Raw genomic sequence first — 461,373 nt, forward strand, 5'->3', positions numbered from 1 at the left:
AAGACGCTCACCATCGGGGGGATGACCGAGCGGAAGGCCTGCGGGAGGACGATGAGCGACATCACCTGTCCGAAGGTCAGCCCCAGCGCGCGTGCCGCTTCGGCCTGCCCGACGGGCACGGTGTTGACACCCGACCGGATGGCCTCGGCGACGTAGGTCGCGGTATAGATGCCGAGCGCGCAGATGCCGAGAGTCAGCGAGACATCGCCAGTGAGGCGCAGTCCCAGCAGCGGCGGCAATGCGAACACGAAGGCGAAGAACACCAGCGTGAGAGGCGTGTTGCGGATCGCGCTGACGTAGAACGTTCCGACGCCCCGCGCGATCGGTACGGGTGAGACCCGCATCGCGCCGACGATGATGCCGAGAACGAGAGCGAGCGCGCCGCCCGCGAAGAACAGCACGAGCGTGCCGACGAGCGCTTCGCTCCAGATGTCGAGGTTGTCGGTGATGACACCCATGCATGGTCCCTGTCTAGTCGGGGGGTGGGGGTGGCGGGCCGGTCACGGCCCGCCACCCCCGAGGGGATCACTCGTCGGCGGTGGGCTGCTCGCCCTTGATACCGGCGGGAGCGAGGTTCTTCTCGAACAGGGCCGTCCAGACCTCGCCACCGTCGTTGAAGAGGGTGTTGATGTGGTCCTTCAGGACGGTGTCGCCCTTGGGCAGGCCCACGCCGTAACGCTCCTCGCTGAAGGTGTCACCGGCGATCTTGAAGGCCTCGGGCTCCTGGGCGACGTAGCCGGCCAGGATCGCCTGGTCCGTGGTGACGGCGTCGACGGAACCGGCGCGCAGCTGCTCGAGGCACTGCGTGTAGGTGTCGTATTCGACGGTGTCGCCGGGCGAGTACTCGTCACGGATGCGCTGGAGCGGCGTCGAACCGGTCACCGAGCAGACGATCTTGCCCGCCAGGTCGTTCGGGCCCTTGATGTCCTCGTTGTCGGCGGCGACGAGCAGGCCCTGACCCGTGATGAGGTAGGGCCCGGCGAAGTCGATCTGCGCCTTGCGCTTGTCGGTGATCGAGTAGGTGCCGACGTAGTAGTCGATGTTGCCGTTGACGAGCTCCTGCTCGCGGTTGGCCGAGGGGATCGTCTTGTACTCGATCTTGTCGGCGTCGAAGCCGAGCGAGGCCGCGATCCACTGCGAGATCTCGACGTCGAAGCCGCCGCGCTCACCGCTGATCGGATCCTTGAATCCGAGACCGGGCTGGTCTTCCTTCACACCGACGACCACCTTGTCGGCCGCGACCATACGGTCGTAGGTGGGGCTGCCGTCAAGCGAGACGTCGGAGGCGACCTCCCAGAGCTGAGTCGAGTCGGAGCCGCCGCTGGATCCGGCGTCGGGGGCACCGGGGGTACCGCTGTTGCAAGCCGTCAGGGCGAGCAGGCCGGCGGCGAGGACGCCGAGGCCCGCGAGAGTACGTGTCTTACGCATGTGATGTCTCCTTGGTTACGTGTGCTGTGCGGATAAGGGTCGATGACGGCGCGTTCGGGTCGGCCGGGGGGGGGGGGGGACGCGAGTGGGCGATGAACCTCCTTGTTCGTCGCCTTTCAGATCAGTGTGTGATCAGCTTCGAAAGGAAGTCCTTGGCGCGATCCGACTCCGGGTGCGTGAAGAACTGCTCGGGAGAGGCCTGCTCCACGATCTGCCCGTCGGCCATGAAGACCACGCGGTTGGCGGCCTTGCGCGCGAACCCCATCTCGTGCGTGACGACGATCATGGTCATGCCGTCCTTGGCGAGACCGACCATCACGTCGAGCACCTCGTTGATCATCTCGGGGTCGAGGGCCGAGGTCGGCTCGTCGAAGAGCATGACCTTCGGCTTCATCGCGAGAGCCCGGGCGATCGCTACGCGCTGCTGCTGACCGCCCGAGAGCTGGGCGGGGAGCTTGTCGGCCTGGTGCCCGACGCCGACGCGCTCCAGCAGCGCACGCGCCTCTTTCTCGGCATCCGCCTTCTTGAGCTTGCGCACCTTCATCGGGCCGAGGGTGACGTTCTCGAGGATCGTCAGGTGCGCGAAGAGGTTGAACGACTGGAAGACCATGCCGACGTCGGCACGCAGCTTCGCCAGGCCTTTCCCCTCCGCAGGAAGCGGCGTCCCATCGATCGTGATCGACCCGCTGGTGATCGTCTCCAGACGGTTGATCGTGCGGCAGAGCGTCGACTTGCCCGATCCGGACGGACCGATCACGACGACGACCTCGCCGCGGTCGACGGTCAGGTTGATGTCTTTCAGCGCCTGGAACTGGCCGTAGTGCTTCTGCACATCGGAGACGACGACGAGGGGCTCGGAGCCCGCCGGGGGAACGGATGCCATGGGTTCACCCTATGAGAGCGACCCGCCGGCGACCACCTCGGAACGCGCGCCTTAACCGTTCTGTAACAGCGGACCTACCGCGCGCGCTGCGCGAAAGCGGTCTCGTAGAGGCACACACTCGCCGCTGTCGCGAGGTTCAGCGACTCGGCGCGACCGAAGATCGGGAGGCGCAGCGAGAGGTCGGCGTGGGCGAGCGCCGCCTCGTCGAGCCCGCGCGCTTCGTTGCCGAAGAGCCACGCCGTGGGCTCGGAGAGAAGATCCCGGGATGCCAGGAAGTCGCCGCCGTCGACATCGGCGGCGACCACCCGGAGGCCAGCCTCGTGGACCCGCTCGACGACATGGGCGAGTTCGAGATCGACGGCCACCGGGAGGTGGAAGAGCGAACCGGTCGTGGAGCGCACGACCTTCGGGTTGTACGGGTCGACGGTGCGACCGGTGAGGACGACCGCGTCGGCGCCGGCCGCGTCCGCGGCGCGGATGATGGTGCCGAGATTGCCGGGATCCCGGACCTCTTCGCAGATCGCGATGAGGCGGGGGCTGCCGGCCAGGACGTCCTTCAACGCGGTCGGCGACTGCCGGGCCACCGCGACGATGCCCTGGGGGGTCACCGTGTCGGCCATGGCATCCAGGACCGCTTCGGTCGTGTACTGCAGATCGACGCCGGCCTTCTCCGCCGCGTCACGGACATCGGTGTGCTTCTCGAGCGCGGTGGGCGTCGCATAAAGCTCGAGCACGGTCTCGGGTGCCCACGCGAGAGCCTCTCGCGCGGCCTGCGGACCCTCGAGGAGGAAGAGGCCGGTCTCTTGCCGGGCGGCGCGCTTGCTGAGCTTTGCCACGGCGCGCACCCGCGGCGAACGGGGGTTCTCGAGCACGTCCTCAGTGTATGGCCAGGACGGCATGAACCCCGGATGCCGCGCGGAAACGACGAACGGGCGCCCTCCGGAGAGGACGCCCGTTCGGGACGAGGACGCGTCTTACGCGGTCTTCGGAGCGTTGACGTCGCTGGGCAGCGCCGCCTTCGCGGTCTGGACCAGCGAGGCGAACACGGCGGGCTCGTTCACGGCGAGCTCGGCGAGCATACGACGGTCGACCTGCACACCCGCGAGGCCGAGGCCCTGGATGAAGCGGTTGTACGTGAGGCCGTTCTGGCGGGACGCGGCGTTGATGCGCTGGATCCACAGACGACGGAAGTCGCCCTTGCGCTTGCGACGGTCGCGGTACGCGTAGACGAGGGAGTGGGTGACCTGCTCCTTGGCCTTGCGGTACAGGCGCGAACGCTGACCGCGGTAACCGGATGCGCGCTCGAGGATGACGCGACGCTTCTTGTGGGCGTTTACTGCCCGCTTGACTCTAGCCATTTCTGTTTCTTCCTAACGTGCGTCGGCGCTCAGAGACCGAGGAGCTTCTTGGCGACCTTCGAGTCACCCTTGGCCAGGACCTGCTCCTGGTTCAGACGGCGGGTGCGCTTCGAGGCCTTGCCTTCGAGGTTGTGGCGCATGCCGGCCTGCTGCTTCATGAGCTTGCCGCTACCGGTCAGCTTGAAGCGCTTCTTGGCGCCCGAGTGGGTCTTCTGCTTCGGCATCTGTCTTCCTTCGTTGGGGTTCCCGACGGAGCGGGAGTCTGGAGGCTTTACTCGGCGGGGGCCGAGGTGGGCGTTTCTTCCGAGTCCGAGTCGCCGCGGGCCGCGCTGCGCGCCGCCTCACGGTTCGCCGCGCGCTGCGCGTTCTGCTCGGTCTTGACCTCGGACTTGTTCTTGTGAGGAGCGACCACCATCACCATGTTGCGGCCGTCGATCGTGGGGTTCGACTCGACGGTGCCGAACTCGGCGACGTCTTCCGCGAACTTGCGGAGCAGGCGCACACCCTGCTCGGGACGCGACTGCTCGCGACCGCGGAACAGGATCATGGCCTTCACCTTGTCGCCCGCCTGGAGGAATCCCTCGGCGCGCTTGAGCTTGGTGATGTAGTCGTGAGCCTCGATCTTCAGACGGAATCGAACCTCTTTGAGGACCGTGTTCGCCTGGTTACGACGCGTTTCCTTGGCCTTCTGAGCGGCTTCGTACTTGAACTTGCCGTAGTCCATGATCTTGACCACGGGAGGCTTCGAGCTCGGCGCAACCTCGACCAGGTCGAGGTCCGCTTCCTGGGCCAGGCGCAGCGCAGCTTCGATTCGGACGATGCCGACCTGCTCGCCGTTGGGTCCGACGAGACGGACCTCCGGGACTCGGATGCGCTCGTTGGTGCGGGGATCGCTGATGCGGAACTCCTCTTGTGTGCGGGTGGTGGCCGCCGCGATTCGGTGAAATCGCGGGCGAAGAGGAGTACACACGCCACCCGGCACGGTGCTTTCAGCACCGGCTTCTGCACCCAGACGACCCCGTGCGAAACGGAGCGGAGTGCGGGAACCCGGTAGCCTGGAGCGGCAAGCGCGGGTGGGATGTGATCCTCTTTCGTACGGAGTGAGACACTCCGAAGCCCGCCATAGTCTAGCAGAGAGATTCCCGTGGACACGATCCCCTCCGACCAGCCCGCCGACGACCACACCGCGCACCGCCACGGAGCCGAAGACGAGCGTCTCGCCCGCTGGGAGGAGCAGGAGCGTGCGGCCTCTTCCGCCACCCGCGACATCGCCGACGTCCCCGCCGTCGAGGTCATCACGACGGCCGCCGTCCACCTCATGAGCGCCGCAGCCGTCAAGACCGGCCTGGCCGACGACCCGGCGCAGCAGCTCGACCTCGACGAGGCCCGCAAGCTCATCAACGCCCTCGCCGGTCTCATCACCGCGGGCGCGCCCGAGATCAGCGACATGCACGCCCGGTCGCTCCGCGACGGCCTGCGATCGCTGCAGCTCGCCTTCCGTGAGGCGTCGACGATCCAGGACCCCATCGGTAAGGGGCCGGGCGAGAAGTGGACGGGTCCCGTCACGTAAGGCGCTCGTTCTGGGGTACCGGACTACGGGGGTGCCCCTTCCCAAGTCGAGAGCAGGGCCCCTACCCCGATTGCCTCGGGAGAATGGCATCCCTCCGCCCTGCGCCGCCGCAGGACGGCTTCTCCGTGACACCCGTGGGGGTATGAGAGCGCCGAGAGGTCCCTGAGCCTGTCGAAGGGACCGGGGTGCGACGCTGTGCGGGCTTGACGCGAGCGGTGGATGAGGGCGCACCCCGAGTCCGCTCCCTCGCGGTCAGGTGTCGGTGCTGCGGTGCAGCTTCACCGTGAGGGAGTCCACCAGAACGGCAATGCGGTCATCGGCGGACCAGCGGCGCGCGAGGCGGGCGAGGACGGCATCCAACTCCTCCTGCTCCAGGCCCGACATCAACTGCAGGTGGACGACGAGTTCGGGGCCGCGCAGACGCCCGGAGGGATCGCCCGACTCGACGGCGAGGTCGAGGACCGCCAGCTCGCCCGAGATGCTCTCCTGGAGCCCCGTGAAGATGGTCGGCGACGTGTGCGCCGGCTCCCACGTCTCCCCCTGCGCGATCGCCCAGACCGCGGGACGGCGCAGCACGAACTCCGTCTCGGAGGCGGGGTCGATCACGATCAGCTCGGTGTCCTCGGATGCCGCGGCCAAGGCCGTGCGGCGCCCGTCGGCGGGAACAGGCCGGGCCGTGGCATCCCACGTCTGCAAGGCGGTCACCGACGTGAACACCGGCAGCACCTTGCGCCCGTCGGGGGCGGCGACCGTGACGATCGACAGCTCCTGGGTCTTGTCGACCTCGAGGCCGTGAGCGCCGATGCCGTGGTCGCCCTTCTCGGCGACGAGGGGGATCAGCAGTCGCGCGTCGCGATACGCGTCGACGACCGCGCGCGCGTCTCCCTCGCCAGCACGGAACGCGAGAAGCGCGGCGAGCAGCGCGGGATCGGCGGAGCCGTCATCACCGGAGTGCGGGTTGGCTTGGAAGCTGCGCCCCTCCCAGGGCACTCCGGCCGAGTCCGCCCCGTGGCCGTGAGGGCCGTGCTCGTGAGAGCCGTGCTCGTGAGCGCTGTGGTCGCGCGGATCGTCAGTGTCCGGCGACATCCAGTGCCTCGGCCAGCGTGAACTGGCCCGCGTAGAGCGCCTTGCCGACGATCGCGCCCTCGACTCCGAGGGGCACGAGCTCGCGCAGCGCCGCGATGTCGTCGAGGCTCGAGACGCCGCCCGAGGCGACGATCGGCTTGGGGGTGCGCTGGGTCATCTCGCGCAGCAGCTCGATGTTCGGGCCGCGCAGCGTGCCGTCCTTCGTGACGTCGGTGACGACGTAGCGGCTGCAGCCGGCGTCTTCGAGGCGCTCGAGTACCGTCCAGAGGTCACCGCCGTCGCGCGTCCAGCCGCGGGCGGCCAGGGTCGTGCCGCGCACGTCGAGACCGACGGCGATGGCCTCACCGTAACGGTTGATGACGTCGGCGGCCCATTCGGGGTTCTCGAGCGCCGCGGTGCCGAGGTTGATGCGGCTCGCGCCGCTCTCGAGCGCAGCCTCGAGCGAACGGTCGTCGCGGATGCCGCCGGAGAGCTCGACCTGCACGCCCTTGACCTGCTTGATGACCTTGCGCATGACGTTCGCATTGCTGCCGCGACCGAAGGCTGCATCCAGGTCCACGAGGTGGATCCACTGCGCGCCCTGGCGGGCGAAGTCCGCCGCCGCGTCGACGGGGTCTCCATAGCTCGTCTCGGTGCCCGCCTCCCCCTGGGTCAAGCGGACGGCCTTGCCGTCGGCGACATCGACCGCCGGAAGCAGCACAAGTTCGGGCGTGGACGCGAAATCGTTCATGGCTCCTCGGACCCGTCGGCGCATCTCGCCGAGCCTGGGCACGAGGTCACACAGTAGTCGGGCGCAGCCCGTCGATCCAATTGGCCAGGAGCCGGATGCCGGCTTCGCCCGACTTCTCGGGATGGAACTGCGTCGCCGACAACGGGCCGTTCTCGACGGCCGCGAGGAACGGCGCCCCGTACGTGCACCACGTCAACACGGGCTCGGGGAACGGCGGCGTGACCTCGAGCGACCACTCCTGCGCCGCGTACGAGTGCACGAAGTAGAAGCGTTCGTTCTCGATCCCGTCGAACAGGCGCGATCCGGTTCCGGATGCCACGGTGTTCCACCCCATGTGCGGGAGCACGGGGGCTTCGAGCTCGGCGACGGTCCCCGGCCATTCGCCGAGTCCTTCCGTGTCGGCGCCGCGCTCGATACCGCGCTCGAACATGACCTGCATGCCCACGCAGATTCCGAGGACGGGACGCCCACCGGCGAGACGGCGGTCGATGATCTCCCCTCCGCGACTGTCGTTCAGCGCACCCATCACGGCGCTGTACGCACCGACCCCGGGGACGAGAAGACCGTCGGCGTCGAGTAGCAGCGACCGATCGGACGTCAGACGCGCGTCTGCGCCCGCTTCGATCAGTGCCTTGACGGCCGAGTGGACGTTGCCGGAACCGTAATCGAGGACGGCAACGACCGGCTTGCGCGTCATAGGGCGCCCTTGGTGCTCGGGATGCCGTCGACGAGCGGGTCGAGAGCCTTGGCCTGGCGGAACGCGCGCGCGAGCGCCTTGTACTCGGCCTCGGCGATGTGGTGCGGGTCGCGCCCGCCGAGGACCCGCACGTGCACGGTCAGCCCCGCGTGGATCGCGATGGCCTCGAACGAGTGCCGCACGAGCGAGCCGGTGAAGTGGCCGCCGATGAGGTGGTGCTCGAACCCGGCGGGCTCCCCCGTGTGCACGAGGTAGGGTCGCCCGCTGATGTCCACGACAGCCTGCGCCAGGGCCTCGTCGAGCGGGACGAGGGCGTCGCCGTACCGGGCGATGCCCGACTTGTCGCCGAGCGCCTGACGGATGGCCTGGCCGAGCACGATCGACGTGTCCTCGACCGTGTGGTGCGCATCGATGTGCGTGTCGCCGGTCGCCCGCACGCGAAGGTCCGTCAGCGAGTGTTTCGCGAACGCCGTGAGCATGTGGTCGAAGAACGGCACCGTCGTCTGGATGTCGCTCGCGCCGCGACCGTCGAGGTCGAGCTCGAGCTCGATGCGCGACTCACTCGTCTCCCGGGTGATCGAGGCGGTGCGGGGCGTGGCGGGGCCGGTCATGATCGCGATCCTACCGAGGCGAGTGCGTCGAGGAACGCGGTCGTCTCGTCGGCGGTGCCGGCCGTCACCCGCAGGTGGTGAGCGATGCCGACGTCGCGGATCAGGACCCCGCGGTCGTAGAGCGCCTTCCAGGTGGCAGCGGGGTCTTCGACGCCGCCGAAGAGCACGAAGTTCGTCCACGACTCGTGCGCGGAGTAGCCGAGAGCGGAGACGGTGGCGGAGATCCGGTCACGCTGGGCGACGATCTCATCGACCATGGACAGCATCGTGTCGGCGTGGCTCAGCGCAGCGGTCGCCGCCGCCTGGGTGAGGGCACTGAGGTGGTACGGGAGTCGGACGAGCCGGAGGGCGTCGACGAGGGCCGGATCGGCGGCGAGATAGCCCACCCGCGCACCCGCGAACGCGAACGCCTTGCTCATCGTGCGCGAGATCACAAGACGAGGACGGTCGGTCAGGAGCGTGACCGCCGAGGGCTCGTCGCGCGGAGCGAACTCCTGGTACGCCTCATCGACGATGACGATGCCGTCGGTGGCCTCGTAGACCGCCTCGACGACGTCGAGCCGAAGCGGCGTCCCGGTCGGATTGTTGGGCGCGCAGAGGAAGACGATGTCGGGACGGTGCTCGCGCACCTGCGCCGCAGCGAACTCGGGACTCAGGGTGAAGTCGTGCTCCCGCTCCCCCGCGATCCAGCGCGCACCCGTGGAGCGCGTCAGGATCGGGTACATCGAGTAGGTGGGAGCGAATCCCATCGCCGTGCGGCCGGGCCCCCCGAAGGCCTGCAGAATGTGCTGCAGCACCTCGTTGGAGCCGTTCGCGGCCCAGATCTGCTCGGGGCTCAGGCCGTGGCCGAGGTACCCGGCGAAGGCCTCTCGGAGTCCCGTGAACTCGCGGTCGGGGTAGCGGTTGACGTCGCGCAAGGCCCGAGCGACGGCATCCAGGATGTCGTCCGCCACCTCGGACGGAACCGGATGCGTGTTCTCGTTCACGTTGAGAGCCACCGGGAGAGCCGCCTGCGGGGCACCGTAGGGTGTCATCCCGCGGAGATCGTCGCGGAGAGGCAGGTCATCGAGGCGCACAGTCACCCCACCCATGGTAGGCGGCCGGGGAACCGGCGCGTCGCGGAAGCGTCAGCTCAGGACGGCAACACGGCGGGCCGCAGAACGGACCGGAGCCGGGCGTGAGAGCAGGTCAGGGCGCGGCGAGATACTCGGACGGGATCGCGATGCGCTGACCGGCTGCGACCACGCCGCCGTCGAGGGCGTTGAGGCGAGAGATCTCGGCCACCACGTCGCGCGGGTCGGCCTGGGGAGCAACGTCTTCGGCGATCGACCAGAGGGTCTCGCCGCTCATAACCGTGATCTCGGCGAACGACCCGCTCGGGGCACCCCCCTCACCGGAGGCGAGGGCCGCGCCACCGCCGACGATGGCGAGACCGAGCGCGACCACGACCGGCAGTGCGACGAGGAAGGCGATCACCCGACGTCCGCGCGCGGTCAGACGCAGGCGGGTGACGGGGGCGGGGGTGACGGACAAGCTGCTCATGGTGTGCTCCTTGGTGGGGAGAGATTCGCACCCCGCCCTCGGCCGGGAGGACGGTGGTGCGAATCTGTATTCCGAATCTATCTTCGATACTTTCGAGTGTCAACACCGGCTGTGATCGGAGACGAATCGAACGCGACACGCGAGAGGCTCCATGTCATTCGGGTCGTCCACCGGATACGGTTTCGACACGGAGACCTCATCACCAACCTCCGACATTCGAATTTCCGCCGCAGAATCCGCGGCGCGAGGGGAGCGCAGATGACCGACGCGACGACCGCCGCCGGCCGCGAACGACCGCAGACACGGCGACGCAAGAACCTCAGCGACAAACAGCTCGCGATCCTCGAGGTCATCCAGCGATCCATCGCTCGGCACGGTTATCCGCCGAGCATGCGTGAGATCGGCGACGCGGTCGGGCTGAAGTCCCTGTCGAGCGTCACCCATCAGCTGAACCAGCTCGAGCTCAGCGGCTACCTGCGCCGCGACCCCGGCAAGACGCGCGCGATGGAGGTGCTGATCGATCTCCCCGGCGCCGCCGCCGAGAATCCGGCCGACACCGCCCCCGCGCTGGGCGATGCCGCTCTCGTGCCCCTCGTCGGGCGCATCGCCGCCGGCGTCCCCATCACCGCCGACCAGCAGGTGGAGGAGATCTTCCCCCTCCCCCGCCAGCTCGTCGGAAAGGGCGAGCTGTTCATGCTGAAGGTGTCGGGCGACTCGATGATCGACGCCGCCATCTGCGACGGCGACTGGGTCGTGGTGCGGTCGCAGGCGACGGCGGAGAACGGCGAGATCGTCGCTGCGATGCTCGACGGCGAAGCGACGGTCAAGACGTTCCGTCGCCGCGACGGCCACACCTGGCTCCTCCCCCGCAACAGCGCCTTCGAGCCGATCCTGGGCGACGAAGCCGTCGTGCTGGGCCGAGTGGTGGCGGTCCTGCGCGCGGTCTGACGCGATCGTGCGGCGAGCGCGCGACGAGGCACGGCCGGAGCCCGCTGCGGCGCGGGCATCGGCATCCGGATCTCGCCGGGATCGCGGCGGATGTCGGACCCCCTCCCTAGGCTGGGTCCATGGCAGACACCCTCCCCTACGGTTCCTGGCCCTCGCCCCTCACTCCCGAGTCGGTGGCGCAGTCGTCCCCGCGCGTCGACGGCGCGCGGCTGGTGGGCGACGAGGTGTGGTGGGGAGAGTCCGTTCCCGCCGAGGCCGGCCGCGTCGCAGTGAAGCGCCGCCGCGCGGACGGGAGCGTCGATACCGTTCTCCCGGCTCCGGGTAACGCCCGCTCGGCGGTGCACGAATACGGAGGCGGGGCGTGGACGGCGTCCGACGACGGAGAGCTGTTCTACGTCGAGAAGACCGACCAGCGCGTCTACGCACTCCGCCCTGGCGCGGCGGCGCGCGCCCTGACCCCGGCCGACGAGGCGGTGCGCCACGGAGGCCTGCGGTTCGAGCATGGAGTGCTGCTCGCCGTGCGCGAGACGCACGGCGGCGGGCGCGTCCCGGCGCGGGCCATCGTCCGGATCAGGACCGACGTCGAGGCCGCGGGAGAGATCCTCGCCGAGGGGAGCGACTTCCTCGCGCAGCCCGCGCTCTCCCCGGATGGGCGCCACCTCGCGTGGGTCGCTTGGAACCATCCCGACATGCCGTGGGATGCCACGACCATCCGGGTCGCCGACCTCGAGTCCGGCGTGGTGCACGATGTCGCCGGGGGCGAGAACAGGGCACCGCTGCAGCCCGTCTGGATCGGCGACGACGAACTGCTGTACGCCGACGATCCCGACGGGCGCTGGAACCTCTTCCGCCATCCCCTCGATGCCGAGGCGCAGGCGGTGGCCCCGGCCGACGCCGACACCGGTGGTGGCCTGTGGGTCCTGGGCACCCGCTGGTTCGCCGCGACCGACGACGGACGCATCGTCGCCGTGCGGACCCACGGCGGTGACGAGGTGGTCGAGATCGCCCCGTCGGGCATCCGCCCGCTCGAGGTCCCTCCCGTGTCCGGGGCCGCCGTCGACGACGCACGCGGCTCCCGCGTGCTCATCTCGGGCGCCGATGGCGGCGGTCGCTCGGGCCTGTGGCTGGTCGACCTGGACTCGGGTGTCGTCGACCTCGTCACGGGTGGGGCCGGGCCCTGGGGAGACGACTGGATGCCGACGGCCCTCGCCCTCGAGACCGAGGGGCCGCACGGCCCGGTGCACGCTTTCGCCTATCCGCCGACCAACCCCGACGTCTCTGCTCCCGCCGACGAACGTCCGCCCTACGTGGTGCTCGTGCACGGCGGCCCCACCTCGCAGGTGGGCCCGGCGCCCTCGGCGAAGACCGCGTTCTTCACCAGCCGCGGAATCGGCGTCCTCGACGTCAACTACGGCGGGTCCACCGGCTACGGCCGGGAGTACCGCGATCGATTGAAGGGTCAGTGGGGCGTGGTCGACGTCGACGACGTCGCCGCCGCGGCATCCGCGCTGGCCGACGCGGGGCTCGCGGATCCCGAACGGCTCGCGATCGCGGGCGGCTCCGCGGGTGGGTGGACGGTGCTGGCCGCGGTCACGAACACCGACGTGTTCTCCGCCGGCATCTCGAGGTACGGCGTGGGAGACGCGCGGGCACTGGCCGAAGACACGCACGACTTCGAGGCGCGCTACCTCGACGGACTCATCGGCCCGCTCCCCGAGGCCGAAGCGGTGTACGTCGAGCGGTCTCCGCTCAGCCATCCGGAACGGTTCCGCGTCCCGCTCCTCATCCTGCAGGGATCCGAGGACCGCGTGGTTCCCCCGTCGCAGGCCGAGGCCATCCGCGACGCGCTGGCCGCGCACGGGGTCCCGCACGCGTACGTGCTGTACGAGGGTGAGGGCCACGGCTTCCGCCGCGCGGAGACCGTCGTCGACTCCCTGCGCCGCGAACTGGGGTTCCTGGGAGCGGTGTTCGGATTCGAGACTCCGGGGGTGCCGCCACTCGAGCTCGAGTGAAGGCGACCGGGGCTCGACGAGAACCGGAGGCGCACGACCCTCGCGGTCGGCGCGAGTCAGCCCCGCCGCAGCAAGCGCAAGCGGCTGGCCATCCGGAACGCGTCCGGTCGCGTCGCGGCACGCTCCAGGAAGACCTCCAGGTCGACCGAGGAGTGGACGTCGAGGTGGACATCGGCATCCACGAGGACGTCGATGAGATTCACGAAGCGCTGCTGGGCCGAGGGACCGACCTCGTCCAGCGGCGGGACGTCCGTGATCGTCCAGTGGCGGTAGACCCGGCTCCAGTGCCGGTACTCCGCCGGCGCCACGGGTGAGTCGCACAGCTGGGCGAACGTCGCGATCAACGAGCTCTCGTCGGCGAACGTGACGTTGAACAGGCGATCGCGCACGGACAGCTCGCGCGGGGCCGGCCGGACCGCGGTGGGCACCACCGTCGACCAGACCCCCGCCCGGAACCCCGACGTGTGCGCCTGTGCACGTGTGCGATAGTCCACGACGCCGTCGAGACGGAACACGTCGAGATGCGCTTCGAGAAGCGCGATGCCGGGAACGAACAGGTGATGCCAGACGGGGTCGGGCAGCAGCTCGCGCGGTGCGTAGTTCGATGTCGCCACGAGCGTGCACCCCCGCTTCACGAGGCGCTCGATCAGACGGGTGAGGAGACGAGCATCACCCGGATCGTGGACGTGCAGCTCATCGAAGAACACCAGCCGCCGGCCGCCGCAGATGTCGTCGAGCGCTCGGGTCGTGGCATCCGGCTCCCGGCGATGCGTCTGGATGCGGCGGTGCAGATCATCGAAGAAGCCGTGAAAATGCACCCGCGTAGCGCTCCCGCCGGGGAGGGCGGCGAACAGGGCGTCGGCGAGCCAGGACTTGCCCCGGCCCGCGGGCCCGAAGAGGTAGACCCCGCGCACCGCGTCACCGGTGAGAGCGCGCGAGGCCGCCCACGTCATCCGCTCCAGGGCCGCCTGCTGGTCCGGGTCGAGACCGAAGCCCTCCCGACGGGCGCGGGCCTCGACGGCGGCGAACAGCGGGTCCGGCATCGACACCTTCGAAGCGTGGCACGCCCCGCGGTGCGCGCTGACACGATGTTTCACCGTCGAGACGCCTGGGAAGACTGCGGGCCCCCGCACCGCAGCGCGAGGGCCCGTGGTCAGGCCGCGTACGGCTCGAGCTCGGCGGCCAGCCTGGCCCCGACGTGCGCGTGCAGGAACGTGCCCGTCTCCCGGTGCTCCTGCGCCAGGATCAGACCGCTCTCGTGCACCGCCGAGACGAGGTCGCCCCGGTCGTAGGGCACGACGGCCTGCACCTCGACGGCGGGACGCGGCAGCGCCTCCTCGATCGCGGCTCGAAGCTCGTCGATGCCCTCGCCCGTGCGAGACGACACGAAGTGCGCGTGCGGAGCGAGTCCGCGCAGAACCAACCGGTCGTCGTCGCTGACCAGGTCGGCCTTGTTGAAGACGACGATCTCATGACCGAAATCGGCCTCGACATCGCCCATCACGTCGCGCACCGTGGCCAGCTGGGCAGCGGGGTCGGGGTGCGACGCGTCCACGACGTGCAGGATGACGTCGGCGTCGCCGACCTCCTCCAGCGTCGAGCGGAACGCTTCGACGAGCTGGTGGGGGAGGTTCCGCACGAAGCCGACCGTGTCGGTCAGCGTGTACACGCGGCCGTCGGTGGTCTCGGAACGGCGGACTGTGGCATCCAGAGTCGCGAACAGGGCGTTCTCGACGAGCACGCCCGCGCTGGTCAGACGGTTGAGGAGGCTCGACTTGCCGGCGTTGGTGTACCCGGCGATGGCGACGGACGGGATCGTGTGGCGCTTGCGCTCGGCGCGCTTGGCCGCACGAGCAGGAGCGAAGTCCCGCAGCTGCTTGCGCAGCAGCGCCATCTTGGTGCGGATCCGGCGGCGATCGAGCTCGATCTTTGTCTCACCCGGTCCGCGCGAGCCCATACCCGCGCCGCCGGCGCCGACCTGTCCACCGGCCTGGCGCGACATCGAGTCACCCCACCCGCGCAGACGCGGGAGCAGGTACTCGAGTTGGGCGAGCTCGACCTGGGCCTTGCCCTCGCGGCTCTTCGCGTGCTGGCTGAAGATGTCGAGGATGACCGTCGTGCGGTCGATCACCTTGACCTTCACGACGTCCTCGAGCGCACGACGCTGGCTGGGTGCGAGCTCGGTGTCGGCGATGACGGTGTCGGCGCCCACGGCGGCGACGATGTCGCGCAGCTCCTCGGCCTTGCCGCGACCGACGTAGGTCGCCGGGTCGGGATGGGGCCGCCGTTGGAGCACCCCGTCGAGCACGACCGCGCCGGCCGTCTCGGCGAGCGCGGCGAGTTCGCGGAGGGAGTTCTCGGCATCCGACTGATAACCCTGCGGGTGGACGCCGACGAGCACCACGTTCTCGAGCCGCAACTGGCGGTACTCGACCTCGGTGACGTCCTCGAGCTCGGTCGACAGCCCCGGGACGCGTCGGAGCGCCGCGCGCTCCTCGCGATCCCACTGGTCGCCGTCGGTGCTGCCGCCATAGGCGGTCGCCGCGTCCTGCAGGGCCTGTGCTGCACCGAAGACCCGGACCCCGCGGTGCGCTTCGGCGCGCGACAGCACGCGGTCCACCGGGTCCACCGGGGCCGCGTCCGTGTTGGGGGGTGTGGTCTGTTCGGTCATGTGTTCCTTTCGTCCGCGGGTCTCAGCGGATGTCCGCGGGTTCTGTCTGCTGTTCTCGCACTTTAGCCGTCCCCGGCGGCGAGGGCCCCGGTCCGTTACTCTGTCGGAATGGGCAGCGACCACTACTTCAGCGCGTCGCCGTCGAGTCCCGAACAGCTCCGCCGCATCCGCGTCACGCTCGCCGGTCGCGATCTCGAGGTCGTCACCGCGGGGGGCGTCTTCAGTCCCGATCACGTGGATGCCGGCACCTCGGTGCTCCTCGCCAACACGCCGCCTCCTCCCGCCGGCGGGCACTTCCTCGACCTGGGGTGCGGGTGGGGTCCGATCTCGCTGTCCCTCGCGCTCTCGTCACCGCACGCGACCGTGTGGGCGGTCGACGTCAACGAGCGGGCTCTCGATCTCGTGAGGCGCAATGCCGAGTCGCTGGGCCTCACCAATGTCAACGCCGTGCGTCCGGAGGATGTTCCCGACGACATCGCGTTCCGCACGATCCGATCGAACCCCCCGATCCGCGTGGGGAAGAGCGAGCTGCACGGCATGCTCGAGCACTGGATCCCGCGCCTGTCCGAGCGCTCGGACGGGTGGTTCGTGGTGCAGCGCAACCTCGGCTCCGATTCGCTGCAGCGCTGGCTCGCGGCATCCTTCACACCGGGGTACAGCGTGCATCGCGCCGCCACGGGCCGCGGCTTCCGCGTCCTGCGCGTGCGCCGCCACGGCTCGCCCCCGAGCGAGCCGATCGACATCGTCTCCTGAGCCGGGTGCGGCCCGGGCGCGCGCGGGCGACCGGGTGCCGAGATCACATGATCCGCACCAGACGACACCCACGGGCACGCGTTCGTCGCGTGCGCTCGCACCGATCGTGTCATCTCGCGCCGCGGGGAGCCGCCGCGCGCCGACGCGGCGTCAGGCCAGCGTCACCTCGCCCGTGAACACGAGGGATGCGGGTCCCGACAGGAACACGTGCCCGTCCGCCACACGCACGCCCAAGGTGCCGCCCGGGGTGTCGACGGTCCAGACGTCCGGCGCGGCCGAACCCGCCCAGTGCCGCACGGCGAGGGCCGCCGCGGCGACCCCGGTGCCGCAGCTGAGCGTCTCGCCCACGCCGCGCTCGAACACGCGTAGCCGGATCGCCCCGACGCCCTCCTGGACGAGGGGATCGGCCGGGACGACGAACTCGACGTTCGCCCCGTGCCGGGGAGCGGGGTCGAGCACGGGCTGGTAGGTCAGGTCGAGCGCCTCGAGCTCGGCATCCGATGCCACCGCCACGACCACGTGCGGGTTGCCGACGTCGATGCCGACACCGGGACGGGCGACGGGCAGCCCCTTCGCGCGGACGAGCGTGTCGGTCGCCTCGATCGCGAAGGCGCCGAGGTCGACCTCGTAGCCACGTTCACTGCGCGTGAGCGTCTTCACGCCGGCGCGGGTGCCGATGCGCAAGCCGCCGTCGAGGCTCGCGAGGCCCGTGTCGCTGAGGTAGCGGGCGAAGACGCGCGTGCCGTTCCCGCACATCTCGGCCTTGGATCCATCGGCGTTGCGGTAATCCATGAACCACTCGGCACCGGATGCCGCCGCCTCAGCGCCTTCGTCGATGGCGGCGGAGCGGACCACGCGCAGCAGACCGTCCGCCCCGATGCCGAAGTGCCGGTCGCACAGCACGGCGATCTGCGCGTCGGAGAGGTCGAGTTCTCCATCGGGATCGGCCAGCACCACGAAGTCGTTGCCCGTGCCGTGGCCCTTGGTGAACGCGTGAGTCGCCATGCGTCCAGTCTAGGGAGGGCCCGGGAGGGCGTGCGGCCGGATCGATCGCTGCGCCGGGACGCTCGGCGAACGATCAGCGTGCGGGAGGGGGTCCGCCGGGTCCGTCGACGATCAGACGTCTGCCCGTGGCCCACGTCTCGAAGGGCTCGTACCCGAGAGCGTCGTAGAAACCGCGGGCTCCGGTGTTGTCGGGCCGCACCATGAGCTGCACCTTGGGGCAGCCGATCGCCTCCAGGAGGCGCTCGGCCTCGGCCACGAGCGCCGCCCCGATCCCCTTCCCGCGGTGCGTACCGGCGGTGGCGAGGTAGTACAGCCACCCGCGGTGCCCGTCATAGCCGGCCATGACGCTCCCCACGACGGCATCCCCGTCCGTCGCGACCAGGAAGAGTTCGGGCTGGACGGTGAGCTTGCGCCGGATGTCCGCGCGCGGGTCGTTCCACGGCCGGGTGAGACCGGCCTCCTCCCACAGCGCCACGACGGCGTCCTCGTCGTCGAGGGTGAAGGCTCGGATGAGGGTGCTCACGGGCGTTCCTCTCGGTCGGACGTCAGGGTCGCGGCATCCGCGGTCCGTGCGTCGACCCAGCGCGCGTCCCGGTACCGCCGGAACCACGACACCTGTCGCCGCGCGTATCGGCGCGTGAGCGCCTGCGTCTCGGCGATGGCCTCGTCGCGCGTGAGATCGCCGCGGAGCTCGGCGAGGGCCTGGGCGTAGCCGATCGCGCGTCCCGCCGTCGCTCCCCGCTCGAGTCCCTCCGCGCGCAGCGCCTCGACTTCGTCGACGAGCCCCGCGGACCACATCCCCTCGACCCGCGCATCGAGCAGAGGGACCAGGGTTTCCCGGTCGATCGCCGTCGCGAGGATGCGGGTGTCCGGATGCCAGAGCTCCGGCGCCTCGGGGAGGGCTCCCCCGTGCGTCTCGCCGCCCTGCGCGAGTACCTCGAGCGCCCGCACGACACGACGGCCGTTGCGGGGATCGATGCGCTCCGCCGCCGCCGGATCCGCCTCCCGCAGGCGCGCGAAGAGGACACCGGAGCCGTGCCGTTCCAGCTCGTCCTCGAGCTCCGCGCGCAGCGCCTCGTCGCGCGGCGGGAATCGGAAGTCCCACAGCACCGCCGAGACGTACAGGCCCGATCCCCCGACGAGGATCGCGTCCGCGCCGCGGGCGTGGATCCCGCGGATCGCCGCGCGGGCGGCATCCTGATACCAGGCCACCGCAGCCTCGTCGGTCACCGCGAGAGCGTCGAAGAGATGGTGCGGGATGCCACGGCGCTCCGCCTCGGGAAGCTTGGCGGTGCCGATGTCCATCCCGCGGTAGAGCTGCATCGCGTCGGCGTTCACGATCTCGGCGGGGCGGCCCCGGGCCGCGAGGGCTTCGGCGAGCTCGAGGGAGAGCCCCGTCTTGCCGGTACCCGTGGCACCGACGACGGCCCACAGGGTCGGGGCGGTCACACGCCGACGCGGAGGGTGGGCAGCCCCAGCGACACCGCGCGGGGCGCGCCGGCATCACCCGCGGGAGCGGGGACGCCGCACGACTCGGCTTGCGAACGGTCCCAGGCATCGCCGGCGCGCGTGCGACGGATGCGCAGCGGAGCGCCATCCGGCGCGTCGGCGAGGAGATGGAAGGGCGCCGCGTGGGTCACCGTCACCGAGACGACGTCGCCCGGTCGCGGCACAGGCGACCCCTTCGGCAGTTCGAAGTGCACCAGGCGGTTGTCTTCGGCGCGACCGGTCAGGCGGTGGGTCTCGGCGTCCTTCTTGCCCTCGCCGGCGGACACGAGCACCTCGAGGCTGCGTCCGAGCTGCTTCTGGTTCTCCTCCGCGGCGATGCGGTCCTGCAGCGCGATGAGGCGCTCGTACCGTTCCTGCACAACCGCCTTCGGCACCTGATCGGCCATGGTCGCTGCGGGCGTGCCCTCGCGGATCGAGTACTGGAAGGTGAAGGCGCTGGAGAAGCGCGCGGCCTCGACGACGCGCAGCGTCTCTTGGAAGTCCTCCTCGGTCTCGCCGGGGAAGCCGACGATGATGTCGGTCGTGATCGCGGCGTGCGGGATGCGCTCGCGAACGCGATCCAGGATGCCGAGGAACTTCTCACTGCGGTACGACCGGCGCATCGCCTTGAGGATGCGGTCGGATCCCGACTGCAGCGGCATGTGCAGCTGCGGCATGACCGCCGGGGTCTCCGCCATCGCGGCGATGACGTCGTCGGTGAAGGCCGCGGGATGGGGGCTCGTGAAGCGGATGCGCTCCAGTCCCTCGATCTCGCCGGCCGCGCGCAGGAGCTTGCCGAACGCCAGACGGTCACCGAACTCGACGCCGTACGAGTTGACGTTCTGTCCGAGCAGGGTGACCTCGATCGCGCCGTCGTCGACGAGGAGGCGGATCTCGTTCAGGATGTCGCCGGGACGACGGTCCTTCTCTTTGCCGCGCAGGCTCGGCACGATGCAGAACGTGCAGGTGTTGTTGCAGCCGACCGAGATCGAGACCCAGCCGCTGTGCACGGAATCGCGTTTGGTGGGGAGCGTGGAGGGGAAGATCTCGAGCGACTCGAGGATCTCGAGCTCGGCCTCGCCGTTGTGGCGCGCGCGTTCGAGCATCCCCGGGAGCGAACCCATGTTGTGCGTGCCGAAGACGACGTCGACCCACGGGGCCTTTTGCTGGACGGCGTCTTTGTCCATCTGCGCGAGGCAGCCGCCGACGGCGATCTGCATGCCCGCGTGAGCGTCCTTGCGCGACTTGAGGTGACCGAGCGTTCCGTAGAGCTTGCCCGCGGCGTTGTCGCGCACGGCGCAGGTGTTGATCACGATGACGTCGGCCTCAGCGCCGGCGTCGGCACGGACGTAGCCCGCGCTCTCGAGAGAACCGGAGAGGCGCTCGGAGTCGTGCACGTTCATCTGGCAGCCGAAGGTGCGGACTTCATACGTGCGCGGTCCCGAGGCGCCGTGCGCGGCGGGGGACGGCGCGATCAGCGTCGGGGTCGAGACAGGGGTGGTCATGATGGGAGCAAGTCTAAACGTCGGTCGTCTCGGAGGCCCCGTCTCTCCGCGTCCACGGGGGTGGGGAGGCGGCTCGCGAACCGGGCGCAAGTGTGCGTTCGGTGGCCGGACTTCTCAGCGGCGCCTCGATACGGTGACAAGGACGCGGGGGTCCCCCGCGCCCGTCCGTGCGTGCGCGGACGCACCGCGAAGGAGAGCTCTGTGAGGGACGGCCGGTCGTGGACCTCGTGGTCCGAACCCCTCATCGGGGCTGACCGGGACGCGGCGGCTCTCGCAGGCTCCCTCCTCGCCGGGACATCGGTGATCGTCGCCGGGGCACGCGGCAGCGGGCGCAGCCACCTTCTTCGGGCCGTCGTGCGAGAACTGGCCGGGCACGGCGTCGCGCCGGTCGTCATCCGCCCGTCCACCGTGCTCTCCGAGGTGCCCTTCGGGGCGTTGGATGCCGCCGGCGATCCCCGCATGATCGACCTGCGCCGGGGTCGGGTTCCCGACGGTGATGTCATCGTCCTCGTCGACGACGTCCACGCCCTCGATGTCGATTCCGCACGCTTCCTCGCCCGGTGCGTGGCCGACGGCCGCGTCACCCTGCTCGCGACACTCCTCATTCCCCGCGCTCGCGCGCGCCGCGTCGACCTGGACACCCGGGGCGTGGGGCAGACGATCCTGAGCCTCTGGCTCGATGGTCTCGCCGAGCGTCTCGACCTCTCGGAACTCACTCCGGCCGACAGCGAGAAGTTGCTCGCCGTCCTGCCCGGCGCGTCGACCCTGGATGCCACCATCTGCGGAGCGATCCTCTGGCGCGCGGACGGCTCCCGCACACTGCTGCGAGAACTCGTGGCCGAAGCCGTCGCCGCGGTGGCGGCCGGCCGAGATCCGTTCGCGGCCATCCGCGACACTCCGCCGCACAGTCGCCTCTCCGTCTCACTCACGCTGCACACGGGTGATCTCGCGGAGGCGGATCAGGAGTGCTTGGCGTTCCTCAACCGGCTCCCGCACGTGGAGTTCTCGGTCGCGACGCGATTCACCTCGCACGCGCGCCTCGAGGCCCTCATCACCGCGGGACTCGTGCACTCCGACGACAGTCCGGCGCGCCGCCTGACCGCGAACGAGGCGATCGCCCGTGAGGCCGAGCGTCAGTTGGGTACCGCGCGGATCGACGCCCTCATCACGGCCGCCGGCACGCGCATGCTCGAAGCTGACGGCGAGTGGTGGTGCACTCCCCTGGCGGTCTCGATCGCCGAGAGGTGGCATCGCGGCGACGACGCGACGGACGCCCCGATATCCTCCGCGCTGCGTTCCCGGGTCGCTTTGGACGCCGCGCGAGAAGCGAACGATCGGGGGGATGCCGCCCACGCGGCCGCCCACGCGGCGCGGGGGCTTCGCGCACGCGAATCGCCCGAGCTGCGTCTCGAGGCCGCCTACGCGTTGGCCCAGCTCGGCACCGGCTCCGACACCATGACGATCGACGAGATCGATCCGCGGGACATGGACGACGAGGGCCGCGGACGCCTCGCACGCCTGCGAGCGGTCATCGCGGACCGCGGGCTGGCCGTCCCGCTCTATGCGGCGACGAGGGGCGATGCGGATGCCGAGATCGAACGGCACCTCGATGAATCCGCACGCGCGGGGGCGTCGTTCGCGTGGACCCGCGCGGTCGAGGCCGCAGAACGGGCGCTGGCGCTGTCGACCGAGCGGAGCGCCACTCACCTTCGTGCCCGGCTGAGCGCGGGCATGGCCGAGAGCTTCCGCGGCCGCTGGACGCGCGCGCGGGCGCACTTCGACGAGGTGGAGCGCCTGCTCGACGCGCGCCAACGTCCGGTGGACGTGGGAGCCACACAGCGGCTCAGTGCCCTCCTCGTCATGCTCGCGAGCTACCAGCTGGCCGGGGCGGACGGCGGTGCCCTGTACGCGCGCCTGTCGGGAGAGCGCACGACGGCGGCGCGAGAACACGACGTCGTGGCGCTCACGATCGCCGGAGTGGCGGCATCCATCGCCGATACGAATCTGGGCAGACCGGGCGACGCCCTCCTCGAGTGGGAGGCCGTGCGGGCGAAGTCGGCCGGTTTCCTCTCCGGGCCGGATGCGGACCTCGCCGAGCTCGGTCTCGCGGAGGCCCTCGCCGCGAGCGGCCGGGTCGGCGACGCCCGGGCCATGCTCTCGCGAATCGAGACAGGCGACGAACTGCACGTGCGCCACGCGCGCACCTCGGTGGAGACGACGGTGCTCATGGCGGAGGGCCGCACCGGTGAGGCGCGCGTCGCGGCGCGCGACGCGGCGGCGCTCTCCGCGGGGCACGAGGTGCCCCCGATCCGGGCTCGGGATCTCTTCCGGCTGGTCGTGCTGCGAAACAGCGATGAGGCGGAGAACGAGGAGTTGCGCGAGCTCCTGCGAACGACCGATCTCCCCCTCGCCGCCGAGCTCCGGGAGCGGCTGGAGGCGTGGGAGGCCGGCGATGTCCACGACCCCGGGGAGAGGCTCCGCCTCCACCCCCTCTGGTCTGTGGACGACGGCGTCGACGCCGCACGGCTCGGCCGCCTGTCGCGCTTTCCCTCGCCGACCCCCTCCGCGGAGATGCCGGCGTTGAACGAGCTCACCCGGCGCGAGAAGGAGATCGCCCTCCTCGTCGAACAGGGCCACACGAACCGCGAGATCGCGGAGCGGCTCTATCTCTCCGTGCGGACGGTCGAATCGCACGTGTACCAGGCGCGAGCCAAGATCGGCGTTTCCTCACGCGGCGAACTCGGGCGGTTGGTCGCGCAGTGGGAGAACCAGCAGTCTCGCGCGTGAGCGCCGTCAGCGCGTCACGGATGACCTGACGTCCGCAGCGGCCACGGTGGGGGCGGCGCCGGGGGGCGACGGTAGGGGCGGAAACGCGGGCGGCGACGGTCGGGGCGGCGACAGTGGGCGCGGGGCCGTCACTCGTCGGGGGTGAAGCGCACGCCCGACGTCGGTCGGGCGGGCCGGGAGCGGCCCACGCCCACCTCGCGCAGCGCCTGACGCGCGGCTGTCAAAGCGACCGAGGACGGGTAACCGCGGCGGGCGAGTTGGCCGGCCAGACGCCGGAGAGCGGCATCGTCGTCTTTGCCGCCGACGCCGCGGGCCTTGCTGCGTGCGTACTCGAGCGCGCGCTCCGCGTCGTCGTCCGGCATCTCTGCGATGGCGGCGTCCGCGATGTCGCGAGGAATCCCCCGTTTGAGAAGCGTGTTGGCCACAGCCCGTCGACCTTCGCCCCGCCGTTCGACCGCGGAGAGGACGAGCTGTTCGGTGAACACCGCGTCATTGAGGTAACCGAGGTCGACGAAGCGGTCGATCAGCTCGGTGATGACGACGTCATCGGCCCCCGGCACCTCACGGAGAGCGGAGCGCGCCTCCGAGATCGACAGCGAGCGGGACCGCAGCTTGCGCAGCAGGAGAGCCTCGGCGCGTTCGCGCACGTCGTCTTGAGCGGTCTCGGCGTCGTGTCCGGGGGTGGCGAACCTGGGGTCGTCGAACCCGGCGCTGTCGGGCCCGGCACCGTCGGGCCCGGCGCTGTCGAACCCGGCACCGTCGGACCCTGCGGTACCCGCCCCCGTACTGGCGGACCAGGCGTCGTCGGACCAGGCGCCGCCGTGGTCGCGGTCGCGCGTGCGGAGCATAGAGGGGTGCCCGAAACGCGCGCTGTCATCAGCCTCCCGACGACCGAAGCGCTCTCCTGCATCGAGGATGCCGAACGGGGTCGACTCTCCCGCATCACGCCCCGCGGTCGAGCGCGACCGCGCACCGCCGAAGAGCGGAATGACGGGCGCCAGGGCATCGTCTCCGGCGACGCCGGGGCCGCCATCCACGGACGAGAGTCCGCGATGACGACCCGGGCGCTGTCCGTCGGTCATCAGGCCGGGCGGCGAGCCGCGAGCTCGTCGGCCGCGGGCTCCGCCGGAGCGGCCGGAGCACCGATGCCGAGCTTGTTCTTGATCTTCGACTCGATCTCGGCGGCCACGTCGGCGTTCTTGATGAGGAAGTTACGAGCGTTCTCCTTGCCCTGCCCGAGCTGCTCACCCTCGTAGGTGTACCAGGCGCCCGACTTCTTGACGATGCCGTGCTCGACACCGAAGTCGATCAAGCTCCCTTCGCGAGAGATGCCGACGCCGTAGAGGATGTCGAACTCCGCCTGCTTGAACGGGGGCGCCATCTTGTTCTTCACGACCTTGACGCGCGTGCGGTTACCGACCGCCTCGGTGCCGTCCTTCAGCGTCTCGATGCGACGGATGTCGAGTCGGACCGACGCGTAGAACTTGAGAGCCTTACCACCGGCGGTCGTCTCGGGGGAACCGAAGAAGACACCGATCTTCTCGCGCAGCTGGTTGATGAAGATCGCGGTGGTCTTGGTGGTGTTGAGTCCACCGGTGAGCTTGCGCAGAGCCTGCGACATCAGGCGAGCCTGCAGGCCGACATGCGAGTCGCCCATCTCACCCTTGATCTCGGCCTCGGGGACGAGGGCAGCGACGGAGTCGATCACGACCAGGTCGATCGCGCCCGAACGGATCAGCATGTCGGCGATCTCGAGCGCCTGCTCGCCGGTGTCGGGCTGCGACACGAGCAGAGCATCGATGTCGACACCGAGCTTCTTCGCGTACTCGGGGTCGAGCGCATGCTCCGCGTCGATGAACGCGGCGATGCCGCCGGCCCGCTGGGCGTTGGCGATGGCGTGGAGCGTGAGGGTGGTCTTACCGGATGACTCAGGTCCGTAGATCTCGATGATGCGACCGCGGGGAAGACCGCCGATGCCGAGCGCCACGTCGAGGGCGACGGAGCCGGTGGGGATGGTCTCGATCGGGGCGCGGTCGTCGCTGCCCAGTCGCATGACCGAGCCCTTTCCGAACTGCCGGTCGATCTGCGCAAGGGCCGACTCGAGGGCCTTTTCGCGCTCTGCGGGTGAGGGCATGACGTCTTCTTTCTGCTCGCGTTCCGTCGCCTATAGGCTGTCGCGCTCCTCACCGACGGAGAGGATGCCCGACAAGGCGTTCAGAGTGTCCTTCGACGTCATCCACGTTAGGGAGGGCCTCCGACATTGGTGCCGGGAAGCCCCTCCAACGGGGACGGATCAGCGAAGAACTCCGATGTGCAGGAGCCTACGCGCTGATCGAACGAAGATTCGATGACACGCCGAGGAAATTTCTGTCACTACCGAAACATCCGGCGTGCGCCGGGCGCACCGGGACGGTCAGCGAGGACGCGGTTCGAGCCGTCCCACGCCATAGCGTCGCTCGAGGGGGACGTCCGTCTCCGCGCAGAGAGCGAGCCATACATCGCGCGGCTCCACACCGGCGGAGAGCGCCTCAGCGGGAGTGCGTCCGCCGACAGCCGACAGGACGAGATCTGTCAGCAAGGAGCCGCCGCGCGCGCCGAACTCCTCGGCGACGGCGCGATCGAATTCGCTACGACGCATGCGGTCGACGGAACGGGATCAGCGCAGCGAGAGTTCGGGCTCGACCTCGGCCACGAGGTCGTCGGGAACGACGTCCGGGAAGGTCTGCAGACCCTCGAGCACCGAAAGGCGGTCACCGACCTCGCGCATGATCGACGAGATGGGGACATCGAGGGCTTCCGCGACCGACGCGAGGATCTCGCTCGACGCTTCCTTCTGGCCGCGTTCCACCTCACTGAGGTAGCCGAGAGCCACGCTCGCGCGGCTGGCGACCTGGCGGAGGGTACGACCCTTCTGCTGGCGGAGGTCACGCAGGACTTCGCCGATCTCTTGACGAACCAGGATCATTTGGGCCCCTCCTCACTGCTGATTCCGACGCTGTCCGAGTGGACAACCGTACAACACCATGTGGTCACCCTAATGCCGCGCGCTGGGCAGTGGATGGGAATCGCTATGCAAAACCGATCTCTGCCATCATTTGTTCCCGCGCTCGGGGCCATCACGCCCCGAAGCGACTTCTCAGAGGGCGGCGAGGGTTCGCCGAACCGCGATCCGCGCCGCTTCCCGGCGGATGCGTTCCCGGTCTCCGGCGATGACGAGAGAGTCGACACTGGTCCCCAGAGGCGTGGAGACGCCGATGTGCACCGTCCCGACGACGTGTCCGTCCTGTGTGTCGGGACCGGCGACGCCCGTGGTCGCCACTCCGACGTCGGCGGGGACCCCGTCGCGCCCGAGGACGTCCCGCACGCCGCGCGCCATCTGACGGGCCACTCGCGGATGCACCGCACCGTGCGCCTCGAGAAGCGCGGCATCGACGCCGAGGACGCTCTGCTTCACGTCTGTGGCGTAGGCCACCACTCCCCCGCGCACGACCCGCGATGCTCCGGGGACATCGACGAGCGAGGAGACGAGGAGACCCCCGGTGAGCGATTCCGCGACGGCGACGGTCCAGCCGAGCTCGGCCAGACGGTCGAGCAGCATCGCGGCGCTCTCGCGCGGGTCGATGATGAGCGTTTCGTCGAAATCGTCGGGGATGCCGTGACTCATCGTGACCTCCGTGCCGTGCGCGCTGCCCGCACCTCCGTCACGACGTAATCGAGACCGGAGGCGATCGTGAGGACCACCGCGATCGTCATCGTCACCACGCCCGCCCACCAGACCGAGGACTGCCAGCCCGGGGCCTCCGAGAGGCCCGCGAAGGGAAGAAGGGCGATCGAGAGAGCGACAGCCTGGGCGACGGTCTTGAGCTTGCCCATCCACGCCGCGGCGAGGACGTGATCGCTGACCACCATGAAGCGGTACACCGTGATGCCGACCTCGCGGACGAGCACCACGATCGTCACCCACCAGTCCAGCTCACCGAGGATCGACAGCCCCACGAACGCCACGCCCGTGAGGACCTTGTCGGCGATCGGATCGAGGAGCTTGCCCAGGTCGCTGACGATCTCGTACTTGCGCGCGATGTACCCGTCGATGCCGTCGGTCGCGATCGCCACGATGAAGACGATGCCCGCCGCCCAGCGCAGTGCGCCCCCCGTGCCTCCGTCCGCCAGCAGCATCCACAGGAACACCGGAGCGCACAGGATGCGCGCGATCGTGATCGCATTGGGAAGCTGCGGGTGCACGGTCATCAGTCGCGTCCCGTCAGCTGCCAGGCGTCTTCGGAACCCTCGTCGTCGTCATCGACGACGGGAACCCCCTCGAACTGCGCCTCGATCGGATCAGCCCCGTACCGGTCGTCATCGGCCGCGGCGGCCGCGGGAACGTCGTCGCCACGGAGCTTCGCGAGCACGGTGGGAAGCTGCTCGTTCGTCACGAGCACGTCTCGGGCCTTGGATCCCTCGGACGGGCCGACGATCTCGCGCGACTCGAGGAGGTCCATGAGGCGCCCGGCCTTGGCGAAACCGACGCGGAGCTTGCGCTGCAGCATCGAGGTCGACCCGAACTGCGTCGAGACGACGAGCTCGGCCGCAGCGAGCAACAGCTCGAGGTCGTCGCCGATGTCGGCGTCGATCTCCTTCTTCTCGGCCGCGGCCTGCACGTCGGAACGATATTCCGGCCGCGCCTGCTGGGTGACGTGTGCGACGACCTTCTCGATCTCCTGCTCGCTCACCCACGCACCCTGTACGCGCACGGCCTTCGACGCCCCCATCGGGAGGAAAAGGCCGTCGCCCTGACCGATCAGGCGGTCGGCGCCGGGCTGATCGAGGATGACGCGCGAGTCGGTGACGCTCGTCACGGCGAACGCGAGGCGGGAGGGGACGTTGGCCTTGATGAGACCGGTCACCACGTCGACGGACGGTCGCTGTGTGGCGAGGACGAGATGGATGCCGCTGGCGCGGGCGAGCTGGGTGATGCGGACGATCGAGTCCTCGACGTCTCGCGGCGCGACCATCATGAGGTCGGCGAGCTCGTCGACGACGACCAGCAGGTAGGGATACGGCTTGAGGACGCGCTCGCTCCCCGGGGGCAGCTTGATCTCCCCGGCGACGACGGCCTTGTTGAAGTCGTCGATGTGGCGGAACCCGAAGGACGCGAGGTCGTCGTACCGCATGTCCATCTCCTTCACGACCCACTGCAGCGCCTCGGCGGCCTTCTTGGGGTTCGTGATGATGGGAGTGATGAGGTGCGGAACGCCCGCGTAGGAGGTGAGCTCCACGCGCTTCGGGTCGATGAGCACCATGCGCACGTCGGACGGCTTCGCACGCATGAGAAGACTGGTGATCATCGAGTTGACGAAGCTCGACTTACCCGAGCCCGTGGACCCGGCGACGAGCAGGTGAGGCATCTTCGCGAGGTTCGCGACGACGAAACCACCTCCGACGTCTTTACCGACGCCGATCGTCATGGGGTGCGTCGACGAGGTCGCGGCATCCGATCGGAGGATGTCACCGAGGGTCACGATCTCGCGATCCGCGTTCGGGATCTCGACGCCGATCGCGCTCTTGCCCGGGATGGGCGCGAGGATGCGCACCTCGTTCGAGGCGACCGCGTAGGCGATGTTGTTGGTCAGCGCCGTGATGCGCTCGACCTTGACGCCCGGGCCGACCTCGATCTCGTACTGCGTCACCGTCGGGCCGCGCGAGAAGCCGGTGACGCGCGCGTCGACCTTGAACTGCTCCATGACGCTCTCGATCGCCTTCACGACCGCGTCGTTCGCGGCGGATCGGGCCTTGGGTGGGGTGCCCGTGGCGAGGGCCGTGACGGCCGGCAGGCGGTAGTTGGCGGACGGCGGAGCTCCCGCGTTGTCGCCGCCGAGACCCGAGATGCCGGGCATGTCGTCGTCGGGGACATCGTCGACGGGTGAGTCGTCGTGGAGACCGCGACCACTCGCCGCTTTCGCGAGAGTCGCGGCATCGAAGACCTCGGTGAGGGCGTCGGGCGCGGGGGGCGGCGGCGACAGCGGACGCACGGGCGCGGTGATCTGCTCCGGAGCGACCACGGGCGATTCGAAGCCGCCCTGGGGCGTTCCAGGAGTGAGCAGCTCGGTGAGGTCGTCCGAACCGAGGGAGCCGTCGACGTCTTCTTCTCGACCGGACTTGTTCCGACGCCACCAGGGAAGCGACTTCTCTGCGGGCTCGTCGTCGTCTTCAGCCGCCGGCAGTACCTTCGTCGTGGTGTCGGAGGGCTCGATGCGCTCGACCCCGAACATCCAGGCGTACAGATCGCCGAGACGACGGCCGATCCGATTCGGCGGGGTCTTTGTGAGGATCAGGATGCTGAGAACCGCAAGCAGCGACAGGGCGATGTAGGCGCCGACATTCGTCAGCAGGAGGGCGAGCGGCTCTCCCACGATCCAACCGGCCAGACCGCCCGAGAGACTGAGCACGGGTAGCCCGCCGTTCGACGGGACAGGACGATCTCCCGCGACATGGCAGAAACCGGCCACCGTGATGATGAACAGAGCCCACCCGATCCCGACGCGGCCGTTGTCGTGGACGGAGGCCGGATGGCGGAAGAGCCAGCCGGCCAGGAGCAGGAGCAGCACGGGCAGGACGAACGCCACGCGGCCGACGAGAGCGCCGAAGCTGTAGGCGCTGATCACCGCCGCCACGTCGTTGCCGATGAAGAACCACTCGACCACCGCGCCGACGACGGCGAGGACCACGAGGAAGAACGGGAAACCGTCGCGCCGCTGATCGCGCTCGAGGCTCTCAAGGCCGAAGGCGCGGAACATGCCCCCGACTCCGTGGGCGACGGCCATCCACGCGCGCACGGCGATCGACGGCTTCTCGGGCTCGTCGACGTAGCGCTTGGGCGCGGGAGCCGAGCGCTTGGGCGCCGGCGCCGCGGCTTTGGGTCGCGGCGTCCCCTTCGCGGGGGCGCGACCGCCGGAGGGGGACGAGGTACGAGCCATGGTTCCACGGTAGGCGGGACCACCGACATTCGTCCGTACCGACGCGGGCTTCACCGCAGTCGCTTCACCATGACGTCGCGACCGATGCCGCGCCGAACCACCGCGAACCCCTCGGAGCGGTAGAGCGACACCGCGTGGTTCTCGCGATCCACGCTCAGACTGATGCGGGCGAAGCCCTGAGCGCGCGCGTGGTCGGCGAGCCGCTGCAGCAACGCGCGTCCGACACCGTGTGCACGCCAGACGGGGCGCACCCCGATGATCAGCTCCGGCACGCCGGTCCCCACCCAGCCGAACCCGGGCTCATCGCGCGGGAGCATGCGATACCAGGCGGCGCCGACCGGTTCGCCGCCGGGCGACTCCGCCACGAATCCCGCGTCACCCGGGCGCAGCCAGCCCGCGAGATAGCGTCGATACTCCTCGCTGCTGAGGATCTCGTGGCGCGGACGCACCGCCCCGGCACGCCAGGTCGCGGCCTCGACCATCATGTCGGCGAGGAAGGCGCCGTCGGACGGGAGCGCCGCGCGGATCGGGAGACCGGGCATGCCCGCATGATAGCGACGACGCGGCCGGCGCGGCGAACGACGAAGCGCCACGGGCGGACCCGTGGCGCTCCGAGAAGATCAAGCCTCGATGATCAGCGGAACGATCATGGGGCGCCGGCGCAGCGATTGGTTCACCCATCGCCCGATCGTGCGCCGCACCACCTGCGACAGGGCGTGGTTGTCGCGTACGCCTGACTGCGCCGCTTCGGTGAGGGCCGCGGCGATCTTGGGCTTGACGCTCTCGAAGACCGAATCGTTCTCGGCGACCCCGCGGGCGTGGATGTCGGGACCGGAGACGATCCTCCCCGTCGCCGAGTCGACGACGACGATCACCGAGATGAAGCCCTCCTCGCCCAGGATGCGACGGTCCTTGAGGTCGGCATCCGTGATGGCGCCCACCGAGGAGCCGTCGACGTAGACGAAACCGATGTCCAGCTGTCCCACGACCGACGCGACGCCGTCCCGCAGATCGACGACCGTGCCGTTCTCGCCGAGGATCGTGTTCTGCTCGGGGATCCCGGTCTCCTGCGCCAACTTCGCGTTGGCCATCAGGTGGCGGTACTCGCCGTGCACGGGGAGCACGTTCTTCGGCTTCAGGATGTTGTAGCAGTACAGCAGCTCGCCCGCCGCAGCGTGACCCGAGACGTGCACCTTGGCATTGCCCTTGTGCACGACGGTCGCGCCGAGCTTCGTCAGCCCATCGATCACGCGGTAGATCGCGTTCTCGTTCCCCGGGATCTGACTGGATGCCAGGATGATCGTGTCTCCCTCACCCGGTTCGATCGCGTGGTCGAGGTTGGCCATGCGGCTGAGCACCGCCATCGGCTCGCCCTGCGACCCGGTCGACATGTAGACGATCTTGTCGTCGGGAAGGTCGCGCGCCTTCTTGTAGTCGATCAGCACGCCGTCGGGGACGTTGAGGTAGCCGAGATCGGCGGCGATGCCCATGTTGCGCACCATGCTGCGCCCGAGCAGCGCCACGCGACGCCCGTTGGCGTGCGCGGCGTCGAGCACTTGCTGCACGCGGTGCACGTGGCTGGAGAAGCTCGCGACGACGACCCGGCGCGGTGCCTTGGCGATCACCTGGTCGAGTACCGGCCCGATGCCCCGCTCCGTGGGCGTGAACCCGGGAACGTCCGCGTTGGTCGAGTCCACCAGGAACAGGTCGACGCCTTCCTCGCCGAGCCGCGCGAAGGCGCGCAGGTCGGTGATGCGTCCGTCGAGCGGCAGCTGGTCCATCTTGAAGTCGCCGGTGGCGAGCACCATGCCCGCGGGCGTGCGGATCGCCACGGCCAGGGCATCCGGAATCGAGTGGTTCACCGCTACGAACTCGAGGTCGAAGGGGCCGACCTGTTCGCGCTGCCCCTCCTTGACCGTGAGCGTGTACGGACGGATGCGGTGCTCCTTGAGCTTCGCCTCGATGAGGGCGAGCGTCAGACCCGAGCCGATGAGGGGGATGTCGCCCTTGAGCTTGAGGAGGTACGGCACTGCACCGATGTGGTCCTCGTGGCCGTGCGTGAGCACGACGCCGACGATGTCGTCGAGGCGGTGCTTGATGGGCTCGAAGTCCGGCAGGATCAGGTCGACGCCGGGCTGGTGCTCCTCGGGGAACAGTACGCCGCAGTCGACGACGAGGAGCTTGCCCTCGTACTCGAACACCGTCATGTTCCGACCGACCTCGCCGAGGCCGCCGAGGGGGAAGACACGGAGGGTGCCGGGGGCAAGCTCCGGCGGATCGTAAACAGTCGTGGGCATATGTGCCTCCTCGGACGCCACCCGCGTGGCATCCCTTCGTCTCGGATGCCGCCTCGCGGCATCCCTCTATATTGCGTCCCGAGCCGCGGATCGGCGGACGTCGATGTCTATCGCGTGGTGCCGTGCACCTTCGGCAGGGCACCGCCGGCGGCCGCATTGCGGTCGGGGCGGAAGTTGGAGAAGTCGGCGCCGGCGACGTTCTTCACGAGCGCGAGCTCGTCTTCGATCACGGCGGCCTCCCACTCTTCGGGGCCGACCAGGGGAAGGCGCACGCGCGGGCTGCCGATGCGGCCGAGGCCGTGCAGGATGTACTTGGCCGCGACGGTACCGGGCACGTGCGTCATGACGGCACGGACGAGCGGTTCGAGGCTCTGGTGCGCGGCGGTGGCGGATGCCAGATCGCCCGCGTTCACGGCATCCACGATCGTCCGGTAGGGCGTGGCGGTGATGTTCGCCGTCACGCCGATGAGCCCGCTCGCGCCGATCGAGAGGTGCGGGAGGACGTTGGCGTCGTCGCCCGAGAAGTACATGAGGTCGGTCTGGTTCAGCACGCGGCTGACCTCGCTGAAGTCGCCCTTGGCGTCCTTGATCGCGAGGATGTTGGGGTGCTTGGCCAGGCGCAGGATCGTCTCGTACTTGATGGGTACACCGGTCCGGCCGGGGATGTCGTACAGGATCACCGGCAGATCGGTCGCGTCGGCGACCAGGCGGAAGTGCGTCAGGATGCCGGCCTGCGTCGGCTTGTTGTAGTACGGCGTGACGATCATGATGCCGTCGGCGCCGGCCTTCTCGCTGGCCTTGTAGAGCTCGATCGCGTGCGCGGTCTCGTTCGAGCCGCCGCCCGTGATGATCTTGGCGCGACCGGCGGAGACACTCTTGCCGACCTCGACGAGGCGCAGCTTCTCGGGGTCGGTGAGGGTCGACGTCTCGCCCGTGGTGCCGGTGACGACGATGCCGTCCGCGCCGGCCGTGATGACGTCGTCGATGTGCTTCTCGGTGGCGGGCCAATCGACTTCGCCGTCGGCGGTCATCGGGGTGATGAGCGCGACGAGCACCTGACCGAAGGGATTGCCGGAGTGCGTCATGGTCCCAGGGTATCGGTTCGGCGAGGTCCTCCCCTTGACGCCGGTGAACAATGCGTGACGGCACCGGAGCCTAGGGTGGCGGAATGACCTGGACCACCCGCGCGACCCGCACCGTCTACGAGAACCCCTGGATCCACGTGCGCGAGGACCAGGTCACCGGCCCGCACGGCGAAGGGATCTACGGCGTCGTCCGTATGCAGCACCCGGCCGTTTTCGTCATCGCGCTCGACGACGAAGAGCGGGTGTGCCTCGTGGAACTCGAGCGGTACACCACGGGCCGCTCGATCGAGGTCCCCGCGGGCGGCTCCGACGGCGAGGACCCGCTCCTCGCCGCGCAGCGCGAGCTGCTCGAGGAGACCGGGGTGACGGCATCCGAATGGCAGCACCTCGGTCGGATGAACGCCCTCAACGGCATCGCGGACGCGCCGGAGCACGTCTACCTCGCCCGCGGTCTCTCGACGACGGATGCCACGGCCTCCCAGCACGAGGAAGGCATCGCCGCCGTGCGGTGGGTGCCGTTCGCCGAGGCCCTGACGCTCGTGGCCGACGGCGGGATCACCGACGGAGAGACGATCGCCGCGCTGGCGTTCGCGGGTATCCGGCTCGGTCGGTTCCGGTAAGCGGCGCTCAGCGCCCCCGGTCGCCTGACGATCCGGGGGTTCGGTATGTCGACGCTCAGCGCCCCCGTGCCGCTGCGCGCACGACGATCCGATCGGGCAGGAGACGCGAGACGGCGACCAGCGTCTTGTACCGCCAGGAGGGGACCGACACCGCGCGATCCCGCGCCGCGTCGCGGAGACCTTCGCGCACGACGGTTTCGGCGTCGAGCCAGAGGCCCGGTGCGACGCCCTCCTGCCCCGGCGGCAGGCCCAGTCGCTCGTGGAAGTTCGTGTGGACGAAGCCCGGGCACACGGCCGTGACGGAGACCCCGCGCGGTCGGTACACGACATTCGCCCAGCGGCTGAACGAGATGAGCCATCCCTTGGCCGCGCCGTACGTCCCGCGCGGCACGAAACCGGCGACCGAGGCGACGTTCACGATCCGCCCCCGACCCCGCTCGAGCATCCTGGGCAGAGCCGCGCGCGTGAGACGGAGCGCAGCCTCCACGTGCAGCCGCAGATGACGCACCTCGTCGTCGACCGGGTTGTTCTCGAACGCGAGGTCGAGTCCGAAGCCGGCGTTGTTGACGAGCACGTCGACGCCCTCGGCCAGACGCGTCTCGACCGCGGCGAGCGCCTCCTCGTCGAGGAGGTCCGCGACCAGCACCTCGACCCGAACGCCCCGACGGCCGCTGATCTCGTCGGCGAGCGCCTCCAGGGCCGTCCGGTCGCGCGCCACGATCACCAGATCGGCGCCGCGCGCCGCGAGCTGCCGGGCGAACTCGGAGCCGAGCCCGGAGCTGGCTCCCGTGATGAGGGCGGTGGGCATGTCAGTCCTCCCGGCGGCGATAGGTCTCGAAGCGATACCGGATGCCGGTCCTCGACGTGTGCCATTCCTCCGCCGGGTCGACGGCGTCCCGCCGCCACCCCTCGATCGAGGGGGCGAAGGTGTCGCCTTCGACGGCCACGTCGAGACGCGTGAGCTCGACGACGTCGGCACGGTGGATCGCGTCGGCGTAGAGGCGACCGCCGCCGATGACCCACACCGTGTCGCTCTCCGCGCGGGAGAGGGCGTCGTCGAACGAGGTCGCCCTCTCGGCGCCCTCCGCGCTCCACGTATCGGTGCCGGTGACCACGATGTTGCGACGGCCGGGCAGGGGCCGGAACCTCGGCGGAAGCGACTCCCACGTCCTCCGGCCCATGACGACGTCGGACGACCCGGTCACAGCGCGGAAGTGCGCGAGGTCTTCGGGTACGTGCCAGGGCATGCCGCCGTCGGAGCCGATGACGCCTCCGCGGGCTTCGGCCCAGACGAGCCCGATCTCGGTCATACGGCGACGGCTCCGCGGATGGCGGGGTGGTGCTGATAGTCCTCGACGAGGATGTCGTCGTAGGTGTAGTCGAAGATCGACTCCGGTGTACGAGCGAAGCGCAGCGTCGGGTACGGGTACGGCTCGCGCGTGAGCTGCTCCTGCACCTGCTCGCGGTGGTTGTCGTAGACGTGGCAGTCGCCGCCCGTCCAGACGAAGTCGCCGGGCTCGAGGCCGGTCTGCTGCGCGACCATGAGGGTCAGCAGCGCATAGGAGGCGATGTTGAAGGGCACTCCCAAGAACATGTCGGCGCTTCGCTGGTAGAGCTGGCACGACAGCTTCCCCTCGGCGACGTAGAACTGGAAGAGCGCGTGGCACGGGGCGAGCGCCATGTCGGGGATGTCGGCGGGGTTCCACGCGGACACGATCAATCGCCGGGAATCGGGGTCGCGTCGGATCTGCTCGATGACCTGCGAGATCTGGTCGATCGTGCCGCCGTCGGCGGTGGGCCAGGAGCGCCACTGGACGCCGTAGACCGGGCCCAGTTCGCCCTCGCCGTCGGCCCACTCGTCCCAGATGGTGACGCCGTTGTCTTTGAGCCAGCCGACGTTGGATTCTCCGCGGAGGAACCACAGCAGTTCGTAGACGATCGACTTCAGGTGCACGCGCTTGGTCGTGATGAGGGGGAAACCCTCAGCCAGGTCGAAGCGGATCTGGCGGCCGAAGACGCTCGTGGTGCCGGTGCCGGTGCGGTCGGACTTGTGGACGCCCGTCTCGAGCACGTCGCGCAGGAGGTCTTCGTACGGGGTGGGGATGTCGGCGGTCACGGCCCTCACGATACCCGCCGTGCGCTCTGCGGGGCCGTCGACCGAGCGGGTCTCGGGACGGTCTTCGGCAGCTCCGGCGTGGGGAGGAGGAGTGGTTCCGTCACGATCTGACTCATCGGCCCCGACGTCGGAGGGGGCGGCTAGCGTTGTCGACCGTGGACCTCGCTCTCGCACTCGTGATCGTCGCCGCGCTGCTCGCGGCCACCGTCGTGCTGGGCCTGGTGTGGCGCCGCGGACAAGGGCGGGCGCGCACCGTCGATTCGGGCGAAACGGTGGACCCGCGTGTGCTCGAGTCCGGCCCCTTCGGCGAAACCGCCACTCTGGTGCAGTTCAGCACCGAGATGTGCACGCGCTGCCCCGGAGTGCACCGCATGCTCTCGGCGGTCGCCGACGATCGCGCCGGCGTACGCCACATCGACGTCGATCTGACGCACCGTCCGGATCTGGCGAAGCGATTCCGCGTCCTGCAGACGCCGACGACCCTCCTCCTCGACGGGACCGGGCTCACCGTGCGTCGCTTCGGCGGGCCCCCGACGCGCGCCGACGTCGAACACGAACTCGACCGCCTCACGAAAGAGACCGCTCATGGCTGATCCCGCCCGCATCGATGCCCGCGGCCCGCGGTTCGCGGCATCCATCACCGCCGTCCTTCTCCTCGTCGCGACGCTGTTGAGCCTGCTCGGCGTCTCGACCTCGCGGGAGGCGAGCTACCAGCCCCTCTCGGGCGAGACCTTGGCCCCCGGCGGATGGGTGCTCCCGCAGATCTCGGTGGTGGCTCGTGCGACCGATCCAGGTTTCCTGCTCGTTCTGGTCGTCGCGCTGCTGTTCGTGTGGGGCGTGTCCTCCCCGCGAACCGCGCCCTGGGGCGTGCTGTACCGCCGCGTGGTGCAGCCTCGGCTCGCGCCGCCGACCGAGTTCGAAGACCCTCGCCCTCCGCGGTTCGCGCAGGGTGTCGGGCTCTTCGTCACCGCTGTCGGCCTGCTGCTGCACCTCGCCGGAGTGCCCTGGGCCCTCCCGATCGCCGCCGCGATGGCATTCGTCGCCGCCTTCCTCAATGCGGCCTTCGGACTCTGCCTCGGGTGCCAGCTCTACCTCGTGCTGCAGCGGGCGGGCCTCGTGGGGCGTCGGGGACCGGCATCCGCCTGATCGGTTCTCTACGGAAGGGCTGTCAAGACCTGAAGCATGGCGGTCGTCCTCGTTAGGCTGGCCGCGTCGCGGTCGTCCCGACCGCCGTCATCACGTCGCGGTCCGCGGACCGCGCAGACACCACGGAGGTTCCCATGGCCGTCACGAGCGAAGCCGCCACCGCCTGGAAGGGCAGCCTGTTCGAGGGATCGGGGGAGGTCACCTTCACCTCGTCCGGCATCGGCACGTTCGACGTCAACTGGAAGGCCCGCAGCGAGGGCTCGACCTCGGTCACCACGCCCGAGGAGCTCCTCGCCGGTGCGCACTCCGCCTGCTTCAGCATGGCGCTGTCGAACGCCCTCGCCGAGAACGGCACCCCGCCGGAGTCGGTCGATGCCACCGCGTCCGTCACCTTCAAGCCCGGCACCGGCATCACCGGCAGCCACCTGAACGTCAACGCCGTCGTGCCCGGTCTCGACGCGGCGACGTTCGAGAGGATCGCCAACGACGCGAAGGCGAACTGCCCCGTGTCGCAGGCGCTCGCGGGAATCGACATCACCCTCGAGGCGACGCTTGCCTGAGACCCCGGCCCGACGCGTCGTCCTCGCCGGCGCGTCGGGCCTCATCGGCTCCGCACTGGCCGAGTCGCTACGCGGCGACGGCGTCGAGGTGACGTCTCTCGTGCGCCACGAGCCGCGCGGTCCTCACGAGGTGCAGTGGCTGCAGGATGCCGCCCCCCTGGATCCCGATGTCCTCGCCGGAGCCGACGCGGTGGTGTGCCTCAACGGCGCCTCGATCGGCCGCTTTCCCTGGACGCCGTCGTACAAGAGCACCCTGCTGTGGTCGCGGATCACCCCGACGCGCACGCTCGCGACCGCGATCCGAGCGCTCGGCACGGACGCTCCCGCGCTCGTCAACGCGAGCGCCACGGGCTACTACGGTTCGCAGCCGGGCGCCGTGCTCACCGAGGCCTCCGGGCGCGGGAAAGGCTTCCTCGTCGACGTGTGCGTCGATTGGGAGGCCGCCGCCCGCACCGCGGGCGATCACGCGCGTGTCGCTCTGCTTCGCACGGCACCGATCGTCCACGAGAAGGGCGTCCTCAAGCCGCTACTGCTTCTGACGAAGCTCGGGGCCTCCGGCCCGATCGGCCGAGGGACCCAGGTCTGGCCGTGGATCACGCTCGACGACGAGGTGCGCGCCATCCGGCACGTCATCGACTCCGACGTCGATGGACCGGTCAACCTGACGGGTCCGACGCGCGCGACGGCCAACGACCTCGGTTTCGCCCTCGCGCGCCGAATGAATCGCCCCTACGTGCTGCGCGCCCCGGTCTGGGGAATGAAGCTCGCGCTCGGGAAGGATGCGACCGACGCTCTTCTCATCTCGGATGCCGACGTGCGTCCGCGCGTGCTCGAGGAGAGCGGCTTCACCTTCACCCATCGCACGGTCGAGGAGGCGGTCGCCTCCGCCGTTCCTGTCGCGGGCAAGCGCTGACGGACCAGCCCCACGACGACGGACCCGCGGCGTCTCTGCAGATTCGGGCGTTCCTCGCAGAATCCGGAAGGAATGCTGCGAGATCGAGGGGATTCTGCGAGTTTGTGACGGTCGCGCGCACCACGGCGGTGACCCCGCCCGCCGAGGAGGCGCTCACGCCGAAGCCGTACATGCTTACGAACCGCGCGAAGGCGCCCCGTCCGTGAGCGCCGACGACGACGCGCCTTACCCTCGCGGGCAGGCTCAGTCGGCGCGGCGTTCGGCCGACTCGAGCCGGATCGCCGTGCGGATGGCCTCGCGAGCGCGGCGGCGATCGCCGGCAGCGTCGTACGCGAGACCGAGGCGGTATCGGGCGCGCCAATCGTCGGGATGGGCTTCGACGTCGGCGCGGTATCGGGGGAAGAGGGCGTCGCCGTCTTCGCGCTCGATCCGGCCGCTCGGCCGCACGGGCAGATCCTCGTCGGGGAGTCCGCCCTCGGCATCCAAGCGCTCCCCCACGCGCTGCGCGCGCACGCCGAACCACAGCTCCCGCCCGATGGCCCACAGGGCGAGGAGGGGCAGGACGATCAACGCGACGCCCATGACCACACCGACGGCCTCACCGCTGCCGAGCAGCACGATCGCTCGCTGCCCCGCGAGGAACACGTAGAGCAGAAGCAGCACCGTCATCAACGCGACGGCGAGGCGAACCCTCATGCGCTCGTCGCGCCCGCTACCTGGCCGGAAACGTCCCCGTCGGCGACGGGCGCCTCGGCGGCGACCGGACGCGTGCGCACACCGATGTCGATGAAGCTGTCGAGGCCGATCACGACGCCCGTGGCCTCGCGCGCCGCGGCGAGGGCGATGCGGATCCCCGGAGCATACGCGGTGGCCGGGTCGATGGTGTCGTGCACGATCGTGAGCGACTCCCCGGGGCCGGACAAGACGGTCTCCTGCCGGGCGACCACACCCGGGCGACGGAGCGAATGGATGGGAACGGATGCCACCCGCTGACCGCGAGCACGCTGATCGACGTGGGGCGACTCGACCGGACCGACCTCGGCACGGGCTGCGGCGATGAGCTCAGCGGTCCGCACGGCCGTGCCGCTGGGCGAGTCGACCTTGGTCTCGCGGTGGGCCTCGATGATCTCGATCGAGGGGAAGAACGGTGCCGCCGCGGCGGCGAGCGCACTGCCGATGACGGATCCCAGCGAGAAATTGGGGATGAAGACGGCGCCGGTGCCGCTGGCATCCACCAGCGGACGGACCAGGGCGATGCGCTCGTTGGACCACCCCGAGGTGCCGACGAGCACGTTGATGCCCCGTTCGATCGCCGCCCGCACGATGTCGATCGACACGGCCGGGGTCGAGGCGTCGATGACGAGGTCGGCACCGTCGAGTTCGCTCATCCCGGACTTCGAGGTGAGCACGGCGGCCACCTCGTATCCCTCTTCGGCCTCGACGACCTCGCGGATCACTCCGCCCAGCTTGCCGGTCCCGCCCACGATGGCCACGCGCGTCGTCATGGGTCAAGCCTAGGCGGCGCGACGCCGATGGTCGCTGCGTTCTCCACAGGCGCGCCGCGGAGCTCCACCGTCGAACCATCGTGACTCGCTCACGGGCCCCGCTGGCTATTTTGAGCGCATGACTCGGTACCGGGCGTTCTTCCCGCTGGCCCTCATCGCCGTCGTGTTCTCGACCACGGGTTGTGTGCAGTGGGGCGAGTACGCCATGGGAGGGGAATGCGCGGGCCTGTCGCAACGAGTCAGCGACGTCGTAGATGACGCCTACGGGACCACTGTCACGATCGACGACCTGTGGGCGGGCGAGTCGGACGTGTGGTGTCGCTTCGATGTCGTCACAGGAGAGAATCTGCCCGAGGGGGACCCGCAGCGGCGGGACGTGGCGGATCGAGTGCTCGCGATGGTGAACGACTTCTCCGTCGAGGGGGTGGAGGTGGCGCTCCGTTACACGTCCGGATCGGACACCATAGTGGCGGCTCCTACGGAGTGCGTCGCAGCGGCGCGTGACGCACAGGCACGAGTCGCCGCTCACTACGGACTCGCGTCGGCACCCGCCATCCAGTGGGGACAGCCCGGCACGCTGGCATGCCGGTTCTCCCTCACGATCGACCGCGACCTGCCGTACGACGCCGAGGAGCGTGCTGGCGCGCGCGATCTCGTGCGCGCGACGCTCACACCGGATGTCGAGGTCTCTCTCGTCTATCCCGACAGCCGCGACACCATCGTCATCGACTCACGCGGGAACTGAGCAGAGGTCGGACTCCGACGTCATCCTCGGGGGCATTCTCGTGCGGGGACCAAGCGGTGCGCTCGACGCTCGGACAACGAAACGCGGGGTGAGCGATGATGGCGGAGTGAGCGAAACGGATGCCACGCGGCGCTTCTACGACACGATCGCCGCGGCGTACGCGGCCGCCCTCCCCGAAACTCGCGCGGAGGCATCGCTCGACCTCGGCACGATCGCGCAGTTCGTGGCCGATCTCCCCGACGGCGACGGACCGATCGTGGACGCGGGGTGCGGGACCGGGCGCCTGCTCACCCACCTCGCGGCGCTCGGGGTGTCGCCCCTGACGGGTGTGGACCTCTCCCCCGCCATGGTGGCGCACGCCCGGACGGCGCACCCCGAAGTACCGATCGAGGTCGCCGAGCTGACGGCCCTGCCGTTTCCGGATGCCACGGTGCGCGGCATCCTGTGTTGGTACGCCATCATCCACAGCGACGCCGACGACGTCGCGGCGATCTGCCGCGAAGCGCGACGCGTGCTCCGTCCCGGCGGGGTGATCCTCCTGGGATTCCAGGCGGGGAGCGGGAATCGACGAATCGAGCGCGCGTACGGACACGACATCGCCATGAACGCCGTGCTGCACGAACCGGCGGCTATCGCCCGCACGTTGGAAGCGGAAGCGTTCGATGTCACCGCGATCGCGGAACGCGCCGCCCGAGGCCGGGAGAGGCACGCGCAGGGCTTCGTCCTGGCACGCCGCCGCTGACCGCGACGATCAGACCGGGAGCGGGTCGACCAGGCCCGTACGCAACTCGACCGGCAGGTGCGCCAGGTCGTTGTGCGACAGCAGCGTCCAGGGACGGCCCTTCTTCTGCGCGATGACCGTCAGGCCGCAGTACGCCTGGTTGATGGTCATCCAGCGCCAGTCGGGTGCCTGCAGCACCTCGCGGACGAACCACGAGATCACGAAGTTGTGCGTGATGAGCAGCTCGTGCACCTCCCCCGTCTTACGGGCGAGGAATTCCGCCGTGGCATCCGCCATCTGCGCTCGGCCGGCATCGATCTCGGCCTCCGTGACCGAACCGAAGAACGGCTCGTAGGCGGCCGGGGTCTCGGGCGTCATTCCCGTGGGCACGCAGTCGAACAGCAGGGCGGACGGCTCCGGGGAGACGGACGGCAGACGCTCGGCGACGGCGTTCGCGGTCTGCGCCGCACGTTCCAGGGGCGAGTGCCAGACGGCATCCAGCGGGAGTCCGGAAAGGCGGTCGGCGATCAGGGCCGCTTGACGCTGACCTCGGGGGGAGAGGGGGCCGTCGGCGAGGCCGTGCTCGGCATCCTGATGCTCGCCGTGGCGCACCAGGTAGATGTAGTGCGTCACGTCAGCTCACCTCGTCGTCAGTCCTACGGCCCCCCGCCGCACACTCTCCACCCTACGTCACACCCCCGCGAGGGAGCCGCGTCACTCGGCGGCGCGGGCGATGTCGGACAGCTGCGCGCGGCTGAGCCGCACGCCCACCGCGCGCATGCACTCGACGACGTGGCGCGGCGCGAAGGCGTTCACGATCGGAGCCGCCACGATCTTCTGCGCGAGGAGCCAAGCGACGGCCACGGCGGCATCCGGAATCCCCAGCTCGGTGCCCACGGCATCCAGAGCCCGGAGGACCTTCGATCCCCGCCGGTTGAGGTGCATCGCCAGCTGGGAACCGCGGACAGACCGGGACTGCTGATCGCGCGTGCGCGTCTCGCCCGCGAGGAATCCGTGCGCGAGAGGGTGCGAGGGCGTGACAGCGATCCCCTGTGCCGCGGCGATGAGGCGCAGGTCGCCGTCGAACTCGTCGCGACGCAGCACGTTGTAGGGCACGTCGAGGACGGTGATGCGCGGGTATCCCGCGGAAGAGAGGATCCGCGCCTCGACCAGCTGCGCAGCGGTGTAACCGTGCGCGCCGATCGCGCGGACCTTGCCCGATTCGACGAGCCACTCACTCGTGGCGAGGGTGTCTTCCAGGATCGCCGCATCTCCGCGGGCCGCGTCGAGCGAGAGGACGTCGATCCGATCGGTGCCGAGCCTCTGCAGCGACGCCTCCACGGCGCGCACGAGGTTGACCGAGTCGAGGCCGGGATTGTCGGGGTGACGCCCCACGCGGACGGTCAGCACGACATCGTCGCGGACGCGACGCGTCCGCATCCACTCGCCGATGATGAACTCGCTGCGGCCGGCGGCGTAGCTGTCGGCGGTGTGCAGGGCGTTTCCGCCGAGCTCGGCGTACGCATCGAGGATGTCGTGACTGGATTTCGCGTCGACGTTCCAGCCGAACTCGCCGCCGCCCAGGAAGAGGGGGAAGACGTCGAAGCCGGTCTCGCCCAGCGGAACCCGCACGTGCGAGCCGAGACCCGGTCCCTGCAGGGTCACGGGGGCGGAGGGGTGGGGCGGCCGGTCGCGCCGAAGGCGCGCGGAGGGGACGTTCTCTACGCCCGAGCCGCTCATGATGGGATCCCCCTCGTTGCGTCGGGGGATCGCCTGGTGAGACCGACGTCCACGCCCCCCGACGCGTACTTCGAGGGTAAAGCCTCGCCCGGAACCGACCGCTGATTCCCCCGCCGCGCCGATAAACATTGCATAACGCTTCCCCGCCGAACGCGCGGATGCCCGCCCCGCACGAAGCGGGACGGGCATCCGTCGGACGAGAGGATCAGCCTTCGGCGGGAGCCTCGGGGCCCTCGCTCGCAGCGGCCGAGCTCTGCGTGTCCGCAGCTTCGGGCGTCGCGGCGTCCTCGTCGAGCACGGGCTCGAGCGACAGCTTGCCGCGGTCGTCGATCTTCGTGATGCGCACGAGGATCTTGCGACCGACCGAGAGCACGTCTTCGACGTTCTCGACGCGCTTGCCACCGGCGAGCTTGCGGACCTCGCTGACGTGCAGCAGGCCGTCCTTGCCGGGGAGCAGCGAGACGAACGCGCCGAACGTGGCGATCTTGACGACGGTTCCGAGGAACTGCTCGCCCACCTCGGGGTTGGTCGGGTTGGCGATCGCGTTCACCTGGGCGCGGGCCGCCTCGGCCGAGGGGCCGTCGGTCGCGCCGATGTACACGGTGCCGTCGTCCTCGATCGAGATCTGGGCGCCGGTCTCGTCCTGGATGGAGTTGATCGTCTTGCCCTTGGGGCCGATGAGCTCGCCGATCTTGTCGACCGGGATCTGCACGCTGATGACGCGGGGCGCGGTGGGCGCCATCTCGTCGGGAGCGTCGATCGCGGCGTTCAGGACGTTGAGGATCGTGAGACGAGCCTCCTTGGCCTGGGTCAGGGCGGCGGCCAGCACCGACGACGGGATGCCGTCGAGCTTGGTGTCGAGCTGGATCGCGGTGATGAACTCCGCGGTGCCGGCGACCTTGAAGTCCATGTCGCCGAGGGCGTCTTCGGCGCCGAGGATGTCGGTCAGCGCGGCGTAGCGCGTCTGGCCGTCGACCTCGTCGGTGACCAGACCCATGGCGATACCGGCGACGGGGGCGCGAAGGGGCACACCCGCGTTCAGCAGCGACAGGGTCGAGGCGCAGACCGAGCCCATCGACGTCGAGCCGTTGGAGCCGAGGGCCTCGGACACCTGACGGATCGCGTAGGGGAACTCTTCGCGGCTGGGGAGCACCGGAACGAGCGCGCGCTCGGCGAGGAAGCCGTGGCCGATCTCGCGACGCTTCGGGCTGCCCACGCGGCCGGTCTCACCGGTCGAGTAGGGCGGGAAGTTGTAGTGGTGCAGGTAACGCTTGCTCGTGATGGGCGAGAGCGAGTCGATCTGCTGCTCCATCTTGAGCATGTTCAGCGTGGTGACGCCCAGGATCTGGGTCTCGCCGCGCTGGAAGATCGCCGAACCGTGGACGCGCGGGATGACCTGGACCTCGGCGTCGAGCGGACGGATGTCGGCCAGGCCACGGCCGTCCATGCGGACACCCTCGGCGAGGATGCGGCCGCGGACGATCGTCTTGGTGACCGACTTGTACGCGGCGTTGAACTCCAGCGTCGCGACAGCGGGCAGCTCGCCCGACTCGACGGCGGCGAGCAGCTGCTCCTTGACGGAGGTCTTGACCTCGTCGTCGGCGTTCTGGCGCTCCTGCTTGTCGGCGATCTGGTACACGGGCACCAGGCGGTCGTAGGCGCGACCGGCGACGAAGTCGTAGGTCTCCTGGCTGTAGGCCGGGAAGACGGGGAACGACTGGATCTCCTTCGACGCGGTACGAGCGACCTCGTTCTGCGCGTCGACGAGCTGGCGCAGGAACGGCTTCGCGGCCTCGAGGCCCTCGGCGACGACCTGCTCGTTGGGCTTGGTCGCGCCGCCCTTGATGAGGTTCCAGCTGCCCTCGGTGGCCTCGGCCTCCACCATCATGATGGCGACGTCGCCGTCGTCGAGCACGCGGCCCGCGACGATGAGGTCGAAGACGGCGTCCTCGAGCTGCTCGGCCTTGGGGAACGCGACCCACTGGTCGGCGTGCTCACCGTGGCCGGGGATCAGCGCGAGGCGGACACCGGCGATGGGACCCGAGAAGGGCAGACCCGAGATCTGGGTCGACATGGATGCCGCGTTGATGGCGAGGGCGTCGTAGAACTCGCCCGGCGCGATCGAGAGGACCGTGACGACGATCTGGACCTCGTTGCGCAGGCCGTCGACGAACGACGGACGCAGCGGGCGGTCGATGAGGCGGCACACGAGGATGGCCTCGGTCGAGGGGCGACCCTCACGGCGGAAGAACGAGCCGGGGATCTTGCCGGCGGCGTAGGAACGCTCTTCCACGTCGACGGTCAGCGGGAAGAAGTCGAAGCCTTCACGCGGGTGCTTGCCGGCGCTGGTGGCCGACAGGAGCATCGTCTCTTCGTCGAGGTAGGCGGCGACGGCGCCCTGGGCCTGCTGAGCGAGGCGACCGGTCTCGAAACGGATGGTGCGGGTGCCGAAGCGGCCGTTGTCGAGAACGGCTTCAGCGGCGGTGATTTCTGGACCTTCCAAGAGGTCCCTCCTTCTTTGTTTAGGCTCGCCGCCCCGTGTGGGCGACGAGCTGACATGCGAAGGAGCAGGAACAGGCAGAAAGGGCGCGCCGACATGTCGACCCGGAAATCCCGGCGACTGGCCACCAGTAGACGACCACCCGGCGAGCGACGGGGAGTCCACCACAGGGGACCAGCGTCTGCCAGCCTGCTCCGTGTGCTCATATGTAATTGAGCGGATGCCAAGACGGCACCCCGAAAGAGCCTAGCAGCGCCGTGATGATTCGGGTGGTTCCGACACGGCGCGACGAATACAGTGGCCTCATGGGCCTCATTCGTCGCACCAGTCACACGCTTCTCGCGTGCGCGCTGATCGGCGCCGCCGTCGCCCCCGCGCCCGCCTGGGCCTCGACCTCGTCGTCCGTCGTCCTCACCGCCGCAGCCGACGAGAACGACCCCGCCGTCATCGAGGTGAAAAAGGAGCTGGACGCCGCTGAGGCCTCCGCCGCGGCGGCATCGCGGCGTGCCCTCGACGCCTCCGCGGAAGCCGAGCGGACGCGCGTGCTCGCCGAGTCCACCGCCGCACGCGCCGAGGCCCTCAGCGCGCAGAGTTCGGCCGCCGACGCTGCTCTGGCATCCGCCCACGCACGCGCCGGGGCGAGCGCTGCTCGCCTCTACCGCACCACGGGCAACGGACCGCTCGTGGCCCAGCTGCTCACCAGCGCCGACCCCGACTCGCTCCTGGAGCGTCTGGGAATCCTCGACCGTGTCGCGACCCTGACGACGCGCGACGCCGGCGAAGCGCGGAGCGCGGCGGATGTCGCGACCTCGCTTCGAGCGCAGGCCGATGCGGCCCGCACCGAAGCCGCGCGCCTGGCGACGGAATCCGCGGCGACAGCCGCCACCGCCCAGACCGAGGCCGACACCGAGTCGCAGGCCGTCCAGTCGGCGCAAGCGCAGCTCGATGCCCTCTTCGCTCGACTCGCGGCCCTGCGCGAGACGACGGCTCAGCAGGAGCGCGAAGCGCGGTTGCGCGAGCAGACCCAACGCGAGGCGCAGGAGCCGGGTGGGAACGGCGGGGGCAGCAACAACAACAGCGGTGGCGGCGGAAACGGCAACGGCGGCGGCGGCAACACCAACAACGGCGGCTCCAACGACAACGGGGGCAGCGGGAACAACGGGGGCGGAAACAACGGAGGCGGCTCCGACAACGGAGGCGGCGGGAACAACGGCGGCGGGAACAACGGCGGCGGAAACAACGGCGGCGGCACCACTCCCCCGCCGACCGCACCGGCCGGCCCGATCATGAGCCCCGGCGAGGCGCGCGACTACGCCCGCGGCGCGATCCGCGGCTACGGATGGGGAGACGATCAGTTCTCCTGCCTGGTGTCCCTGTGGAATCGCGAGTCCGGATGGCGCGCCGACGCGCTGAACCCCTGGAGCGGTGCCTACGGCATCCCCCAAGCGCTGCCCGGCGAGAAGATGGCATCCGCGGGTCCCGACTGGCGGACGAACGCGGCGACCCAGATCGCCTGGGGTCTGTCGTACATCAGTTCACGGTACGGCGCGCCGTGCGGAGCGTGGGGCCACTCGGAGCAGACCGGCTGGTACTGACCGCGAGCCTGCGCCCGGTCCCTTCGACACGCTCAGGGACCTCCTTCGAGCCCTAGCCGGTCCCTTCGACACGCTCAGGGACCTCCCCCGCCGACCGCCGCGCGGCGAGGTGGCTGAGCCTGTCGAAGCCACCGGAACCTGCTACGACGTCCGAGCGCGCTCCCGGTCGCCGCGCGTCGGCAACTCGACATAGGCGGAGTGCTTCGCCGACACACCATCGCCGGCCGTGCGGCCACGGACCCGCCGCCACACCCACGGCAGTGCATCGCGGGTGATCCAGCCGCCGCGGGCCGGCTCGTCGTCGGCGTGCAGCGCCTCGTCGAGGCCGAGCAGCGCGGCCGCGTCGGGCACGCCCAGTGCCTCGGCGGCGCGGTAGGCGACCAGGCGGTGTCCGGCCGAGCGCAGGTGGACGAGGTCATCCGCCCACAGCGGGAGCTCGCCGAGCTCCGCCACGGCCTCGAGGTCGAGCAGGATCGCCCCCTGCTCGGCCGCGATGCGGCGCAGCTCGACGTTGTACGCCGAGAACCGGCGAGCGAAGAGCCGCGCGGCCGCGCGGTGCGGCAGGAAGGTCGTGACGAGAAGCACGTCGGCGCCCGTCCGGCGGACGGCACGCACCGCGGACTCGACCTCCGCGACGATCGCCGGAATCACGGGGTGCGGGCCGACGAGGTCGTTCGCGCCGATGAGGATCGACACGAGGTCCGGCTTCATCTCGAGCGCCGCGGGCACCTGCTCGTCGATGAGGTGACGCACGCGCCGACTGCGCACCGCGAGGTTCGCGTACCGGAACGGTCCGTCCTCGCTCGTTCCCGCGAGCAGCTCGGCGAGACGGTCGGCCCACCCGCGATACGCGCCCGACGGCATGCGCGACTGGTCGCACAGCCCCTCGGTGAGCGAGTCGCCCAGGGCGACGAAGCGCGTCCACCGGCCGCGGGCCCGGGATGCCACGGGCGCGGCCGGACGTCGAGCTCCGCGCACGAGCAGGCTGTCGTCGATCGCGCGCAGCGCCCGTGCCTCGCGGTAGTGCCCCACGAGGTCGTCGGTGAGCGCGGACCACGTGCGTCCCGCCACCGCGTCACGCGCGGCGCGAGAGAACGCCTGACGCTTGGACTCGTCCCCGACGAGGTCGGACACCCGCGCGCGCAGGTCGTCGAGGTCGCCGGGCCGGTAAAGCCACCCGTCCACGCTGGAGCGGACGAGATCGAGCGGCCCGCCCACGCCCGTCGCGACGACCGGAACGCCGCTCGCGAGGGCCTCCTGGATGGTCTGCCCGAACGTCTCGCTCTCGCCCGGGTGCACGAAGACGTCGAAGCCGGCCATGGCCCGCGCGAGCGTGTCTCCCGAGAGATGGCCGGTGAAGACGGCATCCGGAATCGCCGTCTGAAGGCCCGCTCTCGACGGCCCGTCGCCGACGATCACGAGGCGCGTGTTCGGCACGCCCGCGAGGGCACGGAGGTCGTCGACCTGCTTCTCGGGGGCGAGGCGTCCGACGTAGCCGATGATGCGTTCGCCGTTCGGCGCGACCTCGGCTCGCCAGGCGTCGTCGCGGTGGGCGGGCGCGAAGCGCACGGCATCCACTCCCCTGCCCCACCGTCGCAGCCGGTCGACGCCCAGGCTCTCGAGCTGGCGCATCGAGGCCGACGAGGGAGCGAGCGTGAGGGTGGCGCGGCGGTGCAGTCGCGCGACGTGTCCCTCGACGAGGGCGGTCGCGTGCGGAAGGCCGTACTTCTGCGCGTAGGCGACCACGTCGGTCTGGTAGACCGCGACGGTGGGGATGCGCAGGGCGTCGGCGGCGGCGAGACCCTGCCACCCGAGGACGAACGGGGATGCCAGGTGCACGACGTCGGGGTCGAAGTCGCGCAGCAGCGCCCCCAGGCGCGCCGCCCGGGCGAACACCACGCGGACTTCGGGGTAGGAGGGCAGCGGGACCGAACGGAGGAGTTCGGTCCGTGCGCCGTGCAGATCGGCGGTCACATCGCCGGATTTCGGGGCGATGACCAAGGTCTCGTGCCCCGCCTCGGCGAGATGGCGCAGCACGTGGAGAACGGAACCGGTGACCCCGTTCATGTGCGGAAGGAAGGACTCGGCCAGCAGCGCGACTCTCACGAGACCAGGGTGGGGCGCATCGGCCCGCCGCGGGGGCTCGCAGGTGCCGACGTTCGCGATGTTCACCGGATGCTCCGCTGGGCGTCACCACCGCGTGGGCGGGGCGTCTGGATCCACCGCGGAGAGTGACCGAATGGACGGGATCGATGCCTGGCTGCAGACGATCGCGGCGAGCCCTTGGGCCCTGCTCGGGATGGCCGTACTCGTGTTCGCGGACGCGTTCCTCGTCGTGATTCCGGGAGAGGCGGCGGTTACCGCGTTCGGAGCGCTGGCCGTGTCGCACGGGACACCACCCCTCGCCGGGGTGATCGTCGTCGCCGGCGCGGCCGCCTTCGCGGGCGACGCCGGCTGCTACCTCGTGGGGCGCACGGTGGGCGTCGAGCGCTGGGCGTGGATGAGGGGTCCGCGCGTGCGCGCCGCTCTCGATTGGGCGCGGGCCCGGCTCGAGCGCAATGCCGCCGTGGTGCTCTTCACCGCGCGGTTCGTGCCGTTCGCGCGGCTCGCGGTGAACCTCGCGGCGGGAGCGGCGCGGGTGAACCCGGTGCGGTACCTCGGGGTGGCCGCGCTGGCTGCTCTCGCCTGGGCGGCGTATCAGGCCGTCATCGGCGCGGTGGTCGCCGCGGTGGTGCCGGGTGGTCCGGTCGTCGCGGTGATCGTCTCGATCGTGGTGGCGGTGGGGATCGGTGTCGGGATCGACTTCGTGCTCGCCCGGCGGGCGAAGCGACGGGCGAAGCGGCGGGCGGATCTGCACGGCGGACGGTGACGGTCGCGGCGGGGCGCGGCCGCGGTCCCTCAGAATCGGATCGAAGCCGCGGAATCGGACCCGCGCGGCGGTTCGCTCCGATTCCGAGGAGTATCTCCGATTCCGCTGCACCGATCGAGGTCGCGGCTTCCACCGCGCGCCGCCGGGCGGCCACTCGCCAGATCGCGGGACGGATGCCGGCGGCCGGCGCCTCAGACGAGGGCGAGCGTCTGCTCCGCCGCCTCGACCAGCGCACGGCCGTACGACGGCCCGGGACCCGCCGCGTGCACCGCGAGCGGATGCAACTGGTGCAGCGGCACACGCTCTCGCCATCCGGCGCGGAGCGGACGCGAGCGGTCATACGCCGCGAGGATCCGCTCGAGGAACGGGCAGCCGAACAGCGCGAGCATCGCCAGGTCGGTCTCGCGGTGCCCGCCGTGCGCCGCCGGGTCGATGAGCACCACGCCCTCGGGCGACCAGAGGACGTTCCCCGTCCACAGGTCCCCGTGCAGGCGCGCGGGCGGCTCCTCGTCGTCGAACGCGCCCTCGGCGATCAGCCCGCACACGCGGCGCACGATCTCCGCACCGGATGCCGAGAGGTTCCCCGCCTCGACGGCGAGGGGGACGAACGGCTCGACGCGCTGGCGGGCGTAGAACGCACCCCAGGTCGCGGTGGGTCGGGCGGGCTGCGAGCGGCGACCGATGAAGATGTCGCCCTCCCACCCGGGCGGCGGGGAACCGAACGCGGCCGCACCGGCGGAGTGGGTCGCGGCGAGCGCCGCGCCGAAGGCATCGGCGGCCCGCTCCGCCGGCCTCGCGCCCGCGACGCGCTCGATGGCGATGCGGTCGTCCGCGACGTCGATCACCCGCGCGATGCGCGCCCCCTCGGCGGCGGCCAGCCACCGGAGTCCCGCGGCCTCGGCGGCGAAGAAGCCGGCGGGGGCGTCGGCCCGGGTCTTCACGTGCGCGTCCATCGCTCCAGTCTGTCGCGATGTCGGTGGCCCCGGGCACGATGGAGGCATGAGCGACGGCTACGACCCGGACTTCCTCGGCATCCCTCTCCCCCTGCCCGCACCGGCCGTGTCGGCGACCCGGCTCGATTACCCGAGGTTCTCGGTGCTGCTCGACGAGCAACGCCGATTCGCCGCCGTCACCGGCGTCGTCATCGACGGGGCCGGCCTCCGCGAACAGCCGCGCACGGGCGAGTGGCGCCTCGACCCGCGCGTGGCCGCCGACGCGCAGGCCGGCCCCGAGATCTACAGCCGCAATGATCTCGACCGGGGGCACCTCGTGCGTCGACGCGACCCCGGCTGGGGTTCGCCAGAAGAGGCTCGGGATGCCACCGAGGCGACGTTCTTCTACACGAACGCCGCTCCGCAGGCGGCGGGCTTCAACCAGTCGAAAGAGCTGTGGTTGGGGCTCGAGGACCACGTGCTGGCGTACGCGGAGACCACCGACCAACGCCTCGCGGTCTTCACCGCCCCGGTGCTCGGCGATGAGGACCCGCCGTATCGCGGCATCCGTGTTCCGCTGCGGTTCTGGAAGATCGCCGCGTGGCGCGACGGCGACGCGCTGGCGGCGGCGGGGTTCCTGCTCGATCAGACCGAGCTCGTCGACACGCGGCAGGGGCTGACGGTGCCGCCACTCGGGGCGTTCCGCACATTCCAGGTACCCGTCGCCGATATCGCCGCCGAGGCCGGTATCGACGTGGGTCCGCTCGCGGCGGCGGACACGTTCGTGCGACGCGGGATTCGTCCCGTCGCCGCGCGGGAGCTCCAGAGCCTCGACGACATCGTGTTGTGACCGTCCCCGCGCGCGAGCGCCCCACCCGGCTCAGGTGGAGCTCGTCGAAGCCACCCACGCTTCCCCGGCGGCCGCCGGACCGAGGTGGCTGAGCTTGTCGAAGCCACCGACGCCACACGACCCACCGAACCGAGGTGGCTGAGCTCGTCGAAGCCACCGGCGCGACGCGTCCCGCCGACCCGAGGTGGCTGAGCTCGTCGAAGCCACCGACGCCACACGACCCACCGAACCGAGGTGGCTGAGCTCGTCGAAGCCACCGGCGCGACGCGTCCCGGTCCCTTCGACAAGCTCAGGGACCTCGCCTGACAAGCCCAGCGACCTGCGTGACAAGCTCAGGGCCCGGCGTGACAAGCTCAGGGCCCCGACGCGAGAAGCTCAGGGACCCGGCGCGACAAGTCCAGCGACCCGGCGCGACGAGCCCCGGGCCCCACGCGCGACGTCAGCGCACGCGCACCGCGTGCAGGAGCGTGTCGATCGCGGCCGCCGCGTGGCCCCCGCGCAGTTCGGCATCCGCGCTCGTCCGGGTGAGGCGCTCGCACCGTTCGATGCGGAACCGCTCGTCGAGCGCGCCGCGCAGGAGCTCGGGCGTGTAGAGGATCGCGGGGTCGGCCGGGCCGTGGCCGCTCGCGGCGATGTTCTCGAGGTCGTGCCCGATGACCACCAGCGCTCCCCCGGGTTTCACCCACTCCGCCATGCGTGCGACGGCGACGGCGCTGTCCGCGAGGTGCAGGTAGCACGACACGACGAGATCCACGGATGCCACGGGCTCCCACTCGTGCACGTCGGCGTGCGCCCAGGTCACGGCGTCACCGCCCGCCCGGGCCGCGGCGAGCGCGAGCCCCTCGACGGAGAAGTCGATGCCGGTACAGACCCACCCGCGATCGGCGAGCCAGACCGCGGTGCGTCCATCCCCCGTGGCGACGTCGATCGCGGTCCCGGGTGTGAGCCGCGCGAGGATCTCCCGCACCGCGGCGGGCGGTTCGGCGGCCCAGACTCCCCCGGCGGAGGCGCGGTAGCGCTCGTCCCACTGCGCGGCATCCATTCGACTCCCTCTCGTCGCCCCCACCTTAGAACCGCGCGCGCGACCGCGGACAACGCATCGAAGTCGGAGATCCGTGCCGAGCTCGGAGATTTCGCGCCAAAAGGTCCGAGTTCGAGGTGAATCTCCGAGTTCGGTGCACCCTGGCGGGCCCGCGGACACGGCGAAGCCCCGCCACCACACGGCGACGGGGCTTCGAGAAAGGGCTACTCCCCCGACAGTCCGCCCAGCAGGTGTCCGAAGGAGCGACCTTCGCCGAGGTACGACGAGGGGTCGAACGGGTCGGCGTCGCGCACGGGCTCGCGCGCGGCGATGGCATCCGCCAACTCCCGAGCACCGCGGTCGACGCGCGAGCCGAGCGGGGCGACCTCGTCGGCGTTGGATCCCCAGTCACTGGATGCCGCGAACACGCCGGTCGGCACGGGGTTGGCGTGCAGGTACGTGAACAGCGGACGGATGGCGTAGTCGATCGCGAGCGAGTGCCGGGCCGTACCCGCGTTCGCGCCGATCAGCACCGGCGTCCCGGTGAGCGCCTGCGGGTCGAGCACGTCGATGAAGGACTTGAACAGGCCTGAGTAGCTCGTCGAGAAGATCGGCGTGACGGCGATGAGACCGTCGGCCGAGACGACCGTGTTGATCATCTGCTCCAGGGGCGCGGGTGCGAAGCCGGTGAGCAGGTTGTCGGTGAGGTCGTGGGCGTAGTCGCGCAGTTCGAACACGTCGGCCGTGGCCTCGATGCCCCGTTCGCGCAGCTCCGCCAGAGCGGCGTGTGCGAGACGGTCACCGAGCATGCGCGTCGACGAGGGGGTCGACAGGCCCGCGGTGACGACAGCGATGCGGCGAGCGGTCATGTCAGGCACCGACCTTCGCGGCGGCGGCACCGAAGGCGCTGCCGGGCTTCGCGGCATCCTGGTACGGGCTTCCGGACACCATGTTGTCGCCGCGGTTGGCTCCCGGGACGGCCTGGCGCGGAGCCGCACCGGCGTAGATCTTCTCCACCTGGTTGGCGTGCGTGGGCGCGTCGGGCACCTCCGCGGGGCGGTCCTTCTGCAGCTCCTTGCGCAGCACCGGGACGACCTCGGATCCGAGGATGTCGAGCTGCTCGAGCACGGTCTTCGTCGGGAGCCCTGCGTGGTCGATGAGGAAGAGCTGGCGCTGGTAGTCGCCGAAGGTCTCGCGCATCGCGGCGTACCGGTCGATGACCTGCTGCGGCGAGCCGACCGTCAGCGGGGTCATCTCGCTGAAGTCCTCGAGGCTCGGGCCGTGGCCGTAGACGGGCGCGTTGTCGAAGTACGGGCGGAATTCCCGCACCGCGTCCTGCGAGTTGGCCCGCATGAACACCTGGCCGCCGAGACCGACGATCGCCTGCTGGGGCGTGCCGTGACCGTAGTGGGCGAAGCGCTCGCGGTACAGCGTGATGAGGCGCTGGTAGTGCTCCTTGGGCCAGAAGATGTTGTTCGCGAAGAAGCCGTTGCCGTAGTACGCGGCCTGCTCGGCGATCTCGGGCGTGCGGATCGAGCCGTGCCACACGAACGGGGGCACGCCGTCGAGCGGACGCGGAGTCGAGGTGAAGCCCTGCAGGGGCGTGCGGAAGGTGCCCTCCCAGTCGACGACATCCTCGCGCCACAGCTTGTGGAGCAGGTCGTAGTTCTCGATGGTCAGCGGCAGACCCTGACGGATGTCCTTGCCGAACCAGGGGTAGACCGGGCCGGTGTTGCCGCGACCGAGCATGAGGTCGGCGCGACCGCCGGACACGTGCTGCAGCATCGCGAAGTCCTCCGCGATCTTCACCGGGTCGTTCGTGGTGATGAGCGTCGTCGAGGTCGTGAGGATGAGGCGCTCGGTCTGGGCCGCGATGTACGCGAGGGTCGTCGTGGGCGACGACGACCAGAACGGCGGGTTGTGGTGCTCACCGAGGGCGAAGACGTCGAGGCCGACCTCTTCGGTGTGCTTCGCGATCGTGAGGGTGTCCTTGATGCGCTGAGCTTCGCTCGGCGTCTTGCCCGTGGTGGGGTCCTGGGTGATGTCGCTCACCGTCATGACACCGAACTGCATTCCGGGCCAGTTGCTCGTCTCGCTCATGATGCGCCTCCTATTTGTATGCATCTGAATATACATGTCAGAACGCAGGACGCCGATCTTTATTCCGTCGTAGCCCATCGGCATCCTGAATCCACCCCCGTGGACCCTCGCTCGCGTGGCGATTATCGTCGCCCGGGATGACGGATGCCATGACCTCGCCCCCCACGACGACTCGAACCCCGTTCTGGGACAACGCCCGCTTCGCCGCGATCATCCTGGTCGTGTTCGGCCATGCGATCCAACGCCTGACGTACGACTCGGATGCCGCGGAGGCGCTGTACCTGCTCGTCTACGCATTCCACATGCCGCTGTTCGCGCTGGTCGCGGGGTACTTCTCCTCGTCGGCCGAGCCCACGCGTCGACGCATGGCGCGGCTGTTCACCGACCTGGTCGCGCCGTACGTGATCTTCGAGACGCTGTGGACGATCACGCAGTTCCTCGTAACGGGGAGGACGAACCTCGATCCGGCACAGCCGTCGTGGACGCTGTGGTTCCTGCTCGCGCTCGCGCTGTTCCGACTCGTGCTGCCGTACCTCGCGCTGCTGCGGGCGCCCGTGGTCTGGGCCCTGGTGATCTCGGTCGTGGCGGGGTACCTGCCGAGCATCGACTCGACGTTCTCGCTCTCGCGCTTCCTCGGGCTGCTGCCCTTCTTCACCCTTGGGTGGTGGCTCCGCGAGCACGACGTCGTCGCACGGGCGGGGCTGCTGGCCGCGCGGCCGCTCTGGCTGCGGGCTTCCGCGGCGAGCGTTCTGATCGGGGCGGGAGTCCTGGCATTCGTCTTCGTCGAGACCTGGCGCGACGTGCGCCTGGGGACGTGGTTCTTCTTCGTCGACGCTTACGCCGACCTCGACGCCCCGCAGTGGTGGGCGGGCGGTGTGCGACTGGCGATCATCGCGCTGGCGCTCGCGCTGATGGCGGCGTTCCTGCTGCTCATTCCCCGCCGCGGGACGTCGTGGACGCACCTCGGTCAGTACACGATGTACGTCTACCTCCTGCACACGTTCGTGCTCTACCCGTTCCGCCAGTCGGGCGTCCTCCGCGGGTTGGAGCCGATGTGGCTGTGGATCCCGGTGGTCGCCGTTGCCAGCGTCGCGATCGCTGTTGCGTTGTCGAGCCGCCCGATACGGCGCCTCACACGTCCCCTGGTGGAGCCCCGGATGCCGTGGCTCTTCCGCGACCGGGAGCTCGGCGCAGGCCGCGGGGCGCGGTAGCGCGGCGGCTCGCGCCGCACCCGGTGGCGCGAGCTCGGCGCAGGCCGCGGGGCGCGGTAGCGCGGCGGCTCGCGCCGCACCCGGTGGCTTCGACGAGCTCAGCCACCCCGCACGACCAAGGCCTCCGAGCCCGCCGAAGGTCCCTGAGCCCGCCGAAGGTCCCTGAGCCCGTCGAAGGAACCGAACCCCACCGCACGCGGTGGCTTCGACGAGCTCAGCCCCCTCCGCGCGTCGGCACGGCCCCCGCACGTTCGGGTCAGGAGCCCAGCAGCCCCGCCCCCACCGACGTCCCCGAGGCCGGAGCCGGAGGCACGGCCCACAGCCCGGAGCCGACGTGGCGGATGTACTCGCCCATGGCATCCGTCGACAGCGCCTTCTGCAGCGTGATGAAGCGGTCGGGGCTCTTCTGGAACGACAGGAAGAACAGCCCCGCGTTCAGTCGACCGAGGTCGGTGGTGCCGTCGACGAAGTTGTAGCCACGACGCAGGATGCGAATGCCGCCGTTGTTGTCGGGATGCGCCCGGCTCACGTGGCTCCGCGGGTCGATGCGCGGCTTGCCGCCGGCATCCGTCGCGCCGAAGTCGGGAGCGGTGAACTCGTCGCCACCCGACAGCGGTGCCCCCGCACCCTTGTCGCGGCCGATCACGCGGTCCTGCTCGGCGAGCCGCGTGCGGTCCCACGTCTCGATGAGCATCGCGATGCGACGCGCGACGAGGTACGACCCGCCCGCGAGCCACGCCGGACCCTCGGATGCCGAGACCCAGACGTTCTCCTCCAGCGCGGCCGTGTCGTCGGCGAGGATGTTCGCCGTGCCGTCCTTGAAGCCGAAGAGGTTGCGCGGAGTCGTCTGAGCGGCGGTGGTCTTCGATGTCCGACCGAACCCGAGCTGCGACCACCGGATCGTCGCGCGGCCGAAAGCGATCCGGCTGAGGTTGCGGATCGCGTGCACGGCCACCTGCGGGTCGTCGGCGCACGCCTGGATGCACAGGTCGCCGTCGGAGCGCAGCGGATCGAGGTCGTCGTTCAGGAACGCCGGCAACCGCTCGAGCCCGGGCGGGCGCTGCCCCTCGAGTCCGAAGCGGGCGTCGAAGAGCGACGGGCCGAAGCCGAAGGTGATCGTGAGGTTGCTCGCCGGGAGACCGACGGCCTCCCCCGTGTCGTCCGGCGGCGCGTCGGGCGATCCACCGAGCGCGCCGGTCGCACTGACGTCGAGCCCCTGCATCATGCGGGTGGCGGCGTACGTCCAGTCCGACAGCAACTCCGCGAGGTCGTCGCGGGTCGTGCGGGCCATCATGTCGTACGCCGCGAAGTGCAGGTGCTCCTGCACCGGCGTGGTGATCCCCGGCTGATGGATGCCGGATGCCGGGGCCGCGGCATCCATCACCCGTCGAGCCTGGTCCTGGCCGTAGGCGGCACCGCCGACGAGACCGGCGCCCGCGCCGACGACGAGGCTCGTCGCGCTCGCCCCGATGGCCAGGCCGATCAGATCGCGACGCGAGACTCCCGCGGCCGCCTCGGCGGCATCGGGACGCGCGGCTGCCGCCGAACCCGAGGGTCCGGCGGCAGCAGGGGTCTGTTCTTCGTCGCTCACGCTCACTCCAGGACGGTGACCGTCAGCTGCGACAGCGGCTCGGCCAGCGCGTTGATCAGGTCGGTGAACTGGCGCTTGTCGGCTTCGGTCAGCTGGGAGTAGGGGACGAAGCCCGCGTCCGCGGAGCCGTGGGCAGCGAGAGCGGCCTCGAGGTCGGCGTAGCCCTTGTCGATGCGCGTGACGAGCTCGGCACCCTTGTCGCCCTTGGATTCGGCGAAGTCGCGCACGAGCGAGAACGCCATCTTGGAGCCCTCGACGTTCGCCGCGAAGTCGTAGAGGTCGGTTCCCGACCACCAGTCCTCTTCACCGCTGATCTTGCCGCTCGCGACCTCGTCGAGCAGCGCGATCGCACCGTTCGAGATGCCCGCCACGCCCTGGGTGTCGAGCGCCTGGGTGAACTCGTCACCGTGGACGTAGTCGTACAGCTCCTGCACGTCGGACACGAGCTTGTCGCCGTGCGTCTTCCGCTCCTCCGGGGTCGAGGGGGTCCAGTCCTTCCACGCGGGCGTCTCGCCGTCGGCGTTCAGGGCATCCTGCGCGGGCACCCAGAGGTCCTTCTCGATGCGGTGGAACCCGGTCCAGTCGAGGCCCTCGGCCACGGCGTCGACCTCGCGGTAGTCGATGCGCGGATCGAGGTCACCGAGCGCCTCAGCGATCGGCTCGATGCGCTCGTAGTACGCGCGCACGCGGGGGAACTGCTCCTTCGCCGCGGCGTCGTCTCCCGACTCGTACGCAGCCGTGAACGTCTTCACGGCGGGGAGCAGCTGACCGACCTGGTCCTTGACGAACGCGGCGTAGAGGTCGACGGCCTGCTGCTTCTGCTCGGCATCCGGACCCTCGACGGCGACGGCGTCTCCGGTGACCGAGAAGCTGGCCTTGCCCACGCCGTCGCCGACCATGCCGGGCTTGCAGAGGGTGAAGTAGTCGCCGGGCTGAGCGACGACGGTGAGGTTGCGCGATGCGCCGGGGGCGATGTTCTCGACCTCGCCGACGATGCGAAGGCCATCGGATGCCAGCAGGTAGAACTCCGTGACCTGGTCGCTCTTGTTGCTCACGTCGAACGCGACGGTCCCGCTGGGCACCGAGGCGGACGAGACGGCGCAGCCGTCGTCGGTCGAGGTGACCGTGAGGGCTCCGGAGGCGGACGCGTCGGTCTTGGCGACGCAACCGGCGAGGACGAGGGCGGCCGCGCCGGCCACGGCCGTAGCCGCGAGGAGGCGAGTCGGGGTCATGATGCTCCATTCGGATGGGTGACGGATGCCGCGGCGTCGGGCACGCGAGCGGCGTCGGGAGAATCGGGGGCGGCGTTCGCCGCGGGGTCGTCGGCCGCGGGAGTCGGGGCGGGCGCCTTCGGGCGACGGTTCGCGCGCACGCCGCGCACGAACAGGGGCACCACCACCGCGATGTAGACCGTCCAGGCGACGACCTGGAGCCACGTCATCGCGGGCATGAAGCCGACGGTCGCCTGCAGGAGGGCGGCGAGCGGGCCACCGGGGGCGATCGTGTCGGACACGTCGAAGGCCCATCCGAAGGGGAAGCCCGCCCATCCCGTGGCGACTCCGCCGGTGACGGGGTCGAGCGTGGCGCCCGCGCCGAAGGGGCCGGGCAGCGCCCCGGCCTCCTGCAGATCGTGGAACGCGTAGGCGAGCACGCCGGCGGCGACCACGACCAGGAACCCCCCGGTCCAGGTGAAGAAGCGTCCGAGGTTCAGCCGCAGCATCCCGCGCGCGATCAGCCAGCCGAGCACGACGGCGGTGACGAGCCCGAGGAGCGCGCCGAGCAGAGCGACCGGGCTGTCGCCGAAGCCCTGCACCATCGACCAGAGCAGCAGGGTCGTCTCGACGCCCTCGCGTGCGACCGACACGAAACCGATGGCCACGAGAGCCCAGACACCGCCCTGGAGGGCCTTGTCGATCCCGCCCTCGAGCCCGGCCTTGAGCGTGCGCCCGGCGCGTTGCATCCAGAAGATCATCCAGGTGACCATCGCGACGGCGAGGAGGGACATCCCCCCGCCGAGGAGCTCCTGCGCTTCGAAGGTCAGCATGTAGGCGCCGAACGTGAAGATCGCGCCGACCGTGAGCGCCAGGACGACCGCGAGACCGACGCCGATCCACAGACGGGGCAGGGCGTCACGACGCCCGAGGCGCGTGAGATACGCGACCAGGATGCCGACGACGAGCGCGGCTTCGAGGCCTTCGCGGAGGCCGATGAGGAACGTGGCGAAGAAGCTGGCGAGCACGGGCGGAATTCCGACTTTCGGTTTCGGGGTGGGCGCCGCGGCACTGCGGGAAGGTAAGGGCAGCCTCACCTGACCTGGACACGATACGCAATTCGGTGGCCCGTTCGCACCCCGCCGATCGGCGGGGTTTGCTCCGCCGCGCCTCGGACGCACGTCTTCCGGCCCGCGGACGGGACGCGGCGCCGTCCGGCCCGGACGGTAACCGACGGCAACATTCGCCCATCGCTCGGCGGATCGACCTAGCCTCGTCGCATGTCCGACCTGAATCTCCCCGTGCTCGACCTCTCGCTCCTCGACCAGGGACCGGATGCCGCCGCCCGCTTCCGCGACGAGCTGCGCGCCGCGACCCACGACGTCGGCTTCTTCTACCTGACCGGCACCGGCGTCAGCCCCGAACTGGAGGCGAACCTCCTGCGGGCGGCGAAGGACTTCTTCGCACTGCCCGAGGCCGACAAGCTCGCGATCGAGAACGTGACGAGCCCGCACTTCCGCGGCTACACGCGGGTCGGCGGCGAGCGCACGCAGGGCCGCGTCGACTGGCGCGAGCAGATCGACATCGGACCCGAGCGCGCGGCGATCGACGACCCCGATGGTCCGGGATACAACCGTCTCGTCGGGCCCAACCTGTGGCCCGCGGCGCAGCCCGAGCTGAAGGAGGTCGTCACCGAGTGGCACGACCACCTCACCGGCGTGGCCCGCAAGCTGCTGCGCGCGTGGGCGCTCGCCCTCGGCGCCGAGGAGCAGTACTTCGACCGCCACTTCGGCGACCCGCAGACCCTCATCAAGATCGTCCGGTACCCCGGCAAGGACGACCCGACTCCCCAGCAGGGTGTCGGAGCGCACAAGGACTCGGGCGTCCTGACGCTGCTGTGGGTCGAGCCCGGCAAGGGCGGCCTGCAGGTCGAGCGCGACGGCGAGTGGGTCGACGCTCCCCCGGTGCCCGGCGCGTTCGTCGTCAACATCGGCGAACTGCTCGAGTACGCCACCCAGGGCTACCTGACCGCGACGAACCACCGCGTGATCTCACCGAAGTACCCCGACGAGCGCATCTCGGTGCCGTTCTTCTTCAACCCGGCGCTCGATGCGCGCCTGCCGATCATCGAGCTGCCCGAGGAGCTGGCATCCGAGGTCCGCGGGGTCACCGACGACCCGACCAACCCCATCCACGCGACCTACGGCGAGAACGCCCTGAAGTCGCGCCTGCGCGCCCACCCCGACGTGGCCGAGCGCTGGCACGCCGACCTGCTGGCCGCCCGCGCGGCATCCTGAGGCCCGGGGACCTCTCGATAAACGCCGATCCTCTCGAGACACACCGCGACACCGCGTGTTTCGAGAGGATCGGCGTTTATCGCGTACGCGCCGAGGTGGCTGAGCTCGTCGAAGCCACCGCTCCCTTCGACGGGCTTAGGGGCCTCGCATCCCGCACGGGGGAATGATGAAGGCCGCCCCACACCGTGGGGCGGCCTTCCAAGAATGTTTTGCGCGATAGAACGCTGGTGCGATTAGCGACGCAGACCGAGACGCTCGATGAGCGAGCGGTAACGGTTGATGTCGACGTCCTGCAGGTAACCCAGCAGGCGACGGCGCTGACCGACGAGCAGGAAGAGTCCACGGCGCGAGTGGTGGTCGTGCTTGTGGATCTTGAGGTGCTCGGTGAGGTCCTTGATGCGCTGCGTCATCATCGCGACCTGCACCTCGGGGGATCCGGTGTCACCGGGGTGCGTCGCGTACTCTTCGATGATCGCCTTCTTGACGTCTGCTTCGAGTGCCATAGATGGGATCCCCTTCCTTCTCATTGCGCGGCGCCCGTCACACGATGTGCGAGCTCTCTTTATCCGCGGCCGATCGAACGGCAACCGCATGAGTCTACCAGCATCCGGATGCCGCGACCGCCCTGCTCTCCCCCTCGCACGGGGCAGCGGGTGCGCCCCGGTGTCGGACGCCTGGCGTAGCCTCGATCCGTGCAGCTCACCGTCCGCGTCAAGCCCGGCAGTCGACGCGGTCCCCTCGTCGAAGACACCGCCGAGGGGCTCGTGGTGCACGTGCGCGAGCGCGCTGTCGACGGCGCGGCGAACTCCGGTGTCGTCAAGGCTCTCGCGGCGCACTTCGGCGTGCCGGCCCGCGATGTCGAGATCCTGCGCGGGCACGCCGCCCGAGTGAAGCGCGTCGAGGTCGACGCGTGAGCGCCCGCAAGAGCGCGTTCATCGATCTGCGTCCGCTCACCACCTCCCCCGCGTTCGCGCGGCTGTGGATCGGGTCGACGCTCGCGGGCCTCGGCGGACAGCTCACGGTCGTCGCCGTCATGCTGCACGTGTTCGAGCTGACGCAGAGCACCTTCGCGGTCTCGATGATCGCGGTCGCGGGGCTCCTGCCCATGGTCCTCGCGGGTCTCTACGGCGGCATGCTCGCCGACGCCTTCGATCGGCGCACGGTCGCCCTTCTCGCGGCCGTCGTCACCTTCGTCTCGACCGCGTTGCTGGCTGCCCTCGCGTGGACGGGCCTCGAGACGGTCGGGTGGCTCTTCGTCCTCAGCGTGGTGAACTCCGCTGCGAACTCCATCGTGATGGCGACCAAGTCGGCGATCACCCCGCGGCTGATCCCCCGCGAGCTACTGCCGGCCGCCGCGGCCCTCCAGGGAGTCACCGTCGGAATCATGGTGATGGCCGGACCCGCGCTGGCCGGTGTGCTCGTCGCGGTGGCCGGATACGCCTGGACCTACTCGCTCGACGTGCTCCTCATGACCTCGCTCTTCCTGGGGCTCTGGTCGTTGCCGCGCCTGCGTCCCGAGGGCGAGGTCGTGCGACCCGGGCTCGAGTCGCTCCGCGACGGCGCGCGGTTCCTGCGCCGCGCCCCGAACATCCGCCTGCAGTACCTCCTCGACATCACGGCGATGACCTTCGGCCAACCCGTCACCCTCTTCCCCGCGATCGGTGCGGTGCTGCTGGGCGGTGGGGCGATCACCACCGGCGTCCTCACGGCGGCGGTCGCGGCCGGCGCGTTCCTGTCGAGCCTCTTCTCGGGCCCGATCGGGCGGGTGCGACGCCAGGGCCTCGGGATCGAGCGCGCGATCCAGGTCTACGGCCTGTCGATCGGCCTGTTCGGCCTGGTCTTGGTCGCCGCGAGCCTCGGCTGGCTCCGCCCCGACCTCGTCGACGAGACCCACGCCGCCGTCGCGCTGATCGTCCTCGCCGCGGTGACTCTCGCCATCTCGGGAGCGGCCGACAACGTCAGCGCGATCTACCGCTCGACCATGATGCAGGCGGCTGTCCCGGATGCCATGCGCGGGCGCCTCCAGGGCATCTTCATCGTCGTGGTGGCCGGCGGCCCCCGCATCGGGGCGCTCTACGCCGGAACCCTCGCGACCCTGACCGCCCTGTGGGTGCCTCCCCTGTTCGGCGGCATCCTGATCCTGGCCATCGTGGGCACGCTCGTGCGGTTCTCGCCGCGCTTCCGGGCCTACGACGCGCTCGATCCTCAGCCCTGAACCCGTCGCACACCGCGGAATATGTCGCCGCGTTGCGCGTCGACGTCTCTTCCCCCGTCGCCTGGGAAAGCATGGCGGGATGACGCGGACCACGCAGAGCAGCGCGCACTGGGGCACGTTCCAGGTCGACGTGTCGGACGACGGCCGCACGGTGCTGGGGACGAGGCCGTACGCGGACGACCCCGACGCCTCCCCGGCGATCGCCGGCGTCGCTGAGGCGCAGCACCACCCGCTCCGCGTCACGCGTCCGGCGGTCCGTCGACGGTGGCTCGAGAACGGTCCCGGTCCGGACGACCGTCGAGGCGCCCCGGACGAGGAGTACGTGGAGGTCGAGTGGGACGAAGCGCTCGACCTGCTCGCCGCCGAACTGGACCGGGTCCGCACCGCGCACGGCAACCGGGCGATCTTCGGCGGCTCCTACGGGTGGGGAAGCGCCGGACGCCTGCATCACGCGCAGGGTCAACTGCATCGCTTCCTCAACGCGATCGGCGGATACACCTCGTCGATCAACGACTACAGCCGCGGAGCCAGCCTCGTCCTCCTTCCGCACCTCATCGGCCGGAACGGGATGGAGGAGCTCCGCAAGCGTCCGCCGTCGTGGCCGCACATCGCCGCGCACACCGACCTCCTGCTCTGCTTCGGCGGTGTCCGCCTGTCGAACACCTCGGTGATCCCGGGCGGGCACAACCGCCAGGTCGTCGGCGGACTGTCGCGCGAGGCCGCGCAGAGCACGCGCATCGTGTCCGTCTCCGCGCAGCGCGACGACATCGCCGCCGACCTGGACGCCGAGTGGGTCGGCATCCGTCCCGGCACCGACACGGCTCTCCTCCTCGCCCTCACGCACACCCTCGTCGAGGAGGGACTGGCTGACGACGCGTTCCTGTCCGCGTGCACCGTCGGCGCCGATCAGGTGCGCGCGTACCTGCGGGGAGAGCCCGACGGGGTGGCGAAGACCGCGGAATGGGCCGCGGGCATCACGGGAATCGCCGCGCGCTCGATCCGCGACCTCGCGCGACGTGCCGCCGCGGGCCGGACCCTGGTCAACGTCACGTACTCCTTGCAGCGCGCCGAGCACGGCGAGCAAGCGGTGTTCGCCGCGCTGACCTTCGCGGCCTTCCTCGGCCAGATCGGATTGCCCGGCGGCGGCTTCTCCCACGGCTACGGGTCGATGGGCGACCACGGCATCGGGGTCGAGCAGGTGCGACTGCCCACCTTCCCCCAGGGCCGGAACGCGGTGGATGACTTCATCCCGTGCGCACGGATCAGCGACCTCCTCCTGCGCCCGGACGAGACGATCCCTTACGACGGCCGCACGCTTCCCCTGCCCGACATCCGTCTCGTGTACTGGGCGGGCGGCAACCCGTTCCACCACCACCAGGACATCCGGCGTCTGCGCCGAGGCTTCGCGCGGATCGACACGCTCGTGGTGCACGAGTTCCACTGGACGCCGACCGCCCGACACGCCGACATCGTCCTGCCCGCGGCGACGCCGCTCGAGCGCGACGACATCGCGGCCGGCCCCGGCGACTCCCGCCTGCGCGCCATGCCGCGCGCGGTGGCTCCCGTCGGCGAGGCCCGCGAGGAGTTCTGGATCTACGACCGCCTCGCCGAGCGTCTCGGCGCGGACTACTCCGAGGGACTCGACTCACGGGCCTGGCTCGAGCGCATCTACGAGCAGTGGCGGGGACAGAACCCCGAGGCGCCGTCGTTCGCCGAGTTCTGGCGCGAAGGCGGTACCGCGCTGCCGCAACGTCCGTACCGCGATGGAGCCTTCGCCGCGTTCCGCGCCGATCCCGGCTCGCACCCGCTCGACACCCCCAGCGGTCTGATCGAGCTGTTCTCGTCGACGCTCCACGGGTTCGCGTTACCCGACACGGCGGGGCACGCCCTGTGGATCGAGCCGGAGGCGGACCCGGGCTCCCCGTACGACCTGCAGTTGCTGTGCAACCAGCCCTCCCACCGCCTGCACAGTCAGCTCGATATGGCGGCACCCAGCCGATCCACGAAGGTCGCCGGCCGCGAGCCGATCCGTCTGAACCGCACGGATGCCGCCGCGCGGGGCATCCGGGACGGTGACGTCGCGATCGTCCGCAGCGCGCAGGGAAGCCTCCTGGCCGGCGTGATCGTCACGGACGCGCTGCTCCCGGGTGTCGCCCAGATGCACACGGGATCGTGGTTCGACCCCAGCGCCCCGCACATCGCCGACTGCATCAACGGCAATGTCAACGTCCTGACGAAGGACGTGGGGACCTCGACGCTCACGCAGGCCTCCAGCGGGGCGCGCGTCGCGGTCTCGGTTGCGCACTACGACGGTCCCATCCCACCGGTGCGGGCCCACGAGCCCCCGCCCCTCACGGCTCGCCGCGACCGGGGCGGCGACGCCCGGGGCTGACGGTCATCGATCGGCGGATTTCCGCCGTTGCAGTGCCCCTGTCCGCGCGACGGGGCGCGCCGGCCCTATCGTCGGCATCGTGGCATCCGCATCCTCCCCCTCCCCCGTCTCGATCGCCGTGCAGTTCGTCCTCACCGGCATCGTGTGGGGTTCGAGCTTCCTCTTCATCGCGGTCGCGCTCACCGGCATGACCCCGGCGCAGGTCGCGGGCGGTCGTCTGCTGTTCGGCGCGCTCGCTCTGGCGGCGATCGTCGCGATCCGCCGCGAGCACCTCCCCCGCAGCGTCCGCGTCTGGGGGCACCTGTGCGTGCTCTCCGCGACGTTCTGCATCGTGCCGTTCCTGCTCTTCGCCTGGGCCGAGCAGCACGTGTCCTCGGGGCTGGCCAGCATCTTCAACGCGACGACGCCGATCATGACGGCGATCATGGCGTGGGCGGTCTTCCGCGTCGAGAGTCTCAAACTGGGCCAGCTCGTCGGGATCGCGATCGGCATCGTGGGCGTGGTCGTCATCATCGCCCCCGGGGCGATCGCCGACGTCGGCGGCAGCACGATCGCGCAGCTCGCCCTGCTCGGGGCCACGGCGTGCTATGGCTTCAGCCTCGCGTACATGCGGCGGTTCCTCGGCGACACCGGCCTGTCGGGCATCGCGTTCGCGTTCGGCTACATCGGACCGGCCGCGGCGTTCATGGTGCTGCTGTCGCCGCTGATCCTGGCCGAACCGATGCACCTCACGCTCCCGGTGGTGGGGAGCATCATCGCCCTCGGCGTTCTCGGCACCGGCATCGCCTACGTCTGGAACCAGAACACCCTGCGCGCCTGGGGACCCACGCGCGCCTCGACGGTCACCTACATCACCCCCGTGGTCGGGGTGGCGCTCGGCATCCTGATCCTCGGCGAGCGCATCTCGTGGAACGAGCCGGTGGGCGCCGCCGTGGTCTTCCTCGGGATCCTGCTCGTGCAGCAGCGCCTCCGCCTGCCGCGGCCCGCCCGGGTCTGACCGTCCGCCACCGCGCCGGCGAACGACGAAGGCCCCGGATGCCGAGCATCCGGGGCCTTCGTGAGGATCACGCCTGGTGAGCGAACTGCAGGTCGAGCTCGATGGTGACGTCCTTGCCGACGAGGACGCCGCCGGTCTCGAGAGCGGCGTTCCAGGTGAGGCCGAAGTCCTCACGGTTGATGACCGTCTTGGCGGTCGCGCCGACCTTGTAGTTGCCCCACGGGTCGGTGCCGAAGCCACCGAAGTCGATCGAGAAGGTGGCGGGCTTGCTGACGCCGCGGATGGTGAGCTCGCCGTCGACGAGGTAGTCGCCGTCCTCGACGCGGACACCGGTCGAGCGGAAGTCCATCGTCGGGTAGGTCTCGACGTCGAAGAACTCGGCCGAACGGAGGTGCTGGTCGCGCCCCTCGTCCTTGGTGTCGACCGAGGTGACGTCGACGGACGCCTCGACGGTGGCCTCGAGGGGGTTCTCGGGGGCGACGAGCGTGGCGCTCTTCATGCCGAAGGTGCCGCGCACCTTGGAGATCATCATGTGACGGACGGTGAAGGTCACCTCGCTGTGCGAGGGGTCGAGCACCCAGGTGCCCGCCTTGTAGCCGGGGATCTCGAGCGTGGTGGTGTCGGTCATGTCACTCCTAAAGGTCTGGGGAGCCGTATCGGCGTCCTGCGGGGAGGAAACTCCCATTCACACGAATGTATTCCACGATCGTGAAAAAAGACGAACCCGAGGGTGCCGCGGCTCCCTCGGGTTCGTGAACATCATGTGTCGTCAGCCGACCTTGAGCAGGTCGATGATGAAGATCAGCGTCTTGCCGCCGAGGAAGTGGCCGCCCGCGGGGCCGTAGGCCAGGTGCGGCGGGATGACCAGCTCGCGACGACCGCCGACCTTCATGCCCGGGATGCCGTCCTGCCAGCCCTGGATGAGGCCGCGGAGGGGGAACTGGATGCTCTCGCCACGACCCCACGAGGAGTCGAACTCCTCGCCGGACTCGTACTCGACACCGGCGTAGTGCACGGTGACGGTGTCGCCGGGCTTGGCCTCGTCGCCGTCGCCGACGATGATGTCGCGGATGACGAGGTCGGAGGGGGCGGGGCCGCTGGGAGCGTCGAACTCCGGCTTGGTGCGATCAGTCATGAGTCCATCCAAGCACGCCCGGCGCGTGGCCGAACCCCCTGGACCAAGACTCAGCGCCCGGTGCCGCGGCGATGCCTGCGTGTCTACCGGGCGCTGAGTTGGCCTACCTCGATGGTGCTCCCGCTTCGTTGCGCTGTCAAGACCCGTCGCCGGCATGCCCCGCCGCGCGCGGTCAGGGCGCCAGCAGAGCCGCCCGCGCCGCCGTCGTCCGCTCCAGGAGCTGACGCTCGGTCGCCACCGCGTACGGGTCCCGGCCCGAGAGCGCCCTCTGTCGTGCGGCCGCCAGGGCGGTGGCATCCCTGATGAAGCTCTTCATGATCGAGGAGCGGTCACCCCGGAGCGTCCGCGACCACGCGAGGGCCGAGCGCCGCCCCGGCGCGGTGGCCAGCATGTCGACCTCCTGCGGGGTGAACCAGCCGGCGTCCGCGTACTCGCCGAGACGGGCGCGCGTGAGCCGCGACTCCTCACGACGAAGGAACAGGATGCCGACGATGAACGCGACGAACAACGGCACCTGCAGCGTGGCGTAGACCTCGAAGAAGTTGAAGAACGTGGCCGAACCGTTCCACACCGCATGCAGCACGATCGCGCCGATCAGGCCCGGGACGGCGTAGCCGAGAGCGGCGCCGGTGCGGAGGGATCGCCGCGCGGCGAGCCCGAACGCGAACCCGGTGATGCTCGTGAACATGACGTGCGCGAACGGCGAGAGCACCGCCCGCAGGAAGAACGTGGTCGCGACCTCGCCGGGGCCCCCTTCGAGGTAGCCGATCGCGAAGTACTGCACGTTCTCGGTCAGCGCGAAGCCCGCGCCGATCAGCGCGCCGTAGACGATGCCGTCGACCGGGCCGTCGAAGAACCGCCGGGCGAAGGCGTACAGCAGCAGGATGCCGAGCCCCTTCGCGACCTCCTCGACGATCGGTGCCTGCACGACCGAGCTCACGGCATCCGGCAGCCCTCCCGTGACGAGAGTGACCAGCAGATCGACGCCGAGCGCGATCGCCACCGCTGCGACCGCGCCCCACGCGGCGGCGAAGATCAGCAGGCGGCGCGGCTCGGGTTCCCACCGGTCGATGTAGCGCACCACGAACCAGACGACCACGAACGGGATGACCGCCAGGACGAGCCCGATGAAGGATGCCGCCGGCCCCAGGAACCGCGTGAAGTACAGCACCAGCAGGGCCAGCACCGGCACCAGCAGAGCGGCGACGATCCACAGGGCCACGCCCCCGCCGCGCACCCGCGGCGGGGCGGCGGAGACGGCGACGGGCGGGGTCGTCGAGATCCGGGCCGGTTGCCCCGGGGACGGCTGCGAGAGCGGCGACGGGTAGCTCATGCGCACAGCCTAGGGGCCCTCGGAGCGGAGGATTCGAGGGTTGTGGAAGCGACCGGCGCGAGGCGCCCGGTAGCGTGGAGGCATGCGTTTCGCCCACGTCCGTTCCCCGGAAGGGGCGGAGTCCCCCCGTCTGGTCAGCGTCCACGCCGAGGAGTTCTCCTTCGTCGACGAGTTCTTCGCCGGTGCCCCCCGCACCCTGGAGCAGCTCATCGCGGGCGGCGACGCGCTGCTCGATCAGGTTCGGGATGCCGCGACCTCGGCGCCGCGGCATCCGTTGGCCGGGGTCGTCTTCGCGTCGGCGGTGCTCGCTCCCCCGTCGATCCTCGCGGTCGGACTCAACTACGCCGCCCACTCAGGCGAGCTCGGGCTGAAGACCGACGCGGGGCCGACCGTGTTCGTGCTGTGGCCGAACTCCCTCACCGCGCACGAGTCGACGACGTCGTGGCCGCGCGCGCTGAGCGAGGCGGTCGACTACGAAGCCGAGCTCGGTGTGATCATCGGGCGGCCCGGGCGCGACGTGCCGGAGGCCGAGGCTCTCAACCATGTCTGGGGCTACACCGTGGTCAACGACATCACGGCGCGCAACATCCAGTTCTCCGAGGCGCAGTGGTCGCGCTGCAAGTCGTTCGACGGCTTCACCCCCACGGGTCCGTTCGTCGTGACGGCCGATGAGATCCCCGACCCGCAGGACCTCCACATCTGGACCGTCGTCGACGGTCACACGGTGCAGGATGCCAGCACCGGCCAGATGGTGCGGTCGGTGGCGACGCTCATCCACAAGCTGTCGGAGTCGGCGACCCTCCTGCCCGGGACCCTCATCTCGACGGGAAGCCCCGGCGGGGCCGGGTATTCGCGCGACCCGCAGATCTTCCTCCGCGACCGCTCGACCGTCACGGTCGGCATCGACGGCATCGGCGAGCTGACCACGCACTGCCGCATCCTGGACTGACGCGCCGCGCGAGGCAGCGCGGCGCCGGGGCCTTCACGCCCGGGCGCCGCGCTCCATCACTCCTCGACGACGCTGTCCGCGGCGCGCTGGACGGGGATCGCCTGCGTGATCGGGTGCAGACCCGAGAGGCGCGCGGGCGACAGCTGCTTGGTCACCTCGTCGCGCGACATCAGCCCGGCCTCGACGACGAGGTCGGCGACGTTGCGGTGCGTCAGCAGGGCCGTCTTCGCCAGGGCCGCCGCCGCGGCGTAGCCGATGAACGGCGTGAGGGCCGTGACCACACCGACCGACGAGCCGACCATCGCACCCAGGCGCTCACGGTTGGCCGTGATGCCGTCGACGCAGTTGACGCGGAGCGTCCACATCGCCTGACGCATCCACGTGATCGACTGGTAGATCGAGTGTGCGATGACCGGCTCGAACGCGTTGAGCTGCAGCTGACCGCCCTCGACGGCCATGGTCACCGTCATGTCGGCTCCGACCACCGAGAAGGCGACCTGGTTGACGACCTCCGGAATGACCGGGTTCACCTTGCCGGGCATGATGCTCGACCCCGCCTGCCGGGGCGGCAGGTTGATCTCGCCGAGACCCGCCTGGGGACCGCTGGAGAGCAGACGCAGGTCGTTGCAGATCTTCGAGAGCTTGATCGCGTTGCGCTTCAGCGACGACGAGAACGACATGAAGGCGCCGGTGTCGCTCGTGGACTCCACGAGGTCGGTCGCCGTCTCGAGGTCGAGGGCCGTGATCTCGCGCAGGTGCCGCAGGACGGCCTTGCCGTAGCCGGCGTGGGCGGTGATGCCCGTGCCGATGGCCGTTGCCCCCATGTTGATCTCGTAGAGCAGGTAGGCGTTCTCGGTGAGACGGCTGTAGTCCTCGCCGAGCGTCGTGGCGAAGCCGTGGAACTCCTGCCCCAACGTCATCGGCACGGCATCCTGCAACTGCGTCCGGCCGACCTTCAGGACGTCGTGGAATTCGTCGGCCTTGGCCAGGAACGACTGGCGCAGCAGCGCGAGCTCTTCGAGCAGGCTCTTCAGGGTCAGCGCCAGACCGATCTTGATCGCCGTCGGGTAGACGTCGTTCGTCGACTGGCTGCGGTTGGTGTCGTCGATGGGCGAGAGGAAGGCGTAGTCGCCCTTCTCGCGTCCGGCCATCTCGAGCGCGATGTTGGTGATGACCTCGTTCGCGTTCATGTTCGTCGAGGTGCCGGCGCCGCCCTGGATGACGCCGACCGCGAACTCGTCGTGGAACTCGCCGTCGATCACCCGTTGCGCCGCGCGATCGATGAGATCGGCCTTCGCGGGGTCGAGAACGCCGATCTCGCGGTTGGCCCGGGCCGATGCCTGCTTCACCATCGCGAGAGCGCGCACGAGATCCGGGTACACCGAGATGGGCCGCTTGGCGATCGGGAAGTTCTCGAGCGCGCGGGCGGTGTGGATGCCCCAATACGCGTCGGCGGGAATCTCGAGGGTTCCCAGGGAGTCGGTCTCGGTGCGGGTACGCGTCGTTGCGTCCAGGGTCATGTGTCGTCCTTGTGGGGTCACGTGAAAGGGATGCCACGAGCCTAACCACCGAGTCGGCGAGCGCCCTTCGACGCGGCGGCCTGTCTCGATGCCCGGACCGTCCGCGATGTCGGTTGCGCCTCGTCGACGGGATCGCCGGGTGGCTCAGCGCTTGCGCGAAAACGCTTCGAGACGCCCCTCGGGGGTGAGCGCCGCCATCTCTTCGACCCACGCGGGGGTGAAGTACCCCGACGTATCGGCGTCGACCACCGGGACGACGGCGTGCGTGATCGTGTCGTCCCAGACGTGCACAAGGTGGAACGACTGACCGGCATCCATTCCGTTGACCTCATCGGCGGGACGCGCCAGGTCCATCGTGTAGCAGGAGGCCGCGGCGACGCTCACGGGCACGCCCGCGAACGTGCCGGAGGTCGAGTAATGCAGGTGGCCGGCCAGGATCGCGCGCACGTCGCTCCCCGCGATCGCGGCGGCGAGTCCCGGCTGATCGCGGAGCTCCAGGATGTCGAAGAACGGGATGTGCGTGGGCAGCGGCGGGTGGTGCAACGCGAGGATCGTGCCGAGCGGCGCGGGGGTCGCCAGCTCGTCACGCAGCCACTGCAGTTGCGCGGCGTCCAGGTCGCCGTGGTGCCAGCCGGGGACGGTCGAGTCCAGGGCGATGATCCGCAGCCCGTCGAGGTCCCACACGCCGGTCACCGGCTCGAGGCTCGCCTCGACGTCGAGGAGTTCGGCGTGGAGGGCCGGCCGCTCGTCGTGGTTGCCGGCGACCCAGACCACGGGGGCTCCCAATCGCTCGGCCCACGGCTCGACGGCCTCCCGCAGGGCGCGGTACGCCTCGGGTTCGCCGAGGTCGGTGAGATCCCCCGTGAAGACGATCGCGTCGGGTCGGATGCCGGTGGACTCCGCGGCATCCAGAGTCCGGCGGAGGTTCGCCGCGGTGTCGTACCGCTCGCCGAGCAGGCGATCGCCGCCCAGCAGATGGGTGTCGCTGAGGTGGAGGATCACGCGCCGCGCGGGCGCGTGCTGACCGAACTGCACGGATGCCATGGCCTCAGCCTAGGAGAGGCCTCCGACACGCGGCCGGCGTCCGGACCGTCAGTGATTGAACAGGATGAGGAGCAGGGCGCCCAGGACTGCTGCCGCGCACACGCCGAAGCACACGTAGGCGCCCACCAGCGCGAGGCGCTTCTGCCCGTCGCTGAGCGGATTGCGCGCCGCTGCTTTGGCCGCCGCCTTCTCGGCACGGCGGCGCTGCTTGTCGGTGAGCACGGTGATGGCATCCGTGAATTCGGCGGGCGCGACCAGGGGCGGGCGACCACCGCGCACGAGCAGACGAAGTCCGAGGGCGTAGAAGGTCACCACGATCGCGGCGCCGATGATCGCGGCGATGAAGACGTGGAGGAAGGCTTCCCAGTCGATGGTCACGCGTCGTCCTTCCCGGAGCGCTCGAGACGGCGTTGGCGACGCGTCGGGCCGGGCTTGCGCGGAACCTTGACGGCGGCGCCCGAGTCGGCGACCTCGCTCATCGCGTTGGCCGAGGTGACCGAATCGCGGCGCGAGCGGAGGAAGAGCCCGAGGATGATCACGACGGCGATCACCGCGTCGACCGCGACGCCCCAGCCGCCCAGCCAGACGACGATGAGGGCGGCGGCGGCGCCGACGGCACCCGCGGCGGGGAGGGTCAGCACCCAGCCGATCATGATCCGGCCGACCGTGTTCCAGCGGACCGTGGATCCGCGGCGTCCGAGGCCCGAGCCGATGACGGAGCCGGACGCGACCTGCGTGGTCGAGAGGGCGAAGCCGAGGGCACTGGATGCCAGGATCGTGGCCGCCGTCGACGTCTCGGCCGAGAAGCCCTGGGCCGGCTTGACGTCGGTCAGACCTTTGCCGAGGGTGCGGATGATGCGCCAGCCGCCCATGTAGGTGCCGAGCGCGATGGTGATCGCGCACGCGAGGACCACCCAGATGTGCGGATCCGGATCGGATGCCGACTGCCAGCCGACCGTGATCAACGCGAGGGTGATGACGCCCATCGTCTTCTGTGCGTCGTTGGTGCCGTGCGCGAGCGCGACGAGCGAGGAGGTGAAGATCTGCCCCCAGCGGAACCCGTCGCGACCGTCGGCCTTCGTGTCGTATCGGCGCGTGATGCCGTAGGCGATCTTGGTGACCGTGAACGCGATGATCCCCGCCGTCAGCGGCGCGATCAGGGCGGGGAGGATGACCTTGCTGAGCACGACGCCGGTGTCGATCGCCGAGACGCCGACACCCACGAGGGTCGCCCCGATCAGACCGCCGAACAGCGCGTGCGACGAGCTGGAGGGAAGGCCGAGCAACCAGGTGAGCATGTTCCACGTGATCGCGCCGATCAAGCCGGCGAAGATGATCGGCGGGAAGATGTCGGGCGACAGCTGATCCTCGCGGATCATGCCGCCGGAGATCGTCTTCGCGACCTCGGTCGACAGGAAGGCCCCGACGAGGTTCAGACAGGCCGCGAGGAGGACGGCGACCTTCGGCTTCAGCGCGCCGGTGGCGATGGGCGTGGCCATCGCGTTCGCGGTGTCGTGGAATCCGTTGGTGAAATCGAAGAACAGTGCCAGGCCGATGACCAGCACGATGACGAGGGCTGCGCTCTCCACCGTTCGCTTTCCGTGAGGAGGAAGAAGGGATGCCGACGGGATCGGCGCGACGAACGAAGAGTTCACCTGGAGTTCGACACCCGTTCACCGAGGTCGCGTGGAAATCATGTCATCGGCGGCCACGGCGGTCAAACCGGACGGCCCGAGGCCGCGGCATCCGCAGGTTCTTCCCGGCTGGGGAACGTCCAGGCTGACGGCCCGTGCAGCCGACTAGCGTGGAGGGGTGACCGATATCGACGTTTCGTCCGTTCCGCCCGTCGCCGCCCGCCGTCCCGTCGCCCGCTCGCACCATGGTGACACGTTCGACGATCCCTACGAGTGGTTGCGCGCGAAGGACGACGCCGAGGTCGTCGCACACCTCGAGGCCGAGAACGCCTACACGGACGCACGCACCGCGCATCTGGCATCCCTCCGCGACGAGATCTTCGGCGAGATCAAGGGGCGCACGCTCGAGACCGACCTGTCCGTCCCCGTGCGTCGGGGCGAGTGGTGGTACTACGGGCGCACCGTGGCCGGCGCCCAGTACGGCATCCAGTGCCGCGCTCCCCTGAGCTCGCCCGACGACTGGACCCCGCCCGCTCTCTCGCCCGACGAGCCCGTGCCCGGCGAGCAGGTGCTGTTCGACGGCAACGTCGAGGCCGAAGGCACCGACTTCTTCTCGCTCGGCAGCTTCGAGATCTCGAACGACGGGACGCGCATGCTGTACGGCATCGACGTCGCCGGCGACGAGCGGTACACCGTGCGGGTGCGTGATCTGACGACGGGCGAGACGCTCCCCGACGAGATCCCCGGCACCTTCTCGGGAGCGACGTTCTCGCCCGACGGACGTTTCATCGTCTACACCACCGTCGACGATGCGTGGCGGCCCGACACCGTCTGGCTGCACGAGATCGGTACGGCGGTGGATGCCGACGAGAAGCTGTTCCACGAGCCCGACGAGCGGTACTGGGTCGGTGCCGACTTCACCCGCAGCGACCGGTACCTCGTCATCGGCGTCGGGTCGTCCATCACGTCGGAGGACCGCCTGATCGACGCCGACGACCTGCGCGGCGAGGCGCGCATCGTCTGGCCGCGGCGCGAAGGCGTCGAGTACTCCGTCGATCACGCGGTCGTCGATGGCGAGGACGTGCTGTACATCCTCCACAACGACGACGCGCTCGATTTCGAGCTCGTCCGGGTCTCGGCATCCGATCCCGAAGGCTCGCGCGAGATCGTGGTTCCGCATCGCGGGGGCCAGCGCCTGCTCGGCGTCGACACCTTCCGTGACTGGGGCATCATCGCGTACCGGCGCGACGGGCTCGCCCGCCTCGCGATGCTCTCGTACGCCGACGGAGCGGTCGACGAGATCACGTTCGACGAGCCGCTCTACAGCGTCGGGACCGGGGGCAACCCCGAGTGGGCGCCGCCCGTCCTTCGGGTGGGCTACGGCTCGTTCGTCACCCCCGGGACGGTGTACGACTACGTCATCGAGACCGGCGAGCTGCTCCTGCGGAAGCGTCAGCCGGTCCTCGGCGACTTCGACCCGGCGGACTACGGCCAGGCGCGTGTCTGGGCCCCCGCCGAGGACGGCACGCAGGTGCCCGTGTCGCTCGTCTGGAAGCGCTCGTTCGGCGAGCCCGGCTCCTCGCCGCGGCCGGTGCACCTCTACGGGTACGGCTCGTACGAGCACTCGATCGAGCCGGGGTTCTCGGTGCCGCGTCTGTCGCTCCTCGACCGCGGCGTGATCTTCGCCGTCGCGCACGTGCGCGGCGGGGGCGAGATGGGTCGCCAGTGGTACGAGGACGGCAAGCTCCTCGCCAAGCGCAACACGTTCACCGACTTCGTCGCCGCGGGGCGCCACCTGGTGGCCGAGGGGTACACGACCCCCGACCGCATCGTCGCCGAGGGCGGCAGCGCCGGCGGGCTGCTCATGGGCGCCGTGGCGAACCTCGCGCCCGAGCTGTTCGCCGGGATCCTCGCGGACGTGCCGTTCGTCGACGCGCTGACCACGATCCTCGACCCCTCCCTGCCGCTGACGGTGATCGAGTGGGACGAGTGGGGCGACCCGCTGCACAACGCCGACGTGTACGCGTACATGAAGTCGTACTCGCCGTACGAGAACGTGCGCTCGGGGGTGGAGTACCCGCGGATCCTCGCGGTCACGTCGTTGAACGACACCCGCGTGCTCTATGTCGAGCCGGCCAAGTGGGTGCAGCGCCTGCGCGAGGTCGGCGCCGACGCCCTGCTGAAGTGCGAGATGGTCGCCGGACACGGCGGCGTCAGCGGCCGTTACAACGCGTGGCGCGAGCGCGCGTTCGAGCTCGCGTGGCTGCTGGATGTGCTGGGGGTGGCGGAGTAGGTCGGGCCGCGGCCGCGGCCGCGGCCGCGGTCGCGGTCGTGTCGCGGTCGCGGTCGTGTCGCGGTCGCGGTCGTGTCGCGGTCGCGGTCCCGGCTGGGGACGTGATCGCGGCTGGGGCTGGCGGCTGGGGCTGCGACCGCGGCTGGCGGCCGCCATGTCCCACTTATGTCGGTGTATGTCCCAGTCATGGCCGGTTGGAGGCGCCTTAACCAGCCATAAGTGGGACGAGGTGTCACTGGCCGGGACGCCATCCTGCTCTGAGCAATGCGGCGCGCGCGAGACCGACGGCGGCGGCACCGTCACCGCGGAAGTGGTGGTTCAGGATGCGCACATGGTCCCAGCCCGCGTCCCGGATCGCCGCCCAGCGATCAGCGTCGCGAGCGAATTGCCGCGGGTCCTCGGCGTGCACCCGCCCGTCGTACTCGACGGCGACGCGCCACTTCTCGAAGGCGAGGTCGACCTCCGCGATGAAATCCCCGCGCACCGAGAAGATGTCGATGTTCACGTCCGGTTCCGGCAATCCGTGGCGCACGAGGAGCAGGCGCAGACGAGTCTCCCGAGGTGACCTCACGCCCGGGCGGGCGAGGGCGAGCGCCCGCCGCAGGACACCGCCCCTGACATCGCCCATGAGAGAGATCTCGGCATCCAGGTCCGCGACGCAGGCGATTGGCTGTCGGCCTGCCAGGAGCGCGTCGGCCCCCGCGACCAAGTCGTCGAGAGGCCACAACCGACCGCACTGTCGCCACGCGCGCACGGCGTTCTCGATCGGCATCCCCTCAGGTCCCGATTCAGTGGCCGGCTCACGAGTCTGCAATCGGTGGCCGACGACGCCCTGAGTGCGAGGCTCACGGGCGGGCCGGTGCGCCGAAACATGCAGGCGCGGCGTATAGGGCCACTCCGGCGTGCTGAGCCCCCGAAGGACGAACACCGTCTCATGGCTGAAGAACTGCCCCTCCGCGAGTCGGGGCGCGTAGGCCCGGCACCGCTCGAAGATGCTGTCGTCGTCGCCGAGCGACCGCGAGCGCACGCCGTGGAAGGGGGCGACGAGGTCGGAGGCACGGAGGCGGGTCCTGCTCGCGCCCCTTCTGAGGGCTTCCGTGACGTGGAATCGGTCGGGCAAGGACTCCGGGAGGGGGTGGCGTCGAGTCATGCTCCAGGATCCCGACCGACCGTCCGCACGGCCGAGTTCTCCACAGCCTTTGACGCCTGGCGTGCACCTGTGGAGGAGGCGCCCTATCTCCCGCCGACCAGAGAATGTCCCACTTTTTGCTGGTGAGAAGCGCACCAATCGACCACGAGTGGGACACGCACCGCCATAAGTGGGACAAGGGCGCGGGAACGCGGCAAGCGCTGGCTACGCCGACTCGCGCACGCCCCCGCGTCGCGCGAACAACCAGCGCGGTGCGCCCAGAACCAGTGCGGCGCGAGGGACTAACGCGGCGCGCCCAGAATCAGTGCGGCGCGAAGGACCAGCGCGGTGCGCCCAGAACCCGCGCCGCGCGCACGCAGCGCACACGCCGACGCCCCGCCCCGCGCGAGCGGAACGGGGCGTCGAAGCGGAATGCTCAGCCGAACAGGGCGGCGGCCTCCTCGTAGCGGTACAGCGGCACGCTGTTGAGCTCGCCGAGCGCGTCGGCGAAGGGGACGCGCACGATGTCGGTGCCGCGCATCGCGACCATCTGCCCCCAGGCTCCCTCGTGCAGGGCGTCGGCGGCGTGGAGGCCGAGGCGCGTCGCGAGGACGCGGTCGAACGCCGACGGCGAGCCGCCGCGCTGGATGTGGCCGAGGACCGTCGAGCGGGTCTCGATGCCGGTGAGGCGCTCGATCTCGGGGGCGAGGAGCTCGCCGATGCCGCCGAGGCGGGGACGGTTGAAGGCATCCAGGCCCTTGTCGCTGAAGGCCTCGTCCATGCCGGTGAGCTTGAAGCCCTCGGACACGACGACCAGAGGCGCGCGACCGCGGTCGTGGGCGCGGGTGACCTGCTCGACGATCTCATCGATCGACATCGGCACCTCGGGGATGCAGATGACGTGGGCGCCCGCGGCGATCCCGGCGTGGAGCGCGATCCAGCCGACGTGGCGCCCCATGACCTCGGCGACCATGCAGCGCTGGTGCGAGTCGCCGGTCGTGCGGAGGCGGTCCATGGCATCCGTCGCGATGTTGACGGCGGTGTCGAATCCGAACGAGTAGTCGGTGGCGCGCAGGTCGTTGTCGATCGTCTTCGGCACGCCGAGGACGTTGATGCCGTCCTTCGACAGACGGTCGGCCGCGGCGAGGGTACCCTCGCCGCCGATGGCCAGGATGCCGTCGATCCGGTGCCCGTAGAGCGTCTTCGAGATGTTCTCGGCGCCGCCGCGCACGCCCTCGTAGGGGTTGGTCCGGCTCGTGCCGAGGATGGTGCCGCCGACCTTCGACAGCCCCTTCACCTCGTGGCGCGTGAGGGGGAAGAAGTCGCCGTCGACCACGCCGCGCCATCCGTCACGGATGCCGACGAACTCGATGTCGTAGTTGGTCGTGCCCTTCAGCACGACGCCACGGATGACCGCGTTGAGACCGGGGCAGTCGCCGCCGCTGGTCAGGATGCCGATCTTCATGGGCAAAGTCCTCAAGTGCTGTGGTTCGGGTGGAGGGTCGGCGCCGTTGCCGTCTTCGACCCTATCGCCGCGGGCGGGAACGGTGCCACACGGCGAGTCCGGATGCCGACGCCGGAGCCGTCCCACCCCCGTCCGAAGGGCACGAACGAACCGTCAGGCGACGCGCCAGGCCGGGCCGTCGCACACCCACTCCTCCTCCGGCGCCGATGGTTCGACCGGGGTGAACCAGAACGTCTCGTCGGGTCCCCACCCGGCCACGGTGCTGGCACCGAGGTCACCGAGTTCGATGACCCGACCCGCCGTGGCGAGATATCCGCTCACGCTCAGGTGCACCCCCGCGGCTTCCCCCGCGACGGCCGCCCAGTCGGGTTGCACCCACATCCCTTCGCGGCCCGTCGTCCACTCCCAGACGTTGCGTCGGCTCGCGGTCAGAGGGAACGGATGCCGCCGGCACAGCGCCGCCCAGGCCTCGGGGCCGTCGATCTCGATGACCTCGCCGTCCGGTGCAGCGATGGGCTGAACGTGTGCGGACGTCCATCCCAGGGAGTCTTCGACGAGCGTGAGACCGACCGGTCCCCCGGCTGCGCGCACGCGCGTCGAGCGGGGAAGGCGGGCGGCAGGCGTCGACCACCACGAGCCGGAGCGGCGGACGTTGTCGAGCTGCTGCGCGAAGTCGACCTCTTCCGCGACCTGCTCGCTGCGCCACCGGGCGGAGATCTCATCGGGGGCCTCCGTCGACGCGGGATAGTTCTCCCAGCGGACCCTCGCCTGCGCGTTCCGCTCGACCCCGCTCTCCCACCACTCGATTCCCGGAGTGCCGGCCACCGCCGCCGCGACCCTCTCGAGCACCGGACGCAGCTCTTCGGTTCCGGCCAGCACGTCCTCACCGGAGGGCGGCTGCCAGTACGCGGCGAGGTCGACGGCGATGGACAGCGCCTCGAAGAGCAGCGCGTCCGTCAGCTCGGGCATCGCGACGCGCTCCAGCGCGGCTGCGGCTTCGGCGGGCGACACCTCGGGCTCGGTGAACGATGATGAATCGCCTCCGATGGCGAGGATGGTCCCCGGATTCTCGGCGAGCGCTCGCGCGGCCCATGACACGGCCCACGTCGCGTCCCGCACCGCCGGCCCGTCGGGGGCCAGCCGCAGGACCTCCAGACACAGACGGCGCCCACGCGGGCCCGCGAGAAGCATGTCGACGGTGAGAGGCATGCCCCGACCCTAGCGAGGGGCACCGACAGGGAGGCGGCGGGGTGTGCGGTCCCTTCGACAGGCTCAGGGACCTCCTCGACACCACCTCGGCCCCTTCGACAGGGTCAGGGACCCCGATGACACCACCCCGCCCCTTCGACAGGCTCAGGGACCTGCGCGCCACCCCCTCGCCAAGCTGAGGAAGCTACGCCGCGCCGCGGGAACACACGAACGCCCCGAGGTCGAGACCCCGGGGCGTTCGAGAGGCGACGGCTCAGGCCGCGCCGAGCGCCTGGCGCAGCAGGTGCATGAGCGCCGAGAGCTGCACCGAGTCGCTGGAGCCGGGCTCGATCGCCTGGCCGTCGAGGGCGCGGGCGGCGAGCCCCTCCTTCGAGTCGATCAGCTCGGCGATCTTCGTGTCGATCGTGTGCGCGGCGATGATGCGCCACGCGGTCACGGGCTCTTCCTGGCCGATGCGGTGCACGCGGTCGATCGCCTGCGTCTGCTCGGCGGCGGTCCACGACAGCTCCGCGAGCACGACGTTCGAGGCGGCCTGCATGTTCAGGCCGACGCCGGCGGCGGTCAGCGAACACACCGCGATCCCGACGTCGGGGTCGCTGTTGAACGCGTCGATGGCGGCCTGTCGCGCCGTGGACGTCTGCTCTCCGCGCACCGACACCGCCTTCAGACCGGATGCCTTGAAGTGGGCCTCCGCGGCATCCATCACGTCGATGTGCTTGGCGAAGAACACGACCTTGCCGACCGAGCGCTGCAGCTGCACGGCGTAATCGGCGGCGAGGTGCGCCTTGGCCTGACCGATGCGGCGGACCATCGTGAAGACGTTCTCGCTGCCGGAGCCGGCGGCCTTGGACTCCTCGAGCTCGCCGTGCGCCACGAGACGCACGATGTCGTCGTCGATCTCGCCGGGCGCGAGGCCCCGGTCGCCGCGCGCCTCGAGGATGCGACGGTACTTCGCCGCGAGCCGGGCACCGAGTTCGCGCTCGGCCTGACGGATCGAGCGACCGTACTCGTCGTCGAGCTCGACGGGGAGGTCGGCGACGAGCTTGTCGGGCAGGTCGGCGGCGACGTCCTTCTTCTTGCGCCGCACGATGCCCATCGAGATGACGGCCTCGCGCGCCTCGGGGTAGAACGCCTTGTCGGCGGGGGTCAGGCCCGTGGCATCCAGTTTCTCCATCAGCTCGGGGCCGGGCTTCTCGCCGTTGGTCCAGCCGAGGAAACGCCAGATCGCGTCGAAGTCCTCGACGTCGTTGATCAGCGGGGTACCGGTGAGGGCCAGCAGGAGCGGGTCGCGCGTCTGCTGGCGGACACGGGATGCCAGGGCGAGCACGTTCTGCGAGCGCTGCGACGTGAGGTTCTTGATGAAGTGCGCCTCGTCGACCACGATGCCCTTCAGGCCGATCGACGACAGCCACGAGAGGTGACGGTCGAGGATCTCGTAGTTGACGATGAAGACGTCGGCGAAGGCGTCGATATCGGCCCCGCCTCCGGAGATGACGGTCGCGCGCCGCTGCGGCGTCCAGCGCTGCACTTCGCGTGCCCAGTTCATCTTCACGACGTTCGGCACGACGACCAGCAGCGGGTAGGCGTCGGCGACGGAGGCGGCGAGCACCGACTCGGCCGTCTTGCCGAGGCCCGGCTCGTCGGCGAGCAGGAACTCGCGGTGTCCGAGGCGCACGGCCTCGAGGAAGCGCGACTGGTGCGGCATGACCTCGAGTCCGCGCGGCGAGAGCCGGTCGAACTCGGGGACGGGCGGCAACTCCATGCTCGCGGCCGATCCGCCGGCGCCGATCTCGAACGCCTTGTAGAGCGGGCCCATGAGCTCCCAGCCGTCGAGCCGGCGGCGCGGGGCGTCGCCGGTCGAGCGCGGGGTGAGGTCGGGGGCGAGGAAGGGATTGGCCATCTGGCGCGCCTCGATGGAGGGCGGGATGACCTGCTTCTCGGCGAGGGCAGCGGGCACGACCGGAGCGATCTTGGGCGCGGTGTCGGTGATGATGAGCTCGTCGGGCGGGAGCTCCGCGCCCGACTCGAGCAACCAGTCGCGGCGCATGCGCCGCGCGACGGGCGAGGTGGCCTGGTCGACCTCGAGCAGCTGGATGAGCGACGTGTCGCGCGCGGCGGTCTTGGCGAGGATCGTCGCCACCCCGTCGAGGCGCTTCAGCAGCTCGGCCCGAGCGGCGTCGGTGATCTCGGTGTCGGCCTTCACCCGGGCGCGCTCTTCGCGCACGAGGAAGGCGATCACCTGGAACTTGACGCGGTTCGTCGGCCCGAGCTTGCCGCGCTGGGCCTTGGCCTCGACCTCGCGCACCTTGCGCGCGAGGATCGGGATGACGGGGGCTTCGTCGTCGCGTCGCGAGGACGTGGTCTTCCTGCGCCGCTGGCTCGAGCCTCGGGACGCGGTTGCCGTGGTCGGCATGCTCCTCCTGAGCGTGTCGTCCGGACACCTGTCCGGAACGTTCCGGCGCGAGGCCGGCGGATCGGTGACCCCGGAGAACATCGCGCGGCACGCCGCCTGAGCGGCGGTACCGGCGACCCGCGACGCGTCTACGCCGGAACGGCTCGCGAGACAGCGGGTGACGGGGTCGACACCATTCTAGCGTCCGTAGCGGCGGATCGCGTGTGCTGTGCACAACTCGGCGCCGCGCGGTCGCCGGTCGCGCGGTCCAGGCCGCATTTTCGGGGCGCGTCGGGGCGTTCGGGGCGGGTGACACCCCGCCCCGAACGTCGGAACGCGCCCCGCACCGACGGGCGACCCGCCGCGGCGGCGTCGTCAGGCCGCGCGGCGTCAGGCCGCGCGGCGCAGCCGCAGGCTGTTCAGCACCACGAACACGCTCGAGAACGCCATCGCCGCCCCCGCGATCATGGGGTTCAACAGGCCCAGGGCGGCGAGCGGGAGCGCCGCGACGTTGTACGCGAACGCCCAGAAGAGGTTGCCGCGGATGATGCGCATCGTCCGGCGACTCAGGGCGACCGCGGTGACGATCCCGCGCGGGTCGTCGCGCATCAGAGCGATGTCGCTCGCGTGGAGTGCGGCATCCGTCCCTCCGCCCATGGCGATCCCGAGATCCGCGGATGCCAGAGCGGCGGCGTCGTTGACCCCGTCACCGACCATGGCGACCGTGCGCCCCTCGGCACGCAGCGCCGCGATCTCGTCGACCTTCCCCTCCGGGAGGACTCCCGCGCGCACGCGCTCGATGCCCAGCTCGGCGGCCACGGCCCGGGCGATCCGCGGGTTGTCGCCGGTCAGCAGCACGGGCTCCAGCCTCATCCCGCGCAGGCGGGCGACGGCCTCAGCGCTCTCGGGCCGCACGGTGTCGGCGATCTCGATCACGGCGCGGGCGCGCATCGCACCCTCCGCGTCCGCCCAGCCCACGACCACGACCGTGCCGCGTTCTTCGCCCTGTTCGACCGCGGTGGCGAGGGCGGGCGTGAGCGCGGCCCCGCGCTCGACGATCCACGCGGGACGCCCCGCGAGGATGCGCACGCCGTCGACGGTGCCGATCACCCCTCGCCCCGCGATCGCCTCGAGATCGGCGGCGGTCGGCCCCTCCCCCGCCGCCGCGACGATCGCCGCGGCGACCGAGTGCTCCGAACCGCGTTCGACGGCGGCCGCTCGGGCGAGCACGTCCGCGGCATCCTCCCCCTCGACGGGGACCACATTCGCGACGCTCATGCGTCCGCTCGTGAGGGTGCCCGTCTTGTCGAGCACGATCGTGTCGATCCTCTCGGCGGACTCGAGAGCCTCCGGCCCGGTCACGAGCACCCCCAGCTGGGCACCGCGACCGGTTCCGACGAGGATCGCGATGGGGGTGGCGAGCCCGAGCGCGCACGGGCACGCGATGATCAGGACGGCCACCGCAGCCGTGAAACCGGCCGCGAGCGGTTGCCCGGCGACGATCCACGCCACGAGGGTCAGCGCGGCGAGCACGATGACGACGGGCACGAAGACGCCCGAGATGCGGTCGGCGAGACGCTGCACGCGGCTCTTGCCGAGCTGCGCGTCCTCGACGAGCCGCGCGATGCGGGCGAGTCGGGTCTCTTCGCCGACGCCGGTGGCTCGCACCGCGAGTCGACCTCCCGCCGCGATCGTCCCGCCGGTGACCTCGGACCCCGCGGCCACCTCGACCGGGACCGACTCCCCCGTGAGCATGCTCTCGTCGACCGACGCGTGACCGTCCACGACCACGCCGTCGGTGGCGACGACGCTGCCCGGGCGGACGACGAACACGTCCCCCACCGTCAGCTCGTCGACGGGGATGCGGCGCCCGTCCGCCAGCTCGGCCTCGCGCGCGCCGAGATCGAGCAGGGCGCGGAGCGCGGCCCCCGCGCGACGGGTCGAGCGCTGCTCGATGAAGCGACCGAGCAACAGGAGCACGGTCACGGCAGCGGCGACCTCGAAGTAGACCACCGCGCTCGCGTCGTGCACGGGCCCGAAGAGCATGACCTCGTGCCGGATGCCGATGCGCCCGGCGTTTCCGAAGACCAGCGCCCACACGCTCCAGAGGTAAGCGGCGAAGGTGCCGAGCGTGATGAGCGTGTCCATCGTCGCGGCACCGTGGCGCGCGTTCCGCAGGGTGGCACGGTGGAACGGCCAGCCGCCCCACAGCACCACCGGCGTCGTCAGGGCGAGCGAGACCCACTGCCAGCCCGGGAACTGCCACGCCGGCACCATGCCGAGGGCGACGACCGGGATCGCGAGGGCGGCCGAGACGAGCAGACGGGTGCGCAGCGGCGTCGCCCCGGCCGCGTCGGCGGTGTCGTGGACGTGTCCGCCGTGGTCCTCGCCGGCGTGGTCGCCGCCGTGGTCGTGGGCGCGCTGGTCGTGCGCGCTGTCGCCGTGCGCGCCGTCGCCGTGCGCGCTGTCGCCGTGCGCGCCGCGGGCGGCCGGTTCGAGACCGTCGCCGGTGAGGGCGTCGACCGGGCCGCCCGGCGCGGGAACCTCGATCGGGGTCTCGCCCCTCGGCGGCACCGAGACCGCGTCACGCGAGACGCCCCGCGTCCGCACGGTCGCGTCGTATCCGGCTGATCGCACCGCCTCGACGAGGGCCGTGGTGTCGAGCCCGGCCGGATACTGCACCCGCGCCGTCTCCGTCGCGAGGTTCACCGCCGCGCGCACGCCCTCGACGCGTCCCAGACGCTTCTCCACCCGGGCGACGCAGCTCGCGCATGTCATGCCCTCGATGTCGAGCACGGCCTCGGCGACGCCGTCGCCGGACGCCGTGGCATCCCTCGTCCCGTCCATGGTTCCTCCTCGGGTCTCCCCGTCGAGAACAGGATACCCCCTGGGGGTATTCCGAGGTCGGGACGAAAATCGAATCCCCGCGGCGCTCGCGACCCTACGCTGGATGAGTGAGCGACGCGATGACGAAGGAACAGCGGGTGGTGCTCACCGTCGCCGTGCTCGCGTCATTCGTGTCGTTCCTCGACGGCACGGTCGTCAACGTCGCCCTCCCCGCCATCGCGCGCGACCTCGGCGGGGGCCTCAGCACCCAGCAGTGGGTCGTCGACGCGTATCTCGTGACGCTCGGCGCCTTCATCCTCGTCGCGGGTTCGCTCAGCGACGTCCTCGGCCGCGTGCTGGTCCTGCGCATCGGCCTGATCGGGTTCGCGCTGACCTCCGTCGCGATCGCGGGGGCCCCGACAGCCGAGTTCCTCATCATCGCGAGAGCGCTGCAGGGCGTCGCGGGGGCCCTGCTCGTCCCGAGCTCCCTCGCGCTCATCACCTCGACGTTCCGCGGGGCCGCCCAGGCCCGTGCGATCGGGATCTGGACGGGTGCCACCACGATCGCGATGCTCGCGGGGCCGCTCGTCGGCGGTCTCTTCGTCGACACGCTGTCGTGGCGTCTGGTGTTCCTGGTGAACGTTCTGCCGATCGGGGTGACGATGTGGCTGCTCGTGCGCCTGGGCCACGCCGACCATCGCCGCCCGGGAGCCCGGGTCGACATCCTCGGCGCGGTCCTGTGCGCGGCGGGACTGGGCGGCATCGTCTTCGCGCTCATCGAACAGCCGAACCTCGGGTGGGCGTCCCCGGTGATCTGGATGCCGGGAGTGCTCGGCATCCTGTCGTTCGCCGGTTTCCTGGTACGACAGCGCCTCGCCCGGCAGCCGATGATGCCGTTGGGCCTGTTCCGCTCGCGGAACTTCTGGGCGGGCAACCTCGCGACCGTCTTCGTCTACGCGGCGCTCTCGCTGAACGGCTTCGTGGTGAGCGTCTACCTGCAGCAGGGGGCGGGATTGTCCGCGACCCTGGCAGGCCTCGCGTCGCTGCCGAGCACGATCCTCATGATCCTGCTGAGTTCGCGCATGGGAGCCCTGGCTGGAAAGTATGGCCCCCGACTGTTCATGACCCTGGGGCCGTTGGTGATGGCGGCGGGAGGGCTTCTCCTGCTGGGCGTCCGCTCCGACTTCGACTACTGGACGCAGGTCCTGCCGGGCATCGTCGTCTGGGGCCTCGGACTCACCGCGACCGTGTCCCCCCTCACCGCCGCCGTCCTCGGCGCGATCGAGAGCGAGCGCTCGGGGATCGCCTCCGCGGTCAACAACGCCGTCTCGCGCGTGGCCGGACTACTCGCGATCGCCGCGGTCTCGGCCGTGGTCGGGGGCTCGCTCGACCTGGAGGGGTTCCACCGGGCCGCGATCTTCGCCGCCGTGCTGATGCTGCTGGGGTCCACGGCGTCGTTTCTCGGCATCCGGAATCATCTGTCGCGCCGCGACTGACGCGCGCCGCCCACCCGTCTCCCCGCGCCGCGCCCCGCCCTGCTGTGACGCGCGCCGGATGCCCGCACCCTGCCGAGCCGACGACGCGAGGCACCGCACAAGACGACCGCGCGCCCCGGGTCAGCGCAGGATCGCGCGCGTGCGCTCGACGTCGTCGGCCATCTGGATGAGCAGGGCGTCGACACCGTCGAACGCGGTCATCCCGCGCACGCGCTCGACGAAGCGCACCTCGACGTGGTGCCCGTACAGATCGAGGTCGGTCTCGTCGAGCACGTACGCCTCGACCTGGCGCGCGTGCACGTCGTCGAAGGTCGGGTTCGTCCCGACGCTGATCGCGGCCGGGTAGCTGATCCGCCGCCCTCCCTCGACGTCGACGAGCCACCCGGCGTAGACGCCGTCGGCCGGCACGAAGCCCTCGAGGTCGGGCGAGAGGTTCGCGGTCGGATACCCGAGCTCGCGCCCGCGCTTGAGCCCGTGGACGACCTCGCCCCAGACCGAAGGAGCACGCCCGAGCAGGCGCGCGGCGGTGGTCACATCGCCCGCCGAGAGCGCCTCGCGGATCCACGTCGACGACACGCGTCGGTCGGCGTGCACCGCGCGGACGTCGTCGACCACGTCGACGCGGAAGCCGTGCGCGGCTCCCATGCGCGTCAACAGATCGGGGTCACCGGTGCCGCCCGCGCCGAAACGGAAATCGCGCCCCACGAGCACTGTACGGGCCTTCAGAGCATCGACGATCACGCGACGCGCGAACTCTTCGGCCGGAATCGCCGCGAGGGCTTCGTCGAACGTCAGCAGGAGAGTGGCATCCACTCCGGCCCGGTCGAGCAGATCGAGCTTCTGGTGCGGGCCGATCACGTCGGGCGGGCACCGGTCGGGACGCAGCACGCTCAACGGATTGCGGTCGAACGTCACCGCGACGACCTGCGCGCCGTCGGACGCGTCGACGCGGGCGCGATCGATCACCGCGCGGTGGCCGGTGTGCACGCCGTCGAATTTGCCGATCGCGACGACGGACGGGCCGAAGTCCGCCGGCACCTCCGCGGGGTCGCGGAAGACGATCACGACGCCGCCCGGCGGTGGCGCATCAGCCACCAGAGTCCGAGGAAGGGCAGCACGAGCGGGATGAAGAGGTAGCCGTACCCGTACACCGACCACACCGTGGGGTGCTGGAACAGCGCGGGATCGACGAGGCTCAGCGTGCCCACGACGAGCACGCCGACGAGCTCGAATCCGATCGCGACCCACGCCACGCGATACCAGGCCGGCCGCGCCGAGAAGATGAGGGCGAGGGTGGCGAGGATGTACACGACCGCGGCGAGCGCCGACAGCGAATACGCCAGCGGGGCGTCGTCGAACTCGCGCACGATCTGCACGAAGGAGCGGCCCGTGGCGGCGAGCGCCATGATGCCGTAGACGACGACGAGGACACGGCCGATGCCGGTCATCCCCCGGGTGCGGGTGGGAGTGGTGGATGCCATGACTCGACGATTCTAGTTGGCCCGCGGCGCCGCCGCCCGGCGTGGCCTCGCCCCCGGTCGGCGAGCCCGTCGGACGGTGGCTTCGACAGGCTCAGCCACCTCTGCTCCCAGGTCCCGTCGAAGGTCCCTGAGCCCGTCGAAGGTCCCTGAGCCTGTCGAAGGGACCGGACCTCACGCGCTCAGGCGAGCTGCACGGTCCAGATCACGTGCATGCGCCACACCATGACGGCGACAGCCAGCGCCGCGACCCCCATGATGACCGTGCTCCATCGGCTGCGCTCGATCAACGCCCACGCGGCACCGGCGACGGGCACCAGAGCAGCCGAGACGAGGTACGTCCAGAACTCCAACAGGCTTCCGGAGGGCGGGTTGCCCGCGAACGGCGCGATGATCGCCACGACGATCTGGACGATCAGAAGCAGCTCGATGAGCGCGAGAGAGCCGACCGTCACATCACCCGGGCGGCGGCCGATGAGACCCGCGACGATCGCCACGACCCCGGCGAGCACCGCGACACCCACCTGCGCAAGCGTGAACCACAGGATCATCGGGAGGCCTCCTCGGGCATGTTCATGACGCTCTTCAGCTGCGCGCCGCGCTTCTCGACGATGCCCACGAGCCGACCGTCGGGGTCGATCGCCGCGGCGACGGGTCCCGTCAGACGCCCTCCCCCGTCGATGCGCTTGCCGTGCCGTAGGTCTCGCGCCTCTTCCTCGCCGACGGCGATCGCCCCGACCACGACGGATGCGGCCGTCGCCGGGCTGATCAGCCGCTCCTCGGCGATGTCGTCGACGGATGCCGCGGCGGGGACGTCGAACGATCCGATCCGTGTGCGGCGGAGCGCCGTCAGGTGCCCGCCGACGCTGAGCGCGCGGCCCAGGTCGCGCGCGAGTGCGCGGATGTAGGTGCCGCTCGTGCAGTCGACGACGACGTCGAGCTCGATGACCCCGTCGCCACGACGGACGGTGAGCACGTCGAACCGCGACACCGTCACCCGCCGCGCCTTCAGCTCGACCTCCTCGCCCGCGCGGGCGAGGTCGTAGGCCCGCCGCCCGGCGACCTTGATCGCCGACACCGTGCTCGGCACCTGCTCGATCTCGCCGGTGAGGTCGGCGATGCCCGCGGCGATGGCGTCGTCCGTCACGTCCGTGGCATCCGCCCGCGACGTCTCGACCCCGTCGGCATCGTCGCTGTCGGTCGCGACGCCGAGCAGGATCGTGGCCTCGTACGTCTTGTCAGCGCCGACGATGTAGGTCAGCAGCCGCGTCGCACCCTCCACGCCGAGCACGAGGAGGCCCGTCGCCATGGGGTCGAGGGTCCCCGCGTGCCCGATCTTCCGTGTGCCGAGGGCTCGTCGCGCGCGCGACACGACGTCGTGGCTGGTGATGCCTCCCGGCTTGTCGACCAGGAGGATGCCGGGACGCACCATCAGCAGAAGTCCCCGAAGACCTGCACGGGGTGGGCCGGGTCGGAATTCTCGACGATGACCGAGGCGGTCGCTTTCGGCCGCGCGGTCGCGAGGTAGCGCTTCTCGGCATCCGGAAGCGCAGGGCGCGGCGCGCCGATCGGCGGGTTGCTCTCGAGCCACACGGAGAAGTTCCACAGGCCCCGACGCTCGGTGGTGTGCAGGAAGCGGCCGTCGACCACGAGGACGGCATCGCCCTCGCCCGCACGGAACGGCGCGACGATGCCCTCCCGCACGTCGAGCGCAGCATCGTCGACGCTCGCGCGCTCCACGAGCGTGCCGTCCTCCGCGAGCACCGCGGCGAAACCGTCGGCGAAGGCCCGCGCGCGCTCGCCATCCCGTCCGTCGACCGCGACGACCACGCGCCCGGCCCGGGCGTTCTGCCGCATCAGGTCGCGCAGGCTCCGCTGCAGAGTCTCGACGGGGTTCTCGGGCGACGACATGCCTCCAGCCTACGGTCGCCCACCGACATCGCCCTCCCGCCCCTCCCGCCCCTCCAGCCCCACCCCGCCGAGAAACGCCGATCCGCGCGAGACACGGCGCGGCTCCGCATGTCTCGCCGCGAAGGGCGTTTCTCGGCGCGCGCCGGGCCGCCTCCGGCCTCCTAGGCTGGAGGGATGCCAGGACTCGCCGCCCCGCTCATCGCGTGGTATCGCGACGCGGCGCGCGACCTCCCCTGGCGCCGCGAGGGCTTCGGCGCCTGGGGCACGCTCGTGAGCGAGTTCATGCTGCAGCAGACCCCCGTGGCGAGGGTCATCCCGCACCTCGAGGCGTGGCTCGCACGCTGGCCGACTCCGACCGACCTCGCGGCCTCGCCTCCCGCCGAGGCCGTGACGCAGTGGGCGAACCTCGGTTACCCCCGACGCGCGCTGTGGCTGCACCGCGCGGCCGTCGAGATCCGCGACCGACACGACGGCGTCGTGCCGCGCGACGTCGACGCTCTCCTGGCCCTGACCGGCATCGGCGACTACACCGCGCGCGCCGTCGCTGTCTTCGCGTACGGGGATCGGCATCCGGTCGTCGACACGAACACCCGACGGGTCCTCGCCCGCGCCGTCGAGGGGCGCGCGCAGCCGGGCCCCCCGCACCGCCGCGACCTCGAGCGGATGGATGCCGAGCTGCCCGACGACATCGCCGCGTCGGCGATCGTGAACGCCGCCGCCATGGAGCTGGGCGCGATCGTCTGCACGGCACGCTCGCCGAAGTGCGACCTCTGCCCGCTGGCCGCGCAATGCGCGTGGCGGGCGGCCGGCTACCCCGAGTCCGAGGATCTCCGGCGCCGACAGGCGAAGTACGAGGGCAGCGACCGACAGGCACGCGGTGCGGTGCTCAAGACCCTGCGCGAAGCCGCGCCCGCCCCGGTGCCGCTGTTCGCGATCGTGCCGGACTGGCCGGACGCCCGCCAACGCGATCGTGCGATCGACTCGCTCGTGGCGGACGGACTGGTCGAGATCGAGGACGATCTCCTCCATCTCCCCCGCTGACGACTCCCCGCCTCAGGACGCCGGGGCGCTCGCGCCCACCGGCCGACGATCGGGACCCAGCTCCGCCGCAAGGCGCGCGGGACGGAACTGCCCGAGCAGAACGAGAACGGCGATCACGACGGCGAAGACGCCCCACATGACCGCCCCGAGAGGCGAGATGACCGTCAACGGGGGCGTCGGTGCCCCGGCGGCGACGAAGAGCGCGACCATTCCCGCCGAGGCGTTGAACGCTCCGTGCGCGAACACGGCGGGCCACACAGAGGCGGTGCGCAGGCGGGTCCATCCGAGCAGGATGCCGAACAGCACGCACCCGACGATCATCAGCAGCACGCCGAGGGCGTTCGGCTCCGCGAAGTTGTAGCCCAGCAGGATGAGCGGCGCGTGCCAGAGGCCCCAGAACGCCCCGGAGATGAGCAGGGCGGGCCAGGTTCCGAGCGGCCGGAGGGCGGGCAGCAGCCAGCCGCGCCAGCCGAGCTCCTCACCGAAGGCCAGGGGCGCGTTGAACAACGCCCCGAGCGGAATGGTCGCGAGCTGCACGACCACCAGCACCCCCATCGGAGGAAGAGGCGTTCCGGCCGGGACGGCGCTCTGGAGGGTCTGGGCGAAGCCCGAGAAGCCGACGAGGTCCAGAGTCAGGATGCCGGTGACCGACATCACGAAAAGCCCGAGCGCCACCAGGACGGGAGCGGCGAAGATCACGGCGACGCACGTCCAGATCGTCCGTGCCGCGGGGCGCAGCGGCCACATCCCGAGTTCGCGGAGGACGACGCGCGCCCCTCGTCGCCCCCGCGTGCGACGCTGCACGAGGAGCGCCGCCACGGTCGCCAGGGCCGGCGTGAACATCATCCCCGCGGCGACCACCCCGAAGAAGGGGTCGGCGAGCCCCCGTCCGCCCAGCCAGAGGGGAAGGGCGATCAGCCAGGACAGCGCCAGCGACGTCACCGCGAAGACGGTGAGGGCCGGCCAATCAGGTCGATTCTGTACGTGCATGCATCGAACCTAGAACCGGGGAGGAACGGGCACCTCCCCCGCGAGACGGACCTTCGCGCCGGACAGACGGAACGGCCGGATGCCAGCCCCTCGGGGTGGCATCCGGCCGCGTGATCCGCGGGCTCAGGCCCGCTTGTCGTCTTCCGCGTCGTCGTCTTCGGCGTCGTCGTCTTCCGCGTCGTCGTCTTCGGCGTCGTCCTCGCGCGGCTTGACGTAGGGGTCAGCCTCTCCGGCGTAGGTGGCGGACGCGGCGAGACCGGCGACCGACTCGTCCCGTTCGCGCGCCTCGCGCAGCAGAGCCGAGATGTGGTCGGCGTTCTCGGGGATCGCGTCGAGGATGAACTCGAGGGTCGGGGTGAGTCGCGTGTTGAGGTTCTTCCCCACCTCGCTGCGCAGCATGCCCGTCGCCGACTTCAGCGCCGCCGCGGTGTCGTTGCGGTGCGCCTCGTCGCCCATGACGGTGTAGAACACCGACGCGTGCTGAAGGTCGCCCGTGACGCGCACGTCGGTGATGGTCACGAAGCCGAGCCGCGGGTCGCGCAGCCCCTTCTCGAGCCGCTCAGCGAGCACCACGCGAATCCGGTCCGCCACGCGGGCCTGTCGTTCCCCTGCCACTGCCTTCTCCTTCTCTCATACAGCCACGAGTGATCGCGGCAGGTGGGCGTCCGGCTACGGACGCCGCCCCCAGCGTAGGGCGGAGGGGGTGTGTGTCTCCACGAGCATCGGGGTAGGGGCCCCGCTCTGCTCGGGGAGATGCACACCCCCGCAGGCCGAAGCGGGAGCCGCGCCCGAAGACGCGACCCCCGCCCAGTGAATCAGCCTCGCGGCTTCTCGACCATTTCGGTGGTCTCGATCTCGTCACCGATCTGGATGTCGTTGAACTTGCCGAGACCGATACCGGCCTCGAAGTCCGTACGCACCTCGGTGACGTCGTCCTTGAAGCGACGCAGCGACTCGATGGCCAGGCCGTCGGCCAGCACGACACCGTCGCGGATGACGCGAGCCTTGGCGTTGCGCGTGATCGTTCCCGACCGCACGATGACACCGGCGATGTTGCCGAACTTCGAGGAGCGGAACACCTCGCGGATCTCGGCGACACCCGACTGCACCTCTTCGAACTCCGGCTTGAGCAGGCCCTTGAGCGACTGCTCGACGTCGTCGATCGCGTTGTAGATGACGGAGTAGAACCGCACGTCGACACCCTCGCGGGCGGCGCGCTCACGGGCCTTTGTGTCGGGGCGGACGTTGAAGCCGATCACGATCGCGTTGTCGATCGTGGCCAGGTTGATGTCCGACTCGGTGATCGCACCCACACCGCGGTGGATGATGCGCAGCTGGACGCTGTCGTCGACCTCGATCTTGAGCAGCGACTCCTCGAGCGCCTCGACGGCACCGGAGACGTCACCCTTGATGATGAGGTTGAGCGACTCGACCTTGCCCTCTTCGAGAGCGCGGGTGAAGTCCTCGAGCGAGATGCGCTTGCGAGCCTTGGCCAGCTGGGCGTTGCGCTCGGCGGCTTCGCGCTTCTCGGCGATCTGACGCGCGGTGCGGTCTTCCTCGGTGACGATGAAGACGTCGCCGGCGCGCGGGACCGAGTTCAAACCCTGCACCGACACGGGACGCGACGGGTAGGCCTCTTCGACCGCTTCGCCGTTCTCGTCCATCATCGCGCGGACGCGGCCGTAGGCCGTTCCTGCGACGATCGCGTCGCCGACGCGGAGGGTTCCGGACTGGATGAGCACCGTGGCGACCGAACCGCGACCCTTGTCGAGCTTCGCTTCGATCGCGACACCGCGGGCCGCCTTGTTCGGGTTGGCCGTGAGGTCGAGACCGGCGTCGGCGGTGAGCAGGACCGCATCCAGGAGGGCCTGGATGTTGAGGTTCTGTCGCGCCGAGACGTCGACGAACATGACGTCTCCGCCGTACTCCTCGGCGACCAGACCGTACTCGGTGAGCTGCTGGCGCACCTTGGCGGGGTTGGCATCGGGCTTGTCGACCTTGTTGACCGCGACCACGATCGGCACGTTCGCCGCCTGGGCGTGGTTCAGCGCCTCGACCGTCTGGGGCATGATGCCGTCGTCGGCCGCGACCACGAGGATCGCGATGTCGGTCACCTGCGCACCACGGGCACGCATGGCGGTGAACGCCTCGTGACCCGGGGTGTCGATGAAGGTGATCGCGCGCTCGATGCCCTCGTGCTCGGTCCAGATCTGGTACGCACCGATGTGCTGCGTGATGCCGCCGGCCTCGCCCGCGACCACGTTGGTCTGGCGGATGGCGTCGAGCAGTCGCGTCTTACCGTGGTCGACGTGGCCCATGACGGTGACCACGGGAGGACGGATCTCGAGATCGTCCTCGCTCTCGGCCTCGAGCTCGGCATCGAGGTCGAGACCGAAGCCCTCGAGGAGCTCCTTGTCTTCGTCCTCGGGCGAGACCATCTGGATCTTGTAGCCGAGCTCGGCACCGAGGACCTCGAAGGTGGCCTCGTCGAGCGACTCGGTCGCGGTGGCCATCTCGCCCAGGTTGAACAGGATGGTCACGAGCGTGCCGGGCTGCACGGTGTACCCGCGCAAGGCCTCGAGCTTGTCCGCGAAGTCCGCGATGGACGCACCGCGGCGCAGGCGGATGATCTCGCCGTTACCCTTCGAGACGTTGACGCCGCCGACGACCGGCGCCGACCGCATCTCGAACTCCTGCCGCTTCGCCCGACGCGACTTACGCTGCTTGGACTTGCCGCCGCCCTTACCGAAGGCACCCGCGGTTCCACCGCCGGGACCACGGCCACGGCCACCGCCGCCACCGGGACGACCGGCGAAACCACCGGCCGGAGCACCGCCACCGGGGCGCTGGAAGCCGCCACCGGCGCCGCCGGGACGACCGGGACCGCCGGGACGCTGCTGGAACGGAGCGCCGGGACGACCGCCGCCACCGGGCCGACCGGCACCACCGGGGCGCGGGGCACCGGGACGCGGGGCGCCGGGGCGCGGAGCCTGCGGACGCGGGATGTTGCCGGGCGTCGGGCGCTGACCCATGCCCTGCGCCGACGCGAACGGGTTGTTACCCGGACGCGGACCGGCGGGACGCTGGCCCATGCCCTGCGACGAGGCGAAGGGGTTGTTGCCCGGACGCGCGCCACCCGGACGCGGGGGCGAGCTGGGGCCGGGCTTCGGAGCCGTGGAGCCGGGGCTCGGCGGGGACGACGGGGTCGCCGACGGCGTGGTCGGCTTCGCCGCCGGAGCCGAAGGCTCGGGAGCGGATGCCGCGGGCGCCGCCTCCGCGGCAGCGGGGGCTGCCGGGGCAGCGGGCTTCGCGGGTCCGGGCGTGGGACCCGACGGACGCGCGCCGGGGGTCGCCGCGGGACGCGAGGGACCGGGGCGGGCGCCGGAGCCGGGGCGCGCCGCGGGAGCGGCGGGCTTGGCATCCGAGGATCCGGAAGAGCCCTCGGCCGCGAGGGCGGCGCGGAGCTTACGAGCCACGGGGGGCTCGATGGTGGATGAGGGGCTCTTGACGAACTCGCCGAGCTCCTTCAGCTTCGCAAGCGCGACCTTGCTGTCGACGCCGAGCTCGGAAGCGATCTCGTGCACGCGTGGTTTTGCCACAATTCTCCTGTCTGAGGGTCTACCCCGGACAGGGCAGACCGTTAGTTGCGGACGGGTCTCATTTCGAGCCGTTCACTTCGTGTCCATAGCCGTTCAGCCTTTTCGCTGGAGGGTTGATTCGAAGGTCTGCGTGTCAAGCGGGCCTGACACACGCAATGCTCGTACGAAGGCGCGACGCGTGAGTGCTTTCGTCACGCACGCGTCCGTCTCGTGCACCCACGCTCCCCGCCCGGGCAGGACCGCTCTCTCGTCTCTGACGAGGACCGACCCGTCCGCGACCACACGCAGAAGCGAAGATCGGGGGGCGCGTGCGCGGCATCCGACGCACGTTCGTACGGGATCCATCCTACACCTCGCGCCTACCGGGACGACGGACGCTCAGTTGTCTTCGAGGATGCTGTCGGGCTGGATGTCGATCTTCGCGCCGGTGAGCTTCGCGGCGAGGCGGGCGTTCTGCCCCTCCTTGCCGATCGCGAGCGACAGCTGGTAATCGGGCACCAGGGCGCGGACGGCCTTGGTCGAAGCGTCCAGGACGAACGACGAGGTCACCTTGGCCGGCGAGAGGGCGTTCGCGACGAAACGCGGCAGCTCGGCGTCGTAGTCGATGATGTCGATCTTCTCGCCCGCGAGCTCCTCGGTGACCGCGCGCACGCGGCGTCCGAGCTCGCCGATGCAGGCGCCCTTCGCGTTGACCGTCGGGTCGTTCGCCTTCACGGCGATCTTCGAGCGGTGGCCTGCCTCGCGGGCCAGCGACACGATCTCGACGAGACCCGCGGCGATCTCGGGCACCTCGAGGGCGAACAGCTTGCGGACGAGACCGGGGTGCGTGCGGGACACCGTGATCTGGGGCCCCTTGTTGCCCTTTGACACGCTCGTGACGTAGACCCGCAGACGGGACCCGTGCGCGTACGTCTCACCGGGAACCTGCTCCTCGGGAGGGAGGATCGCCTCGACCGTGCCGAGGTCGACGTGCACCATGCGGGGGTTCGGCCCCTGCTGCACGACGCCGGCGACGATGTCGCCTTCTTTGCCGCGGAACTCCCCGAGCACCGCGTCATCCGCGATGTCGCGCAGACGCTGGCTGATGACCTGCTTCGCGGCGAACGCGGCGATGCGGCCGAAGTCGTCGGGGGCCTGTTCCTCTTCGCCGATGACGGCGCCCTCTTCGTCGGTCACGGGCGTGAAGATGCCCACGTGACCGGTCTTGCGGTCGAGCTCGGCCCGAGCACCCGCGGGGATCTCGCCGCTGGGCGAGATGTGCTTCGCGTAGGCGGTGAGGATCGCCTGCTCGATGATGCGCGCGAGTTCGTCGAAGGGGATCTCCTTCTCGCGTTCGATCGTCTTCAAAAGTGCGAGATCGATGTCCACAAGGCCCTCCGTTGTTCAGCTTTCGTCGGCACGACCGGCGCCGACAACCCCCCTACGATACCCGGGATGCCGTGCACCTCGCGACCCGAGGAGTGCTCAGGATGTCATCGCACAGGGGTTTCAGAGGAGCTCGAGCGGATTCGCCGCGAGCTTGGCCACCACTCCCCCGTCGACCAACCGGCGAGCCGCCGTGTCCGGCTTGCGCGCGGCCTGGTCCTGGACGCACGCCCCGAACTCTGCGGCGAGCGCCCCGCGCGGGTGGGCCGCGAGAACCTCGGCTACGAAGGCGACGGAGAGGTCGTCGGGGCGTGCTCCCGAGATGTCGAGCGCGGTCGCGGTCTCGAGGAGGTAGCCCTCGGCATCCATCGACGGATTCACGCTCGGCCAGTTGTGGCGCACGACGACCTCGAGGACGCGCTGTCGCCGCTCGGGCGGCCAGCCGGCTCCGGCGGTGAGGGCGACGCCGACGTGACCTCCCGCGTGCTCGTACGAGATCGTGTGGTTGTCGAACTCCGTGACCGTGCCGATGTCGTGCAGCACCGCGGCGACGTACAACAGCTCGTGATCGATCCCGGCGATGCCGTCGACACGGGCGAAGGCCTCGGCCCACAGCCATGATCGCAGCGCGTGGGCGGTGATCGCGGGTGACTGGTACTGCTTCGCGAGGGCGAGGGCACCGCGAGCGGCGAGCGTGTCGGGCACGGGGATGTCGGCGATCTGCACGGGGCCTCCGGGTTCGGGTGGACCCCCACTCTGCCGCGCCCGCGTGCCCACCGGCAGGTGGACGGCGGTCACGGATCGGCGGCTTCCTGCCAGAGAACAGGATGCCGCTCGCCGGAACCGGCATCCGGGACCGGCATCCGGAATCGCTCAGCTGATCGGCGTGGCGTGCCAGATGCGGTCGAGGTAGTCGCGCATGGCGCGGTCGGAGGAGAAGTACCCGCTGCGCGCGACGTTGAGGATGGCCGAGCGCACCCACCCGTCCTGGTCCGCGTACGCGGCGTCGACGCGATCCTGCGCGTCGAGGTACGACCGGAAGTCGGCGAGCGCCATGAACCGGTCGTCGTACAGGAGGTTGGACACGAGCGGCTCGAACACCGACCGGTCGCCGTCCGAGAAGGCGCCCGAGGCGATGAGGTCGATCGCGCGCTGGAGCTCGCCGTCCTCCTGGTAGAAGTCGGCGGGCCGGTAGCCCTCGGCCCACAGGGCCTCGACCTCGGGCTCGCTCATGCCGAAGAGGAAGAAGTTGTCGTCACCGACGAGCTTGCGGATCTCGACGTTCGCGCCGTCGTCGGTGCCGATGGTGAGGGCACCGTTGAGGGCCAGCTTCATGTTGCCCGTGCCCGAGGCCTCCTTGCCGGCGAGCGAGATCTGCTCCGACAGGTCGGCGGCGGGGATGATGCTCTCGGCGAGGGTGACGTTGTAATTCGCCGGGTAGAGCACCTTGAGCTTGCCCTTGACGCGTTCGTCGGCGCTCACGACCTCGCCCACGGCGTTGATGAGGTGGATGATGCGCTTGGCCATGCCGTACCCGGGGGCGGCCTTCGCCCCGAAGAGGAAGGTGCGCGGCTGCACGGCATCCACGTCGAGGCGCCCCGAGACGATCCCCTCGTAGGTGCTGACGATGTGCAGCACCTTGAGCGTCTGCCGCTTGTACTCGTGCAGGCGCTTGATCATGACGTCGAGCATGTGACCGTCGTCGAGCGGGGCCTCCCCGCGCGCCTCGAGCACGTGGCTCAGACGGCGCTTGTTCGACGCCTTGACCGCGGCGAAGCGCTCCCGGAAGTCGGCGTCGTCGGCCAAGGCCTCCAACCCCCGCAGGCGCTCGAGGTCGACGGTCCACCCGGCGCCGAGCGCCTCGGTGATGAGCGCCGACAGCTCGGGATTGGCCAGGCGAAGGAATCGGCGCGGCGTGACGCCGTTGGTGACGTTGGTGAACTTGTCGGGCCACATCGCGGCGAAGTCTTTGAGGACGTTGTCGCGCAGCAGCTGCGAGTGCAGCTCGGCGACGCCGTTGACCTTGGAACCGGCGACCGTGGCGAGGTAGGCCATGCGGACGGAGCGGTACGGGTGCTCGCCGATGATCGACATGTTGCGGATGAGCATCTCGTCGTCGCCGAAGCGCTCGCGCACCTCGAGGAGGAACTCGTCGTTGATGCGGTAGATGATCTCGAGGTGGCGCGGCAGGAGGCGGCCGAGCAGGTCGACCGGCCACACCTCGAGCGCCTCGGGGAGGAGCGTGTGGCACGTGTACGCGAAGCACTTCTGCGTGATGGCCCACGCGGCATCCCATTCGAGCTTCTTCTCGTCGACGAGCACGCGCATGAGCTCGGGCACCCCGATGACGGGGTGCGTGTCGTTGAGCTGGAAGATCACGCGTTCGGGGAGGTTCTCGAGGGCGAAGTCGTCGGGCAGGACGTTCTCGATGAAGTCGGCGATGGATGCCGCGACGAAGAAGTACTGCTGCTGCAGGCGCAATTCCTTGCCCTGAGGCGTGGAGTCCTCGGGGTACAGCACCTTCGAGATGTTCTCGGCGAAGGTCTGCGCGCGCACCGACTCGACGTAGTCACCCGAGTTGAAGGTGTGCAGGTCGAAGGCATTGGTCGCGACCGCGCGCCACAGGCGCAGGGTGTTCACGCGGCCGTTGTGGTAGCCCGGGACCATCATGTTGTAGGGCACAGCCAGGACGTTCCACTCGGGCACCCAGCGCGTGCGCTCGACGCCCTCGTCGTCGTAGGTCTCGGTGTGACCCGAGAACGAGATGGTCTGCGCGGCCTCGGGGTGCGCGAAGTCCCACGGCGACCCCATGCGCAGCCAGGCGTCGGGCTGCTCGATCTGTTGTCCGTCGGCGAAGGCCTGGCGGAAGATGCCGTACTCGTAGCGGATGCCGTACCCGATGGTGGGGACGCTCATCGTCGCGAGCGAGTCGATGAAGCACGCGGCGAGGCGCCCCAGACCGCCGTTGCCGAGGCCGGGCTCGATCTCGACCTGGCGCAGGTCTTCGATGTCGATGCCGCACTGCGCGAGCGCCTCGGTGGCGATGTCGGTCAGGCGCGCGGCGAGGAGGTTGTTGTCGAGCTGACGCCCCAGCAGATACTCGGCCGAGAGGTAGCAGACGGTCTTCGCCTGCTGCGTCTTCTGATTCGCGCGGTCGTCGAACCAGCGCGCCATCAGGTAGTCGCGCACGGTGTAGGCGAGGGCCAGGTACTGGTCGTTGACGTCGGAGGTCGACAGCGTCACGCCCTGGTCGAAGTTCAGGTTCTGCAGGAACTGCTTCGTGAAGCCGTCGACCGAGGCCGCCGGAGCGACGACGGGCGCGATGGCCAGCGGGTGAGTCGGGCGGAGCTCTGAGCTTTTGTCGGGCACCTAACGACCGTAATCAGTCCCGCACCACCCTGCCAAGACGGCAATGGCCCCGACACATGATCTTCACCCGGACGCCGTATTGCGGGTCAGCGCAGACCGCACCCGTCGACGACCTGCGGTTTGCGCTCGATGAGGTTCTCGGTCCAGTCGAACAGCACGGGCAGGAAGCGCGACTTCGGCAGGATCGGACGCAGGTGGTCGTACCCGGCGTAGCTGGCCCAGCGAACCGGCTGGCCCTCGGCGCAGAGCTTGTCGATGTAGTCCCGCTGCAGCTTCGGCGGGATGACCTCGTCGTCCGCACCCCACGCCACGAGCATCGGGGTGCCGAGCGGCTCGATCATGGCGTTCTCGGCGAGGCGTCGGCCGAGGGCTCCGTCGGTGAGGTCTGCGTTGTAGAGCGGACGGTCCTCCGAGACGCCGAGCGCGGTGAGCACCGAGACGACGACGCCGGGCTCGGTGGGGCACCGCTGGGTCATCTCGAGCACGATCGAGCGCGACCCCTCCGCGATGTAGTCGTCGAGGTGCACGTCGGCGTAGGTCTCGGAGTACGGAACCAGCACCCACGACGTGATGACGGAGAGCATGGCGTTCGGCGGTCCCGAGAGCAGCTCCCGCGCGAGAGCGGGCGGGTCGGCGACGGGGGCCACCACCGCAGTGCCGAGCACGTCGATCCCGGGCGCGTAGTCCTTCGCGATCGCGGTGGTCCACAGGGCCGCGTGCCCGCCCTGGGAGTGCCCCCACACCACGGTGTCGGGCGAGAGCGTCAAATCGCTGCGGAGCTCGGCCGCGGCCAGCACCGCGTCCAGCGACGAGCGGGCCTCCCCCTTGCCGATCAGGTACGGGTAGGCGCCGGGGGCGCCCTGGCCTGAGAAGTCGGAGGCGATGACCACCCACCCGGCCTTCAGCGCTTGCTCGAGGGCCGGTATCGCCCAGCGCGTGGCCGTCGAGTCGCGCAGGCTCGGGGCGCAGCCCTGCGCGACACCGGTCGTGCCGTGGTTCCAGATGATGACGGGGCGTGGGCCGGGCGGCGGATCCTTGGGCGTGATGACCATGGCGCTCGCCACGGCGGGGCGGCTCACGGCATCCCGTGTCGTGTACAGGATCCGCGTGACGTCACCGTTCTGCGGGGCACGCCAGGGAGAGGCGGCGGAACGGATCAACCGTCCGTGACCGCCCGGCACCTCGGCGGGCGGGTTGTAGAACGCGTCCACGACGGGCGCCCCCTCGTGGAGCCAGTCGTTCACCCACCACCCGCCCGCGGCGGTGGCGACCAGCACGAGGGAAAGGGCGTAGCGTCCGGCCGCGGTCCATCGGGCGCGGCGCCGCCGACGACGGACCGCGCGCTCGGGATCGAACGGTGTGGCGCGAGGACGACGACGGATGCCGCCCACCCCGCGCGCGAAGACACCGACGCCGAACACGATCGTGCGGACACCGAACACGACGGCGAGCACGAGGACCGTGACATCGGGCCAGGTGAACGACAGTACGCCGAAGGCGATCTGCGCGACGCCCCACGCGAGCGAGAGCACGCGCGCGCTCACGGCACCGCCGGTCACGGCGCGTCCGACCGAGGCGAGACCGCCGATCACGAGCAGGACGGCGAGGACGGACGGAAGGAGCTCGAGACTGCGTCCGAGCCACACCAGCACGGCGATCCCCGCGACGATCCAGGCGATCGCGACAGCCCGCGCCCACCACCGCGTGGAACGGCCGAAGAGCTCGAACACGCCCATGACCACGGCACTGGCTCCGACGTACACGCCGAGGAGCACGATCGAGGTGAGTGGGCGCGAGACGATCAGTGCCCCGAGCAGCACCACCACGGCGCCGACGATGAGCAGCACCCGCGGCGGCGCGTTGCGCGTGAGCGCGGGAAGGGCGTTCCACCGGCGCACGAGCGGTCGGCGGGATGCGGGCATCAGGCCATGATAAACAGCGCCTCGGACGCCGCGCGCAACCGGCTGTCCTTCCGTCGCGGAAGCGCATACGGTTCCGGGATGCCGTCTTCCGCCCGCTCCGCCGCTCGCGAGGCCGAGGCGAACCCCGCGTTCCGCGTCGCCGCCCGAGCGGGCTACGTGGCTAACGGCATCCTGCATCTTCTCGTCGGTGGCCTCGTGCTGGCCGTCGGCTTCGGTGCCGCGGAGGACTCGGATCAGACGGGCGCGTTCCGGGCCGTCGCAGCCCTTCCGCTCGGGGCCGTCGCCCTCTGGGCCCTCGCCGCGGGGCTGGTCGCCCTGGGCGGTTGGCACGTGCTGCAGGCCGTCGCCCCGCGGGGGCTGCCGGGTCGGAAACGGGTCGCGCGCATCGCCGCGGAGGCGCCGCAGGGCATCGTGTTCGTGGTCATCGGGGTGATCTCGGCGGCGGTCGCCCTCGGGGCGCGGCCACGCGCGGAGCAGACGACGGAAGACGTCAGTCAGAGCGTCCTCAGCCTCCCGATCGGTGGATTCGTGCTCGGGACGGCGGGGCTGGTCGTCGCCGCGGTGGGCGTCGGCTTCGTCTGGATGGGCGTCCGGCGTTCGTTCCACAGCAAGGTGCGTATCCCCGACGGTGCGGCGGGACACGCGCTGAGCGCCCTGGGCGCCGTGGGATTCGTCGCGAAGGGGATCGCTCTCGGGGTGGTCGGTGTGCTGGTGGTGGTCGCCGCGATCCGCGTGGAACCCGACACCGCGGGAGGCCTCGACGGGGCCGTGTCGGCGCTCATGGCGCTGCCGGCGGGTCCGCTGCTCGCCGCCCTCGTGGGTCTGGGCTTCCTCGCCTACGGGGTCTTCACGATCTTCCGTGCCCGTTACGCGCGCCTCGACGCCTGACCGGATTCAGTCGAGCGAGGGGTCCCGTCCCGTGCGCTCGCCCGTCTCGAGGGTCGCGATGGCGGCGTGATCGTCGGCGTCGAGGGCGAAGTCGAAGACGTCGCCGTTCTCGCGGATGCGGTCGAGTGACACCGACTTCGGGAACACCACGAGGTCGCGATCGAGGTGCCAGCGCACCACGACCTGTGCCGGCGTCTTTCCGTACTTCTCGGCGATCCGGGCGAGCGCGGGCTCGTCGAGCAGGCCACCACGGGCGAGCGGCGCCCACGATTGGGTCACGACGCCGTTCTCGGCATCCCAGTCCACCAGCTCGTTCTGGGGGAACCGGGGGTGCAGCTCGACCTGATTCACCGCCGGGAGCACGCCCGTCTCGTCGCGCAGGCGCTCGAGATGCGGGATCGCGAAGTTGCTCACGCCGATCGAGGTCGCCCGGCCCTCCTTCTGCAGCCGGATGAGCGCGCGCCAGGTGTCGACGTAGCGATCGGCGCTGGGGATGGGCCAGTGGATGAGGTAGAGGTCGACCCGGTCGAGACCGAGCCTCGCGGCACTGGCGTCGAAGGCCCGCAGGGTCTCGTCGAAACCCTGGTCGTCGTTCCACACCTTGGTCGTGACGAAGACCTCGTCGCGGTCCAGGCCCGAGGCGCGCAGGCCCTGGCCGACCTCCGTCTCGTTGCCGTACAGGGCGGCCGTGTCCACGTGACGGTAGCCCGCGGCGAGCGCGCCCTCGACCAGATCGGCGGTGACGTCGGCGGGCACCTTGTACGTGCCGATGCCGAGCTGCGGGATCGTGGAGCCGTCGGACAGCGACAGGCGGGGGGCCGAGATCATGGCATCCACGCTACCCGCGACCGCATGCGCGAACGACGAAACGGCATCCTTCCACCGGGGCAGAGGGATGCCGTCTCGACAGGGTCAGCGCGCCAGCGCCGCCAGGGCGTCGGCGACGGGGAGCGTCTCGCGCTCGCCCGTGCGGCGGTCCCACAGCTCGACCTGGCCCTCGGCGGCGCCGCGGCCCACGATGAGGATGCGCGGGATGCCGACCAGCTCGGCGTCGCCGAACTTCACGCCCGGCGAGACCTTGGGGCGGTCGTCGTAGAGCACGTCGAGACCGGCGGCCTCGAGGTCGGCCGACACCTGCTCGGCCAGCTCGAACGCGGCCGCGTCGCGACCGGTGGCGACGACGTGCACGTCGAACGGGGCGACCGACGCGGGCCAGATCAGGCCCTTCTCGTCGTTGTTGAGCTCGGCGATGATGGCGAGGATGCGGGTGACGCCGATGCCGTAGGAGCCCATGGTGACGGTGGCGAGCTTGCCGTTCTCGTCGAGGACCTTGAGGCCGAGGGCCTCTGCGTACTTGCGGCCGAGCTGGAAGACGTGACCGATCTCCATGCCGCGCGCGAGCTCCACCGGGCCCGAGCCGTCGGGGGCGGGGTCGCCGGCGCGCACGGTCGAGACCTCGACGAAGCCGTCGCCGACGAAGTCGCGGCCGGCGACGAGCGAGTGCACGTGCTTCTGGTCGATGTTCGCGCCGGTGATCCACGCGGTGCCGTCGACCACGCGCGGGTCGAGGTAGTAGCGGATCTTCGTCGCCGACTCCTCGCCCAGGACGGGGCCCGTGGGCGACCAGGGGCCGATGTAGCCCTTGACCAGCAGCGGGTTCTTCGCGAAGTCCTCTTCGGTGGCGGCTTCGACCTCGGCGGGGGCGAAGGCGACCTCGACGCGCTTGTCGTCCACGTCGCGGTCACCCGGCAGGCCCACGACGACCAGCTCTCGCGTGCCGTCGAGGTGCGTGAGGGCGAGGACGACGTTCTTCAGCGTGTGCGCGGCCGTCCACGCGGTGGCCTCGGCCGTGGCGGGACCGGCGATGCCAGGGGCGGGAGCGTCGAGGTGCGCGTTCGCGTGATCGACGAGGGTCGCGATCGTGGGCGTGTTCGGGGAGTCGAAGATCACGGCATCCGGCTGCCCCTCGATCGGCAGCGCCTCGGGCACGACGGTCGTGAACGCCTCGACGTTCGCCGCGTAGCCGCCGGCGGAGCGCACGAAGGTGTCCTCGCCGATGGGGGTCGGGTGCAGGAACTCCTCCGACTTCGACCCGCCCATCGCGCCCGCGTCGGCGGCGACGATCACGTACTCGAGACCCAGGCGCGTGAAGATGCGCTCGTAGGCGTCGCGCTGTGCCTGGTAGGACGCGTTCAGACCGGCATCCGTCGCGTCGAACGAGTACGCGTCCTTCATCGTGAATTCGCGGCCGCGCAGGAGCCCGGCGCGGGGACGCGCCTCGTCGCGGTACTTGTCCTGGATCTGGTAGATCGTGAGCGGAAGGTCTTTGTACGACGAGTACAGATCTTTCACCAGCAGGGTGAACATCTCTTCGTGCGTGGGCGCGAGCAGGTAGTCGGCGCCCTTGCGGTCCTGCAGGCGGAACAGCGCGTCGCCGTACTCCTCCCACCGGCCCGTGACCTCGTAGGGCTCGCGCGGGAGCAGCGCCGGGAAGTGCACCTCGAACGCTCCGGCGTTCGCCATCTCCTCGCGCACGACCGTCTCGATTTTGGCCTTGACCTTCAGCCCCAGCGGGAGCCAGGCGAAGATGCCCGGCGCGTTACGGCGGATGTATCCGGCCCGCACGAGCAGACGGTGGCTGGCCACCTCGGCATCGGAGGGGTCTTCGCGGAGCGTGCGGAGGAAGAAGTTCGACAGACGGGTGACCACGATCATCGAGTCTACGGCGCGCCGGTGTGGGGGATGGATGCCGGAGACCTCGCCGTCGCGTCCGGCGGCGAGGTCTCCACTCGTCACAGGAGAGGCAGGATGCGCTCGGCCACGAACGTCGCGCGCTGAAGGTCGGTCTCCAGTGACGACATCCCCGCGCCCACGTAGACCTGCAGCGCGTTGACACCGTCACTCGCGATCAGGGCGTACCCGCCTCCTCCATCCACGCCGTCGGACGCGGCAACCCAGTACGCCTCCCGAGCCCCGGCGACGTCGATCTGCTCGCCGCCCGCAGCGATCACGGATGGGACCGCAACCGCCCCGCCGGCCACGGGGAATGCGGACGCCGTCCAGCCCTCGTATCCCTGACGGAAGGCGAGACTGCAGCCGTCGGGGAAGGACGAGAAGGTCGGAGGCTCCACGGTGACCGAGTCGTACCCGATGTCGGTTGGATCGATGACACTCTCCACGGCGGAGCAGTCGAGTGCGCCCCACCACGCCCCTGTCGGCGTGGCGGGAATGCCCGGCGCATACGCACCGACCCGAGACAGAACCTCGGCCAAGACGTCGCTCGATCGCGACTCGAGGTTGTCGGGCGAACCTGACATCCGCACCCACACGCGCGTGCCATCCACGGTGCCCACCCGGGTGCACTCGTCTCCCACGCCCGATGTGCACCCCTCCTGACCGAAGAGTTCCGGCTCCGTCGGTTCCTGATCGATCGGGAAGACCGCTACGCGAACGATCGCCGCGAGAAACTCGTCCGCCGACACCCACCAGCAGGTGAGACCGCCTCGAACCGTCCCGCGTCCGTCGTCCCATTTCACCCCGGCGGCCGCCATCGGATGACCCGTCGCGTCCGCCAACGCCTGCTCATCGACGACGTTTGCGCACGATCCATCGAAGGGCGGCGATCCGAGACTCGCGACCGAGGTCGTCGGCGTGGGCGTAGAGGTAGTGATCGGTGCGGGTGTCGGCACCGTCGTCGCGGTGGCCGTCGGTGACGGGGTGTTCGCGATCTGCGGCGCGGACAGGGTCGACGTCGCCACCACACCGCCAGCGAGCGCCACCACCAGCACCGCCGCGACCGATCCCGCGATCCACGCATTCCGATGCGCGCCCGCGGGCGCAATACCCCGCGCCCCACCCACGATCCGCGATCGCATGACCGCACGCTCCTCGGGCGTCAACTCGTCGTTCATGCCCGCGCTCCTTCCTGCCCGAGCTCGCCACGCAGCTTCGTCTTCGCGCGCGCCAAACGCGACTTCACCGTTCCCACCGGAATACCCAACACCTGAGCAACCTCACGCTCCGCATACCCCTCGAGCACCGACAGCACCACCACCGCCTGCTCCCGCTCCGGCAAACGCCGAAGCGCCGCCATCACATCGCTGTCGTCGTGATCGTGCGGAGCCGCCACCGACACCGGAGCCCGATCCAGCAACGCCCGGTACCGCCGACCCGACCGCTCCAGATTCCGTGCACAATGCGCCACCGTGTTCAGCAGCCACGGCAACGGCGACCCCTCCACCAACCGCACCGACGCCCGCTTCCGCCACAACTCGAAGAACGCCACCGTCACGGCATCCTTCGCATCCTCCCGATGCGTCAACAACCGCGACGCATGACGGAACAACCGCCCGTCATACCGATCGAACAATGCCGCCAAAGCCAGCTCATCGCCCCCGAGAACCCGAGCCCACAGCCCGGCGTCGTCCTCGCTCCCCATGTCCGCCCCCGAGACCACTCTTCGTTCCTCTTCCGTTTCTTCGCCGTGTCCGAGCGGAGCCCGTTGCCGATCGACCTCGCTCACCGCACGGACTCCAGCACAGCCGCAGCGATTTTGTCGGCATCCGTCCCCGACGGCGACCCCGTGAAGCGTCTGACGAGAAGGCGGTTGTCGCCGACGACGGCCACGAGATCCGTCAAGTACCCACGGCTGGGGTCCGCGTGCACCCACGCCCGGTCGGCGCCCGGGACGGACGTCTCGGACGTTCCCGTGACCGCGAGTGCTGATGCCGGCGGCGCCGACGCCCCCGGCATCAGCGTCACCTCGATCATTTCCCGACTGCCGTCCGCCGGTTCCCGGAACAGGCAGGTCGAGACGCCCGCGGAGCTCATCAGCAGGCTCTCCACCGGACGAGTCGGAGTGGGGTACGCGCCCGGCGCGATCTGCATCTCGAGGGAGAGGCCGGTAATCCCTTCCATTCGGCCTTTGAGGGCGACACAGTCGGAGAGCACCCAGCCATCGGCGTGAACCGACCCGAACGACGCCACGGGTGACGCGTGCGGCTTGGCGGCCACACGCGAAATCACGCGATCGAGCCGAGCGGATGCCGCGGACACCTCGTCCTGGGTGAAACCGGCTTCGTAGTTGCCGGCAGTGGCGGAGACCAGCACACCGACCCAGAGGTCCCCCACGACCCGGCCGGTCGCACATCCGCGGTCCACCGAGCACGTCACGGACGCCATCGATGCCTGCAGGTCGGTGGCGACCGCCGACGGTGCGGCGACGACGACCGAGATCGAGTCCTGATTGCCGATCCAGATGCAGGAGAGTCCCCCCAGCAGAGCCAGGGAATCCTCCACATTCGTTCCGAGTCCGGGCTCCGTATAGAGCCTGCCGGGGCCACCGACGAGCAGCTCGGAGAGATCCGTGTCGGTGAGCATCTGGCCGCAGTCGCCATTGAACGCGACAACGGGGGTGCTCGGCGCCGGCGCCAGGGTCGGCGTGAACGTCGGTGTGGGCGTGGGCGTGGGCGTGAGCGTCGGCGTGGGGACGACCGGCGCGACCGTCGCCGTGGGGCTCGGGCTCGGGGTGTTCGCGATCTGCGGCGCCGACAGCGTCGACGTCGTCGCAACCCCGCCTGCGATCGCCACCACCAGCACCGCGGCGATCGCTCCGGCGATCACCGCGCCCCGATGAGCGCCGACAGGCTTGATGTCGCGTGCACCGCCGAGAATGCGAGAGCGCATCGCCGCGCGCTCGTCCGGGGTCAACTGATCGTTCATGCCCGCACCCCTTCCAGGGACGAAAGTTCTCCACGCAGGCGCGCTTTCGCCCGCGCCAGCCGCGACTTCACCGTTCCCGCCGGGATCCCCAGCGCCTGCGCGACCTCACGCTCGGAGTACCCCTCCAACACCGCGAGAACCATCACCGCCTGCTCCCGCTCCGGCAAACGCCGAAGCGCCGCCATCACATCGCTGTCGTCGTGATCGTGCGAAGCCGCCACCGACACTGGAGCCCGATCCAACAACGCCCGATACCGCCGACCCGACCGCTCCAGATTCCGCGCACAATGCGCCACCGTGTTCAGCAGCCACGGCAACGGCGACCCCTCCACCAACCGCACCGACGCCCGCTTCCGCCACAACTCGAAGAACGCCACCGTCACGGCATCCTTCGCATCCTCCCGATGCGTCAACAACCGCGACGCATGACGGAACAACCGCCCGTCATACCGATCGAACAAAGCCGCCAAAGCCAGCTCATCGCCCCCGAGAACCCGAGCCCACAGCCCGGCATCGTCATCTTCCACACCCCGTAGTGTCCGCCACCGCGCAAGAAGTTCCCGCAATCGACGTCGATTCGGTCACGAGTCGATAACGCCTTTCGGCACACGCGAGCGGGCCGGTCTGCCCCTAGGGTGAGGGCGTGCACCCCCGATGGATCGCCGTGATCGCGAGCAGCGTCGCGCTCGTGCTCGGCGTGGTCTTCTGGGGGACGACCGGCCTCGTCGTGTGGTCGATCACCCAGAGCCAGGCGGCGGCGGAGTTGGGCACCGGCCTTCCCCCTCTCGACGACCCCATCCGGGAGACGGACGACGACTTCCGCATCACCGAGGTCTACGAGGTGGGGGCCGACGGCATCCTGTCTCCCTCGCCGAGTGCCGAGGCAGCCGCGGTCTGGGCCGAGATCGAGCGCGTCTTCACCCCGCGCGTCGCCGCCACGCGAATCAGTCAGCTGAAGGTGGGCGACGACCCCTCCAGCGACACCCTGGCGTGGGTGTCGCGCGAGGACACCCCCGAGTACTGGACGTTCGCGGCCAACGTCGCCTACGCCGACGACGAAGAGCTCTGGTTGGGCACGCTCGTGCACGAGTACGCGCATGTCCTGAGCCTCGGACCGGATTCGGTCGACTCCTACACCGACACCTGCGACACGATCTGGACCGGTCAGGGCTGCCTGCTCCCGGAGACGGCGCTGCTCGCCTTCTCCGACCGGTTCTGGGAGGCCTACTCGGACGCGCCCGAGGCCGACAACGTGGATGTCGACGTCGCCGACGCGTTCTACGCCGCGCACGAGGACGATTTCGTCGATGCGTACGCCGCGACCAACGTCGCCGAGGACTTCGCCGAGAGCTTCATGGCCTACGTGATGGAGGACGAGCCGACCGACGGCGGGGTCGTGGCCGACAAGCTCCGCTTCTTCCGCGACTACCCGCCCTACGTGCTCATCCGCGAGCGCCTCCGCGCCGAGTTCGACCTGGGCTGACCCGCCCGCGCCTGAACGAGCGACCCGCGCATAGCCTGGAGTGATGGAAACCGTCCTCCTCACCGGGTTCGAGCCGTTCGCGGGAGACGCCACGAATCCGTCTGGCGATGCCGTCCGCGCCGTCGAGGAGCGCTGGACCGGCACCGAACGGCTGATCGTCGAGGTGCTGCCCGTCGCGTTCGACGCGGCGGCGACACGACTCCGGCAGCTGCTCGACGAGCACCGCCCCGACATCGTGATCGCCACCGGACTGGCGGGCGGACGCGCCCAGGTCACTCCCGAGCGGGTCGCGATCAATCTCGCCGACGCGCGGATCCCCGACAACGACGGCGCGCAGCCCGTCGACCGCCCGGTGGTCGAGGGCGGCCCGGCTGCCTACTTCGCGACCCTCCCCGTCAAGGCGATCGCGGCGGCGTTGACCCGCGAGGGCATCCCGGCAGCGGTCTCGCACTCGGCGGGGACGTTCGTCTGCAACCACGTCATGTACACGGCCCTGGATGCCGCCGCGCCCGGCGTACGGGCCGGCTTCGTGCACGTGCCGTCCGCGCGGGAGCACGCCCCCGAGGGCGCGGCATCCCTCCCCCTCGACGACATCGTCCGCGCCGTCGAGCTGACGGTGCGCACCGCGCTCGACGTGCGCGAGGACGTCGCCGCCCCGGGCGGCACCCTGCACTGACGGCGCGGCCTCAGCCCGCGCGCCGCCCGAGGTGCAGAATCGTCCGCACGAGGAGCCCCGCCACCAGCGCCCAGAAGGCCGCGCTGACGCCGGCGATGGCGATTCCGGATGCCGCGATGAGGAACGTCACCACGGCCGGGGTCCGCTCCCCCGGGTCGTCGATCGCCTGCTGCACGGCCGAGCCGAACGCCGCGAACAGCGCGACCCCCGCGACCGCCGGGATGACTCCAGCCGGGGCGAGCAGCACGATCGCCGCGAACGCCGCCGACAGTGCCCCGAGCACGAGGTAGGTGCTCCCGGCCGAGACGCCCGCCACCCACCGCCGCTTCGGGTCGGGGTGCGAGTCGGGACCCGCCGCGATGGCCGCGCTGATCGCACCGAGGTTGACCGCGTGCCCCCCGCCGGTGGCGGCCAGCATCGAGCCCGCGCCCGTCACGAGCATCGCCGGGCGCCACGGGATCGTGTAGCCGAGGCTGCGCATGACGGCGACCCCCGGTACATTCTGCGACGCCATCGTCACCACGAACAGGGGCAGGGCGATCCCGACCACCGAGCCCACGGTGAGCGTGGGAGCGGTGAAGGCGAGCTGCGGCACGAGGCTCGCGGCATCCAGGTCTGCCCCGGTGCGCCCCAGCGAGACGGCGACCACGACGATGGCCGCGACGAACGCGAGGGGCACGGCCCAGCGCGGCAGAAGACGGGATGCCACGAGCCACACGATCAGCACCGGCGCCACGCCCCACGGGTCGGCGACGAGCCCGAGGAACGGCTGGACGCAGAGGGGAAACAGGACGCCCGCGAGCATCGCCTGCGCGATCGACGGCGGGATCCGCGCGATGAGCGCGCCGAGCGGCGGGAACAGTGCGGTGCACAGGATCAGCGCGCCCGAGACGAGGAAGCCGCCCACCACCGCGGGCCACCCTCCCTCGACGGCACCGGTGGCCGCGAGCAGTGCGACACCGGGGGTCGACCAGGCGATGGTGATCGGCATCCGGTATCGCCAGGCGAGGAAGATGCACCCGATCCCGACCATCAGCGTGATCGCGAGCAGGCCGCTCGCCGCCTGCTCGGGCGTCGCCCCCACCGAGCGAAGACCCGTGAGGACGACGGCGAACGTGCTGGTGAAACCGACGAGAGCGGTGACGACCCCGGCGATGAGCGGGCGGGCGAGGGAGGCGTGCGAAGTCTCGGTCATGAGACTCCCGACGCTATCGGAACGACAGCGATCCCATCGTTCTCGCGCGGACCACGCGATGCCCCGATCAGGCCGTGATGACCTGCGCCGTGCCGGGAGCCGCGTCCGGACCCATCTCGTCGGCGAGGCGGTTCGCCTCTTCGATGAGCGTGCGCACGATCTCGGCCTCGGGAACGGTCTTGATGACCTCGCCCTTGACGAAGATCTGGCCCTTGCCGTTGCCGGAGGCAACGCCCAGGTCGGCGTCGCGCGCCTCGCCGGGGCCGTTGACGACGCAGCCCATGACGGCGACGCGCAGCGGCACGGTCATGTCCTTGAGGCCCTCGGTGACGTCGTCCGCGAGGGTATAGACGTCGACCTGGGCACGACCGCACGAGGGGCACGAGACGATCTCGAGCTTGCGCTCGCGCAGGTTCAGCGACTGCAGGATCTGGTGCCCGACCTTGACCTCTTCGGCCGGCGGCGCCGACAGCGAGACGCGGATCGTGTCGCCGATGCCCTCCGAGAGCAGGATGCCGAACGCGGTCGCGCTCTTGATCGTGCCCTGGAACGCGGGCCCGGCCTCGGTCACGCCGAGGTGCAGGGGCCAGTCGCCCCGCTCGGCGAGCAGACGATAGGCCTTCACCATGACGATCGGGTCGTTGTGCTTGACCGAGATCTTGAAGTCGTGGAAGTCGTGCTCCTCGAACAGCGAGGCCTCCCAGACCGCGCTCTCGACGAGAGCCTCGGGCGTGGCCTTGCCGTACTTCTCGAGCAGGCGGCGGTCGAGCGACCCGGCGTTGACGCCGATGCGCAGCGAAACGCCGGCGTCTTTCGCGGCCTTGGCGATCGCGCCGACCTGGTCGTCGAACTTGCGGATGTTGCCCGGGTTCACGCGCACCGCACCGCACCCGGCGTCGATCGCCTGGAAGACGTACTTCGGCTGGAAGTGGATGTCGGCGATGACCGGGATCTGGCTCTTCTTCGCGATGATGTGGAGCACGTCCGCATCGTCCTGCGAGGGAACAGCAACGCGCACGATCTCGCAACCGGATGCCGTGAGCTCGGCGATCTGCTGGAGCGTCGCGTTGATGTTGGTCGTCGGGGTCGTCGTCATCGACTGGACGCTCACCGGGGCGTCACCGCCGACGAGGACCTTGCCGACCTTGATCTGACGGGTCTTGCGACGAGGCGCGAGGACCTCCGGCACGCGGGGCATCCCGATGTTCACTGCAGGCACGTCCACAGCCTACGCTTCCGTACCCTGACAGGGGCTGATGGTGCCCTGTGGTAGGTTCGGCGCCATGCGCGCGTACACATCCTGGTGGCCCACCGTCTAGGCGGTGCGCACGCATGCAACAGACCGCCCTCCCCCTGGGGAATCCGGGCGGTCTTCGTGTTTTCGGCGGCCGCTTTGGACCCTCGCTCATAGACGAAAGACACCTCGATGACCGGGCCCGACCCCTCCACCCTCATCCCCGACCTCCTCGCCGGTTCCGCCCCGTTCGCGCTGATCGCGCGCGACGGCAGGACCGTCGAGGTCCTCACCGGTGACGTCGTCGACGTCGATCTCCTCAGCGACATCCCCCTGACGGATGCCACGGGCACCGCGCGCGAAGTCCTCGCGCTCGTGCCGTTCCGACAGGTGCGTGAGCGCGGCTTCGTCTGTCACGACGACGGGGCACCGCTGCGCTGCCTCGTGGTGGACGAGCGTGTCTCTCTCGATCGCGCGGAGACCGTGGCCTCCCTCCCCTCCTCCCCGGTGCCGCTCGCGGACGCGGGCTTCGACATCGCCGACGAGGAGTACGCGGACATCGTGCGCCGGGTGATCGCCGACGAGATCGGCCGGGGCGAGGGCGCGAACTTCGTCATCCGCCGCGACTTCGTCGCCGGGGTCGACGTCGATCCGCGCGTCGCCGCGCTGACGTGGTTCCGCGCGCTGCTCGAGCACGAGAAGGGCGCCTACTGGACGTTCGCGGTCGTGACCGAGGGCCACATCGCGGTCGGCGCGAGCCCCGAGGCGCACGTGAGCGCCCAGAACGGCATCGTGACGATGAACCCCATCTCGGGCACCTTCCGTCACCCGGCCGGCGGGGCGACCGCCGAGACGCTCGCCGAGTTCCTGCGCTCGACCAAAGAGACCGAGGAGCTCTTCATGGTCGTCGACGAGGAGCTGAAGATGATGAGCGCCGTCTGCAGCGACGGCGGACGCATCACCGGCCCGCACCTCAAGGTGATGTCGCGCCTGACCCACACCGAGTACATGCTGCGCGGGCGCAGCGACCTCGACCCGCGCGACATCCTGCGCGAGACGATGTTCGCCCCCACCGTCACCGGCTCCCCCATGCAGAACGCCTGCACGGTCATCGCCCGGCACGAGACGACGCCGCGCGGCTACTACTCCGGCGTCGCCGCGCTGTTCACCCCGAACGGTGCGACCGAAGGCCCCACGCACGACCTCGACGCGCCGATCCTCATCCGCACGGCGTACCTCGTCGACGGACGCCTGCGCGTTCCCGTCGGTGCCACGCTCGTGCGCCACTCCGACCCGGACGGCGAAGTCGGCGAGACCCACGGCAAGGCCGCGGGCGTCCTCGGGGCGATCGGAGCGATCCCCCGCGACGTCCCGGCGGCTCCCCCGGCAGCCGACCCGGACGCACCGACCGACCCCCGTCGCCCGCTGGACGAGGATCCCGCGATCGCCGAGCTCCTGGCATCCCGGAACGATCGTCTCGCGCCGTTCTGGATGAATCCGCAGGACCCCGACGGCTCGGGCCCCTTCGCCGGGCGCACGGCGCTCGTCGTGGATGCCGAGGACCGCTTCACCACGATGCTCGCCCACCAATTGCGCCACCTCGGCCTCGACACCCGCATCGTGCACTGGTCCGAGGTCTCGGACGCCGAGCTGGACGCCGCCGACCTCGTCGTCTCGGGTCCCGGCCCCGGCGACCCGCGCGACGAGAGCCCGCGCATGGAGGCGATGCGCCACGTCGTCGGTCGCCGTCGTGTGGCGGGCGCACCGCTGCTGGCCGTGTGCCTGAGCCACCAGATCCTCGCCGACGCGCTCGGGATCGACCTGCAGCCCCTCGCCCAGCCGCACCAGGGCCTGCAGAAGACCGTCGACGTGTTCGGCGAGCCCGCTTCGATCGGCTTCTACAACACGTTCACGGCCCGCGTACACCCCGGCGACCGACGCGGCATCACGTCCGGCGGGGGCGATGTCGTCACCCACGTCGACATCGATGTCGCGGCCGACCCCGCGACCGGCGACGTCTATGCCCTACGCGGCCCGGGCTACGCGAGCGTGCAGGGCCACCTCGAGTCGATCCTGTCGCGCGACGGCATGCGGACGCTGGAGCGGCTGATCTCGCACGTGCTCTGACGCACGGTCCCTTCGACGGGCTCAGGGACCACCCCGGGGTGGCTGAGCCCGTCGAAGCCCCCTCGCCCCGCGCCCCAGGGGGCTGAGCCCGTCGAAGCCTCCGCATGCCTGCGGCCCAGGCGGCTGAGCCTGTCGAAGCCTCCGAAACCCGGCTAGAGCAGCTTCACCGGATTGAAGATGTCGGCGAGGAACAGCACGCCGCCCATGCCCACCAGCAGGATCACGACGACGAACGTCACGGGTACCAGGCGCGTGGCATCCACGGGCTTCGCGATCCGACCGCGCGCCCGAGCGATCAGCTTCTTCAGCCCGTCCCAGAGCGCCACGACCACGTGACCCCCGTCGAGCGGGAGCAGCGGAATGAGGTTGAAGGCGAAGAGGGCGATGTTGAGGCCGCCGAGCAGCAGGATCATCTGCTGCACGCGATCGAGGATGGGGGTGTCCACCGCGGCGATCTCCCCCGCCATCCGCCCGGCGCCGACGACGCTCATGGGGCTGTCGGCGTCGCGCGGCTGACCCGTGAGGGTGTCGACCGCGACGCCGTAGATACGCACCGGCAGCTGCACCATGATCTGCGCGACGTGCTCGATGTACTGGCCCGTCGCGTCGACCCCCGTCCAGATCGGCTGCGGCTCGTACGCGATCTGCGGGCTGAGACCCGCAAACCCGATGGTCTCGTACTCACGGGCGCCCGAGGCATCCGTCATCGGCTGGCCCTGGGCATCGGTCACCGCCCGATCCGTCGACTGCGGGGTGAACTGTATGGTCTGCTCCGCGCCATCTCGCTCGATGACCATCGAAAGGGGCTTGCCGGGAGACGCCTGGATGATCGCCGCCGCTTCGGTGAAGGTCGACACCGGCGTGCCGTCGATCGAGATCATCTTGTCGCCGGGCTGCATCCCCGCGGCCTTGGCGGGCGCGACCGGGTCGGAGGGCGCGCAGTCCTGGCGTTGCTGGCTGGCGGGGATCACGCACTCCGAGACCGAAGCGACGGTGGTCGTCCCCTGCTGGATGCCGATACCGCTCAGCGCGATCGTGAACAGCACCACCGCGAGGACGAGGTTCATCGCGGGCCCGCCGAGCATGATGATGATGCGCTTCCACACGGGGAGCCGGTAGAACGCGCGGTCGTCGCCCCCGATGAGCGTCTCGGCGTTGGCATCCCGGGCGTCCTGCACCATCGTGGCGAAGAAGCGCGAGCGTCGCTTCGACGGCTCCTCCCCCTCGGGCGCGGGCGGGTACATGCCCGCCATCGAGATGAAGCCGCCGAGGGGCAGGGCCTTGAACCCGTACTCGGTCTCACCGATCCGACGCGACCACAGCGTCGGTCCGAAGCCGATCATGTACTGCCCGACGCGCACGCCGAAGATCTTGGCGGGGAGCAGGTGGCCCATCTCGTGCAGCGCGATCGAGATGGCGAGGCCCACCACGAGCACGAGCACACCGATGAGGAAGGCGATCGCAGTCACCCGCCGACGATACCGCCGCCGCCCTTTGAAGCGCCCGTGCGGCGGCGATGCCCTGTCTGTGCGACACCGGATGAGACAATGGACAGGATGCCGACCGACGCCACCCCGAACCTCCCGCCCGTGCTCCGGCCCGAGCGTCCGCCCCAGCGCGACCTCGCCGAGCTCGCCCGCCGATTCGGCGTCCGCAGCGTCGGGGAGGTCGAGGGCACGACCCTCACGGGCATCACGCTCGCGACCGCCGACCTCCGCGCGGGAGAGGCTTTCGTCGCGATCCGCGGCGTGAACCGACACGGGGCGGAGTTCGCCGCGACGGCCGCCGAACGCGGGGCCGTCGCCGTCATCACCGACGCCGAGGGCGCCGAGATCGCGGCATCCACGGGTCTTCCGATCGTGATCGTGGAGGATCCGCGCGCGCTTCTGGGCGACCTGTCCGCGTGGGTGTACGGCACCGGCCCGGACGACGACATCCCTCAGCTGCTGGCCACGACCGGCACGAACGGCAAGACGAGCGTGTCGCACCTGCTCGAGGGGATCCTCGGGCAGCTGGGCGTCGTCACGGGCCTGTCGTCGACGGCGGAGCGCCACATCGCCGGAGAGGTCATCGTCTCGCGGCTCACCACCCCCGAGGCATCCGAGTTCCACGCCCTTCTCGCGCTCATGCGCGAACGCGGGGTCGAGGCCGTGGCGGTCGAGGTGAGCGCGCAGGCGCTCACCCGTCACCGCGTCGACGGTCTCGTCTTCGACGTGGCCGGCTTCACCAACCTCACCCACGACCACCTCGACGACTACGCCGACATGCGCGAGTACTTCGAGGCGAAGCTCCCCCTCTTCCGTGCCGACCGCGCGCGCCGCGGGGTCGTGTGCCTCGACTCGGCGTCGGGTGCCGAGATCGTGGCCCGCGCCGAGATCCCCGTGGTCACGATCGTCACCCCCGCGATCGCCGAGGACCCCTCCGCCGACGCCGACTGGACGGTCGACATCGTCGACGAGCGCCAGGAGGGCACCGAGTTCACCCTGCGCGCGCGCGACGGTCGGGCTCTCACCACCGTCGTCCCGGTGATCGGTCGGCACATGGCCGCCAACGCCGGCCTCGCGATCGTGATGCTGCTCGAGACCGGATACGCGTGGGAACGCCTCGTCGACGCCCTCGACGGCGGCCGCATCGACGCCTCCCTCCCGGGGCGCACGCAGCTCGTCTCCGGCCCCGAGGGCCCGGCGGTCTACGTCGACTTCGGCCACTCCCCCGACGCGTTCGAGAAGACCCTGGCCGCCGTTCGACGCGTGACCCCCGGCAAGGTCGTCATGCTCTTCGGGGCCGACGGCGACCGCGACGCCACCAAGCGCCACGACATGGGACGCACCGCCGTCCTCGGCAGCGACATCCTCGTCGTGACCGACCACCACCCCCGCCACGAGGATCCGGATGCCATCCGCGCGGTGCTCGTCGAGGGCGCACGCCGTGCACGGCCCGACGCCGAGATCCTCGAGTTCACTCCGCCCGAGCGCGCGATCCTCGAGGCCGTGAAGCTCGTCGGCGAGGGCGACGCGATCCTCTGGGCCGGGCCCGGGCACCAGGACTACCGTGACATCCGCGGGGTGCGCACGCCCTACTCCGCGCGCGAGCTGTCCCGGCGGGCGCTGCGCGCGGCGGGGTGGGCCGTGCCCGAGCCGCAGTGGCCCGTGCCGTACCCGGACGACAGCACGCCGTCGTCCGACCCCGAGCGCCCGGTGGACTTCCCCGCCTGACCGGGCGCGCGGAGCCGCTCGGGCTCAGAGGACGACGGACAGATCGATGTCCCAGGAGTCCGCTCCGGTCGGGCTCACCTGGTAGCGCATCAGGAACCCGTCGCGATGCGGACGCTGCTCAGCGGCGAGCGCCTCGACGAGCCGCGTCAGCGCCTCGGCGTACCATCCCAGGTCCTGGAGCCCGGCGGCATCCGTTCCGCGCGTCACGAAGAGCTCCGTTCGGGCGGGGAGCACCCCCGAGATGAACCCGGGGAGGTCGTCCGGGGCCGCGGCTTCCGGCACAGGCCAGCACAGGGTGACGTCGTGCGTCTCCTGATCGCGGACCCTCGTGCTGACCCAGTGCGAGTCGCTGACGTCGACGCCCGCTCGCGCGAAGGGGTCGGATGCGTCGTCGTCCCGGGCATCCTCGCTCCGGGTATCGCCCTCGCGCGTGTCGCCGTCCTCTGCCACCCCCGCGTGCGGATCCGCAGCGAGCGGGTACCCGAGGAACGCCTGCTCCGGCTCCTCCCTCCGCGCGAGGACGATCTCGCCCGCCGGGGCGTCGAACGCCTGCAGAACCGCGTCGAACGCGGCGTCGTGCCGTCGCCGTTCCCGCAGCACGCGGTCGCGCTGCTCCTCCAGGGCACCGACGTCCCCCGGCGAGCCGAGGACGCGCGCGATCAGGGGCAGGGGGACGTCCGCCTCGCGCAGGGCGAGGATCGTCAGGGCGTCGCGGATCTGGCGCGGCGCATAGAACCGGTGCCCGCTCGTTTCATCGACCCGCGCGGGTCCGAGCAGACCCTGCTCGTCGTAATGACGCAGGGCTTTGACCGTCAAGCCGGTCAGGGCTGAGAACTCTCCGATGTGCAACATGCTTCCAGCCTCGCTGCTCCCCCGGGGGGAGATGCAAGCGGTCAGCGCGCGACGATCACGGCATCCGCGGTCCGACGTGCCCAGTCCTCGGCCTCGGCGAGTGATTCTCGGGTGAGTGTTCCGGGCGCGTCGTGGCGGTCGACGACCGCCTCGACGACCTCGAGGATGCCGAGGAAGCTCAGTCGCCCCTCGTGGAACGCGTCGACGGCCTGCTCGTTCGCGGCGTTGAAGACGGCGGGGTAAGTCGCTCCCGCGCGCCCGACCTTCTTCGCGAGTGCGACGGCCCCGAAGGCCTTCTCATCGAGCGGCTCGAAGGTCCAGTGGCTCGCGGTCGTCCAGTCCAGCGGCGCGCCGACACCGGAGACACGGCGGGGCCAGTCGAGACCGAGAGAGATCGGCAGGCGCATGTCGGGCGGTGACGCCTGCGCGATCGTCGACCCGTCGATGAACTCGACCATCGAGTGCACGATCGACTGCGGGTGCACCGTGACGTCGATGCGGTCGTACGGCACGTCGAACAGCAGGTGCGCCTCGATGACCTCGAGGCCCTTGTTGACCAGCGTCGCGGAGTTCGTCGTCACGACCCGCCCCATGTCCCACGTGGGGTGCGCAAGCGCCTCGGCGGGCGTGACGCTCCGCAGCTGTTCCCGCGAGCGTCCCCGGAACGGGCCTCCGGATGCCGTGAGCACCAGCCGGCGCACTTCGTGCGCCTCTCCGGAGCGCAGCGCCTGCGCGATCGCGGAGTGCTCGGAGTCGACCGGCACGATCTGGCCGGGGGCGGCGAGCGCGGTGACGAGGTCGCCACCGACGATCAGCGACTCCTTGTTGGCCAGCGCGAGGGTCCGCCCCGTCTCGAGCGCGGCGATCGTGGGGCCGAGCCCGACCGAGCCGGTGATGCCGTTGACGACCACGTCGGCCTCGACGTCGCGGACGAGCTGTTCGGCCTCGACCGCGCCGAGGGCGACGTGCTCGACGCCGAACTCGCGCGCCTGCGCCTCGACCCCGGCACGATCGGAGCCGGCGGCGAGGCCGACGACCTCGAAGCGATCCGCGTTCGCGCGGATGACGTCGAGCGCCTGCGTGCCGATCGAGCCGGTGGAACCGAGGAGGAGGACGCGGCGCATCCCGTCAGCCTACTGAGCGGTGGGAGTCGCGTGCTGGACGCCGAGGATGTCGACGACGAAGACCAGCGTCGACCCGGCCGGGATGGAGCCCTTGGCCTGGTCGCCGTAGCCGTCGGCGGGAGGGATGACCGCGACGACCTGCGAACCGACCGTCTGTCCTTCGAGCGCCTGCTTGAAGCCCGGAACGACGTCGGTCGTCGCGAACTGCGTCGGCGCGCCCTTGTCCCAGCTCGAGTCGAACACGGTGCCGCCGTCGTAGAGGACGCCGGTGTACTGCACGATCACGGTGTCGCCGGGGTTCACGACATCGCCCGTCCCCTGGCGGAGGTTCTCGATGCGCGTCTCGGTGGGTGCCGGCGTGCTGGGTACGGTGATGGTCGGTGCGCCGTTGTCGGCGAAGGTCACGGTCGGCATTCCCTCGACGGGGGCGACCTCGGTGCCCTCGGCCCGCGTCGGCAGCTCGGAGATGGAGTCGGCCACGAGGATGTAGGCGGGCGAGCCCTCGCCCAGCGTTCCCGCGGGGAAGGTCGACACGGTGCGCGACCCGATGGGGACGCACGAGACCGCAGCTCCGAAGATCTGCTGCGCGTTGACGATCATGTCCATGCCCGAGGGGTCGCTCTTGAGCGAGTCGAGCGCGACCGCACCGGTCGAGGCGTCGATCACGGTGTAGTTCGCCTTGACGAGGTCGCCGGCCTTCACCTCGTCGCCGGTGCCCTGGATCAGGGTGCTGCGCTGGATCGCGGTCGGCGCGTATCCGTCGGGACGGGTGACCGTCACCGCCCCCTGGAAGTCGCCCGACACCTCGAGGCCGGCGGGAACATCGCCCGTGAACGGCGTCTGGCACTGCCCCGCGTCGGGGCTCGCACTGGCGTCCGGCGTCTGGCTGTCGTCGGACGAACCGGCGCACCCGGCCAGCAGCAGCACCGCGACGGCGGCGACGGACAGGGAAGCGATCGGGCGGAAGCGCACGGAGAACCTCTCGAGAGAAGACGGGGAACCCCCATCTTCGCGCATCCGTCTTAGGCGCGGCTGGGAGTCCCCATGCACGACCGGGCATGCGGCGGCGAGTAATCTCGACGGGTGAGTTCCGACGTGCCCGCCGAGACACCCGCCGCCGTCCCGCAGCAGATGGGTGCGACGTACGTCCTCGGACGCTCGCTCATCGCCCCGCTCGCCCGCGCCGTCTATCGCCCGCGCGTCGAGGGGCGAGAGAACGTGCCGCGTACCGGCCCGGTGATCTTCGCGAGCAATCATCTGTCGTTCATCGACTCCATCGCGATCCCGGTCGCGGCACCGCGCCCGGTGCACTTCATGGCGAAGTCGGCGTACTTCGAGAAGTGGGCCTCGCGGCAGTTCTTCACCGCGATCGGCGCGATCCCCGTCGAACGCGGAGCCGGGCAGAAGGCCCTCGACGCCCTCGACCAGCAGCGCGCCCTCCTCGAGGACGGCCGCGCGGTCGCCCTCTACCCGGAGGGGACGCGTTCCCTCGACGGCCGCCTCTACAAGGGCCGCACCGGCGTCGCCTTCCTCGCCCTGCAGACCGGCGCCCCGGTCGTTCCGGTGGGCCTCATCGGAACCGACAAGGTCATGCCGGTCGGGGCGAAGATCCCCACGACGAAAGAACGCATCACGGTCCGCTTCGGCGAACCCCTCGACCTCTCCCCCCACGGCCCCGCCACCTCGGGCCGGGCGCGCCGCGGAGCGACCGACGAGATCATGGCCGCCATCCACGCGCTCAGCGAGCAGGAGCTCGCGAACGCCTACAACGAGGCTCCGGCACAGAACCCCCTCGAGCGCATCAAGCAGGTCCTCCCGCACGAGCGGCTCTGAGCCTTCTCCTCCTTGACGCGGAGACGCGTGGCGAGCAGGGTCAGGAGTGACGGCCCGAACCGTCACCGCCACGACGAGGAGGCACCGTGAAGAAGTTCGTGAACGACCCGGCCGACGTGCTGGCCGAGGCCCTTCGAGGCATCCAAGCCGCTTATCCGCAGCTTCGTGTCGACGCGGAGAACCGCGTGATCCTGCGTGCGGAGCCGACCCGCGCGGGCAAGGTCGCGCTGGTGTCGGGTGGCGGCTCCGGCCACGAGCCGCTCCACGGCGGCTTCGTCGGACGCGGCATGCTCGACGCGGCCGCCGCGGGCGAGGTCTTCACCTCCCCGACGCCCGACCAGGTGCTCGCCGCGACCCAGGCGGTCGACTCGGGGGCGGGCGTCCTCCACATCGTGAAGAACTACACCGGCGACGTGCTGAACTTCGAGATGGCGGCAGAGCTCGCCGCCGCCGAGGGCGTCCAGGTCGAATCGGTCGTGGTGGCCGACGACGTCGCCGTGCAGGATTCCACGTGGACGGCGGGGCGCCGCGGCACGGGCACCACGGTGGTGCTGGAGAAGATCGTGGGCGCATCGGCCGAGGAAGGCGCCGACCTCGCGACCGTCGCCGAGCTCGCGCGTCGCGTGTCCGCGGCCGGGCGTTCGATGGGGGTCGCGCTCACGAGTTGCACCGTTCCCGCCGCGGGACGCCCCACCTTCGAGCTGCCCGACGATGAGATGGAGGTCGGTGTCGGCATCCACGGCGAGCCCGGCCGCTCGCGCGTGAAACTGGCATCCGCTCACGAGATCGCGAAGCTCATGGTCGACCCGATCGTCCACGACTTCGGCGATCCGGTGGGGCCGGCCATCGTGCTCCTGTCGGGGCTCGGCGGCACGCCGCTCATCGAGCAGTACCTGCTCTACGGCGAGATCGCTCCCCTGCTGGCCGATGCGGGCGTCGACGTGCAGCGCGTGCTCATCGGCGACTACATCACGAGCCTCGACATGGCCGGGGCATCGCTCACGGTGGTGAAGGCCGACGACGAGATGCTGCGTCTGTGGGACGCGCCGGTCGTGACCCCAGGCCTGCGGTGGGGCGCATGAGCGGCACCGTCTCGACCGGCGATCTCGTCGCCTGGATCCGCGCATTCCGCGACGCCGTGCACCAGCACAAAGACGAACTCACGCGCCTGGACTCGGAGATCGGCGACGCCGACCACGGTTCGAACATGGCGCGGGGCCTGGATGCCGTGGTCGCCAAGCTCGATTCCGCTCCGGCGAACGCCGGCGACCTGTTCAAGACCGTCGGCATGACGCTCGTCTCCTCTGTGGGCGGGGCGAGCGGTCCGCTCTACGGCACGCTCTTCCTCCGTATGGGACCCGCACTCTCGTCGGACGAGGTGGATGCCACGGCCCTGGGCGCGGCGCTCCGCGCGGGCGTGGAGGGAGTCGTCGCCCGCGGCAAGGCGGAGCTCGGCGACAAGACGATGATCGACGCCCTGTCTCCCGCGCTCGACGCATGGGACGCGGCCGTGACCGAGGGCGCCGACGCCGCCGGAGCCGCGCGGGCCGCCGCCGACGCCGCCGCCCGCGGCCGGGACGCCACCGAGCCGCTCGTCGCGCGCAAGGGTCGCGCGAGCTACCTCGGTGAGCGCAGCGCCGGCCACCTCGACCCGGGCGCCGCCTCGGCGACGCTCCTGCTCGAAGCGCTCCGCGACGCGCTGGCGGACGCCGCGTGATCGGTCTCGTCGCGGTCTCGCACTCGCGCGCCCTCGCCGACGCCGCCGTCGAGCTGGCCCTGCAGATGGGCGGTGAGAATCCGCCCACGGTGCGCGTCGCCGCCGGGGGGCCGGATGGCGACCTCGGCACGGATGCCGTCGCCATCGCCGCCGCGATCGACGAGGCCGACAGCGGCGACGGTGTGCTCGTCCTGATGGATCTCGGCTCCGCGATCCTGAGTGCGGAGACGGCGCTGGAGTTCGTCGCCGAGCCCGACCGCGTCCGGCTGAGCCCCGCGCCGTTCGTCGAGGGACTCGTCGCCGCGGTGGTCACCGCGGCCGGTGGTGCCGACCTCGCCGCGGTCGCGGCGGAGTGCGCTACGGCCGGAGACGCGAAGCGGCGGCAGCTCGGCGAGGACGACGGCGCCGGGGTCTCGGCATCCGGTACCGGGGAGGCCGCGGCCGAAGCCTCGTTCGAGGCGGTCGTCACCAATCCGTCGGGCCTGCACGCGCGACCCGCCGCCACCTTCGTCAAGACGGCGTCGCGCTACGACGCGGACGTGCGCATCGCCGACCTCGACGCGGGGTCCGAGGAGATCTCGGGTCGCAGCCTCTTGGCGCTCATGGCGCTCGGCATCCGCCAAGGCTCGCGCGTGCGCGTCAGCGCGAGTGGACCCGAGGCGCCGGCCGCGCTGACCGAGCTGCGGGCGCTGATCGAGGACGGCTTCGGCGAACGCTGACGCCCGTCAGCGCGTGACGCTCAGCAGGCGGCGGGCGAGAGCCTCTTCCACGACGAGCTCGGTGACCAGGCCGGCGGCGAGCGCGCCGCGCAGGGCGTCGAGCTTCGACAGGCTCGAGACGACGCAGAAGCGGCGCGGGATGCGCCGGACGGTGTCGAGGTCGGGACCGCTCGAGCGGGCGTTCAGCTCCGGGATGTCGCTCGACCCGTCGACGCGGTAGAACACGGTGGCGCAGTCGCCGACCACCCCCTCCCGCTCGATCACCGCCCGGTCACGGACGTCGAAGTAGTCGCTGCTGTAGACGTGGGACGGGACGTCGGCCTGCGGCGACCCCAGACCGAAGACGAAGAGCCCGACGCGATCCTGGATCTCCAGGACGGAACGCACCGAGCGCTCGCGCCACATCGCACGCTTCGTCTGCGGATCGTCGAAGAGCGCGGGAACCGGGAATTGGTGCACGGACGACGACCAGGCCGTGCCGAAACGCGACAGGATCTCCCCGGCGTACGGGATGCCACTCGTGCGCACGTTGGCGGCACCGTTCATCTGCACGATGTGGGTGTCGTGCACGTCCTTCGCCGGGACGTGTCGGGCGATCGCGGAGAGGGTCGAGCCCCAGGCGATGCCCACCGTCATGGACGATTCGACGCGCTCGGTGAGGATGCGCGCGGCGGTCAGCGCCGTCCGCTCGAGCCGGTCGGCCTCGGTGGTGCGCGCGGGCGTCGGCACGACGTGCGCCGCGATGCCGAAGCGATCGGCGATGCGCTGCGCCATTTGCCCGCGGGCGTCGTCGGGCGGACTGATGGAGATGGTCACGAGCCCCACGTCGCGCGCGTGCTGCAGCAGCCGCGACACCGAGGAGCGCGAGACGCGCATCTCGTGGGCGATGGCGTCCATCGTCAGGTCTTGCATGTAGTAGAGCTGCGCGGCGCGGAGAGCATCCCGCCCGCGGGCTTCTGCCTGGGTCACCATGGGCCCTCCCGTCCGACCTCATTGTGCACGTTTTTTCAAGGGGCTTGCAACAACGTGCAGACGGGCGCAGTCTGTCGGCGTACCAACTACGAAAGGTCGCAGTCGACATGTCGTCCCCCGCAACTTCGCTCCGCGCCGATGTCCAGGCGCTTCGTGACGCCGAAGACATCGACGTCCTCATCATCGGCGGTGGCATCAACGGCCTCGCCACCCTCCGCGATCTGTCCCTGCAGGGTGTGAGCGTCGCCCTCGTCGAGCGCGGGGACTTCGTCTCCGGCGCCTCGTCGGCGTCCAGCCACATGGTGCACGGCGGTATCCGCTACCTCGAGAACGGCGAGTTCCGCCTCGTGAAAGAAGCGGTGACCGAGCGCAACGACCTGCTCAAGACCGCTCCGCACTACGTCAAGCCGCTCGAGACCACGATCCCGATCTACAAGACGTTCTCCGGCATCCTGTCGGCTCCGTTCCGCCTTCTCGTGACCCACGGTCGCGGCAAGCCCAACGAGCGCGGCGCCCTGCTGATCAAGGTCGGCCTGATCATGTACGACACCTTCTCGCGCGACGGCGGCTCGGTTCCCCGCCACACCTTCCTCGGGAAGAAGAAGTCGCTGCAGGCTCTGCCCAAGCTCAACCCCGACCTCGCCTACACCGCGACGTACTTCGACGCGTCGATGCACGACCCCGAGCGCATCGCGCTCGACGTGCTCCACGACGGCATCGTCGCCGGCGCCGGCCGCACGCAGGCGGTCAACTACGTCTCCGCCGTCGGAGCCGACGCCAACGGCGTCCGCGTCCGCGACGAGGTCTCGGGCGAGGAGTTCTCGGTCAAGGCCAAGGTCATCTTGAACACGGCCGGCCCCTGGACCGACCTCGCCAACGCCGCGATGGGCCTCAAGACCCAGTTCATGGGCGGCACCAAGGGCTCGCACATCGTCCTCGACAACCCCGAACTGCTCGCCGCGACCGGGGGGCGCGAGATCTTCTTCGAGCACTCCGACGGCCGCATCGTGCTGATCTACCCGCTGAAGGACCGCGTGCTCGTCGGCACCACCGACATCGACGCAGACCCCGCCAAGCCGGTCGTGTGCACCGACGACGAGATCGACTACTTCTTCGACCTCGTCGGGCACGTCTTCCCGAGCATCGCGGTGGACCGCTCGCAGATCGTCTACACCTTCTCCGGCATCCGTCCCCTCCCCCGGCACGACGACACCGCCCCCGGCTTCGTCTCGCGCGACTACCGCATCGTCGAGGACGAGATCGCGGGCGTTCCCGCGATGAGCCTGGTCGGGGGAAAGTGGACGACCTTCCGCGCGCTGGCCGAGCACCTCAGCATGAAGACGCTGCAGAAGCTGCGTCGCCCGCACCGGGTGAGCACCCAGGGACTGCCCATCGGTGGAGGCGCGGGCTTCCCCGCGACGCCCGAGGCGCGCCGCCGCTGGGTGGCCGCACGCACGAATGCTCATTCTCGCGAGCTCGTCGAAGCCCTGCTCACGCGGTACGGCACGCGTGCCGACCTGCTGCTCGAGGCGCTCCCGGCCGAGCCGACGCCGATCGAGCACGCCCCCGGCTACTACGTCGAGGAACTCGAGTGGATCGCGCGCAACGAGCAGGTCGTGCACCTGATCGACGTGCTTCTGCGCCGGACGCACCTCGCCTTCGTCGGCGGCATGACCGAGCGCACGCTGGTCGAGGTCGCCGAGGCCGTCGCCGGCCCGCTCGGGTGGGACGCCGACCGTGTCCAGGAGGAGGTCGAGCGTACTCGCGAGATCCTCCTCACCGCTCACCGCGTCGATCTAGCCGAGGCCGGGGTCGCCGCAATCTGAGAGAACGTGCGGGCGCGTCACCTGTTGCGCGCCCGCACGGCGGTCATAGGTTCGGATCACCGAGCCGCAACGACGCCCGAGCCGAAGATGGACGGGCGACAACAGAAAGGTCGATGACGACATGCAAGAAGTCAATCTGGGGCTGTACTTCCTCTCGGAGGTGGTCGGCACCGCGATGCTCATCCTGCTGGGCTGTGGCGTGGTCGCCAACGTGGCCCTGGCGAAGACCAAGGGCAACGCCGGCGGCACCCTGATGGTGAACTGGGGATGGGGCCTCGCGGTCTTCGCCGGTGTCATCGTCTCCGCCTACTCCGGCGCTCAGCTGAACCCGGCCGTGTCGATCGGCCTCCTGGTCGCCGGCAAGATCGGATTCGTCCAGTTCCTCGTCGCCATCGCGGCGCAGATGGTCGGTGCGATCATCGGTGCCGTCCTCACCTGGGCGTCCTACAAGCAGCACTTCGACGAGGAACCCGACCCGGCCGCCAAGCTCGGTGTCTTCTCGACGGGCCCGGCGATCCGCTCGTACGGCTTCAACTTCCTCACCGAGGTCATCGCCACGTTCGTGCTGGTCTTCGTGATCTTCGGCTTCGCGGACTACGGTGTCGCCGACATCGGCGTCCCCGGCGGTATCGGCGGTCTGGCCGCCGTGCCCGTGGCTCTGCTCGTGGTCGGTATCGGTGCCTCCCTCGGTGGCCCGACCGGCTACGCCATCAACCCGGCCCGCGACCTCGGCCCCCGCATCGCCCACGCCATCCTCCCCATCAAGGGCAAGGGCTCGAGCGACTGGAGCTACGCCTGGGTCCCGGTGGCCGGTCCCCTCGTCGGCGGTCTGCTCGCGGGTCTTCTGGCCCCCGTGCTCCTGCACCTCGGCAAGTAACACCCTCGCGGGGGCGTCCCGCTCCACCCGGCGCGCGCCGCCCCCGCTTCCCGCTTCACCTCTACCCACTCTTCACAAGACAAAGGAGTCCATCCATGGCCGACTACGTCCTCGCCATCGACCAGGGCACGACCTCGACGCGCGCGATGATCTTCGACAAGTCCGGAGGCGTCGTCGCCGTCGGGCAGAAGGAGCACGAGCAGATCTTCCCCCGCGCGGGGTGGGTCGAGCACGACCCGCTCGAGATCTGGCGCAACACCCAGGAGGTGATCGGCCTCGCCCTGAGCCGCGCCGACATCACCCGTCACGACATCGCCGCCGTCGGCATCACCAACCAGCGCGAGACCGCCGTCGTCTGGGACAAGAACACCGGAAAGCCCGTCTACAACGCCATCGTGTGGCAGGACACGCGCACGCAGTCGATCGTCGACCGCCTCGCCGACGGCGACACCGAGCGCTACAAGAGCATCGTCGGTCTCCCGCTGGCGACGTACTTCTCCGGCACGAAGATCGTCTGGATCCTCGAGAACGTCGACGGCGCCCGCGAGAAGGCGGAAGCCGGCGACCTGATCTTCGGCACCACCGACACCTGGGTGCTGTGGAACCTCACCGGCGGCATCGACGGCGGCGTGCACGCGACCGACGTCACGAATGCCAGCCGCACGCTCTTCATGGACCTCGAGACCCTCGAGTGGCGCGACGACATCCTCGCCGACTTCGGCGTCCCGCGTTCGATGATGCCCGAGATCCGTTCGTCCTCCGAGGTCTACGGCACCGTCGAGTCGTCGTCGCTCCTGCGCGAGACCCCCGTGGCCGGCATCCTGGGCGACCAGCAGGCGGCGACCTTCGGTCAGGCCGCCTTCGACCCGGGTGAGAGCAAGAACACCTACGGCACGGGTAACTTCCTCATCTTCCAGACGGGCGAGGAGATCGTCCACTCGAAGAACGGCCTGCTGACGACCCTCGGCTACAAGCTCGGCGACCAGCCCGCCCGGTACGCGCTCGAGGGCTCGATCGCGGTGACCGGTTCGCTCATCCAGTGGCTGCGCGACCAGCTCGGCATCATCTCCTCGGCCCCCGAGGTGGAGACCCTGGCGAGCTCCGTCGACGACAACGGTGGCGTGTACTTCGTGCCGGCGTTCTCGGGCCTGTTCGCGCCCTACTGGCGTCCCGACGCCCGTGGTGCGATCGTCGGCATGACCCGGTACGTCAACAAGGGACACATCGCCCGCGCTGCTCTCGAGGCGACCGCCTTCCAGACCCGCGAGGTGCTCGACGCGGTCAACGCCGACTCGGGCGTCGACCTCACCGAGCTCAAGGTCGACGGCGGCATGACCGCCAACGACGCTCTGATGCAGTTCCAGGCCGACATCCTCGGCGTCCCAGTGGTGCGCCCGGTCGTCGCCGAGACCACCGCCCTCGGTGCCGCCTACGCCGCCGGTCTCGCCGTCGGTTTCTGGGACAACCTCGACGACCTCCGCGCCAACTGGCAGGAGGACAAGCGCTGGGAGCCCGACATGGACTCCGACGAGCGCGACCGCGAGCTGCGCCTCTGGAAGAAGGCCGTCACCAAGTCCATGGACTGGGTCGACGAAGACGTGCGCTGAGCACTCCCCCTCTCGGAACCCCGTCGGCTTCGCGCCGGCGGGGTTCCGTCGTTCTGCGGCTTCGACAGGCTCAGCCACCTGCGGCCGGTCCCTCACGTCGCGCCCCAGGTCCCTGAGCCCGTCGAAGGGACCGTTTGCCACCCGCGAGCCATCCCCTCACATCACGCCCCAGGTCCCCGAGCCCGTCGAAGGGACCGGTCACCGTCACGCGTCCGACCCGGTGGCATCCGGATGCCGATGGCTCAGCGCTGCGGCTTGGGGTACGCCGCGCGAACCACGTCGGACTGCAGATAGTCCGAGACGCCGATCAGGAGGATCGCGAAGAGGATCTGCTCGGTGACCACCCAGAACGGGTAGAGCCCCGGGATCGCCGCGAGCACCAGCGCCACGACCGGGAAGATGCGGCTGAACAACTGCAGTCGTCGGAACGCCCAGTACCAGCCCGCCCGCGCGCGCCACAGGAAGTAGAACAGCGTCGTCGTGATCGCGAGCACGACGAGGCATCGCATCCAGACCGCGAAGCCGACATCGGCTCCGTTCGCGGTCATGATCAGCGCGATGACGACGGTGGCGACACCCAGCACGAACCCGAGCGCGAGAAGAAGCGTGATCGCGCGCAACGCGCGGCGCACCCTCGGGTCATCGGGAACGTCGACGCGATGGTCGGCCTGGCGGCCGCCCGCGATCCGATCGAGGCGGCGGAGGGCCGGTTCGAGCTGCATGCGCTCACTGTACGACGCCCCCACAGGGGGGCGGACTCAGCCGACCGTGATCTCCGGCTCGTGCCGCACGGGGAAGTTGACCGAGTTGGCGATGAAGCACCACTCGCGCGCCTGCTTGTGTGCCGCGCGGGCGGCCTCGACCATCGACTCGTCGGCGACGCGCACGCGCGGCCGCAGGACGACCTCGGTGAACGCGCCTCCACTGTTGCCGTCTTCCTGCATCGTGCCCGACGCGTCGTCCTCGTACGCGGTGACCACGACCCCCGTCGTCACGCAGGCGTGCAGGTACGACAGCAGGTGGCACTCGCTCAGGGCGGCGAGCAGCAACTCCTCCGGGTTCCACTTGGCGGGATCGCCGCGGAAAGGCTTGTCGGCGGATGCCGCGATGGCGGGCTTTCCCTCGACCTCGAGGGTCACCGCACGGTCGTAGTCGCGGTAGCCGCTCGTGCCGCTCCCCCGGTCTCCGGTCCAGGTCGAGCGCAGGCGGTAGTGGTGCTCTCCGTTCATGCCCCCAGTCTGCCCCTCGCCGCGGGCCTGAGGGTACTTTCCGTCCCTCGCGAGCGTGTTCCGCGCCCCGGCCGGAGGGGGCCACGGAGATAGCATGGAGGGATGCCCGCCACGCCCCCCGCCTCCGTCGAGCTCGCCGTCGTCGAACGGAACGGGTTCATCGAATCCCGCCATCACGGCGTCGCCGTCGTGCTCGCTCCCGACGGGTCCGAGAAGCTCACCCTCGGCGAGGCGACCGCGTCGTTCCTCCCCCGCTCCAGCATGAAACCGCTGCAGGCTCTGGCGTGCCTTTCGGCCGGCGCCGACCTCGCGGACGAGCGCCTGGCGATCGCGATGGCGAGCCACTGCGGCACCGAGCGTCACGTCGAGACGGCGCGCGGCATCCTGCAGTCCGCGGGTCTGACGGAAGACGACCTGGGGTGCCCCGCCGCCTGGCCGAGCGACACCGCCGCGCGCGACGAGCTCGTGCGCGATCACGGCGCCCCCTCGCCTCTGCGCATGAACTGCTCGGGCAAGCACGCGGCGATGCTGCTCACGTGCGTCGCGAACGGCTGGTCCACGGCTGACTACCTCGACCCGCAGCACCCGCTGCAGGTGCACATCCGCGAGGTGCTCGAGCGCCTCGTCGGCGAGCGCATGACGACCACCGCGATCGACGGGTGCGGCGCCCCCGTCTACGCCATGAGCCTGATCGGGCTGGCCCGCGCGATCCAGCGCATCGCGACCTCCTCGGAGCGCTCGCCCTTCGCCCTGCACCGCAGCGCGGGTACGCTCGTCCGCGCGGTCAAGGAGCACCCCTGGACCATCGACGGCCCCGGCCGCCCCGACACGGTCGTCATCGAGCGCCTGGGCGTGTTCTCGAAGCTGGGCGCCGAGGGCGTCCAGGTCATGACCGCGCCCGACGGCACCACCGTCGCTTTGAAGATGCTCGACGGCTCCAACCGCGCCGGCCACGCCGTCGCGCTGCGTCTGCTCGAAAGGGTCGGAGCCCTGACCCCCGCCGCCGTCGCCGACACCCTCGCCCTCCTGCCGCTCACCGTTTCGGGTGGCGGCCACGAGGTCGGCGGCATCCGTTCCACCGTCTGAGATCCTCAGGCGTCTCGCTGACGGCGCCCTGCGCCGGGTCCGACCCAGACGAGGTGGCCTCCGCCGGCGCGAGCGGGTGACGCAGTGCGCTCAGATCCCGCCGTCGACCGACCGCGGGTAGGCGATCGGCTCGTCCGGAACGAGGACCTCGGTGTCGCGATTGAGGCTCTCGCCGCGGAAGAACGGCTTCGAGGCCGGGACGAGGTACCAGACGAGCATCAGCACGACGCCGAATGCGAGAGCCCCGATCCCCACCACGAACGTGCCTCCGATACCGAGCAACTCGGAGTTGCCGTAGTCGACGTCGTACATGTCGATCGCCGACTGGACGAACGCGTACGTGAGCATGAGCGCGCCGAGCAGGGGCAGGATGCCGCGGTAGAGCAGGTTCTTTCCCGAGGTGAAGAGCTCACGCCGGAAGTACCAGACGCACGCATAACCCGTCAGGGCGTAGTAGAAGGCGATCGCGAGCCCGAGAGACAGGATGGAATCCTGCAGGATGTTGTCGCTGATGATCGTCATGCCCACGTAGTACACGCTCGCGACGATCCCCATGACGAGGGTCGAGAACGACGGCGTGTGGAATCGCGGGTGCACCGTCTGGAAGCGGGCGGGCAGGGCTTTGTAGGCCGCCATGGCGAGGGTGCCACGGGCAGTGGGCAGGATCGTGGTCTGCGTCGACGACACGGCTGAGATGAGCACGGCCACGACCAGGACCCACGCGAACGGACCGAACAAGCCGTCCTTCATGGCCAGGAAGACGTCGTCGGCGTTCGAGGCGTTCGCCAGGCCCGCCCCGTCCTCGCCGACACCGGCATACATCATCGCGGCCACCGTCACCGTGACGTAGGTGCCGAGCAGGATCACGGTGGTCAGGAGCGCCGCGCGACCGGGGATGCGCTTCGGGTCCTTCGTCTCCTCGTTCAGCGCGAGGCAGGTGTCCCACCCCCAGTAGATGAAGAGCGCCAGGAGCACCGCTTCCGTGAAGCCGCTCCACTCGGTGAAGCCGAACGGGTTGAACCACGCGAAGTCGAACGGTGTCGGGTTCGGGGCGGTCCCGTCGAAGAACTTCCACAGGGCGACGACCACGAACAGCGCGAGCACGACGTACTGGACGGCGAGCAGGATGTTCTGGATGCGCTCGCCGATCTCGACGCCCCGGTAGCTGACGTACGTCATGGCCGCGATGAACGCGACGCCCGTGGCGGTCACGAGCGGGACGTTCTCGGCCAGCGACCCGTCGCCGATCAGCGACCAGAGGTAGATTCCGGCGATCTGCGACAGGTTCGCGAGGACGACCATGCCGGCCACGGCGACACCCCAGCCGCCCATCCATCCGACCCACGGCCCGAACGCTTTCGTGCCCCACGTGAAGGTCGTGCCGCAGTCGGGCACCTCGTTGTTCAGCTCGCGGTAGGCGAAGGCGATGAACAGCATCGGGATGAACGCCAGAACGAAGGCGATCGGTGCCTGCGCACCGACCGCGACGACGACGAAGCCGAGGGTTGCGACGAGGGAGTAGACGGGGGCGGTGGATGCCAATCCGATGACGGTCGAACCCCAGAGTCCGAGCGTCCCGGTGGCGAGTCCCTTGCCCGACGTCCGTTCGGGAGCGGAAGTCATATGCCGAACGTAGAATCCGCGGCAACCGCGGTCAAGAGCGAATTCTCAGGAAGATTGACGCGAAACGTCGAGCACGATGATCGTGATGTTGTCGCGACCGCCGTTCTCGAGCGCCGCCGCCATCATCGCCTCGACCGCTGCGGCCGGGTCGGCGTTGGCCTCGAGGAAGTGCTTGATCCCGAAGTCGGTGAGTTCTTTCGTGAGCCCGTCCGAACACACGACGAAGCGGTCACCGTCAACCACCTCGAGGCGGAGGTAGTCGGGCTTGACGCTGTCGCTCGGGCCGACGGCCCGCGTGATCACGTTGCCGTACGGGTGGTTCTCCGCCTCTTCCGGGCTCAGTCGGCCCGCGGCGATCAGTTCTTGGACGACCGAGTGGTCCGTCGTCACCTGGACGATCTCCCCGTCGCGCAGCAGGTACACGCGCGAGTCGCCGATGTTCAGCGTCACCCAGTGCGGCTCTTCCGCGGTCGTCTCGAGATAGAGGCCGGTGAGGGTCGTGCCGGTGCCCTCGTCGGTCGTCTCGGGGTGCGAGACGATGTCCTTCACCGCGCGCGAGAGCGCCTTCTCGATGTGGCGCGGCGACACCGTCCCTCCGCTGACGACCGCCTGCAGGCGATCCACCGTGCTCGCGCTGGCGATCTCTCCGCCGAGGTGCCCGCCCATGCCGTCGGCGACGACGAAGAGGGGGTACTCCGCGAGGACCGCGTCCTGGTTGACCTCGCGGCGCTTACCCGTATCGGTGCCGGCAGCCCAGGCGAGATCGAGCGTCGTCTCGGACAGCGGAACGGTACGCGTATGCGTGGTCACCTCGGGCACGACAGATCCTCCGGTTGGCCGACAGCTTCGCCGGCGAGAGCGCACGGCCCTGCCATCCTAATGGACGGTCCCCCGTCGACTTCCGCAGCGCCGCGCCCACTCGCGGGACACGGCGGCATCATCCCGCGGCCGGATCGGCGGGCAGACTCAGGATGCCGTCGATCTCGGCGATGTCGTCGACGCTCGGTTCCCAGGCGGTCGCGGCGGCGGCGTTCGCCTGGACTTGCTCCGGGCTGGTCGCTCCGGCGATGACGCTCGCGACGAGCGGATTGGCGAGGAACCAGGCGAAGGTCGCCTGGAGCATCGTGATCCCCCGCTCATCGCAGAACGTCTGATAGCGCTCCAGCGCATCCCACGGCGCGTTCCGCCACAGATGGGGACGCTGGCGCATGATGCGGCTGTGCTCGGGACCGCCTTCGCGGGAGAACTTGCCCGTCAGCAGGCCGTTGTGCAGGGGGAAGAACGGCAGCAGTCCCAGACCGAAGCGGTCGACGGCCGGGAGCACCTCGCGCTCGGCCGCGCGGGCCAGGAGGCTGTACTGGTTCTGCGACGAGACGAACCGGACGCCCTTCGCCGCGTGATCCGCCTCGGCGATCTGCCAGCCCGAGAAGTTGGAGTGCCCCACGTAACGGACCTTGCCCTCTCGGACGAGATCCGCGAGCGCGTCGAGCGTCTCGTCGATCGGCGTCGACGGGTCGGGCGTGTGAAGCTGGTACAGGTCGATCCAGTCGGTTCGCAGCCGCCGGAGCGATCCCTCGACCGAGCGTCGGATCGACGTTCGCGATGCCTTGGCACCCCCGGGCACTCCGGGAGCGAGGTCGGCGTGGCCGAACTTCGTGGCGAGGACCACCTCGTCACGCCGCCCCTGAAGCGCCTCGCCCATGAGCGTCTCGGACAGTCCGAACTCGCGCCCGTACACGTCCGCGGTGTCGAGGAACGTCACCCCGGCATCCAAAGCGGCGTTCAGCACCGCGCGCGTCCCGTCGAGCGTCTCCGTCGCCGTGCCGGCACGGCCGAAGTTGTTGCATCCGAGTCCGATGGCCGAGACCCTCAGCCCGGAGCGTCCGACAGGTCGTTGGGGAAGAGGCGAGCTCGTCATCCCTCCACGCTAACCCGTTGAACGACGATGGGCTCCTCACCAGGGTGAGGAGCCCATCGGATGGTCAGACCTGCGGACCGGCCGGCGGGGCGGGCGGCGGCGGGGTCGTGCCGGTCGCCGGGGGCGCCGGGGGCGGCGGGGTCGCGCCCGAGGCGGGCGGAGCCGGCGGGTAGCTCGGGTTGGACGGCGCAGCGTAGCCCTGGGGCGCGGCGCCGTAGCCGCCGCCGTTCACACCCGCGCCCTGCTGCGCCGGCTGGACGGGGATGCCGTTCCAGACGGTCTTGTCGGCGAGGAACGAGCTGCCCCACGGCGAGGGCGACGCGGCAGCGGGATTCCAGCGGTTTCCGCTGAAGCCGAGGATGCCGAGCCAGATCCACACGCCGAGGCCGCTGAGGAGGAACAGCAGCAGGATCGGCCATTCGCGACCGAACTTCGCGTTGACGCGCACGGCCGCCATGATCAGGACGACGAGGCCGACCGGAATGGCGAGGAAGTTGAGGAAGGGGATCGCCCAAGCCACCGCGATGCCGAGGATCACCCAGGGCGAGATGTCGCCGAGCTTCACGAAGACCATGTAGTTGTAGACCGGGACCCACGCGCGCCACTTGCCCTCGACGCCGGCCCGCTCGAAGACCTTCATGAGCAGGAAGGAGCCGATGACGTAGCCGATGAGTCCGATGACGGCCGCGAATGCGTAAACGGCGCCCATAACGGCGAGCCCCGCGGCACCGGAGGTGTCGTAGGGGTCACTGTATGCGAGGTGAAGGATGTCCACGTCGATCCTTTCGAACGGGTGATGGCGCAAGAACGGCACGCCAGCGAGGATTTCCCCCGCGGGTGACATGGTAGCGAACCTGAGTATTACCTGACACCCGCCACACGGGTGTGCTAGACGACGAGCGCGATCTCCCCGGGCTCACCCTCACGGACGACCCACCCGGATGCCTCGGCCCACGCGGTGAAGTCGCCCACCGAATGGATCTCCGGGGCTGTCGTCGCCAAAGACCGCACCAACTCGCCCTTCGCGTGCTTGTTGAAGTGATTCAACGCGCGTACGGGGCTGTCTCCCCCGCCCGTGACCACGCGGACGTAAGAGCTCTGCACATCCGCCGGGACCGGGCCGAGCGCGGCATACGCCTCGGACCGCAGATCGAGGACGAAGCTCGGTGCCAGAGTCGAGAGAGCGGCGCTCACCGCACCGGCCCAGACCCGCCGAAGAGCGGGAAGCCCGGGGATCGACGTCCCCGCGGCCAAGCGATACGTCGGGATGCCGTCGAGCGCCCCGATCGGGCCGAGGGGCGCCGAGTGGATGGCGACGTGCGCGGCCACCCAGGACCGCGCCGTGGCGCCCAGGCTCCCGGCATCCAACGCATCGAAGAGCACCCCGGTGTAGCGGTCGATCGCGGGCATCGTCGGGGAGCTGCGCAAGGCCGCGTTGTCGGCGATCTCGTGTCGGCGCTTCGCGCTGAGCTTGAGGACGCGCGCGGCTTCATCCTCATCGGCGGAGAGGGCGACGAGGGCGTCGACGACGGCCTCGCGCGGGGCGCGCAGCGACGGCATCGCAAGGGCGTCGAGACGCAACGGCGGACCGTCGCCGCCGCGCCGCTTGGTTTCAGAGGGAGGCAGGAGAACCAGCATGCGACTTCCGGAAAACGACCGACGCGCGCCGCCCGGAAATCCGGGCGACGCGCGTCGCGATGAGTGAGACGTCAGGACACGAGCGCGGCGTTGCCCGCCACGATCGTGAGCTCGTCGTTCGCCATGGACAGGAAGCCGTCCTGGGCACTGGCGAGGATCTTCGAGCCGTCGGCGCGGGTGATGCGCACCTCGCCCTGGGCGAGGATCGCGAGGACCGGCTCATGCCCTTGCATGAAGCCGATCTCACCCTCGACGGTCTTGGCCACGACGAGCGAGGCCTCCCCCGTCCACACCTCGGCGTCGGCAGACACCAGGCTCACGCGCAACGACATGTCAGCCGTTCTCCTTCTGGATCTGCGCCCACTTCGCCTCGACGTCGGAGATGCCACCGACGTTGAAGAACGCCTGCTCGGCGACGTGGTCGAAGTCACCCTTGACGATCGCGTCGAACGACTCGATGGTCTCCTTGATCGGGACCGTGGAGCCCTCGACGCCGGTGAACTTCTTCGCCATGTAGGTGTTCTGCGAGAGGAACTGCTGGATGCGGCGTGCACGCGACACGACGATCTTGTCTTCCTCGGAGAGCTCGTCGACACCGAGGATCGCGATGATCTCCTGCAGTTCCTTGTTCTTCTGCAGGATCTGCTTCACGGCGGTGGCGACGCGGTAGTGGTCGGCACCGATGTAGCGCGGGTCGAGGATGCGGCTCGTCGACGTCAGCGGGTCGATGGCCGGGTACAGACCCTTCGACGCGATCTCGCGCGAAAGCTCGGTCGTGGCGTCGAGGTGCGCGAACGTGGTCGCCGGAGCCGGGTCGGTGTAGTCGTCGGCGGGGACGTAGATCGCCTGCAGCGAGGTGATCGAGTGACCGCGCGTCGATGTGATGCGCTCCTGGAGCACACCCATCTCGTCGGCGAGGTTCGGCTGGTAACCCACGGCGGAGGGCATACGGCCGAGCAGCGTCGAGACCTCGGAACCGGCCTGCGTGAAGCGGAAGATGTTGTCGATGAAGAGCAGCACGTCCTGCTTCTGCACGTCGCGGAAGTACTCCGCCATCGTCAGGGCCGACAGGGCGACGCGCAGGCGCGTTCCCGGCGGCTCGTCCATCTGGCCGAACACGAGGGCGGTCTTGTCGAAGACGCCCGCCTCTTCCATCTCGCCGATGAGGTCGTTGCCCTCACGGGTGCGCTCGCCGACACCGGCGAACACCGAGACACCACCGTGGTCCTGCGCCACGCGCTGGATCATCTCCTGGATGAGGACCGTCTTGCCGACGCCCGCACCACCGAAGAGACCGATCTTTCCACCCTGCACGTAGGGGGTGAGGAGGTCGATCGACTTGATTCCGGTCTCGAACATCTCGGTCTTGGACTCGAGCTGGTCGAAGCTGGGCGCCTTGCGGTGGATGCCCCAGCGCTCGGTGACCTCGATCTGCTCGCCGGGCGCGGCGTTGAGGACCTCGCCGGTCACGTCGAAGACCTTGCCCTTGGTGACGTCGCCGACGGGCACCGAGATGGGGCCGCCGGTGTTGCGCACCTCCTGGCCGCGGACGATGCCGTCGGTCGGCTTGAGGGCGATGGCGCGGACGAGGTCGTCACCGAGGTGCTGAGCGACCTCGAGGGTGATCTCGGTCGACTCGTCACCGATGGTGATCGTGGTCTTCAGCGCGTTGTAGATCTCGGGGATCGCGTCATGCGGGAACTCGATGTCGACGACCGGGCCGGTGACGCGCGCGACGCGTCCGACGACGGCCGCGTCGGTCTTCTCGGCGGTGAGGCTCATGGCTTCTTCTCTCCTTGGGAACTTACTTGCCGGATGCCAGGGCATCGGCGCCGCCGACGATCTCGGCGATCTGCTGCGTGATCTCCGCCTGACGCGCGTTGTTGCGCAGGCGGGTGTAGTCGGTGATGAGCTTGTCGGCGTTGTCGCTGGCCGACTTCATCGCCTTCTGCGTCGCGGCGTGCTTGGCAGCCGACGACTGGAGGAGGGCGTTGAAGATGCGGCTCTGGACGTACACCGGCAGGAGCGCGTCGAGGACGGTCTCCGCGTCGGGCTCGAACTCGTAGAGCGGGTAGATCTCGGACTGCGCCGGGGCCTCATCGGCCTCGATGACCTCGAGCGGGAGCAGGCGGACCGACTCCGGCGACTGGGTCATCATGCTGACGAAGCGGTTGTAGACGAGGTGGATCTCGTCGACGCCGTCGTTCTCGCCACCCGCGCGGTACGCCTTCAGGACGGCCTCGGAGATCTCCTCCGCCGTCGAGAACTGCGGGGTGTCGGTGTCGCCGACCCACTGCTCTACACTCGCCATGCGACGGAACTGGAAGTAACCGACCGCCTTGCGCCCGACGAGGTAGAACACGACCTCTTTGCCCTGCGACCGCAGCAGCTCGGCCAGCTCGAGACCCTCGCGGAGGATCTGCGAGTTGAACGCGCCGGCGAGGCCGCGGTCGGACGTGAAGATGACCACGGCGGAGCGACGGATGTTCTCGCGCTCGGTCGTCAGCGGGTGGTCGACGGACGAGTACGTGGCCACCGCGGAGACGGCACTCGTCACGGCACGCGCGAAGGGAGATGCCGCGCGCACACGCGCCATCGCCTTCTGAATGCGCGAGGCCGCGATGAGCTCCATCGCCTTGGTGATCTTCTTGGTCGTCTGAGCAGAACTGATCTTCTGCTTGTAGACCCGCAGTTGTGCGCCCATGATTCCGTTCTCGTGTCGTCGCTCTTAGCGACGGCCCTTGACGATCCGCTCCTGGTTGACGTCTTCAGCCTCGGCCGCATCGACCTTCTCGGCGCCGACGACGCTCTGGTCGCCACCGGGCTGGAACTCGAGGGCGAACGCGTCGACCTTCTTCTCCAGTTCGGCGAGGGTGTCGTCGTCGAGGACGTTTGTCTCGCGCAGCGTGTCGAGCACGGTCGAGTTGCGACGGAGGTAGTCGAGCAGCTCGCGCTCGAAGCGCAGCACATCCGACACCTCGACGCTGTCGAGCTTGCCGTTCGTGCCGGCCCAGATCGAAACGACCTGCTCCTCGACGGGGTACGGCGAGTACTGCGGCTGCTTGAGCAGTTCGGTCAGGCGCGCGCCACGGGCGAGCTGACGACGCGAGGCCGCGTCGAGGTCGGACGCGAACATCGCGAACGCCTCGAGCGAGCGGTACTGCGCGAGCTCGAGCTTGAGCGTTCCCGAGACCTTCTTGATCGACTTGACCTGCGCGTCGCCGCCGACTCGCGAGACCGAGATACCCACGTCGACCGCCGGACGCTGGTTGGCGTTGAAGAGGTCGGACTGGAGGAAGATCTGGCCGTCGGTGATCGAGATCACGTTGGTCGGGATGTACGCCGAGACGTCGTTGGCCTTGGTCTCGATGATGGGCAGGCCCGTCATCGAGCCGGCACCGAGCTCGTCGGACAGCTTCGCGCAACGCTCGAGCAGACGCGAGTGCAGGTAGAAGACGTCGCCGGGGTACGCCTCGCGGCCCGGCGGACGGCGGAGGAGGAGCGAGACGGCACGGTAGGCCTCGGCCTGCTTCGACAGGTCGTCGAAGATGATCAGGACGTGCTTGCCCTCGTACATCCAGTGCTGGCCGATGGCCGAGCCGGTGTAGGGGGCGAGGTACTTGAAGCCGGCGGGGTCGGAGGCGGGGGCCGCGACGATGGTGGTGTACTCCATCGCACCGGCGTCCTCGAGCGCGCCCTTCACCGAAGCGATGGTCGAGCCCTTCTGGCCGATGGCGACGTAGATGCAGCGGACCTGCTTGTTGACGTCGCCCGACTCCCAGTTGGCCTTCTGGTTGATGATCGTGTCGATCGCAATGGCCGTCTTACCGGTCTGGCGGTCGCCGATGATGAGCTGACGCTGGCCGCGCCCGACGGGGATCATGGCGTCGATGGCCTTGATGCCCGTCTGAAGGGGCTCGTGCACGCTCTTGCGCTGCATGACGCCGGGAGCCTGGAGCTCGAGGGCACGACGACCCGTGGTCGCGATCTCGCCGAGACCGTCGATCGGGTTGCCGAGGGGATCGACCACACGGCCGAGGTAGCCCTCGCCCACGCCGACCGAGAGGACCTCGCCGGTACGGGTGACGCTCTGCCCCGCTTCGATGCCGGAGAACTCGCCGAGGACGACGACACCGACCTCGTTCTCGTCGAGGTTCTGGGCCAGACCCAGCGTGCCGTCCGCGAAGCGGATGAGCTCGTTGGCCATGACGCCGGGAAGGCCCTCGACGTGCGCGATGCCGTCGGCCGCGTCGACGACGGCGCCGACCTCGGTCGCCGCAGCGCCGGTGGGCTCGTAGGCGTTGACGAAGTCCTTCAGCGCGTCACGAATGACGTCGGGGCTGATAGAGAGATCTGCCATTGTCTTCCTTCGTTCGTGGGGCTCTTGGCCCCCAGATCCACGCCCACTCGGGCGGAAAGTCTTTAGCCTGCGATCCGCTGGCGGAGGTCAGCGAGACGTGCGGACACGCTCGCGTCGATGACGTCGTCGGCGACCTGCACGCGCAGTCCGCCGACCACCGTCGGGTCGATCACGGTGTTCAGCGTCACCGCTGACCCGTACCGGGCGCTCAGAGCGTTCTGCAGACGGGTCTGCTGCTCGGCGTTGAGGGGCGATGCCGCGTACACGGATGCGACGACGCGCGCCCGCTGATCGGCGACGATGCTCTCCGCCCGGCGCAGGATCGCGCGCACACGACGACCGCGCGCGTTCTCCACCAGCGAGGACACGATCAGTGCCGTACCGGCACTCACCCGTCCGTCGAGGAGCTTCGTGACGAGCGCCCCCTTGGCGGAGGCGTCTCCGAGACGCCCGCCCAGGGCGAGCTCGAGTTCGCCGTTGGCGGCGACCGTGCGCGAGAACGAGAACAGCTCGGGCTCGATGTCCGCCGACTCGGCGACCGCGGTGGCGCGGACGGCGAGCTCTTCGAGACCCTCGACGAACTCCGCGGAGTTCGACCAGCGCTGCTGAGCGGCACTGCTGAGCAGCGCCACCGTCGCGGGGCGGTAGGAAGAGCCGAAGACAGCCGACACCAGCCCCGCGCGAGCGGGCGCCGGCACCGACGAGTCGGACAGCGCGCCGCTCAGCTGAGCCGACCCGCTCACGGCACCGACGGCCGCGAACAGTTCGCGCGCGACGTCGAGATCGACGCCCGAGGTGGAAGCCAGGGCCTCCGCCGTCGCGGTCCGCGCCTGAGTGGTCGCGCTGCCCATCAGTTACTCACCGGTCCCTGAGCCTGTCGAAGGGTCTCGGATGCCTCGAGCTCGGCGAGGAAACGATCGACGACGGCGTTCGCCCGAGCATCGTCTGCCAGGGTCTCGCCGATCACGTTGCCGGCGAGGTCGACCGCGAGGGTCCCGACCTCGGTGCGCAGCTGGACGAGAGCGGTCTGGCGCTCGGCTTCGATCTGCGAGTGAGCAGCGGCGGTGATGCGTGCGGCCTCAGCCGACGCCGTCTCCTTGGCCTCAGCGACGATCTTGCGTCCGTCCTGGTTGGCCGTCTCGCGGATCTCGCCGGCTTCGCGACGCGCCTCAGCGAGCTGGGCGGTGTACTGCTCGAGCGCGGCCTCGGCCTGTCGCTGAGCCTCGTCGGCCTTCGCGATGTTGCCCTCGATGGCAGCACTGCGCTCGTCGAGCAGCTTCGCCATGCGCGGCAGAGCGACGCGCCACACCACGAAGACGATGACGACGAAGCAGACGGCCGACCAGATGATGTCGTAGATCGCAGGGAAGAGCGGGTTGTGCGCTTCCCCCGCGGGCTCCGCGGCGAGTGTGACAAGAGCGTTCAGCATCCTGTCTCCTTACAGTGAGTCGAGAGCGGCCGGGATCAAGTGAAGATGAAGCCGGTCGCGATACCGATGAAGGCGAGCGCCTCGGTGAACGCGATACCGATGAACATCAGCACCTGCAGGCGGCCCGCGAGCTCGGGCTGACGGGCGACGCCCTCGATCGTCTTGCCGACGACGATGCCCACGCCGATGGCGGGGCCGATGGCGGCGAGACCGTAGCCGATCGTGGCGACGTTACCGGTGACCTGGGCGAGAACCGTAGTTGCGTCCACGGGTTTTTTCCTTTCGTTGGGTGGCTCGGCGTGCGCCGGGCCGCTCAGTGCTCTTCTGCGACCGCGAGCTGGATGTAGACCGCGGTGAGGATCGCGAAGACGTACGCCTGGAGGAAGGCGACGAAGATTTCGAACAGGGTGAAGGCGAAGCCGAAGGCGAGAGAACCGGCGCCGAGGGCCGTCCACCATCCGCTGAGGTCGACCACGAAGAACTGGGTGGCCGAGAAGAACAGCACCAGCATGAGGTGGCCGACGACCATGTTCATCAGAAGTCGCAGCGTCAGCGTGACGGGACGGATGATGAAGGTCGAGAGGAACTCGAGCGGGACGATGATGATGTAGAGCGGCCACGGCACGCCCGAGGGCAGCAGCGCGTTCTTGAAGAAGCCGCCGGGGCTCTTCTTGATACCCGCGTAGATGAACGTCACGTACGCGACGAGGGCCAGCAGCATGGGCACCGCGATGACGCTGGTGCCGGCGATGTTCAGACCGGGGATGACACCCGTGATGTTCATGAACAGCACCATGAAGAAGATGGTGGTCAGGATCGGCAGGAAGCGCTTGCCGTCCTTGCGACCGAGGATGTCCTCGGCGATGTTGACGCGGACGAAGTCCAGGCCCATCTCGACGACGCTCTGGAAGCGACCGGGGACGACCTTCATGCGTCGGGTTCCGATGACCAGGAACAGCACGAGCACGAGCGTGGCCAGCATCTGCGTGAGGTTGATGCGGGTGATCGCGAAGATCGTGCCCTCGAAAAGCACCGCGTCGGGGAAGAACTCGCCGATGGACGGCGGGTGGAACTCCGCACCCGCGGACGCGAGGTTCGTGATCAGGGTCGCAGCTTGAGTAGTCAGCGCTGGCTCCAGCTTCGGGGCATCGGTGTGAACCGTTGCGACGATGGTCGGTGAGAGTACCCAGAGTGCAAACCTGAGGGACAGCCCTGGTGCGGGCGGGTACTTACCCAACCCTATCAAACTCCCAGCGGATCCATGCGGCGAGTGCGCGGGATCCTCTCGGCACCGGGGTATCTCGCTTGCACGCGAGACGAAGGAACGGTACGGCCGCGGGCTCGCGGGTCAGGACCGGCGGTCGCCCTCGTCCGGATCGGTCGGCAGAGTCACGTCGCTGGCGCTCGGGATGCGCATGCGGAGCAGCACGACCACATCGACGACGAGGGAGGCGAGCACACTCACGACGAGCGCGACGTAGAACGTCATCGGATCCACCCACGCCTGCTCGCGCAGCACGACGATCGCGACGATGAAGAGGACGAGCTTCAGCAGCCAGCCCCCGAGCACGATGCCGAAGAAGATCGGGACGTAGAGGGGATCGCCGAACCATCGGTTGGCCACGAGGATGCTCGTCGCGGTGACCGCGAGGAACACGGCGCTGACAGCGACTCCCGCGAGAGCGCTCCCCAGACCGCTCGCTCCCCCGACGGCGAACCCCACGACGGCTCCCACGACGAGGAGGACGGCGGTGACGATCCCACCCCAGACGAGCGCTGTGCGCAGCACCGGGGTGCTGGAAGGGCGGCGGGCGGGCGAGGTGCTGGTCATGAGTGAGGCTCCGGTGGGGTGGGGCGCGCACGTCGAGGGGACAGACGGCGCAGGCGATGAGACGAGGGAAGGAGGGTGAGCACCGCGCAGGCGATGACGCCCACGACCCCGAAGAGGATGCCGGCGAGGTAGTCGCCCGGCCAGCTCTGCTGGGTACCGATGTACATGAGGAGGAACGCGAGGCTCACCACGGCCGTCCAGCTGTAGAAGATCAGGACCGCACTGGTGTCGGTGTGACCCATGTCCAGCATCCGGTGGTGCAGGTGCTTGCGGTCGGGAGAGAACGGCGAACGTCCGGCCCACTGGCGACGGATGACGGCCAGGCCGAAGTCCAGGAGCGGCAACAGCACGATGACGACGGGGAGCAGGATCGGGATGAACGCACCGAGCAGCTGCGAACGACCGATCTTCTCGGGGTCGAGGACCGCCGGATCCAACTGCCCCGTGATGGCGACCGCCGAGCTCGCCATGAGCAGGCCGAGCATCAAGGCACCGGCATCCCCCATGAAGAGCTTCGCCGGCGTCCAGTTCATGGGGAGGAAGCCGAGGCACGCGCCGACCAGCACCGCCGCGATGAAGGAGGCGAGGTTGAAGTACGTGCTGGCGCCGGTGTCGCGCACGAGCAGGTACGAATACGCGAAGAAGACCCCGTTGGCAATGAGGCAGACGCCCGCCACCAGACCGTTCAGCCCGTCGATGAAGTTCACGGCGTTCATGACGACGACCATCGCGAAGACCGTGAGCAGGAAGCTGACCCAGCTCGACCCGACGGTCAGTGCACCGATCGGGAGGGAGAGGATCTGCAGCTGTCCGAACCACGCGATCATGCCCGCGGCGACGAACTGCGCACCGAGCTTGATCATCCAGTCCAGGTCCCACAGGTCGTCGGCGACGCCGATGAGGACGATGAGCAGGACCGCGCCCAGCAGCCAGAGCACCGGGACGGGATCGGTCCAGAAGATCGAGAAGTACGGGTTTCGGCTCGACAGCGCGAAGGCCGCCACCACGCCGAGGAACATCGCCACCCCACCCAGCCGCGGGGTGGGCGTCTTGTGCACGTCTCGATCCCGGATGCCGGGATAGAGCTTGAAGCGCAGGGCGAGCTTCCACACCACCCACGACAGCGCGAGAGTGACCGCCGCCGTGAACAGGATGGTGAGGAGGTACTGGGTCACGGACCCGGCGCCTCGGCATCCGTCTCCGACGACTCGGCCTTCGGGGCCTCGACGGAGGGGGCAGCGATGATCGGCGCGGGAGCGTCGGGGTCGGGATCCGGCTCGAGCAGATCGCCGAGGACCTCGCGCAGCCGCTCGCGCGAGACCGCGCCCTCCCGCAGCACGCGGACGCGGGGTTCTGCGCCGCCGACGAGGGTGGTGGCATCGACGATCGTCGAGGCGATACCCGTCTCGCTCGGACCCGAGTCGAGGTAGGCGGAGACGCTGTCGCCGAGCATGTCGCGAGCGGAATCGATGTCGACGGCCGCCGCCATGCCGGTCAGGTTCGCGCTCGAGACGGCCAGAGGGCCGGTCTCTTCGAGGAGCTCGAGGGTGAGGTGGTGGGCGGGCATCCGCACGGCGACCGTGCCGTGCGTGTCACCCAGGTCCCACGACAGCGACGGCTGCGCGGGAAGCACGATGGTGAGTCCGCCGGGCCAGAATTCACGAACGAGATCATCCACGGCGGCGGGGATCTCCGCCACGAGCGCGCGCAGCGTGCCGACCCCGGCGACCAGCACGGGCGGCGGCTGCTGACGACCGCGCCCCTTCGCCTCGAGGAGGCCGGCAACGGCACGCGCATTGAACGCGTCGGCGGCGATTCCGTAGACGGTGTCGGTGGGGAGCACGACGAGCTCGCCGCGGCCGATCGCCTGGCGTGCGTGGCGCATGCCCGAGAGCAGCTGCGACTCGTCTCGGCAGTCGTAGACAGGTGACATATCGCGCGCCAGTCTACTTGCGCGGACGGACCGTCGTGTCAGGGACGCACGGCCGTCGTGGCCCGGTCGCGCGAGGTGAGGTCGGGGTGCGTGGCGGCCGCGCGCCATCCGTCCGCGGTGAGCAGATCGCGGATCGCCGCGCCCTGCCACTCCCCGTGCTCGATGACGAGGGTCGCCCCGGGGTGTCCGAGCCGCAGGCCCACGCGCGAGAGGTGGCGCACGGCATCCAGTCCGTCCGGTCCGCCGTACAGGGCGGCGGGCGGGTCGTACAGACGGACCTCGGGATCGCGAGGGATCGCGTCGTCGGGAACGTAGGGAGGATTGGATGCCACGACCGACACGGTTCCGTCGAGTTCGGGGAACGCGTCGGCCAGGTCGACGAACGCGAGGGTGACGTTGGTCGCTCCCACGCGGGCGACGTTCTCCTTCGTCCAGATGAAGGCGTCGACGCTGTTCTCGGCGGCGAACACCCGTGCGTGGGGAACCTCGGTCGCCATCGCCAGGGCGATCGCTCCACTGCCCGTTCCGAGGTCGACCGCGATCGGCGCGGGCGCGGCCGCCGCGCCGAGCGCGTCGATCGCCAGCTGAGCGACCATCTCGGTCTCGGGTCGGGGAACGAAGACGCCGGGTCCGACCGCGAGTTCGAGGGAGCGGAACGGGGCGACCCCGGTGAGGTGCTGCAGCGGTTCGCGCGCGCACCGACGGTCGGCGAGCGGAAGCAAGTCGGCGGCGGCGGCCGGTGGCATCCGGTCTCCACGGATCGCCGCGGCCTGCACTCCGCCGCGCGACGTGCGGAGCACGTGGCCGACGAGCAGTTCGGCGTCGACGCGCGGGTCGGGGATGCCGGCGGCGGAGAACCGGGCCTCGAGGTCGCGAACGACCTCGGCGACGGGAGCGGCCGTGGGAGCGGAGGGTGGTGCGGTATCACGCATGACGGGGTCCGAGCCTAGTCGTCCGGCGTCACACAGGCCTTCGCCTCGCGCCACTCACCTAGGATTGTCGCGTTCTCATCGACGGCGAAAGGCGACCCATGCCCGGCATCCACTCCGACATCACCTCCGCGTTCGGCGACACTCCGCTGGTGCGCCTGAACCGCGTCGCGGAGGGGACCGAGGCCCAGATCCTGGCGAAGCTGGAGTTCTACAACCCCGCTTCCAGCGTCAAGGACCGCCTCGGTATCGCGATCGTCGACGCCGCCGAGGCCTCGGGCGAACTGAAGCCGGGCGGCACGATCGTGGAGTCCACGAGCGGCAACACCGGCATCGCCCTCGCGATGGTGGGCGCCGCCCGCGGGTACAAGGTCATCCTCACCATGCCCGCGTCGATGTCGAAGGAGCGCCGCATCCTGCTGAAGGCGTTCGGCGCCGAGCTCGTCCTCACCGACCCCACCAAGGGCATGTCGTACGCCGTCGACGAGGCCAAGCGCATCGTCGCCGAGACCCCGGGGGCCGTCTGGGCCCGTCAGTTCGAGAACGAGGCCAACCCGGCCATCCACCGCAAGACCACGGCGGAGGAGATCCTCCGCGACACCGACGGCAAGGTCGACTACTTCGTCGCCGGGATCGGCACGGGCGGCACCATCACCGGTGTCGGCCAGGTGCTGAAGGAGCGCGTGCCGGGCGTCAAGATCGTCGCCGTCGAGCCCGCGGACTCCCCCATCCTCACCAAGGGACACCCCGGACCGCACAAGATCCAGGGCATCGGACCGAACTTCGTCCCCGCGATCCTCGACCGCGACATCCTCGACGAGGTGATCGACGTCGAGTTCGACGACGCGATCCGCCTGGCGCGCGAGACCGCCGCCAAGGACGGCATCCTCGTCGGTATGTCGTCGGGAGCGGCGATCTGGGCCGCCCTCGAGATCGCGAAGCGCCCCGAGGCCGCGGGCAAGAACATCGTCGTCATCATCCCCTCGTACGGAGAGCGCTACCTGTCCACCGCTCTGTACGAGCACCTGCGCGAAGACTGACGGTGGGGGTCCTCTCCCGCGTCCGCGAAGACATCTCGTCCGCCAAGCTCCGCGACCCCGCGGCGCGCGGCGGGATCGAGATCGCTCTGCTGTACCCGGGACTGCACGCCGTCTGGTCGTACCGCATCGCGAACCGGCTGTGGCGACGGGGCCTGCGGTTCCCCGCGCGCGCCCTGTCGCAGCTGACCCGCTGGCTCACGGGCATCGAGATCCATCCCGGCGCGACGATCGGGCGGCGCTTCTTCATCGATCACGGCATGGGCGTCGTGATCGGCGAGACGGCGGAGGTCGGCGACGACGTCATGCTGTATCACGGTGTGACGCTCGGCGGCCGCCAGCGCGAGGGCGGCAAGCGCCACCCCACGCTGCACGACGGAGTCGCGGTGGGCGCCGGGGCCAAGGTCCTCGGTCCCATCACGATCGGGGCGCGGGCCGTGATCGGCGCGAATGCCGTGGTCACACGCGATGCGCCCGCCGACAGCGTGCTCGTGGGCGTCCCGGCCAAGGCACGTTCGCGGCGGGTCGGGGAAGAAACGCGCGCCCTCCTGATGGCGCCGGAGTACTCGATCTGACGCGATGCCGAGGCACGGTGCGTCCTAGGCTCGACGTATGACGCGGCTGCACGACCTCTCCCTCGCGGCACAGGTCGGGGCCCTCCGGGCGGGGACCCTCTCGCCGGTCGACCTCACCGAGCACTATCTCGGTCGCATCGCCCGCTTCGCCGACCTGGGGGCCTTCGCCGAGGTGACTCCGGATGCCGCGCGCCGCCGATCCGCTCTGCTCCAGGAGTCACCCGCGCACGGAGCCCTCTGGGGCATCCCCCTCGCCGATAAAGACCTCGTCGCCCGTGCCGGTGTCCCCACCCGCTACGGCTCGCGTTCCCGCGCAGGCCTCGTGCCGACGGCATCCGATCCTCTCGCCGACGCGCTCGATGCCGCCGGCGCGGTGAACGTCGGAAAGACGAGCACGTCGGAGTTCGGGTTGACCGGTTTCACCGAGCCGCTCATCCACGCGCCCGCGCGCGATCCGTGGCGCCTGTCGGCGGGGGCCGGAGGATCGAGCGGCGGGGCGGCCGTCGCCGTCGCGGCGGGGCTCCTGCCAGCCGCGGTGGGCTCCGACGGCGGCGGGTCGATCCGCATCCCCTCGGCGACGGTCGGGGTCGTCGGCCTCAAGCCGTCGCGCGGGCGTCTCCCGATCGGTTCAGGCTTCGACTCCCCCGACGGCCTCTCCGTCACCGGGCCGATCGCGCGCACCGTCGAGGACGCCGCTCTTCTCCTCGACGCCCTCGTGGGGCTCGCGCCCTTCGCCTACGCGACCGCGGCTCCGGGGCACGGGCCGTTCATCGACGCCACCGCGCGAGATCCGAGGGGCCTCCGCATCGGCGTGACCACGGTGTCTCCGTGGGATGACGACGAAGACATCCGGCTCGACGCCGACGCGCGCACGGCTTTCGAGACGGCCGCCGCCTGGCTGTCGGACACCGGACATGAGGTGACGGATACCGCGTGGCATCCCTTCGGCTACGCGGCACTCTTCCACGTCCTGTGGCGCGCGAGCGCGGCACGCATCCCCCTGAGCGAGGACGACATGAGCCTCGTCGAGCCGCTCACCGCGTGGCTCGTCCGCGAGGGCCGACGGCTGTCGTCGCTCGATCTGCTCGACGGCCTGGCCGCCGCGCGCGCGTTCGAGCGCCGCACCATCGCCGACTTCGCCCGCTTTGACGCCGTGCTGACGCCGGCTCTCGCGCAACCACCGCAGCCGATCGGCTCCTACGCCGGGCACACCCCGGAACGCACGTTCGCGATGCAGGTCGAGTACGCGCCGTACTCGAGCTTCGTGAACGTCGCCGGTCTCCCCGCGCTGACGCTGCCCGTCACGACGGATGCCACGGGTCACCCGGTGTCGGTGCAGCTGATCGGCCGCCCGGGCGGCGAGGCGACGTTGCTGTCGATCGCCGCGCAGCTCGAGGAGCGTCGCGGGCCGCTCCCCCACCCGCCCGCGTGGGACGCGTGACCGCTCGCCTCGCGAACGTTCAGTCGCCGGCGAGGGCCGCGAGCCGCGCCTCTTCGTCGGCGGTGATCGCCGACTCGATGATCGGACCGAGGGCGCCGTCCATCACCTGATCGAGGTTGTAGGCCTTGTACCCGGTGCGGTGGTCGGCGATGCGGTTCTCGGGGAAGTTGTACGTGCGGATGCGCTCCGAACGGTCCATGCCGCGGATCTGCGAGCGCCGCGCGTCGGCGGCCACCGCGTCCCGCTCCTCCTGCTGCTTCGCGAGCAGGCGGGCGCGCAGCACGCGCATGCCCGCCTCGCGGTTCTGCAGCTGCGACTTCTCGTTCTGCATCGACACGACGATTCCCGTGGGCACGTGGGTGATGCGCACGGCGGAGTCGGTCGTGTTGACAGACTGCCCGCCGGGGCCCGACGAGCGGAACACGTCGATCTTGAGGTCGTTCGGGTCGATGGCGACCTCTTCGGGCTCGTCGACCTCGGGGAACACCAGGACGCCGGTGGTCGAGGTGTGGATCCGCCCCTGCGATTCCGTCGCGGGCACGCGTTGCACGCGGTGCACACCACCCTCGTACTTCAAGTGCGCCCACACGCCCTGGGCGGGGTCGCTCGAGGAGCCCTTGATCGCGACCTGGACGTCCTTGTAGCCGCCCAGGTCGGATTCGGTTCGTTCGAGCAGCTCCGTCTTCCAGCCCATGGACGCCGCGTACTGCAGGTACATGCGCAGCAGATCGGCCGCGAACAGCGCGCTCTCGGCCCCGCCCTCGCCGCCCTTGATCTCCATGATCACGTCGCGCGCGTCGTCGGGGTCGCGCGGGATGAGCAGGCGCCGCAGACGCTCCTGCGTCTCGGAAACCCTCTCCTCCAGCGCCGGGATCTCGGCGGCGAACGCCTCGTCCTCGCGGGCGAGTTCGCGTGCCGCTTCGAGATCGTCGGATGCCGAGACCCACGCCTGGTAAGCGTGCACGATGCGGTTCAACTCGGCGTAGCGCCGATTGACGCGCTTCGCGCGCGCCGCGTCGGCGTGCACGGCCGGGTCGTTGAGCTCGAGCTCGATCTCCCGGTGCTCATCGATCAGCCCGCGGACGGACTCGAAGATGCCGGACGCTTCGGCAGGCTCAGCGGACACGGGTCAGCGAATGCTGTTGTCGTCACCGCCGCGCGAGGGCGCCGGGATGGACTTCTGCATCTGCACGAGGAACTCGACGTTCGACTGCGTCTCCTTGAGCTTGCCGAGCACGACCTCGAGGGCCTGCTGGGGCTCGAGACCGGCCAGGGCACGGCGAAGCTTCCAGGTGATCTTGACCTCGTCGGGCGACAGCAGCATCTCTTCGCGGCGGGTGCTCGACGCGTTCACGTCGACGGCCGGGAAGATGCGCTTGTCGGCGAGCTGGCGGCTCAGGCGGAGCTCGCTGTTGCCGGTGCCCTTGAACTCCTCGAAGATCACGTCGTCCATCTTCGAGCCGGTCTCCACCAGAGCGGTGGCGAGGATCGTGAGCGAGCCACCGTTCTCGATGTTGCGCGCGGCACCGAAGAAGCGCTTCGGCGGGTAGAGCGCCGACGCGTCCACGCCACCGGTGAGCACGCGGCCCGAGGTGGGCGCCGACAGGTTGTAGGCGCGGCCCAGACGGGTGATCGAGTCGAGGAGCACGACGACGTCGCGACCGAGTTCGACCAGACGCTTGGCGCGCTCGATGGCCAGCTCGGCGACCGTGGTGTGGTCTTCGGCCGGGCGGTCGAACGTCGAGGCGATGACCTCGCCCTTGACCGTCCGCTGCATGTCGGTGACCTCTTCGGGGCGCTCGTCGACGAGCACGACCATGAGGTGGACCTCGGGGTTGTTGTGCGCGATGGCGTTCGCGATCTGCTGCAGCACGATCGTCTTGCCTGCCTTGGGCGGCGCGACGATGAGACCGCGCTGGCCCTTGCCGACGGGGGCGACCAGGTCGATGATGCGCTGGGTCAGCTTCTCGGGTCCGGTCTCGAGGCGCAGGCGCTCCTGCGGGTAGAGCGGCGTGAGGTTGTTGAACTCCACGCGCGTCGCGGCGTCGTCGACCGACAGGCCGTTGATCGAGTCGACCTTGACCAGAGCGTTGTACTTCTGGCGGCTGGACTGCTCGTTCTCGCGCGGCTGCTTGATGGAGCCGACGACGGCGTCGCCCTTGCGCAGGTTGTACTTCTTGACCTGGCCGAGCGAGACGTAGACGTCGCTGGGTCCGGGCAGGTAACCGGTGGTGCGCACGAAAGCGTAGTTGTCGAGCACGTCCAGGATGCCGGCGATCGGGACGAGAACGTCGTCCTCGCTGATCTCGGAGTCGAACTCGTCGCCCGTCGTGTTCGGGCCGCGGCGCTTGTTGCGCTGACGGTTGCGGTTGCTCGTTCCGCCCTGCTGCTGCGCCTGCTGACCGTTCTGCGAACCGCCGTCGCGCTGACCGCCCTGCTGGGGGGCCTCAGCCTCGTCGCCGCCCGTGGCGGGCTGCGCCTCGGGCTTGTCGGCGGCGTCGGGCTTGTTGCGGTTGCGGTTGCGTGACCGGTTGCGGCCACGCCCACGGGCCGGCGTCTCGTCGGCGGTGTCGTCGGTCGCGGGGGTTTCCGCGGCGTCGGAAGCGGTCTCGCTCGCGGTGTCCTCGCTCGCGGTTTCCTCGCTCGCGGCGTCCTCGGGCGCGGCGGCGTCAACGGAAGCGGCGTCCTCCGCGGGAGTTGCTTCGGCCTCGTTGACGGCCGGCGTCTCCTCCGTCGCGGCGGCGTCATCCGCGACGTCGGCGGCGGTGGTCACGGGCGTCGTGGCCTCGGGGGCGACGACGGCCTCCGGAGCGGCCTCGGCCTCGGGAGTGGCTTCTGCCTCGGCGGAAGCAGCGGCTTCCGCAGCGGCGGCTTCGGCAGCCGCCTTCTCCTTGGCCGACGCGGTGGTGGCGCGACGGGGCGCACGCTTACGCGGGGCCTTGACGGGCTTCTCCGCGACAGCGGGCTCGTCGGCAGCAGGCTCCGCGGCGGGCTCGGTCGACGCCTCGGCGGCGGGGGTGTCAGCGGCGGGTTCTTCCACCGCCGGCACCTCTGCGGTGAGGGTGTCGTCGGTGAACAACGCCTCGGGCTGCGCGGCGTCCGCAGGCGCGGCCTCGGTGTCCGAGGCGTCTACGCCCTCGGCATCCGGGGTCTCGACGGCCGCTTCGGCCTGGTCGGTGTCAGTGCCCTGCGCCTCGGCCGAAAGCTCTTCGGCGGGGATCTCGGCGCCCTCGGGCGCGTCGACGGGCTGGGTCTCGGAGATGGACTCCACGAGTGCTCCTCAGAAAATGAAACGTGATCAGATCGCGCTTCGCCATGCAGAACGCAGACGAAGAGACACCAGCGGTTCGGGAGACTGCAGCCGATACCGGGTTCGCGATGTGTTGCGGATTTCGCAGGTGGTGCAGAGGCTCAGATTCGCGACTTACGCGGAACCCTCTGCGTTTTTCACTGTACCACCCTTGACGTCGACGGCGAGCATGAGCGCCTGCCACGGGGTGTCGACGACGGATGCCATGAGATCCGCCGCGGCCAGGCGCTGCCCCGGACCGTCGGCGAGCACGAGCACGCTCGGCCCCGCACCGGAGACGACGGCCGCATATCCGGCGGCGCGAAGGGCCCGCACGAGCCGATCGGTCTCGGGCATCGCCTGCGCGCGGTAGTTCTGGTGCAGCTTGTCTTCCGTCGCCGCCATGAGCAGCTCGGGGCTCTGCGTCATCGCGGCGATCAACAGGGCCGAGCGCGACACGTTGAACACCGCGTCCTCGCGCGGCACCTGCAGCGGCTGCAGGCTGCGCGCGACGGCGGTCGACATCGTGAAGCTCGGCACGAAGACCAGCGGCGACACACCGCGGTGCACGATGAGCTGCTTGTGCTGGGGGCCTTCGGCATCCATCCACGCGATGGTGAGTCCGCCGAACAGGCCGGGCGCGACGTTGTCGGGGTGACCCTCCAGCTCGGTGGCCAGGCGCAACAGGTCGACGTCGGTGAACGCGACCTCGCCCTCGAGCAGGCCCTTGGCGGCCAGGATGCCGGCGACCACCGCCGCACCCGAGGAGCCCATCCCCCGCCCGTGCGGGATGACGTTGTGCGCGGTCAGCCGCAACCCGGGGAGGGTGCGGCCGACCGAGGCGTACGTGTGGGCCATCGCGCGGACGACGAGGTGCGAGGCGTCACGGGGAACGTCGGCCGTCCCCTCGCCCTCGACCTCGATCTCGAGACGGTCGCCGTCGAGCTGCTCGACGACGAGCTCGTCGTAGACGCTCAGCGCGAGGCCGAGGGTGTCGAAGCCGGGTCCGAGGTTCGCGCTGGTGGCGGGAACACGGACCGCGACCCGACGGCCAGGGCCTGAGCTCACGCGGTCACCGGCTGCAGGTCGAGCACCGATGCGACCTCGGACGTGGTCGCGTCGACGACGGTGGGGGTGACGTCGGTGCCGTCGGACTGGCGGAGGGCCCACTGGGGGTCCTTCAGGCCGTGGCCGGTGACGGTCAGCACGACCTTGGCGCCGGCGGGGACGACCCCGGCCTCGGCCCGCTCGAGCAGGCCCGCGACGCTGATCGCCGAGGCGGGCTCGACGAAGATCCCGACCTCGCCGGCGAGGATCTTCTGCGCCTCGAGGATGCGGGCGTCGTCGATCGCGCCGAAGTAGCCGTCCGTGGCGTCGCGCGCTTCGAGCGCGAGCTCCCACGAGGCGGGGTTGCCGATGCGGATCGCGCTGGCGATCGTCTCGGGGTTCTTCACGACCTCGCCGCGCACGAGCGGGGCGGAACCGGCGGCCTGGAAGCCGAACATCCGGGGAACGCGCGTGGCGACGCCGCGGGCGGCCTCTTCGCGGTAGCCGCGCGAGTACGCGGTGTAGTTTCCGGCGTTGCCGACGGGGATGAAGTGGAAGTCGGGGGCGTCGCCCAGGACCTCGACGACCTCGTAGGCCGCCGTCTTCTGCCCCTCGATGCGGTCGGGGTTCACCGAGTTGACGAGGTGGACCGGGTAGTGGTCGGCGAGCTCGCGTGCGATCTCGAGGCAGTCGTCGAAGTTGCCGCGGATCTGGATCAGGCGCCCGTTGTGGGCGACGGCCTGGCTGAGCTTGCCCATCGCGATCTTGCCCTCGGGCACGAGCACCGCGGCGGTGATCCCGGCGTGGGCGGCGTAGGCCGCCGCCGAGGCCGAGGTGTTGCCGGTCGAGGCGCAGATGACGGCCTTGGCCCCGTGCTCGACGGCACGGGAGAGCGCGACGGTCATACCGCGGTCCTTGAACGAACCGGTCGGGTTCATGCCCTCGTACTTCACCCACACATCGGCACCGGTCCGGCGCGAGAGCGCGGGAGCGGGCAGGAGCGGCGTGCCGCCCTCGCCGAGGGTGACGACGGTGGAGGCGTCGGTGACGCCCAGCCGGTCGGCGTATTCGCGGAGGACTCCGCCCCAGAGGTGAGCCATGATCAGTTCCCTTCCACGCGCAGCACGGAGACCACGCGCTCGACGACGCCGCTCGCGGCGAGACGCTCGACGGTCTCGCTCAGGTCCTGCTCGCGGGCTTTGTGTGTTCCGATGACCAGGCGGGCGGACCCGCCGGTCTGAGTCTTCTCGTCCGCCTCGATGACGGTCTGCTCGACGGTCGCGATCGACACGCGTCCTTCGCTCAGGATGCCGGCGACCGTGGCGAGCACGCCCGGCTTGTCATCGACCTCGAGCGTGATCTGGTAGCGCGTGATGACGTGACCGATGGGGACGGCGGGGAGGTTCGCGCGGGTCGATTCGCCCACGCCCACACCACCGGCGATGTGCCGGCGCGCGGCGGAGACGACGTCACCGAGCACGGCGGAGGCCGTCTGCACGCCACCGGCGCCGGCGCCGTAGAACATGAGGTCGCCGGCGGCCTCGGCCTGGACGAACACGGCGTTGTTGGCGCCGTGGACGCTCGCGAGCGGGTGGGTGCGGTCGACGAGCGCGGGGTAGACGCGAACGGAGATGGACTCCGCGCCATCGGCGGCCGTCAGGCGCTCGCACACGGCGAGCAGCTTGATGACGTAACCGGCGTGACGCGCGGACTCGATCATCGCGGCGTCGACCGACGTGATGCCCTCGCGGTGCACGGCATCCAGAGGAACCGTGGTGTGGAAGGCGAGGCTCGCGAGGATCGCGGCCTTCTGCGCGGCGTCGTAGCCCTCGACGTCGGCCGTCGGGTCGGCCTCGGCGTAGCCGAGCGCCTGCGCCTGCGCGAGCACGTCGGCGAAGTCGGCACCCTCGGTGTCCATGCGGTCGAGGATGTAGTTCGTCGTGCCGTTCACGATGCCCATGATCCGCACCACGCGGTCGCCCGCGAGCGAGTCGCGCAGCGGACGGATGATGGGGATGGCGCCCGCGGCGGCGGCCTCGTAGTAGACCTCGGCCCCGACCTGGTCGGCGGCTTCGAACACCTCGGAGCCATGGGTTGCCAGCAGCGCCTTGTTGGCGGTGACGACGTCGGCGCCCGAGGCGATCGCGTGCAGCACCTGCGTGCGGGCGGGCTCGATGCCGCCCATCAGCTCGATGACGATGTCGGAGCCGACGATGAGGGTCTCGGCATCCGTCGTGAAGAGTTCCTGAGGCAGGTCCGCGTCGCGCTTGGCGTCGAGGTTTCGCACCGCGATGCCGGCGAGTTCGAGCTTGGCTCCCGCGCGGTCGGCGAGTTCGTCGCCGTGCTTGAGCAGCAGGTCTGCGACCTGCGAGCCGACGGCGCCGGCGCCGAGGAGCGCCACGCGGAGCGTGCGGTAGTCGGTCATTCGGTGTCTCCGTGGGGGGTGTCGGTCGAAACGGATGCCGGGATCCCGGCGTCGCGAGAGAGCAGGTCGTCGACGGTCTCGCCGCGGACGATGACGCGAGCCTGACCATCGCGCACGGCGACGACCGGCGGACGCGGCGTGTAGTTGTAGTTGCTCGCGAGCGAGAAGCAGTACGCGCCGGTCGCGGGCACCGCCAGCAGGTCGCCGGGGGTGACGTCGGCGGGAAGGTACTCGGCATCCACGACGATGTCGCCGGATTCGCAGTGACGCCCGACGACGCGCGAGAGCGCCGGGGTGGCGGAGCTCGTGCGCGAGACGACGCGTGCCGAGAAATCGGCGCCGTAAAGGGCAGGGCGGGCGTTGTCGCTCATGCCGCCGTCGACGCTGACGTACGTGCGTTCAAGGTTCTCGGTCGCGGTCACGGTCTTGACCGTCCCGACCTCGTACAGCGTGACCCCGGCCTGGCCGACGATCACGCGGCCGGGTTCGGTGGCGACGTCGGGCATCGGGATACCGCGCACCGCGCACTCGTCGGCGATGGCATCCAGGATGCCGTCGGCGATCTCCTCGATCGGCTTCGGGTCGTCGACCGAGGTGTAGGAGATGCCGAAACCGCCGCCGACGTTGAGCACGGGGATCTCTCCCCCCGCGAGCAGGTCGGCGTGCAGGTCGACCAGGCGTGCGGCCGACTCGCGGAAGCCCGAGGAGTCGAAGATCTGCGAACCGATGTGCGCGTGAAGACCCACGAAACGCAGACTGGGCAGCTCGCGGATGCGCGCGACCGCCTCGGCCGCCCCCTCGAGCGAGAAGCCGAACTTCTGGTCTTCGTGCGCGGTCGCGAGGAAGGCGTGGGTCTCGGCATGCACGCCGGTGCGGACGCGGACGAGCACCGACTGCACGACGCCGCGACGGTCGGCGATCGCGGCCAGGCGCTCGATCTCGATGGGGCTGTCGATGACGACCGAGCCGATGCCGACCTCGACGGCCCGCTCCAGCTCGCCGACGCTCTTGTTGTTTCCGTGGAAGCCGAGTCGGGCGGGGTCCGCGCCCGCGGCGAGAGCGACCTCGAGCTCACCGCGCGTGCACACGTCGACCGCGAGTCCCTCGTCGACGACCCAGCGCACGACCTCGGTCGACAGGAACGCCTTGCCGGCGTAGTAGACGCGGGCCCGGATGCCGTGACGCTCGGCTGCGGAGTCGAACGCCGCACGCGCACGACGAGCATGAGTGCGCACCTCGTCCTCGTCGAGGACGTACAGCGGGGTGCCGAAACGGTCGCGCAGATCGAAGACGGAAACGCCACCGATCTCGACGGAGCCGTCGTCGACACGGCGGGCGGACGCGGGCCAGACAGGGGCGACGAGCTCATTCGCTTCAGCCGGGGCGGTGAGCCACTCGGGCACGAGCGCGGAGTGCGAGGCGGACACGGAGGAACCAATCGGGTTTTGCGGCGACGCGACGGCCGCGGATCACGGCTGCCACCCCCGCGGAGAGTCACGCGGCAGGCAGCCCTAGCAGTCTAGGGCACCGCGTATGCCGCTCCCTTCCCGCGACGGCGCCGAGAGCGGTCACTGGGAGGAGGGCGGTGCAACGAGCCACCGATCACACGATGTAATTGTGACCGGTTTGGAGTGGCCGTTCCTCCCGCACGGACGAGCTCGGCGTCCCCCTGGAAGGAGACGACCCCCGATGCGAAGCATCGAGGGTCGTCACGCCGAGGAGGACGAGCCGCCGCGGTACGCGCATCGGACTCAGACGACGAGGAAACACCCCTCGGCAGAGACGCCGGCGTCCAGACGCGCAACGGATCGCGACCCCAGGCCGCCCATCTGTACCGGGGTCGGACGGTTGGTTGTGGTGCCATCGCCGAGTTGTCCAGAGTCGTTCTTGCCCCAGCCCCAGACTTGACCATTGCCGAGGGTCGCATATCCGCCACCCCATCGAGCCGCGATCCTCGCGACACCGCCGAGGCCGCTTACCGCGGTGGGGCTCAGCACGGTCGACGAACCGCCGTTACCAATCTGCCCGACATCGTTCGCACCCCACCCGGCCACGGTTCCGTCGGCCTGCAGCACGTGGAAGAAGCCGAATCCGACCGCGAGGGCCTGCACGTTCGCCAAGCCGGCCACCTGAACGGGCGACGCGCTGGTCGCGCCATCTCCGTTGCCGAGCGTGCCGCTCACAGCGCTGCACGCCCAAACCGTGCCGTCCGTGCGGAGCGCGGCCGTCTGCTGGTGGTCGCCTCCGATGTCGCTCACCGTTCCCCAGGCCGAGACCGAGACAGGACTGAGGCGCTGGGTGGTGGTGCCATCGCCGAGGCTGCCCCCATCGTTCTTACCCCATGCTTTGACGGAGCCGTCGCCCATGATGGCGAAGCACGAGCGGTAGGCACCACCGAGGCGCTTCACGCCCGACAACCCCGGAACTTTGAGGGGCGAGGACTGATCGGTTGTCGTCCCGTTCCCGATCTGCCCGTTCGCGTTCCACCCCCAGGCGTAGACGGTGCCGTCGGCCGTCAGCGCGTAGACGGTAGCGCGTCCTCCGGTGATCTGCACGACGTTGGCGGGCAGATTCGGAACGCGCCCCCATGTTGCACGTCCCGCGGAACCGTTGGAGCCGTCGTATACGGGAACGGAGGGATCACCGAGCTGGCCATAGTCGTTGCGGCCGACCGACCACACCGAGCCGTCGGCCAGCAAGGCCACGCCGAAGATGAAGCCGCTGTAAGCCTGGACGACGGGCGATGAGAAAGCGCGCGAGGTCTGTGTCGCGGTGGTCGCGTTGTTGTTCGTTCCGTCGCCGCCCGCTCCCCAGAGACCGTACCCGGCGTGCATCAGGTTGGATCCGATGACCGTGTAGACGTCCGCCGCAGTGCTCGACCCATTCGCCGCGGTCACACTGAGCGAGGCCCCGGGACGGGTCCACACATCGGGGGTGACCGTCGTGACGAGCTGACCGGACGAATTCGTCTGTCCCGAGGATGCCGCAAGCACAGCCGCGCCCGAGGCGGTGAGCGACACGGCAGCCCCCTCGACAGGGGTCGAACCCGTGGAGACGGTCGCCGTCACCTGGTTCGCGGAGCCCGCGATGGCCGGAGAGGCGACATCGACCGCGACCGTGGACTGACCGATGACGAAGAGCGGCGCTTCCATGCGAGCGCCTGTGGCCAGGGAGGTCACCGGCTTCCCGTTGAGCCCCTGAACCGTGACCGGCGACGCGCTCTGCGTCGACGAGTTGTTACCGAGCTGGCCGGCGTCGTTACGCCCCCATGCTTTCGCCGACCCATCGCTCTGCAATGCGTAGCCGTTGTAGTAGCCCCCGGCGAGCTGCACGACGTTCGACAGACCGCTGACCGGCACGGGTGACCAGCGATCGGTCGTCGAGCCGTCGCCGACCTGACCGTAGGCGTTGCTTCCCCATCCCGAGATGCTGCCGTCGCTCAACTGCGCATAACCGGCGTCGCCACCGCGAGCGATGTCTTTCACCCCCGTGACACCGCTCAGCTTCACGGGCGTCAGACGGGTGACGGTGGTGCCGTCGCCCACCTGGCCGTTCGCGTTCGCGCCCCACGCCCAGACCGATCCGTCACTCAGCAGAGCGGAGTGGGTGTCGTTACCACCCGCGAGCTTGACGACACCGGAGATGTTCGAGATGACGACCGGCGTGGAGCTGTTCGAGGTGGATCCGTTACCGAGTTGACCGCTTGCGTTGCTCGCACCCCACGCCATCGCGGTGTTGTCCTCGAGCACGACCAGGCCGTTGACCCGACCGGCCACGAGCGAGATGACCTTCTTCGGCAAGCCGATCACCGCAACAGGACTGTAACGGTCGGTGTTCGTTCCATCACCGCACTGGCCCCAGATGTTCCAGCCCCACGCCATGACGGTCCCATCGGACAGCAACGCATACGAGTTGTTCCAGCCCGCTGCGATCTGCGTGACCCCCGAGAGGCCCGGCACCTGGCCCCACTGCGTACCCGGAACCGTCGACGTGCTGCGACCGAGCCGCCCATAGTCGTAGAGACCCGCCGTCCAGACCGATCCGTCTCGCAGCAGTGCCATCGCGTGGACGGCTCCACTCGATACCTGCACCACCGGGCTCGGGAACGCACGGTTGACCTGGACGGGCATGAGCGGAGTGCTTCCCGAGTTGTCGATACCCAGGTGTCCCTGCCCGTCGAACCCGGACGCGAGCATGTTGGCACCCAGCACGAGGAACGTGTCCTGCGCCGAGCCGGAGTTCGCGGATGCCGTGACCCGCACCACGTCCCCGGGCGTCGTCCAGCGGTCCGGCGTCACCGTCGTCTGGAACACGCCGGAAGAGTCCGTCGCGCCCGATGTCGCCGCGATCGCGGCGTTGTCCGTCGCCGCGAGTGTGACGGCCGCGCCGGCCACCCCCTTCGACCCGGTCGCGACCTTCGCCTGAACCGCAGATGCAACGCCCGCCGCGACCTGGGTGTCAGCTACGTCCACCGAGATCGAGGTCGGCGAGCTGAGGGCGAACATGCGGAACGTGACCGGCGAGTACGTCATCAGTCCTGTCACGGCGAGACCGTCGAGACCGGTGACCGACACGGGGGTGGCACGGTTCGTCGTCGTCCCGTCGCCGAGCTGGCCGCAGGAGTTGTCACCCCACGCCACCAAAGTCCCGTCGCTCTTCAGCGCGTACCCCGAGAGGCCCGAGGACGAGATCAGGGTGACGCCGGACGTGAGACCCGACACGGCGGTCGCGGACGAGCGGGAAACAGACCCGCCGTCCCCGATGGTGCCGCTCTGGCCGTCGCCCCATGCGTACACCGCACCGTCCGACGTCAGCGCGAGCGCCCCGCCGCCGTAGCTGGAGATCGACGTGACCGTCTTGCCTGACAGTCCGACGACCTTCGCGGGCGTGGCGGAGCTGTAGTCGGGCACACCCTGGCTCCACCGAGGCGGAACCGGATTCGTTCCCTGACCGAGAGCTCCGGAGTAGTTGCCGCCCCACGACCACACCGTGCCATCGCTCTTCAGCGCGTAGGTCCCCGCCACCTGGATGACATCGGTCAGCCCCGAGACCTGCACCGGAGTCGACGCATCCGGCTCGTTGGCGTTCCCCGTTCCCAGGCCCGCGCCGCCTCGACCGAGGGCCCACACGGTCTTGTCCTTCAGGAGGAAGAACGAGTTCTGGCTGCTGGAGCTGATCTGCGCGACGTTCGACAGCCCGGGGATCGCCACCGGGGTGTACGCGCGCCCTTGAGCCGCGGTGTTCGTGCCGATCTGACCGAAGTAGTTGTCTCCCCACCCGATCACGGTCCCGTCGGACAGAAGCGCCAGCACCGTCTGATTGCCGGCGGTGATCTGCTTCACATTCTCGACACCCGGAATCTGCGTCCACGAGGTGTGGTAGTTCGCGACGCCGTCACCGATCTGGCCGTGGCTGTTCCCGCCGATGGCCCAGACCGACCCGTCGCGGAGCAAGACGAACGACGCGTTGTAACTGTAGTAGGAGTCTGCGGAGTACCCCGTTGACACCATCTGAACGATGGGCGAAGGGAAGATGCATGTGAGCTGCGACGGAGTCACCCGCGAGATGGAGCTGGTTCCCGACTGCGGCCCCGCAGCACCGTTGTCACCGAGCTCGCTGCCGGTATCGCGCCCGAAGCCGAGGGCGTTGGCGCCGAGCACGGTGTAGCCGTCGACGCTACTTGCCGCATCCGTCGAGGCACGCACCTGCAGCTGGGCCCCTGGCACCGTCCACCGATCGGGCGTGACGGACGTCTGAAAAACACCCGCCGCGTTCGTCTGACCCAAGCTCGCACCGAGCACCGCGTTGCCGGACGAAGTGAGCGAGACCTCCGCGCCGCCCACGCCACTCGAACCCGACGACACCGTCGCAGTGACGGTCCCCGCCGTACCGGCCGCCACCTCTGTCTCGACCACGTCGACGTTCAGCGTCAATTCGCCCGAAATGGCGAAGCGCGCACCGCCATCGGCGCTGCCGCCGATCGCGGTGACGGGAATGCCCGCGGGCAGACTGACCTGCACCGGGACGTTGCTGTTCGAGGCGCTCGAACCGTTGCCGAGTTGGCCCTTATCATTCGGGCCCCAGGCCCAGACGGTGCCATCCGTCTTCAACGCATAGCCGGAGCCGATGTTCGCCACATCGGACAGGCCCTGAACGGCCACGACGCTGGGGGACGCGGCCGATGCACCGTTACCGAGTTCGCCGTTCTCCCCGTCACCCCACGCCACCACCGTCTTGTCCGCGAGAAGGGCATAGCCGGTCTGACTCGCCGCGGCGATGCTCGCCGCGTTCGAGACACCCACGACCGGTGTCGGGGTGTAGTGGTTGCCGGACTGCGTGGACCCGTCTCCCTGCTGCCCCTTCCAGTTACCACCCCACGCCATGATCGACCCATCGGTGCGCAGGGCGTATCCGGCGACTGACGTCGCCGCGACCTGGATGACATCGGAAACGCCCGACACGGAGACGGCCGTCGGTCGGTTCTGGTTGGTGGTGTCGCCGAGCTGGCCGGCGCCGTTGCGACCCCATCCCATGACAGTGGCATCCTTCAGCAAGGCGAGACCGAACCACGATCCGCCCGCGACCCTCGCGGCGTTCGATACGCCCGACACCGTGACGACCGAAGTGGAGAAGGACTTCTGCGCGTAAGTCGTGCCGTCCCCGAGCGCGGACTCGTAGTTCGACCCCCACGAGCGAACGGTCCCGTCCGGCATCACCGCGTACCCCGTCGAGTAACCGGCGGCGATATCGACGACGTTCGACAGTCCCGCGATCTGCTGCGGCGGCCAATACCGGTCGGTCGTCGTGCCGTCCGCGAGCTGGCCATCCCCGTTGCGTCCCACCCCCCATACGTCACCGTTGCTCAGGCGAAAGAGCGTGAAGTTGTATCCGCCCTGCGCCACCTGCACCACAGGCGACGGGAACACCTGCATCACCTGACGCGGCGTGGGCGCGTTGTCCGTCGTACCGAGCCCCGCCATTCCGAAGAGGCCCGATCCCCATCCGAGCACGTTCGCACCGAGAACACCGAAAGATTGCGACGCGTTGCTGCTGCCCGACACCGCGGCCACCGTCACCGTGCTCCCGGGCGTCGCCCATGGCTTGTTCAGGTTGAAGTTCGTCGTGTACCGGCCCGCACCGTTCGTCACGCCATCAGAAGCGCTGAAGGTCGCCCCGTCCGGCCCGCTGAACGACACCGGCTGACCCGCCTGCGGTTGCCCCTGCGAGTCCTTCACGGTCACCGTCATCGGGACCGCAGCCGACGCCGGAACGCCCGACGCCGGACCGGCGATCGTCATGTTCGACACCGACGACCCGTTCGCGAACGCGGGAGTGGCGGATGCCAACGACACCGCCGATACGCCCCACGCGGCACCAGCGACAACGGTTCGACGAGAGACGGTCGATGACAACGGGACGGAGGGGGCCGGGCGGCTGGATTCTTGCAGGGTCACGAGAGGCTCCTCAAAGCTGAACGAAGCGGGTGGGCCGCAGAAAGTACGTTCGGCACGGTAAGCGTGCACACATGCTTTGAGATCGTTTCCATTCGAGGAGCAGAGCGGGTGACGCGATGCAGCGCGGCCGCATGACCGACACGTCAGAAAACACCACGGGGCAGCCTGCGCCTCATGTATGGGTGCCTCTCTGCGCACTCGACACCCTCGAGTGACGAAAGACACGATCCGCGAAGAAGCGCGTGAAGTTCACCCGAAGAGCCACCCGCCCACGGCAAACGACCGGGAGCGCGGGCCGACCGTGTACAGCACCGGTCGACCAGCGCGTCACTCAGCAGGCCACTTGTACGGCGTACGAGCCTTCGGACCCTTCCCCGGCGCCGGGGTTGCCGGCCAGGCCGTATGCGGAGGTCACGTTCGAAGTCACCAGCGTGTCCCACAGGTACAGCGCGCCCGCCGCCGTGAGGAAGTACCCCGCGCCGACCGGAAGCGTTGCCGCACCCGCCGCCGCCGTTCCCGCCGAACCCACGTTCGTGCCATCCGTGGTGAACAGCTTCCCGTCGGAGGTGACGAAGTCCGCCTGGTACGTCCACGCCGCGTTCACCCACGCCCGCGCCGCCACGACATTGGATGCCAACTTCGTCGCATCCCGATACAGATCCCCGTTCGCCGCGATGAAATACGACTGCCCCACCGGCTTCGCCGCCTTGACCACCGACTCCACCGGAACGGACGCGTACTGCGTCGGGGCCGCCGATCCCAGCGCCAGCCAGGACTTGGCATCCGAGGTCACGAACGAACCCTCGGACCCTTCCCCGGCGCCGGGGTTGCCGGCCAGGCCGTATGCGGAGGTCACGTTCGAAGTCACCAGCGTGTCCCACAGGTACAGCGCGCCCGCCGCCGTGAGGAAGTACCCCGCGCCGACCGGAAGCGTTGCCGCACCCGCCGCCGCCGTTCCCGCCGAACCCACGTTCGTGCCATCCGTGGTGAACAGCTTCCCGTCGGAGGTGACGAAGTCCGCCTGGTACGTCCACGCCGCGTTCACCCACGCCCGCGCCGCCACGACATTGGATGCCAACTTCGTCGCATCCCGATACAGATCCCCGTTCGCCGCGATGAAATACGACTGCCCCACCGGCTTGATCGCCTTGCTGGTCGGTATGGCCGAGTAGGTCTTATCGACAGCACCGTTGAGGATGCGCTTGGGGACACCGTCCGAACCGACGAAGTCGATCGCCTCGCCCGTCGCCGTGATCCGATATCCCCACGCCGTCACGACACCCGTCGCCAGCACCGTGTTGCCGTAGTAGAGGTCGCCGTTGGGCGCGAGGAAACCCACACCGCCCACCGCCTTCGACCCCACCGGCACCGCCGGATAACTGTCCACGATCGACCCGAACTGCGCCTGCTTCGCCCCACCCGACGACAGCACGAAACACACCCCCTTCGCCCAATTCGTCGTGAACCACCCCGCCGCCGACGCCACACCCGACGCGATCTTCGTGTTCTCGAAGAACAAATCCCCCGACGCCGTCAAGAAATGACGATTCCCCACCGAGGTCCCCGGGTTCGGAACGCTCGTCGGTATGGCCGAGTAGGTCTTATCGACAGCACCGTTGAGGATGCGCTTGGGGACACCGTCCGAACCGACGAAGTCGATCGCCTCGCCCGTCGCCGTTATCCGATATCCCCACGCCGTCACGACACCCGTCGCCAGCACCGTGTTGCCGTAATAGAGGTCACCATTGGGCGCGAGGAAACCCACACCGCCCACCGCCTTCGACCCCACCGGCACCGCCGGATAACTGTCCACGATCGACCCGAACTGCGCCTGCTTCGCCCCACCCGACGACAGCACGAAACACACCCCCTTCGCCCAATTCGTCGTGAACCACCCCGCCGCCGACGCCACACCCGACGCGATCTTCGTATTCTCGAAGAACAAATCCCCCGACGCCGTCAAGAAATGACGATTCCCCACCGAGACTCCGCCTGCGGCGGACGCGTAGGTCTTGGACACGGAGGTTCCCAGAGCGAGAGTCGCCTGGGTGTTGAGGTTCACCGTGACCGACGCGCTGGCGGACGTCGACACCGTGGCCGCCACGGCCGTCAACGTGACCGTGCCGCCCGTCGAGGGAGTGACGATGTCCGGCAGCGCGACGACCCCCGACGCGTTGGTCGTTCCGGTGTACGTCGTCGCTCCGGTCGGATAGCTGAAGCCGCGAGGAAGGGTGACGGAGATGCTCAGCCCTGCCACCGGACGACCATCGGTGCGGTTCGTCGCCGTAACGGTCGCGCCGGTGATCGGCTGGCATCCCGTCGCCACGTACTGGACCTTGTCGAACGCGAGGTTCACGGTCTGCGATGCCGCGGCGTAGGCCGGAGCGGCGGTCGCGATCATGATGACCGGCAGGCCCCATGCGGCCCCCGCCACGACGGTCCGGCGGCGCACCGCCCAACCTCCCGCCTCGCTTCGATCCGCCTTCCGGTCGATATCCGAGTGGCTGTCAGCGCTCACGGTCATGACGTCTTCTCCTCGATGGGTCTCAGGGGCTCTCGAGGAGTAGAGCAGCGCGGCCGCGTGAGTGACCAGCCGGATATCCGATTCTCGTGGCTCTGTTCCGTTTTCCGCATGCGAGACGTGTGCCGCACCGAGCTTCCGACCCGATCGCGAAGGTCGTGTGGACGAGATGAACGACCGCGTCCCGTGCCTTCGTTCGAAGGGTGATTTTTCGCCGCACGGTTGCCCTCCTCGGGCCGGAAGGCTCCGATCGACCCGTGGCTCTTGTGAGCATGTTGGACCTCGACGGTAAGAGAAGGGATGCCATCCACCGTGCTTGAGGATCAGACGATGACCGCCCCGCTCGAACCGTCCGCCGTGACGATCGAGCGCAGGGTGCACCGCCGGGGCTCGCACGCCTACGAGTGGCTGCGGCAGCGCGGCTGGGGGGCCGAGGGCGGGCTGCGCAGCGACGCGATGATCCACGCCGACGAGTTGCGGACCTCATCCGTCGTCGCGCGGCGATTACGGACGAGTGCGCTCGGGCTGCAGTCGCTCGCCGCGAACACCAACCACGCCTTCTTCGTGCTCCAGATCGAGGGGAGCACGGATGTGTTGTTCCGCGACGGCTCCGTCTCCCGGGTCGGTCCCCTGGGGTTCCTGTCCTGCGCCCTTCGTGACGTCGCGGCGATTCGCTCGCACGGTCCTGTTCGGCGCATCGAGGTGATCGCCGTCCTTCCGCTCTTCATCTCCACGTCCGCATCCTCGTCCGCTCATGTCCCCCACCCGTCGGCCCCGGGCGGCCTCGGGACGGGACTCCCCCCCCCCCCCCCCCCCCCGCCAGCGTGGGCACTGGTCACGTCTGTCGTCGACGTCATCCTGGGTTCGACGCTCACGTCGGACAGCGCCGCTGTCGCGCCCCTCGAGGCATCCCTTCTGCACGCCCTCACCGCACTCATGGTCGAGGCGCGCGGCGGCGTCACCGCGCAGAGGGCCACGCTCCTCTCGCGCGCGCAGGACATCATCCGGCGTCGCGTGACGCAATCGGACTTCACCGTGGAACAGCTCGCCGCATCGCTGAACGTCTCCAGCCGGTACCTGACGCAGATCTTCCGCGAAGCCGGCACCTCGCCCGGCCGGGCCATACGCGCCGCCCGCCTGTCCCAGGCGCAGCTCGTCCTTCACGGGGGTGCGTCGTCGGACCCCGCCGTTGTCGCGCGGGCCGCCGGCTTCTCGTCCGTCCGAGCGATGAAAGAGGCGTTCCGTCGCGCCGGCCAGCCCCTTCCTCTCCCTGCGGCCGTCCGGACACCACCCGTCGCCGGACAGATCACGACCACGAGCCCACGAAGGACGAATCGAGAAGCCGCTGATCGCTGTGATTTGGACGGCGTATGCCGTTTGTCTTCCCGCGTCGACCGACGTCCACCCTCCGCAGCCCGTGGCCGCGCGTCACACGACGAAGCGTCCGTTCCGGATCGACACGTTCTGCGGGGTGGATGACAAGGTGCCCACCCGTTCGCCGTCCTGGTAGATCCGGACGCGCGAAGGCTCCGCGGCGTTCACACGGAGGCGATAACCCGACGACACCGCCACCCCGTTGAGAGCCGCCACGACCTTGTCGTGCGTGTCGTCGCCGTTCACCGTGACCGAGACGAGGGTCTGCCGTGCGGCGTTCTGCAGGATCACCTGGTAGTACAGCTTCCCCCGGAAGTAGTAGTCGTGGGGCGCGACGCCGGTCGAGGTGACGACGAGTCGCTTGCCGTCCTTACTCATGCCGATCCAGCCGGCCCGGATGTCGTAGATCCCGACGAACTCGAGCGCCGAGGTGACCGTGACGGGGACCGTCCGCCAGAGCGCCTCCGGCGTGGCATCCGGAGCCCGAAGAAGGGCGAGGACGCGCCCCTCCCGCGGGCCGACGTTCGCCGCGGACGATTCCCGACCCGCCACCGAACTCGGCGACCCGTCGAGGGTGGACAAGCCGGAGACGTCCCCGACAGAGGAGGTGGCTTCTCCCAGATACAGCGTGACGTTCCGCGCGGAGAGCACGCCCACCGGGAGGTTGTATCCCACCGTCCGCTCCCGGTGCGCATCTCGGGAGTCGATGGCCGTCCAGATCTGGTTCTGCAGCGCAGGGTAGGTCCCGAGTGAAGAAAGAACGGATGCCGCGATCGGAACGCCCCAGGCGGTGAAGAACGGCCCGAGGTCGCGGTCCGCCACCTGGGAGGCGATCTGCGCGAAGAGGTCCTTCTTCTCTTGATCGGTGGACGGCATCGCCAGACCCCGAATCCGGCGTACGCGGTAGGCCTGGCTCACAGCGGGATAAAAGCCCTCCCCGAACGACTGACGCAACTGGTCGAAGAGGAACAAGGGGTAGAAGGGGTCTTCGTCGGTCAGTTGCGAGAAGCTCCGGTCACCGACCGCCTGGGAGAAGTAGCGCGTGATGCGGTCTTTCGCCTCCGGCCACTGATCCAGCCGATGCTCGCCGGTCAGCCGCTGCTGCAGCGCGAGCGACGAGATGTTGACGGTGACCTCCCCCAGCCCCGACCACGTGTAGGCGGGTGTCTGGAAGGTGTGCCCGACCTCGTGCCACGTGCCCCAGTTGTCGGGAGTGGTGAGAAGAGCCTCGCTCGCGCCGGTGTCGACCTGGAAGCACAGCCACTGGTTCGTGGCGAACGCCCATCCGGCGCCTGAGTCCGGACCGGAGAAGTACACCCGGCCCGGATACTTGTGCGCGATGCCGACCGCGGCGTAGGTCAGACCGTAGACGTCGCAGGTGTATGACAGCACGCGGTCCAGGCGGAGGACGACATCGGCCGGATCCCACGACACCCCACGCGTCCCCAGATCATCGACCACGCGGCGCTGGACATCGACGACGACACGGTCCCCGACCAGGCTCACCACGGGTGCCGACGTCCACGCCGCGAGCTGGTCGGCGAACTCTGTCGCAGTCGTCCGGTTCTTCACCCACACGGGATGAGGCGATCCCCCTGACAGCGACACCTCTGCCGCGGTCTCCGACGAGGTGTTCCTGACGAAGACGATGCCGTCCTGCGCGGCCGCCACGCTCTGCTGCCCTCGGGACAGCGACACCGTCTGGAGGTCCGTCGTCTGCCCGCTGTTGAAGCCGCGCCACGGCCCACGCGCGCCGATGAACAGCGACAGCGTGGCCGGGGCGTCGGCGTCCACGACCACGTCGATCACCTCGCCACGGGAGACGTGGCGCCCCGTGGGCTGGAGGTCGCTGTGCGCGAATCCGCGGTTCTCGAGGGTCATCACCTCGTCCTGGCTGCCGTGCGACAGGGCGATCACACGGGTCGAGGCGCCGTCCGCCGCGTGCATGACGACCGCGACGGGACGCACCTCGAAGGTCGCCGACGCGACACTCGCGGCGGAGCTGCCCGTCAGCGTGCCTATGCCGGAGGCGGCGTCGCTGCGGATCCGCAGCGACGTCTCATACACCCCCGCGCCATCGGTCACCCCCGAGGGCTGGTCGATCACTCCCCGGGACGGATCGTCCAGCGTGAGGGTGACGGGGTCACCGGGACGCGGCCGCCCGGCATCATCGCTCCTGGTCACCCGCACGGTGGTCGCCTCGTCGGGGTACAGCCGAGAACGTTCCGTCACGACGGTGAGCGTCCCGGTCGGGCTGGCGACCGAGGAGGGCACCAGGACGGCAGATCCCATGACCGGCAGAGCCCACGCCCCGGCCGCAAGAACGCTCCGTCGCGTGGCATCCAGAGTCATCGTCGCGTGTCCTCCATGTCGGGCGCGCGCCGACAGATGAGTGGGCGCACGCCTCCGCACGGTAGGACGTTCGGCGTTCGGTCTCACGCAGAGGACTGGGCTCTCCGCGAGGGTGAAGGCGTGGATGGACTCAGCCGCAGGACCCGTCCCGTTGGAGAGCAGGGTCGTTCAGCACTCCACCGTCGATGGTGAACCCGGCCACCAGATCCTGGCCCTGCACCGTGGCGGACGTCAGCGTGAGGGCGGCCGGAAGGCGATCGGCGATGCACAGGCTCTGCGTGCCGAGGATCGAGTCGGCCACTCCCCCGAACTGCGCGCGAAGCGTGTCGGCGTCGATTCTGTTGCCGCCGAGCTCGAAGCCCGCGGGGGTCAGCGTGAGATCGCCGTTCGACGCACCCGGGGTCACGGAGACCCCGACGGGAATGCCGACGCCGAAGACCGACAGTTCGTTGGTGAGCGTCAGGTCGGGCGCCGCCATCTGCACCGTTCCCGAGGGGAAGCCGGGGATCTGGGAGAGCAGCGTGCGCAACTGATCCTGATCCAGCCGCACCGACGCCGTTCCTCCGTCCGCCGCAGTCCCGCCGGAAGTGGGCACACCCTGCATCTCGACGCGCACGTCGCCCGTGATGGGGCCCAGGGTGACGTCGTTCGACGTGATCGTGACGTCGTCGAGGCGCCCACCGAGCAACTGCGGGAGCACGATGCCGGCGACGCTCACATCGACGTTCTGATCCTCTGGGAGTCCCACGTTCTTCACGACGAGCGAGCGCACCGTGCTGGCGACGACGGAACGGGCGATGAACTCGGCGGCGACCACCGCACCCCCCACCAGCACGAGGACCACGATGAGGATCGCGATCCAGCGGCCGGTCTTGCGCGGGCGCGGGGCCGTGGCATCCGTCATCCGCTTACATCCGCTCCGGAGCGGAGACGCCCAGCAAGGTCAGACCGTTGCGCAGCACCTGCCCCGTTGCGTCGTTCAGCCACAGGCGGGTGCGGTGCACCGTCTCGACGGGAGCGTCGCTGAGCGGGATGACGCGGCAGTTGTCGTACCAGCGGTGGTAGAGGCCGGCGAGCTCCTCGAGGTAGCGCGCCACGCGGTGCGGCTCGCGCACGTCGGCGGCGTGCGCGACGATACGCGGGTACTCCTGGAGGGCTCCGAGCAGGGCCGACTCCGACTCGTGGTCGAGGAGCTCGGGCGCGAACTCGGAACGGTCGACTCCGGATGCCGCGGCGTTGCGCGCCACATTGTGCGTCCGGGCGTGCGCGTACTGCACGTAGAAGACCGGGTTGTCGTTCGTGCGCTTCTGGAGCACGTCGAGGTCGATGTCGAGGTTCGAGTCGGCGGAGCTTCGCGTGAGGGCGTAGCGGGCGGCATCCACTCCGACGATCTCGACGAGGTCTTCGAGAGTCACCACGGTGCCGGCGCGCTTGGACATGCGCATCGGCTGGCCGTCGCGGACGAGATTGACCATCTGCCCGATGAGCACCTGCAGGTTGACGTTCGGCTCGTCGCCGAAGGCGGCGCACATCGCCATGAGGCGCTGGACGTACCCGTGGTGGTCCGCACCGAGCATGATGATGCAGCGGTTGAAGCCGCGCTCGCGCTTGTCGAGGTAGTACGCCAGGTCGCCCGAGATGTAGGCGGGCTGGCCGTCGGACTTGATGATGACGCGGTCTTTGTCGTCGCCGAACTCCGTCGAACGCAGCCAGGTGGCGCCGTCGGCCTCGAAGATGTGGCCCAGTTCGCGCAGGCGCGCGACGGCGCGCTCGACCGCGCCGGAGTTGTGCAGGTCGTTCTCGTGGAAGTACACGTCGAAGTCGACGCCGAACTCGTGCAGCGACTGCTTGATCTCGTCGAACATGAAGTTGACGCCCAACTCGCGGAACGCCTCCTGCTTGGCGTCCGCGTCGAGGGCATCGACGTCTCCGTCGTACGCCTCGGCCACGCGCTTCGCGATGTCGCCGATGTAGGCGCCGCCGTAGCCGTCCTCGGGGGTCGGGTCACCCTGGTGGGCGGCGACGAGGCTGCGAGCGAACCGGTCGATCTGCGCGCCGTGGTCGTTGAAGTAGTACTCCCGCGTGACCTGCGCGCCCTGCGCCGACAGGATGCGCGCGAGGGCGTCGCCGAGAGCGGCCCAGCGGGTGCCGCCGAGGTGGATCGGGCCGGTGGGGTTGGCGCTGACGAACTCGAGGTTGATGACCTCGTCGGCACGGGAGTCGTTCGTCCCGAACGCCTCTCCCTGCTCGACGATGACCTTGGCCAGGGCTCCGGCGGCAGCGGCATCCAGTCGGATGTTGATGAACCCCGGGCCGGCGACCTCGACGCTCGCGATGCCGTCGACGGACTCGAGGCCCGCGGCGATCTCGGCCGCGAACTCGCGCGGGTTCGCGCCGACGACCTTGGCGAGCTTCATCGCAGCGTTGGAGGCCCAGTCGCCGTGGTCGCGGTTCTTCGGCCGCTCGAGCGGCAGGTCGGCGGCGCTGAGTCCCGCCGAAGACCCCTCTCGTCGCGCCTCCGCGAGCGGGGCGATGACGGCGAGCAGGGCGGCGGAGAGGGCAGCGGGATCCATAGCCCTGCAATTCTAGGGCGCAGCGCCTGAGAGCCCGCGTCAGGCGATCTGCACCAGAGCTTCGTGGTCGTCGGGGGGCGTGGCATCCGGGATCTCGTTCTCCAGGACCGCGTCGACGTGCAGACGTTCGAGGCCGACGTAACCGCCGTGATAGCTGAGGAAGGCGCAGTCGGCGGCGTCGCGACCCGTCGCGATGCGCACCAGCGAGCGACGATCGGCGAGCCGGGTCGCGTCGACGACGTACCAGGCGCCGTCGAGGTACGCCTCGGCGACGGCGTGGAAGTCCATCGGCTCGAGGCCCGGGGCGAAGCAGGCGGCGTAGCGGGCGGGCATGTCCATCGCGCGCAGGAGGGCGATCACGACGTGCGCGTAGTCCCGGCAGACGCCCTGCCCGGTCATGAGGGTCGTCACGGCGCTGTCGGTTCCGAGGCTGAGGCCGGGCGTGTACGTCACGGTCGTGGCGACGAAGTTCGACACGGCCGCGAGCAGTTCGACACCGGCGAGACCGCGGAACTGCCGACGCGCCTGCGCGAACACCTCGTCGGACTGGCAGTACCGGCTCGGGCGCAGGTAGGTGATGGTCTCCAGATCACTCGTGCGCGGGGTCTGAGAGGCTCCCTGCACCACGGCGTCGTACCGCACGGCGAGCGGACCTTGCTCGGCCGTGAGGCGGTGGAGGCGACTCCCCGACTGGTCGACGATCTCGGTCGGGGTGTAGAGACGATCACCCTGCGAGAACGTCAGACTCTCGCTCGCCAGGGGGACGCCCTGGGCAGCGGTGATCTGGAAGATGAGGTCGACGGACGCCCCCAGATCGAGGTCGAGTTCAGCGGTCACCCGGCGCGGCACCGGGCAATCCTCGCATGTCCGAAGGGTGCTTCGGCCCGCGGCGCGTGAACCGGGTCAGCCGTCCTTCTTACCGGGGCCCCCGCCGGACCCCGGGCCTTGATCGTCCTTCCCCGGCCCCTTGCCTTTGCCGTTCCCACCCGGGCCCTGATCGCCGGGGTTCGCCGGTTCCTCGTCGTCGGCTCCGCCGTCCTCCGAGATCGTCGGCTGCTCGTCCGGCATCGGCTCGGCCGTCGGCGTGGGGGTCGGCGTCGGCGTGGGGGTCGGCGTCGGCGTGGGTGTCAGCGACGACAGATCGGCGCGGACCGCGGCGATCCGACTCAGGATGCCATCGGCGTCGCCCGCGGACAGGGTGCCCGCGTCGCGGCGGGAGACGACCTCGGCCTCGAGCGCGTCGAGGGTTGAAAGAGCGGAGGCATAGTCGCCCGCCGAGGCCTGGTTCGCGACCATCTGCACGGTGCTCTGCCAGGCAGTGGGCTGGGCCTCCGGAGGCGTGCAGCCGGTGAGCGCGAGCGTCGCAGCGAGCGGCAGGCCGGCGGGGAGGAGAATGCGCCGCCTCATGGCCCGACCTCCGTCCACAGCTCCCCGAGATGCTGGTCCAGCGGCGAGGGGAGCGCGGGGAGATCCGGTGCGGCGCTCGAGGGCGAGCCGGCCAGCGCGACGGCGGTCGCGATCCCTCCTCCCACGAGCAGGACGGCGAGGACGGATGCCACGACGAGCATCCGCCGTGACCGTCGCGGGCGTTCCTTCTCGAGGACACGCGTGGGGGTGGTCTCCTTCGGGAGGACCCGGGTCCGCGTTGCGCCTCCTCCGGACGGGACCGACGCTCCGGCCCCGGTGTGCCCGGCGAGCGGGCGGAGCGCGGCGATGAGGCCCGCGGCATCCGGTCGCTCCGCGGGGTTCGTGGCGGTCATCCGTTCGAGGACATCGCGCCACGGACCCGGGAGGTGCGCGGGGATGTCGGGGGCGGCCACCAGGCGCGCGGCGAGCGCCTCGTGCGGGGTTCGTCCGGCGAACGGACGGCGGCCCGTCAGCGCCTCCAGCAGGACGAGGCCGAGCGAGTAGACGTCGCTCGCGGGAGCCGCCGGCATTCCCCGAGCCTGCTCCGGGCTCAGGTACGCGGCGGTGCCGACGACCGTCTCGGCTTTGGTGAGGCGGGTCGAGCCGACGAGCGACGCGATGCCGAAGTCAGCGAGCGTCGCGCGCGGTGTCTCACCGGCATGCGCACCCGGCCGCACGAGGATGTTGGAGGGCTTGACGTCGCGATGGACGATTCCGCGGGAGTGGATCACCGCGAAGGCCTCGGCGATCTCGGCTCCCGTACGTGCGACGTCGGGCTCGGCGATCGGTCCGCGCGCGATCAGATCGGCGAGCGTGGGGCCGGCGATGAGCTCCATCGACAGGTACGCCGGAGTCGAGGCCAGACGAGCGTCGTAGAGGGTGACGAGTGAGGGATGCGAGAGCGAGGCGAGCAGGCGGATCTCGGATCGGACGCGGGCGGCATCCTCCGGGTCAGCCCCCTCGCCGTCGATCACTTTGAGGGCGACCGTTCGACCGAGAGAGGTGTCGACCGCTTCATAGACGCGGGCGTAGCCCCCGCGACCGAGCACGCGGCCGAGGCGGTAGCGCCCGTCGAACAGGTCGTCGACGGGGGCGTCGTAGGGCGCGGTGGGCATCGATTCGGTCATGATCGCTTTCTCGGGGCCGGTGACCCCGAGCGCATCACACGAGGTCGTCGTTCGAGGAACGCGTCGTGGAGCGGGTGACCTGCGCTCCCCCGGCTCCTTCGGTCCGCGTGACGGTGTCGGTCTGGCGACGACGCGCGAGCAGGACGATCCCGATGACGAAGACGACGAAACCCGCGCCCATCATGATGTACCCGATCATGCTGAGGTTCACGAAATCGTTCGGCAGGTTCACGGCGAAGGCGAGGATGGCGCCGATGACGAACAGCGCGATGCCGGCTCCGATGCTCATGGAAGACCCCTTTCGAGAGATGTTCCAGCATCCCAACCGGGCATGAATACGCCGGATGGTCTTGACAACGCCGTGCGCGGCGGGGTTCACCCGTCCGGCCCGGTCGGCGGGCGGGCGTGCGTGCCCGACGCGGTCCGACAGACTCTCGCCGGTGCCGGCCCCCGCGCGGCACGAGGAAGGCCCCATGATCCCGCGCGCCGCCGGCGACCACCCTCTCGATGTCGATGCTCTCGGCGTCTCGATCCGCATCGACGACAGCGGTCTTCCCCCCGTGGATCGCGAGCATCTCGCCGAGGCATGGTCGGGTGCCCGCTCGACGACTGAGAGGTCGCCCGCGGGCATCGTGACACCGCGCCCGTCCTTCCACTTCGACGACACCGTCGCCGACATCACGACGCAGGTGACACTCGCCGCCCTCGCGGCGCGGCGCGGGGGGTTGTGGATGGTGCACGCCGGAGCCGTCGCCGACGAAGACGGGCGGGTGGTGATGTTCTCGGGCCGGTCGGGGATGGGGAAGACCACGCTGATGTCGCGGCTCGCCCGTGAGTTCGCCTACGTGACCGACGAGAGCGTCGGCATCGACGCGGAAGGTGACGTGCTGCCGTACCGCAAGCCGCTGTCCATCATCGACGATCGGGCCCGCGCGAAGCGTCAGGTCTCCCCCGACCGTCTAGGGCTGCTCCCGCTCCCGGACGTGCCGCTGCGGTTGCACGCGATCGTCGTCCTGGATCGCACCGAGGTCGACACCCCCGCCCGGCTCGGCGCCCTCGACGTCGCGGACGCCCTCGGCGCCCTCGCCCCGCAGTGCAGCTATCTCTCCGATCTTCAGGCACCCCTGCAGACGATCGTGGGCCACATCGAGAGGGTCGGCGGTGCACTCCGCCTGAGGTACCGCGAGGCGGAGGACACGATCGGGCTCGTGCGCGCCGTCTTCGCCGAGGCGCGCGGCGCGTTCCCGGCATCGGTCGCCCCCCAAGCGGTGACGCCCGCGCGCGGGAAGGAGGGGTTCGCACGCACTCCGGTCCTGGATGCCGTCGCCCTCGGCGAGGACCGACTCGCGCTCCTCCGTCGCGCGGCGCCGGACGAAACGGCCGTGCACATCATCGACGGTGTCGGCCCCTCGCTCTGGCAGGCGGCGGACGGCGTCTCGTTCGACGAGCTGGTCGCGGCCGCCGTGCGTCGTCATGGCGCTCCGGTCGAGGGCGATGCGTCGGATGCCGTGCGGGCGGCCGTCGAAGCTCTGTGCAGCGCGGGCCTGCTCGAGGAGCGGCCGGGAACCCGACGAGCCAGGTGAAGTTGGGCATCGGTTCGGGTGAACCGGTGCGTCTGGCCTCGAAGAGCTCGCACTCACGGAACGACGAAGGCCGCGATCATCGACCGCGGCCTTCTCTCGTGTGCCCCCGACAGGAATCGAACCTGCGACCTTTGGTACCGGAAACCAACGCTCTATCCCCTGAGCTACGGAGGCGGACGGTCAAGGTTATCACCGCACCGTGCCCGCCCCGGACGCCAGAGGACCCCGTCGAACGGGGCGGCGTCGGGGGCGTGGCATCCGGGTCATTCGTCTCCGATGACGCCGATCCCGGTGGCCTGGTGGTCGACGTTCGGGTCGTCCTTCTTCGGCGCCTTGGAGGCCTCGTCGGGGTCGTTCTCCTGGCTGGGCTTGACCGTGGGGTCGTCGCCGAGATCGGCGGCGTCGTCGGCGGGTGCGGAGTTCTGGGGGTCGCTCATGGCATTCCTCTCGTCGCGTGCGCCTCTAGCCTGGCAAGACGGCGGCGCAAACCCGAGAGGCTTGACCCGGACGGCGGTCGGGCCTATCGCCCGAACAGCCCCTTCACGCGGCGACCGAGCGAGGGCGCCAGCACGACGGGTCGTCCGTTCACGTCCACCGTCACCGTCGTTCCCCCGAACACGCCGGCGCGCGTCGGCTCGGCGTCGCCGCGGACGTACGCCTCCGCGATGTCGACGTACACCGCCAGCAGGCGCGCGCTCTCGTCCTTCGACGACGTGGCATCGACGAGCTGTGTGCGGTGCCCCGTGTCGGTCTCGACGGAGAACCAGCGCGATCCGGGCGTAGAGACGACCGCCCACCGCTGCCCACGGGCGAAGCGCGCACGGGCAGCCCCGTCACGCAGCTCCGTGGTGATCTGGAGGTCGGTGTGGGCGATCGCGAGCACCTCGAGCATGGCCAGCGCCTCCGCGGCGGTGACGTAATCGGCGCGGTCGGCACTCAGGCCGCCCCACTCGAACTTCCGCTCACCCATGCGACCTCCCGCCTCGCGTCCCCCGAGCGTAACCCCGGCGTCGGAGGGAGGCATCCGGAATCCGAACCTGAAGAAGAGCTGGGAGACCTCTACGATGAGCCCATGCACACTTCGAGCCCGTACTCCATCACCGATCAGACGTCGATCTTCGCGCTCAGCGCGACCAACTCGCTCATCGGTCTCGCCGTCTACGTGCTGCTCGTCGTGGCACTGTGGCGCGTGTTCACCAAGGCCGGGTACCCCGGCTGGCTCGCGATCATCCCCATCGTGAACCTCGTCTTCCTGACCAAGATCGCCGGGTTCTCGGGGTGGTTCGCGCTCCTGTACCTGATCCCGATCGTCGGGTTCGTGTTCTACATCATCGTGTCGATCCGCGTCGGACGGGCCTTCGGCCACGGCTGGTTCTTCTCGATCGTGCTGCTGGTGCTGCTGCACGTCATCGGTTACCTGATCCTCGCGTTCAGCAGCGACACGTACCGCGCCGAGCGCATCCGCTGAGCGCGATCCCGGATGCCGGCCCCAAGGCCCCGACGAGCGCGACCGTGCGCCCGTCGGGGCCTTTCCCGTTCGGGGTGAGCGTCACGCGGGGCGGAGGCCGTCGTCGGGGTGGAGGCTCCGCAGGCGCACCGACCCCTCGAGAATCGCGCGCAGGGCGCGGGGACTGAGTTCGAGCTCGGCCGAGACACGCTCGAGTCCCGCTCCCGACGACACCGCCGTTCGCAGGGCGGCCTCGGCATCGCGCGCGGCGTCTTCGACGTCACCGGCCGTGCTCGTGATGAAGGCCGCCAGGCGCGCCTGTGCCGCACGGATGGCGGTGCGCTGGCGCTCCCGGGCGCTCGCGGCGCTCACGCGAGAACCCCGAGGGATTTCCCGGCGGTGGGCGATGAGTTCGTGACGACGGTGGAGGGCATGAGTGTGCTCCGAGGGGCGATTCGTCGCGCACACGGGGCGGCGGCGACTCTCCATGTTCTCGAACGAAGGTGAACGGGCACATCCACCTCAGGGTGTATTCCTCTCCCCTGATCGGCGGGGCCCGGCTCGGGGAGCGTCCCCTATGCCGAGCGGTAGATGTCGACGCTGTCGGGACGCTCCGACGCCGCGGCGACGAGCGCGACGACCCCCAGCCCCAGAGTCGGCGCGAGCGCCGAGACGACGCCGATCATGTTCGCGACCACGAGAACGTCTTGCCCGGCCCCGGCTCCGAAGAGCACCGACACCGTGATGTATTGCACCGCGGCCGCCCCGACGGTCAGGCACAGGGCCCACATCGGCATCCATCGCCACCGTGGCGGCACGGCGCCCAGGCGGGCGATCTGCACCGCGGCGACGAGCCCGGCGGCCGCCGAGACGATCCACCCGCCCCAGGAGACGACGGATATCGCAGCGATGACCGGGTCATCGGCGGAAAACGCGTCGGGCAGGGCGGTCATGACGCCGTCGGACACGAGAGGAGTCGCCGCGGCGATGACGAGCGCCGTCATCCCGAGCGGGCGACGCGCGACGACACTCGCGTCGCGGGAGAATCCCACCGCGAAGACGACGACCCCCGCTGCCCAGACAAGATCGATCACGAGTCTCAGGGCGAACGCGTTCACCATGTACTGCCCGGCCAGAAGGGTCAGCACTCCCGCGACGCCGAGCAGGATCCCCCCGGTTCTCCACGTCCTCGTTCGCGCGCGCATTCCCCCAGGCTATTCGGCCGGGCCGAGAACGACGGATGCCACGGACGCGGGGTCGCGTCCGTGGCATCCACTCAGTCCCCCTTCACGTTGACGATCTGCCGCAGCGTGTGACGCACGGTCACCAGGTCGGCGGCATCCGCCATGACCCGGTCGATCGGCTTGTACGCCTGCGGGATCTCGTCGATGAACGCGTCCGTGTCGCGGTACTCGATGCCCACCATCGCCTCACGCAGCTGCTCGTGTGTGAAGGTCTTGCGCGCCGCGGAGCGGGAGTACTCCCGGCCCGCGCCGTGCGGCGACGAGTTGAGCGCCAGGGGATTGCCGAGCCCCTCCACGACGTACGACGCCGTGCCCATCGACCCGGGGATGAGTCCGGGACGACCGGCATCCGCCATGATCGCGCCCTTGCGCGACACCCACACCTGCTTGCCGAAGTGCCTCTCGGACTCGGTGAAGTTGTGGTGGCAGTTGATCCGCTCGCGTTCCTCGACGGGGGTGTCGAGGAACCGGCCGAGCTGGTTGGCGACGCGGTCCATCATCTCCTCCCGATTGAGCAGGGCGAAGTGCTGCGCCCACCGGAGCTCGCGGATGTACCGGGTGAACTCCGGAGTCCCCTCGACGAGGTAGGCCAGGTCGGGGTGCGGAAGCTCGATCCACCACTGCTTCGCGAGGCGCTGCGCGACCTTGATGTGGTGCTGTGCGATGCGGTTGCCGACACCCCGGGAGCCCGAGTGCAGGAACATCCACACGTCGTCGTTCTCGTCGAGCGAGATCTCGATGAAGTGGTTGCCGCTGCCCAGCGACCCGAGCTGGTGCCTCCAGTGACCGGCGTACGTCCCCGGGTCGAACTCGGCCTTCTCGGCCAGAGCCTCCAACTCGGCGACACGCGGTTCGGCGGTCGCGACGATCTTGCGGTTGTCGCGACCGGCCGACAGCGGGATGGCGCGCTCGATCTGCTGCCGCAGCTCCGCGAGGTCGCGGCCATCGAGGTCGGAGGCGTGGAACTGCGTCTTGACGGCGATCATGCCGCAGCCGATGTCGACGCCGACAGCCGCGGGCATGATCGCGCCGAGGGTCGGGATGACCGAGCCGACCGTCGCGCCGAGGCCCAGGTGGGCGTCGGGCATCAGGGCCAGGTGGGGGTGGATGAACGGCATGCGCGACGAGGTGCGGGCCTGCTCGATGGTCTTGTCATCGATCAGGCTCGCCCACGACACCAGTCGTTCGGTGAGCTTCTGCATGGGTCCTTTCCTTCGGGTGGTGCGCTGTCGCGCGATGAGTGAGCCACGGATCGGAGCACACTCCCCCACTCGGGTGGAAAGAGAAACGCCCCGACCTGACGGTGCGGGGCGTGAGAAGACGGGTGTCTAGACGACCGGCGCCGGAGGGTACGACGAGAGGAGGAACGGCAGGTACTGCTCCTGCTGCCCTTGCTGCTCCGTGCGGCGATCGCGATTCGCGGTCATCGTCTCGTCTTTCCTCGGCTTCCCGCGCCGGATGGCGCGGACTTGCGAACATAACGGATGCCGCGGACTCGGCGCAAGAGTCGCGGCATCCGGATCCCCGAGGATCGCCTCGGGCGGGGGTTCAGGCCTGGGTCGGCTGGTCGAAGTCCCAGTCGATGGCCCCGTCGTCGTCGACATCCGGGTCGGGTTCCACCATGCGCAGCTGCGTATGGGGGTAGAGGCGGTGGTCCTTGAGCTCCTTGGCGGCGGACGAGAAGTCGGGCTCCTCGTCGTCCCATTCCACGGGGGCGGACAGGACGTCGTTTCCCACACCGATCACGAGTTCGGCCTGCGCGACCTTCTTGTCGCCCGTGACGATCGGGATGCTCACCGCTTCCGCCTGGCCCTCCTTGGCGACGGCCGCCGTCAACTCGATCAGGGACGATGCAACGTCGTCGGTGGTCATCACGGTCTCTCCGGCATATGTCACGCAGCGCATCCCTTCACCCTGCGGTCCCGCCGTCGGGCCAGGGGGGTGGGTTGCTCCGATGGGAACCGTGCGGTAGGCCCTCAGTCGCGACGTTGAGCCGACCGGAACATCGCTTCGTCGAGCTCGAACCACACCGCGCGGACGGTCTCGAACTCCCCGAACGGTTCGGGCGGCGGATCCGCGAGGGAGAGGCGATAGCCGCGAGGAAGGTCGTCCACGTGCTGTCCGTCGCGCGGGCCGCCGACGAGCACGTAGATCACGAGGACTCGTCCGCCGCGCCCTCGATCGCGACCCCGTCGACGGCGTCGCTCATCCGACGGAGGAAGGCCACGACGACCGCGGACTCCTCAGGGGTCATGTCGACCACGGCCGCCAGCATGCGGCCGTGCATGTTGCCGAGGGTCTGACGCACCTCGGCGTCGGCGCGCGGGGTGGACTGGATGAAGACGCTCCGGCGGTCACCGGGATTGGCGACGCGGACGATGTGTCCGGAGCGTTCCAACCGGTCGAGGAGAGCTGTCGTCGACGCGGTCGAGAGGCCGAGGTAGCGGGTCAGCTCACCGGGACGCACTCCCCCGGACGTGTCGCGGAGGAGGTAGCGAAGGACGAGGAGCTCGTTCTCGCCCATCGACATCGAGTCCCGCGTGCGACGGCGCATGGCCACCTCGGCGGCGCGGTAGATGCGGAGGGCTTCGAGAACGGCCTTGTGGCGCTGTCGGCGATCCGAGACGGTCTCGCCGTACCAATAACTCGATTCGGTGGCGGTCGCGCCGGGATTCGCGAGATCGACGTCGGTCACGGCACACCTCCCCTCGGTTGGGGTGACTATACCTCAGAATAATAGTTAGGCGAGCTAGTTACTAAGCGAGTATGTTCTAAGGGAAGCTAAACGCTCGCGAAAGGAGCAAACCCATGGGAACGGTGACTCACCGCTCGTCGGCCGAGTCGGTCATGATCGCGGATCGACCTGCTCCTTCCGTCGCGACGCCGTCCGCACGCACGATGTGGGCCAAGGTCGACACCGGCTTCTGGGTGGCTCATCGCGCCGGCGAGTACTTCGGCTGCGTCGACGAGGTGGCGGGAGGCTACGTCTCGCGTGACGCCCACGGCATCCCGATCGGTCGATACGACGGCCTCGAGGAGGCCAAGGCGTCGCTGCGCAGCACGACACACCCCCTGAACGTCGCCCGTCGCCGCCGTGCGGAACGCGTATCGCTCGCCGCCGCGACCGCCGTCGGCGTGACCGCCCTCGGCTTCGCTCTGACCGCCGGTGCCCTGGCGCCCTTCCTGTGAACGATATGGACGACATCGACCTGCGCGACGACGCGGACGACTTCGAAGACGCGGCCGCGGCCGCGTTCACCGAGCGGTACGGCGTCAGTCCGCTGTGAAGCCGATGTCCCGGCGTCGACCCCCTGGACACACCGGCGTCACCGTGCGAACGTCGCTCGCGGATCGTGGAAGCGATCCCCGACGGATGGAGACAGCATGACGAATCACGACGGTCGCGCGGACGACGCTCCGGACCAGGACTCGAACGGCGCCGGAAGCGAATCGCCCGAAGAGGGTGCGGCGGCCCAGCAGGACGCCGATGAGGCGGCGACGACGTCGGACTCCCCCACGGGCGACATCTCGTAAGCACCCTCAGAACGCGTAGCGAACGCGGCAGTACGGCAAGCGCTCGGCGATCAGTGCCGTGAGCGCATCGACGCTCTGCGCCTTCAGAGGGTGCCGATACCGCACGTTGATCGCGCCGTTCTGAGACCGCTTCTGCTCCTGTTCCGTCGGCGTCCAGAGCAGGTCTTCGCCCCGGGGGTGCCAGCCGAGGTTGACCTCGTGCAGAGCCTCGTTGTGCGTGAGGAAGATGACCTCGCACGCGAGTTGCGCTTTCGCGCGCGGGTGGAGGATCGCGTCGATCTCGTCGAACAACTCGGCCCAGTCCGCGAGCCACGTCGGGGTGAGGATGACCGGTGAGAAGTTGACGTGCACCTCGTACCCGGCGTCGACGAAATCGTTGATCGCGGCAATGCGCTCGGACATGGGGGACGTGCGAAGGTCGGTGACCCGCGCCGTCGCGGCCGGCATGAGGGAGAAACGGATGCGGGTTCGACCGGCCGGATCCCACGCGAGGAGGTCACGGTTGACGAACTTCGTGGCGAACGACGCTTTCGCCGTCGGCGTCATGCGGAAGAGATCGCAGATGTCGCGCACGTTCTCGCTGATCATCGCGTCGACGGAGCAGTCCCCGTTCTCGCCGATGTCGTAGACCCATGCCTCGGGGTCGCATTGGTTGGGTTCTGTCTTGGGTCCTCGCGCGGCGACATGCCGGGCGAGGTGCTTCGCGATCTGCTCGATGTTCGCGAACACGGTGATCGGATTGCTGTACCCCTTGCGTCGCGGCACGTAGCAGTAGCTGCAGGCCATGGCGCAGCCGTTCGACAGGGACGGCGCGATGAAGTCGGCCGACCGACCGTTCACCCGCGTGGTCACGCTCTTCTTCACGCCCAGGACGAGAGCCTCGGTCTTGATGCGCACCCACCGGGCGACATTGGTCTCGTCGCCGTGGACCTCGGGGATCTGCCAGTGCGAGGCGACCGGAACGATATCGGCATCGGGCCAGCGCGCCACGATCTCGCGCCCCCGCTCGAGCTCGAGCGCCGCGTCCTCCGCGTAGATACGGGTGACGCGCAGCAGGTTCTCGCGATCGACGGCCATCGTTCCGTTCTACTCCGGGGCTCCGACATCGGTGCCGACAGGAGGCCCCGGCATTGGCTGGCAGAGCGGACACCACCACGTGCGACGCTGCTCGGGATCACCCGCGACCTCCTCGCGCACGAGGATGCGCGTTCCGCAGCGGAGGCACGGACGCCCCGCGCGACCCGCAACCCAGTGCGACGAGCCCCGGCGACGATCGCCCGTCGTCACCTGGTACATCCGCGGCACGGTGGCGGATATCCGCAGACATCGCGCGGCCAGCGCGGCGAGAGCGTCGAGATCGGTCGTCCCGATGGGGGCGAACGGATGGATGCCACGCAGGAACGCGAGCTCGTTGACCCAGAGGTTGCCGAGACCGGCGATGCGCGTCTGGTCGAGGAGAGCAGCGACGAAGGCCCGCTCGGGCCGGGAGGACAACCGCCGGACCGCGTCCGCGGCATCCCAATCCTCCCTCAGCGGATCCGGTCCGAGATGCCCGATGACATCGCGCTCGCGGGGAGTGGGCACCAGCTCGACCACGGGGAGGTCGAGTCCCCACACCTCGCGGCCGTCGTCGAGACGGAGGCGGACCCGCGCCTTCTCGCGCACGGGCGTCGGGAGCGCGCGCCCTGCTCGGGTGATCGCCCAGCTGCCCTGCATGCGCAGATGGGTGTGGAGGGTCGTGCCGTCGTCGAAGCGGGTGAGCAGATGTTTGCCGTGGGTGTCGTAGCCCACGATCCGCCGGCCCGCGAGCGAGGTCCCGGCGGCCGAGCCCGACCGCAGCTCCCCCTCTCGCACGCGGTGTCCGGTCGTCGCGGCGTCGAGGCGCTGCCGCAACCGGTAGACGCTGTCCCCCTCCGGCACGGTCAGGAGGTCGGCGGCACGAGCTGGTCTTCGCGCGGGGCCAGATCGGGCCGAAGGCGCGTGCCGAACTCGTGACGCAGGGCGCTGAGCGCCGCGTGCCACCCCGCCAGCCCGTGGACACCGGGTCCGGGACTCGTCGACGACGAGCAGAGATACACACCCTTCATAGGAGTGCGCCAGGGGTCGGGGCTGTAGACCGGGCGTCCCACGAGCTGCAAAAGCGTCGGAGCTCCCGCGGAGATGTCACCACCCGGGAAGTTGGGGTTCCACGCCGCGATGTCCTCGGCCGTGCGCGAGGTCGAGGCCAGCACGGTGTCGCGGAAGCCCGGGGCGAAGCGCTCGATCTGGCGGACGATCGCCTCCTCGCGGTCCGCCGGGCTCCCCGCCGGGACATGCGTGTACGCCCAGAGGACGTGCTTTCCCTCCGGGGCGCGCGTTCCGTCGAAGAGCGTGGGCTGAGCCGCGAGCACGTACGGCGCATCCGGAAGGTCACCGCGGACGACGGCGTTCTCGGCGGCGGCGATCTCGGCGCGCGTGCCGCCGATGTGAACCGTGCCGGCGCGGGCGATGTCGGCGTTCGCCCACGGCACCGGATCGCTCAGCGCGAAGTCGACCTTGGCGACCCCACCGCCGTAGCGGAACCGCTCGAGCATACGACGGTAGGCCGGCGGCATCCGGTCTCCCGCGAGCCGGATCAGAGCCCGCGGGGTCGTGTCGAGAAGGACGACGCGCGCGGGCGGGAGCTCGTCGAGGGAGGTCACCTCGACGCCGGCGTGCAGCACGCCCCCGTGCGCGCGGATGTCGGTGATCATCGCATCGGCGATCGACTGGCTGCCGCCGATCGGGATCGGCCAGCCGCGTCCATGGCCGTAGGTGGCGAGCACGAGCCCCGCTCCTCCGGCGGCGAGGCTCGGCTGACGCAGGATCGTGTGCGCGGAGACGCCGGTCATGAGCGAGGGCGCGACCTCGTCGCGGAACCGGGCGTTCCACCACGGGCCACCCTGTTGGAGAGAGCGGATGCCGAAGAAGAACGCGGCGAGAGGATCGCCGGGGATACGCAGCAGCGCATTTCCGGTGAAATCGGCGACTCCGCGCAGGTGTTCGACGAGCGGGCGCATGATCCGCTCGTAGGCAGGGCCGTCGACGCCGAGGGTGTCGGATGCGCGCTCGAGGTCGCGGAACGCCAGCCCGGCGCGGCCCCCGTCCAGGGGATGCGCGTACGAGATCTCCGGCACCACGAACGGCACGCGACGATCGAGCCCGAACTCGCGGAAGAACCACGACTCGAGAGCCAGCGGGTGCACCGCCGACCCGACATCGTGCCGGAAGCCGGGGAGCGTCAGCTCCGCGGTGGAGGCCGCTCCCCCGAAGGTGTCCGCGCGCTCGTAGACCGCCACCGAGAGACCGGAGCGGGCGAGGGTGACGGCGGCGGCGAGACCGTTGGGCCCCGAACCGACGACGATGGCGTCGTAGCTCTCACTCATCGATCGATCGGCTCCCGCTCTGCGGTGGATTCGTGACCGCGCGCGGCGGAACCGCCGCTCGTACCCGGCGCACCACCCTCGGCGAGGTAGGCGAGCCGGTGCAGCGTCTCGGCGTTGCGCCACCGGGTGATCGCGTCGAAGACGACGTGCGGCAACAGCTTCGTCGGCCCGGTGACGGGCTCCTCCTGGATGCGGACGACGCACATGTCGCCGCGGGGCTTCACGTCGATGGCCACGCGTGCGATCCCGATCGGACCGCCATGGGGTTCGAGGACCGCACGCCGCGGCGGATCCCACACCCGCATGATCGTCGTGTCGTTCACGAGCGCCGGCCACGACCCGAAGGAATGGTGGAGCGTCGAGTCCTCCGCGGGCCACTCCTCGGCGACGTCGCGCATGCGCGAGGCGCCGACGACCCAGAGGGGGTACAACCAGCCGTTCGCGAGGACGCGGAAGACGTCGTCGGGGGCGCATCGCATCAGTCGTACATTGCGGGCCACGGTCGCTCCTCCTCGTCGTCGGGATGTGCGTCCACGCTACGGGCACGCCACGGGGCTCGTCGCGACGGTTGCGCTCAGGCGGTTCGCCCGGTACCCGTCACGCGGCGCTCGGCAGGACGAACCACGCGCGCGTTCCGCCCTCGGGCGACGCGTCGAGGCCGATCGAGCCGTGGTGGGCGTCGACGATCCGCCGGCAGGTCGCCAGGCCGATGCCGATGCCCGGTACATCGGCTCCGTGACCGCGCTGCATCGGTTCGAACACCCGATCGCGGAGTTCGGGCTCGACCGCCTCGCCGTTGTCGTCGATGTTCACGCGCCACCCGTCGGGCAGCGTCTCGACCGTGACGCGGATGCGCGGCACGCGCTCGGCGGCGACGGTGAACTTCACGGCGTTGGCGATGAGGTTCTGCAGCAGCACCCGCAGGAGGGTGTCGTCGGCGCGGACGACGGTCGACACGTCGACCGTCACTTCGGCCCCCGTCCTCACCACGGCCCCGTCGAGGTCTTCGAGGACCGCGTCGACGGTGTCGGCGACGTCGACGTCGGTGATGCTCGGCCGCGTGCCCCCCATGCGGGCGAAATCGAGGAGGTCGGTAACCATCGAGGTCATCCGCCCCGCGGCGGCTTCCGCGCGCGCGAGGGACTGCGCCGCGCGCGGTGCCTCCGCCATCTCCGGGCTGTCGGCCGCGAGCTCGATGAATCCGGCGAGCGCCGTAAGGGGGTTGCGCAGGTCGTGGCTCACCTGAACGGCGAACTGCTCGAGCTGGGCGTTGGACTCCACGAGCTCGCGCTGGATGCGGCGGAGTTCGAGGACGTCGATGACCTGGTGCGCCAGCAGATCGAGCGCGTGGCTGCTGGCATCCGAAAGCTCCCCGACGACGTCGTCGAAGACGCACAACGTGCCGATCGCCACGCCCGCGGGAGTGATGAGCGGACTCGACGCGTAGAACCGCACGTTCGCGATCTCTCCCGTCACGAACGCATTCTGCGCGAACCGGGGGTCGAGCTGGGCGTCGGGGACGACGACGCGCCCCGGGTTGGTGATGACCGCGGCGCACATCGAATCCTCGCGGGAGCAGGATGCCGCGGCGAGACCGACAGCCGCGACCTGGTGCTGCATCCGGTCGTCGATGATGTTGATGACCGCGGTCGGGACACCGCAGATCGTGGCCGCCAGCTCGACGAGGCCCTGGAGATCGGGCTCGGACGGCTCCCCGATGAGCCGGTACTGCGCGATCGCCTCTCGTCGCGTGACGTCATGCGCCGTGGACATGTCGTCCCCCTCTTTGTGGTACTCCCCTCCTATCGAGCCTAGTGCGATTACACCCGGGGCGGCCGGTGCGAAAGGGGGTCGCGCGCGCGTTCCGAGGCCCCGAGAGTGGCGCCATGAGTACTCCCGCGCCCTTCCCCCAGACGCCCACCGAGCCCGGAACGCCGACGACGCCCGAGCCGCTCGCCCCGAATCCCGCGGAGCCCACGGTGCCGCTTCCCCCCGAGACCGCCCCGGCTCCTTCCGGGGACGCGCGATGAGCGGCAGGCCGGACGACGACACCGCAGGAGCGTTCGCCGAGGACGAGGCGGACGCCGTCGGCACGGCGGAGATGCATGCCGACAACCCGGTCGAGGAGGACATGATCGAGGCCGTCGACCCCGGCGGCAGTCCGGACTGACACGGCGGAACGATGAGGGGGCGGTGCCGTCGCGGCACCGCCCCCTCATCGTGCGGGGAATCGACGGATCACGGGTTCCCGCGGGTCCAGAGCAGAAGGATCGCGACGACCTGGAGCACGAGGCATCCGGTGACGATCGCGACGCGCCGGCGCGGCGTCGAGGACCACCGCTCGTCGGCCATCATCGGCGCCATCGGCATGAGGAGGCGGAACGTGCTCTGCTGCGGAAGGAACACCGCCAGGATGTAGACCCCGTAGCTGAAGGCGTAGGACACGACCATGAGCCCGAGGCGACGGACCGGACGCGACCACATCAACGCGAGGAACGCGACGATGAGGGCGATCACGAGCACGATGCCGACGACGCCCAGGTGCGTTCCCGCCTGACGGAACCACGGCGTGAACGGGGTGAAGGCGTCGTTGCCGACGTAGTCCAGCCACCAGCCGAGCTCGGTGCGAATGTAGGCGTTGTGGGTCCCGGTCACGTACTGCGCGATGTGGTTCCACGACAGACCCGCGACGGCGATCGTGCCACCGGTGACCATGAGCGACGCCCACTCCCGCACGGGGAACGGGTCGACGCGGCGACGGAAGAAGCGCACGAGGAACACGATCCCGAGGGCGAGGCCCAGGGCGAGCACACCCGGGCGGGTGTAGGCGGTGACCAGACCGATCGGCATGATCCACAGGTACTTGCGCTTGATGGCGAGCAGCATGGCGCCGAACATGAGCGCCATGAACAGGCCCTCGCTGTAACCGATCACGAAGAGGAACGACATCGGGGCGAAGGAGAAGAAGACAACCGCCCACCAGGCGGGCTGCGGCTTCGTGACCGTGCGCAGCAGGAGGAAGAGCAGCCAGGTCGCTCCGAGGCTCGCGCCCAGGCTGAGGAGGATCGCGATGGGCTGCCAGCCGAGGCCGGTGGCATCCGAGAGCACCCGGACGAGGCCGGGGAACACCGGGAGGAACGCCCAGTTGTTGGGGAGGATGTCGCCCGAAACGTTCATCGGGAGCGACATCGGGTAGCCCTGCGCCGCGATCTGCCCGTAGCGGTCGGCGTCCCAGCCCGTGAGGTAGTCGAAGAAGGTGCCGAGGCGCTCGCTGTCGGGCCCGAAGCCCCAGCGGGCGGCTTTGGCGATGGAGTAGAAGCCCCAGAGGAAGCCGAAGTTGACGGCGCGGGCGACGGCCCACAGCAGCAGCACACGGGTGAAGGACCCGCGCTCCACGGGCACGACGCCCTGCGGCGGGCGCAGGACGTCTTCGCCGTACTGGCGCAGCGCGCGGCCGATGCGCGACCCGCGCAGTCGGTCGAGACGGCGGTATCGACTCGGGCGCTCGATGACGCGCGAGGGACGCGTCGGGGAGGCAAGCTCGCTCGGCGGTGCGCTCACTCGGAACCTTTCACAGGGGAAGATGTGGGCGAGTGACGACGGTGTCGGGCCCGGACAAGTGCAGTGAAGCCAGATCGTAGCGGATCAACCCGAACGTTCCATCCGGTTGACTTTCAGGAAAAGTCCCTGGTCAGTGGGTGTCGCTGACGAGTTTCAGGCCGATCACGCACCCCACCAGCCCGAGCACCAGCAGCACCTTGACCACCGAGAGCGCCTCGGCGCCCGTGACCATGGCGAAGACGACCGTCAGCGCGGCACCGATTCCAACCCACACGGCGTACGCGGTTCCGGTGGGGATCTCGCGCATCGCGAAGGCGAGTCCGCCCATGGATGCCACGAGGGCGACGCCGAAGATCACCGTCGGCCAGAGCTTCGTGAAGCCCTCCGAACGACCGAGCGCGGTGGCCCAGACGGACTCGAGGACGCCGGACAGGATGAGGACGATCCACGACATGACAGTGCTCCTTGGCCAGTCTTGTCGCGCGCCGGGTACTGATCCCTCGTCCGGGGACGCGGAGGGCGTCCGGTTCCGAGGATAGCGAGCCGACCTGGGCGGAACCCGGGCATCGCGGCATCCCGGATCAGATCAGGAAGATCGACGCCGCACCCGGATTGTGCGCGTGGACGAGCACGCCGAAGACGACGGCGTCGAAGAGCAGGTGCACCGTCACGACGTACCAGAGCGAGCGCGTCCTCAGGAAGAGGAAGCCCTGCACGATCGCGAAGGGGATCGTGAGCAGCGGTCCCCACGCCTGGTAGCCGAGCTCCCACAGGAACGACACGAACACGATCGCCTGCAGGAGGTTCGCGGTGAGGTCGGGGAAGTGCCGGCGCAGCAGCACGAAGACCGTGCAGATGAAGAAGAGCTCGTCCCAGATGCCGACCGCGCCCACGCCCACGAACAGCCGGGCGATGAGCTCGGGCGTGGTCACCTCGGGCCAGTTCCGGTAGACGCCCGAGGTGATGAAGTAGAACGGCAGGATCAGGTAGCCGAGCATGATGACCCCGCCGAGCCACGCCCACTGCCACCAGGTCCAGCGCCCGCCGCCGCGCCACGGGAACGAGATCGCGCGGTCGCGATAGACGAAGCGCGAGATCACATAGGGCACCACGACGGCCCCGCCGAGAGCGAGGGTGAACCGCACGAACGCGGCGTTGTCGAGTTCCGCGTGCAGCGGGATCAGGCTGACGATGAACTGACCGATCGCGACGAGCGAGACATCGCGGGCGATGCTCGGCTCCTCGCCGCGGGCGAGGGCGACACCGTTTCGCCGGTCGACGAAGATTCCGGATGCCACGGCGAGCGCGAGCAGCATCCAGCCGAGCCAGACGATCTGCACGATGAAGAGCGCCGGGGCGGCGAGGCACACCAACAGCGCCGGGAGGAGCTTGGGCGTCCACGTGGAACGCTCGCGGACCGGCACCGCGGTGTGCGCGGTCACGGCGAGACCCGCGTGTAGGTCAGGTCGCGGATGTCACGACCGACCCGCAGGCCTTTGCGTTCGAAGGCGGTGAGCACCCGACCCTCGAAGCGGTCGGCCCACTCCCCCGCGAAGGCCCGCTCGAAGCCGGGGGCCTCGTCGAGGACGTCGCGCATCTGGTCGGCGTAGTCCTGCCAGTCGGTGGCGAGGCGCAGGGTGCCGCCCGGGCGGAGAGCCTGAGCGGCGATCCGGGCGAACTCGGGAGCCACGAGCCGGCGCTTGGTGTGCTTGTTCTTGTGCCAGGGGTCGGGGAAGAAGACCCAGAGCTCGTCGACGGATGCCGCCGGCAGCATATGCTCCAACACCTCGGGGGCGTTGGCCTCGACGAGGCGGAGGTTCTTCACGCCCTCGCGGTCGGCGTCGAGCATGGTGCGCGCGAGACCCGCGGTGAAGACCTCGACGGCGAGGAAGTCGGTGTCGGGGTCGGCGGACGCGGCCGAGACGATCTGATGACCCTGACCCGAGCCGATCTCCACGACCAGGCGGGCCGCGCGGCCGTAAACGTGCTCGAGATCGGCGGCGGTCCCGGCCTTCACGCTGGTCGCGGCCGCGGCGCGCTCGACCGGCAACAGATAGACCGGCGAGAGCTCGGCCCACGCCCGGTCCTGCGCTTCCGACATGCGGCCGCTGCGGCGCACGAACGACACCGGCTTGTCGCGGAAGACGGGCGCGGTGTCCCTGGCATCCGGGGTGTTCGGCTGCCCCTCGGGGGTGTGCCGCACCGGCACCTTGCGGCCGCTCACGGGACGGTCACGAAATCGATGAGTTCCTCGACGCGGCCGAGGAGCGCCGGCTCGAGGTCGCGGAAGGTGGTGACCTTCGACAGGATGTGCTGCCACGCCCGCGCGGTGTCGGCCTGCTCCTCGGCGGGCCAGCCCAGGGCGCGGCACACACCGACCTTCCACTCGATCCCGCGCGGCACCTCGGGCCACGCGGCGATGCCGAGAGCGCGGGGCGTGACGCACTGCCACACGTCGACGAAGGGATGGCCGACGATGCGCACGTGGGCGCCGTGACGGCCCCGGGCGATTCTCTCGGCGATGCGCGACTCCTTGGAGTTCGGCACGAGGTGGTCCACGAGCACGCCGTAGCGTCGCTCGGCGGTCGGGGGCTCGGCATCCAGAACCTGCTCGAGAAGGTCGACGCCCTCGAGGAACTCGACGACGACTCCCTCGGCGCGGAGGTCGGCGCCCCAGACCTTCTCGACGAGTTCGGCATCGTGCTTACCCTCGACGAAGATGCGGCTCGCGCGCGCGGTGCGCGCGCGCTGATCTTCGGCCGCGAAGGAGCCGGATGCCGTGCGCGTACGGCCCTTCGGAGCGGCGGAGGGGGCTTTCAGCACGACGGGCTTGCCGTCGACGAGGAAACCGCCCCCGAGCGGGAAGAGGCGGCGCTTGCCGAAACGGTCCTCGAGCTCGACGTTCATGCCCTCGACACGCGTGACCGCGCCGACGTAGTCGGTGCCCGCGACCTCGACCACGAGATCGACGGATGCCGCGACCTCGGCGGGCTTGATGCGTCCGGCATCGCGCCACCCGCGGGCGAGCACGTCCGTTCCGTAGCGGTCGTCCATGGTGTACCTCCGAGCGTCCGAGCCTATGCGTCCCGTCTGTGCGCTGAGAGCGGACGCGCCGCTCCTACCCCGGTGTCGGAGGTCGTTTATAGAGTGGACGGGTCCGGCAGCCGAAGGGGGAGGGATGCGAAAGCCCAGTGCCGCGAAAGCGACGGTGGCTCTGCTCGTGCTGGTCGCCGGAGTGCTCGGGTGGCCGCTGTCCGCCGCGGCCGTTCCGCCACCTTCCCTGGGGTCGAGTTTCGTCCTCGATCAGGCCGACGTCCTCACCAACGCGCAAGAGGCCGAGGTGCAGTCGCGCCTCGTGCGTCTCACCACCGACACCGGCTTCGACATGTGGGTCGCGTACGTCGATGAGTTCACGCAGCCCGAGGCGGCCGAGGAGTGGGCCAACGAGACCGCGAACCGCAACAACCTCGGTCCCCACCAGTACCTGCTCGCCGTGTCGGTCACCGGTCGCGCGTACTACCTCTCGGGTGACGTCGACGACGGCGCCCTGACCTCGGCGCAGCTGGCCGACATCGAGCAGAACCTCGTGCAGCCCGCGCTCGCGAGCGGCGACTGGGCAGGCGCCGCGGTGAAGGCCGCGGACGGGCTCACCTCCGCCGAGCGCGCCGCCCCGGCGCCCTCCCCGCCGACACCCGCGGGCAGCGGTCCGGATTTCGGCCTGATCGTGCTCCTCGTGCTGCTCGCGCTGGGTATCGTCGGCAGCCTGCTGTGGTTCGGGCTGCGGCGTCGGCGCGCGGCATCCGGGGGTCCCGCAGCCGCGGTCGAGGACATCGACGACCTCGCCCGCCGCGCGGGGTCGGCGCTCGTCGCGACGGACGACGCCGTCAAGAACAGCGAGCAAGAACTCGGTTTCGCGCGCGCCCAGTTCGGCGACGAGGCGGCCGCTCCGTTCGTCGAGGTCCTGGCGCAGGCGAAGGCCGATCTGGACCGCGCCTTCACCATCTCGCAGCAGCTCGACGACGAGACGCCCGAGACCCCGGAGCAGCGTCGCGCCGGCTACACCGAGATCCTCCGCCTGTGCGCCTCCGCCGATGAGGCTCTGGATGCCAAGGCGGCGGCGTTCGAAGAGCTTCGAGCGCTCGAGGCCGAGGCTCCCGAGGCCCTCGCCCGCGTGCAGCAGCAGCACGCCGCCGCGGCGGCAGCCCTCGCGGGGGCGGACGCCGAGCTCGCTCGACTGCGCCAGCGGTACGCCGACAGCGCGCTCGCACCCGTGTCCGACAACCCCGCGCAGGCCCGGGCGCGTCTCGACCTCGCGGCGCAGCAGATCGCGGAGGCCTCGACGGCGCTCACGGCCGGGGAACGCGGTGACGCCGCTGTGGCTCTTCGGGCGAGCCAGGTGGCCGTGAGCCAGGCCGAGACCCTTGAGAAAGCGATCTCGACGCTCGCGGACGACCTGGGAGCAGCGGAGCGCCGCTCGGCCGACCTCGCGGCCGAGATCGACGGCGACATCGCCGCGGCGGGAGCGCTCCCCGACCCGGACGGGCGGATCGCGGGAGCGGTGGCTGCGGCAACCGCCCAGCGCAACGCCGCACGCGCGTCGCTCGGCGGCGAGCGGTCCGACCCGCTCTCGGCCCTCGCCACCCTCGAGCAGGCCAACACCACGATCGACACGGTGCTCGCCGCGGCCCGAGACGAGGCGGAGCGTCAGCGGCGCGCGGCCGCGCAGCTCGACAGCACCCTCGCCCAGGCGCGGGCGCAGGTTTCATCGACGGAGAGCTTCATCGCCGCGCGGCGGGGAGCGGTCGGGCCCACGGCGCGCACGCGCTTGGCCGAGGCGGGCGCCGCGCTCGTGCAGGCCGAGCAGCTGCGCGCGACCGATCCCGGCGCGGCACTCTCGCTCGCCCAGCGCGCCGCCCAGCTCTCGAGCGAGGCCGGCTCGCTCGCGCAGAACGACGTCGGGGGCTTCGGGGGCGGATCCGGTGGGGGCACCGACATGCTGGGGGCGATCCTGGGTGGCATCGCCGTCAACTCCCTCCTCGGCGGCGGGTCGCGCTCGCGCGGCGGGTTCGGCGGTGGGTTCGGCGGAAGCTTCGGGGGCGGCGGCTTCGGTGGGCGCTCCGGAGGGTCGCGGTCACGCTCCAGCGGCGGCGGTATGCGCTCGGGAGGCTCGCGCAGCAGCGGCGGCGGCCGGTCACGCCGCGGAGGCGGGCGCTTCTGATACGCCGCCGCAAGCCGCTCCCGGCCGTCACAGAAAATTCGTAGCATTCGACACCAGACTCGACATCGTCGCCTTAGGAAGGAACCCCGCATGGCCAAGCAGTCCATCTTCGGTCGCATGACGACCCTCGTCCGCGCGAACATCAACGCGCTCCTCGACCAGGCCGAGGACCCGCAGAAGATGCTGGATCAGCTCGTCCGCGACTACTCCAACTCGATCGCCGACGCCGAGTCGGCCATCGCCGAGACCATCGGCAACCTGCGCCTTCTCGAGCGCGACCACCAGGAAGACCGCCAGGCCGCCGCGGAGTGGGGCAACAAAGCCCTGGCCGCGAGCCGCAAGGGCGACGAACTGCGCTCGTCGGGCAACGTCGCCGAGGCCGACAAGTTCGACAACCTCGCCAAGATCGCCCTGCAGCGTCAGATCACCGCCGAGGGCGAGGCGAAGGCCGCCGAGCCGACGATCGCCGCGCAGACGGAGGTCGTCGACAAGCTCAAGGACGGCCTCAACGGCATGAAGAGCAAGCTCGAGCAGCTGAAGGCGAAGCGCAACGAGCTCACCGCGCGTGCCAAGGTCGCCGAGGCGCAGAACAAGGTGCACGACGCGGTCAGGTCGATCGACGTCCTCGACCCGACGAGCGAGCTCGGCCGCTTCGAAGACAAGATCCGCCGCCAGGAGGCCCTGGCCGCCGGCAAGCAGGAGCTGGCGGCGTCGAGCATCGACGCCCAGTTCAACGCGCTCGAAGACGTGGGCGAGCTGACCGAGGTCGAGGCACGCCTCGCGGCTCTCAAGGTCGGCGGTCCGCAGCGGGCCGCGATCGACGCACCCAGCCCCGACCAGGTCTGATCCGTTCCGAGAGTGCATCGCCCGGTCCGCCGGGCGGTGCACTCTCGTCTCTCCCGGAGGTACCCATGGCGCGTTTCATCGTCGCTCCGCAGTGGCAGGGCTCGTCCTCGTCGCGCGCGATGCAGCTCATCGACGGTGCCGAGGCGATCGCGGGCGACCTGCCGCGCGCCTCGACCACCGTCCTCGACGCGGTGCCCGAAGCCGGAGACGCGCAGGGAACGGGCGTGCATCGCCTCAGTGCCCTGATGCGGATGCGCGAGCGGATCGAGGACGCCGTGCGCGCCGGTGACGAGCCCGCGATCGTCATCGGGGGCGACTGCGGCGTGGCCCTCGGCTCCGTCTCCGCCGTCGCGGGCGACGACCTCGCCGTGGTGTGGATCGACGCCCACGCCGACCTCAACACCCCGGCCTCCTCCCCCAGCGGCGCGTTCCACGGCATGGTCCTGCGCGCGATCGCGGGAGAGGGCGACGACCTCCACCGCCTCGAACCCGGGATCACCCCCGGACGAATCGTGCTCGCCGGGACTCGAGCCCTGGATGCCGAGGAGCAGCGCTTCATCGAGCATCACGGCGTGCGGGTCATCGCCCCCGATGACCTGGCCGATCCCGACGTGCTGGCCGAGGCGGTCGTGGCGACGGGAGCATCCCGCGTCTACGTGCACGTCGACCTCGACGTGCTCGACCCGGCGGAGATGACAGGCGTCGCCCTTCCCGAACCGTTCGGTGCGCGCACGGCCGACGTCGTGGCATCCATCCGTCGCCTGCGCGAGCGCCTGCCGCTCGCGGGGGCGACGCTCACCGAGTTCTCTCCGTCGTCTCCCGCCGCGGCCGTCGATGACCTCGGAACGATCCTGCGCCTGATCGGGGCCCTGGCGTGAGCCCGATCCCCCGGCCTCCGGCGGGGTGGCGCGAGCGCGCGGACCGGGCCGTCGCCCGCGGACGCGCGTGGGACCGACTCATCCCCGGCTTCCTCCTCGACTCCCCAATCAGCCGCCTCGGCTACTGGTACGGCTGCACCGTCGGCTGGGTGTGGGGTTCGCTCTGGAGCACCGGGCGGATCGAGAAGCGCCACGGTCTCTGGATTTTCCGGGGGCTCCCCCGGTGGGCCTTCCCCCGCGGCGGCGTGTGCGTGGGCGGGTGCTTCCTCACCGGGGACGACCGCCCGACCGGCACCGTGCTCGGCCACGAGGCCGTGCACAAGCGGCAGTGGCAGCGCTACGGCTTCCTCATGCCGGTGCTCTACGCGCTCGCGGGCCGGGACCCGCTCCGGAACCGTTTCGAGATCGAAGCCGGCTTGGCCGAGGGCAATTACGTGCCGCGAGGGAGCTGAGAGCGGCGACGTGGCCTGCGCAACGCCTGCGACGGCAGGAGAATCCGGGAGCGGAGGACCGCTCCCTGCCTCCGGCATCAGCCCGGGAAGTCCTCCCGCCGTGACTCGCGGGCTCAGCGCGCGGCGATGACGTGCGCCGTCGGATCAGCGCGCGGTCGCGAGCCCGAAGCGCTCGGGGGTGTGGATCGCCTGGGCGTCGACGCCGTGGCGGGCCACCAGGTCATCGACGATCTCGGCGGTGCCGAGGTATCCGCCGAGGAGGAAGATGCGGGTGTCGTCGTCGTCGCAGCACAGCATCTCGCCCGCCCAGCCCGAGACGGCGCGGGCGAGGGCCTCACCCGGCGCGCAGGAGCGGCCGGTTCCGGGCGCCCCACCGCGACGCGAGCGATCGAGCCAGCTCAGCGTCATGCGCGCGGGAGCGGCGATGCGGCCGACCCAGGACGCGTCAGGGACCTCGATGAACACGCGCCCCGTCGAGCAGATGGGCAGCGTCGCGAGCAGCGTCTCGAGCTCGACGAGAGACGTCTCGTCGGCGGTCACGAGGTGCTGCACGCGGGTGTGCCGCGACGCGCGGCAGGCGGCGTCGTTGTGCTCGGAGGAGGGGGCCATGATGGCATCCACTATACCCGCGGTGAAGGGTTGCCTAACCTGAGTTCCCCCTTTGTATCCCGACGTCGAGGAATCGGTCAGTCGACGAGGACCTCGCGCAGGCGCCGCAGTTCGGCGTCACTCATCCCGTGCGCGCGGAGGTACCCGGCGGGCGAGCCGTACTCGCGGTCGAGACGCGCGAGGAGCGCGCGCATCACCGGCGCGGGTGAGAGGGTCGCGAGCGCCTCGGCGTGCACGTTCTCGGGGTGGAACGCCCGGATCGCGCGCAGCACGGCGGCATTGCGCTCCGGCGGCAGCAGGGCCTCGGTGCGGGCGTAGTCCGCGACCACCGCCTCGCGGTCGACACCGGCCGCGGCGAGCGCGATCGCCACCGTCACGCCCGTGCGGTCCTTGCCGACCGTGCAGTGCACGAGAACGGGCTGGGCGCTCAGGATGCCACGCACCACCGCCACGACCCGGTCGGCGGACTCGTCGACGATCGACGCGTACAGCTCGTCGAGGCTGACGTCGCGCGCGAAGAACGAGTCGACGGATCCGAGGAACAGCGGCTCGTGCTGCACCTCGACGGGGAGGTCGTCGAAGCGGCTCGGTGCGTGCGTCACCTCGGTCTCGTCACGCAGGTCGATCACCCGCCGGATGCCGAGAGAACGCAGCGCCTCGATTCCCGCGTCGTCGACAGCCACGAGATTGCCGGATCGGAAAAACACGCCCTCGCGGGTGCGTCCCTCCCCCGCCGGCAGACCGCCGACATCGCGGAAGTTCGCCGCGCCGGACACCAGCGAGGTCATGCGGACTCCCCGCCGTGATCGTGCGGGACCGGCTCGGTCGCGGGAGCGGGCGCCGCACTCCGCGGCGGGACCGGATACCGCCCCGCGATCGCCACCCGGTTGAAGGAGTTGATCGCGACGAGGACCCAGCTGAGGGCGACGTACTCGGCTTCGCTCAGGATGCCCCCGGCGTGGTCGTACACCTCGTCGGGGATGCCATCCTCGTGGATGAAGGTGAAGGACTCGGTGAGCTCGAGGGCGGCGCGCTCTCGCTCGTCGAACACGCCCGACTCGCGCCAGGTCGCGATCTGCGCGATCACGTCGGCGTCGAGTCCCGCCTTCACCGCCGCGTCGACGTGCACGCGGACGCAGTACGCGCACCCGTTCAGCTGAGAGGCGTGGATCTGGACGATCTCGCGCAGGCGCGCGTCGATGCCCGCCTCGGCGGCGAGCCGCCCGACCGTGCTCGAGAACGACCGCAGCGCGGCGTACGCCTCCGGTGCCTTCTTCGACAGGTGCACGCGCTTCTCCTCGCCCATGGCGACAGCCTACGGCGGCCCCGCCGTGCGGGTCCGGTATCCGCGGGCCCGGTCGTGGCGCCGCGCGGTGGCGGCGCACGGGCGCGGGGTGCGAGGCTGGATCCCATGCCCGAGGTCGACGAGTTCTCGTTCCTTCCCGCCCAAGCCGCCGACATCGGCCGGCCGACCCCGACCGTCGAGCGCGTGCAGCTCACCCTCGACGACGGACGGACCCTGAGCGGTCTGCGCTGGGGAGACGCTCCCCCGGCCGTGACGCTGCTGCACGGCGCGGGGCTGAACGCCCACACCTGGGACACGACCCTGCTGCACCTCGGCCTCCCGGCCCTCGCGCTCGATCTCCCCGGGCACGGCGACTCCTCGTGGCGCGATGATGCCGCGTACGTCGCACGCGTCCTCGCGCCCGACGTGGTCACCGCGCTCGAGGCGTGGACGACGCGTCCGCAGACGCTGGTGGGGCACTCCCTCGGCGGTCTCACGGGCGCCGCGGTCGCGGCATCCCGTCCCGACCTCGTCGAGCGCCTCGTCGTCGTCGACATCACCCCGGGGATCGACCCGAGCGGCGGCCCCGCTCAACTGCGCGCGTTCTTCGCCGGCCCCACCGACTGGGCCTCGCGCGACGAACTCGTCGAGCGTGCCCTGTCGTTCGGCCTGGGCGGCTCGCGGACCGCGGCGGAGCGCGGGGTGTTCCACAACTCGCGCGTGCGCCCGGACGGACGCGTCGAGTGGAAGCACCACTTCGCCCACCTCGCGGCAGCCGCGGTGAATGCGGGAGCGGACCCGTCGACCCCGGATGCCGTGCGCGCGGTCCTCGCGACGACGGGCTGGGATGACGTGGCTCAGGTCACCACCCCCCTCACCCTCGTCCGCGGCGAGCGCGGATTCGTCACGGCGGACGACGCCGACGAGTTCGTCCGTCGCGCTCCGGCGGCGGAGGTCCGGACGCTGGCCACGGGCCACAACGCCCAGGAGGAGGACCCCGCGGGGCTCGCTTCGCTCATCCGCGAGGTCGCGCCGCTCGGCTGACGTCGCAGCGGGCGGCGGACGTCGCACAATGTCACGAACGGCGTGGGGGGAATACCGGTGAAAGTAGGCTGTTTCCACCCCTGCACGGCATCCACAGCACTCGGATGCCCCGGCCTGCGAAAGGACATCCCCGCAATGCTGCGCCGCACCGCCCTCGCCACGAGCGCGCTCCTGATCGGAGCACTCCTGCTCACCTCGTGCACAGCCTCGAGCAACGATCCCGCCCCGAGCGGCGAAGCCGACCCGAACGCCACGCTGACCGTGCGTCTGTCGCTCGAGCCGTCGAACCTCGACATCCGTCACACGAGCGGCGCCGCGCTCGAGCAGGCCCTCATCGACAACGTGTACCAGGGCCTCGTGACCCGGGACGGCGATCAGAACAACGAGATCGTCCCCGCTCTCGCCACCGAGTGGACCGTCTCCCCCGACGGTCTGACGTACTCGTTCACCCTGCGCCAGGGCGTGACCTTCCACGACGGCAGCGCCCTCACCGCCGACGACGTCGTCACCTCGCTGCAGACCGCGAAGGACGACGCGACGATCCAGAACAGCGCCGACCTCGCGAACGTGGCATCCATCTCCTCCCCGGATGCGTCCACCGTCGTGCTGACGCTCGCGAAGCCGAACATCGACTTCCTCTTCGCCCTCACCGGTCGCGCCGGCCTGATCTTCAAGAACGGCGACACGACGGCCCTCCAGACCGCGGAGAACGGAACGGGTCCCTTCCGCGTCGAGACGTGGAACACGGGTCAGAGCCTCACGCTCTCCCGCTACGACGGCTACTGGGGCGAGAGGGCGGGCGTGGCGCAGGTCGTGCTCGACTACATCCCCGACCAGAGCGCCGCGACCAACGCCGCGGTCAGCGGCGACGTCGATGTCGCGCTCGAGATCGACCCCGAGCTGCAGAGCCAGATCGAGGGCACCGGCAACTTCACGATCGAGTCGGGCCTGACCACCGACAAGGGCATCCTCGCGTTCAACAACCAGCGCGCTCCCCTGTCCGACCAGCGCGTGCGCGAGGCCCTGCGCCTCGCGGTCGATCACAACGCCCTCGCCGAGACCCTGATCACCGCTCAGCCTCTGAACGGTCCGATCCCGCCGCTGGACCCGGGATACGAAGACCTCACCGGCAGCATCTCGTACAACCCCGACCGGGCCCGCGAGCTCCTCGCGGAGGCCGGGGCCGACAACCTGAGCCTCACGCTGACGATCCCCAACGTCTACCCCGGCACCCTGACCACGTTCCTCGTGTCGGCGTACGCCGACGTGGGCGTGAAGCTGCAGGTGAAGCAGGTCGACTTCTCGACGTGGCTGACCGACGTCTACACGAACCACGACTACGACCTGAGCTTCGTGCGTCACGTCGAGGCGCGCGACTTCGGCAACTGGGCGGACCCGACGTACTACTTCGGCTTCGACAACGCCGAGGTGCAGAGTCTGTACGCCCAGTCGCTGGCGACCACGGATGCTCAGCAGTCCTCCGACCTGCTCGCCGAGGCGGCCCAGATCGTGGACGACCAGGATGCCGCCGACTGGCTGTTCCTCTCGGCTCCGCGCGCCGCCGTCGGCACGAACGTGGCGAACTTCCCGAAGAACTCCCTCAACGTGCGTCTGCCGCTGGCGGGCGTGACGGTCGCGTCGGAGTGACCCGCTACGCGCTGACACGGCTGGGCCTGCTCGTGCTGGGCCTGGTCGTGGCCAGTGCGCTGATCTTCGTCTCGCTGAGGGTGCTCCCCGGTGACGTCGCCCAGCTCGTCGGCGGCACCCAGGCGAGCCCCGACCAGGTCGCGGCCCTGCGCGAGAGCCTGGGTCTCAACATCCCGCTGTGGCAGCAGTACGTGGAGTGGATCGGCGGCCTCTTCCGCGGCGACCTCGGTACCTCGCTGCTCACCGGCACTCCCGTCGTCACGGAGCTTGTCGCCAAAGCGCAGGTGACGCTGCCCCTCGCGGCGATGTCGCTCATCGTCGCGCTGGTCGTCGGCATCCCGTTCGGGGTGCTGTCGGCTCTCGGCCGTCGCCACGCGGGCGGAACCGCGTTGAGCGTCGGAGCGCAGGCACTCGCGGCCGTGCCGGTGGTGTGGGCGGGAATGATGCTCGTCGTCGTGTTCGCCGTCTGGCTCGGGTGGCTGCCCCCGCAGGGGTTCCCGCGCGCGGGGTGGAACGACCCGGGTGCGGCGTTCCGGGCGCTCATCCTCCCGGCCGTGACCATCGGCGTCGTCGAAGGCGCGATGCTGTTGCGGTTCGTCCGCAGCGCCACGCTCCAGGCGATCGGACAGGACTACGTCCGCACCGCCGCGGCGAAGGGCCTCACCCGCACGCGGGCGCTGCTGCGCCACGGCCTCCCCAACGTCGGCCTGTCGATCATCACCGTGCTGGGCCTGCAGATCGCGGGGATCATCGTCGGCGCGGTGGTCATCGAGCAGCTGTTCACCCTCCCGGGCGTCGGGCGCATGCTCGTGGCGGACGTGGCCGCCCGTGACCTGCCGAAGGTCCAGGGCGAGCTTCTCGCGGTGACCGGGTTCGTGCTCGTCGTCGGATTCGTGGTCGACCTGCTGCACCGTCTCATCGACCCCCGGCAGCGGGAGGCGTCGTGAGCACCCTGAAGCGCCTGTGGGGCCTCGGCACCGGCCGATTCGGCATCCTGATCGTCGTTCTGCTCGTCGTGGTCGCGATCGTGTCCTTGTTCTGGACCCCGTTCGATCCCGGCGCGGTCGACGTCCGCGCGCGCTGGGCCGACCCCTCGTGGCCGCACGTCCTCGGCACCGACAACAACGGTCGGGACATCGCGAGCCTGCTCATGGCGGGAACGCGCACGACGATCCTCGTCGCCGTGGGCGCGGGCATCGTCGCCTCGGTGCTCGGGATCGCGCTCGCAGCGCTCGGCTCGCTCACGGCGCGGTGGATCCGCGAGAGCGTGGCGGTGCTGGTGGACATCCTCATCGCCTTCCCCGTGCTGATCATCGCCATGATGATCTCGGCCGTCTGGGGCGGCTCCCTCGCCGTGGTCATCTGGGCGGTGGGGATCGGCTTCGGCGTCAACATCGCGCGCGTGACCCGGCCGGAGCTGCGTCGCGTGCTGCAGAGCGACTTCGTCCTCGCGGGCCGGGCGAGCGGGCTGACCGCGTGGCAGAACCTCACCCGACACCTGCTGCCGAACGTCGCCCCGGTGTTCATCGTGCAGTTGTCGTGGGGCATGGCCGTCGCCGTGCTGGCCGAAGCAGGACTGTCGTACCTCGGCTTCGGCGCCCCGATCACCCAGCCGTCGTGGGGCGTGCTGCTCAACGACCTCCAGGCGTACATCGCCGTTCACCCCCTGACGGTGGTGTGGCCGGGGCTCGCGATCACCCTCACCGTCCTGGCACTCAACCTCCTCGGCGACGCGCTGCGCGAGGCCGGCGACCCCACGCTCGCCGATCGCGCGCCCGCCGCCCGCACGCACGTGCCGGGGGTGGTCGCATGAGCCTGCGGGTGACCGACCTGCGCGTCGAGATCGCCGGACGCGCGGTGGTGGACGGGGTCTCGTTCGAGGTGCCCGACGGCGCCCGCGTGGGGCTGATCGGCGAGTCGGGCTCGGGCAAGTCGCTCACCGCCCTCGCGATCCTCGGGCTGCTGCCCGACGGCGCGCGCGCCACCGGGAGCGTCCGCTGGAACGAGCGCGAGATCCTGGGCCTCCCCGATCGCGAGCTCGCGGCCCTGCGCGGCGACGACATCGGAATGGTCTTCCAGGAGCCCCGGACCGCTCTCAACCCCCTCCACACGGTCGGGCGGCAGATCGGCGAATCCGTCCGGATCCACGAGGGCGTCTCGCGCCGAGAGGCCCTGTGGCGGGCGATCGCCGAGGCGGAACGGGTCGCGCTTCCCGACCCCGAGCGCATCGTGTCGCGCTACCCGCACCAGCTCTCCGGGGGTCAGCGCCAGCGCGTCGCGATCGCGATGGCTCTCGCCTGCCGGCCGCACCTGCTCATCGCCGACGAGCCCACGACGGCGCTCGACGTGACCATCCAGGCCGGCATCCTGTCGCTGCTGCGCTCCCTGGTCCAGGATGCCGGCATGTCCCTCGTCTTCATCACCCACGACCTCGCGGTCCTCGCGCAGGTCGCGACGCACGCGGTCGTCCTCGACCGCGGACGTGTCGTCGAGGAGGGCGAGGTGGGCGCCCTGCTGCGCGCACCGTCGTCCCCGATCACGCGCGCGCTCGTGCGGGACGCGACGGCGACGCTGTGGCATCCGGAGATCGCGGGGGCGGATGCCGGGACACCGGCGTTCCCCGCCGGGCCGGGGCCTTCGCACGGCGAGGCGGCGAAGGGCGAGGAGACGCCGTGACCGAGACGCTCATCCAGGCGCGCGGTCTCTCGCGCAGCTATCCCGCGCCCCGCCGGGGCTTCGGCCGCCCGGAACGCACCGTGGGGCTCGACGACGTCGATCTGTCGGTGCGCGCGGGCTCGGCGGTCGGGATCATCGGCGAGTCGGGGTCGGGCAAGTCGACGCTGGTCCGTCTGCTCCTCGGTCTCGACGTCCCCACGGCGGGCACCGTCGAGGTCGACGGTCGGGCCGTCGACGCGCGCAGTTCGGCGCGGTCGCTGCACGGGCTGCGGCGGGCGACGGGGATCGTGTTCCAGGACCCGTACGCCTCGCTCGATCCCCGCATGAGCGTCGGACGCATCGTCGGCGAGCCGCTCTGGGCCCTCGGCATCGACGGCGATCGCCGCGCGCGCGTGCGCGAGGTCCTCGAGCAGGTGGGGCTCGACGCCGACATGGCGGCCCGCTTCCCCCACGAGTTCTCCGGCGGTCAACGTCAGCGCATCGCCCTCGCGCGGGCGATCGTGCACCGCCCGCGCATCCTCGTGGGCGACGAACCGCTGTCCGCTCTCGATGTGACCGTGCGGGCGCAGATCCTCCGACTCCTCGCGCGCCTGCGGGCCGAGGAGGACCTGACGCTCGTGCTCGTCTCGCACGACATCGGCGTGGTGCAGAACGTGTGCGACCACGTCGTCGTCATGAAGGACGGCCGGGTGGTCGAACAGGGACCGACCGAGAAGGTGCTGCTGCAGCCGCAGGCGGCGTACACGCGGCAGTTGCTGGCATCCATTCCGACACTGCCTCGCGGGTAGTCGCCATGGCGAAGGATTCTCGGGAGGACGGGAGAGCCGCGTCGGTCGAACCGCGGTTCGACGAGGCGATCCACGCGCCGACGCGGCTGCGGATCTGCGCGATGCTGCGACCGCTCGCCGAGGCGGATTTCGCGGACGTCAAAGCGGCCCTCGACCTCAGCGACGCCAACCTCTCCAAGACGCTCCGCGCTCTCATCGAGCTCGGGTACGTGAGGACGACGAAGCAGTCGTCGCCCGAGCGGGCGGACGGGCGCCGGACTACGCGTCTGAGTCTGACGCCCCTCGGCCGCGACGCCTTCGACGCGCATTTCGCCGCTCTTCGAGCGATGGCGCCGGGGCCGTGAGCCGATCGTGGCTGTGGACAAGGGATGCCACGATGTCGGAGGTCGGCGCTAGCCTCGGCGCATGATCCCCGGCATCGTTCCCCCCTTCCTGCTCGATCGGCTCGCCTCGACAGACGATCCGCGTCTCGCCCGTGCGGCGGCCGCCGCGCGCAAGACCCTCGCGATGCCGCGGCCGTCGCGGCCGACGCGCCGACGGCTGCGGCTGTCGATCGACGGCGACGCGCTCGTCGCGGAGGCCGTTCCCGCCCCCGACCGGGTCATCTCCGACGCGCGGAACACCGAGAACCTGCCCGGTCGCCGCGTCCGCAGCGAAGACGAGCCTCCCTCCGGCGACAGCGCGGTCGACGAGGCCTACGAGGGGCTCGGGGCCACCTACGACTTCTTCTGGGACGCCTTCTCGCGCGACGGCATCGATGCGGCCGGCGGCTCGCTGCTGGCGACCGTGCATTTCGGCGACGACTACGACAACGCGTTCTGGAACGGCGAGCGCATGGTGTTCGGCGACGGCGACGGCGACGTGTTCGTCGGCTTCACGCGGTCGCTCAGCGTCATCGCGCACGAACTGGGGCACGGGGTGACCGAGGCCGCCGGCGGCCTCGAGTACCAGGGTCAGTCGGGCGCCCTGAACGAATCCCTGTCCGACGTCTTCGGCGCGCTCGCCGAGCAGCACCATCGCGGCGAGCGCGCCGACGAGGCGTCGTGGCTGATCGGGGCCGGGATCTTCGCCGAGGCCGTGCAGGGCGAGGCGCTGCGGTCGATGAAGGCGCCGGGCACCGCCTACGACGACGACGTGCTCGGGAAAGACCCGCAGCCCGGCCACATGCGCGACTACGTCGAGACCGACGACGACAACGGGGGCGTGCACATCAACTCGGGCATCCCCAACCGGGCGTTCTTCCTCGTCGCCACCCGGCTCGGGGGGTTCGCCTGGGAGCGCGCGGGACTCATCTGGTATCGCACGCTGACGGCGGGAACCCTCTCCCCCACCGCGGACTTCGCGGCGTTCGCACGGGCCACCCTGGTCGCCGCGGCCACCGAGTACGGTGAGGAGTCGGAGGAGGTCGCCGCCGTCCGCGCCGCGTGGGCCGGGGTCGGCGTCGAGGAGGATGCCGCAGGCTGACGACGACGAACGCTTCGCGATCCTCGTCGTGCGTTCGGGCGGTATCGCGGGCCTGTCGAAGCAGTGGCGCGCGGAGCCCGATCCCGAGCGCGCCCCGCACTGGCGCGAGCTCGTCGAGAGCTGCCCGTGGGACGCTCCTCCCGCCCCGACCGCCGGAGCCGACCGCTACCAATGGCGCATCGAGGTGCACCGCGGCGACACCGCCGTGCACCGCGCGCGGCTGAGCGATGCGCAGGTCGAGGGGCCGTGGCGCTCGCTCGTCGATGAGGTGCGCCAGGCCGCGTCGCCCGGGCGCTGAATCGCGCCCGAATTCTTGCGCCGCGACGGGGCGGGCCACACTCCTGACATCTGCGAGCGCCGCCTCGTCGCGGTGCCGGTTGTGGGCGCAGGGACGCCGAATCTCAGGAGCCCGGCCCGGCTGCGGCTCATCGGCCGAAACCTCTCACCGGGTGGACCGCACGCCGCTCACGGGGTGTGACGTCCGAGGCGGCTCCCCCACTTCCTGGACGGTGTGGCCGCTGCGCTCCTCAGCGAGGACTGTGGCTCGCTCGACCCGCTCGAGGGCGAACCACCGCATGGCCTCCCGCAGACGGCACCACCCGATGAGGAACCATCGGCCTTCCCGCGACGCGAACAGGACCGGCTCGATGTCGCGCGTGGTCGTCTGCCCCGCAGCCGTCGTGTACCTGACGCGGACGACGCGTTGGTCGGCCAGCGCCTCCTCGAGCGCCGACCGCACCGCCCGTGACGCGGACACCGGAGCATCGACCCACACGCGCGCGGCGAGCTCTTCGGCCCGAGCCCGTGTCCGGGGATCGACGACGTCGAGGATCTTCGCCACCCCCGCCCGCGCCAGATCGTTGTACGGCGCGTCGGGATTCGCCGCGACCGCCGCCAGGAGGGCGACCGCCTGCGCGGACGACAGGGTGACCGGGGGGAGGGATGAGCCCACGGCGAGTCCATAGCCGCCACCCGGGCCGGGACGCGACCAGATCGGCGTCCCGCTGCGCTCGAGCGCCGCCAGGTCACGTTTGACCGTACGGACCGAGACGGAGAATTCGCGCGCCATCCTCTCCGCCGAGCACCCGCGGGCGCCGTGACGACGGAGCATCTCCGTCAGCGCGTGCAGGCGCTCCGCGCGCTTCACGGGAGAGAAACCCGAACATTCATGACAAAAATAGTGACATACCGTTGCTCGCGCCCTGGTCGATTCTGGGGCAATGAACATCACCACCGGCACCCCGCCCCTCATCTTCCTTGCCGGCCACTGGCTCGGCGCGTGGGCGTGGGACGACCTCCTCGCCCACCTTCCCTCCACCCGTACCATCGCCCTGACGCTGCCGGGTCTGGACCCCGACGATCCCGACCGTACGAGCAGGGCGGTCGACGACCAGGCCGCCGCGATCATCGATCTCCTCGCGCGTCTCGACTCGCCGGCGGTCGTCGTCGCGCACAGCGGCGCCAACGCTCCCCTGAGCGTCGTGCTGGATCGGCATCCGCAACTCGTCCGCCGCGTCGTCTGGGTCGACTCGGGGCCCTGGAACGGAAGGGCTTTCGCGCCCGAACTGCCGGTAGACGTGAGAGAGCTGGCCCTTCCGCCGTTCGACGTCCTCGCTCAGCAGGCCAGCCTCGCGGGGCTGACCCCCGACCTGCTCGAACGGTTCCGCGCTCGCGCCGTTGCCGAGCCGGCCCCCGTCCTGCGGCAGGCCGTGGAGCTGACGAACGACTTGCGTCACGATGTTCCGACGACCCTCGTGTGCTGCTCGCTCCCGAGCGCACAGGTGCACGAGCTCGCGGACGCCGGCCACCCGATGTTCGCTGACGTCGCCCGGCTCACGCGCGTCGAGAGCGTGGACCTCCCCACCGGACACTGGCCGATGTGGAGTCGCCCGAGCGACCTGGCCGCGGTGATCCTCGCGGCCGCACGTCAGGACTGACGAAGCGGGCGAAACTCCTGAGGAACCGGACGTCCAGCGTCGCAAGAGCGCCGCTCATGGCATCCGGGACCGATAACTCAGGAGTTTCGCCCGCCGCGCGCGGCATTCGGACATCGGAGCGCGGGCTCGGGCCCTCGGCCTCCGAGCGGCGCATCAGCCGAACAGCTTCCGCTTCTTCTTCTTCGATGGGATGCTCTTCTGCAGGTAGACGACGCCGAGCCAGCGGCCGAACTTGAAGCCGACGCGGCCCATGCGGCCCACCTCGGTGAAACCGAGCTTCTCGTGCAGGGCGATGGACGCGTCGGCGCCCTTGTCGCTGATCGCGGCGACCATCTCGCGGATGCCGAGATCCTGGCACGCGGCGATGAGTGCCTCGAGAAGCGCGCGGCCGAGGCCCTTCCCCGCGGCCGCCTGGCCGAGGTAGATCGAGTTCTCCACGGTGTAGCGGTACGCCGACTTCGACTGCCACGGCTGCACGAGGGCGTAGCCGAGGACCTGTCCGCTCGGCGACTCCGCGACGAGGAACGGGAGTCCCAGCCGCTTCAGCGTGGCGAACTTGTCGCGCCACTTCGCGATCGACCAGGCCTTCTCGTCGAAGGTCACGACGGAGTTGCGCACGTAGTAGTTGTAGATCTCGCGGATGTCGGGGATGTCCGCCTCGGTCGCGGGACGGATCTCGTACGAGAACGGCCGCTCCGGCTCGGGCGCACGACGCAGGTGCGCGGGCAGACGCCGACGGCTCTTCTCGTACTCTTCTTCCAGCACGCTCGCCACTCTACGCACGAGGGTGTTTCCCCCGGGTGTCCCCGGGCCGTGCGGCGACGACCTCAGGACGGAAGACGCCAGTCCACGGGCGGGGCGCCCTGCTCCTCGAGGAGCGCATTGACGCGCGAGAACGGCTTCGAGCCGAAGAACCCGCGGCTCGCCGACAGCGGCGACGGGTGCGGCGACGACACGATCGCGGTGTCGCCGAGCAACGGCGCCAGGTTCATGGCATCCCGACCCCACAGCACGGCCACGAGCGGCGCCTCACGAGCGGCCAGGGTGTGGATCGCATGTTCGGTGACGCGTTCCCATCCCCACCCGCGGTGGGATGCCGGGGCCCCGGGCGCCACGGTGAGCACCCTGTTCAGCAGCATCACGCCCTGCGCCGACCACGCCGAGAGGTCGCCGTGCGGGGCGGGGGCGATGCCGAGGTCGTCGGAGAGCTCCCGGTAGATGTTCGACAGGCTCCGCGGCAGCGGGCGCACGTGCGGGTCGACGGCGAACGACAGCCCGATCGGGTGACCCGGGGTCGGGTAGGGGTCCTGACCGACGATCAACACGCGCACCGCGTCGAGAGGGGTGCGGAACGCGCGCAACACGAGGTCTCCGGCCGGCAGGTACGGCTTCCCCTCACTGCGCAACCGCTCGCCGACCGCGGCGATGTCCGCGGCCACCGGAGCCAACGGCTCGACCCAGGAACGGTCGATCAGCCCGGCGTCCGCGAGTTCGGCGAGGGACTTCGCCGTCACGCCGCGTCTTCCTCGTGCACCGATCCCTGGAACGACCAGGGGAAGTCGATCCACAGGTCGGTGTTCTTCCACGAGTAGTCGGGCGTGATGATCGTGGAGGGCTTCGTGTAGATCACGGCCGAGCGCGCCTCGGCTCCGTGCCGGTCCAGGAGCTTCACGGCGAGGTCGAGCGTGCGGCCGCTGTCGGCGACATCGTCGACGAGGAGCACCCGGCGCCCGCTCAGGTACGACAGGTCCAGGGCCGGAGGCAGCACCTCGGGGGCGTCGAGCACCGTGCCCACGCCGGTGTAGAACTCCACGTTGAGCGCGCCGCAGTTCTTGACGCCGAGGCCGTAGGCGATCGCGCCGCCGGGCAGCAGTCCGCCGCGGGCGATGGCGACGACGACCTCGGGATGGAACCCGTCGGCCACGATCGCTCGCGAGATGTCGCGGGTCGCCGCGCCGAAATCGTCCCAGGTCAACCGCTCGCGCTCGTCCGTCACACCGGACTCCTCTCTCGACTGCCTTCAACCCTAGGGCGTCGGCGTCGCGGCCCCTCCGCGCGGAGTCCCCCTCGGGCGCGCAGAGGCAGGATCCCGGATGCCACGCCCCCGCGGTGCTATCGTCGCGCCATGTCGCGCGTCTCCGGCGCGGTCGGTCGGGTGCGTTCGTCGGCACTCGGGGTGACCGCGGGTCTCATCGGCTGGTTCGTCGTGGTGGAGCTCGTCAGCGGCATCCTGCAGGGGTTCTACGTGCCCCTGCTGCCCGACATCGTCGTGCACCTCGGGATCCGCGATGCCGACGTCAACTGGTTCGAGGCCGCTCAACTGTTGCTGTCGGCGCTCGTGCTGCCGGTGCTGGCCAAGCTCGGCGACATGTTCGGCCACAAGCGGATCCTGCTCCTCTCGGCGCTCGCGACGGCGGCGGCCAGCTGGTGGCTCGTCTTCGCCGACTCGTTCACCTCGTTCCTGCTCGCGTGGGCGCTGCAGGGGTTCTACGTGGTGTGGCTTCCGCTGGAGATCGCCCTCATCTTCGACCGGGGTCGCCGTCTGCAGCGAGGGGTCTCGCGCACGCGCAGCGCCGCCGGATTGCTCGTCGTCGGTCTGCAGGCCGGGGCGATCATCGGAGCCCTCGCCGCGGGACGCCTGTTCGCCGCGACCGGCGGGAACCTCCGGCTCGCGCTCATGGTCCCCGCGGTGGCGGTCACCCTCGTCTCCCTCGTCATCTGGCTGGGCGTGCCCGAGTCCGAGCGCTCCCCCGATGCGCGGCGTCTCGACGTGGGCGGCTTCGCGATCCTCGCGGGCGCTCTGCTCTGCGTGACGGGGGCGCTGTCGTTCGTGCGGCTTCCCGAAGGCCCCGGTCCGCTCGCGATCACGGCCCTGCTCGTCGCGGGGGTCGCCCTCCTCGTGGTCTTCGTGTGGTTCGAGCTGCGCCAGAGCGACCCGGCGGTCGACATCCGCGTGCTCCGCCGCCCCGAGATGTGGCCCGTGCAGACCACCGCCTTCCTCGTCGGCATCAGCCTCCTCGGTGCCCAGGGGCCGCTCGCGACCTACGCCGGCACAGACCGCGCGCTCGGATATGGGCTGGGATTGGATGCCACCGACCGGTCCAACGTGATCGGTGTCTACCTCGTGTCGCTCATCGTGGGAGCGGTGCTGTTCGCCGTGACCTCGCGCCGCGCGAGTCCCCGCGCGGTGCTCATCGGTGCGGCCGTCCTCGTGGGCGCCGGCTACGCCCTCCTCCTGCCCCTCCACGTCGAGCTGTGGCAGGTGCTGCTGTGCCTTGCGATCGCCGGTCTCGGATCGGGAGCGCTCGTCGCGGCGATGCCCGCGGCCGCCGCGGCCGCCGCTCCGCGCGGGCAGACGGGCGTGGCATCCGCTCTCACCAACACCACGAAGACCGTGGGCGGCACGATGTCGTCCGCGGTGTTCGGCGTGGTGCTGGCCGCGGGGGCGGGATCGGCGGTGGCGGCGACGGCGGCACCGCTCGCCGGTTACCTGACCGTCTGGGCGATCTGCGCGGCGGGCGGCTTCGCGGCGGCGGTTCTGCTGCTCTTCGTGCCCAAGGTCGCGTTCGCCGATCGGGCTGAGGCCGAGGTGGACGCGCAGGCGGCGCGCGGCGAGGTGAGCTGACTCTCCCTCCGCTTACGGGCGTCCGAGGAGGAAGAATCCCACGGTGAGGACCGCGACGAGGGCGAACGACACCCACGCCGCAAGCCCCCACGACGTCCGCAGGCGACGACCCGCCGGCGCGACCTGCGCCAGATCGAGCCGGGTCTCGTCGACGGCGGGGTCGTCTCGCAGCTGGGTCTCGCGCCAGCGCTCCCACTGCTCGAGTTTCGTCGCGAAGACATCCGCGGTGCGCATCACTTCGGCCCATCGCGCGGGATCGGTCGTGACGACGTCGCGCGGGTGCACGAGGATGAGCAGGTCGTCGACGATCTCGATGTCCCATCCACCGGCGTCGTCGATCGCCTGCGCCATGACGTCGGGCGTGAAGAGGTAGAGAGCATCCGCCTCGTATCCCTCGGGGCAGTACAGGTCGAAGTGCTCGTCGAAGTCTCCCTCGAGCGAGAGCCGCTGCCCGGAATCGGGAACGGCCGCCACCGCGAATGCCCGGGTTCCGCGCCGAGTGGCGCGCACGATGATGTGCGGCAACGGGCGTCGGAGGCCGATCTTGATCCATCCGCCCACCGGTGGGTAGGTGAACCGGCGCGTGGCGTTGCGGATCTCGTAGTCCGCCCACTCGACCGTTCGCCCGTCGGCGTTCTCGCGCGTCATCGCGCGGGCGACGGTGTGCCCCGTGATGCTCCACCAGGCGCGCATGGTTCCCGACCGCGGCCCCGGGACGTACTCGAGCCCGTTGTCGTCGGCGAAACGGGCAAGCGCCCAGTGTTCGCGGGGGCGCGTGCGTCGCTTGCCGGTGCGGACGATGCCCCACACGCTGAAGACGAGCACCCCGAGGAACAGGAACACGAAAAGGAACATAGGTCGAACCTCGTCGGAGCCGCCCTGGCGCATCTCCGCCGCGATGTTCGCCCACATCCCCAGGGCACCGACCGTCGAGGTGATCAGGAGGAAGGTGAAGACAGCCCGCCGCCCCCGCCTCTCGGAATCGCGGACGCGCGGATACTCCTGACGGAATCGCGCCCAGAACCGCCGAAGCTCGGCGCGGCTCGGGTGGGCGCGCAGCGCCTCCACGTCGAGCGTCGTCGATGCGGTCATACCGGCAGGATCGGCTCAGCGGGTCCGCAGGGGGCCGCGTGCCAGCAGATGCTGGGCGGACTGCGCGACGGGGCGCACCGTCACGAGGTCGAGGTTCACGTGCCCCGGCGCATCGAGCGCGTACGCGATGACGTCGGCGACGTCGTCGGCCACGAGCGGAGCCTCGACGCCCTCGTAGAGCTTGTCGGCGGCATCCTGATCTCCGCCCAGGCGGTTAAGGGTGAACTCCTCGGTGCGGACCATGCCCGGCGCGATCTCGATCACCCGCAGGGGCTCCCCGTTCAGCTCCTGACGCAGCGCGTGCACGAGCATCGCCTCGCCCGCCTTCGCGGCGTTGTACCCGCCGCCGCCCGGGTAGGCGGTCTGCGCGGCGGTGGAGGTGACGAAGAGCAGGTCGGCGTGACCGGACGCGCCGGCCGCGCGGCGCAGCGACGGCAGGAGGGATGCCACCAAGCGCTGGGACGCGAGCACGTTCGCCTCGAACATCCAGCGCCAGTCCTCGGGATCGCCGTCTTCGACGCGATCGCTCCCGCGCGCTCCCCCGGCCACCTGAACGAGCGCGTCGACTCCTCCGGTCTCGTCGAGCCACGCCGTGAGCGCCGCGACATCGTCGGCGTCGGTCAGGTCGGCCGCGCGGGCCACGACCCCGGTCTCGCTCTCCAGAGCCGCGAGTCGGTCGGCGCGGCGGGCGACTCCCACGACGTCCCACCCCCGTGAGCGCAGGAGACGTGCGGTCGCCTCCCCGATACCCGAACTGGCCCCGGTCACCACTGCGCGTCGCGTCATGGCATCCACGCTATCGGTCCCCGCCGACACCGGATCGGGAGAGGTGTTACGGCCCGTGTCCGCGGCGGTTGTCGGTGTCGGACGCTGTCCCTACGCTCGCAGGAGGCCACGGCGACCGCCTCGGCCCCCAGACCAGAGGAGCAGCCATGTCGGCACCCGAGAACTGGCGTTTCGAGACCAAGCAGATCCACACGGGCGCCCAGCCCGACCCGGTGACGAAGGCCCGCGCCACCCCGATCTACCAGACCACGTCGTACGTCTTCGACAACGCCGATCACGCCGCGAACCTCTTCGCGCTGGCCGAGTTCGGCAACATCTACACGCGCATCCAGAACCCCACGCAGGACGTCGTCGAGCAGCGCGTCGCGGGCCTCGAGGGCGGCACCGGCGCCCTCCTCGTCGCCAGCGGCCAGGCGGCCGAGACGTTCGCGGTGCTCAACATCGCGCAGGCGGGCGACCACATCGTGTCGTCGAGCTCGATCTACGGCGGCACGTACAACCTCTTCAAGTACACCCTCGCCAAGCTCGGCATCGAGACGACCTTCGTCGAGAACCAGGACGACCCCGAGGAGTGGCGCGCCGCGGTCCGGCCGAACACGAAGCTGTTCTTCGCCGAGACCATCGGCAACCCCAAGATCAACGTGCTCGACATCCGCTCGGTGGCCGACATCGCGCACGAGGCCGGCGTGCCGCTCATCGTCGACAACACGATCGCGACGCCGTACCTCATCCGCCCGTTCGAGCACGGCGCCGACATCATCGTGCACTCGGCCACGAAGTTCCTCGGCGGTCACGGCACCACCATCGGCGGTGTCATCGTCGACGGCGGCACCTTCGCCTGGTCCGAGCACTCCGACCGTTTCCCGGGCCTGACCACCCCCGACCCCTCGTACCACGGGGCCGTCTACACCCAGGCGGTCGGTGACGGCCTGGCCTACATCATCAAGGCGCGCGTGCAGCTGCTGCGCGACCTGGGCGCCTCCATCTCCCCGCAGAGCGCATGGCAGCTCATCCAGGGCATCGAGACCCTGTCGCTGCGCGTCGAGCGCCACGTGCAGAACGCTCAGGAGATCGCGGAGTGGCTCGAGTCGCACCCCGACGTCGCGAGCGTGAACTACTCGGGCCTGCCCACCTCGCCCTGGTACGCCGCGGCCAACAACTACGCCCCCAAGGGCGTCGGTGCGGTGCTGTCGTTCGAGCTCAAGGGCGGCGTCGAGGCCGGCCGCGAGTTCGTGAACTCGCTCAGCCTGTTCAGCCACCTCGCCAACATCGGCGACGTGCGCTCGCTCGTCATCCACCCGGCCTCGACCACGCACTCGCAGCTCACCCCCGAGCAGCAGCTGACCGCCGGAGTGACCCCGGGCCTCGTGCGCCTGTCCGTGGGCCTCGAGAACATCGCCGACCTCAAGGCCGACCTCGACCAGGCTCTCGCCGCCGCGCGCCGCCTGTCCGAGGCCGCTCGCGCCTGAGTTCACTCGCGGGAGACGCCCCGATCCGGCTTCGGCCGGGTCGGGGCGTCGTCGCATGCGCCGCCGAGTCCCGGCCGCGGAGCACCCCGGTGACGGTCGGAGGGCGAGGGATGCCGGGAGGATCCACGTCGGGGAATGCTCCTCCCTTCATCCCTGGCCCTCCCCGGGTCACGGCGTCACACCTTCTGCCGCGGCCGCAGGCTCCCGAGACCCCCGTCGACGCCGAGCACCTGACCGGTCACCCACGCGTTGTCAGGCGACAGCAGGAACTCCACGGCTCGCGCGACGTCATCCGGCTCACCGAGACGACCCAGCGGATGCATGGCCTCCGAGACCTTCCGCGACAGGTCGCTCGCGGTGAGTTTCTCGGTCAGCCGCGTCTGGACGAGTCCCGGGGCGACCGCGTTCACGCGGAGACCGTGCGCCGCATAGCTCGCCGCGGCCGAGAGCGTGAGCCCGATCACCCCCGCCTTCGCCACCGCGATCGCGTCGTGATTCGGAAGACCCGCGAGGGCCGCGGCTGACGACACGAGCACCACCGAGCCCCCGTCACGCATGTGCGAGCCCGCCGCGCGCACCGCCGCGAACGCCGTCGTGAGCGATGCGGCGATCAGCCCGTCGTACTGCTCGCGCGACGTCAGATGTGCCGGCTTGAGGAGCATCGACCCCGCGAACACCGCGATGCCGTCGAGCTCGCCCGCCTCGCGCACCACCCGGTCGACGGCGTCGAAGTCGGTGGCATCCAGAACGGCATCCGGCTCGATGACCGAGGAGTCCCGGGCCGTGGTCAGGACACGGTGTCCCGCATCGCGGAGTCGCGTCGTGGTCGCACGCCCGATGTCGCTGGAGGCCGCGATGAGGAGGAAGGTCGCCATGCGGCGATCATGGCCCCACCCGACATCGGCGAGCGGGGGCTGGACAACCTCGTCAGCCGGTGGTGAGCGCCGCGCGCAGCTTCTCGTTCTCGGCGAGCCAGTCGGGGTCGCCCTCCCACAGATCGGCGAGTTCGCCCTCGTCGGACGCCGCGACGGCGAGCGCCGACACGGCGAGGGCCACGAGCTCGGGAGACGGCGGCGACACCCGCGCCACGAAGGCCTCCACGCTCTCGGCCGAGTCCGCCACCCGCCCCAGGCCCCGCGCCACGACCTCCGCTGCAGCGATCGCCAGCACCGCGTCATCGGAGTCGAGCTCCGACGGGGCCGCCTCTGCCGCGACACGCAGGGCGTCGCTCACGACACCCCAGTCCTTCGCCTCATCGAGCTCGTACGCCCAATCGGCGGCACTGTCGTTTCCGAACGGTTCTGCGCTCCACGTACCCATACGCGGCATGGTAGACCGCGCCTCCGACATCGCCGTAACAGTCCGGTGAAGCCCCACCGGACCGGAGAGAATGGATGCCATGGACTGGCAGATCTCCGAAGACACGGTGCCGTCGGCGCCGATCACGGAGGCCGACGCCCGCTCCCTCCTCGGCCGGCCTCCGGCCACCGGCGCCTGGCGCGACGGAGACCCGGCGGGCGAGCGCCGCTTCGCGACCTTCGGGGCGTTCGCGACCGAGAACGGCGAGTCCCTCCCCGGATTCCGCCTCGCCTACGAGTCGTGGGGAGAGCTGTCCCCCGCGCGCGACAACGCCGTCCTGATCCTGCACGCGCTGACCGGCGACAGCCACGTCCGCGGCGCCGCGGGTCCGGGCCACCCCACCGCGGGCTGGTGGAGCGACCTCGTCGGCCCCGGCGCGGCGATCGACACCGATCGCTGGTTCGTGGTCGCCCCCAACATGCTCGGCGGATGCCAGGGCTCCACCGGCCCCGCCAGCATCGCGCCGGACGGGTACGAGTGGGCCTCGCGCTTCCCGTACCTGACCATCCGCGACCAGGTCCGCGCGCAGGCACAGCTGGCCGACGCGCTCGGGATCGACCGGTGGGCCGCGGTGATCGGCGGCTCGATGGGCGGCATGCACGCCCTCGAGTGGACGGTCGGACACCCCGACCGCGTGGAGCGCGCCGCGATCCTGTCGGCTCCGCCCATCACGACCGCCGACCAGATCGCGCTGAACTCGGTGCAGCTCGACACGATCCGGATGGACCCGCGCTTCGCCGGCGGCGAGTACTACGACTCCGGCGACGGGGACGGCCCGCACCGCGGGCTCGCGCTCGCCCGCCGCATGGCTCTGCTGAACTACCGCAGCCCCACCGAGCTCAACCAGCGTTTCCAGCGGTCCTGGCAGTCGGGCGTGAGCCCGCTCGGGCGCGGCGGACGGTTCGCGGTCGAGTCGTACCTCGACTTCCACGGCAACAAGTTCACGCGCCGCTTCGACGCCAACAGCTACCTCACGCTCGTCGAGGCGATGAACTCGCACGACGTCGGTCGTGACCGCGACGGCGTCGAAGACGCGCTGCGCCGGGTGACCGCGACCACGCTCGTCCTCGGAATCGACAGCGACCGCCTGTTCCCGATCGACGGACAGCACCGCATCGCCCGCGGCATCCCGAACACCCTCGACGGCGACGAGGCGGTGGTCCTCGCGAGCGACTTCGGCCACGACGGCTTCCTCATCGAGACCGCCGCCGTCGCCACGCATCTGCGTCGACTGTTCGCGGCCTGACGGGTGCGGATGCGGGGGGGCCGGCATCCGTCGTTTTCCCGGTTCGCGTTGCCGGGCGCGCCCGCTGGCGCGCGCTGAGCGTCGAGTGTCCAGAACACCCGGACGAAACCTCAGGGATCCGGGTGTTGTGGACACGCGCCCCCGCCGCGCGCGTCGCGCACCTCAGACTCGGAGCGCAGGCGATCGGGAGACGCCGCGCACCCACGAGCACGTTGAGTGTCCAGAACACCCGGACGCGGTGCGAGCAGCTTCCGGGTGTTCTGGACACCCAGCGGTCGGGTACGGCGGCGCAGGAGCGATAGAGGCTCAGCCCTGCGTCGGGATCGAACCGGTGATCGCGGTCGTCGCGGCCTCGGCCGCCGGCATCCGGTGTTCGGGGTGTCGACCGGAGCGGTCCTCGACGCGGTACGACACGACGGCGACCACGAGCCCGCCCAGGGCGAGCACCGCGCCGACCCACGCCGGGGCGACGAGTCCGAGACCCGCGGCGATCGCCAGACCGCCGAGGAACGCACCCAGGCTGTTGCCGATGTTCAGCGCGGAGTGGTTCAGGGCGGCGGCGATCGACTGGTTGTCTTCGGCGACATCCATCAGGCGGGTCTGGATGCCGGGACTCAGGGCAGCACCGCAGAAGGCGACGAGGAAAGCGAAGACCACGAGCGTCACGATCCACCCGGCGGTGAGCGCCAAGCCGACGGACGCCGCGCCGAGCGCGGTGAGGCCGACGAAGAGCCAGAAGCGCAGATCCTTGTCGGCCAGCGCACCCCCGACGACGTTGCCGACCGTCATCCCCACGCCCACGAGGACGAGGACGAGGGAGACCGCCCACTCCGGTTGCCCCGCGACCTCGGTGATCATCGGGGCGATGTAGCTGTACATCGCGAAGAATCCACCGAACCCGACGGCACCGATGCCGAGCGCGAACCACACCTGTCCGATGCGGAAGACGCGGAGTTCGTCGCGCAGACGCCGACCGGGCGAGCCGGGGTGCTTCGGCACGAACAGGGCGATGCAGATCGTCGCGAGCACGAAGATGCCGGTCACCACGGCGAACGCCGCCCGCCAGCCGACCTGCTGGCCGAGCAGCGTACCGAGCGGCACGCCCACGACGTTCGCGATCGTGAGTCCCGTGAGCACGAAGGCCACGCCCTTCGCCCGGTTGCCCGGGCCGAGGGCGTCGGCGGCCACGAGCGCGCCGATGCCGAAGTACGCGCCGTGCGGGAGTCCGGCGAGGAACCGGGATGCCGCGACCAACTCGAACGTCGGGGCGATGACCGTCAGCAGGGTGAAGAACGCCAGCGCCGCGGCGAGCACGATCATCACGCGGTGACGTGGGAAACGCGCGACGGAACCGGCGATCGTCGGCGCGCCGACGACCACGCCGAGTGCGTAGAGGGACACGAGCCAGCCCGCTTGGGCGATCGCGTCGTCCGGAGACGCAGCCCAGGTGGTCGGGACGAGTTCGCGCGCGATGTTGGGCAGGAGGCCCATCACGACGAACTCGGTCATGCCGATGCCGAAACTGCCGATGGCGAGAGAAAGGAGCGCCCGCATCGCCGCACCTCTCGAGGTCGTCGAAGAGGTCACTCGACGATGTTAGTGGTCGCACTCATCGCTGTCGAATCGTTTCGAGAAGGGCCGTGGCGCTGCCGCGAGCGGGAGGACGGTCCCCGTGCCGGATGTCAAGCGCGGCCCGCGAATGAGGCAATGTCGCGGGTACCGACTACGATCCACCTTGGCTGCCGGACGGGGATCAAGGGGGACGGATGTCATTGGGGAACTCCACGAAAACGCGACGCGCTCTGCCGCGCGTCATCGCGGCGATGGTCGCGGTCGGTGCACTCGTCACCGTGACGGCCTGCACGAACGGTCAGGCGGAGATCACGCCGACCCGCCTCCTGCAGTCGGTCGCCGTGGGCGTCACGACCGACGCCGCGATCCAGAGCGTCACCTCGACGACGATCGCGATCGGCAGCTCTCCGTCCGAGACGAGCAGCGAGTCGGCCACGTTCACCCCGGCCGACGTCGCCGACGACATCCCCGTGCGCATCCGCACCTCGTACCGCACGGCCGACTCCAGCGGCACCGATCTGAGCGACCTCAAGGGCTACTCCGGCCGCGTCGAGATCGACGTCACGGTCGAGAACCTGACCGTGAAGCCGCAGCAGCTCACCTATGACGCCGCGGGTCAGTCGCGGACGCGCGAGGCGCTGGTGGGCGCCCCGCTCACGATCGCCGCCTCGACCGTGCTCGGCGGGGTCGCCCCGAGCCGGGTGGTCATCGACTCCGACACCGATTCGACCGTGACCAACGGAGTGCTGAGCCGGTCCGACGACGGCGACGCGGTGGTGCAGTGGGCATCGCTGCTCGCCCCGCCGTCCGGCCGCGCCAGCAGCACTCTCACCCTCGTCGCCGACGTCGACGATTTCTCGGTCCCCGCGTTCGACATCGCCGTGCAGCCCGGGATCTCGACCGATGCCTCGATGGGCGGTGTCCTCGACGCCGCGTTCAACGACGACCCCACCTCGCAGCTCGCGCTCCAGCGCCGCACGATCGAGGTCGTGGCCGCGGTCAACGACGTGCTCGGCCGCGCCGGGACGACCATCACCGAGGTGCGGACGAACCTCGAGAGCACCGCCGACACGCTGGGTGTGCGCACCGCGCGCGAGCTCGCCGACAGCACCACCTCGCTCGGCACGACGATGCGCGGCCTCACGGCCCAGCTGACGGGCCTGCAGTCCGACCTGTCGAGCACGGTCGACAGCACCAACTCGGCCGTCCTGCAGCAGCTGGGCGGCGCCCTGTCGGCCGTCGACGGCATGCTCGGCGACACGAGCGCGCCGCCGCCCCCATCGACCCAGACGGGGACCGGATGCTCGACCAGCTCGACGATCCCCGGAGAGGCGAACACCGTTTACGGCAACATCCAGCGCCTCGCGGTCGAGCTCGACAACTACGCCTCCGCCGCCGACGACTGCAAGGGCGAGGTCCAGAACGCTCTGCGCCAGACCATCGGCCCCGACTCCCCCAGCGCCGACTCCTGCCAGAACCCGTCGACCACGTGCGCGCTGTTCAGCGCGCAGGGCGAGGTCACGGCGACGCTCGCGCAGCTGGTCGTCGACGGGCGAGAGCTCGTGGACTCCCTCAAGCCCGAGCTCATGGCATCCGTCGTCACGCAGTTCGATCAGACGTCCGCCGCGATCGAAGCCGTCCAGGCCGCGACGAAGAAGGTGTCCGACGGTCTCCCTGACGGATCCGTGCCGCAGTCGCTGGGCGAGGTCGGCTCGGCGCTCGATTCCCTCTCCGGGTCGCTGGGGTCGCTCAACGCGGCGCTCTCGAACGTGAACCAGATCGCGGGAGCCGCGCGCGACCAGCTCGGCTCGCCCGACCAGTCGGGATCGATCCGCGAGCAGGCCGCCCGCCTCGCCGACAAGCTGTGCACGCTCGTCGATGACGACGAAGAGGGTGGGAACAACGGCGGCGGGAACAACGGCGGCGGTAACGGTGGCGGTGATGGCAGCGGAGGCGGCGGTTCCGACGGCGGAAGCAACGGCGGCGGCGACTCCGACGGCGGGAACGGCTCCGGCGAGGGCTCGGGCAACGGCTCCGGCTCCGGCGAGGGATCCGGCTCCGGTGAGCGCTCCTTCTCCACCCCCATCTTCGGCGGCCCCTCCCTCGCGGAGATCGACCGCCTTCGCGCCTACATCACCTCGGAAGGATGCGAGGGGGGCTCGCTGCGGACGCCGGACGGCTACTCGGCACCGCTTCTCGACCGTCTGACCGACGACGCGCGGGCCTGGAACGACGTGATCGAGCAGACGAGCACCGACGGACAGCTCGGCACCGCCATCTCCGGCCTGCTCGACCAGACCTCCGCCGTCCGCGACGCCGTGGGCCGCATCGGTTCCGCCGCGTCCGGCGGCGACCAGAACCTCGCCGAGCTGGTCACGGCCCTGTCCGAGTCGACCGACGCCCTCGCGAACCAGAGCACCGAGCTCGATCAGCGCATCAACGCGCTGAAGAAGCAGCAGGACGGCCTGGGACCCAGCATCGAGCGCGCGTTCGCCGACGCCGACGCCGAGGCGGCCAAGAAGGTCTCGGCCCTCATCGAAGAGCAGGTGCGCGTCATCTCGGCTCGCGGGAAGACGGATGCCGCGACCATCGGCGCCATGTTCGATCGATCGGTGGCCGGCCTCACCTCGACCTCGTCGGAGATCGCGGAGAGCGGCAAGAAGACGGTCGAATCGCAGCGTGACGACCTCACGGCCGCCGGTCAGGCGATCTCGCAGAGCGTCTCCGCGCAGACCCTGTCGTCGCTGTCGACGATCTCGTCGAGCATCGGCGCGGCCACCCGCGACACCGACGGAGCGTCCTCGTTGCTGCAGGCCGACTTGAACAAGGTGCTCCTCGACCTCGGCGACCGCCGGGTCAACGGCTCGGGGCTTCTCGGGTCGATGGTCACCAGCGCCGCCAAGGTCGACACCGCCGACGTGCAGCTCGCCCTCGCCTCGCAGCAGGCGCAGGGATACGCCAACGTCCGCTCGCAGGACGTCGCGGGAATCCTGCTCCAGCAGGCGCAGACGCAGGCCTCACTCGAAGCCGGGGGCAAGCTGCCCCCGTTCCACATCGAGGCCCCCGCCGGCGCCGCGACGCAGACGGTGTACACGTTCCGGATCGGAGACGGCAAATGAAGCGTCGCAGCGTCGCCCTGATCGCCGCGGGAGCGGCCGTCGTCCTCGTCGCCGCGGGCTTCACGACCTGGTCGCTGACCCGCCCGACCGAGGCGCAGGCGGTCGGGTCCATCCCGGTGGCGATCTCGGCGCCGGTGCCCGACGACCTGACGATCGGCGTGATCGTCTCCCTCTCCTCCGCACCGGGCGAAGGAGCGGAATGGAAGGATGCCGCGAACGGCGCCGTCGTGGCCGCTCGACGACTCGCTCTCGGCGGGCACCCCGTCACCGTCCGCGCGGTCGATGACAAGGGCACCGTCGATGGAGCGCGGGCGGCTGCTCAGCAGCTCGTCGACGACGGGGCGTCCGGCATCGTCGTCGCGACCAGCGGCTCCCACGTCAGCGGCGCGGTCGAGGTCGCCCGCACGGCCGGGGTCCCCGCTGTGCTCCCCTACGTCACGGACGGGTCCCTCGCCGGGGACGGCGTGTGGCTGACCGGTGCGACGACCGACGCGATCAGCGCGGCACTTCCGACCGCGCTGAAGGGCGCATCTTCGGTGCTGCTCGTGGACGCCGGCTACGGCACGCCCGCCGGGCTCTCCCCTGCCGCCGTCGTGCCCTTCTCCGCCGGCGGGGACGTCGAGGCCTTCCGCGCCGCCGTCGCGGCCGCGCGGGGATCGCGTCCCCTCGACGCCGTGCTCGTCAACGGACCCGCGACCACGCAAGCCGGCGTCGTGCAGCTTCTGCAGAGCGAGGACGCCGACCTTCCGATCGTGGTCACGCCCGAGGCCACCTCCCCGGCGTTCTCCGAGGCGCTCGTCAGCGCGGGCGGCACCCTCTCCACGGAGCTGACCACGGTCGGTGCCGGATGGAGCGACACGGTCGCGCTGTCCCCCGACGTCGACGGCCGGGCGATGTCGGCGTTCCTCGCCGGGGTGCGAGTCCTCGCCGACGATTCCTCGGCGACGACGCTCTTCGAGGACCGTTCCTTCGCCTCCGTCGCCGGCCTCGCCGACTCGCGCAGCCACGACGCCACCGTGCTCGTGGCTCTCGCGGCCGCCTCCGCCGGCAGCACCGAGCCCTCGGCGGTGACGTCGGCTCTGGGCGCGCTGTCCGCCGGCCCCGGCGACGGCATCGCCGGCCCCGCGCTCGACGGTTCCCGCTCCACCGCCCTGGTCCCCGCGATCGCTCCGCTGTACTCGGCGGACCAGAACCTGGGCCTGCGCCCCCTGTCGACCGACACCACCGCCCCCTTGGTGTGGTTCGCCGGACAGGCCGACTGATCCCCTCCCGGAGGCTCCGATGCGTCTGCTGATCGCGATCGACGAAGACGAGCAGGTGGTCGACCTCGCCCGTCACCGCAGCCAGGCCACCCTGGCCGAACTCATCTCGGCGGCGACGGGGCGAGACCTCGCGCCCGAAACCCTCGTCTCCGTCGACGCGCAGCGGCATCCCGCTTCCACCGAGCTGACCGAGGTCCTGCTGCTGGAGGGCACCCGGATCGCCCTCTCGGAACCGCGGCGACCGAAGCCGGCGACCGACTGGACGGCGACGCTGTCCGGAGGCCTCCACGCCGGGCCGATCGTCGACGTCCCGCGCGGGCGAGCGCTGATCGCGGGTCGTTCCCCCCAGGCCGATCTCATGCTGCCCACCACGAGCGCGTCCTGGGAGCACTTCGCCGCCGTCCGCGAGGAGGACGGTCTGCGCATCGATGACCGCGGCTCCACGAACGGAACCCTGGTCGACGGCACCGAGGCGGGCGACGACGGGACCGTCGTCGAGGGGCCGGCCGTCGTCATCGCCGGCGGCACCAGTGTCCTGCTCCGCCCCTCGATCGAGGAGGCCGGCGCCCCTGAGCCCGGATCCCTCCACAACATCACCCCCGCGGCGACCGCGCCCTTCAACCGTCCGCCGCGTCCGGGTCGCCCGCCCGAGCCCGACCCCATCACCCCTCCGACGCGGAAGGATGTGCCCCCCGCGTCGAAGTTCAGCATCATCACGGTGGCCGCTCCGCTCGTGCTGGCTTTCGTGATGGTGCTCATGCTCGGAGACGCCCGATACGCGATGTTCGCCGCGCTCAGCCCGGTCCTGGGCGTCGGAGTGTGGTTCGAGCAGAAGCGCCGCCACACGAAGAACGTCAAAGAAGAAGACGAGCGTTTCACCCAGGCTCTCCAGACGCTGCGCGACGACATCGCCTCGGCCGGACAGGCCGAGAAGGCCCGGAGAATGGATGCCATCCCCGACCCGGCCACGACCCTCCGCCGCGCCGCCATCCCCGCGACGACGCTCTGGCAGCGACGCGCGAGTTCCTCCGATCTCCTCGCGCTGCACGCCGGCATCGGAGACGTCCCCTGGCGCCCCGCCATCGACGAGCGCTCCGGTACCCGTCTCGAAGACGACGTCCGCGAGATCCTCGATTCCGCGACCATCCCCTCCGCGCCCGTCGAGATCGACCTCACCGCCGGCGGGGTCGTGGGCATCGTGGGCGACCGCGACGGCGCTCTGGCGCTGGCGCGAAGCCTCGTGGTCCAAGCCGGCGTCCACGTCGGTCCCGCCGACCTGACCGTGGGCGTGTTCTGCGACGCGGGCCGTTCTCCGGAGTGGGCATGGGCCGGGTGGCTCCCTCACACGCGTCGACAGGGCACCGGCACCCAGGAACGCTGGATGTCCGACAACCGCGAGCGCAGCACCGACCTGCTCCGGGGCCTGCGGGACGGCATCCACGACATCCCCACCGCCTCCGTGCTGCTCGTGCTGGACTCCGACGTGCTCACCGAGGGTCGCAACGCCCCCGCGCGCGAACTGCTCGGCCACGGACGCCCCGACGGCACGACCACGCTCTCACGCGACCGTCAGGGCGTGCAGGTGTCGGGCATCGTCATCGCCTCATCCGAGGAGCAGCTTCCCGCCGCGTGCACCGTCGTGGTGCGGGTCGCTCCGGATGCCGCGGCCACCGTCACCCGTCCCGGAGACCTCGTGACGGTCGACGACGTCATCCTGGCCGGCATCGACATCGACACCGCCGCGGCCGGTGCGCGGGACGTGGCCCGTTTCGACGACCCCGAGCTCGTCGTGCCCGGAGCGGCTCTGCCCGGGCTCGTGCGCCTTCCCCCGCTCCTGGGCCTCGACGAGGTCAACGCGGCAGCGGTCCGCGACCTCTGGACCAACGCCCGGGGCATCACGGCCCCCATCGGCATGGGCGAGGGCGGCACGATGGAACTCGACCTCGTTCACGACGGCCCGCACGGCCTCGTGGGCGGCACGACCGGTTCGGGAAAGAGCGAGTTCCTCCGCTCGCTCGTCGCGGGCCTCGCCCTGCGCAACGATCCGACCCGGCTGAGCTTCATCCTCATCGACTTCAAGGGCGGCGCCGCCTTCGCCGCCTGTGAGCGGCTGCCCCACACGATCGGCACGATCAGCAACCTCGACGAGCAGCTGGCCGACCGCGCGCTCCGGTCCCTCGAGGCCGAGATGCGGCGGCGTCAGCGCATCTTCGCCGCCGCCGGAGAGGGCGTCGACAATCTCGACGCGTACCTCGCGACCAAGCCGGCCGAGCCGATGCCGCGTCTGCTGCTCGTCGTCGACGAGTTCGCCATGCTCGCCAAGGACTTCCCCGACGTCCTGTCCTCGCTCGTGAGCGTCGCGGCCGTCGGCCGGACTCTCGGCGTCCACATGATCCTGGCGACGCAGCGTCCCGCGGGTGTCGTCAACGACGACATCCTCGCGAACACCAACCTGCGCGTCGCTCTGCGCGTGCAGAGTCGCGACGACTCGAACAACGTCATCGGTGTGCCGGCGGCATCCGCCATCGGTCGTGCCCAGCGCGGTCGTGCCTACATCAAGCGCGGGCAGGACGACATCGCCCCCGTGCAGACCGCCCTCGTGACCGGGCAGTCCGAACGCGCGGTCGTCGAGGCGGTCGAGCTGCAGCCGGTCACGTTCTCGGGGATCGCCCCCGCCCCGCGGACGACCGTGGTGGACGAGTCCGCGACCGACCTCGACGTCGTGATCGACGCCATTCGCGCCGCCGCGGACGAGGCCGGCATCGCCGCCCCGCGGCCCGTGTGGCCGGAGGCGCTGGGCTCCCGCGTCCCGCTGGCCGGCTTCGGCGACGAGGCCGCTGACGCGGGCGTCGCCGCGGGTGTGCCCGCGGTCGGTGGTGTGCAGGGCGCCGAGGTGTTCTTCGCTCTGGCCGACGAGCCGGACAGCCAGCGCCAGGTCGCCGCCGGGTGGAACCTGACGCGCGGCAACCTCCTCGCGGTCGGCATCCCGGGCAGCGGCACCAGCACCGCGCTGTCGTCGATCGCGCTCGCTCTCGCCGCGGAGTCGCACCCCGACGACCTCGACATCCTCGTCCTCGACGCCGGCGCCCGCGACCTCGCTCCCCTCGCCGACCTCCCCCACACGGTGGCGTACGTCGGCGCCGGGGGCGGCGCGCGCGAACAGCAGGCGCGGTTCCTCCGTCATCTCCGCGGTGACCTCGAGCGCCGTCGCGCCGACGAGGGGCAGCGGCGCCGCGCGATCGTGCTCATCGACGGTCTCGCGGCGCTCCGCGACGAGTTCCAGGACCACGAGGGGCAGCAGCTTCTCGACGGCCTCTACCGCGCGTACGCCGACGGCCCCGAACTGGGCCTGCACTTCGCCGTGTCCACGACGCGCGCGAAGGCGGTTCCCTCGGCGATCGACGAGGTGACCACGCAGAAGTGGATGTTCCGCCTGGCCGACCCGTACGACTACACCTCGGCGGGCCTGCGCCCCAAGGACGCTCCGGCGTCCGTTCCGGGCCGGTGCGTGCTGGCGGAGACCGCCCGGCAGGCGCACGTCGCCACCCCCGCGGGAGGTCTGACGGACGCGGTCGCCCGGGTGAAGGCGACCTACGCCGGCACCGCCGCGAAGGCCCCCGTTGTCGGACGCCTCCCCGACCAGGTCGGGATCGCCGACCTCGGCGCGACGGCGGAGCTGGGCCGGGAGCCGTGGCGCCTCCCGATCGGCATCGCCGAGGCGGACCTCGCCCCCGCGTTCCTCGAGGTCTACGAGGGTGAGCACGTGCTCGTCGCCGGCCCCGCGCGTTCGGGCAAGTCGACTCTGCTCCTCGCGATCGCGCAGGCCCTTCGGACTGCTCCGGATGCCACGACCCCGGTGGCCGTGTGGGGCGTCTGCGGCCGTCGCTCACCGTTGGCCACGGCCGACCTCGACCGCGTGGTCGTCGGCGCGGACGAGATCCCGGCGCTCGTGGCATCCGTCCGCCTCGAACGGGGACCGGTCGTCATCCTCGTCGACGACGCCGAGTCCTTCGAGGACACCGATCAGTCGCTCGCGAGCCTGCTCACGATGTCGCAGCAGCACGTGCTGGTGATCGCGGCCGGGCGGTCCGCCGACCTGCGCGCGCAGTACTCGGGCTGGACGAAGACGCTGCGCAAGTCGCGCTGCGGCGTGCTGTTGCAGCCTGACGTCGACTACGACGGCGACCTGCTCGGCGTGACCCTCCCCCGTCGCGCTCCCGTGGCGGTGACGACCGGTCGCGGGTACGCGTGCGTCGCGGGTGCGGCGCGGTTCGTCCAGGCCGCCGGCCCGTCGGTCGCGGTCGCCGCGGGCTGAGTCGCCGCACGGCTGGAGCCCCGGGCGGCCTCGGCTCTGCGCGACCTCGCCGCCGCACGACCTCACCCTCGTGCAGCCTCAGCACAGCGCAGCCTCACCCCCGCGCAGCCTCAGCCCCGCGCAGCCCCAGCCGCGCGCGACCTCACCGCGTCGTGATGCCGAACGGCGGGCTCACGAGGTCGGTGAAGTTGCCCACCCGCGCGCGCACCGTGCAGTCGGGGGCGACCGACAGCGCCGTCACGACGAGACCGTCCGACGACACGGTCAGCGCTCCCGCGCAGCCGTCGCTGAAGCGCACTCCGGCCGTCCCGCCGGCGACGGCATCGAGCATCGCGCTCGGCGCCCCCACGGACGGACTCGTGAACAACGGGTTCACCGGATCGGGGCCGCTCGGCCAGACCGGGAGGAGCGTCACGGGCAGCGCCGTCCCGCCGACCGTGCGAGCGGGCGTCGTCACCTGGATGTCGCGCAGACGCTGCACCGGGTAGGAGGCGCCCGACACCTCGGCATCCGAGACCGCCTGTGTCGTGGCCGCCGCGGCCTCCTTGAGCCACCCGTCGACGGCCTCCTGGCCCGAGAGCGCGAGGGAGACCTGCGCAGTGACGGTCACGGCATCCTGGGTCGGGACGGTCACGCCCTCGACGCTCCATCCGCAGTTCACCGAGATCCCGGTGACGCTCGCCTGGTTGCGGGTGACCGTGGCGTCCGACCACGTCACCGCAGGGCACGCATCGGCTGCCGCAGCGCCCGGCAGCACTTCGAGGAAAGGCCCGGTGAGCGGGGCGTTCTGGGCACCGTACTCGATCGTGACGGTCGCAATCTTCTTCTCCGGGTCGTAACTGACCGACCGGCTCACGCTGAGGCCGGTCGGCAGGGCCCGGTCCTGCTGGCTCGCGGTCACGACGGGACCGGCGGCCGCCGGCGCGGCCTCGCCCGCCGCGGGCCGCAGAAGGAAGAACGCGCCCACGGCGGCGACCGCGACCACCGCGGCGCCGGCGATCCAGAGCGCGCGACCGCGCGGCATCCGCGCCCAGAGCGTGGTCTTCGCGGCCGGCTCCTGCGCGACGGGAGCGGGCGCCTCGCGGCGAGGCATCGGCCGGAGGACCGTGGCCTGCCCGGCGGCGCCGAGGTCGGGGGCCGGTTCGTCGGCGGGGAGGTCGACCGGCTCCGGGGCGCTCGGGGTGACGCCTCGGAGCACCGTGGCGGGTCGCTCGGCCTCGGCGAAGCCCTCGGGAGCGGCAACGGGGGCCAGCGCCGGCAGCGTCGCGACCGCGCTCTTCAGGCGTCGGAGGCTCTCCGCCGCCTCGGCGGCCGAGGGGCGCTCGGTCGGCGCCTTGCCGAGCAGGCGGTGGAGCACGCGCCACACCTCGTCGGGCACGTCGAGGCGAGGTGCCTCCGCGCTGACGTGCCGATACGCGACGGTGAAGTCGGTGCCCGGGCCCGCGAACGGGGTGCGTCCGGAGAGGAGTTCGTAGAGCAGGATGCCGGCGGCGTAGACGTCGCTCGGAGGTCCCGCCTCGCCGAGCGTGACGAGCTCGGGCGACATGTACTCGGGCGTGCCGATGATCGCGGTCGTCGAGCGTCGTCGCTCGTCGAGGACGCGCGCGATGCCGAAGTCGACCACGCGGACCGCGGCGCCGGGGTCGCCCTCGTCTTCCGCCGCGTCGCGGGACAGGAGGACGTTGTCGGGCTTGATGTCGCGGTGCACCGTTCCGACCGCGTGCGCCGCAGCGAGGGCGTCGAGCACGGCGGCGGTGAGGGCGACGGCCTCGGCGGGCGGCAGCGTGCCCCGCTCCTCGAGGGCGTCGCGCAGGCTTCCCCCCTCGACCAGGTCCATGACGATCGCGAGCCGCTCGCCCTCGACCACGAGGTCGCGCACCGCGACGACGTGCGGGTGCCGCAGGCGCGTGAGCACCGTGCGCTCGCGGATGAAGCGTTCGACGAGCTCGGCATCCTGCGCGTGCTCGCGCCGGAGCACCTTCGCGGCGCGCATCGACTCGTCGCGCACATCGCGCACGCGCCAGACCTCGCCCGCAGCGCCGGATCCGATCCGATCGACGAAACGGTACGACGCGCCCAGCGCGTCACCGATCTCCGGTTCCACCCGATCCCCCGCTCTCCCTGTCTCAACTTATCCGGCCGCGCGCGTCGAGAACGCCGCTTGCGCGACGCGTCTCGCCACGGCAAGAACGGCGGCCGGGGTCAGCGCGGGGTCACTCCGACGCGGCGTCGTCGATCGCGCGCTCGAGCCGCTCGATCTTGCCGTCGATCTCGCCGGTGTGCCCGGGCCGGATGTCGGCCTTCAGCACCAGCGACACGCGCGAGCCGTAGGGCAGGACGGCGTCGGTGGCGCGCTTGACGACGTCGAAGACCTCGTCCCACTCGCCCTCGACCTCGGTGAACATCGAGGTGGTGCGGTGCGGGAGCCCCGAGGCGCGAACCACCGCAACGGCGGCCGCGACGGCGGCGTGCACCGACCCGTCGGGGTTCTCGGCAGACAGGCTGCCCGTTCCGGACGGGGCGACGGAGAAGGCGACGAGCATGGTGTCGAGGTTAGTCGGCCGTCGCCGCCATCGCGGGCGTCTTGCGGCCGGTCACGAACTCGCGCAGGTCCGCCGGCCGTGTCACGCGACCCACGGGCACGCGGACCACGCGCACGATCGCCCAGACCATGAGCACAAGCGCGAGCACGTTGCGGGTCTCGAGCAGGAAGACCGGGAAGGGCGCCGGGTGCGTGGCCATCAGCCCGTCGTAGACCATCGGGTACATCCACTGCGTGAGGCCGGCGATCACGAGGGTGAGGGCGGCGAGGCCGTACCAGCGGCGGCGATCGATCATCAGGCCGAGGATCACGGGGGCGAACACCCACACGTAGTACTGCGGCGAACCGACCTTGTTCAACGCGATGAACGCGGTCACCAGCGCCAACGCGAGCGGTGGGAAGAGCGCGACGAAGGTCGCTCCGGCCCAGAGCTTGCGCGCGCCCACCACGGCGACGCCCGCCATGACGAGCAGCATGAGCGGGGTCATGATCGCGATGACGGGATCCACGCCCGGACCGGTCACCTGGAAGGTGAGCACGCCGCCGTCGTAGTAGACCTCGGAACCGGGCACGTAGAACGAGGCGAGGATCATGTAGAGCCCGCCGACGGGGGCCTCCATCTGGATGCCGCGCGAGGTCTGGTCCCCCACGAACCCGAGCACGAAGGGCGCGCCGCCCAGCGCCACGACGGGGATCACCGTCGCCAACGACACCGCGACCGCGCCCCAGACCAGAGCGAGCCGTCGCCGCACGACGATCAGCCCCGCGGCGAGGATCGCGGCCGGCCACACCTTCATCCACACCGCGATCGACAGCAGGACGGATGCCAGGAACGGCCGCCGCACGAGCCAGATGCTGCCGAGGATCGCGAACGGCACCGTGATCCCGTCGATGCGGTAGAGCCCCACCGGTCCGATGAGCAGGATCGCCGCGAGCCAGAACCACGCCCCGAGGACGCGGCCGCGCGAGCGGCCCTTGCCGACGAGGATCACGAAGGCGACGAAGTTCGCCAGGGCGACGGTGAGCGCCCACGCGGGCGTGTAGGTAATGGCCCACGCGAACACCCACGCGAAGGTCATGGGCAGGAACGCGAGCTGCGGATAGATCCACTTCTCGGTGATGCCCGGCCATTCCCACGTCGCGGAGCGCGTGCAGGACGTGACGTCGACACCCCCGAACAGGGCGCAGCGCGACCAGGGTTCGTACACGAGGTACACGTCGCCCATGGGCTCGTTGGGCTGCTGATAGCCCAGGATCGCCACGGTGACATGCACGGCGACGAACGCGATCAACAGGGGAACGACACGCCTCAACACCGCCTCATCCTAAGCGGGCGGCCCCTTCCGCCCCGGACGGGGACCCGTGCTCGCGGGGCCACGAGCAGCCAACCGTTACCCGATCGAGTCCGACAGCACCCCCGCCACGACCCGGGGCAGCGCCTCCGCGACGTCGAGCGCGGTGATCGGTCCGCCCTCTCCCCCGGAGATTCCGGATGCCACCCGCCCGGCCGTCCCGTGCAGCCAGGCGGCCGTGGCCGCACACGCCGCGAGGTCGTCGAGGCCGCGGCGATCCGCGGCGACCGCTCCCGCCGTCACGGCGCCGAGCACCCCCGCGAGGACGTCCCCGGTGCCCGCGGTCGCGAGCCACGGCGTCCCCGCTCCGACCCGGCGCACCCACCCGTCCCCGGTGGCGACGATCGTCACCGCTCCTTTCAGCAGCACCACGCCCCCGAGGGCCGCGGCCGTCTCGAGCGCCGCCTCCTCCCGCGCGGCGTCGTCCGTGGCATCCGCCCGCGACAGCCCGAGGTCCGCGCGCAAGCGGTCGAGCTCGCGGGCGTGCGGCGTCACGACGACCGGAGCCGCGGCCCCGACGACGAGGTCGAGAGCGCCGGCGTCCACGACGACCGGGAGATCGCCGTTCAGGATGCCGCGCAGCGCCGCCGTCTCCGCGGCGTCGCGCTCGGCGGCATCCGTTCCGGATCCGATGACCCAGGCCTGCACGCGCCCGTCGGCGGTCACCGTCTCGGGGCGGCGCTGCAGCACGAGGTCCTGCGCACGCTCGGGGCCGAGGTAGCGCACCATGCCCGTACCGGTGCGCCACGCGGCTTCGACGCCGAGCATCGCCGCGCCGGGGTACCGGGCCGAGCCGGTGCGGAGCCCCACCACCCCGCGGGAATACTTGTCGTCGAGGGCCGTTGGCCTCCGAAGGGCGTGGGAGGCATCCTCCCCGGTCCATTCCTTCGCCGTCATGATCGCCAGACTAGACGGCCACCAGAGAACGCAAAGGTCCGACGTGAGCACCCTCTTCACACCTCTGTCCGTCCGCGGTATCGAGACGCGCAACCGCCTGTGGGTGTCGCCCATGTGCCAGTACAGCGCGACCGACGGGATGCCGAACGACTGGCACCACGTCCACCTCGCGCAGTTCGCGGCCGGCGGCGCGGGACTCGTGATCGCCGAGGCGACCGCGGTCTCGCCCGAGGGACGCATCTCGCCCGACGACGTCGGACTCTGGAACGACCCGCAAGCCGAGGCCTGGGCGCCCGTCGTCGCGGCGATCCGCGCGCGCGGATCCGTCGCGGGCGTGCAGCTCGGCCACGCCGGTCGCAAGGCCTCGACCACGTCGCCCCTCACCGGCGGCCGCGGCAGCGTCGCGCCCGCCGACGGCGGATGGACCACCGTCGCCCCGTCGGCGCTCGCCTACGACTCGTTCGCCGCACCGGTCGCGCTCGACACCGCGGGCATCGAGAAGGTCGTCACCGATTTCGCGGATGCCGCCCGCCGCGCCGTCGCGGCCGGATTCGAGGTCATCGAGGTCCACGCCGCCCACGGCTACCTCCTGCACCAGTTCCTCTCGCCGCTGACGAACCACCGCGACGACGCCTACGGCGGCTCCTTCGAGAACCGCGTCCGCCTCGTCGTGCGCGTGACCGAGGCCGTCCGTGCCGCCGCGCCCGACGCCGCCGTGTTCGTGCGCTTCTCGGCGACCGACGCCGCCGAGGGCGGGTGGGACCTCGCCGACACCGTGGCCGCCGCGCGCCTGGTCGCGGCTGCGGGCGCCGACCTCATCGACGTGTCCAGCGGCGGGCTCGTCCCCGAGCAGCACATCGTGCCCGGCCCCGGGTACCAGGTGGACTACGCCGCGACGATCCGCCGCGAGACCGGACTGCTCGTCGCCGCCGTCGGCATGATCGACGACCCCACGTTCGGCGAGCAGATCCTCGCGGACGGCCGCGCCGACGCGATCCTGTCGGGCCGGGAATGGCTCCGCGACCCGCACTACGCGCTGCGCGCCGCCGCCGCGCTCGGCGCCCCCGTCCCCGCCCCCGCCCAGTACGTCCGCGCCTACTGACCGCCGCCCCGGCGCCGCCGTAGCCGTAGCCGCCCCGGCCGCCGCAGCCCCGGCCGTAGCCGCCCCGGCCGCCGTAGCCGCAGCCCCAGCCCCAGCCCCGGCCGCCGAGATCACACGATCGGGTCGAGGTCACGCGGTGAGGACGGCGCGAGCGGGGTGATCTCGCACGGAACGTGTGATCTCGCGCGACGCGCGCGGGAGCGCAGAACACCGGATGCCACGGAGCCCAGGGCCCGTGGCATCCGGTGTTCTTCGTCGGGAGCGTCGGTCAGGCGAAGCGGCGACGCGCGGTGGCGTCCTGGACCTCGCCGACGAGCTCCTCGATGACGTCCTCGAGGAAGAGCACCGCCCGCACGTCGCCGGCCTCGTCGCGCACCTGCGCGAGGTGGCGGCCGGAGCGGCGCATGAGCGCGAGGGCGTCCTCGAGGTCGGTCGTCTCGAGCACCGACACCATGTGGTGGATGCGCTTGCTCGGAATGGGGCGCGCCATGTCGGCATCCGACCCGTCCGCCGCGCGGAGCACGTCCTTGAGGTGCACGTACCCGGTGGGGTGGCCGGCCTCGTCGACGATCACGTACCGCGAGTAGCCGTGCTGGGCCACCGCGCGTTCGATCTCGCCGGGCGTGGTCCGCTCCGGGAGGGTGACGAGCTGGGCCATCGGCACGGCGATGTCGGCGGCCTTCTTCTCGGTGAACTCGACGACCGCCGTGACGGTGCCGGCCGAGTCGTCGAGGACCCCCTCCCGCCGCGACTGGTTCACGATGGTGGCGACCTCGTCGAGGGTGAAGGTGGATGCCGCTTCGTCCTTCGGCTCGACGCGGAACAGCCGGAGCACGTGGTTCGCGGTCCAGTTCAGCGCGACGATGATCGGGTAGAACGCCTTCGACACCGCCACGAGCGGCGGGGCGAGCATCAGCACGGCGCGGTCCGGGAGCGAGAACGCGAGGTTCTTCGGGACCATCTCGCCGAACACCACGTGCAGGTACGACACGACCAGCAGCGCCACGATGAACGCCGCGATGTCGACGGCCGCCTCGGGCAGACCGGTCAGCCCCAGGGGCCCCGCGAGCAGGTGGTGGATCGCGGGCTCGGACACGTTCAGGATCAGCAGCGAGCAGATCGTGATGCCCAGCTGACAGGTGGCGAGCATGAGCGTCGCGTGCTCCATGGCGTACAGCGCGGTCTTGGCCGCGCGCGAGCCGCGGTCCGCGAGCGGCTCCACCTGCGAGCGACGCGCCGAGATGACGGCGAACTCGGCACCGACGAAGAAGGCGTTGGCCACGAGGAGCACGACCAACCAGGCGATTCCTGCCCAATCGCTCATCGCTGGTCACCCCCCTTCGCCGCGCGCACGAGGTCGCCGATGTTCTCCTCCACCGGGTTCGCGGTGTACTGCACGCGGTCGACGCGGCGGCCGTCCATGCGGTTCACGGTCAGCACGCCGTCCTCGGTCTCGACGGTGTCGCCCACCGCGGGGATCCTCTCGAGCGCGGCCATGATGAAACCGCCCACGGTGTCGTACGCCTCGCCCTCGGGCACGCGTACTCCGGCGCGGTCGAGCGCCTCGTCGGGACGGAGGTCGCCGGGGAACGTCAGCGACACGGCGGTGCGGACCACGCCGGCGCGCGAGCGGTCGTGCTCGTCGAGCACCTCTCCCACGATCTCTTCGACGAGGTCCTCCAGCGTCACGATCCCGGCGGTGCCGCCGTACTCGTCGACGACGATGGCCATCTGGTAGCCGCGCGAGCGCAGCTCCGACACGAGGGCGTCGAGGTGCACCGTCTCGGGGACGCGCAGCGGTTCGGTCGCGAGCGCGGCCACCGGCACCTCCCCGCGCTTCTCGCGCGGCACGCCGATCGCGGCTTTGAGGTGCACGACGCCGACGATGTCGTCCATCGACTCGCCGTACACGGGGAACCGGCTGTGGCCGGTCCGTCGCGCGAGCTGCACGACGTCGTCGGTGGGGTCGCCCGCGGCGAGCGCGTGCACGCTCGGGCGGGGCGTCATGACGTCGGCCGCGCTGAGGCGCGCGAAGGTCAGGCTGCGATCCAGCAGCGACGCGGTGTCCTTCTCGAGCATTCCGGCGCTCGCCGAGCGCTTGACCAGGCTCGACAGCTCCTCAGCCGACCGGGCGCCCGACAGCTCTTCCTTGGGCTCGACGCCCATCGCGCGCAAGACGCCGTTGGCACTGCCGTTGAGCAGGACGATCGCGGGTTTGAACACCGCGGTGAAGGCGACCTGGAACGGGATGACGAGCTTCGCCGTCTGCCGGGGGATGGCGAGGGCGAAGTTCTTCGGCACCAGTTCACCGAGGATCATCGACAGGACGGTGGCGACACCGACGCCGATGACGGAGGCGACCGACACCGTGAGCGCCTCGGGCAGACCCCACGAGTCGAAGGCCGGCCGCAGCAGGTTCGAGATCGCCGGCTCCATCGTGTAACCGGTCAGAAGCGTCGTCAGGGTGATGCCCAACTGCGCGCTCGACAGGTGCGTCGAGGTGATGCGCAGCGCATCGATCGTGAGCGACAGGCGGGACTCGCCGGCTTCTCGTCGCGCCTCGAGGTCGGCGCGGTCGAGGTTGACGAGCGCGAACTCGCTCGCGACGAAGAGCCCGGTTCCCACAGTGAGCAGCAGCCCCACGCCCAGCATGACGTAATCCATCAGTCATCACCTCCGCTCGATCGGCGATCGGCGTCGGAGGGGGGTCGTTGGGGCCTGGGTCTACAACTGGGAGGGTCGTCCATCGTGCCGACGATTCTAGGGCAGCGCCGCACCTCTCGCGGCCGGTTCGTCGCGATCCGTCCCCCGTGCAGGATGAAGGGATGGATGCCACGATCCCGGCGCAGGCACGCGCCATGGCGGCCGAGTCGGCCGTCGTCCGCCGCTTCGTCCACCGCCACGGACCGGTGGCGTGGGCGCACGCCGCCGCGCCGGGGGTCCCGCGGGCCCGCACGTGGCACTACTGGTGGCACGCGCACCTGCTGCACGCGTTCAGCGACGCGCAGGATCACCGACCCGACCCGCGACGCGCCCGCCTCCTGCGCGAGCTGCACCGCGGCGTCACCCTCCGCACGCTGGGGCGGTGGACCACCCCGTTCTACGACGACGTCGCGTGGATGACCCTGGCCCTTCAGCGCCTCGACCTCGGGGACCGCCGCCTGGAACGTCTCGTCCGACGACTCGACGACGCGATCGACCCCGCCGTCGGGGCCCTCCCGTGGGCGGTGGGCAGCGACCTCTACAACGCGCCCGCCAACTCCCCCGCCGCGATCGCCCTGGCGTGGACGTCACGGCGCGGGTCGGCGGTCGACCTCGACGCGTGGGTCGCCGCCACCCTCGACGACCCGGAGACGGGCCTCGTCCGCGACGGCATCGAGCACGGCGTCGTCCGCTCCGAGCTGTGGACGTACAACCAGGGCGTCGCGATCGGCTCGGCCCTCGCGCTCGCCGAGGCGGCGCCCGATGCCGATTCCCGCGATGCGCACCTCGCGCGGGCGGCCGCCCTCGTCGACGCCGTCGAACGGTGGTGCGCCCCGGACGACGGCCTCTTCCCCGCCGCCGGAGGTGGGGACGGCGGTCTCTTCGCCGGCATCCTCGCCCGCTATCTCGCGGAGGCCGCCGTGTCGTTCGGGGACGCCCCCGCGGACGACCCGCGTCGAGCGGTCTCCGAGAGCGCGCGACGTCTGGTGCGCATCAACGCCGACGCCCTGTGGAGGGGCCGACGCGCCGATCTCTTCCCCGCCGACCCGCGGCGCACCGCGCACGCGGAGGGTGACGACCTCGACCTCTCGGTCCAGCTCGGCGCGTGGATCACGCTCGAAGCCGACGTCGCGGCGAGCGCGCTCACCAGCTGACGGGGAGCGCCTTTCCTTCTTCGTATCCGGCGGCGGACTGCAGGCCCACCCGTGCGCGCTCGTGGAACTCCGCCACCGTCGCCGCTCCCGCGTACGTGAACGAGGAGCGCACGCCCGAGGTGATCATGTCGAGCAGGTCCTCGAGACCGGGGCGCTGGGGGTCGAGGTAGATGCGCGAGGACGAGATGCCCTCGGCGAATAGCTCCTTGCGCGCGCGTTCGAAGGGATCGAGGCGACCGAAGCGCCCCTGCACGGCCTTCGTCGAGGCCATGCCCCACGACTCCTTGTAGACCCGCCCGCCTTCGTCGGTGCGCAAGCGCCCGGGAGACTCGATCGTGCCCGCGAACCACGAGCCGATCATGACGGATGCCGCGCCCGCCGCGAGCGCGAGGGCGACGTCGCGCGGGTAGCGCACCCCGCCGTCGGCCCAGACGTGCGCGCCGACGCTGCGCGCGGCCTCCGCCGTCTCGAGCACGGCCGAGAACTGCGGACGTCCGACCGCGGTCATCATGCGGGTCGTGCACATCGCGCCCGGTCCGACGCCGACCTTGAGGATCGACGCTCCGGCGTCGGTGAGATCGCGCACGCCCTCGGCGGTGACGACGTTGCCCGCGGCGATCGGGATGCCGAGATCCAGCGCCGCGACCTCGCGCAGCGCGCGGAGCATCTGCGCCTGGTGACCGTGCGCCGTGTCGACGACGAGCACGTCGACCCCGGCCGCGGCCAGCGCCCGAGCCTTGCCCGCGACGTCGCCGTTGACTCCGACGGCGGCGGCCACGATCAGACGCCCGTCGGCGTCGACGGCCGGACGGTAGACGGAGTCGCGCAGCGCGCTCCGCGCGGAGAGGGTTCCCACGACGCGGTCGCCATCCACGACCGCGACGATGTCCGCCTCGCCCACGAGGGCGAAGATCTCGCGCGGATCACCGACCCGGGCCACCTCGACCAGCGGGGCGTCGGTGCGCGCGATGTCGCCGAGGGTGGCATCCGGGAGCGCGGTCGCCAGGCGCGGGGCCGGCACGATCCCCCGGAAGTCCGTGAGGGCGATGACCCCGTCTTCGCGCGCTTCGGCGACGACGATCCCGCGACCCGGCACCGGGGGAAGCACCAGGCGCGCGTCGGCGACCGTGGCGGACGGCGGGAGGACCAGCGGAGCGTCCCACGCGACGGGCTGCGCCTTCACCCTCCCGACCGCGTCCACGAGGTCGGGTAGCGCCAGGTCCTGGGGGAGGACGCCGAGACCGCCGCGGCGCGCCAGGGTCGCGGCCAGACGCGTCCCCGTGACCGAGTTCATGTTGGCCGAGACGAGCGGCAGCGTCGCTCCGCTGCCGTCGCCCGGCGCGAGGTCGACGTCGAGGCGGCTGCGCACCTCGGAATGGCGCGGGACGAGGAAGACGTCCGAGTAGGTCAGATCGACATCGGGCTGAGCACCGGAGAACTCCATGGCATCCACCTCACCACATCGGGGGAATGGAAAGACCCGGAAGCCGTCCAGAAACCTCGGCTAGGGTTGAGAGGGTGCGTGACGGCGACGTCGCGTGCATTCCACAGGAATCTTCATCGAGGAAAGCAGGCGATCGACTGTGTCGAGCCAGGTGACGGGCGTCGGTACTTCGAACGAGGGCGAGTTCGGCGCGAACGAGTGGCTCGTAGACGAACTCTACGAACAGTTCAAAGTCGACAAGCACTCCGTGGACAAGGCCTGGTGGCCGATTCTGGAGGCGTACCACCCGGTCGTCGACGAATCCGCCGCGGCCGGCAGTCCCCCGTCCGCTCCCGCGGCCGAGCCGAAGCCCGTGACAGCCCCCATTCCCGTCGTCGGTCAGACACCCGTGGCCCGCACCACGACGAAGCCCGCCAAGCCGCAGCCGATTCCGGCGCAGGCTCCCACGGCTGCTCCCTCGGCCGGTTCGGAGAGCACCGAGGAAGACCGCGTGACGGTCCTGAAGGGGATGCCGAAGGCCCTGGCATCCAATATGGACGACTCGCTGACGGTCCCCACCGCGACGAGCGTGCGCACCATCCCCGCGAAGCTGATGATCGACAACCGCATCGTCATCAACAACCACATGTCGCGCACCCGCGGCGGCAAGGTGAGCTTCACGCACCTCATCGGGTGGGCGCTGATCCAGGCGCTCAAGGAGTTCCCGAGCCAGAACGTCTACTACGCCGAGATCGACGGCAAGCCCTCGGTCGTGGCTCCCGCGCACATCAACCTGGGCATCGCGATCGACATGCCCAAGCCCGACGGCTCCCGCGCGTTGCTGGTGCCCAGCATCAAGCGCGCCGACACGCTGACGTTCGGCGAGTTCCTCGCCTCCTACGAAGACCTCGTGCGTCGCGCCCGCAACAACAAGCTGACGCCGGCCGACTTCCAGGGCACGACGATCTCGCTGACCAACCCCGGCGGCATCGGCACCGTCCACTCGGTCCCCCGCCTCATGCGCGGTCAGGGAGCGATCATCGGCGCCGGCGCGCTCGACTACCCCGCCGAGTTCCAGGGCTCCAGCGCGAAGACGCTCAACGAGCTCGCGATCGGCAAGACGATCACCCTGACCAGCACGTATGACCACCGCGTCATCCAGGGTGCCGGCTCGGGCGAGTTCCTCAAGAAGGTGCACGAGCTGCTCATCGGGCAGCGCGGCTTCTACGACGACATCTTCGCGGCGCTGCGCATCCCGTACGCGCCGATCCACTGGGCCGCCGACATCAACGTCGACGTCTCGGAGCGCATCGACAAGAGCGCGCGCGTCCAGGAACTGATCAACTCGTACCGCGTGCGCGGCCACCTCATGGCCGACATCGACCCGCTCGAGTACGTGCAGCGCACGCACCCCGACCTCGAGATCGAGTCGCACGGGCTGACGTTCTGGGACCTCGACCGCGAGTTCGTCACGGGCGGTCTGGGCGATCGGCGCGTCGCCAAGCTGCGCGACATCCTCGGCGTCCTGCGCGACTCGTACTGCCGCACCATCGGCGTCGAGTACATGCACATCCAGGATCCGATCCAGCGCAAGTGGTTCCAGAGCAACGTCGAGGTCAAGTACATCAAGCCCGGCCACGACGAGCAGCTCCGCATCCTGTCGAAGCTGAACCAGGCCGAGGCGTTCGAGACGTTCCTGCAGACCAAGTACGTCGGCCAGAAGCGTTTCAGCCTCGAGGGCGGCGAGTCGCTCATCCCGCTGCTCGACCAGATCCTGCAGGGTGCGGCCTCCAAGGGCCTCGACGGCGCCGCGATCGGCATGGCCCACCGCGGTCGCCTCAACGTGCTGACCAACATCGGCGGCAAGACCTACGGCCAGGTGTTCCGCGAGTTCGAGGGCGCTGTCGCGATCGGCAGCAAGCGCGGCTCGGGCGACGTGAAGTACCACCTCGGCACCGAGGGCACCTTCGTCGGCGACAACGGTGAAGAGCTCCCCGTCTACCTCGCGGCCAACCCCTCGCACCTCGAGACCGTCGACGGCGTGCTCGAGGGCATCGTGCGGGCCAAGCAGGACCGCAAGCCCATCGGCAGCTTCTCGTGGCTGCCCATCCTCGTGCACGGCGACGCCGCGTTCGCGGGTCAGGGCGTCGTGGTCGAGACGCTGCAGATGTCGCAGCTGCGCGGCTACCGCACCGGTGGCACGATCCACGTCGTGGTGAACAACCAGGTCGGCTTCACCACCACGCCCACGGACGCTCGGACCTCGGTGTACGCCACCGATGTCGCCAAGACGATCCAGGCGCCCGTGCTCCACGTGAACGGCGACGACCCGGAGGCCGTCGTCCGCGCGGCGGAGCTGGCGTTCCTGTACCGCGAGGAGTTCCACCGCGACGTCGTGATCGATCTCGTCTGCTACCGCCGCCGCGGTCACAACGAGGGCGACGACCCCTCGATGACGCAGCCGCTGATGACGAACCTCATCGAGGCGAAGCGCTCCGTCCGGCGCCTGTACACCGAGGCCCTCGTCGGCCGCGGCGACATCACCGAAGACGAGTACGAGCAGGCGAAACAGGACTTCCAGAACCGTCTCGAGGTCGCCTTCGCCGACACGCACGAGGCCGAGACGGGCACCAACCCGGTCGTCTCGACCGAGGCGGCCGACGAGGTTCCGACGGGTGCGCCCGAGACGACCGGTGTCTCCCGCGAGGTCGTGCACCACATCGGTGACGCCTTCGTGAACAAGCCCGACGGCTTCACCGTGCACAACAAGCTCCAGCAGCTGCTCGAGAAGCGTTTCGACATGAGCCGCAACGGCGGCATCGACTGGGCGTTCGGCGAGCTGCTCGCCTTCGGGTCTGTCCTCATGGAGGGCACGCCCGTCCGTCTCGCGGGTCAGGACTCGCGCCGCGGCACGTTCGTGCAGCGCCACTCCGTGCTGCACGACCGCAAGAACGGCCAGGAGTGGCTGCCGCTCGCGAACCTCAGCGAGAACCAGGGCCGCTTCTGGGTCTACGACTCGCTGCTGAGCGAGTACGCCGCGATGGCATTCGAGTACGGCTACTCGGTCGAGCGCTCCGACGCGCTCGTGCTGTGGGAAGCGCAGTTCGGCGACTTCGCCAACGGTGCGCAGTCGGTCATCGACGAGTTCATCTCCTCGGCCGACCAGAAGTGGGCGCAGCAGTCGAGCGTCGTGCTGCTGCTCCCCCACGGCTACGAGGGCCAAGGACCCGACCACTCGTCGGCGCGCATCGAGCGCTACCTGCAGATGTGCGCGCAGGACAACATGATCGTCGCGCGTCCCTCGACCCCCGCGTCGTACTTCCACCTCCTGCGTCGTCAGGCGTACCAGCGCCCCCGCCGGCCGCTCATCGTCTTCACGCCGAAGGCCATGCTGCGACTGCGCGGCGCGACGAGCCCGGTCGAGGACTTCCTCGAGGGCCGCTTCGAGCCGGTCCTCGACGACGACCGCGGTCTCGACGCCGGCGCCGTCACCCGCGTGCTCCTGCACGCGGGCAAGATCCACTGGGATCTGCGGGCCGAACTCGACAAGAACCCGAACCCCGAGATCGCCCTCGTGCGCCTGGAGCAGTACTACCCGGCGCCGATCGACGAACTCAACCGGGTTCTCGCGACCTACCCGAACGCCGAGCTGGTCTGGGTTCAGGACGAGCCCGAGAACCAGGGTGCGTGGCCGTTCATCGCCCTCGAGGTCGATGACAAGCTCGGTCGCCCGATCCGCGTCATCTCGCGCGCGGCCGCCGCATCGACGGCGACCGGCTCCCCGAAGGTGCACGCGAACGAGCACGCCGAGATCATGAAGGCCGCGCTCGCGCGCTGATCCTCCCCACGAGAAAGGCCCGGTCCGACGATGTCGGTCCGGACCTTTCTCGTTCCGTCGGTGCGGAGGGTCAGGATGCCGGCGGCGCCAGGCCGAGGACCGGCGCCAGCACGGGGAGGGAGTAGGCGAGGCTCGCGTCGAGCGCCTCGCCGGTATGCCCCGCTCCCTCGACGACGTACGTGACGACGGTGAATCCGGCGGCCTGGGCAGCGTCCGCGTTCGCCTTCTGTCCGGGCCCGTAGGTGGTGTCCAGGCTCCCCCACGTGAAGATGGCCAGGTGACCGGTGTAACTGCCGGCCGGCGCCGCCCCCATGATGACCGACGGTTTGGTCGCCTGGAACGCGCCCGCATCTCCGCCGAACACGTCGGTCACCGTCTGTTCGACGTGCTCGGACCCGGGGAACTCGTTGCCCATGATGTCGAGCATCTGACCCCAGACCTGGGGGTACTTCGCGCCGTAGACCGCGGCGCACGAGCCGCCGTTCGAGAAACCGCCGATCGTCCAGTACCGGTGATCTTTGACGATGTTCAGCTTGGCCTCGGCCCACTTCGGCACGAGCTCGTTGATGTAGGTCGAGACGGCCCCGAACTTCGCGGAGTCGACGCACCCGGGGTCGCGGTCGGCAGCGCCCAGCTGGTCTACGACCACCGCGATGGGGGCGAGACCGTTGTGCTTCGCCGCGAAGGCGTCGAGCGCCTTCGCGAGGTTCGTGGGGTCGGGGGATCCCGGCTGCCCCATCATGAAGACCAGGAGCGGAAGGGCAGGCGGGTTCGCCACCTGCGCCGCCGGCGGGAGGTAGAGCGACCCGTCGCGCGCGGCGTACTGGCCGGTCGGGATCTTGGCATCCCCCGTCAGGGCGCTCACCGACCCCTGCGACGGCATGCCCGCGGGGGGCTGCCAGTCCTGGTAGAGCGTCGCCGGATCTCCCGCGGTGGCCGTCGGGGCGGGCAGCGACGCCGGGTCGAGGGCCTGGACGCCCAGGATCGCGGCGAGGTTGTGCGTGACCCCGTACGAGGTGTTGACCCCGAGAGCGGCCGTGAGGAGTCCGGCCAGCACGGTCACGACACCGACCACCCGGCGTCCCCACGGACGACGGCAGATCCCGACCACGCCGACGGCGACCGCGACGATGCCCCCGGTGGCCCAGGTGGCCGCGTGGGCGGGCAACGGTCCCTGGAACAGCCCCTGCGCCTCGAGGATGTGGGCCACGACGTACATGGCGATGCCCGCTGCGACGCCGATGAGCAGGGTGCCGATGATCCAGCGCGGCTTCCACACGATGACGGCGAGGGCGCCGACACCGGCGACGACGGCGCAGATCACCAGGAGCGGACTGTCGATGAGCTCGAAGGACAGAAGAAAGCGGTTCACCGGCGACCCTCCCATGCAGTTCTCGCCAGGGCGACGATCTCACGGCGCGATGCGTCCGGAAGGTAGGCGCGGCCGACGGCGGCACCGATGGACGGAAGCTGCAGGGGGTCGCGGTACGCGAGCGAGAGCTGCCGGTAGCGGGGGCGGAACTTGCCCTTGAAGCGGAACAGCGACGCGAACCCGTACGCGGGCTCGAGCACCTCGGCCAGCCATCGCAGGAGCGCCCGCAGCGGAGCGGGATCCCCGTCGGCCGGCTCGTCGGGATCGTCGGCGAGAGGCGCACCCGACAGGCTGAGCACCGTGGCGCCCTCCTCCTGCAGCTGCAGGGCCGCTTTGGCGATGAGGAACTCCATCATCCCGTTCGGTCCCTCGGCCCGACGCCGCATGAAGTCGAGGGTCCACCCGGTCAGCTCACCGTCGGTCCAGCTCGGCATCCAGCTCGTGACCGCCTCGATCCGGTCGTCGGGACCGACGGCCAGGAGCAGACGCACGTCGCGGTCGCGCAGCTCCTCGAGCGATCCGAGGGTGAAGCCCATCTCGGGGAGCGCGCGGTCGGCCACCCATTCCTCGTCGATCGCGACCACCTGAGACGCCTGGGAAACGGTCAGCTCGTGCCAGCGGGTCCACACGGCGGTGTATCCCTCGCGTTCGGCGCGCGTGAGAGGCTGGCGCACCTTCTGCCAGGCCTTGCCCGCGAAGGTGAGGCCGGGAAGGTCCATCACCGTCTCGACGCCGACGGGGATCTGCCGCCAGCCGAGGTCGCTCAGGTCGGCCGCCGTCTCCGCATGGATGCTGTAGAACGCGGGGATCCACCCGTGTTCGAGGCAGAAGTCCGTGAAGCCTCGCAGCGCCTCCGGGCGACCGCCGGGCGGGGTCAGCGGATCTGCGACCGCCAGTGCCACGTCCCCGACGAGACGGTACGCGATCGCACTCTCCCGGTCGGCCGACGACCAGTGACGGTTCCCCGCCCACGTGCCCAGGAAGCCGAGCGTGTCGCTCCCCCGTCGCAGCAGCGTCCGATAGAGCGTGTCGTCGTCGGCATCCGGACGCTGCACGCGGCGATACAGCCACAGGATCGCCGCGATCACGATCGCCCAGAAGAGCACCCCGGTCCATTGGTAGGCGAACAGGGCCACCCCGTGGTGCGGGAATCCCGAGGCGCCGGGGGTGGTGTACGAGGGCGGGAAGAACCGGCGCAGGGTGAGGCCCAACATGTCGATGACCGAGATGTCGCGGTCGAACGCACGTCGCCCCAGTTCCTCGGTGACGAAGAATCCCGACCCGATCGCGACGAAGGCGACGCCGATGACGATCGCGACCGTCCGCGCCGCGCGCCGCGTCGCCCGCACCGGGAACCGATGCCGGGCGATCACGAGGGCCCCCGCCAGCATGAGGGGGATGACGACGGATGCCAGCGCCCACAGCACGTACTCGGCCCCGCTCCCGTCGACCCACGGGTCGATGCGCAGACGTCCGTTGGTCAGCGAGACGAGGGGCGTGATCCCGGATGCCACGAGGGTGAGCACCGCGAGGATGAGCGCCGATCGACGGCCCTGCCGAAGACCCCACGCGGCGATCAGCATGAGGACGAGGGGAACGATCGCCAGCAGGGCCGGCCCCAGTCCCCGCGTCATGAGCAACGCGATCTGTTCGTTGCAGACCGCCTCGGTGAGCGTGTCGCACCGCGCGAGCAGGGCGTCGTCGTACTGCGTGTACGCGTCGACGACGAGCGAGAGCGGCCCGCGCCCGCCGCCGCTGATGAGGGCGACGAGGGGCCCGCTACCGACCACGGCCACCATGAGCGCGAGGAGCGTGCGCGTCTCGCGGGTGGAGCTGCGATGCCAGGACCGGCGCTCGATGCCCCGGGCGAGCACGGCCCCGACGACGAGTCCGATGGCCGCCGTGATGATGCGGTACCACGAGTCGGCGTCGCCGGCGTAGAGGGCGAAGAGCGCGAGGAGCGCGAACCCGACCAACCGCAGGCGTCGACGCCACAGGGTGAGGGCGAAGGCGCTGGCCACCATCACGACCCCGGCGATCGGTGTCGTGGGGTCGAGGACGGGCACCTCGGCGGCGACGACCGGCCGGAGATCGGTCACCGACCATACGGCCGCGTGCATCCCGACGCCCGCGAGCAGACCGACGACGCCGATGACCAGGTACAGGATGCCGGTCCGCCGGGACCCGAGCAGCCGTTCGGCCGCGGCGAGCACCGTGAGGGCGAGCACGATCGAGGTGATCGCGTCGACCGGGGAATCCGGGACGAACAGCGCGGTCGCGATCGTCCACCATCGCCCGGAGGCGAAGGTGGCGAGCGGACCCGCGCCCCAGATGAGGGCGTCCTCCCCCCACAGGGTGCCCGTGGCCGCCGCGGATGCCGTGATCAGGATCGCGACGCAGACCGCGACCGGGTTGGCACGCAGGAACCCGGCCAGGGCCGCCGCCACGGCGCGCGGGTCGACGCGCAGCCGGGAGCGCCGCGGCGGAGAGGAGGGTGGAGCGTCGGACATCGCGAGGAGAGGCTACGGGGCGACCCTATGAGGTTCGCTCAGTACCAGATGTCCAGGAGCGGGGTGACCTCGGGTGTGAAGGCCGCGTCCACGGCGGCCTGGCTTTCCCGCGGCCCGCGCACGAGCCCCGCCGCGGCGAGGTCGCGCACACGGACGCCGCCCAGCAGGAGCGAGCCCAGCGCCCCGACGGTCATCTCGAGGTCCACGGCCCGGTCCTCCGGCGCCCGCTCGACGACGGCGGACCCGTCGACGTCGATGCGGACGTTCCACGCGCCGTCCGCGAAGCCGAGGGGGTCCTCCACCCGCAGGACGACGTCGAGGGCCCGGGCGTAACGCCGTGCGCTCAGCGCCGCCGGCACGTCGAGGACGCGCAGCCAGTGGTGGTCGGTCGGCGTCACGGTCACCGCGCGACGGTCGGCGATCATCCACTGCACGGGCGGGGTCGTCGGCTGCAGCGACGCTTTCACCTCGCCGACGAGATCGTGCTCGATCGCGAAGCGCCACAGCGCCGCGGTCGCCTCGTCACCGTCGGCGAAGAGCGCGCGGACCGTCAACACGTGCGGGGAGAAATCGCCGTGGGGACCCGAGTCGAGCGTGTAGACGAGGATGCCCCGTTCCTCGCCCGCGGTGTCGCGGTAGGACACGGCGCGCACCTTCTTCGCATCCTTTGCGTCGGGGGTGAGCCCGGCCACGCCGCGCCAGCGCCCCTCCCAGCCGGGCACCGCGCCCGGGCGCTCGACGCGCACGCGCTCGTGCACGCGGCTCAGGCGCTCGGGCAGGCTCTCGGGCGACACGAAGTCGAGCCGGCCCGGGGCGACCGGACCGGTCCAGCGTGCCCGCCGCGTGTCGACCACGACATCGGATGCCCACACGGCGGGAGAGAACCCCCACCGTCCGTAGATCGTCGCCTCGGTCACGGTGAGCCCGGCGAGAGCGAATCCCGCGGCTGCCGCGGTGCGCAGCTCTCCCGTGAGCATCGCCCGCGCGATGCCGCGGCGTCGATGGGTGGGAGCCACGGTGACGGCGCTGATCGACCAGAGCGGGATCGTACGCCCGGGCGAGACGGTCAGCTCCGTGGGCCACGAGTCGACCGTCGCCACCGGGGAGTCAGGATCGATGCCCGCGCGATCGAAGACGCCGGTCAGGCGACGCGGGGTCAGGGCGCGACGCGCACTCTCGACCTCATCCGCCGAGGGCTCTTCGCCGAGGAAGCCTCGGGACACCGCGCGGAGGAACGGCTCGAAGGCCGCGTCATCCGCCGACACCAGGGTGTACTCGAGGCCGGTGGCCTGCAGATCGGCGGCGGAGGTGGCATCCAGGGCGAGCGTGCGCGTGTCGGTGGTGGGCATGACCCCAGCCTACGGATCGACGGCGCCGCCTCGTCAGTGGGCTGCTTGCACCGAGCGCAGTCGAGCGAGCACCTGGTCGCGCAGCTCCTCGGGCGCGGTCTCCTTGCACGCGCGCGCGACCACCTCGGTCAGCGTCCGCGCGACGAGCGCCTCGTCCTGGCATCCGGGGCAGTTCTCGAGGTGCTCACGGATGTCACGGTGCTGGGTCTTGCAGACCTCGTTGCGGAGGTACTCCTCCAGGTCGCGCCGTGCCTGGTCGCAGCCGCAGTCGCTCATTTCTTCTCTCCCGTCGCGGCCTGGAAGCCGCGTTCCTTGGCGTAGTCCGACAGCAGGTCGCGCAGCAGCCGTCGGCCGCGGTGCAGACGGCTCATGACCGTGCCGATCGGTGTCTTCATGATGTCGGCGATCTCTTGATAGGCGAAGCCCTCCACGTCGGCGAGGTAAACCGCCAGTCGGAAGTCTTCGGGGATCGACTGCAACGCGTCCTTCACCACCGAGGCGGGCATGTGGTCGATGGCCTCGGCCTCCGCCGAGCGGGCGCTCGTCGCGGTCGTCGACTCCGCACCGCCGAGTTGCCAGTCCTCGAGGTCGTCGATCGCGCTCTGGTAGGGCTCCCGCTGCTTCTTGCGATACGTGTTGATGTACGTGTTCGTGAGGATCCGGTACAGCCACGCCTTGAGATTGGTGCCCTGCGTGAACGTCGCCCACGACCCGTAGGCCTTGACGAACGTCTCTTGCACGAGGTCGGCCGCGTCGGCGGGGTTGCGCGTCATGCGCATCGCCGCCGCGTACAGCTGGTCCATGAAGGGCAGCGCCTGCTCTTCGAACTGCGCGCGGGGCTCCGCCACCGGCGGGAGGGTGTCTGCCGTGTCGTCCATTACGCGCCAGTCTACGTCGGGCGTGTCGACGACCATCGGGATGGTCGGCTGCACGCCGGAGCGCTCGAGAAGTGCGGTCACGTGTCGTCCCCTTTCAGTAGGCTAAGAACCGATGACACGTCTCGGGTATTCCCCTTCCGCCGCCACTCCCCGTGGGGCGTGGAACGCGCCCGTCGCCGACGGAGCGGTGGATGCCACTGTCACGGTGCCCGGCTCCAAGTCCCTCACCAACCGCGAACTCGTGCTCGCCGCGATCGCCGACGGCCCCGGCATGCTGCACGCTCCCCTGCACTCCGACGACTCCGTCCGCATGGTCGAGGCGCTGCGCGCCCTCGGCGTGGGCATCGAAGAGGTGGCGACCGACTCCCCCTTCGGCCCCGACCTGCTCGTCACCCCGCCCGCGTCGTTCGCGGGCGACACCACGGTCGACTGCGGACAAGCCGGAACCGTCATGCGGTTCGTCGCGCCCCTCGCGGGACTCGCCCGGGGCGACGTCGCGGTCACGGCCCACGAGAGCGCCCTCCACCGCCCGATGGGCGCGATGATCTCGGCTCTGCGCGACGTCGGCGTCGACATCGACGACGGCGGTCACTGGGCGCTGCCGTTCACCGTCCGCGGGCACGGCCACGTGCGCGGCGGCGAGGTCGAGATCGACGCCAGCCAGTCGAGTCAGTTCGTCTCGGGGCTGCTGCTGGCCGCTCCGCGCTTCGACGTCGGCCTGCACCTGCGCCACGTCGGCTCGCGGCTGCCGAGCATCCCGCACATCGACATGACGGTCGAGGCCCTCGGCCACCGCGGCATCCACGTCGAGCGTCCGTCGGTCGGCGAATGGATCGTCCCGGCCGGCCCCGTTCGCGCGAAAGACGTCGCGATCGAGCCCGACCTCTCCAACGCCGCCCCCTTCCTCGCCGCGGCGATGGTCACGGGCGGAACGGTCTCCGTCACCGGATGGCCCCTGCACAGCACGCAGCCCGGTGCCCTGCTCGCCGACATCCTCAGCGAGATGGGTGCGCGCGTCAGCCGCCGCGGCGGAACGCTCACCGTCTCCGCGGGAGACCGGATCGTGGGCCTCGAGCTCGACCTCTCCGCGACGGGAGAACTCGCCCCGACGCTCTTCGGGCTCGCGGCGTTCGCCGACGGCCCGACCACACTGCACGGCATCGGCCACATCCGCGGGCACGAGACCGACCGCATCGCGGCTCTGGTGGGCAACCTGCGCTCGCTCGGCGGCGAGGCGCACGAGCTCGAAGACGGCATCCGCATCGTGCCGCAGCCGCTGCGCGGCGGCGAGTGGAAGGCCCACCACGACCACCGCCTCGCCACGACGGGTGCGCTCATCGGTCTGCGCGTCCCCGGCGTCGAGATCGACGACATCGGCACGACGGCCAAGACCCTCCCGCAGTTCGCCGGCCTCTGGCGCACCATGCTGGGCCTGGACGAGGACGCGGATGCCACGCGCTGACGCACGGAGCGTCGCGTGAGCTGGCTCGACGACCCGGACGACGACGATCTCGAGTACGACGAGTCGTCGATCCGGGTCCGCCCGAACCCCAAGGCGAACCGCCCCCGCACGAAGCGGCGCCCCGCGCACGCCGACGCGCGGATCGCCCGCGTGCTGGGCGTCGACCGCGGCCGCTACACCGTGCTCCTCGACGAGGACGAGCCGACCGAGCGCCGCGTCCTCGCCACCCGCGCCCGAGAGCTGCGCAAGCAACCGATCGTCAACGGCGACCGCGCCCGCGTCGTCGGCGACCTCTCGGGAGACGAAGGGACGCTGGCCCGCATCGTCGGGATCGAGGAGCGCACCTCTCTCTTGCGCCGCAGCGCCGACGACACCGATCAGGTCGAGCGGGTGATCGTCGCCAACGCCGACCAGATGCTGATCGTGGTCGCGGCGGCCGATCCCGAGCCCCGCGAACGGCTCGTCGACCGGTACCTCGTCGCGGCTCTGGATGCCGGCATCCGCCCCCTCCTCGTGGTCACCAAGACCGATCTCGCCGACCCGACCGAGTTCCTCTCGCACTTCGACGGCATCGATCTGCGTGTGTTCACCAGCGCGCAGGGCGCGATGCCGCTCGACGAGATCGGCGAGGCCATCGCCGGGCACTCCACCGTCTTCGTCGGGCACTCCGGCGTCGGCAAGTCGACGCTCGTGAACGCCCTCACGGGGTCGGAGCGCGCGATCGGACACGTCAACACGGTCACGGGCCGCGGACGCCACACCTCGTCTTCGGCAGTGTCGCTGCGCTACCGCGGTCCCGCGGGGTCCGGCTGGGTCATCGACACCCCCGGAGTGCGCTCCTTCGGCCTCGGCCATGTCGATCCCGCCCACGTTCTCGGCGCGTTCACCGACCTCGCCCAGGCCGCGGAGGACTGCCCGCGCGGCTGCACGCACCTGCCCGATGCCCCGGACTGCGCGATCGCGGAAGCCGTGGCATCCGGTCGCCTGGGTCCGGGGGCCGAGGCCCGCCTCGACTCCCTCCACCGGTTGCTGACCACGTTCCAGGCCATCGAGCGTTCTAGGCTGGAGGGGTGACGAACCTCGCTAAGGGCGACACCGCCCCCGACTTCACCCTGCTGGACCAGGACGAGCACCCTGTCTCGCTGAGCGACTTCCGGGGTCGCCGCGTGATCGTGTACTTCTACCCCGCCGCCCAGACGCCGGGGTGCACCACGCAGGCCTGCGACTTCCGCGACAGCCTCTCCTCGCTGCAGGGCGCCGGCTACACGGTGCTCGGCGTCTCGCGCGACACCCCCGAGAAGCTGCGCGCCTTCCGCGACAGCGACGGCCTCACCTTCCCGCTGCTCAGCGATCCCGACCACACGGTCCACGAGGCGTACGGCGCCTGGGGCGAGAAGCAGAACTACGGCAAGACCGTGACGGGCGTCCTGCGTTCGACCTTCGTGATCGACGAGGACGGCACGATCGTCGAGGCGCAGTACAACGTCAAGGCCACGGGCCACGTCGCGCGCCTGCGCAAGGCCCTCGGCCTCGCCGCCTAGGGCGTGTCTTGTAAATGGCGTAGCCAGGCGATGACGGCGTTGAGGACGACCGCGGCGCGGTAGACGATTGCCAGCTTGTCGTAGCGGGTAGCGAGGCCTCGCCATTGTTTGACTCGGCAGAAGCCGCGTTCGATGACGTTGCGGTTGCGGTAGTCGACCGGGTTGTAGGAGACGGGGCGTCCGCCTCGGGATCCGCGCCGTTTCCGGTGGCCTTGCTGGTCGCGGGGCTCCGGGATCACTGCTTCGATGCCACGGCTGCGAAGGTGGGCGCGGATCGCTCGGGATGAGTACGCCTTGTCGCCGCGCACTCGATCGGGTCGGGTGCGCGGGCGTCCGACCGGCCGGGTGACGCGGAGTTCGGCCAGCAGGGGCAGCAGCATCGGCGAGTCGCCCGCTTGTCCGGGGGTGACCAATGTCACCAAGGGCAGTCCATGACCGTCGACGAGCTGGTGAATCTTCGTGGACAGGCCTCCGCGGGAGCGACCGAAGCCGTGGTCAGGCGGCTCGAGTCGCGGATTCGTGTAATTCGACGAAGCCCCCCGTAACCCGGGAGATGTTCGTCGCGTGCTGGTGGGCGCGCGCAATCGTGGAGTCCACTGACACCGACCAGTCCACCGCGCCAGCGGTGTCCGCAGCGCTGACCAGTCGGTCGAGCACGACGTCCCAGGTGCCATCGGCCGCGAGACGGCGATGCCAAGCCCACACCGTCTGCCACGGCCCGAACGTCCGCGGCAGATCCCGCCAGGCTATCCCGGTCCGGTACCGGTAAACGATGCCCTCGACCATCGTCCGCGCGTCCGCGAACGGACGCCCCTTCCTACCCGTAGGCCCAGGGAGAAGATCAGCGATCAACACGAACTGATCATCCGAGAGCAACACGAAACGCGACACCCTGCCAGCATCTCAGCCAACACACCGACCAATTACAAGACACGCCCTAGGTCTCCCTCCGTCCCCGCCGCCCGTTCGGGGCGCACTGATCACGCCCCGAACGGAGGGACGCGCCCCGAAACCCCTCCGGACCGTGCCCGGAAGGCGTCAGTTCGCGTCGTCATCGCGACGACGGGGGGCGGCCGCCCGGACGGCGAGAATCAGCAGGACCAGACCCACCACCGCGGGCACGGCGATCAGCAGCGCGACCGCCGGCGCAGCCCACTCCCCCGTGATCGCGCCGAGCGCGACGGAGAGGATGAGCAGCTGCGTCACGATGCCGCCCGAACGTCCGGCTGACACCCCGCGTGCGGTGGCCACGCCGAAGGCCGCGACGATGGCCGCGCCGATGACGGTGAGCACGATGAGGGCGATCGAGCTGACGACGGAATCGGTGTCGCCGCCGATGAGGGCGACCACCTGCCAGCCGGCGAGAGCCAGGATGCCGAGGGCTTCGAGGCCCAGGATCAGCGCGGCCGAGAGGCGGACAGGCATCGGAACAGCCCTCCCGGCGGATCTCGTCACGCCGTTACGTTCTGGAAACCTACCGGTTACCTCTTGATCGTGCGGAATCGCTATGGGAGCATGGAACAAGCCGTGTGCTCCCACAGCGAAGTGGGGCGAGCAATCGCTCGCGTTCCCACCAGGGTACCGGACCCGAAAGCCGGTGCCGAATCGACCACATTTTCTGTTACAAGGAGCACCCCCTATGGATTGGCGCGACAAAGCAGCCTGCCTGACCGTCGACCCCGAACTGTTCTTCCCGGTCGGCAACACCGGCCCCGCGGTTGACCAGATCGAGAAGGCCAAGTCGGTCTGCGCACGCTGCACCGTCACCGAGGTCTGCCTGCAGTACGCCCTCGAGTCCGGCCAGGACTCGGGCGTGTGGGGCGGTCTGAGCGAAGACGAGCGCCGCGCCCTCAAGCGCCGCGCCGCCCGGGCTCGCCGCGCGTCCTGACCTCACGGCATCCGCCGTTCGACGAAGCCCGTCCCTCCGGGGGCGGGCTTCGTCGTCGTTATCGCGGGGGTCACTCGGCGCCGCCCGCGAGCCGGAGTACCTCGCAGGAATCGACGAAGCTCGCAGATCCGACGGCGGATTCTGCGAGCTTCGCGCGTATCTGCGAGAACGTCGCTCGTCAGACGGACGAGCCCCCGATGTAGCGCAGCGGGATCTCGATCGTCACCTCGGTGCCGCTTCCCATCAGGGTGTGCCAGTCGATCGTGCCGCCGAGCTCGCCCTGGATGAGCGTGCGGACGATCTGCGTGCCGAGACCGCGCCCGACCTGCCCTTCGGGAAGCCCGACGCCGGTGTCACGGACGCTGACCGCGAGCACCTCGTCGCTGCGCTCCGCCGCGATCTCGACGTCGCCCTCCTGCCCCGCGAGTCCGTGCTCGACGGCGTTGGTGACGAGCTCGGTGAGAGCGAGGGCGAGCGGTGTCGCGAACTGGCTCGGCAGGGTGCCGAACTGACCGGTGGTGCGGGTGCGTGCGCGGGTGTTGGGCGCGGCCGCGACCTCGGCCACGAGCTTGAGCACGCGGGCGAACACATCGTCGAAATCGACGTTCTGCGCGAGGCCCTCCGACAGCGTGTCGTGGACCACCGCGATGGCGGAGACGCGACGCATGGCCTGGGTCAGCGCGTCGCGCGCCTCGTCCGAGTGCGTCCGGCGGGCCTGGATGCGCAGGAGGGAGGCGACCGTCTGAAGGTTGTTCTTGACCCGGTGGTGGATCTCGCGGATCGTCGCGTCCTTGGTGATGAGCTCCTGCTCCTGGTGGCGGATCTCGGTCACGTCGCGGCTGAGGACGATCGCACCGACGCGCGTGCCGCGATCGCGCAGCGGGATGGTGCGCAGCGACACCTGGACGCCTCGCGCTTCCATGTCGGCGCGCCACGGTGCGCGGCCGCTCACGACGACCGGGAGCGATTCATCGACGTCCTGCCGCTTGGCGGGGAGGATGCGCGCGGTCACCTCGGCGAGAGACTCCCCCTCGAGTTCGTCGTCGAAGCCCATGCGGTTGAACGCCGAGAGCGCGTTGGGGCTCGCGAAGGTGGTGATGCCGTCGACGTCGAGCCGGATCAGCCCGTCCGACGCGCGCGGAGCACCGCGACGAGGGGCGGTCGGTGCGGCGAGGTCGGGGAACTCCGCCGAGGCGATCATGCCGAACAGGTCGTCGGCGCAGTCGTTGAAGGTGATCTGCTGGCGCGACGGAGTCCGCGTCTCGCCGAGGTTGGTGTGGCGCGTGAGCACGCCGACGGTGGTCACCGCGTTGCCCTCCCTCGAGAGTTCGCGCACGATGGGGACCGCGCGGACGCGCGTGGGCGTCTCCTCGAACCAGTCGGGGGATGCCGAGTCGACGATGCGCCCGCTCTGGAACGCGTCGCGCACCTGCGTGCGCCACTGCGGGCGGACCCGGTCACCGACGATGTCGCGGTAGAACAGCGTGGCCGCTCCCCCGGGCCGCGTGTGCGCGACGGCGACGAACGAGTCGTCGGGCGTCGGCACCCAGATCACGATGTCGGCGAAGGCGAGGTCGGCGAGGAGCTGACCGTCGCCGGCGAGTCGGTGCAGCCACTCGACGTCCGCCTCACTGGCACGACCCTGGGCGTAGACGAGTTCACTGAGTGTCGACACCTCTCCACACTAAAGGGCGGTGCCTTCTTCGACGGCTCGCAGCGCGATCCGCTTCCCCTGTTTTCCGCGGTCGGTCTCCCCCTGGGATCGGCGGGCGTGGTGCGGGTGAAGCCGCTCCCCCGGCCAAACGGCGGACATAATGAGGGCGTGACCGATATGAGTTCACCTGCGAGCCGATACCTGGATCCGGATGCCGTCGCCGAACGCCTCGGAATCACGCGGGACGAGGTGCTCTCGCTCGTCGAACGCGGCGAGATCCGGGCGATCGAGGTCGGCGATCCCGCGCGCTGGCGCCTCGACGCGGAAAGCGTCGCCTCGTACATCGACGACCGCATCGAGGTCGCCCGTCGCTCCGCGCTCTGGCGGCAATCGCAGGAGGCGAGTTTCCCCGAACTGTGGGGCGAAGGGCAGATCCGCCACCCGGATTGAGCGCTCCTCCCCGTGCATTCACCCTGCGTTTCTTTTCCACAACCTGAGGGCTTCGCCCCGGGGGCGGGGGTGGCGGTGTCCTACTGTCGAGCCACCAAGCCCGCTCTGACCGCCCGTGACCCAGGAGGAACGCATGACCGTTCCACTCTCGATCGTCGATTCACCCGTCGGCGCATCCCCCTCGTACGCGGAAGACTTCTTCGCTCCGCAGAAGACCTCGGCGGCGCGGCTGCCCCGCGCCGACGTCTTCACGCGCAACATCGTCCGCGGGGTGTTCGAGGTCCTCGCGGGCGTGCGCGAGGTCGAGCAACTCGCGCGGTGGACGTCGGAGGAGGTCTACCGCTCCCTCGTCGTGCGCGCCAGCCTCGCCAAACGCGCGCGCAGCGCCCGAGGAGTACCCGTTCCTCGCGACATCCACGAGATCCGCAGCGTTCACCTCTTCTCCCCGGCCGACGGCGTCTACGAAGCGACCGTCACCGCCGCGGCACGCGCACGCACCCGCGCCGTCGCCCTGCGCCTCGAGGGCATCGACGGCCGCTGGCGCGTCACTGCCCTCGCCCTGCTCTGACGCTCAGGGGCGCCACGACGCGAGGAAGTTGCCCAGCCTCTCGATCGCATCGCTGATGACCCGCGCCTCGGGCAAGGTCACGATCCGCACGTGGTCGGTCGCCGGCCAGTTGAAGCCGGAGCCCTGAACGAGGAGGACGTGCTCCGCCACGAGGAAATCGCGCACGAACTTCGCGTCGTCGGGGATCTCGTAGACGTCCGGGTCGAACCGCGGGAACGCGTAGAGCGCGCCCCGCGGCATCACGCACGAGACGCCGGGAATGGCTTCGAGGCCCTGCCAGGCGGCATCCCTCTGTTCGTGCAGACGACCGGACGGAGCGATCAGCGCGTCGATCGACTGCACGCCCGAGAGCGCGGCCTGCACCGCGAACTGCGCCGGCACGTTCGGGCACAGACGCGTGGATGCCAGCAGGTTGATGCCGTGCAGGAATCCCTCGGCGTGGCTCTTCGGGCCCGTGATCGCGAGCCACCCGGAGCGATACCCCGCCACGCGGTACGTCTTGGACAGCCCGTTGAAGGTGAGCACCAGCAGGTCTGGCGCAACCGTGGCCATCGGGATGTGCACCGCGTCATCGAACAGGATGCGGTCGTAGATCTCGTCGGCGAGGACCAGCAGGGAGTGCTCCCGCGCGATGTCGGCGATGCCCTCGAGCACCTCACGCGAGTACACCGCACCGGTGGGGTTGTTCGGGTTGATCACGACGATCGCCTTGGTCCGCGGGGTCACCTTCGAGCGGATGTCCTCCAGGTCGGGCTGCCATTCACGGGACTCGTCGCACAGGTAGTGCACGGGGGTGCCGCCGCCGAGGCTCGTCATCGCGGTCCACAGCGGGTAGTCGGGAGCGGGGATGAGGACTTCGTCGCCCTCGTCCAGGAGCGCCTGCATGGTCATCGTGATCAGCTCGGACACGCCGTTGCCGAGATACACGTCATCGGGGTCGAGGTGCGGGAAGCCGGGCTCCTCCTCGTACCGCGAGACCACCGCGCGCCGTGCCGACAGCACACCGCGGCTGTCGCTGTACCCGTGCGCGTTCGGCACCGCCGCGATCATGTCGCGCACGATCTGATGCGGTGCCTCGAACCCGAAGATCGCGGGGTTGCCGGTGTTCAGCTTGAGGATCGCGTGCCCCTCGGCCTCGAGTCGGTCTGCCTCGACGAGGGCCTCTCCACGGATCTCGTAGAGGACATCCTTCAACTTCGACGACTGATCGAGGGGGCGCAACGGGCTCATCGGTTCAGGATATCCCCGCGCCCTCAGAGCCAATCGACACCGGGTGGACTGCGCGTGGACAAGCGGATGCCGCGCCCCCGACGAGCGTCAGGGGCGCGGCATCCGTGTGTCTGTTACTTCTTCTTGCCGGCGGCGCGGCGATCGGCGCGGTTGTTCGCCACGGGCTGCTCGGGAGCCTCGGTGCGCTGACCGAACGCACCGCGCGGTCCGCTCGGGGCCGCAGCCTCGGCGGCGGGAGCCTGCGCTGCGGCCTGGCGCAGACGGTTCGTCGCCGCCTGCTGGACCTGGCCGCGGTCGTTGCGGACCTCGACCTCGCCGGCGTCGTTGGCCGCGGAGTACTCCAGGCGCTGCCCTTCGACGGGAGCGGGGGCGAGCCCCTTCGCCTCGACCTGGGCGCTGTCCTCGCCCTCGACCTTGCGGACCTCGACCTCGAGGTTGTAGAGGAAGCCGACCGACTCCTCCTTGATCTGCCCCATCATCGACTGAAACATCTGGTACCCCTCGCGCTGATACTCGATCAGCGGGTCGCGCTGGGCCATCGCGCGCAGGCCGATGCCGTCCTTGAGATAGTCCATCTCGTAGAGGTGCTCGCGCCAGCGGCGGTCGAGGACCTGCAGCACCACGCGACGCTCGAGCTCGCGCAGCGCGGGGGCGCCGAGCGACTCCTCGCGGTTCTGGTAGGCGATGCGGGCGTCCGAGATGATCTCGCGCTTGAGACCCTCGGCCGTGATGCGCCCCTTGTTCCCGCCGGCTTCGGCGACGACCTCGTCGATCGTCACGCTCACCGGGTAGAGGGTCTTCAGCTCGGTCCACAGGGCGTCGAAGTCCCACGACTCGGTGTGGCCCGAACCGGTGTGGTCGTCGATGACGGCGGTGATGGCGTCCTCGATGAAGTGCTGCACGCGGTCGGCGATGTCGTCGCCCTGCAGCATGTGCCGACGGTCGGCGTAGATCGCCTCGCGCTGGCGGTTCAGCACGTCGTCGTACTTGAGCACGTTCTTGCGCATCTCGGCGTTTCGCGCCTCGACCTGCGACTGGGCGCTCTTGATGGCGCGCGAGACCAGACCCGACTCGATCGCGACGTCGTCGGGGAAGTTCGTCCGCGCGAGGATCGCCTCGGCCGCACCCGACTGGAACAGCCGCATGAGGTCGTCGGTGAGCGAGAGGTAGAAGCGGCTTTCACCCGGGTCGCCCTGGCGGCCGGAGCGTCCGCGCAGCTGGTTGTCGATGCGACGCGACTCGTGACGCTCGGTCCCGAGAACGTAGAGACCACCGGCCTCGACGACCTTCGCCGCCTCTTCGGCGACGGTGTCGCGCATGCCCTGGTACACGGCATCCCACTCGGCCTCGTAGGCCTCGGGGGTCTCGACCGGGTCGAGGTTCTTCGCCTTCATCTCCTGCACGGCGAGGAACTCGGCGTTGCCGCCGAGCATGATGTCGGTTCCACGACCGGCCATGTTCGTGGCCACGGTCACCGCACCCAGACGCCCCGCGCGGGCGACGATCTCGGCCTCGCGCGCGTGGTTCTTGGCGTTGAGCACCTCGTGCTTGACGCCCTTCTTCGCGAGCAGGCGCGAGAGGTACTCGCTCTTCTCGACGCTGGTCGTCCCGACGAGGACCGGCTGGCCCTTCTCGTGACGCTCCACGATGTCTTCGACGACCTGGGCGAACTTCGCCGTCTCGTTCTTGTAGACGAGGTCGGACTGGTCCTTGCGGATCATCGGCTTGTTCGTGGGGATCGGGACCACGCCGAGCTTGTAGGTCGACATGAACTCCGCCGCCTCGGTCTCCGCCGTACCGGTCATGCCGGCGAGCTTGTCGTAGAGACGGAAGTAGTTCTGCAGCGTGACGGTGGCGAGCGTCTGGTTCTCGGCCTTGACCGGGACGTTCTCCTTGGCCTCGATGGCCTGGTGGATGCCTTCGTTGTAGCGGCGTCCGACCAGGATTCGACCGGTGTGCTCGTCGACGATCATGACCTCGTCGTTCATGACGACGTAGTCGGTGTCGCGCTTGAAGAGGGCGATCGCCTTGATCGAGTTGTTGAGGAACGAGATGAGCGGGGTGTTCGCCGACTCGTAGAGGTTGTCGATGCCGAGGTAGTCCTCGACCTTCTCGATTCCGGGCTCGAGCACACCGATCGTGCGCTTCTTCTCGTCGACCTCGTAGTCGACCCCGGCCTCGAGGGTGCGGGCGAGCTTCGCGAACTCGGCGAACCAGCGGTTGGCCTCTCCCGAGGCCGGACCCGAGATGATCAGCGGCGTGCGCGCCTCGTCGATGAGGATCGAGTCGACCTCGTCGACGATCGCGAAGAAGTGGCCGCGCTGCACGAGGTCTTCCTTGCGCCACGCCATGTTGTCGCGCAGGTAGTCGAAGCCGAACTCGTTGTTCGTGCCGTAGCTGATGTCGGCCTCGTACTGCTCGCGCCGCACCTCGGGCGTCTGACCCGAGACCACGGTGCCGGTCGTCATGCCGAGGGCGCGGTACACGCGCCCCATCAGCTCGGACTGGTAGCTCGCGAGGAAGTCGTTGACGGTGATGACGTGGACGCCCTTGCCCGCGATGGCGTTGAGATACGCCGGCAGAGCCGCGGTCAGCGTCTTTCCCTCACCGGTCTTCATCTCGGCGATGTTGCCGAGGTGAAGCGCTGCGCCACCCATGATCTGCACGTCGTACGGGCGCTGACCGAGCGTGCGCTTGGCCGCCTCGCGGACGGCCGCGAACGCCTCGGGCATCAGCTGGTCGAGGGTCTCGCCCGCCTCGTAGCGCGCGCGCAGCTCGACGGTCTCGTTACGCAGCTCCTCATCGGTGAGGTGCTCGTAGTCCTCTTCGAGCGCACCGGTCGCCTTGACGACGCCCTGCAGGCGGCGCAGGATGCGTCCCTCTCCGGCGCGCAGCAGTTTCTCGAGCGGATTGGCCACGAAGCATCTCCATCTGTCGGGTGCGGCGCCCGTGCGGACGCCGGCCTGCGAACAGGCATACATCGCCCATGTTATCCGTGTTACCCGTTCGTGACCTGCGAGCCCGCAAGAAGACCTCGCGCCCGCAGCGAACACACGGCTCCCTCCTCGATCACGCGGCCTAGGATCGTGCCATGGCCGGTTTCTGGGGCAGACGAAAGCGCGAAGAACAGGATGCCGCGGACGCCGATCTGGCGCGACGGGCGGAGCTGGCGATCGTCGCGGCGGACGAGCGCGTGCGACTCACCTCGGACGAACTCGACTTCGCCCGCGCGGAGCTCGGCGACAAGGCCACGGAAGACCTCGCCGCGGCACTCGATTCGGTGAAGACGCACCTGGCCGAAGCGTTCCAGCTGCACCAGCTGAACCACGACGAGATCCCCGACACGGCGGAAGAGCTGCGCACCCGTAACGCGCGCATCATCCAGCTGTCGAAGTGGGCCGAGGACCTGCTGGAAGAGCGCACTCTCGTTCTGCAGCCGAAGATCGATGCCGTGCGCCGCGCCCCCGAGATCCTCGCGCGCGTGCGTGCGGATCGCGAGCGCCTGGCTGAGCGCGTGCCGCACGCCCGCGAGGTGGTGGAGCGCCTCGCCCACCGCTACAGCGACACGGCGCTGCAGCAGATCGGCGGAAACCCCGACGAGATCGACCAGCTGCTGGACTTCGCCGTGCACACCGCCGGCGTCTCCGAACGCCGACGCGAGGCGGGACAACGCGAGCAGGCCTCCGTCGCCCTCGAAGCCGCCACGGAAGCCGTGCGTCGCGCCGAGTCGCTGCTCGACGCGGTCGACACTTTCGAGATCGAGGCTCTGCGCGCCGAGTCCACTCTGGCGGCCGTCATCGACGACTCCCGCGGAGATCTCGCCGAGGCCCGGCGCGGACCGATGACCCCGATCGTCACGCAGGCGATGGTGAACCTCGAGCGCGCGCTCGCGTCTCTTCCCCCGGCCGGCTCGCGGACGGACCCGTTCAGCTCGCTCTCGGTGCTGCGTCAGGCCAACGCCGAACTCGACCTCGCGCGGGAGCGGGCGGCGCGGCCCGTCCCCTCGCAGGAGCAGGTCGAACACGCCATCGACGACGCCGACCGACAACTCGCGGTCGCCCGCGGACTCATCACCGGGCACCGTGGCTGGATCGGCGCCGACGCGCGCACGCGGTTCGTCGAGGCCGAACGCCTCCGGGCCGGTCTCCCCCTCGGCCCCGTCGCCGAGGACGACCGGGAGACGGCGCTGGCGACGGCGCGCCGCACCGGCGCTCTCGCCGCCGAAGCTCTGCAGATCGCCCAGCGCGACATCGAGCAGTCCCGCCCCTCCGACTGGGGCGACGGTGGAGGCGGCGGCTGGGGAGGCGGCTACGGTCGCGGAGGCGGTGGCGGTGGCGGCGGCAACATGGTCGGCGGCATGCTCGGGGGCCTCGTGATCGGATCGCTCCTCGGCGACATCTTCGACGGCTGAGACCGTTCGTACACAGAAGGGGAGCCCCCGGCCGAGCGGCCGGGGGCTCCCCTTTCACCGTGCGTCAGGAAGCGACGGCCTGCGGCGGCGCCTGCGTCGACAGCGCGATCACGCCGTAGTCCCAGCCCTTGCGGCGGTAGACCACGCTCGGGTGATCGGTACGCGCGTCGATGAAGAGGAAGAAGTCGTGGCCGACGAGTTCCATGCGGTCGACGGCCTCTTCGGCGGTCATCCACTCGGCACCGAACTCCTTCTCGCGGATCACGACCGGCGAGTAGTCCTCCTCGGTGTCCGAATCGTTCTGCACGGGGACTTCGCCCGTGGCGACCGCGCGCAGGACATCGACGGAGGCCGGCTGCACGTCGATGCCGGAGAGCTCGCCGGTGCCCTTCTCGAACTTCGCGCCGCGGGGGTGGTTGCGCGCGTCGATGCGCTTGTCCTTAGCCCGGCGGATCTGCTCCGAGATCTTGTCGACCGCGAGGTCGAGGGCGGCGAACTTGTCCGCGTCGGTCGCCTCCGCGCGCACGACCGGGCCCTTGCCGTCGAGAGTCAGTTCGACGGTGTCATCCTCCATACGCCCGTTGCGATACGAGCGATGAGTGACCTTGACCTCGAGCGCCTGCGCTCGAGGGGCCAGGTGCTCGATACGGCTCACCTTTTCTTCGACCACCGAGCGGAAACGATCGGTGATACCGACTCCCACGCCGACGATGTTGGTGTCCATCCGTGACCTCCTTGTTCCGGGTTCTGCCCGGTCTAAGGGCAGAACATCCGTCGCCTTCAGTCATCCCCACGCTAGTAGGGCGACCCTCTCGTGTCACGCTCTCGCCGTCATTTCGTCACCCGTCCTTATCTTTCGTATGATCACGCTCCGCGGTCCCGGTGACGGGGCGTGTGAGCCAACGTCACCGCGATCACGCGGCCGGCACCCGCGACGCGCACGGCACGCGCCGCGTCGTCCAGCGTGGCGCCGGTCGTGACGACATCGTCGATCAGGACGACATCGCGGCCGCGGACGGGGCGCGAGACGAACACCCCGCCGACGTTGGCCCGACGGGCAGCGCGATCCAGGCCGCGCTGGTCGCGCGGCGACCGCGCGACCCGCAGCAACGGCACAGGTCTCCACCCGCTCCGACGCACGAGGAGATCGACGGGGCGGTAGCCGCGGCGTCGGTATGCGGCGCGCGAGGAGGGCACGGTCGTCACGACCGCATCGTCTCCGACCGCCTCGGCGAGCACCGAGGCGATCACCGAGGCGAGCGCCGGCGCGAGCGCGCGTGCCAGGGACGTGCGCCCCTCCTCCTTCAGCGCGCGGAGGACCCGCGCGGGCACTCCGGAGAACTCCAGCGCGCTGGTCACCGCCAGCCCCGCCTCGGTGCGACGGTGGTGGGGGGATGCGGCCAGGGCCGCGCGGCATCCGGAGCACAGTCCCACGTCGACGAGTCCGCACCCCGCGCAGGCGATGGGCAGCCAGAACGTCAGGGCGTCGTGCAGCGCAGCGACGACCGCCTTCGGGGGAACCGCGTGGGAGGACATGCGCCCATGCTCACCGATCGAGGCCCTTCCGCGGGGCCGGCCTTCGTCGATCCGGGGAGAGCCGGGTACGTCGCCTCTCTGGGGAGGAACCGCACCGTCAGGACGTCGTGCCCTGCTGCGCCGCGAGGACGCGGATGTCGTCCGCCACGAGCGTCCACGAGCTGCCCCGTCGGCTGTACAAGTGTCCCGAGTCGTCGAGGACCCGCACGCTCGTGCTCCCTCCCGCGACGGTGCGCGCGCCGTCGGGAGCGGCTCCGATCGTCCCGCGACCGCCGACCCCGAGCTCCCCCAGGTGGCTGACGCCGGCGTCGACGGTGAGGATGCCGAGGGTCGCGTCGTCGAGCCAGGCCAGATCGAAGGCCCCCGACTCGGTGAACGACAACACGTGCGGCGGGCCGAGGTTGATCTCGTTCGTCGTGCGCTGGATGCCGGCGAGCCACACCTCGCGGACACCGGCGACGGTCACGATCGCGGCCACCCGGGTGCCGTCGCGGGAGATCTGGAAGGCGGTGATCTCGGAGGCATCCGGCCAGGCGTTGCCGATCTCGGCGGGAACGCCTTCCGGGGTGAAGGCCCGGAGCTGCGCGGGCGACGAGGACGGCACGCTCCAGATGAGCCCCGACGAGTCGATCGAGGGCGCCACGAGACCGGGACGGTCGTCGAGGAGGAACGTCCGGCCATCGGCGAGCGCACTCGCCACCGTGCCCTGCGCGGTGCGGACCGCGGCGAGGCTCCGATCGGCCTCGAGCTCGACCGACTGCGGTCCGAGCGACTCCACGGCATCCGACAAGCCCGGGATCGTGGTGACCTGATCCCCCGAGAGGATGCCGAAGGTCCCGTCCGCGGTCACGACCGCGGGCGGCGGATCGACGCGCGTCACCCGCACCGGGACCTCCTCGGCCGCGACGGGGGTGCCCTCGACGGTCATCTGCACCTGGCTGATGCCGGCCGTCGACAGGCTGCGCGTCAACTGCGTCTGCATCCGGTTCAGCGTGGTGGTGTCCAGGCTCAGCGCCGCCCGCGGCAGCTGCACCTGCGCGACGCCGCCGGAGGACAGCGTCACCGAACGTCCGACCAACGAGAGGTCTTCGGGGAAGGCGCTCTTCACCGCTCCTTCGAGCCAGGCGCTCGGCTGACCGTCGACGAGGGCCGTCGCGACACGACTGGCCACGAGAGGTCGGGGGAACCAGCGCACATCCGGGACGATGAACGTCCAGGTCGGGTCGAAGTAGGCCACGGATGCCGATTGGTAGACCGTGGGGAAGACCTCTTCGTAGAGCACGACACCGTCGGGGGCCGCGCTGATGCGCCACTGGTCGTCGACCTTCGTCAGCGAATAGCCGAGGGACTCCGTCGTGCCGTCCACGCTCGGCGAATACGCCCCGTTCGCGTCGACGCTCGCGACCGTCGACAGCGACACGGTGACGGTCGCCCCGTCCGACGACGCGGCGGCGCGACGGTCCGCCAAGCGGTCGATGGTGACGCGCGCGCGGGGATCCCACTGCGTGCCCGGCGCGAGGAACAGCTTCGCGGTGGCCCAGTCGTCGGCGGGACCCGACCCCGCCCGGAGGAAGCCCTCGACGATCTCCGCCGGCGAGGCGTCGTCCTGCGGTCCGTCGGGGACGAACGCGAACGTCTGGGTGTCGTCGGTCTGCGGCCCGCGGCCGGGATTGACGTATCCCGCGGTGGGCAGGCCCGTGCACGCCGAGAGCACGAGCACCAGCGTGAGGCTCAACAGGGAAAGGGCGCGCCTCATGTCGTTCCTCGCGTCGTCGTCGTGCGGCCGAGCGAGATCGGCTGGGTGAGGCCGAGCGCCTCGAGGGTGCCGCCCTGCTCGTCGTCGGGCACGAGAGGAAGGGGTGAACTCCCCAGTGGCCGACCGTCGCGCGGCAGGGTGAGAACGAAGTTGGAGCCGCGGCCGGGTTCCGACCACACCGCCAGGGTGCCGCCGTGCAGCCGTGCATCCCCGAGGGCGATGGACAGGCCGAGACCGGTTCCGCCGATCGTCCGGACGCGCGAGGGGTCGGCGCGCCAGAACCGGTCGAACACGCGGTCGACGTCTTCGGCGCGCATGCCCAGACCGAAGTCGCGTACGCCGAGGGCGACGGCATCCCGATCACTGTCGACGGACACGACGATCGGGCGACCCTCCCCGTGCTCGATCGCGTTGCCGAGGAGGTTGCGCACGATCCGACGGATGCGGCGGGCGTCCATGTCGACGGGGGTGTATCCGCCCGGGGCGACCAGACGCACGTCGGTGCCGTGCTTCTCGGCGAGCTGTTCCATCGATGCGATGACGTCTTCGGCCAGGGAGGCGAGGCTCGTGGGCTCGAGCTCGAGCTGCACGGATCCCGCGTCGTAGCGGCTGATCTCGAGGAGGTCGGTGAGCAGGACCTCGAAGCGCTGCACCTGTGCGTGCAGCAGTTCGGCGGCGCGGCCCGTGACGGGATCGAACTCCTCGCGCTGGTCGTTGATCATGTCCGCCGCGAGCTTGATCGTGGTCAGGGGCGTCCGGAGCTCGTGCGAGACGTCCGAGACGAAGCGCTGCTGCACGAGGGACAGGTCGGCGAGCTCCTTGATCTGGGACTCGATGCTGTCCGCCATCGCGTTGAACGACCGGTTCAGCGTGGCCAGCTCGTCCTCGCCGCGCACTGGCAGCCGCACACCCAGATCGCCCGCCGCGAGCTTCGCGCTGGTCTCGGCGGCATCCGCGATCGGCGTCGTCACCGAACGCAGGACGACCCAGGCGATCGCGCCGATGAGCACGACGAGGATCAGGCCGACCACCCACAGGAGCACCTGGACGAACGACAGCGTCTGCGCGGCGCTCGCGAGGTCGTACCCCATGTAGAGCTCGTAGTAGTCGACTCCGTCCTGCGCGGGGAAGCGCAACTGATGACCGACCAGGATGCCGGGAACCTCGCGATCGTTCTCGGCGGGGAGCGCCACCGACTGCCACCACTGCAGGTCGGGGCTGGACTGCACCTGGGTGCGCAGCTCGGGGGTCACGAGGGCGGACTCGAAGGTCGGGGAGATGAACGGCTGCGGGGCGAGGGGCGAGGGCGGGCCGATGCGGTAGAGCGCGATGAGGTCGCTCGACGACTGCTGGGACAGCCGTGTCGCGATGCCGTTCATGAGCGTCTGGGCAGCGGCCGGGTCGGTGGAGTCGACGGCGGCGTCGAGGGTGGCCTGCGCCGAGGCGGTGGCCCGTTGCGCCTCGAGGAGGACCTGGTCCTTGCGTGCGGTGAAGAGCTCGTTCTGGATGACGAGGGCCATCGCGAGACATGTCACGAGGATGGTCGTCGCGGTCAGGGCGACGGTGATGACGATGGTGCGGAAGCGCAGCGAGCGCCGCCACAGGGTGATGACGCGGTCACGCGTTGCGCGCCAGTCACGCGTGCTCCACCCTCGCGGCGACGCCAGAGTGCGCACCGCGCCTGTCATGACGGCCTCAAGCCACCGCGCCGGCGCGATAGCCCACACCGCGGACGGTGGTGACGATGCGGGGGTTGTCGGGGTCGGCCTCGATCTTCGCCCGGAGTCGCTGGACGTGCACGTTCACCAGGCGCGTGTCCGCCTTGTAGTGATAGCCCCAGACCTGCTCGAGCAACATCTCGCGGGAGAACACCTGCTGCGGCTTCTCGGCGAGGGCGACGAGGAGCTCGAACTCGAGCGGGGTGAGCGCGATCGGGTTGTCGCCCCGCCGCACCTCGTGTGCGGCCACGTCGACCACGAGGTCGCCGATGCGCAGCGTCTCGTCGACCGGTACCTGCACCGGGCGCAGGCGGGTGCGGATGCGGGCGACGAGCTCCTTCGGGTTGAACGGCTTCATGATGTAGTCGTCGGCACCGGACTCGAGCCCCTTCACCACGTCGGCGGTGTCGGTGCGGGCCGTGAGCATGATGATCGGCACGCCGGACTCGGCGCGCACGCGCGTGCAGATCTCGATGCCGTCGACGCCGGGCAGCATGAGGTCGAGCAGGATCAGATCGGGCCGCTCGGTACGCCAGGCGTCGACGGCCTGGGCGCCGTCGGCGCAGAAGACCGTGTCGAATCCTTCGGTGCGCAGCACGATGCCGATCATCTCGGCCAGTGCGGTGTCGTCGTCGACAACCAGGATCCGTGAAGTCATCGGGTGTACGTCTTCCGTCTCGAAACCCGCTCGGGGACGGGCAATGGCACCCCGGGTGAGGGAGCAATCCCTCTGAGAGTAGTCGAGATGCCCGGGAAGGGGCCGAGCGTGCCGGGGGTGTCCGGTTCCGAGTCCCGTTCCGTGTCGGTGGTCTGTGACACGATGAAGACACTGCCGACCACCGAGGAGGCGTCATCGTGACCGCGTACCCCGCCTGGACCCCCGCGTCGCGCCCGGGCATCGTGCCGCTGCATCCGTACGGATTCGGGATGATCCTGAGCCGGTCGTTCACGGCCCTTCGTCACAACCCCCGCGTCCTGCTGGGCTTCGCGCTCGTCGTGCAGACCGTGGCGTACGTGATCCTCAGCGTCGCTGTGGCGGGTGCGGCCATCGCCAGCTTCTCCCGGCTCGACACGCTCCGAGAGGGCAGCGACGACTTCAACGCCGTGATGGCCGGGTCGATCGCCGTCACCGCCGTCGTCGCCCTGGTGCTGGGCGTGGCGGCGAGCGGACTGAGCGTCCTCGTGCAGGGGGTCGTCGTCGCCGAGGTCGCGCACGCGGTCGTCGCCGAGAAACCCACGCTGAAGGTCGTCTGGCGGCGGGTACGACCGGTCTTCTGGCGCCTCATCGGGTACGCCGCCCTGACGTTCGCGGCGGCGTTCGTCGTGCTCGCGGTGCTGGCCGCGATCGTCGTCCCCCTCTCCATCGCCATCCTGCCCGTGGGCGTGCTCCTGGGGATCCTGCTCGGCCTCGCCTGCATCCCGCTCTACCTGTGGCTTGCGACCAAGCTCTTCCTCGTCCCGTCCGTCATCATCCTCGAGGGCGCCGGGATCCGCGCCGGCATCGCGCGATCGTGGCGGCTCACGCGCGGGCGGTTCTGGTCGACGTTCGGCGTTCTCGTGATCATCTCCGTGGCGTTCAGCGTGGTCGCCCAGATCATCTCGATCCCGCTCAGCATGGGAGCGACCTTGATCTCGACCCTCATCGCTCCCACCGGCAGTGCCCAACCGGGGGCGATCGTGGGCTACATCGTCGTGCAGGTGATCGGGCAGGTCGGCATCCTGCTCGTCCAGTGCATCGCCCTCGTCGTGCAGTCCACGTCGGCGGTCCTGGTCTACGTCGACGCTCGCATGCGCGTCGAAGGACTGGATCAAGACCTCGCCTCGTACGTGGAGGCGCGGGATGCCGGCGCCGACGATCTTCCCGATCCGTACCGCGTGGGCATCGGGCGCTCGGTCGCCCCGGTCCAGCGGTGGGGAGCCCCGGTGCCCGGCGGGGTGCCCGCGGGATGGGGTCCGCCGTCCGCGGCGCCGTATGGAGCGGCACCTGCTGCTCCCCCGTATGGGCCCGCACCGACCACTCCCCCGTACGGTGGGGCGCCGACCACTCCCCCGTACGGTGGGGCGCCGAGCGCTGCCCCGTACGGGGCGGCGCCGACGGGGCAGCCCTACGGAACCGCGCCGGCCGGGCAGCCGTACGGCTCGGCGCCGACCACGGCGCCGTCCGGAGGAGTACCGGCCGCCGCGCCGCCGTACGCGGCCGCGCCTCCTCCGCCTCCCGCTGGGGCTCCGGCCCCGGCCCCGGCTCCCGCTGGGGCCCCGGCCCCGGCCCCGGCTCCCGCTGCCACCCCGACTCCGGTGGCCGGCGATCAGTCCGGCCTCCCGGCGACCGGCGGAGACACCACGAGCGACGAAGCATCGGACCCGCCCGCCCCACCGTCGACGACCACGTGGACGGCTCCCGGGGCCCGGCCCGACGACGCATGACGCCGCCGCTCGCGCTGACGGCCTCGGCTCTCTCCGCCCTCCTGCCCGACGCCGACGAGGCGCGCGAGTGGGCCGAGCGCGAACTCTCCGACCCGGCCTACCAAGCCGCCGAGCCGACGCCCATCGATCGACTGGCACGAGCCGTGGTCGACTTCTTCGGAGAGTTGCCGCGCAACTCCGCGAACGGTGAGTGGGGTCCCCCGGCGCTGATCGTTCTGGCGCTCATCCTGGCGGTCGGCATCGTCATCGGCATCCTGATCTGGGGCCGACCCCGCGCGCTCGCCCGCGCGCAGCCCCCGGCGCGCGCGCTCTTCGACGAAGATGACGGGCGCTCGGCCGAGGAGTTGCGTCGCGACGCCGAAGCCGCGGCCGCGCGCGGCGAGTGGGACGCGGCGATCGTCCTCCGGTTCCGTGCCTTCGCACGGGGCCTCACCGAGCGCGGCCTCGTCGACCCACCGCCCGGTGCCACCGTGCATACCTTCGCGCGCGCGGCCGCGGCCGCGCTTCCCGCGCTGGGAGCCGGGCTCGACAATGCGGCATCCCTCTTCGACGACGTGCGCTATCTCCGTCGTCCCGGGACCGAGAAGAGCTACCGCGTGGTCGCCGATCTCGACGCCGACGCCGTCCGCACGCGCCCCGCGTCGGCCGCCCTGGCGGGGGCCTCGTGACCGCAATCAGCGACGCGCCCGTCACCGCGCACCCCCGCCGCCGAGCCGCCCTCGGGTGGATCGCTCTTGCGGTCGGCCTCCTTCTCATCGGACTCGTGGGGACGACGCTCGTCTACGGGGGCTGGAAGGAGAAGGGGCTGCTCGATCCCGAGTCCCCCGCCCCCGACGGCGCCCGCGCGCTCGTCCGCATCCTGGAGCAGCAGGGAGTGACCGTGACGGTCGCGCGCGACCGCGCCACGGCGGAACGGGCCCTGGCCGGATCGGACGCCACCCTGGTGATGCGCGACGCTCCGATGCTCTCCGATGCGACCCTGAGCTCGCTCGCCGAGCGGGCGCGGGATGTCGTGCTCGTGGAGCCGCGGTCGCGTGCCCTCGATGTGCTCATGAACGGCTCAGCCCTCGGTGGCTTCGCGGCCGACCGTGCCGCCGACCCCGGGTGCGATCTCCCGGCACCGGAGGCTGCGGGGACCGCGCGTACCGGCGAATTGATGGTGCCCGGTCAGGGCGTCGACGGGTGCTATCGGGTCGACGGCGACTTCGGGCTCCTCTCGTGGGAGACGAGCGACGGGCGCACCGTCACCGCCCTCGACGGCACGTCGACGATGACCAACGCCGCACTCCCCCTCGACGGCAATGCCGCCCTCGCGATCGGCACTCTTGCCCGGACCGGCACCGTGGTCTGGTACGTCCCCTCCCCGTCCGACGCGGATGCCGGCACGGCCCCGCAGACACTGGGCGACCTCACTCCCCCGTGGGTGACCCCCGCCATCCTCCTGCTCTTTCTCTCGGGGCTCGTCGCAGCGATCTGGCGGGGGCGCCGTTTCGGCCCGCTCGTCACCGAGCGCCTTCCGGTGATGGTCCGCGCGAACGAGACGACCGAGGGGCGTGCGCGCCTGTACGCCGCGGCGGGAGACGCCCCGCACGCCCTCGACGAGCTGCGGCGGGCCGCACGCGGTCGGCTTGTCCGCGTGATGGGCCTGGCCACGCACACGCCGCCGGAGCAGGTTGCCGACGCCGTCGCCGAGCGGCTCGGAGCCGACCGCGGCGCGATGCGCGGCATCCTGATCACCGACACCCCCACCACCGATCGTGACCTGGTCGCGGCCAGCGACCGCCTCCGCGACCTCGAGACGAGCGTGCGCGCCGCGCTCTCCACCGAAAGGACCACCCGATGACCGACAGTCCTCTCGACGCCCCTCAGCCCGGTGTTCCCCCGCAGCCGGCATCCCCGCCCTCCGCCGCACCGGCGGCGAGCGCACCGGTCGAGCCCGGGTCGCGAGACGCCGCGCTGCGCGAAGCGATGAACCGGGTGCGGGTCGAGGTCGGCAAGGCCGTGGTCGGTCAGGACGGCACGGTCACGGGCCTGCTCATCGCCCTGCTCTCGCGCGGACACGTCCTGCTCGAGGGTGTCCCGGGGGTGGCGAAGACGCTTCTCGTGCGCTCGTTCAGCCGAGCACTCGGCCTCGACACGCACCGCGTGCAGTTCACCCCCGACCTGATGCCCGGCGACGTCACCGGCTCCCTCGTCTACGACGCCCGCACCGGGGAGTTCGAGTTCCGCGCCGGGCCGGTGTTCACGCACGTCCTTCTGGCCGACGAGATCAACCGCACCCCGCCGAAGACGCAGGCGGCCCTCCTCGAGGCCATGGAGGAGCGTCAGGTGTCGTCCGACGGCGTGAGCCGCCCGCTGCCCGACCCCTTCCTCGTCGCCGCGACGCAGAACCCCGTCGAGCACGAGGGCACGTACACGCTGCCCGAGGCTCAGCTCGACCGCTTCCTCATGAAGCTCGTGGTCGACCTGCCCGGCCGCGACGCCGAGGTCGATGTCCTTCGGCGGCACGCGGGCGGATTCGACCCGCGCCGACTCGACGCGGCGGGCCTCGATCCGGTCGTGACCGCCGACGAGATCCTCGCCGCGCAGCGCGCCGCCGCGACCGTCGCCGTCGATGACGACCTGCTCGGCTACATCGTCGACCTCGCCCGGGCGACCCGGCAGAGCCCTTCGGTGCTGCTCGGCGTGAGCCCGCGCGCGACGACCGGGCTGCTCGCCGCGGCGAAGGCCTGGGCGTGGCTCGGCGGGTATCCCGCGATCACCCCCGACCACGTGCAGACCATGCTCGTTCCGGTCTGGCGCCACCGCATCCGCCTGCGCCCCGAGGCCGAGATCGAGGGCGTCTCCGTCGATGCGATCCTCACCTCGGTGCTGCAGCAGACCCGCGTCCCCATCTGATGTTCGTCACCGGCCGTCTCGCCCTGCTCGTCGCCGTCGGCGTCGTCCCGCTCGTGCTCCTGAGCACGGCGGGCGCGCCCGCGTGGCTCGTCGTGGGCGTGTGGGTGCTGCTGTGCGCTCTGGCGGCCCTCGTCGACATGCTGGCTGCGGCCGACCCGCGCGCGGTCGAGATCACGCGCCGGCTCCCGGAGCGGGTGCTGCGCGACGAGCCCGTCGCCGGCGAGCTGCGGGTGCGCAACCTCGGCCGTCGCGTCCTCCGCGCACGGGTCCGCGACGCGTGGCAGCCCACGGCGGGGGCGCCGGAGGAGCGCTCGCGGTTCGTCGTCCCGCCCGGCGAACGGCGGGGCGCTCCCCTCCCCCTGCTCCCTCGGCGCCGCGGCGAGATCCGCAGCGGCTTCGTGGTGGTGCGCGCCTCCGGCCCGCTCGGACTGGCCGGACGGCAGGCGGTCGTCGACGCACCGGGACGGATCCGGGTCCTTCCCCCCTTCACCTCGCGTCGGCATCTGCCGTCCCGCCTCGCGCGGTTGCGCGAGCTCGACGGCAACACGAGCCTGATGGTGCGCGGACAGGGGACCGAGTTCGACAGCTTGCGCGAGTACGTCCGCGGCGATGACGTCCGCTCGATCGACTGGCGCGCGACGGCACGCGCCGGCACGACGATGCTGCGCACGTGGCGCCCCGAACGCGACCGGCATGTCGTCATCGTGATCGACACCGGCCGCACCGCGGCGGCGCGCGTCGGAGACGGGGCCCGCCTGGACGCCGCCATGGAGGCGACCCTCCTCCTGTCCGCTCTCGCCGCCCGTGCGGGCGACCACGTGCACCTCGTGATGTTCGACCGTGTCGCGCGCGCCCGCGTGACGAAGGTCGACGGCTCTCAGCTGCTGCCGGCCCTGGTCGACGCGATGGCTCCCGTCGAGCCGCAGCTGATCGACACGGACTGGGATGCCGCCTTCGCCCAGGTCCGTCAGCTCACGGTCCGCCCCGCCCTCGTCGTGCTGCTCACCGCGCACGACGACCCGGAAGCGGCTCGGGGCTTCCTCGCCGCACTGCCCGCCGTGGCGGCGCGCTCCCGCCTGCTCGTCGCGACGGCCACCGACGGACCGGGCGAAGAACCGGAGCGGACGGATGCCGCCTCCGTCTACGCGGCGGCCGCCATCGAGCGGGCGCGGCACGACGCCGACCGCGTCCGTGCCGCCGTGGTCCGCGCCGGCGGCGACGCCGTCTCCGCCTCCGCGGACGACCTGCCCCCGCTCGTCGCCGACCGCTACCTCGCGCTCAAGGCGGCCGGGCGGCTCTAGCACATCCAGGCCCCATGCAGCCGGGGACATACGTCGCGGCTTATCCTGGGGGGTACCCTTCGAGCCGACAGCGCGTTCCCTCCGCGCTCGGCTGCGCCGTCTACGCACAGGATGCGGGAGAACTCTTGCCAGGTAACGCCACCACGCACTTCGACGATGTGGCCCTCGTTTCGGTGGCGAGCGTCCTGCCCAGCCGCGTCACGACGTCGGACGACATCGAGGAGCGCCTGGCCCCGGCGCTGCAGCGCCTCAAGCTGAAGCCCGGCCTCCTGCGCCGCGTCGCGGGCGTCAACGAGCGCCGCAACTGGGCCGAGGGCGAGTCGTCCGACGAGGCCACGATCGCCGCCGGCAAGCAGGCACTCGCCGAAGCGGGCGTCGACCCCAGCGAGATCGGGTTGATCATCAACACCTCGGTGACGCGCAAGCACCTCGAGCCTTCGGTCGCCGTGCGTCTCCACCACGGTCTGGGTCTGCCCAGCTCGGCGATCAACTTCGACGTCGCCAACGCGTGCCTCGGCTTCATCAACGGCATGAGCCTCGCCGCCGGCATGATCCAGTCGGGCCAGGTCAAGTACGCCCTGATCGTCAACGGCGAGGATGCCGACGAGATCCAGGTCAACACGATCAACCGCCTCGTCCGCGAAGACCTCGACCGCGACGCCTTCATGCAGGAGTTCGCCTCGCTCACGCTGGGTTCCGGTGCCGCCGCGGCGGTCCTCGGGCGCGCGAGCGACCACCCCGAGGGCCACCGGATCGTCGGCGGCGTGACGCGCGCGGCGACGCAGTTCTACGACCTCTGCGTCGGCAGCGTCGACGGCATGTTCACGGATGCCAAGGCCCTCCTCAAGGGCGGCCTCGACCTCGTCGTGTCGGCGTGGAAAGAGGCGAAGGGCGAATTCTCGTGGACCGGGATGGACCGCTACATCACGCACCAGGTCTCCTCCGTCCACACCTCCGCGATCGTCCGAGCCGCCAAGCTCGACCGCGACCGCGTGCCCGTGACCTACCCGCACCTGGGCAACGTGGGCCCGGCATCCATCCCGATCACCCTCGCCGACGAGCAGAAGACGCTGCGTCGGGGTGATCGCGTCCTCCTGATGGGAGTGGGCTCCGGGCTGAACACCGGCATGCTGGAGCTGGCCTGGTGAGGGTCACCGACCTGAACGCGACCCTCCCGCCTGCGGGCCTCCCGGGTCTCGACCCCTCTCTGTCACGCCTCGTCGACGTTCCGGGGGCCGCCGCCGACGCCGGGGCCACCCGCACCTGGCACGTCCTCGACACCGGGACCGCCCTCTCCGAACGCGGCATCGAACCCGTCGGCACGATCGTCGCCGTGCACGGCAATCCGACGTGGTCGTACCTCTGGCGCGCGCTCGTGAACACCTCGCTGGAGCGCGCGGAGACCGGCCGCACGGCCTGGCGCGTCGTCGCGGTCGACCAGCTCGAGATGGGCTTCTCGGAGCGCTCGTCGCTGCGGCGGACGCTGGCTCAGCGCATCGCCGACCTCGAGGCGCTCGTCGGAGAGCTCGGCATCCGGGGTCGGATCGTCACGATCGGGCACGACTGGGGTGGGCCCGTCTCTCTCGGCTGGGCCGTGGAGAACCGCGACCGCCTCGCCGCCGTGATCGCCCTGAACACCGCCGTCCATCACCCTGACGGCGCACCTCTCCCCTTCGCGCTGCGCGTCGCGACCGCGCGCGGCATGCTCGCCGCCGGTACCACCGGCACGACGGCGTTCCTCGACACCACCCTTGCGCTGGCCGACCTCGATCCGGCGGTGCGCTCCGCCTTCCGCGCGCCGTACGCCACGGTGGCCCGCCGCCGCGGGATCGGCGGCTTCGTCGCCGACATCCCCGCCACCGCCGCGGACGAGAGCACACCAGCGCTGCGGCGCATGTCGGCGGGGCTGCGCGAGCTCGAGGTGCCCGCGCTGTTCCTCCGCGGCCCGAAAGACCCCGTCTTCGGCGAGGGCCACCTCGACGACCTCACCGAGCGCCTGCCGCACGCCGACGTGCACCGCTTCGAGGGGGCCGGGCACCTGATCGCCGAGGAGCGGCCCTACGCCGACGTCGTCCTCGACTGGCTCGAGGAGAAGGGCGTGGCGACGGATGCCGCGACCCCCGGCTCCACGGACGCGACCGCCGCAGACCTCGACGCCACCCCGCCCGCCATCGCCACCGGTCACCTCTGGGACGCCCTCGACGCGCGCCGCGACGACGACGACACCGCGGTGATCGACATGACCACCACCCGCGACGGCGCCCCGCTCCGCGTCAGCTGGCGACAGCTGTCCACCCGCGTCGACGAGATCGCCGCGGGCCTGGATGCCTTCGGCGTCCGCGCGGGCGACCGCGTCTCGCTGCTCGTGCAACCCGGCCCCACGCTCACCGCCGCGCTGTATGCGTGCCTGCGCATCGGCGCGGTGGTCGTCGTGGCCGACCGGGGTCTCGGCATCCGGGGTCTGTCGCGGGCCGTGCGCGGGGCCGTACCCGACGTCGTCATCGGCGAGCTCGCCGGACTCGCCGCCGCCCGCGCCCTCGGCTGGCCCGGGCGTCGGATCTCGGCCACGGCCCTCCCCCTCGCCACGAGCCGCGCGCTCGGCGTCGAGGCGAGCCTGTCCGACCTCGCCCGCGCGGGCCGCGGCCACACCCTCCCGCCTGTGCCGGCGGCCGAGGCGGACGCGGCGGTGCTGTTCACCTCCGGGTCGACGGGACCGGCGAAGGGCGTCGTCTACACGCACGCCCAGCTCACCGCGCTGCGCGACACCCTCGCCGCGCACTTCGGCGTCACGGCGGACACGGGCCTCGTCACCGGATTCGCCCCGTTCGCCCTGCTCGGACCGGCGCTCGGCACGCGGTCGGCGACGCCCGACATGGACGTCTCCGCTCCCCGCACCCTCACCGCCGAGGCGGTCGCGGCGGCCGTGCGCGCCTCGGACGCCCGCATCGTGTTCCTCTCGCCCGCGGCCGTGGCCAACGTGGTCGCCACCTCCGACGCTCTCGGCGACGACGACCGCGCCGCGCTCGAGCGCGTCGAGACGTTCCTCTCCACCGGCGCGCCCGTGAGCATCGACCTGCTGCGCCGCGCGCAGGAACTCATGCCGAACGCGGTCGCCCACACCCCGTACGGCATGACGGAATGTCTGCTGGTCGCCGACGTCACGCTTCCCGAGATCGAGGAGGCCGCGGGAGATCGCGGCGTGTGCGTCGGCCGCCCGCTCGGCACCGGCCAGGTGCGCATCTCGGCCATCGACGCCGACGGTCGCGCGACCGGCGAGCCGACGACCGAAGCCGGGGTCACCGGCGAGATCGTCATCTCCGCCCCCCACCTCAAGCGCGGGTACTTCCGCCTCTACCTCACCGACCGCGAGGCCCGCCGCGGCCTCGCCGACCGCTGGCACCGCACCGGCGATGTCGGTCACCTCGACGCCGAGGGCCGCCTCTGGGTCGAAGGGCGCCTCCCCCACGTCATCACGACCGCCGAGGGTCCCGTGACCCCCGTCGGCATCGAACAGGATGCCGAGACCGTCGACACCGTGTCGCGAGCCGCCGCCGTCGGGGTCGGACCCGTCGGCCGTCAGGTCGTCGTCGCCGTCGTCGAGGCCGGCGCGCGCCGCCCCGGTCTCGCCTCTCCCGAGCTGACGGACGCCGTCCGCGCAGCGACCGCGCAGCCGCTCGCCGCGGTGCTCGTCGCCCCGACGCTGCCGACCGACATCCGGCACAACTCCAAGATCGACCGCTCGCGCCTCGCGGCGTGGGCCGAACGTCTGCTCGCGGGCGAGAAGCCGACGGCCCCGTGAGGGTTCTCGCGACCGGCGCGTCCGGCTTCCTCGGCCGGGCCGTCGTCCGCGCCCTGCAGGACGCCGGGCACGAGGTCCGCACCCTGCAGCGCCGCGCGTCGGGCGTCGACAGCGCCGAGGATCGCCTCGGTTCGGTGACGGATCCGGATGCCGTGGCATCCGCCCTCGACGGGATCGACGGCGTGGTGCACCTCGCCGCCAAGGTGTCGCTCGCGGGGGATCCGGGGCAGTTCCACGCGGTGAACGTCGAGGGGACGCGGACGCTCCTGGACGCCGCCGCCGCGGCGGGCGTCTCGCGCGTCGTGCACGTGTCGTCGCCGTCGGTCGCGCACGCGGGGCACGCCCTCGCCGGTGTGGGGGCGGAGCCCGCCGATCCGGACGCCGCACACGGCGAATACGCCCGCACCAAGGCCGAGGCCGAGCGGCTCGCGCTCTCCCGCGTCGGTGACGGCCTGGCGCTCGTGGCGATCCGCCCGCACCTCGTCTGGGGTCCGGGCGACACGCAGCTCATCGCGCGCGTCGTCGACCGCGCCCGCCGGGGACGGCTGCCGCTGCTGAACGGCGGAACGGCGCTCATCGATTCCACGTACGTCGACAACGCGGCATCCGGGATCGTCGCCGCCCTCGACCGCGTCGACGCCGTCAGCGGCCGTGCCTACGTGCTGACCAACGGCGAACCGCGTCCGGTCGGCGACCTGCTCGCCGGGATCTGCCGCGCCTCGGGCGTGACGCCGCCGCGGTTCAGCGTGCCCGCGGGGCTGGCCAAGGCCGCGGGGGCGCTCGTCGAGCGGGTGTGGGCCGTGCGTCCCGGCGAGGACGAGCCGCCGATGACTCGGTTCCTCGCCGAGCAGCTGTCGACAGCGCACTGGTTCGACCAGACCGAGATCCGCCGCGACCTCCGCTGGGCGCCGGCCGTGTCGCTGGACGAGGGCCTGCGCCGCCTCGCGCGGGCCTGAGCCGCGGCATCCGCCCGCCCCGCGTCCCACTTAACGCGGTGCGTGTCCCACAGATGGCGACCCCGCACGCCCCGCACCGACCACAAGTGGGACGAGGCCCCGCAGACCCTCAGGCGGAGACCCCTCGTCCCACTTAACGCGGTGCGTGTCCCACAAATGGCGACCCCGCACGCCCCGCACCGACCACAAGTGGGACGAGGCCCCGCATGCACGCAGAAGGCCCGCCCCCAACGAGGGGACGGGCCTTCAGCGCGCCGCAGCTCAGACCAGGTCGAACCGGTCGAGCTCGGTGACCTTGCGCCAGGCGGCGACGAAGTCGCGGACGAACTTCTCCTTGGCGTCGTCGGAGGCGTAGACCTCGGCGAGCGCGCGCAGCTCGGAGTTCGAGGCGAACACGAGGTCGACACGCGTGCCGATCCCGACCTTCTCGCCCGAGCCGTCCTTCGTCCCCTCGAAGGCGTGCTTGCCGCTGTCGAGCGGCTTCCACGTCGTGCCGAGGTCGAGGAGGTTCGCGAACACGTCGTTCGTCAGCGCACCGGGGGTGTCGGTGAACACGCCCCAGTCGCTGCCGTCCCAGTTCGCCCCGATCGCGCGGAGGCCGCCGACCAGCACGGTCATCTCGGGCGCGGTGAGGGTGAGCAGGTTGGCCTTGTCGAGCAGAAGGAACTCCGCCGGGAGGCGAGCCTCGCGCGAGGCGTAGTTGCGGAAGCCGTCGGCGACCGGCTCGAGCCAGCGGAACGACTCGATCTCGGTGTGCTCCTGCGAGGCATCGGTGCGGCCCGGGGTGAAGGGCACCTCGACCTCGACGCCCCCGGCACGAGCGGCCTGCTCGACACCGGCGTTGCCGGCGAGCACGAGCAGGTCGGCGATCGACACCTTCTTCTCGCCCTGCGCGTCGAAGGCGGCCTTCACGCCCTCGAGAACAGACAGGACGGATGCCAGCTGCTCGGGGTTGTTGACCGTCCAGCTTCGCTGCGGCTCGAGGCGAATCCGCGCGCCGTTCACGCCACCGCGCTTGTCGCTGCCGCGGAACGTCGAGGCGGCGGCCCACGTGGTGGTGACGAGCTGCTGCACCGTGAGGCCGCTGTCGAGGATCTGCTGCTTGAGGGCAGCGGCATCCGCCTGATCGATCAGCGGGTGGTCGACGGCGGGCACGGGGTCCTGCCAGACGAGCACCTCGGACGGCACCTCGGGACCGAGGTAGCGCTCACGCGGGCCCATGTCGCGGTGGGTCAGCTTGAACCACGCGCGGGCGAAGGCATCCTGGAACGCGGCCGGGTCCTCGAGGAAGCGGCGCGAGATCTTCTCGTATGCCGGGTCGACGCGCAGCGCGAGGTCGCTCGTGAGCATGCGCGGCTCGCGTCGGCCGTCGGAGTGGGCCTCGGGGACCATATCGGCGCCCGCGCCGTTCTTCGGACGCCACTGGTGCGCACCGGCCGGACTCTCGAAGAGCTCCCACTCGTACGCGAAGAGGATGTGGAAGAACTCGTTGTCCCAGCGGGTCGGGTGGTAGGTCCACGTGACCTCGAGACCGCTCGAGATGGTGTCGTCGCCCTTGCCGCTGCCGTAGCTGCTCTTCCAGCCCAGGCCCTGGTCCTCGATGTCGCCGGCCTCGGGGTTGGGACCGACGTGGGAGTCACTCGCCGCACCGTGCGTTTTGCCGAAGGTGTGGCCGCCGGCGATGAGGGCGACGGTCTCCTCGTCGTTCATGGCCATGCGGCCGAACGTCTCGCGGATGTCGTGGGCCGAGAGCTGCGGGTCGGGGTTGCCGTTGGGGCCCTCGGGGTTGACGTAGATGAGGCCCATCTGCACGGCGGCGAGCGGCTTCTCGAGCTCGCGGTTGCCCGTGTAGCGCTCGTCACCGAGCCACGTGGTCTCGGGGCCCCAGTACACGTCGTCGTCGGGCTCCCACACGTCCTGGCGTCCGCCGGCGAAGCCGAAGGTCGGGAAGCCCATGTCCTCCAGCGCCACGTTGCCGGCGAGGATCATGAGGTCGGCCCACGAGATCGACTGGCCGTACTTCTTCTTGACGGGCCACAGCAGGCGGCGGGCCTTGTCGAGGTTGACGTTGTCGGGCCAGCTGTTCAGCGGGGCGAAGCGCTGCATGCCCGCGCCCGATCCCCCGCGACCGTCGGTCACGCGGTAGGTTCCGGCGCTGTGCCACGCCATGCGGATCATCAGGGGTCCGTAGTGCCCGAAGTCCGCGGGCCACCAGTCCTGCGAGGTCGTCATGACCTCCTGCAGGTCCTTCTTGACGGCATCCAGGTCGAGCGCCTCGAAGGCGGCGCGGTAGTCGAAGCCCTCGTCGAGCGGGTCGCGCAGCGCGTTGTTCTTGGCGAGGATCTTCACGTTGAGGGATTCGGGCCACCACACGCGGTTGGCGGATCCCTGGGTCGGGTGGGGCAGGGCGCCGGCGGGCTCGCTGTCGGCGGGGGCTTCGCCCACCGGCAGTCGGTTGTCGTCGGGGGCGGCTCCATCGTGGAAAACGGGGCACCCGTTCAGAGCGTCGCTCATCGGGATCCTCTCGGTCGTTCGGCTTCGGACGTGGCTCGACAGTCGGGGCAGACCCCCCAGAACGTCACTTCGGCGGTCTGGATGGTGAACCCACTCCCCTCCGGCATATGCAGGCACGGTGCCGCCCCGACGACGCAGTCCACGTCGTCGATGCGTCCGCACACGGTGCACACCACGTGGTGGTGGTTGTCCCCCACGCGCAGCTCGAACGTGCCGGCGTGGCCGGCGGGTTCGATGCGGCGGGCGACACCCGCGTCGACGAAGTCGCCGAGGGCGTTGTACACCGATTGCTTGCTCGTGCCGGGAAGGGATCCGCGGATGCCGTCGTACACGGCGTCCGCGGTGGCGTGCGGGCGGGTGCGAAGGGCTTCGAGGACGGCGACACGCGTCGCCGTCACCCGGAGTCCGGCACCGCGGATGAGGTCATCCGCGGTGGCATCCGTCCGATCGTCGAGCATGCCTTCACTCTAGCTAATTTTGAGTGAATCAAAAATGACACGCAGGGGAACGATCGAGAATCCCTCGGAATCTCTCAGCCCGCGGTGAGCGTGGGGGTCCCCGCCTCGTACTCGGTGAGATCGCCGGTCTCGCCCGACCGGGCGGCCCTCCCGCCGACCCACAGCATGTAGAAGAGGAACACCCCGAGCGCCGCCGCGCCGATCGCGATCTTCACCTGCCACGGCCATTCACGCGGCGTGACGAAACCCTCGACGATCCCCGACAGAGCGAGCGCGAAGACGAGCCCCACCGCGACCGTGGCCAGGGAACGCCCCTCGGCGGCCAGGGCCGCCGCGCGCGTGCGCCGACCGGGGGCGACCCAGGCCCAGAAGATGTGCAGCCCCGCGGCCCCCGCCACGAAGATCGCGGTGAGCTCGAGGAGCCCGTGCGGAAGGATGAACTGGAAGAACACGTCGGTCCGGTCGAAGGCGATCATGATCGCGGCCGACTGCCCGACCCCGATCGCGTTCTGCATCATCGCCATCAGCGGCCAGATGCCCGTGACCCCGAACAGCACGCACTGCGCCGCGATCCAGGCGTTGTTGGTCCACACCGAACCCGCGAAGATCGCGTTGGGGTTCTCGCGGTAGTAGCTCACGAACTGCTCGTCGGCGTAGTTCTGCAGTTCGCTCCGGCTGCCGAGGGCGGCGACCGTCGCCGGGTCGCCCGAGATCCACAGGGCGACCATCGTGGAGACGACGATGAAACCGATCGCGACCGCCAGAGTCGTCCACCGCACGCGGTACAGCGCCGCCGGCAACTGGAGCAGGAAGAAGCGCGGCATCTGCTTGAGCACGTTCTCGCGCACGCCCGTGAGGCGCAGGCGCGTACGGGCCAGGAGGATCGAGACGTAGTCTCCCTGCGGCGTACGTCCGGCGGAGGTTTTGATATCGGCGAGATCAGCGGATGCCGCGCGGTACCGCGTGACGAGCTCGTCGACCTGGTCGCCGCTCAGACGTCGCGTGCGGCCCAGTTCGTCGAGGCGCGCCCACTCCTCGCGGCGGGCGGCCGTGAGGGCGTCGAGGTCCATGTGATCAACTGTACGCATGGCTTCGTCCGCGGCATCCCCCCGATCCGAGGTGCGCACGCCCGCGGCGCGCGGTGTCACGCTCATCGACATCGCGTCCGAGGAGATCCTGACCGGTGAGGCGGTCGCCCTCGACGTCCAGCCCCTCGGTTTCTTCCTGCGTGCTCTCGGCTGCCTGATCGACATGGTGGTCGGCGTCGTGCTGCTGATCGGCGGGGGTCTCCTGCTCGTGACGATGGCGGCATCCGGGGCCCTTCCCGACAGCGCGCTGCGGATCGGGATCATCACCCTGATCGTGCTGGTCATGGTGGTCCTCCCCACCACCGTCGAGACCCTGTCACGCGGACGCAGCCTCGGTCGCCTCGCCGTCGGAGGACGCATCGTCCGCGTCGACGGCGGAGCGGCGGGCTTCCGTGCCGCGCTGATCCGCGCCCTCGTCGGCGTGCTCGAGCTGTGGCTGACCCTCGGCGGCATCGCCGCGGTCGTGGGCATGTTCACGCCGCGCGCTCAGCGCCTCGGCGACCTCGTCGCGGGCACCGCGAGCGAACGGACGCGCACGCGTCCCCTCCCTCCGCCGGCGCCGGGGCTGCCCCCGGGCTGGGAATCGTGGGCACAGGTCGCCGACGTGTCGCGTCTGCCGGATCGGCTCGCCGCGCGCGTGTCGCAGTTCGTGCGTGGAGCGGAGCTTCTCGACCCGGCCGCACGCGTGCGGATCGCCGGGTCTCTGGCCGACGCCGTGGCCCCGTTCGTGTCGCCGCGCCCCCCGGCGGATCCCGAAGCCTTCGTGCGGGCGGTCGCCTCCGTGCGACGGGATCGGGAGTACCGCGCGCTCGTGATCGAACGGGAGCGCGCAGCGAGCCTCACCGGCCGCTGACGCCTCTCAGGCGCGCAGCGTCTCGTGCCGGACGACCACCCAGCCGCGCGGCACCGACAGGCGGTCGGCGTGGATGGCGCAGAGGTCGTGCGCGTGCGGATCGTCGACACGGCCCAGGGGGCCCAGGGCCGCCATCTGGTCGCCGTAGTCGTAGGTGAGGGTGCTCATCGCCTCGCGGGCGCATCCCACCTTCGAGCAGAGTCTGTCGCGCATCGCGGGCTACGTTAGTCCGCCCGTCCCTCGCCGCTCGCGCGCCGCGCCGCGTTCCCCGCGCTCGGCCGCCCGTGCGCGCCCCGCGCCCCGAGCCCGCACACCGTGGCCGACGCTCCGCACCCCGGGGCCCCAGACCCGCGTGCCCCGCGCCGCGCGAGCGCCCCGCGCCCCGCGCCCCGCGCCCCGCGCCCCGCGCCCCGCGAGCGCGACCGTAGGATGGGCGCATGGTGCGGTCGACGAACCCGCGAAGCCCGGCCGGTCGCCCGCCCCTCCCGCCACGGGCGTCACGGGCGCGAGAACCGCAGCCCGGTCGTGCGCCCGCCGCTCCCCCCGATCGACACCCGGGTCGAGCGCTTCGACATCGCCGTCGGTGCCGCGGCGGAATTCCTCCGCTCCGCCTGGGCCGAACTGCGCGAGGTCTCGTTCGAGATCGGGATCATGCCCCCGGCGGCGACCGACGGAATCCCCCGCTGGACGGTGCTGCGCGAGGAGAAGCGCATCATCCTCTACCGCATCCCCATCGAACGCCTCGGCCACCCGCACCACGACGACGACCTGCACCGCCGCATGATGATCGAGGGAGCCGTCTTCCGCGCGGCGGCGGAGTACCTCGACCGCGACCCCTGGGACCTCGGCCCGGAGCGCTTCCGCTACTTCTGATCCGCGGCGCGGCGGAGCCGGCGCGCTCAGCGCTCGTCCCGTGCCCCTACGGCAGCACCGTCACCGCGGACTCGGCGGTGTCGGCCGGCCACAGCGGGTACCCGGCGACGGCTCCGGTCGACGCGTAGGTGACCGCCGCCCGCACCGGGGTGCTCGGCTCGAGCGTGTACACCCCCGCGGCGACCGCGGTCGAGACGCCGCCCCCGTCCGGCACGGCGATGGTGAGCGGCGTACCGCCGTCGGCGGGCGTGAGCGTGACCGTGGCGTCTCCCGCGCCCCGATCGGAGCTGAGGACGAGCGCGGCACCGGCACCGGATGCCACCGCGACGGCGCTCGAAACCGCAATCTGCGGCGCGGGGCTGTACCAGGCGAAGTCCGCCCCCTGGCCGAAGCCGGTCGTCGACCAGACTCCGGCGACCACGGGCTGGTCGGCGGTGACGTCGACCGTGTACGCGCCGAGACCGACACCCGACAGGTCGAGCGAGGTGGGCTTCCCCGCCTCGAGGGGGACCTGGCGCGGCTCCCCGGGAGCGGCGGTGCCGACCGGGGTGAGGGTCACCGTCGCGGTGGCGGCGGCACCCGGGGCGAGCAGACGAAGGACCGTCCCCGCATCGCTCCCGCCCGAGGTCAGGACCTGGACGCCCGGTATCACGACGTGCGTGTCGGCCTGCGCCGACGGGGCGACCTGGTCCACTCCACCCGGCAGCAGGAGGCGGGTCAGACTCGCCTGGAGCGACGCGTGCACGGGGGCCCCGGTGGCCGTGACACGCACGACCGGGCTCTCCTCGCCGAGGAGAAGCCCCGCCAGCGGCACCACGCGCTGCTCGCCCGCGGGCACGACGATGTTGCTTCCGCCCGGAGGGGTCGACACCCCCTGCGCCCCGTAGACCGACAGCTGGACCGTCGCGGGCACGTCGCCGGGGTTGCCGAGGACGACGAGGTCGTTCGCCCCGGTCGTCGTCGCGCCGGCCACGAGCCACGACTCCGCCAGCGGAGGGCGGCACGCGGATGCCGAGAACCCGATGAGATCTTCCGAGGTGGCCGTCGCCGACCCCGCGGCGGCGACCGGCACCGCCACGCCGTCGCGCGGCTGCGCGCGGAGCGCCGTGGCATTCCCCGATCCGTCGCCGGTCGATCCGGTCAGTGCACTCTCGACCGCGGCGCTGTCGGCCGGTCCGCTCACGATCGCCTGCGGCGCGGCCGCGCTGAGCGCTCCCGCCTGCTCGGCACTGCGACCGAGTGCGAGCAGCGGCCCGTCGCAGGCCAGCACGGTGTCGGAGGCCGCGGGCGTCGCCTCGATGCGGACCGGGGTGGCGGTGAGGGTCGGCCACGGCGCCGCGATGCCCGCCACCGTCCCCACGACGACGGCCGCGGCGACGACGGACCCGGCGACCACGCGGGCGCTGGTCGTCGCCCAGCGGACGAGTCGGCGGTCGCTGCTCATCGGCTTCCTCCCGGGGTCGGGCCCACGATGCGGGGCGTGCGTCGCGCGACGCGGCGCGAGGCGGTGGTGGGCACGGCCAGCAGGAGCGCGACGAGGAGGACCCCCAGCGACCCCAGCGTCACGAGGTTGCGCAGGTGCGCCTGGGTGTCGGTGAGCGGCTGTCGCGGCTGTACGTCCGCGGTCACGCGCCACAGGTCGCCGCGGGACGTGGTGCCGACGCCGTCGAGCGCGTCCCGCTGGTCGAGCGAGGTCGCCGCGGCCAGACGGGCACCGCGGATGACGTCGTTCTCACCCGCCGGGGCGGACTTGAGCAGGACGAACGCGATCCCCCGCTCCGCCAGGCGCGACACGACGTCGTCCGACGAGGGGGTGGTCAGATCCGCCGCGAGCGCGGCGAGGTCGCGATCGGCCGGCCGCGCCTCGGTCCGCGTGGCCTGGACGGTGCTCTGACCGCCCACGGTGGCGCTCCCGCCCCAGACGACGTCGACGCGCAGACCGTCGGCGCGGGGGTCCAGCACGATGGTCCCGATCGCGGTCGATCCGCGCCCCTCCGCCGCGACGAACGCGGGGAGGGTCGAGGTCGGTCCGTTCGTGAGCACCGACCGCGGATGGGCCTGGTCGAGGGATGCCGTGAGCGCCGGTCCCACCGCGACGACCAGCGCCACGAGGGTCACGAGGGCACCGATGGGCCGGAGGACGCGCACCCGTTCCCCGATCCCGGCATCCAGAGCCACCATCGCGCTTCCCACGACACCGAGCCAGGCGAGGCTCAGGCCCGCGCCCGGCCACAGCGGAACGGGCGTGCCGTGGTCGAAGGACACGGACACCCCCACCGCGGCGAACGCCGTCGCGAGACCCACGGCCGCGATGATCAGCAGAGCGGATGCCGTCACCCACCGCGGCGTGAGGACCGCGAGCAGCGCCAGGACGGCCAGGGGGGCGATCAGCAGACCCACCCACCACACGGGTCCGTTCAGCACCGACGCCCACCCGCCGGGGTCGGAGCTCGGGAATCCCGCGGCGAGGAGCGCTCGGCCGAGCGGGTCGGCCGTCACCTCGTCGCCGGCGTACGGCACCCCGGGGTCGGCGAGCAGGCCCCACGGGTTCCCGGTGCGCACCTGGGTCCACACGAGCGGCGCGAAGACGACGATCGACGGCACGACGAGCCACACCACGCGGGCCACTCCGCGTCCGGCCACGAGGGCGACCACGACGAGCGCCGCCGACCACAGCACGACGGCCGCCGGGGCGAGAGAGGGAGCGCAGGCGAGCACGAGCACGAGGAGAACGGATGCCGCCCCCGCCGGCGCCCAGGCCCGGTGCGCGACGCTCGCGGCGTAGAAGAGCCACGGCAGCAGAAGGTGGGCGAGGAGGGCGGCGGGTCGGCCCTCGACGAGAGCGGCGAGGAAGGTCGGCGCGAGCGCCCAGGCGACGGCCGCGACGATGCGCAGCAGCGGCGACTCGGTCACCCGGGTCGCGGCGAACCACCCGCCCAGGACGGCGAGCGGGAGGGCGAGCACCCAGAGCACGACGAGGGCGCGCGACGGGTCCCCGGGCGACAGGGTGCCGATGAAGGCGATGATCGCCGAGAACGGATCGGCGGGGCCGATGGCATCCAGTCCCAGGGGACGCGCGCCCCACGCCGCGTCCTGCCACAGCTGGGCGACCGTCGCGCGCAGCGGCGCGAGGGCGCCGCCACCCAGCACTGGCCAGGCCAGCAGCGGGAAGAACAGCGCCGCCGACACGGCGAGCGCGCCGAGCACGGCCCACGCCCCTCCGCCGACGAAGAACTGCAGCTCGGAGCGGACGGGCGCGTCCACGACGGCGCCGTCTCCCTCCCACCGCAGCCGCATCTCGGCACGCGAGACGCGCAGCGGCGCGATGCGCGACCACCCGACGGCGCGCACGGCACGGATCCGGCGTCGCGCGCGCGCGACAGCGGCGACACGGGCCATGACGAGGATCGTCGCGCCCCATTCGGGAAGGACGCGGTACGGCACCTTGCCGACGAGGTGGACGATCGTGCGCCACAGCGCCAGCGGGAGCAGCGACAGCCAGTGCAGCGGGACGGCTGCCGCCGGGGCGTACGCGAGGCGCCGGTGCAACTGCGCGGTGCGCTCGGCGAAGGCGCGGCGCCGCGCGCGACGGCGGCCGCGAGCCATCGCCGCGACACCGTCGCCGGCGACCGCGACACGGGCGGCGGGGACCAGCGACACCCGGTCGCCGGCCAGACGCGCGCGCACCCCGAGGTCCACGCCCTCGTCCGCACCGCCGAGGGCGGGATCGAGACCGCCGAGCGCGGTCCAGGACTCACGACGGATCAGCAGGCCTCGCACGTCCGCGCCGAGAACGTCGGCATCGCCGTCGTGCTGCCCCTGGTCGAACTCCCCGGCCGCGAGTTCGACCGTGCGACCGTAGCGGTTGAGGCTGATGCCGAGGGAGACGATCTCCTCGGGCTCGTCCCAGCGGACGAGCTTGGGCGCCGCCACCGCGAGCGACGGGGAGAGCTCGAGCGCTCCGGCGAGCCGGACGAGAGCGTCGGGCTCGGGGGCGGTGTCCTGGGCGAGCAGCCAGACCGCGTCCCCCGTGAGTCGGGGGGTCGCCAGCGCCGTCGCGGCGGCGAAGGGCGTTCCGGCCGAGGCCGTGATGACGCCCTCCGCACCGGATGAGGCGGCCAGCTGCGTCAGCGCCGGGTCGGCTCCGCACAGGACGATGGTCAGAGCGTCGACGGGGCGGCTCTGCGCGGCGATCGCCGCGAGGGTGCGGGTCAGATGGTGCGCGGCAGGAGTCCGTCCCTCGGGGCGGACGACGAGGATGGCGTGAACACGGGCGGGCATGGCGCAGTCAGCCTAAGCGCGCTCCTCGCGGTTCGCGGACGCCGCGCCGTGCGGAGGAGGATCGCTCAGGGACGATCCGGAGGTCAGGCGCGACGCTTCAGCTTGCGGCGCTCGCGCTCGCTGAGACCGCCCCAGATGCCGAAGCGCTCGTCGTTCTGGAGGGCGTATTCGAGGCACTCGGACTTGACGTCGCACGAGGTGCAGATCCGCTTCGCGTCGCGCGTGGATCCGCCCTTTTCGGGGAAGAACGCCTCGGGGTCGGTCTGCGCGCAGAGCGCGTCGGTCTGCCACGCGAGCGTGTTCTCTTCGACAGCGTCGATGTCACGACGGACACCGGGAACACCGAGGTCGACCGGATCGACGAACCAGTTGTCCGGAACACCGGACCGGTACTGCGACGTCATGTCGTCCTCCGCCTCACTCGAGCCCCCGCACGCGTTTTCGCGTACGAGTAATTACACCCGTGTCATTCGGATTGGTCAAGTCGCGGATCGTAAACCCTCAAGGCACGGGTGAACCTTCACCCGGGCCGTCGGCGTGTCGCGGGTCACTCCCCCGGCATGGCCACGAAGACCTCGCCGCCGCTCACGGTGAGAGGGCCTTCGTCGGCGGTGGCGAGCGCCGCCTGCCCGGGAGCGAGCCGCAGGCTGGTCCCCGACGCGCCCGTCACGGTGGCTTCGCCCGCGACGCCCACGGCGATCGAGACACCGCGCAGGTCGACGTGCGCCGGCTCCGTCGAGGTCGCGACGTGCGCGAGGGCGAAGTCCGCGATGCCCGGCGCGAACAGCTCGACCCCGTCCCCGTCCGCCCGCGGGGCGAGCAGAGGCGGCGCGGCCGGGCGGAAGTCGACCAGGCCCAGCAGCTCGGGAACGTCGATGTGCTTGGGCGTCAGACCGCCGCGCAGCACGTTGTCGCTGGCGGCCATGATCTCGACGCCGAGCCCCGCCACGTACGCGTGCAGCACCCCGGCGGGCACGAAGATCGCCTCGCCGCGGCGCAGCTCGACGAGGTTCATCAGCAGAGCCACCACGATGCCCGGGTCGCCCGGGTACTCCTCGCGCAGGTGACGGACGAGGGCCGCCTCCGCGGCGAAATCCGGGGAGGACACGGATGCCGCACCCTCGACGATCTGCTCGATCTCCGCCGTCGTCGCCTCCGCCAGCGCCCAGCCGATCGCGTCGCGCAGGGCCGAAGCCGGCTCGGCGGCGGCGAGTCGTTCGCGCAGCGCGGTCACGCCCGCGGCCTCCCCCAGGCCGGCGACGAGCCGCCGCGTCTGGTCGAGGTCACGCAGCCCCGCCAGCGCGGTGAAGGTCTCGCTGAGGGCGACGATCACCTCGGGCTTGTGGTTGTCGTCCTTGTAGTTTCGCGAGCCCGCGTCGCGAGGGACGCCTTCGGCCTCCTCGTCCGCGAACCCCCGGGCCGCCTGCTCCTTCGAGGGGTGCACCTGGATCGACAGCGGGGAGCCGGCCGCGAGCAGCTTCAGGAGGTACGGCAGGCGCGCGGGCGCACCGTCCACCCCGGGGAGCCACTCGTCGAGCGTGCGCTCCGACCCGTCGAGGACCCGCGCGGGGGAACCGGGGTGATCGCCGAACCACACCTCGGCCTCGGGGGCGCCCGTGGGAACGCGCCCCTCGAGCTCGGCGAGAAGGGTCGGGCTTCCCCAGGCGTAATCCCGGGGCGTGTTCGAGAGGGCAACCAGCACGGGCGAAAGCCTAGCGTTCCGGCCCGTCGCCCTCCGGACCCGGACGGTAGCCTGATTCCACCATGGCCATGTACACGAACCACCCGGTCTCGGCGCCGCCCTCGGCTCCCGTGCGCGAGACCACCGGGCACCTGCTCCTGCGCGCGTGGTGCGTGTTCGTGATCGCGCTCGCCCTGGGCGGCGTCGGCCTCGTCAACGCGGTCGGTCCGACGGTCAGCACCGTGATCGTCGTCGCGACGGCGGTGGTCTCGGGGGTCGTCTGGGCCGTGGTGCGCCCGCCCGTGGCCTGGCGTCGTCTGCCGTGGCTCGCCTTCGGCTACGTGGGGTGGGCGTTCCTCTCCCTTCTGTGGAGCGCCTGGCCGGCGGCATCCGTCCTCACGCTTCTCCTCCTGGGCATCACGACGTTCCAGGGGTTGTTCGTCGGGGCGGTCCTCACGTGGCGCGACGTCGTGCGCGCCGTGGCGTCGGCGGCGAAGTGGATCGTCGGCCTCTCGCTGCTGTTCGAGCTCGCGGTGTCGGTATTCGTCCGCGGGCCGATCCTGCCCGGCTTCGTGCTCCCGACCTCGCGCATGGATCCGATCGTGTACTGGTCGCGCGACAACCTCTTCGACGGGGGACGCATCCAGGGCGTCTTCGGAAACGCCAACCTCCTGGCATCCGTCATGCTCGTGGCCATCATCGTGTTCGCGATCCGGTTCGCCGCCGGCGCCCCCCGACGCCTCTGGTTGCTCGGGTGGATCGCGGTCGCGGCGTTCCTGTTCGTCCGCGCGGGGTCGGCCACCGCCGTGATCTCCGCGGCGTTCGTCGCCCTCGTGCTGGGGACGGTCCTGGTGATGCGCACCGCGAGCCGTCCCGGCGAGCGGACACGGTGGTACGCGCTGTACGCCGTCATCGGCCTGGGGGGCGCGGCCGCGCTGTGGTTCGGGCGCGACGCGATCTTCGGCCTGCTCGGTCGAGGCGCCGACCTCACCGGACGCGAGGGGATCTGGGCGGACGTGCTCGCCCGTGCGGCGGAGCGCCCGTTCACCGGTTGGGGCTTCTCGACACCGTGGATCGCCTCGGAGCCGCTCATCGACGGGTGGATCGTCGACCACGGCCAGACCGTCGTCCAGGCGCACAGCGTGTGGATCGACGTCTTCTTCCAGCTCGGTGGCGTCGGAGTCCTGCTGTTCGTCCTGGTGTACCTCGCCTACCTCTGGCGCTCCTGGTTCTTCGCGGTCGACCGGCCGCGCTGGGATCTCCGCGCCGATCGCCCGTACTCGCCGCTGACTCTCCTGCCCACCCTCATCGGCGCGCTGCTCGTGGTCCAGGGACTCACCGAGTCGGGTCCGCTGCTGCTGTGGGGCTGGATGTTCGTCGTCCTGTTCGGCGCGAAGATCAAGCAGGCCCCGCTCGTCGGGGTCGGCCCCGCCGAGCAGAGCATCGCGATCGAGCGCGGCGAACCGCAGAGCGCCGGATCGTGACCTCCGCGCTGCTCGCCTCGGCGGGCTTCGCGCGGGCCTTCACCCTCCTCGTCTTCGCGACGGTGTTCGGGTCCTCCGCCATCCGCGGCGTCGCCGGCGACGTGACCCTCGCCACCATCGTCCTCGGGCTCTGCCTGCTCGGCGTGGGCGTGCTCGGCGCGCGCCGACGCGAGATCGAGCTCGTGCGCCTCGCCCCCACCACCCTCGTGCTGTTCGTCGCGTGGGCCGGAGCGAGCGTGCTCTGGAGCGCCGATCCCGCGGCGAGCCTCGGCGGCTGGGCCGAGCTGGTGGCCGTGTCCTTCCTCGCCGTCGTCATCGGTCACGTGCGCGACGCCCTGCAGACCGTGCGCGCGCTGGGCGACGTGCTCCGCTGGCTGCTCGGCGCGTCGCTCGCGCTCGAGATCCTCAGCGGCATCCTGCTCGACGTCCCGATCCCGTTCCTGGGCATCCAGGGCGACATCGCCGCGCTCGGTCCGGTGCAGGGGCTGTTCGGCACGCGCAACGTGCTCGGCTTCGTCACGGTCATCGCCCTGATCACGTTCCTCGTCGAGTACCGGACGCAGTCCGTGCGCGCAGGCGCGGCGATCGCCTCCGTCGTCCTCGCCGGCGCGCTCGCCGCCCTGAGCGGGTCGCCGACGGTGATCGCGGTCGCCGTCGCCACCGGGGCCGCGGCCCTCGCACTCACCCTCGTCCGCCGGATCCCCGCGCAGCGGCGCCCTCTGGCGCAGCTGATCCTCGGCGTCGTCGTGATCGCGACGGTCGCGACGGGGTACGGCGCGCGGGACGCGCTGGTCGCGCTCCTCGACGCGCGCGCCGACTTCTCTCTTCGCACCGACCTGTGGTCGCAGCTCCTGACCTACGTGGCCTACCGGCCGGTCGAGGGCTTCGGGTGGTACGGCCCGTGGTCGCCCGAGTCGTTCCCCTTCGCCACGCTCAACTTCACCCTCGGCGAGGAGCACACCTCGGCGCTGGACGCCTACCTCGACGTCCTCCTGCAGGTCGGGTGGGCCGGGCTCATCCTCTTCCTCACCCTCGGCGCGTTGGCCCTCGCGCGCGGCTGGCTCGTCGCGAGCGAGCGCCGCTCGGTCGTGCACGCGTGGGCACCCCTGACCCTCGTCGCCCTCCTCACCTTCTCGCTGTTCGAGAGCTTCACCCTCTCCGGCGCGGGTCTGCTGCTGCTCGTCGTGTGCGCGGTTCGCGCGGGGCAGTCCCGCTCCTGGCGGGAAAGCCTCGGGCTCCGGATGCCGCCGGCACCGGCGCCCGACACCGGTTCGGGCGTTCAGGGCCCGCCCACCGCTGCCGGGTAGACTCCGGGCTGGCCGCCCGACGGCCTGCGCCTTCGACGAAAGACCCTTCGTGACGTACACCCTGCAGAACGCCGTGCTCCCGCTCGACCGCGATCCCGACCTTCTCCCGCTCTACGTCGACCCCGAGACGTGGTCGACGATCGACGAAGAGCCGGTCCGCGTGACCAACGTGGCGCAGCTGAGCAACGTGCTGGATCGCCACCGCGCGCGCATCGTCGCCGGCCGCCGCGTGTCGTTCGGCACCTACTTCAACGCGTTCCCCGCGTCGTACTGGCAGCACTGGACGGCCGTCCGGCACGTGCGCCTCACGGTGCGCACCTCGGGAGACGCGACGATCCTCGTCTACCGGTCGAACGGCGCCGGCACCAAGCAGCGCATCGAGACGCGCGAGGTGCGCGGGGAGTCCGCCGAGACCTCGTTCGACCTCGTTCTGGATCAGTACAGCGACGGCGGGTGGATCTGGTTCGACGTCGCCGCCGACCGTTCGGACGCGATGTTCGAGGGCGCCGCCTGGACGACCGAGGAAGAACCCGTCCGCCCGGGCAAGGCCAGTATCGGCATCACCACGTACAACAAGCCCGACTACTGCGTGAACACGCTCCAGGCGCTCGCCGACGCGCCCGACGTGCTCGACGTCGTGGACCGGGTCTTCCTCATCGACCAGGGCACCGATCTCGTCTCCGACCAGACGGCGTACCCCGAGGTCGCGTCGCGCCTCGGCGAGACCCTCCAGGTCATCCGCCAGCCGAACCTCGGGGGGTCGGGCGGTTTCGCCCGCGCCATGACCGAGACCCTGCAGCGCCCCGAGAGCGACTTCGTCCAGCTGCTGGACGACGATGTCCGCATCGAACCCGAATCGATCCGCCGGTCCGTCGTCTTCGGTCGCTACGCCTCGGTTCCCACGATCGTCGGCGCGCACATGTTCGACCTGCTCGACCGCCCGAAGCTGCACGCGTGGGCCGAGGTCGTCGACGACGCCCCCTTCATGTGGCGGGCGCTCTACCAGGAGCGCCTCCCCCACGACTTCAGCGTCGCGAACCTGCGCCAGACCCCCACGCTGCACATGCGACTCGACGCCGACTACAACGGCTGGTGGATGTGCCTCATCCCCACGAGTATCCTGCGCGAGATCGGTCTGTCGCTCCCCGCGTTCATCAAGTGGGACGACGCGGAGTTCTGCCTTCGGGCTCGGGATGCCGGCTACCCCACCGTCTCCATGCCCGGTGTCGCGCTGTGGCACGTGTCGTGGGTCGGCAAGGACGACTCGATCGACTGGCAGGCCTATTTCCACGCCCGCAACCGGATCGTCTCCGCGCTCCTGCACTCGCGCTCACCGCAGGGCGGCACGCTCATCCGGCACAGTCGGCGTCTCGACCTGAAGCACCTCATGATGATGCAGTACTACCCGGTCGAGCTCCGCCACCGTGCCCTCCGGGACGTGCTCTCGGGTCCCGCGCACATGCGGCGGACCCTCGCGACCGCGATGCCCGAGGCGCGCGCGATCGCGAAGAAGCATCCCGAGACGATCGTGCACAAGGACTCGGGGGTGCCGCTGCGCTCCCGCCGCGGGCGTCAGGTGTTCCGGCGCCTGAAGCGGCACGAGTTCGACAGCCCCAGCGGCATGCGCCTGCGCGTGTTCACCCTGCGCACCCTGCTGTCGCACTGGTTCCACACCCCGCGACCCGAGAACGTCGCGCAGCCCGAGGTCGAGTTCGGCAAGGCCGACGCCCACTGGTGGCGCGTGCCCTCCTTCGACAGCGCCCTCGTCAGCGCCGCCGACGGCTCGGGACAGAACATCTACACGCGCGATCGCGCGCAGTACCGCCGCATGCTGCGCGAGAGTCTGCGCCTGCACCGCCGTCTGCAGCGCGAGTGGCCCCGCTTGTCCGACCAGTACCGCCGCGCTCTGCCCGACCTCGTCTCCGAGGCCCAGTGGCGCGCCACCTTCGAGGAGCAGTCGTGACCGCGTTCGATCCGGCCACCGCGACCATCGTCGTCGTCACCTACAACCGCACGCACCTGCTCACGCGCCTGCTCGAGAGCATCGAGCGGATGGACCCGGCTCCGGGGCACCTCGTCGTCATCGACAACGCCTCGACCGACGACACCACCGAGGTCGTCGAGGCGTTCCGCGATCGCCTTCCCACCGAGCTCGTCTACCGCCGTCTCGAGACGAACACGGGCGGTTCGGGCGGGTTCAGCGAGGGCATGCGCGTCGCTTACGAGCTCGGATCCGAGTGGATCTGGCTGATGGACGACGACGTCGAGGTGGTCTCGGACGGCCTCGCCCGCATGGGGCACTGGACGCCGCGCTTCCGCAGCATCCAGGGCCGACGCTACGACTACGACGGCAGCGAGTTCTACTGGCAGTACCGCGTCGCCGAGTCGATGGCGATCCCGATCCCCTTCGCCCCCGCTGGCTTCGACGACTCGGGCTTCAAGCCGATGAACTCCGGCTGCTTCGAGGGCATGTTCATCCACCGCGACATCGTGGCGAAGATCGGGCTGCCCGACCCCCGGTTCTTCATCTACTGGGACGACCAGCTCTACGGGTGGCTCGCCTCCCGCCAGACGCCCTCGGTCATCGTGAACGAGTTCGTGCTGCGTCGCACGCGCGAGATCAAGCAGTGGGACATGGGCATCCGGCACATGAACGCCTCGAGCGACGCGTACCGGTACTACATCATGCGCAACCGCGCCTACCTGCAGAAGTACTACCGCGAGCTCGGTGTCTACCGCCCGCTGCCCTTCACGGCGGGAACGGCGCTGACCTTCGTCAAGGAGCTCATCCGCCTGGTCGTCGTCGAGCGCAAGCTCCGCGGAACGAGCCACCTCTTCCGCGGTCTGCGTGACGGTCGCCGCATCCTGCGCGACGCGTCGTGGACGCCGATGCCGCCGCTGGAGCGCGCGCCCGTGACGTGACGGCGCGGAGGCCGTCGGCATCCGTCCGACGAGGTCAGCGCGTCGCGTAGTCCTCGTTGTAGCGGTCGAGCACCTCGGCGATCGGAGCGTCCATCGCGAGCCGCCCGCCGTCGAGGTAGAGCCCGCGCGTGCAGAAGCGGCGCAGATCCTTCTCGTTGTGGCTGACGAAGAAGAGCGTGCGTCCCTCGGCGAGCAGTTCGTCGATGCGGCGATAGCACTTCTCCCGGAACGAACGGTCCCCGACGGCGAGCACCTCGTCGACGAGGAGGATCGGCTCATCGAGCTGCGACACCACCGAGAACGCCAGCCGCACCTTCATGCCGTTCGACAGGTGCTTGTACGGGGTGTCGACGAAGTCGCCGATCTCGGCGAAGGCGATCATGTCGTCGAACCGACGCGCGACCTCGGCGCGCGGCATCCCGTGCAATCCGGCGGTGAGGCGGACGTTCTCGCGCACCGTCAGGTCGCCCACGAAACCGCCGGTGATCTCGATGAGCGGGGCGACCCCGCCCTCGACGACGACATCGCCCTCGTCCGGAAGCAGGACCCCCGCGACGAGCTTGAGCAGCGTCGACTTCCCTTGCCCGTTGCGGCCGACGACGCCGATCGACTCCCCCGGCTGCACACGGAACGAGACGTCGCGCAGCGCCCAGAACTCGTCGGGCCGCGACCGACGGGACGCCCCGCCGAAGAGGTCCTTCAGGGTGCGGCTCCCGCGGCGGTTCCGGCGGAACCGCACGCCGAGCCCGTGCGCCTCGATCGCGGGGGCGGTCATCACAGCTCCTTCAGCACGGGACGCTCGAGACGCGGGAACACGAGAAGACCGAGTCCCAGGATGCCGAGACTCACCGCCGCGCCCACGACCACGGTCAGGGTGTCCCACTGGTCGGGGAAGAATCCGACGCGGTACAGCGTGAAGATCCCGGCCAGCGGGTTGAACGCCGCGATGTCGGCGAAGACGCCGGGGAGGTTGCCGACGCCGTAGATGATCGGCGACGCGTAGAACAGGGCCCGCAGCACCAGCCGCGTGGTGCGCTCGAGATCGCCGAACATCACGCACAGGGGCGCCACGACGAGGCCGAGCCCCACGAGCAGGATCGTCTGCAGGAGGACCGCGAGAGGGAACGCCAGGAGGGCCCACGACACCTGCGCACCCCCGAAGACGGCGAACAGCACGAGCACGGGGATCGAGAAGAGGAACTCGACGCCCTTGCTGACCACGATGCGGTTGACCCAGATCCACCGCGGGATCGACGTCGAACGGACGAGCCGGGCGTCTTTCTTGAACGCCTTCGTGAAGTCGGTCACCGCGGAGTTGAACCACACCCACGGCAGGAGGGCCGTGATGAGGAAGACGATGTACGGGTCCTCCCCCACGGAACGGTGGAAGACCTGGGTGAAGACGAACCAATAGATGCCGCTCATCACGAGCGGGTCGAGCACCGACCACAGGTACCCCAGCGCGCTCGTGGAGTAGCGCACGCGCAGGTCGCGCGACGACAGCAGCCACAGCGAGTGGAGGGAGCGCCGCACCGAGCCGGGGGCGCCGACGGCGGCGGGGGTCACCAGAGAATCCTACGTGCGAGCGTCATCCGAGGCTGGGCGGCAACTGCTCGGCCAACGAGGGGGCGAGGGTCGTGGCGTAGGTGCGCGAGAGATGGTTGTCGTCGCGGTAGAGCGCCACGTTGCCGACCACGCCGACGCAGACGTCGTCGGGGCAGATCCACGGCGTCAGATCGACGAGCTGCACGCCCGCGCGGTCCAGGACCGCCGCGGGATTGTCGTCGGCGAGGGAACCCGCGCGCGGGACGGCGCAGTCCACGGGGTCGGAGGACTCCGCCACGCAGCTGTACATGTCGAAGGGGAAACGCGGGTTGTCCCGCACGCCGAGGACCTCGATCCCCGCGTCGCCCATGCGATCGAGGAAGCGGTCGATACCGGGGCGCACGGCCTCGTCGAGTTCGCCCCAGTCCGAACGGGTCACGACGGTGAGGACGGCATCCGGTCGGATCCGCTCCACGTGCTCGATCGCGGCCTCACGCCACTCGTCGCACTGGTCGTCCATCCCGGGCTCGTCCAGTCCCATGGAGCACCCGCCCTTGGCGAGCATGACCACTCCCCACCCGTTCTCCTCTGCGACGGGCAGGAGGGCGGCGGTCATCTGCTGCGAGTGGGAGTCGCCGACCACGACGATCGTGTGCGCGGCCCGCGCGGTGTGCGGGGTCTCCCAGCACGACACGTTCAGGATGCCGTTCTCGGGCACGCGATCGCCCGAGCAGGGCCGGTCGAGTTGCATCCACTCCTCCTCGAGCGCGGTGGGCAGCGGGAGGAGAGCGGCGTCGGCGGGCGGCTCGGGAAGCGTGGGGTCGCGCAGGACCGCGGCCCCCGGGTTCGTCACGGCGGCGCGAGCCGCGATGCTGCGGGCCTCCACCTCGTTCGAGACCTGCCACGCGCTGAGCGGGAGCACGACCACCGCGGTCGCCGCGACGAGGACGGCGACCGGGACCGATCGCGAGGGGTCGCCCTTGCGCCACGCGCGCACGGGCGTGTCCACGACGGCCGTGAGGGCACGGGCGAGCGCGAGGGACAGCACGATGATGAGCGTTCCGCCGACGAAGCCGGCGCTGTCGCTGCCGGTCAGCACGAGGAAGGTGATCAGCAGCGGCCAGTGCACCAGATAGAGCGCGTAGGCGTCGCGACCGAGCAGCTGGAGGGGTCGGGATGCCAAGAACCGGGCGGGTCCGCGAGCCTCCTCGCCGCTGCCCGAGACGACCACGGCGGCCGCGCACAGCACCGGCCAGAGCGCGAGATAGCCGGGGAACCCTCCCTGCACGTCCAGGACGAGGCCGACGACGAGCAGGCCGGCGAGCCCCGCCCATCCGAGCACGGCACGAAGGCGCGGACGAAGTCGGAGGTGCGGCAGGGCGATGACCAGGAGCGAACCGGCGGCGAACTCCCAGAGCCGCGCCCCCGTGTCGAAGTACGCGCTCTGCTGCGCCGCGTCCGTTCGCACGATCGAGTACCACAGCGACAGGACGAACACGGCCCCGAAAACCCCGCCGACGACCCGGTCGGGTGACAGGCGGAATCGTCGGACGACGGCCTGGCAGATCGCCAGCAGCACGACCCACAGCACGAAGGCCTGCCCCTGCACGGACATCGACCAGAAGTGCTGGAGGGGACTCGGGGTCTCGACGCGCGCGTAGTAGTTGACGGAGTCCGCGGCCAGCACCCAGTTCTGCACGTACAGCAGAGAGGCCCAGGTCTGCTCCCACGTCGCACGCCAGGTGGAGGGCGGGAAGAACGTCCACGCGAGGGCGAGAACCCCCACCAGGGTCACGGCCGCCGCGGGGAGGAGGCGGCGGAAGATGCCGATGAGGTGCAGGACAGGGCGCACCGGTGACGGTCCGTCCATGCGGCGGACGAATCCCCGGGTGAGGAAGAACGCCGACAGCATGAGGAAGACGTCGACACCGCCGGAGACCCGACCGATCCACACGTGATACGTGACGACCAGCAGAATGGCCACGGCGCGCAGGCCGTCGATGTCGGAGCGATATGCCCAGCGCCCCTCGTCCGCCCGTCCGGCGAGGGCAGGACGGCCCGCGGAGGCCTGGGTCACACGCACGGGGACCTCACGCGAGCTGGTTGTTCCACATCGACAGAGCGGAACCGATCGCCATGTGCATGTCGAGGTACTGGTACGTGCCGAGGCGGCCGCCGAAGTGCACGTCCCGCTCGCCCTTCGCGAGCTCGCGGTAGGCGAGCAGGCCGGTGCGGTCGTCGGCGGTGTTCACCGGGTAGTACGGCTCGTCCGCCCGCGTGGCGAAGCGCGAGTACTCCCGCACGACCACGGTCTTGTCCGTCGGGTAGCGGTCGGCGCGCTCGGGGTGGAAGTGCTTGAATTCGTGGATGCGCGTGTACGGCACGTCGGCGTCGGCGTAGTTCATCACGCTGGTGCCCTGGAAGTCGCCGATCGGCAGCACTTCCTGCTCGAAGTCGAGCGTGCGCCACGACAACTCGCCCTCGGCGTAGTCGAAGTACCGGTCCACCGGCCCGGTGTAGACGACGGGCACCTGGCCGACGGTGGCCTTCTTGTTCAGCGGCTGCGAGGCGTCGAAGTAATCGGTCGACAGCTTCACCTCGATGTTCGGGTGATCGGCCATCCGCTCGAGCCACGCGGTGTACCCGTCGACGGGCAGCCCCTCCCACGTGTCGTTGAAGTAGCGGTTGTCGTACGTGTAGCGGACGGGCAGGCGCGAGATGACCTCGGCGGGGAGATCCTTCGGGTCGGTCTGCCACTGCTTCGCGGTGTAGTCGCGGATGAACGCCTCGTACAGGGGCCGGCCGATCAGGGCGATCCCCTTCTCCTCGAGGTTCGCGGCATCCTTCGCATCGAACTCTCCCGCCAGCTCGTGCACCAACGCCTTCGCCTGGTCGGGGGTGTACGCCGCCTGGAAGAACTGGTTGATGGTGCCGAGGTTGATCGGGAGCGGGAAGACGACGCCCTTGTGCGTCGTGTAGACGCGGTGGACGTACGAGGTGAAGTCGGTGAAGCGGTTGACGTACTCCCACACCGTCGGGTTCGACGTGTGGAACAGGTGCGCGCCGTACCGGTGCACCTCGATGCCCGTCTCGGGCTCATCCTCGGAGTAGGCGTTGCCCCCGATGTGATGGCGGCGATCGATCACCGTCACGCGACGCCCGGCCGCAGCCGCCCGCTCCGCGATCGTGAGACCGAAGAAGCCCGAACCGACTACCAGAAGATCCATGTACGCGAACAACTCTCGTTTCGGGGAAGAACGCCGACCATCCTACCGGCGGGCCTCTGGACGCTTGCACGGAACGGCTCAGCGGGCGCGCAGAGACCGTCCGATACGATGGCGTGTCGAAAACGGAACTGACGGAGACGGATCGTATGGGTGACTGGATCAGCGCCGTTCCGTCGTACCTCGTCGCCGTCCTGGTCCTGATCCTCCCCGGTGCCGCGGTCGTCGCGGCCGGGTGGGGCATCCGCAGTCCCCAGCGCCTCCTGCTCGCGCCGGCGGTCTCGGTCACGCTGGCCGCAGCCGCCTCCACCCTCGGCCATTTCGTCGGGCTGCGGTGGAATCTCCTGCCGTTGGCTCTCGCCACCCTGGTGGTGGTCGGCATCGGGCTCCTGCTCCGTCGCGGGACGGGGGCCGATCCGGCACCGACCGCGCGCCGCACGCTGCTGACGGCGGCACTCGCGCTGGTGGCGACCGCGGGAGTGACGACCGTGATGTTCGCGCGCGCCTTCGGCGCTCCCGACAACATCGCCCAGCGCTTCGACAACATCGTCCATCTCAACGCCATCGCTCTCGCCGTGCAGAACGGCGACGCCTCGGGGTTCCAGATCGGCGCCACCTCCGACATCGGGTTCTACCCGAACGGCTGGCACGCGATCACCACGCTCGTCGTCGAGCTCACCGGGGCCTCGGTCCCGGTCGCCGTCAACGGGGCGAACCTCGCGTTCGTCTCCGTGCTGTGGCCGGCGTCGATCATGGCGCTGGTGGGCGCGCTGTTCGCTCAGCGACGCACCGCGTACATCACGGCCGCCGCGCTCTCCGCCGGCTTCGGCGCCTTCCCCGCGCTCTTCTTCAACTGGGGTGTGCTCTACCCCAACCTCGTCGGGTACGCGATGGTGCCCGCGGCGCTCTCCACCGTGATCACCGCTCTCGATGACCGCGGCCCGCGCGCGCTCACGCGCGCCCTGCTGCTGGCGGCGCTCCTCGCGGGGGGCGTCTTCCTCGGCCACCCGAACGCGTTCCTGGCACTGCTCGCCTTCTCCGCGGCCGCCGTCATCGGCACCCTGTCCGTCCGTGCGTTCGACGCCCGCACACGTGCGTCGATGATCGGGGTCGGCGCGGCCGTCGTCGGCTTCGGTCTCGTCATGGCGGTCGTGTGGTCGATCTTCCGCACGGGCGCCGAGCATTCGGGCTGGGCCCCCTGGCAGAACCTGGCCCAGTCCGCCGGCGAAGGGCTGCTCGCCTCGCCCCGCGGCTTCACCCCGACGATCGTGGTGGTCCTCCTCCTGGCGGCGGGTGCGGTCGCCGTCGCCCGACGCCCCCGGTGGGTCCCCGTCCTCGCCGTGTTCGGGGTCGCCGTGGTGCTGTTCATGGTGGTGTCGGGTCTGCGCATCGACTCCCCCGTGCGGCAGGCGCTGACGAACCCCTGGTACAACGACGCGAATCGCCTGGCCGCGCTGCTCCCGCTCGCGGCGATCCCCGTGGCCACGCTCGGCGCGCTCGCGATCGTCGACGTCGCCCGCGGCTGGGCGACCCGGTGGTCGTTCCCGCGGTGGGCGCGCCGAACCGCCTCCGTGGTCGCGATCCTCGCCGTGTTCTCGGTCGTGCTCGGCCCGAACGTGCGGATCGCCCTCGCGCAGGTGCACGAGGCCTACGCCTACACCGACAACGCGCTCATCCTCTCCGGCGACGAACACGCCCTGCTCGAGCGCCTCGACGACGAGACCCCCGACGATGCGCTCATCATCGGCAGCCCGCGCACGGGGACCTCTCTCGCCCTCGCGCTCGCCGATCGCGAGGTGACGCAGCGGCACGTCTTCGGTTCCCCGTCCCCCGAGCTCCTGTTCCTCAACACGCACCTGCGCGACATCGACTCCGACCCCGCCGTCTGCTCCACGGTCGACGAGCTCGGAATCGACTACGTGCTGGACTTCGGCCGTCGCGACGTGATCGACGACCCGAACGGGGCGACGGCGTACGACGGCATCCAAGACCTCGTCCCGTCCGCGCACCTCGTCCTCGTCGACTCCCAGGGACCCGAGGCGCGCCTCTTCCGAATCGAGGGGTGCTGACGATGTCGCGCGAAACGACCGTCGCGGTCGCCTACGACTGCCTCTTCCCGTACTCCACCGGCGGGGGCGAGCGGCAGTACCGCGCCGTCGCCGACGAGCTCGGACGCGGGGGACTCGAGGTCGACTACCTCACCGCCGTGCAATGGGACGGCCCGACCCCGGTCGAGGAGCACTTCCGCACCCGCCCCATCACGGGTCGTCTGAGCCTGTACTCCCCCGGCGGTGTGCGCCGCATCCCGGCGGCCCTGCGCTACGCCGCCGCGCTGTTCCGCACGCTCGTGCGTCGCCGTCGTCGTTACACGGCCCTCATCGTCAGCGGTCTGCCGATCTTCAACGTCTTCGCGGCGCGACTGGCCCTGCTCGGATCGGGCACGCGCGTGGTGGTGGACTACCTCGAGGTCTGGCACCGGCGCCAGTGGGTGGAGTACTCGGGTCTCGTGACCGGCACGATCGCGTGGGTGCTGCAGCGCGCGGCCATCGCCCTCACCCCTCTCGCGACCTGTCATTCGCAGCTCACCGCGACCCGTCTGCGCACCGAGGGGCTGCGCCGACCCCCGCTCGTCAGCCCCGGACTGATCGACGACGCCGTCGAGGTCGGGACCCCCGGCCCGGCGGCCGAACCGCCCTACGTCCTGTACGTGGGCCGACACATCCCCGACAAGCAGGTCGAGGTCATCCCCGCCGCGGTCGCCGCCGCACGCGAGAGCATCCCGGACCTCCGACTGGTGATCCTCGGCACGGGCCCGAGCTCCGATGCCGTGCGCGCGGAAGTCCAGCGCGTGGGCGGCTCCGACTGGACCGAGTTCCCCGGATTCGTCTCGGATGCCGAACTGGACACGCTCCTGCACGGGGCCCTCGCGCTCGTGCACCCCTCGCGCCGTGAGGGCTTCGGCCTCGTGGTCGTCGAAGCCAACGCGCACGGCACTCCCGTCGTCCTCGTCGCCGGCGACGGCAACGCCGCCACAGAGCTCATCGACGAGGGCGTCAACGGCGTCGTCGCCGCCACCACCCGCCCCGACGACCTCGCCCGGGCCATCCGGACCGTCGCCGACGGCGGTGACGACCTGCGCCGCAGCGCGCGCGCCTGGTACGACACCGCCGTCCGCACCCGCACCATCCGCCGCACCGTGGAGGGCATCGCGTCGGCACTGGCGCTGCCGACCCGCTCCTCGGTGAAGACGAAAGAAGACACCCCGTGACCACTCCCGCCCGAACCGATCCCGTCCCCACCGATGAGGTCGAGCTGACGATCCTCATGCCCTGCCTCAATGAGGCGGAGACGCTCGAGGTCTGCATCCGGAAGGCCCAGGGCTTCCTGCAGCGCAGCGGCATCCGCGGCGAGGTGCTCATCTCCGACAACGGCAGCACCGACGGCTCCCAGGCGATCGCCGAGGGGCTCGGCGCCCGGGTGTCGCACGCCCCGCGCCGCGGATACGGCGCCGCGCTCATCAACGGCATCGAAACCGCGCGCGGCCGGTTCGTCATCATGGCCGACGCCGACGACAGCTACGACTTCGAGAACCTCGAGCCCTTCGTCGAGCGCCTCCGTGCCGGCGCCGACCTCGTCATGGGCAACCGCTTCCGCGGCGGGATCGCCCCCGGCGCGATGCCCCCGCTGCACAAGTACCTCGGCAACCCCGTGCTGTCGTTCATCGGCGAGCTGTTCTTCCGTCCCGGCATCCGGGACTTCCACTGCGGTCTGCGCGGCTTCAACCGCGCGCGCATCCGCGACCTCGACCTGCAGACCACCGGCATGGAGTTCGCCTCCGAGATGGTCGTGCGCGCCTCTCTCGCTCGGTACCGCATCGAAGAGGTGCCGACCACGCTGAAGAAGGACGGACGCTCCCGCCCGCCGCACCTGCGCAGCTGGCACGACGGGTGGCGGCACCTCCGCTTCCTCCTGCTGTTCGCTCCGCGCTGGTTGTTCGTCTACCCCGGCCTCGTCGCCTTCTTCCTCGGCGCGATCGCGGTCGGTGTGCTCTCGTTCGGCGGGGTCGAGATCGCCGGGGTCGGCTTCGACGTCACCACGATGGTCTACGCCAGCGCGCTGTGCGTGATCGGATTCCAATCCCTGCTGTTCTTCTGGCTCACGAAGCTCTACGCCACGCAGGAGGGATTCCTCCCCACGAGCGAGAGATACCGACGGATCGTCGCGAAGTGGTCGGCCGAGCGCGGTCTCCTGATCGGCGTCGCCCTCTTCGTCCTGGGCATCGTCATCGGGATCGTCCAGGTGACCCTGTGGGGCAGCCTCGACTTCGGGCAGCAGAACGCCGCCCAGGCGGTGCGCATCGCCGTCCCCAGCGCGCTGACGATCATCCTCGGCTTCCAGACCGTCATGATGAGCTTCTTCTCCGGCGTGCTCACCACGCCGCGACGCGAGCAGCGGCCCGAAGCCGTCATCGAGAGCTGATGGCCGCGTCCCGCATCCTCGTCGACCTGCTGGGGTTCACCGGCTCACGCGGCGGGACCGAGACCTACGCGCGGGAGCTCCTCCCGCGCCTCGAGGAGCGATTGCCGCACGCCCGTTTCGCCGCCCTCACGGGGCGCGCGGGGCAGACGCGCGTCACGACCTTCTTCCCCGGCCCGGTACAGATCGTGCCGTGGGTGGGCGCCGACCCGGCGACCTGGGCCCTCGGTGCCGTGGCCGGTACCGACGCCCTCGCCCGTCGGTACCGGGCGGACCTGGTGTGGGCCCCGGCGAACTTCGGACCGGTCTTCCGTGGGGTTCCCCGCGTGGTCACCGTGCACGACGCGATCTACGACGAGGTGCCCGGCGGGCTCGCCGAGCGCGCGCAGCGCAGCGTCACCTCACTCCTTATGCGGCGCTCCGCCCGCACGGCCGACCAGGTGCTCACGGTGTCCCACGCGGCCGCCGACAGCATCCGGGCCCATCTCGGCGTCGCCGCAGGACGCATCTCGGTCGTGCACAACGGCAGCACCGAGCCGCGCCCGCAAGACGACCCGGCGGGAATCCTCGCGCCGCTCGCCCTTCCCGTGGGCCGACCGATCGTCCTGAGCGTCGGCAACCGGATGCCGCACAAGAACTTCCGCGGACTGCTCGAGGCCGTGGCATCCCTTTCCCCCGCGGAGCGGCCCGTGACGGTCATCGCCGGCAGTCGCCTGCCCGACCCCCTCGCCGCCGACGTGGAGCGGCTGGGCCTGGAGGGCGACGTCGTCCTTCCCGGCTGGGTGAGCGACGCCCAGCTCGAGGCGCTGTTCCAGGTCGCCGACCTGTACGTCTGCCCCTCCCTCGTCGAGGGATTCGGTCTCCCCGTCGTCGACGCGCTGCGACGATCCGTCCCGGTGGTCGCCAACGACGTCCCCGTGCTCCGCGAGGTGGGCGGAAGCGCCGCGCGGTACGCGGATGCGACGGATGCCACAGCCTTCGGCGACGCGATCCGCTCCGCCCTCGCCGCCCCGCCGAGCCCCGCGACCCGCGAGGCCGCGCAGCAGTGGGCCTCGCGCTTCACCTGGGACGGCGCGGCCGACGGCGTCGCCGAGGTCCTGGACCGCGCTCTCGGGGAGCGTCGATGACCGACACCGCGGGACCGGCACCGCTGCGCGGACGGCTTCTCGGCTTCATGGTGGTCCCGGCGATCGCCGCCATCTCGCCCCTCCTGGTGCTGCCGCTCATCTCGCGCCTCGCCGGCGACGGCGGCTGGGCGAGCGCGATCGCCGGAGAGGCGATCGGCACCTTCGCGGCGATCGCGATCGGCTACGGGTGGACGGCCGTCGGCCCCGCCCTCATCTCGATCGCCCCCGACGACGAGCGGCGCGCCCGGCTGTACCGCGACTCGATCGTGGTGCGACTGCTGCTCGCCGCGATCGTGCTGCCCCTCCTCGCCGTGGTGTGCTGGCTCGTGGCCTCGCCCGGATCCGAGCTGCTCACGGTGCTGATGGGCGTCCAGGGCGCTCTGATCGCCCTGTCCTTCACCTGGTACTGCGCGGGCGTCGGGGACCCTCGCACGATCATCTTCTTCGACGCCGTCCCGCGCGTGGTGGCCACCGCCCTCGCCGCGGGGGCGATCCTGCTGACCGGGATCGTCGAGCTCTACCCGGTCGCGGGCATCCTCGTGACGCTGGGCGGCACGATGCTGTTCAGCGCGCGCCTGCTGCGCCGGCATCCCGGTCCCTGGCCCCCGGCACGCGAGATCCCGGGTCTCCTGCGCGCGGGCCTTCCCGTCGCGGTGAACGACGCCGCGCTGAGCGCGTACTCCAGCGTCCCCGCTCCTCTCGTGAACGTCACGGCGCTTCCCTCGGCGGCCGCCGGCTACGCCTCGGCCGACAAGATGTTCAAGCTCGGGAGCGTCCTGCCCTTCACCCTCGCGAGCGCGTTCCAAAGCTGGGTGAGCGAGGGCGACGCCCTCGACCGCCGCCGACGCCTGAGGGTGGCCCTCGCCACGCACGGGGCCTTCGGCCTCCTCGGCGCCGTCGTCCTCACCGCTCTCGGCCCCTGGGTCAGCCTCGTCATGTTCGGCGAGTCGGCCGCGGCCGGACTCGATCTGGTCGCCGCGATGGGGCTCGTGTTCCTCTTCCTCTCCGTCCGCACCTCGATGACGCGTCACGTGCTCTTCCCCGCGGGCAAGGCCCGTCTGGTCATGCGCGCTACGCTCGTGGCGACGGCGATCGGCGTCCCCGCGATGGTGGCGATGGCGATCGTGATCGGCCCCCTCGGCGCAGCGCTCGGCTACGCCCTCACCGAAGGCCTGGCCACCCTCCTGCTGTGGCGGCCGTGCGCCGCCGCGATGCGCGACATCGCGACCCCTCCGGCCCGAGAAGAACAGGACCGCACCGTATGACCTCCTCCCCCCGTGACGCGGCCTCCCGCATCGGCGCGGTCGTGCTCACCTGGCGCGATCGCGTGCAGACCGTCGAGTGCGTGACCGGCCTCCTCGCTTCTCCGGCCATCACCCGCGTCGTGGTCGTCGACAACGAGGCCGACGGGACGATCCGGGATGCCTTCGCGCCCGACGATCGGATCGAGTTCGTCGAGCTGAGCGCCAACACCGGGTTCGCCGTCGGGGTGAACGCGGGGATGAAGGTCCTTCTCGCCGACGACGCGATCGATCTCCTGCTCGTCATGAACAATGACGCGACCCTCCCCTCGAGCGACATCGAGCTCCTGCGCGCCGCTCTGGACACGGACGCGTCCCTCGGGGTCGTGGGTCCGCGCATCGTCACGCCCGACGGCCAGCGATTCTCCGCCGGCGGGATCGTCAATCGCCTGACCTGGGGCATCCGCCAGCCGCGTCCGGCGGAGCAGCCCGACTTCCTCACGTGGGCCTGCGTCCTCGTGCGGCGATCCACGCTCGAGACCGCGGGTCTTCTCGACGAGCGCTTCTTCATGTACTGGGAGGACGTCGAATACGGCTTCCGCCTCCGCTCCCAGGGCATCGGTTTCGCCGAGGTCACCGACGCGGTCCTGACCCACGCGGTCTCGTCTTCGCACTCGCGGGCCGGCTCGCGGATCCTCGCCTACTCCAGCCAGGCGTTCCGCCACTTCCTCGCCCTGCACGGCGGTGCCACGACCGTGACCGGTCTCGCCCGCCTCAGCGCCAAGGTCCTGCTCACGCTGGCCCGTGGCGACCGGCGCGGTGCCGCCTACGTGCGCGCCGGCTGGCGCCTCGGCTCCCCCGCTCCCGATCCGGCCTACCCGGCCGTGAACGCCCTGCCCTGACCCGAGAGGACGCCCCATGACCATCGGCTTCGTCGTGACGACGCTGGGACGGCTCGAGCCGCTCCGCGCCCTGCTGACCTCTCTCGAGCACCAGCTCCAGGACGGCGATCATGTCGTCCTCGTCGCGCAAGGCGCGCAGGAGGATGTGGCGACCCTCGCCGCGGAGTTCTCGGCGCGCGGTGTCCCGGTGACCGCGACCACCTCCGCGCGCGGCGCCTCGCTCGGGCGGAACACGGGCGTTGCGGCCCTGCCCGCCGGCGACGCCGTGGTCACCTTCCCCAACGACAACACGACGTACCCCGACGGAACGGTGGCCGCCCTGCACGCGGCCGTCGACGACCCCGCGTTCCTCGCCGGGGGCTTCACCTCGTGGGACGAACGAGGCCCCAAGACCACGCTGCCCGCCGCGGGCACACCGCTGGACAAGTACAACGTGTGGTCGGTGATCGAGATGGGCATCCTCATCCGCCGCTCGCTGTTCGACGCCGTCAGGGGGTTCGACGAGAACATGGGTCCCGGCTCCGCGTCGCCGTGGCAGGTGGCCGAGGGCACCGATCTGCTGCTGCGCGCGATGGCCCACGAACCTCGCCTCCTCCACGAGTTCCGGTGGCTCCCCGCCGATGTCCACGTCGACGGCATCTCGACGGGCTTCGGACTCGACACCGCGGAGCGCCGGCGGAAGCTGCGCGCGTACGGCCGGGGGACAGGGCGCGCGTTCGCCGTCCACGGCTACCCGCTCTGGTGGCGCCTCGCCTTCACCGCCGCCGGGCTGCTGTACGGAGTCCGCAATCCGCAGCCGATCACTCTCGGCGACGGATGGCCGATGTTCGTCGGGCGCCTCGAGGGCACCCTCGGGCGCACGTTCGGTCAGGCGCGCATGGTGTCCGCCACCCGCTGAGCGCCCGACACCCCGCTGTTACGCTGAGGACGTGTCATCCAGAGTTCTCATCACCGGCGGTGCCGGCTTCATCGGGTCCCACCTCTCCGAGCGACTGCTCGACGAGGGCAACGAGGTCATCTGCGTCGACAACTTCTTCACGGGATCCCGCCGCAATGTCGAGCACCTGTTCGACAACCCGCGGTTCGAGCTCATGCGGCACGACGTCACCTTCCCCCTCTACGTGGAAGTGGACCAGATCTACAACCTCGCGTGCCCCGCCTCCCCGGTGCACTACCAGCACGACCCCGTGCAGACCACCAAGACCAGCGTCATGGGCGCGATCAACATGCTGGGCCTCGCCAAGCGCCTGCGCGTTCCGATCCTGCAGGCCTCGACCTCCGAGGTCTACGGCGACCCGGCGGTGCACCCGCAGACCGAGGACTACTGGGGCAACGTCAACCCCATCGGCACGCGCTCCTGCTACGACGAGGGCAAGCGCGCCGCGGAGACCCTGTTTTTCGACTACCGCCGCCAGCACGACCTGTCGATCAAGGTCATCCGCATCTTCAACACGTACGGCCCGCGCATGCACCCGAACGACGGCCGCGTCGTGTCGAACTTCATCGTCCAGGCCCTGCGCGGCGAGCCCATCACGATCTACGGCGACGGCTCGCAGACGCGCTCCTTCTGCTTCGTCGATGACCTCGTCGACGGCATGGTCCGCCTGATGAACACGGGGCAGGAGGTGACCGGCCCGATCAACGTGGGCAACCCGGGCGAATTCACCATGCTCGAGCTCGCGAACGCCGTCCTCGAGATCACCGGGAGCACCTCGACGATCGAGCACCGTCCCCTCCCCCAGGACGACCCCAAGCAGCGTCAGCCCAACATCGACCTCGCGCGCCGCGAGCTCGGCTGGGAGCCGACGATCGCGCTGCGCCCCGGCCTCGAGCGCACGATCGAGTACTTCCGGTCGGTTCTGGCGGACTGACCCGATGGCTCACGTCCTCATCACCGGCGGCGCCGGATTCATCGGGAGCCGCCTGGCGGCGCGACTGGTGAGGGCCGGCCATCGAGTACGTGTGCTCGACGCCCTTCTCGCACAGGTGCACGGCCCGGATCCCGACACCACCTCGCCGCTGCTGCGCGCGGTCTCGGGCGTGGCCGAGGTGCGACGCGGGACCGTGACCTCGGTGGAGGATCTCCGCGCCGCCCTGGTCGACGTCGACATCGTGATCCATCTCGCCGCCGAGACCGGCACCGGCCAGTCGATGTACGAGATCGACCGCTACGTCGAAGCGAACATCGGCGGTACCGCGAAGCTCATGGATCTCCTGACGAACGAGCCGCACGCCGTCCGACGCGTGGTCGTGGCCTCCTCGCGGTCCATCTACGGCGAGGGCGCGTACCGCACGGCCACCGGCGCCGTCGTCTACCCGCCCCACCGGACGGATGCCGCGATGGCGAGCGGAGACTTCGCCGTCCGCGGCGACGACGGTGAGGAGCTCGAGCTGATCCCGACGCCCGAGGATGCGGCGCTGCACCCCTCGTCGGTCTACGGGATCACCAAGCAGGTCCAGGAGTCGCTGATCATGACGGTCGCTCCGACGATCGGCGTCGAAGCTGTGTCGCTGCGCTATCAGAACGTCTACGGACCGGGACAGTCGCTGACCAACCCGTACACGGGGATCCTCTCGATCTTCTCGACCCTCATCCGTCAGGGGCAGGGAATCGATGTCTTCGAGGACGGCCGGGAGAGCCGCGACTTCGTGTACATCGACGATGTCGTGGAGGCCACCTTCCTGGCGGCCACCTCCCCCGCGGCTGCGGGCGGGGTCTTCAACGTCGGTTCGGGTATCGCGACGACGGTGCTCGACGTCGTCGCGGCGCTCTCCACCGCCTTCGGTGTCCCGGTGGAGACGTCGATCACCGGCCGCTACCGGCTCGGCGACATCCGCCACAACGTCGCGGACACCCGGCGCCTCAGCTCGGTGCTCGGCTTCCACCCCGAAGTGTCTTTCACCGAGGGAGTGCGGCGTTTCGTCGACTGGGTGATCGACGAGCCGGTGGGCGGGGACACCTACCGCCAGTCCCTCGAGGAGATGGCGGCCCGACGGCTTCTGAAGTAGACCCGTCCGCGTCTTCACCCGTCTCTTCCGGGTGCCGCCGAGTTCGGGAGCGTGACGCGAACTGTGGCACGATGAGGGCGTGAAGGGCATCATTCTCGCCGGTGGTTCGGGCACGCGACTGCATCCGATCACGCTCGGCGTCTCGAAGCAGCTGATTCCGGTCTACGACAAGCCGATGGTGTACTACCCGCTGTCGACGCTCATGCTCGCGGGTATCCGCGACGTGCTGATCATCACGACCCCGCACGATGCCCCCTTCTTCGAACGGCTCCTCGGCGACGGGTCCCAGTTCGGCATCGACCTGTCCTTCGCGCAGCAGCCGTCGCCCGACGGCCTCGCCCAGGCGTTCACGATCGGGGCGGACTTCATCGGCGACGACAAGGTCGCCCTCGTCCTCGGCGACAACCTCCTCTACGGCCCCGGGCTCGGTACGCAGCTCAAGCGCTTCACGGATGTCGACGGCGCCGCCGTGTTCGCCTACTGGGTCGGCGAGCCGACCGCGTACGGCGTGGTCGAGTTCGACGCCGACGGTCGAGCGGTCTCGCTCGAAGAGAAGCCCACCCACCCGAAGAGCAACTACGCGGTTCCCGGTCTCTACTTCTACGACAACGATGTCGTCGAGATCGCCCGCGGGCTCGAGCCGTCCGCCCGCGGCGAGTACGAGATCACGGACATCAACCGCGCCTACCTCGAGGCCGGCAAGCTCCAGGTCGAGGTCCTTCCCCGCGGCACCGCGTGGCTCGACACCGGAACCTTCGACCAGATGACCGACGCCGCCGACTACGTGCGCACGATCGAGCGCCGCACTGGTCTTCGCATCGGGGTCCCCGAAGAGGTGGGCTGGCGGCAGGGCTTCCTGTCCGACGAGGCACTGCGCGAACGCGCGAAGACCCTCGTCAAGTCCGGCTACGGCGCTTACCTCCTCGAAATCCTGGAAAGAGGCCACTGATGGCACGCCTTCTCGTCACCGGCGGCGCCGGCTTCATCGGTTCCAACTTCGTCCACCACGTCGTGGCGCACACCGAGCACACGGTGACGGTGCTCGACAAGCTCACCTACGCCGGCAACCGCGCGTCGCTGGCCGGTCTGCCGGAGGACCGGGTGCGCCTGGTCGTGGGCGACATCGCGGATGCCGCGGTCGTCGACCCCCTCGTCGCCGAAGCCGACGCCGTGGTCCACTACGCCGCCGAGTCGCACAACGACAACTCCCTGCACGACCCGCGTCCGTTCCTCGACACGAACATCATCGGCACGTACACGCTGCTCGAGGCGGCGCGTCGCCACGATGTGCGTTTCCACCACATCTCCACCGACGAGGTGTACGGCGACCTCGAGCTCGACGACCCGGCGCGCTTCACGGAGAGCACCCCGTACAACCCGTCGTCGCCGTACTCGTCAACCAAGGCCGGGTCCGACCTCCTCGTCCGCGCGTGGGTGCGTTCGTTCGGCGTCCGCGCGACGATCAGCAACTGCTCGAACAACTACGGGCCGTACCAGCACGTCGAGAAGTTCATCCCGCGCCAGATCACGAACGTGCTCCGCGGCATCCGTCCCAAGCTGTACGGCACGGGTGAGAACGTCCGGGATTGGATCCACGCCGACGACCACTCGTCCGCCGTTCTCACGATCCTCGACAAGGGCGAGATCGGTCAGACCTACCTGATCGGCGCCGACGGCGAGAAGGACAACAAGACGGTCGTCGAGCTGATCCTGCAGCTGAGCGGCCAGCCCGTCGACGCGTACGACCTGGTCACCGACCGACCGGGCCACGACCTGCGGTATGCCATCGACTCCACCAAGCTGCGCACCGAGCTCGGGTGGGCGCCGACCTACGGCGACTTCGAATCGGGTCTCGCCGCGACCATCGACTGGTACCGCGACAACGAGTCCTGGTGGGCCCCCACGAAAGACGGCGTGGAGGCCTTCTACGCCAGCAAGGGGCAGTGACGCGGTGACCATCGAGTTCGGCAAAGCCCTCTCGGCGCGGACGACCCCGATCCCGGGGCTGATCCTTCTCGATCTCCCCGTGCACGGCGACACCCGGGGATGGTTCAAAGAGAACTGGCAGCGCGAGAAGATGCTCGCCGCCGGGATCGACCTGCCCGACTTCGGTCCGGTGCAGAACAACATCTCGTTCAACGACGCGGCCGGCACCACCCGTGGCATCCATGCCGAGCCCTGGGACAAGTACGTCTCGGTCGCGACGGGTCGGATCTTCGGAGCATGGGTCGACCTGCGCGAGGGCGACACCTTCGGCGCGGTCTTCACCGCCGAGCTCGACGCCTCGACGGCGATCTTCGTGCCGCGTGGCGTCGGCAACTCGTACCAGACCCTCGAGCCCGACACGGCGTACACGTACCTCGTCAACGATCACTGGTCGCCCGATGCGACGTACACCTTCCTCAACCTCGCGGACGAGACGGCCGCGATCGCGTGGCCCATTCCGCTCGACTCGGTCGAGATCAGCGCCAAGGACCTCCAGCACCCGCGGCTCGCCGACGTCGTGCCGATGGCACCCGCCAAGATCCTCGTCACCGGGGCGGACGGACAGCTCGGACGCGCGTTGCGCGCGGAGTTCGGCGAGCACCCCTGGATCGAATACGCCTCTCGCGCCGACCTCGACCTCACCTCGTCGGACCTGGATGCCGCGCGCCGCTGGCGCGACTACCGCGCCATCATCAACGCCGCCGCCTACACCAAGGTCGACGCAGCCGAAACAGCCGAGGGGCGTGTCGAGGCCTGGAAAGCCAACGTCACCGCGGTCGCCGCGTTGAGCCGCGTGGCAACCGCCCACGGCGTCACCCTCGTCCACATCTCGAGCGACTACGTGTTCGACGGCACGAAGGACGCGCCGTACACCGCTTCCGACCCACTCTCCCCCCTGGGCGTGTACGCCCAGACGAAGGCTGCCGGCGACGCGATCGTCTCCGTGGTTCCCCGGCACTACATCGTGCGCACCAGCTGGGTCGTCGGCGAGGGCAAGAACTTCGTCCGCTCGATGGTCGACCTCGCCGAGCGCGGGATTGATCCGCGCGTGGTGAACGACCAGATCGGTCGCCTGACGTTCGCCTCCGACATCGCCGCGAGCATCCGCCGCCTCCTCGAGTCGGGTGCCGCGTACGGCGTGCACAATGTCACGAGCGTCGGCGAACCGGCAGCGTGGCACGAGGTCGCCCGTGAGGTCTTCCGCCTGACGGGCCACGACCCGGACCGCGTCGTCGGCGTCTCGACCGACGAGTATCACGCGGCATCGACCGCTCGGATCTCGCCGCGACCGCGCAACAGCGTGCTCGAGACGAGCATCCTCGACGTCACGTGGCAGGAGCGGCTCGCGGAGTACCTCGCTGCGGCGCGCAGCTGATCGTCGCCCGTCACTCGACGCCGGTCTCGCCTCCGGCGGCTCTCAGGAACCCGCACGGTAGGATCGAAGGCGATGTCACGCGCAAATGAAGAGGCTACGCTTCGCCTGCAGCGGCTCGCGGCGACCCCGCTGAAGCCGGTCGGCGCCATCAGCGGCTCCGGAGCGTGGTGGGGAGCGGTCCGCGCGATCTTCTCCCACCGCGAGATGCTGGGTCTCCTCGTCCGTCGCGACCTGAAGGCCCGGTACAAGGACTCCACCCTCGGCTTCTTCTGGTCGCTCATCCGCCCGCTGATCCAACTGGCGGTCTACTTCGTCGTCATGGGTCAGTTCCTCGGCGCGGCCAAGAGCATCCCCGACTTCGCGGTCTACGTCTTCGCGGGGCTGTCGGCGATCGGCCTCTTCACCGAGATCGTCGTCGGCGGCACCGGCTCGGTGCTCACGAACGCGGGTCTGGTCAAGAAGGTCTATCTCCCGCGCGAGGTGTTCCCCCTCTCGAGCGTGGGGTCCGCGCTGTTCAACTTCTGCATCCAGCTCATCGTCCTGATCGGCGCGACGTTCCTCGTCGCGAAGCCGCCGTTCCACCTCCAGCTGGTGTATGCGGTCCCCTCCATCTTGCTGATAGTCCTGTACGGCACGGCCTTCGCCCTGCTCTTCAGCGCGGTCAACGTCTATCTGCGCGACGTCCAGTACCTCGTCGAGGTCATCACGATGCTGTTGTTCTGGGCCAGCCCGATCGTCTACTCCTGGCAGATGGCGAAGACCCTGATCCCGTCCCCGGTCGTGCTCGACGTGTACACGAACAACCCGCTCACGCTCGCCGTTCTCGGCTTCCAGCGCGCGTTCTGGGTCGCCGGAGACACCGCGGAATGGCCGAGCGACCTCCTCCTCCGCATGGGGATCGCGGGCGTGATCGGTCTCGTTCTCCTGCTCGTCTGCCACCGCGTCTTCATCCGCCTGCAGGGCAACTTCGCCCAGGAGCTGTGACCCCCATGCCCACTCCCCCCGTCCTGCCCGCGGACAACGCCCCTCGCCCCGAGGTGGCTCGCATCCGCGGTGTCTCGAAGAAGTTCACGATCCGCAAGGACTCCTCGATCAAGGAGCGCGTGGTCACGCTCGGTCGCGCCGGACGCCGTCACAAGAAGGAGTTCTGGGCGCTCCGCGACGTCGACCTGGACATCTACGCCGGCGAGACGATCGGCCTGATCGGTCACAACGGCTCGGGCAAGAGCACACTCCTCAAGGTGATCGGCGGCATCGTCGACCCGACCTCGGGAACCGTCGAAGAGCGGGGCCGCCTCGCAGCGCTGCTCGAGCTCGGTGCGGGCTTCCACCCCGACCTCACGGGCCGTGAGAACGTCTTCCTCAATGCGTCGGTCCTCGGGCTCAGCCGCGAAGAGACCGAGGCGCAGTTCGACGACATCGTCGCCTTCGCCTCGATCGGCGACTTCATCGACACGCAGGTGAAGTTCTACTCCTCGGGCATGTACGTGCGGCTCGCGTTCGCCGTGGCCGTGCACACCGATCCCGACGTCCTCCTGGTGGACGAGGTGCTCGCGGTCGGCGACGAGGCGTTCCAGCGCAAGTGCATGGACCGCATCCGCGACTTCCAGAAGGAAGGCCGCACGATCATCCTCGTGACGCACTCGCTCGATCAGGTGGTCGAGCTCTGCGGTCGCGCGGTGCTCCTGCATCAGGGCGAGGTGCTCTTCGACGGCGCGCCATCCACGGCGGTCGCCCGCTTCCGCGACTTGCTCGAAGAACGACGGGTCGCCGAGCGCGACGCGGCCGACCCGGGTGCACCGCGTCCCCAGGGCTCGGTCGACAGCGTGCGCGCCGTCGTCGTGGGACGCGGCCCCGGTGAACCTCTTCAGCCCGGTGACGACCTCGAAATCCAGCTGACGCTCTCGTCCACGCACCTGGACAAGTGGGGATGCCGGATCCAGATCGACGATCACATGGGACACAAGATGTTCGTCACGGGCACGGACTGGCTGAAGACGCCCGTCGACCCGATGACGGGATCCGCAGAGGTGTCGTTCGTGCTGAAGGATCCCCCGCTCGCGGGTGGAAAGTACTTCATCAACGCGACGCTCATCGACGCGCACGGAAACGACCTGCACAACATCATGCAGGCGACCTCGTTCAACGTCGAGTTCGACCCCCGGGCGACCGGGTACATGCGCATCGACGTCGAGGGCTCCGCGATCCCGGGTCGCTGACGCCGTCTCCCCCGACGACCCGGACACGGCTCGCCGAGCCGGCGCGCTTCGGTCTCCGCCGTCGGCACCCTCTCGCGCCGGACAGCTCGCGCGCGAGCGTCAGGAGCGCTGGTCGAAGGGCGACCGGGCCATCAGCTCGGTGATCGTCGCCGCGTCGCCCCAGATGCCCGGGGAGTCGTAGGGACGGTCGGGGAAGGCCCCGTACTGCAGAGCGATGTCGAGGCCGTTCTCGGCGATGAAGCGCTCGACACGGTTCGCGAGCGACTCCGGCTCGCCGGATGCCACGTTCACGATGCCCGTGAGGCCCTCCACCGTCGCCGCGACGGCGATCTGGCGGCCGAGTTCCGCGACATCGATGAAGTCGTACAGCGTGCGTCCGGATGTGAAGGGGAAGACCGTGTCGCCCCGGTCGGCGGCTTCGAGGAGCTTGGCGAAGATCGAACGGTTCCGGCGGTCGTCCCCGAGGATGTAGTACGCGCGCAGCCACACGAACTCCGCACGGTCGCCGATCGTGAGGGTCGCAGAGCGGCGCAGGGCGTCTTTCGCGATGCCGTACAGCGTCACGGGGTTCGTGGGGGTCTCGGCCGTGACCGCTCCCTCCCAGTAGCCGATCTCGTGCATGGAACCGAGAGCCGCGATGCGCGATACCCCGGCCGTGACCAGACCGGCGAGGAACCGATAGTGGTCCGACAGCCGCTCGAGGTGCGAGGGGGCGTTGTGCACGAAGCCGTCCTGCCACGCCAGGTGGATCACCGCGGCGATCCGTTCGACGGGGGCCACCGTGGCGATGTCGAACGACGGGTCGAGCACGTCGGCCTCGACGATGCGGGCTTCCGCGGCGAGGTCGCCCTCGCGCCGCTGTCGAACGACCGCGACGGCCTCGTAACCCAGCTCCGCCACCGCGCGGGTGACGTGTCGGCCCACGTAGCCCCCAGCACCGGTGATGACGACGATCCTGTTCACGACGACCTCCTGGGCTCTACCGTACGACGCCGATGACGACGAGAGCCGCCGTCGCGATGAGCAAGAGCACGAGGGGAACGAAGCGAGCCCGCACCAGGATGCCCGTGCCGCCTCCGCCGGGTGCCACGGGATCGACTCCTCGGATGCGCGCCAGCCATCGTGGCATCCAGTTCTTCAGGTCCAACGCCGGCTTCTCGATCAGCATGTAGCTGAGGTACGCGTAGACGTGCACCACCACGATCACGACGAGCAGATAGACGAAGGCACCCGCCCGTTCGGGGAGCCCGTACTCGGCGGCGAGGAACATGACGGGCCAGCCGGCGATGTAGATGCCGTAGGAGAGGTCGGCGTGCCGGTCCCAGCGCGACAGCGCCTTGACCCGCGTGCCGAACCAGATCAGCCCGTAGGCGAACGCGTACTGCCCGAACAGGAACCATCCTCCGCGCCACCAGCACAGCGCCGCGATGACCAGCATCGCGATGCCGAGTCGGTCGTCGAACGGGACCTTCTCGATGTAGAGCTGCACCAGGGTGCCGAAAGCGAAGGGCGCCACCAGTTGCAGGACCTGCGGGTTGGAGAACGTCTGGATGGCGGAGCCGAGATCGCCGATGTGCAGCGCCTGGAAGGTGCTGAGCAGGAGGAGTCCGCCCGCCACCAGCGCGCCGACGATGCGCGCGCGGAGCGCCCCGATGATCCCGAGGGCCAGGATGCCGAGATAGCACGCGAACTCGTACATCAGGGTCCACGCGGAGCCGTTCCACGTGTTGTAGCCGACCTGGACCGCGTGGGTGCTCCCGCCGGTGCCCGCGATCGCCCACTGATTCAGGACGAGGGTGAAGTTGTTCGCGACGTAGTCCCACGGCGAGTTGTCGGGGAAGGAGAGGAATCCCTGGAAGGTGCCCTGGGAGTGGTGCCAGGCGAGAGGGGCGAGCAGGAACGCCGTCACGACCAGGATGAGGAACCACGCCGGATAGATGCGCGCGACGCGATGCCACAGGTACCGGAACGGGGAGCGCGAGCGGACCATGCTCCGCGTGATGAGCATTCCGGAGAGGAAGAAGAACCCCGTGACGGCGACGCCGCCGAGCGAGGTCTCCGCTCCCCATTGCGCGCCGATGTCGACGCCGCCGAAGATGCCGGCCACGGGGCCCGCGTGGCTGAAGATGACCATGAACGCCATCGCCCACCGGAGGAACCCGATGGAGTTGTGACGCGGATCGAACGCCTCTCCCAGACTGCGCACCGCGATCACACGCCGAGGGGATAGCCGAATTCCTCGGCACCCTCCCACGTCGCGGCCGGGATGTTCGTGTAGACGGGCTCCGCGCCGGAGAAGAAGTTGCGGATGGAGGCGAGCACGTCGAGGGAGTCGGTGTCGATCTCCACCGTGAACCCGTTCCAGTGCGCCGTGCACATCTCATACGCCTGCGACCGGATGGCGACCGTGACGACGCTCGGGTCTTGGTCGTCCCAGTCCATCGTCGGGTCGATCACCGCGTAGCCCCCGCGGGCGGCAGCGGCGAGGATCAACGCCGCGACCGCGCGGACCTGGGCCTTCTCGAGCACGCCGGAACGCAGGAAACCGTCGACGCTCCATCGGAACATGGGCGAGCGGTGATTGACGATGTGCTGGTTGCTCCAGTCGGCGATGTCGCTCTGCGAGATCACTCCGGCCGCGAGGGTCGAGCCACGACCCGCGTGATAGACGAACGCGCCCTGCGCGAGCAGGTGCTGATATCCCGCGCTCGTCGCGCGCGCCGACCAGTCCGATTCTTCGCCGTACCCGCGGCCGAAGACCGGATCCATCAGGCCCACCGTCGGCAGGACCGACACGGGGACGATCATCGCGAACGAGATGCCGGCGGGGATCTCCAAAGCCTCGGCGGCGAACTCGTCCGAGAGGGCCTCGCCGATGAGATCGGCGACCTCGGGAGTCTCGACGTACAGCTCGGTGCCGTTGGGGAGCGAGTACGGGTCGACATTCGTCGACCACGCGGTCACCGAGGCGGCCGCGGGAGATGCCGACACCACGTCGAGCAGCACCTTCACCGAGTTGCGGGAGTAGATGACGTCGGAGTTGGAGATGATGACGTAGTCGTACCCGAGCCGCTGCGCGGTGGCGAGACCGAGATTGACGTTGCGCGGGATCCCCTGGTTGCGGGGGGACCGGTAGAAGACGGCGCCGAACTCGGCGGCGAGCTCGGCGAGGTACTCGCTGAAGCCCGGCTCGGGGCTGCAGTCGTCGAGGACCAGAACGTCGAGCTCGAAACCTTCGCGATCGAGATGCGCGATCGACTCGAAGGTGCGGCGCGCGAAGTCCCGACCGTTGTAGAAGGTGACGGCGAGCAGGATCCGGGGCGTCGCCGCGGTCACTGCCCCATCATCCTTCGCGCCCGGCGCGCCACGACGTAGAGGGCGTGGTTCTTGCGGAACACGTGCTCCATCTTGCGACGGGGGTCGAGGAGCTGCTTGAGCGAGACGATCTCCAGCTGCAGCTTGGCGATCTGCTCCTCGCGCTCGAGCAGGCCACGGGTCAGCTCGATGACGCGCCGATTGGCGATCTCGGCATCTTGCAGGGCACGCTCCAGCGACACCGCGTCAACGGCCTCGGCGGTCAGCTCCTGGTTCTTCCCCATCGCCAACACCTCTTTCTGATTCTCTTGGCACGCCCCCGCGCGGCACAGGGCCATGGTGAGGGGTGTGCCGACTCGGTGGCCGGAAACATTCACGGTGGGCCTGCCGGACAACGGCGGTGGAGGGGAGAAGCTCCGTCTTCCACGTCGCGTCGTAGATTAGCATCCCCGCGTGAGCGCACCCTGGCGCAGGGCTCGAACGCGGGCGGAGTTCACCCGCCGGCCGACACCGTGCCCCGTTCGAAGCTCTGGGTGACCTTGCCGCCGCTCTTCACCGCCGGGGCGAGCGGCAGGCCGTAGCGTCCCGTCACCCCACCCGCGGCATCCCACGGTGCGAAAACGGGCGGTGCGATCGCCAAGGCTCCCACGGACTGGCGCCAGATGATCGTCCCGCGCTCGAACGGCAGGCGGCAGTAGGAACCGAAGCAGGACTCCGCCCGGGTGGGAAGCCCGAGCGTTCCCGCGGGCCCGCCCGCGCTCATCCACACGTCGCGGTAGGCGCCGTAGACGGGAAGGATGCCGGCCGACGGCGATCCCGTCAGGGTGCCCCCCTGGAAGGCCTGGTAGCAGGTCACCGGCAGACAGACCATCGCGGCGGTCGGCGCGCCCAGACGGCCGTTCTCGGACCCCGCGGCCTGCCACGGAGCGAGGAACCAGCCGGACACGATCACCGCTCGAGAACCGGGAGTCCACACGATCACGCCGTTCTGGAACACCTGCGAGCAACTGCGGCCGTTGCACGACTCGTCGCTCATCGGTCGACCCAGTTGCCCCTTCGCCCCGCCCGCGCGATTCCACACGCTCTGGTACTCCCCCGCCACGGCGACGAGGGCACCCGAGGGAGCCGTGGTGAGCACGCCGGTCTGGAACGCCTGGGTGCACACGCCCCCGGAGCAGGAGGGTGCCGAACGAGGCCCGCCCAAGCGGCCGTCACCGGCGCCCTGCGCCTGCCAGGCCGTGAGGTAGCGTCCGGTCACGGCGACCGCGCCGTACTTGGGTGTCCAGCCGATCACGCCCTTCTGGAACGACTGCGCGCAGTTGACCCCGTTACAGGATTCCGAGCCGGTCGGAAGTCCGAGCGAACCGCCGGGCCCGCCGTTCTTCGACCAGAGATCCCGGTACGCGCCGTACACGGCGAGGACTCCGCCCGAGGGCGAACCTGACAGGGTCCCGCCGGTGAACCTCTGGTAGCAGGTCGCGGGGATGCAGGCCATGTCGGCGAGAGGTCGGCCGAGGCGACCCTTCTCGAATCCGGCTGCCGACCACGCGTCGAAGAACCACTTCATCGTGATGAAGGTGCCCTTCGAGGAGGTGTCGATGCGCGCGGAGCCGAAGCGCTGGCTGCAGGCACCGGACGAATCGCAGGTCTGCGGGCCCGCGGGTCCGCCGACCCCCGCGGGGCCGCCTGCCCGCAGGTACTTGGTCGCGATGGGTTCGGGAACGACCTGGGCGCTGTCGCGACCGGACGAGGCGATGAGTCCACCGCCGAACCGCTGGGTGCAGCCGGCCGAAACGCAGGATGCGTCGCTCCGGGGGAAGCCCAGCGAACCGCCGCTGGCGCCGGCCTGGACCCAGGCGCTGAAGATCGGCTCGGTCACCGCCGTCGCGGAACCGCCGGAGAAGAGCGCTCCGTGGGCGAACATCTGTGCGCACTGGGAACCGTTGGAGCACACCTCCGGGCCGCGAGCCGCCCCCAGGGCGATTCCCCCGGACGACGACCAGACGCTCTCGACGTGTCGGCCGACGAGGTTGCCGCCGGTCGGATCGGCGGCCATGACACCGCCGTCGAAGGACTGCGTGCAGGTCATGTCGCTCTGGCAGACCACGACCCCGGTCGGTCGGCCGACGGCGCCGTCGATGAAGCCCAGGTTGCGCCACATCGACTCGATGACCGACGGCACGCCGAAGACCCCGCGGCCGGGGAACCAGAAGATCGTTCCGTTGCGGAACGACTGCTGGCAGTACGTGCCGAAGCACTGCTCGGTGGAGGTCGGCGAGCCGAGCAGACCGCCCGCACCGCCCAGCGAGGCCCAGACGCGTGCGTATTCGCCGGAGACGGGAGATGCCGTGGGGCTCCCGAACCAGTCCGTGTAGAGGCGCCAGAAGTTCCGGTTCCCGTACGCCGAGCAGAAGTCACCCGTGCCGTAAAGATTGTTGAGCGCCGCCTGGTTGGGCGTGTACGGCGTGTAGATGTACAGCGCGCGCGTGGCGTCGTTCTGGATGTTCACGCGCTTGGTGCCGCAGACGCGGTCGTTGTCGGGCGGGGTCGCCTGATAGAGGATGTTGTTCCACCCCAGCTGATAGCTGTACCAGCGCGGGTTCTTCACGTAGATCTGGAACTGACGCGCTGCACCGTACACCTGGTAGAAGAACCCGGCGAAGTTCGGGTCGCAGGCTGCCCCGTCGGGACATCCCTGGCCGAGCGCCGCACGGTACTGGTAGGGAGAGGGAGCGGGATCGGTGACGAGGGCCTGCTCCTTCTGGAGCATCACGAGAATCACCTTGGGGCTGATCCCGCACGCCTGTGAGACGGCGGCGATCAACTGGGCGGCGCTCATCGTGCCCCCGCCGAATGCGCGGCAGTAGGAGTCCGCGCCGAGCGACGGCGTCGACTGGGCGACGTAGTCCTTGAGGCACGGCATCCCCTCGTCTCCCCGGCATGAGGTGACCTTGGAGTTGAGGAAGTTCTGGATGTCGGCGGCCGTCATCGACCCGGCATCGAAGAAATTGTCGTCGGAGATCAGGAAGCCGTCCTGGAAGTCGCTCGCGTTCGCCGCCGTCGCCGCCGGAGCGACCGCGGGCGCGAGCACCGGCAGGATCCCGAGGACCAACGCCAAAGACGCCAGCGCCGCCAGCGCCCAGGAGAACCGCGCGCGGGCGGGGGCGAAGGTCACGGCTGTGAGACCGTGACGGGCTCGGACGCCGCCGAGGTCCTGGCGGACCGGTACTCGAGCACGAGCTTCCACTCCCCCGCGGGCGCGGCGATGTCGATGATGCCGCAGTTCACGGCCGCGGGCGTCGCCACCGCGTCGATGGAGCCCGTCAGGATGGCACCGGTCGCCGACGTCGCGGTGAGCGTGCACACCCCACCTTCTTCGATGGGCCCGGAGACGAGACCGGACGCGGAGATGTTCCGGCCGTCCGCACCGTAGTTGACGATCGTCACCGAGGCCGGACCCGAGCTGGTGGCCACGGGTTCGGGCTGCACCTCGTCGGTGGCCTCGGGAGAGGGCGTCGCGGAGGGAGAAGGGGATGCCGAGGCGGTCGTCGTCGGCTCCGCCGTCGGGGTCGCGGTGGTGGATGCTCCCGGCCGCGACGCGCAGGCTGTCAGCGTCGCGACGAGGGCGACCGTCACGAGGGCACCCCGCAGCACGCGAGCGCGGGACGGGGCCCGCCCGGAGATCCTCGGCGATCGGCCGGAACGTTCATTCACCCCTCCAGTATCACTGTTAACAGGGAAAATGCCCCTCGGACACGGATTTTTCATTGTGAAAGCAGTCCGTCACCGCACGGGCGCGGCAACCGGGTGGGTGCGCCGCCACTCGTCCGCTTCACTCCCGGTCAGGATGCGCACCCCGGTCCGGGGCTGCCAGACCATGAGGCCCCGCTGGAATGGAACCTGGCAGAACGAGCCGGAGCAGACCTCCGGCCCGGTGAGGAGACCGAGCTGGCCGTCCGGACCGCCGCCGCCGATCCACATCGACACGTATGCCGACGACAGCGAGAGGATGCCGGATGTCGACGAGGTCAGCGTCCCGTTCTGGAACACCTGGTAGCACGCGGCGGACTGGCACTTCATGGCGTCCGAGGGCAGCCCGAGCGCGCCGGTGGCGCCCCCGCGCTCCATCCACGCCGGGTAGAACCACTTCTTCGCCACGGGGTAGACCCCGCTGTTCGGCACCCAGACGATGACTCCCCCGACGAACGAAGCCTGGCAGTACGACCCGAAGCAGGATTCGCCGCCCGCCACGAGCCCGAGGTCGCCGTCCGGCCCACCCCAGGCGGTCCAGGTCGAGACATAGTCGGAGGAGAGCCGCACGATCTGACGACCGTCCGAGGTCAGGACCCCGCCGGTGAACTGCTGCCAGCACGCGGACGACTGGCACCGCATTGCTTCCGTGGGCGTTCCGATCGCCCCGGTGATCCCCCCGAGCTCTTTCCACTTCGCCTGGAACCACGGGTGCACCGGCACGGCGGTGACGCCCTGACCCGGCACCCACGTGATCGCCCCACCGGCGAAGGGGGTTGCGCAGTACGTTCCGAAGCACGACTCCGGGCCGGCGACGAGCCCGAGGGCGCCGTCCGGGCCCCCGTTCGCGAGCCACGTGGTGACGTAGGCGGTGGACAGCATCACGATCTGGGTACCGTCCGAGGTCAGCACGCCGCCGGCGAACTCCTGCCAGCAGGCCGAGGACTGGCAGACCATGGGGGCGACCGGCTTGCCCAGCGGGCCGGAGGCACCGCCGAGCTCTTTGTACTTCGCCTGGAACCAGGGATGGACCCCGTCGGGGCTGGTCCCGCAGGCGGGGGCCTTGTCGCCGGTGCGGACGGTCACCGTCGCCGATGTGGGACGGCCGGCGCCATCGGTCGACATGTCGTCCACCGAGAGCCAGATGTCGCAGCTGGACCCCTCGGACGACGAGAACCAATCGCCCTTCACGAGCGCGTATCCGTCGCCGTCGTCCTGCGAGCTCGCCACCGCGTAGGACGTCGTGTCGGCGGACTGCTGTTGGGTGATTCGGACCCCGTAGTCGCGCGTGCACACCCAGGTGATGTCGCATCCACGACCGCGCGTGTAGTACGCACCACCGTCGTACGAGCCACGACCGTTACGGAGGTCGAGGTAGTAGTCCCACCCGTTGGAATCGCGGACCTTGACCGCGAGGGTGCCGGTCGTCGACGAAGCCGCACGCAACGTGACAGAGGTCGAGGCATCCTGCTCGACCGTCACCAGGCTTCCCTGCGGGTATCCCCCGAGCGCGTCGCGGTGCGCGGCGTTGAACAGCGGCGAGTCGTAGTCGCCGTCGACGACCACGCCCATCGGGTCGTAGATGTCGGCGTACTTGGAGAAGCCGCAACCGTCATTCCCCTCCCAATGCCGCTGGAGCGGGAGGCAGGCGTAGTTGTTGGCGTGCCGGAGGCTCAGATTGTGGCCGAACTCGTGCAGGAAGGCCTGACGCTGCCCCTGGCCGACGTCGAGCAGAGCGATGTTGCCGCCGTACGAGAGGCCCCCGCCGACGTTCGCGATCCCGACCGACCCTTGCCAGGCCTCCGCGCAGTCCTCGGGGAACACGACGAGGAGGTGGCGCCCTCCGCTGTTCTCGTAGCTCGCGGCGCTCCGCCCCGGCGCGATGGCGCGAGCGGCCTCGTTCCAGACGGTCAGATCGCCGGACGAACCCGCGAGATCCAGCTGGCACGTTCCTGCCGTCGTGATCTCGGCCTGCGCGCCCAGGGCGAGAGAGGCCACCCGACCATTGCTGGCTTGCCTCAGATGGTCGGAGGCGTAGGAGAGCCAGGACCGCACGGTGTCCACCGACGCGGAGGGCCGCGCCTCGTACGCGGGTCGGCCGTCTGCGGCGGGCATTCGCACGGTGACGAGCACCACGTCGACCGAGTGCGCGAGGCCTGCGGCAGCCGCGTCGACCTCGGAGAGGACCGAGAGCTCGCCGTCCGCGATCTCGACCCTGTCGCCGGCCACGGCTCCGACCTTCTCCACGGCGTCGGCGGTGACGGCCGTCGCCTCACCGGCCTCGTCGCGTACGAAGAAGGTCGATCCGGTCGAGCCCGGCAGGTCGGAGAGCTCGACGAGTTCGCCGGTCGCGTCGGCATCCCCGCTCGGCGCCGCTTGGACGCGAGCGGTCGGGGCCGGCGACGGCACGGTCGGACGCGGTTCGAGGGCAGCCGCCCCGGTCGCGCTCGTGAGGGACGCCAGAACGACGGCGAGGGCAGCGATGCCGGTGAAAACCCGTGAGGCCATGCGGTCAACGTAGCGGGAGGTTCCGGTCCGCGTCGCGCGCCACTGCTAGCGTCGACGGGTGAATTCTCGTCTTTTCGCCCTCGTCGACGAACGGGTCGGTCGTTCCTGGACGTTGTTCCTCGACCGCGACGGCGTCGTCAACACCCGGATCATGGGCGGTTACGTCCGAACCTGGGACGAGTTCCACTTCGAGCCGGGCGTCCTGGACGCGTTGGCCGTCCTCGCACGGTGGGCGCCGCGCATCGTCCTCGTCACCAACCAGCAGGGCATCGGCAAGGGTCTGATGACGGAAGCCGATCTCGCCGAGCTCCACGAACGGATGCGACACGACATCGTCGAGGCCGGCGGACGATTGGACGGCATCCGGTACTGCCCTCATCTCGACGCCGACGACTGCCCGTGCCGCAAGCCCCGCCCGGGGATGGCGCAGGACGACCTCGCGGAACACCCGGAAATGGACGGCGCGCTCTCGGTGATGGTGGGCGATACCCCCGGCGACGTCGAGATGGGACGACGCCTCGCCGCGGCGAACGGTGGCGGGGCCACCGTGCGGATCGCTCCCGAAGCCGACCCCGCGGCCGACCTCACCTACCCGAGTCTCGCGACCTTCGCCGCCGCTCTCGCTCCCCTGGTGGCAGCGAGCCCGGGTCACTCCGCGGAGTAGCCGAAACCGTCTTCGATCGCCTGCATCAACGAGTGGATGACGACGAGTTCCGATTCCTGGACCCGGTCGGCCCAGCGGCTCGCGCCGAGCGCGATCGTGACGTCGGCGACCTGTCCGAGCGGCGACTCCGCCGTCGCGGACGACGCCACCACGATGCCGCCGGCGGCCTTCATCGCTTCCGCCGCGCGCAAGACGTTCGGGGACTTCCCGCTGGTGGAGAGAGCGAGAAGCACGTCGCCGGGGCGGGCGAAGGCCTCCACGAACTTCGAGAACACGTACTCGTAGCCGTAGTCGTTCGCGACGCACGTGAGGTGCGAGGGGTCCGAGATCGCCATGGCTCGCAGCGGCGGACGGTTACCGCGGAAGCGACCGGTCAACTCTTCGGCGAAGTGCTGCGCGTTCGTCATCGACCCGCCGTTGCCGCACGCCAGGAGCGTTCCCCCCTGTCGCAGCGACGTGATCATGGCATCCGCGGCCCGATCGAAGGCCGCACCGAAGGCGGCGTCCTCGGCGAGCGCCGCCATGCGCTGCGCGTTCTCGAGCAGGTTCTCCTGAAGAACACCCATCTTGTTCCCTTCCTCGGATCCGACGCGGTCAGCCGCGACGGACCTGCTGACCCTGCGACAAGCGAGTGGTCGACACGCCGTCGAGCAGGTTGACGATGTGGACGCGCCCGCCCCAGGCCTTGGCATCTTCTCCCCCGACGACCTGATCGGGGCGGTAGTCCGAGCCCTTGACGATGACGTCGGGGCGGATGGCGCGGATCAACTCGCGGGGGGTGTCCTCACCGAAGACGGTGACGAAGTCGACGTAACGCACCGCTTCGAGGACGCTCATGCGGTCGGCCTGGGGCTGCAGGGGACGCGTCGGCCCCTTCAGACGGGCGGTGGACTCGTCGGAGTTCACACCCACGACGAGGACGTCGCCGAGCGAGCGCGCTTCGCGCAGGAGCGCCACGTGCCCCGCATGCAGGAGATCGAACACGCCGTTGGCGAAGACGACCGTCTTACCCGCGTCCTTCTCGACGGCGACGAGCTGGGCAAGTTCGTCCCAATCCTCGATCGTGCCGGGCCGATCCTCGGGCGAGGACTCCACGAGAAGTTCGTTCAACAAGTCGGCGCTCGAGACGACCGCGGTGCCGGGTCGGCCGCACGCGATACCCGCGGCCATGTTGCCCACCTGAACCGCCTGAAGCGTGCTGAGACCGGCCGCGAGGCCCGCGGAGATCCCGGCGATCATCGAGTCTCCGGCGCCGGAGACGTCTGCAACGAGACGAGCACGCGTCGGAATGCGCGTGCGGGCGCTCGTCTCGATGACCTCCACGCCGACGGCGGAGAGCGAGATCGCGAGCGACCCGATGCCGCCGATCAGCAGCCGCTCGGCGATCAGGTCGAGGGTCTCGTCGTCGGGGGCATCGGCGCGCAAGCCCGACATCTGGAGGGCCTCCGCGAAATTCGGCTTCACGATCGTCGCGCCGCGGTATTTGCGGATGTCCGTGGACTTCGGATCGACGACCACCGGGATGCCGAGCTCGCTCGCCAGATCGATCACCCGCGCGACGAGATCCTCGCTCAGCATGCCCTTCGCGTAATCGGACACGACGATCGCCGTGCGGGACGGAGCTTCGCCCACGGCCGCGCGGACAGCCGCGAAGGCCGCGTCAGCGCCCTCGGCATCCAGAGGGGTGAGGTCCTCGCGATCGACACGCACGATCTGCTGCATCCCGGCGACGACGCGCAGCTTCTCGATGGTCGCGGCGGCGCCGCGACGGATGGGCGACGTCACGACGCCCGTGCCGGAGAGCAGTCGTTCGAGCTCCCGTCCGGCCTCGTCATCGGCCCACGCGGCGACGAGGGTGGTCTGGACGCCGAGAGCAGCGATGTTCATCGCGGCGTTGGCCGCGCCTCCCGCGACGCTGCGGTCCTGCCGTACGCGGAGGACCGGGATGGGGGCCTCCGGCGAGATACGGTCCACGGCCCCCGCCACGTACCGGTCGAGCATGGCGTCACCGATCACGACCACCCGAGCGCCCTCGAAGCCGAGGATGTGCTGCGGAGTGATCGGGGGGAGTGCGGACATGTGACTTCCAGACATGGGACGGGCGGACCGGCGGGCGGCCGGACCGAACGAGCGTAACGGACTCAGTCGGTGGGTTCCCGGAGCAGCCCCTCGACGGCCGCGGTGACCTCGTCGGGGCGCACGGCTCGGATGCAGTGGGGTTCGCGCGCGACGCACTCGTCGACGCACCCGTCGGCGGGGTGGGACGGCTGCAGCATCGCGCTGCGCGCCGACCACGGGCCGAAGCGTTCCGGGGCGTTGTCGCTCCACGGCGAGCCGCTCGCGGGGTGGCAGGTCACGACGACCGTGGGCACCTCGAGGCTGCTCGAGATGTGCTGCAGGCCCGAGTCGTTGCCCAGGAACACATCGCACCGCGAGATGGCGGCTGCGCTCTCGCTCAGGCTGAGCTTCCCGGCCAGATCGACGGCTCGGATGCCGCGGGCTTCGAGCAAGGAGACGAGCTCTCGGGCGCGGGCGGTGTCGACGCCGCCGCCCAGGATCTGGACCGCGACGGGACGCTCGGCGGCGAGGTTCTGCATCACTTCGGCGAGATCCTCGACGGGCCACTGACGCTTCGCGTCGCGAGCTCCGATGCCGAGGCCGACCACGATCCCGTCGGTGTCGCCGAGGCTCGCCTTCGCGGTCGCCGCGCGCAGGTCGGCGTCATCGAAGAGACCTCGGCCGACCGGCGGAAGGCGGTGATCCTCCCAGGGGAGGCCGAGGTACTCGGCGACGCGACGCAACTGCCCGACCGTGAGACGCGGCGTCGTGCCGCGTGAGATGACATCGGTGAGCAGCTTGTCCTGCGGGCCGAACCATTCCGGCTCGCGCTCGGGGACCGGAGCGAACCCGACGACCGAGCGCGCGCGCGACGCGACCGCCAGGTACCGGACCGGGGTGTCGTCGAAGTCCCACCGCGGCAGGATCGCGAGGTCGTACCCCCGGAGGCCGAAGCGGCGGAGCCCCTGCCGCGCCGTGAGGATCTGACGCTTGAGCGCGGACCCCTCCGTCACCGGCATCCATTCGATGACTCGATCGACGGTCGGGGTCGCGTGGAACATCGTGGCGGGTCCGGGCTTGAGCACGAAGTGCACGGTCGCCTCGGGCCAGTGGGCGCGGATCGCGGCGAAGAGGGCCAGCGTCGTGCTGGTGTCGCCGATCTCGTCGCTGCGGAGGACGACGATGCGCCGCGGGCGGACCGTCGGATCCCAGGGGCGTCGCCGACGGGCTCCGAAGAGACGGGCGAAGACGGCCGGGGAGAGCGGGTCGCGGTGACGGATCGCGTTGATCTGCCAGACGGCCCGGCGGAGGAGTGAACGCACGGGATCGAGCTTAGAGGGCCGTCCGAGGACTCCCTGTGCGTGGCTCAGCGTCCGGTACGAGCCGACCGGGCTGAGCGAGCGCTGCGAGCCGCCTCGTCGAGTATCGCGGCGCGAGCGTCGAAGGAGTGCTCCGCGCGGACACGTTCCGCGATCTGCCCCAGGCGCACCCGGTCGGGAAAGATCTCGTCGGGGTCCGCCTCGAGCAACTCGAGAAGGTGCCGTTCATCGCGGTAGGCGATCACGGCTCCGCCGAAGATCTCCTCGATCCCGTCGACGTCCTCCGAGATCACGCGTCCTCCCACGGCGACGACGTCGAACGGACGCATCGCGATGAAACCCTGGCGACGCATCGCCGGCCACTGGTCGTTGAGCACGATCGAGGCCGACTCGTAGCGACGGGGGAGTTCGGCATGCGCGATGGTCTGGGCGGCGATGGCGGAGTGCGGGATGAAAGGACGCCAGTCGGGTCCGTAGACGCGAACGGGCAGCCCCGCCCGCAGTGGCACGACCACGCTCGGTCGCGCGATACCGCGCGCGGTACCGACGAAGACGATCTCATCGGTGCGATCGACACCGCGCGGGTGGAACAGATCGGTGTCGGTGGCTTCCAGGAGAGGCTGCACGTCGATTCCCCATCGCTCCCGTGTACGCGCTGACCACCGCTCGGAGGCGGCGAAGACACGGTCGAACTGCGCGAGTTCTCCGCGCGTGAGGTCGTCGGGATGGCTGATGATCCACTGCAGACTGACGCCGGGCCCCACCGGATCGATGCGATAGGGCCCGCGCACCACGACACTGACATCGTCGAGATCAGCCGTTCGCCGGGCCCGCGCATCGAAAGCATCGATCACGACGGTATGGCCGCGCCGCCGGAGGGCTGCAGCGAGACCGCGAGCGAAGTGCATGTCACCCCAGACGGCACCGCGCCGACCCGCCGGTGCGCAGATCTTGATGGCCCAGCGTTCGGCATCGGGAGTGGGGCGTCGCCACCGACGCACCGGTTCGACCGTACGCCCCTCCCCCGTCCGCCACGACAGGACGTCGAATCCGGCGGCCGTGACGAGGTCGGCGGCGACTCCGCGGTCGCGATCGCTGCCCTTCTGCGAGGGACGCGGTTCGGCGAAGACCAGGGTCGGCTCCTCGAGCACAGGGCGGATGCCGGTGAGGGCTTTGGCCCCCGTCCGAGAGCGCAAGGCGCGCGCGAACGCCGTCGCGGACGTCGGTGCATCGCGCTCCAGCGTCTCGCGCAGCACCGCGTGCGGCAGCGCCATGCTGAGTCCGTGCACGAGGGGGACATCGACGACGGCGTCGAGTGCGTCGAGATCCTCGACCGGATGCTCGGCGAGGATTCCCCACGCGGCGGCACCACCCGTCTCGGCGGCGCCGACGCCGAGGACCGTGCCGTCGAATGCACGGTGCACCGGCAGCGCCACGACGTGTGCGCGAGCGGTGTCGACGAGAGCGTCGATCTCGTCATCCGTGAACTCGGCACGGGAGTCGAGGACCGCACTGACGTCCACGTCGAGCGCCGCTGCGGCGCGATGGAGCATTGCGGGCCAGGTCACGCGGGAGCGTTCGCCGGAGAGCCCGAGTTCGGGGACGACGTCGGCCAGCAGATGCGCCGAGACCCACTGCGACGCATCGACGCCGACGAGAGGGACGATCACGCGGTCGTGGGCGGCTCTGGCGGCCGCCTGCGCGAGCTTGCGGTCGTATCGACGATCGCGCGCTTGGATCGGGCGGATCAGTCCCACATCGCCGGGTGTGCTTTTCACTCCGCGACTCGCCCGGTGCCGCCGCCACGTCCGCGCGGCGGCGAGCGCGCGTCGGCGCATCTCGTCGACGGTCGCTCGCCGGAGGTGTCCCGCCGCCGTCAGCTCGATCTCCGCGTCGCGGTGGGTCCAGGCGTGTTCGAGGCCGGGACCACCGTGCTTCCGGCCGTACTCCTCGGCATCCCACCACGGGTGCACGCGGACGGTCTCCCGCTCGCTCAGCAGGTAGGCGTACAGCGCGGGGACGCGGAAGACCTCCGGCAGCTGGCCCCCCGCGACGATGTCGTCGAACAGCGGGTTCAGGCTCATCCCGCGGCGGAAGCCCCACGCGACGTAGTGCGCGATCGCGATGGACCGGGGTACGCGCGGGAATCCGAGCTGGGTGCCGTAGTACTCGGCATCCACCAGCTCCGAACGGCCGATCGTCCGTGCCCACCAGATGCGATCCGCGGCGCGGACCACCGGTCCGACGACGGGGAGTTCGCGAGAACGGCGGACACTCTCCCGAAGGCGACCCAGGCGCATCCCTCGATTCTACGGGCGCGCCGTCACCGTCTCAGGCGACTCCGCAGCCGCCGCACCCGCGAGAGCAGAGGCTGGTGGGCGTCGATCTCGCGGCGGACGTCCTCGCGCAGCTCGGCCCGGAGACGGTCGACGGCCTCGTCGACGTGCGCGGCGAGCTGGGTCTGGAGCGACGCGAGGTACAGCGGGAGTCCTGGGCCTTCGCGGTGCACCCATTCGGCGAGCGCGCGGTCGCGCACCACCGCGTCGTCGCGCGCGTGCTCGGCCGCGAGACCGAACATGCTGTTGGCGTCGAGGCCGACCGAGTCGGGACGCTGGGTCCAGAACGCCAGCGGCTCCCCCGCGAGGAAGCCGATCTCGTGATCGCGCAGCATCCGCAGGTAGAGGTCCCAGTCCTCGACGGCGTCGAGCGTCTCGTCGTACCAGCCGATCTCCTCGTGCAGGCGGCGTCGATAGACGACCGAGATCGGGACGGCCCGATTCACGCTCATCATCTCGCCGAGGGAGATGCGGCTCATACCCGCCCAGAACGGGGCGCGGCCGACCTCGACCCAGGTGCCGCCGCGGTTCTCCTCGTAGACGATCTCGGTCGCCGCCGACACGGCCGCGTGCGCGGCGTGCGCGTCGAGCCACGCGACCGTGCGCTCGAGGAAAGCGGGATGCCACCGGTCGTCGTCGTCGTGCAGCACCACGTACTCGGTCTCGAGGGCCCGCACACCCGCATTCGCCGCGACGCACCGTCCGCCGTCGCCGGGGGCGATGTGGACGACGCGCACGCGATCGCCGAGTGCCGCCTCGTCGACGAGGGCATCGACCTCGGCCGCGTCACCGCCGTCGTTGACGACGACGACCTGCCAGTCGTCGGACCGCTGCGCGGCGATGTCGCCGAGCGCCCGACGGAGGAACGCCGGGCGGTGGCGGGTGCGGACGACGATCCCGGCGCGTGCAGGCATGCGTTCGAGCATAGGGGCGGACGCTCCCGCCGTGTGCTCGTCGAGAGCGCTTAGAGCTCGGCGTGCAGCGCCCAGATGCGGTCGGCGCAGGGCTCCCAGGCGAAGCCCTTCGCGCGGTCGCCGGCGAGCACCCGCAGGCGCGCGCCGTCCTCGCCCAGAGCCCGCGTCAGCGCGGCCCCGAGGTCGTCCGCGGGCGCGAGGGCCACGGCATCCGCGAGGACCTCCCGGTGCACGGGCGTGTCGACCGCGACGATCGGGACGCCGACGGCCAGCGCATCGACCGCGCGCCAGGGCCAGTCGGTCCGGGCGCACCCCGAGACGAAGGCGGACGCGTGCGAGAGCACGGCCGCGCGATCCCACTGATCGAGCGAACCGCGCGCGTGCACGCGCGCCTCGGGGATCCCGGCGGCGACGGCGAGCTCGACGACCGCGGGCTCCTCCCCCTCGGGCACGTCGAGGACGACGACGTCGCCCTCCCAGTGCGCGGCCGTCACGGCGGCGAAAGCGTCCGCGAGGCCGTCGGAGGTTGCGCTGCCGCCCGCGAGGGCGAGCATCGACGTGGGCAGGTCGAGGGCGCGAAGACGACCGACCGCGTCCGACGGAACACGCATCCCGGCGGCCGGCGCCCCACCGATCACGCGGATCTTCGACACGAGCTTGGCCTTGGCCAGTTCGCCGAGCCGCTCGGCCATCGCGTGCGTGGGGACGACGACGGCGTCAGCGTGCTTCGCGACGCGGGACAGCAGAGCCCGGGAGGCGAGAGCCTCGGCGCGCGGCAGCTCGTCGGGCGTCTCCCACGCGCGGAGGTCCCAGAGCGTCACGACGATCTGGTGCGTCTCGTTGACCCGGTCGTGTCGGACGAGCGGGGCGAGCGCCGTCGGTGAATGGATCAGCCCCTTGCCGACGCCGGGGGCGACGCCCAGCTGCCAGGAGGCCGCGAGCTCGCGCCGGCGCATGGACAGGCGGGTCTCGGCGGACAGCCCGGTCACACCGGCATCCTCGGGCAGGCCGGGCGAGGGGACGATGCTGGCGACGTCGCATCCGCGCGGAGCGGTGTCGATCAGCGCCTGCGCGAGAGACGCCGAGGCCTCGGCGAGATCACGGGAGGTGGGGGCGACGAGCTGGTCCAGCACGACGCGCAGAGTGACGGTCACGGGGCGGGTGTCTCCGTCTCGGTGGGGGGATGCAGCTTGTCGTGGACCATCTGCTGGACCTGGGCGTAGTCCGGGTCGAACTCGTCGACCCCGCCGTCGGGCGTGAGCTCGATGGTCGAGACGGGCTGGTCCTTCGCCTTCAGCGCGAGGTCGACCAGCGTCGGGGCGATGAGCCCCTGCGGGAGGTCGGTCTCGACGATGTTCGTCCCCGCCGCGGCCACCTCCTGGAAGTGGGTGAGGACGTTCTGGGGGGTGAACTGCGCGAGGATCGCCTCCTGCAGCTGGCGCTGGCGCCGCATGCGGTCGAAGTCGCTCGTCGTGTAGCGCGAGCGGGCGTACCACTGCGCGGTGTCGCCGTCCATGTGCTGCGCGCCCGGCTCGATCCATCCGAAGGCCCAGTCGTCGACGGGCTGGCCGTCGTAAGCGGGCCCGCCCTTGGGCAGACGCTCGTCGACGGTGATGTCGACGCCGCCGAGGGCGTCCACCAGATTGGCGAAGCCCTTCATGTCGAGGAGCACGTAGTACGGGATCTGGATGCCGAGGATGCCCTCGGCCGCGTCCTTGGTCGCCTCGATGCCCGGCTCGGAACCGTGGGCGACGGCATCCGGGTACAGGGCATTTCCGTCCTGGCAGACCTCGACCTCGGTGCGCAGCTGGTTGATGCCGCTGCCCCAGCCGCAGGTCGGGTCGAACTTGCCCTCGTGCCCGTTGGGGTACTTGTCCTGCATGGGACCGGGGGCGAAGGGGAAGTTCGGCATGTCGCGCGGGATGCCGGTGATGGTCACCGCGCCGGAGGCCGCGTTGATCGAGACCACCGAGATGCTGTCGAAGCGCATGGAGTCGCGGCCTTCACCGGAGTCGGCCCCGAGCAGCAGGATGTTGTAGTAGCCGTCGGACGGGGGGACGACGGGAGCGGACTGCGCGAAGATCTCCGCGAACGCGTCACGCGTCGTGCCGGCCGTCTGCACCGCCCATCCCGCGCCCGCCACCAGCGTGCTGGTGAGACCGATCGAGACGATCGCGATGCCGAAGCGTGCGAGCGGACCGGTCCGCACGAGCCGGACCAGACGCAGAGTGTCGATCGTCAGCACGATCCAGAGCACCGCGTATCCGATGAGCACGCCCTGGACGAGCGTGAGCGGCACCCAGCGGAACCACGAGAGGAAGTCGGGGATGGAGGAGCCGGTCGCGATGGCGAACACGGTGCTGGGCGCGAGAAGGGCGCCGAGCGCGATGAGCACGATCATCACCCACAGCGCGAGGGTCGCCCCGAGCCCGAACCGACCGAGGCGCCTGTTGCCCGCCAGCACCTGCGCGGAGCCGGGGAGGAGCAGGTTCGCGACGATCAACCACCAGCCGCGGCGCGTCATGACCGACGTCGACCCGAGGTCGGGATTGCGCAGGGGACGCTGCTCGACCAGCGAGGAGCGCCCGGACGCGCGCGGCGGCGCGAGCGTCATAGGGACTCCTTGAGTCGGCGGTTCTTCTCTTCGACCTGGATCTCCAGGTCGCGCGCGTAGGCCTCGACGCGGTCGCCGATCTCGGGGTCGGCCGCGCCGAGGACGCGAGCGGCCAGGAGTCCCGCGTTCTTCGCCCCGTTGATCGACACGGTCGCCACGGGGATCCCCGCAGGCATCTGCACGATGCTCAGGAGCGAGTCCAGTCCATCGAGGGTGGCGAGCTGGACGGGGACGCCGATCACGGGCAGGGCGGTGACGGATGCCAACATGCCGGGCAGGTGCGCGGCACCCCCGGCCCCGGCGATGATGGCGCGGAGCCCCCGGGCGCGGGCCTCCCGCCCGTACCGCACGAGCTTGTCGGGAGTGCGGTGGGCCGAGACGACCTCGACCTCGTGAGGGATGCCGAACTCGGTGAGCACCTCGGAGGCCGCGTTCATCACCCGCCAGTCGGAGTCGGAGCCCATGACGACGCCGACCACGGGCGTCTCGGAGGAATGCAGCGGCCGGGTCACCGGTCCAGGCTAGGGCGGCTCGCTGGAAGATCTCGCAACGGCACGCTCAGGAGTTCACCTCAGTCGAAGAACGCCGCCGCCGCGCGCGCTTCGTACACGACGTCGTCGAGATCCTCGCCCGTCACGTTGACGTGCCCCACCTTGCGACCGGGGCGCGGGGCCTTGCCGTACGTGTGGACCTTCGCGGCCGGGTGGGCCTCGAGCGCGGCCGGGAAGCGCTCCTCGAGCGTCCCCTCGGCGGGACCGCCGAGAACGTTGATCATGACCGCCCAGGGGGCGGTGGCATCCGTCGATCCGAGCGGAAGGTCGAGGACAGCCCGCAGGTGCTGCTCGAACTGGCTCGTGACCGCGCCGTCCTGCGTCCAATGGCCGCTGTTGTGCGGACGCATCGCGAGTTCGTTGATGAGGATGCGCTGGTCGCTGGTCTCGAAGAGCTCGACGGCGAGCATGCCGGTGACGCCGAGTCCGTCCGCGACGGCGACGCCGATGTCGGCGGCGACCCGCTGGACACGGGCATCGGCGCGGGGAGCGGGCGCCACGACCTCGGTGCAGACCCCGCCGCGCTGCACGGTCTCGACGACGGGATACGCCCGCACCTCCCCCGACGGGCGGCGGGCCACCTGCTGGGCGAGCTCGCGAGTGAAGTCCACGAGTTCTTCGACGAGGAGCGCACCGCCGTTGCCGTCCTCGGCGAGAGCGGCGAACCAGTCGTCGGCCTCCGTGGACGCGGAGACGACCCGCACGCCCTTGCCGTCGTACCCGCCCCGGGGCGTCTTGACCACGGCACGACCGCCGTGGGCGTCGAGGAAGGCCTGAAGCTCGGCGGCGTCGGCGACCGCGGCCCAGTCGGGCTGCGGAAGGCCCAGCTCGGCCATGCGCGTCCGCATGACGAGCTTGTCCTGTGCGACGGCGAGCGGCGCGGGTCCGGGGTGGACGGGAACGCCGGCGTCGACGAGCGCGGCGAGCACGTCCTGCGGCACGTGCTCGTGATCGAAGGTGATGACGTCGACGTCGCGCGCGAAGGCCAGCACCGTCTCGGCGTCGCGGTAGTCGCCCACCGCCGACGCCGCGAGCGCGGCCGACATGCCCTCGTCCTCGGCGAGGACGCGGATCTCGATCCCCAGTTCGACGGCGGGCGCGATCATCATCCGCGCCAGCTGTCCGCCACCGATCACTCCGACTCGCAGCGCCATGCCGCTCCCTTCGTCGGGATCCATTCTGTCGGGCCTCTCGCGAGGGTGCGAGCCGGGTGCGTGCCCCGCGGGGGCTTCGACAGGCTCAGCCCCCTCGCCCCGGGAGCCCTCAAGCCCGCGCGATGCCCCAGCCCGCGCGAGGTCCCCGAGCCCGTCGAAGGGACCGGGCCCCGGCGAGGTCCCTGAGCCCGTCGAAGGGACCGGGCCCGCGCGAGGTCAGACGTCGACGGAGCCGGAGCCGAACGCCTGCGAGTCGCGGTGCGCGAGGATCTGGTTGACCTCGACCTGGTCGACGAGCGTCTCGTGCAGGAGGACGGCCTGCGGCACGTTCTTCATCCGCAGCGGCGGCTCCACGCCGTTCGAGAGCGTGAGCGTCCCCGCGCCCCAGAGGCGCTGCAGGACGCCCCGGCGCATCTGGATCGAGTAGCCGCGCACGTGGGAGATCTCCTGACGACGCGAGCCGAAAAAGCCCGAGCGCTCGATCACGCGTCGGGTGGTGATCGTCCACGAGTGCGAGAGCCACACGATGTACGGCAGCACGACGAGCAGCAGCACGACGGCCGCGGCCGCGCTCACGAGCATCCAGTTCTCGAACGGAGCGGGCAGGTTGTCGTAGAAGTACGTCGTCGCCCCCGCGACGGCGATCAGCACGAGGGCCGACCACACGAGGCGCCGGGCGTGCGAACGGATCCGCGCGATACGCAGCTCGGGAGCCGCGGCACCGGGCGCCGGCGTGCGCGGGCGCCCTCCGTAGCTGGTCGGCTGGGTCACCCCTTCATTGTGCGGGGTCGGCGCCGCACCGTCCGGCGCACACGCGGGGCGCGCCCCTCAGCGCACGTGGACGACGTCGCCCGCCGACACGGCCTCGACGATCGTTCCCGCCTCCACGACCAACCGGCCCGTCTCGTCCAGACGCGTCGCGCGACCCGAGAGCGTCGTGCCGTCGGGGAGGGAGACGGTCACGTCCCGGCCCACCGTGGCGCAGAGCTTCTCGATGTCGCTGTGCACGCGCTCCTCGCGACCCCCGGAGAGCGCAGTCAGGAGTTCGGAGAGTCCCGTGACGTAGTCCGCGATGAGGCGGTCCTCGTCGCACTCCGCTCCGATCGCCGCGAACGAGGTCGCGGTCGTCACGGGGAGATCGGCTCGGCTCATCCGCGTGTTCACGCCCGCCCCCACCACGACGGTGTCGAACGTTCCGGGCACCGCCTCGGCCAAGATGCCGCAGATCTTGCCCCCGTCCACGAGCACGTCGTTCGGCCACTTCAGCTCCGTCGTGCCGCTGTGCCCGGCGAGCTGGGCACCCACCGCACGCGTCATCGCCGCCCCTGCCGCGAGCGGGATCCAGCCGCGCAGCGCCGGGGGCACGGTCGAGGCGTCGACCACGACCGAGACGGCGATCGCCGTCCCCGCCGGGGCGGTCCAGCTGCGGTCGAGGCGCCCCCGTCCGGCGCGCTGGTCGCGCGTGACGAGGAGAGAGAGGTGCGGCCAGCCCGCGGGGTCCGCGGCGACCGCCGCGACGACATCGGCGTTGGTGGAGTCGGTGGTCTCGACCACCTGGACGCGGGGGCTGACGGCGGCGGTGCGCGGGTATCCGGCTTCGGGGATCGGCATGCCCACACCCTAGGGAATCGTCGAGGCGACGGCATCCGCTTGCACTTCCCGTTCTCGGCACGGCGCGCGACGAACCTGGACGGATGCCACAGTGCCTTGCGGATTCGCTTGTGCGCACCCTCCAACGTCGGCGACGAGGCTGTCGCTAGGGTGGAAGGCGTGACCGACCAGCCCGATCTCTTCACCACCGCCGGCAAGATCGCGGACCTGCGCACCAGGTTCCAGGAGGCGGTCGTCGACGCCGAAGCCTCAGCCCGCGACAAGCAGCACGCGAAGGGCAAGCTCACCGCGCGCGAGCGCATCGAGATGCTCGTGGACCCGGGCTCCTTCGTCGAGCTCGACGAGTACGTGCGCCACCGCACGACGGCGTTCGGCATGGACAAAGCGCGTCCCTACGGGGACTCCGTCGTGACGGGCACGGGCACGATCCACGGCCGGACCGTCGCCGTCTACGCGCAGGACTTCTCGACCTTCGGCGGGTCGCTGGGCGAGGTCGCCGGCGACAAGATCATCAAGGTGATGGAGCTGGCGCTGCGCAGCGGCATCCCGATCATCGGCATCCTGGACTCCGGCGGAGCCCGCATCCAGGAGGGTGTAGTGGCCCTGGGCAAGTACGGCGAGATCTTCCGCCTGAACACGGCGGCCTCGGGCGTCATCCCGCAGATCTCGCTCATCATGGGCCCGGCCGCGGGCGGCGCGGTGTACTCCCCCGCCCTCACCGACTTCGTGATCATGGTCGACAAGACGAGCCAGATGTTCGTCACCGGCCCCGACGTCATCAAGACCGTGACCGGCGAGGACGTCGGCATGGAAGAGCTCGGTGGTGCGCTCACGCACAACAGCCGCTCCGGTGTCGCCCACTACCTCGCCGATGACGAGGACGACGCGATCGACTACGCGCGCACGCTCATCGGGTACCTTCCCGACAACAACCTCGCCGAGATCCCGGTCTACGAGACCCCGTTCGAGTTCGAGACGACGGATGCCGATCGCTCGCTGAACACGATCATCCCCGACTCGCCGAACCAGCCGTACGACATCCACACGGTGATCGCGGGCATCGTCGACGCCGGAGACTTCCTCGAGGTGCAACCGCTGTTCGCCCCGAACATCGTCATCGGGTTCGGACGCATCGAGGGCCGCACGGTCGGCATCATCGCCAACCAGCCCTCGCAGATGGCCGGCACGCTCAACATCGACGCGGGCGAGAAGGCGTCGCGCTTCGTCCGGTTCTGCGACGCGTTCTCGGTGCCGATCGTGACGCTCGTCGACGTGCCCGGTTACCTGCCCGGCACCGACCAGGAGTGGACCGGCGTCATCCGCCGCGGCGCGAAGCTGCTGTACGCGTACGCCGAGGCCACCGTGCCACTGGTCACCGTCATCCTGCGCAAGGCCTACGGCGGTGCGTACATCGTCATGGGGTCGAAGCAGCTCGGTGCCGACATCAACCTCGCCTGGCCCACCGCCGAGATCGCCGTCATGGGCGGTCAGGGAGCGGTCAACATCCTCTACCGCGGCGAGATCAAGCGCGCCGAGGAGGCGGGCGAAGACGTCGCGGCCGTGCGCACGCGCCTCGCGAACGAGTACACGTACAACGTGGCATCCCCGTTCCTGGCCGCCGAGCGCGGGGAGCTCGACGGCATCATCGAGCCCGCGCAGACGCGCGTGTCGATCGCCAAGGCGCTGCGAGCCCTGCGCAACAAGCGCGCGAGCCTGCCCGCCAAGAAGCACGGGAACATCCCGCTGTGAGCGACGCCCGCCCCCGCACCGACAGCGACCCCGCTCTGCCGCCCGTGGTGGCGGAGGTCGTGCGCGGCACGCCCACCGAGGAGGAGCTGGCCGCGGCCGTCGTCGTCGTGAGCGAGGCCTACGCGCGCGAGGTCGCGGATGCCACGGTGCCCGAGACGGCGTCCCGCTCGCGGTGGGAGCTGTCGGCGCGCGGGCTGCGCACCCAGCTCGACCGCGCGGCGGGGTGGCACAGCTTCACCGCGTGACGCGGGCGGGCGAGTGTCCCCCGAAATACCTACAGACGAAGACGACACCGTCACGAATACTGGATGAGCTGGAACGCTTTGTGCGTTCGGTCGGGCCGCTCATCGAGCCGGTTCCGACCACCGCGGCCGGTTTTCGGGTAACCGTCCGCATGGGTGAGGGGTGAGCGTTCGCCGCCCCTCACCCCCATCCCCCTGGTCGACGGTTCAGGTCGTGATCGGTTCTCGCGCGTTCAGCGCGGGCGACGGATCTCGCGCCAGAGGTCGACCTCATCGTCGTCGCCCCCCGCGCCTTGGCCCGTCGAGCGGCCCACGACGGTCACCGCCACCCCGTTGTGCGGGGAGGTGCGGATGATGAGCCGGTCGGACACGGCCCCGCGCAGGATCTCGGCCAGTTCCGCCCGGACCGTCTGCAGTTCAGCGGCGTCGAGGCCGTCGAGGCCGCCCTCGTCGAAGAGCGAGACCGCGGATCCCCGGCGCCGCGCCGCGTCGATCTCGGCGCGCACGCCCTGATCCAGCAGGCGGGGGCTGCGCAGTTCGTCGCGCAGGCTGTGCTCGGCCAGCCGCGCGGCCGTCCGCTCCGACGGGCGGAGGTTCCCCCCGGTCTCGATGACCCGGGCGAGGACCGGACCGGCCACGGCGAGCGCGCGCTGCACGTGGATGCGGCGCTCGCGCTGCCGACCGCTCTGGGCGGCTTGCCACGCCGAGGCGGCCTGTTGCAATTCGGAGAGCTGCGCCGCGTCCCGAGCCGTGCGCTGCAGGGCGATCGACATGAGCTGCGCGACGGACACCCAGACGAGCGAGCCGACGAGTCCGAGGCTCAGCGCCGAGACCGGACCGAGCCAGGCCGAGGCCGAGACCGCGAGGGCCGCCATCCCGATCCAGGCGATGATCGGACGGTGACGGACCATCACGATCGTCATGAGCGCACCGATCCCGCCGATCACCCACGTGACGAACGGCTGGGTCCGTCCGTCGGGTGTGACCGCGAGGAAGGCGGCGTTCGGCACCACCGCGGACGCGACGAGAGCGAGCGCCGCGGCCCATCCCGGGAGGGATGACCGTTCGCCGGGCGTCGCGACGGGAGTCGCCTGTGGGCGCGACCCCGGCAACAGGATCCACAACCACGTGACCGGGAGATAGAGCACCAGCGCCGCGATGATCAGCCAACCGCGCTCCACGGTCTCCGGGCTCGTCCAGAGCAGTCCGCGTGCGGCGAGGTACGCCGTGAACGCGAGGGCGATCACGGAGAGCATCGCGCGGACGGTCACCAGCGGTCCCCGCTCTCCCACTCGAGCGTCACCGTCGTGCCGGAGGAGCCGGACTCGATGTCGGACCGCCCTCCGACCGCGGTCACACGCGCGATGATCGACCCGCGGATGCCGAGACGGTCGGCCGGGATCGCCTCGAGGTCGAAGCCGTCCCCGGCGTCGCGCACCCGCACGGCGATGCCCCCGGGATCGGCGTAGCCCGACACCTCGACCGAGAGCCCCCGCGCCTCGGCGTGCTGCACGGCATTGGCGACCGCCTGCATCGCCGCGAGCGAAAGCGCGCGTGCGACCCGACCCGGCACCCGCGGCGTCCCTTCGTCGATGCGGCGACGGACCGCGAGTTCGACCCCGAGCTCACGGGCCGCGGTCTCGATCTCGTCGGCCAGGCCGGCGGCATCCACGGGGGCATCGCTGCCCTCGAGCGCGTCCTTCTCGGCATTCGCCAGCCGGGTCAAGGCCTCTCGCGCCATGCTCACGGCGAGCGTGCGTTCGCGGGGCGTGGAGGCGCGTTCCGCGGCGAGCAGAGCGCCCAGCACGCTGTCGTGCATGAGTGCAGCCACGGCCACGCGCTCGTTCTCGGTCGCCGCGGTGGCCGCCGCCTCGGCGTAGCTCGACACGGCCTGCGCGCGCGTCTCGTCGACGTGGGCGGCGATCGAGCGGTACATCCAGGTCAGGGTGACGAGGACGCTGCCCAGGATCAGGGCGAACGAGACGTCGAGCGCGACCGGGACGGAGAATTCGCTCCGGCCCCCGGCCTGGATCAGGCGCACCACCCCGAAGAGCACGGGCGCGGCGACCGTCCAGACGATCTGCAGCGACATCGGGAACGCCACGACGGCCGCGACGGTCGCGACGTTGATGAGGTAGAAGATCCAGGGGTTCTCCAGCGGAGACGGCGGCGGTCCGCCCGCGGTCGCGACGGGCCACAGGGCCAGGGCGACCATGAAGACCACGGCGAAGATCCCCGCGAAGACGCGCGCGAACCGCCCGACCGCGCACGCGACGATCATCGCGGCCAACGGCACGAAGACGCCGACCGCGAGAGGAAGGTGCCAGCCGTCGCGCTCGTCGGCGCGCCCGAGCGCGGCGATCAGCGCCTGCGCCCCGAGAGCGAGCGACGCGGGACCGACGAAGATGGTGAGGACGCGCTCGATGCGCTTCTGCGTGAACGACCCCGGGTCGTCGCGCGACTCCCGTGAGTGCGGGATCCGCCCCCAGGCCTCCTCGAGAACCGTCCGCTGGGCCTCCGAACGGAGGGTGTCAGGCATCGGTCCCGGCTTCGGGGGCGTCATGCAGGATTCCGTCCTCCATCGCCCGCCGCAGCAGGTCGACCTTGGTCGGGGCGGGACGGCCGACCTCGACGTACTTCACGCGGACCCGCGTGATGTTCTCTTTCGCGGTGGAGTACGCGACCCCCAGGCGATCGGCGACGGCTTTCAGCGGCAGGCCCGCCGCGTAGAGCCGCAGCACCTCGCGCTCGCGGGCGGACAGCTGCGCGTCGGCGAAGGCGCGATCGCCTTCGACAGCACTGGCCCACTCGACGTTGTCCAGCAGCTCGCCGCGCGCGACCGTCCCGATCGCCCCGAGAACCTCGTGCGTGGGCGAGGACTTGCTCACGATCCCCGCCGCTCCGGCCGCGAGCGCCTCGCGGACGGCGGCCGGGCGGTCGGCGACGCTGTGGATGATCACGCTCGACCCGTCGCGCACGACGCGGTCCACGTTCTCGGACACCGTGGTGCCGTCGCCGAGGGTGAGGTCGAGGACGACCACGTCGGCCGGCGATTGCACGGCGACGCGCCGCCAATCGAGGTACGCCGCGACGTTCGCCCCCGAGAACACGACCTCGGTCGCGGCGGTCTGGGCGAGCGCCGCCTCGAGACCGAGACGAACCGACTCGTGATCATCGATGAGGGCGACGCGCGTCATCCCCTCATCGTATCCGCGCGTCTCGGGTCCGCCCGGGTCTGGACATCCCCCGATCGGCGGGTCATCGTTGGAGGACCACGACCGCTTCCACATGGTGGGTGTGCGGGAACAGATCGACACCGTGGATGCCGTCACGGGCGACGTAGCCGTGCTCGGCGAAGATGGCCAGGTCGCGCGACAGGGCGACGGGATCGCAGGCCACGTAGGCCACCGTCGCCGGGGAGAGCGCCGCGATGCCCTCGACGACCTCGCGTCCCGCCCCCGCGCGCGGCGGATCCAGCAGGACGACTCCGCGGGCGAGGCGTTCGCGTTCCCGCTCGGACGCGTCGGCCGCGAGCTTGGCGACGAAGCGATCCGCTCGCGCGGTCTCGGCTCGGGCTCCGATCCATTCCGCGAGGTTCTCCCCGGCGTGCTCGGTGGCGCGCGGGTCGGACTCCACGCTGACGACCCGGGTCGAGGAGCCGCCGAGTTGGGCGAGCGTGGCCGCGAAGAGACCGACGCCCCCGTAGAGGTCGAGGTGCAGGCCCTCGGGGTCGACGCCGCCGACCGCGGTCAGTTCGTCGGCGACGAGAGACGTGAGCGTCCGCGCCGCCAGGCGGTGCACCTGCCAGAACCCTCCCGCGTCCACCCGGAAGGTCCGCTCGCCCACGCGTTCTTCGACGACCTCGGGGGTCGGGCGCGAGCGCGAGCCGTCGGGTCGAGGCAGGACGCGCACCCGCCCGTCGGAGGGCTGGACGAGGTCGAGACGACCGGGTACGGCGCTGCGGGCGGCGGCAGCGACGCGTGCGACCTCGGCCGTGGCCAGCGGCGCATCGGGGGTTTCGACGACGCGATGCGAACGCGCGGCATAGGCGCCGACACGACCGGCCTCGTCGACGTGCAGGCTCAGGCGCGTGCGCCAACCCGTCCCGTCCGGGGTCTCGGGGTCGTCGGGCGAGCCGGCCGGGCGCACATCGACCGGCAGGTCGAGGCGACCGACGCGTTCGAGCGCCTCGCGGATCACGCGCTCCTTGAGACGGCGCTGGTGAGCGAGCGCGATGTGCCCGAACTCCGCGCCACCGGGCCGACCCTCGGGAGCCACGTCGATATCGGCCGCGGCCCACACGTGCCGCTGACGCTCGGGCGCCGCGTCGAGCACCTCGATGGCGTCGGCGCGCCAGAACGACTTCTTCCGCGTGTCGGTCAGCCGCGCACGCACCCGTTCCCCGGGGAGGGTGTCGGGGACGAAGACCACGCGGCCCTCGTGCCGCCCGACGAACACGCCGCCGTGGGCGATGCCGGTGATGTCGAGATCGATGAGGTCGCCGTCGTGCATTGTCCGAGCCTGTCACACGCGGCGGGGTGATCGCCGGGTCCCGGGGGGGGCTTCGACAGGCTCAGCCACCTCGCCGGCGCAATCACCTCGCCGGGGTAGCCGCCTCGCCGGGGCAGCCGCCTCGCCGGGGCAGCAGCCGGCGCACCGCGGTGGGTAGCGTGGACGCATGCGCGTGTGCTTGGCATCCACTTCTCCGGCCCGTCTCATGCTCTTGCGGCAGGCGGGGATCGAGCCCGAGGCGCGGGCGCCCCGCGTCGACGAGGAGGCCGTGGTCGCGGAGACCGAGGCGGCCGAGGGGCGACGGCTTCCCGCGCCCGAGCACGTCCTGCTGCTCGCCCGACGCAAGGCCGCCGACGTCGCGCTGCGCCTGAGCGAGGAGGATCCCGCCTTCGACGGCGTGGTCATCGGCGGCGACTCGATGTTCGAGCTCGGCGACGAGATCCTGGGCAAGCCCTACACGCCCGAGGCCGCCACGGCGCGCTGGCGCGGGATGCGGGGACGCACGGGGGTGCTGCATTCGGGGCACAGCGTCTTCCGCCTCTCCCCCGGCGTCGCACCGACCGAGGCGCACGCGGTCGCGGAGGCGAGCGTGACCTTCGCCGCCGACGTGGACGACGACGAGATCGCCGCCTACGTCGCCAGCGGCGAGCCGCTGCTCGTGGCGGGGGCGTTCACCGTCGACGGCCTGGGCGGGGCCTTCATCGAGCGGGTCGAGGGCGACCCGTCGACGGTCGTCGGGATGTCGCTCTCGACGGTGCGCCGCCTGGTGCGTGAACTCGGGGTCTCCTGGACCGACCTGTGGAACCGTTCGTAGGGTCTCGCACACGTTTTTCGGCGTTTCTTGTCGAGGAGGGTCAAAAGGGAGGGGTACCCCCTCGCTAGGCTGGGAGGATGCCGAAGATCGCCAAGGTCCTTGTCGCCAACCGCGGCGAGATCGCCGTCCGAGTCATCCGCGCCGCCCGTGATTCGGGCAAGGCCTCCGTCGCCGTCTACGCCGATCAGGATCGCGACGCCCTCCACACCCGCCTCGCCGACGAGGCGTACGCCCTCGACGGCGCCACCAGCGCCGACACCTACCTCTCGATCGAGAAGATTCTCTCGGTCGCCCGCCGCTCCGGCGCCGACGCGGTGCACCCCGGCTACGGCTTCCTCGCCGAGAACGCCGACTTCGCCCGCGCGGTGATCGCCGCGGGCCTGGTGTGGATCGGTCCGTCGCCCGACGCGATCGAAGCGCTCGGCGACAAGGTCACCGCCCGCCACGTCGCCGAGAAGGTCGGCGCACCGCTCGCTCCGGGGACCCCCGGCCCCGTCTCGGGCGCTGACGAGGTCATCGCCTTCGCCGAAGAGGTGGGCCTGCCCATCGCGATCAAGGCCGCGTACGGCGGCGGCGGTCGCGGTCTGAAGGTCGCCCGCGAGCTCGACGAGGTCGCCGAGATGTTCGAGTCGGCCACGCGCGAGGCCGTCGCCGCGTTCGGCCGCGGCGAGTGCTTCGTCGAGAAGTACCTCGACAAGCCGCGCCACGTCGAGACGCAGTGCCTCGCGGATGCCGCGGGGAACGTCGTCGTCGTCTCGACCCGCGACTGCTCGCTCCAGCGCCGCCACCAGAAGCTGGTGGAGGAGGCCCCGGCGCCCTTCCTGTCCGACGAGCAGAATGCGGTGCTGTACTCGGCATCCAAGGCCATCCTCAAGGAGGTCGGGTACGTCGGTGCGGGCACGTGCGAGTTCCTCATCGGCGCCGACGGCACCATCTCGTTCCTCGAGGTGAACACGCGCCTCCAGGTCGAGCACCCCGTGTCAGAAGAGGTCACCGGGCTCGACCTCGTGCGCGAGCAGTTCCGCCTCGCCGAGGGCGAAGAGCTCGGCTACGACGACCCCGCCCCGACCGGTCACTCGATCGAGTTCCGCATCAACGGCGAGGACCCGGGTCGGAACTTCCTGCCCCAGCCCGGCCCCATCCACGTCTTCAAGACGTTCGGAGGTCCAGGCATCCGTCTCGACTCCGGCGTGACGGCGGGCGACAGCGTCTCGGGCGCCTTCGACTCGCTGCTCGCGAAGATCATCGTGACCGGCCGCGATCGCGCCGAGGCGCTCGAGCGCTCCCGTCGTGCTCTCGACGAGTTCGAGGTGGCGGGCATGCCCACCGTGCTGCCGTTCCACCGCAAGGTGGTCCGCGACCCCGCCTTCACGGCCGAGGACGGGTCGTTCGGCGTCTTCACCCGCTGGATCGAGACCGAGTTCGTCAATGACATCCCCGCGTGGGATGGCGAGCTCGAGGCCCCCGCCGCCGAGACCGGCCGCCACACCGTGGTCGTCGAGGTGGGCGGCAAGCGCCTCGAGGTGAGCCTGCCCGACCGGATCTCCGCGGCGGCTCCGCAGGTCGGACGCCCGGCTGTCGCTCCCCCGTCGCGCCGCTCGCACGCGGCCTCGCCCACGGCCGGGGCGACCGGCGACGCGGTCAAGTCGCCCATGCAGGCCACGATCGTCAAGGTCGCGGTCGAAGAGGGGCAGCAGGTCGTCAAGGGCGACCTCGTCGTCGTCCTCGAGGCGATGAAGATGGAGCAGCCGATCCAGGCGCACAAGGACGGCACGGTCGCCGGCATCGACGCGACCGCCGGCACGACGGTGTCGGCCGGTCACCAGTTGCTGCTGATCAGCTGAGCGCTCTCGCAACGGACCGGCGCCGCATCCTTTCGGGGGGTGCGGCGCCGTCGTTCGTGCGGGCTGCGCGCGGAACGGCGGCCGGCATCGGGCGGCACGGCGGAGCGGGTGGGGGCGCGGGCGGGACGGCGCGGGCGGGGACGACGCAGGCGGGACGGCGCGGGCGGGGACGACGCAGGCGGGACGGCGCGGGCGAGACGGCGTGGGCGCGACGGCGCGGGCGGGACGGCGCGGACGGGGATGACGCAGCCGCGATAAACGGCATTCGTTCCGAGACACGCTCCGACGCCGCGTTTCTCCGCAGGAACAGCGTTTATCGCGAAGGGGAGAGCGGCCTCCCGAAGGCTCAGTCCTCGCCGGGATCGTCGCGATCGACGATGTGCATCGCGCGCGCGGCGTCGGTGATGCTCGACGTCAGCGAGGGGTAGACGGCGAAGACGCGAGCGACCTGGTCGACGGTCAGCCGCCGCTCGACGGCGATCGCGAGGGGGTAGATGAGCTCGGACGCCTTCGGGCCGACGATGACGCCGCCCATGACGGTACCGCTGCCCTTGCGGGCGATGAGCTTCACGAAGCCGTCCGTGATGCCCTGCATCTTCGCGCGGGGGTTGGCCGAGAGAGGCAGCTTCTTCACCACGCCGGCGATCTTGCCGTCGACGACGTCCTGCTCGCTGAAGCCCACCGTGGCGATCTCGGGGGCGGTGAAGATGTTGGCCGTGATCCGGCGCGTCTCGAGCGGGATGACGATGTCGCCCAGGGCGTGGAAGATCGCCTGTCGTCCCTGCATGGATGCCACGGACGCCAGGGGGAAGAAGTTGGTGCAGTCGCCCGCGGCGTAGATGTTGGGCACCGAGGTGCGTGCGACGCGGTTGACGCGGATGTGGCCGGAGGGGGTCATCTGCACCCCCGCTTCCGCGAGACCGATGCCCGCGGTGTTGGGGATCGAACCGACCGCCATGAGGCAGTGGCTCCCGGTGATCGTCCGGCCGTCGGCGAGGGTCACCACGACCTCGTCGCCGGTGTTGACCACCGAGTCGGCGCGCGCCTTCGACAGCAGTGTCATGCCCCCGCGCTGGAAGACGCGCTCGAGGACGGCCGCGGCATCCTGATCCTCTCCCGGAAGCACCTGGTCGCGGCTCGAGACGAGCGTGACCTTGGCGCCGAGGTTCATGTACGCCGACGCGAACTCGGCTCCCGTGACACCGGAGCCCACCACGATCAGGTGGGTCGGGACCGACTTCATGTTGTAGAGCTGGGTCCAGGTGAGGATGCGCTGACCATCGGGCTTCGCCGAGGGGAGCTCGCGCGGGGACGCACCGACGGAGACGACGAGGGTCTCGGCCTCGATGCGGTCGAAGTCCGTGCCGCCCGCCTCGGTCGACACCACCACGGCTCCGGGGCCGTCGAGTCGCCCGTGGCCCGAGATGATGCGGACACCCGCCTCGAGCAGCGACGCGCGCATGTCGTCGGACTGCTGCCGGGCGAGCGAGAGAAGACGCTGGTTGACCGCGGCGAGGTTGATCGCGACCTCGGGGGTGAGGGGCTTGCCGTGATCGTCGCGGGCGAACAGCTGCACGCCCAGCTCGCTCGCGTTGCGGATCGCCACGGCGGCGTCCGCGGTGGCGATGAGGGTCTTGGAGGGGACGACATCGGTGATGACGGCCGAACCGCCCACACCCGCGCGCTCCACGAGGGTGACATCGGCGCCAAGCTGAGCGGCCGACAGCGCCGCCTCGTAGCCCCCGGGACCCCCGCCGACGATCGCGACGGACTGCTTGCGCTCGAAGCTCTGCACCATGGCATCCATTCTTCCCTAGGGCGCTTCCTTCCGACGACGCGCGGGCGGCGTCTGGCCCCCGGGCTCGCCGCTTTCTAGAGTGGGGGAATGTCCAACAGCACTTCTCACCCGCTCGATGACCCGGCGGTCGACCCGTTCGAGGTCGCCCAGGCCGCGGCGAACGACATCGCCCGCCTCTCCGGTGTCGAGCACCACGACATCGCCGTCACCCTCGGGTCCGGCTGGGGCCGCGCCGCCGAGCTCATCGGCGAGGAGACGGCGTCGTTCCCCGCGACCGAGGTCGTCGGCTTCTCGAAGCCCGCTCTCGAAGGGCACGCCGGCACGCTCCGCAGCGTCCGGACGCCCGGCGGCAAGAACGTCCTCGTGATCGGCGCCCGCACCCACTACTACGAAGGTCACGGTGTGCGCCGGGTCGTCCACAGCGTCCGCACCGCTGCGGCCACCGGGGCGACGACCATGATCCTCACGAACGGCGCGGGCGGCATCCGCGAGACGTGGAAGCCCGGCCAGCCCGTCCTCATCAGCGACCACATCAACCTCACGGCCGACTCCCCCCTCGAGGGCGCGACCTTCATCGACCTCACCGACCTCTATTCGAAGCGGCTGCGCGACATCGCGCGCGGGATCGACCCGACGCTGGACGAGGGCGTGTACACGCAGTTCCGCGGGCCGCACTACGAGACCCCCGCCGAGGTGCAGATGGCAAAGGCCATCGGCGGGCACATCGTCGGCATGTCGACGTCGCTCGAAGCGATCGCCGCACGCCAGGCCGGCATGGAGATCCTCGGCTTCTCGCTCATCACGAACCTGGCCGCCGGCATCCAGAAGACGCCGCTCAGCCACGAAGAGGTTCTCGAGGCCGGTCGCGAGGCGGAGCCGGTGATCTCGGCTCTGCTGGCCCGCGTGGTCCACGCATTGTGAGCGAGTACCTCACCGCGGCGCGCGCCTGGCTGGCGCAGGACCCGGATCCCGTCACCCGCGAGGAGCTCGCCGACCTGATCTCCCGCGTCGAAGAGGGGGATGCCGCGGCCGCCGACGACCTCGCCGATCGCTTCTCGACGCGCCTGGCCTTCGGGACCGCAGGCCTGCGCGGAACCCTGGGCGCGGGACCGAACCGCATGAACCGCGTGCTCGTGGCGCAGGCCGCGGCCGGGTTCGCGGCGTACCTGCGCGAACGCTCCCCCGGCGGCACGCCGACCGTCGTGGTCGGGTACGACGGGCGCCGCAACTCCGACGTGTTCGCGCGCGACTCCGTCGAGATCTTCGCCGGAGCGGGACTGCACGCGATCCTCCTGCCGCGCCTGCTGCCCACGCCCGTCCTCGCGTTCGCCGTGCGCCACCTCGGTGCGGACGCCGGCGTCATGGTCACGGCGAGCCACAACCCGCCCGACGACAACGGCTACAAGGTCTACCTCGGCGGCGCCGACGACGGCGCGCAGATCGTCTCGCCCGCGGATGCCGAGATCGCCGCGCACATCCAGCGGATCGCCGACGAGGGTGACATCACGGTCGTCCCGAGGTCGGTCGGATACGCCAACGCCCCGGAGGCGGTCGTGGAGGCGTACGTCGCCGCGACCGCCGCCGTCGCCCCGGCCGCCGCCGGGGCCGAGGGGTTGCGCTGGGTCTACACGGCGATGCACGGCGTGGGGTGGGAGACCGTCTCGCGCGTGCTCGAGAGCGCCGGCTACCCGCAGCCGGTGGTCGTGGAGGCGCAGATCCAGCCGGACGGGCGTTTCCCGACGGTCGCGTTCCCCAACCCCGAGGAACCCGGGGCGATGGACCTCGCGTTCGAGACCGCCCGCGCGGCCGACGCCGAACTGGTCATCGCGAACGATCCGGATGCCGACCGCCTGGCGGTCGCGATCCCGGATGCCGAGACCGAGGGCGGATGGCGCCGGTTGAGCGGCAACGAGATCGGTCTGCTGCTGGGCTGGCGGGCGGCACGCGCGGCGGCCTCGGCCGGGACGGGCGGCACGCTCGCCTGCTCCCTGGTCTCGTCGCCCGGGCTGCAGGCGGTGGCCGAGAACTATGGTCTCGACTTCCGCGCGACGCTCACCGGCTTCAAGTGGATCTCGCGTGCCCCGGGGATCGTCTTCGGGTTCGAGGAGGCGCTGGGGTACCTCGTGAACCCCGAGGTCGTTCGCGACAAGGACGGCATCTCCGCCGCCGTCGCGCTGCTGGGGATGGCCACCGACGCGCGGGCGCAGGGCCGGACGGTCGCCGACCTGCTCGGCGAGTTCCGCGAGACGTTCGGGGCGTTCGCGAGCGACCAGATCTCGGTGCGGGTCACCGACGTGAGCGAGATCGCCGGGATCATGGCATCCCTTCGTGCTCAGCCGCCGGCCGCGGTCGGCGAGGTCGCCGTCAGCCGCATCGACGACCTGCTGCTCGGCGTCGACGGACTACCGCCCGGAGACGTGCTGCGCCTGTGGCTCGAGGACGGGTCGCGCCTGATCGTGCGCCCGAGCGGCACGGAACCGAAGCTCAAGCTGTACCTCGACGTGCAGGCGGGCTCGGCGAAGAAGGCGAACCGGCGTCTGGCGGCGCTGCGGGCCGGAGCGGAGGAGCTCCTGGGTTCCGTGCGACGCTGACGCGCGTCGCCCCCGCGTCCGCAGGACCGGCGCGGGGCGGCGTGCGCGACCGGCGCGCGACCGTCACGCGCCGACGGCTCAGCGGCTCCCGGCCGTGAGAGAGGCGGGCGCGGAGGAGAACCTCTCGTAGCGTCCCATTCCCAGTCGCGTCCGCGCGTGGTGCAGGTGGGACTCGACGGTTCGGACCGACAGGTTCAGGCGCGCGGCGATCTCGGCATTCGAGAATCCTGCCGCGGCGAGCTGGACGACCTCCCTCTCCCGCGCGGTCAACACCTCCAACCGCGCGACGCCCCGTCGCGTCAGAGCCCGCAACTCGTCCACGAACGCACGCAAAGGGGCGATGTCGAACTGCGCGGCGAGGGCCTCGGCACGATCGAGGACGTCCTCGGCCGGGGTGCCGCTCTGCAGCTGAAGGCGCAGGAGCACGGGGATGAGAATGGGCATCGTCCGCTGGGCGTGTTCGAAGACCCTCTCCGCTCGCGAGGCGGCCTCGAACGGCCGTCGGCTGGCGGCGTCGAAGAGCGCGCACACGGTGTCGCGGACGGCGCCGAATCCGCCGCGGCCCCAGTCGACGGAGACGGCGTCGATGCGCTCGATCGCGGCCGCGGCGTGCACGAGGTCGCCGTTGAGAACGAGCGCGGCGGCCCGGACGACCTCGCACCAGATGCGCACCGACTCCGGGGGGCTCACGTCGATGAGTCCCAGGCTCAAGAGAGCGTCCGCCGGTTGACCGCGGATGAGCTGGATCGACGCGTCCATGAGGGCGAGCAGCGCGACATCGTCCTGGCGATCCTCCCACCGGGCGACCAACAGGCGACGCCGCGTGGCCCTCTGGACCAGGTCCAGGTCTTCGCCGAGCATCATCAGGGAGAAGGCGTGCAGCCGGAACACCGTGAAGTTCGACTCCACGTCCATCCCGTGCGTCTGCTGCCGCCGACGCAGGAGTTCGTGCACTCTCGCGCTGTGCCCGCGTGAAGCCTCGACGGCCGCCTGACACGCTTCGGCCAGACTGAACGTCTCGTCGTCCGCGTGCGGGGCGAGCACGGCGACGTCGTCCGGGAGCTGCGGCGCCGACCCGCTCGACAACGACAGGGCGTTGACCGAATACTCCACCCGGAGCCGCCAGGCCTCGTCGTCCGGAGCCCACGCGGCCAGGTTCCTGAGCCGATCCAGGGCCGCATCGATTCCCGCGCCGGTGGCGAGCAGAACGCTCACGTGCAGGTGCAGCGCCCCCTCGCGCTCTTCCTTGGTCGCGGGAACGGGGAACTGCGCGAGCAGACGTTCGGCCTCGGGATACTCACCGAGAGCGACGCGCGCGAGGATGAGCGCGGAGAACGCGGTCGCATCGAAATCCGCCGCGAGCACTCGCTCCGCGACCGTCAGGGCTTCGCGGGGTGAACTCGACCGCGCGAACGCGAGCGCGGCGCGCGGGAGGATCCGGGCGAGGGCCGTCTCGAGCGACGCGTTGTCCGTCACGTCGGCCCATCGCGCACAGAACTTCTCCTCCCCCGGCGTCAGACGCGATGCGTGGCAAGAGAGAAGGAGGAGTTCTCGCGCCAGCGCTCGCCGCTCGTCACCGAGGTCGCCGAGATCGCTCGAGTCGACCACCATGCGCGAGATCACACCGCTGACGGCGGCGGTACTCGCATCCGCACCCGCCGACAGCAGGCCGCCGTCGTGCAGTCGCGCGAGGACGTCCGTGGGAACGATCGAACCGAGGTGCCCGTGGGGCACCGGACCGAGTTCGGCCAACGCCGCGAGCATCCGTCGATCCCGGACGTCCAACGGCGCGAGCATCTTCGTCACGGATGCCACGACGGCACCCGGGAGGGCGTCGCTCTGGGGATCGATCGGGAGGAAGGCATGCAGGCGCCCGCGAGTCGCCGCCGCCTCGACGATCTCGCGCACGAGCGCGGGGCTGCCCCCGCTGAGGTGGTGCAGCGCCATCTGCCAGGCGTCGTCGGCACGGTCCGCCCCGTAGCGGGCGGTGCGCAGGGTGTCGCCGAGCTCCGCCGTCTCGCGCAGCGAGAGCGGCGGCAACGGGATGGCGAGGGCCGCGGACTGATCGAACATCGGGCGGAGAGTCGCCCACCGCTCCGCGCTCGCCGACGCCACGACATGGCGCGGCGACATGGCGGCCAGGAAGACGGTCGGCGTCGCGTGGAAGGCGTCGATGAGCGGCGCCAGCACGGGATACGGGAGCAGATCGAGGTCGTCGACGACGAGAGCGGTGTCGTGGGCGAGCACGTCCATCAGGGCGGTGACATCGTCCACCCCCGCCAGAGGGTGTCGATCCGTCTTGCGGGGACCGCATCGTGTCACGCCGTCCGGACGATTCTCGAGGAAGACCGTGGGCCGGGCCAGGTCTCTGACGATCGACGTCAGCAGAGAGGAGCGCCCGCTCCGGCTGGGCCCCGTCACGAAAACGCTTCGTTTCCGGTGGAAGGCGGCGACCGCCAGAGCCCGTTCCGCCGAGCGTCCCACGAATGTTCGACCACCACTCACTGTCTGCAACCCCCTTGTTTCAGGGGTGCGCAAGGCGGCACCCCCTTCCGTTCCTACACCGATTCCCTCGCCTTTCCCGCCTCACTGAGAGGCCTCAGTGTTTCCGCGCGGATACCGAACATAACGCTGAGGGCCCACGTCAGAACGTTACGTGTGCGACACCGATGTGCGGATCTCCGCAAGCCCTTAGCGTCACCACGACCCGCACAACCCGACCCGAACGCGGGCTCCGTGACGCGCGGAACAATCAGGAAGAAGACACCATGACCACCCGATCATCAACGTCGGCCGCCCGGGCGTGGCGGACGACCCGAGCCGCGGGCGCCGTCGCCGTCGCCGCCGCTCTCCTCATCCCCGCGACCAGCGCCCAGGCTGCCGCCGTCGTCTCGCAGGGCACCGGCCGACTCGTCGAGACGTCGCTCCTCGGCACGAACGTGCTCGACAACGCCCTCGCGTTGCGCGGCGCGCAGGCGGTAAACCCGGATGCCAGCGGCGATGTCACCGTCGACCAGCCGCTCGACGCCTCGGCCATCGCGGGACTCATCGGCCTCTCGGCGGGATCGACGAACCTCTTCGGCGACAACGGAATCATCCAACTCGGCGCCGTCGGCCAGTACGCGCAGGCGCGCGACGACGGCAGCTCGTCCGCGTTCTCCGGGGCCGTCTCGGCCGCGCCCAGCCTCATCGGTGTCGGCACGGTCACCCCGTCCAGCGTCGGCTCGCCCTCCGCGAACCAGTCGGCGACCTTCCGCCTGGGATCGGCGTCGGCACCCGTCGGGCTGCAGGTGGACCTCGGTGTGCTGGCCGCCTCGGCTCAGCAAGCCGCCGACGGCACGCAGACCGGCCAGTACGTGCTGTCGGACGCCGGTTTCGCGGTCGACGGGACGGTCGTCTCCGGCGCGCTCGCGATCGTCAACCCGGCGCTGAACACGCTGATCGCCCTCGCGAACACCAGCGGCGCGGGACTGACGAACCCCTTCGCATCGGGCAAGATCCAACTGACCCTCGACGACCTCACGTCGGCCGCCGGTGTCGCCAGCGTCAACGATCTGCCGCCGGGCACCGACCTGCTCTCCTACGTCCCGCAGGCCGTCGCGAACAAGATCATCAGCCAGGTCAACGGGGTGCTGGACGCGGCGAGCGCTCTCGCCGCCAACCTGCGCTCGAACATCTTCACCGCGCCGGCGGGCATCGCCCTGCAAGCGGCCGTCAACACGGCCAAGGCGACGATCGTCCCCGTGCTGAACGGGATCAGCAGCACCGTCGTCACCCCGCTCGGCAATGCCCTGACGCAGCTGGCGCAGATGCAGGTCAACGTGCAGTCGACCGGTTCCGACGGTTCGTTCACGCAGACCGCGCTGCGGCTCGGCCTCGGCCCGTCCGGGTCTCTGGCGAGTGTGAACCTCGCGAACGCGACGGTGGGCCCGAACGCCGGACAGCTCGCCGTTCCGGTCGCCGGTCCCGAGTCGTTGGCCCTGGCCGGCGGTTTCGTCGGCGTCGGGGCGATCGTCATGGCGAGGATCGCGCTGCGTCGCCGCACCCGCCCGGCATCCATCCGGAGCTGACGCGATGTACCGCAACGGCGCGATGGGCGGAGGGGCCGCGATCCTCGCGGTCACCGGCTCGACGGCCCCGACGGCGACGCTCGTCGTCGTCGGGGCCGGCGCGGCCCTGCTCGGCGCTCTCTTCGCGTGGCGCTCCGTGTGGCTGCGCGGTCACGGCGACGAGGCCACGGCATCCGGAGAGGCGCGACGGAACCCGTGAACCCGCTCGACATCCTCTTCTCGCTCTCGTTCGTCTTCCTGGTGATGTTCCTGACCTACACGACGCTCATCGTCGTCCCGTTCGCGCGCCGACGGCGTGCACGCGGTGGGGACCCCCGGGCGTTCGAGTGGCACGCCTTCATCCCCTGCCGGGACGAGGCGACCGTGATCGCGGACACGCTGAGGAGGATGCGCGAGCGGTTTCCCGACGTGCACGTGTGGATCATCGATGACGCGAGCACGGACGGCACCGGGGACATCGTCTCGACCATCGCCGCCGGCGACCCCTTCGTGCACGCCGTGATCCGCCGGCTTCCCGACGCCCGCACGGGCAAGGGGGCTGCCCTCAACGCCGCCTACGCGCAACTGACGCACTGGCGAGTCGCGCAGGGTGAGGGCGGAGCCGAGGACGATCGCACCATCGTCATCGTCCTGGACGCCGACGGATCCCTCGCCCCGAACGCGCTTCGGCAGGCATCGGGCCCCACCGCCTTCGGCGCAGCCGACGTCGGTGCCGTGCAGGTCGCCGTGCGGATGAGCAACAGAGACGACCCCGCGCCTCTCCCGGGACGGGGTCGTCTCGCCCAGGCGTGGGCGCGCTACCTCGTAAGGATGCAGGACATCGAGTTCCGCACCACGATCGCCGCGATGCAGGTCCTGCGGATGCGCACCGTCTCGGTGGGGCTCGGCGGCAACGGCCAGTTCACCCGCCTGAGCGCCCTGCGCGCAGCCTCGTCGGCGCAGGGAGAACCGTGGGGCGATGCCCTGCTCGAGGACTACGAAGTGGGGCTCCGGATCATGCTCGCGGGATATCGCACGGTGTACGCCCACGACACGTGGGTCTCGCAGGAGGCTCTCCCCTCGGCGCGTCGACTCCTCACCCAGCGCACGCGATGGTGCCAGGGCGGACTGCAGTGCGCGCGCTACCTCCCGCGGATCTACTCCTCGCGCAACTTCACCAACGCCGGTGCCCTCGAGGCGGCGTACTTCCTCGCGATCCCCTACATCCAGCTCGCCGGGTCGGTACTGTGGCCCAGCGTCGCCGCGGCGATGCTGGTCTCGGGAGCCCTCGCGCCCGGCGGCATCCTCGGCTGGATCTCCTCGTCCATGTGGATCGTTCCGCTCTGGGTGCTCACCGGCATCCTGCCGTTCTCGCTCTGGCCGCTCGTGTACGTGCTGCGCGAGGAGCGGCACCCCCTCTGGCGCGCGGCGGTGTGGGGACTGGGCTACTGGCTGTACATGTACCAGAGCTACGTCTGCGTGATCCGCGCCTTCGGCCGCATGCTGACGGGCCGGCGCGGGTGGACCAAGACCCGCCGCAACGCGGAGGCCGGACGCCTTCTGCTGGCGGTCGAGTCGTGAGCATCGCCGTCGCCGCCCCGCGCACGGGTCGGGCTCATCGCACGGTCCTCGCCGCGCTCCTCCTCACGACCGCGGCGCTGTTGATCGTCGCGGAAGCCGACACGCGCCGCGCCGAGGCGCAGCTCGCACGCGCCGTCGTCGCCGCACTGACCCCCGGCCGCGCGGTCGCGTCGGGATCGATCGTGTACTTCGGCATCGGCACGCCCGAGGTCACCGGGCTGTCGATCACGACCCTGTGCTCGACGACGGTCCTCGTCGTCCCCCTGGTGCTGGTGGCCGTGGCCGTCCTGGGCGTGACGCGCGCCCGCTCCCCCCGGGTCGGTCTGGGTCTCATCGTCGGAGTGGCCATCGCGGTGACCAGCAACATGATCCGCTTCGGCTCCGCCGCGTGGGCGTACAGCGAGTACGGGCGCGACGGGTTCGACCTCGTGCATCGCTACCTCGGCTCGCTCTTCGTCATCGCCGGTTTCATCGCGGCGATCCTCCTCGTGTTGCGCATCGCCCTGCGCGAGTCCCCTCGCCGAGCGATTCCGGATGCCACCCTCCGGCGACGCGGTCGTGCGCGCGCCGAGGATGCCCCGCGCACGACCCGCCGCGGCAGGTCCACGGCCTCCTCGACCGCGAGGAGCGCGGCGCCCGCCACGGATCCTCCCGCCGATCTCGCGGCCCCTCTTCGCCGCGACCGCCACCGCACCGGTACCCGACCGGGCAGAAAGGACCGCCGATGAGCCGTCCCTGGATCGATGTCGTCTACGGAACCCGACCGGAGGCCGTGAAGTGCGCACCGCTGGTCGCCGAACTCCGGCGACGGGAGTCCGCGCGCACGACCGTGACCGTCACCGGCCAGCACCGGCAGATGGCCGATGAGGTCAACGCGTCGTTCGGGATCACGCCCGACGTGGACCTCGACGTCTTCCGGCGGGGTTCCTCTCTCGCCGAGACCTCCTCAGCGATCTTCGCCGCCCTCGCGCACCGGTGGGCCGAGGCGGCCCCGGATGCCGTCGTCGTCCAGGGTGACACCGCGAGCGCCGCGCTCGCCGCCGTCGCGGCGTACTACGCGGGAGCCCGCGTGATCCATCTCGAGGCGGGGCTGCGATCCGGCGACCTGCGTTCGCCCTTCCCCGAGGAGGGCAACCGCCGGCTGATCGCGCCCCTGGCCTCGCTGCACCTCGCGCCGACCGACAGCGCCGCCGCCAACCTCCGTGCCGAGGGGGTCGCCCCCGACGACATCGTGGTCACCGGAAACACCGGTATCGATGCCCTGCACTGGCAGAGGACCCACCCGCAGCGTTTCGACGATCCCGCGATGGAGGAGGTCGTGAACGGATGGGACAGGCTCGTGCTCGTGACTGTCCATCGACGCGAGTCGTGGGGAGGGCCGCTCGCCCGGGTCGTGGCCGCGGTGGCCGAGACGGTCACCGCCCGTCCCGACGTCGTCGCGGTCTTGCCCATGCACCCGAATCCGCGGGTACGTCGCGAGGTCCTCGCGGCCGTCGGCGACACCGATCGCGTGATCCTGTGCGAGCCCCTGCCCTACGCGCAGTTCGGTCGCCTTCTCGCCCGCGCCCACTGTGTCGTGACGGACTCGGGCGGAGTGCAGGAGGAAGCGCCCGCGCTGGGCGTGCCCGCCCTGGTCGTGCGAGACACGACAGAACGCGGGGAGGGCGTCGAAGCCGGGGTCGCGCGGCTCATCGGCACCCGCAGAGAGGTGGTCGCTGCGGAACTGGCGACCCTGCTCGACGACCCCGCCGCACACGCGCGCATGTCCCGCGCACGAGAGCTCTACGGCGACGGGCGGGCCGCTCCGCGGGCGGCCGATGCGATCGAGAGCCTGCTCAGTGTGGCGCGCGCGGATGTCCTGGCGGGCTGACGGCAGCCGATCGAACCCGGCATGGCGGCGAGCTCTCCGTGGACGGCAGGAAGGACGCTTCGTCCGCTGACCGGCCTCAGCCGTCGATCACCGCGACCAGCTCGTCCAGGAACGCCGCGAAATCCGTGCCGCGACGGACTATGCGCTGCACGCTGTCGCGCTCGCTGAACACCTCGACGAACTGCTCGAACACCGTCTGGAACGCCTCGCGGTCGGTCTCGCTGAACGCCACGAGCGCCACCACCTGCACGCGGCCCTCGCCCCACGCGATCGAGGGGTCGGCGATGCCGATCGCGATCCGCGTCTGCGTGGCCGTCATCCCCATCGCGTGGGGCACGGCGAGCGCGTCGGTGAACGCCGTCGACGAGATGGCCTCGCGCTCGACGGCCCGGGTGACGTAGTCGTCGTCGATGACGCCCTGGTGCGTCAGCAGCGCGCCGAGGTCGCGGATGACACCCGCCTCACCCTCGGCCCCGTCGAGGCCGCGCACGAAGGCGTCCGGAGAGAAGTAGCGCTCGAGCTCGGCGCGCAGCCGGGCGAGCCGCCTCCCGCGCCGCACGCGCCCCGCCGCGGCCTGCACGCGCTCGACATCGGCGTCGGTGAGGAACGGCTGGATGCGGACGAACCGGTCGCCCGTGCGCGGCGGGTCGATGGTCGTCAGCACCAGGTCGGTGTCGATGCCCTCCCACACGGGGTCGATGCGGGTCTCGACGCCGACGACCTCGATCGCCTGACCGAGCGAGCGGTCGACACTCGAACGCAGCAGCTCGTGGAGCTCGTAGTACCCGGGGCAGACGATGGTCGCGGTGAGGAGCTGATCCGCCCGGCGGCTGCGCTCGAGACGCCCGCCGACGTGCATCGCGACGTAAGCGATCTCGTCGTCGAGGATCGGGATGCCGAGCGAATCCTGCAACCCCGTCGCGATGTACACCGCGACCTCGAAGATCATCGGATACGTCGACTTCAGCGAGCGGGTCAGGGGGTTCCGCGACCACGCCTGCTCGCGCGAGCGGTGCAGGAGGTTCTGCACGTGCAGCGCGAGCCGCAGGATGAAGTCCTCGTGCACGATGTCGACGAGGAACTGGGATGCCGCCGCCTCCACGACCGCGCGCACGGCCGCCTCGACCTCGGGCGACAGGCGGGCGCGCACGTCGTCGGCCGCGGGGGCGCCGGGCGCGACGATCCGCGTGAGCACCAGGGTCGCGAGATGACGGAGGTCGCCCTGCCCGAGCTGGACCCCGATGTGCTTGAGCGTGAGGCGGTCCAGCAGCTCCGCGACCGCCGCCGTGGCATCCGACACGTCCGCCCCGGTGGATCCGAGAGCGCGGTCCCGGGTGGTGCGGTCGGCCGCGATCGCGATGTGCATCACCACGTCGCCGATGCCGATCTCGTTGACGAAGTAGCCGAGAGCGCCGAGTTCGGCGACCAGCTCGGCCTTGAACGGACCGAACGCGCGGGCACCGACCGACCTCTCGCCGAGCGTGCGCCGCAGCGCGTCGAGGTCGAAGTGCCCGGCATCCATCTCGTCGTGCGCGAGCTTGGACAGCAGCCGCCGTTGCGCGACCTCGGTCCCGCGGAGGCGGGCGAGGGATGCCGAGCGCTCGAGGGTCAGTTCCGTTCCGCCGAGGAGCCCCCGCACGCGCGAGAGATCCGCCTCGAGCGTGGCCGCGCTGACGTGCAGCGCGTCGGCGGTCTCGAAGACGTCGATGCCGTCGGCCGAATCCAGGAGGCGCCGCACGAGGGTGTGGAGGCGATCGCGCGGGGTCCCGGCATCCGCTCCCCCGCTCGCGCGCAGTGCCACGGCGGCTTCGCTTCCGGCGCGGTAGCCCAGCGGTCCGGACTCGACCGCCGTGCCGTCGCCCACGCGCGCGTTGATCGCCGTCACGTAGGAGCGGACGCTCCGCGGGGTCACCCCGAGTGCGTCCGCCAGGGATGCGGCCGTCGACCACTCCCCGTCGCGCAGCAACAGGGCCAGCAGGCGGTCTTGGCGAGCTTTCGTCGTCACGATCCGTCCTCCGCGCCGCGCCCGGTGTGGCAGCGCTCCCTCCATCCAACCACGCGCCCCGGGTCACGGCGCGGGAGGCGGAGCGGGCGAGCGGCATCCGTGTTCCGGGGGGTGGGAAACGAACCTGGTTGTCCGCTGAGAGCCTCTTCCGGACAATCGAGAGGTAAGGAGGCGGGTTCGATGAGGATCCTGGTGGTCTGTGGTGCGGGTGCGTCCAGCACATTCGTCGCGCAACGGGTACGTCGCGCGGCCCATGAGCGCGGCCTCGACTACTCCGCCTCCGCCGGAACGATCCGTTCCCTCCCGATCGACCTCGACTCGTGCGACGTCGTCCTCGTCGGTCCCCATCTCGAGACCGATCTCGACGGAATCGAACGGGATGCCGCGACCCGCGGCGTTCGGGTGGTCCTGCTCCCCGCTGACGTCTTCACCGACCTCGACGGCAGCCGCACCCTCGCTCTCGTCCAGGGAGCGCTCGTCCAGGGGGCGCTGGGCGCCCGTCCGCTTCCGACCCTCGAGAAGGAATGACCATGCCTCGTCTCACCCGGACGGTCCGCATCGGATCGTCGCACGGCCTCCACGCACGCCCCGCGAAGCTCTTCGCGCAGGCCGCGAAGGAGTCCGGCATCCCGGTGACCATCGCCAAGGACGCGGGGTCGCCGGTCAATGCCGCGAGCATCCTCGGCATCATCGCGCTGGGACTCGAGTACGGGGACTACGTCACCCTCACCGCCGATGGCGACACCGCTGAGGCGACCATCGATCGCCTCAGCGAACTGCTGACCACCGACCACGACGCCGCGTAAAGACGGCCAGTAAGGAAACGAGCACCATGACGGAACTCCGTGGAGTCGGAATCGGACTGGGCGTCGCCCAGGGACCCATCGCGCGCATGGCGGAGCCGCTGCCGGCGCCGAAGGACGCGAAGAGCGAGCGGAGCGTCGAGGACGAGACGGCGCGCGTCCGCGAAGCCATCGGCGCCGTCGCCCGCGAGCTCGAGGCGCGCGGAGCCCAGGCCGGCGGCGCCGCCCGCGATGTGCTCGAGGCGCAGGCGATGATCGCCGAAGACCCGACCCTCGAAGCCGAGGTCGACAGCCGTCTCGCGGCCGGCAAGACCGGCGAGTTCGCCGTCCACGACGCGTTCGCCTCGTTCCGCGAGCAGCTGGTCGCCCTGGGCGGCTACCTCGGCGAGCGCGCGGCCGACCTCGACGACGTCGCCCAGCGGGTCATCGCGCGTCTGCGCGGCGTCGCGGCCCCCGGCATCCCCGATCCCGGTCACCCCTTCGTGCTCGTCGCGAAGGACCTGGCTCCCGCCGACACGGCGCTGCTCGACCTCGAGAAGGTCCTCGCCCTGGTCACCACCGAGGGCGGCCCGACCTCGCACACGGCGATCCTCGCGCGCGAGAAGTCGATCGTCGCGGTCGTCGGCGCGGCCGGCGCGAAGGACCTCGTCGACGGACAGTCGGTGATCGTGGATGCCGCCGCCGGCGTCGTGACCGTCGACCCGACCGACGACGAGAAGGCGCGCGCGCTCACCCGTGCCGCCTCGCGCGCCGCCGCGGCATCCGCTCCCATCACCGACGGCGCCCTCGCCGACGGGACGAAGGTGCCGCTGCTCGCGAACCTCGGAAAGCCCGGCGGCGCCGCCGAGGCCGTCGAGCTGGGCGCCGAGGGCGTGGGCCTGTTCCGCACCGAGTTCCTTTTCCTGAGCTCCAGCTCCGCCCCCACCGTCGAAGAGCAGCGCGCGGCCTACATCGAGCTGCTCAGCGCGTTCCCCGGCAAGAAGGTCGTCGTGCGCGTGCTGGACGCTGGCGCCGACAAGCCGCTCCCCTTCCTCAACGACGCGCACGAGGAGAACCCCGCCCTGGGCCTGCGCGGCCTGCGGGCGCTCCGCGCGAGCGAGGACATCCTCCGGGAGCAGCTGACGGCCCTGGCGGAGGCGGATGCCGAGACGCGGAAGTCCGAGGCCGGTCCGGCCGACCTGTGGGTCATGGCCCCCATGGTCTCGACCGTGGAGGAGACGCGATACTTCACCGACATCGCGAAGGACTACGGGCTGAAGACCACCGGCGTGATGGTCGAGGTGCCCTCCTCCGCGCTCCTGGCCGACCGCATCCTGCAGATCGCGGACTTCGCCTCGATCGGCACGAACGACCTGACCCAGTACACGCTCGCCGCCGACCGGCTGCTCGGTTCGGTCGCCTCGTTCCAGGACCCGTGGCATCCGGCCGTCCTCCGCCTCATCCGCGAGGTCGGAGCGGCGGGCCAGGCCCACGGCAAGCCCGTGGGCATCTGCGGCGAAGCGGCGGCCGACCCGCTGCTCGCGGTCGTCCTCGTCGGTCTCGGGGCCACCACGCTGTCGATGGCCCCCACGGCCCTCGCCGACGTGCGCGCGACCCTCCTCAGCCACACCCTCGACGATGCACGTCGCATCGCCGAGGCCGCCCTGTCCGCCGACGACGCGGCATCCGCCCGCGAAGCAGCCCAGGCCGCTTCCTCGACCCGAGAGGCCGTCTCCCCGGCCTCCTGACCCACCCCGGGGGCGGTGACCGCCGCCCCCACCCGCACCACGGCGCAAGCCGTTCCCCCCACCGCGCGGCTCCCGCCGTGCACCTACCAAGGAGACACAGCAATGACGACGACGTCACCCGCAAAGAAGCCGGGAGGGGCTCGGATCGCCGTACAGCGATTCGGCACGTTCCTCTCCGGCATGATCATGCCGAACATCGCGGCATTCATCGCATGGGGTTTCATCACCATGCTCTTCATCCCCGCCGGGTTCTTCGGCGCGAACAGCCCCTTCGGTCCGGCCTGGCACTGGTCGCCCGTGGCCGACATCATCGGCGGCGGCGGCGACGCGGCGGCCATCGGATGGCCGGGCGCCATGACCGCCCTCACCGAGGGCGACAACGGCACCTACCAGGGCTACGTCGGCCTGGTGAGCGTCATGATCACGTACCTGCTGCCGCTGCTCATCGCCAACACCGGCGGACGCATCGTCTACGGGGCGCGCGGTGGCGTCGTCGGCACGATCGCCGTCATGGGCGTCATCGTGGGCACGAACATCCCGATGTTCCTCGGCGCCATGATCATGGGCCCGCTCGCGGCCTGGATCACCAAGCAGATGGACAAGCTCTGGGACGGCAAGATCCGCCCCGGCTTCGAGATGCTCGTGAACAACTTCTCGGCCGGCATCCTCGGCATGATCCTCGCGATCGTCGGCTTCTTCGCCTTCGGTCCGGTCTTCCTCGGCGTCAGCGCGTTCCTCGGTGGAATCGTCGGGTTCCTGGTGCAGTTCAATCTGCTCCCGGTGCTGTCGATCATCGTCGAGCCCGCCAAGGTGCTGTTCCTCAACAACGCCATCAACCACGGCGTCTTCACCCCGCTCGGCATCGAGCAGGCGGCCGAGTCCGGTAAGTCGATCCTGTTCCTCATCGAGGCGAACCCCGGCCCCGGCCTGGGTCTGCTGCTCGCCTTCACCTTCTTCGGCATCGGTGCGGCGAAGGCCTCGGCCCCGGGCGCGATCATCATCCAGTTCTTCGGTGGCATCCACGAGATCTACTTCCCGTACGCCCTCGCCAAGCCCATGACGATCCTGGCGCTCATCGCCGGTGGCGCCTCGGGCGTGGCCGTGAACATGATCTTCGGCGGCGGCCTCGCGTTCCCGGCCGCCCCCGGCAGCATCATCGCCGTGACGGCCGCAGCCGCCGGCGGTGGCGTCGCCAACGTGCTGGTGGTCTACCTCTCGGTGATCGTCGCCGCGGTCGTGACCTTCCTCGTCGCGGGCATCATCCTCCGCGCCTCGCGCAAGCGCGACCAGGAGGCCGAGAGCGACAGCTTCGCCGCCGCGATCGACCAGACCGCCGCGAACAAGGGCAAGGAGTCGGCGACCCTGGGCGCCCTCCGCACCCGTGCGGCCGGCACCACCGGCTCGGGCACCACGGACGCCGCCGAGAGCGACATCGACGGGGCGCTCGGCGGGCTCGAGGGCGGGGTCGCGACCAAGCAGCTGAACACCATCGTGTTCGCCTGCGACGCCGGCATGGGCTCCTCGGCGATGGGCGCGAGCGTCCTGCGCAACAAGATCAAGAAGGCCGGCATCGAGGGGGTCACGGTCACCAACCAGGCCATCGCGAACCTCGACGGCTCGGCCGACCTGATCATCACGCAGAACCAGCTGACCGACCGCGCGAAGGCGCAGTCGCCCGACGCGCTTCACGTGTCGGTGGACAACTTCATGAACTCGCCGAAGTACGACGAGGTCGTGGAGATGGTCCGCACCCAGCACGAAGCGAAGTAACCCCTTTAGCACGGAGGGGCTGGGGCACAACCCCGGCCCCTCCGTCTTCCCGTCCGGCCCGCGGTTTGCGAGGCTGGACAGCACGACGAGAAAGGCGAGAACCATGTCGAACGTCCTCCGCATCGAATCCGTCCGCATCCACCCCGGAAGCGCCACCCGCGAGGAGGCGATGAAAGAGGCGGCCGACCTGCTCCAGGCCGCGGGATCCGTCACCCCCGACTACTTCGCCGCCATGCAGGCGCGCGAAGAGACCGTGTCGACGTACATGGGCAACGAGCTCGCCATCCCCCACGGCACCAACGAGACCAAGCAGGCGATCCTCGCCTCCGGCCTGTCGGTCGTCCGCTACGACGGCGGCGTCGACTGGGGCGGGGAGCCCGTGTCGTTCGTCGTCGGCATCGCCGGCAAGGGCGACGAGCACCTCGAGATCCTGTCGCAGATCGCCATCCTCTTCTCCGAGGAGGACGACGTCGCGCGTCTGAAGGCCGCCTCCTCCCCCGAGGAGCTGTTCGAGGCCCTCTCGGGTTCCGTCAACGCATGAAGGCCGTCCACTTCGGCGCCGGCAACATCGGCCGCGGATTCGTCGGTCTGCTCCTGCACGAGGGCGGGTACGACCTCGTCTTCTCGGACGTCTCCGCGGCTCTCGTGGAGGCCATCAACGCGGCGTCGTCGTACACCGTGCACGAGGTCGGAGAGGGCGGCGTCGACAAGGAGGTGACCGGCTTCCGCGCGATCGACAGTTCGGTGGATGCCGAAGCCCTGGTCGACGAGATCGCCACGGCCGAGGTGGTCACGACCGCCGTCGGTCCCACGATCCTCAAGTTCGTCGCGCCGCACATCGTGGCGGGCCTCGCTCTGCGCGACCCCTCGCTCGCGCCGCTGCAGATCATGGCGTGCGAGAACGCGATCGGCGCGACCGACCAGCTGCGCGAGCACGTGGTCGAGCTCGCGGGCGAGTCGTGGGACGCTCTGGCCTCCCGCGCCGTGTTCGCCAACACCGCGGTCGACCGCATCGTGCCGGCGCAGTCGGGCGGCGGCGTCGACGTCACGGTCGAGCCGTTCTACGAGTGGGCGATCGAGCGGGCGCCCTTCGGCGACACCCCGCCGCACATCCCCGGCGCGCACTTCGTCGACGACCTCGAGCCGTACATCGAGCGCAAGCTCTTCACGGTCAACACCGGTCACGCCACGACCGCGTACTTCGGCGCCCAGGCCGGCATCGAGCGGATCTCCGACGCGCTCGCCGACCCCGCCATCGCCGCCAAGGTCGAGGCGACGTTGGAGGAGACCAGCGCTCTCCTGGTGGAGAAGCACGAGCTCGACGCGGACGTGCAGGGCGAGTACCGCGCGACGATCCTGCGGCGCTTCCGCAACCCGGCCCTGCCCGACACCGTCGGACGCGTGGGACGGCAGCCGCTGCGCAAGCTCTCCCGGCACGAGCGGTTCGTCGGCCCCGCGGCCGAGGCGATCGAGCGGGGCCTTCCCGTCGATGCTCTCGTCGCCGCGATGGCCGCCGCCCTGGAGTTCCAGGATGCCGAGGACGCCCAGGCCGTCGACCTGCAGCGGATGCTGCGCGAGCTCGACGCCGAGGCGTTCACCGCCGAGGTGACCGGACTCGACGCGGAGCACCCGCTGTTCGGCCGGATCGTCGAGATCGTGGCCGCCCGACAGGCGGCGCTCACCGCCTGACCACCCGACACCGCCGACGCGGCCGCTCCTCGCGGCGCGTCGGCGGTGTCGCGTTTCTGCGGCGGCCCGTCTTTCCGCCGCGTCATGCGACACCCGCGCGCGGTCGCTCGCCCTCGGCGCGTCCGCACGGAAGGGCGGCGTCGCGGCCGTCCCGAGCAACACACGCGGGCCGCCACCACACCTCGGCACGTCCGCGCGGAACCGCGGCCATCGGGGCCGCTCCGAGCTCAGCGCGGGGCGCCGTCCCCGCGCCGGAGATACGCTCGAAGACGTGACCGACAGCACCCCCTCCGCCGCCCCCGCTCCCGCCCCGCGTCGCCGGCGCCGGTGGGTGCGCTGGACCCTCGGCGGCCTGGGCGCTCTCGTCGTGCTGCTGGTCGGCGGCATCCTGATCTACAGCCAGGTCGGCGTGATGGGTGCGGAGCCCGCGCCGCTCGCCGCGGCCGAGGCGAACCCCGGTCTGACCATCACCGATGACGGAGCCGGCATCGTCCTCTCCCCCACCGCCGGTGCGACCGGCCAGGGCCTCGTGTTCATCCCGGGCGCCAAGGTCCAAGCCGAGGGGTACATCGCGACCTTCGCCGACACGGTCGTCGACGACGGCGTCACCGTCGTGATCACGAAACCGTGGCTGAACCTCGCGTTCTTCGACCCGCGCCCGCTGTCCACCTTCACCGACCTCGCGCCGGACGTCTCCGCGTGGGCGGTCGGCGGGCACTCCCTGGGCGGCGTGCGCGCGTGTCAGCTCGCGACCGACGCCGACGCGCTCGTGCTCTTCGCCTCGTACTGCGCGAACGACCTCTCGGCATCCGGGCTCCCCGTCCTGAGCCTTTCGGGCTCGGAAGACGGCCTGAGCACCCCGCAGAAGATCGCGGATGCCAAGGCCCAACTGCCCGCGAACGCGACCTTCGTCGAGATCCCCGGCGCCTCCCACGCGTCCTTCGGCGCGTACGGCCCCCAGCCCGGCGACGGCACCCCGACGGCCGACCCGACCGACGTGGATCGCGTCATCGCCGAGGAGCTGGCCGGGTTCCTGCCGCGGCCGTAGCGCGCGGGGGCCTCCGGTCGCGGATGCCGCGGTCACCGCCTCCGCGAGCGAAACTCCTGAGAATCCTCCGCTTACGCGATCGGCATCTCCGCAAGAGGCCCGCACACGGCGGAAAGTCAGGAGTTTCGCTCGCCCGACCTCGCCGCCGACTCCTCCTCCCCCGCGCCCCTTATCCACAGCTCGAGACCCGGCCGCCGGGCGGCGGTCCAGAGAACGGCCAGGGTGGGGCGATGGCATCCCTCGCTTTGCCCGACGACGACCTCGACGTGGTGTGGACGACACGCCGGCTCCACGCCGCCGGGTGGTCGCGGCGTTCTCTCGCCCGTGCCGTCGCCGACGGAACGCTGGTCCGTGTGCGACAGGGGCGGTTCGTCGCAGCCGGCGCGAACGGTGACATCGTCGCGGCTGCCCGCGTCGGCGGACGGCTGGACTGCATCAGCCTTCTGGCTCTGCGCGGCGTGTTCGTCCACCAGCGCCCGGACCTGCATGTGCAACAAGACCCTCTGGCCAGTCGCCGACCCCCGGCTCCCCCCGGCGTCGTCTACCACTGGCGAGCATCGTCGGCGTCCAAAAGCCGTCTGGGGGTCGACGTCGTGGAGGCCCTCGCGCAGGCGATCCGATGCCAGCCACCGCGTTCGGCGGTCGCGACCCTCGACAGCGCGTGGCACCTCGGGCTCGTCGACGAAGCCGACATCGACGAGGTGTTCACCCGCGTCCCGCGTCGTTTCCAGGTACTGCGTCGCCTGCTGGATCCGCGCGCGGAGGCGGGCACCGAGTCGATCGTCCGACTGGTGCTTCGTCAGCTCGGGTGTCGCATCGACCTGCAGGTCCGCATCGACGGGGTGGGTCGCGTCGACCTCCTGGTCGACGGATGGCTCATCGTCGAGTGCGACAGCGAGAAGTTCCACAGCACCTGGCACGTGCACAAGAAGGATCGGCGCCGCGATATGGCGGCCTTGGAACGCGGCTACGCGACGCTCCGCCTCCTCGCCGAAGACATCCTGTACCACCCCGACCGCGTGCGCGCCGCGCTCGAACGCATCCTGAAGCACGGTGCTCCCGGGCGAAACTCCTGACTTTTCGCTCTGCCACCCCTCCAACGCCGGTCCTCCGCGCCGCGCGGGCCGGTTTTTCAGGAGTTCCGCTCACCGAAGGCAGATACCATCCGCTCCGCAGCGCGCGGACGCCCCGCCGCGCCCGCCACCCCGCGCGGGCGAAACTCCTGAAGACCGCACGCTCGCCGCCGGGGATGGCCCCTGTTCGGCGTCGCACTCGTGAATCTCAGGAGTTTCACCCGCCCGCGGCGCGCGAGGGACGCAACGCGAGAACCTGCGCGGCGCTCAAGCGCGAATGCGAGCCGGCCCGCGGCTCTCCCACCGCTCCCGAAAACGACGGCGGCGCCCACCGAACCGGTGAGCGCCGCCGAATCCGCGCGTCAGCGCCCGAAACCCTCCGAGATGATCTCGATGAGCTCCTCGCGCTCCTCCACCGGCAGGAAGGCCCCCGCGGCGGCGTTGAGCTGGAACGCCTCGAGGTCGTCGAGGTCGTACTCGAACGCCTGTGCCAGCAGGCCCAGCTCGCGCGTGAGCGTGGTCGCGCTCATCAGGCGGTTGTCGACGTTCACGGTGACCGAGAAGTCGAGCTGGTAGAGCAGGTCGAACGGATGGGCGTCCATCGTGTCGCCCCACGCCGTGACGGCCCCCGACTGCAGGTTCGACGTCGGCGACAGTTCGAGCGTGATCTCGCGGTCGCGCACCCAGCGGGCCAGGTCGCCGAAGGTGACCTGCACCTCCTCGCCTTCGCGCGAGACGACGTCGAGGTCGTTGGCGATGCGCACCCCGTGGCCGAGCCGCAGAGCGCGCCCGTCGATGAGGGCGGAGCGGATGGATGCCAGACCCGCCCCCTCTCCCGCGTGGACGGTCGTGGGGAAGAACTGTTCCGCGAGGTAGTCGAACGCCTCGCGGTGGCGCGACGGCAGGAAGCCGTCCTCGGGACCGGCGATGTCGAAGCCGACCACGCCGCGTCCGCGCCACGACACCGCGAGCTCGGCGATGTCGCGCGCGGTGTCGTTGTGGCGGAGAGCGGTGAGCAGCTGACCGACCCGGATGTCGTGACCGCGGGCGTCGGCGGCATCCTCTCCCTGCTCGATGCCCTCCTGCACGGCGTCCACGACGTCGTCGAGGCTGAGCCCGCGGGTGAGGTGCTGCTCGGGAGCCCAGCGCACCTCGCCGTACACGACGCCGTCGGCGGCGAGGTCCTCGACGAACTCCTTCGCTGTGCGGACCAGAGCGTCGCGCGTCTGCATCACGCCGACGGTGACGGAGAACTTCTCGAGGTAGTCCTCGAGAGAGCCGCCGTCGATGTGGTCCGAGAACCAGGCCTCGAGGCCCTTCGCATCGTCGGCGGGCAGGTCGAGTCCGATCTCGTCGGCCAGTTCGAGCACCGTCTGGGGACGGAGTCCGCCGTCGAGATGGTCGTGCAGCGAGACCTTGGGCAGATCGGCGATCTTGGTCCGGCCGATGCGGAAGTCTTCGGATGCCACGGTGTCCTTCTTCCCGGATGCCATCACGCGGTGATCCGCTCGCGCACGAGCGGCGAGGCGGCGGGGGCCGTGTCGCCGATCTCCAGCGCGCCCTCGACGGCGCCGAGAGCGCGCTCGAAGCGCGACTCCTCATCGGCCGACAGGGTGAACAGCGGCTGACCGGCCGTGACCGACTGGCCGACCGTGACGTGCAGGTCGATGCCCGCGGCGTGCACGACGGCGTCCTCGGCCCGTGCGCGGCCGGCGCCCAGACGCCACGCGCCGATGCCGAACGGCAGAGCCTCGACGCGCGTCACGACCCCCGAACGCTCGGCGACGACCGTGTGGGTCTCGCGCGGCGTGGGGAGGGCGGCATCCGGATCTCCGTCCTGTGCGCGGATCATGCGCTTCCACACGTCCATCGCGCGGCCGTCCGTGAGGGCGGCCTCGACGTCGGCATCCGGCTGACCGGCGAGCGTGAGCATCTCGCGGGCGAGCGCGACCGTGAGCTCCACGACGTCGGCGGGGCCGCCACCGGCGAGTACCTCGACGGATTCGCGCACCTCGTTGGCGTTGCCGATCGCGAGGCCGAGCGGGGTGTTCATGTCGGTGAGCAGCGCGGTGGTGTTCACGCCCGAGTCCGTGCCGAGCGCGACCATCGTCTCGGCGAGCTCGCGCGCGCGATCGATGTCCTGCATGAAGGCGCCGGAGCCGAACTTCACGTCGAGCACGAGCGAGTCGGTGCCCTCGGCGATCTTCTTCGACATGATGCTCGACGCGATGAGCGGGATCGCCTCGACCGTGCCGGTGACGTCGCGGAGCGCGTAGAGCTTCTTGTCGGCCGGGGCGAGACCGGTGCCGGCGGCGCAGATGACCGCGCCCACGTCGCGCAGCTGCGCCATGATCTCGTCGTTCGACAGCGCCGCGCGCCAGCCGGGGATCGACTCGAGCTTGTCGAGCGTGCCACCGGTGTGGCCGAGGCCGCGGCCCGACAACTGCGGCACGGCGACGCCGAACGCGGCGACCAGCGGAGCCAGCGGGAGGGTGATCTTGTCGCCCACGCCACCCGTCGAGTGCTTGTCGACGGTGACCTTGCCGAGGGAGGAGAAGTCCATGCGCTCGCCCGAGGCGATCATGGCGTCGGTGAGCACGCGGATCTGGTCGCGGCCGAGGCCGTTCAGCAGGACCGCCATGGTGAACGCCGACATCTGCGCGTCCATGACGTAGCCGCGCGTGTACGCGTCGACCAACCACCGGATCTCGCCCTCGGTGATGGCACGCCCGTCGCGCTGAGCGCGGATGATGTCGACCGCGTCGTAAGCCTCTGGCACCGGTCCCTGAGCCTGTCGATGGGGTCCCTGAGCCTGTCGAAGGGTCATCGCGCCGCCTCCTCGAGATCGCGCGGACCGAACGCGTCGGGCAGCACCTCATCGATGGTCCGGATGCCGCTGACGGTTTCGAGCAGCATCCCGGGGATCGCGTGCTCGAACAGCAGCTGACGGCAGCGGCCGCACGGCATGAGCGTGCGTCCCTCACCGTCCACGCAGACGAACGCGACCAACTGGCCGCCGCCCGACATGTGCAGGTCGGACACGAGTCCGCACTCGGCGCACAGTGTCACCCCGTACGAGGCGTTCTCGACGTTGCATCCGGAGACGATGCGGCCGTCGGCGACGAGGGCCGCGGCCCCCACCTTGAAGCGGGAGTAGGGCGCGTACGCGCGGTGCATGGCATCCGTCGCGGCGGAACGGAGTTCGTCCCAATCGATGTCGGTCATCGTGGAGCAGAGGGTCCTCTCGTGAAGGGGGATACGGGCCTGGTCAGCCCTTTATGTACGGTTTACCGGCGGCTGCGGGTCCGCGGACCTTCCCGACGAGGCCGGCGACCGCGAAGATCGTCACCACGTAGGGCAGCATCAGCATGAACTCGCTGGGCACAGGAGACCCGATCACGCCGAGGGTGTTCTGCAGGTTCGACGCGAAGCCGAACAGCAGCGCGGCGAGGGTGGCCCGGATCGGGTCCCAGTGTCCGAAGATGACGGCGGCGAGAGCGATGTAGCCCGCACCCGCGGTCATCTCCTTGTTGAAGGCGCCGACGGAACCGAGAGTGAAGAACGCTCCGCCGAGTCCGGCGATCGCGCCGCCCAGGGACACGTTCCAGAACCGCGTCTTGGCGATGTTGATACCGACGGTGTCGGCCGCCTGGGGGTGCTCCCCCACCGCACGCAGACGCAGGCCCCACCGGGTGTGGAACAGGCCGACGTAGACCAGGACCACCGTGATGTACATCAGGTAGACGATGATCGTCTGGTTGAACAGCATCGGCCCGATGATCGGGATGTCGGCCAGCACCGGGATCGGCAGCCGCGGGAAGCGCGGCGGGGAGTTCAGCGTCGCCGCGTTGGGCGACAGCAGCTGCGAGAACAGGAAGCTCGTCAGACCCACGACGAGGACGTTCAGCACGACACCGACGATGACCTGGTCGACCAGGTACTTGATCGCGAACGCGGCGAGCACGAACGACACGAGCACACCCGAGACGGCCGCGGCCAGCAGCCCGACGAACGGGTTGCCGGTCGCCGTGGCGACGACGGCGGAAGTGAAGGCCCCCGCGAGCAGCTGCCCCTCGATCGCGATGTTGACCACGCCGACGCGCTCGCTGATGACGCCGGCCATCGCGCCGAAGATCAGCGGGACCGACAGGCTCAGGCCACCGGCGAGCAAGCCGGTGAGCGGGATGACCGCGGTGGTCGCCCCGGCGGCCGCCCACGTGAGGAAGCCCACCATGAAGACCAGCGCGAAGATGACGGCGAGCCAGATCGGCGGACGACGGCGGGCGCGGACCAGCAGCACGGCCGCGACGGTGATGAGCACCATCAGGACGGTGCAGACGATCCCGGTGACGACTCCGCCGAGCACGACCTCGGGCAACTGGATGAACTCGCCCGGGCTCGAGATGCGGAAGACGGCGTCGCCGTCCTGGCGGGCGACGACGAACAGCACGGCGGCGAGCACCGTGATGACGGCATAGACGATCGGAGCCTTCCAGCTGATCACGACCGTGGTGTCGAGGGCGGCGGGCGACGAAGCGGCCTCGCGGTGCGCGGCAGTGGTGCTCACTTCGCCGCCTCCTTCTTCTTGAGGGTGCGCGCTTTCGGCTGACGCACGCCGGGGGCGGGCAGACGGAAGATCGCCCGCACGAGCGGCGGGGCGGCGATGAACAGCACGATGAGCGACTGCACCACCACGACGATGTCGATCGGCACACCGTTGGCGGCCTGCATCGAGAATCCGCCGGCTTTGAAGGCACCGAACAGGATGCCGGCCACGAGCACGCCCACGGGGGTGGAACGCCCGAGCAGAGCCACGGTGATCGCGTCGAAGCCGATGCCCGCGTCGATCCCGCTGGAGAAGCCGGTCGTCACGGTGCCGAGCACCTGATCGACGCCGGCGAGACCGATGAGCGCGCCCGAGATGAGCATCGCGTAGACGTACATCGACTTGACGTTGATACCGGCGACCCGGGCGGCGTTCGGGTTGAGTCCGACGGCACGGAAGCGGAAGCCGAGCGAGGAGCGCTCCAGGATCCACCACACGAGCACGACCGCGAGGATCGACAGGATGAACCCGAAGTGCAGGTTGTAGCCGGGGCCGAGGAGGTCGGGCAGGACCGCTGTCTCCTTCATCGGCGGAGTCGTCGGGTTGCTCGACCCCGGAGCCTGCAGGAGGCCGGGGGTGCGCAGCATGTAATAGACGAGGTAGAACGCGACGTAGTTGAGCATGATCGTGACGATCACCTCGTGCGCTCCCGTTCGTGCCTTCAGCACACCCGCGATCCCGGACCACACCGCGCCGGCCGCCACTCCGGCCACGAGGGCGACGAGAAGGTGGATGCCCCAGGGCAGGTCGAACGCGAACGCGACCCACCCGCTCGCCGCGGCCGCGACGAGCATCTGTCCACGGCCGCCGATGTTGAACATGCCGACGCGGAACGCCAAGGCGACGCCGAGACCGGCGACGATGAGCGGCGTCGCGAAGGTCAGCGTGTCCGTGAGGGGCTTGATGCCGTTGGCGAACTCGGGACGCCGGAAGTTGTAGATCGCGCCCTGGAAGAAGGACGAGTACGCCCCCGACACCGACTGCCAGATGGCGGAGAGCGTGTCGAGCGGCCGAGCGAAGAAGTACCCCGCGGCCGCCTGCACGTTCTCGTCGGTGGCGGCGATCATGATGGCCCCGACGAGCAGAGCCAGGATGACGGCGAGCACCGAGATGATGGCGTTGCCGGTCGCGATCTCGCGCAGCGCGCGCTGCCACCGTCCCTCATCGGGTGCGGGCGTCGGCACGACCACGCGCGCTCCGACGCCGCTGTCGACGACGGCGTTCCCCTCCAGGGCGACATCGGCCTGAGCGGCTGCGGCCACGTCCGCCCGCGACACGGACGGGTCTTGAGGGCTGTGCGGATCGCTCACGCGGCCACTCCTTCGTTCTGAGGCGCTTCGCCGGCCATCATGAGGCCCAGGACGTCGCGCGAGGTGTTGCCGGGGACGATTCCCACGACGCGACCGCGGTACATCACCATGATGCGATCGGCGAGGGCGGTGACCTCGTCGAGCTCGGTCGAGACCACGATCACGGGGACCCCGGCATCTCGCGTCTCGATGACGCGCTTGTGGATGAACTCGATCGAGCCGACGTCGACACCGCGGGTCGGCTGGGCCGCGACGAAGAGCCGCAGGTCGCGGCTGAGCTCGCGCGCGAGCACCACCTTCTGCTGGTTTCCGCCGGAGAGCTTGCCGACGGCCGTCTCGATGGAGGGGGTCCGCACGTCGAACTCGGCGACCTTCTCACGGGCGAAGTCGGCGAGGGTCGAGAGCTGGATCGCGCCGCCCTTGACGAACGGGGCGCCGTCGGCGCGGTCGAGCATGAGGTTCTCGGCGATCGAGAACTCCCCCACCAGACCGTCCTCTTTACGGTCTTCGGGCACGAATCCGACGCCGGCGTCCAGGACGCCGCGCACCGTCGCACCGTTGAGCTCGGTGCCGTCAAGGACGATCGACCCCTGGACGCGGTCCTGCAGGCCGAGAAGCGCCTCGGTGAGCTCGGTCTGCCCGTTGCCCTGCACACCGGCGATCGCCAGCACCTCACCGCGGCGGACCTCGAAGCTGACGTCGTTGACGACGAGTTGCCCGATCGCGTCGGACACCGTCAGGCCCGATACGGAGAGACCGACCTCGCCGAGCGTGGGCGCCTCTTTCTGCACGGTGAGCTCGACCGCGCGACCGACCATCAGCGAGGCGAGTTCGGCGTTCGACGCGCGAGGGTCCGCCTCGCCGACGACCTTCCCCAGCCGGATGACGGTGATGCGGTCCGCGACTTCGCGGACCTCGCGCAGCTTGTGCGTGATGAAGACGATCGATGTGCCCGCTTCTTTCAGCTGACGCATGATCGCCATGAGCTCGTCGGTCTCCTGCGGGGTGAGCACGGCGGTCGGCTCGTCGAACACGAGCACCTTGGCATCCCGCGACAAAGCCTTGATGATCTCGACGCGCTGTTGGACGCCGACGGGGAGGTCATCCACGAGGGCATCGGGATCGACGTCGAACCCGAAGCGGTCGGAGATCTCGCGCACGCGGGCGCGAGCGGAGGCGAGGTCGAGGCGTCCGCCGAAGCGCGTGGGCTCGTGGCCGAGCATCACGTTCTCGGCGACCGTGAAGACGGGGATGAGCATGAAGTGCTGATGCACCATGCCGATGCCGGCGCGCATCGCGTCACCGGGTCCGGAGAAGTGCTGGACGGCGTCGTCCAACAGGATCTCTCCCCCGTCGGCCTGGTACAGGCCGTACAGGACGTTCATGAGGGTGGATTTGCCGGCACCGTTCTCGCCGAGCAGGCAATGGATCTCTCCGGCCTCCACGGTGAGGTCGATGTGATCGTTCGCCACCAGGGACCCGAAGGTTTTCGTGATCCCGCGGAGTTCGAGCTTCATGTTCCCGATCCTAAGTTCTGTGGTGCCGCACGCGGGGGTGTGCGGCGGACGGACGCGCCTTGTGAGCGCGCCCGGTCAGGGGCGAGGGGGCCAGGCTCCGCACCGGGTGCGGCGGGGAAATCAGCCCCACGAAGGAGGGGAGGCCGGCGTGCGCCGACCTCCCCCGAGAGCGTACGTGTGTCAGCCGGCGAGGTAGGACTCGACGGTGATCTTGCCGCTGACGATGTCGGCCTTGAGGGCGTCGATCTTCGTGGTCAGCTCCGCCGGAACGCGGTCCTCCCACTTGTGGTACGGGGCCAGGCCGACGCCGTCGTTCGCGAGCGTGCCGACGAACGGGGTGGTGTCGAACGAGCCTTCGCCCGCGGCGACGATCGCGTCCTTGGTACCCACGTCGATGCCCTTGAGGATCGAGGTCAGGAGCAGGTCGCCGATGGCCGGGTCGGTCTCGTAGACGTCGGCGTCGACACCGACGAGGGCGATGTCACGACCGGCGTCCTGGATCGCGACGGCGGCCGACTGGTAGATCGGGCCACCGACGGGCAGCAGCACGTCGACGTTCTGGTCGATGATCGCCTGCGCGGTCTGACGCGCGGTGTCGTTGGCCTCGAAGCCACCGGTGAACGAGCCGTCCTTGGCGGCGCGGTCCCAGCCGACGACGCGGACCGAGGCACCGTTGTCGGCGTTGTACTTCTCGACGCCCTGCGCGAAGCCGTCCATGAAGATGGTGACGGTCGGGATGTTCATGCCGCCGAAGGTGCCGACGACGCCGGTCTTCGTGGTGCCCGCGGCGAGGTAGCCCGCGAGGTAGGCCGCCTGCGCGGTGTCGAAGATGATCGGCTTGATGTTCGGGGCGTCCGTCTTGCCGTCGAAGTCCTGGTCGACCATGTCGTCGATCGAGACGTACTGCAGGTCGGGGTTGGCCTTGGCCGACTCGAGGGCGGCCGGCGCCAGCAGGAAGCCGACGGTGATGATCGTGTTGCAGCCCTGGTCGACGAGGCTGGACAGGTTCGAGGCGAAGTCGGTCTCCGACTGCGACTGGACCTCGATCGGCTTCTTCGAGCCGAGCTGGGTGGCCGCTTCGTCGAGGCCTTCCTTACCCAGCTGGTTGAACGACTTGTCGTCGAAGCCGCCCGAGTCCGAGACCATGCAGGGCAGGTAGTCGCTGGCACCGGCGGCAGCGGACGAACCGTTGCTCTCGGGCGCGGCGCCGCAGCCGGCGAGCAGCACAGCGGTGCCGATCATGGCGAGACCGCTGAAAACGGCCTTCTTCGTGGTCTTCACGAATGGTCCTCCAAGACGGGGGCCCCCAACGGGTTCGGGGGACGATCCCGTCACGTTACCCACTGTGACGAACCGCTTGTGCCCCCGGAGGCCCCGTGCGCCGCAATGGTTACAAAGACGCAATCTCGCGTGATCCGTCCGCCACACTCCGCCGACCAGGGAGGAACCGGATGCCACGCATCCTGGCATCCGGTCTCTTACAGGACGTCGCCTCGGCCGGTGAGCTTGAGCGCGTCGACCACGCCCTTCACACGCTGCGCGTTCTCGGCGGTGGTGACGAGCAGAGCGTCCGGGGTGTCGACGACGACGATGTCGCGGACGCCGATGAGGCTGATCACGCGCTTGGTCTGGGTCACGACGATCCCGCTGGAGGCGTCGGCCAGCACGCGAGCGCCCTCGCCGAGGATCGCGAGCTCGTTGCGACCGTGCGAGTTGAGCTTGGACAGGCTCGCGAAGTCGCCCACGTCGTCCCAGTCGAAGTGACCGGGGATGACGGCCAGGCGGCCCTTCTCGGCCGCCGGCTCGGCGACGGAGTAGTCGATGGCGATCTTCTTCAGGCTCGGCCACAGGCGGTCGACGGCGGGCCCGCGGCGGTCGCGATCGTCCCACGCGTCGGCCAGCTCGAGCAGCGCCGCGTGCAGCTCGGGCTCGTTGACAGCGAGCTCGGCGAGGAGCACGTCGGCTCGCGTGATGAACATGCCGGCGTTCCAGAGGTACGCGCGGTCCTCGAAGTACTGCTTCGCGGTTTCGAGATCGGGCTTCTCGACGAAGCGCTCCACCATGTACGCCTCGGGAGCGCCGTCGACGATGAGCTCCCCGGCCTGCTTGATGTACCCGAAGCCCACCGAGGGTTCGCTGGGCTGGATGCCGATCGTGCAGATGTATCCCTCGCGCGCGACGGCCACGGCCTGACGCACCGCGAACTCGAACTGTCGCGTCTGACGGATCACGTGGTCCGCGGCGAACGAGCCGATGATGACGTCGGGCTCCCGGCGCACGAGGATCGCGGCCGCCAGGCCGATCGCCGCGGACGAGTCGCGCGGCTCCGACTCGAGGAAGACGTTGTGGTCCGGGACGCCCGGGAGCTCGCGCTCGACGGCGGCTCGGTGGGCGCGGCCGGTGACCACCGCGATGCGCCCCTCACCCGACAGGGGCGCGAGGCGATCCCACGTGTCGCGCAGCAGGGTCTGGCCCGACCCGGTGAGGTCGTGGAGGAACTTCGGGGCATCGGCGCGCGAGAGCGGCCACAACCGGCTGCCGATCCCCCCGGCGGGGATCACGGCGTAGAAGTCATCGATAGCGGGGTCTGCCATGGCACCGACCCTAGCGGCATCGTGTTTCACCCCCTTGTCCGGCGGGCGGCACGGGGGTGTCGCTCCGACCCCGGCGGCATCCGGAAAGTATCTCGATGTCGAGAGACTGTTAGGACCCCCTAATCCCCCGTGTTCATAGCTCGGACGTAGTATTTCCTGGCGCCCGTGTGACGCTTGGGGCCTCTGCCGGCTCCCCCACCGTGTTCGATCAGGGAGGACGACCGTGTCAGCACCAGCACGTGCCACGCCGTCGGTGAAAGAGACCACCTCGAAGAGGCCACGCGGCACGCTGTACCGCGGCCGCGAGGGCATGTGGTCATGGGTCCTGCACCGCATCACGGGTGTGGCGATCTTCTTCTTCCTCCTGGTGCACATCCTCGACACCGCCCTCATCCGCGTGTCGCCCGAGGCGTACGACGCGGTCATCGGCACCTACAAGAACCCGATCATGGGCCTCGGCGAGGTCGCTCTCGTCGGCGCGATCGCGTACCACGCGTTCAACGGTCTGCGCATCATCCTGGTCGACTTCTGGCCCTGGGCCACCCGGCACCAGCGTCAGCTGTGGTGGGGCGTCCTCGGCCTCTGGGTTGTCACGATGCTCGGCTTCACCCCGCGCCACCTCATCAACGTCTTCAGCGCCGTCACCGGGAGCCACTGATGTCCGTCGCCCAGGAAGCCAGCACGATTCCCGCCCCGCGCACGCCGAGCGTGCGCAAGAAAGGCTCCAACCTCGAGAAGTGGGGCTGGATCTACATGCGCGCCTCCGGCGTGCTTCTTCTCGTCCTGATCTTCGGCCACCTGTTCGTCAACCTCATGCTCGGCGACGGTATCCACCAGATCGACTTCGCGTTCGTCGCCGGCAAGCTCGCCTCGCCGTTCTGGCAGTGGTGGGACGTGCTGATGCTGTGGTTGGCCCTCATCCACGGCGCCAACGGCATGCGCACGATCGTGAACGACTACGTCACGAACGCCGCGGTCCGCAAGGTTCTCGTGTGGTCGCTGTGGCTGTCGGCCGGACTGCTGATCCTCCTCGGCACCCTCGTGGTCTTCACCTTCGACCCCTGCCTCGGCGTCACCGAGAGCAGCACCCTCTGGGACGCGTGCCAGGCGGCGTGAGCCGACGGCATCCCTTCCTCCCCCTGACAGCAGAGGTATCGCACACGTGAGCACCCAGACTTCCTCGGATTCCGTCGTCAAGGACGGCGTCCACTACCACCAGTTCGACGTCGTCATCGTCGGCGCGGGCGGCGCGGGAATGCGCGCGGCCATCGAGGCCGGCCCCGGCGCGAAGACCGCCGTCATCTCGAAGCTCTACCCGACCCGCTCGCACACCGGTGCGGCGCAGGGCGGCATGGCGGCGGCCCTCGCCAACGTCGAAGAGGACTCGTGGGAGTGGCACACCTTCGACACCATCAAGGGCGGCGATTACCTCGTCGACCAGGATGCCGCGGAGATCCTCGCCAAAGAGGCGATCGACGCCGTCATCGACCTCGAGAACATGGGCCTGCCGTTCAACCGCACGCCCGAGGGCAAGATCGACCAGCGTCGCTTCGGCGGTCACACGGCCGACCACGGCAAGACGCCCGTGCGCCGCGCGTGCTACGCCGCCGACCGCACCGGCCACATGATCCTGCAGACGCTGTTCCAGAACTGCGTCAAGCTCGGCATCAACTTCTTCAACGAGTTCTACGTGCTCGACCTCGTCACGGTGAAGGATGCCGCGGGCAAGACCCAGGTCGCCGGCGTCGTCGCCTACGACCTCGCCACGGGCGAACTGCACGTGTTCCAGTCCAAGGCCGTGATCTTCGCCACCGGCGGCTTCGGCAAGATCTTCAAGACCACCTCCAACGCCCACACCCTCACCGGCGACGGCGTCGGCATCGTGTGGCGCAAGGGCCTGCCGCTCGAGGACATGGAGTTCTTCCAGTTCCACCCGACCGGCCTCGCCGGTCTCGGCATCCTGCTCACCGAGGGTGCGCGCGGTGAGGGCGCGATCCTGCGCAACGCGAGCGGTGAGCGCTTCATGGAGCGCTACGCCCCGACCATCAAGGACCTCGCGCCCCGCGACATCGTCGCCCGCTGCATGGTCCAGGAGGTCGCGGAGGGCCGGGGCGCCGGTCCCCACCGCGACTACGTGCTGCTGGACTGCACGCACCTGGGCGCCGAGGTCCTCGAGACGAAGCTCCCCGACATCACCGAGTTCGCCCGCACCTACCTGGGCGTCGACCCGGTCGTCGAGCCGGTCCCGGTCATGCCGACCGCGCACTACGCGATGGGCGGTATCCCGACCAACATCAAGGCCGAGGTGCTCGCCGACAACGACACCGTCGTCCCGGGCCTCTACGCCGCCGGCGAGTGCGCGTGCGTCTCGGTGCACGGCTCGAACCGCCTCGGCACCAACTCGCTGCTCGACATCAACGTCTTCGGCAAGCGCGCCGGCCGCAACGCCGTCGAGTACGTCAAGACCGCCGACTTCGTGCCCCTGCCCGAAGACCCCGCCGCCGAGGTGCGCGGGCTCATCGAGGGGCTGCGCAACAACAGCGGCACCGAGCGCATCGCCGTGCTCCGCAAGACGCTGCAGGACGAGATGGACAAGGGCGCGCAGGTCTTCCGCACGCACGAGTCCCTCGCGCACGTCATGGACGTGATCGCCGACCTGCGCGAGCGCTACAAGAACATCCACGTCGATGACAAGGGCAAGCGCTTCAACACCGACCTTCTCGAGGCCGTCGAGCTGGGCTTCCTGCTCGACCTCGCCGAGGTCGTCGTCTACTCGGCGCAGAACCGCGAAGAGAGCCGTGGCGGTCACATGCGCGACGACTTCCCCACGCGCGACGACGAGAACTACATGCAGCACACCATGGCGTACCTGTCGGGCGACCCGCACTCGTCGCACCCCGCGGATCACATCGAACTCGGCTGGAAGCCCGTGGTCTTCACCAAGAACGAGGCCGGGGAGCTGCGCTACCCGCCGCTGGAGAGGAAGTACTGAGATGGCATCCACCGTTCTCGACACCACCGACGTCTCCGACGAGGTCGAGCAGACGCCGGAGGACACCGGCATCCAGTCGTTCCTGGTCACCTTCAACATCCGCCGATTCGACCCCGAGGTCGACGACGAGCCGCGCTGGGTCGACTACGACGTGGAGCTGTACTCCACCGACCGCGTGCTCGACGCCCTGCACAAGATCAAGTGGGAGACCGACGGCTCGCTGTCGTTCCGCCGCTCGTGCGCGCACGGCATCTGCGGATCGGATGCCATGCGCATCAACGGTCGCAACCGTCTGGCCTGCAAGACGCTGATCAAGGATCTCGACATCTCGCAGCCCATCTACGTCGAGGCGATCAAGGGCCTGCCGCTCGAGAAGGACCTCATCGTCGACATGGAGCCGTTCTTCGCCTCCTACCGCGAGGTGCAGCCCTTCCTCATCTCGAACTCGAAGCCCGAGCCGGGCAAGGAGCGCGTGCAGTCGATCGTCGACCGCGAGGTCTTCGACGACACCACCAAGTGCATCCTGTGCGCCGCGTGCACCTCGTCGTGCCCCGTGTTCTGGACCGACGGGCAATACTTCGGCCCCGCCGCGATCGTCAACGCGCACCGCTTCATCTTCGACTCGCGCGACGACGCGGGCGATGTGCGTCTCGACATCCTCAACGACAAGGAAGGCGTGTGGCGCTGCCGCACCACCTTCAACTGCACCGAGGCGTGCCCCCGCGGCATCGAGGTCACCAAGGCCATCGCCGAGGTCAAGCAGGCCGTCCTCCGCGGCGGTCGCTGACCCCTCCCCTCTCGAACGGCGGGTGCGCTCGGTCCCTGAGCTTGTCGAAGGGTCGGCCCCCGCCGTTCGGCGTTCCCGTGCGGCATCCATTCATTAGGCTCGACGGGTGACCGAGAGCCGCCGCGACCCGCGCCCGCTCCCCGCCGCCGGCGAGGACGAGCGCACTCTTCGCGAGCGGTTCGACGCCGCGCAGACGGCGGTGCGCGAGCGCCTCGACGAACCCCTCGCCCGCGCGGCGAAGGTCGTGCAGTGGTTCCCCATCCGTGTCTGGCGGCACTTCCTGCAGCACAACGGTTTCCTGCTCGCCGCGGGGATGAGCTACCAGGGGCTGTTCGCGGTGTTCTCGGCTCTCTACCTGTCGTTCGCCGCGGTGGGCATCTGGCTGGGCGGCAGCAAGGCGGCCATCGACGGGCTGATCGGCATCATCAACAGCTACATCCCGGGCCTCATCAGTAAGAACGGCCTGGTCCAGCCCGACAAGGTCGAGGCCGTCGCGCAAGAGAGCGGCAAGCTGCTCGGCATCACGGGAGCCATCGCGGCGATCGTGGTCATCTGGACGGCGATCGGCTTCGTGACCTTCACCCGGCGCGCGGTGCGCGACACGTTCGGGCTGCCCTTCGACATGCGCAACTACGTGCTGCTGAAGGCGCGGGACTTCGTGGCATCCCTGCTGTTCGGTCTCGCCCTTCTGGTCGGCGCCCTGCTCGGTTCGATCACGACCGGTGCCGTCGACCTCGTGTTCGGGATCCTGGGGTGGGATCGCGAGACGCCCGGGTGGACGATCGGTGCGCGGGCGGTGTCCGCCCTCGTCGCCTTCGGGGTGAACACCGTGGCGCTGGCGTCGCTGTTCCGCTTCCTGACGGGGACGACCCTCACGTGGCGACGCGCGTGGCCCGGAGCCCTCGTCGGCGCCGGCGGGATGGTCGTGCTGCAGATCGGTGCGGGCTTCCTCCTCGTCTACACGCCCACCAACCCGCTGCTGGGGACGTTCGCCGCGCTCATCGGTTTCCTCCTGTGGTTCCGTTTCATCGGCATCGTCATCCTCGTGTCCGCCGCGTGGATCGCCGTGGCGGCGGGTGACCGCGACCTCCCGCTGCGCTCGCCCGAGGACCGTCTCGCGATGGAGCAGGCGGCGCTCGTGATCGCCGCTCAGGTCGGGGTCCGCGAGGCCGAGAAAGCGGCCGCGGACGCCCGATGGCCCTGGCGGTGGCGTGCGCGGCGCCGCGTGGCGGCGGCGCGGAAGAACCTCGACCGGGCGAAGGCGGCGCTCCCCGCGCCGCGACGCACGACGCTGCTCCCCGACTGACCCGGTCGATGTCGGAGGCCCCCGTTAGGCTCGGGGGGTGGCTCGTTCCGTACGCATCGTCTCCATCAACGTCAACGGCATCCGTGCCGCCGTCCGCAAGGGCATGGTCGAGTGGCTCGAGGCCTCCGGCGCCGACATCGTGACCCTCCAAGAGGTCCGTGCGACCGCGGAGCAGCTCGCCGAGGCCCTCCCGGGGTGGCGAATCGTCAACGACGAGGCGCTGCAGAAGGGCCGCGCGGGTGTCGCGATCATCAGCCGCCTCCCGGGCGTCGAGACCCGCACCCACCTCGGCCCCGAGCCGCTGGACGCCTCGGGCCGGTGGATCGAGACCGACTTCGACATCGACGGCGAGACGGTCACGATCGTCAGCGCCTACGTCCACAGCGGCGAGGTCGACACCCCCAAGCAGGATGCCAAGTGGTTGTTCCTGGATGCCATGGAGCAGCGCCTCGCCACCCTCAAAGCCGAGCGCGAGCTGGCCCTCGTCACGGGCGACCTCAACGTCGGTCACCGTGAACTCGACATCAAGAACTGGCGCGGCAATCGCAAGAACGCCGGATTCCTCCCGCGCGAGCGCGCGTACTTCGACCGCTTCTTCGGCCCCGCCGGCGAGCAGGTCGAGGGCGTCGACGGTTCGGTCGGCACCGGTCTGGGCTGGGTCGACGTGGGGCGCCGGCGAATGGGCGAGGTCGAGGGGCCGTACACGTTCTGGTCGATGCGCGGCAAGGCGTTCGACACCGACAGCGGCTGGCGCATCGACTACCACGTCGCCACGCCCGCTCTGGCCGAGCGCGTCACCGACTACCGCGTCGACCGCGCTCCGTCGTACGACACCCGCTGGAGCGACCACTCCCCCGTGATCGTGGACTACACGCTCGGGCGCTGACACGGGCGCCGGGGACGTCGGGGCGACTCGGCGGTCCGGGCGCGGGGCCACGCCGGCGCGGGGCCGTCCGGGCGCGGGCGCTGTCCCAGGCGCAGGGCCGTCCGGACGCGGGCGCTGTCGAGCGCGCGGAACCGCCCGGGCGCGGGCGCTGTCCAGCGCGCGGAGCCGCCCGGGCGCGGAGCGCGGGCGCCCGACGCCTAGGATCGAGGGGTGACTCAGCAGCGCCTCTACTCCGGAATGCAGCCCTCCGCCGACAGCCTCCAGATCGGCAACTACATCGGTGCGCTGCTGCAGTGGCGGCAGTTGCAGGACGAGTACGACGCGTTCTTCTCGGTCGTCGATCTGCACGCCCTCACGCAGCCCGGTGACCCCGCCGAGCGTCGCGAGAAGACCCGCCGCACCGCCGCGCAGTACATCGCCGCCGGCATCGAGCCGTCGCGCTCGACGCTCTACGTGCAGTCGCACGTGCCCGCGCACGCGGAGCTGCAGTGGGTGCTGTCGACTCTCACCGGCTTCGGCGAGGCCGGCCGCATGACCCAGTTCAAGGACAAGTCGGCGCGGTACGGGACGGATGCCACGAACGTGGGCCTCTTCACCTATCCGGTTCTGATGGCCGCCGACATCCTGCTCTACCAGACCGACGTCGTGCCGGTCGGAGACGACCAGAAGCAGCACATCGAGCTCACCCGTGACCTGGCCGAGCGCTTCAACCAGCGTTTCGGTGAGACCTTCACGATGCCGAAGCCGATGATCCAGCGCGAGACCGCCCGCATCTACGACCTGCAGAACCCCACGTCGAAGATGTCGAAGTCGGCCGAGTCCGACGCCGGCGTGCTGTGGATGCTCGACGAGCCGAAGGTCAGCGCGAAGAAGATCATGCGTGCGGTCACCGACTCCGAGGGGTCGGTGCGTTTCGACCGCGACGAGAAGCCGGGTGTCTCCAACCTCCTCGTGATCTACTCGGCCCTCACCGGCCGCGAGATCACGGCGATCGAGGACGAGTACGCGGGCCGCGGCTACGGCGATTTCAAGAAGGGGCTCGCCGAGGTCGTGGTGAACGAGTTCGAGCCGGTGCGCGAGCGCGCGCTCGAGCTGATCGCCGACCCCGCCGAGCTCGATCGTGTGCTGGCGACGAACGCCGAGCGCGCGGCATCCGTCGCGGAGAAGACGCTCTCGGACGTGTACGACCGCATCGGTCTGCTGCGCCGCGGCTGACGCTCTCGCCGGGCGACAGGCAAGGCCCGCGCTCCTGTCGGAGGCCCGTGGCAGCATGGGCGCATGCCGGAGATGCCTGAGGTCGAGGGACTCGTCGAGTTCCTGCGTGGTCGTGTGACGGGGCTGCAGGTGTCGAAGGCCACCGTGTCGGCGATCAACGCGCTGAAGACCTACGACCCGCCCCTGACGGCGCTCGTGGGCTCGGCGGTGACCGCCGTGGACCGGCACGGAAAGTTCGTCGACGTCTCGACCGACGCCGGCGTCCACCTGATCTTCCACCTGGCGAAAGCGGGCTGGCTGCGCTGGTACGACGCGCTGCCCTCCACGATCATCAAGCCGGGTAAGACGCCGATCGCGCTCCGTGTCGGTTTCGACGACGGATCGGGTTTCGATCTCACCGAGGCCGGCACCAAGAAGTCCCTCGCCGTCTACGCCGTACGCTCACCCGACGAGGTCCCGGGCATCGCCCGACTCGGCCCCGATCCGCTGAGCGAGGGTTTCGACCGAGCCACGTTCGGTGCGCTCCTCACCGGCCGGCGCACCCAGATCAAGGGGGTGCTGCGCGATCAATCGATCATCGCCGGGGTCGGCAACGCGTACTCCGACGAGATCCTGCACGCGGCGAAGATGTCGCCCTACGCCCTCGCCGCGACGCTCACCGACGACGAGGTCGACCGGCTCTTCCGCGCGATGGTCGAGACCCTCACCGAGGCGATCGATGAAGCGCGCGGCAAGCCACCGGCGGAGTTGAAGGATGCCAAGAGGCGCGGCATGCGCGTGCACGGGCGACGCGGCGAAGCATGTCCGGTGTGCGGCGACGAGGTGCGAAGCGTGTACTTCGCCGACAACTCGCTCGAGTACTGCCCCACGTGCCAGACCGGAGGGAAGCTGTTGGCCGACCGGAGGCTCTCTCGGCTGTTGAAGTGAGCTCATCCCGACCGCTGCATCGAACCGAAGCCCCGTGCCCTTCGTGTCAATCCATGTCGGGGAATGAAACCGCCGACACCGCGTTGACTACACTTCGAAGTGCAACAACGTGCTCCGGGGTCGGTGAGAATCCGAACCGGCGGTGACAGTCCGCGAACCCCTCCGCATCACGCGGTGGGGCCGATCCGGTGGAATTCCGGGACCGACGGTGATGCGACGGGAATCCGTCGCTAGTCCGGATAGGAGGCAGCACGGACGGCGCGTCGCGCCTTCCCGCTCCCCCTGCCCGGCATCCGCGGGAAGGACAGGGAAATGGCATCCGCCGTCGAGATCGACGCCATGAGGCGAGCGCTGCAGCTCGCCCGGCGCGGCCCGCGCGGGCTCAACCCGCAGGTCGGTGCGGTCATCCTCTCCCCCGCCGGCGAGATCCTCGCCGAGGGTTACCACCGTGGAGCGGGCACCGCCCACGCGGAAGTCGACGCCCTCTCCCAGCTCGCTCCGGGCGCGGCCCGCGGTGCGACCGCAGTCGTGACCCTCGAGCCGTGCAACCACACCGGCCGCACCGGCCCGTGCGCCGTCGCGCTCATCGAGGCCGGGGTCGCTCGCGTGGTCTTCGCGCTCGACGACCCCACGGATGCGGCGTCCGGCGGTGCCGAGCGGCTCCGCGCAGCGGGGGTCGACGTCGAGCAGGGTCCCGAGGAGGAGAGCGCCGAAGCGCTCGTCCATGATTGGGTCGCTCTCACCCGCACCGGCCGCCCGCACGTCGTCGTCAAGTGGGCGCAGAGTCTCGACGGGCGCGCCGCCGCCGACGACGGCACGAGCCAGTGGATCACCGGACCCGCCGCTCGCCGCGACGTCCACGCGCGCCGCGCGACCGCCGACGCGATCGTCGCCGGCACCGGGACCGTGCGCGCCGACGACCCGGCCCTGACCGCCCGCGACGAGGACGGCTCGCTGCTGCCCGCACAGCCCCTGCCCGTCATCATCGGCGAGAGCGAGACGGCTCCGGATGCCGCGGTGCGCCGCCACCCGCGAGAGCCGCTGTTCTTCGCCACTCACGACCTGAGCGCCGTGCTCGCCGACCTCGGCGAGCGGGGCATCCAGCGCGTGTTCGTCGAGGGCGGCCCGACGCTCGCGAGCGCCTTCGTCCGGGCCGATCTCGCGGACGAACTGCTCGTCTACGTCGCCCCCGTCCTGATCGGCGGATCCCGCCTCGCACTCGGCGACGTGGGCGTGCCGACCATCGCCGATGCGCGGCGGCTCGCCGTGGCATCCGTCCAGAATCTCGGCGACGACCTGCTGATCGTCGCCCACCCCACCACCCGAACGCGAGGAGAGCACTGATGTTCACCGGAATCGTCGAAGAGATGGGCGCCATCACCGCCGTCGAGCCCTCGGGCGACGGCGTGCGGGTGACCGTGCGCGCTCCTCTTTCCGTCTCGGATGCCGGCCACGGCGACTCGATCTCGGTCAGCGGCGTGTGCCTCACCGTCGTCGACCAGGGCGAGGACTGGTTCACCGCCGACGTGATGAAGCAGACGCTCGACATGTCGACGCTCGCCGACGTCGCACCCGGCCGCGCCGTCAACCTCGAGCGCGCGACCGCCGCGCACGGGCGCCTCGGCGGACACATCGTGCAGGGCCACATCGACGGCACCGGCGTGGTGCGCGAGGTGCGTCCCGGCGCGCAGTGGAGCGTCGTGCGCATCGGCATCCCGAATCACCTGGCGCCGCTGGTAGTCGACAAGGGGTCGATCGCGATCGACGGGGTGTCCCTCACCGTCAGCGCCGTGAGCGACCCCGCCGAGACCGAGCAGTGGCTCGAGGTCTCGCTCATCCCCGAGACCCTCGCCGCGACCACGCTCGGCGGCGCCGAGGCCGGCACCCCGGTCAACCTCGAGACCGACATCCTCGCGCGCCACGTGCAGCGCATGCTCGCCTTCCGTGTATCTGAGAACCCCGCGGCTGACGCCGCATCGACCGAGAGGGGCTCCGAATGAGCCTGTCCCCCATCCCCGAGGCCCTCGAGGCCCTCCGCGCCGGCCGACCGATCCTCGTCGCCGACGACGAGAACCGCGAGAACGAGGGCGACGTCATCCTGTCGGCCCAGCTCGCGACCCCCGAGGCGCTCGCGTGGACCGTGCGCTGGTCCAGCGGCTACGTGTGCGCGCCCATGCCCGCCGAGTGGGCCGACCGACTCGACCTGCCGCCCATGGTCGCGGTCAACGAGGACGCCCGCGGGACCGCGTACACCGTGAGCGTCGACGCCGCGTCGGGCGTGACGACGGGAATCAGCGCCGCCGACCGCGCGCGGACGCTCAACGTGCTCGCGGATCCCGAGTCGGTGCCGACGAGTGTCATCCGGCCGGGTCACATCCTCCCGCTCCGGGCCGTTGACGGCGGGGTGCGCGAGCGCGCCGGCCACACCGAGGCCGCGGTCGACCTCATGAAGCTCGCGGGCCTCGAGCCGGTCGCCGCGATCGCCGAGGTCGTCGCCGAGGACGGCAGCATGATGCGGCTGCCCGGGCTCTTCGAGCTCGGTGAGCGGGACGGCATCCCGGTCATCACGATCGAGCAGCTGATCGAGTACCTGAACGAGACGGATCCGCTGCCCGCGTCGGCACCCGCGCGACGCCGCGTGAGCCTGCGCGCCGAGTCGAATGTGCCCACGACGCACGGCACCTTCCGCTTCCTCGCGTACAAGGACCGCGTGACCGGCACCGACCACATCGCTGTCGTCTCGGGAGAGCTGGGCACGACCGCCCCGCTCGTCCGCGTGCACTCCGAGTGCCTGACCGGCGAGGCGTTCGGCTCGCTGAAGTGCGAGTGCGGACCCCAGCTCGAGGCGGCGCTCGACCGCATCGACAAGGACGGCGGCATCGTCATCTACATGCGCGGCCACGAGGGACGCGGCATCGGCCTCATCAACAAGCTGCGGGCCTACAACCTGCAGGAGCGCGGCCTCGACACCGTGGATGCCAACCTCGCCCTGGGCCTGCCCGCCGACGCGCGCGACTACGCCGCCGCCGCCGGGATCCTCGCCGACCTCGGCGTCGAGCAGGTGCGCCTGCTCACCAACAACACCGACAAGGTGAAGCAGCTGCGCGGCTTCGGCCTCGACGTCGTCGAGCAGGTGCCGCTCCTCGTGGGCGTCGGCCCGAACAACCACCAGTACCTCGAGACGAAGCGCGACCGGATGGGTCACATCATCGCCGAGGACGACCTGCGCGACGCCCTCGCGCACATGAAGGAAGAGAGCGCCTGATGGCCGGTAGTGGAGCACCCGAGACCGGCGGCGTCGACGCGTCGGGTCTGAACATCGTCGTGATCGCCGGCACCTGGCACGAGGTCATCACCGACGGTCTCATTGCCGGGGCGAAGCGGGTCCTGGATGCCACGGGCGCGGCGTACCGCGTGGTGCGGGTCCCGGGGTCGTTCGAGCTGCCGGTGGCCGCTCGCGCGGCCTTCGAGGGCGGGGCGGATGCCGTGGTGGCCCTCGGCGTGATCATCCGGGGCGGGACGCCGCACTTCGAGTTCGTCTCGTCGGCGGCGACCGACGGCCTCACGCGCGTCGCGCTCGACGCGGGCAAGCCTGTCGGCTTCGGCGTGCTGACCCTCGACGACGAGCAGCAGGGTCTCGACCGCGCCGGTCTCGAGGGGTCGAAAGAGGACAAGGGCGAGGAGGCCGCGGACGCGGCGATCCGCACCGCCCTCGTGCTGCGGGAGCTGCGCGGCTGATCTCGCGCGGTGCGGGCGGGCCCTTCGACAGGCTCAGGGACCGCGCGCGGAGGTCAGGGACCGCGCGCGGAGGTCAGGGACCGCATCGCGGTGAGGCCCGCCTTCCTGGCGGTGAGGGCGCGGCATCCCTACCCTGACCGGTATGGAGATCCTGCGCCACGCCGTCGTCCTCGTCCACCTCGTCGGGTTCGCCATCCTCTTCGGGGCGTGGGTCGTCGAGGCGGTCGGGCGGCGCGTGCGCGTCACGCCGCTGATGAACTACGCGCTCGTGATCTCCCTCGTCTCGGGTCTCGCCCTCGCGGCGCCGTGGGGCCTCGACCACGACCTGAACTACACGAAGATCGGCGTGAAGCTCGTCGTGCTCCTCGGGATCGGCGCGCTGCTCGGCATCGGCTCGGCTCGCCAGAAGCGCGGCGCCGACCTCGCGCCCGCGGTGTTCTGGCTCGTCGGCATCCTGACCCTTCTCAACGCCGCGCTGGCGGTGCTCTGGCGCTGACGCGCCCGCCTTATCAGCGCGCGCATAGACTGAACGGTCGGTGTTCCCCACTCGGGACCGCCCCCGGGTGCTGTTCGGCGATCCCGGATGCCACCACCCCCGGCATCCGTTCCGCCTCAGCCCGCGATCACACGATGGACGCAACCGATCGCTCTCTCGTCAGGCTGTCATGACCTCCTCATCCCCCACCGCCCCCTCGGCGTCCGCTCCCGCCAATCCGCGCTCGCGTGTCATCACCGCGAGCCTGATCGGCACGACGATCGAGTTCTACGACTTCTACGCGTACGCCACCGCGGCCGTGCTCGTCTTCCCGATCCTCTTCTTCCCCACCGGCAACGACACCACCTCGCTCCTGCTGTCGTTCAGCGTCTTCGGTGCCGCGATGGTCGCGCGCCCCCTCGGCGCGATCGTCTTCGGGCACTTCGGCGACCGCTTCGGCCGCAAGGCCACCCTCGTGGCATCCCTTCTCACCATGGGTGTCGCGACCTTCCTGATCGGTCTGCTCCCCACCTTCAACGAGATCGGGGTCTGGGCGGCGATCCTGCTGCTGGTCATGCGCCTCGCGCAGGGCTTCGCGCTCGGCGGCGAGTGGTCGGGCGCGGCGCTGGTCGCCACCGAGAACGCCCCGAAGGGCAAGCGCGCCCTGTTCGGCACGTTCCCACAGCTGGGCGCTCCGATCGGCTTCATCATCGCCAACGGCGTGTTCCTCATCATCAACTTCGCCCTGCCGCACCCCGACGGCACCGCGCAGCGCTCGGCCGAGTTCCTCGCGTGGGGCTGGCGCGTGCCGTTCCTGTTCTCGGCCGTCATGGTGATCATCGGCCTCTGGGTGCGACTGAAGCTCGTCGAGAGCGAGTCGTTCTCGAAGGCCGAGAAGACCGGCGTCATCAAGAAGTTCCCGCTCGGCGAGGCGATCCGTCGCAACGGGAAGCAGCTCATCCTCGGCACGTTCATCATGCTGGCGACCTACGTGCTCTTCTACCTGATGACGAGCTTCACGCTCTCGTACGGCACCAAGCCTCCGCTGGCGGCCGCTCAGGCCGCGGCCGAGAAGGCCGGAACGCCGTTCGACGCGGCGGCGTACGTCCCGGGGCTCGGGTACAGCTACACCGACTTCGTCATCATGCAGATCATCGGCGTGGTGTTCTTCGGCGTCTTCACGATGCTGTCGGGACCGGTCGCCGACCGGCTCGGACGCAAGCGACTGCTCCTCGGCGTCACCGTCGCGATCATCCTGTTCGGCCTGACGTTCTCGTTCTTCCTCATGCCGAACGCCGACCCGGGCTTCACCCGCATCCTCGTCCAGGCCTTCCTCATCATCGGTTTCGTGCTGATGGGGACCACCTTCGGCCCGATGGGCGCCGTGCTGCCCGAGCTGTTCCCGACGAACGTCCGCTACACCGGCTCGGCGATCTCGTACAACGTGTCGTCGATCCTGGGGGCGGCGCTCGCGCCGATCGTCGCGGTGGCCCTGTGGGCGGCGGGCGACGGCAACCCGTGGCTCGTGGGCGTGTACCTGTCGGCCATGGGTGTGCTCACCCTCATCGCCGTCGTGCTGTCGCCCGAGACGAAGGACGTCGACTACGACGAGAACATCGCCGCCGGAGCGACCGCGCCGTAACGCGGAATCCTCGGAACACCGGATGCCACGGGGCCTGTGCCTCGTGGCATCCGGTGTTCTCCCGGTGGACCAGGCGGTCTGAACTCCGGAGAATTCGAGCCGCCGCGCATCGGAATACGCCGAGACCGGGCTGCGGCCGAGGTTTCTCGGGAGTTTGGTCCACCGACGAGCGAGCGGATCGGCGGCGTCGGCGGCGAGAGGTACGGTCGAATCTGATGCCAGAGAACGAGGTCCGCATGTCTTCTCCCGCTCCCGCGCGTGGTCGGCGCGGCCGTCGCACCCCGGAGGGTCCGCGCGCGTCCTTCCGGCAGTTGCTGCCGTTCCTGCTCGAGCACAAGCGCACGCTCGTCGTGGTCGCCGTGCTCAGCGTTCTCGGGGCCGCCGCGACGCTCGCTCAGCCCCTGCTGGTCGGTCAGGTCATCGCGCGCGTGCAGAACAGCGTCCCGCTCGGCGCCCTCGTCTGGCTCCTCGTGGCGTTCGTCGTGCTGTCGTCCGTGATCTCGGGCTTTCAGCACTACCTGCTGCAGCGCACCGGTACCGCCGTGGTCTACTCGTCGCGCAAGCGGCTGATCGCCCGGATCCTGCGCCTGCCGGTCAGCGAGTTCGACGCGCGTCGCACCGGAGACCTTGTCTCGCGCGTCGGCACCGATACGACCCTGTTGTACGCCGTGCTCACGCAGGGATTCGCGGATGCCGTGGGCAACGCCCTCATCCTCGTCGGCGCGGTGATCGCGATGGCGTTCATCGACCCGCTCCTGCTCGGACTGATCATCGTCGTCGTGGGGGCCTCGCTCGCGGTGGTCGTGCTGCTCAGCACCCGCATCCGCTCGGCCTCGGCCGACCAGCAGGCCAAGGTCGGCGAACTCTCGTCGGGAGTGGAGCGAGCGGTGGGCTCGATCCGGACGATTCGCGCCGCGGGGGCGACCGAGCGCGAGACGGCGGCCGTGACGCAGACCGCCACGGCCGCGTACGACGCGGGTGTGCGGATCGCACGGGTGTCCGCCCTGATCGTGCCGATCGCCTTCGTCGCGCTGCAGGTGTCGCTTCTCGTCGTGCTGGGCGTCGGCGGGTACCGCGTGGCATCCGGAGCGATCGACGTCGCCTCCCTCGTCACCTTCGTGATCTTCCTCTTCCTGCTCGTGCAGCCCCTCGCTTCCGCGATCGGTGCGATCACCTCGGTGAATCAGGCGCTCGGGGCTCTCGGCCGCATCCAGGAGGTGCTCGACCTCCCGCTCGAGAGCGACGACGACCAGCCGCGCGCGGCCGCCCCGATTCCGGATGCCGCGGCCCTGGAGTTCCGCGACGTGCGGTTCCGCTATCCCGACCACGTCGTGAAGGCCCGCGAGGCCGCGGCCCGAGAGGCGCGATCGGTGCTCGCGGACGTGCACCTGGAGGCAGCGGAGGTTCCCGCCGAGACCGACCGCGAAGTCCTGCGCGGGGTGTCGTTCGCCGTGCCGCGCGGCGCGCGGGTCGCGCTCGTCGGGCCGTCCGGCGCCGGCAAGAGCACGATCCTCTCCCTCATCGAGCGGTTCTACGATCCGACCGAGGGGCAGATCCTCCTCGACGGCGTCGATGCTCGCGACCTTCCCCGCGACGAGCTGCGCTCCCGCTTCGGCTACGTCGAGCAGGATGCCCCGACCCTGGCCGGCACGATCGCCGAAAACCTCCGGCTCGCCTCGCCCTCGGCATCCGACGCCGACTGCGAACGGGTGCTGCGCGAGGTCAACCTCGGCGACGTCCTGGAGCGGAGCCCGCTCGGCGTCGACGCGCCCGTGGGCGAGGACGGCGTGATGCTCTCGGGCGGCGAGCGTCAGCGTCTCGCGATCGCGCGCGCACTGCTCGCGGCGCCCCCGGTTCTCCTGCTGGACGAGTCGACCTCGTCGCTCGACGGTGTGAACGAACAGCGCATGCGCGAGGCGATCGACGCCGTCGCGACCGATCGGACGCTCCTGGTCATCGCGCACCGGCTCTCCACGGTGGTCGACAGCGACCTCATCGTCGTGCTCGAGAACGGTCGCGTGGTCGGGCAGGGCACGCACAGCGAGCTCGTGGCATCCACTCCCCTGTACCGGGATCTGGCGAAGCACCAGCTGCTGGTCTGACTCCGCGCGGGCATACCGATGCCCCTCCTGCGCGCCAAGAACGGGAGGGGCATCGGATTCGAAGGCTCGCCCGCCCGCTCGGAGGCGGGACGGGACGAGCGGGTCAGGCGCGCTGCAGGCGGTAGCGCAGGGCGGCGAGCTCGGCGCGGAGCGCGGCCGGTAGGTGCGAGCCGAAGGTGTCGAAGAACTCCTCCGTGAGGTCGGCCTCGGCGAGCCACGAGTCGCGGTCGATCGCGAACAGCTCCTCGAGGTCGGCGGCGGGGAGGTCGAGACCCGACAGGTCGAGGTCTTCCACGCGGGGCAGGCGCCCGATCGGGCTGTCGACCGCCTCGACCTGGCCGTCGACGCGGCGGATGATCCAGTCGATCACGCGGGCGTTGTCGCCGAATCCGGGCCAGAGGAAGCGGCCGTCGTCGCCCTTGCGGAACCAGTTGACCTGGAAGATGCGCGGAGCGCGGTCGAAGCGCAGCTTCTGGCCGACCTTGAGCCAGTGGCCGAAGTAGTCGCCCATGTTGTAGCCGCAGAACGGGAGCATCGCGAAGGGATCGCGGCGGAGCTCGCCGACCGTGCCCTCCTGGGCCGCGGTCTTCTCGGACGAGACCGTCGAGCCGAGGAAGACGCCGTGCGACCAGTCCGTGGCCTCGACCACGAGCGGGACGTTCGTCGCGCGACGACCGCCGAACAGGATCACGTCGAGGGGAACGCCCTCGGGCGCCTCCCAGTCCTCCGCGATCTGCGGGCACTGCGCGGCACCCACCGTGAAGCGCGAGTTGGGATGCGCGGCGGGACGGCCCGATGCGGGCGTCCACGCGTTGCCCTCCCAGTCGGTGAGGTGCGGCGGAGCCTCGTCGGTCAGGCCCTCCCACCACACGTCGCCGTCGGGACGCAGCGCGACGTTCGTGAAGATGGTGTTGCCCCACAGCGTCTCGATCGCGGTGACGTTGGTGGACTCGCCGGTGCCGGGAGCGACACCGAAGAAACCGGCCTCGGGGTTGATGGCCCACATGCGCCCGTCTTCGCCGGGGCGGATCCAGGTGATGTCGTCGCCGAGCGTCTCGACGCGCCAGCCGGGGATCGTGGGGCGGAGCATCGCGAGGTTCGTCTTGCCGCACGCCGAGGGGAAGGCCGCGGCCACGTGGTAAGCCTTGCCCTTCGGGTCGATCACGCGGATGAGCAGCATGTGCTCGGCGAGCCAGCCCTCGTCGCGGCCGATGACCGAGGCGATGCGCAGCGCGAAGCACTTCTTCGCGAGGATCGCGTTGCCGCCGTAGCCCGAGCCGTACGACCAGACCTCGAGCGTGTCCGGGAAGTGGACGATGTACTTCTCGTCGTTGCACGGCCACGCGACGTCGGCCTGGCCGGGGGCGAGCGGGGCACCGACCGAGTGCACGGTCTTGACCCAGGGAGCGCCCGCGGCGATCTGCTCGGTGACGGCGGTGCCGACGCGGGTCATCACGCCGATGGATGCCACGGCGTACGCGCTGTCGGTGATCTGGACGCCGATGTGGCTCAGGGGGCCGCCGACCGCGCCCATCGAGAAGGGGACGACGTACATCGTGCGCCCGCGCATCGACCCCTCGAAGACGCCGTTCAGCGTCTCGCGGATCTCGGCCGGGGCGATCCAGTTGTTGGTGGGACCGGCATCCTCTTCGCTCTCGGAGGCGATGTAGGTGCGCGACTCGAGGCGGGCGACGTCGCCGGGGTGAGAGCGGGCGAGGTAGGAGCCGGGGCGCCACTCGGGGTTGAGCTTGATGAGCTTGCCCTCGTCGACCATCTCCCGCAGCAGCGCGTCGTTCTCGGCGGCCGAACCGTCGACCCAGTGGATGCGATCGGGCTGCGCGAGTGCCGCCACCTGGTCGACCCAGGCGAGGAGACCGGGCATGCCGGGACCGTCGACCTCGGGGCGCGCACCGTAGCCGGGGCGGGCGACAGCGGTGGTCGCGGCGGGGCGGCCGGCGGGGCGGGCGAAGATGTCGGCGAGGGCCATGTCGTCTCCTTTGTCGAGCGGAATTCCTTGGTGTTCCCCCACTCTGACGCGCCGTGAGCGGATCTTTAGAGAGAAAATGGGCATAAGAATCGCGAAACTTTCGATATGGTCAAGGAATGGCCTCGTCGCTCGAACTGACCACGCTCGGACACCGCATCCGCCACCACCGCCTCGCCCGCGGGCTCACGCTCGATGAGCTCGGCGCGCTCGTGGGCGTCGCGGGCAGCCAGCTCAGCCTGATCGAGAACGGCAAACGCGAGCCCAAGCTCTCGCTCCTGCAGGAGATCGCGCGGGCGACCGAGACCGAGGTCACCGAACTCCTGTCCACCGAGCCGCCGAACCGCCGGGCGGCGCTGGAGATCGAGCTCGAGCGCGCGCAGTCGAGCCCGTTCTTCCAACAGCTCGGCATCCCCCCGGTGAAGGTGACCAAAGGCACCACCGACGAGACGATCGAGGCGGTGCTGGGCCTTCACCGCGAACTGCAGCGGCGCGAGCGCGAGACGATCGCGAGCCCCGAAGAGGCACGGCGCGCGAACACCGAGATGCGCCTGCGCATGCGCGCGGTCGACAATCACCTGCCCGACATCGAGAAGCTCGCCGAGAAGCAGCTCAAAGCCGCCGGCCACGGCACGGGGGCGCTGACCCACCGCACCGTCAGCATCATGGCCGAGCAGCTGGGCTTCGAGCTGATCTACGTCAGCGACCTGCCCCACTCGGCGCGGTCGGTGACCGACCTCGAGAACGGCCGGATCTACCTCCCGCCCGCCTCGATCCCCGGCGGCCACGGCCTGCGCTCGATGGCGCTGCAGGCGATGGCCCACCGCCTGCTCGGGCACCGCCCGCCCACCGACTACGCCGACTTCCTCCAGCAGCGCCTCGAGATCAACTACTACGCGGCCTGCTGCCTCATGCCGGAGACGAGCTCGGTCGCGTTCCTCGCGCAGGCGAAGAAGGACCGCAACCTCGCCGTCGAGGACTTCCGCGACGCCTTCGGGGTCACGCACGAGGCCGCCGCGATGCGGATGACGAATCTCATGACCGCACACCTCGGCATCCGGTTGCACTTCCTCCGCGTCGACGGCGACGGGGCGATCTCGCGGGTGTACGAGAACGACGGCCTCCCCCTGCCCACCGACGTGACGGGGTCGGTCGAGGGACAGATCGTGTGCAAGAAGTTCTCGGCGCGGTCGGCCTTCGCCGAGCACAACCGCACGACCGAGCACTACCAGTACACCGACACCCCCGCGGGGACGTTCTGGTGCTCGACGCAGACGGGAACCACCTCGGACGGCGACTTCTCGATCACCGTGGGAGTGCCGTTCGACGACGCGCGGTGGTTCCGCGGCCGTGAGACCTCGACCCGGGGCGTCTCGCGCTGCCCCGACGAGTCGTGCTGCCGTCGACCCGAGTCGGACGCGGCGGCGCGCTGGCAGGGCAAGGCCTGGCCGAGCGCGCGCGTGCACCGGCACATGTTCTCGCCGCTCCCCCGCGGCATGTTCCCCGGTGTCGATGACGCCGAGGTGTTCGCGTTCCTGGATCGGCACGCGGACGGCTGAGGTCTCGCGCCCTCGCGTCGCGCCGGCGGGCCGAACTCCGGAGAAGCGGGGCGAGACGGTCCGCCGAAGGCCCGTTCCGCCGCTGCCGGCCCCGAAACTCAGGAGTTTCGCACGCAGCGCGGCGGGGAGACGCCTGGATGCCAGGACCTCGGGCCCTTTCCGGGTGCCGGGCCGTGGCATCCGGGGCTCACGGCGCGGTCTGCAGCCCGCGCGTTCACGCGCGAGTTCGCTCAGACGCCGTCGCCCGTGCGCAGCATCGCCCGCTGAAGGCCGGCGCCTCTTGGTCGCGCGCCCGTCGTGAGCACGGCATCCCGCGCACGAGGTCCGGTAATCGGACTGTCATGCACGACGTGGTTTGACGAAACGTAAAAGATTTACATTTACGGGACACACACCGCTACGGAGGCTCCCGAAATGTCACACCTTCGCACCGTCCTGTCCCCTGCCCCCTCTTCTCCGACGCCGCGCGGCCCCTCGACCCGCGCCTCGCGTCGCCGTCGCCGCGTCGCCACGACTGCGGCCGGCGTCCTCACCCTCGCCCTCGTCGTCTCGGGGTGCGCCTCGCCCGCATCCTCGTCGGGGAGCGCCAGCTCCAGCTCTTTCGGCACCGCCAGCGTGGCCCTGAGCTGGATCAAGAACTACGAGTTCGCCGGCTACTACTTCGCCGAGGACGACGGCGACTACACCGATGCCGGCTTCGACAAGGTCGATCTCATCGCCGGCGGTGGCAACACGAACTCCTGGGATCTCGTCCTCGGAGGCCAGGCGCAGATCGGCCTCGCGTCCGACCTCACCGGAATCACCGGCGCCATCAACGACGGCGCGGGCCTGAAGATCATCGGCGCGCAATTCGTGAAGAACCCGGTCGGCTTCGTCTCGCTCGCGAAGAACCCCATCCGCACCGTCGCCGACCTCAAGGGCAAGCGCATCGGCGTCGACGCGGGTGGCAAGCTCGCCGTCGAGGCGGTGCTGAAGGCCAACGACCTTCCCGCCGACACGGTGGAGTTCGTCTCCGTCCCCAACGGTGTCGACCCCCTCATGAACGGCGAGGTCGACGCGCTCATCGGCTTCCTCACCAACTACCCCATCGCCGTCAAGAACGCCGGCGGCGATGTGGTGACCATGTCCTTCGCCGACGCGAACTACGCGCAGTTCGGTGACGCCGTCGTCGTCAGCGACAAAGAGCTGGCCGAGAACCGCGAGGAGCTCAAGGCGATCATGAAGGCCAGCATCGAGGGCTGGAACAGCGCACTCAGCAAGGGAACGGATGCCATCGCCGACATCGCCATGAAGCACGGCGGGGCCGACAACGGCCTCGACCGCCAGCTCCAGGTCGACTCCGCAAGCGTCCTGCCGTCGTTCATGCTGACGCCCGACACCGTGAAGAACGGCATCTTCACGCTCACGCCCGACCTCATCGACCAGGCCGTCTCCTCGCTCGCCGCGGCCGGCATCACAGCCGACCCGAGCATGTTCGACACGTCCCTGCTGCAGGAGGTGTACGCCGAGAACCCCGACCTGATCCCCGGCTTCACCGTTCCGGCATCCTGACGCTCGTCACCCCGCACGTCGACACCCCGCACCCCGACCGAGAGGACGCCGCGTGATGATCCCGACTCCCGTGCGCGGCGTCCTCTTCGGCGCCGCGGGACTGGGCGTGCTGCTGGTCGCCTGGCACATCGTCGCCGTGACGGTGTACCAGCGCGCCAACGGCAGTCCCGGCCCCGTGCCACCCCCGCTGCCCGTGTTCGCCCGGGCGCTCGACGGTCTGTTCGGCGGCGCCTACGCCGAGGGACTCGCGGCGACCGCGGGGGCGGCCGTGACCGGGTACGCGGTGGCCGTCGTGATCGCTCTGGGGCTCGGCATCCTGGTCATGATCGCCCCGCCGCTGGGTCCCTTCGCCTCGCAACTGGGTGTCGTGGCCGCGTGCGCACCCGCCGCGGCCATCGCCCCGATCGTGGTGCTGCTGAGCCCGTCGGGCAGCCGCGCCGTGAGCGTCGTGCTCGCGCTGCTCGCCGTCGAGTTCCCCCTCGTGATCGGCGTGCTGCTCGGGCTGCGCTCCGCCGCCCCCGCCCAGATCGACCTCGTCCACGCGTACGGCGGAGGCGCCTGGACGGCCATCCGCAAAGTTCGGGTCATCTCGGCCATCCCGGCCCTGCTGGCGGCGCTCAAGCTCGCCGCCCCCGCCGCCTTCCTCGGCGCGATGACGGGTGAGTTCTTCACCGTCGGCGTCGACGAGGGCGCCGGGCGCCTGCTCATCTCGCAGCAGTACGTCGGCGACTACACCGGCATGTGGGCGATCGCCCTCCTCGCCACGGTCGTCTCCGCGCTGGGCTACGGCGCGATCGCGCTGCTCGGGCGCGTGCTCGCCCCCTGGACCGCACACACCGGGAGCATCCGATGATCCGCCTGCCCGCCTGGGTCTGGACGACCCTGTGCACGCTCGGCACCGCCGCGCTCCTGCTGGTCGGGTGGCAGCTGGCCATCACGTTCTCCGGGCTGAGCCCCTACCTCGCCAAGACCCCGGTCGACGTGTGGCGGTACCTCTTCGTCGACGGCGTCGGCAACCCGGCCGAGGCCGCCGAGCGCCGCGCTGCGCTCGTGCCCATGATCGGCGTCACGCTCGGGCACAGCGCCATCGGTCTGCTCCTCGGCATCACCGCCGGATTCATCGGCGCGGTCGCGCTGACCGTCTCTCGGGCGCTGCGCTCGATCTTCCTCCCGCTCGCGCTGCTGCTGCAGACCGTCCCCCTGATCGCGATGGCACCGGTCATCTACGCGGTGTTCGGGTCCGGCATCCTGACCGCCGCCGTGGTGGCCGCGGTCGTCACGTTCTTCCCTCTGCTGATGAACATCGGCGCGGGGCTGTCATCCTCCACGCCGGAGACGGTGGACCTCGTGCACGCCTATGGGGGCGGGCGCTGGACGCTGCTCCGATTCGTCCAGCTGCCGGCATCCCTTCCCTCGCTCTTCGCCGGTCTCAAGCTCGCCGCACCGGCCACGGTGTCGGCGGCGACGCTCTACGAGTTCCTCTTCTCGTTCGAGGGGCTCGGCGCGAACCTGCTGACGAGCAAGTCGTACTCGGACTACGGGCTGCTGTGGACGCTTGTCGTGATCACGGTGCTGCTCTCGCTCGCCGCGTACGGTCTGGTCGTCTTGGCCGAGACGCTCCTGCTCGCCGGTCGCTTTCCGCCGCGCGCTTCGACTCCCGCCCAGAAAGGCCTCGCATGACCGCGTCCGGCGTCCACATCCGTGCCCTCACGCGCCACTTCGCCACCCGGGGCGGCCCGGTGGTCGCGGTGGACGGCGTCGACCTCGACACCCCCCGCGGCTCGTTCCTGTCGCTGCTCGGCCCCTCCGGGTGCGGCAAGTCCACCGTGCTGCGCATGCTCGCCGGTCTCGACACCCCCACCTCGGGCTCCGCGACAGTCAACGACCTGACGCCCGCGGCCCTGCGGCGCACCCACGCGTACGGCATCGCGTTCCAGGATCACGCGCTGCTGCCCTGGCGCACCGTGGAGCGCAACATCGCGCTCCCGTTCGAGATCGCCGGGCTCCCCGTCGACAGGGAATGGGTACGCGAGCTCCTGCACCTCGTCCGCCTCGAGCAGTTCGCGAAGGCTCGACCGTGGCAGCTCTCGGGAGGAATGCGCCAGCGCGTCGCCATCGCCCGTGCCTTGGCGCTCCGCCCGAGCGCACTGTTCCTCGATGATCCGTTCGGCGCGCTCGACGACGTCACGCGGCAGCGCCTCAACATCGAGCTGCAACGACTGTGGAGCGAGCAGCAAGCCACCACCGTCATGGTCACACACGGCGTGCAGGAGGCCGTCTTCCTCAGCGACCAGGTCGCGGTGATGAGCCCGCGTCCGGGTCGCATCAAGGAGGTCATCGACATCGACCTCCCGCGGCCGCGCACGCTCGAGATGACGAGCACGCCCGAGTTCCACGCGTACGTGGACCGCGCCACCGAGCTTCTGTTCCACTGATCCCCCGAAAGGCCGCACCCCATGACCGAACTCACCGCCGTCGCCGCCACCCACATCACCCCCGACCTGGATGCCGCGGAGGAGGGCATCCGCATGTACATGCGCGCGATCGGTCTCGACACCGAGCACCCCACCCTCATCGACACTCCGCGCCGCGTCGCGCACGCCGGCCTCGACCTCTTTTCGGGGATGGCGGGCGATCCTCATCGCGCGCTCGGCGGCGGCGAGCCCATCGAGGGCGTCTACCCCGGACCCGTGGCGGTGCACGACATCCCCTACTCCTCGATGTGCGAGCATCACCTGCTGCCGTTCCAGGGCACCGTGTCGGTGGCCTACCTGCCCGACCGCGCGCTCGCCGGGATCGGGGACTTCGACGCGATGCTGCGCGTGCTCGCCGCCCGCCCGCAGATGCAGGAGCGCCTGGCCGACCAGATCGCCGAGGTCGTCTCCGACACGCTCGGCGCGAAGGGCGTGCTCGTCCGGTTGACCGCGCAGCACGCGTGCATGTGGGCTCGCGGCGAACGCACCGTCGGGTCGACGGCGTTCTCCCTCGCGTCCCGCGGGATCTACGACACCGACGCCGCGGCTCGGGCCGAGGCACGGGTGCTGCTCGGACTGCACTGAGATGACGAGCTCGACGCAGATCTCCGATGTCGCCGCACGAGAGGGGGTGGCGCTCGTCCCCATCGGCGCGACCGAACAACACGGGCCACACCTCCCCGTCACGACCGACACCACGATCGCGGCGGCCTTCGCCACGGCCGCGGCCGCGCGTGCCGCGAAAGAGGTCGCGACGTGGGTGCTTCCCCCGCTGCCCTTCGGCTTCTCCCCCGAGCACGCCGGACGTCCCGGCACGATCGCTCTGTCGCCGCAGACCCTTCTGGCCATCGCCGACGACATCGGTCGCGGCGTCGCGGCCAGCGGCATCCGGCGCCTTCTGTTCGTCAACGGGCATGGCGGCAATCCCGAGCTGTTGCACGTGGCCTGCCGTCAGCTTCGCGAGCGACGGGGCCTCGCGGCGTTCGCCGTGCACGTGCCCGGGCTCGCGCTCCCGCCCGAGCTCGCCGAGGGGGTGACCACGGGCGATCTCGACGCGCACGCGGGTCACTACGAGACGAGCGTGCTGCTCGCCCTCGACCCGGCGGCGGTCGAGATGGATGCCGCCCGGGCGGACGGCCTCGAGGAGGTGAGGGCTGCCGCAGACTCCCTCACCCGGCCCTTCGGTGCGGTGAGCGTGCCCTGGCACGTCGACGACCTGTCCCGCTCCGGAGTGATCGGCGACCCCACCACGGCCGATGCCCGGTGGGGCGAGCGGGCGTTCGCCGCGCAGGCTGGCGCGCTGGCCGATATCGTGCGCGCCGTGGCGGCGCATCCCCTTCCGCCCGAGTGGGTACACTCGCGGCGGGGGGATGCCGAATGACCGACGGTCCAGGCCGGACGCCGACCCTCCAAGAGGTGGCGACCGAGGCGAAAGTGAGCCTCGCGACCGCGAGCAATGCCCTCACCGGCAACCGCGGGGTGAGCCCGAAGCTGCGCGACCGCGTGCTCGAGGCGGCGCAGCGCGTCGGCTACCCGCGCGCGTCCGGGCGGCGGCGCACCGACCGCACGACCGTGGGCATCGTGCTGCCCGACGTGCGGCATCCGGCCTACGCCGAGCTCGCCCACGCCTTCGAGCGCGAGGGCGCGCAGCGCGACTGGGCTCTCGTCCTCGCCGGTTCCGACTACGAGCCCGACAACGAGCTGGAGGCCCTCGAGAACCTCGTGCGCAGCACGGACGGCGTCCTGCTGTCGCCCTCGCGCCCGCCGCGTTCGGGCGTGCACCGGCTCCAGGCGAGCCCGGTGCCGATCGTTGCGTGCGATGAGCCGGCCGACTCCGCCCTGATCGGCGGGTGGGTGCGCTCCGACAACTTCGGCGGCGGGCGCGTGGCCGCCCACCATCTCGTGGATGCCGGCGGTAGCCGCTTCGCCATGCTTGGCGGCGAGGGCTACCTCCCGTCGACGAAAGAGCGGCGCGAGGGCTTCCTCGCCGGACTCGCCGATCGGGGCGTCGCCGACGACGACGTCCTGATCATCGGCGAGAACTACGGCATGGACGGCGGCCAGAGCGCGATGGCCGAACTGCTCGAGACCGACGCTGCCGTCGACGCGGTCTTCGCGGTGAGCGACCTGCACGCGGTGGGGGCGTTCTTCCGCGCCCTGCAGGAGGGCCGATCGGTGCCCGACGACCTGCTGCTGTGCGGCTTCGATGGTGTCGCCTGGACGCGGCAGATCTCCCCCACCATCACGACGGTGCGACAGGACTGGGGCAAGATCGCCGGCCGTGCGATGGACATCCTCGACACCCTCATGGCCGGTGGCGACGGCGACCGTGCCGTCATCCCCGTCGAGCTGGTCCCGGGCGAGTCGACGCGGCGCTGACGCCCACCGTCGGCTCCAGCTCCGGGCGGCAGCGGGTCCGGCGGCAGGCGGGCCGGGCGGCAAGCGGGCCGAACTCCTGACAAATCGTCACCCGCCCGGATCGAACACCCCCACACACGTCTCCGCCGCCCGAAACTCAGGAGTTTCGCACGCACCGCGGCGGCCAGAACGACGGATGCCGCGACCCCCCGCCGCGGAGCGCCGGGGCCGTGGCATCCGGTGTCTCAGGCGTAGGGGTTCGCCGTGAGCGTGTACTTCGTCTGCAGGTACTCGTGGATGCCCTCGTCGCCGCCCTCGCGGCCGAGGCCGGACTGCTTCCAGCCGCCGAACGGGGCCGCGGCGTTGGAGACGACGCCGACGTTCAGGCCCATCATCCCGGTCTCGAGCTTGTCGATCATGCGCTGACCCCGCGCGAGCGACTCGGTGAAGACGTACGAGACGAGGCCGTACTCGGTGTCGTTGGCGAGGCGCACGGCGTCGTCCTCATCGTCGAAGGGGATGATCGCGAGGACGGGTCCGAAGATCTCCTCGCGGAGGATGTCACTGCCCGGCTGCACGTCGGACACGACGGTCGGCTCGAAGAACGTGCCGGGGCCGTCGATCGGCGAGCCGCCGGTGGTGACCTTCGCGCCGCGCTCGACGGCATCCCCCACCAGGGTCTTGGCCTTGTCGACCGCGCGGTCGTCGATCAGGGGGCCGATCTGCACGCCCTCCTCGGTGCCGCGGCCGATCTTCATGCCCTGCACGCGCTCGGTGACACGGCGGGTGAACTCCTCGACGACCGAGCGCTGCACGATGAAGCGGTTGGCCGCGGTGCACGCCTGACCGATGTTGCGGAACTTCGCGAGCATCGCCCCGTCGACCGCCTTGTCGAGGTCGGCGTCCTCGAACACGACGAAGGGGGCGTTGCCGCCGAGCTCCATCGAGGTGCGGAGCACCCCGGGCGCCGCCTGCTGCAGCAGCTTCACGCCGACCGGGGTGGAGCCGGTGAACGAGAGCTTGCGCAGGCGCGGGTCGGAGATGATGCGCTCCGAGACGGGGCCGGTGTTGGTCGTGGTGACGACGTTGACGACACCCGCGGGGACGCCGGCGTCCTGCAGGATCTGCGCGAAGAACAGCGTCGTGAGCGGCGTGAGGGTCGCGGGCTTGATGACGACCGTGCAGCCGGCGGCGAGCGCGGGCGCGATCTTGCGCGTGGCCATCGCGAGCGGGAAGTTCCACGGGGTGATGAGGTAGCACGGGCCCACGGGGTGCTGCGTGACGATCATGCGGCCGGTGCCCTCGGGGTTCGCGCCGTAGCGGCCCTGGGTGTGCGCGGTGACCTCGCTGAACCAGCGGAGGAACTCCCCGCCGTAGCCGACCTCGCCGCGCGCCTCGGCGAGGGGCTTGCCCATCTCGAGCGTCATCAGCAGCGCGATGTCCTCCTTGCGCTCCTGCAGCAGGTCGAACGCGCGGCGGAGGATCTCGGCGCGCTCCCGCGCGGGGGTCGCCGCCCAGGACGGGAACGCCTCGGCCGCGGCATCCATCGCCGCCACTCCGTCGTCGACCGTGGCGTCGGCGATCTCGTGGATGACCTCACCGGTGGCGGGGTCGTTCACGGCGACGGTCTTGCCGCCCGTCGCCGCGCGCCACTCGCCGTTGATCAACAGGCCGGTGGGTACGGATGCCAGCAGCTCGCTCTCGCGCGAATCGGTCATGGGTCCTCCTGGATCGGGGCGGGGTTTCCCGCCCATTCTTGTCAGGGCACGCGCGCGCGCCGATATACGTGGCGTACAAAGGGGATGCCGAGATCGCCGCCGTGGACGCCGGGGGCGGTGCCGCGGTCCGCGTCGCGCGGGGACCGTGTCCCGCGCCGCTCGGCGCCGCGCCACCCCCGCGATAAACGCCATTCCTCGCCGGAAACGCCGCGACGCCGCGTTTCTGGCGAGGATCGGCGTTTATCGGGAGCATCCGCGGCGAGCAGAACGCACGCGTCAGGTCGCCGCGGCGACCGCCGGCACGGCCACCACGCCCGCGAGGAACCGCTCCAGACCAGCCGGGTCGGTCAGCGGCAGCACGTGCGCGACGTACTGATCGGGGCGCACCACGACCACGGCCCCCGCGGCGCCGATCCCGCGCTCGGCGAAGATGTCGGCGCTCGTCCACGCCGAGGGCGCGGCGGCGAAGACCTTCTCGAGGTCGGTCAGGCCGAGCGGCCCGGAGCGCGGGCGGAACAGGGCGGGCACGTCGACGACGTCCTCCCACCGGCCGGGGAAGACCACCTTCACGTCGAACACGGCGTCGAGGTCGGCACCCTCGGGCGTGAAGCGCTCGACGATCGGGAGCGCGGCCGCCGCCCACGCCCGCAGAGCCGAGCCCTCGGCATCCGCGAAGGCGTACACGCGCCAGCGTCCGTCTGCGCGAGCATGGTGCCCGAGATGCACGGCGTTTCCGTCGCACACCCGCACGACCTCCACGCTCTGGAAGCGCTTGCCGACGGGGAATCCGGATGCCAGCTCCTCGGCCGCGTCCGACGCGACGATGCGCGAGGGGGCGTAGTGCGTGCCGAAGCCGGAGGGGAACTCCGCGGTGGCGAGGTAATAGGTCGCGAGCTCGTCGGGGTCGGTGATCTCGCCGGGCTTGCGCGCCATGAGCGACGACCACTCGCGGTCGAAGTCGATGAGCTGCTGGGCGACCGGGCGCCGTTCGGCGTCGTAGGTGCGCAGCAGGTCGACGGGAGCGAGACCGGTGAGCACGTGCCCGAGCTTCCAGCCGAGGTTGAAGCCGTCCTGCATCGAGACGTTCATCCCCTGCCCCGCCTTCGCGCTGTGCGTGTGACAGGCGTCGCCGGTGAGGAAGACGCGGGGGTTCTCGAGGTCGTCGACGAACTGGTCGGTCACCCGGTGGCCCACCTCGTAGACGCTGTGCCAGGCCACCTGCTTCACGTCGAGCGTGTACGGGTGGAGGATCTCGTTCGCCCGGCGGATGATCTCCTCGATCGGCGTCTGGCGCACGCGCCGATCGTCGTCGGCGGCGACCTCACCGAGATCGATGTACATCCGGCTGAGGTACCCGCCCTCGCGCGGGATGTGCAGGATGTTGCCGGCCGCGGCGTTGATCGCGCACTTGATGCGCCAGTCAGGGAAGTCCGTCTCGACGAGAACGTCCATGACACCCCACGCGTGCTGCGCGGCAGCACCGACGTGGCTTCGTCCGATCGCCTGGCGCACGCCACTGCGGGCCCCGTCGCACCCCGCGACGTATTTCGCACGGATGGTGCGCTCCCCCGCGTCGGTACCCACGCGCACATCGACGTGGTCGTCCTGCACCTCGAGCCCCAGGAACTCCACGCCGTAGTCGGGCACGATGCGCGCCGGGCCGTTCGCCGCCGCCTCGGCGAAGTAGTCGAGCACGCGCGCCTGGTTGACGATCAGGTGCGGGAACTCGCTGATCTTGTAGCCGTAGTCCTCGGTCCGGGTCGTGCGGACGATCCGCTCCGGGTTCTCGGGGTCGGGCGCCCAGAAGTTCATCCAACCGATGTTGTACGCCTCGGCGGTGATGCGGTCGGCGAACCCGAAGGCCTGGAACGTCTCGACGCTGCGCGGCTGGATGCCATCGGCCTGACCCAGAGCGAGCCTGCCGTCGCGCTTCTCGATGAGGCGCGTGGTGAGCTGCGGGAACTGCGACATCTGTGCCGCGAGCAGCATGCCCGCCGGCCCGGAGCCGACGATGAGCACGTCGACCTCGTCGGGGAGGTCGTCCGGGCGGTCGATGCCCGTGCCGGCGGCGTTCTGCACGCGCGGGTCGCCGGAGACGTAACCGTGGTGGTGGAACTGCATCGTTTCTCCTGACGTCGTCGTCGGACTTGCTCGCCGCGGGGGTTCGTTCTATATTCGAACAGAGCGTTCTTCTATCGAACGAGAGGTTAGCTCCCCCATGCCCGCACGGCAAGAGGCGTCACCCGCGTCGCAGACGCTGAGCCGCGGCATCCGGTTGCTCGAAGAGCTCGCCGACGCGCGCACTCCCCTGTCGATCGACGACCTGGCGGCCCGCGTCGAACTGCATCGCTCGGTCGCGTACCGACTGCTGCGCACCCTCGAAGACCACGGATTGGTGACCCGGGATGCCGCGGGCGCGGTGCGTCTCGGAACGGGTCTCGCGGCGCTGGCGGCGGGCGTCGCCGCCGACCTGCAGGCCGAGGCTCTGCCCGAGCTGACCGCGGCGGCGAACGAGCTGGGCATGACGTGCTTCCTCGTGGTGCTCGACCACGACGAATGCGTGACGCTCACGAGCGTCGAGCCGCGGCACGCGGTCACCGCCGTCGCTCAGCGGCCGGGGGCTCGGCATCCGGTCACCCGGGGGGCTCCCGGCCGGGCCATCCTCGCCCAGCTGCCTCCGCGCCGCTGGCCCGAGACCGTCGACGCCCGCCTCGCGGCCGAGGTCGCGGACGCCGCGGAGCGCGGGTGGGCGACGAGTCACGACGAGGTGGTGCCGTCGCTGCGGGCGGTGGCCGTACCCCTCAGCGTGCAGGGGCGCCAGCCCGCCGCGGTGGCGGCGGTCTACGTCGCGACCTCCCTCGACGACGCCGCGATCGCCGCGCGCCTGGCAGCCGCCGCCGAAGCGGTGCGCGTCGCCCTGTAGCCCGCGAGGTCAGCTCGCGAGGCCCGTCCCGCACGAGGAGCAGAAGCGGGCGCCCGACGGGTTCTCCGAGCCGCAGCCCGTGCAGGTCGCGACGACGACGAGCGGCGACCCGCACTCCCCGCAGAACTTGCCGCCGTGCGACTGCGCGCCGCACGCGCCGCAGCGCGGTCGGGCCGGCGTCTTCAGGTCGACGCCCCCGACCATGTCGACGGTCTCGAGCCGCTCCTGCACCTGCCGGCGCCGCGCCTCGGCCTGCAGCTGCGCGAGCTCCTCGACCGCGATCGGCGAGCAGCGCACGCACTGGCCGACCCCGTCGTTCCAGCACACGTCGTCGCACACCCAGTCGCTGCAGGCGCGGCACTGGTGGAACTTCGGGGCGATCTCCGCCGTCGCCGCGCGCAGCGCCTGGTCCTTGGCCGGAGAGTTCGTCCCGCGGTCGAGGAGCCGATCGGCCATCGAGGTGAACTGCGACACCTGCCCGCCGAAGAGGTTGCCGATTCCGCGCGCGAGCCGCTGCCCGGCGGCCCGCGGGTCGGACCGGAAGGCTGACCGGTAGCCGTTGCCGCAGCGTTCGCAGCGGAACTCGAACTGATAGCCGTCGGTGTTCGACAGGTCGCTGAAGTTGTCGGTGAACGGGACGAGATCGCTCATGTCACTCCTGATCGGGGGCGGGGGCACGCGGGGTGCCGGGTGAAGGGGAAAGCGGCGGCCGCTCACCGAAGACGAGGTCGATGAGCGGGGCGAAGTCGTAGTCGCGGGAGTACCGCGGGGCTTCCATGAGGAGGAGGTTGTTGATGAGCATCCCGCGCCCCATGAACGCCCACAGCTCCGCGTCGCTCGCCCCGGCCTCCCGCAGGGTCCGGTAGACGTCGTCGAACTGCCGCCGGGATTCCGCACCGATCGCCGGCTCGGCGGTCGCCGCCGAGAACGCGTGCGCCCACACCAGCAGGGCCGCGGGATTCGACAGGACGAGCTCTCGATAGGCCGCGCCGAGACGGTCCCCGTCGAAGCCGTCCGTCATCGCGGCGCGGAAGACCTCGACGATCTCGGCGGCGGCGAACGCATGGGTACGCACGAACAGCTCGAGCTTCGAGCCGAATGTGCGGATCACGTACGGCTGCGACACCCCCATCTCGGCCGCGACCTGGGCCGTCGAGGTCCCGAAGTACCCCCGCGCGGCGAAAGCGCGCACCGACCCCGCGAGCAGCTCGGCATCGCGGGCGGCACGGCGTCGGGGGGTCGGCATCCGCGGTCCTTCCGGGGGCGGTGTTATCGCTTGATAATACTGCGACCTCCGACCGCCGTCACCTGTTGCTTCACCCGCCGGCGGGCAGCCATCCCGACGCCGTGAGGGCGAGCGCCACCGCACCCATCACCGTCGACCGCTCGGCGAGCGCGCCCCGCACGATCTCGGGCGCCGACTGGGTGTCGGGGATGAGTCCGCGACGCAGCGCGCGGGCGAACGGCTCGAGCACGGCATCGCCGGCCTCGGCCATCGCGCCGACCACGATCACCCGCTGCGGCGCGAAGAGCAGGCACGCGCGCGACGCGGCGTCGCCGACGAGCTCGGCGGCATCGGAGACGATCCGCGATGCCCGCGGCTCACCGGCGACCGTCCGCTCCACGAGAGATCGCACGTCGGGCGTCTCGGTGTCGGTCGACACCGCGTCCAGCAGGGCGGGGATCGCGGCGAAGGTGTCGAGGCATCCCCTCTTCCCGCACCGGCACACCTGCCCCTCCGCCGCCACCGCGAAGTGGCCGATCTCGCCCGAGCCGGCACCCCCCACGAGGCGATCGCGCACGATCAGCCCCGCCCCGATCCCGCTGTGGAACTTCACCGTCAGCGAGTCGGCCACGTCGCGACCGGCGCCGAAGACGTGCTCGCCGAGGGCGGCGAGGTTCGCGTCGTTCTCGATCACGGTGTCGACGCCGAAGGTCTCGGTCAGCTCTTCGGCCGTGGTGCCCGACCATCCCGGAAGCACCGCCGAGCCGATCACGCGTCGACGCACCGCGTCGATGGGCCCGGGCAGGGCGACTCCGACCGTGACGACGGCCCCCTGTTCCTCGGGAAGCGCCGACACGGCCGACCGGTAGAGCTGCGCGGCGACGGAGAGCCCCTCCTCGCTCGAGTACCGCTCGGCCAGACGGCTCTCCCGCGTCACCAGCACCCGGGCATGCACATCGCACACCGCGACGCGGACCGTACGGAAGCCGAAGTCGATGCCCGCCACCGAGGCCAGGGCGGGATCCACACTGAGACCCCGGCCCCTCGGCCCCGTGCGCGACACCGGCTCCCCGGCATCCTCCACCTCGTGCAGCACCCCCTCCACGGCGAGGCTCTGCGCGGCCGAGGTGATCGTGGAAGCGGCGAGGCCCGTACGGCGGGCGAGGTCTGCGCGGCTGATCGGACCGTGGTCGCGCACCGCGGCGAGGACACGGTGGCGCGTGCTCGACGCGTCTTCTCCGGCGACGTCGACGAAGGTTCTCATGCGGCGAACATAGCCCGCGTCACGCGTCATCTCCAGCCCAACACTTCATTGAACGAAGGATTGTTGCGCTCAGTGTCCAAAATTTGTCTTGACAGGTTCACCGAACGAAGGATTTACTGAGCCTCGCCCGACGGTCCATCGACACGTCGGAGCACCACCGACGTGTCACCGACGATCCGAAGGACTGCCCGACCATGGTCACGCCAAGCCTCGAACTGCAGGGCATCACCAAGCGCTTCGGCCACGTGGCCGCTCTCCGCGACGTCCACCTGTCGGCGTACGCCGGACAGATCCTCGCGGTGGTCGGCGACAACGGCGCCGGCAAGTCGAGCCTGATCCGCACGATCAGCGGCGTCTACCGCCCCGACGAGGGGACCGTCCGCGTCGACGGGGCGGAGCAGGTCTTCACCAATCCCGCCGCGGCGCGCTCCGCCGGCATCGCCACGGTGTTCCAGGACCTCGCCCTCATCGAGGTCCTGGACGTCGCCACCAACATGTTCATCGGCCAGTACCCGCGCCGCGGCCCCTTCGTGCGACGCCGGACGATGGAGCGCGAGACCCGCGCCTTCCTGGACGAGCTCGGCGTCTCGGTCGCCTCGGTGCGCACCGAGATCGGCATGCTCTCCGGCGGGCAGCGCCAGATCGTCGCGATCGCCCGGGCGATGCGCACCGGCGGCCGCATCGTGCTGCTGGACGAGCCGACCGCCGCCCTCGGGGTGCGCGAGACGGCCCAAGCAGCCGACATGATCCGCACGCTCCGCGAGCGGGGCAACACCGTGATCATCGTCAGCCACGACATGTCGCTCGTCTTCGATCTCGCCGATCGCATCCAGGTCATGCGCCTCGGCCGCGTCGCCGGAATCCGGGAACGAGCGCAGACCACGCGCGACGAGATCATCGGCCTCATCACCGGAGCGGTCACCGGCGACGAGGGCACCGCCCCGGCGGACACCGCAGCCTGACCGGTCCCACCCCAGGGCGGCACAGCCCGCGCCGCCCGCACTCGCACCCGACGAACGACAGAGAGGTCTTCGCATGTCCCTCATCTCCACCCGGCGCCTCGCCGCCACGGCACTCGCCGGCGCCACCCTCGTCGCGGCCCTCACGGGCTGCGGCGCCCTTTCGGGCGGCTCCATCGCCGCCTCCTCCGATCCCTCCGCCTCGCTGCGCGAGGTGAAGACGATCACGTACGTGAACCCCGCTCCCTTCTACCCCGCCTTCGACGACGTCGGACGCTGCTTCGAGGACGCGGCGAAGAAGAACGGCTGGACGCCGGTCGAGGTCGGCACCTCGGGCAGCGCGGTCGACAACCAGGGCGCGATCGACCTCATCTCGCAGGCGATCGCCAACGGCACCGACGCCCTCGTCGTCTTCCCGACGATCCCCGAGCTGTTCACCCCCGTCATCACGCAGGCCCGCAACGCGGACATCTACGTCGTGGCACAGAACGCGGGCGACCCCAGCACCGGACAGCAGACGCAGGTCGGAACGGATGCCACGCAGCTCGGCGCGCTCATCGCCGAGGGGCTGGGAAAGACCGACCCGAACGCGCAGGTCGGCATCCTCTCGGGGTCGGCCAGCACCACCCCGCACGTGCAGGAGATCCAGGGGTTCACCGACTACGCGAAGGAGCACTTCCCGAACATGAAGGTCGTCGCCAGCGACTACACGAACGGCGACCCGACCAAGGCCCCCGAGCTCTTCAGCAACATGCTGACCGCCCACCCCGAGATCACCGCGCTGTTCCCCATCGAGGGCACCTCGGTCGCAGCCGCCATCACCGCCGTGAAGGAGCGCGGGCTCACCGGGAAGGTGAACGTCGTCGCCAACGACCTCACCGACGATCACCGGGCCTCGATCGAGGACGGCACCCTGCTGGGCGTCGGCGAACAGGGATGGTGCGAGTCGGGGACGAAGGCCGTCGAGGCGGTCAAGGACCTCTCCGAGGGGAAGACCCTCCCCGCCTTCATCGCCACCACGAGCACGTTCTACGACAAGAGCAACCTCCCCGCGAAGTGACCGGCGTCGGGACCCGGCCGCGGCCGGGTCCCGACCTCAGAGAGCGAGACCCCACCCGTGCGAAACGTCGTCCGTCGCATTGCCGCGGCCCCTCAGCTGGGCCTGATCCTCATCATCGTCCTGTTGATCCTCGTCGCCCAGGCGGCCAACCCGCAGGCCCTGGCCCCGGCGAACATCGTCGAGATCCTCCGGTCGAGCGCGCTGTACTTCATCGGGGCCAGCGCGGCCACTCTCGTGCTGGTCGGAGGCGGCCTCGATCTGTCCATCGGCTCGCTCTTCGCGGTCGGCGGCGTCACCGTGGGCATCTCGATGAACGCGGGCGTGCCGTGGCCGCTCGCGATCATCGTCGCCCTGGCGGTGTGCGCGCTGCTGGGGCTGGTCAACGCCTCCCTGATCACATGGGTGGGCGTTCCCCCGTTCATCGCCACGCTGGGCATGCTCTTCGCCGCGAGCGGCGTGGTCGTCGTCTCCACCGGCGGGATCCCCCGCTTCGGCTTTCCGAGCGCGTTCACCGACCTCGCCCAGCTCAACCTCTTCGGCATCCCTCTGCTGGTCTACTACGCCGTCGCCGTGGGTATCGCGGCGCACGTCGTCCTGCAGCACACGGTCTTCGGCTACAACATCCGGGCCTTCGGCGGGAACGCCACGGCCGCGCGGGCCAACGGCATCCGAGCCTCCCGGATGAACATCTCGCTCTACGTCATCAGCGCGGTCGTCGCGGGACTCTGCGGCGTCCTGTTGGCCTCCCGCGTCGCCACGGCCGACCCGGGTGCGGGCGGCACCGGCTTCGCCTTCCAGGTGCTCGCGGCCGTGATCATCGGCGGCACGAGCCTGTTCGGCGGGGTCGGCACCATCACCGGCACGGCCCTCGGAGCGCTGCTCTTCGCCGTCATCAACAACACCCTCGCGCTGACGAACACCAACCCCCAGTGGCAGAACGTCGCGACGGGAGTGATCCTCGTCACCGCCGTCGCGGTCGACCACCTGCGCCGCAAGCGGCGCTTCGCGGTGCGCTCGACCTGAGCCTCGGCATCCCGTCTCTCCCTTCATTGCCTGTCGTCCTGGAAGGACCGCCCCGTGACCGAGATGTCGGATCCGCATCGCATCACCGCTCGTTTCGTTCACCCGGCCGGACAGCCGTTCGTCCAGCGGGCGGGGGTCGGGGCCGCCGAGAGCGCGCCGTTCGCGGCGCTCCTCGCCGGCGTCGACGAAGCGACGTTGACCGGGTACCTCGCGGCGTTCGACGCGGACGTGCGCGCGTCGGCCGCCCTCGTCGACCCCGAGTTCGCGACGCGCCTGCCGTTCGCCCCGGGTGACCGGATCCTCGCGCTGGGCGATTCGATCACCGACGACTCCCTGTCGTGGGCGCACCAGTTGCAGGCGTATCTCGATCTGCACCGTGCGGCCGACGGCATCCGGGTCGTGAACGCCGGTATCACCGGCAACACCACCCAGGAGGCCGTGGCCCGCATCGACCTCATCGCCGCGGCGCGTCCGACGTGGGTGATCCAGATGCTCGGTACGAACGACGCGCGGCGTCACGGGAGTCTCCGCGCGCGGATGCAGTCGATCGAGGAGACCCGCCGGAACCTGTGGCTGCTCGCCGAGCTGATCGCCGTGGAGACCGGCGCGACGCACGTCTGCCTCACCCCTCCCCCGGTGGTCGAAGCCGATGCCGACGCCTGGGAGCCGTTCCAGCAGGAGCGGATCACGTGGCGCGAGGCCGACGTCGCCGAGATCGCGGACGCCGTCCGCGCGCACGACGGCACGGTCGTGGATGTGCACGCGCGGCTGCGTAGCGCCCCGGAGGGATGGCTGCTGCCGGACGGCGTGCACCCGACGCTCATGGGCCAACGCCTCATCCTCGAGACCGTGCTGCGGGAGCTGGCCGGGTCCTGAATCCCGCGCCGACGGGCATCGATGCGGCACGCGCAGACAATCGCGCGCGCGACCGAGGCACCACAGTGGACGGTATGCACGAGCACGAGCCCTCCGCTCCCCCGCAGCCCGGCGGCAACCCCGACGTCCGCGCCCCGCACGATGCCGGTCCCGCCGTCCACCCGCTGGACCCTCTCACCGCCGAGGAGATCGAGCGCACGCGCGACATCCTCGTCGCCGCGGGCCTGCTCGGCGAGACCGTGCGGGTGCCCATGCTGCTGCCCGCCGAGCCCGACAAGAAGGCGGTGGCTTCGTGGCATCCGGGAGATCCGATCGATCGCCGCGCCGATGTGACCCTGCTCGACACGGCGACCGGCGAGGTGACCGAGGCGATCGTGTCGATCACGGCGGGCGAGGTCGTCCAGAGCCGCCGCCACCCCGCCGACACCGCGCCGTACGGCCAGCCGCAGTACCTCTTCGAGGAGTACGAGCGCGCCGCCGAGTTGGTCAAAGCCTCCCCCGAGTGGCGCGCCGCGATGGTGCGCCGGGGCCTCGCCGACCGGATCGAGCTGGCGTTCTGCACACCCCTCGCCCCCGGGTTCGTCGGGCGGGAGAACGAGGTCGGGCGCCGCGTCATCCGCTCCCTCACCTTCCTCCGCGACAGCGAGGACGACATCGCCTGGGCGCACCCCGTCGAGGGCCTCATCGTGCACATCGACCTCACCGCGAACCGGGTGATCGGCCTCGAGGACGAGGGCGACGTGCCCGTGCCGGCGGGCAGTGGCCGGTACGACCCCGCGGCCACCGGCCCCGCGCGCACGACGCTCAAGCCGATCGAGATCACGCAGCCCGAGGGGCCGAGCTTCCACGTCGAAGGCTCGCACGTGCAGTGGGAGAACTGGCAGCTGCGCGTCGACTTCAACGCCCGCGAGGGACTCGTGCTGCACGACGTGCGCTTCGACGATCGCCCCGTGCTCTCGCGCGCGAGCGTGCCCGAGATGGTCGTGCCCTACGGCGACACGAGCAACACCCGGTTCTGGATCAGCTACTTCGACGCCGGCGAGTACCTGCTCGGCAAGAACGCCAATCACCTGGAACTCGGATGCGACTGCCTCGGCGTCATCCACTACTTCGACGGGCACGTCGCCGACGATCACGGGCACGCGATGCGCATCCCGAACGCGGTGTGCATGCACGAGGAGGACTACGGCGTGCTGTGGAAGCACACCGAGCCCGGCCCCGTCGGCTCGCACGTGCGCCGGTCGCGGCGCCTGGTGGTGTCGTACTTCGCCACGATCGGCAACTACGACTACGGCTTCTTCTGGTACTTCTACCTCGACGGCTCGATCCAGGTCGAGGCCAAGGCCACCGGCATCGTGTTCGTCGGCGGCGGTGAGCCCGGCTCGACGAACCGGCACGCGCCCGAGATCGCCCCCGGCGTCTTCGCGCCCGTGCACCAGCACCTCTTCTCGGCACGCCTCGACATGGCGATCGACGGCGACGAGAACCGCCTGTTCGAGGTGGATGCCGTGCGCATCCCGATGGGCGAGGACAACCCCTTCGGCAACGCCTTCACGTGGTCGCACACGCTGCTGCGCACCGAGCAGGAGGCGCAGCGCGAGGCCGACACCTCCGTCGCGCGCGTGTGGGAGGTGCAGTCCACTTCTCGGACCAACTACGTGGGCAAGCCCACGGCGTACCACCTCATCCCGGAACCGACCGCGCTGCTGATGGCCGACCCGGCCTCGACCGTCGCCGCCCGGGCCGCCTTCGCGACGAAGCACCTGTGGGGCACCGCCTACGACCCCGAGGAGCGCTGGCCCGCCGGCCGCTACCCGAACGCGCACGCCGGAGGAGCGGGCCTTCCCGCCTACACGGCTGACGACCGTTCGATCGACGGCGCCGACCTCGTGCTCTGGCACACGTTCGGCCTCACGCACGTCCCGCGCCCCGAGGACTGGCCGATCATGCCGGTCGACTACGCCGGGTTCTGGCTCAAGCCCTACGGCTTCCTCGACCGCAACCCCGCGCTGGATCTGCCGGAGTCGTCGCAAGCACACGCGCGGGGCGGCGACGGCTGCTGCGGCGGCGGTGACGCCTGCCACTGCGGGCACTGAGGGCGGGTCGGGCCGGGGACGGCGCGCAACCTCCGTGATACGCGCAACCTCAGCCGGAATCTCCGGATGCCACTGACCCTGGGCACATCGCGGAAGTCACGCCGGCGGATAGGGTGGGCCGGTCCGTGCCCGCCGTCTCCCTCGTGCGAGGGCGGGTGTCGGCATCCGGACAGGACCAAGGAGAACCCCCGTGCCCCGACGCGTGGACCACGATGCGCGACGCCACGAGATCGTGCTGGCCACGTGGCGTCTCATCGCTGAGCGCGGCATCGAAGCCACGACCATGCGCGAGCTCGCTCGCGAGCTGGGGCTCGCCAACGGCAGCGTCACGCACTACTTCCCCGACAAGAGCGCGATCCTCACCGCCGCGTTCGCGCACGTGTTCGACGCCACGACCGCGCGCTTCGAGCGGGGTCGCGCCCGGACGGGTGACACCGGGCTCGCGGCGTTGCGGGCGTTTCTCCTCGAAGCGGCCCCGATCGACGAGGAGCGCTCCCTCGAGGCACGGATCGTCATCGCCTTCCTCGAGTACGCCGCTGCCGACCCGGCCCTGGCCGAGATGTTCCGCGGGCTGATGCGTCAGTGGCAGGAGGCGTTCGCCGAGATGGTGGCCGAGGCCCAGGAGCGCGGCGAGGTGCGCGACGGCCTCGACGTGCAGGCCGTGAGCGACGCGATCCTGCACGCGGTGAACGGCATGCAGGCCAACGGCGTGCTCCTGCCCGAGACGGCGCGAGAGGAGCGCATGCTCGCGACCGTCGACGCGCTCGTCGAGATGCTCCGCTGAACGGGGCTCTCGCGGCATCCGATACATCGGGGTAATATTCGGGAAACTTTGGTTCTACAAGCGTCGGATAAAAAGGACGCGGGAACCGAGTGCCGAGGGAAACGAGGAGGTCTCCCATGCCGATCGCTGCCATCCGCCAGCCGGGCGTCACCGCCGTCCACGCCGCCGATCTGGCCGCGTTCCGCGCGGCCGTCGACGACAGCTTCGTCCCGCTGCATGTCACCGCGGCCGACCCCGACCGCTTCCGCGGCTCGATTCGCGCGGCCTCGGCCGACGGCATCCACGTCAGCACCGTCGCGGCATCCGCGCACGTCGTGGAGCGCACCCCCGACCTCATCGCGCGCGCCGACGGCCCCGCCGTGAAGATGAGCCTCATGCTGGCGGGCACCGGTCTGCTGGTCCAGGACGGCCGCGAAGCGCTCCTGCGCCCCGGAGACTTCGCCGTCTACGACACCTCCCGCCCGTACACGCTGGCGTTCAGCGGCGACTTCCGCACGATCGTGACGATGTTCGCGCCGAGCGCCCTCCCCCTGCCGTCGTCGGCCCTCGCGCAGCTGACCGCCGTGCGCGTGCCGGGCGACGGCGGGCTCGGTGGCGTCGTCGCCCCCTTCCTCGCGCAGCTCGGGACCCACCTCGACCAGGTCGCCAGCCCGTCCGGGTCTCGGCTGGTGCACACCGCGCTCGACCTGCTCACGACGGTCTACGCCCACGAGCTCGGCAGCGACGTCGCCGCGGGCGATCCGCACGCCGCCCTCCGTCGCCGCGTCGAGGAGCACATCGACACCCACCTCGCCTCCCCCGACCTCGGGCCGGGAACGATCGCCGCCGCGCACTACATCTCGACGCGGCACCTGCACACGCTCTTCCAGGGCCAGGGCACGACCGTGGCCGCGCTCATCCGCGCGCGTCGCCTCGAGCGCTGCCGGCGCGACCTGACGGATCCGCTGCTCGCCGATCAGTCGGTCTCGGCGATCGGCGCGCGGTGGGGATTCCCGGATGCCGCGCACTTCAGCCGCACCTTCAAATCGGCGTTCGGCTTCTCCCCGAGCGAGTGCCGCGCGGGGCGCTGAGCGCCCCCATGTCCCACTTATGACAGAGCATGTCCCGGAAGTGGTGGGTTGAGAGGCCCTCAACCGACCATTTCTGGGACATGGTCCCGCGCGCGGCGCGGCGCCGGCGATCACATCCCCGCGTGGTCGAAGGCGATGCGCGCGACTGCCCCCTATGTCCCACTTATGACGGTGCGTGTCCCAGAAGTGGTCGGTTGAAGGGCCCTCAACTGACCATAAGTGGGACATGATCCCGCGCGCGGCACGGCCCGCGAGGTCACACCCCGGCATGGTCGAAGGCGATCGTCGGCACGTCGACGATCTGCGCGCCGCCGTCGGCGACGATCGTCGCTCCGGTGATGTACGACGAGTCCGGGGACGCGAGGAAGCGCACCACCCCCGCGATCTCGTCGGGCTGCGCCGGGCGTCCGAGCGGCACGTCCGTGGTCACGGCCGCGTAGGCCGCCGCGCGGTCGGAGAGCCCCGCGGCTCGGGCGAAGGCATCCATCTCCTCATCGGCCATGGGCGTCGCCACCCAGCCCGGGCAGACCGTGTTGACCCGCACGCCGGCACGGCCGTAGTCGCGCGCGAGGGAGCGGGTGAGTCCGATCAGCGCGTGTTTGCCGACGGTGTAACCGGCGACGGAGGGACCTGCGGCGAGGCCCGCGATCGACGACATCACCACGACGCGTCCCCGGGCCGCGATGAGCGCCGGGAGGGCGGCGCGGACCATGACGAACGCCGTCGTGACGTTGGCGCGCAGCGCCGCCTCCCACGCGTCGTCGTCGGTGTCGGCGACGGTGGCGAAGCCGTGCCCGCCGGCGTTCGCGACGACGATATCGAGCCTCCCGCGCTCCTCGAGGATGCGCGCGACCAGCGCTTCCGCGTCGGCGGATCGCGCGGCGTCCGCGGCGAGCGCCGTCCCACCGATATCCGTCGCAACGCGCTCGAGGGGCTCGAGCCGGCGCCCCGTGACGACGACGTGCACGCCCTCGCGCGCGAGCCGCCGAGCGACCGCCTCGCCGATCCCCGTCCCGCCGCCCGTCACCAGCGCCACCTGGCCCCGTAGTTCGTCGTTCATCGTCCCTGCTCTCCGCTCGCGCCCGCGCGCGAGCCTGCTTCAAGCCGCGATCCCGCGGTCCGCCGTTCGCCCGTGCATCCGCGTGAGCCTGTCCTGCGCGGCGCCGTCCTGCCGCTCACGCCGGAAACCCCGACCGTGCACTGACACCGAAATCCGACACCCAGGTCGCCGCCGACACCGGCCGCAGGCGCGGGGATGCCAACAGCACGATCTGGTCGGCCACCTCGGCCGGCGTCTGCACCGGGTATTCCGCGTCGGCGAAGCCGCTCGGCATCCCGAGATCTCCGCGACTCATCGGGGTGTCGACGATCGAGGGGCACACGGCGTTGACGCGGATCCCCTCGGGCGCGAGCTCGACGGCGGCGGCGCGCGCGAGCTGGAGCAGCGCGGCTTTCGAGGCGCCGTAGGGCACCATGCCCGGGGTGGCGACGAGCGCCGAGTCACTCGCCACGATGACGACCGAGGCGGCATCCGACCTCCGCAGCCACGGCAGCGCCGCGCGCAGCGCGAGGAAGGCGCCCGTGACGTTGACGGCGAAGACGCGTTCCCAATCCGCCACCGACGTCTCGGCGAGCGGGGTGCCCACCGGGCCGGAGATGCCCGCCGCCAGCACCAGTACGTCGAGTCCGCCGACCTCCCGCGCGCACGCGTCCACCGCGGCGGCGGCCGCGTCGGCATCCGTGAGGTCGGCGACGACGCCCGGAGCCCCGACCTCCCGCACGCGCGGGTCGAGGTCGACCCCTCCGGTGCGCGCCCCCTCGGCGGCGAGCGCCCGCACGGCGGCGCGTCCGATTCCTCCGGCGGCGCCGGTGACGAGCGCTCTGCGCGCGGTGAGGTGAAGGTCCATGCCGCCATCCTGTTCGCGGCGGCGGCGGGCGGCATCCGTCCCTGCACGGACGCAACAGGCCCCCTCACCCGCGGTCAAGTCCGGAGCGCGCGAGCGGAGCAAGATCGCTGCAACGGGCGCCGCTGCCCGCTCGGAACCCGAACCCGAAGGATTCGCCATGACCGACTCGACCACCGCCGGCTCCTCCACCGCGTTGCAGCGCGGCGCGTTGGGCGTCGCCGGCATCGTCTTCCTCGTTCTCGCCGCCGTCGCGCCGCTGACCGGGATCGTCGTGGTCGCCTCGCTCGCGATCGCGCTCGGCAACGGCGGCGGCACGCCCGCGTCGTTCCTGATCATCGCGGTGATCCTGCTGCTGTTCGCGGTCGGCTACGCGCAGATGTCGAAGCAGCTGGTCAACGCCGGCGGCTTCTACGCCTTCGTCGTCAAGGGGCTCGGGCGCACGGGCGGGCTCATCGCGGGCCTGATCGCCACCCTCGGCTACAACTTCTTCGTCGTCGGCACGATCGGCACGAGCGGCTTCTTCATGCAGTCGATCATCGCCGGGCTGACCGGCTTCGACCTTCACTGGTACGTATGGGGGCTGCTGTCGATCGTCGTCTGCTTCCTCATGGCGCGCACGGGCGTCGACTTCTCGTCAAAGGTGCTCGGCGTCGCCCTCGTGCTCGAGGTGCTGATGCTCGTCGTGTTCGACATCTCGGTGCTGGTGCAGACGGGGTACGACCTGGGCGCCTTTTCCCCCGAAGCCGTCTTCTCGGGCTCGCTGCCAATCGGCCTCTTGCTGGCGGCGACCGGCTTCCTCGGGTTCGAGGCGACCGCGCTGTTCGGCGAAGAAGCGCGCAACCCGCTGAAGACCATCCCCCGCGCCACCTACACCGCGATCATCGCGATCGGCGTGATCCTCGGCGTCACCACCTGGGCCGTGGTCAGCGCGACCGGCGTCGCCCAGGCGCAGGGCACCGCTCAGGAGCATCTGGCCACGGGTGACCTCATCTTCAGCCTCGCGGCGACCTACCTCGGTCCGCAGCTCACCGTCGTCATGCAGGTCCTCCTGCTGGTGAGCCTGTTCGCGGCGATGCTCGCCTTCCACAACTCCGCCACGCGCTACCTCTACGCCCTCGGCCGTGCCCGCGTGCTGCCCTTCGCCCTCGCCCGCACGCGCGCCTCGGGTGCCCCGCAACTCGCCGGCATCGTGCAGGCCGCGTTCGCCGCGATCGTCGCGGGGATCTTCGCCCTCGTGGGCCTCGACCCGATCCTCAACCTCGTCCCCGCGATGCTCGGCTTCGGCACGCTCTCCGTGATCGTGCTGCAGGCGCTCGCGGCCCTGTCGATCGTGGTCTTCTTCCGCCGCCGCGGCGACCGCCGCTGGTGGAGCACGCTGATCGCCCCCGGCGTCGGCTTCCTCGCGCTGTCGGTCATCGTGGTGCTGGCCGTCGTGAACTTCGACGTCGTCGCCGGATCCAACGAACCCGCGATCCGCCTGATGCCGCTGCTGCTGGTCGCGGCCGTGATCGGGGGGATCGGGTACGCCGTGTTCCTGCGCCGCCGCAAGCCCGCCGTGTACGCCGGGCTGTCCGACGACCTCGAGGCCTTCAACGTGGCCTCGGCCGAGAAGGGCAAAGACCCGGTCCCCGGACTCTGATTCCGGATGCCGCACCCCGGCGGGTCCGTCCCGTCCGGCCGCGCTCCGCCGACGCCCGGCGAAGCGTGGGGCCGCGGCATCCGTCCCGCTCCTCCCTCCCTCCAGAGAAAGAAATCGCATGACGACCGACACCCTGAACCTGTCCGACACCCGCACCTGGCTGCCGCTCGACGGGCTCGCACCCGGCTTCGACGCGGCCAAGGCTGAGCTGACCGTTGCCCTCGCGGGCCGCACGTTCACCACCGTGGATGAGAGCGGCACGCGGACGGAGTACCGCTTCGGAGCGGATGCCGTGGAGTGGACGTCGACGTCCGAGAACGGCCGCGACGCCGTCGAGGTCATCGAGGTCGACGAGGAGCTGTACTACGCGCAGTACACCCCCGCCGCGCACCCTGACGAGGCCGTGACCCTCATCCTCGACCTGCGCAGCGGGCACGCGCTGACGGTGATCAGCACCCTGGGGACGGCCGCGCCCGGGCGCACCGCGGTGCAGATGAGCTTCACGCCCGCGACCATCGCCGAGCTCGAGGTGAGCGGGGACGCTCCGGCGCCGACCGACGAGCTGATCGGCCGCCGCGTGCTGTGGGTGTACTCGACGGTGCACGCCTACGAGCACGTGTACCTCTCGCCGCACTGGTACTCGTGGCACTGCCTCGCCGGCCCCGAGCAGGGCCTCGCCGACACCGACGAGAACACCGTGTGGCGAGTGCGTCCCGGCATCTACGTCTTCACGTGGCGCGAGAAGGTCATCCCGTGCGGCTCGGTGACGATCGCCGACCACCGCGACCAGAAGGCGCTGCGCGCCCACGGCGTGCTGTTCGGCACCGACGAGTCGGGCTCCGGCGCCACGCACTTCACCTTCGGCGCGCACGGGCGCCTGCTGTCGAACACCGTTCACCCCGTCGAGTACGACCCCGCGCGTCCGTTGGAGCGCTGAGCGTTCTTCGCCGGAGAGCCGCGTCCCCGAGTGGGGCGCGGCTCTTTCGTGTGCGCGTGTCAGCCGTGCGCGGCTGAGCCGTGCGCCCTCTGACCGCGAATACGCCACAGAATCGGACGGGAGCACCAGAATCGGATGCCGCGGCGGCATCCATCCGATTTCGCTGCGGCGATCCGATATCGAGGTGCCCGCGCCCACCGCCGCGGGCACGCGAAGGCCGCGCCCCCGTGGGGACGCGGCCGGTGCGACAGATCAGGCAGCCAGCGCCACCAGCTTCCGCGCCCGCGCCGTCGCGAGCCGCAGACGCAGCACGTGCGTGAGGGCGCTCAGGCCGATCGCCGCGACGAGCGCGAGGCCGCTGGCGACCGCCTGCCAGAACGTCGTGACGCCCAGCAGCACGAGCGAGTTGTTCAGCGCGCCGTAGAACAGCACGCCCACGACGACCCCGAAGATGGTTCCCTCACCGCCGGTGAGCGCGACCCCGCCGAGCAGCACCGCCGTCAGCACGACGAGTTCGAACCCGGCACCGAGCTGCCCGGCCGGGGCGCTGTTCAGGCGAGCGGCGACGATCGTGCCGGCGAAGCCCGACATCGCCCCCGACAGCACGAAGAGCGCGAACGGCAGGCGCCGAACCGGGACGCCGGAGAGGTACGCCGCCTGTCGATTGACACCGACCGCGTAGACGTGGCGGCCGGTGGGCGTGAGCGACAGGAAGATTCCGGCGGCGATGAGCAGCAGCGCCGCGATCCACACCGACAGGGGCACGCCCGCGACCGTCCCGACGCCGAGCAGGCCGAACTGGTCGCCGAAGTTGTTCCGCGGCGTGGGGCTGATGAGCTGCGCCACCCCGCGCACCGCGGTGAGCGTGCCGAGGGTGGTGATGAACGAGTTCAACCCGAGGATCGTGATGATCACGGCGTTCACGAGCCCCACCAGCGCCCCCGCGAGGATCGCGAGCACGATGGCGACGGCGGGCTGCCCGGCGCCCTTGTCCATGACGAGGGATGCCACCACCCCGCCGAGCGCGAGGCTCGAGCCCACCGAGAGGTCGATGTAGCCCGCGATGAGGAGCATGGCGACGGGAATGGCGACGATCGCGATGACCGCGCTGTCCTGCAGGATGCCGCGGATGTTCTGCCATCCGAAGAAGGAATCGGTCGCGATCTGCACACCGATCACAAGGATGATCAGCACGATGAGCAACGGGGTGCGCACGACGCCCTCGACAGCGGCGCGCAGGAAACGGTTCTCTGTGACGAGCGGGCTCGTCACGGTGGATTTCGTCACGGCAGGGGTCCTTCGGTGAGATCGGCGGAAGCGGGGTGGGCGACGGGTCCGGTCGTGGCTCCCGCGGCAGCGGGGGCGGTGTGGATGGCCGAGAGCAGGCCGTCAGCCGTGGTCAGGGCGACGTCGACCTCGTCGACGACGGCCCCCTTCGAGAAGATGAGGCAGCGGTGCGCGAGGTCGACGACCTCTTCGGGCTCGTTGGTCGCGACGATCACCCCCATCCCCTGCTCGGCGGCGAGGGTCTTGATCGCGTCGTAGATGTCCTTCCGGGCGCCGACATCGACGCCCTGGGTCGGGTCGTCGAGCAGGATCACCCGCGTGCGCGCGGCGTCGTTGACCCAGCGTGCGAGCAGGATCTTCTGCTGGTTGCCGCCGCTGAACCGACCGGCGGGCAGGTCGGCCGCACGCGGGCGCAGGGCGAGACCGTCGGCGATGCGGTCGAACACCCCCCGTTCGGCGCGAAGCGACCGCAGCCCCCACGATCCGAGGCGGCGCATCGCGTCGATGACGGTGTTGTCCTGGGCGGGGAGCGCGGCGAACAGCCCCTCTCGCGCACGGTCCGCCGGAACGAGGGCGATACCGGCGCGCAGTCCCTGCGCGGGTGAGCGCGTCTCGCGCGGCACGCCGTCGATGAACAACGTGCCGCCGGTGCGCGGCATCCGTCCGAAGACCGTACTGAGGAACCGCGTGCGCCCCGAACCGACCAGCCCGTAGCAGGCGACGATCTCGCCGGGCGCGACGGACAGGTCGATCGGCGTGAGCCCGGGTGCCGTGAGCCCGCGGACCTCCAGCACGGGCGTCTCGCCACGCCGCGGAGGGGCGGGACGCTCGTTCGTCGCGCCGTGACCGTCGCTGATCGCCGCGACCAGCGCGTCGCGCGTGATGGCGGACCCCTCCGCCGACCACACGGCGCGTCCGTTGCGCATCACGGTCGCGGCGTCCGCGAGCGCGAGCACCTCGCCGAGCAGATGCGTGACGTACAGGATCGCGATCCCCCGGCCGGCGAGGTCGCGCACGAGCTCGCCGAGGCGGGCAGCCTCGGCCCGCGAGAGGGCGGCGGTCGGCTCGTCGAACACGATGAGCCGAGCGTCGCGCCGCACGACCTTCGCGATCTCGACGAGCTGTCGCTGGCCGATCGGCAGGGTCGACACCTTCACGTCGGGGTCGATGCCGGTCGCGCCGACCGCGTCGAGAGCCGCGCGGGCGAGCCGATGCTGCTCGCCGCGGCGGATGACACCGCCGGCCGTGAGTTCCTGGCCGATGAAGAGGTTCTCGGCGACCGTCATGTTCTCCAGCAGGCTCAGGTGCTGGTAGATGACCGCGACGCCCGCGGCGATGGAGGTCCGCGGGGTGAGGGCGTCGTGGGTCGTGCCGTCGATGTCGATGGTGCCGGCGGTCGGGGCGACGCCGCCGCCCAGACACGCGATGAGGGTGGACTTCCCGGCTCCGTTGTGGCCGAGCAGCGCGTGGATACGCCCGCCGGGGATGTCGAGGGTGACGTCGTCGAGGGCGAGGGTCGCCCCGTACCGCTTCGTCAGGCCGCGCACGGTGACAGACATGTCGATTCCGTTCTCGTCGGAAAGGGGCGGGGCGGGTCACCCCGCCCCGCCGAGAGGTCAGCCGCCGAGCTCGGTGATGTAGCTCGACAGGTTCGGGTCGGAGACCGTGACCACCTTCACGGGGAGGTCGACGCTGGCATCCGTCTTCCCCTCGCCGAGGGCGATGGGGATGTCGATGACGTTGTCGACGAGGTCCTTCAGCGAGAAGTAGGTCGCGGCTCGGAAGAAGTTCCCTTCCTGCATCTTCTGCAGCAGGAAGAGGTTGGGGTCGAGACCGCCGACGTAGGTCTTCGGGTCGTTCTCGGCGCGACCCGATGCGACGAGCGCCTGATACGCCCCCTGCGCGGCATCGCCGACGGCCGAGACCACGACGTTGGCGTTCGGGTGCTGCGCGAGCAGCGTCGTGGTCACCGAGAGCCCGTCATCGGGGGTCACCGCCTGCTGCTGACCGACGATCTGCAGGTCGGGGCCGGTTTCCTTGAGCCCGTCGAGCAGGCCCTTCGTGCGCTCCTGACCGATCTGACGCTCGGTCTCGCTCAGCACGATGACCTCGGCGTTCGGCCCGACGTTCTTCAGCGCCCACTCCGCGGCATCCTTCCCCAGGTCGTAACCCGACTGGTAGAAGCTGAACTGCAGGGTGGCGTCCTGGTTGGTCATGTCGCCGCCGTAGGTGACCCAGTACTTCCCGGCGGCCCGGTACTGCTGGGCGACCGACTCGAGGCTGGCGGGGTCGACGGGGAACGACACGACGGCGTCGACGTCGCTGCCGAGGTTCGAGGTGAGCTGGCTCACCTGCTTCTGCAGGTCCATCTCGTCGTTGGTGAACGTGACCTCGACGCCCTTCTCGGCCGCACGCGCCTGCACGATGTTCGTGATGGCGCCGTACACGGGCAGGGCGGTGAAGGGGTAGTCGAACAGGATCTTCTTCACGGGCCCGCGGTCGGCCGAGGCGGTGGCCCCGGTGCCGGCGTCGTCGGCGGCCGTGGTGCTGCAGGCCGAGAGGGCGAGGCCGGCGAGGGCGACCGTGGCGAGGGCGGTCAGGCGGAGACTGCGCTTCATGATGCTCCTTGCGGTGAGGTGAGTGCTGCGTGATGGTGCAGGGGGGAAGCTTTCGAGCGAGACGGATGCCAGGGGTCAGGGCGTCCACACGCGTCGGCCCGCGAACCACGTCTCGACCGCGCGGGTGTCCACGACGCGCTCGATGTCGACGGCGAAGGGGTCCTGGTCGAGCACGACGTAGTCCGCCGACTTGCCCGCGGTGAGCGAACCCGTCACGTCGCCGAGCCCCATCGCGGTCGCCGCGTTCACGGTGAAGACCTCGAAGGCCTCCGCGAGGGTGAGTGCCTGCTCGGGCCACAGGGTCCCGGGTGCCCGGCCGAGCGGGTCGGCGCGCGTGACGAGTCCCTGGATGCCCTCCCACGGATTGGGCGAGACGCTGACCGGCCAGTCGGACCCGCCGGCGACGAGCACGCCGCGGTCGACGAGGTCGCGGTTGGGCTGGAGGTGCGCGGCCTCGGGCTGGGGGCGGACGTGGGCGATGGCATCCGGGATCACGCCCGGGAACCACAGGAACGGCGAGATGTCGGCCGACACGTCGAGGTCGACGAAGCGCTGCCGATCGTCGGGGTGCACGAACTGGCCGTGGGCGATCTGGTAGCGGGTGCTCGTGTCGCCGCTCGCGCGGACGGCGGCGATCGCGTCGAGCGCGATGCGGACGGCGGCGTCGCCCGTGCAGTGGATCTTCGCCCCGAGTCCCTGCGCCGCGGTGCGGGTGAGCCAGTCGGTGAGTTCCGCCGGGTCCATCGTGGTCACGCCGCAGTGCGCGTGACCGTGGTCCGCGCTCGGCAGGTAGGGGGTCAGGAACGCCCCGGTGTGGGTGGGCGGCACCCCGTCGAGCGCGACCTTGACGAAATCGGGGCGGTGGTGGGAGGTGCGGAACTCCTCGCGTCGCGCGACGAGCTCGTCCCCCACGGGCGTGTTCGCGAAGAGGAACTCGCTCGACAGCAGCGACGACACGACCCAGGCGTGCAGGTCGCCGGCGACGTCGAGGTCGCGGAGCGCCCCCATGATCTCGACGGTGGCGGCGGCATCCTGGAACGCGGTGATCCCGAAGGAGTGCAGGATCTCGATCGCGCGGGCACTCGCCCGGCGGTAACGCTCGGGGGTGCGGGCAAGGCTCCGGTCGAGCGCCTCGGTGACCGGTAGGGTGGCCGACTCCATGAGGAGCCCGGTCGGCTCCCCCGACGCGGGGTCGCGCACGATGCGCCCCTGGGCGGGGTCGGGAGTGTCGGAGTGGATGCCGGCTGCCGCCAGCGCCGCGGAGTTCGCGAAGCGATTGTGGTGGCTGTCGTCGGTGAGCACGACGGGACGCCCGCCCGCCGCCTCGTCGAAGCGCGCGCGGGTCTCGGCGCAGGCGAAGTCGTCGAGCAGCACGCTCCCGAATGCCTCTCCCACGATCCACTCACCCGGGCCGAGCCCGGCGGCGTACGCGCGAACCGCCTCGAGCACCACGTCGAGCCCCGCCGTGGGCGGGAAGGCGAGCTGGAAGAGGTCGGCCTCGCCCGCCATGAGGTGGTGGTTGTGCACGTCGACGAGCCCGGGCACGACCGTCGCGCCCTCCAGATCACGGATCTCGGTCGCGGGCCCCGCGGTGGCGAGCACCTCCTCGTCCGTGCCGACAGCGAGCAGGCGACCGTCCGCCACGGCGAGCGCGGTGGCTCGAGGCTGCGAGCGATCGGCCGTGTGGATGACGGCACCGTGCAAGATGAGGTCGGCGACGGTCATGGGGTCTCCCGAGGGGTCGGCGGACGCGTGTCCGGTGCGGGCGGAGCAGGGTCGCCGGAGCGGGTGACGTGCCGGCGAGTGCGGGTGGGGCGGGCGGAGCGGCAGTGCTGCGGTGCGGGTTCGACCGGTGGGGCGGGTGAGTACATCCTCCGCGCCCGCGCTCGGCGCGACTTGACCAGGGATGCCGCGACGTTGACGGTGGACGCATGACCGGGGTCGGTCGTGCGGTGTCCCCCGCCGGAACGGAACTCGCGCGTCCAGGCGGGGGGGCGATGCGGCGCTCAGCCGTTGATGACCTGCGGAACGCCGAGGGCCTTGAGCCCCTCGACGCCGAACTCGAGGCCGTAGCCCGAGCCCTTGACCCCGCCGAACGGGATCATCGGGTGCACGCCGCCGTGCGAGTTGATCCACACGGTGCCGGCCTGGAGGCGCGCGGCGACGCGGCGCGCCGCGTCGCGGTCGCTCGACCACACCGAGGCCCCGAGGCCCACGTCGAGGCCGTTCGCGCTCGCGATGGCCTCCTCCACGTCGCTGTACCGGATGACGGGAAGCGCCGGTCCGAACTGCTCCTCGTCGACGAGGGCGACGCCGTCGGTGACGTCGGCCACGATCGTCGTGCGGTAGAACAGCTCGCCGAGGTCGGTGGCGGGCTCGCCGCCGAGCACGACGCGGCCGCCGGAGGCCTTGGCCTCCTGGACGAGACGGTCGACGATGTCGAACTGCTGCTTGTTCTGCAGCGGTCCGAGCACCGTGCCCTCGTCGAGCCCGCGGCCCATCGGCACGTTCGCGGCGTACCCGGCGAGCGCGTCGACGACGGCGTCGTAGACGTCGTCGTGCACGTACAGTCGCTTGAGCGCCGCGCACGTCTGGCCCGTGTTGATGAACGCGCCCCAGAACAGCCCCTCGGCGATCGCAGCGGGATCGACGTCGGGCAGCACGATGCCTGCGTCGTTCCCGCCGAGCTCGAGGGTCAGGCGGGCGAGGTTGCCCGCCGAGCTCTCGATGATCTTCCGACCGGTGGCGGTGGAGCCGGTGAACATGACCTTGTCGACGTCGGGGTGGGCGGTCAGCCTCGCCCCGGCATCCCGGTCGCCCGAGACGGCGATGAGCACATCGTCCGGTAGCCCCTCGGTGATCACGTCGACGAGGGCGAGCACGCTCAGCGGCGTGTACTCGCTCGGCTTGACCACGACCGTGTTGCCCATCCGCAGGGCGGGGGCGATCTGCCAGACGGTGATCATCATGGGCCAGTTCCACGGTCCCACCGCCGCGACGACCCCGAGCGCGCGGTAGTGCAGCTCGGCGTACACCTCGCCGTCGTCGACGACGACCTCCGGCTTCAGCTCGGTGGCGGCGGCGGTGCGCAGCCACGCGGCGCATGCGCCCACCTCGAAACGCGCGTTGGGGCCGTCGAGCGGCTTCCCCTGCTCGCGCGAGAGCAGGCGCGCGAGCGCCTCGGCGTTCGCTTCGATGCGGTCGGCCGCCGCCATCAGCAGGCCGCTGCGCTCCTCGTGCCCGAGGGCGTCCCACGCGGGCTGCGCCGCGCGGGCGCGGGACACGGCGGCGTCGACGTCGGCGACCGTGTGCACGGGCGCCCGTCCGATGACCTCGCGCGTGGCGGCATCCGGGATCTCCCGCCCCTGTCCCTCGGGGGCCTGCACGCGGGCGAGCAGGGCCGCGTCGTCGGCGTCCGTCGACGCGGCGGTGGAGGCCTCGACCTCGGGATCGACCAGGGCGGGGGTGGGGTCGGACATCTCGGCTCCTTCGGTTCGAGTCCCGGGCCCTCGTGCGCGGGCCCGTCCCGTCAGCTTCCGCTCGCCGATGCCCCTCTTCTTGTCCACCCGCGCGCGCCGCATGTCCGGCCGCGCCGATCCTGCCCGCCCTGCCGCCGCGTGAGGGTCAGCCTCCGTCGTCCGTCCCACCGCGAACGGCGGAAAGTGACCCCTCACGGGTAAGGGCGGACCAGACCGGGCTCGAGCTCCGCGAACGCCGCGCGCAGCCGCGCGCGGGCCCGCTCGTACCGCTTGCGCGCCGCCGCCGGCCGCACCCCCGCCAGCGCACCCGCCTCGGCGACACCGAATCCGTCCCACAGGACGAGCCGCAGCAGCTCCTGGTCGGCGGGCGGGAGCATCCTCAGCGCTTCGAGGGCCAGGAACGCCTCGTCGCTGACCGGCTCGCGCTCCTCGCGCACGAGCGTCTCGTCGATCCGCGCGCGGCGAGCCCTCTTGCGCGCGTGGTTCGCGAGCACGTTCCGGGCGATCCCGAAGGCCCACATCCGTTGCTCCTCGGATGCCACGGGCAAGCGCCGACGATGACGCCACAGCACGAGCGTGGTCTCCGACACGCAGTCGTCGGCGTCGGCGCGCGGATCGACGCGGCGCACGAAGTACCGCAGGAGGTCGGGGATGAGGGGCTCGACCGCCGCCTCGAAGCGCCGCCGTTCGGCCGGGACCGTCACCGGGCGCGCCCCTCGAGCATCTCGCCACACCAGGCGTCGGCGGACTCGACCCCGGCGCGGTCGCCCGCGGTCGCCGCGGCGGCGAGGGTGCGCTCCTCCTCGACGATGCCACCGCCGTCCGTCGCGACGGTGGCGGGCCAGGTCGCCGCGGCGGTCAACGTCTCCGCGGCGGTCGCCGCCCGTGACGCGTCGCCGAGCGCGTCGGCATCCAGCCACTCCGCCCGCCACGCGCAGCGCGCGTTCTGCTCGAACTCGCTCCGGATGCCGGTGACCTGGCGCAGTCCCTCGGGCGCGTCCGCGGCGACGGCCCGGGCGAACACCGCGGTGTCGTACGCGGGAGGGAGGGTCGCGTACGCGGGCCAGAGCGTCACCGCGTAATCGCCGTAGTCCGCCGCCGACGTGTCGATCCACTCGCTGCCGTCGGCCTCGGTGCCGACCGGCCGCGTGCCCTCGGGAGAGCCGGGGTTGGGCGAGCCGAACCATCCCGTGCGCGCGAGGTAGCCGGAGGCGACAGCCGCCCCCGGGATGCCGACGGCGCACACCGCGGCGATCGCCGCGGTCGGGAGGATCCAGCGCCGCCGACGGGGTCGCGAGGTCGCCGCGCGCACGAGGCGCCGGACGTCGGCGTCGGGCAGGGAGACGTCGCGTGCCGGGTCGGCGGCGGCGAGCGCCGCAACGGGATCGGTGTTCATGAGGGGTCCTCTCTCATTCTCTTCACCCCGTTCCTGTCGCGAGCCCGCTCGAACGTGACACCCCGCGCGCCTTTTCTTCGGAGGTTCGCGCCGAATGCTCGCTGAGAAGCTGTTTTCTTGAGCATTCGGCGCAACTCCGTAGAGAGAGCTGCGCCTATACTCGATCCCGTCAGGCGCACGAAGTCGTGCGTCGCTGCTCGAAAAAAGGGCACGTAGCGGGTTTCCGCGAGACACATACGGCATTCATCCCGTCTCCGTCTCGAAAGGTTCCTTTCGCCATGCCCACCGTCTCCGCCCACGTCGCGCACACCCTCGCCCGCCACATCGACACCGTGTTCGGTGTCATGGGCAACGGCAACGCCTACTTCCTCGACGCGCTCGGGCGCGACACCGGCTCGGGTTTCGTCGCGGTCCGGCACGAGGCCGCGGGAGTCGTCGCCGCCGACGCGCACTACCGCGCGTCGGGGCGCCTCGCCGCCGCCACCGCCACCTACGGCGCGGGTTTCACGAACACGCTCACCGCGCTCGCCGAGGCCGTGCAGGCGCGCACGCCCCTCGTCCTCATCGTCGGCGACGAGCCCACCTCCGGTCCGCGCCCGTGGGGCGTCGACCAGATCGCCCTCGCCGCCGCCGTCGGCGCGCGCACGTACACCGTGGGTCATCGCGACGCCGCCGCCACGATCGTCATCGCGATCGAGCACGCCCTCACCTATCGCCTGCCCGTGGTCCTCGGCATCCCGTACGACGTCGCCACCCGCGAGGCGGGCGAGATTCCGGATGCCACGGCCCCCGGCGCCGAGCCCCAGGTCACTCCGGAGCACCCCCCGCTCGATGCGTACGCCGACGGAGTGATCGACCAGATCGTCGACGCGCTCGCGACCGCCCAGCGCCCCGTGCTCCTCGGGGGACGCGGCGCCTGGCTCGCGGGCGCGGGCGCCGCCCTCGACGAGGTCGCCGCCCTGACGGGGGCCCTCACCACCACCTCGGCACTGGGACGCGGCCTGTTCTCCGACCCCTCGCGCGACCTCGGCGTCGCCGGCGGCTTCGGCGCCCCCGGGGCGATGGCGCTCGCGCGGGAGGCCGACGTGGCCGTCGTCTTCGGCGCGGGCCTCAACCAGTTCACGATGCGCTTCGGCGAGCTCTTCGCCCCCGGCACGCGCGTCTTCCAGGTCGACCTCGCGGCCACCGCCACGCACCCTCACGTGGGCGGGTACGTGCGGGCGGATGCCGACGACGTCGCGCGCGAGATCGCCCGGCGCCTGCGCACGCGCGGGGCGACCCCGTCGACCTGGGGCAACGGTCTCGACCTCGCCGCCGCACGTCGACAGCCCGAGGGCCAGGGTCTCGGCCCGGACGGACGCCTCGACCCCCGCACGGCCGCCGCGCGCCTCGCCGAACTGCTGCCCGAGGATCGCGTGGTGGTGCACGACGGCGGCCACTTCATGGGCTGGTCGAACATGTACTGGCCGGTCGAGTCACCCGATCGCCTGATCATGGTCGGCACGGCGTACCAGTCGATCGGCCTCGGCTTCCCGAGCGTCCCGGGGGCCGCGATCGCCCGTCCGGACTCCACGATCGTGCTCAGCACGGGCGACGGCGGTGGGCTCATGGCCCTCGCCGATCTCGAGACCGCGATCCGCGTGGCCGGCGGCCGGGGTGTGGCCCTCGTCTGGAACGACGCCCAGTACGGAGCCGAGGTCCTCAACTACGGCGTGAAGGGCCTGCACCCCGACCCGATGCTCATCCCCCAGGTCGACTTCGCCGCCGTCGCGCGCGGGTTCGGCGCCGAGGGCGTCGTGGTCGAGACGGTCGACGACCTCGAGGCGCTGGCATCCTGGACGTCCCGTCCTGTCGAGGACCGCGGGTTCCTGCTGCTCGATCTGCGGGTGAGCGCGGCGATCGTCGCACCGTTCTGGGAGGAGATCGCGGCGCGCTAACGTCGGGGACGTGCGGTACTCGTTCGACTCCCCGACCGCGGCCGAGTTCGCGGCCCTGTACGCCCAGACCTGGTGGGGCGAATGGCCCGTCGAGACCTTCGAACGCGCCCTCGCCGGCAGCTGGGTCGTCTGCACGGCGCGCGACGACGAGGAAACGCTGGTCGGAATGGGCCGTCTCCTCAGCGACGGAGCGCTGCACGCCTTCGTGACCGAGATGATCGTCGCCGAGACCTCTCGCGGAGCCGGCGTCGGCGCCGAGATCCTCCGGCAGCTCGTGGCCGAGGCGCACCGCCGCGGCGTCCGCGACGTCCAGCTCTTCGCCGCCCGCGGCCGCGCGGCGTTCTACGAGCGCAACGGTTTCGTCCGGCGCCCCGCCGACGGCCCCGGGATGGATCTGGCCGACGAGCGCGACGCCGTACCCGGGCCGAACTCCTGAGAAATCGTCGCTGACGGCCTGACACGGCGGCATCCGGGACCTGGCGCAACGAAATGTCGGGAGTTTCGCACGCGCCGAAGGCGAGCCGGGCGCGGGAGAAACGCGGCCGATCGCTGCAGGGAGTCGCGCGCCCCCTTGTCGGCTGCGACGTGATCGTATACGATTTCGCATACGACGCGAAGGAGCCTCCATGACCGACACCGACCCCCGGTTCTCCGTCCTCGGCGCGCGGCCCGGAAAGATCGTCGCCGTCCACCTCGCGTACGCCTCGCGCGCCGACCAGCGCGGCCGCCGCCCGGCCGCTCCCTCGTACTTCTTCAAGCCGTCGAGCTCGCTCGCCCCCTCCGGCGCCGAGATCGTCCGTCCCGCCGGCACCGAGCTCCTCGCCTTCGAGGGCGAGATCGCGCTGATCATCGGCGAGCCCGCCAGATGGGTGACCCCGGATGCCGCGTGGTCGCACGTCGCCTCCGTCACCGCCGCGAACGACTTCGGCCTGTACGACCTGCGCGCGAACGACAAGGGCTCGAACGTCCGCTCCAAGGGCGGCGACGGGTACACCCCGTTGGGTCCCGCGCTGATCGACGCTCGCCGGGTCGACCCGACCGACCTGCGCCTGCGCACCTGGGTCGACGGCGAGCTCGTGCAGGACGACTCCACCGCGGGCCTCATCTTCTCCCTCGCCCGGATCGTCGCCGACCTCTCGCAGCACTTCACCCTCGAGACGGGAGACGTCATCCTCACCGGCACCCCCGCGGGCTCGTCGGTCGTCACTCCCGGGCAGGTCGTCGAGGTGCAGGTGGATGCCGGCTCCCGTTCCACCGGCCGACTCCGCACCACGGTGGTCCAGGGCGAGCGCTCCTTCGACGCCGCGATCGGCTCGCTCCCCTCGGTCGACGACACCCAGCGGACCGAGGCGTGGGGGTCGGCGGAAGCGGCGGCCGCCGGTGTCACGAGAACAGGGGAGGTCGCGGAAACAGGCGAAAATCCGGTGGATCAGCCTGTTCCCGTCGCATCCCCTGTTCTCGTGACGGATGCCGCGGCGCCCCACACCGCGCCGAAACCAGGCGATGTCACCGAAGCAGGCGGAAACACCGCGATTCGCCCGGTTCCCGTCGCATCCCCTGTTCTCGTGACGGATGCCGCGGCCCCGGCCCTCTCCGCCGAGCTGCGCGCGAAGCTCGCGCGCGTCCCGGTCGCCGCCCTCAGCGGCCAGCTCCGCAAGCGCGGGCTGAACGACGTCACGATCGACGGCGTGCACGCCCTCACCCCGGGCAGCCGCTTCGTCGGCACCGCGCGCACGCTGCGGTTCCTCCCCCACCGCGAAGACCTCTTCGCCACGCGCGGCGGCGGCCAGAACGCCCAGAAGCGCGCGTTCGACGCCGTCGGCGAGGGCGAGGTCATCGTGATCGAGGCCCGCGGCGAGACCGGGTCGGGCACGCTCGGCGACATCCTCGCGATCCGCGCGCACGCCCGCGGCGCCGCCGCGATCGTCACCGACGGGGGCGTCCGCGACGCCGAGGCCGTGGCCGCGGTCGGCATCCCCGTGTTCACCGCCGGCCCGCACCCCGCCGTCCTCGGCCGCCGGCACGTCCCGTGGGAGACCGACGTCGCCGTGGGCTGCGGCGGAACCACCGTCGAGCCCGGCGACATCCTCGTCGGCGACGGCGACGGGGTGATCGTGCTCCCTCCGGCCCTCGCCGAGGAGGTGGCCGATGCCGCCCTCGCGCAGGAGGAGGAAGACGCGTGGATCGCCGGGCAGGTGGCATCCGGTCATCCGATCGAGGGCCTGTTCCCGATGAACGCGGCCTGGCGCGCGCGATTCGAGAGCGAGAGGAAGGCGTGATGGCCCTTCGACAGGCTCAGGGACCCCATCGGCAGGCTCAGGGGCCGGAGGCGGCCGCGCAGAGCAAGTCGCAACAGGCGTACCACTGGATCAAGAACCGCATCGCGTCGCAGGAGTTCACCCCCGGCTACCGCCTGGTGCTCGGCTCGATCGCCGGCGAGCTCGACATGAGCGTCGTCCCGGTGCGCGAGGCGATCCGCCAGCTCGAAGCCGAGGGGCTCGTGACGTTCGAGCGCAACGTCGGCGCGCGCGTCTCGATGGTCGACGACACCGCGTACCGCTTCAGCATGCAGGCGCTGAGCCTGCTCGAGGGGGCCGCGACCGCGCTGTCGGCCCGTGCGCTCACGGTCGACGATGTGCGCCGCGCCCGCCACGTCAACGAGCTGATGGTCGAGACGCTGGAGCACTTCGACCCGCGCGCGTTCACGGCGCTGAACCAGGAGTTCCACGCCATCCTCTTCGAGAGATGCGCCAATCCGCGCCTGCTCGAGCTGGTGCGGGCCGAGTGGGGGCGCCTCGGGCACCTGCGCGATTCGACGTTCAGCTTCGTCCCCGGTCGCGCCGCCGAGTCGGTACGCGAACACGAGAACATCCTCGTCCTCATCGAGACCGGCGCCCCGCTCGCCGAGATCGAGAAGGTCTCGCGGCGCCACCGCTCCGCCACCCTCGACGCCTACCTGATCCACGAGCACCCCGACGAAGTGCTCGGCCTCCCCGCTTTCTGATTCCGGATGCCATCGGCATCCGCCCCTCCAAAGAAGGAGCTTCCATGACCCGCCGCATTCCCGCCGACCTGCCCGAGCGGATCCAGCACTACATCGGGGGCGCGTTCGTCGACTCGGTCGACGGCGACACCTTCGACGTGCTCGACCCGGTCACCAACGAGACCTACGTCGCGGCCGCCGCCGGCAAGAAGGCCGACATCGACCTCGCCGTCGCCGCCGCGCGCAAGGCCTTCACCGAGGGGCCCTGGCCGCGCATGCTCCCCCGCGAGCGCTCGCGCGTGCTGCACCGGATCGCCGACCTCGTCGAGTCGCGCGACGAGCGCCTCGCCGAACTGGAGTCGTTCGACTCGGGCCTGCCGATCACGCAGGCGCTCGGCCAGGCGCGTCGGGCGGCGGAGAACTTCCGCTTCTTCGCCGACCTGATCGTCGCGCAGACCGACGACGCCTTCAAGGTGCCCGGCCGCCAGCTCAACTACGTCAACCGCAAGCCGATCGGTGTCGCGGGCCTCATCACGCCGTGGAACACGCCCTTCATGCTCGAGTCGTGGAAGCTCGGACCGGCGCTCGCGACCGGCAACACCGTCGTGCTGAAGCCCGCCGAGTTCACGCCCCTGTCGGCATCCCTGTGGGCCGGGATCTTCGAGGAGGCGGGCCTCCCCGAGGGCGTGTTCAACCTCGTCAACGGCCTCGGAGAGGATGCCGGAGACGCCCTGGTGAAGCACCCCGAGGTACCGCTCATCTCCTTCACGGGCGAGAGCAGCACCGGGCAGTTGATCTTCGCGAACGCCGCACCCTTCCTGAAGGGACTGTCGATGGAGCTCGGCGGCAAGAGCCCCGCGATCGTCTTCGCGGATGCCGACCTCGACGCGGCGATCGACGCGACCATCTTCGGCGTCTTCTCGCTCAACGGCGAGCGCTGCACCGCGGGCAGCCGCATCCTCGTGCAGCGCGACGTGTACGACGACTTCGTCGAGCGCTACGCCGCACAGGCCGATCGCGTGAAGGTCGGCTTCCCCGACGACCCCGCCACCGAGGTCGGCGCGCTCGTGCACCCCGAGCACTACGCGAAGGTCATGTCGTACGTCGAGCTCGGCAAGAGCGAGGGACGCCTCGTCGCCGGCGGCGGCCGCCCCGAGGAGTTCCCCGAGGGCAACTTCGTGCGTCCCACGGTGTTCGCCGACGTCTCCCCCGACGCGCGGATCTTCCAGGAGGAGATCTTCGGCCCCGTCGTCGCCATCACCCCCTTCGACACCGACGACGAGGCGCTCGCCCTGGCGAACAACACGCGGTACGGCCTCGCCGCCTACGTCTGGACCAACGACCTGAAGCGCGCGCACCTGTTCGCACAGAACGTCGAGGCGGGCATGGTGTGGCTGAACTCCAACAACGTCCGTGACCTGCGCACGCCCTTCGGCGGGGTGAAGGCCTCCGGCCTCGGGCACGAGGGCGGCTACCGCTCGATCGACTTCTACACCGACCAGCAGGCCGTGCACATCACGCTCGGCGGCGCGCACAACCCGACGTTCGGCAAGGCGCCGGCGCACTGAGCCCGCGCCGGGCGGCCGCGGCCGCCGTCCCGCCCGGCGAGATCACACGATCCACGCGAGATCACGCGATCCGCGCCGCTCACAGCGAGTCACCTCGTCACGATCGTGTGATCTCGCGGCGCAACCCCGCCCTCCCGGCATCCGACATCCGACATCCGACATCCACCCACGCAAGGACGCGACCCATGGCAAAGCACACCGAAGAAGAGAAGACCTCCTCCGGCTTCTGGGTGACCCAGGAAGCCCCCATCGTCTCCGACGACCCGATCCCCACGCCGACCGCCCCCGCGCCCGACATCCTGCGCTGCGCGTACATGGAACTCGTGGTCACCGACCTCGCGGCATCCCGGGTCTTCTACGTCGACATCCTCGGCCTGCACGTCACCGAGGAAGACGACGAGGCCATCTACCTCCGCTCCACGGAGGAGTTCATCCACCACAACCTCGTGCTGCGCAAGGGCCCGGTCGCCGCGGTCGCCGCGTTCTCGTACCGCGTGCGCTCGGCCGACGACCTCGACAAGGCCGTCGCGTTCTACGAGGAGCTGGGCTGCGACGTGCGCCGCGCGCCGGGTGGTTTCACGAAGGGCATCGGCGACTCGGTTCGCGTGGTCGACCCGCTCGGCTTCCCGTACGAGTTCTTCTTCGACACCGAGCACCAGGAGCGCCTGTCGTGGCGCTACGACCTGCACTCCCCCGGGGAGCTCGTGCGCCTCGACCACTTCAACCAGATCACCCCCGACGTGCCCCGCGCCGTGAACTTCATGCAGGCGCTCGGCTTCCGCGTCACCGAGGACATCCAGGACGAAGAGGGCACCGTCTACGCCGCGTGGATGCGTCGCAAGCCCACCGTGCACGACACCGCGATGACCGGCGGCGACGGCCCGCGCATGCACCACGTCTGCTTCGCCACGCACGAGAAGCACAACATCCTCGCCATCTGCGACAAGCTCGGCGCCCTCCGTCGATCGGATGCCATCGAGCGCGGCCCCGGCCGCCACGGCGTCTCGAACGCGTTCTACCTGTACCTGCGCGACCCCGACGGACACCGCGTCGAGGTGTACACGCAGGACTACTACACCGGCGACCCCGACAACCCCGTCATCACCTGGGACGTGCACGACAACCAGCGCCGCGACTGGTGGGGCAACCCCGTCGTGCCGTCCTGGTACACCGACGGCTCGCTCGTTCTCGACCTCGACGGAAACCCCCAGCCCGTGAGCGCCCGCGAGCACACGAGCGAGATGGCCGTGACGATCGGCGCCGACGGCTTCTCGTACACGCGCGCGCCCGAAGAGGCCGACGGCGAGTTCAAGCTCGGCAACCAGCTCTAGGGAGACCCCATGCTCACCGACGCACAGATCGACACCATCGCGGCCGAGCTCGCCGAGGCCGACCGCACCCACTCGGTCGTCCCGCGGATCACGGCGAGATTCCCGGATGCCACGGTTGACGACTCCTACCGGATCCAGGGTCGCTGGCGCGACAGGCAGCTCGCCGCCGGCCGCACGCTCGTGGGGCGCAAGATCGGCCTGACGTCCAAGGCCATGCAGCAGGCGACGGGCATCACCGAACCGGACTACGGCGTGATGTTCGACGACACGGTGTACCGCTCGGGCGACGATATCCCCGTCGACCATTTCTCGAACGTCCGCATCGAGGTCGAGCTCGCGTTCGTGCTCAAGACGCCGCTCGAGGGCCCCGACTGCACGCTGGAGGCCGCCCTCGCCGCGATCGACTACGCCGTCCCCGCTCTCGAGGTGCTCAACTCGCACATCGAGCTCGAGGGCCGCACGATCGTCGACACCATCAGCGACAACGCCGCCTACGGCGCGATGGTGCTCGGCGACGTCCGCAAGCGCCCCGACGAGATCGACCTGCGCTGGGTGCCCGGCGTCCTGAGCCGCAACGGCGAGATCGAGGAGACCGGCGTCGCGGCGGGCGTCCTCGGCCACCCGGCCACCGGCGTCGCGTGGCTCGCCAACAAGTTCTCCCAGCACGGCGCGCGCCTGGAGGCGGGAGAGATCATCCTGGCAGGATCGTTCACGCGCCCGATGTGGGTGTCGCGGGGCGATGAGGTCCTCTGCGACTACGGACCGATGGGAACGATCTCGTGCCGCTTCGTCTGACCCCGACCTTCCGCGCCGCGCTCGCGGCATCCGATCGTCCCCTCGCCGGGATGTGGGTGTGCTCGGGCAGTCCGGTCGCCGCCGAGATCGCCGCGGGTTCCGGGCTGGACTGGCTGCTGCTCGACATGGAGCACTCGGCCACCTCGCTCGAGACCGTGCTCACCCTCCTGCAGGTGACCGCCGCGTACCCGGTGACCCCGGTCGTCCGGGTGCCGTGGAACGACCCGGTCGTCATCAAGCAGGTGCTCGACCTCGGCGCGCAGAACCTCATCGTGCCGATGGTGTCGTCGGCCGACGAAGCCCGGGCGGCGGTCTCGGCGACCCGCTATCCGCCGCACGGCATCCGCGGCGTCGGCAGCGCCCTCGCCCGCAGCGCCCGCTGGAACCGCGTCGACGGCTATCTCGCCGACGCGTCCGCGCACGTCTCGCTCACCGTCCAGATCGAGACGACCACCGGAGTCGCCGCCGCGGCCGAGATCGCGGGCGTCGAGGGAGTGGATGCCGTCTTCGTCGGCCCGTCCGACCTCTCGGCATCCATGGGTCTTCTCGGGCAGCAGTCGCACCCCGACGTGGTCGCCGCGGTTCACACTGTCTTCCGAGCAGCTCGGGATGCCGGGACCCCCGTCGGCGTGAACGCCTTCGACCCCGTGGTGGCCGAGGCGTACCTCGCGGCGGGAGCGGACTTCGTCGCGGTCGGCGCGGATGTCGCTCTCCTCGCCCGAGCATCGGAGTCGCTCGCGCATCGCTTCGCCGCACCGAATGACGGCGAACGCGCAAGTTACTGAGACCGCACGCAAAGGCTTCGCCCCTAGGGTGACCGCATGACGACGTTCCCCGCGCTGCAACCGCTCTCCGATCGTGCCGCCTTCTTCACGGCGCTGCGGCAGGACGACCTCGGCACCGCCGCGGACGCGCTCGGTCCTCACCGGTGGGACACCGACCTCTCGGCGGGCACCCTGACCTTCAGCGCGCTCGACGACCCGCGCCGCACGCTCGTCGCCCGGGCGCACCTCATCGCCTCGATCGCCCCGGGCCCGCGCTCGGTGCTGTGGGGCTGGGCGCACCCGAACGGCGGCGGAGACGCGAACATCGCCACGCAGCTGCGGACGTACGGCCAGACCCACGGGATCACCGAGCTCAGCTCCCCCGAAGCGCCGTTCCCGTCCGACGCCGCCGGCGACGCCGACTGGATCGCCGAGGCCTCCCACGTCATCGCCGGCACCGCCGTCGAGATCACGGGCCGCTCGCCGTACTACTCCGCCCCGGTCGGAGAGGCGGGCACCCGCGCCGTCCTGCTCCTCGACGCTCCCCTCCCGCCCCTGACCGTCGCGCACGCCGGAATCCGGATGCCGCGCATCCTGGCCTCCACGACTCCCGCCGACCCGCGCGGCTCGGTGTGGGACCTCGCGCGCCTGGCCGGATGGACGCTGGAGTGGGCCGACGACGCCTTCTCGGCGGCGACCGTGCGGGATGCCACGGGGTCGATGACCTTCCGCTTCGACGAGCACGCCCGCATCACGGCGATGGAGAGCTCGCTGGGCGCACCGGCCTGAGGGTCGCGCCCGCGGACAGGAAAGGGGGCCGGACGATCCCGTCCGGCCCCCTTCTCCGCTCTGGTCAGTCTTCTTCGTCGTCCTCGTCGTCGTCACCGATGATCTCGATGTCCTCGACCTCGAGCTCGGGGGTCAGCTGCACGTGCACGAGCGCGTCGGGGAACGCCGTCTCCCCGGCGAAGACCACGATGATCGCGTCGGCGAACACCCCCACGCCGATCGCTTCGAGGTCGGTGCGCAGGTCGATGTCGGCGCTCAGCTCGTCCTCGTCCACCGCTTCCTCGATCTCGGTGGCGATCTCGTCGACGATCGCGCTCCAGCGGTCCTCGCTCACCGCGAGGATGTCCTTGAGGTTCGCCAGGATGCCGTCGAGGTCGGGCTCGTCCTCGTCTTCGATCTCGGGGTCGAGGTCGACCTCCACCTCGACGCCGGCGGCATCCAGGTGTCCGACACCGATGACACTGTCTTCGTCGATCTGGGCGTCATCGAGAAGGCCGCTCGCGGTGACGCGGCGGAGGAGGTCGTTCAACACGGACTCAGTCATGCACATACGATCCCACGCCGAGCGGGATCCTGCCCAGCCCTTGCGTGCACTGCTCCGTCCGTTCGCTCGGCGGCCGTGTCTCGTTCACCCTCAGCCGCCGGCGGCGCGCTCCGCGGCCTCGACGACGTTGGTCATCAGCAGCGCGACCGTCATCGGACCGACGCCGCCGGGGTTCGGCGAGACGAACCCGGCGACCTCGGCCACGTCGGGGTGGACGTCGCCGTAGACTCGCGACTTCCCCGTCTCGGGGTCGGTCTCGCGCGTCACTCCCACGTCGAGCACGGCGGCCCCGGGCTTGACGTCTTCGGCACGCACGATGTGCTTCACACCCGCGGCGGCGACGATGACGTCGGCCTCACGCAGGTGCTGTGCGAGGTCGACGGTGCCGGTGTGGGTGAGGGTCACGGTCGCGTTGATCTCGCGACGGGTCAGCAGCAGCCCGATCGAGCGGCCGATCGTGACGCCGCGCCCGACGACGACGACCTCCTTGCCCTTCAGGTCGTAGTCGTTGCGGAGCAGCAGCTCGATCACGCCGCGCGGCGTGCACGGCAGCGGCGTGAGGATCGGGGCGTTGACGTTGAGCACGAGGCGCCCGAGGTTCGTGGGGTGGAGGCCGTCGGCATCCTTGGCCGGATCGATGCGCTCGAGGATCGCGTCGGTGTCGATGTGCTTCGGCAGCGGCAGCTGCACGATGTAGCCGTGGCAGGCGGGGTCGGCGTTGAGGCGGTCGATGACGGCCTCGACCTCGTCCTGCGTGGCCTCGGCGGGCAGCTCGACCTGGATCGAGTTCATGCCGATCGCCTCGGACTGCTTGTGCTTCATGCCGACGTACAGCTGCGAAGCGGGGTCGGCGCCGACGAGCACCGTCGCGATGCCCGGGACGATCCCCTTCTCGCGCAGGGCCGCGACGCGCTCGGTGAGCTCCGCCTTGATCGCCGCCGACGCGGCCTTACCGTCGAGAATCGTCGCCGTCATGGCATCCCTCGTTCTGTGTGTGTCGTTCGTGGTGTCGCGCAGTCGCTGCCCCGCTGCCCCGGTGCCCCCTCGGCGATAAACGCCGATCCTGTCGAGACACACGCCGTCGCCGCGTGTTTCGGCAGGATGAGCGTTTATCGGGCCGCCGTGTTGCACGAGCGCGGCCCCGTGTCGCGCACCAGGGCAGCGGATGCCGGACCCGCGCGCCGTGGGGCGGTCAGCCGAGCGCCGGGGCGGGGCCGCGCGATGCGACCCCGCCCCGGCCGGAGCTCACTGCTGCAGGTCGGGGTACAGCGGGAAGGCGTCGGCGAGCTTCGCGACGCGCGCGCGCAGAGCCTCGACATCGGCGCCGGGGATCAGCGCGAGCGCGATGATGTCGGCCACCTCGGTGAACTCGGCGTCGCCGAAGCCACGCGTCGCGAGCGCCGGGGTGCCGATGCGCAGGCCCGAGGTCACCATCGGCGGACGCGGGTCGTTCGGCACCGCGTTGCGGTTGACCGTGATGTGGATGTCGTGCAGCAGGTCTTCGGCCTGCTTGCCGTCGATCTCGGCGTCGCGGAGGTCCACGAGCACGAGGTGCACGTCGGTGCCGCCCGAGCGCACGGCGATACCGGCGTTCTTGACGTCGTCCTGGGTGAGGCGGTCGGCGAGGATCGACGCTCCCCGAAGCGTGCGCTCCTGGCGTTCCTTGAACTCGGGCGTCATCGCGAGCTTGAACGCCGTGGCCTTCGCGGCGATGACGTGCATGAGCGGACCGCCCTGCTGGCCCGGGAAGACCGCGGTGTTGATCTTCTTCGCGAGGGCCTCGTCGTTGGTGAGGATGAGGCCCGAGCGGGGGCCGCCGATCGTCTTGTGCACGGTGGTCGAGACGACGTGCGCGTGCGGGATGGGCGACGGGTGCACGCCCGCGGCCACCAGACCGGCGAAGTGCGCCATGTCGACCCAGAGCAGCGCACCCACCTCGTCGGCGATCGCGCGGAACGCGGCGAAGTCGAGCTGACGGGGGTAGGCCGACCAGCCGGCGATGATGACCTTCGGCTTGTGCTCGAGGGCGAGGCGGCGCACCTCGTCCATGTCGATGATCGAGGTCTCGGGGTCGACGCCGTACGCGACGATGTCGTAGAGGCGGCCCGAGAAGTTGATCTTCATGCCGTGCGTCAGGTGACCGCCCTGGTCGAGGGCGAGACCGAGCAGCGTGTCTCCGGGGCGCGCGATCGCGTGCAGCACGGCGGCGTTGGCGGAGGCACCCGAGTGGGGTTGGACGTTCGCGAACTCGGCACCGAAGAGCTGCTTCGCCCGCTCGATCGCGAGCGACTCGGCGACGTCGACCTCTTCGCAGCCGCCGTAGTAGCGGCGACCGGGGTAGCCCTCGGCGTACTTGTTGGTCAGCACCGAGCCCTGCGACTGCAGCACCGAGACGGGAACGAAGTTCTCCGACGCGATCATCTCGAGGAACCCGCGCTGGCGGTTCAGCTCGCGCTCGAGCACCTCCGCGATCTCGGGGTCGACCTCGGAGAGGGGGGCGTTGAAGTACGGATCGGTCATGCGATCTCCTTGACGATGGTTCCGGATGCCGCGGGCTCGGGCGAGTCCGCGTGAATACCGCATCGACCCAGGCGTGCGGTCGAATACCGTCAAGCGGTCGCTCCCCGGTGGTGGCCCACCTCAACGCCAGTCGCGACGGTGCCACTTTAGCGGGTAAAGGTGGCCGCGCCCCGCGTGTTCCGGCATCCACTGTTCCTGCACAGGTTCGTCCGAAGCGGAGGTGGCTGAGCTTGTCGAAGCCACCGGGGTCCGCACGGGTCCGGTCCCTTCGACAGGCTCAGGAACCTCGACAGCTCGACCGAGCGCGATCCCGGAAACACAGGTGGCTGAGCTCGTCGAAGCCACCGAGACCCGCACGGGTCCGGTCCCTTCGACAGGCTCAGGAACCTCGACGGCGCGACGAAGGGCTCGACGGCGAGGGATCCTGGATGCCGCGTCCCGGTGCCCGCGTAAAATGGCGGGGTGACCGAATCCCCCAACGTCCGCGCGCAGGCACCGCTCGCTCCCGGCATGCGCCCGCGTCCGACCGCGATCGAGATCGGCAGCGTGCTCTGCGGGATCTTCGCGTTCGTGACCCTCGCGATCTGGGGCTTCACCGCGTGGCCGTTGCCGTGGAGCATCGTCGCGGGCATCGGCGCCCCCGCCCTGGCCATCCTCGTCTGGGCTCTCTTCGTCTCGCCGCGCGCGGTACTCGCGGTGCACCCCTTCATCCGCGCGCTCGTCGAGCTCTTCGTCTACGCCGCGGCCACGGTGGCGTGGTGGAGCATGGGTCAGGCCTGGATCGGCCTCGGCTTCGCGATCGTCGCCGTCGTCCTCGGCGCTCTGAACGGTCGGCGGCGCCTGGCGTGAGCGCCGACGAGGCGGCGACCCCGTCGACGCCCGCGCGCAGCGCAGCGGAGGCGACACTCGCACTGCTCCGCGCCGAACTCGGCGATCGCGTCGACACCTCCCCCGATGCCCTCGCCGCCGTGCGCGCCGACAAGTCGGGCCACGCGTCCGCCGGCACACCCCTCGCGCTCGTGCACGCGGCATCCGTCACCGACGTCCAAGCGGTGATGCGCGTCGCCACGGCCACCCGGACGCCCGTCGTGCCCCGCGGCGCCGGCACCGGGCTCGCCGGTGGCGCCAACACCGGTGGCGGCGAGATCGCCCTGTCGCTGCGCGGCATGGATCGCGTCCTCGAGGTGCGCCCCGACGATCTGCTCGCCGTCGTCGAACCCGGCATCATCAACGCCGAGCTGAACGCCCTCCTCGAGCCGCACGGCGTCTGGTGGGCGCCCGATCCGGCGAGCCGCGCGATCTCGACCGTCGGCGGCAACATCGCCACGGGCGCGGGCGGCCTGCTCTGCGCCAAGTACGGCGTGGTGCGCGACGCGGTCCTCGGCGTCGACCTCGTGCTCGCCGACGGCCGCCTCCTGCGACTCGGCCACCGCAGCGTCAAGGGCGTCACGGGTCTCGATCTCACCTCGCTCGTCATCGGCTCGGAGGGCACGCTCGGCACCGTGGTGGGCGCGACGCTCAAGCTGCGACGTCTGGTCGAGGGCGAGCGCGTCACCCTGACCGCCCTGTTCGACGGCGTCCGCGCCGCCGCCGTCGCCTCCGCCGCCGTCACGGCATCCGGCATCCAGCCCGCCATCATGGAGCTCATGGATGCCACCAGCCTCGCGGCCGTGCATCGCCTGCTGTCGCTGCCCGCACAGCCCGCGGGTGCGGCGCAGCTGACCATCCAGACCGATGGTCCGGTCGCCGCCGCCGAAGCGCACGCCATCGCCGAGGTGCTGACGGCCGCAGGAGGCCGGGTGTCCGTCGCCGCGAACGACGCCGAGGGCGAGAAGCTCCTCGCCATCCGGAGGGCGATGCACCCCGCCATGGAGTCGCTCGGCACGGCCCTCATCGAGGACGTCTCGGTACCGCGCAGCGCGCTCCCCGCGATGTTCGACGAGATCGCGCGGATCGAGCGGACCTACGACCTCGTCATCCCGACGGTCGCGCACGCCGGTGACGGAAACCTGCACCCGAACTTCATCTTCGACGGTCCCGAGGTGCCGGCGATCGTGTGGGAGGCCGCTGAAGAGCTGTTCCGCGCGGCGCTCGCGCTCGGTGGAACGCTCACCGGTGAGCACGGGATCGGCGTGTTGAAGCGGCGATGGCTCGCCGACGAGCTCGGTGACGACCAGTGGCAGCTCCAGCGCGACATCGCCCGGGTGTTCGATCCCCTCGGCATCCTGAATCCGGGAAAGGTCTTCGCCGCCTGACGCGGGGTCCGGCGCGGGGGCGCGGGCGGGCGGGCGCGGGTTGCGGCGCAGGGCCGCGGGCGGGCGCGGGCGCGGGTTGCGGCGCGGGGGCGCGGGCGGGCGCGGGTTGCGGCGCAGGGCCGCGGGCGGGCGCGGGGCCGGGAGCGGGCTGCGGCGCAGGGCCGCGGGCGGGAGCGCTGCCGCGAGCCGCGGGCCGACCTCCGTGTCGACGTGATAAGACCGTGATAGAACTCGGGGCCGGGATACAGCAGTCGCCTCTACCATGAGAAGACTGACTATCGGGGGGTTTGACATATGACCGACGGCGCGAACAGCACCGACGGCGCGACGTACGCCTGGGCACCGCCCGAGCCGCCGAAGCGCAAGAACCGATCGGGGCTGTGGATCGGCATCCCGGCGGGCGCGACGGCTGTCGCCCTGCTGGCGGCCTCGTTCGTCCTCATCGCCCCCGGGGCCTCCGTCGCCGGCGTGCAGATCGGCGGCCTCACCGCCGGTGCCGCCGCGCAGGCGATCTCCGACCGTCTCGCGAGCACGAGCATCGCGGTCGAGAGCCCGGCCGGCTCGGTGACCGTGACCGGCGCCGAGCTCGGTGCCACGGTCGACGCACAGGCCATCGCCGACAAGGCCTTCTCCGAGAACCCGATGTGGAAGCCCTCGTCGTGGTTCCCCGAAGGCACCGGCGTCTCGATCAACGTCGACCCCGCCAAGGCCGCGGCAGCGCTGCGCGACCTCGCCCCCGACACCTACAAGGCGCCCATCGACGCCACCGTCGCGTACGACGCCGGTTCGCAGTCCTACGTCGCGACCCCGGCCCAGCCCGGCGAGGGCATCGACCCCGCCGCGGTCACCGCAGCGCTCCAGAGCGCCTTCGACGCCGGCACGGTCAGCACGACCGCGCAGGCGGGAGTCGTCCCGGTCGAGGCGCCGGTCACCACCGAGGAAGCCGACGCCGCCGTCGCTCAGCTCAACGGCATCCTCGACAACGCGGGCTTCTACGTCGGTGACGAGCGCACGGTCCCCGTCGACCGCGCCACCGCCGCCTCGTGGCTGACGATCACCCCCGACGGCAAGGGCGACTTCGCGATCTCCGCCGACGAAGCCGCGATCCAGCAGGCCGTCAACGGCCTCGCCGGCGCCGTCGACCGGGGTGCCGTCAACGCCGATGTGATCGTCGACAAGGGTGGCGAAGTCATCCACACGAACACCGAGGGTCAGACCGGCCGCTCGCTCGGCGACACCACCGCGATCGCCGCCGCCTTCGCCTCGCAGCTCACCGAGGGCAACGGCCGCTACGCACTGGCTGTCACCGAGACGCCGTTCGAGACGACCAAGACCGAACGGCACATCGACGTCAACCTCAGCACGCAGACCACGACGCTCTGGCAGAACGGTCAGGTGTACCGGTCGTGGTCGATCTCGTCCGGCGCGGGTGAGCACGCCACCCACACCGGTGAGTTCCGCATCGGTTGGAAGACGTCGATGCAGGACATGGGCTGCGTCCCCGGCTACGACTACTGCACGAAGGACGTTCCCTGGGTCTCGTACTTCAACGGCGACGAGGGCTTCCACGGCACGTACTGGCACAACAACTTCGGTACGCCGATGAGCCACGGGTGCATCAACATGACCATCTCCGCCGCGAAGGAGCTCTACGACTGGGCTTACCGCGGCACGGAGGTCTCGGTCCACTACTGAGTCCGGACTTTCTGAGGGGGCGGATGCCATCGGCATCCGCCCCCTCTGTCGTTTCCGCGCGGCTGCACCGGACTCCGACCGGCCGACGGACACACCCCGGGTCGATACCGCTCCGGCCCGCCACGGACGGGGCAGGCCGGCGTGCTCGCGACCGGCGTCGCCCCGCCGCGACACGACGCAGGACTTCCGTCCTGCCACCTCCCCCGACACCCCGCCTCCGGGCCCCGGCGCGCACAACTCCTGCAGTACGCCCCACCGGGCCCTCCGAAGCCCCCGAGAACAGCGGATTGCAGGAGTTGTGCCGCGCGGGCGAGCCGAGCCGCGAGCCGAGAATGCAGAAGGGGCGGATGCCGATGGCATCCACCCCTTCCGAGTCCGGGCTCAGCGCAGAGCGTCGACCACCGCGTTGAGCGTCGCGGAGGGACGCATGACCTTCTCGACCAGCTCGGTGTTCGGGCGGTAGTACCCGCCGATCTCGGCGTGGTGGCCCTGCACCGCGTTGAGCTCGGCGACGATCGTCTGCTCCTCCGCGGCCAGCTTCTCGGCGACCGGACCGAAGACGGCGGCCAGGTCGGCATCCGTCGTCTGCTTCGCCAGCTCCTGCGCCCAGTACAGGGCGAGGTAGAAGTGGCTGCCGCGGTTGTCGATCGTGCCGAGGGCGCGGCCGGGCGACTTGTCGTTCTCGAGGAACGTGCCGGTCGCGGCGTCCAGCGTCTGTGCCAGCACGCGAGCGCGCTTGTTGCCCGTGGTGTCGGCGAGGTGCTCGAGCGAGGCCGCGAGAGCGAAGAACTCACCCAGCGAGTCCCAGCGCAGGTAGTCCTCCTCGACGAGCTGCTGCACGTGCTTGGGAGCCGAGCCGCCGGCGCCGGTCTCGAACAGGCCGCCGCCCGCGAGGAGCGGGACGATCGAGAGCATCTTGGCGCTCGTGCCCACCTCGAGGATCGGGAAGAGGTCGGTGAGGTAGTCGCGCAGCACGTTGCCGGTGACCGAGATCGTGTCCTCACCGCGGCGGATGCGCTCGAGCGAATACCGCGTGGCCTCGGCGGGGGCGAGGATCTCGATCGTGAGGCCCTCGGTGTCGTGGTCGGCGAGGTACTCGTTGACCTTGGCGATGAGGTTGCGGTCGTGCGCGCGGGTCTCGTCGAGCCAGAACACGGCCGGGACACCGGTTGCGCGGGCACGGGTGACGGCGAGCTTCACCCAGTCGCGCACGGCGACGTCCTTGGTCTGCGTCGCGCGCCAGATGTCGCCCGCGCCCACCTCGTGCTCGAGGAGGACGTCGCCGTTCGAAGCGACGACCTGCACGCGGCCGGGAGCGGCGATCTCGAAGGTCTTGTCGTGGCTGCCGTACTCCTCGGCCGCCTGCGCCATGAGACCGACGTTCGGCACGGAGCCGATGGTCGCCGGGTCGAGCGGGCCGTTCGCGATGACGTCCTCGATGGTCGCCTGGTAGACACCGGCGTACGAGGAGTCGGGGATGACGGCGAGCGTGTCGTCCTCTCCCCCGTCGACGCCCCACAGCTTGCCGCCGTTGCGCACGAGCGCCGGCATCGAGGCATCCACGATCACGTCGGAGGGGACGTGCAGGTTGGTGATGCCCTTGTCGCTGTTGACGTAGGACAGGCGGGGACCGGATGCCAGGGCGTCACGGATCTCGGAGGCGATACCGTCGCCGCCCTCGACGTTCGACAGACCCGCGAGGATCGAGCCGAGGCCGTCGTTGGGCGTGAGGCCGGCGGCGGCGAGGGCGTCGCCGTGACGGTCGAAGACGTCGGCGAAGAAGGCCTTGACGACGTGGCCGAAGATGATCGGGTCGCTGACCTTCATCATCGTGGCCTTGAGGTGCACCGAGTAGAGCACGTCGTCGGCCTTCGCCTGCTCCAGCGTGTCGGCGAGGAACGCGTCGAGGGCCGCGGCCGAGAGGAAGGTGGCATCCACGATCTCGCCCTGGAGGACCTTCAGGCCCTCCTTGAGCGTCGTGGTGGTGCCGTCGGCGGCCACGTGCTGGATGGTCAGGACGTCGTCGTCGGCGATGACCACGGACTTCTCGTTCGAGAAGAAGTCGTCGTGGCCCATCGTCGCGACGCGGGTCTTCGAGCCCTCGGCGAACGCCTTGTTGCGGTGGGGGTGCTTCTTGGCGTAGTTCTTCACCGCGAGCGGGGCGCGGCGGTCGCTGTTGCCCTCGCGCAGCACGGGGTTCACGGCGGAGCCCTTGATGCGGTCGTAACGAGCGCGCACGTCCTTGTCTTCGACGGTCGACGCCTCGTCCGGATAGTCGGGGATGTCGTAGCCCTGCGCCTGCAGCTCCGCGATCGCGGCCTTGAGCTGCGGGATGGATGCCGAGATGTTCGGCAGCTTGATGATGTTCGCCTCGGGCAGCGTGGCGAGTCCGCCGAGCTCGGCGAGCGCGTCGCCCACCTGCTGCTCGGGCGTCAGGCGCTGCGGGAAGGCCGCGAGGATGCGGCCGGCGAGGGAGATGTCGCGGGTTTCGACGTCGACACCCGCCTGCTTCGTGACGGCCTGCACGATGGGCAGGAACGACGCGGTGGCGAGAGCCGGCGCCTCGTCGGTGTACGTGTAAATGATGGTGGAATCGGGCACGTCAGATCTCTCCGTAGAGGCGGCCAGGGTTGCGTTTCAGCCTATCGCACCTCGACAAAGTCTCTTGATGTCAAGATAATTCGACCCGTCGACATCCCGCCTCATGCGCGTTTCGTCCCGGACTCTGCGGCATCCCGAAGGTTGCACACCCCCGGAGGCCCGATACCCTGGGCGCATGGCCGACCTGCGTCTCGTCGAACTGTCCGCCGCCACGATCGTGGCGGTCAACACGCTGTCGTTGAAGCCCGGGCAGGAGCAGTTCCTGGCGCCGGTGAGCTACGGCATCGCGTCCACCGTCATGAATCCCTCGACGTCGTGGCAGCGCGTCGTGCTCGACGGCGACGAGGTCGTGGGCTTCGTCAGCGCCAACTTCGACCCGGACGCGCACGAGGAGCACTTCCGCTCGGTGCTGTGGCGCATCAACGTCGACGCCGACGAGCAGGGCCGCGGCGTCGGCAGCTACGCCATCGCCGCGGTGCTCGCCGAGGCGCGCGAGCGCGGCATGGACCACGTCGACGTCATCTACGAACCCGGCGTCGGCGGCCCCGAGGCGTTCTTCCAGCGCGTGGGCTTCCAGCCCGTCGGCGAGACCGAGTACGGCGAGGTCATCGCGCGCGTCGGTCTGTAACGCGCGCTGCGCGGGGGCGCGCGCGCAACGGAATCGGCTTCGGGCAGCAGATTCGGACCAAATCCGTTTGCTCATCCGAATCCGCTGCACCGTTCCGATTTGATGACGGCGGGGCCTTCCCTCCACATACGCGAACCTGCCCGAGCCGTGCACCGTTGACAGCTATTGCCACGCGACGCGTCGCTCGCGCGGGCAGGGTGAAGCGATGGACATCGCGAAGTGGGTGGCAGAGCGCGGCGGCATCGTGCATCGGCAACAGATTCTGGATGCCGGTGTCCCGGCGAGCCGTCTGCGCACAGCCATCACGCGGGGCGAGGTCGGCCGGGTGCGACGCTACTGGGTCACTTCCCCGAACGCTCCGGCCGCGCTCGTCGAGGCCGCGCGGTCGTCGGCACGGCTGGCGTGCGTCAGCGCCGCCGCGTTCCGCGGGTGGTGGATCCCACCGGGCGTCGGTGACTCGATCCATGTCGCCGTGAAGGCCGACGGGCGCCCTCCCGCCGACGGTGTCGTGGCGCATTGGTCGTCGCCGCTCGTCCCGCTGCCGCCCCACCAACTCGTCGAATCGGTGCTCGACAGCCTGGAACACGTGGCGAGCTGCCTGCCGTTCGAACAGGCCCTGGTCGTATGGGAATCGGCGTTGCGCCACGAGCGGTTGCATCCTGACGTCATCGCCAACGTCCGCTGGCGATCGCCCGTGGCGCGCCGACTCGCCTCCGTCTCGAGCGGGAAGTCCGATTCGGGGCTGGAAACGATCTTCGTCGTTCGTCTCTCGCCGTGGGGCGTAACGATCCGCCAGCAGGTGCTGATCGCGGGACACCACGTCGATGTCCTGATCGGCGATCGACTCGTCGTCCAGCTCGACGGCTTCGCCTTCCACTCGACCCCCAAAGACCGGCAGCGGGACCTCGACCACGATCGAGAGCTCGTCGCGCGCGGGTACACGGTGTTGCGCTTCACCTATCGCGACATCGTGACGGACTGGCCCGCCGTCGAGAGGGTCATCGCGACAGCTCTCGCGCAGGGGCTTCACATGGCGGCGTGATTTGCGCTCGACTCGTGTCTGACGGCGCGGCGCGATCGGAACCATGAGCAGATTCGGATCGGCGCACCGGAATCGGACCGCGGGTGTTCCGGCATCGGCGGAGTCATACGGCCGTTGCATCATCCGGGTGATGGAGGGGGTGCCGGTTGTATTCGGTGGCGGTGCGTGACGCGGCGTTGGCGGCGGTGTGTGCAGGGGCGTCGTTCTCTCGGGCGGCGGCGATGCTGGGGGTTTCGGATGACATCGTGTCTGTGTGGTGGCGTGACAGTGGAGGCGTGCCTGCCGGTCAGGGTCTGTCGCCTGTGTCCGAGCCGATTCGTCCGGGAGGGTCGGGACGTGCGTTGACGTTGGAGGAGCGGGTCGAGATCCAAGCGGGCGTGCGGGCGGGTGAGCGCCAGCGGGCGATCGCGGAGCGGATCGGTCGGGATCAGTCCGTGGTGTCTCGGGAGCTGGCGCGTCATCGCGGTGCCGACGGGTCGTACCGCGCGGTCATGGCTCAGTATGCGGCGCAACGGGATCGGCGCCGGGTCAAGCCGTTCAAGCTGGACACCAACCGGCAGTTGGCGGCGCAGGTTGAGGAGTGGATCGATGAGGGGTGGAGTCCACGGCTCATCGCGCAGGTGCTCGAACGTGATCATCCGGACGATCAGACTTGGCGGGTGAGTCACGAGACGATCTATCAAGCCCTGTATGTCCAAGGGCGCGGGCAGCTGCGTCAGGATCTCGCCCGTCAGCTGTCCACCGGACGTGTCAGCCGCAAAAGCCGGGCCTCAGCCGCGAGGCGCTCCCCGAGCCCGTTCAAAGAGGCCCTGGTCATCAGCGAACGACCCGCTCAGGTTCAAGATCGCGCCGTTCCCGGGCACTGGGAAGGGGATCTGATCCTGGGCGCTGGGGGCGT

General features: G+C 70.6%; 408 protein-coding genes, 1 tRNA gene and 2 riboswitches (2 of these 411 cut by a window edge). Of the genes, 174 read left to right on the forward strand and 235 right to left on the reverse strand.

What is annotated here, in order from left to right:
- The 7 genes from MTES_RS01360 to infC form a co-directional block, all read right to left on the reverse strand.
- Positions 1 to 458, reverse strand: the 5' portion of a protein-coding gene (locus MTES_RS01360; RefSeq protein WP_013583370.1) for an amino acid ABC transporter permease. It extends 199 nt beyond the left edge of the window; only the first 458 of its 657 coding nucleotides appear in the window; its start codon is at positions 456 to 458; the stop codon falls past the left edge of the window.
- Positions 459 to 525: 67 nt separating this feature from the next.
- Entirely contained in the window at positions 526 to 1,428 is a 903-nt protein-coding gene (locus MTES_RS01365) for a glutamate ABC transporter substrate-binding protein (protein ID WP_013583371.1), read from the reverse strand.
- 121 nt (positions 1,429 to 1,549) lie between these two features.
- Complete coding sequence (locus MTES_RS01370) at positions 1,550 to 2,311, reverse strand: amino acid ABC transporter ATP-binding protein (protein WP_013583372.1); 762 nt, start codon at positions 2,309 to 2,311, stop codon at positions 1,550 to 1,552.
- A gap of 74 nt (positions 2,312 to 2,385) precedes the next feature.
- Entirely contained in the window at positions 2,386 to 3,183 is a 798-nt protein-coding gene (locus tag MTES_RS01375; protein WP_013583373.1) for a TrmH family RNA methyltransferase, read from the reverse strand.
- Between the two features lie 102 nt (positions 3,184 to 3,285).
- Positions 3,286 to 3,669 carry a 50S ribosomal protein L20 gene (gene rplT, locus MTES_RS01380; RefSeq protein ID WP_013583374.1) on the reverse strand — a complete coding sequence of 128 codons (384 nt, stop codon included), beginning with the start codon at positions 3,667 to 3,669 and terminating at the stop codon, positions 3,286 to 3,288.
- 29 nt (positions 3,670 to 3,698) lie between these two features.
- Positions 3,699 to 3,893 (reverse strand): 50S ribosomal protein L35, encoded by a 195-nt coding sequence (rpmI, locus tag MTES_RS01385; protein WP_013583375.1) that lies wholly within the window; start codon positions 3,891 to 3,893, stop codon positions 3,699 to 3,701.
- A gap of 47 nt (positions 3,894 to 3,940) precedes the next feature.
- On the reverse strand, positions 3,941 to 4,606 hold the full coding sequence (infC, locus tag MTES_RS01390) for a translation initiation factor IF-3 (RefSeq protein WP_080575466.1): 666 nt from the start codon (positions 4,604 to 4,606) through the stop codon (positions 3,941 to 3,943).
- Positions 4,607 to 4,813: 207 nt separating this feature from the next.
- Between infC and MTES_RS01395 the strand changes: the two genes are divergently transcribed.
- The gene (locus MTES_RS01395) at positions 4,814 to 5,239 is read left to right on the forward strand and encodes a DUF1844 domain-containing protein (RefSeq protein WP_013583377.1); all 426 of its coding nucleotides are present in this window, start codon (positions 4,814 to 4,816) and stop codon (positions 5,237 to 5,239) included.
- Positions 5,240 to 5,491: 252 nt separating this feature from the next.
- On the opposite strand, the gene MTES_RS01400 is transcribed toward MTES_RS01395, so the two are convergent.
- From MTES_RS01400 to MTES_RS01425, 6 genes are all read right to left on the reverse strand, one after another.
- Positions 5,492 to 6,325, reverse strand: coding sequence for an SseB family protein (locus MTES_RS01400; protein ID WP_013583378.1), 834 nt, complete (start codon positions 6,323 to 6,325; stop codon positions 5,492 to 5,494).
- Positions 6,309 to 7,055 (reverse strand): bifunctional 1-(5-phosphoribosyl)-5-((5-phosphoribosylamino)methylideneamino)imidazole-4-carboxamide isomerase/phosphoribosylanthranilate isomerase PriA, encoded by a 747-nt coding sequence (gene priA / locus MTES_RS01405; RefSeq protein WP_013583379.1) that lies wholly within the window; start codon positions 7,053 to 7,055, stop codon positions 6,309 to 6,311. The genes MTES_RS01400 and priA overlap by 17 nt, the downstream gene beginning before the upstream one ends.
- A gap of 46 nt (positions 7,056 to 7,101) precedes the next feature.
- Entirely contained in the window at positions 7,102 to 7,752 is a 651-nt protein-coding gene (hisH, locus tag MTES_RS01410) for an imidazole glycerol phosphate synthase subunit HisH (protein ID WP_013583380.1), read from the reverse strand.
- A complete protein-coding gene (hisB, locus tag MTES_RS01415; RefSeq protein ID WP_013583381.1) occupies positions 7,749 to 8,363 on the reverse strand; it encodes an imidazoleglycerol-phosphate dehydratase HisB in 615 nt (204 codons plus the stop codon). Before hisB ends, hisH begins: the two co-directional genes overlap by 4 nt.
- Entirely contained in the window at positions 8,360 to 9,454 is a 1,095-nt protein-coding gene (locus MTES_RS01420) for a histidinol-phosphate transaminase (protein ID WP_193374907.1), read from the reverse strand. The genes hisB and MTES_RS01420 overlap by 4 nt, the downstream gene beginning before the upstream one ends.
- Before the next feature lie 97 nt (positions 9,455 to 9,551).
- Positions 9,552 to 9,905 carry a LysM peptidoglycan-binding domain-containing protein gene (locus tag MTES_RS01425; RefSeq protein WP_013583384.1) on the reverse strand — a complete coding sequence of 118 codons (354 nt, stop codon included), beginning with the start codon at positions 9,903 to 9,905 and terminating at the stop codon, positions 9,552 to 9,554.
- Positions 9,906 to 10,163: 258 nt separating this feature from the next.
- On the opposite strand from MTES_RS01425, the gene lexA reads away from it, so the two are divergent.
- Positions 10,164 to 10,853, forward strand: coding sequence for a transcriptional repressor LexA (gene lexA / locus MTES_RS01430; RefSeq protein ID WP_013583385.1), 690 nt, complete (start codon positions 10,164 to 10,166; stop codon positions 10,851 to 10,853).
- A 119-nt stretch (positions 10,854 to 10,972) separates the two neighbouring features.
- A complete protein-coding gene (locus MTES_RS01435; protein WP_013583386.1) occupies positions 10,973 to 12,865 on the forward strand; it encodes a S9 family peptidase in 1,893 nt (630 codons plus the stop codon).
- Between the two features lie 56 nt (positions 12,866 to 12,921).
- Here the strand turns inward: MTES_RS01435 and zapE are convergent, their stop codons facing one another.
- Positions 12,922 to 13,908, reverse strand: a complete 987-nt coding sequence (gene zapE, locus MTES_RS01440; protein ID WP_013583387.1) for a cell division protein ZapE — start codon at positions 13,906 to 13,908, stop codon at positions 12,922 to 12,924.
- A 110-nt stretch (positions 13,909 to 14,018) separates the two neighbouring features.
- Positions 14,019 to 15,536, reverse strand: a complete 1,518-nt coding sequence (gene hflX, locus MTES_RS01445) for a GTPase HflX (protein ID WP_013583388.1) — start codon at positions 15,534 to 15,536, stop codon at positions 14,019 to 14,021.
- Between the two features lie 108 nt (positions 15,537 to 15,644).
- Between hflX and MTES_RS01450 the strand changes: the two genes are divergently transcribed.
- Complete coding sequence (locus MTES_RS01450) at positions 15,645 to 16,289, forward strand: class I SAM-dependent methyltransferase (RefSeq protein ID WP_013583389.1); 645 nt, start codon at positions 15,645 to 15,647, stop codon at positions 16,287 to 16,289.
- Between the two features lie 150 nt (positions 16,290 to 16,439).
- On the opposite strand, the gene dapF is transcribed toward MTES_RS01450, so the two are convergent.
- The 4 genes from dapF to miaB form a co-directional block, all read right to left on the reverse strand.
- On the reverse strand, positions 16,440 to 17,294 hold the full coding sequence (gene dapF / locus MTES_RS01455; protein ID WP_013583390.1) for a diaminopimelate epimerase: 855 nt from the start codon (positions 17,292 to 17,294) through the stop codon (positions 16,440 to 16,442).
- 73 nt (positions 17,295 to 17,367) lie between these two features.
- Positions 17,368 to 17,817 carry a GNAT family acetyltransferase gene (locus tag MTES_RS19025; RefSeq protein ID WP_013583391.1) on the reverse strand — a complete coding sequence of 150 codons (450 nt, stop codon included), beginning with the start codon at positions 17,815 to 17,817 and terminating at the stop codon, positions 17,368 to 17,370.
- Positions 17,814 to 18,743: a tRNA (adenosine(37)-N6)-dimethylallyltransferase MiaA gene (gene miaA / locus MTES_RS19030; protein ID WP_013583392.1), complete on the reverse strand. Its 930-nt coding sequence runs from the start codon at positions 18,741 to 18,743 to the stop codon at positions 17,814 to 17,816. Before miaA ends, MTES_RS19025 begins: the two co-directional genes overlap by 4 nt.
- Positions 18,740 to 20,287, reverse strand: a complete 1,548-nt coding sequence (miaB, locus tag MTES_RS01470) for a tRNA (N6-isopentenyl adenosine(37)-C2)-methylthiotransferase MiaB (RefSeq protein WP_013583393.1) — start codon at positions 20,285 to 20,287, stop codon at positions 18,740 to 18,742. The genes miaA and miaB overlap by 4 nt, the downstream gene beginning before the upstream one ends.
- A gap of 201 nt (positions 20,288 to 20,488) precedes the next feature.
- On the opposite strand from miaB, the gene MTES_RS01475 reads away from it, so the two are divergent.
- On the forward strand, positions 20,489 to 23,074 hold the full coding sequence (locus MTES_RS01475; RefSeq protein ID WP_013583394.1) for a helix-turn-helix transcriptional regulator: 2,586 nt from the start codon (positions 20,489 to 20,491) through the stop codon (positions 23,072 to 23,074).
- A 128-nt stretch (positions 23,075 to 23,202) separates the two neighbouring features.
- Here the strand turns inward: MTES_RS01475 and MTES_RS18735 are convergent, their stop codons facing one another.
- The 10 genes from MTES_RS18735 to dapA form a co-directional block, all read right to left on the reverse strand.
- On the reverse strand, positions 23,203 to 23,922 hold the full coding sequence (locus tag MTES_RS18735; RefSeq protein ID WP_231848118.1) for a regulatory protein RecX: 720 nt from the start codon (positions 23,920 to 23,922) through the stop codon (positions 23,203 to 23,205).
- A 233-nt stretch (positions 23,923 to 24,155) separates the two neighbouring features.
- On the reverse strand, positions 24,156 to 25,208 hold the full coding sequence (gene recA / locus MTES_RS01485) for a recombinase RecA (protein WP_013583396.1): 1,053 nt from the start codon (positions 25,206 to 25,208) through the stop codon (positions 24,156 to 24,158).
- Between the two features lie 279 nt (positions 25,209 to 25,487).
- The gene (locus MTES_RS01490) at positions 25,488 to 25,712 is read right to left on the reverse strand and encodes a DUF3046 domain-containing protein (RefSeq protein ID WP_013583397.1); all 225 of its coding nucleotides are present in this window, start codon (positions 25,710 to 25,712) and stop codon (positions 25,488 to 25,490) included.
- A gap of 18 nt (positions 25,713 to 25,730) precedes the next feature.
- A complete protein-coding gene (locus MTES_RS01495) occupies positions 25,731 to 26,039 on the reverse strand; it encodes a helix-turn-helix domain-containing protein (RefSeq protein WP_013583398.1) in 309 nt (102 codons plus the stop codon).
- Positions 26,040 to 26,210: 171 nt separating this feature from the next.
- Complete coding sequence (locus tag MTES_RS01500; protein WP_013583399.1) at positions 26,211 to 26,738, reverse strand: CinA family protein; 528 nt, start codon at positions 26,736 to 26,738, stop codon at positions 26,211 to 26,213.
- On the reverse strand, positions 26,735 to 27,322 hold the full coding sequence (pgsA, locus tag MTES_RS01505; RefSeq protein ID WP_013583400.1) for a CDP-diacylglycerol--glycerol-3-phosphate 3-phosphatidyltransferase: 588 nt from the start codon (positions 27,320 to 27,322) through the stop codon (positions 26,735 to 26,737). Before pgsA ends, MTES_RS01500 begins: the two co-directional genes overlap by 4 nt.
- Positions 27,322 to 30,048 (reverse strand): DNA translocase FtsK, encoded by a 2,727-nt coding sequence (locus MTES_RS01510; protein WP_043360884.1) that lies wholly within the window; start codon positions 30,046 to 30,048, stop codon positions 27,322 to 27,324. Before MTES_RS01510 ends, pgsA begins: the two co-directional genes overlap by 1 nt.
- 50 nt (positions 30,049 to 30,098) lie before the next feature.
- Positions 30,099 to 30,641 carry a GNAT family N-acetyltransferase gene (locus tag MTES_RS01515; RefSeq protein ID WP_269453419.1) on the reverse strand — a complete coding sequence of 181 codons (543 nt, stop codon included), beginning with the start codon at positions 30,639 to 30,641 and terminating at the stop codon, positions 30,099 to 30,101.
- Between the two features lie 27 nt (positions 30,642 to 30,668).
- Positions 30,669 to 32,345, reverse strand: a complete 1,677-nt coding sequence (locus MTES_RS01520) for a ribonuclease J (RefSeq protein WP_013583403.1) — start codon at positions 32,343 to 32,345, stop codon at positions 30,669 to 30,671.
- A 107-nt stretch (positions 32,346 to 32,452) separates the two neighbouring features.
- The gene (dapA, locus tag MTES_RS01525; protein WP_013583404.1) at positions 32,453 to 33,430 is read right to left on the reverse strand and encodes a 4-hydroxy-tetrahydrodipicolinate synthase; all 978 of its coding nucleotides are present in this window, start codon (positions 33,428 to 33,430) and stop codon (positions 32,453 to 32,455) included.
- An 83-nt stretch (positions 33,431 to 33,513) separates the two neighbouring features.
- Between dapA and MTES_RS01530 the strand changes: the two genes are divergently transcribed.
- Complete coding sequence (locus MTES_RS01530) at positions 33,514 to 34,050, forward strand: NUDIX domain-containing protein (protein ID WP_013583405.1); 537 nt, start codon at positions 33,514 to 33,516, stop codon at positions 34,048 to 34,050.
- A gap of 55 nt (positions 34,051 to 34,105) precedes the next feature.
- Here the strand turns inward: MTES_RS01530 and MTES_RS01535 are convergent, their stop codons facing one another.
- From MTES_RS01535 to MTES_RS01545, 3 genes are read right to left on the reverse strand one after another with little or no spacing between them, the layout of a single operon-like run.
- Positions 34,106 to 34,858, reverse strand: a complete 753-nt coding sequence (locus tag MTES_RS01535; RefSeq protein WP_013583406.1) for an SDR family NAD(P)-dependent oxidoreductase — start codon at positions 34,856 to 34,858, stop codon at positions 34,106 to 34,108.
- A gap of 1 nt (position 34,859) precedes the next feature.
- On the reverse strand, positions 34,860 to 35,360 hold the full coding sequence (locus MTES_RS01540) for a dihydrofolate reductase (protein WP_013583407.1): 501 nt from the start codon (positions 35,358 to 35,360) through the stop codon (positions 34,860 to 34,862).
- A complete protein-coding gene (locus MTES_RS01545) occupies positions 35,357 to 36,166 on the reverse strand; it encodes a thymidylate synthase (protein WP_013583408.1) in 810 nt (269 codons plus the stop codon). The genes MTES_RS01540 and MTES_RS01545 overlap by 4 nt, the downstream gene beginning before the upstream one ends.
- Positions 36,167 to 36,321: 155 nt before the next feature.
- Here MTES_RS01545 and MTES_RS01550 point away from each other — a divergent pair, with 155 nt between their 5' ends.
- The 4 genes from MTES_RS01550 (at position 36,322) to MTES_RS01565 (ending at position 38,785) form a co-directional block, all read left to right on the forward strand.
- Positions 36,322 to 36,759, forward strand: coding sequence for a TlpA family protein disulfide reductase (locus MTES_RS01550; RefSeq protein ID WP_043361856.1), 438 nt, complete (start codon positions 36,322 to 36,324; stop codon positions 36,757 to 36,759).
- Positions 36,752 to 37,312 carry a DUF4395 domain-containing protein gene (locus MTES_RS01555; protein WP_013583410.1) on the forward strand — a complete coding sequence of 187 codons (561 nt, stop codon included), beginning with the start codon at positions 36,752 to 36,754 and terminating at the stop codon, positions 37,310 to 37,312. The genes MTES_RS01550 and MTES_RS01555 overlap by 8 nt, the downstream gene beginning before the upstream one ends.
- Positions 37,313 to 37,446: 134 nt before the next feature.
- Positions 37,447 to 37,872: an OsmC family peroxiredoxin gene (locus MTES_RS01560; protein ID WP_013583411.1), complete on the forward strand. Its 426-nt coding sequence runs from the start codon at positions 37,447 to 37,449 to the stop codon at positions 37,870 to 37,872.
- Positions 37,865 to 38,785: a TIGR01777 family oxidoreductase gene (locus tag MTES_RS01565; protein ID WP_013583412.1), complete on the forward strand. Its 921-nt coding sequence runs from the start codon at positions 37,865 to 37,867 to the stop codon at positions 38,783 to 38,785. Before MTES_RS01560 ends, MTES_RS01565 begins: the two co-directional genes overlap by 8 nt.
- Before the next feature lie 243 nt (positions 38,786 to 39,028).
- Here MTES_RS01565 and MTES_RS01570 read toward each other — a convergent pair whose 3' ends face one another.
- A complete protein-coding gene (locus MTES_RS01570) occupies positions 39,029 to 39,481 on the reverse strand; it encodes a hypothetical protein (protein WP_013583413.1) in 453 nt (150 codons plus the stop codon).
- Positions 39,478 to 40,290: a 4-hydroxy-tetrahydrodipicolinate reductase gene (dapB, locus tag MTES_RS01575; RefSeq protein WP_013583414.1), complete on the reverse strand. Its 813-nt coding sequence runs from the start codon at positions 40,288 to 40,290 to the stop codon at positions 39,478 to 39,480. Before dapB ends, MTES_RS01570 begins: the two co-directional genes overlap by 4 nt.
- 118 nt (positions 40,291 to 40,408) lie before the next feature.
- Here dapB and MTES_RS01580 point away from each other — a divergent pair, with 118 nt between their 5' ends.
- Positions 40,409 to 41,035 (forward strand): hypothetical protein, encoded by a 627-nt coding sequence (locus MTES_RS01580; RefSeq protein WP_013583415.1) that lies wholly within the window; start codon positions 40,409 to 40,411, stop codon positions 41,033 to 41,035.
- An 88-nt stretch (positions 41,036 to 41,123) separates the two neighbouring features.
- Positions 41,124 to 41,777 (forward strand): class I SAM-dependent methyltransferase, encoded by a 654-nt coding sequence (locus MTES_RS01585; protein ID WP_043360887.1) that lies wholly within the window; start codon positions 41,124 to 41,126, stop codon positions 41,775 to 41,777.
- Positions 41,778 to 41,786: 9 nt separating this feature from the next.
- Here MTES_RS01585 and MTES_RS01590 read toward each other — a convergent pair whose 3' ends face one another.
- The 3 genes from MTES_RS01590 to MTES_RS01600 all read right to left on the reverse strand — a co-directional run bounded on the left by MTES_RS01590 (position 41,787) and on the right by MTES_RS01600 (position 45,999).
- Positions 41,787 to 42,389: a histidine phosphatase family protein gene (locus MTES_RS01590; RefSeq protein ID WP_013583417.1), complete on the reverse strand. Its 603-nt coding sequence runs from the start codon at positions 42,387 to 42,389 to the stop codon at positions 41,787 to 41,789.
- Between the two features lie 81 nt (positions 42,390 to 42,470).
- A complete protein-coding gene (locus MTES_RS01595; protein ID WP_013583418.1) occupies positions 42,471 to 43,496 on the reverse strand; it encodes an aldo/keto reductase in 1,026 nt (341 codons plus the stop codon).
- A 205-nt stretch (positions 43,497 to 43,701) separates the two neighbouring features.
- On the reverse strand, positions 43,702 to 45,999 hold the full coding sequence (locus tag MTES_RS01600; RefSeq protein ID WP_013583419.1) for a polyribonucleotide nucleotidyltransferase: 2,298 nt from the start codon (positions 45,997 to 45,999) through the stop codon (positions 43,702 to 43,704).
- Between the two features lie 302 nt (positions 46,000 to 46,301).
- Between MTES_RS01600 and MTES_RS19790 the strand changes: the two genes are divergently transcribed.
- Positions 46,302 to 47,591 (forward strand): hypothetical protein, encoded by a 1,290-nt coding sequence (locus MTES_RS19790; protein WP_231848126.1) that lies wholly within the window; start codon positions 46,302 to 46,304, stop codon positions 47,589 to 47,591.
- A gap of 141 nt (positions 47,592 to 47,732) precedes the next feature.
- Here the strand turns inward: MTES_RS19790 and MTES_RS01610 are convergent, their stop codons facing one another.
- Positions 47,733 to 49,697: a glycosyltransferase gene (locus tag MTES_RS01610; protein WP_043361862.1), complete on the reverse strand. Its 1,965-nt coding sequence runs from the start codon at positions 49,695 to 49,697 to the stop codon at positions 47,733 to 47,735.
- Positions 49,698 to 49,830: 133 nt separating this feature from the next.
- Between MTES_RS01610 and MTES_RS01615 the strand changes: the two genes are divergently transcribed.
- Complete coding sequence (locus tag MTES_RS01615) at positions 49,831 to 50,460, forward strand: DedA family protein (RefSeq protein WP_013583422.1); 630 nt, start codon at positions 49,831 to 49,833, stop codon at positions 50,458 to 50,460.
- Positions 50,461 to 50,651: 191 nt separating this feature from the next.
- On the opposite strand, the gene MTES_RS01620 is transcribed toward MTES_RS01615, so the two are convergent.
- On the reverse strand, positions 50,652 to 51,413 hold the full coding sequence (locus MTES_RS01620) for a fructosamine kinase family protein (protein WP_013583423.1): 762 nt from the start codon (positions 51,411 to 51,413) through the stop codon (positions 50,652 to 50,654).
- Between the two features lie 46 nt (positions 51,414 to 51,459).
- Between MTES_RS01620 and MTES_RS01625 the strand changes: the two genes are divergently transcribed.
- Positions 51,460 to 52,242, forward strand: coding sequence for a DNA/RNA non-specific endonuclease (locus MTES_RS01625; protein ID WP_043360888.1), 783 nt, complete (start codon positions 51,460 to 51,462; stop codon positions 52,240 to 52,242).
- A gap of 439 nt (positions 52,243 to 52,681) precedes the next feature.
- Here MTES_RS01625 and MTES_RS01630 read toward each other — a convergent pair whose 3' ends face one another.
- The 3 genes from MTES_RS01630 to MTES_RS01640 form a co-directional block, all read right to left on the reverse strand.
- Positions 52,682 to 53,284: a class I SAM-dependent methyltransferase gene (locus tag MTES_RS01630; protein WP_013583425.1), complete on the reverse strand. Its 603-nt coding sequence runs from the start codon at positions 53,282 to 53,284 to the stop codon at positions 52,682 to 52,684.
- Between the two features lie 203 nt (positions 53,285 to 53,487).
- Positions 53,488 to 54,132, reverse strand: a complete 645-nt coding sequence (locus MTES_RS01635) for an FMN reductase (protein ID WP_013583426.1) — start codon at positions 54,130 to 54,132, stop codon at positions 53,488 to 53,490.
- A 1-nt stretch (position 54,133) separates the two neighbouring features.
- Positions 54,134 to 55,363: an LLM class flavin-dependent oxidoreductase gene (locus tag MTES_RS01640; protein ID WP_043360890.1), complete on the reverse strand. Its 1,230-nt coding sequence runs from the start codon at positions 55,361 to 55,363 to the stop codon at positions 54,134 to 54,136.
- Positions 55,364 to 55,500: 137 nt separating this feature from the next.
- Between MTES_RS01640 and MTES_RS01645 the strand changes: the two genes are divergently transcribed.
- Positions 55,501 to 56,574, forward strand: coding sequence for an acyltransferase family protein (locus MTES_RS01645; RefSeq protein WP_231848128.1), 1,074 nt, complete (start codon positions 55,501 to 55,503; stop codon positions 56,572 to 56,574).
- A 256-nt stretch (positions 56,575 to 56,830) separates the two neighbouring features.
- Here the strand turns inward: MTES_RS01645 and efeB are convergent, their stop codons facing one another.
- Genes efeB through efeU form a run of 3 tightly spaced genes read right to left on the reverse strand, consistent with a single transcriptional unit; the run spans position 56,831 to position 60,404 of the window.
- Entirely contained in the window at positions 56,831 to 58,165 is a 1,335-nt protein-coding gene (gene efeB, locus MTES_RS01650) for an iron uptake transporter deferrochelatase/peroxidase subunit (RefSeq protein WP_013583429.1), read from the reverse strand.
- 2 nt (positions 58,166 to 58,167) lie between these two features.
- Positions 58,168 to 59,397 (reverse strand): iron uptake system protein EfeO, encoded by a 1,230-nt coding sequence (gene efeO / locus MTES_RS01655; protein ID WP_013583430.1) that lies wholly within the window; start codon positions 59,395 to 59,397, stop codon positions 58,168 to 58,170.
- Complete coding sequence (gene efeU / locus MTES_RS01660) at positions 59,394 to 60,404, reverse strand: iron uptake transporter permease EfeU (RefSeq protein WP_013583431.1); 1,011 nt, start codon at positions 60,402 to 60,404, stop codon at positions 59,394 to 59,396. Before efeU ends, efeO begins: the two co-directional genes overlap by 4 nt.
- 252 nt (positions 60,405 to 60,656) lie before the next feature.
- Here efeU and MTES_RS01665 point away from each other — a divergent pair, with 252 nt between their 5' ends.
- Positions 60,657 to 61,673: an isopenicillin N synthase family dioxygenase gene (locus MTES_RS01665; RefSeq protein ID WP_013583432.1), complete on the forward strand. Its 1,017-nt coding sequence runs from the start codon at positions 60,657 to 60,659 to the stop codon at positions 61,671 to 61,673.
- A 233-nt stretch (positions 61,674 to 61,906) separates the two neighbouring features.
- Here MTES_RS01665 and rpsO read toward each other — a convergent pair whose 3' ends face one another.
- Positions 61,907 to 62,176 (reverse strand): 30S ribosomal protein S15, encoded by a 270-nt coding sequence (gene rpsO, locus MTES_RS01670; protein WP_013583433.1) that lies wholly within the window; start codon positions 62,174 to 62,176, stop codon positions 61,907 to 61,909.
- Positions 62,177 to 62,365: 189 nt separating this feature from the next.
- Here rpsO and MTES_RS01675 point away from each other — a divergent pair, with 189 nt between their 5' ends.
- The 4 genes from MTES_RS01675 (at position 62,366) to MTES_RS01690 (ending at position 67,277) form a co-directional block, all read left to right on the forward strand.
- Positions 62,366 to 62,587 (forward strand): DUF167 domain-containing protein, encoded by a 222-nt coding sequence (locus MTES_RS01675; protein WP_013583434.1) that lies wholly within the window; start codon positions 62,366 to 62,368, stop codon positions 62,585 to 62,587.
- Entirely contained in the window at positions 62,584 to 63,888 is a 1,305-nt protein-coding gene (locus MTES_RS01680; protein WP_013583435.1) for an MFS transporter, read from the forward strand. Before MTES_RS01675 ends, MTES_RS01680 begins: the two co-directional genes overlap by 4 nt.
- Before the next feature lie 79 nt (positions 63,889 to 63,967).
- Positions 63,968 to 66,280, forward strand: a complete 2,313-nt coding sequence (locus tag MTES_RS01685) for a molybdopterin-dependent oxidoreductase (protein ID WP_013583436.1) — start codon at positions 63,968 to 63,970, stop codon at positions 66,278 to 66,280.
- Positions 66,281 to 66,359: 79 nt separating this feature from the next.
- Positions 66,360 to 67,277 (forward strand): DMT family transporter, encoded by a 918-nt coding sequence (locus MTES_RS01690; protein WP_013583437.1) that lies wholly within the window; start codon positions 66,360 to 66,362, stop codon positions 67,275 to 67,277.
- Between the two features lie 67 nt (positions 67,278 to 67,344).
- On the opposite strand, the gene MTES_RS01695 is transcribed toward MTES_RS01690, so the two are convergent.
- From MTES_RS01695 to MTES_RS01705, 3 genes are all read right to left on the reverse strand, one after another.
- Positions 67,345 to 67,905, reverse strand: a complete 561-nt coding sequence (locus MTES_RS01695) for a YceI family protein (protein WP_013583438.1) — start codon at positions 67,903 to 67,905, stop codon at positions 67,345 to 67,347.
- A gap of 141 nt (positions 67,906 to 68,046) precedes the next feature.
- Positions 68,047 to 68,412: an FKBP-type peptidyl-prolyl cis-trans isomerase gene (locus tag MTES_RS01700; RefSeq protein WP_013583439.1), complete on the reverse strand. Its 366-nt coding sequence runs from the start codon at positions 68,410 to 68,412 to the stop codon at positions 68,047 to 68,049.
- A gap of 172 nt (positions 68,413 to 68,584) precedes the next feature.
- Entirely contained in the window at positions 68,585 to 69,745 is a 1,161-nt protein-coding gene (locus MTES_RS01705; protein ID WP_013583440.1) for a PrsW family intramembrane metalloprotease, read from the reverse strand.
- A gap of 82 nt (positions 69,746 to 69,827) precedes the next feature.
- On the opposite strand from MTES_RS01705, the gene MTES_RS01710 reads away from it, so the two are divergent.
- The gene (locus MTES_RS01710; RefSeq protein WP_013583441.1) at positions 69,828 to 70,694 is read left to right on the forward strand and encodes a fumarylacetoacetate hydrolase family protein; all 867 of its coding nucleotides are present in this window, start codon (positions 69,828 to 69,830) and stop codon (positions 70,692 to 70,694) included.
- 56 nt (positions 70,695 to 70,750) lie between these two features.
- Here MTES_RS01710 and MTES_RS01715 read toward each other — a convergent pair whose 3' ends face one another.
- From MTES_RS01715 to MTES_RS01730, 4 genes are all read right to left on the reverse strand, one after another.
- Positions 70,751 to 72,214 carry an aspartate ammonia-lyase gene (locus MTES_RS01715; RefSeq protein WP_013583442.1) on the reverse strand — a complete coding sequence of 488 codons (1,464 nt, stop codon included), beginning with the start codon at positions 72,212 to 72,214 and terminating at the stop codon, positions 70,751 to 70,753.
- Positions 72,215 to 72,358: 144 nt separating this feature from the next.
- Positions 72,359 to 73,258, reverse strand: a complete 900-nt coding sequence (locus MTES_RS01720) for a phosphodiesterase (protein ID WP_013583443.1) — start codon at positions 73,256 to 73,258, stop codon at positions 72,359 to 72,361.
- Between the two features lie 48 nt (positions 73,259 to 73,306).
- The gene (locus MTES_RS01725) at positions 73,307 to 73,636 is read right to left on the reverse strand and encodes a hypothetical protein (RefSeq protein ID WP_013583444.1); all 330 of its coding nucleotides are present in this window, start codon (positions 73,634 to 73,636) and stop codon (positions 73,307 to 73,309) included.
- On the reverse strand, positions 73,633 to 74,847 hold the full coding sequence (locus MTES_RS01730; protein ID WP_013583445.1) for an inorganic phosphate transporter: 1,215 nt from the start codon (positions 74,845 to 74,847) through the stop codon (positions 73,633 to 73,635). The genes MTES_RS01725 and MTES_RS01730 overlap by 4 nt, the downstream gene beginning before the upstream one ends.
- Before the next feature lie 223 nt (positions 74,848 to 75,070).
- On the opposite strand from MTES_RS01730, the gene MTES_RS01735 reads away from it, so the two are divergent.
- Entirely contained in the window at positions 75,071 to 77,185 is a 2,115-nt protein-coding gene (locus tag MTES_RS01735; protein ID WP_013583446.1) for a S9 family peptidase, read from the forward strand.
- A gap of 232 nt (positions 77,186 to 77,417) precedes the next feature.
- Here the strand turns inward: MTES_RS01735 and MTES_RS19180 are convergent, their stop codons facing one another.
- From MTES_RS19180 to MTES_RS01760, 5 genes are all read right to left on the reverse strand, one after another.
- Entirely contained in the window at positions 77,418 to 77,957 is a 540-nt protein-coding gene (locus tag MTES_RS19180) for a DUF559 domain-containing protein (RefSeq protein ID WP_148272786.1), read from the reverse strand.
- Positions 77,958 to 78,750: 793 nt separating this feature from the next.
- Positions 78,751 to 79,779 (reverse strand): 6-phosphofructokinase, encoded by a 1,029-nt coding sequence (locus tag MTES_RS01745; RefSeq protein WP_013583448.1) that lies wholly within the window; start codon positions 79,777 to 79,779, stop codon positions 78,751 to 78,753.
- 153 nt (positions 79,780 to 79,932) lie between these two features.
- Entirely contained in the window at positions 79,933 to 80,988 is a 1,056-nt protein-coding gene (locus MTES_RS01750) for a hypothetical protein (protein ID WP_013583449.1), read from the reverse strand.
- A 253-nt stretch (positions 80,989 to 81,241) separates the two neighbouring features.
- Positions 81,242 to 83,401, reverse strand: coding sequence for a DEAD/DEAH box helicase (locus MTES_RS01755; protein WP_013583450.1), 2,160 nt, complete (start codon positions 83,399 to 83,401; stop codon positions 81,242 to 81,244).
- 369 nt (positions 83,402 to 83,770) lie between these two features.
- Positions 83,771 to 86,227, reverse strand: coding sequence for a heavy metal translocating P-type ATPase (locus tag MTES_RS01760; RefSeq protein WP_013583452.1), 2,457 nt, complete (start codon positions 86,225 to 86,227; stop codon positions 83,771 to 83,773).
- Between the two features lie 119 nt (positions 86,228 to 86,346).
- On the opposite strand from MTES_RS01760, the gene MTES_RS01765 reads away from it, so the two are divergent.
- Positions 86,347 to 87,702, forward strand: a complete 1,356-nt coding sequence (locus tag MTES_RS01765) for an MFS transporter (RefSeq protein WP_043361868.1) — start codon at positions 86,347 to 86,349, stop codon at positions 87,700 to 87,702.
- 120 nt (positions 87,703 to 87,822) lie between these two features.
- On the opposite strand, the gene MTES_RS01770 is transcribed toward MTES_RS01765, so the two are convergent.
- From MTES_RS01770 to MTES_RS01790, 5 genes are all read right to left on the reverse strand, one after another.
- Complete coding sequence (locus tag MTES_RS01770) at positions 87,823 to 88,767, reverse strand: bifunctional riboflavin kinase/FAD synthetase (protein ID WP_013583454.1); 945 nt, start codon at positions 88,765 to 88,767, stop codon at positions 87,823 to 87,825.
- Positions 88,764 to 89,183: a hypothetical protein gene (locus MTES_RS01775; RefSeq protein ID WP_013583455.1), complete on the reverse strand. Its 420-nt coding sequence runs from the start codon at positions 89,181 to 89,183 to the stop codon at positions 88,764 to 88,766. The genes MTES_RS01770 and MTES_RS01775 overlap by 4 nt, the downstream gene beginning before the upstream one ends.
- Positions 89,184 to 89,362: 179 nt before the next feature.
- Entirely contained in the window at positions 89,363 to 89,731 is a 369-nt protein-coding gene (locus tag MTES_RS01780; RefSeq protein ID WP_013583456.1) for a hypothetical protein, read from the reverse strand.
- Entirely contained in the window at positions 89,728 to 90,612 is an 885-nt protein-coding gene (gene truB, locus MTES_RS01785) for a tRNA pseudouridine(55) synthase TruB (protein ID WP_013583457.1), read from the reverse strand. The genes MTES_RS01780 and truB overlap by 4 nt, the downstream gene beginning before the upstream one ends.
- The gene (locus MTES_RS01790; protein WP_013583458.1) at positions 90,612 to 91,091 is read right to left on the reverse strand and encodes a GTPase; all 480 of its coding nucleotides are present in this window, start codon (positions 91,089 to 91,091) and stop codon (positions 90,612 to 90,614) included. The genes truB and MTES_RS01790 overlap by 1 nt, the downstream gene beginning before the upstream one ends.
- Positions 91,092 to 91,265: 174 nt before the next feature.
- Between MTES_RS01790 and MTES_RS01795 the strand changes: the two genes are divergently transcribed.
- A complete protein-coding gene (locus MTES_RS01795) occupies positions 91,266 to 92,132 on the forward strand; it encodes an A/G-specific adenine glycosylase (RefSeq protein WP_013583459.1) in 867 nt (288 codons plus the stop codon).
- Positions 92,133 to 92,144: 12 nt separating this feature from the next.
- Here the strand turns inward: MTES_RS01795 and MTES_RS01800 are convergent, their stop codons facing one another.
- The 8 genes from MTES_RS01800 to MTES_RS01830 form a co-directional block, all read right to left on the reverse strand.
- On the reverse strand, positions 92,145 to 93,122 hold the full coding sequence (locus tag MTES_RS01800) for a CPBP family intramembrane glutamic endopeptidase (RefSeq protein WP_013583460.1): 978 nt from the start codon (positions 93,120 to 93,122) through the stop codon (positions 92,145 to 92,147).
- 123 nt (positions 93,123 to 93,245) lie between these two features.
- Positions 93,246 to 93,737, reverse strand: a complete 492-nt coding sequence (rbfA, locus tag MTES_RS01805; RefSeq protein WP_013583461.1) for a 30S ribosome-binding factor RbfA — start codon at positions 93,735 to 93,737, stop codon at positions 93,246 to 93,248.
- 200 nt (positions 93,738 to 93,937) lie between these two features.
- On the reverse strand, positions 93,938 to 96,721 hold the full coding sequence (infB, locus tag MTES_RS01810) for a translation initiation factor IF-2 (RefSeq protein WP_013583462.1): 2,784 nt from the start codon (positions 96,719 to 96,721) through the stop codon (positions 93,938 to 93,940).
- 93 nt (positions 96,722 to 96,814) lie between these two features.
- Positions 96,815 to 97,066: a YlxR family protein gene (locus MTES_RS18745; RefSeq protein WP_080575337.1), complete on the reverse strand. Its 252-nt coding sequence runs from the start codon at positions 97,064 to 97,066 to the stop codon at positions 96,815 to 96,817.
- A 33-nt stretch (positions 97,067 to 97,099) separates the two neighbouring features.
- Complete coding sequence (gene nusA, locus MTES_RS01815; protein WP_013583463.1) at positions 97,100 to 98,089, reverse strand: transcription termination factor NusA; 990 nt, start codon at positions 98,087 to 98,089, stop codon at positions 97,100 to 97,102.
- A 120-nt stretch (positions 98,090 to 98,209) separates the two neighbouring features.
- Positions 98,210 to 98,812 carry an HD domain-containing protein gene (locus MTES_RS01820; protein ID WP_043360896.1) on the reverse strand — a complete coding sequence of 201 codons (603 nt, stop codon included), beginning with the start codon at positions 98,810 to 98,812 and terminating at the stop codon, positions 98,210 to 98,212.
- A 147-nt stretch (positions 98,813 to 98,959) separates the two neighbouring features.
- The gene (locus MTES_RS01825) at positions 98,960 to 101,455 is read right to left on the reverse strand and encodes a glycogen/starch/alpha-glucan phosphorylase (protein WP_013583465.1); all 2,496 of its coding nucleotides are present in this window, start codon (positions 101,453 to 101,455) and stop codon (positions 98,960 to 98,962) included.
- An 86-nt stretch (positions 101,456 to 101,541) separates the two neighbouring features.
- The gene (locus MTES_RS01830) at positions 101,542 to 103,377 is read right to left on the reverse strand and encodes a lipase family protein (protein WP_013583466.1); all 1,836 of its coding nucleotides are present in this window, start codon (positions 103,375 to 103,377) and stop codon (positions 101,542 to 101,544) included.
- A gap of 78 nt (positions 103,378 to 103,455) precedes the next feature.
- Here MTES_RS01830 and MTES_RS01835 point away from each other — a divergent pair, with 78 nt between their 5' ends.
- Positions 103,456 to 104,265 (forward strand): DUF1206 domain-containing protein, encoded by an 810-nt coding sequence (locus tag MTES_RS01835; RefSeq protein WP_013583467.1) that lies wholly within the window; start codon positions 103,456 to 103,458, stop codon positions 104,263 to 104,265.
- Between the two features lie 6 nt (positions 104,266 to 104,271).
- On the opposite strand, the gene MTES_RS01840 is transcribed toward MTES_RS01835, so the two are convergent.
- The 6 genes from MTES_RS01840 to MTES_RS01865 all read right to left on the reverse strand — a co-directional run bounded on the left by MTES_RS01840 (position 104,272) and on the right by MTES_RS01865 (position 110,513).
- Positions 104,272 to 105,093: an aldo/keto reductase gene (locus MTES_RS01840; RefSeq protein ID WP_013583468.1), complete on the reverse strand. Its 822-nt coding sequence runs from the start codon at positions 105,091 to 105,093 to the stop codon at positions 104,272 to 104,274.
- Between the two features lie 84 nt (positions 105,094 to 105,177).
- Positions 105,178 to 106,974, reverse strand: a complete 1,797-nt coding sequence (locus MTES_RS01845; RefSeq protein WP_043361873.1) for a proline--tRNA ligase — start codon at positions 106,972 to 106,974, stop codon at positions 105,178 to 105,180.
- A gap of 83 nt (positions 106,975 to 107,057) precedes the next feature.
- The gene (locus MTES_RS01850) at positions 107,058 to 108,176 is read right to left on the reverse strand and encodes a hypothetical protein (RefSeq protein ID WP_013583470.1); all 1,119 of its coding nucleotides are present in this window, start codon (positions 108,174 to 108,176) and stop codon (positions 107,058 to 107,060) included.
- Positions 108,173 to 108,787, reverse strand: a complete 615-nt coding sequence (locus MTES_RS19445; protein WP_158309738.1) for an RNA polymerase sigma factor — start codon at positions 108,785 to 108,787, stop codon at positions 108,173 to 108,175. Before MTES_RS19445 ends, MTES_RS01850 begins: the two co-directional genes overlap by 4 nt.
- The gene (locus MTES_RS19685; protein ID WP_013583472.1) at positions 108,784 to 109,986 is read right to left on the reverse strand and encodes a hypothetical protein; all 1,203 of its coding nucleotides are present in this window, start codon (positions 109,984 to 109,986) and stop codon (positions 108,784 to 108,786) included. The genes MTES_RS19445 and MTES_RS19685 overlap by 4 nt, the downstream gene beginning before the upstream one ends.
- Positions 109,983 to 110,513, reverse strand: coding sequence for an RNA polymerase sigma factor (locus tag MTES_RS01865; RefSeq protein WP_050901731.1), 531 nt, complete (start codon positions 110,511 to 110,513; stop codon positions 109,983 to 109,985). The genes MTES_RS19685 and MTES_RS01865 overlap by 4 nt, the downstream gene beginning before the upstream one ends.
- 116 nt (positions 110,514 to 110,629) lie before the next feature.
- Between MTES_RS01865 and MTES_RS01870 the strand changes: the two genes are divergently transcribed.
- Positions 110,630 to 111,469: a hypothetical protein gene (locus MTES_RS01870; RefSeq protein WP_013583474.1), complete on the forward strand. Its 840-nt coding sequence runs from the start codon at positions 110,630 to 110,632 to the stop codon at positions 111,467 to 111,469.
- 43 nt (positions 111,470 to 111,512) lie between these two features.
- A complete protein-coding gene (gene pcp, locus MTES_RS01875) occupies positions 111,513 to 112,145 on the forward strand; it encodes a pyroglutamyl-peptidase I (RefSeq protein ID WP_013583475.1) in 633 nt (210 codons plus the stop codon).
- Between the two features lie 10 nt (positions 112,146 to 112,155).
- Here the strand turns inward: pcp and MTES_RS01880 are convergent, their stop codons facing one another.
- Positions 112,156 to 113,340: a benzoate/H(+) symporter BenE family transporter gene (locus tag MTES_RS01880; protein ID WP_013583476.1), complete on the reverse strand. Its 1,185-nt coding sequence runs from the start codon at positions 113,338 to 113,340 to the stop codon at positions 112,156 to 112,158.
- Positions 113,341 to 113,407: 67 nt separating this feature from the next.
- Positions 113,408 to 114,559 (reverse strand): flavodoxin-dependent (E)-4-hydroxy-3-methylbut-2-enyl-diphosphate synthase, encoded by a 1,152-nt coding sequence (gene ispG / locus MTES_RS01885; RefSeq protein WP_193374908.1) that lies wholly within the window; start codon positions 114,557 to 114,559, stop codon positions 113,408 to 113,410.
- A 207-nt stretch (positions 114,560 to 114,766) separates the two neighbouring features.
- Here ispG and MTES_RS01890 point away from each other — a divergent pair, with 207 nt between their 5' ends.
- A complete protein-coding gene (locus MTES_RS01890) occupies positions 114,767 to 116,701 on the forward strand; it encodes an anthranilate synthase family protein (RefSeq protein ID WP_013583479.1) in 1,935 nt (644 codons plus the stop codon).
- 152 nt (positions 116,702 to 116,853) lie between these two features.
- On the opposite strand, the gene MTES_RS01895 is transcribed toward MTES_RS01890, so the two are convergent.
- Complete coding sequence (locus MTES_RS01895; RefSeq protein WP_013583480.1) at positions 116,854 to 118,170, reverse strand: M50 family metallopeptidase; 1,317 nt, start codon at positions 118,168 to 118,170, stop codon at positions 116,854 to 116,856.
- A gap of 87 nt (positions 118,171 to 118,257) precedes the next feature.
- Here MTES_RS01895 and MTES_RS01900 point away from each other — a divergent pair, with 87 nt between their 5' ends.
- On the forward strand, positions 118,258 to 119,916 hold the full coding sequence (locus MTES_RS01900; RefSeq protein WP_013583481.1) for a Mur ligase family protein: 1,659 nt from the start codon (positions 118,258 to 118,260) through the stop codon (positions 119,914 to 119,916).
- A gap of 24 nt (positions 119,917 to 119,940) precedes the next feature.
- On the opposite strand, the gene MTES_RS18300 is transcribed toward MTES_RS01900, so the two are convergent.
- From MTES_RS18300 to MTES_RS01915, 3 genes are read right to left on the reverse strand one after another with little or no spacing between them, the layout of a single operon-like run.
- Complete coding sequence (locus MTES_RS18300) at positions 119,941 to 120,768, reverse strand: MerR family transcriptional regulator (RefSeq protein ID WP_013583482.1); 828 nt, start codon at positions 120,766 to 120,768, stop codon at positions 119,941 to 119,943.
- Between the two features lie 41 nt (positions 120,769 to 120,809).
- Complete coding sequence (dxr, locus tag MTES_RS01910) at positions 120,810 to 121,892, reverse strand: 1-deoxy-D-xylulose-5-phosphate reductoisomerase (protein WP_013583483.1); 1,083 nt, start codon at positions 121,890 to 121,892, stop codon at positions 120,810 to 120,812.
- 9 nt (positions 121,893 to 121,901) lie between these two features.
- Complete coding sequence (locus MTES_RS01915) at positions 121,902 to 122,864, reverse strand: FKBP-type peptidyl-prolyl cis-trans isomerase (protein ID WP_013583484.1); 963 nt, start codon at positions 122,862 to 122,864, stop codon at positions 121,902 to 121,904.
- A gap of 159 nt (positions 122,865 to 123,023) precedes the next feature.
- On the opposite strand from MTES_RS01915, the gene MTES_RS01920 reads away from it, so the two are divergent.
- The 4 genes from MTES_RS01920 to dhaM all read left to right on the forward strand — a co-directional run bounded on the left by MTES_RS01920 (position 123,024) and on the right by dhaM (position 126,161).
- The gene (locus MTES_RS01920) at positions 123,024 to 123,725 is read left to right on the forward strand and encodes a lysophospholipid acyltransferase family protein (RefSeq protein ID WP_080575471.1); all 702 of its coding nucleotides are present in this window, start codon (positions 123,024 to 123,026) and stop codon (positions 123,723 to 123,725) included.
- 86 nt (positions 123,726 to 123,811) lie between these two features.
- On the forward strand, positions 123,812 to 124,807 hold the full coding sequence (gene dhaK / locus MTES_RS01925) for a dihydroxyacetone kinase subunit DhaK (protein ID WP_013583486.1): 996 nt from the start codon (positions 123,812 to 123,814) through the stop codon (positions 124,805 to 124,807).
- Complete coding sequence (dhaL, locus tag MTES_RS01930) at positions 124,804 to 125,442, forward strand: dihydroxyacetone kinase subunit DhaL (RefSeq protein WP_013583487.1); 639 nt, start codon at positions 124,804 to 124,806, stop codon at positions 125,440 to 125,442. The genes dhaK and dhaL overlap by 4 nt, the downstream gene beginning before the upstream one ends.
- Positions 125,439 to 126,161: a dihydroxyacetone kinase phosphoryl donor subunit DhaM gene (gene dhaM / locus MTES_RS01935; protein ID WP_013583488.1), complete on the forward strand. Its 723-nt coding sequence runs from the start codon at positions 125,439 to 125,441 to the stop codon at positions 126,159 to 126,161. The genes dhaL and dhaM overlap by 4 nt, the downstream gene beginning before the upstream one ends.
- A gap of 6 nt (positions 126,162 to 126,167) precedes the next feature.
- Here dhaM and MTES_RS01940 read toward each other — a convergent pair whose 3' ends face one another.
- The gene (locus MTES_RS01940) at positions 126,168 to 127,133 is read right to left on the reverse strand and encodes a sugar-binding transcriptional regulator (RefSeq protein ID WP_013583489.1); all 966 of its coding nucleotides are present in this window, start codon (positions 127,131 to 127,133) and stop codon (positions 126,168 to 126,170) included.
- 107 nt (positions 127,134 to 127,240) lie between these two features.
- On the opposite strand from MTES_RS01940, the gene MTES_RS01945 reads away from it, so the two are divergent.
- The 3 genes from MTES_RS01945 to glpK all read left to right on the forward strand — a co-directional run bounded on the left by MTES_RS01945 (position 127,241) and on the right by glpK (position 131,443).
- The gene (locus tag MTES_RS01945) at positions 127,241 to 128,959 is read left to right on the forward strand and encodes a glycerol-3-phosphate dehydrogenase/oxidase (protein WP_013583490.1); all 1,719 of its coding nucleotides are present in this window, start codon (positions 127,241 to 127,243) and stop codon (positions 128,957 to 128,959) included.
- 121 nt (positions 128,960 to 129,080) lie between these two features.
- Entirely contained in the window at positions 129,081 to 129,836 is a 756-nt protein-coding gene (locus MTES_RS01950; protein ID WP_013583491.1) for an MIP/aquaporin family protein, read from the forward strand.
- A 95-nt stretch (positions 129,837 to 129,931) separates the two neighbouring features.
- A complete protein-coding gene (gene glpK, locus MTES_RS01955; RefSeq protein WP_013583492.1) occupies positions 129,932 to 131,443 on the forward strand; it encodes a glycerol kinase GlpK in 1,512 nt (503 codons plus the stop codon).
- Positions 131,444 to 131,685: 242 nt separating this feature from the next.
- Here the strand turns inward: glpK and MTES_RS01960 are convergent, their stop codons facing one another.
- Complete coding sequence (locus MTES_RS01960; RefSeq protein WP_043361888.1) at positions 131,686 to 132,165, reverse strand: hypothetical protein; 480 nt, start codon at positions 132,163 to 132,165, stop codon at positions 131,686 to 131,688.
- Positions 132,166 to 132,201: 36 nt separating this feature from the next.
- Positions 132,202 to 132,672 (reverse strand): OsmC family protein, encoded by a 471-nt coding sequence (locus MTES_RS01965; protein WP_013583494.1) that lies wholly within the window; start codon positions 132,670 to 132,672, stop codon positions 132,202 to 132,204.
- A 102-nt stretch (positions 132,673 to 132,774) separates the two neighbouring features.
- On the opposite strand from MTES_RS01965, the gene MTES_RS01970 reads away from it, so the two are divergent.
- On the forward strand, positions 132,775 to 133,758 hold the full coding sequence (locus MTES_RS01970) for an asparaginase (protein ID WP_013583495.1): 984 nt from the start codon (positions 132,775 to 132,777) through the stop codon (positions 133,756 to 133,758).
- Between the two features lie 90 nt (positions 133,759 to 133,848).
- Here MTES_RS01970 and MTES_RS01975 read toward each other — a convergent pair whose 3' ends face one another.
- The 17 genes from MTES_RS01975 to prmC form a co-directional block, all read right to left on the reverse strand.
- The gene (locus MTES_RS01975; protein WP_013583496.1) at positions 133,849 to 135,381 is read right to left on the reverse strand and encodes an APC family permease; all 1,533 of its coding nucleotides are present in this window, start codon (positions 135,379 to 135,381) and stop codon (positions 133,849 to 133,851) included.
- 45 nt (positions 135,382 to 135,426) lie between these two features.
- Entirely contained in the window at positions 135,427 to 136,200 is a 774-nt protein-coding gene (locus MTES_RS01980; protein ID WP_013583497.1) for a PP2C family protein-serine/threonine phosphatase, read from the reverse strand.
- 118 nt (positions 136,201 to 136,318) lie between these two features.
- Positions 136,319 to 137,299, reverse strand: a complete 981-nt coding sequence (locus MTES_RS01985; protein WP_013583498.1) for an aldo/keto reductase — start codon at positions 137,297 to 137,299, stop codon at positions 136,319 to 136,321.
- 64 nt (positions 137,300 to 137,363) lie between these two features.
- Positions 137,364 to 138,074 carry a hypothetical protein gene (locus MTES_RS01990; protein ID WP_013583499.1) on the reverse strand — a complete coding sequence of 237 codons (711 nt, stop codon included), beginning with the start codon at positions 138,072 to 138,074 and terminating at the stop codon, positions 137,364 to 137,366.
- A 113-nt stretch (positions 138,075 to 138,187) separates the two neighbouring features.
- A complete protein-coding gene (locus MTES_RS01995; protein WP_013583500.1) occupies positions 138,188 to 138,937 on the reverse strand; it encodes a YaaA family protein in 750 nt (249 codons plus the stop codon).
- A gap of 71 nt (positions 138,938 to 139,008) precedes the next feature.
- Positions 139,009 to 139,269: a F0F1 ATP synthase subunit epsilon gene (locus MTES_RS02000; RefSeq protein WP_013583501.1), complete on the reverse strand. Its 261-nt coding sequence runs from the start codon at positions 139,267 to 139,269 to the stop codon at positions 139,009 to 139,011.
- A 1-nt stretch (position 139,270) separates the two neighbouring features.
- Positions 139,271 to 140,719 carry a F0F1 ATP synthase subunit beta gene (gene atpD / locus MTES_RS02005; RefSeq protein WP_013583502.1) on the reverse strand — a complete coding sequence of 483 codons (1,449 nt, stop codon included), beginning with the start codon at positions 140,717 to 140,719 and terminating at the stop codon, positions 139,271 to 139,273.
- A gap of 22 nt (positions 140,720 to 140,741) precedes the next feature.
- Positions 140,742 to 141,641 (reverse strand): F0F1 ATP synthase subunit gamma, encoded by a 900-nt coding sequence (locus tag MTES_RS02010; RefSeq protein WP_013583503.1) that lies wholly within the window; start codon positions 141,639 to 141,641, stop codon positions 140,742 to 140,744.
- A 24-nt stretch (positions 141,642 to 141,665) separates the two neighbouring features.
- Positions 141,666 to 143,297: a F0F1 ATP synthase subunit alpha gene (gene atpA, locus MTES_RS02015; RefSeq protein WP_013583504.1), complete on the reverse strand. Its 1,632-nt coding sequence runs from the start codon at positions 143,295 to 143,297 to the stop codon at positions 141,666 to 141,668.
- Between the two features lie 62 nt (positions 143,298 to 143,359).
- Positions 143,360 to 144,148 (reverse strand): F0F1 ATP synthase subunit delta, encoded by a 789-nt coding sequence (locus MTES_RS02020; RefSeq protein ID WP_013583505.1) that lies wholly within the window; start codon positions 144,146 to 144,148, stop codon positions 143,360 to 143,362.
- Positions 144,148 to 144,726, reverse strand: coding sequence for a F0F1 ATP synthase subunit B (locus tag MTES_RS02025; RefSeq protein ID WP_013583506.1), 579 nt, complete (start codon positions 144,724 to 144,726; stop codon positions 144,148 to 144,150). The genes MTES_RS02020 and MTES_RS02025 overlap by 1 nt, the downstream gene beginning before the upstream one ends.
- A 35-nt stretch (positions 144,727 to 144,761) precedes the next feature.
- The gene (gene atpE / locus MTES_RS02030; protein ID WP_043360904.1) at positions 144,762 to 144,995 is read right to left on the reverse strand and encodes a F0F1 ATP synthase subunit C; all 234 of its coding nucleotides are present in this window, start codon (positions 144,993 to 144,995) and stop codon (positions 144,762 to 144,764) included.
- A 44-nt stretch (positions 144,996 to 145,039) separates the two neighbouring features.
- Positions 145,040 to 145,852: a F0F1 ATP synthase subunit A gene (gene atpB / locus MTES_RS02035; protein WP_419865643.1), complete on the reverse strand. Its 813-nt coding sequence runs from the start codon at positions 145,850 to 145,852 to the stop codon at positions 145,040 to 145,042.
- Positions 145,853 to 146,074: 222 nt separating this feature from the next.
- Positions 146,075 to 146,557: a hypothetical protein gene (locus MTES_RS02040; RefSeq protein ID WP_013583509.1), complete on the reverse strand. Its 483-nt coding sequence runs from the start codon at positions 146,555 to 146,557 to the stop codon at positions 146,075 to 146,077.
- Positions 146,554 to 147,732 (reverse strand): MraY family glycosyltransferase, encoded by a 1,179-nt coding sequence (locus MTES_RS02045; protein WP_013583510.1) that lies wholly within the window; start codon positions 147,730 to 147,732, stop codon positions 146,554 to 146,556. Before MTES_RS02045 ends, MTES_RS02040 begins: the two co-directional genes overlap by 4 nt.
- Positions 147,729 to 148,490 carry an L-threonylcarbamoyladenylate synthase gene (locus tag MTES_RS02050; RefSeq protein WP_013583511.1) on the reverse strand — a complete coding sequence of 254 codons (762 nt, stop codon included), beginning with the start codon at positions 148,488 to 148,490 and terminating at the stop codon, positions 147,729 to 147,731. The genes MTES_RS02045 and MTES_RS02050 overlap by 4 nt, the downstream gene beginning before the upstream one ends.
- A gap of 38 nt (positions 148,491 to 148,528) precedes the next feature.
- On the reverse strand, positions 148,529 to 149,422 hold the full coding sequence (prmC, locus tag MTES_RS02055; protein ID WP_013583512.1) for a peptide chain release factor N(5)-glutamine methyltransferase: 894 nt from the start codon (positions 149,420 to 149,422) through the stop codon (positions 148,529 to 148,531).
- Between the two features lie 98 nt (positions 149,423 to 149,520).
- Between prmC and cysK the strand changes: the two genes are divergently transcribed.
- Genes cysK through MTES_RS02070 form a run of 3 tightly spaced genes read left to right on the forward strand, consistent with a single transcriptional unit; the run spans position 149,521 to position 152,472 of the window.
- Entirely contained in the window at positions 149,521 to 150,459 is a 939-nt protein-coding gene (cysK, locus tag MTES_RS02060) for a cysteine synthase A (RefSeq protein ID WP_013583513.1), read from the forward strand.
- A 2-nt stretch (positions 150,460 to 150,461) separates the two neighbouring features.
- Positions 150,462 to 151,031: a serine O-acetyltransferase EpsC gene (epsC, locus tag MTES_RS02065; RefSeq protein WP_013583514.1), complete on the forward strand. Its 570-nt coding sequence runs from the start codon at positions 150,462 to 150,464 to the stop codon at positions 151,029 to 151,031.
- 37 nt (positions 151,032 to 151,068) lie between these two features.
- The gene (locus MTES_RS02070; RefSeq protein ID WP_013583515.1) at positions 151,069 to 152,472 is read left to right on the forward strand and encodes an amidase; all 1,404 of its coding nucleotides are present in this window, start codon (positions 151,069 to 151,071) and stop codon (positions 152,470 to 152,472) included.
- Between the two features lie 19 nt (positions 152,473 to 152,491).
- Here MTES_RS02070 and prfA read toward each other — a convergent pair whose 3' ends face one another.
- The 8 genes from prfA to MTES_RS02110 form a co-directional block, all read right to left on the reverse strand.
- The gene (gene prfA, locus MTES_RS02075) at positions 152,492 to 153,568 is read right to left on the reverse strand and encodes a peptide chain release factor 1 (protein WP_043361897.1); all 1,077 of its coding nucleotides are present in this window, start codon (positions 153,566 to 153,568) and stop codon (positions 152,492 to 152,494) included.
- A gap of 33 nt (positions 153,569 to 153,601) precedes the next feature.
- A complete protein-coding gene (rho, locus tag MTES_RS02080) occupies positions 153,602 to 155,743 on the reverse strand; it encodes a transcription termination factor Rho (protein ID WP_013583517.1) in 2,142 nt (713 codons plus the stop codon).
- Between the two features lie 153 nt (positions 155,744 to 155,896).
- On the reverse strand, positions 155,897 to 156,829 hold the full coding sequence (thrB, locus tag MTES_RS02085) for a homoserine kinase (protein WP_013583518.1): 933 nt from the start codon (positions 156,827 to 156,829) through the stop codon (positions 155,897 to 155,899).
- The gene (gene thrC / locus MTES_RS02090) at positions 156,826 to 157,908 is read right to left on the reverse strand and encodes a threonine synthase (RefSeq protein WP_013583519.1); all 1,083 of its coding nucleotides are present in this window, start codon (positions 157,906 to 157,908) and stop codon (positions 156,826 to 156,828) included. The genes thrB and thrC overlap by 4 nt, the downstream gene beginning before the upstream one ends.
- Positions 157,909 to 157,910: 2 nt before the next feature.
- A complete protein-coding gene (locus tag MTES_RS02095; RefSeq protein WP_013583520.1) occupies positions 157,911 to 159,233 on the reverse strand; it encodes a homoserine dehydrogenase in 1,323 nt (440 codons plus the stop codon).
- The gene (gene lysA, locus MTES_RS02100; RefSeq protein WP_013583521.1) at positions 159,230 to 160,660 is read right to left on the reverse strand and encodes a diaminopimelate decarboxylase; all 1,431 of its coding nucleotides are present in this window, start codon (positions 160,658 to 160,660) and stop codon (positions 159,230 to 159,232) included. The genes MTES_RS02095 and lysA overlap by 4 nt, the downstream gene beginning before the upstream one ends.
- A gap of 324 nt (positions 160,661 to 160,984) precedes the next feature.
- Positions 160,985 to 166,687 carry an Ig-like domain-containing protein gene (locus tag MTES_RS02105; RefSeq protein ID WP_148272787.1) on the reverse strand — a complete coding sequence of 1,901 codons (5,703 nt, stop codon included), beginning with the start codon at positions 166,685 to 166,687 and terminating at the stop codon, positions 160,985 to 160,987.
- Between the two features lie 331 nt (positions 166,688 to 167,018).
- A complete protein-coding gene (locus MTES_RS02110; protein ID WP_013583523.1) occupies positions 167,019 to 169,211 on the reverse strand; it encodes a hypothetical protein in 2,193 nt (730 codons plus the stop codon).
- Positions 169,212 to 169,508: 297 nt separating this feature from the next.
- Here MTES_RS02110 and MTES_RS02115 point away from each other — a divergent pair, with 297 nt between their 5' ends.
- Entirely contained in the window at positions 169,509 to 170,687 is a 1,179-nt protein-coding gene (locus MTES_RS02115) for a helix-turn-helix domain-containing protein (protein ID WP_013583524.1), read from the forward strand.
- On the opposite strand, the gene MTES_RS02120 is transcribed toward MTES_RS02115, so the two are convergent.
- From MTES_RS02120 to MTES_RS02150, 7 genes are all read right to left on the reverse strand, one after another.
- Positions 170,637 to 172,934, reverse strand: a complete 2,298-nt coding sequence (locus MTES_RS02120) for a M60 family metallopeptidase (RefSeq protein ID WP_013583525.1) — start codon at positions 172,932 to 172,934, stop codon at positions 170,637 to 170,639. The genes MTES_RS02115 and MTES_RS02120 overlap by 51 nt on opposite strands.
- A 130-nt stretch (positions 172,935 to 173,064) precedes the next feature.
- On the reverse strand, positions 173,065 to 173,838 hold the full coding sequence (locus MTES_RS02125) for a DUF2993 domain-containing protein (RefSeq protein WP_013583526.1): 774 nt from the start codon (positions 173,836 to 173,838) through the stop codon (positions 173,065 to 173,067).
- Between the two features lie 4 nt (positions 173,839 to 173,842).
- A complete protein-coding gene (gene argS / locus MTES_RS02130) occupies positions 173,843 to 175,507 on the reverse strand; it encodes an arginine--tRNA ligase (protein ID WP_013583527.1) in 1,665 nt (554 codons plus the stop codon).
- A gap of 39 nt (positions 175,508 to 175,546) precedes the next feature.
- The gene (locus tag MTES_RS02135) at positions 175,547 to 176,356 is read right to left on the reverse strand and encodes a transglutaminase-like domain-containing protein (protein WP_013583528.1); all 810 of its coding nucleotides are present in this window, start codon (positions 176,354 to 176,356) and stop codon (positions 175,547 to 175,549) included.
- Positions 176,357 to 176,410: 54 nt separating this feature from the next.
- The gene (locus tag MTES_RS18305; RefSeq protein ID WP_013583529.1) at positions 176,411 to 176,914 is read right to left on the reverse strand and encodes a hypothetical protein; all 504 of its coding nucleotides are present in this window, start codon (positions 176,912 to 176,914) and stop codon (positions 176,411 to 176,413) included.
- On the reverse strand, positions 176,911 to 178,041 hold the full coding sequence (locus MTES_RS02145; RefSeq protein ID WP_013583530.1) for a serine/threonine-protein kinase: 1,131 nt from the start codon (positions 178,039 to 178,041) through the stop codon (positions 176,911 to 176,913). Before MTES_RS02145 ends, MTES_RS18305 begins: the two co-directional genes overlap by 4 nt.
- Before the next feature lie 34 nt (positions 178,042 to 178,075).
- On the reverse strand, positions 178,076 to 178,330 hold the full coding sequence (locus MTES_RS02150) for a DUF6458 family protein (protein WP_013583531.1): 255 nt from the start codon (positions 178,328 to 178,330) through the stop codon (positions 178,076 to 178,078).
- Positions 178,331 to 178,514: 184 nt separating this feature from the next.
- On the opposite strand from MTES_RS02150, the gene MTES_RS18310 reads away from it, so the two are divergent.
- A complete protein-coding gene (locus MTES_RS18310) occupies positions 178,515 to 179,624 on the forward strand; it encodes an ATP-binding protein (protein WP_013583532.1) in 1,110 nt (369 codons plus the stop codon).
- A gap of 101 nt (positions 179,625 to 179,725) precedes the next feature.
- Here the strand turns inward: MTES_RS18310 and MTES_RS02160 are convergent.
- The 3 genes from MTES_RS02160 to MTES_RS02165 all read right to left on the reverse strand — a co-directional run bounded on the left by MTES_RS02160 (position 179,726) and on the right by MTES_RS02165 (position 180,594).
- Positions 179,726 to 179,798 (reverse strand) — tRNA-Arg (locus tag MTES_RS02160).
- Between the two features lie 89 nt (positions 179,799 to 179,887).
- Positions 179,888 to 180,061 carry a hypothetical protein gene (locus tag MTES_RS19450; RefSeq protein ID WP_158309739.1) on the reverse strand — a complete coding sequence of 58 codons (174 nt, stop codon included), beginning with the start codon at positions 180,059 to 180,061 and terminating at the stop codon, positions 179,888 to 179,890.
- Between the two features lie 83 nt (positions 180,062 to 180,144).
- Positions 180,145 to 180,594, reverse strand: coding sequence for a hypothetical protein (locus MTES_RS02165; protein WP_043360911.1), 450 nt, complete (start codon positions 180,592 to 180,594; stop codon positions 180,145 to 180,147).
- A gap of 102 nt (positions 180,595 to 180,696) precedes the next feature.
- On the opposite strand from MTES_RS02165, the gene MTES_RS02170 reads away from it, so the two are divergent.
- Positions 180,697 to 181,092, forward strand: a complete 396-nt coding sequence (locus tag MTES_RS02170; protein WP_013583534.1) for a DUF5684 domain-containing protein — start codon at positions 180,697 to 180,699, stop codon at positions 181,090 to 181,092.
- Between the two features lie 81 nt (positions 181,093 to 181,173).
- Here the strand turns inward: MTES_RS02170 and MTES_RS02175 are convergent, their stop codons facing one another.
- The 6 genes from MTES_RS02175 to MTES_RS02200 all read right to left on the reverse strand — a co-directional run bounded on the left by MTES_RS02175 (position 181,174) and on the right by MTES_RS02200 (position 185,010).
- Positions 181,174 to 181,443, reverse strand: a complete 270-nt coding sequence (locus tag MTES_RS02175) for a hypothetical protein (RefSeq protein ID WP_013583535.1) — start codon at positions 181,441 to 181,443, stop codon at positions 181,174 to 181,176.
- Positions 181,444 to 181,646: 203 nt separating this feature from the next.
- Positions 181,647 to 182,276 carry a hypothetical protein gene (locus MTES_RS02180; RefSeq protein WP_013583536.1) on the reverse strand — a complete coding sequence of 210 codons (630 nt, stop codon included), beginning with the start codon at positions 182,274 to 182,276 and terminating at the stop codon, positions 181,647 to 181,649.
- Between the two features lie 71 nt (positions 182,277 to 182,347).
- Positions 182,348 to 183,517, reverse strand: a complete 1,170-nt coding sequence (locus tag MTES_RS02185; RefSeq protein ID WP_013583537.1) for an RtcB family protein — start codon at positions 183,515 to 183,517, stop codon at positions 182,348 to 182,350.
- 346 nt (positions 183,518 to 183,863) lie between these two features.
- A complete protein-coding gene (locus MTES_RS02190) occupies positions 183,864 to 184,187 on the reverse strand; it encodes a hypothetical protein (RefSeq protein ID WP_193374909.1) in 324 nt (107 codons plus the stop codon).
- A gap of 104 nt (positions 184,188 to 184,291) precedes the next feature.
- On the reverse strand, positions 184,292 to 184,471 hold the full coding sequence (locus MTES_RS02195; RefSeq protein ID WP_013583539.1) for a hypothetical protein: 180 nt from the start codon (positions 184,469 to 184,471) through the stop codon (positions 184,292 to 184,294).
- A complete protein-coding gene (locus tag MTES_RS02200) occupies positions 184,468 to 185,010 on the reverse strand; it encodes a MarR family winged helix-turn-helix transcriptional regulator (RefSeq protein WP_013583540.1) in 543 nt (180 codons plus the stop codon). Before MTES_RS02200 ends, MTES_RS02195 begins: the two co-directional genes overlap by 4 nt.
- Positions 185,011 to 185,123: 113 nt before the next feature.
- Between MTES_RS02200 and MTES_RS02205 the strand changes: the two genes are divergently transcribed.
- Entirely contained in the window at positions 185,124 to 185,504 is a 381-nt protein-coding gene (locus tag MTES_RS02205; protein ID WP_013583541.1) for a hypothetical protein, read from the forward strand.
- 195 nt (positions 185,505 to 185,699) lie between these two features.
- Positions 185,700 to 185,849 carry a hypothetical protein gene (locus MTES_RS19455; RefSeq protein WP_013583542.1) on the forward strand — a complete coding sequence of 50 codons (150 nt, stop codon included), beginning with the start codon at positions 185,700 to 185,702 and terminating at the stop codon, positions 185,847 to 185,849.
- Positions 185,850 to 185,855: 6 nt separating this feature from the next.
- On the opposite strand, the gene MTES_RS02210 is transcribed toward MTES_RS19455, so the two are convergent.
- The 5 genes from MTES_RS02210 to MTES_RS02230 form a co-directional block, all read right to left on the reverse strand.
- Positions 185,856 to 186,926: a spore photoproduct lyase family protein gene (locus MTES_RS02210; protein ID WP_013583543.1), complete on the reverse strand. Its 1,071-nt coding sequence runs from the start codon at positions 186,924 to 186,926 to the stop codon at positions 185,856 to 185,858.
- Between the two features lie 9 nt (positions 186,927 to 186,935).
- Positions 186,936 to 187,769 carry a DNA-formamidopyrimidine glycosylase family protein gene (locus MTES_RS02215; protein ID WP_013583544.1) on the reverse strand — a complete coding sequence of 278 codons (834 nt, stop codon included), beginning with the start codon at positions 187,767 to 187,769 and terminating at the stop codon, positions 186,936 to 186,938.
- Positions 187,770 to 187,771: 2 nt separating this feature from the next.
- Positions 187,772 to 189,253, reverse strand: a complete 1,482-nt coding sequence (locus MTES_RS02220; RefSeq protein ID WP_013583545.1) for a phytoene desaturase family protein — start codon at positions 189,251 to 189,253, stop codon at positions 187,772 to 187,774.
- On the reverse strand, positions 189,250 to 189,753 hold the full coding sequence (locus MTES_RS02225; RefSeq protein WP_013583546.1) for an SRPBCC family protein: 504 nt from the start codon (positions 189,751 to 189,753) through the stop codon (positions 189,250 to 189,252). The genes MTES_RS02220 and MTES_RS02225 overlap by 4 nt, the downstream gene beginning before the upstream one ends.
- Before the next feature lie 97 nt (positions 189,754 to 189,850).
- Positions 189,851 to 191,026 carry a sensor histidine kinase gene (locus MTES_RS02230; RefSeq protein ID WP_013583547.1) on the reverse strand — a complete coding sequence of 392 codons (1,176 nt, stop codon included), beginning with the start codon at positions 191,024 to 191,026 and terminating at the stop codon, positions 189,851 to 189,853.
- A gap of 113 nt (positions 191,027 to 191,139) precedes the next feature.
- Between MTES_RS02230 and MTES_RS19460 the strand changes: the two genes are divergently transcribed.
- Complete coding sequence (locus MTES_RS19460; RefSeq protein WP_158309740.1) at positions 191,140 to 191,283, forward strand: hypothetical protein; 144 nt, start codon at positions 191,140 to 191,142, stop codon at positions 191,281 to 191,283.
- Positions 191,280 to 191,423 carry a hypothetical protein gene (locus MTES_RS19465; RefSeq protein ID WP_013583548.1) on the forward strand — a complete coding sequence of 48 codons (144 nt, stop codon included), beginning with the start codon at positions 191,280 to 191,282 and terminating at the stop codon, positions 191,421 to 191,423. Before MTES_RS19460 ends, MTES_RS19465 begins: the two co-directional genes overlap by 4 nt.
- A gap of 68 nt (positions 191,424 to 191,491) precedes the next feature.
- Here MTES_RS19465 and MTES_RS02235 read toward each other — a convergent pair whose 3' ends face one another.
- From MTES_RS02235 to MTES_RS02255, 5 genes are all read right to left on the reverse strand, one after another.
- Positions 191,492 to 192,814, reverse strand: coding sequence for an integral membrane protein (locus MTES_RS02235; RefSeq protein ID WP_013583549.1), 1,323 nt, complete (start codon positions 192,812 to 192,814; stop codon positions 191,492 to 191,494).
- Between the two features lie 130 nt (positions 192,815 to 192,944).
- Positions 192,945 to 193,268 (reverse strand): DMT family transporter, encoded by a 324-nt coding sequence (locus tag MTES_RS02240; RefSeq protein WP_013583550.1) that lies wholly within the window; start codon positions 193,266 to 193,268, stop codon positions 192,945 to 192,947.
- A gap of 10 nt (positions 193,269 to 193,278) precedes the next feature.
- A riboswitch (guanidine-III (ykkC-III) riboswitch) is annotated at positions 193,279 to 193,342 on the reverse strand.
- Positions 193,343 to 193,395: 53 nt separating this feature from the next.
- Positions 193,396 to 194,256 carry a CPBP family intramembrane glutamic endopeptidase gene (locus MTES_RS02245; protein ID WP_013583551.1) on the reverse strand — a complete coding sequence of 287 codons (861 nt, stop codon included), beginning with the start codon at positions 194,254 to 194,256 and terminating at the stop codon, positions 193,396 to 193,398.
- Positions 194,253 to 195,038, reverse strand: coding sequence for a tRNA (guanosine(46)-N7)-methyltransferase TrmB (trmB, locus tag MTES_RS02250; protein ID WP_013583552.1), 786 nt, complete (start codon positions 195,036 to 195,038; stop codon positions 194,253 to 194,255). Before trmB ends, MTES_RS02245 begins: the two co-directional genes overlap by 4 nt.
- Positions 195,035 to 195,868, reverse strand: a complete 834-nt coding sequence (locus MTES_RS02255; protein ID WP_013583553.1) for a DUF3097 domain-containing protein — start codon at positions 195,866 to 195,868, stop codon at positions 195,035 to 195,037. The genes trmB and MTES_RS02255 overlap by 4 nt, the downstream gene beginning before the upstream one ends.
- A 124-nt stretch (positions 195,869 to 195,992) precedes the next feature.
- Here MTES_RS02255 and MTES_RS02260 point away from each other — a divergent pair, with 124 nt between their 5' ends.
- The 4 genes from MTES_RS02260 (at position 195,993) to MTES_RS02275 (ending at position 200,208) form a co-directional block, all read left to right on the forward strand.
- On the forward strand, positions 195,993 to 198,032 hold the full coding sequence (locus MTES_RS02260) for a TPM domain-containing protein (RefSeq protein ID WP_013583554.1): 2,040 nt from the start codon (positions 195,993 to 195,995) through the stop codon (positions 198,030 to 198,032).
- Between the two features lie 90 nt (positions 198,033 to 198,122).
- The gene (locus MTES_RS02265; protein WP_013583555.1) at positions 198,123 to 198,878 is read left to right on the forward strand and encodes a PspA/IM30 family protein; all 756 of its coding nucleotides are present in this window, start codon (positions 198,123 to 198,125) and stop codon (positions 198,876 to 198,878) included.
- A gap of 65 nt (positions 198,879 to 198,943) precedes the next feature.
- Positions 198,944 to 199,756 carry an arginase family protein gene (locus tag MTES_RS02270; RefSeq protein ID WP_013583556.1) on the forward strand — a complete coding sequence of 271 codons (813 nt, stop codon included), beginning with the start codon at positions 198,944 to 198,946 and terminating at the stop codon, positions 199,754 to 199,756.
- A complete protein-coding gene (locus MTES_RS02275) occupies positions 199,753 to 200,208 on the forward strand; it encodes a hypothetical protein (RefSeq protein ID WP_013583557.1) in 456 nt (151 codons plus the stop codon). Before MTES_RS02270 ends, MTES_RS02275 begins: the two co-directional genes overlap by 4 nt.
- A 144-nt stretch (positions 200,209 to 200,352) precedes the next feature.
- Here MTES_RS02275 and MTES_RS02280 read toward each other — a convergent pair whose 3' ends face one another.
- The 3 genes from MTES_RS02280 to MTES_RS02290 all read right to left on the reverse strand — a co-directional run bounded on the left by MTES_RS02280 (position 200,353) and on the right by MTES_RS02290 (position 202,123).
- Positions 200,353 to 200,817: an SIP domain-containing protein gene (locus MTES_RS02280; protein ID WP_013583558.1), complete on the reverse strand. Its 465-nt coding sequence runs from the start codon at positions 200,815 to 200,817 to the stop codon at positions 200,353 to 200,355.
- 77 nt (positions 200,818 to 200,894) lie between these two features.
- Complete coding sequence (locus tag MTES_RS02285; RefSeq protein WP_013583559.1) at positions 200,895 to 201,605, reverse strand: tyrosine-protein phosphatase; 711 nt, start codon at positions 201,603 to 201,605, stop codon at positions 200,895 to 200,897.
- Positions 201,602 to 202,123, reverse strand: coding sequence for a carboxymuconolactone decarboxylase family protein (locus tag MTES_RS02290; protein WP_013583560.1), 522 nt, complete (start codon positions 202,121 to 202,123; stop codon positions 201,602 to 201,604). The genes MTES_RS02285 and MTES_RS02290 overlap by 4 nt, the downstream gene beginning before the upstream one ends.
- 105 nt (positions 202,124 to 202,228) lie before the next feature.
- Here MTES_RS02290 and MTES_RS02295 point away from each other — a divergent pair, with 105 nt between their 5' ends.
- The 9 genes from MTES_RS02295 to MTES_RS02335 all read left to right on the forward strand — a co-directional run bounded on the left by MTES_RS02295 (position 202,229) and on the right by MTES_RS02335 (position 210,019).
- On the forward strand, positions 202,229 to 203,146 hold the full coding sequence (locus tag MTES_RS02295) for an alpha/beta fold hydrolase (protein WP_013583561.1): 918 nt from the start codon (positions 202,229 to 202,231) through the stop codon (positions 203,144 to 203,146).
- Positions 203,147 to 203,281: 135 nt separating this feature from the next.
- Positions 203,282 to 204,793, forward strand: coding sequence for an ABC transporter substrate-binding protein (locus MTES_RS02300; RefSeq protein ID WP_013583562.1), 1,512 nt, complete (start codon positions 203,282 to 203,284; stop codon positions 204,791 to 204,793).
- Positions 204,790 to 205,740 (forward strand): ABC transporter permease, encoded by a 951-nt coding sequence (locus tag MTES_RS02305; RefSeq protein WP_013583563.1) that lies wholly within the window; start codon positions 204,790 to 204,792, stop codon positions 205,738 to 205,740. Before MTES_RS02300 ends, MTES_RS02305 begins: the two co-directional genes overlap by 4 nt.
- Positions 205,737 to 206,606 carry an ABC transporter permease gene (locus MTES_RS02310; RefSeq protein ID WP_013583564.1) on the forward strand — a complete coding sequence of 290 codons (870 nt, stop codon included), beginning with the start codon at positions 205,737 to 205,739 and terminating at the stop codon, positions 206,604 to 206,606. Before MTES_RS02305 ends, MTES_RS02310 begins: the two co-directional genes overlap by 4 nt.
- Entirely contained in the window at positions 206,603 to 207,469 is an 867-nt protein-coding gene (locus MTES_RS02315) for an ATP-binding cassette domain-containing protein (RefSeq protein ID WP_013583565.1), read from the forward strand. Before MTES_RS02310 ends, MTES_RS02315 begins: the two co-directional genes overlap by 4 nt.
- On the forward strand, positions 207,466 to 208,257 hold the full coding sequence (locus MTES_RS02320; RefSeq protein WP_013583566.1) for an ATP-binding cassette domain-containing protein: 792 nt from the start codon (positions 207,466 to 207,468) through the stop codon (positions 208,255 to 208,257). The genes MTES_RS02315 and MTES_RS02320 overlap by 4 nt, the downstream gene beginning before the upstream one ends.
- Before the next feature lie 5 nt (positions 208,258 to 208,262).
- On the forward strand, positions 208,263 to 208,601 hold the full coding sequence (locus tag MTES_RS02325; RefSeq protein WP_013583567.1) for a transcriptional regulator: 339 nt from the start codon (positions 208,263 to 208,265) through the stop codon (positions 208,599 to 208,601).
- Positions 208,602 to 208,662: 61 nt separating this feature from the next.
- Positions 208,663 to 209,721 (forward strand): M4 family metallopeptidase, encoded by a 1,059-nt coding sequence (locus MTES_RS02330; protein ID WP_013583568.1) that lies wholly within the window; start codon positions 208,663 to 208,665, stop codon positions 209,719 to 209,721.
- Entirely contained in the window at positions 209,708 to 210,019 is a 312-nt protein-coding gene (locus MTES_RS02335; protein ID WP_013583569.1) for a protealysin inhibitor emfourin, read from the forward strand. Before MTES_RS02330 ends, MTES_RS02335 begins: the two co-directional genes overlap by 14 nt.
- A gap of 144 nt (positions 210,020 to 210,163) precedes the next feature.
- Here the strand turns inward: MTES_RS02335 and MTES_RS02340 are convergent, their stop codons facing one another.
- Complete coding sequence (locus MTES_RS02340; protein ID WP_043360918.1) at positions 210,164 to 210,868, reverse strand: helix-turn-helix transcriptional regulator; 705 nt, start codon at positions 210,866 to 210,868, stop codon at positions 210,164 to 210,166.
- Positions 210,869 to 210,941: 73 nt separating this feature from the next.
- Between MTES_RS02340 and MTES_RS02345 the strand changes: the two genes are divergently transcribed.
- A complete protein-coding gene (locus MTES_RS02345; protein ID WP_013583571.1) occupies positions 210,942 to 211,658 on the forward strand; it encodes an alpha/beta fold hydrolase in 717 nt (238 codons plus the stop codon).
- 153 nt (positions 211,659 to 211,811) lie between these two features.
- Here the strand turns inward: MTES_RS02345 and MTES_RS02350 are convergent, their stop codons facing one another.
- The 3 genes from MTES_RS02350 to MTES_RS02360 form a co-directional block, all read right to left on the reverse strand.
- The gene (locus MTES_RS02350; protein ID WP_013583572.1) at positions 211,812 to 212,423 is read right to left on the reverse strand and encodes a GNAT family N-acetyltransferase; all 612 of its coding nucleotides are present in this window, start codon (positions 212,421 to 212,423) and stop codon (positions 211,812 to 211,814) included.
- 62 nt (positions 212,424 to 212,485) lie between these two features.
- Positions 212,486 to 213,172: a uracil-DNA glycosylase gene (locus MTES_RS02355; RefSeq protein WP_013583573.1), complete on the reverse strand. Its 687-nt coding sequence runs from the start codon at positions 213,170 to 213,172 to the stop codon at positions 212,486 to 212,488.
- The gene (locus tag MTES_RS02360; RefSeq protein WP_013583574.1) at positions 213,169 to 213,654 is read right to left on the reverse strand and encodes a phosphoribosyltransferase; all 486 of its coding nucleotides are present in this window, start codon (positions 213,652 to 213,654) and stop codon (positions 213,169 to 213,171) included. Before MTES_RS02360 ends, MTES_RS02355 begins: the two co-directional genes overlap by 4 nt.
- Before the next feature lie 129 nt (positions 213,655 to 213,783).
- Between MTES_RS02360 and MTES_RS02365 the strand changes: the two genes are divergently transcribed.
- Positions 213,784 to 215,283 carry an MFS transporter gene (locus tag MTES_RS02365; RefSeq protein ID WP_013583575.1) on the forward strand — a complete coding sequence of 500 codons (1,500 nt, stop codon included), beginning with the start codon at positions 213,784 to 213,786 and terminating at the stop codon, positions 215,281 to 215,283.
- A gap of 12 nt (positions 215,284 to 215,295) precedes the next feature.
- Here the strand turns inward: MTES_RS02365 and MTES_RS18315 are convergent, their stop codons facing one another.
- Complete coding sequence (locus tag MTES_RS18315; RefSeq protein ID WP_013583576.1) at positions 215,296 to 216,375, reverse strand: hypothetical protein; 1,080 nt, start codon at positions 216,373 to 216,375, stop codon at positions 215,296 to 215,298.
- Positions 216,376 to 216,390: 15 nt separating this feature from the next.
- On the reverse strand, positions 216,391 to 217,161 hold the full coding sequence (locus MTES_RS02375) for an SDR family oxidoreductase (RefSeq protein WP_013583577.1): 771 nt from the start codon (positions 217,159 to 217,161) through the stop codon (positions 216,391 to 216,393).
- 146 nt (positions 217,162 to 217,307) lie between these two features.
- Here MTES_RS02375 and MTES_RS02380 point away from each other — a divergent pair, with 146 nt between their 5' ends.
- Positions 217,308 to 218,630 carry a bifunctional o-acetylhomoserine/o-acetylserine sulfhydrylase gene (locus MTES_RS02380; RefSeq protein ID WP_013583578.1) on the forward strand — a complete coding sequence of 441 codons (1,323 nt, stop codon included), beginning with the start codon at positions 217,308 to 217,310 and terminating at the stop codon, positions 218,628 to 218,630.
- A gap of 176 nt (positions 218,631 to 218,806) precedes the next feature.
- On the opposite strand, the gene MTES_RS02385 is transcribed toward MTES_RS02380, so the two are convergent.
- Positions 218,807 to 219,505, reverse strand: coding sequence for an SDR family NAD(P)-dependent oxidoreductase (locus MTES_RS02385; protein WP_043360924.1), 699 nt, complete (start codon positions 219,503 to 219,505; stop codon positions 218,807 to 218,809).
- A 52-nt stretch (positions 219,506 to 219,557) separates the two neighbouring features.
- The gene (locus MTES_RS02390; RefSeq protein ID WP_231848131.1) at positions 219,558 to 219,950 is read right to left on the reverse strand and encodes a DUF4259 domain-containing protein; all 393 of its coding nucleotides are present in this window, start codon (positions 219,948 to 219,950) and stop codon (positions 219,558 to 219,560) included.
- Between the two features lie 79 nt (positions 219,951 to 220,029).
- On the opposite strand from MTES_RS02390, the gene metX reads away from it, so the two are divergent.
- Positions 220,030 to 221,235: a homoserine O-acetyltransferase MetX gene (gene metX / locus MTES_RS02395; protein WP_013583582.1), complete on the forward strand. Its 1,206-nt coding sequence runs from the start codon at positions 220,030 to 220,032 to the stop codon at positions 221,233 to 221,235.
- 306 nt (positions 221,236 to 221,541) lie between these two features.
- Here the strand turns inward: metX and MTES_RS02400 are convergent, their stop codons facing one another.
- A complete protein-coding gene (locus MTES_RS02400; RefSeq protein WP_013583583.1) occupies positions 221,542 to 222,789 on the reverse strand; it encodes an MFS transporter in 1,248 nt (415 codons plus the stop codon).
- Between the two features lie 212 nt (positions 222,790 to 223,001).
- Between MTES_RS02400 and MTES_RS02405 the strand changes: the two genes are divergently transcribed.
- From MTES_RS02405 to MTES_RS02415, 3 genes are read left to right on the forward strand one after another with little or no spacing between them, the layout of a single operon-like run.
- Complete coding sequence (locus tag MTES_RS02405; protein WP_013583584.1) at positions 223,002 to 225,926, forward strand: hypothetical protein; 2,925 nt, start codon at positions 223,002 to 223,004, stop codon at positions 225,924 to 225,926.
- Complete coding sequence (locus MTES_RS02410) at positions 225,923 to 227,188, forward strand: ABC transporter substrate-binding protein (protein ID WP_013583585.1); 1,266 nt, start codon at positions 225,923 to 225,925, stop codon at positions 227,186 to 227,188. Before MTES_RS02405 ends, MTES_RS02410 begins: the two co-directional genes overlap by 4 nt.
- Positions 227,189 to 227,207: 19 nt before the next feature.
- Positions 227,208 to 231,503: an FtsK/SpoIIIE domain-containing protein gene (locus tag MTES_RS02415; RefSeq protein WP_013583586.1), complete on the forward strand. Its 4,296-nt coding sequence runs from the start codon at positions 227,208 to 227,210 to the stop codon at positions 231,501 to 231,503.
- 142 nt (positions 231,504 to 231,645) lie between these two features.
- Here MTES_RS02415 and MTES_RS02420 read toward each other — a convergent pair whose 3' ends face one another.
- The 4 genes from MTES_RS02420 to MTES_RS02435 all read right to left on the reverse strand — a co-directional run bounded on the left by MTES_RS02420 (position 231,646) and on the right by MTES_RS02435 (position 236,294).
- Positions 231,646 to 233,607, reverse strand: coding sequence for a serine/threonine-protein kinase (locus MTES_RS02420; protein WP_013583587.1), 1,962 nt, complete (start codon positions 233,605 to 233,607; stop codon positions 231,646 to 231,648).
- A gap of 109 nt (positions 233,608 to 233,716) precedes the next feature.
- On the reverse strand, positions 233,717 to 234,046 hold the full coding sequence (locus tag MTES_RS02425) for a thiamine-binding protein (RefSeq protein ID WP_013583588.1): 330 nt from the start codon (positions 234,044 to 234,046) through the stop codon (positions 233,717 to 233,719).
- 10 nt (positions 234,047 to 234,056) lie between these two features.
- Positions 234,057 to 235,361 carry a glycosyltransferase family 87 protein gene (locus MTES_RS02430; RefSeq protein ID WP_013583589.1) on the reverse strand — a complete coding sequence of 435 codons (1,305 nt, stop codon included), beginning with the start codon at positions 235,359 to 235,361 and terminating at the stop codon, positions 234,057 to 234,059.
- A gap of 75 nt (positions 235,362 to 235,436) precedes the next feature.
- Positions 235,437 to 236,294: an ADP-dependent NAD(P)H-hydrate dehydratase gene (locus MTES_RS02435; RefSeq protein ID WP_043360928.1), complete on the reverse strand. Its 858-nt coding sequence runs from the start codon at positions 236,292 to 236,294 to the stop codon at positions 235,437 to 235,439.
- A gap of 43 nt (positions 236,295 to 236,337) precedes the next feature.
- Between MTES_RS02435 and MTES_RS02440 the strand changes: the two genes are divergently transcribed.
- Complete coding sequence (locus MTES_RS02440; RefSeq protein ID WP_013583591.1) at positions 236,338 to 237,396, forward strand: NADH:flavin oxidoreductase/NADH oxidase; 1,059 nt, start codon at positions 236,338 to 236,340, stop codon at positions 237,394 to 237,396.
- A gap of 268 nt (positions 237,397 to 237,664) precedes the next feature.
- On the opposite strand, the gene MTES_RS02445 is transcribed toward MTES_RS02440, so the two are convergent.
- Positions 237,665 to 238,720 (reverse strand): hemolysin family protein, encoded by a 1,056-nt coding sequence (locus tag MTES_RS02445; protein ID WP_013583592.1) that lies wholly within the window; start codon positions 238,718 to 238,720, stop codon positions 237,665 to 237,667.
- Positions 238,717 to 240,060, reverse strand: coding sequence for a hemolysin family protein (locus MTES_RS02450; protein WP_013583593.1), 1,344 nt, complete (start codon positions 240,058 to 240,060; stop codon positions 238,717 to 238,719). The genes MTES_RS02445 and MTES_RS02450 overlap by 4 nt, the downstream gene beginning before the upstream one ends.
- 161 nt (positions 240,061 to 240,221) lie before the next feature.
- On the opposite strand from MTES_RS02450, the gene MTES_RS02455 reads away from it, so the two are divergent.
- The gene (locus MTES_RS02455) at positions 240,222 to 241,253 is read left to right on the forward strand and encodes a glycoside hydrolase family 76 protein (protein ID WP_013583594.1); all 1,032 of its coding nucleotides are present in this window, start codon (positions 240,222 to 240,224) and stop codon (positions 241,251 to 241,253) included.
- Here the strand turns inward: MTES_RS02455 and MTES_RS02460 are convergent.
- On the reverse strand, positions 241,243 to 242,697 hold the full coding sequence (locus MTES_RS02460) for a GuaB1 family IMP dehydrogenase-related protein (protein ID WP_013583595.1): 1,455 nt from the start codon (positions 242,695 to 242,697) through the stop codon (positions 241,243 to 241,245). The genes MTES_RS02455 and MTES_RS02460 overlap by 11 nt on opposite strands.
- A 139-nt stretch (positions 242,698 to 242,836) precedes the next feature.
- Here MTES_RS02460 and MTES_RS02465 point away from each other — a divergent pair, with 139 nt between their 5' ends.
- The gene (locus MTES_RS02465) at positions 242,837 to 246,514 is read left to right on the forward strand and encodes a multifunctional oxoglutarate decarboxylase/oxoglutarate dehydrogenase thiamine pyrophosphate-binding subunit/dihydrolipoyllysine-residue succinyltransferase subunit (RefSeq protein ID WP_013583596.1); all 3,678 of its coding nucleotides are present in this window, start codon (positions 242,837 to 242,839) and stop codon (positions 246,512 to 246,514) included.
- Positions 246,515 to 246,584: 70 nt separating this feature from the next.
- On the opposite strand, the gene MTES_RS02470 is transcribed toward MTES_RS02465, so the two are convergent.
- The 5 genes from MTES_RS02470 to MTES_RS02490 are packed head-to-tail and all read right to left on the reverse strand — an operon-like array spanning position 246,585 to position 252,704.
- Positions 246,585 to 247,886, reverse strand: a complete 1,302-nt coding sequence (locus tag MTES_RS02470; protein WP_013583597.1) for an alpha/beta hydrolase — start codon at positions 247,884 to 247,886, stop codon at positions 246,585 to 246,587.
- Positions 247,883 to 250,396, reverse strand: coding sequence for a bifunctional lysylphosphatidylglycerol flippase/synthetase MprF (locus MTES_RS02475; protein ID WP_013583598.1), 2,514 nt, complete (start codon positions 250,394 to 250,396; stop codon positions 247,883 to 247,885). The genes MTES_RS02470 and MTES_RS02475 overlap by 4 nt, the downstream gene beginning before the upstream one ends.
- 38 nt (positions 250,397 to 250,434) lie before the next feature.
- Complete coding sequence (locus MTES_RS02480; RefSeq protein WP_013583599.1) at positions 250,435 to 251,745, reverse strand: GNAT family N-acetyltransferase; 1,311 nt, start codon at positions 251,743 to 251,745, stop codon at positions 250,435 to 250,437.
- Between the two features lie 33 nt (positions 251,746 to 251,778).
- Complete coding sequence (locus MTES_RS02485) at positions 251,779 to 252,021, reverse strand: zf-HC2 domain-containing protein (protein ID WP_013583600.1); 243 nt, start codon at positions 252,019 to 252,021, stop codon at positions 251,779 to 251,781.
- The gene (locus MTES_RS02490) at positions 252,018 to 252,704 is read right to left on the reverse strand and encodes a sigma-70 family RNA polymerase sigma factor (RefSeq protein WP_013583601.1); all 687 of its coding nucleotides are present in this window, start codon (positions 252,702 to 252,704) and stop codon (positions 252,018 to 252,020) included. The genes MTES_RS02485 and MTES_RS02490 overlap by 4 nt, the downstream gene beginning before the upstream one ends.
- Before the next feature lie 31 nt (positions 252,705 to 252,735).
- Between MTES_RS02490 and aroA the strand changes: the two genes are divergently transcribed.
- The 3 genes from aroA to bcp are packed head-to-tail and all read left to right on the forward strand — an operon-like array spanning position 252,736 to position 255,626.
- The gene (aroA, locus tag MTES_RS02495; RefSeq protein WP_013583602.1) at positions 252,736 to 254,085 is read left to right on the forward strand and encodes a 3-phosphoshikimate 1-carboxyvinyltransferase; all 1,350 of its coding nucleotides are present in this window, start codon (positions 252,736 to 252,738) and stop codon (positions 254,083 to 254,085) included.
- Between the two features lie 15 nt (positions 254,086 to 254,100).
- Positions 254,101 to 255,159 carry a ribosome small subunit-dependent GTPase A gene (gene rsgA / locus MTES_RS02500; protein ID WP_013583603.1) on the forward strand — a complete coding sequence of 353 codons (1,059 nt, stop codon included), beginning with the start codon at positions 254,101 to 254,103 and terminating at the stop codon, positions 255,157 to 255,159.
- Positions 255,156 to 255,626 carry a thioredoxin-dependent thiol peroxidase gene (gene bcp, locus MTES_RS02505; protein WP_013583604.1) on the forward strand — a complete coding sequence of 157 codons (471 nt, stop codon included), beginning with the start codon at positions 255,156 to 255,158 and terminating at the stop codon, positions 255,624 to 255,626. Before rsgA ends, bcp begins: the two co-directional genes overlap by 4 nt.
- On the opposite strand, the gene MTES_RS18755 is transcribed toward bcp, so the two are convergent.
- Positions 255,623 to 256,517 (reverse strand): IS5 family transposase gene (locus tag MTES_RS18755; protein ID WP_099046917.1). Its coding sequence is split into 2 segments (ribosomal slippage): positions 255,623 to 256,165 and positions 256,167 to 256,517, totalling 894 coding nucleotides; the frame shifts between segments, so codons are not numbered across the junction. The genes bcp and MTES_RS18755 overlap by 4 nt on opposite strands.
- Positions 256,518 to 256,664: 147 nt before the next feature.
- Complete coding sequence (locus MTES_RS02520) at positions 256,665 to 257,051, reverse strand: hypothetical protein (RefSeq protein ID WP_013583607.1); 387 nt, start codon at positions 257,049 to 257,051, stop codon at positions 256,665 to 256,667.
- 214 nt (positions 257,052 to 257,265) lie between these two features.
- Here MTES_RS02520 and MTES_RS02525 point away from each other — a divergent pair, with 214 nt between their 5' ends.
- The gene (locus MTES_RS02525) at positions 257,266 to 257,514 is read left to right on the forward strand and encodes a WhiB family transcriptional regulator (RefSeq protein WP_013583608.1); all 249 of its coding nucleotides are present in this window, start codon (positions 257,266 to 257,268) and stop codon (positions 257,512 to 257,514) included.
- Between the two features lie 178 nt (positions 257,515 to 257,692).
- On the opposite strand, the gene MTES_RS02530 is transcribed toward MTES_RS02525, so the two are convergent.
- The gene (locus MTES_RS02530; RefSeq protein ID WP_013583609.1) at positions 257,693 to 259,189 is read right to left on the reverse strand and encodes a sensor histidine kinase; all 1,497 of its coding nucleotides are present in this window, start codon (positions 259,187 to 259,189) and stop codon (positions 257,693 to 257,695) included.
- 156 nt (positions 259,190 to 259,345) lie between these two features.
- On the opposite strand from MTES_RS02530, the gene MTES_RS02535 reads away from it, so the two are divergent.
- Entirely contained in the window at positions 259,346 to 259,618 is a 273-nt protein-coding gene (locus tag MTES_RS02535) for a helix-turn-helix domain-containing protein (protein ID WP_013583610.1), read from the forward strand.
- Between the two features lie 133 nt (positions 259,619 to 259,751).
- Positions 259,752 to 260,186, forward strand: a complete 435-nt coding sequence (locus tag MTES_RS02540) for an Rv3235 family protein (protein ID WP_013583611.1) — start codon at positions 259,752 to 259,754, stop codon at positions 260,184 to 260,186.
- A gap of 3 nt (positions 260,187 to 260,189) precedes the next feature.
- Here the strand turns inward: MTES_RS02540 and MTES_RS02545 are convergent, their stop codons facing one another.
- Both MTES_RS02545 and secA read right to left on the reverse strand, forming a co-directional pair.
- On the reverse strand, positions 260,190 to 261,416 hold the full coding sequence (locus MTES_RS02545) for a pyridoxal phosphate-dependent aminotransferase (RefSeq protein WP_013583612.1): 1,227 nt from the start codon (positions 261,414 to 261,416) through the stop codon (positions 260,190 to 260,192).
- A 113-nt stretch (positions 261,417 to 261,529) separates the two neighbouring features.
- Positions 261,530 to 264,334: a preprotein translocase subunit SecA gene (gene secA / locus MTES_RS02550; protein ID WP_013583613.1), complete on the reverse strand. Its 2,805-nt coding sequence runs from the start codon at positions 264,332 to 264,334 to the stop codon at positions 261,530 to 261,532.
- Positions 264,335 to 264,507: 173 nt separating this feature from the next.
- On the opposite strand from secA, the gene MTES_RS02555 reads away from it, so the two are divergent.
- Positions 264,508 to 265,827 (forward strand): hypothetical protein, encoded by a 1,320-nt coding sequence (locus MTES_RS02555; RefSeq protein ID WP_013583614.1) that lies wholly within the window; start codon positions 264,508 to 264,510, stop codon positions 265,825 to 265,827.
- Between the two features lie 64 nt (positions 265,828 to 265,891).
- On the opposite strand, the gene hpf is transcribed toward MTES_RS02555, so the two are convergent.
- The 5 genes from hpf to mtrA form a co-directional block, all read right to left on the reverse strand.
- On the reverse strand, positions 265,892 to 266,551 hold the full coding sequence (gene hpf, locus MTES_RS02560) for a ribosome hibernation-promoting factor, HPF/YfiA family (RefSeq protein ID WP_013583615.1): 660 nt from the start codon (positions 266,549 to 266,551) through the stop codon (positions 265,892 to 265,894).
- A 140-nt stretch (positions 266,552 to 266,691) separates the two neighbouring features.
- On the reverse strand, positions 266,692 to 267,363 hold the full coding sequence (locus MTES_RS02565) for a ComF family protein (protein ID WP_013583616.1): 672 nt from the start codon (positions 267,361 to 267,363) through the stop codon (positions 266,692 to 266,694).
- A gap of 97 nt (positions 267,364 to 267,460) precedes the next feature.
- On the reverse strand, positions 267,461 to 269,119 hold the full coding sequence (locus MTES_RS02570) for an LpqB family beta-propeller domain-containing protein (RefSeq protein WP_013583617.1): 1,659 nt from the start codon (positions 269,117 to 269,119) through the stop codon (positions 267,461 to 267,463).
- The gene (gene mtrB / locus MTES_RS02575) at positions 269,116 to 270,807 is read right to left on the reverse strand and encodes an MtrAB system histidine kinase MtrB (protein WP_013583618.1); all 1,692 of its coding nucleotides are present in this window, start codon (positions 270,805 to 270,807) and stop codon (positions 269,116 to 269,118) included. The genes MTES_RS02570 and mtrB overlap by 4 nt, the downstream gene beginning before the upstream one ends.
- Positions 270,808 to 270,814: 7 nt before the next feature.
- A complete protein-coding gene (gene mtrA, locus MTES_RS02580; RefSeq protein WP_013583619.1) occupies positions 270,815 to 271,495 on the reverse strand; it encodes an MtrAB system response regulator MtrA in 681 nt (226 codons plus the stop codon).
- Between the two features lie 197 nt (positions 271,496 to 271,692).
- Here mtrA and MTES_RS02585 point away from each other — a divergent pair, with 197 nt between their 5' ends.
- The 8 genes from MTES_RS02585 (at position 271,693) to MTES_RS02620 (ending at position 282,215) form a co-directional block, all read left to right on the forward strand.
- Positions 271,693 to 273,261, forward strand: a complete 1,569-nt coding sequence (locus tag MTES_RS02585; RefSeq protein WP_013583621.1) for a glycerophosphoryl diester phosphodiesterase membrane domain-containing protein — start codon at positions 271,693 to 271,695, stop codon at positions 273,259 to 273,261.
- Positions 273,258 to 273,929: a DUF4129 domain-containing protein gene (locus tag MTES_RS02590; RefSeq protein ID WP_013583622.1), complete on the forward strand. Its 672-nt coding sequence runs from the start codon at positions 273,258 to 273,260 to the stop codon at positions 273,927 to 273,929. Before MTES_RS02585 ends, MTES_RS02590 begins: the two co-directional genes overlap by 4 nt.
- Positions 273,926 to 275,104: a DUF4350 domain-containing protein gene (locus tag MTES_RS02595; protein ID WP_013583623.1), complete on the forward strand. Its 1,179-nt coding sequence runs from the start codon at positions 273,926 to 273,928 to the stop codon at positions 275,102 to 275,104. The genes MTES_RS02590 and MTES_RS02595 overlap by 4 nt, the downstream gene beginning before the upstream one ends.
- Positions 275,101 to 276,159: an AAA family ATPase gene (locus MTES_RS02600; protein WP_013583624.1), complete on the forward strand. Its 1,059-nt coding sequence runs from the start codon at positions 275,101 to 275,103 to the stop codon at positions 276,157 to 276,159. Before MTES_RS02595 ends, MTES_RS02600 begins: the two co-directional genes overlap by 4 nt.
- Positions 276,159 to 277,460, forward strand: a complete 1,302-nt coding sequence (locus tag MTES_RS02605; protein ID WP_013583625.1) for a DUF58 domain-containing protein — start codon at positions 276,159 to 276,161, stop codon at positions 277,458 to 277,460. Before MTES_RS02600 ends, MTES_RS02605 begins: the two co-directional genes overlap by 1 nt.
- Before the next feature lie 125 nt (positions 277,461 to 277,585).
- On the forward strand, positions 277,586 to 278,608 hold the full coding sequence (locus tag MTES_RS02610; protein ID WP_043360932.1) for a 3-oxoacyl-ACP synthase III: 1,023 nt from the start codon (positions 277,586 to 277,588) through the stop codon (positions 278,606 to 278,608).
- A complete protein-coding gene (locus MTES_RS02615) occupies positions 278,605 to 281,259 on the forward strand; it encodes an alpha/beta fold hydrolase (RefSeq protein ID WP_013583627.1) in 2,655 nt (884 codons plus the stop codon). Before MTES_RS02610 ends, MTES_RS02615 begins: the two co-directional genes overlap by 4 nt.
- Positions 281,256 to 282,215: an NAD-dependent epimerase/dehydratase family protein gene (locus MTES_RS02620; RefSeq protein WP_013583628.1), complete on the forward strand. Its 960-nt coding sequence runs from the start codon at positions 281,256 to 281,258 to the stop codon at positions 282,213 to 282,215. Before MTES_RS02615 ends, MTES_RS02620 begins: the two co-directional genes overlap by 4 nt.
- Before the next feature lie 261 nt (positions 282,216 to 282,476).
- Here MTES_RS02620 and katG read toward each other — a convergent pair whose 3' ends face one another.
- From katG to MTES_RS02635, 3 genes are all read right to left on the reverse strand, one after another.
- Entirely contained in the window at positions 282,477 to 284,729 is a 2,253-nt protein-coding gene (gene katG / locus MTES_RS02625) for a catalase/peroxidase HPI (protein WP_013583629.1), read from the reverse strand.
- Positions 284,726 to 285,187: a Fur family transcriptional regulator gene (locus tag MTES_RS02630; RefSeq protein ID WP_013583630.1), complete on the reverse strand. Its 462-nt coding sequence runs from the start codon at positions 285,185 to 285,187 to the stop codon at positions 284,726 to 284,728. Before MTES_RS02630 ends, katG begins: the two co-directional genes overlap by 4 nt.
- Positions 285,188 to 285,261: 74 nt before the next feature.
- Complete coding sequence (locus MTES_RS02635; RefSeq protein WP_013583631.1) at positions 285,262 to 286,257, reverse strand: stage II sporulation protein M; 996 nt, start codon at positions 286,255 to 286,257, stop codon at positions 285,262 to 285,264.
- 16 nt (positions 286,258 to 286,273) lie between these two features.
- Between MTES_RS02635 and MTES_RS02640 the strand changes: the two genes are divergently transcribed.
- Entirely contained in the window at positions 286,274 to 287,128 is an 855-nt protein-coding gene (locus MTES_RS02640) for an RDD family protein (protein WP_013583632.1), read from the forward strand.
- Positions 287,129 to 287,134: 6 nt separating this feature from the next.
- Here the strand turns inward: MTES_RS02640 and MTES_RS02645 are convergent, their stop codons facing one another.
- Entirely contained in the window at positions 287,135 to 287,341 is a 207-nt protein-coding gene (locus tag MTES_RS02645; RefSeq protein ID WP_013583633.1) for a DUF3499 family protein, read from the reverse strand.
- Between the two features lie 312 nt (positions 287,342 to 287,653).
- Between MTES_RS02645 and MTES_RS02650 the strand changes: the two genes are divergently transcribed.
- A complete protein-coding gene (locus tag MTES_RS02650) occupies positions 287,654 to 288,001 on the forward strand; it encodes a metallopeptidase family protein (protein ID WP_013583634.1) in 348 nt (115 codons plus the stop codon).
- Between the two features lie 46 nt (positions 288,002 to 288,047).
- Here MTES_RS02650 and MTES_RS02655 read toward each other — a convergent pair whose 3' ends face one another.
- The 4 genes from MTES_RS02655 to manA all read right to left on the reverse strand — a co-directional run bounded on the left by MTES_RS02655 (position 288,048) and on the right by manA (position 293,984).
- Positions 288,048 to 289,445 (reverse strand): DUF5719 family protein, encoded by a 1,398-nt coding sequence (locus MTES_RS02655; RefSeq protein ID WP_013583635.1) that lies wholly within the window; start codon positions 289,443 to 289,445, stop codon positions 288,048 to 288,050.
- Positions 289,442 to 292,282, reverse strand: a complete 2,841-nt coding sequence (locus MTES_RS02660; RefSeq protein WP_013583636.1) for a glycosyltransferase — start codon at positions 292,280 to 292,282, stop codon at positions 289,442 to 289,444. Before MTES_RS02660 ends, MTES_RS02655 begins: the two co-directional genes overlap by 4 nt.
- An 83-nt stretch (positions 292,283 to 292,365) precedes the next feature.
- Entirely contained in the window at positions 292,366 to 292,686 is a 321-nt protein-coding gene (locus tag MTES_RS02665; RefSeq protein ID WP_013583637.1) for a WhiB family transcriptional regulator, read from the reverse strand.
- 143 nt (positions 292,687 to 292,829) lie between these two features.
- Positions 292,830 to 293,984, reverse strand: a complete 1,155-nt coding sequence (gene manA / locus MTES_RS02670) for a mannose-6-phosphate isomerase, class I (RefSeq protein WP_013583638.1) — start codon at positions 293,982 to 293,984, stop codon at positions 292,830 to 292,832.
- A gap of 62 nt (positions 293,985 to 294,046) precedes the next feature.
- On the opposite strand from manA, the gene MTES_RS02675 reads away from it, so the two are divergent.
- The 4 genes from MTES_RS02675 to MTES_RS02690 are packed head-to-tail and all read left to right on the forward strand — an operon-like array spanning position 294,047 to position 299,676.
- Positions 294,047 to 295,447, forward strand: coding sequence for an O-antigen ligase family protein (locus MTES_RS02675; protein ID WP_013583639.1), 1,401 nt, complete (start codon positions 294,047 to 294,049; stop codon positions 295,445 to 295,447).
- Positions 295,444 to 296,754 (forward strand): O-antigen ligase family protein, encoded by a 1,311-nt coding sequence (locus MTES_RS02680; protein WP_013583640.1) that lies wholly within the window; start codon positions 295,444 to 295,446, stop codon positions 296,752 to 296,754. The genes MTES_RS02675 and MTES_RS02680 overlap by 4 nt, the downstream gene beginning before the upstream one ends.
- A 49-nt stretch (positions 296,755 to 296,803) precedes the next feature.
- Positions 296,804 to 298,717: a glycosyltransferase gene (locus MTES_RS02685; protein WP_013583641.1), complete on the forward strand. Its 1,914-nt coding sequence runs from the start codon at positions 296,804 to 296,806 to the stop codon at positions 298,715 to 298,717.
- On the forward strand, positions 298,714 to 299,676 hold the full coding sequence (locus MTES_RS02690; protein ID WP_013583642.1) for a glycosyltransferase family 2 protein: 963 nt from the start codon (positions 298,714 to 298,716) through the stop codon (positions 299,674 to 299,676). The genes MTES_RS02685 and MTES_RS02690 overlap by 4 nt, the downstream gene beginning before the upstream one ends.
- A 34-nt stretch (positions 299,677 to 299,710) precedes the next feature.
- On the opposite strand, the gene MTES_RS02695 is transcribed toward MTES_RS02690, so the two are convergent.
- Genes MTES_RS02695 through glf form a run of 4 tightly spaced genes read right to left on the reverse strand, consistent with a single transcriptional unit; the run spans position 299,711 to position 304,448 of the window.
- Positions 299,711 to 300,451 (reverse strand): ABC transporter ATP-binding protein, encoded by a 741-nt coding sequence (locus tag MTES_RS02695; RefSeq protein WP_013583643.1) that lies wholly within the window; start codon positions 300,449 to 300,451, stop codon positions 299,711 to 299,713.
- Positions 300,451 to 301,242 carry an ABC transporter permease gene (locus MTES_RS02700; RefSeq protein WP_013583644.1) on the reverse strand — a complete coding sequence of 264 codons (792 nt, stop codon included), beginning with the start codon at positions 301,240 to 301,242 and terminating at the stop codon, positions 300,451 to 300,453. The genes MTES_RS02695 and MTES_RS02700 overlap by 1 nt, the downstream gene beginning before the upstream one ends.
- A gap of 22 nt (positions 301,243 to 301,264) precedes the next feature.
- Entirely contained in the window at positions 301,265 to 303,298 is a 2,034-nt protein-coding gene (locus MTES_RS02705; protein WP_158309741.1) for an acyltransferase family protein, read from the reverse strand.
- A 13-nt stretch (positions 303,299 to 303,311) separates the two neighbouring features.
- A complete protein-coding gene (glf, locus tag MTES_RS02710) occupies positions 303,312 to 304,448 on the reverse strand; it encodes a UDP-galactopyranose mutase (RefSeq protein ID WP_043360935.1) in 1,137 nt (378 codons plus the stop codon).
- Positions 304,449 to 304,594: 146 nt separating this feature from the next.
- On the opposite strand from glf, the gene MTES_RS02715 reads away from it, so the two are divergent.
- From MTES_RS02715 to MTES_RS02780, 14 genes are all read left to right on the forward strand, one after another.
- A complete protein-coding gene (locus MTES_RS02715; RefSeq protein ID WP_013583647.1) occupies positions 304,595 to 306,514 on the forward strand; it encodes a DUF6541 family protein in 1,920 nt (639 codons plus the stop codon).
- A 2-nt stretch (positions 306,515 to 306,516) separates the two neighbouring features.
- Positions 306,517 to 307,713 carry a glycosyltransferase family 4 protein gene (locus MTES_RS02720; protein ID WP_050901739.1) on the forward strand — a complete coding sequence of 399 codons (1,197 nt, stop codon included), beginning with the start codon at positions 306,517 to 306,519 and terminating at the stop codon, positions 307,711 to 307,713.
- Complete coding sequence (locus MTES_RS02725; protein WP_013583649.1) at positions 307,710 to 308,924, forward strand: glycosyltransferase family 2 protein; 1,215 nt, start codon at positions 307,710 to 307,712, stop codon at positions 308,922 to 308,924. The genes MTES_RS02720 and MTES_RS02725 overlap by 4 nt, the downstream gene beginning before the upstream one ends.
- Positions 308,924 to 310,048, forward strand: coding sequence for a glycosyltransferase family 4 protein (locus MTES_RS02730; RefSeq protein WP_013583650.1), 1,125 nt, complete (start codon positions 308,924 to 308,926; stop codon positions 310,046 to 310,048). The genes MTES_RS02725 and MTES_RS02730 overlap by 1 nt, the downstream gene beginning before the upstream one ends.
- Positions 310,045 to 311,313 carry a lipopolysaccharide biosynthesis protein gene (locus tag MTES_RS19470; RefSeq protein ID WP_013583651.1) on the forward strand — a complete coding sequence of 423 codons (1,269 nt, stop codon included), beginning with the start codon at positions 310,045 to 310,047 and terminating at the stop codon, positions 311,311 to 311,313. Before MTES_RS02730 ends, MTES_RS19470 begins: the two co-directional genes overlap by 4 nt.
- Entirely contained in the window at positions 311,310 to 312,191 is an 882-nt protein-coding gene (locus tag MTES_RS19475; RefSeq protein ID WP_013583652.1) for a glycosyltransferase, read from the forward strand. Before MTES_RS19470 ends, MTES_RS19475 begins: the two co-directional genes overlap by 4 nt.
- A gap of 16 nt (positions 312,192 to 312,207) precedes the next feature.
- Positions 312,208 to 313,089 (forward strand): glycosyltransferase family 2 protein, encoded by an 882-nt coding sequence (locus MTES_RS19795; protein ID WP_013583653.1) that lies wholly within the window; start codon positions 312,208 to 312,210, stop codon positions 313,087 to 313,089.
- A gap of 31 nt (positions 313,090 to 313,120) precedes the next feature.
- Positions 313,121 to 314,062, forward strand: coding sequence for a UDP-glucuronic acid decarboxylase family protein (locus MTES_RS02750; protein WP_013583654.1), 942 nt, complete (start codon positions 313,121 to 313,123; stop codon positions 314,060 to 314,062).
- A gap of 4 nt (positions 314,063 to 314,066) precedes the next feature.
- Positions 314,067 to 315,200, forward strand: a complete 1,134-nt coding sequence (locus tag MTES_RS02755; protein WP_013583655.1) for an NAD-dependent epimerase/dehydratase family protein — start codon at positions 314,067 to 314,069, stop codon at positions 315,198 to 315,200.
- Between the two features lie 79 nt (positions 315,201 to 315,279).
- Entirely contained in the window at positions 315,280 to 316,149 is an 870-nt protein-coding gene (gene rfbA / locus MTES_RS02760) for a glucose-1-phosphate thymidylyltransferase RfbA (RefSeq protein ID WP_013583656.1), read from the forward strand.
- Positions 316,149 to 317,147, forward strand: coding sequence for a dTDP-glucose 4,6-dehydratase (gene rfbB, locus MTES_RS02765; protein WP_013583657.1), 999 nt, complete (start codon positions 316,149 to 316,151; stop codon positions 317,145 to 317,147). Before rfbA ends, rfbB begins: the two co-directional genes overlap by 1 nt.
- 4 nt (positions 317,148 to 317,151) lie before the next feature.
- Positions 317,152 to 318,561: a sugar nucleotide-binding protein gene (locus MTES_RS02770; RefSeq protein WP_013583658.1), complete on the forward strand. Its 1,410-nt coding sequence runs from the start codon at positions 317,152 to 317,154 to the stop codon at positions 318,559 to 318,561.
- A gap of 72 nt (positions 318,562 to 318,633) precedes the next feature.
- Positions 318,634 to 319,545, forward strand: coding sequence for an ABC transporter permease (locus MTES_RS02775; RefSeq protein ID WP_013583659.1), 912 nt, complete (start codon positions 318,634 to 318,636; stop codon positions 319,543 to 319,545).
- Positions 319,546 to 319,550: 5 nt separating this feature from the next.
- A complete protein-coding gene (locus tag MTES_RS02780; RefSeq protein ID WP_013583660.1) occupies positions 319,551 to 320,780 on the forward strand; it encodes an ABC transporter ATP-binding protein in 1,230 nt (409 codons plus the stop codon).
- Positions 320,781 to 320,879: 99 nt separating this feature from the next.
- Here MTES_RS02780 and MTES_RS02785 read toward each other — a convergent pair whose 3' ends face one another.
- The 7 genes from MTES_RS02785 to MTES_RS02815 form a co-directional block, all read right to left on the reverse strand.
- Entirely contained in the window at positions 320,880 to 321,743 is an 864-nt protein-coding gene (locus tag MTES_RS02785; RefSeq protein WP_013583661.1) for an NAD-dependent epimerase/dehydratase family protein, read from the reverse strand.
- 16 nt (positions 321,744 to 321,759) lie between these two features.
- Positions 321,760 to 322,995 (reverse strand): acyltransferase family protein, encoded by a 1,236-nt coding sequence (locus tag MTES_RS02790; protein WP_013583662.1) that lies wholly within the window; start codon positions 322,993 to 322,995, stop codon positions 321,760 to 321,762.
- Positions 322,992 to 324,116 carry a glycosyltransferase family 2 protein gene (locus MTES_RS02795; protein WP_013583663.1) on the reverse strand — a complete coding sequence of 375 codons (1,125 nt, stop codon included), beginning with the start codon at positions 324,114 to 324,116 and terminating at the stop codon, positions 322,992 to 322,994. The genes MTES_RS02790 and MTES_RS02795 overlap by 4 nt, the downstream gene beginning before the upstream one ends.
- Positions 324,113 to 324,379 carry a hypothetical protein gene (locus tag MTES_RS02800; protein WP_013583664.1) on the reverse strand — a complete coding sequence of 89 codons (267 nt, stop codon included), beginning with the start codon at positions 324,377 to 324,379 and terminating at the stop codon, positions 324,113 to 324,115. Before MTES_RS02800 ends, MTES_RS02795 begins: the two co-directional genes overlap by 4 nt.
- Positions 324,380 to 324,588: 209 nt before the next feature.
- Positions 324,589 to 327,270 carry an LGFP repeat-containing protein gene (locus tag MTES_RS18325; protein WP_013583665.1) on the reverse strand — a complete coding sequence of 894 codons (2,682 nt, stop codon included), beginning with the start codon at positions 327,268 to 327,270 and terminating at the stop codon, positions 324,589 to 324,591.
- The gene (locus MTES_RS19480) at positions 327,267 to 327,731 is read right to left on the reverse strand and encodes a hypothetical protein (protein ID WP_158309742.1); all 465 of its coding nucleotides are present in this window, start codon (positions 327,729 to 327,731) and stop codon (positions 327,267 to 327,269) included. The genes MTES_RS18325 and MTES_RS19480 overlap by 4 nt, the downstream gene beginning before the upstream one ends.
- A gap of 147 nt (positions 327,732 to 327,878) precedes the next feature.
- On the reverse strand, positions 327,879 to 330,353 hold the full coding sequence (locus MTES_RS02815; protein WP_013583667.1) for a hypothetical protein: 2,475 nt from the start codon (positions 330,351 to 330,353) through the stop codon (positions 327,879 to 327,881).
- Between the two features lie 58 nt (positions 330,354 to 330,411).
- Between MTES_RS02815 and MTES_RS02820 the strand changes: the two genes are divergently transcribed.
- Entirely contained in the window at positions 330,412 to 331,017 is a 606-nt protein-coding gene (locus MTES_RS02820; protein WP_013583668.1) for a D-glycero-alpha-D-manno-heptose-1,7-bisphosphate 7-phosphatase, read from the forward strand.
- Here the strand turns inward: MTES_RS02820 and MTES_RS02825 are convergent.
- The 11 genes from MTES_RS02825 to MTES_RS02875 all read right to left on the reverse strand — a co-directional run bounded on the left by MTES_RS02825 (position 331,002) and on the right by MTES_RS02875 (position 343,574).
- Positions 331,002 to 331,583 (reverse strand): D-sedoheptulose-7-phosphate isomerase, encoded by a 582-nt coding sequence (locus MTES_RS02825; protein ID WP_013583669.1) that lies wholly within the window; start codon positions 331,581 to 331,583, stop codon positions 331,002 to 331,004. The two genes, MTES_RS02820 and MTES_RS02825, sit on opposite strands and share 16 nt — an antisense overlap.
- Positions 331,584 to 331,611: 28 nt before the next feature.
- Positions 331,612 to 333,096 carry a D-glycero-beta-D-manno-heptose 1-phosphate adenylyltransferase gene (gene rfaE2, locus MTES_RS02830; RefSeq protein ID WP_013583670.1) on the reverse strand — a complete coding sequence of 495 codons (1,485 nt, stop codon included), beginning with the start codon at positions 333,094 to 333,096 and terminating at the stop codon, positions 331,612 to 331,614.
- 62 nt (positions 333,097 to 333,158) lie between these two features.
- Positions 333,159 to 334,397 carry a glycosyltransferase family 9 protein gene (locus tag MTES_RS02835; RefSeq protein ID WP_013583671.1) on the reverse strand — a complete coding sequence of 413 codons (1,239 nt, stop codon included), beginning with the start codon at positions 334,395 to 334,397 and terminating at the stop codon, positions 333,159 to 333,161.
- A gap of 44 nt (positions 334,398 to 334,441) precedes the next feature.
- Complete coding sequence (locus tag MTES_RS02840; protein WP_013583672.1) at positions 334,442 to 336,694, reverse strand: glycosyltransferase family protein; 2,253 nt, start codon at positions 336,692 to 336,694, stop codon at positions 334,442 to 334,444.
- A 23-nt stretch (positions 336,695 to 336,717) separates the two neighbouring features.
- Positions 336,718 to 337,644 carry a glycosyltransferase family 2 protein gene (locus MTES_RS02845; protein ID WP_043361966.1) on the reverse strand — a complete coding sequence of 309 codons (927 nt, stop codon included), beginning with the start codon at positions 337,642 to 337,644 and terminating at the stop codon, positions 336,718 to 336,720.
- A gap of 50 nt (positions 337,645 to 337,694) precedes the next feature.
- Positions 337,695 to 338,798, reverse strand: coding sequence for a glycosyltransferase (locus MTES_RS02850; protein ID WP_013583675.1), 1,104 nt, complete (start codon positions 338,796 to 338,798; stop codon positions 337,695 to 337,697).
- A complete protein-coding gene (locus tag MTES_RS02855) occupies positions 338,795 to 340,258 on the reverse strand; it encodes an LCP family protein (protein ID WP_013583676.1) in 1,464 nt (487 codons plus the stop codon). The genes MTES_RS02850 and MTES_RS02855 overlap by 4 nt, the downstream gene beginning before the upstream one ends.
- Positions 340,255 to 340,722, reverse strand: coding sequence for a 5-(carboxyamino)imidazole ribonucleotide mutase (gene purE, locus MTES_RS02860; RefSeq protein ID WP_043361969.1), 468 nt, complete (start codon positions 340,720 to 340,722; stop codon positions 340,255 to 340,257). Before purE ends, MTES_RS02855 begins: the two co-directional genes overlap by 4 nt.
- Before the next feature lie 107 nt (positions 340,723 to 340,829).
- The gene (locus MTES_RS02865; RefSeq protein WP_043361971.1) at positions 340,830 to 341,963 is read right to left on the reverse strand and encodes a 5-(carboxyamino)imidazole ribonucleotide synthase; all 1,134 of its coding nucleotides are present in this window, start codon (positions 341,961 to 341,963) and stop codon (positions 340,830 to 340,832) included.
- 216 nt (positions 341,964 to 342,179) lie between these two features.
- Entirely contained in the window at positions 342,180 to 342,734 is a 555-nt protein-coding gene (locus MTES_RS02870; RefSeq protein ID WP_013583679.1) for a PH domain-containing protein, read from the reverse strand.
- Positions 342,735 to 342,791: 57 nt separating this feature from the next.
- Positions 342,792 to 343,574 (reverse strand): biotin--[acetyl-CoA-carboxylase] ligase, encoded by a 783-nt coding sequence (locus MTES_RS02875; protein ID WP_043360938.1) that lies wholly within the window; start codon positions 343,572 to 343,574, stop codon positions 342,792 to 342,794.
- A gap of 159 nt (positions 343,575 to 343,733) precedes the next feature.
- On the opposite strand from MTES_RS02875, the gene MTES_RS02880 reads away from it, so the two are divergent.
- Together MTES_RS02880 and MTES_RS02885 are read left to right on the forward strand one after the other, a co-directional pair.
- The gene (locus MTES_RS02880) at positions 343,734 to 345,323 is read left to right on the forward strand and encodes an acyl-CoA carboxylase subunit beta (RefSeq protein ID WP_013583681.1); all 1,590 of its coding nucleotides are present in this window, start codon (positions 343,734 to 343,736) and stop codon (positions 345,321 to 345,323) included.
- Complete coding sequence (locus MTES_RS02885) at positions 345,320 to 345,568, forward strand: acyl-CoA carboxylase epsilon subunit (RefSeq protein WP_013583682.1); 249 nt, start codon at positions 345,320 to 345,322, stop codon at positions 345,566 to 345,568. The genes MTES_RS02880 and MTES_RS02885 overlap by 4 nt, the downstream gene beginning before the upstream one ends.
- Before the next feature lie 230 nt (positions 345,569 to 345,798).
- On the opposite strand, the gene MTES_RS02890 is transcribed toward MTES_RS02885, so the two are convergent.
- The 4 genes from MTES_RS02890 to MTES_RS02905 all read right to left on the reverse strand — a co-directional run bounded on the left by MTES_RS02890 (position 345,799) and on the right by MTES_RS02905 (position 350,077).
- Positions 345,799 to 346,836 carry a hypothetical protein gene (locus tag MTES_RS02890; protein ID WP_013583683.1) on the reverse strand — a complete coding sequence of 346 codons (1,038 nt, stop codon included), beginning with the start codon at positions 346,834 to 346,836 and terminating at the stop codon, positions 345,799 to 345,801.
- The gene (locus MTES_RS02895) at positions 346,833 to 348,104 is read right to left on the reverse strand and encodes a sensor histidine kinase (protein ID WP_043361976.1); all 1,272 of its coding nucleotides are present in this window, start codon (positions 348,102 to 348,104) and stop codon (positions 346,833 to 346,835) included. The genes MTES_RS02890 and MTES_RS02895 overlap by 4 nt, the downstream gene beginning before the upstream one ends.
- On the reverse strand, positions 348,097 to 348,762 hold the full coding sequence (locus tag MTES_RS02900) for a response regulator transcription factor (protein ID WP_013583685.1): 666 nt from the start codon (positions 348,760 to 348,762) through the stop codon (positions 348,097 to 348,099). The genes MTES_RS02895 and MTES_RS02900 overlap by 8 nt, the downstream gene beginning before the upstream one ends.
- Before the next feature lie 61 nt (positions 348,763 to 348,823).
- Complete coding sequence (locus tag MTES_RS02905; protein ID WP_013583686.1) at positions 348,824 to 350,077, reverse strand: class I SAM-dependent RNA methyltransferase; 1,254 nt, start codon at positions 350,075 to 350,077, stop codon at positions 348,824 to 348,826.
- A 166-nt stretch (positions 350,078 to 350,243) separates the two neighbouring features.
- Between MTES_RS02905 and MTES_RS02910 the strand changes: the two genes are divergently transcribed.
- Positions 350,244 to 350,891 carry a Maf family protein gene (locus MTES_RS02910; RefSeq protein WP_013583687.1) on the forward strand — a complete coding sequence of 216 codons (648 nt, stop codon included), beginning with the start codon at positions 350,244 to 350,246 and terminating at the stop codon, positions 350,889 to 350,891.
- 77 nt (positions 350,892 to 350,968) lie between these two features.
- Positions 350,969 to 352,735, forward strand: coding sequence for a biotin carboxylase N-terminal domain-containing protein (locus MTES_RS02915; protein WP_013583688.1), 1,767 nt, complete (start codon positions 350,969 to 350,971; stop codon positions 352,733 to 352,735).
- Positions 352,736 to 353,081: 346 nt separating this feature from the next.
- Here MTES_RS02915 and MTES_RS02920 read toward each other — a convergent pair whose 3' ends face one another.
- Entirely contained in the window at positions 353,082 to 354,542 is a 1,461-nt protein-coding gene (locus MTES_RS02920) for an NAD(P)H-quinone dehydrogenase (RefSeq protein ID WP_013583689.1), read from the reverse strand.
- Between the two features lie 78 nt (positions 354,543 to 354,620).
- Here MTES_RS02920 and MTES_RS02925 point away from each other — a divergent pair, with 78 nt between their 5' ends.
- Both MTES_RS02925 and MTES_RS02930 read left to right on the forward strand, forming a co-directional pair.
- Positions 354,621 to 355,454 carry a purine-nucleoside phosphorylase gene (locus MTES_RS02925; protein WP_013583690.1) on the forward strand — a complete coding sequence of 278 codons (834 nt, stop codon included), beginning with the start codon at positions 354,621 to 354,623 and terminating at the stop codon, positions 355,452 to 355,454.
- A complete protein-coding gene (locus tag MTES_RS02930; RefSeq protein ID WP_013583691.1) occupies positions 355,451 to 357,124 on the forward strand; it encodes a phospho-sugar mutase in 1,674 nt (557 codons plus the stop codon). The genes MTES_RS02925 and MTES_RS02930 overlap by 4 nt, the downstream gene beginning before the upstream one ends.
- A gap of 78 nt (positions 357,125 to 357,202) precedes the next feature.
- On the opposite strand, the gene MTES_RS19800 is transcribed toward MTES_RS02930, so the two are convergent.
- A complete protein-coding gene (locus MTES_RS19800) occupies positions 357,203 to 359,398 on the reverse strand; it encodes a helix-turn-helix transcriptional regulator (RefSeq protein ID WP_050901740.1) in 2,196 nt (731 codons plus the stop codon).
- 494 nt (positions 359,399 to 359,892) lie between these two features.
- On the opposite strand from MTES_RS19800, the gene MTES_RS02940 reads away from it, so the two are divergent.
- The 5 genes from MTES_RS02940 to wecB are packed head-to-tail and all read left to right on the forward strand — an operon-like array spanning position 359,893 to position 364,624.
- The gene (locus MTES_RS02940) at positions 359,893 to 361,194 is read left to right on the forward strand and encodes a choice-of-anchor G family protein (protein ID WP_013583693.1); all 1,302 of its coding nucleotides are present in this window, start codon (positions 359,893 to 359,895) and stop codon (positions 361,192 to 361,194) included.
- Positions 361,195 to 361,198: 4 nt separating this feature from the next.
- Entirely contained in the window at positions 361,199 to 361,393 is a 195-nt protein-coding gene (locus MTES_RS02945) for a hypothetical protein (protein WP_013583694.1), read from the forward strand.
- Positions 361,390 to 362,754 (forward strand): glycosyltransferase family 2 protein, encoded by a 1,365-nt coding sequence (locus MTES_RS02950; protein WP_013583695.1) that lies wholly within the window; start codon positions 361,390 to 361,392, stop codon positions 362,752 to 362,754. The genes MTES_RS02945 and MTES_RS02950 overlap by 4 nt, the downstream gene beginning before the upstream one ends.
- Positions 362,751 to 363,482, forward strand: a complete 732-nt coding sequence (gene xrtS / locus MTES_RS02955) for an exosortase S (protein ID WP_013583696.1) — start codon at positions 362,751 to 362,753, stop codon at positions 363,480 to 363,482. Before MTES_RS02950 ends, xrtS begins: the two co-directional genes overlap by 4 nt.
- Positions 363,479 to 364,624 (forward strand): non-hydrolyzing UDP-N-acetylglucosamine 2-epimerase, encoded by a 1,146-nt coding sequence (gene wecB, locus MTES_RS02960; protein WP_013583697.1) that lies wholly within the window; start codon positions 363,479 to 363,481, stop codon positions 364,622 to 364,624. The genes xrtS and wecB overlap by 4 nt, the downstream gene beginning before the upstream one ends.
- Before the next feature lie 76 nt (positions 364,625 to 364,700).
- Here the strand turns inward: wecB and MTES_RS02965 are convergent, their stop codons facing one another.
- On the reverse strand, positions 364,701 to 366,629 hold the full coding sequence (locus MTES_RS02965; RefSeq protein WP_013583698.1) for a BglG family transcription antiterminator: 1,929 nt from the start codon (positions 366,627 to 366,629) through the stop codon (positions 364,701 to 364,703).
- Between the two features lie 180 nt (positions 366,630 to 366,809).
- On the opposite strand from MTES_RS02965, the gene MTES_RS02970 reads away from it, so the two are divergent.
- From MTES_RS02970 to MTES_RS03005, 8 genes are all read left to right on the forward strand, one after another.
- Positions 366,810 to 367,157, forward strand: a complete 348-nt coding sequence (locus MTES_RS02970; RefSeq protein WP_013583699.1) for a PTS sugar transporter subunit IIB — start codon at positions 366,810 to 366,812, stop codon at positions 367,155 to 367,157.
- A 2-nt stretch (positions 367,158 to 367,159) separates the two neighbouring features.
- On the forward strand, positions 367,160 to 367,435 hold the full coding sequence (locus MTES_RS02975; RefSeq protein WP_013583700.1) for an HPr family phosphocarrier protein: 276 nt from the start codon (positions 367,160 to 367,162) through the stop codon (positions 367,433 to 367,435).
- Between the two features lie 26 nt (positions 367,436 to 367,461).
- Positions 367,462 to 369,159 carry a phosphoenolpyruvate--protein phosphotransferase gene (gene ptsP / locus MTES_RS02980; protein WP_013583701.1) on the forward strand — a complete coding sequence of 566 codons (1,698 nt, stop codon included), beginning with the start codon at positions 367,462 to 367,464 and terminating at the stop codon, positions 369,157 to 369,159.
- A gap of 102 nt (positions 369,160 to 369,261) precedes the next feature.
- Positions 369,262 to 370,929: a PTS mannitol transporter subunit IICB gene (locus tag MTES_RS02985; protein WP_013583702.1), complete on the forward strand. Its 1,668-nt coding sequence runs from the start codon at positions 369,262 to 369,264 to the stop codon at positions 370,927 to 370,929.
- 103 nt (positions 370,930 to 371,032) lie between these two features.
- On the forward strand, positions 371,033 to 371,470 hold the full coding sequence (locus MTES_RS02990; RefSeq protein WP_013583703.1) for a PTS sugar transporter subunit IIA: 438 nt from the start codon (positions 371,033 to 371,035) through the stop codon (positions 371,468 to 371,470).
- Complete coding sequence (locus MTES_RS02995; RefSeq protein WP_013583704.1) at positions 371,467 to 372,618, forward strand: mannitol-1-phosphate 5-dehydrogenase; 1,152 nt, start codon at positions 371,467 to 371,469, stop codon at positions 372,616 to 372,618. Before MTES_RS02990 ends, MTES_RS02995 begins: the two co-directional genes overlap by 4 nt.
- A 271-nt stretch (positions 372,619 to 372,889) precedes the next feature.
- Positions 372,890 to 373,666, forward strand: coding sequence for an alpha/beta hydrolase (locus MTES_RS03000; protein WP_013583705.1), 777 nt, complete (start codon positions 372,890 to 372,892; stop codon positions 373,664 to 373,666).
- 230 nt (positions 373,667 to 373,896) lie between these two features.
- The gene (locus MTES_RS03005; RefSeq protein ID WP_013583706.1) at positions 373,897 to 374,742 is read left to right on the forward strand and encodes a type IV toxin-antitoxin system AbiEi family antitoxin domain-containing protein; all 846 of its coding nucleotides are present in this window, start codon (positions 373,897 to 373,899) and stop codon (positions 374,740 to 374,742) included.
- A gap of 359 nt (positions 374,743 to 375,101) precedes the next feature.
- On the opposite strand, the gene MTES_RS03010 is transcribed toward MTES_RS03005, so the two are convergent.
- The 8 genes from MTES_RS03010 to MTES_RS03045 form a co-directional block, all read right to left on the reverse strand.
- The gene (locus tag MTES_RS03010; RefSeq protein ID WP_013583707.1) at positions 375,102 to 376,232 is read right to left on the reverse strand and encodes an adenosine deaminase; all 1,131 of its coding nucleotides are present in this window, start codon (positions 376,230 to 376,232) and stop codon (positions 375,102 to 375,104) included.
- Positions 376,232 to 377,566: a thymidine phosphorylase gene (locus tag MTES_RS03015; RefSeq protein WP_013583708.1), complete on the reverse strand. Its 1,335-nt coding sequence runs from the start codon at positions 377,564 to 377,566 to the stop codon at positions 376,232 to 376,234. Before MTES_RS03015 ends, MTES_RS03010 begins: the two co-directional genes overlap by 1 nt.
- Positions 377,563 to 377,964: a cytidine deaminase gene (locus MTES_RS03020; protein ID WP_013583709.1), complete on the reverse strand. Its 402-nt coding sequence runs from the start codon at positions 377,962 to 377,964 to the stop codon at positions 377,563 to 377,565. The genes MTES_RS03015 and MTES_RS03020 overlap by 4 nt, the downstream gene beginning before the upstream one ends.
- Positions 377,965 to 378,007: 43 nt before the next feature.
- Positions 378,008 to 379,306: an ABC transporter permease gene (locus MTES_RS03025; RefSeq protein ID WP_013583710.1), complete on the reverse strand. Its 1,299-nt coding sequence runs from the start codon at positions 379,304 to 379,306 to the stop codon at positions 378,008 to 378,010.
- On the reverse strand, positions 379,303 to 380,655 hold the full coding sequence (locus MTES_RS03030) for an ABC transporter permease (protein ID WP_013583711.1): 1,353 nt from the start codon (positions 380,653 to 380,655) through the stop codon (positions 379,303 to 379,305). The genes MTES_RS03025 and MTES_RS03030 overlap by 4 nt, the downstream gene beginning before the upstream one ends.
- Positions 380,652 to 382,172 carry an ABC transporter ATP-binding protein gene (locus MTES_RS03035; protein ID WP_013583712.1) on the reverse strand — a complete coding sequence of 507 codons (1,521 nt, stop codon included), beginning with the start codon at positions 382,170 to 382,172 and terminating at the stop codon, positions 380,652 to 380,654. Before MTES_RS03035 ends, MTES_RS03030 begins: the two co-directional genes overlap by 4 nt.
- 180 nt (positions 382,173 to 382,352) lie before the next feature.
- Entirely contained in the window at positions 382,353 to 383,453 is a 1,101-nt protein-coding gene (locus MTES_RS03040) for a BMP family lipoprotein (protein ID WP_013583713.1), read from the reverse strand.
- 197 nt (positions 383,454 to 383,650) lie between these two features.
- Positions 383,651 to 384,766 carry a mannose-1-phosphate guanylyltransferase gene (locus MTES_RS03045; RefSeq protein WP_013583714.1) on the reverse strand — a complete coding sequence of 372 codons (1,116 nt, stop codon included), beginning with the start codon at positions 384,764 to 384,766 and terminating at the stop codon, positions 383,651 to 383,653.
- Between the two features lie 223 nt (positions 384,767 to 384,989).
- On the opposite strand from MTES_RS03045, the gene sdhC reads away from it, so the two are divergent.
- The 15 genes from sdhC (at position 384,990) to MTES_RS03120 (ending at position 400,836) form a co-directional block, all read left to right on the forward strand.
- On the forward strand, positions 384,990 to 385,424 hold the full coding sequence (gene sdhC / locus MTES_RS03050; RefSeq protein ID WP_013583715.1) for a succinate dehydrogenase, cytochrome b556 subunit: 435 nt from the start codon (positions 384,990 to 384,992) through the stop codon (positions 385,422 to 385,424).
- Entirely contained in the window at positions 385,424 to 385,882 is a 459-nt protein-coding gene (locus MTES_RS03055) for a succinate dehydrogenase hydrophobic membrane anchor subunit (protein ID WP_013583716.1), read from the forward strand. The genes sdhC and MTES_RS03055 overlap by 1 nt, the downstream gene beginning before the upstream one ends.
- Before the next feature lie 46 nt (positions 385,883 to 385,928).
- Positions 385,929 to 387,758 carry a succinate dehydrogenase flavoprotein subunit gene (gene sdhA, locus MTES_RS03060; protein WP_013583717.1) on the forward strand — a complete coding sequence of 610 codons (1,830 nt, stop codon included), beginning with the start codon at positions 385,929 to 385,931 and terminating at the stop codon, positions 387,756 to 387,758.
- Between the two features lies 1 nt (position 387,759).
- Positions 387,760 to 388,545 (forward strand): succinate dehydrogenase iron-sulfur subunit, encoded by a 786-nt coding sequence (locus tag MTES_RS03065; RefSeq protein ID WP_013583718.1) that lies wholly within the window; start codon positions 387,760 to 387,762, stop codon positions 388,543 to 388,545.
- 106 nt (positions 388,546 to 388,651) lie between these two features.
- On the forward strand, positions 388,652 to 389,851 hold the full coding sequence (locus MTES_RS03070; protein WP_013583719.1) for a YihY/virulence factor BrkB family protein: 1,200 nt from the start codon (positions 388,652 to 388,654) through the stop codon (positions 389,849 to 389,851).
- 37 nt (positions 389,852 to 389,888) lie between these two features.
- Entirely contained in the window at positions 389,889 to 390,737 is an 849-nt protein-coding gene (locus MTES_RS03075) for an exodeoxyribonuclease III (protein ID WP_013583720.1), read from the forward strand.
- Positions 390,738 to 390,947: 210 nt separating this feature from the next.
- Positions 390,948 to 391,952 (forward strand): tryptophan--tRNA ligase, encoded by a 1,005-nt coding sequence (trpS, locus tag MTES_RS03080; protein ID WP_013583721.1) that lies wholly within the window; start codon positions 390,948 to 390,950, stop codon positions 391,950 to 391,952.
- A gap of 63 nt (positions 391,953 to 392,015) precedes the next feature.
- Positions 392,016 to 392,879, forward strand: a complete 864-nt coding sequence (locus tag MTES_RS03085; protein WP_013583722.1) for an Fpg/Nei family DNA glycosylase — start codon at positions 392,016 to 392,018, stop codon at positions 392,877 to 392,879.
- A 312-nt stretch (positions 392,880 to 393,191) separates the two neighbouring features.
- Positions 393,192 to 394,223, forward strand: a complete 1,032-nt coding sequence (gene ribD / locus MTES_RS03090; RefSeq protein ID WP_013583723.1) for a bifunctional diaminohydroxyphosphoribosylaminopyrimidine deaminase/5-amino-6-(5-phosphoribosylamino)uracil reductase RibD — start codon at positions 393,192 to 393,194, stop codon at positions 394,221 to 394,223.
- Positions 394,223 to 394,879, forward strand: coding sequence for a riboflavin synthase (locus tag MTES_RS03095; protein ID WP_013583724.1), 657 nt, complete (start codon positions 394,223 to 394,225; stop codon positions 394,877 to 394,879). The genes ribD and MTES_RS03095 overlap by 1 nt, the downstream gene beginning before the upstream one ends.
- Positions 394,876 to 396,144 (forward strand): bifunctional 3,4-dihydroxy-2-butanone-4-phosphate synthase/GTP cyclohydrolase II, encoded by a 1,269-nt coding sequence (locus MTES_RS03100; RefSeq protein WP_013583725.1) that lies wholly within the window; start codon positions 394,876 to 394,878, stop codon positions 396,142 to 396,144. Before MTES_RS03095 ends, MTES_RS03100 begins: the two co-directional genes overlap by 4 nt.
- Positions 396,144 to 396,617 carry a 6,7-dimethyl-8-ribityllumazine synthase gene (ribH, locus tag MTES_RS03105; protein WP_013583726.1) on the forward strand — a complete coding sequence of 158 codons (474 nt, stop codon included), beginning with the start codon at positions 396,144 to 396,146 and terminating at the stop codon, positions 396,615 to 396,617. The genes MTES_RS03100 and ribH overlap by 1 nt, the downstream gene beginning before the upstream one ends.
- Positions 396,618 to 396,759: 142 nt before the next feature.
- Positions 396,760 to 397,113 carry a hypothetical protein gene (locus MTES_RS03110; RefSeq protein WP_013583727.1) on the forward strand — a complete coding sequence of 118 codons (354 nt, stop codon included), beginning with the start codon at positions 396,760 to 396,762 and terminating at the stop codon, positions 397,111 to 397,113.
- A 169-nt stretch (positions 397,114 to 397,282) separates the two neighbouring features.
- A complete protein-coding gene (locus tag MTES_RS03115; protein ID WP_013583728.1) occupies positions 397,283 to 398,734 on the forward strand; it encodes an MFS transporter in 1,452 nt (483 codons plus the stop codon).
- Between the two features lie 236 nt (positions 398,735 to 398,970).
- On the forward strand, positions 398,971 to 400,836 hold the full coding sequence (locus MTES_RS03120; RefSeq protein WP_013583729.1) for an ABC transporter ATP-binding protein: 1,866 nt from the start codon (positions 398,971 to 398,973) through the stop codon (positions 400,834 to 400,836).
- A 103-nt stretch (positions 400,837 to 400,939) separates the two neighbouring features.
- Here MTES_RS03120 and MTES_RS03125 read toward each other — a convergent pair whose 3' ends face one another.
- Positions 400,940 to 402,823, reverse strand: coding sequence for a phosphoenolpyruvate carboxykinase (GTP) (locus MTES_RS03125; RefSeq protein ID WP_013583730.1), 1,884 nt, complete (start codon positions 402,821 to 402,823; stop codon positions 400,940 to 400,942).
- Positions 402,824 to 402,939: 116 nt separating this feature from the next.
- Here MTES_RS03125 and MTES_RS03130 point away from each other — a divergent pair, with 116 nt between their 5' ends.
- From MTES_RS03130 to MTES_RS03165, 8 genes are all read left to right on the forward strand, one after another.
- The gene (locus MTES_RS03130; RefSeq protein ID WP_013583731.1) at positions 402,940 to 404,379 is read left to right on the forward strand and encodes an XRE family transcriptional regulator; all 1,440 of its coding nucleotides are present in this window, start codon (positions 402,940 to 402,942) and stop codon (positions 404,377 to 404,379) included.
- 414 nt (positions 404,380 to 404,793) lie between these two features.
- Positions 404,794 to 405,930, forward strand: coding sequence for an ABC transporter substrate-binding protein (locus MTES_RS03135; protein WP_013583732.1), 1,137 nt, complete (start codon positions 404,794 to 404,796; stop codon positions 405,928 to 405,930).
- A gap of 55 nt (positions 405,931 to 405,985) precedes the next feature.
- Positions 405,986 to 406,783 carry an ABC transporter permease subunit gene (locus tag MTES_RS03140; protein WP_013583733.1) on the forward strand — a complete coding sequence of 266 codons (798 nt, stop codon included), beginning with the start codon at positions 405,986 to 405,988 and terminating at the stop codon, positions 406,781 to 406,783.
- The gene (locus MTES_RS03145; RefSeq protein ID WP_013583734.1) at positions 406,780 to 407,610 is read left to right on the forward strand and encodes an ABC transporter permease; all 831 of its coding nucleotides are present in this window, start codon (positions 406,780 to 406,782) and stop codon (positions 407,608 to 407,610) included. Before MTES_RS03140 ends, MTES_RS03145 begins: the two co-directional genes overlap by 4 nt.
- A complete protein-coding gene (locus MTES_RS03150; protein WP_013583735.1) occupies positions 407,607 to 408,365 on the forward strand; it encodes an ABC transporter ATP-binding protein in 759 nt (252 codons plus the stop codon). Before MTES_RS03145 ends, MTES_RS03150 begins: the two co-directional genes overlap by 4 nt.
- Before the next feature lie 21 nt (positions 408,366 to 408,386).
- Complete coding sequence (gene folE / locus MTES_RS03155; RefSeq protein ID WP_013583736.1) at positions 408,387 to 408,989, forward strand: GTP cyclohydrolase I; 603 nt, start codon at positions 408,387 to 408,389, stop codon at positions 408,987 to 408,989.
- 1 nt (position 408,990) lies between these two features.
- The gene (locus MTES_RS03160; RefSeq protein ID WP_013583737.1) at positions 408,991 to 409,785 is read left to right on the forward strand and encodes a creatininase family protein; all 795 of its coding nucleotides are present in this window, start codon (positions 408,991 to 408,993) and stop codon (positions 409,783 to 409,785) included.
- Positions 409,782 to 410,783, forward strand: a complete 1,002-nt coding sequence (locus tag MTES_RS03165; protein ID WP_013583738.1) for a LacI family DNA-binding transcriptional regulator — start codon at positions 409,782 to 409,784, stop codon at positions 410,781 to 410,783. Before MTES_RS03160 ends, MTES_RS03165 begins: the two co-directional genes overlap by 4 nt.
- 224 nt (positions 410,784 to 411,007) lie before the next feature.
- On the opposite strand, the gene MTES_RS03170 is transcribed toward MTES_RS03165, so the two are convergent.
- On the reverse strand, positions 411,008 to 412,480 hold the full coding sequence (locus MTES_RS03170) for an NAD-dependent succinate-semialdehyde dehydrogenase (RefSeq protein WP_013583739.1): 1,473 nt from the start codon (positions 412,478 to 412,480) through the stop codon (positions 411,008 to 411,010).
- A 276-nt stretch (positions 412,481 to 412,756) separates the two neighbouring features.
- Positions 412,757 to 414,601 carry an FAD-dependent monooxygenase gene (locus MTES_RS03175; protein ID WP_013583740.1) on the reverse strand — a complete coding sequence of 615 codons (1,845 nt, stop codon included), beginning with the start codon at positions 414,599 to 414,601 and terminating at the stop codon, positions 412,757 to 412,759.
- Between the two features lie 97 nt (positions 414,602 to 414,698).
- Here MTES_RS03175 and MTES_RS03180 point away from each other — a divergent pair, with 97 nt between their 5' ends.
- On the forward strand, positions 414,699 to 415,403 hold the full coding sequence (locus MTES_RS03180) for an IclR family transcriptional regulator (RefSeq protein WP_013583741.1): 705 nt from the start codon (positions 414,699 to 414,701) through the stop codon (positions 415,401 to 415,403).
- A gap of 9 nt (positions 415,404 to 415,412) precedes the next feature.
- Here the strand turns inward: MTES_RS03180 and MTES_RS03185 are convergent, their stop codons facing one another.
- From MTES_RS03185 to MTES_RS03195, 3 genes are all read right to left on the reverse strand, one after another.
- Positions 415,413 to 416,054 (reverse strand): zinc ribbon domain-containing protein, encoded by a 642-nt coding sequence (locus MTES_RS03185; protein WP_013583742.1) that lies wholly within the window; start codon positions 416,052 to 416,054, stop codon positions 415,413 to 415,415.
- Between the two features lies 1 nt (position 416,055).
- The gene (locus MTES_RS03190) at positions 416,056 to 416,649 is read right to left on the reverse strand and encodes a TetR/AcrR family transcriptional regulator (protein WP_013583743.1); all 594 of its coding nucleotides are present in this window, start codon (positions 416,647 to 416,649) and stop codon (positions 416,056 to 416,058) included.
- 70 nt (positions 416,650 to 416,719) lie between these two features.
- Positions 416,720 to 417,892 (reverse strand): ROK family transcriptional regulator, encoded by a 1,173-nt coding sequence (locus MTES_RS03195; protein ID WP_043360948.1) that lies wholly within the window; start codon positions 417,890 to 417,892, stop codon positions 416,720 to 416,722.
- A 194-nt stretch (positions 417,893 to 418,086) separates the two neighbouring features.
- Between MTES_RS03195 and MTES_RS03200 the strand changes: the two genes are divergently transcribed.
- From MTES_RS03200 to MTES_RS03230, 7 genes are all read left to right on the forward strand, one after another.
- Entirely contained in the window at positions 418,087 to 418,854 is a 768-nt protein-coding gene (locus tag MTES_RS03200; protein ID WP_013583745.1) for an ATP-binding cassette domain-containing protein, read from the forward strand.
- A gap of 73 nt (positions 418,855 to 418,927) precedes the next feature.
- Positions 418,928 to 419,911 carry a sugar ABC transporter substrate-binding protein gene (locus MTES_RS03205; RefSeq protein WP_013583746.1) on the forward strand — a complete coding sequence of 328 codons (984 nt, stop codon included), beginning with the start codon at positions 418,928 to 418,930 and terminating at the stop codon, positions 419,909 to 419,911.
- A gap of 57 nt (positions 419,912 to 419,968) precedes the next feature.
- Positions 419,969 to 420,934 (forward strand): ABC transporter permease, encoded by a 966-nt coding sequence (locus MTES_RS03210; RefSeq protein ID WP_013583747.1) that lies wholly within the window; start codon positions 419,969 to 419,971, stop codon positions 420,932 to 420,934.
- 63 nt (positions 420,935 to 420,997) lie between these two features.
- Positions 420,998 to 421,810 carry an SGNH/GDSL hydrolase family protein gene (locus MTES_RS03215; RefSeq protein WP_231848173.1) on the forward strand — a complete coding sequence of 271 codons (813 nt, stop codon included), beginning with the start codon at positions 420,998 to 421,000 and terminating at the stop codon, positions 421,808 to 421,810.
- A gap of 74 nt (positions 421,811 to 421,884) precedes the next feature.
- Positions 421,885 to 423,906: a primary-amine oxidase gene (locus MTES_RS03220; RefSeq protein WP_013583749.1), complete on the forward strand. Its 2,022-nt coding sequence runs from the start codon at positions 421,885 to 421,887 to the stop codon at positions 423,904 to 423,906.
- A gap of 190 nt (positions 423,907 to 424,096) precedes the next feature.
- Entirely contained in the window at positions 424,097 to 424,690 is a 594-nt protein-coding gene (locus tag MTES_RS03225; protein ID WP_013583750.1) for a TetR/AcrR family transcriptional regulator, read from the forward strand.
- A 116-nt stretch (positions 424,691 to 424,806) separates the two neighbouring features.
- Positions 424,807 to 425,760 (forward strand): helix-turn-helix domain-containing protein, encoded by a 954-nt coding sequence (locus MTES_RS03230; RefSeq protein WP_013583751.1) that lies wholly within the window; start codon positions 424,807 to 424,809, stop codon positions 425,758 to 425,760.
- 256 nt (positions 425,761 to 426,016) lie between these two features.
- Here MTES_RS03230 and MTES_RS03235 read toward each other — a convergent pair whose 3' ends face one another.
- On the reverse strand, positions 426,017 to 426,820 hold the full coding sequence (locus MTES_RS03235; protein ID WP_013583752.1) for an SDR family NAD(P)-dependent oxidoreductase: 804 nt from the start codon (positions 426,818 to 426,820) through the stop codon (positions 426,017 to 426,019).
- Positions 426,821 to 426,935: 115 nt separating this feature from the next.
- Complete coding sequence (locus MTES_RS03240) at positions 426,936 to 427,667, reverse strand: SDR family NAD(P)-dependent oxidoreductase (RefSeq protein ID WP_043360951.1); 732 nt, start codon at positions 427,665 to 427,667, stop codon at positions 426,936 to 426,938.
- 157 nt (positions 427,668 to 427,824) lie between these two features.
- Here MTES_RS03240 and MTES_RS03245 point away from each other — a divergent pair, with 157 nt between their 5' ends.
- Both MTES_RS03245 and MTES_RS03250 read left to right on the forward strand, forming a co-directional pair.
- Positions 427,825 to 429,306 carry an APC family permease gene (locus tag MTES_RS03245; protein WP_013583754.1) on the forward strand — a complete coding sequence of 494 codons (1,482 nt, stop codon included), beginning with the start codon at positions 427,825 to 427,827 and terminating at the stop codon, positions 429,304 to 429,306.
- A 118-nt stretch (positions 429,307 to 429,424) separates the two neighbouring features.
- Positions 429,425 to 430,243 (forward strand): molybdenum cofactor biosynthesis F family protein, encoded by an 819-nt coding sequence (locus tag MTES_RS03250; RefSeq protein WP_013583755.1) that lies wholly within the window; start codon positions 429,425 to 429,427, stop codon positions 430,241 to 430,243.
- A gap of 252 nt (positions 430,244 to 430,495) precedes the next feature.
- Here the strand turns inward: MTES_RS03250 and MTES_RS03255 are convergent, their stop codons facing one another.
- The 7 genes from MTES_RS03255 to MTES_RS19490 all read right to left on the reverse strand — a co-directional run bounded on the left by MTES_RS03255 (position 430,496) and on the right by MTES_RS19490 (position 439,023).
- Complete coding sequence (locus tag MTES_RS03255) at positions 430,496 to 431,530, reverse strand: ABC transporter permease (protein WP_013583756.1); 1,035 nt, start codon at positions 431,528 to 431,530, stop codon at positions 430,496 to 430,498.
- Complete coding sequence (locus MTES_RS03260) at positions 431,527 to 433,089, reverse strand: sugar ABC transporter ATP-binding protein (RefSeq protein WP_013583757.1); 1,563 nt, start codon at positions 433,087 to 433,089, stop codon at positions 431,527 to 431,529. Before MTES_RS03260 ends, MTES_RS03255 begins: the two co-directional genes overlap by 4 nt.
- Positions 433,090 to 433,146: 57 nt before the next feature.
- Positions 433,147 to 434,148 carry a sugar ABC transporter substrate-binding protein gene (locus MTES_RS03265; protein ID WP_013583758.1) on the reverse strand — a complete coding sequence of 334 codons (1,002 nt, stop codon included), beginning with the start codon at positions 434,146 to 434,148 and terminating at the stop codon, positions 433,147 to 433,149.
- A gap of 75 nt (positions 434,149 to 434,223) precedes the next feature.
- Entirely contained in the window at positions 434,224 to 435,873 is a 1,650-nt protein-coding gene (locus MTES_RS03270; protein WP_013583759.1) for an amidohydrolase, read from the reverse strand.
- 281 nt (positions 435,874 to 436,154) lie between these two features.
- The gene (locus tag MTES_RS03275; RefSeq protein WP_013583760.1) at positions 436,155 to 437,627 is read right to left on the reverse strand and encodes an aldehyde dehydrogenase family protein; all 1,473 of its coding nucleotides are present in this window, start codon (positions 437,625 to 437,627) and stop codon (positions 436,155 to 436,157) included.
- A 191-nt stretch (positions 437,628 to 437,818) separates the two neighbouring features.
- On the reverse strand, positions 437,819 to 438,331 hold the full coding sequence (locus MTES_RS19485; protein ID WP_013583761.1) for an RNA polymerase sigma factor: 513 nt from the start codon (positions 438,329 to 438,331) through the stop codon (positions 437,819 to 437,821).
- Positions 438,328 to 439,023, reverse strand: coding sequence for a DUF4179 domain-containing protein (locus MTES_RS19490; protein ID WP_013583762.1), 696 nt, complete (start codon positions 439,021 to 439,023; stop codon positions 438,328 to 438,330). Before MTES_RS19490 ends, MTES_RS19485 begins: the two co-directional genes overlap by 4 nt.
- Before the next feature lie 278 nt (positions 439,024 to 439,301).
- Here MTES_RS19490 and MTES_RS03290 point away from each other — a divergent pair, with 278 nt between their 5' ends.
- The 9 genes from MTES_RS03290 (at position 439,302) to MTES_RS03330 (ending at position 449,190) form a co-directional block, all read left to right on the forward strand.
- On the forward strand, positions 439,302 to 440,960 hold the full coding sequence (locus tag MTES_RS03290) for a thiamine pyrophosphate-binding protein (RefSeq protein WP_013583763.1): 1,659 nt from the start codon (positions 439,302 to 439,304) through the stop codon (positions 440,958 to 440,960).
- Positions 440,961 to 440,970: 10 nt separating this feature from the next.
- Complete coding sequence (locus tag MTES_RS03295) at positions 440,971 to 441,396, forward strand: GNAT family N-acetyltransferase (protein ID WP_013583764.1); 426 nt, start codon at positions 440,971 to 440,973, stop codon at positions 441,394 to 441,396.
- 190 nt (positions 441,397 to 441,586) lie between these two features.
- The gene (locus MTES_RS03300) at positions 441,587 to 443,239 is read left to right on the forward strand and encodes a fumarylacetoacetate hydrolase family protein (RefSeq protein ID WP_013583765.1); all 1,653 of its coding nucleotides are present in this window, start codon (positions 441,587 to 441,589) and stop codon (positions 443,237 to 443,239) included.
- Positions 443,239 to 443,964 carry a GntR family transcriptional regulator gene (locus MTES_RS03305; protein ID WP_013583766.1) on the forward strand — a complete coding sequence of 242 codons (726 nt, stop codon included), beginning with the start codon at positions 443,239 to 443,241 and terminating at the stop codon, positions 443,962 to 443,964. Before MTES_RS03300 ends, MTES_RS03305 begins: the two co-directional genes overlap by 1 nt.
- Before the next feature lie 44 nt (positions 443,965 to 444,008).
- Positions 444,009 to 445,511: a 5-carboxymethyl-2-hydroxymuconate semialdehyde dehydrogenase gene (hpaE, locus tag MTES_RS03310; protein WP_013583767.1), complete on the forward strand. Its 1,503-nt coding sequence runs from the start codon at positions 444,009 to 444,011 to the stop codon at positions 445,509 to 445,511.
- 185 nt (positions 445,512 to 445,696) lie between these two features.
- Positions 445,697 to 446,842 (forward strand): 3,4-dihydroxyphenylacetate 2,3-dioxygenase, encoded by a 1,146-nt coding sequence (gene hpaD / locus MTES_RS03315; protein ID WP_013583768.1) that lies wholly within the window; start codon positions 445,697 to 445,699, stop codon positions 446,840 to 446,842.
- A 9-nt stretch (positions 446,843 to 446,851) separates the two neighbouring features.
- The gene (locus MTES_RS03320; protein WP_013583769.1) at positions 446,852 to 447,637 is read left to right on the forward strand and encodes a fumarylacetoacetate hydrolase family protein; all 786 of its coding nucleotides are present in this window, start codon (positions 446,852 to 446,854) and stop codon (positions 447,635 to 447,637) included.
- A complete protein-coding gene (locus MTES_RS03325; RefSeq protein ID WP_013583770.1) occupies positions 447,622 to 448,422 on the forward strand; it encodes an HpcH/HpaI aldolase family protein in 801 nt (266 codons plus the stop codon). Before MTES_RS03320 ends, MTES_RS03325 begins: the two co-directional genes overlap by 16 nt.
- Positions 448,423 to 448,458: 36 nt before the next feature.
- Complete coding sequence (locus tag MTES_RS03330) at positions 448,459 to 449,190, forward strand: DUF6882 domain-containing protein (protein WP_013583771.1); 732 nt, start codon at positions 448,459 to 448,461, stop codon at positions 449,188 to 449,190.
- A gap of 64 nt (positions 449,191 to 449,254) precedes the next feature.
- Here the strand turns inward: MTES_RS03330 and MTES_RS03335 are convergent, their stop codons facing one another.
- The 3 genes from MTES_RS03335 to glyA all read right to left on the reverse strand — a co-directional run bounded on the left by MTES_RS03335 (position 449,255) and on the right by glyA (position 452,254).
- Positions 449,255 to 449,734 (reverse strand): hypothetical protein, encoded by a 480-nt coding sequence (locus MTES_RS03335; RefSeq protein ID WP_013583772.1) that lies wholly within the window; start codon positions 449,732 to 449,734, stop codon positions 449,255 to 449,257.
- Positions 449,735 to 449,824: 90 nt separating this feature from the next.
- A complete protein-coding gene (locus MTES_RS03340) occupies positions 449,825 to 450,709 on the reverse strand; it encodes a bifunctional methylenetetrahydrofolate dehydrogenase/methenyltetrahydrofolate cyclohydrolase (protein WP_013583773.1) in 885 nt (294 codons plus the stop codon).
- A 270-nt stretch (positions 450,710 to 450,979) separates the two neighbouring features.
- Positions 450,980 to 452,254 carry a serine hydroxymethyltransferase gene (gene glyA / locus MTES_RS03345; RefSeq protein ID WP_013583774.1) on the reverse strand — a complete coding sequence of 425 codons (1,275 nt, stop codon included), beginning with the start codon at positions 452,252 to 452,254 and terminating at the stop codon, positions 450,980 to 450,982.
- A gap of 58 nt (positions 452,255 to 452,312) precedes the next feature.
- Positions 452,313 to 452,398: riboswitch (ZMP/ZTP riboswitch) on the reverse strand.
- Between the two features lie 318 nt (positions 452,399 to 452,716).
- On the opposite strand from glyA, the gene MTES_RS03350 reads away from it, so the two are divergent.
- The 3 genes from MTES_RS03350 (at position 452,717) to MTES_RS03360 (ending at position 456,204) form a co-directional block, all read left to right on the forward strand.
- Positions 452,717 to 453,103, forward strand: a complete 387-nt coding sequence (locus MTES_RS03350; protein WP_013583775.1) for a YrdB family protein — start codon at positions 452,717 to 452,719, stop codon at positions 453,101 to 453,103.
- Positions 453,100 to 454,509 carry an FAD-binding oxidoreductase gene (locus tag MTES_RS03355; protein WP_013583776.1) on the forward strand — a complete coding sequence of 470 codons (1,410 nt, stop codon included), beginning with the start codon at positions 453,100 to 453,102 and terminating at the stop codon, positions 454,507 to 454,509. Before MTES_RS03350 ends, MTES_RS03355 begins: the two co-directional genes overlap by 4 nt.
- Before the next feature lie 294 nt (positions 454,510 to 454,803).
- Complete coding sequence (locus MTES_RS03360; RefSeq protein ID WP_013583777.1) at positions 454,804 to 456,204, forward strand: L,D-transpeptidase family protein; 1,401 nt, start codon at positions 454,804 to 454,806, stop codon at positions 456,202 to 456,204.
- Between the two features lie 381 nt (positions 456,205 to 456,585).
- Here the strand turns inward: MTES_RS03360 and MTES_RS03365 are convergent, their stop codons facing one another.
- Positions 456,586 to 458,805: an NADP-dependent isocitrate dehydrogenase gene (locus MTES_RS03365; RefSeq protein ID WP_013583778.1), complete on the reverse strand. Its 2,220-nt coding sequence runs from the start codon at positions 458,803 to 458,805 to the stop codon at positions 456,586 to 456,588.
- A gap of 175 nt (positions 458,806 to 458,980) precedes the next feature.
- Between MTES_RS03365 and MTES_RS03370 the strand changes: the two genes are divergently transcribed.
- The 3 genes from MTES_RS03370 to MTES_RS03380 all read left to right on the forward strand — a co-directional run.
- Positions 458,981 to 459,433 carry a GNAT family N-acetyltransferase gene (locus tag MTES_RS03370; RefSeq protein ID WP_013583779.1) on the forward strand — a complete coding sequence of 151 codons (453 nt, stop codon included), beginning with the start codon at positions 458,981 to 458,983 and terminating at the stop codon, positions 459,431 to 459,433.
- A 205-nt stretch (positions 459,434 to 459,638) separates the two neighbouring features.
- Positions 459,639 to 460,475, forward strand: coding sequence for a type IV toxin-antitoxin system AbiEi family antitoxin domain-containing protein (locus MTES_RS03375; RefSeq protein ID WP_013583780.1), 837 nt, complete (start codon positions 459,639 to 459,641; stop codon positions 460,473 to 460,475).
- A 146-nt stretch (positions 460,476 to 460,621) separates the two neighbouring features.
- Positions 460,622 to 461,373, forward strand: partial view of an IS30 family transposase gene (locus MTES_RS03380; RefSeq protein ID WP_013583781.1) — the 5' portion only. The gene runs 424 nt beyond the window's last position; only the first 752 of its 1,176 coding nucleotides appear in the window; it begins with the start codon at positions 460,622 to 460,624; the stop codon falls past the right edge of the window.

Source organism: Microbacterium testaceum StLB037 (assembly GCF_000202635.1).
GTDB classification, from domain to species: Bacteria; Actinomycetota; Actinomycetes; order Actinomycetales; family Microbacteriaceae; genus Microbacterium; species Microbacterium testaceum_F.

Bases quoted from the DNA above. Each gene is read 5' to 3' on its own strand.
- MTES_RS01365 (WP_013583371.1), bottom strand. From the start codon at position 1,428: ATGCGTAAGACACGTACTCTCGCGGGCCTCGGCGTCCTCGCCGCCGGC.
- MTES_RS01370 (WP_013583372.1), bottom strand. From the start codon at position 2,311: ATGGCATCCGTTCCCCCGGCGGGCTCCGAGCCCCTCGTCGTCGTCTCC.
- rplT (WP_013583374.1), bottom strand. From the start codon at position 3,669: ATGGCTAGAGTCAAGCGGGCAGTAAACGCCCACAAGAAGCGTCGCGTC.
- rpmI (WP_013583375.1), bottom strand. From the start codon at position 3,893: ATGCCGAAGCAGAAGACCCACTCGGGCGCCAAGAAGCGCTTCAAGCTG.
- MTES_RS01400 (WP_013583378.1), bottom strand. From the start codon at position 6,325: ATGTCGCCGGACACTGACGATCCGCGCGACCACAGCGCTCACGAGCAC.
- priA (WP_013583379.1), bottom strand. From the start codon at position 7,055: ATGAACGATTTCGCGTCCACGCCCGAACTTGTGCTGCTTCCGGCGGTC.
- hisH (WP_013583380.1), bottom strand. From the start codon at position 7,752: ATGACGCGCAAGCCGGTCGTTGCCGTCCTCGATTACGGTTCCGGCAAC.
- hisB (WP_013583381.1), bottom strand. From the start codon at position 8,363: ATGACCGGCCCCGCCACGCCCCGCACCGCCTCGATCACCCGGGAGACG.
- MTES_RS01420 (WP_193374907.1), bottom strand. From the start codon at position 9,454: ATGGGTGGGGTGACTGTGCGCCTCGATGACCTGCCTCTCCGCGACGAT.
- MTES_RS01425 (WP_013583384.1), bottom strand. From the start codon at position 9,905: ATGAGCAGCTTGTCCGTCACCCCCGCCCCCGTCACCCGCCTGCGTCTG.
- lexA (WP_013583385.1), top strand. From the start codon at position 10,164: ATGACCGACGCGACGACCGCCGCCGGCCGCGAACGACCGCAGACACGG.
- MTES_RS01435 (WP_013583386.1), top strand. From the start codon at position 10,973: ATGGCAGACACCCTCCCCTACGGTTCCTGGCCCTCGCCCCTCACTCCC.
- zapE (WP_013583387.1), bottom strand. From the start codon at position 13,908: ATGCCGGACCCGCTGTTCGCCGCCGTCGAGGCCCGCGCCCGTCGGGAG.
- hflX (WP_013583388.1), bottom strand. From the start codon at position 15,536: ATGACCGAACAGACCACACCCCCCAACACGGACGCGGCCCCGGTGGAC.
- MTES_RS01450 (WP_013583389.1), top strand. From the start codon at position 15,645: ATGGGCAGCGACCACTACTTCAGCGCGTCGCCGTCGAGTCCCGAACAG.
- dapF (WP_013583390.1), bottom strand. From the start codon at position 17,294: ATGGCGACTCACGCGTTCACCAAGGGCCACGGCACGGGCAACGACTTC.
- miaB (WP_013583393.1), bottom strand. From the start codon at position 20,287: ATGACCACCCCTGTCTCGACCCCGACGCTGATCGCGCCGTCCCCCGCC.
- MTES_RS18735 (WP_231848118.1), bottom strand. From the start codon at position 23,922: ATGCTCCGCACGCGCGACCGCGACCACGGCGGCGCCTGGTCCGACGAC.
- recA (WP_013583396.1), bottom strand. From the start codon at position 25,208: ATGCCCTCACCCGCAGAGCGCGAAAAGGCCCTCGAGTCGGCCCTTGCG.
- MTES_RS01490 (WP_013583397.1), bottom strand. From the start codon at position 25,712: ATGCGTCGTAGCGAATTCGATCGCGCCGTCGCCGAGGAGTTCGGCGCG.
- MTES_RS01495 (WP_013583398.1), bottom strand. From the start codon at position 26,039: ATGATCCTGGTTCGTCAAGAGATCGGCGAAGTCCTGCGTGACCTCCGC.
- MTES_RS01500 (WP_013583399.1), bottom strand. From the start codon at position 26,738: ATGAGTCACGGCATCCCCGACGATTTCGACGAAACGCTCATCATCGAC.
- pgsA (WP_013583400.1), bottom strand. From the start codon at position 27,322: ATGACCGTGCACCCGCAGCTTCCCAATGCGATCACGATCGCGCGCATC.
- MTES_RS01510 (WP_043360884.1), bottom strand. From the start codon at position 30,048: ATGGCTCGTACCTCGTCCCCCTCCGGCGGTCGCGCCCCCGCGAAGGGG.
- MTES_RS01520 (WP_013583403.1), bottom strand. From the start codon at position 32,345: ATGCCCACGACTGTTTACGATCCGCCGGAGCTTGCCCCCGGCACCCTC.
- dapA (WP_013583404.1), bottom strand. From the start codon at position 33,430: ATGACGCACTCCGGCAATCCCTTCGGTCAGGTGCTCGTCGCGCTCATC.
- MTES_RS01530 (WP_013583405.1), top strand. From the start codon at position 33,514: ATGACCTGGACCACCCGCGCGACCCGCACCGTCTACGAGAACCCCTGG.
- MTES_RS01535 (WP_013583406.1), bottom strand. From the start codon at position 34,858: ATGCCCACCGCCCTCATCACGGGAGCCAGCTCCGGGCTCGGCTCCGAG.
- MTES_RS01540 (WP_013583407.1), bottom strand. From the start codon at position 35,360: ATGACCGAGATCGGGCTCGTCTGGGCCGAAGCCCGCGGAGGCGTCATC.
- MTES_RS01555 (WP_013583410.1), top strand. From the start codon at position 36,752: ATGGCTGATCCCGCCCGCATCGATGCCCGCGGCCCGCGGTTCGCGGCA.
- MTES_RS01560 (WP_013583411.1), top strand. From the start codon at position 37,447: ATGGCCGTCACGAGCGAAGCCGCCACCGCCTGGAAGGGCAGCCTGTTC.
- MTES_RS01570 (WP_013583413.1), bottom strand. From the start codon at position 39,481: ATGAGGGTTCGCCTCGCCGTCGCGTTGATGACGGTGCTGCTTCTGCTC.
- dapB (WP_013583414.1), bottom strand. From the start codon at position 40,290: ATGACGACGCGCGTGGCCATCGTGGGCGGGACCGGCAAGCTGGGCGGA.
- MTES_RS01580 (WP_013583415.1), top strand. From the start codon at position 40,409: ATGACTCGGTACCGGGCGTTCTTCCCGCTGGCCCTCATCGCCGTCGTG.
- MTES_RS01595 (WP_013583418.1), bottom strand. From the start codon at position 43,496: ATGAGCGGCTCGGGCGTAGAGAACGTCCCCTCCGCGCGCCTTCGGCGC.
- MTES_RS19790 (WP_231848126.1), top strand. From the start codon at position 46,302: ATGGGCCTCATTCGTCGCACCAGTCACACGCTTCTCGCGTGCGCGCTG.
- MTES_RS01615 (WP_013583422.1), top strand. From the start codon at position 49,831: ATGGACGGGATCGATGCCTGGCTGCAGACGATCGCGGCGAGCCCTTGG.
- MTES_RS01620 (WP_013583423.1), bottom strand. From the start codon at position 51,413: ATGGACGCGCACGTGAAGACCCGGGCCGACGCCCCCGCCGGCTTCTTC.
- MTES_RS01625 (WP_043360888.1), top strand. From the start codon at position 51,460: ATGAGCGACGGCTACGACCCGGACTTCCTCGGCATCCCTCTCCCCCTG.
- MTES_RS01630 (WP_013583425.1), bottom strand. From the start codon at position 53,284: ATGGATGCCGCGCAGTGGGACGAGCGCTACCGCGCCTCCGCCGGGGGA.
- MTES_RS01635 (WP_013583426.1), bottom strand. From the start codon at position 54,132: ATGACCGCTCGCCGCATCGCTGTCGTCACCGCGGGCCTGTCGACCCCC.
- MTES_RS01640 (WP_043360890.1), bottom strand. From the start codon at position 55,363: ATGAGCGAGACGAGCAACTGGCCCGGAATGCAGTTCGGTGTCATGACG.
- MTES_RS01645 (WP_231848128.1), top strand. From the start codon at position 55,501: ATGACGGATGCCATGACCTCGCCCCCCACGACGACTCGAACCCCGTTC.
- efeO (WP_013583430.1), bottom strand. From the start codon at position 59,397: ATGACCCCGACTCGCCTCCTCGCGGCTACGGCCGTGGCCGGCGCGGCC.
- MTES_RS01665 (WP_013583432.1), top strand. From the start codon at position 60,657: ATGTCCGACCTGAATCTCCCCGTGCTCGACCTCTCGCTCCTCGACCAG.
- rpsO (WP_013583433.1), bottom strand. From the start codon at position 62,176: ATGGCACTCGAAGCAGACGTCAAGAAGGCGATCATCGAAGAGTACGCG.
- MTES_RS01685 (WP_013583436.1), top strand. From the start codon at position 63,968: ATGACGCGGACCACGCAGAGCAGCGCGCACTGGGGCACGTTCCAGGTC.
- MTES_RS01695 (WP_013583438.1), bottom strand. From the start codon at position 67,905: ATGACCGACACCACCACGCTCGAGATCCCCGGCTACAAGGCGGGCACC.
- MTES_RS01700 (WP_013583439.1), bottom strand. From the start codon at position 68,412: ATGACTGATCGCACCAAGCCGGAGTTCGACGCTCCCAGCGGCCCCGCC.
- MTES_RS01705 (WP_013583440.1), bottom strand. From the start codon at position 69,745: ATGAGCTACCCGTCGCCGCTCTCGCAGCCGTCCCCGGGGCAACCGGCC.
- MTES_RS01710 (WP_013583441.1), top strand. From the start codon at position 69,828: ATGCGTTTCGCCCACGTCCGTTCCCCGGAAGGGGCGGAGTCCCCCCGT.
- MTES_RS01715 (WP_013583442.1), bottom strand. From the start codon at position 72,214: ATGACCCTGGACGCAACGACGCGTACCCGCACCGAGACCGACTCCCTG.
- MTES_RS01720 (WP_013583443.1), bottom strand. From the start codon at position 73,258: ATGGCATCCGTGCAGTTCGGTCAGCACGCGCCCGCGCGGCGCGTGATC.
- MTES_RS19180 (WP_148272786.1), bottom strand. From the start codon at position 77,957: ATGCCGATCGAGAACGCCGTGCGCGCGTGGCGACAGTGCGGTCGGTTG.
- MTES_RS01745 (WP_013583448.1), bottom strand. From the start codon at position 79,779: ATGAAGATCGGCATCCTGACCAGCGGCGGCGACTGCCCCGGTCTCAAC.
- MTES_RS01750 (WP_013583449.1), bottom strand. From the start codon at position 80,988: ATGCCTCTCACCGTCGACATGCTTCTCGCGGGCCCGCGTGGGCGCCGT.
- MTES_RS01755 (WP_013583450.1), bottom strand. From the start codon at position 83,401: ATGCCGACCACGGCAACCGCGTCCCGAGGCTCGAGCCAGCGGCGCAGG.
- MTES_RS01760 (WP_013583452.1), bottom strand. From the start codon at position 86,227: ATGGACGGGACGAGGGATGCCACGGCGTCCGGCGACGGCGTCGCCGAG.
- MTES_RS01765 (WP_043361868.1), top strand. From the start codon at position 86,347: ATGACGAAGGAACAGCGGGTGGTGCTCACCGTCGCCGTGCTCGCGTCA.
- MTES_RS01775 (WP_013583455.1), bottom strand. From the start codon at position 89,183: ATGGCATCCACCACTCCCACCCGCACCCGGGGGATGACCGGCATCGGC.
- MTES_RS01780 (WP_013583456.1), bottom strand. From the start codon at position 89,731: ATGATCCTGTGGTTCACGCTTGCGCAGGTGGGTGTCGCGGTGCTCGCC.
- truB (WP_013583457.1), bottom strand. From the start codon at position 90,612: ATGGTGCGTCCCGGCATCCTCCTGGTCGACAAGCCGGGAGGCATCACC.
- MTES_RS01790 (WP_013583458.1), bottom strand. From the start codon at position 91,091: ATGTCGTCGCCCGAGAACCCCGTCGAGACTCTGCAGCGGAGCCTGCGC.
- MTES_RS01795 (WP_013583459.1), top strand. From the start codon at position 91,266: ATGCCAGGACTCGCCGCCCCGCTCATCGCGTGGTATCGCGACGCGGCG.
- MTES_RS01800 (WP_013583460.1), bottom strand. From the start codon at position 93,122: ATGCACGTACAGAATCGACCTGATTGGCCGGCCCTCACCGTCTTCGCG.
- MTES_RS18745 (WP_080575337.1), bottom strand. From the start codon at position 97,066: ATGGATCCCGTACGAACGTGCGTCGGATGCCGCGCACGCGCCCCCCGA.
- MTES_RS01830 (WP_013583466.1), bottom strand. From the start codon at position 103,377: ATGCCCGCATCCCGCCGACCGCTCGTGCGCCGGTGGAACGCCCTTCCC.
- MTES_RS01835 (WP_013583467.1), top strand. From the start codon at position 103,456: ATGCCGTCTTCCGCCCGCTCCGCCGCTCGCGAGGCCGAGGCGAACCCC.
- MTES_RS01840 (WP_013583468.1), bottom strand. From the start codon at position 105,093: ATGATCTCGGCCCCCCGCCTGTCGCTGTCCGACGGCTCCACGATCCCG.
- MTES_RS01850 (WP_013583470.1), bottom strand. From the start codon at position 108,176: ATGAACGACGAGTTGACGCCCGAGGAGCGTGCGGTCATGCGATCGCGG.
- MTES_RS19685 (WP_013583472.1), bottom strand. From the start codon at position 109,986: ATGAACGATCAGTTGACCCCGGACGAGCGCGCGGCGATGCGCTCTCGC.
- pcp (WP_013583475.1), top strand. From the start codon at position 111,513: ATGGAAACCGTCCTCCTCACCGGGTTCGAGCCGTTCGCGGGAGACGCC.
- MTES_RS01880 (WP_013583476.1), bottom strand. From the start codon at position 113,340: ATGACCGAGACTTCGCACGCCTCCCTCGCCCGCCCGCTCATCGCCGGG.
- MTES_RS01890 (WP_013583479.1), top strand. From the start codon at position 114,767: ATGACCGGGCCCGACCCCTCCACCCTCATCCCCGACCTCCTCGCCGGT.
- MTES_RS01900 (WP_013583481.1), top strand. From the start codon at position 118,258: ATGCCGACCGACGCCACCCCGAACCTCCCGCCCGTGCTCCGGCCCGAG.
- MTES_RS18300 (WP_013583482.1), bottom strand. From the start codon at position 120,768: ATGTTGCACATCGGAGAGTTCTCAGCCCTGACCGGCTTGACGGTCAAA.
- dxr (WP_013583483.1), bottom strand. From the start codon at position 121,892: ATGCGCCGCGTCCTCCTCCTCGGTTCCACCGGCTCGATCGGCACGCAG.
- MTES_RS01920 (WP_080575471.1), top strand. From the start codon at position 123,024: ATGGGTGCGACGTACGTCCTCGGACGCTCGCTCATCGCCCCGCTCGCC.
- dhaL (WP_013583487.1), top strand. From the start codon at position 124,804: ATGAGCGGCACCGTCTCGACCGGCGATCTCGTCGCCTGGATCCGCGCA.
- MTES_RS01940 (WP_013583489.1), bottom strand. From the start codon at position 127,133: ATGGTGACCCAGGCAGAAGCCCGCGGGCGGGATGCTCTCCGCGCCGCG.
- MTES_RS01945 (WP_013583490.1), top strand. From the start codon at position 127,241: ATGTCGTCCCCCGCAACTTCGCTCCGCGCCGATGTCCAGGCGCTTCGT.
- MTES_RS01950 (WP_013583491.1), top strand. From the start codon at position 129,081: ATGCAAGAAGTCAATCTGGGGCTGTACTTCCTCTCGGAGGTGGTCGGC.
- glpK (WP_013583492.1), top strand. From the start codon at position 129,932: ATGGCCGACTACGTCCTCGCCATCGACCAGGGCACGACCTCGACGCGC.
- MTES_RS01960 (WP_043361888.1), bottom strand. From the start codon at position 132,165: ATGCAGCTCGAACCGGCCCTCCGCCGCCTCGATCGGATCGCGGGCGGC.
- MTES_RS01965 (WP_013583494.1), bottom strand. From the start codon at position 132,672: ATGAACGGAGAGCACCACTACCGCCTGCGCTCGACCTGGACCGGAGAC.
- MTES_RS01970 (WP_013583495.1), top strand. From the start codon at position 132,775: ATGCCCGCCACGCCCCCCGCCTCCGTCGAGCTCGCCGTCGTCGAACGG.
- MTES_RS01975 (WP_013583496.1), bottom strand. From the start codon at position 135,381: ATGACTTCCGCTCCCGAACGGACGTCGGGCAAGGGACTCGCCACCGGG.
- MTES_RS01985 (WP_013583498.1), bottom strand. From the start codon at position 137,299: ATGACGAGCTCGCCTCTTCCCCAACGACCTGTCGGACGCTCCGGGCTG.
- MTES_RS01995 (WP_013583500.1), bottom strand. From the start codon at position 138,937: ATGCTGGTTCTCCTGCCTCCCTCTGAAACCAAGCGGCGCGGCGGCGAC.
- MTES_RS02000 (WP_013583501.1), bottom strand. From the start codon at position 139,269: ATGTCGTTGCGCGTGAGCCTGGTGTCTGCCGACGCCGAGGTGTGGACG.
- atpD (WP_013583502.1), bottom strand. From the start codon at position 140,719: ATGAGCCTCACCGCCGAGAAGACCGACGCGGCCGTCGTCGGACGCGTC.
- MTES_RS02010 (WP_013583503.1), bottom strand. From the start codon at position 141,641: ATGGGCGCACAACTGCGGGTCTACAAGCAGAAGATCAGTTCTGCTCAG.
- atpA (WP_013583504.1), bottom strand. From the start codon at position 143,297: ATGGCAGATCTCTCTATCAGCCCCGACGTCATTCGTGACGCGCTGAAG.
- MTES_RS02020 (WP_013583505.1), bottom strand. From the start codon at position 144,148: ATGGGCAGCGCGACCACTCAGGCGCGGACCGCGACGGCGGAGGCCCTG.
- MTES_RS02025 (WP_013583506.1), bottom strand. From the start codon at position 144,726: ATGCTGAACGCTCTTGTCACACTCGCCGCGGAGCCCGCGGGGGAAGCG.
- MTES_RS02040 (WP_013583509.1), bottom strand. From the start codon at position 146,557: ATGACCAGCACCTCGCCCGCCCGCCGCCCTTCCAGCACCCCGGTGCTG.
- MTES_RS02050 (WP_013583511.1), bottom strand. From the start codon at position 148,490: ATGTCACCTGTCTACGACTGCCGAGACGAGTCGCAGCTGCTCTCGGGC.
- prmC (WP_013583512.1), bottom strand. From the start codon at position 149,422: ATGCGTGATACCGCACCACCCTCCGCTCCCACGGCCGCTCCCGTCGCC.
- cysK (WP_013583513.1), top strand. From the start codon at position 149,521: ATGCCCGGCATCCACTCCGACATCACCTCCGCGTTCGGCGACACTCCG.
- MTES_RS02070 (WP_013583515.1), top strand. From the start codon at position 151,069: ATGACGCGGCTGCACGACCTCTCCCTCGCGGCACAGGTCGGGGCCCTC.
- thrC (WP_013583519.1), bottom strand. From the start codon at position 157,908: ATGGCTCACCTCTGGGGCGGAGTCCTCCGCGAATACGCCGACCGGCTG.
- MTES_RS02095 (WP_013583520.1), bottom strand. From the start codon at position 159,233: ATGACCGACTACCGCACGCTCCGCGTGGCGCTCCTCGGCGCCGGCGCC.
- MTES_RS02110 (WP_013583523.1), bottom strand. From the start codon at position 169,211: ATGACCGTGAGCGCTGACAGCCACTCGGATATCGACCGGAAGGCGGAT.
- MTES_RS02115 (WP_013583524.1), top strand. From the start codon at position 169,509: ATGCCATCCACCGTGCTTGAGGATCAGACGATGACCGCCCCGCTCGAA.
- MTES_RS02120 (WP_013583525.1), bottom strand. From the start codon at position 172,934: ATGACTCTGGATGCCACGCGACGGAGCGTTCTTGCGGCCGGGGCGTGG.
- MTES_RS02125 (WP_013583526.1), bottom strand. From the start codon at position 173,838: ATGACGGATGCCACGGCCCCGCGCCCGCGCAAGACCGGCCGCTGGATC.
- argS (WP_013583527.1), bottom strand. From the start codon at position 175,507: ATGGATCCCGCTGCCCTCTCCGCCGCCCTGCTCGCCGTCATCGCCCCG.
- MTES_RS18305 (WP_013583529.1), bottom strand. From the start codon at position 176,914: ATGAGGCGGCGCATTCTCCTCCCCGCCGGCCTGCCGCTCGCTGCGACG.
- MTES_RS02145 (WP_013583530.1), bottom strand. From the start codon at position 178,041: ATGACCGAATCGATGCCCACCGCGCCCTACGACGCCCCCGTCGACGAC.
- MTES_RS02150 (WP_013583531.1), bottom strand. From the start codon at position 178,330: ATGAGCATCGGAGCCGGCATCGCGCTGTTCGTCATCGGCGCCATCCTC.
- MTES_RS18310 (WP_013583532.1), top strand. From the start codon at position 178,515: ATGATCCCGCGCGCCGCCGGCGACCACCCTCTCGATGTCGATGCTCTC.
- MTES_RS19450 (WP_158309739.1), bottom strand. From the start codon at position 180,061: ATGAGCGACCCCCAGAACTCCGCACCCGCCGACGACGCCGCCGATCTC.
- MTES_RS02165 (WP_043360911.1), bottom strand. From the start codon at position 180,594: ATGGGTGAGCGGAAGTTCGAGTGGGGCGGCCTGAGTGCCGACCGCGCC.
- MTES_RS02170 (WP_013583534.1), top strand. From the start codon at position 180,697: ATGCACACTTCGAGCCCGTACTCCATCACCGATCAGACGTCGATCTTC.
- MTES_RS02180 (WP_013583536.1), bottom strand. From the start codon at position 182,276: ATGCGCGCGCGAACGAGGACGTGGAGAACCGGGGGGATCCTGCTCGGC.
- MTES_RS02185 (WP_013583537.1), bottom strand. From the start codon at position 183,517: ATGCAGAAGCTCACCGAACGACTGGTGTCGTGGGCGAGCCTGATCGAT.
- MTES_RS02190 (WP_193374909.1), bottom strand. From the start codon at position 184,187: ATGACCACCGACGACGTTGCATCGTCCCTGATCGAGTTGACGGCGGCC.
- MTES_RS02205 (WP_013583541.1), top strand. From the start codon at position 185,124: ATGGGAACGGTGACTCACCGCTCGTCGGCCGAGTCGGTCATGATCGCG.
- MTES_RS19455 (WP_013583542.1), top strand. From the start codon at position 185,700: ATGACGAATCACGACGGTCGCGCGGACGACGCTCCGGACCAGGACTCG.
- MTES_RS02210 (WP_013583543.1), bottom strand. From the start codon at position 186,926: ATGGCCGTCGATCGCGAGAACCTGCTGCGCGTCACCCGTATCTACGCG.
- MTES_RS02220 (WP_013583545.1), bottom strand. From the start codon at position 189,253: ATGAGTGAGAGCTACGACGCCATCGTCGTCGGTTCGGGGCCCAACGGT.
- MTES_RS02230 (WP_013583547.1), bottom strand. From the start codon at position 191,026: ATGTCCACGGCGCATGACGTCACGCGACGAGAGGCGATCGCGCAGTAC.
- MTES_RS19460 (WP_158309740.1), top strand. From the start codon at position 191,140: ATGAGTACTCCCGCGCCCTTCCCCCAGACGCCCACCGAGCCCGGAACG.
- MTES_RS19465 (WP_013583548.1), top strand. From the start codon at position 191,280: ATGAGCGGCAGGCCGGACGACGACACCGCAGGAGCGTTCGCCGAGGAC.
- MTES_RS02240 (WP_013583550.1), bottom strand. From the start codon at position 193,268: ATGTCGTGGATCGTCCTCATCCTGTCCGGCGTCCTCGAGTCCGTCTGG.
- MTES_RS02255 (WP_013583553.1), bottom strand. From the start codon at position 195,868: ATGGACGACCGCTACGGAACGGACGTGCTCGCCCGCGGGTGGCGCGAT.
- MTES_RS02260 (WP_013583554.1), top strand. From the start codon at position 195,993: ATGCGAAAGCCCAGTGCCGCGAAAGCGACGGTGGCTCTGCTCGTGCTG.
- MTES_RS02265 (WP_013583555.1), top strand. From the start codon at position 198,123: ATGGCCAAGCAGTCCATCTTCGGTCGCATGACGACCCTCGTCCGCGCG.
- MTES_RS02270 (WP_013583556.1), top strand. From the start codon at position 198,944: ATGGCGCGTTTCATCGTCGCTCCGCAGTGGCAGGGCTCGTCCTCGTCG.
- MTES_RS02280 (WP_013583558.1), bottom strand. From the start codon at position 200,817: ATGGCCCCCTCCTCCGAGCACAACGACGCCGCCTGCCGCGCGTCGCGG.
- MTES_RS02285 (WP_013583559.1), bottom strand. From the start codon at position 201,605: ATGACCTCGCTGGTGTCCGGCGCGGCGAACTTCCGCGATGTCGGCGGT.
- MTES_RS02290 (WP_013583560.1), bottom strand. From the start codon at position 202,123: ATGGGCGAGGAGAAGCGCGTGCACCTGTCGAAGAAGGCACCGGAGGCG.
- MTES_RS02295 (WP_013583561.1), top strand. From the start codon at position 202,229: ATGCCCGAGGTCGACGAGTTCTCGTTCCTTCCCGCCCAAGCCGCCGAC.
- MTES_RS02300 (WP_013583562.1), top strand. From the start codon at position 203,282: ATGCTGCGCCGCACCGCCCTCGCCACGAGCGCGCTCCTGATCGGAGCA.
- MTES_RS02315 (WP_013583565.1), top strand. From the start codon at position 206,603: ATGAGCCTGCGGGTGACCGACCTGCGCGTCGAGATCGCCGGACGCGCG.
- MTES_RS02325 (WP_013583567.1), top strand. From the start codon at position 208,263: ATGGCGAAGGATTCTCGGGAGGACGGGAGAGCCGCGTCGGTCGAACCG.
- MTES_RS02330 (WP_013583568.1), top strand. From the start codon at position 208,663: ATGATCCCCGGCATCGTTCCCCCCTTCCTGCTCGATCGGCTCGCCTCG.
- MTES_RS02335 (WP_013583569.1), top strand. From the start codon at position 209,708: ATGCCGCAGGCTGACGACGACGAACGCTTCGCGATCCTCGTCGTGCGT.
- MTES_RS02345 (WP_013583571.1), top strand. From the start codon at position 210,942: ATGAACATCACCACCGGCACCCCGCCCCTCATCTTCCTTGCCGGCCAC.
- MTES_RS02365 (WP_013583575.1), top strand. From the start codon at position 213,784: ATGTCGCGCGTCTCCGGCGCGGTCGGTCGGGTGCGTTCGTCGGCACTC.
- MTES_RS18315 (WP_013583576.1), bottom strand. From the start codon at position 216,375: ATGACCGCATCGACGACGCTCGACGTGGAGGCGCTGCGCGCCCACCCG.
- MTES_RS02375 (WP_013583577.1), bottom strand. From the start codon at position 217,161: ATGACGCGACGCGCAGTGGTGACCGGGGCCAGTTCGGGTATCGGGGAG.
- MTES_RS02380 (WP_013583578.1), top strand. From the start codon at position 217,308: ATGTCGGCACCCGAGAACTGGCGTTTCGAGACCAAGCAGATCCACACG.
- MTES_RS02385 (WP_043360924.1), bottom strand. From the start codon at position 219,505: ATGGCGACCTTCCTCCTCATCGCGGCCTCCAGCGACATCGGGCGTGCG.
- MTES_RS02390 (WP_231848131.1), bottom strand. From the start codon at position 219,950: ATGGGTACGTGGAGCGCAGAACCGTTCGGAAACGACAGTGCCGCCGAT.
- metX (WP_013583582.1), top strand. From the start codon at position 220,030: ATGGACTGGCAGATCTCCGAAGACACGGTGCCGTCGGCGCCGATCACG.
- MTES_RS02400 (WP_013583583.1), bottom strand. From the start codon at position 222,789: ATGCGGGCGCTCCTTTCTCTCGCCATCGGCAGTTTCGGCATCGGCATG.
- MTES_RS02405 (WP_013583584.1), top strand. From the start codon at position 223,002: ATGTCATTGGGGAACTCCACGAAAACGCGACGCGCTCTGCCGCGCGTC.
- MTES_RS02410 (WP_013583585.1), top strand. From the start codon at position 225,923: ATGAAGCGTCGCAGCGTCGCCCTGATCGCCGCGGGAGCGGCCGTCGTC.
- MTES_RS02415 (WP_013583586.1), top strand. From the start codon at position 227,208: ATGCGTCTGCTGATCGCGATCGACGAAGACGAGCAGGTGGTCGACCTC.
- MTES_RS02425 (WP_013583588.1), bottom strand. From the start codon at position 234,046: ATGCTCGTCGCCTTCTCCGTCGCCCCGTCCGGAACGGGCAGCCTGTCT.
- MTES_RS02435 (WP_043360928.1), bottom strand. From the start codon at position 236,294: ATGACGGCGAAGGAATGGACCGGGGAGGATGCCTCCCACGCCCTTCGG.
- MTES_RS02445 (WP_013583592.1), bottom strand. From the start codon at position 238,720: ATGAGCGATTGGGCAGGAATCGCCTGGTTGGTCGTGCTCCTCGTGGCC.
- MTES_RS02450 (WP_013583593.1), bottom strand. From the start codon at position 240,060: ATGGATTACGTCATGCTGGGCGTGGGGCTGCTGCTCACTGTGGGAACC.
- MTES_RS02455 (WP_013583594.1), top strand. From the start codon at position 240,222: ATGGATGCCACGATCCCGGCGCAGGCACGCGCCATGGCGGCCGAGTCG.
- MTES_RS02460 (WP_013583595.1), bottom strand. From the start codon at position 242,697: ATGGAGTTCTCCGGTGCTCAGCCCGATGTCGATCTGACCTACTCGGAC.
- MTES_RS02475 (WP_013583598.1), bottom strand. From the start codon at position 250,396: ATGTCCGACGCTCCACCCTCCTCTCCGCCGCGGCGCTCCCGGCTGCGC.
- MTES_RS02480 (WP_013583599.1), bottom strand. From the start codon at position 251,745: ATGCCCACCACCGACACGCGCACGCTCGCCCTGGATGCCACCTCCGCC.
- MTES_RS02485 (WP_013583600.1), bottom strand. From the start codon at position 252,021: ATGAGCGACTGCGGCTGCGACCAGGCACGGCGCGACCTGGAGGAGTAC.
- aroA (WP_013583602.1), top strand. From the start codon at position 252,736: ATGACACGTCTCGGGTATTCCCCTTCCGCCGCCACTCCCCGTGGGGCG.
- MTES_RS02520 (WP_013583607.1), bottom strand. From the start codon at position 257,051: ATGCCTGTCCGCCTCTCGGCCGCGCTGATCCTGGGCCTCGAAGCCCTC.
- MTES_RS02525 (WP_013583608.1), top strand. From the start codon at position 257,266: ATGGATTGGCGCGACAAAGCAGCCTGCCTGACCGTCGACCCCGAACTG.
- MTES_RS02535 (WP_013583610.1), top strand. From the start codon at position 259,346: ATGAGTTCACCTGCGAGCCGATACCTGGATCCGGATGCCGTCGCCGAA.
- MTES_RS02540 (WP_013583611.1), top strand. From the start codon at position 259,752: ATGACCGTTCCACTCTCGATCGTCGATTCACCCGTCGGCGCATCCCCC.
- MTES_RS02545 (WP_013583612.1), bottom strand. From the start codon at position 261,416: ATGAGCCCGTTGCGCCCCCTCGATCAGTCGTCGAAGTTGAAGGATGTC.
- MTES_RS02555 (WP_013583614.1), top strand. From the start codon at position 264,508: ATGGCCGGTTTCTGGGGCAGACGAAAGCGCGAAGAACAGGATGCCGCG.
- hpf (WP_013583615.1), bottom strand. From the start codon at position 266,551: ATGGACACCAACATCGTCGGCGTGGGAGTCGGTATCACCGATCGTTTC.
- MTES_RS02565 (WP_013583616.1), bottom strand. From the start codon at position 267,363: ATGTCCTCCCACGCGGTTCCCCCGAAGGCGGTCGTCGCTGCGCTGCAC.
- MTES_RS02570 (WP_013583617.1), bottom strand. From the start codon at position 269,119: ATGAGGCGCGCCCTTTCCCTGTTGAGCCTCACGCTGGTGCTCGTGCTC.
- mtrB (WP_013583618.1), bottom strand. From the start codon at position 270,807: ATGACAGGCGCGGTGCGCACTCTGGCGTCGCCGCGAGGGTGGAGCACG.
- mtrA (WP_013583619.1), bottom strand. From the start codon at position 271,495: ATGACTTCACGGATCCTGGTTGTCGACGACGACACCGCACTGGCCGAG.
- MTES_RS02590 (WP_013583622.1), top strand. From the start codon at position 273,258: ATGACGCCGCCGCTCGCGCTGACGGCCTCGGCTCTCTCCGCCCTCCTG.
- MTES_RS02600 (WP_013583624.1), top strand. From the start codon at position 275,101: ATGACCGACAGTCCTCTCGACGCCCCTCAGCCCGGTGTTCCCCCGCAG.
- MTES_RS02605 (WP_013583625.1), top strand. From the start codon at position 276,159: ATGTTCGTCACCGGCCGTCTCGCCCTGCTCGTCGCCGTCGGCGTCGTC.
- katG (WP_013583629.1), bottom strand. From the start codon at position 284,729: ATGAGCGACGCTCTGAACGGGTGCCCCGTTTTCCACGATGGAGCCGCC.
- MTES_RS02630 (WP_013583630.1), bottom strand. From the start codon at position 285,187: ATGCTCGACGATCGGACGGATGCCACCGCGGATGACCTCATCCGCGGT.
- MTES_RS02635 (WP_013583631.1), bottom strand. From the start codon at position 286,257: ATGGACCTCGACGCCCTCACGGCCGCCCGCCGCGAGGAGTGGGCGCGC.
- MTES_RS02640 (WP_013583632.1), top strand. From the start codon at position 286,274: ATGGCTTCGTCCGCGGCATCCCCCCGATCCGAGGTGCGCACGCCCGCG.
- MTES_RS02645 (WP_013583633.1), bottom strand. From the start codon at position 287,341: ATGCGCGACAGACTCTGCTCGAAGGTGGGATGCGCCCGCGAGGCGATG.
- MTES_RS02655 (WP_013583635.1), bottom strand. From the start codon at position 289,445: ATGAGCAGCGACCGCCGACTCGTCCGCTGGGCGACGACCAGCGCCCGC.
- MTES_RS02660 (WP_013583636.1), bottom strand. From the start codon at position 292,282: ATGCCCGCCCGTGTTCACGCCATCCTCGTCGTCCGCCCCGAGGGACGG.
- MTES_RS02665 (WP_013583637.1), bottom strand. From the start codon at position 292,686: ATGACGTCGCAGTACCGGTCCGGTGTTCCGGACAACTGGTTCGTCGAT.
- MTES_RS02675 (WP_013583639.1), top strand. From the start codon at position 294,047: ATGGCCATGTACACGAACCACCCGGTCTCGGCGCCGCCCTCGGCTCCC.
- MTES_RS02695 (WP_013583643.1), bottom strand. From the start codon at position 300,451: ATGACCGCCCCCGCGATCGAGGCGCACGGGCTCGGCGTGCGGTTCCGC.
- glf (WP_043360935.1), bottom strand. From the start codon at position 304,448: ATGGATCTTCTGGTAGTCGGTTCGGGCTTCTTCGGTCTCACGATCGCG.
- MTES_RS02715 (WP_013583647.1), top strand. From the start codon at position 304,595: ATGGGTGACTGGATCAGCGCCGTTCCGTCGTACCTCGTCGCCGTCCTG.
- MTES_RS02720 (WP_050901739.1), top strand. From the start codon at position 306,517: ATGTCGCGCGAAACGACCGTCGCGGTCGCCTACGACTGCCTCTTCCCG.
- MTES_RS02730 (WP_013583650.1), top strand. From the start codon at position 308,924: ATGGCCGCGTCCCGCATCCTCGTCGACCTGCTGGGGTTCACCGGCTCA.
- MTES_RS19470 (WP_013583651.1), top strand. From the start codon at position 310,045: ATGACCGACACCGCGGGACCGGCACCGCTGCGCGGACGGCTTCTCGGC.
- MTES_RS19475 (WP_013583652.1), top strand. From the start codon at position 311,310: ATGACCTCCTCCCCCCGTGACGCGGCCTCCCGCATCGGCGCGGTCGTG.
- MTES_RS19795 (WP_013583653.1), top strand. From the start codon at position 312,208: ATGACCATCGGCTTCGTCGTGACGACGCTGGGACGGCTCGAGCCGCTC.
- MTES_RS02755 (WP_013583655.1), top strand. From the start codon at position 314,067: ATGGCTCACGTCCTCATCACCGGCGGCGCCGGATTCATCGGGAGCCGC.
- rfbB (WP_013583657.1), top strand. From the start codon at position 316,149: ATGGCACGCCTTCTCGTCACCGGCGGCGCCGGCTTCATCGGTTCCAAC.
- MTES_RS02775 (WP_013583659.1), top strand. From the start codon at position 318,634: ATGTCACGCGCAAATGAAGAGGCTACGCTTCGCCTGCAGCGGCTCGCG.
- MTES_RS02780 (WP_013583660.1), top strand. From the start codon at position 319,551: ATGCCCACTCCCCCCGTCCTGCCCGCGGACAACGCCCCTCGCCCCGAG.
- MTES_RS02800 (WP_013583664.1), bottom strand. From the start codon at position 324,379: ATGGGGAAGAACCAGGAGCTGACCGCCGAGGCCGTTGACGCGGTGTCG.
- MTES_RS02815 (WP_013583667.1), bottom strand. From the start codon at position 330,353: ATGGCCTCACGGGTTTTCACCGGCATCGCTGCCCTCGCCGTCGTTCTG.
- MTES_RS02825 (WP_013583669.1), bottom strand. From the start codon at position 331,583: ATGGGTGTTCTTCAGGAGAACCTGCTCGAGAACGCGCAGCGCATGGCG.
- rfaE2 (WP_013583670.1), bottom strand. From the start codon at position 333,096: ATGTCCGCACTCCCCCCGATCACTCCGCAGCACATCCTCGGCTTCGAG.
- MTES_RS02840 (WP_013583672.1), bottom strand. From the start codon at position 336,694: ATGCGCCTGGGTCGCCTTCGGGAGAGTGTCCGCCGTTCTCGCGAACTC.
- MTES_RS02845 (WP_043361966.1), bottom strand. From the start codon at position 337,644: ATGCCTGCACGCGCCGGGATCGTCGTCCGCACCCGCCACCGCCCGGCG.
- MTES_RS02855 (WP_013583676.1), bottom strand. From the start codon at position 340,258: ATGACGCTCGCGCCGCCGCGCGCGTCCGGGCGCTCCTCGCTGGTCGAG.
- purE (WP_043361969.1), bottom strand. From the start codon at position 340,722: ATGGGCTCCGACTCCGACTGGCGGGTGATGAACGCGGCCTCCGAGGTG.
- MTES_RS02865 (WP_043361971.1), bottom strand. From the start codon at position 341,963: ATGGCGCTGCGAGTCGGAGTGATCGGTGGCGGACAGCTGGCGCGGATG.
- MTES_RS02875 (WP_043360938.1), bottom strand. From the start codon at position 343,574: ATGCCGATCCCCGAAGCCGGATACCCGCGCACCGCCGCCGTCAGCCCC.
- MTES_RS02895 (WP_043361976.1), bottom strand. From the start codon at position 348,104: ATGCCTGACACCCTCCGTTCGGAGGCCCAGCGGACGGTTCTCGAGGAG.
- MTES_RS02900 (WP_013583685.1), bottom strand. From the start codon at position 348,762: ATGACGCGCGTCGCCCTCATCGATGATCACGAGTCGGTTCGTCTCGGT.
- MTES_RS02905 (WP_013583686.1), bottom strand. From the start codon at position 350,077: ATGCACGACGGCGACCTCATCGATCTCGACATCACCGGCATCGCCCAC.
- MTES_RS02910 (WP_013583687.1), top strand. From the start codon at position 350,244: ATGCGCGTGTGCTTGGCATCCACTTCTCCGGCCCGTCTCATGCTCTTG.
- MTES_RS02915 (WP_013583688.1), top strand. From the start codon at position 350,969: ATGCCGAAGATCGCCAAGGTCCTTGTCGCCAACCGCGGCGAGATCGCC.
- MTES_RS02920 (WP_013583689.1), bottom strand. From the start codon at position 354,542: ATGGATGCCATGGTGCAGAGCTTCGAGCGCAAGCAGTCCGTCGCGATC.
- MTES_RS02925 (WP_013583690.1), top strand. From the start codon at position 354,621: ATGTCCAACAGCACTTCTCACCCGCTCGATGACCCGGCGGTCGACCCG.
- MTES_RS02940 (WP_013583693.1), top strand. From the start codon at position 359,893: ATGACCACCCGATCATCAACGTCGGCCGCCCGGGCGTGGCGGACGACC.
- MTES_RS02945 (WP_013583694.1), top strand. From the start codon at position 361,199: ATGTACCGCAACGGCGCGATGGGCGGAGGGGCCGCGATCCTCGCGGTC.
- wecB (WP_013583697.1), top strand. From the start codon at position 363,479: ATGAGCCGTCCCTGGATCGATGTCGTCTACGGAACCCGACCGGAGGCC.
- MTES_RS02970 (WP_013583699.1), top strand. From the start codon at position 366,810: ATGAGGATCCTGGTGGTCTGTGGTGCGGGTGCGTCCAGCACATTCGTC.
- MTES_RS02975 (WP_013583700.1), top strand. From the start codon at position 367,160: ATGCCTCGTCTCACCCGGACGGTCCGCATCGGATCGTCGCACGGCCTC.
- ptsP (WP_013583701.1), top strand. From the start codon at position 367,462: ATGACGGAACTCCGTGGAGTCGGAATCGGACTGGGCGTCGCCCAGGGA.
- MTES_RS02985 (WP_013583702.1), top strand. From the start codon at position 369,262: ATGACGACGACGTCACCCGCAAAGAAGCCGGGAGGGGCTCGGATCGCC.
- MTES_RS02990 (WP_013583703.1), top strand. From the start codon at position 371,033: ATGTCGAACGTCCTCCGCATCGAATCCGTCCGCATCCACCCCGGAAGC.
- MTES_RS02995 (WP_013583704.1), top strand. From the start codon at position 371,467: ATGAAGGCCGTCCACTTCGGCGCCGGCAACATCGGCCGCGGATTCGTC.
- MTES_RS03005 (WP_013583706.1), top strand. From the start codon at position 373,897: ATGGCATCCCTCGCTTTGCCCGACGACGACCTCGACGTGGTGTGGACG.
- MTES_RS03010 (WP_013583707.1), bottom strand. From the start codon at position 376,232: ATGGCATCCGGGAAGAAGGACACCGTGGCATCCGAAGACTTCCGCATC.
- MTES_RS03015 (WP_013583708.1), bottom strand. From the start codon at position 377,566: ATGACCCTTCGACAGGCTCAGGGACCCCATCGACAGGCTCAGGGACCG.
- MTES_RS03020 (WP_013583709.1), bottom strand. From the start codon at position 377,964: ATGACCGACATCGATTGGGACGAACTCCGTTCCGCCGCGACGGATGCC.
- MTES_RS03035 (WP_013583712.1), bottom strand. From the start codon at position 382,172: ATGAAGCTCGAACTCCGCGGGATCACGAAAACCTTCGGGTCCCTGGTG.
- MTES_RS03045 (WP_013583714.1), bottom strand. From the start codon at position 384,766: ATGGCAGACCCCGCTATCGATGACTTCTACGCCGTGATCCCCGCCGGG.
- MTES_RS03055 (WP_013583716.1), top strand. From the start codon at position 385,424: ATGTCCGTCGCCCAGGAAGCCAGCACGATTCCCGCCCCGCGCACGCCG.
- MTES_RS03065 (WP_013583718.1), top strand. From the start codon at position 387,760: ATGGCATCCACCGTTCTCGACACCACCGACGTCTCCGACGAGGTCGAG.
- MTES_RS03085 (WP_013583722.1), top strand. From the start codon at position 392,016: ATGCCGGAGATGCCTGAGGTCGAGGGACTCGTCGAGTTCCTGCGTGGT.
- ribD (WP_013583723.1), top strand. From the start codon at position 393,192: ATGGCATCCGCCGTCGAGATCGACGCCATGAGGCGAGCGCTGCAGCTC.
- MTES_RS03095 (WP_013583724.1), top strand. From the start codon at position 394,223: ATGTTCACCGGAATCGTCGAAGAGATGGGCGCCATCACCGCCGTCGAG.
- MTES_RS03100 (WP_013583725.1), top strand. From the start codon at position 394,876: ATGAGCCTGTCCCCCATCCCCGAGGCCCTCGAGGCCCTCCGCGCCGGC.
- ribH (WP_013583726.1), top strand. From the start codon at position 396,144: ATGGCCGGTAGTGGAGCACCCGAGACCGGCGGCGTCGACGCGTCGGGT.
- MTES_RS03110 (WP_013583727.1), top strand. From the start codon at position 396,760: ATGGAGATCCTGCGCCACGCCGTCGTCCTCGTCCACCTCGTCGGGTTC.
- MTES_RS03115 (WP_013583728.1), top strand. From the start codon at position 397,283: ATGACCTCCTCATCCCCCACCGCCCCCTCGGCGTCCGCTCCCGCCAAT.
- MTES_RS03120 (WP_013583729.1), top strand. From the start codon at position 398,971: ATGTCTTCTCCCGCTCCCGCGCGTGGTCGGCGCGGCCGTCGCACCCCG.
- MTES_RS03125 (WP_013583730.1), bottom strand. From the start codon at position 402,823: ATGGCCCTCGCCGACATCTTCGCCCGCCCCGCCGGCCGCCCCGCCGCG.
- MTES_RS03130 (WP_013583731.1), top strand. From the start codon at position 402,940: ATGGCCTCGTCGCTCGAACTGACCACGCTCGGACACCGCATCCGCCAC.
- MTES_RS03135 (WP_013583732.1), top strand. From the start codon at position 404,794: ATGTCACACCTTCGCACCGTCCTGTCCCCTGCCCCCTCTTCTCCGACG.
- MTES_RS03140 (WP_013583733.1), top strand. From the start codon at position 405,986: ATGATCCCGACTCCCGTGCGCGGCGTCCTCTTCGGCGCCGCGGGACTG.
- MTES_RS03145 (WP_013583734.1), top strand. From the start codon at position 406,780: ATGATCCGCCTGCCCGCCTGGGTCTGGACGACCCTGTGCACGCTCGGC.
- MTES_RS03150 (WP_013583735.1), top strand. From the start codon at position 407,607: ATGACCGCGTCCGGCGTCCACATCCGTGCCCTCACGCGCCACTTCGCC.
- folE (WP_013583736.1), top strand. From the start codon at position 408,387: ATGACCGAACTCACCGCCGTCGCCGCCACCCACATCACCCCCGACCTG.
- MTES_RS03160 (WP_013583737.1), top strand. From the start codon at position 408,991: ATGACGAGCTCGACGCAGATCTCCGATGTCGCCGCACGAGAGGGGGTG.
- MTES_RS03165 (WP_013583738.1), top strand. From the start codon at position 409,782: ATGACCGACGGTCCAGGCCGGACGCCGACCCTCCAAGAGGTGGCGACC.
- MTES_RS03170 (WP_013583739.1), bottom strand. From the start codon at position 412,480: ATGACCGATTCGCGCGAGAGCGAGCTGCTGGCATCCGTACCCACCGGC.
- MTES_RS03175 (WP_013583740.1), bottom strand. From the start codon at position 414,601: ATGCAGTTCCACCACCACGGTTACGTCTCCGGCGACCCGCGCGTGCAG.
- MTES_RS03180 (WP_013583741.1), top strand. From the start codon at position 414,699: ATGCCCGCACGGCAAGAGGCGTCACCCGCGTCGCAGACGCTGAGCCGC.
- MTES_RS03185 (WP_013583742.1), bottom strand. From the start codon at position 416,054: ATGAGCGATCTCGTCCCGTTCACCGACAACTTCAGCGACCTGTCGAAC.
- MTES_RS03190 (WP_013583743.1), bottom strand. From the start codon at position 416,649: ATGCCGACCCCCCGACGCCGTGCCGCCCGCGATGCCGAGCTGCTCGCG.
- MTES_RS03195 (WP_043360948.1), bottom strand. From the start codon at position 417,892: ATGAGAACCTTCGTCGACGTCGCCGGAGAAGACGCGTCGAGCACGCGC.
- MTES_RS03200 (WP_013583745.1), top strand. From the start codon at position 418,087: ATGGTCACGCCAAGCCTCGAACTGCAGGGCATCACCAAGCGCTTCGGC.
- MTES_RS03205 (WP_013583746.1), top strand. From the start codon at position 418,928: ATGTCCCTCATCTCCACCCGGCGCCTCGCCGCCACGGCACTCGCCGGC.
- MTES_RS03215 (WP_231848173.1), top strand. From the start codon at position 420,998: ATGTCGGATCCGCATCGCATCACCGCTCGTTTCGTTCACCCGGCCGGA.
- MTES_RS03220 (WP_013583749.1), top strand. From the start codon at position 421,885: ATGCACGAGCACGAGCCCTCCGCTCCCCCGCAGCCCGGCGGCAACCCC.
- MTES_RS03230 (WP_013583751.1), top strand. From the start codon at position 424,807: ATGCCGATCGCTGCCATCCGCCAGCCGGGCGTCACCGCCGTCCACGCC.
- MTES_RS03235 (WP_013583752.1), bottom strand. From the start codon at position 426,820: ATGAACGACGAACTACGGGGCCAGGTGGCGCTGGTGACGGGCGGCGGG.
- MTES_RS03240 (WP_043360951.1), bottom strand. From the start codon at position 427,667: ATGGACCTTCACCTCACCGCGCGCAGAGCGCTCGTCACCGGCGCCGCC.
- MTES_RS03245 (WP_013583754.1), top strand. From the start codon at position 427,825: ATGACCGACTCGACCACCGCCGGCTCCTCCACCGCGTTGCAGCGCGGC.
- MTES_RS03250 (WP_013583755.1), top strand. From the start codon at position 429,425: ATGACGACCGACACCCTGAACCTGTCCGACACCCGCACCTGGCTGCCG.
- MTES_RS03260 (WP_013583757.1), bottom strand. From the start codon at position 433,089: ATGTCTGTCACCGTGCGCGGCCTGACGAAGCGGTACGGGGCGACCCTC.
- MTES_RS03265 (WP_013583758.1), bottom strand. From the start codon at position 434,148: ATGAAGCGCAGTCTCCGCCTGACCGCCCTCGCCACGGTCGCCCTCGCC.
- MTES_RS03270 (WP_013583759.1), bottom strand. From the start codon at position 435,873: ATGACCGTCGCCGACCTCATCTTGCACGGTGCCGTCATCCACACGGCC.
- MTES_RS03275 (WP_013583760.1), bottom strand. From the start codon at position 437,627: ATGTCCGACCCCACCCCCGCCCTGGTCGATCCCGAGGTCGAGGCCTCC.
- MTES_RS19490 (WP_013583762.1), bottom strand. From the start codon at position 439,023: ATGAACACCGATCCCGTTGCGGCGCTCGCCGCCGCCGACCCGGCACGC.
- MTES_RS03290 (WP_013583763.1), top strand. From the start codon at position 439,302: ATGCCCACCGTCTCCGCCCACGTCGCGCACACCCTCGCCCGCCACATC.
- MTES_RS03300 (WP_013583765.1), top strand. From the start codon at position 441,587: ATGACCGACACCGACCCCCGGTTCTCCGTCCTCGGCGCGCGGCCCGGA.
- MTES_RS03305 (WP_013583766.1), top strand. From the start codon at position 443,239: ATGGCCCTTCGACAGGCTCAGGGACCCCATCGGCAGGCTCAGGGGCCG.
- hpaE (WP_013583767.1), top strand. From the start codon at position 444,009: ATGACCCGCCGCATTCCCGCCGACCTGCCCGAGCGGATCCAGCACTAC.
- hpaD (WP_013583768.1), top strand. From the start codon at position 445,697: ATGGCAAAGCACACCGAAGAAGAGAAGACCTCCTCCGGCTTCTGGGTG.
- MTES_RS03320 (WP_013583769.1), top strand. From the start codon at position 446,852: ATGCTCACCGACGCACAGATCGACACCATCGCGGCCGAGCTCGCCGAG.
- MTES_RS03330 (WP_013583771.1), top strand. From the start codon at position 448,459: ATGACGACGTTCCCCGCGCTGCAACCGCTCTCCGATCGTGCCGCCTTC.
- MTES_RS03335 (WP_013583772.1), bottom strand. From the start codon at position 449,734: ATGACTGAGTCCGTGTTGAACGACCTCCTCCGCCGCGTCACCGCGAGC.
- MTES_RS03340 (WP_013583773.1), bottom strand. From the start codon at position 450,709: ATGACGGCGACGATTCTCGACGGTAAGGCCGCGTCGGCGGCGATCAAG.
- glyA (WP_013583774.1), bottom strand. From the start codon at position 452,254: ATGACCGATCCGTACTTCAACGCCCCCCTCTCCGAGGTCGACCCCGAG.
- MTES_RS03360 (WP_013583777.1), top strand. From the start codon at position 454,804: ATGACCGACGGCGCGAACAGCACCGACGGCGCGACGTACGCCTGGGCA.
- MTES_RS03370 (WP_013583779.1), top strand. From the start codon at position 458,981: ATGGCCGACCTGCGTCTCGTCGAACTGTCCGCCGCCACGATCGTGGCG.
- MTES_RS03375 (WP_013583780.1), top strand. From the start codon at position 459,639: ATGGACATCGCGAAGTGGGTGGCAGAGCGCGGCGGCATCGTGCATCGG.